Annotated in this window: 392 protein-coding genes and 4 tRNA genes (2 of these 396 only partly in view); 210 read left to right on the top strand and 186 right to left on the bottom strand. The window is 41.7% G+C overall.

Annotated features, from left to right (window positions below):
• The 4 genes in view from DC487_RS02930 to fucP are tightly spaced (at most 22 nt apart) and all read right to left on the bottom strand, a layout consistent with a single transcriptional unit that may run on beyond the window.
• Positions 1 to 19: the start of an SDR family NAD(P)-dependent oxidoreductase gene (locus DC487_RS02930; RefSeq protein WP_116774440.1), read on the bottom strand. Its footprint begins 746 nt before the window's first position; only the first 19 of its 765 coding nucleotides appear in the window; the start codon lies at positions 17 to 19; its stop codon lies beyond the left edge, outside the window.
• Between the two features lie 12 nt (positions 20 to 31).
• On the bottom strand, positions 32 to 1702 hold the full coding sequence (locus tag DC487_RS02925) for a UxaA family hydrolase (protein WP_116774439.1): 1671 nt from the start codon (positions 1700 to 1702) through the stop codon (positions 32 to 34).
• Positions 1703 to 1724: 22 nt separating this feature from the next.
• Positions 1725 to 2060, bottom strand: a complete 336-nt coding sequence (locus tag DC487_RS02920) for an L-rhamnose mutarotase (protein ID WP_116774438.1) — start codon at positions 2058 to 2060, stop codon at positions 1725 to 1727.
• 15 nt (positions 2061 to 2075) lie between these two features.
• Entirely contained in the window at positions 2076 to 3338 is a 1263-nt protein-coding gene (gene fucP / locus DC487_RS02915) for an L-fucose:H+ symporter permease (protein WP_116775020.1), read from the bottom strand.
• Between the two features lie 142 nt (positions 3339 to 3480).
• Between fucP and DC487_RS02910 the strand changes: the two genes are divergently transcribed.
• A complete protein-coding gene (locus DC487_RS02910; RefSeq protein ID WP_116774437.1) occupies positions 3481 to 4329 on the top strand; it encodes an AraC family transcriptional regulator in 849 nt (282 codons plus the stop codon).
• Here DC487_RS02910 and DC487_RS02905 read toward each other — a convergent pair.
• The 4 genes from DC487_RS02905 to DC487_RS02890 all read right to left on the bottom strand — a co-directional run bounded on the left by DC487_RS02905 (position 4326) and on the right by DC487_RS02890 (position 7521).
• Positions 4326 to 5534, bottom strand: coding sequence for a MalY/PatB family protein (locus DC487_RS02905; protein WP_116774436.1), 1209 nt, complete (start codon positions 5532 to 5534; stop codon positions 4326 to 4328). The genes DC487_RS02910 and DC487_RS02905 overlap by 4 nt on opposite strands.
• Before the next feature lie 78 nt (positions 5535 to 5612).
• Positions 5613 to 6452, bottom strand: a complete 840-nt coding sequence (locus DC487_RS02900; protein WP_116774435.1) for an SDR family oxidoreductase — start codon at positions 6450 to 6452, stop codon at positions 5613 to 5615.
• 57 nt (positions 6453 to 6509) lie between these two features.
• Positions 6510 to 6917 carry an Rrf2 family transcriptional regulator gene (locus tag DC487_RS02895; RefSeq protein ID WP_116774434.1) on the bottom strand — a complete coding sequence of 136 codons (408 nt, stop codon included), beginning with the start codon at positions 6915 to 6917 and terminating at the stop codon, positions 6510 to 6512.
• Between the two features lie 94 nt (positions 6918 to 7011).
• The gene (locus DC487_RS02890) at positions 7012 to 7521 is read right to left on the bottom strand and encodes a GNAT family N-acetyltransferase (RefSeq protein ID WP_116774433.1); all 510 of its coding nucleotides are present in this window, start codon (positions 7519 to 7521) and stop codon (positions 7012 to 7014) included.
• Positions 7522 to 7619: 98 nt separating this feature from the next.
• Between DC487_RS02890 and DC487_RS02885 the strand changes: the two genes are divergently transcribed.
• From DC487_RS02885 to odhB, 3 genes are all read left to right on the top strand, one after another.
• The gene (locus DC487_RS02885; protein WP_116775019.1) at positions 7620 to 8102 is read left to right on the top strand and encodes a GNAT family N-acetyltransferase; all 483 of its coding nucleotides are present in this window, start codon (positions 7620 to 7622) and stop codon (positions 8100 to 8102) included.
• Positions 8103 to 8259: 157 nt separating this feature from the next.
• Complete coding sequence (locus DC487_RS02880) at positions 8260 to 11001, top strand: 2-oxoglutarate dehydrogenase E1 component (RefSeq protein WP_116774432.1); 2742 nt, start codon at positions 8260 to 8262, stop codon at positions 10999 to 11001.
• 58 nt (positions 11002 to 11059) lie between these two features.
• A complete protein-coding gene (odhB, locus tag DC487_RS02875; protein ID WP_116774431.1) occupies positions 11060 to 12319 on the top strand; it encodes a 2-oxoglutarate dehydrogenase complex dihydrolipoyllysine-residue succinyltransferase in 1260 nt (419 codons plus the stop codon).
• Positions 12320 to 12410: 91 nt separating this feature from the next.
• On the opposite strand, the gene rocD is transcribed toward odhB, so the two are convergent.
• Positions 12411 to 13649, bottom strand: a complete 1239-nt coding sequence (rocD, locus tag DC487_RS02870; RefSeq protein ID WP_116774430.1) for an ornithine--oxo-acid transaminase — start codon at positions 13647 to 13649, stop codon at positions 12411 to 12413.
• Between the two features lie 143 nt (positions 13650 to 13792).
• On the opposite strand from rocD, the gene DC487_RS02865 reads away from it, so the two are divergent.
• Complete coding sequence (locus DC487_RS02865; protein ID WP_116774429.1) at positions 13793 to 15730, top strand: KUP/HAK/KT family potassium transporter; 1938 nt, start codon at positions 13793 to 13795, stop codon at positions 15728 to 15730.
• Between the two features lie 15 nt (positions 15731 to 15745).
• Here the strand turns inward: DC487_RS02865 and DC487_RS02860 are convergent, their stop codons facing one another.
• Together DC487_RS02860 and DC487_RS02855 are read right to left on the bottom strand one after the other, a co-directional pair.
• Complete coding sequence (locus DC487_RS02860) at positions 15746 to 16711, bottom strand: GNAT family N-acetyltransferase (RefSeq protein WP_116774428.1); 966 nt, start codon at positions 16709 to 16711, stop codon at positions 15746 to 15748.
• 20 nt (positions 16712 to 16731) lie between these two features.
• A complete protein-coding gene (locus DC487_RS02855) occupies positions 16732 to 17562 on the bottom strand; it encodes a 1-acyl-sn-glycerol-3-phosphate acyltransferase (RefSeq protein ID WP_116774427.1) in 831 nt (276 codons plus the stop codon).
• 221 nt (positions 17563 to 17783) lie between these two features.
• On the opposite strand from DC487_RS02855, the gene DC487_RS02850 reads away from it, so the two are divergent.
• From DC487_RS02850 to DC487_RS02810, 9 genes are all read left to right on the top strand, one after another.
• Entirely contained in the window at positions 17784 to 18446 is a 663-nt protein-coding gene (locus DC487_RS02850) for a CBS domain-containing protein (RefSeq protein WP_116774426.1), read from the top strand.
• Positions 18447 to 18490: 44 nt separating this feature from the next.
• Entirely contained in the window at positions 18491 to 19381 is an 891-nt protein-coding gene (locus DC487_RS02845) for an NAD kinase (protein ID WP_116774425.1), read from the top strand.
• 145 nt (positions 19382 to 19526) lie between these two features.
• Entirely contained in the window at positions 19527 to 20264 is a 738-nt protein-coding gene (locus tag DC487_RS02840; protein ID WP_116774424.1) for an isoprenyl transferase, read from the top strand.
• 116 nt (positions 20265 to 20380) lie between these two features.
• Positions 20381 to 22960, top strand: a complete 2580-nt coding sequence (locus DC487_RS02835) for a BamA/OMP85 family outer membrane protein (protein ID WP_116774423.1) — start codon at positions 20381 to 20383, stop codon at positions 22958 to 22960.
• A gap of 310 nt (positions 22961 to 23270) precedes the next feature.
• Positions 23271 to 23807, top strand: a complete 537-nt coding sequence (locus DC487_RS02830) for an OmpH family outer membrane protein (RefSeq protein ID WP_116774422.1) — start codon at positions 23271 to 23273, stop codon at positions 23805 to 23807.
• 88 nt (positions 23808 to 23895) lie between these two features.
• Positions 23896 to 24435, top strand: a complete 540-nt coding sequence (locus tag DC487_RS02825) for an OmpH family outer membrane protein (protein WP_239016307.1) — start codon at positions 23896 to 23898, stop codon at positions 24433 to 24435.
• A gap of 154 nt (positions 24436 to 24589) precedes the next feature.
• Positions 24590 to 25885 (top strand): (Fe-S)-binding protein, encoded by a 1296-nt coding sequence (locus DC487_RS02820; RefSeq protein ID WP_116774421.1) that lies wholly within the window; start codon positions 24590 to 24592, stop codon positions 25883 to 25885.
• Between the two features lie 72 nt (positions 25886 to 25957).
• Positions 25958 to 26752: a (Fe-S)-binding protein gene (locus DC487_RS02815; RefSeq protein WP_116774420.1), complete on the top strand. Its 795-nt coding sequence runs from the start codon at positions 25958 to 25960 to the stop codon at positions 26750 to 26752.
• Between the two features lie 143 nt (positions 26753 to 26895).
• Entirely contained in the window at positions 26896 to 28131 is a 1236-nt protein-coding gene (locus DC487_RS02810; protein WP_116774419.1) for a porin, read from the top strand.
• A 32-nt stretch (positions 28132 to 28163) separates the two neighbouring features.
• Here the strand turns inward: DC487_RS02810 and DC487_RS02805 are convergent, their stop codons facing one another.
• Positions 28164 to 29486, bottom strand: coding sequence for a mechanosensitive ion channel family protein (locus tag DC487_RS02805; protein ID WP_207774299.1), 1323 nt, complete (start codon positions 29484 to 29486; stop codon positions 28164 to 28166).
• Between the two features lie 95 nt (positions 29487 to 29581).
• Positions 29582 to 30463, bottom strand: coding sequence for an OmpA family protein (locus tag DC487_RS02800; protein ID WP_116774418.1), 882 nt, complete (start codon positions 30461 to 30463; stop codon positions 29582 to 29584).
• Between the two features lie 223 nt (positions 30464 to 30686).
• On the opposite strand from DC487_RS02800, the gene DC487_RS02795 reads away from it, so the two are divergent.
• The 4 genes from DC487_RS02795 (at position 30687) to DC487_RS02780 (ending at position 34441) form a co-directional block, all read left to right on the top strand.
• A complete protein-coding gene (locus DC487_RS02795) occupies positions 30687 to 31022 on the top strand; it encodes a DUF4342 domain-containing protein (RefSeq protein ID WP_116774417.1) in 336 nt (111 codons plus the stop codon).
• A gap of 78 nt (positions 31023 to 31100) precedes the next feature.
• On the top strand, positions 31101 to 31679 hold the full coding sequence (locus DC487_RS02790) for a helix-turn-helix domain-containing protein (RefSeq protein WP_239016306.1): 579 nt from the start codon (positions 31101 to 31103) through the stop codon (positions 31677 to 31679).
• Between the two features lie 76 nt (positions 31680 to 31755).
• Positions 31756 to 34185 carry a heavy metal translocating P-type ATPase gene (locus tag DC487_RS02785; RefSeq protein ID WP_116774416.1) on the top strand — a complete coding sequence of 810 codons (2430 nt, stop codon included), beginning with the start codon at positions 31756 to 31758 and terminating at the stop codon, positions 34183 to 34185.
• Between the two features lie 40 nt (positions 34186 to 34225).
• Positions 34226 to 34441, top strand: coding sequence for a heavy-metal-associated domain-containing protein (locus DC487_RS02780; protein WP_116774415.1), 216 nt, complete (start codon positions 34226 to 34228; stop codon positions 34439 to 34441).
• 100 nt (positions 34442 to 34541) lie between these two features.
• On the opposite strand, the gene DC487_RS02775 is transcribed toward DC487_RS02780, so the two are convergent.
• The 5 genes from DC487_RS02775 to alaS all read right to left on the bottom strand — a co-directional run bounded on the left by DC487_RS02775 (position 34542) and on the right by alaS (position 43261).
• The gene (locus DC487_RS02775; protein WP_116774414.1) at positions 34542 to 36710 is read right to left on the bottom strand and encodes a DUF4954 family protein; all 2169 of its coding nucleotides are present in this window, start codon (positions 36708 to 36710) and stop codon (positions 34542 to 34544) included.
• Positions 36711 to 36716: 6 nt separating this feature from the next.
• Entirely contained in the window at positions 36717 to 38558 is a 1842-nt protein-coding gene (gene glmS / locus DC487_RS02770) for a glutamine--fructose-6-phosphate transaminase (isomerizing) (protein WP_116774413.1), read from the bottom strand.
• A gap of 181 nt (positions 38559 to 38739) precedes the next feature.
• Entirely contained in the window at positions 38740 to 39432 is a 693-nt protein-coding gene (locus DC487_RS02765; RefSeq protein ID WP_116775016.1) for a response regulator transcription factor, read from the bottom strand.
• 102 nt (positions 39433 to 39534) lie between these two features.
• On the bottom strand, positions 39535 to 40644 hold the full coding sequence (locus tag DC487_RS02760; RefSeq protein ID WP_116774412.1) for a TlpA family protein disulfide reductase: 1110 nt from the start codon (positions 40642 to 40644) through the stop codon (positions 39535 to 39537).
• A 1-nt stretch (position 40645) separates the two neighbouring features.
• Positions 40646 to 43261 carry an alanine--tRNA ligase gene (gene alaS / locus DC487_RS02755; RefSeq protein WP_116774411.1) on the bottom strand — a complete coding sequence of 872 codons (2616 nt, stop codon included), beginning with the start codon at positions 43259 to 43261 and terminating at the stop codon, positions 40646 to 40648.
• A gap of 139 nt (positions 43262 to 43400) precedes the next feature.
• Between alaS and DC487_RS02750 the strand changes: the two genes are divergently transcribed.
• Positions 43401 to 44264: a universal stress protein gene (locus tag DC487_RS02750; RefSeq protein ID WP_133228337.1), complete on the top strand. Its 864-nt coding sequence runs from the start codon at positions 43401 to 43403 to the stop codon at positions 44262 to 44264.
• A 30-nt stretch (positions 44265 to 44294) separates the two neighbouring features.
• Here the strand turns inward: DC487_RS02750 and DC487_RS02745 are convergent, their stop codons facing one another.
• On the bottom strand, positions 44295 to 45149 hold the full coding sequence (locus tag DC487_RS02745; protein WP_116774409.1) for a nucleoside phosphorylase: 855 nt from the start codon (positions 45147 to 45149) through the stop codon (positions 44295 to 44297).
• On the bottom strand, positions 45146 to 45799 hold the full coding sequence (locus DC487_RS02740) for an IMPACT family protein (RefSeq protein WP_207774298.1): 654 nt from the start codon (positions 45797 to 45799) through the stop codon (positions 45146 to 45148). Before DC487_RS02740 ends, DC487_RS02745 begins: the two co-directional genes overlap by 4 nt.
• A 355-nt stretch (positions 45800 to 46154) precedes the next feature.
• Between DC487_RS02740 and DC487_RS02735 the strand changes: the two genes are divergently transcribed.
• The 4 genes from DC487_RS02735 (at position 46155) to DC487_RS02720 (ending at position 51601) form a co-directional block, all read left to right on the top strand.
• Positions 46155 to 47288, top strand: coding sequence for a poly(ethylene terephthalate) hydrolase family protein (locus tag DC487_RS02735; RefSeq protein WP_116774408.1), 1134 nt, complete (start codon positions 46155 to 46157; stop codon positions 47286 to 47288).
• A 324-nt stretch (positions 47289 to 47612) separates the two neighbouring features.
• Positions 47613 to 48656: a poly(ethylene terephthalate) hydrolase family protein gene (locus DC487_RS02730; RefSeq protein ID WP_116774407.1), complete on the top strand. Its 1044-nt coding sequence runs from the start codon at positions 47613 to 47615 to the stop codon at positions 48654 to 48656.
• A gap of 555 nt (positions 48657 to 49211) precedes the next feature.
• Positions 49212 to 50288 (top strand): poly(ethylene terephthalate) hydrolase family protein, encoded by a 1077-nt coding sequence (locus tag DC487_RS02725; protein WP_116774406.1) that lies wholly within the window; start codon positions 49212 to 49214, stop codon positions 50286 to 50288.
• Positions 50289 to 50458: 170 nt separating this feature from the next.
• Complete coding sequence (locus tag DC487_RS02720) at positions 50459 to 51601, top strand: poly(ethylene terephthalate) hydrolase family protein (protein WP_116774405.1); 1143 nt, start codon at positions 50459 to 50461, stop codon at positions 51599 to 51601.
• A gap of 188 nt (positions 51602 to 51789) precedes the next feature.
• Here DC487_RS02720 and DC487_RS02715 read toward each other — a convergent pair whose 3' ends face one another.
• A complete protein-coding gene (locus DC487_RS02715) occupies positions 51790 to 52641 on the bottom strand; it encodes an EamA family transporter (RefSeq protein ID WP_165799003.1) in 852 nt (283 codons plus the stop codon).
• Between the two features lie 551 nt (positions 52642 to 53192).
• Here DC487_RS02715 and DC487_RS02710 point away from each other — a divergent pair.
• The 5 genes from DC487_RS02710 to DC487_RS02690 all read left to right on the top strand — a co-directional run bounded on the left by DC487_RS02710 (position 53193) and on the right by DC487_RS02690 (position 58499).
• On the top strand, positions 53193 to 54026 hold the full coding sequence (locus DC487_RS02710) for a prephenate dehydratase (RefSeq protein ID WP_116774403.1): 834 nt from the start codon (positions 53193 to 53195) through the stop codon (positions 54024 to 54026).
• A 35-nt stretch (positions 54027 to 54061) separates the two neighbouring features.
• Complete coding sequence (locus DC487_RS02705) at positions 54062 to 55168, top strand: chorismate mutase (protein ID WP_116774402.1); 1107 nt, start codon at positions 54062 to 54064, stop codon at positions 55166 to 55168.
• Positions 55168 to 56427 carry a 3-phosphoshikimate 1-carboxyvinyltransferase gene (gene aroA, locus DC487_RS02700; protein WP_116774401.1) on the top strand — a complete coding sequence of 420 codons (1260 nt, stop codon included), beginning with the start codon at positions 55168 to 55170 and terminating at the stop codon, positions 56425 to 56427. The genes DC487_RS02705 and aroA overlap by 1 nt, the downstream gene beginning before the upstream one ends.
• Before the next feature lie 97 nt (positions 56428 to 56524).
• Entirely contained in the window at positions 56525 to 57616 is a 1092-nt protein-coding gene (aroC, locus tag DC487_RS02695) for a chorismate synthase (protein WP_116774400.1), read from the top strand.
• A complete protein-coding gene (locus tag DC487_RS02690; RefSeq protein WP_116774399.1) occupies positions 57606 to 58499 on the top strand; it encodes an ROK family protein in 894 nt (297 codons plus the stop codon). Before aroC ends, DC487_RS02690 begins: the two co-directional genes overlap by 11 nt.
• A 76-nt stretch (positions 58500 to 58575) precedes the next feature.
• On the opposite strand, the gene DC487_RS02685 is transcribed toward DC487_RS02690, so the two are convergent.
• On the bottom strand, positions 58576 to 60993 hold the full coding sequence (locus DC487_RS02685; RefSeq protein WP_116774398.1) for an alpha-ketoacid dehydrogenase subunit alpha/beta: 2418 nt from the start codon (positions 60991 to 60993) through the stop codon (positions 58576 to 58578).
• Between the two features lie 137 nt (positions 60994 to 61130).
• Between DC487_RS02685 and DC487_RS02680 the strand changes: the two genes are divergently transcribed.
• Together DC487_RS02680 and DC487_RS02675 are read left to right on the top strand one after the other, a co-directional pair.
• Entirely contained in the window at positions 61131 to 61871 is a 741-nt protein-coding gene (locus tag DC487_RS02680) for a DUF7408 domain-containing protein (protein WP_116775014.1), read from the top strand.
• Positions 61872 to 61896: 25 nt separating this feature from the next.
• Positions 61897 to 62370 (top strand): NUDIX domain-containing protein, encoded by a 474-nt coding sequence (locus tag DC487_RS02675; RefSeq protein ID WP_116774397.1) that lies wholly within the window; start codon positions 61897 to 61899, stop codon positions 62368 to 62370.
• A 566-nt stretch (positions 62371 to 62936) separates the two neighbouring features.
• On the opposite strand, the gene DC487_RS02670 is transcribed toward DC487_RS02675, so the two are convergent.
• On the bottom strand, positions 62937 to 65435 hold the full coding sequence (locus tag DC487_RS02670; protein WP_116774396.1) for a glycoside hydrolase family 95 protein: 2499 nt from the start codon (positions 65433 to 65435) through the stop codon (positions 62937 to 62939).
• A 76-nt stretch (positions 65436 to 65511) separates the two neighbouring features.
• On the bottom strand, positions 65512 to 66375 hold the full coding sequence (locus DC487_RS02665; protein ID WP_116774395.1) for an AraC family transcriptional regulator: 864 nt from the start codon (positions 66373 to 66375) through the stop codon (positions 65512 to 65514).
• 191 nt (positions 66376 to 66566) lie between these two features.
• Between DC487_RS02665 and DC487_RS02660 the strand changes: the two genes are divergently transcribed.
• Together DC487_RS02660 and DC487_RS02655 are read left to right on the top strand one after the other, a co-directional pair.
• Entirely contained in the window at positions 66567 to 67586 is a 1020-nt protein-coding gene (locus DC487_RS02660) for a zinc-binding alcohol dehydrogenase family protein (RefSeq protein ID WP_116774394.1), read from the top strand.
• A 61-nt stretch (positions 67587 to 67647) separates the two neighbouring features.
• Positions 67648 to 69078, top strand: a complete 1431-nt coding sequence (locus tag DC487_RS02655) for a tagaturonate reductase (RefSeq protein WP_116774393.1) — start codon at positions 67648 to 67650, stop codon at positions 69076 to 69078.
• A gap of 86 nt (positions 69079 to 69164) precedes the next feature.
• On the opposite strand, the gene DC487_RS02650 is transcribed toward DC487_RS02655, so the two are convergent.
• The 4 genes from DC487_RS02650 to DC487_RS02635 form a co-directional block, all read right to left on the bottom strand.
• Complete coding sequence (locus tag DC487_RS02650; protein ID WP_116774392.1) at positions 69165 to 69437, bottom strand: hypothetical protein; 273 nt, start codon at positions 69435 to 69437, stop codon at positions 69165 to 69167.
• 139 nt (positions 69438 to 69576) lie between these two features.
• Positions 69577 to 71265, bottom strand: a complete 1689-nt coding sequence (gene asnB, locus DC487_RS02645) for an asparagine synthase B (RefSeq protein ID WP_116774391.1) — start codon at positions 71263 to 71265, stop codon at positions 69577 to 69579.
• 170 nt (positions 71266 to 71435) lie between these two features.
• Positions 71436 to 73274 (bottom strand): UbiD family decarboxylase, encoded by a 1839-nt coding sequence (locus DC487_RS02640; RefSeq protein WP_116774390.1) that lies wholly within the window; start codon positions 73272 to 73274, stop codon positions 71436 to 71438.
• Positions 73275 to 73375: 101 nt separating this feature from the next.
• Positions 73376 to 74239 carry a Rossmann-fold NAD(P)-binding domain-containing protein gene (locus tag DC487_RS02635; RefSeq protein ID WP_133228334.1) on the bottom strand — a complete coding sequence of 288 codons (864 nt, stop codon included), beginning with the start codon at positions 74237 to 74239 and terminating at the stop codon, positions 73376 to 73378.
• Positions 74240 to 74448: 209 nt separating this feature from the next.
• On the opposite strand from DC487_RS02635, the gene DC487_RS02630 reads away from it, so the two are divergent.
• Positions 74449 to 75726: a deoxyribodipyrimidine photo-lyase gene (locus DC487_RS02630; RefSeq protein ID WP_116774388.1), complete on the top strand. Its 1278-nt coding sequence runs from the start codon at positions 74449 to 74451 to the stop codon at positions 75724 to 75726.
• A 65-nt stretch (positions 75727 to 75791) separates the two neighbouring features.
• Here DC487_RS02630 and DC487_RS02625 read toward each other — a convergent pair whose 3' ends face one another.
• Positions 75792 to 77594, bottom strand: a complete 1803-nt coding sequence (locus tag DC487_RS02625; RefSeq protein ID WP_116774387.1) for a chloride channel protein — start codon at positions 77592 to 77594, stop codon at positions 75792 to 75794.
• 135 nt (positions 77595 to 77729) lie between these two features.
• On the opposite strand from DC487_RS02625, the gene DC487_RS02620 reads away from it, so the two are divergent.
• From DC487_RS02620 to DC487_RS02585, 8 genes are all read left to right on the top strand, one after another.
• Positions 77730 to 78572, top strand: a complete 843-nt coding sequence (locus tag DC487_RS02620; protein ID WP_116775013.1) for a methylated-DNA--[protein]-cysteine S-methyltransferase — start codon at positions 77730 to 77732, stop codon at positions 78570 to 78572.
• Positions 78548 to 79147 carry an alpha-ketoglutarate-dependent dioxygenase AlkB family protein gene (locus DC487_RS02615; protein ID WP_116774386.1) on the top strand — a complete coding sequence of 200 codons (600 nt, stop codon included), beginning with the start codon at positions 78548 to 78550 and terminating at the stop codon, positions 79145 to 79147. The genes DC487_RS02620 and DC487_RS02615 overlap by 25 nt, the downstream gene beginning before the upstream one ends.
• 87 nt (positions 79148 to 79234) lie before the next feature.
• The gene (locus DC487_RS02610) at positions 79235 to 81082 is read left to right on the top strand and encodes a mechanosensitive ion channel family protein (protein WP_116774385.1); all 1848 of its coding nucleotides are present in this window, start codon (positions 79235 to 79237) and stop codon (positions 81080 to 81082) included.
• Positions 81083 to 81093: 11 nt separating this feature from the next.
• Complete coding sequence (locus DC487_RS02605) at positions 81094 to 81657, top strand: Crp/Fnr family transcriptional regulator (RefSeq protein WP_116774384.1); 564 nt, start codon at positions 81094 to 81096, stop codon at positions 81655 to 81657.
• Positions 81658 to 81762: 105 nt separating this feature from the next.
• Positions 81763 to 82395 (top strand): superoxide dismutase, encoded by a 633-nt coding sequence (locus DC487_RS02600; RefSeq protein WP_207774320.1) that lies wholly within the window; start codon positions 81763 to 81765, stop codon positions 82393 to 82395.
• Between the two features lie 439 nt (positions 82396 to 82834).
• Positions 82835 to 83827: a beta-ketoacyl-ACP synthase III gene (locus DC487_RS02595; protein WP_116774382.1), complete on the top strand. Its 993-nt coding sequence runs from the start codon at positions 82835 to 82837 to the stop codon at positions 83825 to 83827.
• 890 nt (positions 83828 to 84717) lie between these two features.
• On the top strand, positions 84718 to 85884 hold the full coding sequence (locus DC487_RS02590) for a metallophosphoesterase family protein (protein ID WP_116774381.1): 1167 nt from the start codon (positions 84718 to 84720) through the stop codon (positions 85882 to 85884).
• 563 nt (positions 85885 to 86447) lie between these two features.
• Positions 86448 to 87122: a YiiX/YebB-like N1pC/P60 family cysteine hydrolase gene (locus DC487_RS02585; RefSeq protein ID WP_207774297.1), complete on the top strand. Its 675-nt coding sequence runs from the start codon at positions 86448 to 86450 to the stop codon at positions 87120 to 87122.
• A 29-nt stretch (positions 87123 to 87151) separates the two neighbouring features.
• On the opposite strand, the gene DC487_RS02580 is transcribed toward DC487_RS02585, so the two are convergent.
• Both DC487_RS02580 and katG read right to left on the bottom strand, forming a co-directional pair.
• A complete protein-coding gene (locus tag DC487_RS02580) occupies positions 87152 to 88054 on the bottom strand; it encodes a TIGR01777 family oxidoreductase (protein WP_116774380.1) in 903 nt (300 codons plus the stop codon).
• A 149-nt stretch (positions 88055 to 88203) separates the two neighbouring features.
• Positions 88204 to 90474, bottom strand: coding sequence for a catalase/peroxidase HPI (gene katG / locus DC487_RS02575; protein ID WP_116774379.1), 2271 nt, complete (start codon positions 90472 to 90474; stop codon positions 88204 to 88206).
• Positions 90475 to 90680: 206 nt separating this feature from the next.
• Between katG and DC487_RS02570 the strand changes: the two genes are divergently transcribed.
• From DC487_RS02570 to DC487_RS02560, 3 genes are all read left to right on the top strand, one after another.
• Positions 90681 to 91835 carry an NYN domain-containing protein gene (locus tag DC487_RS02570; RefSeq protein WP_116774378.1) on the top strand — a complete coding sequence of 385 codons (1155 nt, stop codon included), beginning with the start codon at positions 90681 to 90683 and terminating at the stop codon, positions 91833 to 91835.
• Between the two features lie 433 nt (positions 91836 to 92268).
• Positions 92269 to 93072 carry a response regulator transcription factor gene (locus DC487_RS02565; protein ID WP_207774296.1) on the top strand — a complete coding sequence of 268 codons (804 nt, stop codon included), beginning with the start codon at positions 92269 to 92271 and terminating at the stop codon, positions 93070 to 93072.
• A 67-nt stretch (positions 93073 to 93139) separates the two neighbouring features.
• Positions 93140 to 93496, top strand: a complete 357-nt coding sequence (locus DC487_RS02560) for a diacylglycerol kinase (protein WP_116774377.1) — start codon at positions 93140 to 93142, stop codon at positions 93494 to 93496.
• Positions 93497 to 93503: 7 nt separating this feature from the next.
• Here the strand turns inward: DC487_RS02560 and DC487_RS02555 are convergent, their stop codons facing one another.
• From DC487_RS02555 to DC487_RS02540, 4 genes are all read right to left on the bottom strand, one after another.
• Positions 93504 to 94760, bottom strand: a complete 1257-nt coding sequence (locus DC487_RS02555; protein WP_116774376.1) for a Glu/Leu/Phe/Val dehydrogenase dimerization domain-containing protein — start codon at positions 94758 to 94760, stop codon at positions 93504 to 93506.
• A 398-nt stretch (positions 94761 to 95158) separates the two neighbouring features.
• On the bottom strand, positions 95159 to 96916 hold the full coding sequence (locus tag DC487_RS02550) for an aromatic amino acid hydroxylase (RefSeq protein ID WP_116774375.1): 1758 nt from the start codon (positions 96914 to 96916) through the stop codon (positions 95159 to 95161).
• Positions 96917 to 96965: 49 nt separating this feature from the next.
• Positions 96966 to 97451 carry a glutathione peroxidase gene (locus DC487_RS02545; RefSeq protein WP_239016305.1) on the bottom strand — a complete coding sequence of 162 codons (486 nt, stop codon included), beginning with the start codon at positions 97449 to 97451 and terminating at the stop codon, positions 96966 to 96968.
• 85 nt (positions 97452 to 97536) lie between these two features.
• On the bottom strand, positions 97537 to 98043 hold the full coding sequence (locus tag DC487_RS02540) for a pyridoxamine 5'-phosphate oxidase family protein (protein ID WP_165799002.1): 507 nt from the start codon (positions 98041 to 98043) through the stop codon (positions 97537 to 97539).
• A gap of 119 nt (positions 98044 to 98162) precedes the next feature.
• Between DC487_RS02540 and DC487_RS02535 the strand changes: the two genes are divergently transcribed.
• Positions 98163 to 98450: a hypothetical protein gene (locus DC487_RS02535; protein ID WP_116774372.1), complete on the top strand. Its 288-nt coding sequence runs from the start codon at positions 98163 to 98165 to the stop codon at positions 98448 to 98450.
• A 55-nt stretch (positions 98451 to 98505) separates the two neighbouring features.
• On the opposite strand, the gene DC487_RS02530 is transcribed toward DC487_RS02535, so the two are convergent.
• Together DC487_RS02530 and DC487_RS02525 are read right to left on the bottom strand one after the other, a co-directional pair.
• Positions 98506 to 98985, bottom strand: coding sequence for a copper resistance protein NlpE (locus DC487_RS02530; RefSeq protein WP_116774371.1), 480 nt, complete (start codon positions 98983 to 98985; stop codon positions 98506 to 98508).
• Between the two features lie 124 nt (positions 98986 to 99109).
• Positions 99110 to 99778 carry a metal-dependent transcriptional regulator gene (locus DC487_RS02525; protein ID WP_116775010.1) on the bottom strand — a complete coding sequence of 223 codons (669 nt, stop codon included), beginning with the start codon at positions 99776 to 99778 and terminating at the stop codon, positions 99110 to 99112.
• 207 nt (positions 99779 to 99985) lie between these two features.
• Here DC487_RS02525 and DC487_RS02520 point away from each other — a divergent pair, with 207 nt between their 5' ends.
• The 3 genes from DC487_RS02520 to DC487_RS02510 are packed head-to-tail and all read left to right on the top strand — an operon-like array spanning position 99986 to position 102861.
• A complete protein-coding gene (locus DC487_RS02520; protein WP_207774294.1) occupies positions 99986 to 101185 on the top strand; it encodes a di-heme oxidoredictase family protein in 1200 nt (399 codons plus the stop codon).
• A 1-nt stretch (position 101186) separates the two neighbouring features.
• On the top strand, positions 101187 to 101633 hold the full coding sequence (locus tag DC487_RS02515) for a QcrA and Rieske domain-containing protein (RefSeq protein ID WP_116774369.1): 447 nt from the start codon (positions 101187 to 101189) through the stop codon (positions 101631 to 101633).
• The gene (locus DC487_RS02510; RefSeq protein ID WP_116774368.1) at positions 101626 to 102861 is read left to right on the top strand and encodes a hypothetical protein; all 1236 of its coding nucleotides are present in this window, start codon (positions 101626 to 101628) and stop codon (positions 102859 to 102861) included. The genes DC487_RS02515 and DC487_RS02510 overlap by 8 nt, the downstream gene beginning before the upstream one ends.
• A gap of 46 nt (positions 102862 to 102907) precedes the next feature.
• On the opposite strand, the gene DC487_RS02505 is transcribed toward DC487_RS02510, so the two are convergent.
• Positions 102908 to 104191: a sensor histidine kinase gene (locus DC487_RS02505; protein WP_116774367.1), complete on the bottom strand. Its 1284-nt coding sequence runs from the start codon at positions 104189 to 104191 to the stop codon at positions 102908 to 102910.
• A gap of 169 nt (positions 104192 to 104360) precedes the next feature.
• On the opposite strand from DC487_RS02505, the gene DC487_RS02500 reads away from it, so the two are divergent.
• Positions 104361 to 104666, top strand: a complete 306-nt coding sequence (locus DC487_RS02500) for a hypothetical protein (protein WP_133228330.1) — start codon at positions 104361 to 104363, stop codon at positions 104664 to 104666.
• Between the two features lie 86 nt (positions 104667 to 104752).
• Here the strand turns inward: DC487_RS02500 and DC487_RS02495 are convergent, their stop codons facing one another.
• From DC487_RS02495 to glmM, 3 genes are all read right to left on the bottom strand, one after another.
• A complete protein-coding gene (locus DC487_RS02495) occupies positions 104753 to 106180 on the bottom strand; it encodes a RagB/SusD family nutrient uptake outer membrane protein (protein WP_239016304.1) in 1428 nt (475 codons plus the stop codon).
• A 23-nt stretch (positions 106181 to 106203) separates the two neighbouring features.
• On the bottom strand, positions 106204 to 109683 hold the full coding sequence (locus tag DC487_RS02490) for a SusC/RagA family TonB-linked outer membrane protein (RefSeq protein WP_116774365.1): 3480 nt from the start codon (positions 109681 to 109683) through the stop codon (positions 106204 to 106206).
• Between the two features lie 262 nt (positions 109684 to 109945).
• Complete coding sequence (glmM, locus tag DC487_RS02485) at positions 109946 to 111328, bottom strand: phosphoglucosamine mutase (protein WP_116774364.1); 1383 nt, start codon at positions 111326 to 111328, stop codon at positions 109946 to 109948.
• A gap of 198 nt (positions 111329 to 111526) precedes the next feature.
• Here glmM and DC487_RS02480 point away from each other — a divergent pair, with 198 nt between their 5' ends.
• Positions 111527 to 112123 (top strand): phosphatase PAP2 family protein, encoded by a 597-nt coding sequence (locus tag DC487_RS02480; protein WP_116774363.1) that lies wholly within the window; start codon positions 111527 to 111529, stop codon positions 112121 to 112123.
• Between the two features lie 3 nt (positions 112124 to 112126).
• Positions 112127 to 112969 carry a ZIP family metal transporter gene (locus DC487_RS02475; protein ID WP_116774362.1) on the top strand — a complete coding sequence of 281 codons (843 nt, stop codon included), beginning with the start codon at positions 112127 to 112129 and terminating at the stop codon, positions 112967 to 112969.
• Here the strand turns inward: DC487_RS02475 and DC487_RS02470 are convergent.
• The gene (locus tag DC487_RS02470) at positions 112966 to 113430 is read right to left on the bottom strand and encodes a MarR family winged helix-turn-helix transcriptional regulator (RefSeq protein WP_116774361.1); all 465 of its coding nucleotides are present in this window, start codon (positions 113428 to 113430) and stop codon (positions 112966 to 112968) included. The two genes, DC487_RS02475 and DC487_RS02470, sit on opposite strands and share 4 nt — an antisense overlap.
• Positions 113431 to 113530: 100 nt before the next feature.
• Between DC487_RS02470 and DC487_RS02465 the strand changes: the two genes are divergently transcribed.
• The 4 genes from DC487_RS02465 to DC487_RS02450 are packed head-to-tail and all read left to right on the top strand — an operon-like array spanning position 113531 to position 117464.
• The gene (locus DC487_RS02465; RefSeq protein WP_116774360.1) at positions 113531 to 113770 is read left to right on the top strand and encodes a FeoA family protein; all 240 of its coding nucleotides are present in this window, start codon (positions 113531 to 113533) and stop codon (positions 113768 to 113770) included.
• The gene (gene feoB, locus DC487_RS02460; RefSeq protein WP_116774359.1) at positions 113770 to 115872 is read left to right on the top strand and encodes a ferrous iron transport protein B; all 2103 of its coding nucleotides are present in this window, start codon (positions 113770 to 113772) and stop codon (positions 115870 to 115872) included. The genes DC487_RS02465 and feoB overlap by 1 nt, the downstream gene beginning before the upstream one ends.
• A gap of 16 nt (positions 115873 to 115888) precedes the next feature.
• A complete protein-coding gene (locus DC487_RS17390) occupies positions 115889 to 116029 on the top strand; it encodes a FeoB-associated Cys-rich membrane protein (RefSeq protein WP_116774358.1) in 141 nt (46 codons plus the stop codon).
• Positions 116030 to 116039: 10 nt separating this feature from the next.
• Positions 116040 to 117464 (top strand): amino acid permease, encoded by a 1425-nt coding sequence (locus tag DC487_RS02450; RefSeq protein WP_116774357.1) that lies wholly within the window; start codon positions 116040 to 116042, stop codon positions 117462 to 117464.
• 400 nt (positions 117465 to 117864) lie between these two features.
• Here the strand turns inward: DC487_RS02450 and DC487_RS02445 are convergent, their stop codons facing one another.
• Entirely contained in the window at positions 117865 to 118503 is a 639-nt protein-coding gene (locus DC487_RS02445; protein ID WP_116774356.1) for a tetratricopeptide repeat protein, read from the bottom strand.
• A 329-nt stretch (positions 118504 to 118832) separates the two neighbouring features.
• On the opposite strand from DC487_RS02445, the gene lon reads away from it, so the two are divergent.
• Positions 118833 to 121313, top strand: a complete 2481-nt coding sequence (lon, locus tag DC487_RS02440; protein WP_116774355.1) for an endopeptidase La — start codon at positions 118833 to 118835, stop codon at positions 121311 to 121313.
• Between the two features lie 32 nt (positions 121314 to 121345).
• Positions 121346 to 122923, top strand: a complete 1578-nt coding sequence (locus DC487_RS02435) for a cryptochrome/photolyase family protein (protein ID WP_207774293.1) — start codon at positions 121346 to 121348, stop codon at positions 122921 to 122923.
• Between the two features lie 18 nt (positions 122924 to 122941).
• Here DC487_RS02435 and DC487_RS02430 read toward each other — a convergent pair whose 3' ends face one another.
• The 3 genes from DC487_RS02430 to DC487_RS02420 all read right to left on the bottom strand — a co-directional run bounded on the left by DC487_RS02430 (position 122942) and on the right by DC487_RS02420 (position 124969).
• Positions 122942 to 123439 carry a GNAT family N-acetyltransferase gene (locus DC487_RS02430; RefSeq protein WP_116774354.1) on the bottom strand — a complete coding sequence of 166 codons (498 nt, stop codon included), beginning with the start codon at positions 123437 to 123439 and terminating at the stop codon, positions 122942 to 122944.
• An 86-nt stretch (positions 123440 to 123525) separates the two neighbouring features.
• Entirely contained in the window at positions 123526 to 124374 is an 849-nt protein-coding gene (locus DC487_RS02425; protein WP_116774353.1) for an alpha/beta hydrolase, read from the bottom strand.
• Positions 124364 to 124969 carry a hypothetical protein gene (locus DC487_RS02420; protein WP_116774352.1) on the bottom strand — a complete coding sequence of 202 codons (606 nt, stop codon included), beginning with the start codon at positions 124967 to 124969 and terminating at the stop codon, positions 124364 to 124366. The genes DC487_RS02425 and DC487_RS02420 overlap by 11 nt, the downstream gene beginning before the upstream one ends.
• A gap of 358 nt (positions 124970 to 125327) precedes the next feature.
• Between DC487_RS02420 and DC487_RS02415 the strand changes: the two genes are divergently transcribed.
• The 10 genes from DC487_RS02415 (at position 125328) to DC487_RS02370 (ending at position 144606) form a co-directional block, all read left to right on the top strand.
• Positions 125328 to 125924 carry an RNA polymerase sigma factor gene (locus DC487_RS02415; protein ID WP_116774351.1) on the top strand — a complete coding sequence of 199 codons (597 nt, stop codon included), beginning with the start codon at positions 125328 to 125330 and terminating at the stop codon, positions 125922 to 125924.
• A gap of 61 nt (positions 125925 to 125985) precedes the next feature.
• Positions 125986 to 127197 carry a FecR domain-containing protein gene (locus tag DC487_RS02410; RefSeq protein WP_116774350.1) on the top strand — a complete coding sequence of 404 codons (1212 nt, stop codon included), beginning with the start codon at positions 125986 to 125988 and terminating at the stop codon, positions 127195 to 127197.
• Positions 127198 to 127221: 24 nt separating this feature from the next.
• Positions 127222 to 130722, top strand: coding sequence for a TonB-dependent receptor (locus DC487_RS02405; protein ID WP_239016303.1), 3501 nt, complete (start codon positions 127222 to 127224; stop codon positions 130720 to 130722).
• Position 130723: 1 nt separating this feature from the next.
• A complete protein-coding gene (locus DC487_RS02400; RefSeq protein ID WP_116774349.1) occupies positions 130724 to 132400 on the top strand; it encodes a RagB/SusD family nutrient uptake outer membrane protein in 1677 nt (558 codons plus the stop codon).
• Between the two features lie 88 nt (positions 132401 to 132488).
• Positions 132489 to 133304, top strand: coding sequence for an endonuclease/exonuclease/phosphatase family protein (locus tag DC487_RS02395; RefSeq protein WP_116774348.1), 816 nt, complete (start codon positions 132489 to 132491; stop codon positions 133302 to 133304).
• Between the two features lie 97 nt (positions 133305 to 133401).
• Positions 133402 to 134670, top strand: coding sequence for a Gfo/Idh/MocA family oxidoreductase (locus DC487_RS02390; protein ID WP_116774347.1), 1269 nt, complete (start codon positions 133402 to 133404; stop codon positions 134668 to 134670).
• Between the two features lie 9 nt (positions 134671 to 134679).
• Complete coding sequence (locus tag DC487_RS02385) at positions 134680 to 138069, top strand: DUF1080 domain-containing protein (protein WP_116774346.1); 3390 nt, start codon at positions 134680 to 134682, stop codon at positions 138067 to 138069.
• Between the two features lie 287 nt (positions 138070 to 138356).
• A complete protein-coding gene (locus tag DC487_RS02380) occupies positions 138357 to 139520 on the top strand; it encodes an ROK family transcriptional regulator (protein WP_116774345.1) in 1164 nt (387 codons plus the stop codon).
• A 33-nt stretch (positions 139521 to 139553) separates the two neighbouring features.
• A complete protein-coding gene (locus DC487_RS02375; RefSeq protein WP_116774344.1) occupies positions 139554 to 142667 on the top strand; it encodes a SusC/RagA family TonB-linked outer membrane protein in 3114 nt (1037 codons plus the stop codon).
• Between the two features lie 19 nt (positions 142668 to 142686).
• A complete protein-coding gene (locus DC487_RS02370) occupies positions 142687 to 144606 on the top strand; it encodes a SusD/RagB family nutrient-binding outer membrane lipoprotein (RefSeq protein WP_207774292.1) in 1920 nt (639 codons plus the stop codon).
• Between the two features lie 79 nt (positions 144607 to 144685).
• Here DC487_RS02370 and DC487_RS02365 read toward each other — a convergent pair whose 3' ends face one another.
• The 5 genes from DC487_RS02365 to DC487_RS02345 form a co-directional block, all read right to left on the bottom strand.
• A complete protein-coding gene (locus DC487_RS02365) occupies positions 144686 to 145642 on the bottom strand; it encodes a hypothetical protein (RefSeq protein WP_116774343.1) in 957 nt (318 codons plus the stop codon).
• Positions 145643 to 145674: 32 nt separating this feature from the next.
• Entirely contained in the window at positions 145675 to 147447 is a 1773-nt protein-coding gene (locus DC487_RS02360) for an O-antigen ligase family protein (RefSeq protein ID WP_116774342.1), read from the bottom strand.
• The gene (locus tag DC487_RS02355; protein WP_116774341.1) at positions 147438 to 148886 is read right to left on the bottom strand and encodes a transglutaminase domain-containing protein; all 1449 of its coding nucleotides are present in this window, start codon (positions 148884 to 148886) and stop codon (positions 147438 to 147440) included. Before DC487_RS02355 ends, DC487_RS02360 begins: the two co-directional genes overlap by 10 nt.
• Before the next feature lie 497 nt (positions 148887 to 149383).
• Positions 149384 to 150847 carry an FAD-dependent oxidoreductase gene (locus DC487_RS02350; RefSeq protein WP_116774340.1) on the bottom strand — a complete coding sequence of 488 codons (1464 nt, stop codon included), beginning with the start codon at positions 150845 to 150847 and terminating at the stop codon, positions 149384 to 149386.
• Between the two features lie 228 nt (positions 150848 to 151075).
• A tRNA-Arg gene (locus tag DC487_RS02345) sits at positions 151076 to 151149 on the bottom strand.
• Positions 151150 to 151417: 268 nt separating this feature from the next.
• Between DC487_RS02345 and DC487_RS02340 the strand changes: the two genes are divergently transcribed.
• The 9 genes from DC487_RS02340 (at position 151418) to DC487_RS02300 (ending at position 164289) form a co-directional block, all read left to right on the top strand.
• A tRNA-Ser gene (locus tag DC487_RS02340) sits at positions 151418 to 151502 on the top strand.
• A 582-nt stretch (positions 151503 to 152084) separates the two neighbouring features.
• Entirely contained in the window at positions 152085 to 152639 is a 555-nt protein-coding gene (locus tag DC487_RS02335; RefSeq protein ID WP_116774339.1) for an outer membrane beta-barrel protein, read from the top strand.
• Between the two features lie 200 nt (positions 152640 to 152839).
• The gene (locus DC487_RS02330) at positions 152840 to 153769 is read left to right on the top strand and encodes a helix-turn-helix domain-containing protein (protein WP_116774338.1); all 930 of its coding nucleotides are present in this window, start codon (positions 152840 to 152842) and stop codon (positions 153767 to 153769) included.
• Between the two features lie 561 nt (positions 153770 to 154330).
• A complete protein-coding gene (locus DC487_RS02325; RefSeq protein ID WP_116774337.1) occupies positions 154331 to 154927 on the top strand; it encodes an RNA polymerase sigma factor in 597 nt (198 codons plus the stop codon).
• 77 nt (positions 154928 to 155004) lie between these two features.
• A complete protein-coding gene (locus DC487_RS02320) occupies positions 155005 to 156156 on the top strand; it encodes a FecR family protein (RefSeq protein ID WP_116774336.1) in 1152 nt (383 codons plus the stop codon).
• Between the two features lie 85 nt (positions 156157 to 156241).
• A complete protein-coding gene (locus DC487_RS02315) occupies positions 156242 to 159850 on the top strand; it encodes a SusC/RagA family TonB-linked outer membrane protein (RefSeq protein ID WP_116774335.1) in 3609 nt (1202 codons plus the stop codon).
• Between the two features lie 10 nt (positions 159851 to 159860).
• Positions 159861 to 161288 (top strand): RagB/SusD family nutrient uptake outer membrane protein, encoded by a 1428-nt coding sequence (locus DC487_RS02310; RefSeq protein ID WP_116774334.1) that lies wholly within the window; start codon positions 159861 to 159863, stop codon positions 161286 to 161288.
• 3 nt (positions 161289 to 161291) lie between these two features.
• On the top strand, positions 161292 to 163733 hold the full coding sequence (locus DC487_RS02305) for a zinc-dependent metalloprotease (protein WP_207774291.1): 2442 nt from the start codon (positions 161292 to 161294) through the stop codon (positions 163731 to 163733).
• A 1-nt stretch (position 163734) separates the two neighbouring features.
• A complete protein-coding gene (locus DC487_RS02300) occupies positions 163735 to 164289 on the top strand; it encodes a DUF3347 domain-containing protein (RefSeq protein WP_116774333.1) in 555 nt (184 codons plus the stop codon).
• A 166-nt stretch (positions 164290 to 164455) separates the two neighbouring features.
• Here the strand turns inward: DC487_RS02300 and DC487_RS02295 are convergent, their stop codons facing one another.
• The 4 genes from DC487_RS02295 to DC487_RS02280 are packed head-to-tail and all read right to left on the bottom strand — an operon-like array spanning position 164456 to position 167381.
• Positions 164456 to 164860 (bottom strand): PepSY-like domain-containing protein, encoded by a 405-nt coding sequence (locus tag DC487_RS02295; RefSeq protein ID WP_165799001.1) that lies wholly within the window; start codon positions 164858 to 164860, stop codon positions 164456 to 164458.
• Positions 164861 to 164914: 54 nt separating this feature from the next.
• Complete coding sequence (locus DC487_RS02290; RefSeq protein ID WP_116774331.1) at positions 164915 to 165367, bottom strand: PepSY-like domain-containing protein; 453 nt, start codon at positions 165365 to 165367, stop codon at positions 164915 to 164917.
• A gap of 53 nt (positions 165368 to 165420) precedes the next feature.
• Complete coding sequence (locus DC487_RS02285) at positions 165421 to 166704, bottom strand: sensor histidine kinase (protein WP_116774330.1); 1284 nt, start codon at positions 166702 to 166704, stop codon at positions 165421 to 165423.
• A 5-nt stretch (positions 166705 to 166709) separates the two neighbouring features.
• Entirely contained in the window at positions 166710 to 167381 is a 672-nt protein-coding gene (locus DC487_RS02280) for a response regulator transcription factor (RefSeq protein WP_116774329.1), read from the bottom strand.
• 215 nt (positions 167382 to 167596) lie between these two features.
• Between DC487_RS02280 and DC487_RS02275 the strand changes: the two genes are divergently transcribed.
• The 4 genes from DC487_RS02275 to DC487_RS02260 are packed head-to-tail and all read left to right on the top strand — an operon-like array spanning position 167597 to position 176664.
• A complete protein-coding gene (locus DC487_RS02275; protein WP_116774328.1) occupies positions 167597 to 172909 on the top strand; it encodes a translocation/assembly module TamB domain-containing protein in 5313 nt (1770 codons plus the stop codon).
• Positions 172899 to 175184: a translocation and assembly module lipoprotein TamL gene (tamL, locus tag DC487_RS02270; protein ID WP_165799000.1), complete on the top strand. Its 2286-nt coding sequence runs from the start codon at positions 172899 to 172901 to the stop codon at positions 175182 to 175184. Before DC487_RS02275 ends, tamL begins: the two co-directional genes overlap by 11 nt.
• 57 nt (positions 175185 to 175241) lie before the next feature.
• Entirely contained in the window at positions 175242 to 176180 is a 939-nt protein-coding gene (locus DC487_RS02265; RefSeq protein WP_116774326.1) for a malate dehydrogenase, read from the top strand.
• A 37-nt stretch (positions 176181 to 176217) separates the two neighbouring features.
• Positions 176218 to 176664: a retropepsin-like aspartic protease gene (locus tag DC487_RS02260; RefSeq protein ID WP_116774325.1), complete on the top strand. Its 447-nt coding sequence runs from the start codon at positions 176218 to 176220 to the stop codon at positions 176662 to 176664.
• A gap of 6 nt (positions 176665 to 176670) precedes the next feature.
• On the opposite strand, the gene DC487_RS02255 is transcribed toward DC487_RS02260, so the two are convergent.
• A complete protein-coding gene (locus DC487_RS02255) occupies positions 176671 to 177894 on the bottom strand; it encodes an MFS transporter (RefSeq protein WP_116774324.1) in 1224 nt (407 codons plus the stop codon).
• Positions 177895 to 178025: 131 nt separating this feature from the next.
• Between DC487_RS02255 and fsa the strand changes: the two genes are divergently transcribed.
• The 4 genes from fsa to DC487_RS02230 all read left to right on the top strand — a co-directional run bounded on the left by fsa (position 178026) and on the right by DC487_RS02230 (position 182101).
• Positions 178026 to 178685, top strand: coding sequence for a fructose-6-phosphate aldolase (gene fsa, locus DC487_RS02250; protein ID WP_116774323.1), 660 nt, complete (start codon positions 178026 to 178028; stop codon positions 178683 to 178685).
• Positions 178686 to 178818: 133 nt separating this feature from the next.
• On the top strand, positions 178819 to 179232 hold the full coding sequence (locus DC487_RS02245; protein ID WP_239016302.1) for a Fur family transcriptional regulator: 414 nt from the start codon (positions 178819 to 178821) through the stop codon (positions 179230 to 179232).
• A gap of 424 nt (positions 179233 to 179656) precedes the next feature.
• Positions 179657 to 181786 carry a ribonuclease R gene (gene rnr / locus DC487_RS02235; protein ID WP_116774320.1) on the top strand — a complete coding sequence of 710 codons (2130 nt, stop codon included), beginning with the start codon at positions 179657 to 179659 and terminating at the stop codon, positions 181784 to 181786.
• A 36-nt stretch (positions 181787 to 181822) separates the two neighbouring features.
• A complete protein-coding gene (locus DC487_RS02230; RefSeq protein ID WP_116774319.1) occupies positions 181823 to 182101 on the top strand; it encodes a GNAT family N-acetyltransferase in 279 nt (92 codons plus the stop codon).
• Positions 182102 to 182252: 151 nt separating this feature from the next.
• Here the strand turns inward: DC487_RS02230 and DC487_RS02225 are convergent, their stop codons facing one another.
• Positions 182253 to 182705, bottom strand: coding sequence for a hypothetical protein (locus DC487_RS02225; RefSeq protein ID WP_116774318.1), 453 nt, complete (start codon positions 182703 to 182705; stop codon positions 182253 to 182255).
• Positions 182706 to 183018: 313 nt separating this feature from the next.
• On the opposite strand from DC487_RS02225, the gene rpsL reads away from it, so the two are divergent.
• From rpsL to DC487_RS02185, 8 genes are all read left to right on the top strand, one after another.
• The gene (gene rpsL, locus DC487_RS02220; RefSeq protein WP_002993550.1) at positions 183019 to 183432 is read left to right on the top strand and encodes a 30S ribosomal protein S12; all 414 of its coding nucleotides are present in this window, start codon (positions 183019 to 183021) and stop codon (positions 183430 to 183432) included.
• A 19-nt stretch (positions 183433 to 183451) separates the two neighbouring features.
• A complete protein-coding gene (gene rpsG, locus DC487_RS02215; protein WP_066753031.1) occupies positions 183452 to 183919 on the top strand; it encodes a 30S ribosomal protein S7 in 468 nt (155 codons plus the stop codon).
• 135 nt (positions 183920 to 184054) lie between these two features.
• Positions 184055 to 186178, top strand: coding sequence for an elongation factor G (gene fusA / locus DC487_RS02210; RefSeq protein WP_116774317.1), 2124 nt, complete (start codon positions 184055 to 184057; stop codon positions 186176 to 186178).
• Between the two features lie 81 nt (positions 186179 to 186259).
• The gene (rpsJ, locus tag DC487_RS02205) at positions 186260 to 186565 is read left to right on the top strand and encodes a 30S ribosomal protein S10 (protein ID WP_066753028.1); all 306 of its coding nucleotides are present in this window, start codon (positions 186260 to 186262) and stop codon (positions 186563 to 186565) included.
• A 122-nt stretch (positions 186566 to 186687) separates the two neighbouring features.
• The gene (locus DC487_RS02200) at positions 186688 to 187287 is read left to right on the top strand and encodes a sigma-70 family RNA polymerase sigma factor (protein WP_116774316.1); all 600 of its coding nucleotides are present in this window, start codon (positions 186688 to 186690) and stop codon (positions 187285 to 187287) included.
• Positions 187288 to 187414: 127 nt separating this feature from the next.
• Positions 187415 to 188383 (top strand): FecR family protein, encoded by a 969-nt coding sequence (locus DC487_RS02195; protein ID WP_116774315.1) that lies wholly within the window; start codon positions 187415 to 187417, stop codon positions 188381 to 188383.
• 144 nt (positions 188384 to 188527) lie between these two features.
• Positions 188528 to 192100 carry a SusC/RagA family TonB-linked outer membrane protein gene (locus DC487_RS02190; protein ID WP_116774314.1) on the top strand — a complete coding sequence of 1191 codons (3573 nt, stop codon included), beginning with the start codon at positions 188528 to 188530 and terminating at the stop codon, positions 192098 to 192100.
• A gap of 12 nt (positions 192101 to 192112) precedes the next feature.
• Complete coding sequence (locus DC487_RS02185) at positions 192113 to 193882, top strand: RagB/SusD family nutrient uptake outer membrane protein (protein WP_116774313.1); 1770 nt, start codon at positions 192113 to 192115, stop codon at positions 193880 to 193882.
• Positions 193883 to 193986: 104 nt separating this feature from the next.
• Here the strand turns inward: DC487_RS02185 and DC487_RS02180 are convergent, their stop codons facing one another.
• From DC487_RS02180 to DC487_RS02150, 7 genes are all read right to left on the bottom strand, one after another.
• Complete coding sequence (locus tag DC487_RS02180; RefSeq protein WP_116774312.1) at positions 193987 to 194625, bottom strand: outer membrane beta-barrel protein; 639 nt, start codon at positions 194623 to 194625, stop codon at positions 193987 to 193989.
• Positions 194626 to 194746: 121 nt separating this feature from the next.
• Positions 194747 to 196999: an NADP-dependent isocitrate dehydrogenase gene (locus tag DC487_RS02175; RefSeq protein ID WP_116774311.1), complete on the bottom strand. Its 2253-nt coding sequence runs from the start codon at positions 196997 to 196999 to the stop codon at positions 194747 to 194749.
• A gap of 55 nt (positions 197000 to 197054) precedes the next feature.
• Positions 197055 to 200147 (bottom strand): efflux RND transporter permease subunit, encoded by a 3093-nt coding sequence (locus tag DC487_RS02170; RefSeq protein ID WP_116774310.1) that lies wholly within the window; start codon positions 200145 to 200147, stop codon positions 197055 to 197057.
• Positions 200148 to 200156: 9 nt separating this feature from the next.
• On the bottom strand, positions 200157 to 201260 hold the full coding sequence (locus tag DC487_RS02165; RefSeq protein ID WP_165798999.1) for an efflux RND transporter periplasmic adaptor subunit: 1104 nt from the start codon (positions 201258 to 201260) through the stop codon (positions 200157 to 200159).
• A gap of 4 nt (positions 201261 to 201264) precedes the next feature.
• Positions 201265 to 202503, bottom strand: a complete 1239-nt coding sequence (locus DC487_RS02160) for a TolC family protein (protein WP_116774308.1) — start codon at positions 202501 to 202503, stop codon at positions 201265 to 201267.
• A 117-nt stretch (positions 202504 to 202620) separates the two neighbouring features.
• Positions 202621 to 203964, bottom strand: a complete 1344-nt coding sequence (locus tag DC487_RS02155; RefSeq protein ID WP_116774307.1) for a sensor histidine kinase — start codon at positions 203962 to 203964, stop codon at positions 202621 to 202623.
• A 4-nt stretch (positions 203965 to 203968) separates the two neighbouring features.
• Positions 203969 to 204652, bottom strand: a complete 684-nt coding sequence (locus DC487_RS02150; protein WP_116774306.1) for a response regulator transcription factor — start codon at positions 204650 to 204652, stop codon at positions 203969 to 203971.
• Between the two features lie 195 nt (positions 204653 to 204847).
• On the opposite strand from DC487_RS02150, the gene DC487_RS02145 reads away from it, so the two are divergent.
• From DC487_RS02145 to DC487_RS02125, 5 genes are all read left to right on the top strand, one after another.
• Positions 204848 to 205420: a Crp/Fnr family transcriptional regulator gene (locus DC487_RS02145; RefSeq protein WP_116774305.1), complete on the top strand. Its 573-nt coding sequence runs from the start codon at positions 204848 to 204850 to the stop codon at positions 205418 to 205420.
• A 66-nt stretch (positions 205421 to 205486) separates the two neighbouring features.
• Positions 205487 to 205906 carry a RidA family protein gene (locus DC487_RS02140; protein ID WP_116774304.1) on the top strand — a complete coding sequence of 140 codons (420 nt, stop codon included), beginning with the start codon at positions 205487 to 205489 and terminating at the stop codon, positions 205904 to 205906.
• Positions 205907 to 205949: 43 nt separating this feature from the next.
• The gene (locus tag DC487_RS02135) at positions 205950 to 206414 is read left to right on the top strand and encodes a VOC family protein (RefSeq protein ID WP_116774303.1); all 465 of its coding nucleotides are present in this window, start codon (positions 205950 to 205952) and stop codon (positions 206412 to 206414) included.
• Positions 206415 to 206465: 51 nt separating this feature from the next.
• Positions 206466 to 207002, top strand: a complete 537-nt coding sequence (locus tag DC487_RS02130; protein ID WP_133228327.1) for a hypothetical protein — start codon at positions 206466 to 206468, stop codon at positions 207000 to 207002.
• A 97-nt stretch (positions 207003 to 207099) separates the two neighbouring features.
• Positions 207100 to 207441, top strand: coding sequence for a VOC family protein (locus tag DC487_RS02125; protein WP_116774301.1), 342 nt, complete (start codon positions 207100 to 207102; stop codon positions 207439 to 207441).
• A gap of 28 nt (positions 207442 to 207469) precedes the next feature.
• Here the strand turns inward: DC487_RS02125 and DC487_RS02120 are convergent, their stop codons facing one another.
• From DC487_RS02120 to pheT, 5 genes are all read right to left on the bottom strand, one after another.
• A complete protein-coding gene (locus tag DC487_RS02120; RefSeq protein WP_116774300.1) occupies positions 207470 to 208678 on the bottom strand; it encodes an MFS transporter in 1209 nt (402 codons plus the stop codon).
• Positions 208679 to 208827: 149 nt separating this feature from the next.
• Positions 208828 to 210387, bottom strand: coding sequence for a ribonuclease Y (gene rny, locus DC487_RS02115; protein WP_116774299.1), 1560 nt, complete (start codon positions 210385 to 210387; stop codon positions 208828 to 208830).
• 244 nt (positions 210388 to 210631) lie between these two features.
• Entirely contained in the window at positions 210632 to 210922 is a 291-nt protein-coding gene (locus DC487_RS02110; protein ID WP_066752987.1) for a cell division protein ZapA, read from the bottom strand.
• A 46-nt stretch (positions 210923 to 210968) separates the two neighbouring features.
• Positions 210969 to 211274, bottom strand: a complete 306-nt coding sequence (locus DC487_RS02105; RefSeq protein WP_116774298.1) for a hypothetical protein — start codon at positions 211272 to 211274, stop codon at positions 210969 to 210971.
• 29 nt (positions 211275 to 211303) lie between these two features.
• Positions 211304 to 213700 carry a phenylalanine--tRNA ligase subunit beta gene (pheT, locus tag DC487_RS02100; protein ID WP_116774297.1) on the bottom strand — a complete coding sequence of 799 codons (2397 nt, stop codon included), beginning with the start codon at positions 213698 to 213700 and terminating at the stop codon, positions 211304 to 211306.
• A gap of 130 nt (positions 213701 to 213830) precedes the next feature.
• Here pheT and DC487_RS02095 point away from each other — a divergent pair, with 130 nt between their 5' ends.
• The gene (locus DC487_RS02095; protein WP_116774296.1) at positions 213831 to 216446 is read left to right on the top strand and encodes a valine--tRNA ligase; all 2616 of its coding nucleotides are present in this window, start codon (positions 213831 to 213833) and stop codon (positions 216444 to 216446) included.
• Positions 216447 to 216615: 169 nt separating this feature from the next.
• On the opposite strand, the gene DC487_RS17360 is transcribed toward DC487_RS02095, so the two are convergent.
• The 3 genes from DC487_RS17360 to sppA are packed head-to-tail and all read right to left on the bottom strand — an operon-like array spanning position 216616 to position 219051.
• Complete coding sequence (locus DC487_RS17360; protein WP_262508142.1) at positions 216616 to 216747, bottom strand: hypothetical protein; 132 nt, start codon at positions 216745 to 216747, stop codon at positions 216616 to 216618.
• Between the two features lie 51 nt (positions 216748 to 216798).
• Entirely contained in the window at positions 216799 to 217272 is a 474-nt protein-coding gene (rlmH, locus tag DC487_RS02090) for a 23S rRNA (pseudouridine(1915)-N(3))-methyltransferase RlmH (RefSeq protein WP_116774295.1), read from the bottom strand.
• A gap of 9 nt (positions 217273 to 217281) precedes the next feature.
• Positions 217282 to 219051 carry a signal peptide peptidase SppA gene (sppA, locus tag DC487_RS02085; protein WP_116774294.1) on the bottom strand — a complete coding sequence of 590 codons (1770 nt, stop codon included), beginning with the start codon at positions 219049 to 219051 and terminating at the stop codon, positions 217282 to 217284.
• A gap of 135 nt (positions 219052 to 219186) precedes the next feature.
• Here sppA and folK point away from each other — a divergent pair, with 135 nt between their 5' ends.
• Together folK and DC487_RS02075 are read left to right on the top strand one after the other, a co-directional pair.
• Positions 219187 to 219678 carry a 2-amino-4-hydroxy-6-hydroxymethyldihydropteridine diphosphokinase gene (gene folK / locus DC487_RS02080; protein WP_116774293.1) on the top strand — a complete coding sequence of 164 codons (492 nt, stop codon included), beginning with the start codon at positions 219187 to 219189 and terminating at the stop codon, positions 219676 to 219678.
• Positions 219671 to 220027 (top strand): Hpt domain-containing protein, encoded by a 357-nt coding sequence (locus DC487_RS02075; RefSeq protein WP_116774292.1) that lies wholly within the window; start codon positions 219671 to 219673, stop codon positions 220025 to 220027. The genes folK and DC487_RS02075 overlap by 8 nt, the downstream gene beginning before the upstream one ends.
• On the opposite strand, the gene DC487_RS02070 is transcribed toward DC487_RS02075, so the two are convergent.
• Positions 220024 to 220713, bottom strand: coding sequence for a CDP-alcohol phosphatidyltransferase family protein (locus DC487_RS02070; RefSeq protein ID WP_116774291.1), 690 nt, complete (start codon positions 220711 to 220713; stop codon positions 220024 to 220026). The two genes, DC487_RS02075 and DC487_RS02070, sit on opposite strands and share 4 nt — an antisense overlap.
• Before the next feature lie 73 nt (positions 220714 to 220786).
• Entirely contained in the window at positions 220787 to 222280 is a 1494-nt protein-coding gene (gene rho / locus DC487_RS02065) for a transcription termination factor Rho (protein ID WP_116774290.1), read from the bottom strand.
• A gap of 327 nt (positions 222281 to 222607) precedes the next feature.
• Here rho and DC487_RS02060 point away from each other — a divergent pair, with 327 nt between their 5' ends.
• Both DC487_RS02060 and DC487_RS02055 read left to right on the top strand, forming a co-directional pair.
• Complete coding sequence (locus DC487_RS02060; RefSeq protein WP_116774289.1) at positions 222608 to 224335, top strand: MFS transporter; 1728 nt, start codon at positions 222608 to 222610, stop codon at positions 224333 to 224335.
• Positions 224336 to 224599: 264 nt separating this feature from the next.
• Positions 224600 to 225448: an N-acetylglucosamine kinase gene (locus DC487_RS02055; RefSeq protein ID WP_116775004.1), complete on the top strand. Its 849-nt coding sequence runs from the start codon at positions 224600 to 224602 to the stop codon at positions 225446 to 225448.
• Between the two features lie 111 nt (positions 225449 to 225559).
• Here DC487_RS02055 and DC487_RS02050 read toward each other — a convergent pair whose 3' ends face one another.
• A complete protein-coding gene (locus tag DC487_RS02050) occupies positions 225560 to 226243 on the bottom strand; it encodes a metal-dependent hydrolase (protein ID WP_116774288.1) in 684 nt (227 codons plus the stop codon).
• A gap of 67 nt (positions 226244 to 226310) precedes the next feature.
• The gene (locus DC487_RS02045; RefSeq protein ID WP_116775003.1) at positions 226311 to 226628 is read right to left on the bottom strand and encodes a YbaB/EbfC family nucleoid-associated protein; all 318 of its coding nucleotides are present in this window, start codon (positions 226626 to 226628) and stop codon (positions 226311 to 226313) included.
• Between the two features lie 119 nt (positions 226629 to 226747).
• Between DC487_RS02045 and DC487_RS02040 the strand changes: the two genes are divergently transcribed.
• Complete coding sequence (locus DC487_RS02040; RefSeq protein ID WP_116774287.1) at positions 226748 to 227251, top strand: ABC transporter substrate-binding protein; 504 nt, start codon at positions 226748 to 226750, stop codon at positions 227249 to 227251.
• A 26-nt stretch (positions 227252 to 227277) separates the two neighbouring features.
• Here DC487_RS02040 and DC487_RS02035 read toward each other — a convergent pair whose 3' ends face one another.
• Positions 227278 to 228315 carry a hypothetical protein gene (locus DC487_RS02035; protein ID WP_116774286.1) on the bottom strand — a complete coding sequence of 346 codons (1038 nt, stop codon included), beginning with the start codon at positions 228313 to 228315 and terminating at the stop codon, positions 227278 to 227280.
• Positions 228316 to 228529: 214 nt separating this feature from the next.
• On the opposite strand from DC487_RS02035, the gene DC487_RS02030 reads away from it, so the two are divergent.
• The 4 genes from DC487_RS02030 to DC487_RS02015 all read left to right on the top strand — a co-directional run bounded on the left by DC487_RS02030 (position 228530) and on the right by DC487_RS02015 (position 231409).
• Positions 228530 to 229117, top strand: a complete 588-nt coding sequence (locus tag DC487_RS02030; RefSeq protein ID WP_116775002.1) for a thymidine kinase — start codon at positions 228530 to 228532, stop codon at positions 229115 to 229117.
• Between the two features lie 128 nt (positions 229118 to 229245).
• A tRNA-Leu gene (locus tag DC487_RS02025) sits at positions 229246 to 229327 on the top strand.
• 80 nt (positions 229328 to 229407) lie between these two features.
• A complete protein-coding gene (locus DC487_RS02020) occupies positions 229408 to 230739 on the top strand; it encodes a trigger factor (protein WP_116774285.1) in 1332 nt (443 codons plus the stop codon).
• A 91-nt stretch (positions 230740 to 230830) separates the two neighbouring features.
• Positions 230831 to 231409: a GNAT family N-acetyltransferase gene (locus tag DC487_RS02015; RefSeq protein ID WP_207774290.1), complete on the top strand. Its 579-nt coding sequence runs from the start codon at positions 230831 to 230833 to the stop codon at positions 231407 to 231409.
• Here DC487_RS02015 and DC487_RS02010 read toward each other — a convergent pair.
• Positions 231406 to 232518, bottom strand: coding sequence for a lactonase family protein (locus DC487_RS02010; protein ID WP_116774284.1), 1113 nt, complete (start codon positions 232516 to 232518; stop codon positions 231406 to 231408). The genes DC487_RS02015 and DC487_RS02010 overlap by 4 nt on opposite strands.
• Before the next feature lie 41 nt (positions 232519 to 232559).
• A complete protein-coding gene (locus DC487_RS02005; RefSeq protein WP_116774283.1) occupies positions 232560 to 233075 on the bottom strand; it encodes a hypothetical protein in 516 nt (171 codons plus the stop codon).
• Between the two features lie 182 nt (positions 233076 to 233257).
• Between DC487_RS02005 and DC487_RS02000 the strand changes: the two genes are divergently transcribed.
• Both DC487_RS02000 and DC487_RS01995 read left to right on the top strand, forming a co-directional pair.
• A complete protein-coding gene (locus DC487_RS02000) occupies positions 233258 to 235024 on the top strand; it encodes an AMP-dependent synthetase/ligase (protein ID WP_116774282.1) in 1767 nt (588 codons plus the stop codon).
• 58 nt (positions 235025 to 235082) lie between these two features.
• Positions 235083 to 236048, top strand: coding sequence for a YihY/virulence factor BrkB family protein (locus tag DC487_RS01995; RefSeq protein ID WP_239016301.1), 966 nt, complete (start codon positions 235083 to 235085; stop codon positions 236046 to 236048).
• Positions 236049 to 236099: 51 nt separating this feature from the next.
• Here the strand turns inward: DC487_RS01995 and DC487_RS01990 are convergent, their stop codons facing one another.
• Complete coding sequence (locus DC487_RS01990; RefSeq protein ID WP_116774280.1) at positions 236100 to 238700, bottom strand: PEP/pyruvate-binding domain-containing protein; 2601 nt, start codon at positions 238698 to 238700, stop codon at positions 236100 to 236102.
• Positions 238701 to 238982: 282 nt separating this feature from the next.
• On the opposite strand from DC487_RS01990, the gene DC487_RS01985 reads away from it, so the two are divergent.
• Entirely contained in the window at positions 238983 to 239585 is a 603-nt protein-coding gene (locus DC487_RS01985; protein WP_133228324.1) for a hypothetical protein, read from the top strand.
• A 21-nt stretch (positions 239586 to 239606) separates the two neighbouring features.
• Here the strand turns inward: DC487_RS01985 and cysM are convergent, their stop codons facing one another.
• Genes cysM through DC487_RS01965 form a run of 4 tightly spaced genes read right to left on the bottom strand, consistent with a single transcriptional unit; the run spans position 239607 to position 242498 of the window.
• On the bottom strand, positions 239607 to 240482 hold the full coding sequence (cysM, locus tag DC487_RS01980) for a cysteine synthase CysM (RefSeq protein ID WP_116774278.1): 876 nt from the start codon (positions 240480 to 240482) through the stop codon (positions 239607 to 239609).
• Entirely contained in the window at positions 240482 to 241294 is an 813-nt protein-coding gene (locus tag DC487_RS01975) for a serine O-acetyltransferase (RefSeq protein ID WP_116774277.1), read from the bottom strand. Before DC487_RS01975 ends, cysM begins: the two co-directional genes overlap by 1 nt.
• Positions 241295 to 241339: 45 nt before the next feature.
• Positions 241340 to 241717, bottom strand: coding sequence for a DUF3037 domain-containing protein (locus tag DC487_RS01970; RefSeq protein WP_116774276.1), 378 nt, complete (start codon positions 241715 to 241717; stop codon positions 241340 to 241342).
• Positions 241701 to 242498 carry a HipA family kinase gene (locus DC487_RS01965; protein ID WP_116774275.1) on the bottom strand — a complete coding sequence of 266 codons (798 nt, stop codon included), beginning with the start codon at positions 242496 to 242498 and terminating at the stop codon, positions 241701 to 241703. Before DC487_RS01965 ends, DC487_RS01970 begins: the two co-directional genes overlap by 17 nt.
• Positions 242499 to 242731: 233 nt before the next feature.
• Here DC487_RS01965 and DC487_RS01960 point away from each other — a divergent pair, with 233 nt between their 5' ends.
• The 4 genes from DC487_RS01960 to DC487_RS01945 all read left to right on the top strand — a co-directional run bounded on the left by DC487_RS01960 (position 242732) and on the right by DC487_RS01945 (position 245737).
• The gene (locus DC487_RS01960) at positions 242732 to 243280 is read left to right on the top strand and encodes a DUF1599 domain-containing protein (protein WP_116774274.1); all 549 of its coding nucleotides are present in this window, start codon (positions 242732 to 242734) and stop codon (positions 243278 to 243280) included.
• A gap of 2 nt (positions 243281 to 243282) precedes the next feature.
• Positions 243283 to 244509, top strand: a complete 1227-nt coding sequence (locus DC487_RS01955) for a BT_3928 family protein (RefSeq protein WP_116774273.1) — start codon at positions 243283 to 243285, stop codon at positions 244507 to 244509.
• 2 nt (positions 244510 to 244511) lie between these two features.
• Positions 244512 to 245024 (top strand): shikimate kinase, encoded by a 513-nt coding sequence (locus DC487_RS01950; protein WP_116774272.1) that lies wholly within the window; start codon positions 244512 to 244514, stop codon positions 245022 to 245024.
• A 131-nt stretch (positions 245025 to 245155) separates the two neighbouring features.
• The gene (locus tag DC487_RS01945) at positions 245156 to 245737 is read left to right on the top strand and encodes a hypothetical protein (RefSeq protein ID WP_116774271.1); all 582 of its coding nucleotides are present in this window, start codon (positions 245156 to 245158) and stop codon (positions 245735 to 245737) included.
• 57 nt (positions 245738 to 245794) lie between these two features.
• On the opposite strand, the gene DC487_RS01940 is transcribed toward DC487_RS01945, so the two are convergent.
• Positions 245795 to 247288: a succinate CoA transferase gene (locus tag DC487_RS01940; protein ID WP_116774270.1), complete on the bottom strand. Its 1494-nt coding sequence runs from the start codon at positions 247286 to 247288 to the stop codon at positions 245795 to 245797.
• Positions 247289 to 247569: 281 nt separating this feature from the next.
• On the opposite strand from DC487_RS01940, the gene DC487_RS01935 reads away from it, so the two are divergent.
• Complete coding sequence (locus DC487_RS01935; protein WP_239016300.1) at positions 247570 to 248352, top strand: AraC family transcriptional regulator; 783 nt, start codon at positions 247570 to 247572, stop codon at positions 248350 to 248352.
• A 23-nt stretch (positions 248353 to 248375) separates the two neighbouring features.
• Entirely contained in the window at positions 248376 to 249251 is an 876-nt protein-coding gene (locus tag DC487_RS01930; RefSeq protein ID WP_239016299.1) for a 3-keto-disaccharide hydrolase, read from the top strand.
• A gap of 68 nt (positions 249252 to 249319) precedes the next feature.
• Here DC487_RS01930 and rpsT read toward each other — a convergent pair whose 3' ends face one another.
• A complete protein-coding gene (gene rpsT / locus DC487_RS01925; RefSeq protein ID WP_116774267.1) occupies positions 249320 to 249574 on the bottom strand; it encodes a 30S ribosomal protein S20 in 255 nt (84 codons plus the stop codon).
• Between the two features lie 117 nt (positions 249575 to 249691).
• Between rpsT and DC487_RS01920 the strand changes: the two genes are divergently transcribed.
• The 4 genes from DC487_RS01920 to DC487_RS01905 all read left to right on the top strand — a co-directional run bounded on the left by DC487_RS01920 (position 249692) and on the right by DC487_RS01905 (position 253052).
• Complete coding sequence (locus DC487_RS01920; protein WP_116774266.1) at positions 249692 to 250231, top strand: RNA methyltransferase; 540 nt, start codon at positions 249692 to 249694, stop codon at positions 250229 to 250231.
• A 74-nt stretch (positions 250232 to 250305) separates the two neighbouring features.
• The gene (sucD, locus tag DC487_RS01915; protein ID WP_066752882.1) at positions 250306 to 251178 is read left to right on the top strand and encodes a succinate--CoA ligase subunit alpha; all 873 of its coding nucleotides are present in this window, start codon (positions 250306 to 250308) and stop codon (positions 251176 to 251178) included.
• Positions 251179 to 251257: 79 nt separating this feature from the next.
• Complete coding sequence (locus DC487_RS01910) at positions 251258 to 252439, top strand: metallophosphoesterase (RefSeq protein WP_116774265.1); 1182 nt, start codon at positions 251258 to 251260, stop codon at positions 252437 to 252439.
• Positions 252440 to 252500: 61 nt separating this feature from the next.
• Complete coding sequence (locus tag DC487_RS01905; RefSeq protein WP_207774289.1) at positions 252501 to 253052, top strand: GNAT family N-acetyltransferase; 552 nt, start codon at positions 252501 to 252503, stop codon at positions 253050 to 253052.
• Positions 253053 to 253162: 110 nt separating this feature from the next.
• On the opposite strand, the gene DC487_RS01900 is transcribed toward DC487_RS01905, so the two are convergent.
• From DC487_RS01900 to thrS, 6 genes are all read right to left on the bottom strand, one after another.
• Entirely contained in the window at positions 253163 to 254830 is a 1668-nt protein-coding gene (locus DC487_RS01900; protein ID WP_116774264.1) for an IPT/TIG domain-containing protein, read from the bottom strand.
• Positions 254831 to 254841: 11 nt separating this feature from the next.
• The gene (locus DC487_RS01895; RefSeq protein ID WP_116774263.1) at positions 254842 to 255582 is read right to left on the bottom strand and encodes a hypothetical protein; all 741 of its coding nucleotides are present in this window, start codon (positions 255580 to 255582) and stop codon (positions 254842 to 254844) included.
• Between the two features lie 313 nt (positions 255583 to 255895).
• Positions 255896 to 256240 (bottom strand): 50S ribosomal protein L20, encoded by a 345-nt coding sequence (rplT, locus tag DC487_RS01890; RefSeq protein WP_116774262.1) that lies wholly within the window; start codon positions 256238 to 256240, stop codon positions 255896 to 255898.
• Positions 256241 to 256333: 93 nt separating this feature from the next.
• The gene (rpmI, locus tag DC487_RS01885) at positions 256334 to 256534 is read right to left on the bottom strand and encodes a 50S ribosomal protein L35 (RefSeq protein ID WP_066752870.1); all 201 of its coding nucleotides are present in this window, start codon (positions 256532 to 256534) and stop codon (positions 256334 to 256336) included.
• 34 nt (positions 256535 to 256568) lie between these two features.
• Positions 256569 to 257138 (bottom strand): translation initiation factor IF-3, encoded by a 570-nt coding sequence (infC, locus tag DC487_RS01880; RefSeq protein ID WP_206367886.1) that lies wholly within the window; start codon positions 257136 to 257138, stop codon positions 256569 to 256571.
• A gap of 13 nt (positions 257139 to 257151) precedes the next feature.
• Entirely contained in the window at positions 257152 to 259077 is a 1926-nt protein-coding gene (gene thrS / locus DC487_RS01875; protein WP_116774261.1) for a threonine--tRNA ligase, read from the bottom strand.
• A gap of 126 nt (positions 259078 to 259203) precedes the next feature.
• On the opposite strand from thrS, the gene DC487_RS01870 reads away from it, so the two are divergent.
• Positions 259204 to 259572 (top strand): YnfA family protein, encoded by a 369-nt coding sequence (locus DC487_RS01870; RefSeq protein ID WP_317046317.1) that lies wholly within the window; start codon positions 259204 to 259206, stop codon positions 259570 to 259572.
• Between the two features lie 24 nt (positions 259573 to 259596).
• Here DC487_RS01870 and DC487_RS01865 read toward each other — a convergent pair whose 3' ends face one another.
• Positions 259597 to 261465, bottom strand: coding sequence for a YfbK domain-containing protein (locus tag DC487_RS01865; RefSeq protein ID WP_116774260.1), 1869 nt, complete (start codon positions 261463 to 261465; stop codon positions 259597 to 259599).
• A gap of 159 nt (positions 261466 to 261624) precedes the next feature.
• Between DC487_RS01865 and DC487_RS01860 the strand changes: the two genes are divergently transcribed.
• Together DC487_RS01860 and DC487_RS01855 are read left to right on the top strand one after the other, a co-directional pair.
• The gene (locus DC487_RS01860) at positions 261625 to 262200 is read left to right on the top strand and encodes an RNA polymerase sigma factor (RefSeq protein WP_116774259.1); all 576 of its coding nucleotides are present in this window, start codon (positions 261625 to 261627) and stop codon (positions 262198 to 262200) included.
• On the top strand, positions 262193 to 263446 hold the full coding sequence (locus DC487_RS01855) for a hypothetical protein (RefSeq protein ID WP_116774258.1): 1254 nt from the start codon (positions 262193 to 262195) through the stop codon (positions 263444 to 263446). The genes DC487_RS01860 and DC487_RS01855 overlap by 8 nt, the downstream gene beginning before the upstream one ends.
• A gap of 3 nt (positions 263447 to 263449) precedes the next feature.
• Here DC487_RS01855 and tsaD read toward each other — a convergent pair whose 3' ends face one another.
• Entirely contained in the window at positions 263450 to 264454 is a 1005-nt protein-coding gene (gene tsaD / locus DC487_RS01850) for a tRNA (adenosine(37)-N6)-threonylcarbamoyltransferase complex transferase subunit TsaD (RefSeq protein WP_116774257.1), read from the bottom strand.
• 29 nt (positions 264455 to 264483) lie between these two features.
• Between tsaD and DC487_RS01845 the strand changes: the two genes are divergently transcribed.
• Positions 264484 to 268908, top strand: a complete 4425-nt coding sequence (locus tag DC487_RS01845) for a translocation/assembly module TamB domain-containing protein (RefSeq protein ID WP_449441373.1) — start codon at positions 264484 to 264486, stop codon at positions 268906 to 268908.
• 5 nt (positions 268909 to 268913) lie between these two features.
• On the opposite strand, the gene DC487_RS01840 is transcribed toward DC487_RS01845, so the two are convergent.
• The 3 genes from DC487_RS01840 to tatA all read right to left on the bottom strand — a co-directional run bounded on the left by DC487_RS01840 (position 268914) and on the right by tatA (position 272018).
• Complete coding sequence (locus DC487_RS01840) at positions 268914 to 269201, bottom strand: hypothetical protein (RefSeq protein WP_116774255.1); 288 nt, start codon at positions 269199 to 269201, stop codon at positions 268914 to 268916.
• A 17-nt stretch (positions 269202 to 269218) separates the two neighbouring features.
• Entirely contained in the window at positions 269219 to 271480 is a 2262-nt protein-coding gene (locus DC487_RS01835; RefSeq protein ID WP_207774288.1) for a Tex family protein, read from the bottom strand.
• Between the two features lie 106 nt (positions 271481 to 271586).
• Positions 271587 to 272018, bottom strand: coding sequence for a Sec-independent protein translocase subunit TatA/TatB (gene tatA, locus DC487_RS17385; RefSeq protein WP_116774253.1), 432 nt, complete (start codon positions 272016 to 272018; stop codon positions 271587 to 271589).
• A 153-nt stretch (positions 272019 to 272171) separates the two neighbouring features.
• On the opposite strand from tatA, the gene DC487_RS01825 reads away from it, so the two are divergent.
• Positions 272172 to 273554, top strand: a complete 1383-nt coding sequence (locus tag DC487_RS01825) for an MATE family efflux transporter (protein ID WP_116774252.1) — start codon at positions 272172 to 272174, stop codon at positions 273552 to 273554.
• Between the two features lie 23 nt (positions 273555 to 273577).
• Here the strand turns inward: DC487_RS01825 and DC487_RS01820 are convergent, their stop codons facing one another.
• From DC487_RS01820 to DC487_RS01810, 3 genes are all read right to left on the bottom strand, one after another.
• A complete protein-coding gene (locus tag DC487_RS01820) occupies positions 273578 to 274984 on the bottom strand; it encodes a dihydrolipoamide acetyltransferase family protein (RefSeq protein ID WP_116774251.1) in 1407 nt (468 codons plus the stop codon).
• 98 nt (positions 274985 to 275082) lie between these two features.
• Complete coding sequence (locus DC487_RS01815; protein ID WP_116774250.1) at positions 275083 to 276342, bottom strand: competence/damage-inducible protein A; 1260 nt, start codon at positions 276340 to 276342, stop codon at positions 275083 to 275085.
• Between the two features lie 17 nt (positions 276343 to 276359).
• A complete protein-coding gene (locus DC487_RS01810; protein ID WP_239016298.1) occupies positions 276360 to 278978 on the bottom strand; it encodes a putative LPS assembly protein LptD in 2619 nt (872 codons plus the stop codon).
• A gap of 201 nt (positions 278979 to 279179) precedes the next feature.
• On the opposite strand from DC487_RS01810, the gene DC487_RS01805 reads away from it, so the two are divergent.
• From DC487_RS01805 to DC487_RS01795, 3 genes are all read left to right on the top strand, one after another.
• Positions 279180 to 280061 carry an N-acetylmuramoyl-L-alanine amidase family protein gene (locus DC487_RS01805; RefSeq protein WP_239016297.1) on the top strand — a complete coding sequence of 294 codons (882 nt, stop codon included), beginning with the start codon at positions 279180 to 279182 and terminating at the stop codon, positions 280059 to 280061.
• A 112-nt stretch (positions 280062 to 280173) separates the two neighbouring features.
• Positions 280174 to 280953 carry an N-acetylmuramoyl-L-alanine amidase family protein gene (locus DC487_RS01800; protein ID WP_116774996.1) on the top strand — a complete coding sequence of 260 codons (780 nt, stop codon included), beginning with the start codon at positions 280174 to 280176 and terminating at the stop codon, positions 280951 to 280953.
• A 72-nt stretch (positions 280954 to 281025) separates the two neighbouring features.
• Positions 281026 to 281973, top strand: coding sequence for an MlaD family protein (locus DC487_RS01795; protein ID WP_116774249.1), 948 nt, complete (start codon positions 281026 to 281028; stop codon positions 281971 to 281973).
• An 81-nt stretch (positions 281974 to 282054) separates the two neighbouring features.
• Here DC487_RS01795 and DC487_RS01790 read toward each other — a convergent pair whose 3' ends face one another.
• Both DC487_RS01790 and recN read right to left on the bottom strand, forming a co-directional pair.
• Positions 282055 to 284166 carry a S9 family peptidase gene (locus DC487_RS01790; protein ID WP_239016296.1) on the bottom strand — a complete coding sequence of 704 codons (2112 nt, stop codon included), beginning with the start codon at positions 284164 to 284166 and terminating at the stop codon, positions 282055 to 282057.
• A 25-nt stretch (positions 284167 to 284191) separates the two neighbouring features.
• Complete coding sequence (gene recN / locus DC487_RS01785; RefSeq protein ID WP_116774248.1) at positions 284192 to 285847, bottom strand: DNA repair protein RecN; 1656 nt, start codon at positions 285845 to 285847, stop codon at positions 284192 to 284194.
• Between the two features lie 96 nt (positions 285848 to 285943).
• On the opposite strand from recN, the gene DC487_RS01780 reads away from it, so the two are divergent.
• The 4 genes from DC487_RS01780 to DC487_RS01765 all read left to right on the top strand — a co-directional run bounded on the left by DC487_RS01780 (position 285944) and on the right by DC487_RS01765 (position 289169).
• Positions 285944 to 286561: a SprT-like domain-containing protein gene (locus DC487_RS01780; protein WP_116774247.1), complete on the top strand. Its 618-nt coding sequence runs from the start codon at positions 285944 to 285946 to the stop codon at positions 286559 to 286561.
• 45 nt (positions 286562 to 286606) lie between these two features.
• On the top strand, positions 286607 to 288262 hold the full coding sequence (locus tag DC487_RS01775; RefSeq protein WP_116774246.1) for a M28 family metallopeptidase: 1656 nt from the start codon (positions 286607 to 286609) through the stop codon (positions 288260 to 288262).
• Positions 288263 to 288314: 52 nt separating this feature from the next.
• Positions 288315 to 288728 (top strand): hypothetical protein, encoded by a 414-nt coding sequence (locus tag DC487_RS01770; protein WP_116774245.1) that lies wholly within the window; start codon positions 288315 to 288317, stop codon positions 288726 to 288728.
• Between the two features lie 93 nt (positions 288729 to 288821).
• Positions 288822 to 289169, top strand: coding sequence for an SdpI family protein (locus DC487_RS01765; RefSeq protein ID WP_116774244.1), 348 nt, complete (start codon positions 288822 to 288824; stop codon positions 289167 to 289169).
• Positions 289170 to 289264: 95 nt separating this feature from the next.
• Here DC487_RS01765 and DC487_RS01760 read toward each other — a convergent pair whose 3' ends face one another.
• The 5 genes from DC487_RS01760 to DC487_RS01740 all read right to left on the bottom strand — a co-directional run bounded on the left by DC487_RS01760 (position 289265) and on the right by DC487_RS01740 (position 294233).
• Entirely contained in the window at positions 289265 to 289561 is a 297-nt protein-coding gene (locus DC487_RS01760; protein ID WP_116774243.1) for an FtsB family cell division protein, read from the bottom strand.
• 241 nt (positions 289562 to 289802) lie between these two features.
• A complete protein-coding gene (eno, locus tag DC487_RS01755) occupies positions 289803 to 291101 on the bottom strand; it encodes a phosphopyruvate hydratase (RefSeq protein ID WP_116774242.1) in 1299 nt (432 codons plus the stop codon).
• Between the two features lie 156 nt (positions 291102 to 291257).
• Entirely contained in the window at positions 291258 to 292046 is a 789-nt protein-coding gene (gene trpC, locus DC487_RS01750) for an indole-3-glycerol phosphate synthase TrpC (protein ID WP_116774241.1), read from the bottom strand.
• Between the two features lie 36 nt (positions 292047 to 292082).
• Positions 292083 to 292655 carry an anthranilate synthase component II gene (locus DC487_RS01745; protein WP_116774240.1) on the bottom strand — a complete coding sequence of 191 codons (573 nt, stop codon included), beginning with the start codon at positions 292653 to 292655 and terminating at the stop codon, positions 292083 to 292085.
• Positions 292656 to 292829: 174 nt separating this feature from the next.
• Positions 292830 to 294233: an anthranilate synthase component I family protein gene (locus tag DC487_RS01740; RefSeq protein WP_116774239.1), complete on the bottom strand. Its 1404-nt coding sequence runs from the start codon at positions 294231 to 294233 to the stop codon at positions 292830 to 292832.
• Positions 294234 to 294593: 360 nt separating this feature from the next.
• Here DC487_RS01740 and DC487_RS01735 point away from each other — a divergent pair, with 360 nt between their 5' ends.
• From DC487_RS01735 to carA, 3 genes are all read left to right on the top strand, one after another.
• Positions 294594 to 296801, top strand: coding sequence for a bifunctional alpha,alpha-trehalose-phosphate synthase (UDP-forming)/trehalose-phosphatase (locus DC487_RS01735; RefSeq protein ID WP_116774238.1), 2208 nt, complete (start codon positions 294594 to 294596; stop codon positions 296799 to 296801).
• Positions 296802 to 296831: 30 nt separating this feature from the next.
• Positions 296832 to 298631 carry a glycoside hydrolase family 15 protein gene (locus DC487_RS01730; protein ID WP_116774237.1) on the top strand — a complete coding sequence of 600 codons (1800 nt, stop codon included), beginning with the start codon at positions 296832 to 296834 and terminating at the stop codon, positions 298629 to 298631.
• 269 nt (positions 298632 to 298900) lie between these two features.
• Entirely contained in the window at positions 298901 to 300001 is a 1101-nt protein-coding gene (carA, locus tag DC487_RS01725) for a glutamine-hydrolyzing carbamoyl-phosphate synthase small subunit (protein ID WP_116774236.1), read from the top strand.
• 69 nt (positions 300002 to 300070) lie between these two features.
• On the opposite strand, the gene DC487_RS01720 is transcribed toward carA, so the two are convergent.
• The 9 genes from DC487_RS01720 to DC487_RS01680 all read right to left on the bottom strand — a co-directional run bounded on the left by DC487_RS01720 (position 300071) and on the right by DC487_RS01680 (position 320375).
• Positions 300071 to 301696, bottom strand: coding sequence for a RagB/SusD family nutrient uptake outer membrane protein (locus DC487_RS01720; RefSeq protein WP_116774235.1), 1626 nt, complete (start codon positions 301694 to 301696; stop codon positions 300071 to 300073).
• Between the two features lie 11 nt (positions 301697 to 301707).
• Positions 301708 to 304851 (bottom strand): SusC/RagA family TonB-linked outer membrane protein, encoded by a 3144-nt coding sequence (locus DC487_RS01715; RefSeq protein WP_116774234.1) that lies wholly within the window; start codon positions 304849 to 304851, stop codon positions 301708 to 301710.
• A gap of 271 nt (positions 304852 to 305122) precedes the next feature.
• Entirely contained in the window at positions 305123 to 305611 is a 489-nt protein-coding gene (locus tag DC487_RS01710; protein ID WP_116774233.1) for a DUF4843 domain-containing protein, read from the bottom strand.
• Positions 305612 to 305626: 15 nt separating this feature from the next.
• Positions 305627 to 307054, bottom strand: coding sequence for a RagB/SusD family nutrient uptake outer membrane protein (locus DC487_RS01705; protein ID WP_239016295.1), 1428 nt, complete (start codon positions 307052 to 307054; stop codon positions 305627 to 305629).
• A 17-nt stretch (positions 307055 to 307071) separates the two neighbouring features.
• Entirely contained in the window at positions 307072 to 310143 is a 3072-nt protein-coding gene (locus tag DC487_RS01700) for a SusC/RagA family TonB-linked outer membrane protein (protein ID WP_116774232.1), read from the bottom strand.
• Positions 310144 to 310456: 313 nt separating this feature from the next.
• Positions 310457 to 311821: a RagB/SusD family nutrient uptake outer membrane protein gene (locus DC487_RS01695; RefSeq protein ID WP_116774231.1), complete on the bottom strand. Its 1365-nt coding sequence runs from the start codon at positions 311819 to 311821 to the stop codon at positions 310457 to 310459.
• Positions 311822 to 311833: 12 nt separating this feature from the next.
• Positions 311834 to 314839: a SusC/RagA family TonB-linked outer membrane protein gene (locus DC487_RS01690; protein WP_116774230.1), complete on the bottom strand. Its 3006-nt coding sequence runs from the start codon at positions 314837 to 314839 to the stop codon at positions 311834 to 311836.
• Positions 314840 to 315734: 895 nt separating this feature from the next.
• Positions 315735 to 317228, bottom strand: a complete 1494-nt coding sequence (locus DC487_RS01685; protein ID WP_116774229.1) for a RagB/SusD family nutrient uptake outer membrane protein — start codon at positions 317226 to 317228, stop codon at positions 315735 to 315737.
• Positions 317229 to 317243: 15 nt separating this feature from the next.
• Positions 317244 to 320375, bottom strand: a complete 3132-nt coding sequence (locus DC487_RS01680) for a SusC/RagA family TonB-linked outer membrane protein (RefSeq protein ID WP_116774228.1) — start codon at positions 320373 to 320375, stop codon at positions 317244 to 317246.
• A gap of 244 nt (positions 320376 to 320619) precedes the next feature.
• On the opposite strand from DC487_RS01680, the gene trmD reads away from it, so the two are divergent.
• On the top strand, positions 320620 to 321297 hold the full coding sequence (trmD, locus tag DC487_RS01675) for a tRNA (guanosine(37)-N1)-methyltransferase TrmD (RefSeq protein WP_116774227.1): 678 nt from the start codon (positions 320620 to 320622) through the stop codon (positions 321295 to 321297).
• Positions 321298 to 321388: 91 nt separating this feature from the next.
• Here trmD and rseP read toward each other — a convergent pair whose 3' ends face one another.
• From rseP to DC487_RS01650, 5 genes are all read right to left on the bottom strand, one after another.
• The gene (gene rseP / locus DC487_RS01670) at positions 321389 to 322720 is read right to left on the bottom strand and encodes an RIP metalloprotease RseP (protein ID WP_116774226.1); all 1332 of its coding nucleotides are present in this window, start codon (positions 322718 to 322720) and stop codon (positions 321389 to 321391) included.
• A gap of 61 nt (positions 322721 to 322781) precedes the next feature.
• The gene (locus DC487_RS01665; protein ID WP_207774287.1) at positions 322782 to 323936 is read right to left on the bottom strand and encodes a 1-deoxy-D-xylulose-5-phosphate reductoisomerase; all 1155 of its coding nucleotides are present in this window, start codon (positions 323934 to 323936) and stop codon (positions 322782 to 322784) included.
• 11 nt (positions 323937 to 323947) lie between these two features.
• A complete protein-coding gene (locus DC487_RS01660) occupies positions 323948 to 324736 on the bottom strand; it encodes a hypothetical protein (protein WP_116774225.1) in 789 nt (262 codons plus the stop codon).
• A 29-nt stretch (positions 324737 to 324765) separates the two neighbouring features.
• Positions 324766 to 326883, bottom strand: a complete 2118-nt coding sequence (locus tag DC487_RS01655) for a S9 family peptidase (protein WP_116774224.1) — start codon at positions 326881 to 326883, stop codon at positions 324766 to 324768.
• Between the two features lie 126 nt (positions 326884 to 327009).
• Positions 327010 to 327351 carry a DUF3276 family protein gene (locus tag DC487_RS01650; RefSeq protein ID WP_116774223.1) on the bottom strand — a complete coding sequence of 114 codons (342 nt, stop codon included), beginning with the start codon at positions 327349 to 327351 and terminating at the stop codon, positions 327010 to 327012.
• A gap of 273 nt (positions 327352 to 327624) precedes the next feature.
• Between DC487_RS01650 and DC487_RS01645 the strand changes: the two genes are divergently transcribed.
• The 3 genes from DC487_RS01645 to DC487_RS01635 are packed head-to-tail and all read left to right on the top strand — an operon-like array spanning position 327625 to position 330295.
• Positions 327625 to 328500, top strand: coding sequence for a LiaF transmembrane domain-containing protein (locus DC487_RS01645; protein WP_116774222.1), 876 nt, complete (start codon positions 327625 to 327627; stop codon positions 328498 to 328500).
• 12 nt (positions 328501 to 328512) lie between these two features.
• Positions 328513 to 329556, top strand: coding sequence for a sensor histidine kinase (locus tag DC487_RS01640; protein WP_116774221.1), 1044 nt, complete (start codon positions 328513 to 328515; stop codon positions 329554 to 329556).
• On the top strand, positions 329549 to 330295 hold the full coding sequence (locus DC487_RS01635) for a LytR/AlgR family response regulator transcription factor (RefSeq protein WP_116774220.1): 747 nt from the start codon (positions 329549 to 329551) through the stop codon (positions 330293 to 330295). The genes DC487_RS01640 and DC487_RS01635 overlap by 8 nt, the downstream gene beginning before the upstream one ends.
• A gap of 15 nt (positions 330296 to 330310) precedes the next feature.
• Here DC487_RS01635 and DC487_RS01630 read toward each other — a convergent pair whose 3' ends face one another.
• Genes DC487_RS01630 through DC487_RS01610 form a run of 5 tightly spaced genes read right to left on the bottom strand, consistent with a single transcriptional unit; the run spans position 330311 to position 338148 of the window.
• A complete protein-coding gene (locus tag DC487_RS01630) occupies positions 330311 to 332212 on the bottom strand; it encodes a RecQ family ATP-dependent DNA helicase (protein ID WP_116774219.1) in 1902 nt (633 codons plus the stop codon).
• A complete protein-coding gene (locus tag DC487_RS01625) occupies positions 332213 to 334237 on the bottom strand; it encodes a ComEC/Rec2 family competence protein (RefSeq protein ID WP_165798998.1) in 2025 nt (674 codons plus the stop codon).
• A gap of 32 nt (positions 334238 to 334269) precedes the next feature.
• Positions 334270 to 336324, bottom strand: coding sequence for a ComEA family DNA-binding protein (locus DC487_RS01620; protein WP_116774217.1), 2055 nt, complete (start codon positions 336322 to 336324; stop codon positions 334270 to 334272).
• The gene (locus DC487_RS01615) at positions 336314 to 337108 is read right to left on the bottom strand and encodes a hypothetical protein (RefSeq protein ID WP_116774216.1); all 795 of its coding nucleotides are present in this window, start codon (positions 337106 to 337108) and stop codon (positions 336314 to 336316) included. Before DC487_RS01615 ends, DC487_RS01620 begins: the two co-directional genes overlap by 11 nt.
• A gap of 56 nt (positions 337109 to 337164) precedes the next feature.
• On the bottom strand, positions 337165 to 338148 hold the full coding sequence (locus DC487_RS01610; RefSeq protein WP_116774215.1) for a 2-hydroxyacid dehydrogenase: 984 nt from the start codon (positions 338146 to 338148) through the stop codon (positions 337165 to 337167).
• A gap of 101 nt (positions 338149 to 338249) precedes the next feature.
• Here DC487_RS01610 and DC487_RS01605 point away from each other — a divergent pair, with 101 nt between their 5' ends.
• Positions 338250 to 339512: a DUF819 family protein gene (locus tag DC487_RS01605; RefSeq protein ID WP_116774214.1), complete on the top strand. Its 1263-nt coding sequence runs from the start codon at positions 338250 to 338252 to the stop codon at positions 339510 to 339512.
• A 5-nt stretch (positions 339513 to 339517) separates the two neighbouring features.
• On the opposite strand, the gene thrC is transcribed toward DC487_RS01605, so the two are convergent.
• Genes thrC through thrA form a run of 3 tightly spaced genes read right to left on the bottom strand, consistent with a single transcriptional unit; the run spans position 339518 to position 344320 of the window.
• On the bottom strand, positions 339518 to 340825 hold the full coding sequence (gene thrC, locus DC487_RS01600; RefSeq protein WP_116774213.1) for a threonine synthase: 1308 nt from the start codon (positions 340823 to 340825) through the stop codon (positions 339518 to 339520).
• 15 nt (positions 340826 to 340840) lie between these two features.
• On the bottom strand, positions 340841 to 341836 hold the full coding sequence (locus tag DC487_RS01595) for a homoserine kinase (protein ID WP_239016294.1): 996 nt from the start codon (positions 341834 to 341836) through the stop codon (positions 340841 to 340843).
• Between the two features lie 36 nt (positions 341837 to 341872).
• Positions 341873 to 344320 (bottom strand): bifunctional aspartate kinase/homoserine dehydrogenase I, encoded by a 2448-nt coding sequence (gene thrA, locus DC487_RS01590; RefSeq protein ID WP_116774212.1) that lies wholly within the window; start codon positions 344318 to 344320, stop codon positions 341873 to 341875.
• Positions 344321 to 344750: 430 nt separating this feature from the next.
• On the opposite strand from thrA, the gene DC487_RS01585 reads away from it, so the two are divergent.
• Both DC487_RS01585 and DC487_RS01580 read left to right on the top strand, forming a co-directional pair.
• Positions 344751 to 345326, top strand: coding sequence for a C40 family peptidase (locus DC487_RS01585; protein ID WP_116774211.1), 576 nt, complete (start codon positions 344751 to 344753; stop codon positions 345324 to 345326).
• A 109-nt stretch (positions 345327 to 345435) separates the two neighbouring features.
• Positions 345436 to 345954 carry a phosphoribosyltransferase family protein gene (locus tag DC487_RS01580; RefSeq protein WP_116774210.1) on the top strand — a complete coding sequence of 173 codons (519 nt, stop codon included), beginning with the start codon at positions 345436 to 345438 and terminating at the stop codon, positions 345952 to 345954.
• A gap of 5 nt (positions 345955 to 345959) precedes the next feature.
• On the opposite strand, the gene DC487_RS01575 is transcribed toward DC487_RS01580, so the two are convergent.
• From DC487_RS01575 to DC487_RS01520, 11 genes are all read right to left on the bottom strand, one after another.
• Positions 345960 to 347402 (bottom strand): lytic transglycosylase domain-containing protein, encoded by a 1443-nt coding sequence (locus DC487_RS01575; protein WP_116774209.1) that lies wholly within the window; start codon positions 347400 to 347402, stop codon positions 345960 to 345962.
• 137 nt (positions 347403 to 347539) lie between these two features.
• Positions 347540 to 347758, bottom strand: coding sequence for a twin-arginine translocase TatA/TatE family subunit (locus DC487_RS01570; protein WP_116774208.1), 219 nt, complete (start codon positions 347756 to 347758; stop codon positions 347540 to 347542).
• Positions 347759 to 347859: 101 nt separating this feature from the next.
• Positions 347860 to 349125: a murein hydrolase activator EnvC family protein gene (locus DC487_RS01565; RefSeq protein ID WP_116774207.1), complete on the bottom strand. Its 1266-nt coding sequence runs from the start codon at positions 349123 to 349125 to the stop codon at positions 347860 to 347862.
• Positions 349126 to 349259: 134 nt separating this feature from the next.
• Positions 349260 to 350021, bottom strand: coding sequence for a DUF4292 domain-containing protein (locus tag DC487_RS01560; RefSeq protein WP_133228314.1), 762 nt, complete (start codon positions 350019 to 350021; stop codon positions 349260 to 349262).
• A complete protein-coding gene (locus DC487_RS01555; RefSeq protein WP_116774205.1) occupies positions 349999 to 351714 on the bottom strand; it encodes a tetratricopeptide repeat protein in 1716 nt (571 codons plus the stop codon). Before DC487_RS01555 ends, DC487_RS01560 begins: the two co-directional genes overlap by 23 nt.
• 384 nt (positions 351715 to 352098) lie before the next feature.
• Positions 352099 to 353340 carry an MFS transporter gene (locus tag DC487_RS01550; protein ID WP_239016293.1) on the bottom strand — a complete coding sequence of 414 codons (1242 nt, stop codon included), beginning with the start codon at positions 353338 to 353340 and terminating at the stop codon, positions 352099 to 352101.
• An 801-nt stretch (positions 353341 to 354141) separates the two neighbouring features.
• A complete protein-coding gene (hppD, locus tag DC487_RS01545; protein WP_116774204.1) occupies positions 354142 to 355281 on the bottom strand; it encodes a 4-hydroxyphenylpyruvate dioxygenase in 1140 nt (379 codons plus the stop codon).
• Positions 355282 to 355324: 43 nt separating this feature from the next.
• On the bottom strand, positions 355325 to 356488 hold the full coding sequence (locus DC487_RS01540) for a homogentisate 1,2-dioxygenase (RefSeq protein ID WP_116774203.1): 1164 nt from the start codon (positions 356486 to 356488) through the stop codon (positions 355325 to 355327).
• Between the two features lie 108 nt (positions 356489 to 356596).
• Positions 356597 to 357451, bottom strand: coding sequence for a flavin reductase family protein (locus DC487_RS01535; protein WP_116774202.1), 855 nt, complete (start codon positions 357449 to 357451; stop codon positions 356597 to 356599).
• A complete protein-coding gene (locus tag DC487_RS01530; protein ID WP_116774201.1) occupies positions 357441 to 358445 on the bottom strand; it encodes a fumarylacetoacetate hydrolase family protein in 1005 nt (334 codons plus the stop codon). The genes DC487_RS01535 and DC487_RS01530 overlap by 11 nt, the downstream gene beginning before the upstream one ends.
• A gap of 409 nt (positions 358446 to 358854) precedes the next feature.
• The gene (locus DC487_RS01520) at positions 358855 to 359712 is read right to left on the bottom strand and encodes a helix-turn-helix domain-containing protein (RefSeq protein ID WP_116774199.1); all 858 of its coding nucleotides are present in this window, start codon (positions 359710 to 359712) and stop codon (positions 358855 to 358857) included.
• Between the two features lie 274 nt (positions 359713 to 359986).
• Between DC487_RS01520 and rplM the strand changes: the two genes are divergently transcribed.
• The 7 genes from rplM to DC487_RS01485 all read left to right on the top strand — a co-directional run bounded on the left by rplM (position 359987) and on the right by DC487_RS01485 (position 369147).
• Positions 359987 to 360430 (top strand): 50S ribosomal protein L13, encoded by a 444-nt coding sequence (gene rplM / locus DC487_RS01515; protein ID WP_116774198.1) that lies wholly within the window; start codon positions 359987 to 359989, stop codon positions 360428 to 360430.
• Positions 360431 to 360441: 11 nt separating this feature from the next.
• Complete coding sequence (gene rpsI, locus DC487_RS01510; RefSeq protein WP_116774197.1) at positions 360442 to 360828, top strand: 30S ribosomal protein S9; 387 nt, start codon at positions 360442 to 360444, stop codon at positions 360826 to 360828.
• Positions 360829 to 360846: 18 nt separating this feature from the next.
• On the top strand, positions 360847 to 361659 hold the full coding sequence (gene rpsB, locus DC487_RS01505) for a 30S ribosomal protein S2 (RefSeq protein ID WP_116774196.1): 813 nt from the start codon (positions 360847 to 360849) through the stop codon (positions 361657 to 361659).
• Between the two features lie 176 nt (positions 361660 to 361835).
• Complete coding sequence (tsf, locus tag DC487_RS01500) at positions 361836 to 362672, top strand: translation elongation factor Ts (protein WP_116774195.1); 837 nt, start codon at positions 361836 to 361838, stop codon at positions 362670 to 362672.
• Between the two features lie 725 nt (positions 362673 to 363397).
• Complete coding sequence (locus tag DC487_RS01495) at positions 363398 to 366568, top strand: SusC/RagA family TonB-linked outer membrane protein (RefSeq protein WP_207774286.1); 3171 nt, start codon at positions 363398 to 363400, stop codon at positions 366566 to 366568.
• 91 nt (positions 366569 to 366659) lie between these two features.
• A complete protein-coding gene (locus DC487_RS01490) occupies positions 366660 to 368453 on the top strand; it encodes a RagB/SusD family nutrient uptake outer membrane protein (protein ID WP_207774285.1) in 1794 nt (597 codons plus the stop codon).
• A 16-nt stretch (positions 368454 to 368469) separates the two neighbouring features.
• On the top strand, positions 368470 to 369147 hold the full coding sequence (locus tag DC487_RS01485; protein ID WP_116774193.1) for a DUF3823 domain-containing protein: 678 nt from the start codon (positions 368470 to 368472) through the stop codon (positions 369145 to 369147).
• 126 nt (positions 369148 to 369273) lie between these two features.
• Here DC487_RS01485 and DC487_RS01480 read toward each other — a convergent pair whose 3' ends face one another.
• On the bottom strand, positions 369274 to 369591 hold the full coding sequence (locus DC487_RS01480) for a DMT family transporter (protein WP_116774192.1): 318 nt from the start codon (positions 369589 to 369591) through the stop codon (positions 369274 to 369276).
• A gap of 482 nt (positions 369592 to 370073) precedes the next feature.
• On the opposite strand from DC487_RS01480, the gene DC487_RS01475 reads away from it, so the two are divergent.
• A complete protein-coding gene (locus tag DC487_RS01475) occupies positions 370074 to 370481 on the top strand; it encodes a hypothetical protein (protein WP_116774191.1) in 408 nt (135 codons plus the stop codon).
• A gap of 152 nt (positions 370482 to 370633) precedes the next feature.
• On the opposite strand, the gene DC487_RS01470 is transcribed toward DC487_RS01475, so the two are convergent.
• The 3 genes from DC487_RS01470 to DC487_RS01460 form a co-directional block, all read right to left on the bottom strand.
• Positions 370634 to 372040: an APC family permease gene (locus DC487_RS01470; RefSeq protein ID WP_116774190.1), complete on the bottom strand. Its 1407-nt coding sequence runs from the start codon at positions 372038 to 372040 to the stop codon at positions 370634 to 370636.
• Positions 372041 to 372172: 132 nt separating this feature from the next.
• A complete protein-coding gene (locus DC487_RS01465) occupies positions 372173 to 373582 on the bottom strand; it encodes a RagB/SusD family nutrient uptake outer membrane protein (protein WP_165798997.1) in 1410 nt (469 codons plus the stop codon).
• Between the two features lie 71 nt (positions 373583 to 373653).
• Positions 373654 to 376851: a SusC/RagA family TonB-linked outer membrane protein gene (locus DC487_RS01460; protein WP_116774188.1), complete on the bottom strand. Its 3198-nt coding sequence runs from the start codon at positions 376849 to 376851 to the stop codon at positions 373654 to 373656.
• A 318-nt stretch (positions 376852 to 377169) separates the two neighbouring features.
• Here DC487_RS01460 and DC487_RS01455 point away from each other — a divergent pair, with 318 nt between their 5' ends.
• The 11 genes from DC487_RS01455 (at position 377170) to DC487_RS01400 (ending at position 385273) form a co-directional block, all read left to right on the top strand.
• Entirely contained in the window at positions 377170 to 377442 is a 273-nt protein-coding gene (locus tag DC487_RS01455; protein WP_116774187.1) for a hypothetical protein, read from the top strand.
• Between the two features lie 202 nt (positions 377443 to 377644).
• On the top strand, positions 377645 to 377878 hold the full coding sequence (locus DC487_RS01450; protein ID WP_116774186.1) for a hypothetical protein: 234 nt from the start codon (positions 377645 to 377647) through the stop codon (positions 377876 to 377878).
• Between the two features lie 92 nt (positions 377879 to 377970).
• Positions 377971 to 378612 carry a DUF3560 domain-containing protein gene (locus DC487_RS01445; protein WP_116774185.1) on the top strand — a complete coding sequence of 214 codons (642 nt, stop codon included), beginning with the start codon at positions 377971 to 377973 and terminating at the stop codon, positions 378610 to 378612.
• 128 nt (positions 378613 to 378740) lie between these two features.
• Positions 378741 to 379100, top strand: a complete 360-nt coding sequence (locus DC487_RS01440; RefSeq protein WP_116774184.1) for an ASCH domain-containing protein — start codon at positions 378741 to 378743, stop codon at positions 379098 to 379100.
• Between the two features lie 133 nt (positions 379101 to 379233).
• Positions 379234 to 379917 (top strand): phosphoadenosine phosphosulfate reductase domain-containing protein, encoded by a 684-nt coding sequence (locus DC487_RS01435; RefSeq protein WP_116774183.1) that lies wholly within the window; start codon positions 379234 to 379236, stop codon positions 379915 to 379917.
• On the top strand, positions 379904 to 380617 hold the full coding sequence (locus DC487_RS01430; RefSeq protein WP_116774182.1) for a ParB N-terminal domain-containing protein: 714 nt from the start codon (positions 379904 to 379906) through the stop codon (positions 380615 to 380617). The genes DC487_RS01435 and DC487_RS01430 overlap by 14 nt, the downstream gene beginning before the upstream one ends.
• A 96-nt stretch (positions 380618 to 380713) precedes the next feature.
• Positions 380714 to 381202 (top strand): bacteriophage terminase small subunit, encoded by a 489-nt coding sequence (locus DC487_RS01425; protein WP_165798996.1) that lies wholly within the window; start codon positions 380714 to 380716, stop codon positions 381200 to 381202.
• Positions 381138 to 382565, top strand: a complete 1428-nt coding sequence (locus tag DC487_RS01420) for a PBSX family phage terminase large subunit (RefSeq protein WP_116774180.1) — start codon at positions 381138 to 381140, stop codon at positions 382563 to 382565. The genes DC487_RS01425 and DC487_RS01420 overlap by 65 nt, the downstream gene beginning before the upstream one ends.
• Positions 382562 to 384031, top strand: a complete 1470-nt coding sequence (locus DC487_RS01415; RefSeq protein ID WP_116774179.1) for a phage portal protein — start codon at positions 382562 to 382564, stop codon at positions 384029 to 384031. Before DC487_RS01420 ends, DC487_RS01415 begins: the two co-directional genes overlap by 4 nt.
• A 406-nt stretch (positions 384032 to 384437) precedes the next feature.
• Entirely contained in the window at positions 384438 to 384674 is a 237-nt protein-coding gene (locus tag DC487_RS01410) for a helix-turn-helix transcriptional regulator (protein WP_116774178.1), read from the top strand.
• 275 nt (positions 384675 to 384949) lie between these two features.
• Positions 384950 to 385273, top strand: a complete 324-nt coding sequence (locus tag DC487_RS01400; RefSeq protein ID WP_165798995.1) for an NUMOD4 domain-containing protein — start codon at positions 384950 to 384952, stop codon at positions 385271 to 385273.
• A gap of 203 nt (positions 385274 to 385476) precedes the next feature.
• Here the strand turns inward: DC487_RS01400 and DC487_RS01395 are convergent, their stop codons facing one another.
• On the bottom strand, positions 385477 to 386169 hold the full coding sequence (locus tag DC487_RS01395) for an SNARE domain-containing protein (RefSeq protein ID WP_116774175.1): 693 nt from the start codon (positions 386167 to 386169) through the stop codon (positions 385477 to 385479).
• A 1-nt stretch (position 386170) separates the two neighbouring features.
• Positions 386171 to 386596 (bottom strand): hypothetical protein, encoded by a 426-nt coding sequence (locus tag DC487_RS01390; protein WP_116774174.1) that lies wholly within the window; start codon positions 386594 to 386596, stop codon positions 386171 to 386173.
• A 118-nt stretch (positions 386597 to 386714) separates the two neighbouring features.
• Between DC487_RS01390 and DC487_RS01385 the strand changes: the two genes are divergently transcribed.
• On the top strand, positions 386715 to 387380 hold the full coding sequence (locus DC487_RS01385; RefSeq protein WP_116774173.1) for a hypothetical protein: 666 nt from the start codon (positions 386715 to 386717) through the stop codon (positions 387378 to 387380).
• Positions 387381 to 387788: 408 nt separating this feature from the next.
• On the opposite strand, the gene DC487_RS01380 is transcribed toward DC487_RS01385, so the two are convergent.
• The gene (locus DC487_RS01380) at positions 387789 to 388868 is read right to left on the bottom strand and encodes a hypothetical protein (protein ID WP_116774172.1); all 1080 of its coding nucleotides are present in this window, start codon (positions 388866 to 388868) and stop codon (positions 387789 to 387791) included.
• 147 nt (positions 388869 to 389015) lie between these two features.
• Between DC487_RS01380 and DC487_RS01375 the strand changes: the two genes are divergently transcribed.
• From DC487_RS01375 to DC487_RS01270, 23 genes are all read left to right on the top strand, one after another.
• Positions 389016 to 389666 carry a hypothetical protein gene (locus tag DC487_RS01375; protein WP_116774171.1) on the top strand — a complete coding sequence of 217 codons (651 nt, stop codon included), beginning with the start codon at positions 389016 to 389018 and terminating at the stop codon, positions 389664 to 389666.
• 18 nt (positions 389667 to 389684) lie between these two features.
• Positions 389685 to 390224: a hypothetical protein gene (locus DC487_RS01370; RefSeq protein ID WP_116774170.1), complete on the top strand. Its 540-nt coding sequence runs from the start codon at positions 389685 to 389687 to the stop codon at positions 390222 to 390224.
• Positions 390225 to 390232: 8 nt separating this feature from the next.
• On the top strand, positions 390233 to 391321 hold the full coding sequence (locus tag DC487_RS01365; protein ID WP_116774169.1) for a major capsid protein: 1089 nt from the start codon (positions 390233 to 390235) through the stop codon (positions 391319 to 391321).
• A gap of 3 nt (positions 391322 to 391324) precedes the next feature.
• Positions 391325 to 391648: a DUF6706 family protein gene (locus tag DC487_RS01360; protein WP_116774168.1), complete on the top strand. Its 324-nt coding sequence runs from the start codon at positions 391325 to 391327 to the stop codon at positions 391646 to 391648.
• Positions 391645 to 391986 (top strand): hypothetical protein, encoded by a 342-nt coding sequence (locus DC487_RS01355; protein WP_116774167.1) that lies wholly within the window; start codon positions 391645 to 391647, stop codon positions 391984 to 391986. The genes DC487_RS01360 and DC487_RS01355 overlap by 4 nt, the downstream gene beginning before the upstream one ends.
• Positions 391974 to 392399: a hypothetical protein gene (locus DC487_RS01350; RefSeq protein ID WP_116774166.1), complete on the top strand. Its 426-nt coding sequence runs from the start codon at positions 391974 to 391976 to the stop codon at positions 392397 to 392399. The genes DC487_RS01355 and DC487_RS01350 overlap by 13 nt, the downstream gene beginning before the upstream one ends.
• The gene (locus tag DC487_RS01345; protein ID WP_116774165.1) at positions 392396 to 392815 is read left to right on the top strand and encodes a hypothetical protein; all 420 of its coding nucleotides are present in this window, start codon (positions 392396 to 392398) and stop codon (positions 392813 to 392815) included. Before DC487_RS01350 ends, DC487_RS01345 begins: the two co-directional genes overlap by 4 nt.
• A gap of 2 nt (positions 392816 to 392817) precedes the next feature.
• Entirely contained in the window at positions 392818 to 393330 is a 513-nt protein-coding gene (locus DC487_RS01340; protein ID WP_116774164.1) for a phage tail tube protein, read from the top strand.
• 119 nt (positions 393331 to 393449) lie between these two features.
• A complete protein-coding gene (locus DC487_RS01335) occupies positions 393450 to 393866 on the top strand; it encodes a hypothetical protein (protein ID WP_116774163.1) in 417 nt (138 codons plus the stop codon).
• Between the two features lie 30 nt (positions 393867 to 393896).
• Positions 393897 to 394286, top strand: coding sequence for a lipocalin-like domain-containing protein (locus DC487_RS01330; RefSeq protein WP_116774162.1), 390 nt, complete (start codon positions 393897 to 393899; stop codon positions 394284 to 394286).
• A 122-nt stretch (positions 394287 to 394408) separates the two neighbouring features.
• Positions 394409 to 394906 (top strand): hypothetical protein, encoded by a 498-nt coding sequence (locus DC487_RS01325; RefSeq protein WP_116774161.1) that lies wholly within the window; start codon positions 394409 to 394411, stop codon positions 394904 to 394906.
• Between the two features lie 202 nt (positions 394907 to 395108).
• Positions 395109 to 395549 (top strand): hypothetical protein, encoded by a 441-nt coding sequence (locus DC487_RS01320; protein ID WP_116774160.1) that lies wholly within the window; start codon positions 395109 to 395111, stop codon positions 395547 to 395549.
• Entirely contained in the window at positions 395549 to 400045 is a 4497-nt protein-coding gene (locus DC487_RS01315) for a hypothetical protein (RefSeq protein WP_116774159.1), read from the top strand. Before DC487_RS01320 ends, DC487_RS01315 begins: the two co-directional genes overlap by 1 nt.
• Complete coding sequence (locus DC487_RS01310; RefSeq protein ID WP_116774158.1) at positions 400045 to 400467, top strand: hypothetical protein; 423 nt, start codon at positions 400045 to 400047, stop codon at positions 400465 to 400467. Before DC487_RS01315 ends, DC487_RS01310 begins: the two co-directional genes overlap by 1 nt.
• Position 400468: 1 nt before the next feature.
• Positions 400469 to 405259, top strand: coding sequence for a hypothetical protein (locus tag DC487_RS01305; protein WP_116774157.1), 4791 nt, complete (start codon positions 400469 to 400471; stop codon positions 405257 to 405259).
• Between the two features lie 9 nt (positions 405260 to 405268).
• Complete coding sequence (locus tag DC487_RS01300) at positions 405269 to 405550, top strand: hypothetical protein (RefSeq protein ID WP_116774156.1); 282 nt, start codon at positions 405269 to 405271, stop codon at positions 405548 to 405550.
• 3 nt (positions 405551 to 405553) lie between these two features.
• Positions 405554 to 405850: a hypothetical protein gene (locus DC487_RS01295; RefSeq protein WP_116774155.1), complete on the top strand. Its 297-nt coding sequence runs from the start codon at positions 405554 to 405556 to the stop codon at positions 405848 to 405850.
• Positions 405834 to 406355, top strand: coding sequence for an N-acetylmuramoyl-L-alanine amidase (locus DC487_RS01290; RefSeq protein WP_116774154.1), 522 nt, complete (start codon positions 405834 to 405836; stop codon positions 406353 to 406355). The genes DC487_RS01295 and DC487_RS01290 overlap by 17 nt, the downstream gene beginning before the upstream one ends.
• Before the next feature lie 4 nt (positions 406356 to 406359).
• Positions 406360 to 406665, top strand: a complete 306-nt coding sequence (locus DC487_RS01285) for a hypothetical protein (protein ID WP_116774153.1) — start codon at positions 406360 to 406362, stop codon at positions 406663 to 406665.
• Positions 406662 to 406829: a hypothetical protein gene (locus DC487_RS17175; protein ID WP_165798994.1), complete on the top strand. Its 168-nt coding sequence runs from the start codon at positions 406662 to 406664 to the stop codon at positions 406827 to 406829. The genes DC487_RS01285 and DC487_RS17175 overlap by 4 nt, the downstream gene beginning before the upstream one ends.
• On the top strand, positions 406826 to 407344 hold the full coding sequence (locus tag DC487_RS01280) for a hypothetical protein (RefSeq protein ID WP_116774152.1): 519 nt from the start codon (positions 406826 to 406828) through the stop codon (positions 407342 to 407344). Before DC487_RS17175 ends, DC487_RS01280 begins: the two co-directional genes overlap by 4 nt.
• A 91-nt stretch (positions 407345 to 407435) precedes the next feature.
• On the top strand, positions 407436 to 408758 hold the full coding sequence (locus DC487_RS01275) for a hypothetical protein (RefSeq protein WP_133228308.1): 1323 nt from the start codon (positions 407436 to 407438) through the stop codon (positions 408756 to 408758).
• Entirely contained in the window at positions 408715 to 409683 is a 969-nt protein-coding gene (locus DC487_RS01270; protein WP_116774150.1) for a hypothetical protein, read from the top strand. The genes DC487_RS01275 and DC487_RS01270 overlap by 44 nt, the downstream gene beginning before the upstream one ends.
• A gap of 58 nt (positions 409684 to 409741) precedes the next feature.
• Here the strand turns inward: DC487_RS01270 and DC487_RS01265 are convergent, their stop codons facing one another.
• Positions 409742 to 409957: a DUF6965 family protein gene (locus DC487_RS01265; protein WP_116774149.1), complete on the bottom strand. Its 216-nt coding sequence runs from the start codon at positions 409955 to 409957 to the stop codon at positions 409742 to 409744.
• A 77-nt stretch (positions 409958 to 410034) separates the two neighbouring features.
• Here DC487_RS01265 and DC487_RS01260 point away from each other — a divergent pair, with 77 nt between their 5' ends.
• A complete protein-coding gene (locus DC487_RS01260) occupies positions 410035 to 410382 on the top strand; it encodes a hypothetical protein (RefSeq protein WP_116774148.1) in 348 nt (115 codons plus the stop codon).
• Positions 410383 to 410454: 72 nt separating this feature from the next.
• The gene (locus tag DC487_RS01255; protein ID WP_116774147.1) at positions 410455 to 410709 is read left to right on the top strand and encodes a hypothetical protein; all 255 of its coding nucleotides are present in this window, start codon (positions 410455 to 410457) and stop codon (positions 410707 to 410709) included.
• A gap of 274 nt (positions 410710 to 410983) precedes the next feature.
• Here DC487_RS01255 and DC487_RS01250 read toward each other — a convergent pair whose 3' ends face one another.
• Positions 410984 to 411670, bottom strand: coding sequence for an SOS response-associated peptidase (locus DC487_RS01250; protein WP_116774146.1), 687 nt, complete (start codon positions 411668 to 411670; stop codon positions 410984 to 410986).
• Between the two features lie 34 nt (positions 411671 to 411704).
• Between DC487_RS01250 and DC487_RS01245 the strand changes: the two genes are divergently transcribed.
• On the top strand, positions 411705 to 411965 hold the full coding sequence (locus DC487_RS01245; protein ID WP_116774145.1) for a hypothetical protein: 261 nt from the start codon (positions 411705 to 411707) through the stop codon (positions 411963 to 411965).
• A 53-nt stretch (positions 411966 to 412018) separates the two neighbouring features.
• Here the strand turns inward: DC487_RS01245 and DC487_RS01240 are convergent, their stop codons facing one another.
• Both DC487_RS01240 and DC487_RS01235 read right to left on the bottom strand, forming a co-directional pair.
• A complete protein-coding gene (locus tag DC487_RS01240) occupies positions 412019 to 412249 on the bottom strand; it encodes a hypothetical protein (protein WP_116774144.1) in 231 nt (76 codons plus the stop codon).
• A gap of 154 nt (positions 412250 to 412403) precedes the next feature.
• Positions 412404 to 412730, bottom strand: a complete 327-nt coding sequence (locus DC487_RS01235) for a hypothetical protein (protein ID WP_116774143.1) — start codon at positions 412728 to 412730, stop codon at positions 412404 to 412406.
• Between the two features lie 228 nt (positions 412731 to 412958).
• Here DC487_RS01235 and DC487_RS01225 point away from each other — a divergent pair, with 228 nt between their 5' ends.
• Complete coding sequence (locus DC487_RS01225) at positions 412959 to 413219, top strand: hypothetical protein (RefSeq protein ID WP_116774141.1); 261 nt, start codon at positions 412959 to 412961, stop codon at positions 413217 to 413219.
• Between the two features lie 28 nt (positions 413220 to 413247).
• Here the strand turns inward: DC487_RS01225 and DC487_RS01220 are convergent, their stop codons facing one another.
• Entirely contained in the window at positions 413248 to 413460 is a 213-nt protein-coding gene (locus DC487_RS01220) for a helix-turn-helix transcriptional regulator (protein ID WP_116774140.1), read from the bottom strand.
• A gap of 278 nt (positions 413461 to 413738) precedes the next feature.
• On the opposite strand from DC487_RS01220, the gene DC487_RS01215 reads away from it, so the two are divergent.
• A complete protein-coding gene (locus tag DC487_RS01215) occupies positions 413739 to 414950 on the top strand; it encodes an ImmA/IrrE family metallo-endopeptidase (RefSeq protein WP_116774139.1) in 1212 nt (403 codons plus the stop codon).
• Between the two features lie 23 nt (positions 414951 to 414973).
• Positions 414974 to 415585, top strand: coding sequence for a P63C domain-containing protein (locus DC487_RS01210; protein WP_116774138.1), 612 nt, complete (start codon positions 414974 to 414976; stop codon positions 415583 to 415585).
• Between the two features lie 88 nt (positions 415586 to 415673).
• Here the strand turns inward: DC487_RS01210 and DC487_RS01205 are convergent, their stop codons facing one another.
• From DC487_RS01205 to DC487_RS01110, 18 genes are all read right to left on the bottom strand, one after another.
• Positions 415674 to 416948 (bottom strand): PcfJ domain-containing protein, encoded by a 1275-nt coding sequence (locus tag DC487_RS01205; RefSeq protein WP_116774137.1) that lies wholly within the window; start codon positions 416946 to 416948, stop codon positions 415674 to 415676.
• A gap of 2 nt (positions 416949 to 416950) precedes the next feature.
• Complete coding sequence (locus DC487_RS01200; protein ID WP_116774136.1) at positions 416951 to 417322, bottom strand: PcfK-like family protein; 372 nt, start codon at positions 417320 to 417322, stop codon at positions 416951 to 416953.
• On the bottom strand, positions 417313 to 417558 hold the full coding sequence (locus tag DC487_RS01195; protein ID WP_116774135.1) for a hypothetical protein: 246 nt from the start codon (positions 417556 to 417558) through the stop codon (positions 417313 to 417315). Before DC487_RS01195 ends, DC487_RS01200 begins: the two co-directional genes overlap by 10 nt.
• On the bottom strand, positions 417551 to 417718 hold the full coding sequence (locus DC487_RS17170) for a hypothetical protein (protein ID WP_165798993.1): 168 nt from the start codon (positions 417716 to 417718) through the stop codon (positions 417551 to 417553). The genes DC487_RS01195 and DC487_RS17170 overlap by 8 nt, the downstream gene beginning before the upstream one ends.
• Complete coding sequence (locus tag DC487_RS01190; protein ID WP_116774134.1) at positions 417718 to 417993, bottom strand: hypothetical protein; 276 nt, start codon at positions 417991 to 417993, stop codon at positions 417718 to 417720. The genes DC487_RS17170 and DC487_RS01190 overlap by 1 nt, the downstream gene beginning before the upstream one ends.
• A gap of 547 nt (positions 417994 to 418540) precedes the next feature.
• A complete protein-coding gene (locus DC487_RS01180) occupies positions 418541 to 418885 on the bottom strand; it encodes a VRR-NUC domain-containing protein (RefSeq protein WP_116774132.1) in 345 nt (114 codons plus the stop codon).
• 405 nt (positions 418886 to 419290) lie between these two features.
• Positions 419291 to 419956, bottom strand: coding sequence for a DUF6633 family protein (locus DC487_RS01170; RefSeq protein WP_133228304.1), 666 nt, complete (start codon positions 419954 to 419956; stop codon positions 419291 to 419293).
• Positions 419925 to 420743, bottom strand: a complete 819-nt coding sequence (locus tag DC487_RS01165; protein WP_116774129.1) for a hypothetical protein — start codon at positions 420741 to 420743, stop codon at positions 419925 to 419927. Before DC487_RS01165 ends, DC487_RS01170 begins: the two co-directional genes overlap by 32 nt.
• Before the next feature lie 10 nt (positions 420744 to 420753).
• A complete protein-coding gene (locus DC487_RS01160) occupies positions 420754 to 421158 on the bottom strand; it encodes a hypothetical protein (protein WP_116774128.1) in 405 nt (134 codons plus the stop codon).
• A gap of 29 nt (positions 421159 to 421187) precedes the next feature.
• The gene (locus DC487_RS01155; RefSeq protein WP_116774127.1) at positions 421188 to 421541 is read right to left on the bottom strand and encodes a helix-turn-helix domain-containing protein; all 354 of its coding nucleotides are present in this window, start codon (positions 421539 to 421541) and stop codon (positions 421188 to 421190) included.
• Positions 421541 to 422044 carry a MazG-like family protein gene (locus DC487_RS01150; protein WP_116774126.1) on the bottom strand — a complete coding sequence of 168 codons (504 nt, stop codon included), beginning with the start codon at positions 422042 to 422044 and terminating at the stop codon, positions 421541 to 421543. Before DC487_RS01150 ends, DC487_RS01155 begins: the two co-directional genes overlap by 1 nt.
• 23 nt (positions 422045 to 422067) lie before the next feature.
• Complete coding sequence (locus DC487_RS01145) at positions 422068 to 422439, bottom strand: DUF3127 domain-containing protein (protein WP_116774125.1); 372 nt, start codon at positions 422437 to 422439, stop codon at positions 422068 to 422070.
• A 16-nt stretch (positions 422440 to 422455) separates the two neighbouring features.
• On the bottom strand, positions 422456 to 422743 hold the full coding sequence (locus DC487_RS01140) for a hypothetical protein (protein WP_116774124.1): 288 nt from the start codon (positions 422741 to 422743) through the stop codon (positions 422456 to 422458).
• Positions 422744 to 422890: 147 nt separating this feature from the next.
• A complete protein-coding gene (locus DC487_RS01130; RefSeq protein WP_116774122.1) occupies positions 422891 to 423466 on the bottom strand; it encodes a 3'-5' exonuclease in 576 nt (191 codons plus the stop codon).
• On the bottom strand, positions 423459 to 424073 hold the full coding sequence (locus DC487_RS01125; protein WP_116774121.1) for a hypothetical protein: 615 nt from the start codon (positions 424071 to 424073) through the stop codon (positions 423459 to 423461). The genes DC487_RS01130 and DC487_RS01125 overlap by 8 nt, the downstream gene beginning before the upstream one ends.
• Positions 424066 to 424548 (bottom strand): hypothetical protein, encoded by a 483-nt coding sequence (locus tag DC487_RS01120; protein WP_116774120.1) that lies wholly within the window; start codon positions 424546 to 424548, stop codon positions 424066 to 424068. The genes DC487_RS01125 and DC487_RS01120 overlap by 8 nt, the downstream gene beginning before the upstream one ends.
• A 190-nt stretch (positions 424549 to 424738) precedes the next feature.
• Positions 424739 to 425524: an ERF family protein gene (locus DC487_RS01115; protein ID WP_116774119.1), complete on the bottom strand. Its 786-nt coding sequence runs from the start codon at positions 425522 to 425524 to the stop codon at positions 424739 to 424741.
• A 298-nt stretch (positions 425525 to 425822) separates the two neighbouring features.
• Positions 425823 to 426152 (bottom strand): hypothetical protein, encoded by a 330-nt coding sequence (locus DC487_RS01110; RefSeq protein ID WP_133228301.1) that lies wholly within the window; start codon positions 426150 to 426152, stop codon positions 425823 to 425825.
• A gap of 466 nt (positions 426153 to 426618) precedes the next feature.
• Here DC487_RS01110 and DC487_RS01100 point away from each other — a divergent pair, with 466 nt between their 5' ends.
• Positions 426619 to 427434: a S24 family peptidase gene (locus tag DC487_RS01100; protein WP_116774116.1), complete on the top strand. Its 816-nt coding sequence runs from the start codon at positions 426619 to 426621 to the stop codon at positions 427432 to 427434.
• A 368-nt stretch (positions 427435 to 427802) separates the two neighbouring features.
• The gene (locus DC487_RS01090) at positions 427803 to 428177 is read left to right on the top strand and encodes a helix-turn-helix domain-containing protein (RefSeq protein ID WP_116774114.1); all 375 of its coding nucleotides are present in this window, start codon (positions 427803 to 427805) and stop codon (positions 428175 to 428177) included.
• Here DC487_RS01090 and DC487_RS01085 read toward each other — a convergent pair.
• Entirely contained in the window at positions 428174 to 429451 is a 1278-nt protein-coding gene (locus DC487_RS01085; RefSeq protein ID WP_116774113.1) for a site-specific integrase, read from the bottom strand. The two genes, DC487_RS01090 and DC487_RS01085, sit on opposite strands and share 4 nt — an antisense overlap.
• A gap of 170 nt (positions 429452 to 429621) precedes the next feature.
• Positions 429622 to 429695, bottom strand: a tRNA-Met gene (locus DC487_RS01080).
• Between the two features lie 255 nt (positions 429696 to 429950).
• Between DC487_RS01080 and DC487_RS01075 the strand changes: the two genes are divergently transcribed.
• The 4 genes from DC487_RS01075 to DC487_RS01060 all read left to right on the top strand — a co-directional run bounded on the left by DC487_RS01075 (position 429951) and on the right by DC487_RS01060 (position 434769).
• Positions 429951 to 430328 carry an START-like domain-containing protein gene (locus DC487_RS01075; protein WP_116774112.1) on the top strand — a complete coding sequence of 126 codons (378 nt, stop codon included), beginning with the start codon at positions 429951 to 429953 and terminating at the stop codon, positions 430326 to 430328.
• Between the two features lie 71 nt (positions 430329 to 430399).
• On the top strand, positions 430400 to 431908 hold the full coding sequence (locus tag DC487_RS01070; protein WP_116774111.1) for an LptF/LptG family permease: 1509 nt from the start codon (positions 430400 to 430402) through the stop codon (positions 431906 to 431908).
• Positions 431909 to 432018: 110 nt separating this feature from the next.
• Entirely contained in the window at positions 432019 to 433230 is a 1212-nt protein-coding gene (locus DC487_RS01065) for a bifunctional 3,4-dihydroxy-2-butanone-4-phosphate synthase/GTP cyclohydrolase II (protein WP_116774110.1), read from the top strand.
• Between the two features lie 108 nt (positions 433231 to 433338).
• Positions 433339 to 434769, top strand: a complete 1431-nt coding sequence (locus DC487_RS01060; protein WP_116774109.1) for an NAD-dependent succinate-semialdehyde dehydrogenase — start codon at positions 433339 to 433341, stop codon at positions 434767 to 434769.
• A 33-nt stretch (positions 434770 to 434802) separates the two neighbouring features.
• On the opposite strand, the gene DC487_RS01055 is transcribed toward DC487_RS01060, so the two are convergent.
• The 6 genes from DC487_RS01055 to DC487_RS01030 form a co-directional block, all read right to left on the bottom strand.
• Complete coding sequence (locus DC487_RS01055; protein WP_116774108.1) at positions 434803 to 435315, bottom strand: outer membrane beta-barrel protein; 513 nt, start codon at positions 435313 to 435315, stop codon at positions 434803 to 434805.
• 5 nt (positions 435316 to 435320) lie between these two features.
• A complete protein-coding gene (locus tag DC487_RS01050; RefSeq protein WP_116774107.1) occupies positions 435321 to 435872 on the bottom strand; it encodes a CopD family protein in 552 nt (183 codons plus the stop codon).
• A 111-nt stretch (positions 435873 to 435983) separates the two neighbouring features.
• Entirely contained in the window at positions 435984 to 437021 is a 1038-nt protein-coding gene (hemE, locus tag DC487_RS01045; protein WP_066756694.1) for a uroporphyrinogen decarboxylase, read from the bottom strand.
• A complete protein-coding gene (locus DC487_RS01040; protein WP_116774106.1) occupies positions 437022 to 437537 on the bottom strand; it encodes a hypothetical protein in 516 nt (171 codons plus the stop codon).
• 15 nt (positions 437538 to 437552) lie between these two features.
• A complete protein-coding gene (locus DC487_RS01035) occupies positions 437553 to 438254 on the bottom strand; it encodes a response regulator transcription factor (protein WP_116774105.1) in 702 nt (233 codons plus the stop codon).
• Positions 438244 to 439122: a sensor histidine kinase gene (locus DC487_RS01030; RefSeq protein ID WP_116774104.1), complete on the bottom strand. Its 879-nt coding sequence runs from the start codon at positions 439120 to 439122 to the stop codon at positions 438244 to 438246. Before DC487_RS01030 ends, DC487_RS01035 begins: the two co-directional genes overlap by 11 nt.
• 123 nt (positions 439123 to 439245) lie before the next feature.
• Between DC487_RS01030 and DC487_RS01025 the strand changes: the two genes are divergently transcribed.
• Positions 439246 to 439947, top strand: coding sequence for a YjjG family noncanonical pyrimidine nucleotidase (locus tag DC487_RS01025; protein WP_116774103.1), 702 nt, complete (start codon positions 439246 to 439248; stop codon positions 439945 to 439947).
• A gap of 84 nt (positions 439948 to 440031) precedes the next feature.
• On the opposite strand, the gene DC487_RS01020 is transcribed toward DC487_RS01025, so the two are convergent.
• The 3 genes from DC487_RS01020 to DC487_RS01010 form a co-directional block, all read right to left on the bottom strand.
• Complete coding sequence (locus DC487_RS01020) at positions 440032 to 440853, bottom strand: 3-keto-disaccharide hydrolase (RefSeq protein ID WP_116774102.1); 822 nt, start codon at positions 440851 to 440853, stop codon at positions 440032 to 440034.
• Positions 440854 to 440909: 56 nt separating this feature from the next.
• The gene (locus DC487_RS01015; RefSeq protein ID WP_116774101.1) at positions 440910 to 443417 is read right to left on the bottom strand and encodes an outer membrane beta-barrel family protein; all 2508 of its coding nucleotides are present in this window, start codon (positions 443415 to 443417) and stop codon (positions 440910 to 440912) included.
• Between the two features lie 78 nt (positions 443418 to 443495).
• Entirely contained in the window at positions 443496 to 443777 is a 282-nt protein-coding gene (locus DC487_RS01010) for an ATP-dependent Clp protease adaptor ClpS (protein WP_116774100.1), read from the bottom strand.
• Positions 443778 to 443852: 75 nt separating this feature from the next.
• Here DC487_RS01010 and DC487_RS01005 point away from each other — a divergent pair, with 75 nt between their 5' ends.
• Positions 443853 to 444899: a 3-oxoacyl-ACP synthase III family protein gene (locus DC487_RS01005; RefSeq protein WP_116774099.1), complete on the top strand. Its 1047-nt coding sequence runs from the start codon at positions 443853 to 443855 to the stop codon at positions 444897 to 444899.
• Positions 444900 to 444921: 22 nt separating this feature from the next.
• Here DC487_RS01005 and DC487_RS01000 read toward each other — a convergent pair whose 3' ends face one another.
• A complete protein-coding gene (locus DC487_RS01000) occupies positions 444922 to 446673 on the bottom strand; it encodes a M56 family metallopeptidase (protein WP_116774098.1) in 1752 nt (583 codons plus the stop codon).
• A gap of 1 nt (position 446674) precedes the next feature.
• Positions 446675 to 447043, bottom strand: coding sequence for a BlaI/MecI/CopY family transcriptional regulator (locus tag DC487_RS00995; protein ID WP_116774097.1), 369 nt, complete (start codon positions 447041 to 447043; stop codon positions 446675 to 446677).
• Positions 447044 to 447261: 218 nt separating this feature from the next.
• On the opposite strand from DC487_RS00995, the gene DC487_RS00990 reads away from it, so the two are divergent.
• The 8 genes from DC487_RS00990 (at position 447262) to DC487_RS00955 (ending at position 456375) form a co-directional block, all read left to right on the top strand.
• The gene (locus tag DC487_RS00990; protein ID WP_116774096.1) at positions 447262 to 448551 is read left to right on the top strand and encodes a citrate synthase; all 1290 of its coding nucleotides are present in this window, start codon (positions 447262 to 447264) and stop codon (positions 448549 to 448551) included.
• Between the two features lie 98 nt (positions 448552 to 448649).
• Complete coding sequence (locus DC487_RS00985; protein ID WP_165798992.1) at positions 448650 to 449291, top strand: outer membrane beta-barrel protein; 642 nt, start codon at positions 448650 to 448652, stop codon at positions 449289 to 449291.
• A 10-nt stretch (positions 449292 to 449301) separates the two neighbouring features.
• Positions 449302 to 450945 (top strand): NAD+ synthase, encoded by a 1644-nt coding sequence (locus DC487_RS00980; RefSeq protein WP_116774094.1) that lies wholly within the window; start codon positions 449302 to 449304, stop codon positions 450943 to 450945.
• A gap of 148 nt (positions 450946 to 451093) precedes the next feature.
• A complete protein-coding gene (gndA, locus tag DC487_RS00975) occupies positions 451094 to 452500 on the top strand; it encodes an NADP-dependent phosphogluconate dehydrogenase (RefSeq protein ID WP_116774093.1) in 1407 nt (468 codons plus the stop codon).
• 25 nt (positions 452501 to 452525) lie between these two features.
• Positions 452526 to 454061, top strand: a complete 1536-nt coding sequence (gene zwf, locus DC487_RS00970) for a glucose-6-phosphate dehydrogenase (RefSeq protein ID WP_116774092.1) — start codon at positions 452526 to 452528, stop codon at positions 454059 to 454061.
• Positions 454054 to 454791 carry a 6-phosphogluconolactonase gene (gene pgl / locus DC487_RS00965; RefSeq protein ID WP_239016292.1) on the top strand — a complete coding sequence of 246 codons (738 nt, stop codon included), beginning with the start codon at positions 454054 to 454056 and terminating at the stop codon, positions 454789 to 454791. Before zwf ends, pgl begins: the two co-directional genes overlap by 8 nt.
• A gap of 232 nt (positions 454792 to 455023) precedes the next feature.
• Entirely contained in the window at positions 455024 to 455602 is a 579-nt protein-coding gene (locus DC487_RS00960) for a DUF4136 domain-containing protein (RefSeq protein ID WP_116774090.1), read from the top strand.
• Between the two features lie 215 nt (positions 455603 to 455817).
• Positions 455818 to 456375 carry a DUF4256 domain-containing protein gene (locus tag DC487_RS00955; RefSeq protein ID WP_207774284.1) on the top strand — a complete coding sequence of 186 codons (558 nt, stop codon included), beginning with the start codon at positions 455818 to 455820 and terminating at the stop codon, positions 456373 to 456375.
• A gap of 94 nt (positions 456376 to 456469) precedes the next feature.
• On the opposite strand, the gene DC487_RS00950 is transcribed toward DC487_RS00955, so the two are convergent.
• The 3 genes from DC487_RS00950 to DC487_RS00940 are packed head-to-tail and all read right to left on the bottom strand — an operon-like array spanning position 456470 to position 459012.
• Entirely contained in the window at positions 456470 to 457099 is a 630-nt protein-coding gene (locus tag DC487_RS00950) for a 3-oxoacid CoA-transferase subunit B (RefSeq protein ID WP_116774089.1), read from the bottom strand.
• Position 457100: 1 nt separating this feature from the next.
• On the bottom strand, positions 457101 to 458291 hold the full coding sequence (locus DC487_RS00945) for an acetyl-CoA C-acyltransferase (protein ID WP_116774088.1): 1191 nt from the start codon (positions 458289 to 458291) through the stop codon (positions 457101 to 457103).
• Positions 458292 to 458295: 4 nt separating this feature from the next.
• Positions 458296 to 459012, bottom strand: coding sequence for a CoA transferase subunit A (locus DC487_RS00940; protein WP_116774087.1), 717 nt, complete (start codon positions 459010 to 459012; stop codon positions 458296 to 458298).
• A gap of 211 nt (positions 459013 to 459223) precedes the next feature.
• Here DC487_RS00940 and DC487_RS00935 point away from each other — a divergent pair, with 211 nt between their 5' ends.
• The 3 genes from DC487_RS00935 to atpD all read left to right on the top strand — a co-directional run.
• Entirely contained in the window at positions 459224 to 459748 is a 525-nt protein-coding gene (locus tag DC487_RS00935) for a hypothetical protein (protein ID WP_116774086.1), read from the top strand.
• Between the two features lie 29 nt (positions 459749 to 459777).
• On the top strand, positions 459778 to 460149 hold the full coding sequence (gene crcB / locus DC487_RS00930) for a fluoride efflux transporter CrcB (RefSeq protein ID WP_116774085.1): 372 nt from the start codon (positions 459778 to 459780) through the stop codon (positions 460147 to 460149).
• 165 nt (positions 460150 to 460314) lie between these two features.
• On the top strand, positions 460315 to 461373 hold the 5' portion of the coding sequence (atpD, locus tag DC487_RS00925) for a F0F1 ATP synthase subunit beta (RefSeq protein WP_116774084.1). Its footprint extends 444 nt past the window's final position; only the first 1059 of its 1503 coding nucleotides appear in the window; the start codon lies at positions 460315 to 460317; its stop codon lies beyond the right edge, outside the window.

Raw genomic sequence — 461373 nt, 5'->3', positions numbered from 1 at the left:
TATCTTTTAGCTTATTCATCTTTACTATATTTTATAGAGAAACCCCTCTTCTCCATGGAATAAAATCATCTTGTCCTAATTGCACGGCTTTGCAGATTTCGCGTCCGCTAGCCACCTCGATTACATAATCTAAAATGCGATGCGCCGATTCAGCAATACTTTCTTCGCCGTCGATAATCGTTCCGCAGTTGAGATCAATAATATCTGGCATACGTTCGTAGGTTTTTGTATTCGTTGCAATCTTAATGACAGGCGCAATCGGATTACCTGTCGGCGTACCCAATCCGGTCGTAAATAATACGATATTGGCACCAGCTCCTACTTCCGCTGTGGTACTTTCTACATCATTGCCAGGTGTGCATAGCAGATTCAATCCTGGCGTATTGGCCAATTCTGGATAATCTACCACCGCCTGCACTGGCGATGAACCACCTTTCTTGGCTGCTCCAGCTGATTTGATGGCATCGGTAATCAATCCGTCGCGAATGTTACCCGGAGAAGGATTCATATAAAAACCGGATCCATCAGCTTCTGCTTTCGCATTGTAGGTACGCATCAGGTGAATGAATTTTTCGGCCATCGGTTCATCCATACAACGATCGCTCATCTCCTGCTCTACGCCGCACAATTCGGGAAATTCTGCTAAGATGACCGAACCGCCCAACGTAACCAATAGATCTGAAAGATAACCTAATGCCGGATTGGCCGATATGCCCGAGAACCCATCGGAACCACCACATTCTAGTCCAACACATAACTTCGACAGCGGAGCTGGCTCACGTTTGAGTTGGTTAGCAATCGTCAATCCCGCAAAAGTAGATTTAATCGCATTTTGCATCAGGCGCTGTTCTGTACCTTCAAACTGTTGCTCGAAAACATACAAGGGTTTGTCGAATTTTGGATCGCGCTTGGCGATTTCGTCGCGCAAGATCGAAGCTTGCGCATGCTGACAACCTAAGCTCAGTACCGTCGCACCAGCCACATTTGGATGTGTAATATATCCAGCTAGCAAGCCACAAAGTGCATCGGAATCCATCCGTGTACCACCGCAGCCCATGTCATGATTCAAAAACTTAACACCATCTACATTGGGAAACAAACGATTCGGCGTACGATCGATCGCCGTAGGTGATAGATCCGCTTCCAGCAATTGCGTGACGTCTGCTCCCGACTGATATTGACGAATTAACTCATCTACTTCATTCGAATAATCAGCAGATTGTACGCGGTAGCCTAGCTTCTCTTCCAATGCAGATTTCAACGTCAGCACGTTGCGATTCTCGCAAAAAACTAATGGTATAACTAACCAGTAATTTGCCGTGCCAACGGCACCATTACTACGGTGAAAGCCATCAAAAGTACGATCTGCGATCGCCGATACATCTGGCTTTTGCCATTCTATTTTTCGTTCGCCTAGTCGAAAATCTTCCGCCGCATGGCGTAGATTTTCTGTACTTATCAATTCACCAGTCGCCAGCGCCACATTAACCTTACCCACCAACACACCGTACATAAACACATCGCCATCTTGAGCAATATCTTCTATCGTAAATTTATGCTTCGCTTTTACCGCTTGGCGCAAAGCAAATTGCTGTCCGGCAAAATTCACCTCAAAACCTTCTGGAAGGTCACTTAACGCCACCAGCACATTATCCTTCGGGTGGATCTGCAAAAAAGGTAGGCGTTCATTATCTCTAGTCATATACTATTCTCTCTGGGAATGATTACCCGCGTAATTCAAAAATCTTATCCATCAGCACCCATTTTTCACCGGGTTTTGCACCTGGTAGCGCCACTTGATATTTCCACATCAGTTTTTCCCATTCCTGCACGCGCTCGTTATTGGCATCTGCTGCTGCTTTCTGTTCGAAGCTAAAATCATTGGCAACATCCATCAGCATCATCAACCGATTCGCAAAACGGTAGATGGCCATCTGATGAACACCTGTACTCAAAATAGACTCTTCTATCTCGGGCCATATCGCACGGTGGTAAGCCTCATATTCTTGGATGAGATCTGGTTGATCTACCAGATCCAACGCTAACACATATCTTGTCATTTTTACTATATTGTTTTAAACTATTTTCGCTCTCGAAATCTTTACCGCTGGCCTATTATACAATGCAAATAATACGACGATAATAAAGCACAGTAACACAAAGAAGTACGAGTATGGCATGTGGCCGGTGATATCCGTAATATAGGCTGCGCCTAATGGAATAATCGCGCCGCCTACGATGGACATCACAATAAGACTGGAAGCAGGTTTGGTATCGTGCCCCACACCTTGAATACCCATCGCAAAAATCGTCGGAAACATGATCGACATGAAAAAGGTGATACCCAATAATGCGTACAATGTAATCATCCCGCTTCCAAATATTACCACTAAAGTCAGGATACAGGCAATGATACCGTATGCCGCCAACAATTTAGCGGGCTGTACAAATTTCATAAAGAAGGAACCAATAAAACGTCCGATCATAAATAAGAAGCCGGCTACACCTGCATAATACTTACTTTCTAATCCACTCATTCCTAATGTTTCTTTGGCAAACACCAATAGAAAACTAAATACGTACACCTGCGCACCGATATAGAAAAATTGTGCGACTACACCCCATCTCACTTGCGAATGCTTCAATACACCGATAAAGCCTGAAGTCTTATCCGACGTTTCATCTTCTTTGATATCGGGCAATTTGGTGAAGAAAAATAAAATAGCCACAGCCAAAATAATACCACCAAGCACTAAGTAAGGGCCCTTCACTAAAGATGTTTCGGCTTGGATGTAGGCCAATCGTGCAGATTCAGTCAGTTGTGCTAATTGCTCTGGGTTTAGTGGTTCTTCAGCCAAGATAAAATATCCACCAACCAGCGGCGCTAGCGAAGCAGCCAAACCATTGAAAGATTGAGCAAAGTTCAAGCGTTCCGTCGCACGCGCCGGATCGCCCAATACCGTGATATAGGGGTTGGCCGCCGTCTCCAAAATCGTAAGTCCGCAGGATAAGACAAATAAAGCAGTCAGGAAAAAGGGATAACTTACGGCATTGGCTGCAGGCACGAACAGAAAACATCCTAAAGAAAAAAGACATAATCCGACCAAGATTCCTGCTTTATAACCATAGCGTTGCATAATCAACCCTGCAGGAATGGCCAACAAGAAGTACGCAGCGAAAACAGATGAATCGATTAGCGAGGCCTGAAAGTGCGAGAGACTGAAAGCACTTTGCAAATGCTTAATCAGAATCGGATCAAGGTTGTGTATAAAACCCCAAAAAAAGAAAAGCGAGGTGATTAACACCAGCGCAAAGGTATAGCGATTTTTATTTGTCATCACAGATGATGTATAATTGATTACACGAATTAACGGAGATACCTCCACAATTCAATAAATGCAATTACCCAAATAATAAACGATATTACCTCCTTATAAATTCCGTTTCGTATTTTTGAGAATATATCTAATACATTATGTAATGCAGAAGCTGCACCGTTATGAGTCGGAAACACAAAGTTTCCAGATTCGAAAAGATCATATTCCGCAATATCACCAGATCTGGCACTATCATGAGGAGCTGGAACTGATCTACATCAATCGCGGCTTGGGCACCTTTTTTATTGGAGATTGTATTCAGCGCTTTGAGCATGGCGCGTGTGTATTGATTGGCAAGAATGTACCACATTACTGGCATTTTGACGAGGAATATAGCCAGGAAGCACAAGCTGAAATCTATGTGATTCATTTTCGGGAAGATTTTGCTGGAAAGGATTTTCTGGCTCTGCCGGAGCTGGCAGAAGTTCGACGAACTGTGCAGCAGGCTCAAAAGGGATTGTGGATCGAAGCATTACCATTCGCCATAGCGCTACTTTTTCAAGATTTGGAAAAAGAAACCAGTGGTTTTCAACAGCTTTATCGGTTATTACAGGTATTGCATGAGTTTACGCAGTTCGCACCTAAAGTAAGTTTGGTGAGTTCGGATTACGACATCCAACAGCAGCACGAGGAGGTGACGCGCATGAACACCATCATCGGCTATATCAACACCCATTATCGCGGAGAGCTGGAGTTGACTACCTTGGCCAACTTATCGGGCATGACCCGCAATTCCTTCTGTCGTTACTTCAAACAGCGTACCGGCAAAACATTGACCGCTTTTATCACCGCATTGCGTGTGGCACATGCGTGCAAGTTGCTCCGAGATTCGGGCGCAACAATCAAAGAAAGCTGTTTTGATGCCGGTTTCAATAATTTTGTCAGCTTTCATAAAGCCTTCAAAAAGATCACTGGCACCACACCACTCGCCTATCGCCGCACATTTAGCTAATTATTCAAAGCTTCTGCCATGCGGATTAAAGCGGTGTGCAATGTCGCTTTCGGACAAGCGATATTTATCCGAATATACCCTTCTGCATTGGCTACAAAATCTTCTTGACCTTCGATGAGCACGCCAGCTTTCTGCGCAAAGAAAACCGCCCAACGATCGGTGTCTTTGCGTTTTGGCAAATAAGCGGACAAATCTACCCAAGCTAAGTAGGTCGCTTCGGGTATCTGATAGCGTGCCTCTGGCAAATGTTCCGTCAGGAAATCTTTCAAGAACTGTAAGTTGGCATCAAGATAGCGATTAAGCTGTCGCAACCATTCGGCACCATGTTCATATGCTCCTTGCGTTGCCGCAATGCTCAACGGTGAATGATAGTCGCTGAATAATCGTTTCCACTCGGCACGCATGGTTGTATTTTTAATAAAAATGTGCGACAGCATATTGCCTGCGAGATTGAAACTCTTGCTAGGAGCCGAACAAGTGATAATCCGATCAGAATGAGGGAACAATGCGGCCATTGGCGTATGTGATTGACCTTCGCGCAACAAATCACTATGCACTTCGTCGGATATAATCCAGACATCGTTGTCCAGACAAAGCTGACCGAGTTCTTTTAATTCTTGTGTTGTCCAAACCCTGCCGGTCGGATTGTGCGGATGGCACAGTATAAATACACGAATGCGATTAACGGGATTTTCTATTTTTTGGCGGAGATCAGCAAAATTCATTTCGTATTTCCCTTCGTTTTCTTGCAACGGACTAAATACGACGCCACGACCGCACTGATCGCCGGCTCTTTTAAATGGCGCATACGAAGGCGTCGTAATCAATATTTGATCTTCTGGCTCAGTCAATAAGGGTACTAAGCGATTCAGTGCGGTGACGATTCCCGGCGCTGACACCAATTCATCGGTATCGATATCCCAGCTATAATGCTCCAAAAACCAATCTTTCAGTACTTTGCCATAATGCGGATCGAAAATCTTGGAATAACCCAAAATCTTTCGATCCAAGCGTGCGCGAACAGCATCCAATACGGGTGGCGGACTTGAAAAAGCCATATCGGCCACCCACAAAGAGATCAATTCATGATTAGCATAAGGAATTTGCAGATCTTGCTCATTTGCGAATAAAAATGACCGCCAGCCTTCGTATGTCACACTATTGGTACCATCTCTATCGATTATTTCGTCAAAGTCATATGTCATAAACAAGTGTAGCACCAAGATATGACTTGGTGCTACACAAAGATGTCTAAAACATCACATACATCCTAGTGCTTTTGCTTAGGACAAGGCGGCTTTTACCGTATCTATCAATGGCGTAGTTGGCCGACCAATTAATTGGGACAAGGTTTTATCTTCGCTGTATAAATCTCCTTTCGAAGCAGAGACATCCCAGCTAGCGATCATCGCTGCAAATCCCTCCGGCACGTTATGAGAAACCAATGCATCCTTGTACTCTCCTTCGCTTAAGTTGCGATAAGGAATATCTTTGCCGGTCACCTCAGAAATAGCTGCCGCAAGATCTGTTAACGTAAATGCTTGATCGCCCGCGAGTTCGTACACCTTACCTAAGTGATCTGTATCGAGCAATACAGCCACTGCCGCTTCAGCCAAATCTTCACGCGAAGCCGCAGAAATTTTGCCATCACCAGCACTACCGATAAACGCACCGCCAGCTACTGCGTTTGCTGCCGAAGAGGTATAATTTTCGGTGTACCAAGCATTACGCAAAATCGTAAATGGAACACCTGAAGCTTGTAACGATTTTTCACTGTCGATGTACTCACCAGCTAGATTCAAAGTAGAGTGATCTACATTGACTAAACTCGTAAATACAAGCTGCGAAACACCTGCTTTTTTTGCAGCATGAATCACCGACTCATGATGTTGTAAGCGTTTGCCAATCTCGTTGCTTGACACCAGTAACAAACGATCAACTCCTGCTAAGGCATCATCCATATGCTCCCGTTGGTCGTAGTCGAATGCACGCACCTCAACGCCAAGATCTTGTGCTTTTTCGGTATTTCGAGCCAAAGCTACTACGTCAACATTTTCATTTTTCAATTTTTCTAGCACCAAACGACCTAGTTGTCCAGTAGCTCCTGTTACTGCTATTTTCATATGTTTTATAATTATATTGTAATATATTTTGTTACATTAATAAAGAAAAAAAAGCGATCAAAACTGATCCACAAAATTTTCCAAAGTTTGCTCGTTCAATGAGGCCAACACAATACGATCTGTCTCGGAGTACAAACTATCCAAGCGATTATTGATTTCTTTACCTACAGGACATTTTGGATTAGTATTCATATTCTTTTTACCTAAAATATCCGAATTTCGAATCGCCTGATAAAGATCGCCCAATCGAATTTCGCTGCCTTTAACTTGTAAGCGCGAACCACCTTCCTTGCCTTTGCGGCTCACCACCCAGCCATTCTCCTGCAATACACCTAATTCTTTACGTACGATTACCGGATTGACATTTATGCTGCTTGCCATCCAATCAGAGCTCAGCCATTCCGTACTATATTTCGACAGAAGAGACAAGATGTGTAATGCTGTAGCAAATCGTGTATTGTTCATTTCGAAACAAAGGTAATGCAGAATCTTTAATGTAACAATTTTTATTACATTAAAATTGGCGATTATGACATTACCAATACATAGTAGCTACTACTTAGTGCAACACCTTTTCAAATGCTTTGCGAGAGCCTCCACGAAATACGACTTCACCGCAATATTTATAGTTTAATTTTTCAAAAATGCGCAGCATCGCCGCATTGTCGAAGTTCGTGTCAGCGCGCAAGCTAGGGGTTTTTCGATTTCTGGCAAATGACTCAATATGCAACAAGAGCTGTTGTGCAATTCCCTTACCCACATAATCTTTAGATACGGCCACACGATGAAAAACCACAAAAGAACCGTCCGTAAGCCAATTCCCTTGAATATCATCATAGGCTGGCTCATCATCAATGAATAGCGCACAATATCCCACCAATCGATCTCCATCCACCAAAACGTAGCCTGCATCACGCTCAATATCCTTGGCAACTACTTGCAAATTTGGATAGCCATCTTGCCATTGCACACTTCCGTCTGCTTTACGGCGGTCAATGGCTTCTTGCAAAATTTCCCAAATAGCATTTACTTCCTCTGCCTTCGCTAATCTAAAGCTATATTCACTCATGGTATACGATCAATATTTATTGGACTATGTTTGCCAAGTTAGGATAAAATCCTTAAAATCGAACCGCAAATAGCACACAACACTTAAACATGCAGCATATGACACCTCAAAAAGAACTTCTTTGGACTCTTGTTCCTTTTCACGAGCTATCGGCCTCGGAGCTTTATGAAATTCTTCAGTGTCGTTCAGAGGTTTTTGTGGTGGAACAAAACTGTGTATATCAGGATCTAGACAACAAAGACCCCCATTGTCTGCATCTAATTGGCAGAGAAAAAGCGGATAGCCCAATCGCGGCATATACACGCATCGTCCCACCAGGAATTTCTTTTACAGAACCATCTATTGGACGAGTACTTACCTCGTTTAGTGCTCGACGAAACTCTTATGGCAAACAGCTGATGCTCAAAAGTATCGACATCGTGAAAGAGCATTACCCAAATCTAGGAATCCGAATTGGCGCACAGACCTATCTCGACAGATTCTACCAATCCTTAGGATTCATACCGGATGGCGAAAAGTATGACGAAGACGGCATCGAACACGTAGAAATGTATTATACAAATACGAGCATACCAAGTTGAATATTAACTAATATTGCCCATGTTTAAACACGAAAACAAAAGGATCGTTTGGCCGTAAAAAACTTTCCAAATTACCCGATTTATTATGGCAATAAATTGCCTTAAATCTTTTATTATTACTAAATTTGCGTAATTATAAAGATGATTTTATATTTAAATGGATAAGTTAACTTATTTGAGTAACGCAGACACCAGCTACATAGAAGGACTCTACCAATCGTACAAAGAGGATCCTAGCTCGGTTGATTTTGGATGGCAGAAATTTTTTGAAGGCTTCGAATTCGGACAAACAGCCGAAGGATCAGACGGTGAAAACTTTGATCAAGTATCTGATCATGCCATCAAAGAGATCAACGTATTGAACATGATTCACGGCTACCGTGATCGTGGGCATTTATTTACTGACACCAACCCAGTGCGCGAGCGCCGCAAGTACTACCCAGGGAAAGAGCTGGAGACTTTCGGTCTTTCTGATGCAGATATGGATACCGTGTTCAATGCGGGTGTTGAGATTGGCTTAGGGCCAGTCAAGTTACGCGAGATTCGTCAGCTTATCGAAGATACCTACTGCCGCTCTATTGGTGCAGAATTTAGATATATCCGTAATCCGGAAAAAATCAAATGGTTGCAGGACAAAATGGAAGCTGAACGCAACACGCCAAACTATTCCAGCGACCAAAAGAAGAGAATTCTTCAAAAAATCAATAAAGCCGTTGTTTTCGAAAGCTTCTTAGGCACTAAATTCCTTGGACAAAAGCGTTTTTCTTTGGAAGGTGCTGAAAGCTTGATCCCAGCATTGGATTCGGTGATCGAAAAAGGTGCTGACCTCGGTATTCAAGAATTTATGATTGGTATGGCGCATCGCGGTCGTTTGAACGTGCTGGCTAATATCATGGGTAAATCTTACAAATCCATCTTCTCTGAGTTTGAAGGCAAGATGTACAAAGAGGAAGATCCGGAGATGGCATTTGGCGGTGACGTAAAATACCACTTGGGTTTCTCATCAGACATCAAAACCGATAGTGGAAAAGATGTACACTTGAGTTTAGCGCCTAACCCTTCGCATTTAGAAACCGTAGATCCGATCGTTGAAGGTATCGTTCGCTCAAAAATCGACATGAAATACGATGGCGACTCTTCGAAGATCGCTCCGATCCTGATTCATGGTGATGCGGCTATCGCCGGACAAGGTGTGGTGTACGAGGTAACGCAAATGTCCAAATTAGACGGATACAAAACTGGCGGTACTATTCACATTGTGATCAATAACCAAGTTGGTTTTACGACCAATTATAAAGACGCCCGTTCGGGAACGTATTGTACCGACGTAGCAAAAATCTCTTCTTCGCCCGTATTCCATGTGAATGGTGATAATGCCGAAGCGGTAGTTTATGCGATCAACCTAGCGGTAGAATACCGTCAGAAATACAAAACAGACGTATACATCGATTTGCTATGCTACCGTCGTTATGGACATAATGAAGCGGATGAACCTAAGTTCACCCAACCATTATTGTACAAAGCGATTGAGCAACACGCTAACCCGAAAGAGATCTATGCAAAGAAATTGGTAGATGAAGGTAGCATCGATGATAACTATGCCAAAGAGGTAGAGAAAGAATTCAAGACTTATCTACAATCTCAGCTCAACGATTCTAAAAAAATCGAAAACATCGAAGATGAAGCTCCTATGTTTGGCGGCGCGTGGAAAGGCCTTCGCCCAGCACGCAAAGTGGATTTGGACGAAGCCGTAGAGACACGCATTTCTGCGGATGCTTTCAAAGCATTGGCTAAGCAAATCACCGAATTACCAAAAGAGAAGAAATTCTTCCGCAAGATCTCGAAGCTTTTCGAAGATCGCAGCAAGATGATCGAAAAAGACTCTTACGATTGGGCAATGGGCGAGCTCGTGGCTTATGCCAGCTTACTGGCAGATGGTAAACGCGTGCGTATATCTGGTCAGGATGTACAACGTGGTACGTTCTCGCATCGTCACGCGGTATTGACTTTAGAAGATTCAGAAGAAAAATATGTACCGTTAGCACAGGTAGATGGCGGAGATCGCTTCAATATCTACAACTCCTTATTATCGGAGTATGCTGTTCTTGGTTTTGAATACGGCTATGCCTTGGCTAATCCAAATGCCTTAACCGTATGGGAAGCGCAGTTTGGTGACTTTTACAATGGTGCACAAATCATCATTGACCAATACTTGGCGAGTGCAGAAAGCAAATGGAGACGTTCAAATGGTATGGTTTTGATGCTTCCTCATGGTATGGAAGGTCAAGGTCCAGAGCACTCTTCGGCTCGTATCGAGCGATTCTTAGAATTGTGTGCTCACGGCAACATGATTCTTGCGAACTGTACTTCACCGGCCAACTACTTCCACTTGTTACGCCGTCAGCTGGTGCGCGATTTCCGTAAACCATTGGTCGTATTCACACCAAAAAGTTTACTACGCCATCCAAAAGTAACTTCACCTTTGGCAGACTTTACCGATAAAGATTTCCAACCGGTATTGGGTGACAATTACGCAAAAGCTACCACTGTAAAACGTGTGTTGTTTTGTTCAGGTAAGGTCTATTTCGATCTTTTGGAGAAACAACAAGCGGACAAACGTACCGACGTAGCTATTGTTCGCATCGAGCAATTGTATCCTGCGCCAGTAGCGCAACTAGAAGAGATTCGCGCTCGCTATAAAAAAGCGACAGAATTTATCTGGGTACAAGAGGAGAATGAAAACATGGGTGCTTGGCCTTATTATTGCCGCAAGTTCCGCAAATCAGACCTTGAATTTACGGATGTGATTTCAAGAACCGAAAATGCGAGTCCGGCAACTGGCTACATGAAAAAGCACACGGTGCAACAAGAAGAAATCGTTAATAAATCATTTGCATAAACAACAAACGCAAATCGGCAGTGCATGCGTGCGCTTCACCGGTTAAAAAAACAACATTATGAGCTTAGAGATAAAAGTTCCTACCGTAGGCGAATCCATCACCGAAGTTGTTTTAGCCCAGTGGCTAAAGCAAGATGGAGATTACGTAGAGATGGATGAAAACATTGCTGAGTTAGAGTCTGATAAAGCGACTTTTGAATTGCCTGCTGAACAAGCTGGTATTTTAAAAATTATTGCTCAGGAAGGCGACACTTTGGAGATTGGTGCTGTAGTATGTACGATCGAAGATGGCGACGCTCCTGCTGGTGGTGGTAATAGCGAAAAGAAAGAAGAGAAAAAAGAAGAATCTAAAAGCTCAGATAACAAAGAGGCAAAAGAATCTGCTTCTGAAGACGAAAGTGAAGATTCATATGCAGCAGGTACAGCATCTCCAGCTGCTGCAAAGATTTTGCGTGAAAAAGGAATTGACGTAAGCGCCGTAAAAGGAACAGGTAAAGACGGTCGCATCACGAAAGAAGATGCAGAAAAAGCGCAAGCGAAGTCTAAATCCGAATCTAAACCAGCTGCATCATCGTCTGCTAAGGCAGCGGAAGCACCTGCGGCTAGTGCACCAGGCGAACGCAACGAAAGACGCGAGCGCATGAGCTCATTGCGTAAAACAGTAGCTCGCAGATTGGTATCCGTGAAAAATGAAACAGCGATGCTAACTACCTTCAACGAGGTGAATATGCAGCCGATCATGGATCTACGTGGTAAATACAAAGATGCTTTCAAAGACAAACACGGTGTAGGTCTTGGCTTCATGTCTTTCTTCACCAAAGCGGTAACTACTGCCTTGAAAGAATGGCCTGCGGTGAATGCGCGTTTGGAAGAAAACGAGATCGTATATTCTGACTTCGTAGATGTATCTATCGCTGTATCTGGACCAAAAGGTTTGGTAGTACCAATCATTCGCAATGCGGAATCCATGAGCTTATATCAAATCGAAAAATCTGTTGTCGATCTAGCCGTAAAAGCGCGCGACAACAAATTGTCTATTGATGAGATGACAGGCGGTACATTTACGATCACGAACGGTGGTGTATTTGGATCGATGATGTCTACACCAATCATCAACGCGCCTCAATCTGCGATCTTGGGAATGCACAATATCGTGCAACGTCCGATTGCTGAAAATGGTCAGGTTGTGATTCGTCCTATGATGTACATTGCATTGTCTTACGATCACCGCATCATTGATGGTCGCGAGTCAGTTAGCTTCCTAGTACGTGTAAAACAACTATTGGAAGATCCAGCTCGTTTATTATTAGAAGTATAATACGCGCTGGCAACTGCCGAAGCAAACATAATAAATCCCCAAAACCTTATCGGTTTTGGGGATTTTTAATTTTAGGAATTATCGGCTTTTACTAATCCAACACCACAAAACTTTTCTGAATAATATCTAGTGCTTCCAACAATTCTGATTCGGTGATCACCAATGGTGGTGCAAAGCGAATTTTATCACCATGCGTCGGCTTGGCTAATAAGCCATTTTGCAATAATTCATAGCAGAGGATTTCTGCCGCTTTATCATTGGAGTGATTTACGACAATGGCATTCAATAAACCTTTGCCACGCACTTCGGCAATATGCGGATGATTCCAAGATCGAATGGTATCTCGGAACAAATTGCCTAACCGATCTGCATTCTCCGAGAGATTTTCATCGATCAATACTTGTAAAGCGGCCATTGCGGTCGCTGCAGCAAGTGGACTTCCGCCAAATGTAGAGCCGTGTTCACCCGGTTGTATCGTTAGCATGATTTCATCATCGGCCAGTACAGCGGATATTGGCATCGTACCGCCGCTTAATGCTTTTCCTAAGATGAGAATATCAGGACGCACGTCTTCATGATCACAAGCCAACATCTTCCCTGTACGAGCCAATCCCGTTTGGATCTCATCGGCGATAAAAAGCACGTTCGCTTCGCGACAGATTTGTGCAGCAGATTTTAGATAACCTTCATCTGGCACAACAACTCCGGCTTCGCCTTGAATCGGCTCCACCAAATATGCCACGACATTTGGATCTTTCACCGCTTGCTTTAATGCCGCCAGATCGTTGTAAGGAATAGTGACATAACCTTCCATATAAGGACCAAAACCTTGCTTGGCCACCGGATCGGTACTGAAAGAAATCACATTCAATGTCCGTCCGTGGAAATTTTCTGCAGCCGTAATCACTTTTGCCTGACCTTCGGGCACCTGCTTTACTTGATAACCCCAACGTCGCGCCAATTTAATCGCAGTTTCCACAGCTTCTACTCCGCCATTCATGGGTAGCACTTTATCGAACCCAAATAGTGAAGTAATGTATTCAGTATATTCCACAAACTTTTCAGAATGGAAAGCGCGCGAGGTCAACGTCAACGTACGTGCTTGATCTACAAAAACATCCACAATCTTGGGGTGACAATGCCCTTGATTCACCGCGGAATAGCCAGACAAGAAATCAAAAAAGCGCTTTCCGTTCACGTCCCACACATAGATGCGCTCTCCCCTGTTTAAGACAACTGGTAGCGGATGATAATTGTGCGCACCAAACTGCTCTTCTTTCTGAATATATGCTTCCGTCAATGCGTCTATTGAAATTGATTGATTTCCCATGATCGTGATTCTGTATTAGTGTTTAACGAATATACCAAAATAGTTTCGCAGCTCCCGAAAGCGGCTATCGAAGGAATTGTCAAAACATTGTAATTACATCCAGAAAATTAATACATTTACCGCGTTATTCACTCATCTGTCTTATGGACAATAAATCGCACTTAAACCGGCTTAGTGCCGCGGGCTTACTGATCAGTATAGGGATCATTTTCGGAGATATCGGCACCTCTCCATTGTATGTTTTCAAAGCGATTTTTCATCAGGAGATCATTGAAGAAAGCTTAATCTTAGGCAGCTTGTCCTGTATATTCTGGACCCTTACGTTGCAAACCACCATCAAATACGTCATTATCACGTTGCGTGCAGATAATAATGGTGAGGGTGGTATTTTATCTTTGTATTCTTTGGTTCGCCGGAAAAGTAAATGGTTGATTATTCCAGCCATTATAGGTGCTTCGACGTTGTTGGCCGATGGCATGATTACGCCAGCAATTACCATTTCTTCGGCAGTGGAAGGACTTTCCATGATGAATGCCCATATACCGACCGTGCCGATCGTGGTTTTGATCATTTCCTTATTATTTGTCATCCAACGCTTTGGTACTTCTGTTGTTGGGCGGGTTTTTGGCCCGATTATGTTGATTTGGTTTGTGGTGATCGGAACATTGGGTATACTACATATCGATCAAGCGCCTTATGTGTTGAAAGCATTTAATCCCTGGTACGCCGTGCAAACGATTGTACAACATCCACATTCTCTTTTTATCATAGGTGCTATATTTCTATGTACTACCGGAGCAGAAGCGCTTTATTCAGACATGGGACATTGTGGCAAGTCTAATATCCGAATCAGCTGGATTTTTGTCAAAAGCATGCTTTTGTTGAATTATCTTGGGCAAGGTGCTTGGTTACTCACGCATCAAGGTGCACGTTTGGGAGATCTGAATCCATTCTTCGGCATTATGCCTGAATGGTTTGTGGTACCCGGAATCGTAATCGCCACGATTGCAGCGATTGTAGCTAGTCAAGCCATGATTTCCGGAGCATACACCTTGATATCGGAAGCGGTACGATTGAACATCTGGCCCAAAGTTTCTATTCGCTATCCTAGCGATCACAAAGGTCAATTGTACGTACCGTCCATCAACCTGATCCTTTATCTAGGCTGTATATTAATCATTGCTGTTTTTCGGAAGTCAAGCAATATGGAAGCGGCTTATGGTTTAGCGATCAACATGACTTTCATTACCACCACAGCACTGATGTGCTATTACATGGTGCGCAAACGTGTACCCAAAGTCTGGATTGCCATCTTCGCTATTATTTATTTCGTAATTGAACTAACTTTCCTAGCCGGAAACTTAGTAAAATTCACGCATGGCGGTTGGCTGACTTTGGTACTCGCATCAGCCATATTCTTTGTGATGTATGCTTGGTACATGGCGCGCAAAATCAAGAATGCCTACATCCGTTTTGTCGATATTCGGAAATATTACGGTATCCTATCCGATTTAAGCTCGGACACGAGCATACAACCATTCGCATCACAGCTCGTATATCTCACCAGTGCCAACAATACGCATGATATTGAAGACAAAATTGTATACTCCATCATTAATAAAAAACCCAAACGTGCCGATGTATATTGGTTTGTGCATGTGGATGTGATGGACACGCCTCATGCCAGAGATTACACCGTCAAACAATTGATTCCGGGCAAACTGGTACGAATAGATTTTAAATTAGGATTTCGTGAAGAACAGAAAATCAGTTTACTATTCCGAAAGGTAGTGGAAGATATGGTGTCTAAAGGCGAGATCGATATCACCAGCCGTTATGAAACACTAAAAAAGCACCGCATCGCGGGAGATTTCAACTTCGTTGTATTAGAAAAAGTATTTTCGAAATCGTCTAGCCTCTCATGGGGCAATAGAATCATCATGGAAATGTATAAGGTGCTGCGCACCTTTAGCCTGAGCGAGGAGAAAAGTTTTGGCTTGGATAGCAGCTTCGTGACCTTGGAGCGCGTACCGCTCAACATTCCAGATACGAATGAGGTAAAGCTGAATCGCTTGAACTAAAAAAACAAAAGAGGCTTAGGCCTCTTTTGTTTTTACTCTATCTTGGATCTTGTCCCGTTCGTAAGTCGACATATGACGTTCTTTCTTGGTCTGGTAGATATCATCAATGGTAATTAAAATACCGGTCTCTTCTACCTCACCAAATTCATCATTCAATGCTGTACCGAAAGTCATCATACTTGGCGAAATGTTCATATATGTATTAATAAGTGGCGGTATGTTTTCGCCCAAAGCGCGCACTTTTGTATTGAGCAACTTGTATCCTTCTTTGTAAGGCAATCCGTCAAATATGCCGATGAATTCCGAAATATCCGTTTTATAACCTAAAAATAAGGATTCTACTGGCTTTGCTAACTGCTCTTTATCTGGAAAATAACACGCCATAAAGTACATCAACAAATCACGTGCTACCGCATTGTAATGTGGATACATAGTTACCTTACCAAAAAGATACTTGATCTCTGGATTAATGATAACTACTGCGCCCAAACCATCCCACAAATTGTCTAACGAATAAATACCTCTTCGATTTTCGCTGGATGGCTGATATTTGGGTTGCACCCAAGATCTACCCAATTCGATGGTGTAAGGCAGGTAATCACGCACAAATTTTTCTGAAATATCAAAATAATGTGCGGTAGATAAGTGAATATGGCCTTTGCTATCGATGGCTTTATCACAGCGAATCACACGATATCCAGCTGTAATCTCCTCGTCTTCTGGACTCCAAGCGATCAGCTGATCATAATTGTGCTCGCAGGTATCATTTTCGTCAATATCTAAAGGTAAACCCGTACCGCCACCTGCTCCTCGAAATGTGAGCTCTCGCAAACGTCCAATTTCTTGCATGATATTCGGCGCAGTGTGGTAATTCACTAGATACACTTCATTGTTACCATTATTCGTATGACGCAGAAAAGCCTCTGGTGTCAGCTCTGCTTTTATTAACGCTCTATCTACTGGTGCAATAATCTCTTGCATACTTAACTATTCTTCTCTATCTATTTGGTCTGCGCCATGTCGTACACTAATGTACGCACTTCTTCAGCCCATGCACGTTCATTCTTCGAAGCATCAAAGTTGGTATATGGTATACGCTTCCCAATTACAATCTTTACCCGCTTGTTTTTTTGTGAGAACATCTCATCGGGCAAATACAGCATTTCAATATTGGCTTTGATACCCAATTGCTGTCTTAATCGCGCCAAGTTGTAAAAAAAGTTGGAATTCTTTCCATCAATATACACTGGCACAATATCTTTTTTATACTTCTTCGCCTTGGATATGAAACTTTTCTTCCATTCCAAATCCTGAATTTTGCCATCTATCTTGCGCGACACCAAGCCTGCTGGGAACACCAGTAAAGCTTGATCGGAAGCGTAGGCATTCTCGATTGCTGCAATGCCACTTTTACTTTGACCACCTAGCTTGTTGACCGGGATGAATAGTGGTTCTAGATTCCGAACATTCAATAGAATATCGTTCACCAAAAATTTGACATCTTTCCGGTATCGGCCAATAGCCTGCATAAAAGCCACTCCATCCAAACCACCTAACGGATGGTTGGACGCAAATATGACGCTATCTGTCAACGGGATGTGTTCCGCCCCTTCTAGGACAACCTCGACGCCAAGTTCATTAAGCAGTGAATCCACGAAATCCAACCCATAGTCATCCTTATATTCGCGCATGATATAATTGATATCATCCTCGTGTATCACACGCTGTAAATAACTAATGAGAGGTTTGGGAATCCACTTGGCTAGTGTTGGGTTTTTTTTATGAATAACGTTCCGTATCTCTATAAACTTTTCTTGCTCTACTGATTTCATAAAGTGATAAATACCCTACTCCTTTGTCGTAAAAATACATAATTTATGACATCTACGAATAACTTTGAGAAAAAAAGTACAGTCAGAACCCTCCCGATTAGGTATGATCCCCTGAATGTTATTAACTTAGCATAAGTCAAGAAGCTATACAACAAAAATGTGACGTATTAAACGTTGGCGCTAATCATAGTCTAACTAGGTAATAACGAACGAGGAACAGCATGTATATAGGCGAAATAATTTCTAACTTTTATGCAGAGGTCAATCCGAAAGATACGGTGGCTCATGTATTACATCGCATTAGTGAATTTCACTTTCATCAGCTACCGATTGTACAGGACGGTGAGTTTATAGGCTTGGTTCGCGAAGATGATTTGCTGGCGGAAGAAGACGAATCCAAAGCCGTTGGCGATATTAAGCGCACTTCACCGCTGGTGTATGTATATGATTACCAGCATATTTTTGATGGCTTGCAGATTATGGCCATACATGATCACGATATTCTGCCCGTACTTACCAAAGATCACAAATATTTAGGTATCATTTCTCAGAAGGACATACTTAAAGCGCTCAACCATACCTTAGCCAATAACGAAGCAGGCGCCGTGATTGTATTGGAAATGGATAGCCGCGACTACACCCTGTCGCAGGTTTCGCATATTATCGAATCGGAAAATACCCGCATACTGAGTATTTCGTCACGTCAACTACCTGATTCCGACCGTATAGAGATGACGATCAAGGTGAACAAAAATAATATTGCCGCCATTGTTGCCTCATTATGGCGCTTTGATTACGTGGTGAAAGCAACATTTAATGATGGTAGTGATAAAAATGACATTCAAGATCGGTACAATCTTTTGATGAACTACCTAGAATTATAATGAACAATTATTGCGACATTTGCCCGCTGTAACTATTTGCTCACATGAAAACAACCATAGCCATCTATGGACGCGAATTTAATCCTTCCGTCAATTCTTACGTAGAAGAATTATTTCGTTTTCTGGCTGCACGTGATATTGACGTCTATATTTACGCACCATTTTTCGCTTTTCTGAAAGATGAGTCCTATTGTCCGCCGCATTTTAAAACTTTCAACACCTTAAAAGACGTTGCTCAGCCGATCGATTTTATGCTTGGTTTGGGTGGCGATGGCACGATGCTATCAGCAGTTTCGCTCATTCGCGATTCGGGTATTCCGATCGTAGGGATCAACTTTGGTCGACTCGGATTTTTGGCCAATATTGCCAAAAATGATATCCATCAAGCATTGGAAGAAATCCTGAATGGCGAATATACCATACAATCTCGCTGCGTACTTTCGGTTTCTAGCCCTGAAGATGAATTATTTGGAGACGAAAACTTCGCCCTAAATGACATCACTGTATTCAAATATGATACCTCGGCCATGATCACAGTGCAGGCAAATTTGGATCAGCAATTGTTAAACGATTATTGGGCAGATGGATTAATCATTGCGACTCCAACCGGATCTACCGCCTATTCTTTAAGTTGTGGTGGCCCTATTATCATGCCCGGTAGCGGCAATTTTGTAATCACTCCGGTATCTCCCCACAACTTAAACGTGAGACCTATCGTCATTTCGGCCGAATCGGAATTGGATCTAAAGATTGATAGCCGTACGGAAAAATACATCTTGAGCTGTGATTCTCGGAGCAAAACGTTACCAAGCAGCACAACTTTGCGCATCAGAAAAGCGGATTTTGAAGTGAACCTTATTCGTTTGAAAAAAGATCAATACTTCAGTATTCTGCGCGAGAAACTTCTTTGGGGATTAGATGTACGCAATTATTAGTTTTATTCTACCTATTTATTAGCATCCATCTACGCACTTACAAATAGCTGTTACCATATTAGCGAAAGATACTTCACGTAAAAAAAGCTATCTTTACGCCCAATACAAAGCTTGCAGATACTAAAAGCATTTTCACGAATAAAGAATGGATTTCAAAAACAAAATCAACAAGGACACCCTACCTCAGCACATCGCGATTATTATGGATGGCAACGGACGCTGGGCGCGAGAGAAAGGAGAAGACCGCGTTTTTGGCCACCAGAATGGTGTAAATTCGGTTCGCGAAACGCTAGAAGGATGTGTGGAGATTGGCGTACCCTTCGTCACCCTATATGCTTTCTCTACCGAGAATTGGAATCGTCCAAAAGAAGAAGTGCAGGCATTAATGGAAATCCTAGTGCATTCGCTCTCCACGGAAGTAGAAACCTTCAAAAAAAATCGCGTGAAGTTGCATGCTGTGGGTAATATCGACGATTTGCCTGCGCACTGCCAACGTACGCTGCAAGAAACCATCGACCAGACCGAAGATCACGCTGTATGTACCTTGACGCTTGCGCTGAGTTATGGCGCGCGCGCAGAGATTCTGCAAGCGACGAAAAAAATTGCACAACGTGTGCAAAATGGCGAGCTGGCTACAACAGATATCACCGAAGAATTGTTTTCCGAAAATCTATACACCAAGGGTCTTCCAGATCCTGATTTGATGATACGCACGAGCGGTGAACAACGGATTAGCAATTTCATGTTGTGGCAGATGGCCTATACCGAATTTGCATTTTTACCGATTATGTGGCCCGAATTTACGCGCGAAAATCTGTATGAATGCATATATAACTACCAAAACCGAGAAAGAAGATTCGGTAAGATTAGTGAACAATTGTAAGATTTGTTTACTTTTGACCCTTTGCCTCGTTTTAACACTTCTTAAAGCTTGCGATCGGTCTTTTAACATAAATTAACAAGAGATTGGTGTACTTTAGCACCGACAATAATTAGTAGATGAAGCACATATTTGTTAAACTCGCCTTTATAATCTCCGCACTTTCCGTTTTTTATTCTGCCCAGGCTCAGACACCTGGAAATCGCCCTATTAACCTTAGCGATCCTGACGAACTTTCGTACTTGAACCAGAAAAATTTCATCATTGCCGGAGTGGATGTAAAGGGAGTAGAATACTTGGACAAAGACGTCCTAATCACCATTTCAAAATTAAACGTAGGCCAATACATTGAGGTACCGAGTGAACAAACCGCCAATGTAATTAAAGACCTCATGGCCCAGAACCTTTTTGAAGAGGTGCAGCTTTATGCGACGAACATCCAAGGCGAGAATATCTTCCTAGAGATTCGCGTGGTGGAAAGACCTCGTTTGGCAGGAATTACTGTCGAGGGATTAAAGAAAAGTCAAGCAGAAGAGGTACGTAAACGTCTAAATGCTGGTTCCGGCAAGATTGTAAACGAAAATTTGCTGCGCACCACACGTACTACGATTGAAAAGTATCTTCGAGAGAAATCATATCTGTACCCAGATATTACCATCACCACCGCACCAGATTCCGTCCAAGCCAACTACGAAACAGTAACGGCTAAGGTAGAAAAGAACAACAAAATTAAAGTACGTGATGTCAACTTCACGGGTGCTGAAAACTTCAGCAACCGCCAATTGCGGAAGTTTTTGAAAGGCGTAAAACCACGCGCATGGTTTCGCATATTTGGACCAGGCCGATTCAAAGAAGACAAATACCAAGAAGCTAAAGAGAACCTCATTGCTAAAATGCAAGACAAGGGATACCGTGATGCGGAGATCTTGCGTGATAGTATCTGGCGCTATAATAAAAAACGCATCAACATTGACATCGACTTATATGAAGGGCCACGTTACTACGTCGGCGACATTACTTGGACTGGAAACTCTAAATATCAAGATTCCATCTTAAATCTCATATTTGGCATCAGTAAAGGTGATGTATACAGTGAAGAAAAGATCAATGCTAGATTGCAAGGCCCTACCCGCGCCAGCGATGATATAGCGGCTTTGTATCAGAATGATGGTTATCTTACCTTCTCGATTGAACCGATCATCAAACGCATCTCCAAAGACACGATTGATCTGGAAATCCAGATGTTTGAGGGGAAGCAATACACGATCAATAATGTAATTTTGAAAGGTAATGATGTCACGAATGATCGCGTCGTCTTACGTTCTATATTCCTGAAACCGGGGATGAAATATTCCAGAGAGGCATTGGTAAGTAGTATCCGAGAGATTTCGCAGCTCGGTATGTTTGACGAACAAAAAATCACGCCAAACCCAGCGAAGAATCTCAACATGGAAGAAGGTACAACCGACTTGGAGTTCACCGTTGTCGAGAAAGCTTCTGATCAAGTGGAATTGTCCGGTGGTTACGGTGCTGGACAGGTGATTGGTACCTTAGGATTAAACTTTAACAACTTCTCGACGAGTAACTTCTTTAAGAAAGATTCGTGGAAACCTCTTCCACGTGGAGACGGTCAGAAATTCAGTATCCGTGGGCAAACTTCGGGTAGAAGATATCAGTCATACAACTTCTCATTCTCTGAACCTTGGTTAGGTGGTAAAAAACCGATTTACTTCGGTTTGAATGCATATGTATCTAATATGCGAGAAATGTTTTTCCAAGGATCGCAATGGGTAGAAAGAGAGAATGCACCATTCATTAATATGCACGGGGTTACTGCTACCTTGGGTAAGCGTTTGCAATGGCCAGATCGTTATTTCCAGATCAACAGCTCACTATCTTTCCAACGTTATGTATTGAATAACTATGCCGGATTATTCTTGTTTGCTGATGGAGATTCGTACAACATTAACTTTACGCAAGAGATTAGCCGTAACACGGTAGATGCACCCATCTACCCTACATCTGGTTCTAACATCAAGTTGAGTGTTCAATTGACGCCACCATACTCACTATGGAACAATGTTGATTATGCCACCGCTCCTGCTAATGAAGTTTACAAATTTGTGGAATACCACAAATGGAAGTTTGACTCACAATGGTATACGACCATCGCTGGCAAATTAGTCTTAAAATCCCAAGCGCAATTTGGTTATTTGGGCATGTATGGCGGTGACGCGCCTATTTCACCATTCGAGCGTTTCGTATTGGGTGGTGATGGTATGCAAGGATTTGACTTCTTACAAGGTACCGAGATTATCGCGATGCGTGGTTATGCAAATGGTACTGTTATTCCAGAATCTACTGGAGGTGGAAGTGCACAAAATATTGCGGTACGTTCTGGTTCCCCAATCTATGCTAGATACCAATTGGAGCTTCGCCATCCGATCATGTTAAATGAGCAGGCTACAGTATTCGCATTGGCATTTGCGGAGGCGGGTAACACATGGAATAATTTCCGCGAGTTCAATCCGTTTAAAGTACGCCGTACCATGGGTATTGGTGCTCGTATCTTCTTACCGATCTTCGGTATGTTGGGTATCGATTACGGACACGCTTTCGATCCGATTCCAGGTATGCCAGAAAGCCGTTGGAGACAGAACTTCACCTTTAGTATCATCCAGAATATGGGTGGTTTCTAGCCAAAATCATCAAGGAAAAATTAACGGAGGTTATCTTTTGCGAGATAATCTCCGTTGTTTTATATGCCTATAGACAAGATGTAGCAATCGGGCTAGTTCGTTTCGTTTGATTTATTGGCAGTGACGTCCGTTAAATTTAAGTTAAAAATGGACGACAGTACCTTTTAAGCATGATTATTTTTTGTTACTTTGCGACGTGACGTGTTTAGAAGTATACAGTTTACACTTTTTGAAATTTGGATAATTTAAACTTTTTGAAGTTTCAATTGTCAGAAGAATTATAAACGGGAAAAAATTAAAGCATATATCGATGAAAAAGATTCTTATGATTACAGCAGTTCTGGCGCTAACACTTAGCGTAGGTTTTGCACAACAGAAACTAGCTTATGTTAATTCCGAATATGTTTTAAAACACATTCCAGAATACGCAGCTGCGCAAAAGCAATTAGATGATCTTTCTACCAAGTGGCAAGAAGAAGTAGATGGAAAATATGCAGAAATAGAGCGCTTGTACAAAGCGTATCAAAACGATCAAACATTATTGAATGATGATATGCGTAGACGCCGCGAAGATGAGATCGTGAATAAAGAACGTGAAGTGAAAGACTTGCAACGCAAGCGTTTTGGTTTCGAGGGCGAATTATTCAAACAACGTGCTCAACTGATTCAGCCTATTCAACAACGTTTAACCAAAGCGATCCAAGATATCGCGGCAGCAGAAAGTTTAGATTTAATTTTAGACAGAAGTACGGAAGCTACATTCTTATTCGCTAATCCAACATTGGATAAAAGTAATGCGGTCATTACCAAGCTTGGCTACAAACCAAATCCTAAACTAGCGGATTAAGTTTTTTTTAGTATAATTGCGCAAACTAATAAGATTAACAGAATAAACAGAACAACAAACTTATCGCAGTATAAGATTTTAGATTAACATGAAAATGATGAAAAATGTATGGAAAGGTGTAGCTGTAGCAGCGGGATTATTCGTAGCTACACAGGTGACGAATGCTCAGCAGAAAATTGGACACATTAACTCGCAAGAGTTGATGCAAGCTACTCCTGAATTCAAAACTGCGCAAACTCAAATTCAAACTTTGAGAGAAACAAAGGAGAAAGAGTATCAAGGAATGCTGGAGCTATACCAGAAAAAACAAACGGAAGCGAACGAAAAGGCTATGAACCGTAGCGAAGCGAACAAAGCTACTTTGGATACAGAAATCCAAGGCTTAGTGGCAGAGATGCGCCAAATGGAAGAGCGTATCCAAGCAACTAATGGTCAAGCACAAGAAGAGCTTCAAAAGAAATACCAGGAGTTAATGAACCCAATCGAAACCAAAGTGATCAATGCGATCAATACGGTAGCAAAAGACAAAGGCTATGCTTATGTTTTAGATTTGGCTAGCGGAAGTGTATTCTACTTCGATGGTGGTGATGATTTGACACCAGACGTTAAAGCTAAATTGGGAATCTAATCTTCCCACCTAAACTTTTCGAGAGCCGCTACAAGAACTGTAGCGGCTTTTCTTTGTTATCTACCCAAGCAATTTTTATTTCTTCTAAATAGAATATTATGCACGCATAGTATTCTAGGATTTAATATATTTGTATTATACTGATTATAAAACGATGATAGCTCAACTCCTATTTGCGATATTATTAGTTTTTGCGGGATGGTTATTCTACAAAAATGCTTCGAAGATATTTCGTAACATTCGTTTAGGTCGATCGGTGAATCGATTCGATTCGCCCGCAGAACGTACCAAGACGATGTTACTAGTGGCTTTTGGTCAGAAGAAAATGTTCAAAAGACCGATTCCTGCCCTACTTCATCTTTTTGTATACCTCGGTTTCGTGATTATCAATATTGAGATGCTGGAGATCGTGATCGACGGTGTCATCGGAACGCATCGGGTATTTGCATTCATGGGTAGCTTCTACAATTTTTTGATATATAGTTTTGAGTGGTTGGCTTTTTCCGTATTCACGGCATGTGCGATATTCTTAATACGCCGTAATATTTTACGTGTAAAACGTTTGAATCAGAGAGAACTCAATAATTGGCCAAAAACCGACGCAAACCTGATCTTGGCTGCTGAAATTTTACTAATGGCTGCATTCCTATTGATGAACGCATCAGATTACAAATTACAAGGCTTAGGAGCAGAACACTACGTCGTTGCAGGAAGCTTTCCAGTGAGCCAATATCTTACCGGTATACTGCCATCCGACGTGGGCACTTTGATCGTCTTGGAGCGTTTCTTTTGGTGGTTTCATATTATAGGAGTTTTAGCGTTCTTAAACTATCTGCCAATCTCTAAGCACTTACACATTCTGCTTGCATTCCCCAATACGTACTTCAGCAATTTGAAACGCAAAGGACAGTTTGATAATATGCCAAGTGTGACCGCGGAGGTAAAAGCGATGTTGGATCCATCCTTGCCACCGCCAGATGGTGAAGTCTCTCGCTTTGGTGTAAAAGATGTCCATGATTTGACTTGGAAAAACTTACTCGACGCCTATACCTGTACAGAATGTGGTCGTTGTACAGCTTCATGTCCGGCAAATATTACGGGCAAGCTGCTTTCACCACGAAAGATCATGATGGATACACGGGATCGCTTAACGACTGTTGGCAAAAACATAGATCTTAACAAAGGCGAGTTTGTAGACGATGGAAAATCGTTGATTGACACACATATTACTCGAGAAGAGATCTGGGCTTGTACAACTTGTAACGCTTGTGTAGAAGCCTGTCCAGTTAATATTGATCCATTACAGATCATAATGGGTTTACGCCAATACGCTATCATGGAAGAGTCGAAAGGGCCTTCTAGCATCAACAACATGCTCGGCAATTTAGAAAATAACGGTGCACCTTGGAAATATGCACAAGCAGACCGAGCCAACTGGACGAATTCTTAGTACTCATTCATAGCGATCATAAAAATAGAAACTGCCTAAGACGGCTATTCCACCTTTAACGATACAGCATACATGGAAAATCAACTTCATATACCCACCGCAGCCGAATTACTAGCTAAAGGCGAATCCCCTGACTTACTTTTCTGGGTAGGTTGTGCAGGTAGCTTTGACGAACGAGCGCAGCGCATAACACGAGATATTTGTAAAATCTTACATCATGTAGGCATCAAATATGCCATATTGGGTACAGAAGAAAGCTGTACTGGCGATCCGGCCAAACGTTCGGGGAATGAGTTTTTATTCCAAATGCAAGCCATGATGAACATTCAAGTGTTGGATGGCTATGCCATCAAAAAAATTGTGACTGCCTGCCCGCACTGTTTCAACACAATCAAAAACGAGTATCCAGAATTGGGTGGACACTATGAGGTGATTCATCACACCCAATTGATCCAATCGCTCATCGATGAAGGAAAACTCAAACCAAATGATGGACATGCTTTCAAAGGCAAGAAGATTACGTACCACGATCCTTGCTATTTAGGCCGAGCTAATGAAGTTTACGAAGCGCCAAGAAAGGTATTGGAGACCTTGGATACGGATTTGGTAGAGTTAAAGCGCTGTCGCAGTAATGGGTTGTGCTGTGGGGCTGGCGGTGCGCAAATGTTTAAGGAACCAGAGGCAGGCATTAAAGACATCAATTTAGAGCGCATCGAAGACGTGATAGAATCCAAAGCCGATGTGGTTGCTGCTGCTTGTCCATTTTGTATGACAATGTTGCGCGACGGTGTTAAAATAAAAGAAAAAGAAGATACCATCCAAGTATTGGATATTGCTGAGATAACCGTCAAAGCGAACAATATTTAATTCTATTAATTTTGCGCAGTCCCATAAGGATATCTTCATTATTATCACGTTAAAAGACAGGCATTCGGTACTATATTAAAAATTTAGCTGTAGTTTTGTACCGCTTTGCTTACAAAGGCTAGCAGCTTCTATTAGTGAAAATTATGTGGTATCAAGCGACCTCTTCTTACGGGCGAAAACTTCGCCTCTTTTCTCTCTTTATTCTTTTTCTCACCAATTTACTGGTACAACCATCAGTACACGCGCAAGAGCGAGATGACCGTGCAACGCTAGGAAACTTCAAGGGAATCCAGTTCATGAGTCCGGACAGTTTGTTTTATACCAACTTCCGTTTTCGGATGCAAAACAGATTGCGTTATACCAACGTATTGGATGAGCAGAGCAATAATGAATGGGAAGCGCGCGTGCGCAGGTTACGATTGCGGATGGATGGCTACATCTATACGCCAAAAATATCATACAGTGTACAGCTCGCATTTACACGAGGAGACCAAGATTTTGATGATACTGGAGTGCCCAACATCGTACGTGACGCCGTGATGTTCTATAATTTCACAGACGATTTCTACGTTTCCTTCGGCCAAAACAAGCTGCCCGGAAACCGCCAAAGGGTAAATTCATCGGGTCAACTACAGTTCGCCGAGCGTTCGCTAGTCAACTCAGCCTTTAATATTGATCGTGATTTTAACCTCACGATGCACCTTAACAAGCAGATTAACAATATGCCGGTACACGCCAAGTTTGCGGTTTCGACCGGAGAAGGACGCGTGGCCGTGACGACTGACGATGGCTTGGCCTATACCGGTCGAGTAGAGTTTTTGCCATTAGGAGATTTCACCAATGATGGCGACTATTCCGAAGGGGACTTAGAACGTGAACCAACACCAAAATTGTCCCTTGCTGCTGGATATAGCTACAACGATCGCACCACGCGTTCTGGTGGACAAACAGGAAAAATGGTAGTCAACCCGATGACATTAAAAACCAGTTATGCCGATATGATATTTAAATATACTGGTTGGGCGTATATGGCAGAATACATGCGTCGCGATGTCGATAACCCACTTAACTTCTTAGAAAGCGATCCTTTGCAAGCCGTTCACGCTTACAAAGGTTGGGGTGTCAATCAGCAACTATCCTACTTGCTGCATCATGGTTATGAGATTGCCAGCCGCTATACGTATGTAAAACCGCATCGCGATATTCAAGCCGTCGAATCACAAACCGAAGTGATTGAACTTGGTTTGACCAAATACTTCAAAGCACACCGATTGAAATTTCAGGCAAATGCTTCCTATCTCTTTCGCGATGGCGTGTTCAACAACAGCAACCGCAAGGGAACTTGGGGCGGCACATTTCAAGTCGAGCTAGGTATCTAAGTTATTATCCGACGACGAATGCGATGTGCTCTTTAATTGGAAAGCATGTCTTTAGTAAAAGATTGTTTCAATTGACGGAGATCATCGGACGCTGGTGCTTCAAAGACCTCTAAATCAAAGAATTTGATTGCAGCAAATAGGTGGTCAAAGATATCCGCTAGCGCTTCTTCATAAAAAGCCCAACTGGTGCCATCCGTAAACATGTACAACTCCAAAGGAAGACCATGCTCTGTAGGTGCAAGTTGACGAACCATCACCATCGAACTTTGCTGAATACGTGGATGTGCTTTCGCATAAGCAGAAAGATAGGCACGAAACAGTCCAATGTTTGTCATTCTACGGCCGTTGACCGGCATACTTTCATCTGGTAAAAACTCATCATTGTAAGCTTGAATCTCCCCCAATCGTTGATCAATAAAATCTTGCAATAAACGAATCTGTCTTAACTGCGCAATTTCTGCATCGCTTACATAATGAATGGATGAGATCTTAACATTTACCGAGCGTTTGATACGTCGACCACCCGATTGCTGCATCCCACGATAATTGGTGAATGACTCGGTGAGCAACGTATGCGTAGGTATCGTCACAATCGTACGGTCGAAATTTCGAATCCGGATATTGTTGAGATTGATCTGCAAGACATCACCATCGGCATTGTATTTTTTCATCTCGATCCAATCCCCTACCCGTACCGAATCATTGGCAGAAACCTGAATGCTAGCAACGAAACCCAGAATCGTATCCTTAAATACCAACATCAAAATAGCAGAAGCAGCTCCCATCGAAATCAGGAAATCGCCGGGTGACTTTCCTGTAATGACGGTGAATAAGATCGTTCCACCGATGAAGTAAAGCACAATCTGCAATACTTGTAAATAGCTATCCAAAGGCTTGTCTACAAAACCGGGTTTATCTTTAAACAAATCGCGTCCAGTTTTGAACACCGAATTGATTAATCGTAATGTCACAAAGGCAATAAGGAGATTTAGCGAAGCTTCTAAAAAAGAAAGTGTGGCAGGAAATCCGCGAAACACTAAAGGCAAGAAAGCCTGAGTAATGATCAATAGAATCAATAAACTCAGATTAGAAAAAAACTTGTTTTGAACCAGTCGTTCGTGCGCATTCTGTTGCGAGCGTCGCATAATCTTGGAGAAAACTCCTATAATAATGTGGCGCACCAAGTAATCCACCATAAATAGTACGATGGCCATGGCAATCAATAAAGCGGCGGTAGTAAGAATATGCGTGAGTTGGCTATTGAGCTGCAAATGAGCGAGCTGTTGGTACGTCGTATTGTAGATTTGTGTGTTGACCTGTTCGTCAGCCAAAAATTGTTCAATCTTGTCCTTCATCCTGCAAAAATAGGAATACCTATCTGGATAACAAAAAACCCATCTTCATGCGCGTTTTGCGTGAAGATGGGTTTTATACGGTTACAAGATTTATCTTATTGCACTTCTGTACTATCTGTTGCTGGCGCTTTATCGATTAGCTCCATAAACTGATCCAGTTTTGGCGTAATGATAATCTGCGTACGACGATTGCGCGCTTTACCTTGTGCGGTAGCATTGTCGGCGATTGGGTTGTACTCACCACGACCACCAGCCGTCATGCGTTTAGGATCTACACCATAGGTATTTTGCAAAGCTTGCACGACAGATGATGCACGCAAGGTACTTAGATCCCAGTTATTGCGGATATTTTTCTGCGTAATCGGATCTGGATCGGTATTACCTTCAATCAGAACATCATACTCTCTGTAGTCCTGAATGATTTTGGCAATCTTGCTCAATGTTGCTCCTGCCTGATCAGAAATCTCATAACTGCCCGAGCGATATAGCATATTGTCGGCTAGTGAAATGTAGACAACACCTTTCAGCACCTGCACATCCACATCCTTCAATTCTTCTCTGCTCAATGAGCGCGTCAAATTATTAGTCAATACCATATTAAGCGAGTCGCTCTTATTTTTGGTATTCACCAAATGCTGAATGTACCGGTTAGAGGCATTAATCTCATCAACCAATTTCGAAATGTTAACATTTCCTTGTGTATTTTGGTTAATACTGTTATCCAACGTTCCCTGCAATCTGGCTAATGCTTCTTTCAACGAAGCATTATTACGACGCTCTGATTCCAATTGATCTTCCAAGCTTTTTACACGAGCGCGCGATTCTGCTAGCTCCACTTGACTTTGTTGATAGCGTTCCCCAAGCGCACGGTGCTCGGCTTCAAGCGCCTGATGCACCTTTTTTTTGACTCCACAAGCACTGAAAAGCATCGTTCCGATGATTAGAAATGCTAAAGGCCATATCCTTTGTTTTTTCATATTAGTTTGTATTAAATCACTTTGTACTAATTTAGATACTTAGATCGTGCCAAAATGCTAAAAAGTATTAAATTATTTATCATGAACTGCTAAACATAAACCGACATTCAGGGAGTTTTTACCGACAATCCGCAGCCATTCACCTAAAAGAACTATCAAACATAAAGCAGTACTGCTACTTTTGATTATAACAAATAAGTCAACCATTTAAAAAAATACGACTATGTCTTTCAAAGAAACATTTAGCATCAACGGTGAGAATCTATTAAAAAAGATCAAAGATCTGATTGCAGAAGGTAATGTACGCAAAATCTCTATTGCTGATAAGAACAACAAAGAGATCATCAGCTTTCCGGTGACCATCGGTGTAGTAGGAATTGTTTTGGCTCCGATATTTGCCGCAGTTGGCGCTTTGGCAGCGATCCTGACGGAATGTAAAATCGTAGTCGAACGAACCGACTCCCCTAAAGAAGAACCGACATCATCCGCACCTTCCGAGCCGAGCAATCCAACAGAACCAACGCATCACACAGATGAACCTGAGTCACCGCAGTATTAATTTTGACAGCAAATTGAGAAAAGCCCATGCATAATGCCATGGGCTTTTCCTACTTTCGTATAGATCAAGATCTGAACAATGGATACGACACTTTATATTAAAAATATGGTATGCAATCGCTGCATCATGGTCGTAGAAGAGCAGATGAATAAATGGGCTTTACCCATTTCACATATTGCATTAGGCGAAGTAACGACATCGGCAAGCATTTCACCCGACTTACTGGAAACCATTAGAAAAGAATTAGATATGTTGGGTTTCGAACTGATTGATAACAAGCGCCTGCAAACTGTAGAACGTATAAAAACCGCTATTATCGATCTGATATATCAAAAAGATCTCGGGCAGAAGCTCAACCTTTCTACTTGGCTAGAAAAAGAGCTGCATCAGGATTATGCCCATTTGTCGGCTTGGTTTTCAGAAGTCGAAGCCACTACGATCGAGAAATTCTTCATAGCGCAAAAGATCGAACGCGTCAAAGAGCTATTGCAGTATGATGAACTCACACTCTCGCAAATTGCGGATCAAATGCATTATTCCAGCGTGGCCTATTTGAGCAATCAATTCAAAAAAGTAACTGGCCTATCGCCCTCCCAATTTAAACAATCCACCGAAAACACCAGAATGCCGCTGGATGCTGTGAAATCTTACAAGTAAAAAGTAACAAAACGTAAACTTTACTGACCTCATCGTAACGATCTTTGTGTAAGCATTACCAATATTGGTTTACACCATGAGCGAGAATAACCCATCAACAACCATTATTCCTTTGGCTAAAAAACACCTTAACCAAACGGATGAAAAAAATATAAAGCACGCATTTGCGCAGGCCGAAATTGTACCATCAATAACGTTGGATAAAGGGAATCTGATAATCGATAGTACTGATCGAAATCTTTTAGTGCGCATTGTTTCCTTATTACAACAACAAGGCTACGCTCCTCAAACGCAAAAACAAGAGATCCCTGTGCTCGATATGAGCTGTGCATCTTGCGCTAGCAGCATTCAAAGCATGATGCTGGCGCAACCAGGCGTGCTGCAAGCGAGCGTCAATTTTGCCAATACCAGTGCACAGGTAGAATATCTCCCTAATATGATCCAAGAACAAGACCTCCAAAAGGTGGTAAGATCTATCGGATTTGATCTTCTTTTAGAACCTGCAGCATCGCGCGAGGAGAAAAAAGACGCCATACAGCAAGAGCAATACAGCAAATTAAAACGAAAAACTTTCTTTGCATTATTACTAGCATTGCCCGTATTCGTATATGGTATGTTCTTCATGCATGCACCTTACGCCAACTGGATCATGTTTGCTTTTACGACGCCATTGGTATTCTGGGTGGGTAGCGATTTCTTTGTACACGCTTGGAAACAGGCCAAACATCGTGCGGTAAATATGGATACACTGGTGGCATTAAGTACCGGAACGGCATACATTTTCAGCGTATTCACCTTATTATTTCCAGAGTTTTGGCTACGAAGTGGTCTAGAAGCACACATTTATTTTGAGGCAGCGGCCGTCATCATCGCTTTTGTATTGCTAGGGAAATTGTTGGAAGCACGTGCTAAAAGTCATACTTCGGACGCGATCAACAAATTGATGGGTATGCAACCCAAGACTGTGATTCGACTCGATGACCAAGGCGCGCAGCAGGAGATCAAGATCGCAGATGTGGTACTCAATAACCTATTGCTCGTACGCCCGGGCGAAAAGATTCCAGTTGATGGACTCGTGGAGCAAGGTGAATCTTATGTAGACGAAAGTATGCTCAGCGGAGAATCTATTCCCGTACTGAAAAACAATGGCGAATCTGTGTACGCAGGCACGGTCAATCAGCGTGGTAGTTTTCAATTTCGCGCACAAAAAGTAGGCGAAGATACCGTGCTAGCACAGATTATTGCGATGGTACGCAGTGCGCAAGGAAGTAAAGCTCCTGTGCAAAAATTAGTGGATAAAATTGCAGGTATTTTTGTGCCAATTGTCATTACCATCGCCTTACTCAGTATGTTGAGCTGGTTTATTTTTAGTGGCGAGCACTGGCTTACACAGGGCATTATGGCATTTGTGACGGTGCTAGTGATCGCTTGTCCATGCGCATTGGGCTTGGCCACACCGACAGCCATTATGGTAGGTGTTGGTCGTGCCGCATCGGCTGGTATTCTGATCAAGGATGCTGAAAGTATTGAACGAGCTAAAGATTTGAATGTACTCGTATTTGACAAAACAGGTACGCTCACTATGGGTCGCCCACAGGTAACCGATCAATATTGGTTGGAGGAAAATAAAATCCATCAACAGGTGCTCGTAGCCATGGAACATCTGTCGGAGCATCCACTAGCTGAAGCGATCGTAAATGCGTGGCCAGAATCACCTCAAATGGCGCTGGATAATTTTGAAAGCATTACTGGAAAAGGTATTGTGGCAACGTATGAAGGCAAATCGTACTTGGTAGGAAATCAAAAGCTCATGATCAGTCGAGATGTATCGCTATCTGATATATTATTCGAAAAATCGGCAGAATACGCGCAATCTGGTCGGACCGTTATCTGGTTTGCGAGCGAGCAACAGGTATTGGCCTTGTTAGCTGTCGCTGATCCTATTAAGGAGACAACTCCTGACGCTATTACAGAGCTGCGCAAAATGGGGATTAAAACGTATATGTTGACGGGTGATAACGAAGCTACAGCAGCGGCGATTGCGCGGCAGGCAGGTATTCAATATTTCGAATCAGAGATGCTACCAGAAGACAAAAGTCAGTACATCAAAAAGCTACAAGACGAAGGCAATGTAGTAGGCATGGTCGGTGATGGCATCAACGATAGTGCGGCATTGGCACAGGCCGACGTGAGCATCGCGATGGGCAAAGGAAGTGATATCGCGATGGATGTGGCCAAAATGACCATCGTTTCATCGGATTTACAGAAAGTCCCAGTCGCCATTCGGTTATCACAATTGACGGTCAGAACAATCCGACAAAATCTTTTCTGGGCCTTTATCTACAATTTGGTAGGCATTCCGATTGCGGCAGGCATTTTGTACCCTAGCTTTGGATTCTTATTGAGTCCGATGATTGCCAGTGCGGCCATGGCGCTGAGTAGTGTGTCAGTCGTATCGAATAGTTTACGCCTTAAATGGCGGAGTGTAGGCAGCACGATTGCATAATTAAAATCAAACAAGCATATCATTTAATACAAATAACATCATGGAAAATAACGTATTGAGATTTAAAACCAGCATCAATTGCGGCAGCTGCATCAAAGCAGTAACTCCCTTTTTGGAAGATGTATTGGGTATCCAACAATGGGAAGTAGACACGAACAACCCCGACAAAATCCTGACGGTGCAGAGCGCCGGCGCTACGGCGGATGAAGTACTTTCCGCGGTACAGAAAGCTGGTTTTACAGCGACGGCGCTGTAAGCTTGGTATCTGCTTAATAAACAACCCCTCCGTTTCTTGAAAGAAACGGAGGGGTTGTTTCGAATAACTTGCCACCAACAAAGATGGTCATACTTCGTGGCTATACCGCTGAAGCAAGTACATCAAGTAAGTTCTTAATACGAGATTCAAATTCTACCATCTCCTTATTCTGTGAAAGGATAAAACTGTTGTCAGACAATTTGCCAACCACTGCTTCCATTTCTTCGTCTGAATTATACAGCATTTTACGGAAGTCACTTTCATAATCTTTGGCTCTTGTCCGTTCAATTTCACCACGAATCCAACGCTTTGTTTCTAGCGATTCTTCCATTAATTGTTGTACAAACAAGGCATCCCATGTTGCAGCAGACAAAGCACTTAGTTCTTGCAAAGAAGCGATACTATGCAATAGCTTTTCAGTTAGGTATGTGCTACTCAACTGGTGATAGCGTTGATGAATTTCTAACCAAGAATTGAGCGCACCCGTTTTTATATCAGAAATCAACGATTGTAAATCTTGATCTGGTATGAGCTGACTTCCTACGTTTGTAAAAGCCTTGCGTTGTAGCGGTTCACTTTGCAGCAATTGCCAGAAATCTTCCAAAGTATTGGTTTCGATAAAGGACAATATTTGTGTAGCCGCGTAATACCGGATCAAACGCTGAAAGAGATGATATACTTCTTTCGGCTTCTTCAATACAACTTTCCGACGGGAGTTTTCTACATTCGTTAGCAATACTTCATACTGAAAATCCGCTGCTGGATCTTTCAACGCGCGTAGCGCTTCGTCGCCTAATAAACTGACCGCATTTTCGATCTCCGAGAAGGTATTAAACATCTCATTAACGGTGTCTGGCGCGATCACATCGTATTCGAAATGTTGATTTTTCAGCTTGCGATTATCCCGAGCAGTGAATTTGCTGGTATTGCGCATCAGCGCGTACATATTGTACATAAACCAATAGCCTGGGATGATGACCAGCCGATCCTGGTGTACATCATTGCTGATGAGTGAAAATGGAATTCGAATATCCAGTTCGTGGAGAAAATCTCCTTTGACGATCAGCGAATAAGATGCAAAACGCGAATTGTGCTTCAAACTCACACACAAGCCTGGCCAGAAGCCTCGTCCCGCCATCAGCTCACCATCTGCTGCGCGAGAATTATGATTCGATCCAACCGTCGCACCAGCGGCCATATTGCTCTGCCCCATAATCAAGGATGCACAGAGAAAAGAGTTATTATGATGTTGTTCGTGCGCTGGGAACAACAAGGAATTCAGTACTTCACAACACGATATCGTCGAATTATCGCCTAGAAAGGAGTTAATCAATCGTGCGCCGTATTTCAATTGCGAGAAGGAAGACAGGATAAACCGGACTGCTTTTACACCATAAAAGATACGACAGCCATAGCCTACTATGCCATTCACCAGCTCACAACCTTCGCCGATCTGCGTATAGGCAGAAGAGATCGAGTTGACCGTAACGTTCTTAATTTTATTAACCCCTTTGATGTAGGCATCGGATCCTATCTGTACGTTTTTGATGGTATGACAATTCTTGATCACCGTCCGCTCTCCGATCATGCTGTAATAACCGCGTTTGGATGAAAACTGCAAATCGGTAATTTCGTGCAAACGACGTTGAAAGTCGGCATCTTCGCGATGGCGCGTCCAGAGGTAAACATCACCGGCTTGCATGCCATTAAATGGCAATACCGAACGGCCACCATTCTCATTACACAATTCCAGATAGATGCGACTTTCGGGATCATCACCATCTTTGAGCACGCCATTTCCAAATTTTGCATTAGAACTGGTTTCCATCTCATCAATATTCGTGAGGATGACTTCCTTACCCACAATATAGTGCGCCATATAGCGCACGTGATGAATAGCACAATAATCGCCAATATCTGAACTGATGATCTGCGAATGATAGATCCCAGATGCTAAGCGCAAATCACGGTATTCTACATAGATTTCGTCCATTTTACCAATGCGCACCAATCCATGGAATTTGGAATGACGAATCTGATCGGGAATAAACCCAGCTTTACTAACCAGTACATCGTTCCAGTTGGACGATTCATTGCCATGCGCGATCAATTGATCAATTTCTTCCGTTGTGATGTGACGAAATTGATCGGAAGCAACAGGATTTTGTTGAAATCGCAGGTAATATTCATCTTGCCCTGCGGGCAAGTATTCTTTTGGCACGAAATCGTAACCCAAAGAACGAAGTGGTCTCTTGTTTATATAGGCCATAAGCGCTTATTCGACGGTCACTGATTTGGCAAGATTACGTGGTTGATCTACATCCAATCCGCGCTCTACTCCAATATAATAGGCCAATAACTGCAACGGAATAGCCGCCAATAAAGGCGCAATAATTTCATCACAATTAGGTACTACCATAATATCGTCTGCCAATTCTTCTACTCTATTATCTCCCTCACTGACTATCGCAATAATTTTTCCTTTTCGGGCTTTAATCTCTTGTATGTTGCTCACGATTTTCTCGTGGTAACTATCTTTTGTAGCGACGAAAATCACGGGCAATGTTTCATCTACCAAAGCAATAGGTCCGTGTTTCATCTCTGCGGCTGGATAGCCTTCAGCGTGAATGTAAGAGATTTCCTTCAACTTCAATGCGCCTTCTAACGCCGTTGGGAAATTGTACCCACGACCTAAGTACAATACATCGTTGGCATCGCTGTATTTCTTCGCGATGCGCTGGATCTCTTCGACTTGATTGTCTAATATCCACTGTACTTTCTCCGGAACGGCATCCAATTGTTGGATGAAATAGGTGAATTTCTGATCGTCGATCGTTCCTTTCAATTTGGCAATTTTCAGCGCGATCAACTGCAAAACGGCTAATTGTGCCGTATAAGCTTTGGTACTCGCTACGCCAATTTCTGGCCCAGCATGCGTGTATGATCCAGCATTAGATATACGCGCGATAGAAGAACCTACCACGTTCACCAATCCGTAGATAGTAGCACCTTGCTCCTTGGCATTTTCCAAAGCTACCAAGGTATCTGCCGTCTCGCCGCTTTGCGAGATCGCAATGATCACATCTTCGCTGGATATTATTGGGTTTCGGTATCGGAATTCAGATGCATATTCGACCTCTACGTTGATACGACACAATTCTTCGATCACGTACTCTGCTACTAATGCCGAATGCCAACTCGTTCCACAAGCTACGATAATGATACGGCGTGCCGCCATAATCTTGTCCGCAATCGCATCAATACCACTCAAGGTGATTTGATTCTTCTGGGCGTCCATGCGTCCGCGAAGCGAATCAAAAATCGTCTGCGGTTGTTCAAAAATCTCTTTGAGCATGAAGTGATCGTAGCCATTCTTTTCGATGGCCGCCAACTCCATATCTAACTTCTGAACATATGGGGTGATGATCTCATTGCCTAAGTTTTTTAAGATCAGTTCATCGGGCTTCACAATGGCTAATTCGTAATCATTGATATATACGACCTCTTTGGTGTAAGCCAACATCGGCGACGCATCAGAACCTAAGAAATGCTCGTTCTGACCGATACCAATCACCAATGGGCTACCTTTACGCGCAGCGATAATCGTATCGGGATAGGCCTGATCAATTAATAAGATGACGTATGCACCTGTTACACGTTTCAAAGCGATACGAATGGCTTCTTCCAGCGAACACTCATTCTTGATCTGGATATCTTCGATAAAGTTTAATAGTACTTCCGAATCGGTATCGCTATGAAAAACGTAACCTTCCTTTAGTAACTCCGTTTTGAGTTGCGCGTAATTCTCTATAATACCATTGTGAATCATAGCAATACGACCCGATCGTGACAAATGCGGATGCGCATTACGATCACAAGGCTCGCCGTGTGTGGCCCAGCGGGTATGTCCGATACCGGTATGCGAAGCCACATCGCTCACGCCTACATGCGCTTCTAATTTCGCGACCTTTCCCTCTTTCTTAAATACCGTGACGCCGCGATCCTGCAACAAGGCAACGCCAGCACTATCATAACCTCGGTACTCTAATTTTTTTAGACCATCAATTAGAATGGGGTAAGCTTGTTTGCCTCCTGTATAACCAACTATTCCGCACATATATAAAACTCGTATAATTTAATTTTTATTCCTAAAAGTGTTAAAATCCGTTCGAATATATCAATTATAGTACACAATCCTCAATCACGTTCTGCCTTTTTTCGAATAGGTCAAAAGCAGATCGCCTGCTACTTATCAGTAGCAGGCGATCTGCATAATATCTAAGAAATACTAAAACGTATTAGTTTAGTTCGAACTTGTAACCGACTCCCTTTACCGTGGTCACATATAGCTCACCAATTTTCTCCCGTAATTTACGAATGTGTACATCAATGGTCCGGTTTGTCACAACGACCGAATCTTCCCAAATCGCTTTCAATATTTGTTCACGTGTAAATACCTTGTTAGGCTTAGAAGCTAGTAAGTATAAAAGTTCAAACTCCTTCTTTGCCAATACAAATTTCTCATCACCTCTGAAAACTAAAAAGGAATCTCTATCGATCACCAAATCCATGATCTCCAATTTATCGGTCTGATCGTCACCAGTATCATTGGCATTGCGGCGCAGAATAGCGTTGATACGACTAATTAGCGCGCGAGGTTTGATTGGTTTAGCAATGTAATCATCGGCACCTACATGGAACCCAGCAATCTCCGAATACTCTTCACTACGTGCAGTAAGAAATATGACAAAGGTGTTTTTGAATTCGGGCATCGATCGCATGAGTCTACAAGCTTCTATCCCATCCATTTCAGGCATCATCACATCCAGAATGATTAGATCTGGATTGACTTCTTTGGCCACTCGGATAGCTTCTTTACCGTTGTTGGCAGTGGATACCTGAAAGCCTTCTTTGCTGAGGTTATACGATATGATGTCTACAATATCTTGCTCATCATCTACAACTAATATTTTCGGTTTGGGGTTACTCATACTCATTTTTTCTACTAAAGTATGTACTTAATGGTAAGCTAAAGTTACACAAATGTTATGATATTGTTAACCCGTGAAAGATATAATAACATCCCATCAATATTAATTTAAGGTTTTCTTAAGAAAATCTTCAAGCGCCTTACCTCTCAAGTTCTTCGCAATGATCTTACCCGAGGGATCTAGCAAGTATGAAGTTGGAATCGCGCGGATGCGATAATCAATAATCAGATGCGAGCTCCAAGCTTTCAAATCCGAGATGTTAGTCCAAGTCAAACCATCATCTTCCATGGCGCGCATCCACGATCCAGGGTTATCATCCAACGATACGCCCAACACCTCAAACCCTTTGTCTTTAAATGCGGCGTATTGCTTTACAATATTTGGATTTTCTTCCCGACACGGCATACACCAAGAAGCCCAAAAGTCGACCAAAGTATATTTTCCTTTAAAATCTGTGAGCTTTACTAATTTGTTTTGTGGTGTATAAGCCTCAAAATAAGGCGCTTCTTGTCCGATAGCCAAAGCGCGTAGCTTATCAACTTCCGCTTTGAATTCGGTCACATAACGATTATCAGCAAACTGATCTTTAATTTGATCGCCGTAGGCGATCAATTCCACCTCTGCCGTTTCCGGCTCCAAAGTGCTCATGGCATAGAATCCCGCCAGATTGGGATGTTCATTCGCAAAAGCGACTGCTTGCTGTATGTAAAGTCTCATGTGCGGTTCAAAAGCTTGCAACATCTCGCTCCGCAGATTCTGAATCTGCTCGGAAGATTTATCGATCGTTGCTTTGGAAAACACCTTTTGAAGCGAATCCTGCACAAACTCAATTCGATTTTTAGCTGGCGCAAATGCCTTCATTGTTTCCGAAAGTTCAGATCCAGACAGTTGGTACTGCTCTGGCTGTTGTAGATCGGTCTCAAACTTGACCGGCTGTCCCGGTTCTAATATAATAGGATATCTGTTATTACCAACTACCAGAGTTAGCAAGCGTGGTTGTGTACTGCCACGTTCGAAACGAAAACGATTGCCATCGGCGATAAACACAGAGTCTAACTTACGTTCGCCTTCGAAGAAAGAAACTACTTTTACATTGCCCGGATTTTCAATTGTACCCGATATTGCAATATTTTCCTTAGAATCGCAAGCTTGCAAGGCTACAAAAGACAAAGCAGCGATTCCTAACTGATAGCAGATTTTGATTATTTTCATATTACACCACAAATTCACGAGCGCGCTCCAAAGCACGGTCAATTCCATTTACATCTTTACCTCCCGCTGTGGCAAAAAACGGCTGACCGCCGCCACCACCTTGTACCTCTTTGGCCAATTCACGAATGATAGCTCCAGCATTCCAACCTTTGGCCTTCGCCAGATCATCGGCAATCATGACCAACAAGAAAGGTTTATCGTCCATCACCGTAGCCAACACTAAAAACAAATTTGGCACTGCATCACGCAGCGCGTAAGCTAAACCTTTCACCGCATCCGCGTTTGGAATATCCACGCGAGCAGCCAGATATTGCGCATCGCCTACTGCTTCTACCTTATTCAGCAATTCTGTTTTCAAAGCCAGTGAACGATCGTTAATGGCTTGTTGCACTTCTTTCTTCAATGCACCATTCTCCTCGATCATCTTCGCCAAAGCGCCAACAAAATCTTTCGGATTATGCAACAATTCTTTCATGTTATTCACCACCTCAAACTGTTCGCGGATCAATGCCGCAGAACGACTGCCTGTCACCGCTTCGATACGACGTACGCCAGCTGCTACAGCAGACTCACTAACAATCTTGAAGAAACCAATCTTACCGGTGGCTGAAACGTGTGTACCACCACACAACTCCTTCGAGAAATGATCATCAAACGTAATGACGCGCACATAATCGCCGTATTTCTCACCAAACAAAGCCGTTACACCTGATGCAATAGCTTCTTGGTATGGTGTGTTGCGCTCTTCTTTCAACGCAATATTTGCGCGAATTTTGGTGTTGACTATATCTTCTACCTGCTTGATTTCATCGTCGGTCACTTTAGAGAAGTGCGTAATATCAAAACGCAACACTTCAGGTGATACCAATGAACCTTTTTGCTGCACATGTGTCCCCAGAACATCCCTCAATGCAGCATGCAATAAGTGTGTCGCGGAATGATTAGCTTCTGAGTCAGCACGTTTTTCGGCATCCACTGTTGCTACGAACTCTCCTTCCAAAGAAGCAGGCAATTGATCCACAAAGTGCACAATCAGCGCATTTTCTTTCTTCGTCGAGACGATCTGTATTTTTTCTTGTGTCGTCGTATTAATCAACGTACCCACATCGCCGACTTGGCCGCCTCCTTCGGGATAGAAAGGCGTAATGTCCAAAATTAACTGGTATTGATCTTTGCCTTTGGCTGTTACCTTCCGGTATTTTACGATTTGGGAACTAGCAGTTAACGTATCGTAGCCGACAAATTCGGTTTGCACCTCATCTTGCAAAACTGTCCAATCAGATAAATCTAAGGTTGTTGCTGCTCTCGAACGCTCTTTTTGGCGATTTAAGGCGGTTTGAAAACCTTCCATATCTACCGTAAGGCCTTTTTCGCGTGCTAATAACTCGGTTAAGTCAATTGGAAAACCAAAAGTATCAAACAGTTCAAAAGCAAAATCGCCGTCGATCTGTTTTGCCGAAGTATCGTAGCTTTCAAAGCGCTGTATTCCGGTGGTCAATGTACGTAAGAAAGATAATTCTTCTTCCAACACCACTTTTTGCACGAAGCTTTCCTGATCGCCCAAGACATCAAATACGCCTTTGAATTGCTGTGCCAAAATCGGCACCAACTCGTTGAGGAAAGGTTCTTTGAATCCTAAGAAAGTATACGCATAACGCACGGCGCGACGTAAAATCCGACGGATCACATAGCCGGCTTTGTTATTTGATGGCAACTGTCCATCTGCTATGGTAAAACTGACCGCCCGTACGTGATCCGCCAATACGCGCATGGCGATATCGGTTTGCTCGTCTTGGCCATAAGGGATTCCAGATCGTTGGGAAGTAAATGAGATTAATGGCTGAAAAACATCGGTATCGTAATTCGATACTTTTCCTTGAATGGCACGCACCAAACGCTCAAATCCCATTCCGGTATCCACATGTTGTGCAGGCAGTGATTCTAACGCGCCAGATTTCAGTCGGTTGAACTGCATGAATACGAGATTCCAAATTTCAATAACTTGAGGATCATCTTGATTCACCAAATCAGCACCACTTACCGCTGCGCGTTCGGCATCTGGACGCATATCATAGTGGATTTCAGAACAAGGACCACAAGGACCCGTATCACCCATTTCCCAGAAATTGTCTTTTTTATTGCCTAATAGAATACGATCTTCTGCAATGAAAGCTTTCCAAAAATCGTACGCTTCCATATCCTTCGACAAACCGTCGTGCTCGTCACCTTCAAAGATGGTTACATACAAGCGATCAACATCCAGTTTGTAAACTTCTGTTAGCAACTCCCAAGCCCATCCAATAGCCTCTTTCTTGAAATAATCTCCGAAAGACCAATTGCCCAGCATTTCAAATAATGTATGATGATAGGTATCAATACCTACTTCTTCTAAGTCATTGTGCTTACCAGACACACGCAAACAGCGCTGCGTATCGGTAGCACGAGAATAGCTGGCTGCACGTTCTCCTAAAAATAAGTCCTTAAATTGATTCATACCGGCATTGGTAAACATCAATGTGGGATCATTTTTGACGACAACAGGTGCCGATGGTACAATTTGGTGTCCTTTTTCTTGAAAAAAGTTTAAAAATGCTTCGCGAATTTCTCTACTAGTCATTAAAAATGTGCCTATAATTTGAATTGCAAATTTACTTAAATTTGCTGAGTAAACGGCGCTAAACGCTTAGGTTTTGGATAACAAATCAAATATATTCGCTATATTTAACCAAACAAAACACACGACGATCAGCTACACTATGCGAAACACTATTCTGGCTCCGACAGATTTCTCCCCCAACTCTCTCACCGCTGTGCAATATGCCTGTCAACTTGCAAAACAAAAGGGCTACAATTTGCATCTATTACATTACTACACTAGTAACACGGCCAACTTTGCCACTGAATCAGATCAAGAACCTTTCTCCGAGGATAATTCTTTACTGAAAGCAGATATTTTGATGCAGGAACTGCAAGTGAAACTGACCACTTCGTACCCCGAACTGGTAATTACTTCAGTATGTGAAAGAGGATTGATTGATGAAAAATTGCCCAAGGAAGCTGGTAAAGATTACTACGTGTTGATTGTCATGGGTGCAACAGGTGCATCTGCAAAAAAATCAATCTATTATGGCAGTACTACTGTAGCGATCACTGCGCAATCGCCAGTCCCGGTCGTAGCGGTACCAGAAAGATATGCCGCTTTTGATATTAGTCACATCAGCTTATTGACTAAATTCAAAGCAGAAGAGTTGGAAACGTTACGTGCGTTTATCAGTATCATGGGAGAGCCAGAAAAACTTTCGTTGACACATGTGTATCGCGAAGAAAGTGACATTGATAATATGCAGGAGCATTTGCAATCATGGGCTTTCAACATTCGGGAAATGAATATCATCAAAGAAGTGACTATTGAATGTGCGCCTATTTCCAAAAGTGATGTCGATTTGGATACGGTCCCGGAGGTAGTAAATAGCCTGATTGAGAAAAGCAATCCAGATATTATCTTGGTAACCAAAACACGTAAATCATTCTTTGAACGATTCTTTAAAGCTTCTGTATCAAAAGCGATCGCATTGGAGTTGAGAAAACCCACTTTCTTTGACCGCATTGATCAAGCTTAATTAATCGCTCGACCATTGGCGGATATTTTTTTAAAAACGATCCAACACCAAGAGTATTGCGCGTTGTATTACAGCTTGTGGTTGCTCGCTAAATCGCGCATCCACACGACTAGCTACTATAGCGTTGATGGAAATTGCGCGATGGCCAAACATATTAGACAGTGCATAAATTCCAGCAGTTTCCATTTCTAAGTTAGTAATATGCCGGCCAGCTAAATCCAGACTCCCAGCCACTTCAATAAACCGCGGCGCCGCCTCTTGGGTACGTACTTTGCGACCTTGCGGACCATAGAATCCGGGCGCAGTTACCGTAATTCCTTTATACAGATCATATGCATATCGTTCCACTAAACTTTCATTGGCTTTGCCTACGTATGGCTTAACACCAAATTCCGAAAATGCATTGGTAATAATATCACGTATCCCCACTTCTTCTTCAGTATACTGTTTTTTGTAAAACTGCATGAGCGAATCGAACCCAACAGCAAACTCACTCACAATTATCTGATCCGTAGCCACATTAGGATTCATAGATCCACTGGTGCCGATGCGTATGATATCTACGGATCTGATTTCTGGATTGAGCATCTTAGTCTGCAAGTCTACATTAAAAAGGGCATCAATCTCATTGATAACAATATCAATATTATCCGTACCAATACCTGTGGAAACCACCGAGATACGTTTGCCACGTAAATAACCGGTATGCGTGATAAATTCACGCTTTCCTTTCTTAATTTCGATGCGATCAAAGTGCTGCGACACCAATGGCACTCGCTCTTGATCACCTACAAAGATGATCGTGTCGGCAATATCTTCTGGAAGTAAATTAAGATGGTAAACGCTTCCATCTTGGTTCAGTATTAGCTCAGAATCATTAATCATACGGTTTTCAAGTATCGAAGTTTAATTTGTTCCACTTTTTCCAATCGACTGACAATAGCATTTACCTGCATCTTGCGAATTGCAATTCGAATTAGGCAGTCATTATCAAACTCTTGTTCTAAGATCGTAGCATTCTCTTCTTTAATAATACGCATAATATCATTCATTTGCAAGTACGGAAATTGCACTTCGTATACATCATCCTGAGTCTTCTCTAAAATTTCCGCTTCTTCTAAAGCTATTTGCGTAGCACTCTTGTACGCATTGATTAAACCAGGAACCCCCAACAGCGTACCACCAAAATAACGAACTACAACTACTAATACATTAGTTAAATCTGACGATAACAACACATTAAGAATTGGCCTACCGGCAGTACCAGATGGCTCTCCATCATCGTTTATACGAAAGACCGAACGATCTGGCGTAAGACGGTACGCATAACAGTGATGTCGTGCCTTTGGATGCAAAAGCTTTAATTCTGCAATAATCTCTTTCAATTGCGATTCTTCCTCGAACTGATAAGCGTAGGCCATAAATTTACTCCCCTTATCCCTAAATATACCTTCATACGTTTGACCGATCGTACGGTATGTATCATTAAATAAACTCACAGATATTAAATCACTTTCTCCATTCACTAATTGCATTTTTATATGAAAGAAATGCCAACAATAGCTTTCACTGAATACAAAATTATCATATTTCCACGCAAGTACCCTCAATTAAAATTAAATACGTGCAATCAACCAAAAATAGAAAAGTTAAAAAAAACACCTTCAATGAGTACAAAACACTGTTTTAGAATTTATTTTTTTAGCAATCAACTTCTTATGAGAGCAACATATACCATCCATTGTTACAAACAGACATAGCAAAAGCTAGCAAATCGCACATTTAGACTTATTTGCGAAAAATAATTTCAATAAAAATTAAAATATATCTATTATTAAACATTATTTATATTTATAATAAAATTAATTAACCCATTAAAACTCACTAATTATGAAAAATCTAAGTCCAATTTTATTATTACTGCTAGTCATTCTTTCCTCATGTGAGAAAAAAGAAAGCCTTCTAGAAGCTGAAAACGCTACTGTTGATGAAGCCTTGAATGACGAAACACAAGCAGTCGGAATTGCCGATTTGTTTAAAATCAACTTTACAGAACAAATTCTTAAACTTATTTCCCCCGTCATTAAAAGTCAGCCCGCTTTTGGCTTGGCTAATGCTGAATACAACAAACTAGGCCCCTATTCCGTATCTACAATAAATGCCACGAGACAGAATTGTAAGGGGTTTGCCGGATCCATACAAAACATATTAGGATCACTCAAAATCGTGGATCCTAATGTTCGTTGCAATGACGCATTTCCATATGGATTTGCGGATAGACGTGTCACCGAAGTGTTTTACCCTTCTAATATTGAATCTTTAGGAAAAGTCCCCGTCATAAACTTCGTAGGCGGATTACTTTCTAACGCTGCCAATTACGATGCAATAATTAACCTATGGACAAGCTATGGCTTTATCGTAGTAAACACTAACAACTTTATAAATTTTAGTCCATCACTTCAAGTTACTGGACTTACGGAAATTGTCGATCAAAATAGGAATCCCGAATCGCCACTATACAATAAAGTTGATTTATCAAGAATATTGGTATCAGGACATTCTGCTGGTGGCGGAAGCGCAATACTAATCACAGCAGTTCCGCCTAAGACTTTACAGACCATTGATCCAGAAATTAGAATAGTAGGATCTTTTCCACTGCAAGCAAGTTTTAATGCCACAGGTGTAGGTGTTAACGTACCAACTTTGATTTTAACTGGCGAAATAAATTTAATCGTTCCACCAATTCTACAAGGCCTTAAGTGGCAATATAGGTTTATCAAAAAAGTACCAGCTTGGTATATGGTAACTAAAAACTCAAATCATGGCACACCTGTTTTAGAATTAGCCAGAAATGATTACGCTGGCATAACGGTCGCTTGGATACTTTACAGAGGAAAAAATGATGCCGCTGCATCAAGATATTTTATCGGCAGTTCTTATCTTGCGACACAAGATCCTGCATTCATTCAAGGAATTGCAAATCCTTTAAGAATACGACGAAATAAACTAGCAGAAAAATTATAGTCATATCAAAACCAAAACAATCCAGCATGTTCTAAAAAAGCAATAGAGAGAACATCCTCTCTTATAAAAGCACACAACAAATGGAATATTAATAAACTGATTTAAAAAAAGCATGCTCCGTAAGAGCATGCTTTTTCTAATCTCAAACATGCGATTTTAATAGTACTAAAAAAAGAAAATTAGAAACCATTCTAAACGCAATGCAAAAAATAAGAAACAATATTAACTAAATATTACTAATATTTTATAAAAATAAATTAAATAAACTTTAGTACACTTTTTGAAGCAATAATAACAACAAAAAAAACTTAAAAATAATTAACTATGAAAGCTTCAAAATTAACACTATTACTATTACTAATTTTTATTTCTTGCAATAAAAGCGAAGATTTAAATCCAATTAATTCGACAAATGATTATACGAAAGCCTCTGCAATATCGTCAGCTTTCGGCACTGCTAATAATCAATACGGAAAGCCAGGCCCTTATGAAGTCGCGACAAATGCCGTAAGAGGAGATTGTAGGCAATTATTCGGAATAGCGTCCAAAGTTCTTGCCGCGATTAAGCTTTTAGATCCAGAAATTCGTTGTAGCCCCGCATTTCCTTACGGTTTTGAACAAAACTTCTCTACCGAAGTATTCTATCCCGCCGATATTCAAAATTTAGAAAAATTACCTGTCATCAACTTTGTTGGAGGGATTTTATCCAACCAAGGACACTATGATGCTTTGATAAAATTATGGACTAGTTATGGTTTTGTAGTCATCAACTCCAACAATTTCATTAATACAGCACCTACTATGCACATTTATGGCGCAATAGAAGCTGCGAAACTAAATGACAACCCCAAATCACCGCTTTACAAAAAAATTGATTTATCGAAAATGCTTATCGCAGGTCATTCCGCTGGAGGAGGAGCAAGTATACTACTATCTAGCCTTTCTCAAAAAACACTTAATATTATTGACCCAAGAATTAGAATAATAGGGTCATTTCCCATTCAGCCAGGCCCTTTAGCACTCGGCATTACCGTAAAATACCCAACATTCATTACCACTGGCGAACTTGACCTAATTGTATCACCATTAGGATGGCCAATTTTATGGCAATCTAATCTCATCAATCATGTACCCTCTTGGATAGCAACAGCGAGATATGCAACTCATTTTAGCCCAACACTTGATTTAAAAAGAAACGAATTTGCAGGAATATCCGTTGCGTGGATGCTGTACAGAGGACAAAACGACTCAACCGCATCAAGATACTTCCTTGGGTCTGACTACCTATTATCTTCTGACCCTCAGTTTATCCAAGGCATTTTAAACCCACTAGCAGTACAGCGAAACAAAAAAGCAGATAAACTATAGCTCTTCGAAAAAACCCGTCCATTGCTGACATAAAAATCATGACACTATTGCTCAAAATCAAAACATTATCTTTTTTCATCTAAAAATTTCAACAGCTATTACCAGTGCATTTAAAAAAGCAGGTACTTTTTTAAATGCACTGGTACATTAAACTCCAACTAGTGAAAGCTAAAAAAGCATAGAATACGCACACAAACAGACTAGAACTAATCTACATAAATCTATAATAGAAAATTTAAATTGTTACAAATAAATATTTTAATATAAGTAAAAAAACAGTCTAAAGCATATAAAAAAACAATGCGGAAGACACAAACAATAGTTAATTAAAAAATATTTCATAAAACAAAAAAATATATAATTAACATTGTGTAAGAAAATGATTAACCAAAATACCATTTTAAACCAAAAATTCGGCGAAACACAAATTCAGGGTTAAAAAACTCATTCTAAATATCAGCAAGACACCATTAAATATTGCAAATACACTCAATAGATATAGTGACAACCGAACACAAAACAATAAAAGTTTAACTCTATTATAATTTATCTATTATGAAAGCTTTAATCGCATTATCTTTGGCACTCTTCATCATTTCGTGTTCTAAAGACCAAGAGTTATTAACAAAAACGACAGAAACAGCAACTGCCGCGAGCCTATCATCTTTATTCGGCGGAAACCCGGCTATAGGGATAGCAAATAATGAGTATGCCAAAACAGGACCTTACGCTGTCAAAACAAATGCTGTTCGAGGAGATTGCAAATTAATAAGCGGACTACTATACCGTTTCGCTTCAAAAACTGGCATCATAGCCCCAGACATCAAATGTAATCCACAATTTCCTGCGGGATCAGACTTTCCAATTGCAACAGAAGTCTGGTATCCTAGCAATATTAGAGAGTTGAATAGATTACCTGTTGTCAATCTGGTCGGAGGAATTCTATCAAATCTAGGCAACTACGATACTTACGCACAATTATGGGCAAGCCATGGATTTATTGTTGTTAACAGCAATGATTTCATAAACTTAACACCCTTAATGCATACCATCGGTGCGATTCAAGTTTCAATTGAAGACAAGAAGCCGGGATCCGACTTGCAAGATAGAGTAGATTTATCAAAAATGATTATTGTAGGGCATTCTGCTGGAGCAGGAGCCGCGATCACAGTATCATCATACCCACCAGCCATTTTTCAACAAATTGACAAACGCATTCAAATAATAGCCGCCCTTCCTATCCAGCCTTCTATCCTTACATCGAGCTCTATAGTAGTGAGAACTCCAACCCTATATTTGGCTGCTGAAAATGACGAAGTCAATGGTAGATTTGCCACATTAAATTATTATAATTTACATCCACTTATTCAGCCTGCTTGGTTTGCTACAGCTAGAAAAGCATCTCATTTTAGCCCTGTTAGAAGTATAGAAAAGAACGAATATGCAGGAATCACAACAGCATGGCTTCTCTACCATGGGAAGAATGACCCTGCAGCGAAAGCGTATTTTGTGGGATCAGACTATAGATTGCAACAAGATGAACAATTTATCCTTCAGCCAGCAAACAAATTAGATCTTGTTCCAAAAACGTATAGTGTTAAACGCAACCTAGCAGCAAATAGCATTCGTTGACAACTCATTAAATAACCTGTTCCTATGACACTATTCATAATTTGAAACGCCTAGAACTTCTTTAAGATGAATTCAACAAAGTAAACAATTGCTAACGAGCTACCATCTCTTGCCGCACAAAACAAATCTGATCAGCAACAAAATGTAGCACAATCTTAAACCAGTGAATTATGAAATATCTAAGCATTATATTCATTCATCTAATGATATTCTTTTCTTCTTGCGATAAAAAAGAAATTATTGAACCAACGGAAATCACAGAATCAATTAACAACAATTCTAAAAGTGGACTCATAACTAAATTTGAGCCAGCATTCGGATTAGCAAACAGCATATACAGCAAACCAGGACCGCACCAAGTATCCACGACTGGCACGCGCTTAGATTGTTCAGGACTAGCCGGAACTTTGCAAAAAATACTGGGTGCCTTAAACTTTGTAGACCCCGGCGTGAGATGCAGCCCTTCATTTCCATACGGTTTCGAGGATAGCAGAGTAACAGAAGTATTTTATCCTTCAAATATCCAATCATTAGATAAAGTACCGGTCATTAGTTTTGTGGGCGGGCTATTATCTAACCAAGGAAATTATGATGCATTAATCAGACTATGGACGAGCTACGGATTTATTGTCGTAAACAGTAATAATTTCATCAATTTTAGTCCCTCTCTGCATGTTACCGGTCTTTTAGAAATTGTGACTCAGAACAGCGACCCTCAATCACCACTTTACAACAAAATCGATTTATCAAAAATTTTGGTATCAGGACACTCCGCTGGAGGATCGGGCGCGATATTGATAACATCCAAAACAGAGAAAATAATACAATCTATTGATCCCGCTATCAAGATCATTGGATCATTTCCATTACAGGCTAGCTTTGCTGCCAGCGGTAATAATGTAAATATACCAACACTTATACTAACTGGCCAATACGACGTACTCGTCCCACCTACCACATTCCCGCTCAAAAATCAGTACCAGAAGATTACGAATGCACCAGCTTGGTACATATCCACCAAAAATTCCAATCACTTAACGCCAACTTTAGAGTTGGCACGCAATGATTATGCTGGAATTAGCGTTGCATGGATACTTTTTGTAGCGAAAAAAGATACCGAAGCATCAAAATTTTTTGTAGGTTCTAATTACAAATCCCTTGAAGACCCAGCCTTCTTCCAAGCTGGAGATTTACCACTCGCAGTTTATAGACCAAGCAAACCTTTAGAATTTTTAAAAACTGGCGAACCCTTCGTGCTACTAAAACCAAATCCCACAAGGGTGCAGCGCAACAAATTAGCAGATAAATTATAGGAGTCACAGGGGATCATATTCAACATTGAACTTAAGGCTTTCATATCTTCTTATTATCCTGAAACGCGTTAAAGCTATAACGGCTTTAACGCTCACTTTTTTTACGCAGGACAAAACTAAAATTACGCTAAAGACACAAGCCACAGTACTTTTCCTATAGTCTTATTAATGAATACAAATGGTCTAAGTCAAAAATATGCTATCATCAACACGGCGATAATGGCCAAGGCTATTCCGAAAACATTCACCCGAGACAACTTTTCTTTGAAAAGCAATACCCCAAGCAAAGCTCCTACGCCAATTACCCCGATATTCATACCAGCAAATACGACAGAAGGATTCTCAACAAGTGCTTGGTGCGCGCGCATATAAAATAAGATATTCCCAAAATTCAAAGCACCTAACATACCCCCCCAATACATAGATTTGGTTGAAAAATGTAGCTTTTTAAAAACACATTGCACTATAAAACAGGTGAAAGCCAATATAAAAGCACCCGTGAAGATCAACAACAGAGAAGTGGTATATGGCACATGTACTTCAAGCGCCACCGTTTTAAATAGCACATCTATCGCTCCGTAACCAACAAATACTAAGAGCGGAAAAAGTAAATAGCGCGAACCTTGACTCTGACTCACGCCTTTGCGCCAGCCGATCAGAAAAGCAATAGCCAAAAAACCGACGAGAATACCAGCGATACGCCATGCGCTAAACACTTCTCCAAAAAGAAAAGCTGCCGCTAATAAAGATAAGACCAACGACAACCGTTGCGCCACCTCGGTCTGCACCAAGCCAGCATACCGCAGCGAATAGGACAACAACATAAACAAACCCGGCAACAATACAGTAATAGGCAGATAAATACGCCAAGGAAGCGCAGACCAAGTCACCTTAGTAAGATCGGGTTGGAATATAAAATAGGTCAAAACTAATGCTACCGGATAATTCCAGACAATCATTTGCCAAGTATCTACACCAGTCTGTCTAGCGTATTTCAATAAAACTGCTACGGCTACCGAACAGCATATACTTATAAGCACAAAATGCATGTTAGCGCAAAATTAGGAAACAAAATCTAAACGTTGAACTAGCAACATCTGAAAAAATGCTAAAAAATCAAGAACAAATCAAATAGATAAAACAAAAAAAAATGCTCGAAAATATCATAATATTTCACCTTATTTTCATAGTCGAAAAACCTATATTTTAAACACAAAAATAAACACTCATAAATCGCCAAAACGTGCTTTATAATCATTAAATCAACATTAAAAAACCATAAATCGAAATTTTAGTGAAAATTCAACGTATAAATTTATGAATAAAAACACATAATTTTTGATCAAAAAAAGCGTAAAAAAAGTTTATAAATAGACGTCAATTAGGATAAAAATTTTAAATTATTTTGCAATTATCAATTTTTGCATTACTTTTGGAAACAGAACGAGACAAATGAACAGATTTTATACACAACCGTATTTTAGCTTTTTTTATTATCACGAATAATAAAGGGATACTATTGTGTACATACTATAAAAGTAAACAGAGGTCCCGAAGCAACACGGGGCCTCTTTTTTTTGACAAAATCCACATGGAATCAGAAAAATTAAAGATTGCGATACAAGGCGTAAAAGGCTCTTTTCACGAAGAGGCCGCTTATAAATACTTTGGCAATGATATTGAAACATTGGAATGTGAATCCTTCAAAAGGACGTGTGAATTGTTGAAGCAAGGCAGAGCGGACTATGTTGTGATGGCCATTGAAAACTCCATTGCTGGAAGCATCCTACCAAACTACAACCTCTTGCGCGATTATCGCTTTCATATCATAGGAGAAGTTCACCTGCATATTCAGCAACACTTGTTGGCACTACCAGGCACTAAGTTGACCGACATCAAATTTGTAGAATCACACCCGATCGCCATTCGTCAATGCGACGAATTTTTGAGCGAACATCCGGAGTGGATCGTAAAAGAAGGTATGGACACAGCCTCTAGTGCACAAAATATCGTTTCTGAAAAGCTAGCCAACACGGCCGCAATTGCTGGTGAGGCTGCCGCAAAGATATACGGACTAGACATTATCGAAAGACGCATAGAGACCAACAAAAAGAATGCGACACGTTTTCTAATTCTTTCTAACGACGTGGTAGAACAGAAGAATGCGAACAAAGCTTCACTATGTTTTCAGACAGGAAATACTGTAGGATCACTCGCCATCGTCTTGCAGTGCTTTGCGGAGCAAAATGTGAATCTAAGCAAGATCCAATCCATGCCGGTCGTCGGTAAACGCAATGAGTACGACTTCTATGTGGATGTAGAATGGAAGAAACAGTCGGATTATGACGCTGCGATCCGAAAAGCATTAAAGCACTCCGTGAACTTCAACATCATGGGCGAATACATCAAAAACGAGCGCGTTTAAATCATTTATCAGAAAAAAATAAAAACATATATACAATGAAACATTCATTAGACATCTTGCCATTAAGTTCTTGGATCGATACAGGCGACAAGCCATTGGTAATTGCAGGACCTTGTAGTGCTGAGACCGAAGAACAAGTAGTATCTACAGCTCATTTATTGGCTAACACAGGCAAAGTACACGTATTACGCGCCGGAATCTGGAAACCACGTACTCGTCCAGGAGAATTTGAAGGAATCGGAAGCGTTGGATTAGAGTGGTTGAAAAGAGCGAAAGCGGAAACCGGATTGCCTACCGCAACGGAAGTAGCGACCGCAAAACATGTGGAAGAAGCTTTGGCAGCAGGTGTAGATGTATTGTGGATTGGCGCGCGTTCCACTGCAAACCCATTTACGGTACAAGAAATTGCCGATGCATTGCAAGGAGTAGATGTTCCAGTGATTGTCAAAAACCCAGTAAACCCAGATCTATCTTTGTGGATCGGTGCTTTGGAGCGTGTAAACCGCGCCGGCATTAAAAAATTAGCCGCTATTCACCGTGGATTCTCATCTTTCGAGAAAACCGCTTTCCGCAACGAGCCGATGTGGGATATTGCGATCCAATTGAAAACCATCGCACCAGAATTGCCGATCATCAACGATCCAAGTCATATCTGTGGTAATCGCGAATTGTTACCATATATCTCTCAAAAAGCGTTGGATATGGATATGCAAGGTTTAATCATCGAATCACACATTGATCCGGCGGTAGCTTGGACAGATGCTAAACAACAGTTGACTCCTGGAGCATTGGCAGATATGTTGAGCAATATTGCGGTGCGCCAAGCAGAATCTAACAATCCTGCATTCGAGGACAAGCTATCAGAATTGCGCCAAAACATCGACAAACTGGACAATGATATCATCAAAATGATTGGTGATCGTATGAAAATCGCAGAAAAAATCGGTGAGTACAAACGCGATAACAACGTGACCATTTTACAAGTAAACCGTTGGGACGAGATCGTACAAAAACGTGTACAATTAGCCAAAGCATTGAACATCGGTGAAGACTTCGCAGTGAAATATTTAGAGTTGTTGCACAACGAATCGATTCGCAAGCAGAATGAGGTAATGAACAGCAAAACGATTGCAGAAGCGTAATGAGCGACCTCCAAAAAGTCTCCTTATCACATGCTAACAAGAATATAAGTGGAACGGTAGTGCTCACGGGTTCAAAATCCGAGAGCAACCGCGCCCTTATCATTCAAGCCCTTAGCCAAGGTAGCGTTAGCGTGGCTAATCTTTCGGAAGCAGCCGACACCGTCACGATGGGCGAAGCACTTGCTATCGCGAGCGATTCAAATGCTACAGGCAATCGTACAAAGATTGACATTGGGCCTGCTGGTACTGCGATGCGATTCCTGACTTCTTTCTTGAGTTTATCCGCAGGATCATTTGAACTCACGGGCAGCGCGCGTATGCAAGAACGCCCAATCAAGCTATTGGTAGATGCTTTGCACACTATCGGCGCTACAATCAGCTACGCAGCAAAAGAAGGTTATCCACCACTACATATCGACGGGCCATTTGAGCAGACGGCAACGAAGGTATCGATTCCCGGCGACATTAGTAGTCAATACATTTCCTCGTTGTTGCTTATCGCAGCTGCACTACCAAAAGGATTGAATCTTCAAATCGAAGGTGAGCTCACTTCCAAACCATATGTGAGTATGACACTAGATATGCTACGCGAATCTGGCATTGAATACCAATGGAATGAGCAAACGATTAGTATTCCAGCGCAATCATTTGGCACCGCTACACTCTATGTAGAGCCTGATTGGAGCGCTGCTTCTTACTGGTATGCTATGGTCGCTCTGGCAAAGGAAGGCTCTCTTTTCCTACCCGGTTTGAAGAAGAACAGTTTGCAAGGAGATATTGCCATTGCTAATATCATGACACATTTTGGCGTGCATACCACGTTTGAAGAAGGTGGCATTACACTGCAAAAAGGTACGTTGACTGGCGATCCGGTTTTCCTTGATTTAAAAGAATGTCCGGATTTGGCACAGACTATTGTCGTCATTGCAGCAGCACTACGAATCCCGACTACTTTCACTGGACTAGAAACCTTGAAGATCAAAGAAACAGATCGTATCGCCGCTTTGCAGAACGAAATTGGAAAATTCGGTTGTAAATTGCACGAAGACAAGGAGATCTACACATTAGATACGGAAGGCTATTTTGTACCTCAAGAGTTGGTGATCGCGACATACGAAGACCACCGTATGGCAATGGCCTTTGCTCCTCTTGCCCTTCATTTCCCGCTAGTTACGGTAGAAGAGCCAGCCGTAGTCAATAAGTCTTATCCAGACTTTTGGCAGCACTTACAAGATCAGCAATTCAACTTAGTTTCGTAATCCTTCCGAAGATTACTACCACATCCTTATAAATAATTCGGCATCAAAAGTTATATTTTTGATGCCGAATTAATATATTTACAACCTAAACTTAACTATGGCAGGAAATTCTTTTGGCGATCTGTTCCGTATCACGACATATGGTGAATCTCACGGGAAAGCTATTGGCGTAATTATAGACGGATGTCCGTCGCAGATTGATATTGATGAAGATTTCATTCAGTCGGAGTTGGACAAACGCAAACCGGGACAATCCAAAATCACGACACAACGAAAGGAAAGTGATATTGCACAGATCTTGTCGGGTGTATTCGAAGGAAAATCTACGGGCACTCCTATTGCGATCAATATTCCTAACGAAGATCAGCGTTCCAAAGATTATTCGCACATAAAAGATAAGTTCCGCCCTTCGCACGCGGATTATACTTATCAAATGAAGTACGGCATTCGCGATTATCGTGGTGGTGGCCGTTCTTCAGCCCGCGAAACAGCTGCTCGCGTAGCCGCCGGAGCCATTGCCAAACTATTTTTAAAGCAACATGGCATTGAAATCTTTGCCCACGTTTCTGGTGTAGGCCAATTGGAAGCACCAAACCTAGATGTATCTGATCTGACGGAATTAGTCAGCCTGCGTGAGAGCAACATCGTACGATGTGCTGATCCGGCAACGGCCGCAGAAATGATCGAATTCATTGATCAAATTCGCAAAAATGGTGATACTGTCGGCGGAAGAATATCTACCGTAATTCGCGGATTACCAGTAGGCTTGGGCGAACCGGTGTTCGACAAGCTACATGCCGATTTGGGCAAAGCTATGCTCAGTATCAATGCGGTGCATGGATTTGAATATGGATCTGGATTTGCCGGTTCGGAAATGCTGGGTTCGGAGCACAATGATATTTTTATTGCCGAAGAAGGCAAAGCAACGCGCACCAAAACGAATTTTTCGGGCGGCATACAAGGTGGTTTATCCAATGGGATGGACATTACTTTTCGCACTGCTTTTAAACCCGTGGCCACGATTATGCGTGACCAAGCCACTATCGACGAAAGTGGTAGCGAAACAACCATATCCGGCAAAGGCCGACATGATCCATGTGTGGTACCACGCGCGGTGATTATCGTAGAAGCGATGGCTGCCTTGGTAATTGCCGATCATTTATTAAAATATCAATCTAATGCGCGATAATCGCTTTGTTCTAGCCTGTGACATCGGCGGAACGCATATAACTGCTGCTATTGTAGATACGGATAACTGGATTATTCTGGAGGATACGATCACGCGTCAGCACGTCGATTCTTCCTCAGATGCTAAATCGATTTTACGGAATTGGACAGATTGCATGCGTGCTTGCATTGCGAGCAGCAAGAAGGAAATTCGAGAGATTGGAATCGCGATGCCAGGCCCTTTTGATTACGAAGAAGGCCGCGCTTTGATGATAGGACAGACCAAATATGATAGCCTTTATCAAATGGTGGTTACTCGGCCGATCATAGATAATTTAGCAGGATTGCCAATCCAGAAAATCTCGTACATCAACGATGCAGCGGCGTTTTTGCAAGGTGAAATCTTTGCGCAAGGTCTGGAGCATAAAGATCGGATTTTAGGTATTACGCTCGGCACAGGATTAGGTAGCGCCGTGTGGAGCAAAGGCGAAAAAGCATTTGATGCTGCTCTGTGGGAAGCACCTTTTCGCGATACGATCTTCGAAGAATTCTTAGTAACCAGGTGGTTTACCAAACGCTTTAAAGAGCTTACAGGTATCGTGAAGCCGGGTCTGAAGGAAATTCTGGAACAACATGGTACACTTCCTGAAACGACCACTTTACTGGATGAATATGTACAGCATTTGTTGGACTTCCTAGCTTATTTCAGTGAAAAACATGAAGCCATCAATTTCATCATTGGCGGTAATATCACCAAAGCTTGGGATAAGATTTGCATTGGCAAAAAAGCTGCACTTTCGGCTTATAATATCGAACTAGGCAAATATCAAGAGCATGCCGCGATCATTGGTGCTGCTTCCCTCTTCAACGTACCGCAGTCTAAAGCGGCGGTGAGCAAAGCGTGACAAAACACATAAAAAAGGGCAGTCATTCGACTGCCTTCTTACTTTCTATTTCTTAGTATACAAAAACATCCGAGCGCTAATAGATAGCCGGATATTTTTGTGGATTTGTTTCACTGATCATCGCATAGACTGTTTCGATGACATCATCTACCGAAGGCTTGGTAAAATAATCACCATCCGAACCATAAGGTGGACGATGAGCTTTGGCCGTCAAGGTGCGAGGTTGACTATCTAGCAAGTAATAACCTTGCTGATCTTCCAGAATCTGGCTAAGCAAATACGCAGAAGCACCGCCTGGAAAATCTTCATCTACCACCAACAATTTATTAGTTTTTTGCAGGGAGGTCGCACAGATTTTCTCGCGATCAAAAGGCATCAAATACTGTGCATCAACAATCTCTAGCGAGATTCCTAGTTTTTCTAATTCTAATGCTGCCTCTTGTACTACACGTAAAGTCGAGCCATAAGACACCACTGTGATATCTTGGCCTTCGCGTACAATTTCTGCGACGCCCAGAGGAACTGTAAAATCGCTCACATTTTGTGGCATTTTCTCCTTTAAACGATACCCGTTCAGACATTCTACCACCAAAGCTGGCTCATCTGATTTTAGTAACATATTGTACATACCTGCTGCTTGAGTCATGTTGCGTGGTACACAAAGATGAATACCGCGCAGTGCACCTAGTAAAACAGACATGGGCGAACCTGAGTGCCATACGCCTTCTAAGCGATGACCACGCGTGCGGATAATTAATGGCGCTTTTTGTCTTCCTTTGGTACGATAGCTTAAGCTAGCCAAATCGTCGCTCAAAACAGGCAACGCATAAATCAAATAATCCAAGTATTGAATCTCTGCAATTGGTCGAAGACCACGCATAGCCAACCCTATTCCTTTGCCGATAATAGTAGACTCGCGAATGCCTGTATCAAATATACGTGCTTCACCAAATTGCTCTTGCAAGCCGGCAAATCCTTGATTCACATCTCCTATCTTACCTACATCTTCCCCGAATGCGATGAGTCTGTCATCTTTAGCGAAATGCTCCCGAAAACAAGCATTCAGAATCTCTCTGCCATCGACGACAGGTGATTCTACATCATATTCTGGTTGTATATTTTCTATTAGTGATGGACTATGAATCGTATTGGAAAACAGGAAATCATTGTATCTATCTTGATTAATTTTTTGCTGCTGATTGTACCAATCTAACAAAGCTTCTTTGCCCGTTACTGCGTCACCGCGCAAATCTCGCAGTGCGCGACGCACATTACCATATATTTCATGCAATGCATACTCGGTTAATGATTGCAAAGTCTTTAAGGGCATTTCGACCCTTTCATCATCAATATTACTGAGCAAGGCAACTGCCTGATCAAAATCTACTTGCAACAGCTGTTGGTAATCTGTCCATGCACGACGTTGCTCTGCGCGTACTTTTTCTTTACTCTCGCGCTCAATGGATACCAATGTTTCTTCATCAGCAATCCCAGATTCCAACATCCAATGGCGCATCTTCAGGTTGCAATCGTACTCTTCTTCCCATTTCAAACGATCGCCCGTCTTATACCGCTCATGCGATCCTGATGTAGAATGCCCTTGAGGCTGTGTCATTTCACACACATGCACGATACAAGGTCTATGTTTTTCGCGAGCCAGGTCGGCGGCTTTTTTATAAACCTCGCATAAGCCTGGATAATCCCAGCCACAGACTTTAAAAATTTCGAAACCGACTCCGTGTTCGTCCGTTTGAAATCCTTTGAGAATTTGTGAAATGTCCGATTTTGTCGTTTGCACATCATTAGGCACCGAAATACCGTAGCCATCATCCCAGATAGAAACGACTAAAGGCAACTGCTTGACACCAATCGCATTGATTGTTTCCCAAAAGACTCCTTCTGAGGTAGAAGCATTGCCAATATTGCAGAATACGACTTCATTACCATTGTCTGAGAAGTATTTTAAATAGCGAAGCGCTTCATTATCCCGATAATAGGTAGATGCTAATCCCAAACCAACCGCACGAGCCATTTGTCCACCTGTAGTTGAAATATCCGATGCGGAATTTTTTTGTTGTGTCTGATTCAACCATTGGCCATCCGCATCCAACAACTGTGTCGAGAAGTGACAATTCATCTGCCGACCGCCCGATGCCGGCTCAATAGCTAAATCTGGCGTGGCATATAGTTGACTAAAAAACTGATAGATATCGGTGAACCCTAATGCCATAGCCATGGTCTGGTCGCGGTAATATCCCGAACGCCAATCGCCATTTCTAAAAGCCTTAGATAGTGCAATCTGTGCCAACTCTTTACCATCTCCAAAAATGCCAAACTTAGCTTTACCCGTCAGCACTTCCTTACGCCCTAACAAGCTCACCTGCCGGCTTTCTACCGCCAGTCGGTAATCGCTAATTATCAGGTCACGAAACTCTTCGAAACTGAGCTTTGATGAATCAAAATCTACGGTGTGGGTCGCGTTTGTATTAGACATTATTAAATATGGTTTCTAACAAAAATAGTAAAATTTTATATCGTTCTCTGCACGTTCTTCTAATAAAAAACCGTCATATTGACATACTTGAGCAGAAATCCAACAAAGATTCCTTACTTTTAGCATCTTTAAACGCTATGAGTACGATTCACTTTTTTGATGCTAATAAAAGTTCTTCCGGTTCATTGGGAAACCTGGAAAAAACAATCAATCTACAACATCTCTTAGAGATTCCTTTGAGGAGTCGCAATCAGAAATGGGTCGCAGATTTTCTGGATAATATCGACGAGTGCAATCTACAATTGGCCGAGCCCGAGGTAGCCGTAGCGAATGACAGCTTTGCTTATATGAATGCGCGCACGGTAGATCCAGAAACAAATTTTAAAGCATTCGTGATTAGAAATGAGTTGGACAGAATTTTGTCCAATGGCTTTGGATTGGTGATTAATGCACACAAAGATCAACCCGACTGGATATTCTCACACGGCGACCTGCTCAACTTGAAGCTTCGTAACGAGTTTTACACTGACGATAGTGCTTTCTCGGAGCATGGCAAAGATTTCGTCTTGCCAAAAGACGAAAAAGTTTTAGTTGGACAACCATCAGAGGAAATCCTTCCTGCTCAGACACGCACCCATATTAGAGAGTTTTTAGCTTATTCTGGCATGAATAATGGCAAAGTCATGTTAATCGCTCGCAATTACGATGATGATAGCACCATGACCCAAGATTTGATCTTTAACATCACGCCAAAAATGTTGGCAACGCAAGATGCCTATGTACAAGTGATGAATACCATCTCTTGGTTCCTACCGAGACATTATTCTATCGCAGGTGTCGATGAATTGAGTGTAGAATCAGGATTTGAGCAGATATAATTCAAATCTAAAATAGAAAGTAGGCATGTTCTTATTCAACGTTAGGGTATACGGGATATTGGTGAATCAGCAGAATGAGGTGCTTATCAGCGATGAGCAAGTCGGCAGCTTTGCCTTCACGAAGTTCCCAGGTGGTGGGTTAGAGTACGGAGAAGGATTGATCGATGCGCTGAAAAGAGAATATTTGGAAGAATGTAATCTAGAAATCGAGGTGATCCAGCACTTATATACCACTGATTTTTTTGAAAAATCTTCCTTCAACGATAGTCAAATCATCTCGATCTACTATCTGATAAGACCGAGATCTGGAAAAGACTTAACGATAGATCATCCCATGTTTGCGCCGATTCCTATGCCTGCGGCTGACAATCCGGACAAGGACATCATATTTCGTCTGATTCCTCTGACGCAAGCTCGTGCAGAACTTTTTACATTTAAGACAGATCAGGTCGCATGGGAAGCATACTTAGACACTCATTCTGACTGTGCGGAGAGATAAATTTCTCCAAAAAAAACGTTTATAAAAAATTTAATAAACTGATTTTCAGTAAATTAATACAAAAAAATACTTTTGTAACGTTTTTTTTCCCATTCTATTGCATAATCTATCAATACTATTTATCTTTATCTATCGCTAAACGAAAAGTTGAGGCATAATGCATTGGCGTTTTACCTCGTATTGTTTAGCCTTTTAGATTCGAAAAACACCTAGTTCCATAGGGTTTTTATTAATAGTTAGTGTGATTATAGGCGATACTCCCCGTATCGCCTTTTTTATTAAATTGTTTTAGCAACCTGTAAACTAACTTAGTAGCTTTTCTATAGAAAAATTCTTATCACAAAATAATAAGCAAACTTGCACCTTTTTGAATCTATATTCCAATACCTATTCATGGATTATAATAGATGATACAAAATGAATTGACAAAGCAAAAAATCCCCCTCACACATCTTATTCAGAAAAGAGCTGCGAGAGGGATTTAGTTTATTGAATAGTAACATGTGAAGTGATACTAGTACCAAGTATCATATTCACATTCCTTCATAGATATCAGGTATTGCATACTAATGCTTACTCTTTATAATGCGGTAAACTTTATTGGGAACGGTTGCAAATTCATACACATAGTAATCTCGATCTTTGCGCATCACGGCATTAGCGCCTTTGATCTTGATCGGTGTGGTGGTGCGTAGTGTACACGACTCTCCCGACAAAGAGGTTACTTTACCAGAAACGAGTTGGCCATTGGCCCACACGAGGTCTAATTCAAAATTCCCTCGTGCTCGAATGCCGTTCAGCTTCCCAGATTTCCAAGCCGCAGGTAGCGCAGGCAACAGGTGTATTTCTCCCAAATGACTTTGCACAATCATTTCCATCATACCTGCCGAAGCACCAAAATTGCCATCAATTTGAAACGGCGGATGTGCATCAAAGAAGTTAGGATATGTGCCGCCGGTTCCTTGATCATTTGGGTCGCAATAATGAAGAATCTCGCGCACCATTTTGTGCGCATGATCCCCTTCCAATAGTCGCGCTGCGAAATTGATTTTCCATGCTTTGCTCCACCCCGTTCCTTCATCGCCACGAAGTTCAAATGACTTGGAAGCCGCAGCCGCTAAATCTGGTGTGGTGAGCGGCGAAATATCAATACCAGGATGTACACCATATAATTGCGACAAATGCCGGTGATGTGGATCTTCCTCTTCATATTCCTCAGTCCACTCTAACAACTGACCTTTGCTACCGATTTTGTAAGGATACAATAAGGCGATTTTCTTAGAAAGTGTATCTCTAAACTCTTGATCCACGGCTAAGATTTCGGTAGCAGCAATTACGTTGCGGAATAAATCTCGAATGATAGCCATATCCATAGTAGTACCTTCTGAAACCGCAACACGCTTACCTTCATAGATAAATAAATTTTCAGGCGTAGTGGAAGGTGAGGTCATCAGCAAACCGTCTTTCTCAATCATCCAGTCTACACAAAATAATGCGGCCTCCTTCATAATAGGATACGCCTGATTTTTTAAGAAATCTTTATCCATAGAAAATGCATATCGCTCCCAAAGGTGCCTAGATAACCAAGCGCCGCCCATGTACCAATTGGCCCAAAGCGGATCTCCGCCACCGACATTGCCGACAGCATTACTTAAGGCCCAGATATCAGAGTTATGATGTGCAACCCAGCCTCTTGTTTTGTAATATTCCTGAGCTGTTAGTTTGCCAGTTACGGACAGGTCTTCTATAAACTCCAGCAATGGCGTATGTAGCTCAGATAAATTACCCACTTCGGCAGGCCAATAATTCATCTGGGTATTGATATTGATGGTAAAATTGGAACTCCATGGTGCTCTCAATTCTTTGTTCCATATACCCTGTAAATTCGCTGGTGTACCTCCATCTCTTGAGGAGGAGATCAATAAATAACGACCATATTGCAGGAAGAAAGCTTCTAATTCCAGATCTTTATTTCCATCGCTATACCGCTTCAACCTCGCATCAGATGGAATTTTGGCTAAATTATCGTTCGTTTTGTCCGCTACCAAGTTGAATGCTAAGCGATCATAAAGATTGCGGTAATCTTGAATATGCGCTTGCTTTAGAGATTCATAACGCATTTTTGACGCATCTTTTAAATATTGAGCTGTTAATGCTTTTTCATCTTTCCCATCACGATCAGGACACTTATCAAATCCATTAAAACTTGTCGCAGCCGTCAAATATAGGATTACCTCCGATGCATCAGCGATCTGTATGCCATCCTCATTTTTAGTCACTTTACCATCTGTAGATGCTATGTGAAGTAGGCTATTAAAACGCATCCCATTACATCCATTGGTGTCCTCCCATACAATTGGATTTCGCCCTTCTTGATTAAAGTACGATGGATCGACTCTTGCTGGCGCTTTTCCTGAGTAGGAAATAGTATTTCCATCGGTAACCGTTGCTTCGCCTCTAAGTTGACTGGATAAGGTGAAATGCAGATTCAACATCTTTGCTTTGTCGGATTTGAAACGCAGCGCCAACACGTTGGATGGATTAGACACAAAAAGCTCACGTTCGTAACGCACACCGTCTTTCTTGTAGTTTACGGTGGAGATGGCTCTGCTTATATCCAATTTCCTAACATAATCTTCCACGTCACCATGACCAGCAAAATGTTGTTTGATATGCAGATCGCCTAACGGCAAAAACGATTCAGAATAATGGCCTTGCATTTTTTTTGTCAAGTCATTTGCCAATTCAAAATTCTTTGCAGCCAGCGCTTCGCGAATCGGTTGCAAATACTGATAGGCATCTGGGTTTACATTATTCTTTCGTGGCCCACCAGACCATAACGAACCTTCATTAAGCTGGATAATCTCGTCGTCCACTTTACCAAATACCATAGCTCCTATTTTCCCGTTACCAATAGGAAGAGCCTCCACCCACTGCTCGGCAGGCGCATCGTACCATAGGGTATTATTGGTTTGCGAGAAACCAAGCAAACTCGTTAGTAAGAGCGGAATTAGGAAAACGAGGGATTTTGTGATTCTGGTTTTGGAAAAGCTAGTATGTGTCATATTTTAAGATGTTGATGATCTCCATTTACGGCTAGGTAGTCGGAGAATTATTTATGGATTGGTAGTCTTTATTTTTTTATTGTAGATAAGCCTTTTGGTACTGCACGGGAGTTTTCCCCTTGATATTCTTGAAAAAGGCATGAAAGCTCACAAAATTATTGAACCCCACTTCGTAACATATTTCTTTCACGCTTAAATGCCCTTCAATAAGTAATCGACAAGCATTGCCAATGCGTATTTCGTTAATAAATCTAGAATAGGTTTTTCCCGTTTTTGCCTTAAAAAATTTGCAAAATGCGCCACGACTCATCTTTGCGACATTAGCAATGTCGTCTAGATTAACCCGACTATGATAATGGTTTAGCGTGAAATTGAAGATAGCCTGCATGCGATCCATTTCAGACTTAACCAATTGATTGTTAAAACCCTCCGAAGCCAGGTATTTTTTAGCAGTACTTTCCGAAATGAGTAACAGCGCATCCATCAAATTGAGGATCTTCCGACTGTCGGATCCTAACGCAATAGCTTCAATCACTTCAGGTAGGCGTCCTTCATTTAGCGTTTCAATTTGTATACCTCGTTTAGCAGCTTCAAGTACAAGTTGCAGCGCCCTATTTTCGGCTAATTCTAGAAACTCCTCGCCCCATATATTGTTGAAATGCACTACAAAAACTTCCAAAGGTTCGCTATCGATATCTTTAAAATAGTGATCTGCATATTGCCAATAATGAGGCAGATTACTCCCTACTAATATGACATTACCTGCTTTAAAAGGTCGTACATCGTCACCAATAAATTGGGTTCCGCTACCCTTCTTCACATAAATCAATTCCAATTCCGCGTGATAATGCCAGATGTTGTTTACATCAGGGGTTTTATCGATCCTAACATGAAAGGATCGCTCAGAGTTAGACGCTAATTTTAAAAGAAATGGCTTCATTAGGTTTATAGCATTTTATCAAAAATAAATTATTCACCCATAATACGAATATCCGTAGGCATAAATGATAATATCATTTAATAATAGGACAATTTCATGAAATTTTATCGGTCAGGATTGCCATTATTTTGTGTCAACATTGTAATTCATGCTGAACAATGTCTAACTTTTTACTCTCAACTATCCAAAAAATGAAATACCTAGTTTGCGAAAAACCCTATAAACTATTGACCCGCAATAAACCAATACCTGAACCTCGCAAAGGCGAATCCTTGCTAAAAATTAAATTGGCCGGCATATGTGGCACCGATATTCACGCGTATGAAGGTACACAACCATTCTTTGATTATCCTAGAATACTAGGACACGAGCTAGCCGCCGAGTATGTAAGCGGTTCTAAAGCCGGGATGACTGCTGGAGATCTGGTCACGGTGATCCCTTACTTTCATTGTGGCAACTGTATCGCATGTAGGCATGGTCGCACAAATTGTTGCGCCAATATTCAGGTCTTTGGGGTGCATATTGATGGTGGATTTAGCGAATACATCATCGTAAAAGACGAGTACATCGTTGCAGGGAAAGGGTTGTCTTTAGAAGAGTTAGTCGTAGTAGAACCACTTGCTATAGCTGCTCATGCAATTCGCAGAGCACAGGTTTCTGATCAAGATACGGTTTTGATTATGGGTGTTGGACCAATCGGAGCTGGACTAATCCATTTTGCAAAAGTCGCGGAAGCAAAAAAGATCATCGTGATGGACACGAATAAAAACAGACTTCAATATGCCAAAGATACACTCCAAGTAGATGACATTATAAATCCTACAAAGGAAGATGTGATGGTATCGCTAAATACCATGACGAATGGAGATATGCCAACAGTTGTATTAGATGCCACTGGCAACCATAAGGTATTAGAAGGAGCCTTCTCTTATATGGCACATGGAGGTCGCTATGTACTGGTTGGCATTCAAAAGAGTCATTTAAGCTTTAGTCATCCTGAGTTCCATAAGCGCGAAGCGACTCTCATGAGTAGTCGGAATGCCACCTTACAAGATTTTAACTTTGTAATAGATTGTTTGCAAAAAGGTAAGATCAACCTTCAAAAATACATCACGCATTATCTTCCATTTAGCGCTATCGAATCGGATTTTGAATCGCTAAGAAACGCAAATACGGATGTTCTGAAGGCGGTCATTGATTTTGCTAAATAGATAAAAAGGTCTACATACGCTAGTCAGCTTGATCTACAGACTAATGTTAAAGAATTAAACGATGAAAAACCTAAACCGTAAAATTGCTACAAAATCCCTATTGCCTACAAAAGTACTTCAATTTGGATCCGGAAATTTTCTGCGCGGCTTCGCTAATTATATTATCGATGAATTAAATGATCAAGGCTTCAACGGAGGTATTGCTGTGGTCAAAAATCGTCCCGGTTCGAGCATGCTCGATTTGCAGCAGCAAGATGGTATTTTCACGCTATTTACGGAAGGTATTAAAAACGGAGAAGTTGTCCAGCAGAGTAGATTAATCACCTGCACGAATACCCTCATCAATCCTTATGATAGCTATGAAGCTTATTTAGATCTTGCCACCGAACCGGAATTAAAGTTGATCGTATCCAACACAACGGAAGCCGGAATCTATTTTGATCCATCTGATGCGCATCTCGAAAATGGCCCACATAACAGCTTTGCCGCAAAACTCACCGCATTGCTATACAAAAGGTATGTATTCTTTAATGGCGACCCAGAAAAGGGCTTATTCATACTCCCGTGTGAGCTGATAGAAAACAACGGAAAAGTACTTCGCGAGATTGTCTTGCAATACGCGGCATTGTGGCATTTAGCGGATGAATTTGTAGATTGGCTATTAAACCAAAGTCGGTTTTATAATACGCTAGTCGATCGTATCGTCTCTGGATATCCAAAAGAGAATGAGGCAAAGTATGCCACACAATTGGATTATACGGATAAGCTGATCACGATCTGTGAGCCCTACCTTTTCTGGGCGATAGAAGGAGATGCTGCGCTCGCCGAACATTTCCCTTTTCATCATTTTAGAGATCAGATTGTGCTTGTGGATGATTTAACTCCTTACCGCCTTCGCAAAGTACGCATCCTAAACGGTGCACATACGATAATGGCTCAAATCGGCCGTTTACAAAATCTGGAAACTGTGGGAAACTGCATGCAGAATGAATTTACGCATAACTTTACTCTGAAAGCAATCCAAGAGGAGATATTGCCCACCATATCATTCCCCGCACACAATCTTGAGCAATATACGGAGGAAGTGCTTGATCGTTTTAAAAACCCCTACCTTCGGCATTACTTGAGCGACATAGCACAAAACACGATCGTAAAATTCAAAATGCGTCTGCTGCCGGCAATTGTTGATTACATCAGAATTAAACACACCTATCCTAAGCACCTGATTTTTACATTGGCGGCATTAATTCATATAAATAAGAAAGAATGGGATAGTTGGTTACTGGCGGCGGATCCCATCGAATCAGATATGGACAGTCTAACGAAAAATTCTTCGAACCGTTCGACATATGACAAAGTTGTATTCAGCTTTATAGCTAAGTACGAATTCGCGGATCGTTACTTAAACAAAGACAACTTTTCGCAACCACTAAGTCATATGTTGGAGATAATAGACAAGCATGGTTTGGAAAATGGTTACGCTAAATTTTGATGGGCATGTTTTATTTACGGAGTGGGCATTTCTTACAGAGGTAATCAAATAGAATTCGTATAACAATGATTTACTGAGTTTTAAAACTACTCACTCGTATCATCATCATAATCTATATGTAGAATCATTGCTAGCGCCTTATTGCTCACCTTCGCGAGATCTTTGGGAAAACTATTTTTACTCGTTAAGGTATTTGAGCAATAGGCCAACAGCATACTTGTAGAGACTAGATCACCTTTGGCCTTAATAAAATCGTACAATACTTTTCTCAACAAAAGTAGATCTGCCTCATCTAGTGTAACCGCCACTTTATTGCTTGTCAGATAATGCTCTATAATTTTCTCCGAATCGTTAATCATAATCAAATATAGAAAATATTTTAACTAAAAATATCTTAAAGAAGAAAATTGTAATATTTAATATAATTATATAGCTCAAAATAAAAAACGAGCGCTATCGCGCTCGTTCATCCAATTATAAAGTAACAATTGATTAAGTTTAAACTACCTGTTCAGGTGTTTTTGAGTAACTGTCATTGTGTACATTTGCTACTGCACGACCAGAAGGGTCATTCATATTCTGAAATGAAGCGTCCCAAGCTAATGCTTCTGGCGTACTACAGGCTACTGATTTTACAGAAGGCACCGTACCTGCAGCCGCTTCCGAAGGGAAATGCGATTCAAAAATAGTACGGTAATAAAACTCTTCCTTATTCTTAGGTGTGTTTATTGGAAAACGGCCAGCTGCTGCTGCAAATGCTTCATCGCTCACATTTGCTTCTGCCTGCGCCTTCAACGTGTCTATCCAGCTATAACCTACACCATCCGAAAATTGTTCTTTCTGTCTCCAAGCGATACTTTCTGGCAGATAGTCCTCAAATGCTTTACGTACTACCCATTTCTCCATACGGCCATCTCTGATCATTTTATCCGAAGGATTGATCCGCATGGCTACATCCATAAACTCTTTATCTAAAAATGGAACACGACCTTCAACTCCCCAAGCAGCCAATGATTTGTTGGCTCGCAAACAATCATAGAGATATAATTTTTTGAGCTTGCGTACCGTCTCTTCGTGGAATTCTTGCGCATTAGGCGCTTTGTGGAAATATAAGTAGCCGCCAAATAACTCATCAGAACCTTCTCCTGAAAGCACCATTTTGATACCCATCGACTTGATGACACGAGCCAGTAGATACATCGGCGTAGATGCTCTAATCGTGGTCACATCATAGGTTTCCAAATGATAAATAACGTCACGAATAGCGTCCAAACCTTCTTGAATAGTAAAGTTAATCTCATGGTGAATCGTACCGATGTGGTCAGCAGCTTTCTTGGCAGCGATCAAATCCGGTGCGCCTTGCAAGCCGACAGCAAACGAATGCAGACGTGGGTACCACGCCTCTTCCGCATCGTCAGATTCTACACGCTTGGATGCATATTTCTTGGTAATCGCAGCGATAACAGAAGAATCCAAACCACCAGAAAGCAATACACCATAAGGCACATCCGACATCAATTGACGGTGTACTGCATCCTCTAATGCTTGTCTAAGTTCATCAATATCAGTTTTATTTTCAGATACTGCATCAAATGATTCCCAATCTTTGGAATACCAGCGTTGTGGAGCCGTACTTTCTGCGCTATAGATATAATGTCCCGGAGGAAATTGTTCGATTTTAGTGCAAAACCCTTCTAAAGACTTCAACTCAGATGCGACAAATAGTTGCTCATCATCATCATAGCCGTAATACAGTGGAATGATCCCCATATGATCACGAGCGATCAAAAAGCTATCGTTGCGGGCGTCGTACAAGGCAAATCCAAAAATACCATTCAACTCTGCTAAGAAAGATGCACCACGCTCTAAATACAAAGCCAGGATAACTTCTGAGTCGGACTGTGTAGCAAATGGATAATCGGGCAAAGTAGCACGCAACTCACGATGATTGTAAATCTCACCATTCACGGCTAACACCACTTGCTTGTCTGCGCTGTACAAAGGCTGGCTACCCGATTGTGGATCCACAATCGCCAAGCGCTCATGCGCTAATAGCGCTTTAGAAGAACTAAATATACCAGACCAATCTGGTCCTCTATGGCGTATACGTTTAGACATTTCTAAGACCTGCGGTCTCAGCGTTTCTTCTGATTTCTTTATGTCAAATGCTGCAATAATCCCGCACATACTATTTTAAATTTTAATCGAATACACTCTTTTGTCAATACTCTATAACAAAGAAACAGATTAAAAAATTAAATTCATAACATTTTTGGCTTTTTGTTGAATTATTTACAACACAAAGACAAAGAGGTTAATCAGATCGCATCATTTTACAAAAATACTTGAAACAAATATCAAATTATACCATACAATGATCCCCCCTTCGCACCCAATTGATCCACTCTGCGTTCTACATCAGGATCTTTGATCAACGCCGGTGCATGATGTGGTTTGGTACGCGCGTCGATAATAAGTGGTCCGTTACAGCCCCAATGTTTGAATCGCGTAAAAGCATCTACACCATAAATATCATGCGAAGGATTGCTACGTGTAAAGGTAACCCAGACAAAATTGGCTGGCGTCTCTGCAGCAAAACCCGCATCGTCTGCTAGTACAATTAAACGAATTCCGTTTAGTTGCTCTGCATTAATTGCTTTAGACCAATGATCTATTTTCTGTTGTTCTGATTCGTAATTTTCGAAATCACTACCTTCTACGATCAATACACCCGGCAAGGCCATTTTGGCGCGCCCGAATGGGCGTGGAAAATCTAATCCAGCTGGGATCTCGGTCGCTAGCTTATATTTTGGCGAACCTACCGCCGCAAACACCACTTTCGAACCGGCATTTAGTCCATCACCCGAGTAATCTAGCGTATCGATGGTGGTATTGGTTTGAAAATGCACATCTCTATCCCACTCGATTCTTTCCAAAATGTGGCTTAGATAACCGACCACATCGTGAATGTCCAACTGAGGATTGTCATCGTACGAGGAAATGAATAAATATTTAGCGAGACTGAGCTGATTTTTGCCCAAGATCTGATTCGCAATGGTCAACAGTTCTTGCGGTCGCTCCACTTGCTGATAAGGCGTATAACGTTCGCTACCGATGGCAAATAATAAAGGATGTACACCCGCGGCGTCAACCGCATGCACCGCATGCAAACCATTGATCTCCTGCGGTATAGCAGATCCCGTGATTTCATGAATCAGCGCACCAAAACTGGTATCTTCTTGCGGTGGTCGCCCGACGACAGTAAATGACCAAATCGGATTTTTGCGGTGATATACCCGATGCACTTTCATCAACGGAAATGGGTGCGTTAGGGAATAATATCCGATATGATCACCAAAAGGTCCTTCGGGCTTGTTTTCATTAGGATACACCGTGCCTGTAATTACAAAATCAGCATCCGAAGAAATGCAAAATCCTTCTTCGTCATAGAAATAACGAAATCTTCTGTTACCTAATGCGCCGGCAAAGATCGTTTCTGACAAACCTTCTGGCAGTGGCATCACGGCAGAAAGTGGATGTGATGGCGGCCCACCGACAAAGATGGAAACTTTGAGTGGGCGACCCAATGCATTGGCTTTCGTCTGATGAACACCAATTCCACGATGCAATTGATAATGCAGACCTATTTCTTGATCGGCAATATAATCATTACCAGAAAGCTGAATACGATACATACCTAGATTGGCATTCATAATTCCTGGGCGATCGGCATCTTCTGTATATACCTGCGGCATTGTGACAAATGCACCACCGTCCATCGGCCAGTTGACGATTTGTGGCAGCTCAGAGATTTTAGTACGCCCGTGTAAAATTGGCGCATTCGATTTCTTTTTCCAAGGTAACGCTCCAAGCGCGGTCATCGCCGATCCGGCATAGTAGAAAGGTTTTTTGACGACCGACATCGGATCCATCTTTACATCTACCAGCTTTTTTACATTGGCTAATGAGTCGCGAAACATGAATTTGGATCGATCTAGCGTACCAAACAAGTTGGATACTGCTGGAAATTGACTTCCTTTGATGCGCTCGAAATAGATTGCAGGCCCGCCTACATCGTATACCCGCATATGTATAGCGGCCATTTCTAAGTAAGGATCGACTTCTTCTTTTACCCTAATCAGATGACCATGCTGTTCTAAATCGGCGACGCAATCCGCTAAACTTTTGTATCCCATATCTTATTATCTGTGGCAACACAAAAATAGCAGGATAATCTCCGCCATCTTAAAAAACTGCAAAAAATATGCACTTCCCTTCCTGCTAACGAAAGAACACCCTACTGATCATTCAGAATAACTTCCTCGATTGGCGTAAAGGAAAACGATACACGTTTGGCCCAAGCCGAGTTGTCAAGCGGGTACTCATAGCGAAACATCCTTTTTATTTCTAAGTGATCCTCCTGATGAAGCTTTCTCCTAGACTGAAAGAAGATGGAATAAATAAAATGCGGCACAGCGATGCCCACATTGCTGACCTTATTAATACTTTTATAGAGTCGAAATAATTCTCGTACACTCATTTTTTGAATCCCACCAAGCTCTAATATCTGATTAATAAAATCCTTTTGCCAGTCAATCGTGCGTATCCATCGCAACACGTCCAAAGCCGCAATAGGTCTAAACTCTACATTCGCCATTGCTTTATCGTACCAAACGTATTTTTCATTAAGCAATTGTCTAAAATAGCGATCGGCCAAGCTGTGTTTTCCTAATGAAATATTGGAAATCACGATAGTATAGTTAATCTCATAATCGGTAAACAGTTGCTCAATATAACGGATGTAATTTTGATCAACCAAACGTGCGAAGTAAACCACGCGATTACATCTATTTGTTCTTAAAAGCGTTATAAAGTTTTTCAAACGCGTAAGTTCTACCTGCAGGCTTACCTGATCTTCCAGACTGGAAGTGGGAGCAAAACAGATCCCAACATCAAGGTTGGCAACGGCGCAATCCGTATATGAATGTTCTTTTCGCAATAAATCGACCGGCAACAAAGTAGCAGTAACCGGCTCAAAACCGGTTAACTCAAACAGCTTAGCGTCGCGAATAAGGCCATAAACCTGACAATCTTCAGAAGCCAAATTACTTGCCGCTCTCCTCCCCAAATAGCTATTAAGTCCACTGATAAGCATACTCATACTTTGATTTTAATAGTGTTCTTAACGAACTTTATAAGTAGAATTAATTTCAAAATTAGAACACGTGTATGAAACGATTTGTTTTACTATAATTAGTATCACGAATTAATACGCACTCACCAATGTCTAAATCGTGTCAAATATAAGACGTATAATGCGATTGCGCACTTGAAAACTTATATTTGTGATTGGTAAGATTCACATAATTTATGGATAAAAGGAGAGTTATTCTTGTTTGGTTCAGGAATGATCTACGTTTGCACGACAATGAGATTCTACTCGAAGCCGTACAAAAAGCCGATGTGGTAATTCCGGTTTATTGCTTCGACCCCCGATATTTTAGCACCAATAAATATGGCGGAAAAAATACGGGTGTATTGCGTGCGCAGTTTATCAGGGAAACCGTGCAATCTTTCAAACAAAGCCTGCGAGACCTTCATGGCGATCTTATGACTTACCATGGCTATCCAGAAGAGATCATACCACGTTTGGCGGCTAAGTACGATGCAGATGAGGTATATCACCATCGGGAGGTTGCGCAGCGTGAAACAAAGATTTCAGAGCTTGTTGAATCTTCCTTATGGCAATCCAATCGCATCAATCTAAAACATTTCATCGGTCATACGATGTATCACAAGGAAGATCTTCCTTTTCCGGTACGCGATATTCCTGATTCCTTTGCTCTTTTCAAAAAGAAGGTCGAGCGGGAAAGCCAAGTAAGACCAACACTGGCTGAAATTAATCAAATCCTAATCCCAACACATTTAGAAGCGACAGAAATCCCGACCTTGTCGGATTTAGGATTTACAAACGAGGAGATCGCTACAGTATCACAAAAGCAATTGATCGGCGGCGAGCAGCATGGATTGGAAAATCTAGACGTTATATTGAGCGATTCGTACAAAGGTTTTCACGACTTTACTTTGATATCACCTTACATGGCAACCGGTGCACTGTCGCCCGTTTTGGTCTACCATCGCTTGCATGCGGCCATGACGCCGACCAATAAAAAACGGTTGGAACGCCGAACAGCAAGACTTTTTTGGCGCGATTACTATCGCTTTATGCTCAAGAAATATCCTAATGTATATTTCAAACTACACGGACATCAAGGTACGCCGCCGGAGCAAAGTGGAAAAGCATTAGAATACATGGATTGGAAAGCAGGAAAGACTGGTCAAGCGTTTATAGATCAAGCGATCCATATCTTGCGAAGCACAGGCAATCTGCCTTCGGAGGCACGCATCGTATTAGCCCTTTACTTACTGCAAGAAACCAATAATACCTGGTTAGAAAGTGCATCTTTTTTCGAAGAACATTTATTGGACTATAATCCTGCTACAACCTATGGCATTTGGTCGCATATTGCGGGAGTGGGCACGAGCAAAAAAGATAATCTCACCGGAATAAATTGGCAAGATGCACTAGCCAAGCATTATCCCAAGGGATTACAATACGAGGAAAATACCATCAACGCTAAACCATAGTGCACAAACGATCAGGGAGCGATTATCTGTCTTAGGATCTTTCCTCCTCTCCGAAAATGCGCTTACTATTGATCGAAGTAAGAAGCTTGTCGCACCAGTAATGCGCGGTATTTATTGAACACTGCAGATTTGGAAACGAAACCTTGATAAAAGCCGCTGGCATCCAATACTGGTAAAATCCATACATCTTCCCGATTCATTTTTTGCATGACCAGCTCCATGTTGGCATCGAGCGATACGGTATCGATGGGTTTTTCTGCCAACTCCGCCATCGTCTTTTTCAATCCTTCTGGCTGTTCTCCAAGCAGGATTTCTAGCAAACGCTCACTATAGATGACGCCCAAAAACTTACCATCCTCCCCCACTACCGGAAAGATGTTGCGTTTCGTGTGGATGATATCATGACTTCTATCTTGTGGATATTCATCAGGGCGTAGGATGGTAAAATTATTCTCCAACACATAGCGAAGCTTCATCATGCTGAGCACCGTACGATCCTTATCTTCATGACTAATCAAATCGCCTTGTTCTGCCAATCCTTTGGTATAGATGGAATGCTTGAGTACCACGCGGTTGATGAGGTAAGCAATTGCCGTAACCAACATTAAAGGCACCATCAAGGCATAACCACCCGTGATTTCGGCGATCAAGAAGATAGCTGTTAATGGTGCATGCATCATGCCAGCTAGCGCCCCAGCCATTCCGGCTACGGTAAAATTCGCCACATTCAAGTCCACCATTCCCGTCAGGTTCAAACCATAAGAAAAGGCAAATCCCAACAAACCGCCGACGACCAAGCTTGGGCCAAAGACGCCACCATTACCACCACCATTTAAGGTAATAAGTGCCGCAAATGTTTTGGCAAAAACGGTACACAGTGCAAATATCACCACCATAATACCTGTCTGACTGTACTCCGCAAATATGCTATTCTGTAACATGGCCAAATGATTGCCATCAAGAATTTGCTGAATCGCCAAATATCCCTCGCCATAAAGTGCTGGAAAAATGAAGATCAATACACCAAGACTGATTCCACTGATCCAAACCTTACGGTACGGATTATGTATTTTATTGTACTGCAGGCGCAACCAGCCGGCGAGTTTTGCAAAATAAACAGAAAAACCACCTACAATAAATGCGAGCAAAACATAGAAAAATAACGCACTAAAGACCCAATCGTCGGTAACCAAGTGAAATAAAGGCTCGCTATAAATGGAACGTGAAATCACGGCTGCCGTCGCGGTTGAGATCAATAAGGGAATAAATACGGGAATCGAAAACTCTGGAAGTAGGATTTCGATGGCGAAAATCATACCTGCCACCGGACTATTAAAAGCGCCAGAAATACCGGCAGCCGCACCACAAGCTAATAGTAACGTGACTTCGCGATAACTCAGACCAAAGAAACGACCCATATTTGATCCAATCGCAGCGCCCGAATAAGCAATAGGGGCTTCGAGACCAGAGGAACCGCCAAAACCAACGGTAATGGCGCTCGTGACGATCTGCGAATAAATATTATGAGGTTCAATCTTACTCGAATTGCGGGAAATGGCATACATGATCGGCGTCATTCCATGCCCTAATTCTTTCTTGCGAATGAATCTTCGCACATACACCACACTGAGCAAAATACCGACCAGTGGAAAAAGGAGATAAACATAGTATTTGTATTGCGAGCGCACCTCATCTTGCAAAAATGCAGCAATACCATGTGTCATCCCTTTCAGCAGTGCTGCGGCCAATCCGCCAACAATACCCACCAGCAACGCGACCAATATTAGAAAATTTCTGTTCGAAATTTTTTGCATACGCCATTTGTTGAGTTGATCAATGAAACGGTAGAGCTTGGCGGGTATATTCATTATTATTGAAAGGAATGGATGACAGTAGTAAAGTAATTCCTTGCAAAATTAGGGATTGTGTTTGGAATTCAGCAAATTTCGGATTTTATTTACGTGGTATCTTTCGGAACTTTGGATTATAGATACGTTAAGGACATGGAAAATTTGACCGTAGTGAATTTTAAACGCATTGAAAAAGCGATTGCTTTTATTAGTGAGAATTATGGCAAGCAGCCTAGTTTGGATGAAATCGCGGAACAAGTACACCTTAGTCCTTTTCATTTTCAGCGGCTTTTTGCCGAATGGGCGGGCACTACACCAAAACGATTCTTGCAATACATTAGCATAAACTATGCGAAAGAATTATTGAGCAAAAAGCGGGCAACCTTGTGGGAAACTGCCGAAGCGACTGGTTTGTCCAGCACCAGCCGATTGCACGATCTATTCATACAATTGGAAGGGATGACACCCGCAGAATATAAAAATGGTGGCAAAAATTTGCAGATTGACTATCAGGTAAATGCCACTCCGTTCGGAGAAGTGCTGATCGCAAACACAAACAAAGGCATTTGCCATCTCAGCTTCATTGCCGAAGAGGCAGAAGCAGATCTACAGCAATTAATCGCCCAATTTCCACAAGCCACATTCACCGCGAGGCAGAATGATATGCAGGCGAAGGCACTGGAAATCTTTCAATATGATTGGACAGATATGCCACAAATAAAGCTGCACCTGAAAGGCACGAATTTTCAACTTAAAGTGTGGCAATGTTTATTAGAGATTCCGTCAGGATCATTGTCTAGCTACGGAAAAATTGCGCATGCTATCGGGACGCCTTTGGCGCACAGAGCGGTAGGCACCGCAATCGGAAGAAATCCAATTGCGTTTTTAATACCTTGCCACCGCGTCATTCAGACCACAGGCGGCATTGGCGGATACATGTGGGGAACAAACAGAAAAAAAGCAATCATCGGATGGGAAGCAGCGCAAAACCAATAGAATATTTACCAAGGGACGGTAGCAGTGTATATTATGGTGTGATCTGCACGCCACAAGAAGCGGACGACTTTTTGAAAGAGCTTCTCGCGAATATTGCGTGGAAAAACGACGAAGCCGTGATCTTTGGAAAACATATCATCACGAAGAGAAAAGTAGCTTGGTACGGCGATCAAGCATTCGACTACACTTATTCGAATACCACCAAACGTGCCCTAGCTTGGACGCCAGCACTATTAAAGATCAAGCAACAGGTAGAACAACTTACCGGCGAAACATTTAATTCCTGCCTATTGAATCTATATCATGATGGTAGCGAAGGCATGGCTTGGCATAGCGATGGCGAAACGGAGTTGAAGAAGCATGGAGCTATTGCATCCGTAAGTTTTGGCGCGCAGCGCAAATTCTGCTTTAAGCACAAGGAATCTAAGGAAAAGATCGATATTCAGCTGGAACATGGCAGTTTGCTGGTGATGTCTGGCACGACACAGCAGCATTGGCTGCACCGACTTCCACCTACTAAAAAAGTAAACAGTCCGCGTGTAAATCTAACTTTCCGCACCATGATAAAGCGCTAAACAAATCAGTACAGGTTTGTGCCGAATGTTTGAAATGTTGTACTTTTACGGCAGAATCTAGCGTTCACCATTCGGCATATACCTTGTATGACAACTAGTACCAAAATTTTCATTGCCTTTCTTTTCTCTTTTTGCTTTGCGATAGCATACGGATTACAGCAGCCAAGTCAAGATACGCTGCAATCCCGTGCTGATACAGTTACGGCGATCAACCAACGTTCGGTGGATCTGATGCAGCTGATGGAACAACAACGTCGCGATTCCGTAAAACGATTGGCGCTCGAAAATCAGTTGCTCAGTTTGCAATTGAACGATCGGCAAGAAAACCAGCGTTTGGTAGCAGAATTGCGCGTGCTGCAAAGTCGGGATTCCATTTTATTGGCTCGCAGAAAGCAAAAGGTGGATTCGCTCAAGCTGCTTAACGATGGTGTACCGGTCATCCCGTTTAGAGATACTATATTTAGGATATACACCAGCTTAGGTAGTTACACCGCCAAAGATCGCGCGATGGCGATTGAAGAACGCATTCGAAATCTGGCCGCCAATCTCGATTTTCAAGTCGACTCATTGCGCGCTTGGGAAAATGAAAACAATTGGATCATTGCCTGGAATGACCAGATGATTATTAGCTTCAATGATCAAGATGCGTTGTGGACGAATATTGATATCGCTTCGTTAGCGGCGATAAAATTGCAAGAAATCAAAGCCAGCATCATTAAGCACCGGGAAGAGACGAGTCTAAAAAATCTACTGATCTCCTTATCACGAGCCGCGCTGATCATCACGGTATTGTCGTTACTCGTGATCGGTATGAGCCGATTAGCGACTTGGACGCGACGGAAGCTAATCGTGAATCGCGGGAAAAGAATACAAGGCGTTCAAGTCCGTGGCTATCAGCTGATATCTCCTGCACGACAAGTCCGCATTTTGTGGATCATCATCACGGCTGTGAAATGGATGTTGATTCTTACGGCGATCTATTTGGCTCTGCCGATGATGCTCAATTTATTTCCGAGCACGCGCGGTTACACGCCGGTATTGCTCGGTTATTTTCTGAATCCGCTGCGGGATATGGGCGCTTCGATCGTGGCGTATTTCCCCAATCTCATTACGATTATTGTAATATGTGTGGTGTTTCGCTATGCACTCAAAATATTAAAGTTCTTTGCTGGCGAATTGCGTACCGGTGCACTGCATATCCCTGGTTTTTTTCCAGATTGGGCATTGCCTACCTATCATATTTTACGCGTATTGCTATTAGCTTTTCTGATGATTGTGATCTTCCCCTATTTACCGGGATCAGATTCCTCGATTTTCAAGGGCGTATCGGTTTTTATTGGTGTGCTTTTCACATTCAGCTCCGCTGGTGCATTAGGAAACATTGTCGCCGGATTGGTGCTTACGTATATGCGATCATTCTCGCTGGGCGATCGCGTAAAAATTGGCGATCTTAGTGGTGATATCATCGAAAAATCCTTACTTGTCACGCGTATTCGCACGACCAAAAATGAGGTTATTTCTGTACCAAATTCACAGGTAATGAACAGCCACACAATCAACTACAGTGCAGATTCGCAAGAAAAGGGCTTGATTATACATACCAACTTGACGATGTCTTACGAAACGCGTTGGCAGATAGTACACGAACTAGCTAAAAAAGCTGCACTACGAGTAGAATTTATCGAGACGGAACCCGCTCCATTTGTCTTGCAGAATAGTTTGGATGATTTTTACATCACGTACCAAATCAATGCCTACACCAAACACCCAAATAAACAAGCGCAGATTTATTCGGAATTGCACAAAAGTTTGACGGATGTATTTCACGAAGCTGATATTGAATTGCTTTCACCGCACTATAATGCAATAAGAGACGGGAATAAACGCGATATACCGGACGGTTTTAGTACCAAATCTGACGACAAGCTTCACTAATTCATATCCACATGAGTAGCCTGACACTATTATTGGAAAAGATCCATCCTTTGCCGCACGACTCTGTCGCACGACTAGAAGAGAAGATCAGTTTGATCAAGCTCAAAAAAGGACATATCCTGATGCGAGCAGATCGACAAGAGCCTTTTCTCTATTTGATCAAACGCGGAGTGGTGCGCGCATACGCCGAAACTGAAAAGGGCGAGATTACGTTCTGGTTTGGTCAGGAAGGCGAAGCGGTACTATCGATGGCGAGCTATGTGATGGATATACCGAGTTATGAAAACATCGCGCTGATCGAAGATTGTGAGCTCTACCAAGTTGCCAAGGCAGATTTAAAGAATCTTTACCATCAAGATATTCACTGGGCCAACTGGGGCAGAAAGTTAGCAGAATACGAATTACTAAAAGCTGAGCGCCGTGCCATATCACGAGAGCTTCTCTCTGCTACTCAACGGTATAACACCCTACTATCCGAGCATCCGCAACTGATACAGCGCATTCCTTTGAAATTTATCGCTTCGTATTTAGGCGTTACCCAGGTAAGTTTGAGCAGAATTCGTAAAGGAAATTAGGGATCTTCTACAAAACTATCCCTATCTTTATTTGTTGAAATAACAAACAAAAACTAGAACATGATGAATTTTTTTAAAGCGACGTTTTTACTATCGGCCTTGGTGATGGGCCAAGCAGCCATAGCACAATTCAAACAAGCACCACTTCCTTATGCTTACAATGCATTGGAGCGTGCTGTAGATGCGGAGACGATGGAAATCCACTACTCGAAACATGGCGCAGCATATACCACCAACTTAAATAAAGCAGTAGCAGGTACCGCCATGGAAAAAGAAAGCTTGGAAAAGATTCTTGCCAAAGTTTCAACTGGCTCTGCTGCCCTTCGTAACAATGCTGGTGGGCACTACAACCACGAGTTGTTTTGGACGATTCTGACGCCAAATAAAGACACTAAACCATCCGCAGCATTGGCGGCAGCAATCACTAAAGACTTTGGATCAATTGACAAATTGAAAGAGCAATTAAATAAAGCGGGTGCTGATCGTTTTGGATCGGGCTGGGCTTGGCTGGCTGTAGATAGTAAAGGTAAATTATTCGTTTCTTCTACTGCAAACCAGGATAACCCTTTAATGGATATCGCGGAGCAAAAGGGTACTCCAATTTTAGGTATTGATGTATGGGAGCATGCTTATTACTTAAAATATCAGAACAAAAGAGCGGATTATTTAGGCGCATTTTGGACTATCGTGAACTGGCCTGAGGTGAGTCGCCGTTACGAAGCAGCAATCAAGAAATAATTTTTGAGACTTTATTGCTATTCGCCAATAAATAATAAGGCTTGTTTTCTCACGTCGAAAACAAGCCTTAATATTTTAACCAGTTGGCGAACAGCAGGTATGTTTATCCAAACAATATCTATCGCTAATTAGTCAAATTGAGGTAATAGTTCGTGTCGGTTAGATAACCAAATCGCACATTATACCATACAAAATTAGGACAAAACAGTGGTATACAAGCCATAATGTTAGATACGACCATATTTGACATAGAAAAAAATAACTTACGATTTACAATAACTTTTCACGATATTTGCATGTATTTTTGCACAGGCAAGTAAGTATGCACTTCCTTATAGTTGAGATGATAACGCATACTGGACAATCGTAGAGATTTGCGTCACAAAAATCGATAACTATACAAGAATAAACGTTTACAGGAGAGATACAGTTGCAGAGCATGTACAATAGACAATACGCTTCGATCACAGCGATAGGTGGTTACCTTCCCCAACAAGTAAGAACAAATCATGATTTGGAGCAAGCGTGTGCTACCTCCGACGAATGGATTGTAAAACGTACTGGAATCAAAGAACGACGCATCTTAGATAAAGATCTGGCTACTTCGGATATGGCCGTGGCTGCTATACGTAATATGGTGGCAGAGTACAAGCGCAATATCTCGGATATTGATGCGATATTGGTCGCTACCTCTACACCCGATATGTTAATGCCCGCAACCGCCAACTTAATTGCTGAAAAATTGGGGCTTACTAATATTTGGGCATTCGACGTAAATGCAGCCTGTTCTGGCTTCCTCTATGCGTTAGATTTAGGGGCTTCACTAGTTGAAACGAATCGCTACCGCAATGTCGTTGTTGTAGGTGCAGACAATATCAGTTCTTTCGTAAATATTGAAGATAGATCTACCAATATCCTTTTTGGAGATGGCGCTGGTGTCGTCTGGCTAGAACCTACGCAAGAAGAAGGTATTATGGATGCGTTCTTGCAAAGCAATGGTATTGGTAAAGAATATTTGAATATTGAAGCTGGTGGTTCATTGTATCCGTTTAACGGCGATGTAATCGTTGAAAACGAAAGAAAATACATTCGTCAAGACGGCAAAGTAGTATTTAAGCAAGCGATTCAGTCTATGAGCGATGCCTGCAAGCATGTGTTGAGCAGAAATAATCTAACCGTCGAAGATGTGCGCTGGCTAGTACCACACCAAGCCAATAAACGCATCATTGACGCAGTAGGTAAAGAAATCAATATCGAAGAAGGCAAGACGCTTTCTAACATTGAGTATCTAGGAAATACCATTGCAGCTACTATCCCACTCTGTATTTGGGAAAACGTAAAGAAATTGAATAAAGGTGATTTGGTGATGCTCACTGCTTTTGGTGCTGGATTCTCTTGGGGGGCAAGTTTGCTCCGCTGGATGATTGAGTAACCTGAATATTAAACACTAGCCATTAAATAGTGGAATGGTTTTAAACAGGAACGGTGCAAAGTTTTGAACTTTGCACCGTTTTTTTATCTGCTGCAATTCATTAAAAATCGATAAAAAGATACCCGCCAAATCCATAACGTTATCGAACAGTTACGTATCGATAAGTGTACTCTGAATTTGGTTAGCTATCCTGCCCCCACATCAGGATAATACAAAATAGAATATTTATCGTAGGCATTGTAGGTCATTTTTTCCAGCAGGATATCTATAAATACATCACGATCTGTCTGCTGTCTGTTCTTAAAAAATCTCGAACTGTTGTTCTAAGTAAAGATTAATTCTCAGTAATTCTGAGCTTGGTTCCGTATTTGGTTAATCGCGTATCTCCTTCAGTTCGTACACAAAATTGCAAAATGTGACACTAATGACTTCTTTACCCGAAGCGTCTGTGCTTTTCTTATGTCACGATACATTTGCGGAATGTTAGCCATCCCTATAAGCAAACTCTCCCTATACATAAATCTGGCACATACCCCAATGAAGAGCAAGCTAGTAATAAATAATTAATAAAATATCATTTAAGTGAAAATAAATTCAAACAAGCAAGCTTGTCAACATATTAATTATATAGTAATTTTTAGGCACTTACCTCTAAAATCTAATTAGATAACTGATATAGTGGCACTTCATAAGGAAAATTGTACACAAAAATATTTCACAATTATTTAACACAGAAAATAACGTACGCACCTATATGTAACGTACATTTGTACTATCAAAATTTAGGTTTATAATTGGTTAGTAAAGATTTTCATTCTCCCCGTTTGAAAATCTTTCTTTTATAACATCAGATATACATATCTTAAAAGGCGAAGAACAAACTGGTCACTATGTCGAAATCAACAAAATATACTACACCCGTATCTCTTAACAGAATCGTCGATGATGCACATGCTTTTAAGCCTTTACCTGCACCATCTGGGAATTATCCTTACAATTTGGTATTAGGCAAATTGCTGACAGATGAGCAATTAGAAAAAGTGACGGATTCGATGACATTTCACTTGGTCGGCGATACCGGTAGCGCTAGACATTCTCCTTTCCAGTCGGTATTGGCAGCAAGCATTAATAGGCATCGTACGGAGAGCGAAGAATCTCCCGCCTTTCTGTATCATTTGGGCGATGTGGTATACAATCATGGCGAAGCTTCCGAATATCATCATCAGTTTTTGTCCCACTATGAAGCTTACGAAGCCCCTATTTTTGCGATACCAGGCAATCATGACGGCGATATTAATCCAATGGCCGAACCCTATGAGAGTCTAGATGCATTTACACATGTATTTTGCAGTAAAGAACGGATGCCGATCCGTTTCGGACAAAACAGCAAAAGACTAACAGGCACACAACCACATGTGTATTGGACTTTGGAAACTCCATTGGCACGAATCATTGGTTTGTATGGAAACATCAACAAACATGGAATGATTGACGCTACTCAAAAAGCGTGGTTTAAGGAAGAACTTAAACGAGCCAAAGCGCATCCCGAAAAGCAAGCATTGCTGATCTGCTTGCATCATGCGCCATACTCTGCCGATAGCAACCATGGCTCTAGCACACCCATGATCGAGCTGTTGGATGAAGCCTTTGAAGAAATCGACATCCTACCTGATGCGGTGTTTAGCGGGCATGTCCATAATTATCAACGGTTTGTAAAGCATTATCCCAATAAGGATGTGCCGTATATCGTGGCTGGAGCTGGAGGCTATGCCGACCTGCACCAAGTGGCTACGAAGACTGATTCGACCGTCTCTCCCCTCACTGCAAAGTATGGAAAAGTGACCTTAGAAAATTATTGTGATAACCGATTCGGATTTCTGGCACTTAATATCCAGAGATCACTTGAGAATAATGATTTAAAAATCTCCGGATCCTATTTTGCTTTGACTGGAGCACACGATAGCAACGAGGAACCAGAATGTGTGGATCGTTTTTCATTTATAGTGAATAATGATATGGCCGAGACACAACTGGAAAGACACGCTACACAGGAGTAAATAACTACAGCCACTATTATGCCGACATAATAGATTCCACGGTGGGGAGAAGGCTGAAAAACCGATAATTTCCCCTATAAAAAATGTTTAAACACGCTTAGCTAAAACTATTTAGTTAGCAACAATTAAAATAAAAGTAAAAAATAATTGATGTTTAGACCTATATTATGTACCTTTGTGCATTCATAATTTTAGGTTAATAATTGGTTAGTTTAAAGACTTTCAGCCTCCCCGGTTGAAAGTCTTTTTTTATGTGTGATTTGATCACTGCATTAAAAAAAACCTGGTAATGGAATGATAACTTCAGGTAATCTCGTTAATATTCTGGAAAAATACATCTTGGCATGCTTGTTGCAACTGTGGGACTGAGCTTAAGAAGTCATAGCACTTATTTCGCGCCTCTTAACAGACACTATCACACCAACTATAAAAGAAGGTGATCGCCCCGCGGTCACCTCTCTTTGCTTTATGGCATTTCGTTATTTGCATGATATCCCTGTACACTTGAGGAACTATACTGCGGCAACCTATAATTATCTGTGTGTAAATACCGATATTTGGGCATGGGTAATATAGGCAAACGTCGACTACACTTTATTCTCTTGAATGCATTATTGTTTCTAATTACGATATCTACGACGTTTGGACAATCGAAAACCATTCCTCAAGCGCCTGATATCCTTTTGCAAAATGGTGATTTACTATTTGTCGGTGCGTCGACGCTTAATCTGTCGGGAGCTATTGATCGCGTCACACAAACCACCGCAAATACCGCTTTTGATCATGTAGCCATGATAGAGATCTCGCGAGATTCTATTTTTATACTACATGCAAATACCAAAACTGGAACTATACGAGAGCCCTTGTCGGAATATTTAGCCAACAACACATCTGACAATCCGCATTATGCGATTTACCGCTTAAAATCTGATTATCAGTTTGCCATCCCCAATGCGCTTTCGCAAGCTAAAAAATGGTTGGGTCTCCCCTACAATTTCTCGTACATACTAAATGACGATAGCTTATATTGTTCGGATTTTGTAGAGCGGATTTTCCGTGACGATCAAATTTTTACGCTAGAACCTATGACCTTCATTGATCCTGCTACACGACAAACGGATACGTTTTGGAAAGGTTATTACCATAAAATGAATCTGGAAGTACCAGAGGGATTACCCGGTTGCAACCCCAATGGACTTGCCGCTAGCGACAAGCTGGAACATGTGGGACAATGGTAGTAAGCGCCTGCAGCTTATCAGAAAACGCTCTATAAATCGTCTAGCGTTGGATGAAGAAACGTAAAACCAGCATCTTCTACTTTCTTCGAAGAAACAGGAGCATGCTTCAATAACTCTTGCGACAACTCACCTAATCCAATTTTAAGTGCCAATGCGGGGATCGGCATACCAATTGCAAAGCTTGAAGTCTTTTTCAGTAGTTTTTTGGTCAAGATGGCTTGCTGTTCGGGTTTTAACGCTACCGCATTGAGCGCACCTGCTATTGTAGGAGTTACTGCTGCAAACGTATACAGACGAAGTAAATCATCAATACTAATCCAGCTAAAAACTTGTTTACCACTACCAAATCGTGGCGCTACACGAAAAGCAAATGCTTTCTTCATTTCTTTCCACATGCCACCATCTGGATGCAGCACCAAGCCCGTACGAATCCAGACTGTTCGCACATTGGTGGCAACTAAAGGCTGAGCTGCCGCTTCCCATTTTGCACACACATGCGCTAGGAAATCATTCGCCGCCGGATCTTCTTCGACGAAAGCGCGATCCGTAGTAGCTTCACCATACCAACCAATTGCCGAGGCCGATACAAAGGTATTCACTTGCTTTCCTCTTGTTTTGACCCAGTCAACTAATAATTTGGTGCTCTGCATACGACTTTCTAAAAGCACTTTCTTACGTTCTTTCGTCCAACGCTTCTCGGCAATACTAGCACCTGCCAGATGGATGATGGTATCAATATCTTTAGGCACATCAGAAGAAATATAATCCTCTTTCACATTCCATATACAATAACGAACGCGCGATCGCTCCTGCCGATCTTTTTCATCACGAATTAGCACCGTAATCTGAACATCGTGAAATGTGCTTAAAAGATGGTTCACCAACTGAGTACCGACAAAACCGGTCCCACCGGATAGGAGAATGTTTTTCATATATAAAATTATCTATGTACAATGCCTGTATGCACCTACAGCACAACAGTTAATCGCTTACAATTGTTCTGCTTGACAAGAGTTAGCTATGCTACGAAAAAAGGTGCAGCAATATAGCTGCACCTTCTAACTTACAAAATTGAAAACTGTTAATCGAAGCGATCTGCATTCATGATCTTCGTCCACGCTTTAGCAAAATCTTTAGTAAATTTAGCCTTTGCATCAGCACTACCATATACTTCTGCGATAGCGCGAAGCTCAGCATTGGAGCCAAATACCAAATCTGCTCGGCTCGCCGTCCATCGTACATCACCACCAGAACGATCACGTCCTTCGTAGCGTTGTTTATCAGCCGAAACGGCTTTCCACTCGGTTTTCATATCCAACAAGTTCACGAAAAAATCATTGGTCAATTTCTCAGGATTAGTGGTAAATACACCATCAGCACCACCATCGTAATTAGCACCTAACACGCGCAAACCTCCGATAAGCACAGATAGCTCTGGACTCGTAAGTCCTAATAATTGTGCTCTATCTACCAACAATTCTTCTTGCGAAGCGCTGTATTGTTTTGGGTGATAATTCCGGAAACCATCTGCGATTGGCTCTAAATATTCGAAAGATTCTATATCAGTTTGCTCCTGCGTAGCATCCATACGCCCTGGCTTGAAAGGAATTTGAAGCGAATGACCAGCAGCTTGCTCCACCGCCGCGTCGCCAGCTAATACGATCAAATCAGCGAGGGAAATCTTTTTACCGTCCGACTGTGCTTGCTGGAAAGACGTTTGTATCTCCTCCAATTTAGACAACACCTTTTGTAGTTGAGCTGGATTGTTCACTTCCCAATCTTTTTGAGGCGCTAGGCGAATACGTGCTCCATTTGCACCACCTCGCTTATCTGATCCACGGAAAGTAGACGCCGAAGCCCAAGCGGTGCTTACCAATTCTGAGGTGGATAAACCAGATTGCAGTACTTGTTTTTTGAGCTCGGCTATATCATGCTCATTTACTAACGGATGATCTACGGCTGGAATAGGATCTTGCCATAGTAATACTTCCTGCGGAACTTCTGGCCCAAGATACAATTCGCGCGGCCCCATATCGCGATGCGTTAGCTTAAACCATGCGCGAGAAAATGCATCTGCAAATTCGTCAGGATTTTCGAAAAATCTTCTAGAAATCTTCTCGTACTCTGGATCGAAACGCAAGGATAAATCAGTCGTCAACATGGTCGGAGCATGTTTTTTGCCCTCAATAAATGCATCGGGAATAATGTTTTCCGCATTTTTCGCAACCCATTGATGTGCTCCAGCCGGACTTTTGGTCAATTCCCATTCGTAATTGAACAGATTCTCGAAGAAGTTGTTGCCCCATTTTGTCGGCGTGGTGGTCCACGTCACTTCCAATCCACTGGTAATCGTATCACCAGCTTTACCCGATCCAAAACTATTTTGCCAACCTAAGCCTTGTAATTCTAATCCAGCAGCTTCTGGTTCCTTTCCCACATGCGCGTCCGCCGGCGCAGCACCGTGCGTCTTCCCGAAAGTATGTCCACCAGCAATCAAAGCGACAGTTTCTTCGTCATTCATCGCCATTCGACCAAAAGTATCGCGAATGTCTTTTGCAGCGAGGATAGGATCAGGATTACCATCTGGTCCTTCCGGATTTACGTAAATCAATCCCATCTGTACCGCAGCTAATGGTTTTTCTAGATTCCGCGAATGCACATCACCGTCCGCATCATCGTCTGATACCACAACCCCATGTTGTTTGTCGGCACCATCAGATCCATGTCCGTAGCGCAGATCGCCGCCCAACCACGTGGTCTCTGATCCCCAATAGACATCTTCGTCTGATTCCCACACATCTGCGCGACCGCCCGCAAATCCAAAGGTTTTTAATCCCATAGATTCTAACGCAACATTACCAGTCAAGATCAATAAATCCGCCCAAGAAATATTGCGTCCATATTTTTGTTTTATAGGCCACAGCAAACGACGCGCTTTATCTAAACTTACATTATCTGGCCAACTATTTAAAGGCGCAAAACGTTGCTGTCCTGATCCAGCGCCACCTCGCCCATCACCGACACGATAGGTGCCGGCACTATGCCAAGCCATACGGATGAAAAGTGGACCATAATGGCCGAAATCTGCTGGCCACCAATCTTGCGAATCGGTCATCAAGGCGTGCAAATCTTGTTTGACGGCATTAAGATCCAAACTATTGAAAGCATCGGCATAATTGAAATCGGGATCCATCGGATCCGACAGCGTGGAGTGCTGTCTCAAAATGTTCAATTTTAATTGTTTAGGCCACCAGTCTTTGTTCCCAGTACCATTACCGGCGACCTCTTGTTTAATCGCTCCATTACCATTATGAAATGGGCATTTTCCTAAATCGTTAGATTCTTTTTCCATTCTTAATAACGTATGATTTAATAAATTTTACTTCTTCCACTCCTCAATCTTCATAAAGATAAGATATTATATAAATTAATGAAAATCAATTAACTCGATAGTATTATAGCTAAAAACTATTCATTTATAGTATTGTGGCTCACTTTGCTTGCACGTTAAGGCATTTACAACTACCTTTAATCGCACTTACACTTGAGCAGTACACCATGGCGGATCGCAAAGACCAAAAAATAGCAATGCTGATAGACGCAGACAATGTGTCTTACAAGAAAATAGAGGAAATCCTGAATGAGGTGAACCGCTACGGCGTGCCTTCTATTAAGCGGATATATGGCGATTGGACCAGCCCATTTGTAGAAAATTGGAAATCAAGTCTGCTGACGCATGCGATCACGCCGATACAACAATATAGCTACACGCAAGGCAAAAACTCCACCGATTCGGCATTGATTATTGATGCGATGGATATCTTGCACTCAGATCGTGTCGATGGCTTTTGCATCGTATCTAGCGATAGTGATTTCACCAGACTGGCTACGCGCCTGCGTGAATCTGGCAAACTAGTAATCGGCATCGGTGAACGCAAAACGCCAAAACCCTTTATCGCATCCTGCGACAAATTCATCTATGTAGAGATCCTGGATCATAAGTCGGCTGCGAAAAAGAAAGCGACGGAAAGTACGAACAACGTTCCAGCTGCTGGCACGAAAGCTACTCCGCGCCCCGTCGCCAAAGAAAGTACGCCGCTGGATGATGATATTTTATTGCTATTGAAAGATACAGTAGATGATACAGCAGATGAAAGTGGTTGGGCATTTTTAGGGGAAATTGGAAATCTGATTATAAAACGCAAACCAGATTTCGATGCGCGCAATTACGGCTTCGAAAAGATCTCGCATTTATTTAAATCCCGCAAAGTAGATTTTGAAGTCGACGAACGTGCCAACGAAAAATCGAAGAATAAGCTGTATTATGTACGGAATATTTTAACGAATGAGACGCCTCACGAAACCCAAGAAACTACGACCACTGCTACAGAAGCTGCCTTAGCGGCTCCAGCAGATCACATTGCCGAGGAAGTAACGATACCTTCGCCGGGCAATAAAATCACGGCAGATGACGTACGGAAAAATCAAATTCGGATTACGAAAGATATTAAGTCGCTTTTCCCAACACGTACGCGTAAAATTTCCATCATTATCCAAGATAAGTTTGAATGCACATTCTCACACCGCAGAGATCGCTCGCATGTGCTGAATCTTGGAAAGGATGCCGCAGCACAATTAGGACTTGCTGAAGAAACGCATTATTTGGTACAAAAGTTAAATGATACCACCTACAAGCTTTCAAGAGCCACGTGAATATCGTCGGGATGTTAAAAAAAGTTAAGCAAAGCCAAGTATTGTACTATTTTAAAAATACCTCCGTTCTATAGGCAGTAGTAATTTTTTCATAATAGGTTAATAATTGGTTAGTTAGTTAGAAGTCCTGAAGTTCCCCACTTCAGGACTTCTTTTTTGCTGCAAATGGTTTAAATTACTTGGATGACCCGTCCGCGGGAAATACTTGTTTTCAAGCATGTTTGCGAATAAGAATGTTAAATATAAAAATTTCTCATAGTTGGCACAGATATTGTTTTACTCACAGTGTTTGGTTAATAATTGGTTTGTCGAAAGTCTTGAAACTCCCATTTCAGGACTTTCTTTTTTTGTAACGATTTCCTCTCACCTTCCTAAGCGGCATAAGCAATTGTAGAATTTTGATATATTTGTTGTAGAGCTACCTTATAAATCTATGATAAATTCGATGCATCCCACTGAGGCAACCATCGTAATTGCCGATGATCATCAAGACATATTGGACTTTATTGCCGAAGATCTGGAAGATCATTATCGTGTAGTAAAAATGACGAACGGTCAAGAAGCTTTAGAGTACATCAAGCTTTATCCCGTAGATCTAGTCGTGAGTGATGTGATGATGCCGGTAATGGATGGCTACGAGCTGTGCACGGCGATCAAAGATGATTTGCAATATAGCCATATACCATTTATCCTTTTGACGGCCAAGAATAGTCTGCAATCTAAGATTGAAGGATTAGAATATGGCGCGGATGCGTATATAGAAAAGCCCTTTTCCCCAAACTTTTTGCAAGCACAGATCACGAGCTTGCTGCGCAACCGAAAATCGCTGCGAGCACATTACGGTGCTACCCCATCTTCGCCTATAGATACAGAGATAGAAGAAACCGGTGATCAGCTTTTTTTACGAAAATTGAATGCGCTGATTTTAGAAAACATGTCGGAGCAGAGTTTATGCGTGGATATGTTGGCTGAGAAAATGTGTATGAGCAGGCCAACTTTGTATCGCAAGATCAAGGCACTATCCGACTTATCGCCCAATGAATTAATCAACATTACCAGATTGAAGAAAGCAGCTCAGCTATTAAGTAATCAAGAGTACAAAGTTTACGAGATTGCTAATAAATTGGGTTTCAGTACACCTTCCCATTTCACCCGCAACTTTCAAAAGCAGTTTGGCATCAGTCCGAAAGAGTTCATTGGTAAAATGAGAAAATCGGCGACGCCGTTTCAAGCTTAATATCTAGACGCTATACCGCTACGAAAATAGTACCTATCTTAGATCCAAGCAAAAAAACAGTGATAAGATGAAGCGGCTGATCGCAAGTTTTCGATATGCAGGGCAAGGGTTGCGCAACGTATGCCAAAGTGAGGCTAATTTTCGGATACATTTGGCGGCGAGCCTAGTGGTGATAATTCTTGGTTATGTCTTTGATATCGCAACCCTGGAATGGGTAGCCATCTCGCTAAGTATTGGACTGGTGATGAGTATGGAATGTCTAAATTCTGCAATCGAGTATCTGGCCGACTTCGTATCTCCACATAAGCATACACAAATAAAAAAAGTGAAAGATGCAGCAGCGGCAGCTGTGCTTGTTACTGCATTGGCTGCCGCTGTTGTCGGGTTATGCATCTTTGCACCCAAGATCTGGGTACTCTTCTAATATAGTGCTAAACGATATTTGCTGTATACGAATTAGCAGAAACCAATTGTTTTAAAGCCAATTCGTAGGCTTTCGAAGAAATCATCTGCTTTTCTGGCTGTTCTTCCTTTATCGCTTTTAACGCTTTAAATATTACCTGCGACACATCTGAAAAGATTGCCTGATCGCTGATTTCAATATTAGGCTGCATTAGATAGGAGAATACGCGTGCCATACCGCAGTTAGCAATGAAATCTGGAATCACCGCAACTTGGCGATCCGCAAACTCCATAACAGGCCCATAGAAAATCTCCCGATCAGCAAAAGGAACATTAGCACCAGAAGCGATAAGCTCGAGACCATGTTTTACGAGCGTTTCTATATTATCTTTTGAAACCAGACGAGATGCCGCCGCCGGCACGAATATCTCTGCTCCAACATGCCAAATCTCCTCATTAATCTCTTCGAATGGGCGGAGACGGTCGGATGACAATGCATTGCGCTCCCGATCTATAAATAACTGCTCAATCTCTGTAATCGTAAATCCATCGGTAGCGATAAGCCCGCCAACGCGATCAATAATACCGACTATCTGAACACCCATACGAGCAAGGTAAAAGGCAGCCGAAGCAGCGACATTTCCCCATCCCTGTATGACGGCGCGCTTGCCGATACAGGAACCGTTGTACAATCCGTAAAAATGCTGGATGGATTCTGCTACTCCATACCCAGTGATCATATCGGCAATGCGGTATTTGCGTTTAAGATCCGGACTATACACTGCATCCTCAATCACTTTTGAAACGCCATATCGTAATTGGCCAATTTGATGGATACGTGCGTTTTCGCGCACGTTGAAATGCCCCTGTAGTACGCCTTCTTGCGGATGCCATAATCCATACTTTTCCGTAAGCGGAATCACGTCATGAATCTCATCTACATTAAGATCACCACCGGTACCGTAATAAGCTTTCAATAATGGCGTTACTACTTTAAACCAACGTTCTAGCACACCATCACGTCGTGGATCGCTCGGATCAAAATTGATTCCAGATTTTGCACCGCCAATTGCAGGTCCGGAAACGGTAAACTTCACTTCCATCGTCTTTGCTAGACCAACCACTTCGTAACGATCGAGTCCCAATCGCATACGTGTGCCTCCGCCGGCCGCACCACCACGCAAGGAATTGATGACTACCCATCCCTCGGCCTCTGTTTCCGTGTCTTTCCACTCAAAAACGATATCAGGTCGTTTTTGCTCGAATGTGGCTAATAAATCTTTCATATGATATTGCTATTATAAGTTGCTTCTTTTACGGTTCCATCCTTGTAACTGGTGCCATTGATCAGCAAGAAATTTTCAGCAAGCGCGATTTTTTCGGCAAATGTCTGTGCCATGATAGTGGAATTATAAAGTGTTGTTAAATAGAATGTAAGGATCTACATTCAGAAAATGATGCTTACACTAAGCATTGCCAGCGGAACTCTGGACGAGGAAATGTCGAAATTAGTATTGTGCAAATACCAAATCCGCGATCAGCGCTTTACGAAACAAAGCTAGACCAAGCGACAATACTACAGCGACTAGAATATAAGAAATATTCATAAATGGTTTATTATTAATCAAATATAATAAACCTGAAATTCAGTCACAAATATTAATTCAAAATTAATTTAAAAATACTATAATAGTATTTCGGTTTCTTGATCTTTCGCCAGGCGAATACCATCTGCAATAAGCTTTTTCAAAGAAGCATCCTTGGCCGATAAAGTACCTAGCTTTTTTTCGATACGGCTTGCAGCATCCGTCTGCGAACTATCCATCGCTAGCTCTAATAACTCTACCAATGCTAGCCAGTTTTGAGATAATAGAAATTCATGTTCTTGCAAAAACTGTTGTAAGTCAATAGCTTTATTCTCTTCACGCAACGCGCGTATAGTGGCATACAATTGTATATGGAGTTTTCGATCCTCATTTTCGGGAACAATGTTTGTCTTGTGCTGGGATACGCTAATCTTAGATTCGAAGGCGGATTTGTCGGCTGAGCCGAAATAAACCGATATGATGTTTTCGCCTACCGCCATATCGTACCTGCCCCAACTTGGCTCGAAATAAATTTCTCCGGAATTATTATCTTGTACGTTACAATCCGTAAAGCTAAGTAAGCAAAGCTTGGATTCATGAAAGATTTGATCAAGCAGCTGACCACGCACTACTATTCCAGACTCAAATTGTATTTCTACGATCTGTCCGACTAGCCAACCTCTATCCGATAATTCCTGCGGTACACAATCTTCCAAAGCCACATCCCATCCCGCGACTGCACCGACCGGACTTCCAAAACCATCTGCATGTTGGGCCTTACTATGCCCCCTCAATTGTTGATCTTCAATTGCTAACGCTGTCGGCCCGATTGTACGAATGTACGTTAACACATCTTCTCGACCTATTTGCTGAAATGTTCCCGAAACCTGTAATCCAGAGCTATAAACGACTGTGCAAGTATTTCCGCTGTCGATTGCCAGATTCATACCATATTTGCCTCCAACTCGAAAAGCCATGGTATCCGCGAATTCATCTAAAATAGTACGGAGATGTTTAAAATCAGGCGTCACGAACAATTGAGGTTGTGCTGTGGTGATATCGTAACTGTAGTCCAAGGCATTGATCGTATAATCCAGCTTTGGCACAGCTGGTTGCATACAGCTGGCGCTCTCTCCAATAGAGGACAATAATCCAGCACCGTAAATTTTTGGATCCTCTACCGTACCGATTAGTCCATATTCTACCGTCCACCAATGCAATCTGCTTAATAAGGCCATCTCGGATGGTTCGCCCATATGCTGCTGCACATCAACCAAAGCTGCTTCTGCGGCATTTAGTTCCTCCTTTGTTACATCGGAACGTTCTTTTAGTATAGAGAGATGACGAATGGCTTCATACAATTGAAAATCTTGCGCGGAAAACATGGCTTTGCTACCGATCTCGCCAAAATACTGTAAATAGGCAGCATACTCCGGTTCGCCAATAATGGGCGCGTGACCAGAAGATTCATGGATAATATCGGGCGCCGGAGTATATTCTATATGCTCCAATTGTCGAATATCTGCTGCAATCACCAATACACGATGCGCTTGAAATTCCATAAACGCTGAAGGTGGAATAAATCCATCCACGGTGACTGCTCCCCAACCGATTTGTGAGAGACTATCATTCATAGCCTGTAAATTAGGAATTCGCTCAATAGATAATCCAGCTTTGCGTAAACCAGGAATGTATGGATAGTACGCCACTTCTTTTAGATAGGCATAATTCTGGCGCATGACATAGCGCCACACAGCCTGATCTATGGCCGAATAGCGTGCATAGTTTTGCGGTACGACAAACTGTCTGAGATGTGCCGGCAAGGACGCTAGCACGGGATTGCGATACGTTTCCATTTACAACTGGTTATACCACAAATCTAGGTATTATTAACTCAATTGTAAATTAAATTCCTAATAGTTTCCGAATCGTAGGCTCTAACGTCGCTGGTTTGGTAATTGGTGCGAAGCGCTTAACCGGCTTACCATTTTTGTCCACTAGAAATTTGGTGAAGTTCCATTTGATACGCGAGCCCAGGAAGCCTGAAAGCTCTTTTTTGAGGTATCGGAAAACAGGGTTCGTATTTTCACCATTAACATCTGATTTCTCCAGCAACTGAAAGGTAACGCCATGATTGATCTGGCAAGCGGATTCCATGCTTGCATTGGTTTCTGGTTCTTGATTGGCGAATTGATCGCAAGGGAAGCCGAGTACAACCAAACCTTGAGGACTGTATTTCTGATGCAATAATTCTAATCCTTCAAATTGTGGCGCTAGTCCACATTTGGTAGCCGTGTTTACGATCAAAACAACTTTTCCACGCAAGTCATCCATCGGCAATTTTTCACCGTTGGGCTTGTTGGCATTTAAATCATAAAATGTATCCATCATCCTCTCGTTTAAGTAAAAGAGTCAGATATCACCTATGGACGATCTGACTCTTTCATTTTGTCATTACAAATATCGGTAATTTGTACTAGATGTTGAGATCACCTTGACGACCTACATCTTTCTTCGCACCAGTGATTGCGCTAGCAGCCACTTTAAAGAATGTGACCAATTTATTGGATTTATTATCCCAATAATGTGCCTCGTTAGGCACTACGCGCAATACACGAATGTGTGGATCTTCTTTTCCTTTTTCAAACCAACCTTCGATCATTTTATTCCAGTATTTATCGATCCGTTCTTGATCTCTGGAAACCTCCGCATGTCCATTGATACTCAAGAAGCTGTAGTTGCTTACATCCGAATACAACAAACTAACCTGATCATTGGATTCTAGGTGCGTGTGGGTATCACTTTCGGACGAAAATAAAAACCAAATGTTTCCCGATTCATCGACTTCTTGTCTACTCATAGGCACGGCATGTACGTAGCTACCTTTTTCGGGGTAAGTACCTAGCATTCCGATATCTATTTTGTCTACTAGTTCTTGTAGTTTATCTATAGCTTCTTGGTTGTGAAGATTTTCTGTACTCATAGCAAATATGTTTGTTTGATAGGATAACATTCGAGATAAGCATTTGTTGGAGTACAGTGGAAAAAATCAAAACTGCGAAATCGTTGTTTATTCTGTAGTAAACTGTAAACCTACAAAACATGACGCAAGAAGAAGCAATCCACAAAGGCAAAACTTATTATCAGGAAAACGTCGCTGGCAATAGTATAGAAGAAGAGAAGGGATTTCACCTAGTGGAAGAAAATGAAGAATATTCCATATTCCTAGACAATAATACCGCAGATATATCTGATCCTGCTTTGCTCTCGATTAGCGATGCCGATGGGCATGAAAAATTTATGGAGCGTTATCAGCAAATTGAACAGAACAGCTCCTATTGTGAAACAATTGATTCGAGCACTTACCGAGTATGTGCCATTCCAAAATAAATGGCAGCAAAAAAGGCGCATCGTGATGCGCCCTTTTTGCTGCTGTATAGAAGTATTATTCTACCGGCAATTCTGCTTCCTTGATCTTTTTCAAGACATAGTGTTCAGCGAGATTAGAAGTGATTTCCTTTTCGTCTTCATCTAATTGCTTTAGATTGTCATTACCAATTTTAAATTTCAAATTGACATTAGTCCCTTTCAAGTGCGCGACCTTACCTCCGTCATGCCACATGATCCGTCCGTTGTCATCCACTTTTTGATCGCGATCTTCGTAATCTTGCGTGATGCGAAAGGTGTCATTATTGTTGAGCACGACCGTCGTTTTGATACCCGGACAATCTGCGCATGGCACTACTCCTTCGTACGTGCCAGGCCAATCTCCAACTGTTTCAGCAATTGGCGCGGATCCGTCTTCGCTCTCTGAAGCTGCAGTTGTTTCTGTGTTCTCTGCTGGATCATCGGCAGATTCTGTCTTGGATTGCCCGCATCCTGTTAAGATGGCTATACCTAATAAGTAACTAAAGATGTATTTCATATCTGTTCTTTTTTGTACTATGTTTTACAAATTTCTTGCCATAACATTATTTACAATGCATACATGGCTTCCCCGCATCACTAAGAACCTGATCGAGATATAGTAATTTTTAAAAGGGAATATTTCACGAAATGACGACTTTGTCTTGCACCAAAAGTTTATCACAGACCTTGCTACTTAGCAATTCATTCTTTTTGTCATTATAAGATACAGACATCGTCCCATCAAAATTTTCTACAGATTCAATATATAGAATTGTACCTAGCGGCAACGATTTAGTGTTCAAATAGTTGAGTAGATCTGTGGCAGAATCTCCGACAGCCATAAACTGCACCTGATCTCCCGCTTTATGGTCGCTGAGTTTTTGGTAATCCGCTAGCGTGACATGGCCCTGCTGATCGGGTATGGGTGAACCGTGCGGATCCACATTTGGATAGCCTAATAATTCATCCATTTTATCGAAAAAAGCAGGCGATTGAATATGCTCAATTTGTTCGGCAATTTCATGCACCTCTTCCCATCCCAACCCCATTATTTCTACCAAATACATCTCTGTTAAACGATGTTTACGAATAATTAGAGCAGCTTCTATTTTGCCCTTTTCAGACAACTTTATGGGTTTATAGTTTTCGTGGATTACCAACTTTTTTTCAGAAAGTCGTTTCATCATACTATTTGCGGTCGGCAATTTAACTTGTAAATGCTTACTAAGATCAGAAATATTTACTTCTCCCTTACTATGGGAGAGGTGAAACAAAGCTTTCAGGTAGTTTTCTTCTGTTCCAGACATCATAGGTCGAATGTACATAATATTAGCATCATCTAACATATTTACAAAAAAATAATTGTTAGATAAATATAACTTTTTATATTTACACATCTAATAATTCTATTTGCTATTTCGCAGTAGTTTTTAGAATGTTGAATTGTCCTAGCAACCACCTCCATGCGCTAGGAGACCGAGAAGAAAAACGCCCTTTTTTTAAGATTTATAATGAGAATGATGAAAAAATCACACATCGTTATTGGAGTTATTGTAGCTCTAATTATCGGGGTTCAGTCTTGTGAAAGGTTCGAACCTAAATTACCGCCAGAAGACAGTCTGTTAGATGGCCCAATGGATGGACTTAATTTTGCAGAAATGCAGCGTTTTCTGGATGGAGATCAGACTTTTGAGGAAGTATTCACCATCGAGAAAGGTCTTGGACCTTTGTTCGTAGCGAACAGTTGCGTGAGTTGCCATGCTGGAGATGGCAAGGGAAATCCTTTTAGTACAGTTACTCGATTCGGCCAGATCGATGCCACTGGCAATCAGTTTTTGCATTTAGGAGGACCGCAACTACAAAACAGGGCAATCCCAGGATATGATCCAGAAGTTTTACCTGCTGGAGCGACGTATACGCGCCTCACTCCGCCTGCTGTGACAGGAATGGGATTGCTAGAATTTGTACCAGATGCCGTGTTGCTCTCCATGGCTGATCCTGAAGATCGAGATGGCGATGGCATCTCCGGTCGCGTGAATTGGGTAAACATTCCCGCTTTCATTAGACCGCGCAGCGAAAGCGGTTCCAAAGATGGAAAATACATCGGCCGATTTGGAAAAAAGGCTAGTGTATATGATTTGCTTCAACAGACCGTAAGTGCATTCTCTGAAGACATGGGAATTTCTACCTTTTATAATCCCATTGACCTTTTTTCAGGTATGCCAATTGATCCAGAAATTGCTACCCAGAAAGTGAATAATGTCAGCTTTTATCTGCAAACCTTGAAAGCTCCTATTCCACGCAATCAAAATGATCCAGAAGTCGTGCGAGGCAAAGCCTTGTTTACGCAGATATCCTGTTCAAGCTGTCACACACCGCAGCTAAAGACTGGAAATGCACCGATTAAAGCATTGGCTTTTCAAGAATTCTATCCTTATACCGACTTGCTACTACACGATATGGGACCAGAACTCGACGATGGCTATACCGAAGGATCAGCAACAACGGCAGAATGGCGAACTCCTCCACTTTGGGGATTGGGACTTGCGCCAGATTCTCAAGGCGGGCGCTATTTCTTGATGCACGATGGCAGAGCCAACAGTATCGAACAAGCGATAGAACTGCACGGTGGCGAAGCCTCTCGGGTTCGCCAAAACTATCGGAGTCTTTCACCCGGTGAAAAGGAATCATTGATCAAATTCTTAAAATCATTGTAGCATGCATCGAAAGCAATTTATTAAGCACTGCGGTTTTGCGTGTGCCGGTGCAACAATAGGACTATCATTTTTAAATGGTTGTGCTTCGAGAAAAACAGTGACGGGCAAGATCGTAGATTCCGATCTTGTCATTACGACCGAAAACTTTTTGTCGGAAAAATCAGCACAATCTACTTATCGCAAATACATTGTGGTAGCGCACGATCAACTACGATATCCGATTTATGTATACCGATTTTCGGACAATAAGTATTACGCTGTACTGATGCAATGCACACATCAAGGCGCCGAGCTTCAAGCTTTTGGAGATCGACTCCAATGCCCGGCGCACGACAGCGAGTTTAACTTCAAAGGTGAAGTGCTCAATGGCCCTGCCAACGAAAGTTTAAGATCATTTCCGGTCGTTATTGATAACAACCTACTTAAAATATCGCTGAAATATGTCTAGAATATCTTTTCTAATACTCCTTCTTGGGCTGTATGCACCATCGTTATTACAGGCTCAAATAGATTCTTCTTTGTTCAAAAGAGTAGAAAACAAAGATTCACTCAAAAACACCATGAACATGGATGCTGTATACAACAGGCCGATGTTATTTGCTGGAAGATTGCCAGTATCTATCGGCGGCTATATGGAGGCCAACTGGCAGCATATCGGTGTAGACGGTGTCAGTGAAGGACATCAGTTCCAATTTCGAAGATTTACTATTTTCATGGCATCCACCATCAGCAAACGTATCAAATTTATGAGTGAACTGGAGTTTGAAGATGGTACCCGAGAGATCAGTATTGAGTTTGCGGCGTTAGATATGGAATTTGATCCTCTACTCAACTTACGTGGTGGCATTATTTTGAATCCTATCGGATCATTTAACCAAAATCATGACGGACCGAAATGGGAGTTTACAGATCGTCCAATCTCAGCTACCCAAATGTTGCCCGCCACATGGAGCAATGCAGGCTTTGGCTTATATGGCAAGCGATATAGCAATGATTGGATGTTCGGTTACGAAGCGTATATTTCGGGAGGTTTTGATAATACCATCATTGATAATGAACAGGGAAAGACCTACCTTCCAGCGACCAAATCTAATGCTGATCGCTTTGAGGAAAGCCTGACCGGCCATCCACTGTACTCTGGAAAATTCGCCGTACGCAACAATAAAATTGGCGAACTTGGCCTGTCTTATATGGGCGGTGTATACAATCGCTACATGGATGAAGGCGAGCAGATCGATGACAAAAGAAAATTAAATGTTTTCGCGGTAGATTTCAACACCACAATTCCACGCCTCAATACATTTATTACCGGAGAGTGGGCTTGGATAAATATACAAGTACCCGAAAACTATATCCAGAAGTATGGAAACAGGCAGTACGGTGGATTTGTGGATATTGTACAGCCGATCTGGCGACGCAGCATATTTGGCTGGGACAATGCTTCGATTAACCTTGCTTGCCGATTAGAATATGTCGACTGGAATGTCGGAAGAGTGCAGGAAACCGGCGACAAAATTGGCGAAGATTTATGGAGTGTGGTCGGAGGTTTAAGTTTTAGACCGAATTCACTTACCATATTAAGGCTGAACTATCGCCATCAACGTAATCGGGATTTTCTGGCAAATCCTCCTGTGCTGCTCGGTGGTTTTAGTTTCGGTATTTCGACCTATTTTTGATTTAATTTTTTTAAGGATTGAGGATTAATTGAGGCAATACATCGCCTTAGTTATCTAGTGGCATTGGAAAACCGACCGTAAACCTGCTTCCGCGTCCAGGAACGCTATCCACTTGCACAATACCGTCATTATGTTTAATCAACTCACTACACAGTAATAAACCTAGACCAGCTCCCGGTTCATTGCCAGTACCAACAGAGCGCTGCTGAATCGTATGGAAGAGATACGCCGCCTGATCTTTCTCCATACCGATTCCGTTATCTTGCACATGTATAAATCCGTAACCCACATCTCTGGATACAGAAATCTTGATAACACCATTGGTATGACTAAATTTCACTGCATTACTGACTACATTCCTTAGAATAATAGTCAAATGATCTGGATCTACATACAGCGGAAAATATCGGTCGACATCTACCGTTAGTTTTATTTGCTTAATATCACAAGATGTTTGAAAAACAACCATCAAATTATCAACGATATCAGCAACTTGTGTCGTAGCGTTCACCTTCACTTGGCCGCGCATACTACGACTACTCCAGCTCAAAATATCGTCTAGCACTTCCTTCTGCTTGGCAATCTGTCGTTGCAATTGTACAATATACTCTTCGGATACAGCGCCCAGAATTACTTGTTGATGCAACATATAAACCATTCCCTCCAGTGTGGAAAGCGGACTACGTACATCATGTGCCACAATAGAAAATATACGTTCCTTATCTTGGTTGAGGAGTTGCAATTTCTGTCGCTGCTCTTCAATCTGCATCATATTGTTATAAATGATATTCTTGAAAAAATGAACCGCCACTACGATAAAGAAAAGTGACCCTATCGTATTAATGAGCACTCTGCTCTGCGGCACGTGATGTGCAATTAATATCTCGGCGGGAAAGAGCTTAATGGATACAATACCTGTAATAACTAGCAACCCCATTGACCATTGGATGATTCGATTATCGTAGAGCAACATGCAAACGATCATGATGCAAAGTAGAAAATTCTCACCACCATTGCCGTAAAATAAGGCACCAAAATAAAAAAAGAGAAAATTCACCCCCAAAAGAATGACCTTAGCAAATTCGTGTTTCTTATAGTATTGTAGAAACAAGATGGAAAGACAGCAAATACCGTTTGAGAAATTAATAAGTGACAAAAAATTACGGCCTTCAAATAGATTGACTATAGAAAATAAAAACATCGCAGGTATACATATAATGGCAATCAAATTGACCATGTGCACCCGCTTAATTTCCATATAGGTCATTTGAGGATTGACCCCCAGATGAGACTGTATCCGCCAAAGGCGAGAAAATATCGTCTTATTCATAATTTAACGCCGCAAAAATAGATAATCTTATGAGATATTGTGTATGATACATCAGGCTTCTTATAAAACTGATGTTGAGTTAACATTCTTCGCGAATAACTCTTCCGACTATGTATGTATGAAAAACATATTGGCGGTAAGGTCGTTGTATATTGTAAACATTGACACCATGAAAAAACAGATCAAAATAGACGTCGCATCTTTTTACCTGTCCGACTTTAAGGAGCTCTCTTGGCATATTGAAGGCGGAAGCGGATCCGACACCTCCACACTCGAAGGACAGCAGTCATCAGAAAAAGCCATTAGTCAAGCTGTAGAAAAACATTTACAACAGATAGGGAAATCACTGCCAGCATCAGATAGTTTGAGTGATTACGAAATGTCTTTGGCTTTCAGCGAAGACCTAACGGAGCAGCAGAAGGAGGATTTCACGGCAGCATTTAATGATTCGAATACGAGAGATGAGTCTTATTAGTTGCTAAGCAGCCTCCATTTATTATAACAAAATAAGCCAGCGACATGGATGTCGCTGGCTTTTAAATAGTTTATTTCTTTTAGAGGTTAGTTTTGGCTGTAGCCAGGGTTTTGTACCAAAGTAGGATCTACTTGAAACTGAGCTGCAGGTATAGGATAGATAAAATACTGCTCATCAGTCAGCGTACTATATTTGGTGAGCGCCAAGCCAGTACGGCAGTAGTCGAACCAAGTTTCGCCCTCAAACATCAATTCCTTCTCTTTTTCTTCTTGTATAGCTACGATATAAGCCTCCAAACTGGTGTATGCGCTTATGGGCTCAAGCACTCCTGCTCTCGTTTGCACAGCTGCTAAAGATTGATACGATGCATCACTCACCGAGTTATCTACACGTGCTTTGGCTTCGGCATGGATAAGATATACCTCCGCCAAACGAATAAGCGGAAAGTTTTGAGTGGCTGGTACGAGATTAGGATATTTGGCAATGTACCAACGATCCGTAAGACCTGCACGCGTACCCAAGCGCACGGTTGCTGCTTTTCTAGTATCTAAGGAATCGTACAAATTTGCCACAAAATTGTCTCGTGCAAAAGTCCGGTTACCATCATTATCACCAATCTCATTAGCCCAAGGGTTGGTCGCTTGTTCATCAAATTGCAGCTCAAAAATAGATTCAGTCGTATTTTCGGCCTGCCAAATATTGATGTAATTACTTACCAAACTGTATGACCCATTCTGGATCACATCTTCAGAAAGCCGTACTGCTTCCGTGAAATCATTGGTAAATTGAGTAGCGTGATAAAGATGTACTTTGGCCAGTAAGGCTTTGGCAGCCCAACGGTTTGCTCTGCCTTTTTCTGCTAGCCCTGAACCTGCTGATAGCGGCAATATCTCCACCGCTCGGGTTAGATCATCGATGATCTGCACATAAAGTTCTTCGGTGTTTGCCTGCGGTGCAAATTCATCATTTTGCTCACCAGATGGCGTAAGCTCTAAAGGAACATTACCAAAGGCTCGAGCAAGGAAGAAATAATGCATGGCACGAATAAATCTGGCTTCGCCTTCAAATTGATTTTTTCGTTCATCATTAATCACAGAAGCATCCATTTGCGGCACCATGGCAATGATACCATTTGCCGCATTAATAGTTTGATAGGTTACTTGCCACATATTGGCCAGCCAAATATTGGACGGCGGCAAGGGTTGCTGCGCTCCGCCATCAGGATCTATAATACCGTGGGTTGCAAAATTTTCAAATTCTGGAAAGCTACTCACATGTCCTAAATGATTAGCCGAAAACTCAGGAATCATTAAGATAGCCTGTCCGTACGAAAAGCTATTCATCATCGAGCGATACATACCATTAACCGCAGCATTGGCACTCTCCTCCGAGGTAAAAATACTTTCCGGAGAACGTTGTGCTTCGGGCATTCGATCAAGGAAATCATTACATGAGGTCGCAAAAGTCGTCACGACCACGGCAATGAATAAAGGGATGATATTTCTAATTTTCATAGTGTTTAAAGCTGATGGGTGATTTAAAAAGTGATATTAACGCCTGTCGTGAAAATACGCGGCTGTGGATAGCTACCGTAATCATAGCCATAAATCAAACCGGTATTGGCACCGCCATGGCTTGAAGCTACTTCTGGATCATAGCCGCGGTATTTGGTGAATACGAAGGCATTCTGGACGGTGAAGTACCAACGAAATCCTTTGGTGCGTAACTTTGCGTTCACGGCGTCTGAAAAAGTATAGCCTAAGGTGATATTGCGCAAGCGGAAGAAAGATCCATCTTCTACAAAGCGATCAGAAATCGTCGCATTATTGAGATCTCCAGGAGACACACGCGGTACATCCGTAATATCGCCCGGTTGGCGCCATCTGTCTACCCAATCTACCAGACCATTGCTGCTATTATTAAAGCCAGACAAAGCCGTAAATAGGTTATAGTTGAAAATATCATTACCATACGAAAACTGCCCCATAATGCTCAGATCGAAATTTTTGTAGTAGAAATTGTTGGTAATACCACCGAAAAAGTCTGGATTAGGATCTCCAATAACGGTACGATCGCGGTATTCGGTAGGCAATACAACATTGCCATCTACACCTTGATAGTCGATCATTCCTGTTTGTGGGTTTACACCGATCATTTTCCATCCAGAGAATGAGCCTAGCGGCAATCCCGGTCTTGCAATATTAAGATCACCTACTCCACCCAACATCTCATCGACGCCATCCGGCAACGAAATCACTTTATTGCGATTGAAGGTCATATTCAAGGAAGTAGTCCAGCGAAATTCGCCGACTAAGTTGCGGGAGGTTAGCTCAAACTCAAAACCTTTGTTTTCGATCTCCCCAAAATTTGTAAAACGATTGATGAAGCCTAAGCTATGGCGTACGGGCACACTGATCAACAAATCAGAAGTACGCTTGTAATAATAATCCGCTAAGACGGAAATACGATTGTTGAACAAGCCAAAATCAACACCGATATCGGTTTGCGTGGTCGTTTCCCATTTCAGCTGATTGTCTCCCAGAATATTGGGAATAAAACCTGGTGAACCGATGTAATTGTTACCGGCAGAATACAAAGTGTAACTGGCATAGTTACCAATGTTCTGATTACCGGTTTTACCCCAGCTAGCACGTAATTTCAGATCGCTCAACGTTTTCGAATCTTTCAAGAAATCTTCCTGTGAAATACGCCATGCGGCAGCGAATGCTGGAAACACCGCCCAACGATTATCGGCTCCGAAGCGCGAAGATCCATCCCAACGTACATTAGCGTTCAAGATATATTTATCTTGAAAAACGTAGTTCACGCGGCCAAAACCCGATGCGATTGCCCATTCTTCTGGAAAAGCATTAGCGCCGGTAATAATACCGCCGCCTACGATTTGATTGACATCATTGTCTACGAAATTAGACCGCTGAGCGTGTACAAACTCCAGACGAGATTCTTGTAAAGAGAAACCTGCCAAGGCATTGATATGATGATCATCGTATTGCTTATCAAAGGTCAAGGTTGTTTCATTGATCCATAGCTGGTCGCGCGTATTGCGGCGCGCCCCCAAACCGCGCTGCGCTGTGAAAGCACGCAAACCAGTAGGCGGCATGAAAAACGTCTCGTCGATAAAGCTTACATCTACTCCAAAGCGTGTCATCAAGGTTAATGACGGAATAAAATTGTAATCCACCTGTCCGTTCGCCAGAATCCGAAAAGTCTGTGCTTCATTAGTAGGCAGCTGCAACATAGCCACTGGATTTTCGCGTGAAGTGATCACTTCGTCATACACATAGCGCCCCGATTCATCGAAAACTGGCAAATTTGGCGGCGCAACAAAACCACTTTTAGTAGCTCCTTCGCGGGAGTTTTCTTCTTGCACGCGCTTGTTTATCGCACGGGTAATATTTACGGCAGTAGAGAAACGCAGCTTATCACTGTGTTGATGATCTAAATTCAACCGACCGCTTAACCTATTGAAATCCGAATACAATAAAGTACCGCCTTGACGCATGTACCCAACGGAAGTGTAATATTGTGTACGATCGCCACCTCCTCTGGAAGAAATCTCGTAATTGCGTGTGGGCGCGGTACGAAAGATTTCATCTTGCCAATTGGTATTGATATTGGGGTTGCTCAGGATCTGACCAGGAATAGTAATCATTGTATCTGGATTGATCGCCTGTGCTTGACGCTGCATTTGCCCGTAAAAATCGCGCATATAATCCTGATACTGCTCGGTATTCATCATATCATAGTAGCGCTCGCGTGGAACTTGAGAAAAACCTTCGTACATATTAAAACTAAACTCGCTGCCCCCCGCAGTTCCCTTTTTTGTGGTAATCAAAACCACACCATTGGCAGCACGTGATCCGTAGATGGACGAGGAAGCCGCATCCTTCAAAATCTCTACCGATTGTACATCAGATGGATTGATGGACGACAAAATATTGATCCCTTGTGTACCGCCTCCGAAATCAAAGTTAGATCCGCCCGTAAAATTCGTGGTGCTATTCACGGGAATTCCATCTACTACGTATAATGGATCCGAACTAGCATTGATGGAAGTCGTACCGCGTACGCGGATGTTCAATCCACCACCGGGTGAACCCGATTTTTGCGTTACCTGCACACCACCGGCTTTTCCTTGAATGGCTTGAGAAATACTAGGCAAAACTTCGTTTTCTATTTCATCAGAGCCAATGCTAGAAACGGCTGTTGGCAAGGTTTCTCGACGCATCGTGCCGTATCCTACCGCCACGACTTTCACCGATTCTATGGTATTGGTTTCTGGCGTCATGACGACTTGGATATTAGCTCGATCACCGACTGGCTGCCGTACTGGCTGAAAACCTAAAGAGGTAAATTCCAAAACCTGCTCGCTACCGGCGGCTATTTGAAAACGACCTTCGTTGTCGGTCGAGACAGTAGTCGACGTGCCTTGTATTTGCACACTGACTCCGCCCAGCGGGCCCGATGGTCCAGAAACCACGCCCGTTCTCGTTATTCCCGCAATTACTGTGTCTGTTGCCGTGGTTGTTGTTACGACGGCGGTACTGTCTGTTTGGCCAGTCTGATTCGCGATGGCTGTCGTCGTATCTTGTTGTACAGCGGCAGCACTATCTGCTTGCGCCTCGGCAGCTGATTCGGCTTCGGCTGCCGTAACGGTCAACGCAATATCGAGTTGCCGTTGATTGTTGACAAATACCTCTTTGACAGCATAAGGAGATTTTAATACCATCAATGCCCCATTTGGATTTGCGTCAATCTTATATTCTCCAGCCTCATTGGATGTGACGGTATTGGACGTTCCCTTTTCGGTAATCACTGCTCCAACGACGGCGTTGCCGACGGAGTCGGTTATTTTACCTTGTACTTGAATGGAATCTGCCAAACTAGAAACTCTAGATGCCGAGAAGGTGTTCGCTTGTAGCGCATTAACCGCCCACACAAACAGGCAGGTCAATAGAATGGTGTAATAGCTGTGCTTCGCCATAGATCTGTTCATAAATTATACTGGATGTCTTAATGGAGGTGGTAAATGGTATTGCTACTTCCTTATCTTTCGAAACAATCATGCGAATGTTCGAACGCCCTCTGAAATATATCTAAATTGTTACGTTAGTGTGTTTTTCTACCATCTAACCAACGGACAAGAATTTTGTTTGAAACATTAACATAAAAAAAACACCTGAATCGAGCATTGGGTATGTCGATTCAGGTGTTGTATGCACAGTAGCGTAATACTACTTAAGTTATTCTATCAGATTTTATGCAATAATGGCTTGTATCTCTTGGATGATTTTTTGTGCGATGGCCTCCGCCGCTTCGGGCGTAGCGCCTTCGCTATAGATACGAATAATAGGTTCGGTATTGGATTTACGCAAATGCACCCATTCTTGTTCGAAATCTATTTTCAAACCATCAATAGTCGTATGTGTTTCATGTGCATACTTTTCCTGCATCTTAGCAAGTAGCCCATCAATATCCAGTCCTGATGTCAGGGTGATTTTGTTTTTAGACATAAAGTATTGTGGCAACGAAGCGCGATAAGCGGAAGGCTTTTGTTTTAAATTGGCTAAGTGCGTCAGGAAAAGTGCCACGCCAACCAAGGCATCACGGCCATAATGCGAATCTGGGTAAATAATACCGCCATTGCCTTCGCCGCCAATGACGGCGTTTACTTCTTTCATCTTGGTGACTACATTGACCTCGCCAACAGCAGCCGCAAAATACTGGCCACCATGACGCAGCGTAACATCGCGTAAGGCACGTGTGGATGACAGATTGGAAACCGTATTGCCTGATTGCTGCGACAAGATATAATCTGCCACCGCTACTAAAGTATATTCTTCTCCAAACAACTCGCCATCTTCCATCATAAATACCAGACGATCTACATCTGGATCTACGGCTATTCCTAGATCTGCCTTATTGTCAATCACGGCTTGAGATAGATCTACCAAATGCTCTTTTAATGGCTCAGGATTATGTGGAAATTCCCCATTTGGCGTACAATGAATGGGATATATCGTATTTACTCCTAAGGCTTCTAACAAAGCTGGGATGTAGATACCACCGGAGCTGTTCACCGCATCAACTGCTACTTTAAAATTCGCTTGGCGAATCGCTTCCACATTTACCAATGGTAAAGCTAGTACCGCATCAATATGCTTTTGTAGGTAACTGTCGTCTGCGCGCACTTTGCCCAATTGATTATACTCCGCAAAATCGAACTCCAAGCTTTCGCCCAACGCTAATACTTCTTGTCCTTCTACGTCGCTGATAAACTCGCCTTGCGCATTCAACAATTTCAACGCATTCCATTGTCCGGGGTTATGTGAAGCGGTCAGGATTATTCCGCCTGCGGCGGATTCCATAGGCACAGCTAATTCAACAGTTGGTGTCGTAGACAAACCAAGATCTACCACATCTACACCGATACTTTGCAACGTGCCAATCACCAATCTTGCCACCATATCGCCCGAGACGCGGGCATCTCTACCAACTACGATAGTTTGCGATGTGGCATTCTGAGTAATGATTTTGCCAAAAGCCGCTGTAAACTTCACAATATCTATGGGAGTCAGGTTGTCGCCAGCTCTGCCGCCGATCGTACCTCTAATTCCCGATATAGACTTTATTAATGTCATACGCTTTAAAATAAGTTTTGAGGCTAAAATACACGAAATAATCCGGCTAATTGAAATTTAAATTTTGAAATTCAGAATGTCGGAGTATCTTTGTCGCAACATTGTTTCATTTAACAGCAAGAAGGTAATTGCATTGAAATATTTTATAGATTTGGAGTCCTTAAAGATCCAGCAACCATCTGTGAAATTTTTATCATTATGCTTGAAAGAATTATACAAATAGATCAGGAAATTTTTCTGATGTTCAATCAGGGTGCCAGCAATGCGATTTTCGATTGGTTATTACCAATTCTTCGAAATCCATTCACCTGGGCTCCGCTTTACCTTTTTCTGGTTATATTTTTTATTAAACATTACGGTAAGGTTGGTATCCTGATCGTCGCAGTGACTTTGATAAACTTTGGCGTATCTGATGGCGTATCATCGCATTTGATCAAGAAGACTGTCAAACGGGTGCGCCCTTGTAATGATGAAACATTCAAACAGAATATTAATCTGCGAGTACGATGTAGTGGCGGTTATAGCTTTACATCCTCGCATGCCACCAATCACTTTGCGATGGCATTCTTCTGGATCGTGCTTTTTCGCCGGCGCTGGAAGCATGTCTTTTGGTTGGGTTTCTTATGGGCATTTATGATTTCTATTTCTCAGGTATATGTAGGCGTACATTACCCGTTGGATATTCTGTTTGGCGCATTGTTAGGTACAGGTATTGGCGTACTCAATGGCTATCTCTTTCATCGGTTTTTTCCAAACCTTCTTACGCCTAAACAGCAAAATACAGTAACAACATAAAATATGAGTCCGGCATCGATTATCTCTATTCTTTTTATTTCCGCTTTTACAGCTGGTATCAGCGTGTTTTTTGTCAAACGAGACAATGCGCAATTTCTAAAATTGATACTATCGTTTAGTGGGGCTTATTTGTTTGCCATCACGGTATTGCATTTAATACCACATGCTTATTTAGGCGGACAGACGGATCCAGAGATTATCGGACTCTATATTTTGGGTGGTTTTATATTTCAATTGCTCTTGGAGCAATTCTCACAGGGCATTGAGCACGGTCATATCCATCAACACGATTATAAGGTATTCCCGTTGGGGATATTAATCAGCTTGTGTTTACACGCTTTTTTGGAAGGTATGCCTTTAGTGGCAGGCCATCAGACGCAATTGGTATTTGGTATTGCGATACATCACGTACCAGCTGCATTTGCCTTGGGTAGTTTGTTGCTTAACACCAACTTATCGAAGACAAAAATCATGCTGTACATTGGTATCTTCGCTGCCATGACTCCACTTGGGTTTATAACTAGCGAAACTATCAGTTCGGGTGGTGTTGGGGAAATCTCGAAACATTTCGACAAATTAATGGCAATTGTAATTGGTATCTTTTTGCATATTTCGACTACGATATTGTTTGAATCGGGTTCAGCAGATCATCACAAATTCAATCGTAAAAAAATGATCGCCATCGTATTGGGGATACTGGTATCGTTAGCCAACTTCTTATTCGATGGCCATGATCATTCGAGCCACGGCCACGATGGACATTCGCATGAACACCATAATCATGATGGGCACTCACACGAGCATCATGAGCATAAGCATGAGGAAGAGCATAGTCATCCGCACTAAAGCTTATCCTTGCCGCGAAACTTATCTAGCAATTTGTTAAGTTCCATGCATTGCTTTTCCGTAATATTATGGGGAAGTACGTCGGCAAGCATCATCTGATTTTCCATTTCTTCGAGCAGATCTAAGCCTTTTTGAGTAATCAGTAGATCGACGGCTCTTTTATCTTGATCGCACGAGGTGCGGGATACCAAGTCTTTGGCGATGATGCGATCAATCAATCGAGAAATATCCGAGGTTTTGGTGAGCATGCGCTCACGTAACAAAGAATTTTTGACCGGTGACGGATATTGCCCACGCAAAATACGCAAGACATTAAACTGCTGCAAGGTAAGATCATGCTTACTCGCCCGTTCCTCCAGCAGATTGGTCAACCAATTGTGTGTATACACGATGTTGATAGTGGCTTTATGCCATTCACTACTGAACTTCTTCGCTTGAATCTTATCTTCCAATCTTGCCATAGTTAAATTGTTTATACGTGATTTAAAATAGCAAATAGTGGGCAATTATCTATATTTGCACAGGTAGTCTGTCATTCACGAAGTACTAAAATAGCAAAAAATGCAAAATAATGTGAATCTGGGAAATTTAAATTCTGGAGAAAAAGCAAAAATAAGTCAGTTGGACACCGAGTCTTTACCCGCCAAATTTTATGAACTGGGCTTCGTACCAGGTGCGCTGGTAGAAATAAAACACAAAGCGCCATTTCAGGGTCCAATCTGTATTAATATCATCGCAAACAACACACTCATTGCGCTACGTAAATCCGAAGCGCTACGCATCACGGCAGAAAGAATATAATGAAGAAAAAAGTCATCGCTTTACTTGGGAATCCAAACGTAGGGAAAACCTCTCTATTCAATCGATTGACCAAATTAAATCAAAAGGTCGGCAATTATCCAGGAGTTACTGTTGAGAAACGAGAAGGCACACTGGTACATCAAGACAAGAAATATCACATCGTAGACCTTCCTGGCACGTATACCATTTATCCCAACTCTTTGGATGAAGAAGTGGTGTACGATACGCTTTCTGACACGAAAGGTTCTTATTATCCGGACTTAGTGGTGGTTGTGGCCGAACCAGCTACATTGAAACGTGCAATCGTGCTCTACCAACAAGTGAGAGAAATGGGATTGCCTGCCATCTTTGTCGTCAATATGGTGGATGAATTGGCTCAAAAAGGCATTAGCATTGATTTCGATGCATTGCGACAGCTCCTACGCACCGAAATTTATCAGACCAACGCACGCACCGGAAAAGGTATTCAAGAATTGATCGCAGGCTTGGACAATGAACCTTCGCTGTACATCAGTTCTTTTCAAGTGCCAGCAGCATATGCGCCTGCATTAGCAGAGGCTAAGCGACTTTTTCCTTTGGCCAAAGAATATAGTACGTGGCTCTTTTTGGCGCAAGAGAACTCAAAGGTGCTTACAAACGACCAACGAGCTGCCGTTTTACAAATCCGCCAACAGCATACGATCACACCGCAACAATTGCAACGCGATGAATCCCTGGTGCGTAGCCAAGAACTCGATCGTGCGCTGGAGCAGATCGTGATTCGCGGCGAAAGTAGCGCCTTAAAAACCACCGCCAAAATCGATCGTTTGTTGATGCATCCATTGGTGGGTTACGCTATTTTCTTGGGTGTATTGCTATTGATTTTCCAAGCGATATTTGCTTGGTCGGCGCCGTTAATGGATTGGATCGATGGTACTTTTAGTGACTTGGCAGCGTACCTTAGTACACAATTGCCCGAAGGGCCACTGAGCTCCTTGCTCACCGATGGAATTGTGACGGGTATTGGCGGTATTGTGATTTTCTTACCGCAGATTGTAATCTTATTTATCTTCATCTCTTTGATGGAGGAAACAGGTTATATGAGTCGCATTGTATTTCTGATGGATCGCTGGCTTCGTCCATTTGGTCTAAACGGGAAATCGGTCATTCCATTGATGTCTGGTGCAGCCTGTGCGATACCAGCGGTAATGTCGGCTCGTAATATTGAGAATCCAAAAGAACGCTTGTTGACGATGCTGGTGACACCATTTATGACCTGCTCGGCGCGCCTACCGATATACATCGTGATTATTGGCTTAGTGATTCCAGAAGGCACTTTCTTGGGCTTCAACATACAAGGATTGGTCCTTTTCGGTTTATATATATTAGGCGTGGTGAGTGCGCTTGGTTCGGCTTGGATATTGAATATTTTCATCAAAAGTGTGCACAAAAGCTACTTGGTTTTTGAAATTCCGACTTACAAAATTCCAGATTGGAAAAATGTAGTGACTAATGTCTGGGAAAAATCATCGGGCTTCTTGATTGGTGCAGGTAAGATCATTTTAGCGATTTCTATTATCCTTTGGGTGCTAGGCAACTTTGGACCCAACAATCGTTTTTACGATGCAGAGACTTATGTAACCACAGAGCAGCCAACACTGGAAGGTGATGAACTGGAGACGGCTATCGCATCTTACCAGCTGGAACACTCCTTCTTGGGTTACATCGGGATGGGAATCGAACCGATCGTGCGCCCGTTGGGTTACGATTGGAAAATGGGAATTGGTCTAATCTCTTCTTTCGCGGCACGCGAAGTATTCGTAGGTACGATGGCCGTGGTGTATAGCTTAGGCGACGATGTAGACATCGAAGACGATGGCGAACGCGCTACGCTGTTTGAACGGATGAAAAGCGAAGTTAACCGAAATACTGGGCTTCCGGCGTACAACTTTGCTTCAGGAATTTCCTTGTTATTGTTCTATGCTTTTGCGATGCAATGTATGGCGACTATAGCCGTGGTAAAGAAGGAAACTGGCTCGTGGAAATGGACGCTGATACAGCTTGGTTTTATGACGGGACTTGCTTATATTGCAGCATTAGTTGCCTATCAACTACTAAAATAAGACCCAACAGTACATTATGATCGTACAATATATCATCATCGGCATCTTATTTCTTATTGCTATCGCAATGGTTGTAAAACATGTATTCCCAAAAAAGTCTACAGATGCGGGTTGTGGTGGCAATTGTAAATGTGATGCCGGACTTCAGAAGAAATAGCTAAACCAAAGTGCAAGAACAAAACGAAAACCAGCTTAAGCGTGGCTTAAGCAACCGCCATATCCAATTAATCGCGCTCGGTGGAGCAATCGGAACAGGCTTATTTTTAGGTGTTGGTCAAGCGGCCATACTGGCAGGACCTGCCGTGATTTTAGGTTACGGTATTGCCGGAATTATCGCTTTCTTGATTATGCGGCAGTTAGGTGAAATGGTGGTACATGAGCCCGTATCGGGTTCATTCAGCTATTTTGCCAATCGCTATTGGGGATCGTTTGCGGGATTTGCTTCTGGCTGGAATTATTGGATTCTGTACATTCTAGTGAGTATGGCAGAATTGACTGCCATCGGCAAATACATGAACTATTGGTGGCCGGAGCTACCTTTATGGGTTTCTAGCTTGGTATTCTTTGTGATTATCAATTTGATCAACCTGGCTTCTGTCAAGATTTATGGGGAAACCGAATTTTGGTTCTCCATTGTAAAAGTGATCGCCATTATTGGTATGATTCTCTTTGGTTCGTACTTACTGATTAGTGGTACAGGTGGAGATCAGGCTTCGATTAGCAATTTATATCGGGATGGCGGTTTTTTCCCGAAGGGATTGATCGCACAATTGCCAGACGGATCTTATGAAGGTTTGTTGGTCGCACTCGTGGTCATTATGTTCTCTTTTGGCGGCTTGGAACTCGTCGGCATCACGGCTGCGGAGGCCGAAAATCCGGAAAAAAACATCCCGAAAGCGACTAATCAGGTTTTATTTCGGATTTTGATCTTCTATATTGGTGCATTGGTTATTTTGTTTTCCCTACTTCCATGGCAGCAGATCGACCGAGATACCAGCCCATTTGTAACCGTTTTCGCGTCATTAGACGCGATGAAATTCAGCTTCTTCGGCATGAGCGTGTCTTTTTCCAACTTGATCGCGAATGCGTTGAATCTAATCGTACTTACAGCAGCTTTATCGGTGTACAATAGCTGTGTGTACAGTAATTCTCGTATGCTCTACGGATTGGCTAAACAGGGTAATGCGCCGCAATTCTTGACGAAACTTAATAAGAGCCACTCTCCTATTAATGCGATTCTCGTATCGGCTATTTTCGTAGCGGTCACGGTAGTCATCAATAAACTGATTCCAGAACAAGCTTTGGAAATCTTGATGTCATTGGTAGTTTCGGCATTGGTGATTAACTGGATCATGATTACGCTAACGCACATGTTCTTCCGCAAAGAAATAAAAAAGCAGGAGGCTATTACCAAGTTTCCGACGATTCTGTATCCTTTTACGAACTATCTTTCATTTATTTTTCTGATCGGTGTGTTGGTCATGATGTGCTTCACGGTATTCAAAATATCGGTGTTGTTGATGCCTATTTGGATTCTGATCTTGTGGATTTGCTACCGATTCATCGTGCAAAGAAAACCTAGCGCGGAGTAGTTTTTTTTGAGCTTAATAGAAGAGTTGAGAAAGTTAATAGAGTTCATAGCGTTTAGAACTAAGGATTGCTGCAATAGCACAGCTCAAAAATTGCCGCAGCCTCATGCTTCGGCTTCGCAAAGACGTGGCGATCAAGGCACTTTATAGCACGTCCTATCGTCATCGCGCGGAGGTACGACAACGCGATCTATACCTTTTTGGGTTGATAACGTTAATAGAGTTCAGAGCGTTGATATTTCAAAATTGACGCAGCAGTCTAAATTTATTATAACATACTTCAAAGATTGCCGCAGCTTCGTGCTTCGGCTTCGCAAAGACCTTCAATAAAAAGAAAAAGTGCCTGATGCGGAACATCGAGGCACTTTAACGTTTATTGGATTTTAATTGTTGACGGGTTGATCTATTTCAAGTTGTCGCGATATACTTTCGCTTTTTTCAATTCCGTTTGGATATCCTTGCGGGATGCATCAAACGTCAAAACTTTCTCGAAATCTGTTACTGCTTTGTTGTATGATTCAGTAGCTGCTGCTTTATTGTAAGCGGCGCCTGCATTACCTTTCAAAATACCCAAATCACGGTACGCTGTACCTCTATTTTGGTACAATTTAGCGTCTTGAGCATCCATAGAAATCGCTTTCGTATAATCAGCAATCGATGATTCTAATAGCGCTTGGCGTTGTTTTGCATCAATCTTAGACTCTGTACTCACTGCCACCGCATTGTTTGCTTTTGCTTTGTAGTAGTATGCAGAAGTATTTTTCGGATTTAATGCCACTACTTTCGTGAAAGAATCCGCTGCTTTTTTGAAATCTCCGTTTTGGAAAAGCGCGTAACCTAATAAATAGTGTACATCTGCATCAGCAGCTTCCGCTGGCATAGATTTTTGCAAATGCGTAATTGCCGTTTTAAAATCACCACCCATTAGGGCTTTTTCGCCCGCACGCACATTCGGGTTTTTATGTTCTGCCTGCTGTGCTTCCGCCGAGTAAACAGATAACGCAAGCGCTAAGGCTGCCATTCCAATTTTTACTTTTCTCATATTCAATCACTTAACTTTAGTTACAAAACATTTTTAAATAAATCCCCTGTATGGAGTAAAAATGAATTAAATAGTTTAACTGTACAATCAATATTTATAAACATTTCCACATTCGCTCTTACGAAGACCTAGTAAATAGCTAACTTACGTCAATTCGTCTGACATACAACCGAACAAAACTGACGTATTTGCAGTTATTCCAGAGGGTGTAAGCATAAATAGTACCAAAATTAACTTTGGCACTTGGGTTGCACCATCTTCATTTTATCATTTAAAATTCGTAGCGGCATTTTTGCATAGACAAGATGTCAGCATGCGTAAGCTATTATATGAGCAAAGACAATACTTTCGATTTCAATAACGTACTACCTATCATAAACGAAGAAACAGAGTTTTTCCCACTTCTTAGCCAAGAAGATGAGGATGAAATGAGTAATGCGGATATTCCAGAAATATTACCCATCCTTCCTCTAAGAAATACGGTTTTATTTCCAGGAGTGGTGATACCGATCACCGTTGGTCGCGACAAATCCATCAAATTAATCAAAGAGGCCTACAAAGGCGATCGTACGATTGGTGTTGTTTCTCAGAAAGATATGACAATCGAAGATCCGCTTTTTGAGGAGTTGAATAGCGTGGGTACCGTAGCAAACATCATCAAATTGCTACAGATGCCGGACGGCAATACGACGGTAATTATCCAAGGTAAACAACGTTTCAAACTCAATGCGGTGGTGCAAACGGACCCTTACATGCTAGCGCAAGTAGAGCGTTACGATGAGGAAAAGCCTAAAACTAGCAGCAAGGAATTCAAGGCATTGATTTCTTCGATCAAAGAATTGGCGCAGCAGATTATTCAACTATCTCCTAATTTGCCTAGTGAAGCAGGAATAGCGATCAAGAATATCGATAGCCCTACTTTTTTGGTGAATTTCATCTCCTCTAATCTTTCTTTGGAGCTTACGAGCAAACAAGAATTGTTGGAAAAAGTGGATTTCGTAAAACGCGCCAAGTTACTATTAGAGCACTTGACGACGGAGATCCAGATGTTGGAGCTGAAAAATCAGATTCAGAATAAAGTTCGCGTAGATCTAGATAAACAGCAACGCGATTACTTCTTGCACCAACAACTAAAAACTATCCAAGAAGAATTGGGTGGCAATACACCTGATTTGGAAATTGACAGTTTGCGCACTCGTTCTAAAACAAAGAAATGGCCAAAAGATGTTGGTAATCACTTCGATAAAGAATTAGAAAAGCTAGCACGGATCAATCCCGCGGCAGCAGACTATTCGGTACAGCTCAACTACTTAGAGCTTTTGTTGGATTTGCCTTGGCAGAGCTACACGAAAGATAACTTTGACTTGGCTCGCGCCGAAAAAACGCTAGATAAAGATCATTACGGCTTGGAAAAAGTCAAGCAACGTATTGTAGAATATCTTGCGGTATTGAAGCTAAAGAATGACATGAAAGCGCCAATTTTGTGTTTGGTAGGTCCTCCGGGAGTTGGTAAGACTTCTTTAGGAAAATCCATTGCCAAAGCACTAGGACGAAAATATACCCGTATGGCATTAGGCGGTGTGCGCGACGAAGCGGAGATCCGTGGACATCGTAAAACCTATATTGGTGCCATGCCCGGCCGTATTATCCAGTCCTTGAAAAAGGCGGGATCTTCCAATCCGGTATTTGTACTGGATGAGATCGACAAAATTGGATCTGATTTTAAAGGCGATCCTTCTTCTGCGCTATTGGAGGTGTTGGATCCAGAGCAAAACACCAATTTCTACGATCACTATGTAGAGATGGAATACGATCTTTCTAAAGTGATGTTTATCGCGACAGCGAACTCACTGAGCAGCATCCAACCGGCCTTATTGGATCGTATGGAGATCATTGAGGTGAATGGCTACACGATCGAAGAAAAAGTAGAGATTGGCAAGAAACACCTGTTGCCAAAGCAACGCGAAATGCACGGCCTCAAAACCAAAGACATCTCGCTGAATGCGAAAAGCATCGAAAAAATCATCGATGAATATACGCGCGAATCTGGCGTACGTGGGCTGGAGAAAAAGATCGGCAGCGTAGTGCGTGGTATCGCGACGAAAATCGTGATGGAAAAACCATATCAAGCCAACATTTCCGCTACGCAGGTAGAGGAAATATTAGGCGCACCGATCTTCGATAAAGATCTTTACGAAGACAACAATACGGCTGGTGTGGTGACTGGTTTAGCGTGGACTGCCGTAGGTGGTGATATTTTGTATATCGAATCTAGCCTAAGCCGCGGAAAAGGCAAGTTGAGCTTGACTGGAAATCTGGGCGATGTGATGAAAGAATCTGCTGCGATCGCGATGGCTTACTTGCGCTCGCATGCCGAAGATTTTGGTATTGATTATCGCATCTTCGATGAATGGGATGTGAATGTACACGTGCCAGCTGGTGCTACTCCGAAAGACGGACCATCGGCCGGTATTACGATGTTGACGGCCTTGACTTCCTTGTTCACACAACGTAAGATTCGTGCGAATCTAGCGATGACCGGCGAGATCACATTGCGAGGCAAAGTGTTGCCTGTAGGTGGTATTAAAGAGAAGATTTTAGCCGCAAAACGCTCTAACATTGATACCATCATCTTGTGTAAATCCAATGAGAAAGACATCTTGGAGATCAAAGAAGATTATATCAAAGACATGACATTCCACTACGTGAAGGAAATGCGAGAAGTAATTCAGATCGCCTTGCTTGATGAAAAAGTGAAGCATGCAAAAGATTTGACTTACGTAGGACAAGATCATAGCAAGAAATCATAATTTTCTGCAAAAATAGATGAAAGACCCGGCGCATGCGCCGGGTCTCTTTTTTTGCCGTGATTTATCTATCCAAACCTAAAGCGCCTGTTTTCTGTTTACTTCGCATGGACAATACGCACATCTCCCTCATCTTCCCACATCAACTTTTTGCGAAGCATCCCGCCTTAAAAAAATCTCGCCCGGTGTACCTTATAGAAGAAACACTATTTTTTAATCAATACGCTTTCCACAAGAAAAAACTTGTGCTGCATCGCGCTAGTATGCAATATTATGCAGACCGGCTAAAAAAACAGGGTTATACTGTGCAATACATCGAAGCGACCGAAAAAAATGAGGACGTGCGTCAACTATTGAAACAATTGAAAAAGGAAGGTGTAGAAACCATTTTCTATGCGGATGTGGCCGATAATTGGTTGGCTGCCCGCATTGACAGCACGTGTAAAAAGGAAGGTATTGTCCACGAAAAACTACCGACATCCAACTTTTTGAACGACGCTTCGGAGAATGAATTTTTCGACCAGAAGAAAAGGTATTTCATGGCTGATTTTTATGCCGAGGAGCGTAAAAACAGGCAAATCTTGTTGGAACAAGATCAGACGCCTCTGGGTGGCAAATGGTCGTACGATCAGGATAATAGGAAGCGATTTCCTAAAAAACAGGCTATTCCTGAGCTGGGTAAACTAAAAGAAAACAACTACGTTGCCGAAGCTCGTCAATGGGTAAAAAAGGCATTTCCCAACAATTATGGTACGGCCGATGAGTCACTGAATGATGAAGTCCACTTTTACCCAACTACACACGAGGAATCAAAACAATGGTTGCACACCTTTTTCAAACATCGTTTTGCTCAATTTGGAGATTACGAAGATGCTATGGTGATATCCGAAGGCTTTTTACATCATTCGGTTCTGAGCCCAATGCTCAACATTGGCCTGCTAGATCCGCAGCAAATTCTTGATGAGGCATTGGCCTATGCCAGCGAACACGAAGTTCCGCTGAACTCACTGGAGGGATTCATCCGCCAAATTATAGGTTGGCGCGAATTTATCCATATTGTTTATGAGCGTGAAGGAACTAAGCAACGCAACCGGAATTTCTGGAATTTTAAACGCAAAATACCAAAAACCTTTTGGACTGGAGAGACTGGTATTCATCCGATTGATACGGTTATCAAGCGGATTTTAAAATACGGATACTGCCATCACATCGAACGATTGATGGTGTTGGGCAATTTTATGCTCTTGTGTGAATTTGACCCGGATGACGTGTACCGTTGGTTTATGGAAATGTTTGTAGACAGCTACGATTGGGTGATGGTACCCAACACGTACGGCATGACGCAATATGCAGATGGCGGACTGACGACGACTAAACCGTATATATCGGGCAGCAACTATTTGCTAAAGATGGGAAACTGGGAAAAGGGTGAATGGCAGGAAACGTGGGACGCACTTTTTTGGCGTTTCATGCATCAGCACCGCGATGTATTGAGCAAAAATCCTCGCTTAGGCATGTTGATCGGCACATTTGATAAGATGGATAGCGAGAAACGTAAAAAGCACTTGGATCTGTCTGCTGCGTTTTTACGACAATTATCAGCGGATGATTAGGAGATGCAGCCATGTAACTTAAGCTGTTGCCTTCTGCAATCTCAACTTCTCAGTCGGCAAATCATCCTCCACCCCGACAAAGTAACTTTCAAAACCAAACTTCTGCAAAATACGTTTGGAAGCCGCATTGGCTGGATCAATAATCCCGACTATATCTTTGTCGGGAGCTACTGCGTCGGCTAATGCCAACATCTGTGCACATAACTTCGTGGCGAATCCTTTGCCCCAAAAGGCTTCTTTCAAAATATATCCCACTTCAAGACAGCTTGTATCTTGCGGGTACGGTTCGAGCTTGCAGTCACCTATGAAACTTCCAGCTTGATCGCAAACCTTAAAATAACCCAAGTGTTCGTGTGCGGCATTTACCTCCAACATACTTTCAAATTTTTCCTTAGCTTCAGCTTCGCTTAATGCTTTTTCAGTAATGTATTGCATCACCGCATACTCGCTTACCATCTCGTAATAAGCGGCAAAGTCTCTAGCGTCATATTTTTTGAGTGAAATGGGTTGATTCATGATATTGCCATCTATTTGAAGCTACTAAGATAACATGCTACCCGTAAATAACCTTCACACCTTAGGCTAAAAAAGAAATAATGCACTTATTCAGAACCCAAAAATAGACCGATTCCTTGTAGAAAAGAAACCATGGCGACATCCATGTGTCCTAACCCCGCATACACTTGGGAATGCACATTCTTTCCTGCCGCATGTGGCTCCAAAATCTGTAACAACTGATCAAAAGGTTTCAAACTCCATTCTGCGTCCTCTGCTCCACCAATACTTAAAAAGATCTTGTGTTTTCCAAAATTATCGTGCTCACCAAATCTCTTTTCCAGATAGAAATCGCGATACCACAAAGATGGGCTGGCGACTATAAACCCAGAAAAATCCTGCCGCTGCTGCTCCGCCTGTTTTAATGAACTATACAGGGAGAAATATCCCCCGAAAGAATGGCCAGCTAATATTCTTTTCGGATTGGTAATACCTTCCTTTTCCAGTTTGGGCAACAATTCTTGTGTAAGGAATTGGTAGAGGTTCTCTCCTCCCCCTGGCGTCGAAATTTCGTCTGATGGTACTGATGCAGGATAGAGATAATCACGATTACGCAATGAATCCATGCGTTGCAATGATCCGTACCCAACTCCTACTAAAACCGTTGGCGGCCAAATACCTACTTCCTCATACTGATGCACCATCGGCGCTAATAGTGGAAAATAAAGATCTGCATCTGCTAGTACCACGACTGGGTAATTCTTCAGGGAATCTTGATGAAATTCTTTTGGATACCGGACACTGATATCGAACGTATCTTTTACGTAAGTAGAATACATTCGCTCCGTTTTCCAATCTAGGTTAGATGCTTTTTCGGTTGTTTCATAATTCTTGTTACAGGCCAACAAGCAAGTGGTCAATAGTAGTACAGCAAAAAGTAAACGGTTATTCTTCATTATGTTTTGATTTAATATATTTCATGAGTTCATACATGACAGTATCCGATAGGTCGCTTGCTAGGGGGCGTTTTTCGTGAACAAATTCTTCCAATGCTATACCCGATAGCCCAGTCATCCTTTTCACTAACGTAGAATCAAAGTGCTGCTCGATGTAGCGCTCTTTGTTATTCCACATATCATCCGTTTGCTCCGATGATTTTTTCTTTGTAGTTAGCCTACCAATGATCGATAGAAGGTCAAGCGATATCAAACTCGAGGTACTACTCGCCCGATTGGGCAATAGAGGTTCATTAGATGTGGTGCGATCGATAAAAATACTTTTCCAGCTTGGTGATGATTTTTGGGATAATGTTTTAAAATATTCATGCACCTGCAAACTATCTGCATTAAATAATGGACGATTGATTTGGATTTCATCCAATACGATGGTGTCTGTATCCTGTCGGACAGGAAAGGGAAGATTCGATACTTGCAGACCAGAGGTGTCCTGTTGCTCATAATCCGCCAGAAAATTCACGGAGCTATACGACAAGTAAGCTATCTTTTTGGGGATGTAATCGATGTACCATATCAGAGAAGATAGGCTTATCATGAAAGGATAATAGGTCGATAGCAATTTCAATAGGTTGTCGATTTTGGAAGCAAGATAAAATCATATTGTATTGATTGAAAGAATTTTAACGAACCTTAACATAGATGCAACAGCTTCATATTTCAATACAACATATTCATTTCCCATTTCCTATCATCCTATTGCTATGGCGATTGGCTATCAACATATGATGCTATTATTCAGAAATATTTCCTAGATTTATGACAATTCTTAGGAAACTAACAACCTTCCGGATAACGGAATTATGAACACATCTGCACATTATTAATATAAACTTAACGCCATAGTGAATCTGTTGGGTTTAAGATAATGGTACTTTTGTGATGCCTGATCTACCATGAAAGCGATACTAAAGCGACATCACACGCAGCAAAATCTGACGGCCATCTCCGAAGGCGATGAGTTGGCGTTTGCTCGCTTTTACGAGGCTCATTTCGAGCGATTAGCCACCGAAGTATTTCATATTCTGAAAGATAAGAGCCAGACTGAAGAGGTTTTGCAAGATGTATTTACCACGGTGTGGAACAAGCGAGAAAATATCCTGTCTATTGCCAATGTAGAAGGATATCTCTTTGTATTGGCGCGCAATGCTTCATTAAACCTATTGCGCCGCAATGTACGACGATCGAAAGTCGAACTCGATTATGCGCAGCAGCAAGATCAATGGCAAGAAGAATCGGTTGAACCTAGTCACGAAGAGCGCTATCTGCCATGGATCGATCTTGCGATCGAACAATTGCCCGCACAACAAAAGAAAGCGTACATCCTCTGCCAATTCAAGCGCAAGAAATACCTGGAAATTGCGACCGAAATGAATATCTCCCGCGAATCTGTTAAGAAATATTTGCAGTTGGCGCGATTATCTATTAAAAGCTACCTCAGCAAGCATCGTGATTCCATTGTTAGTCTTTTTTTTACTTTTTTTATTTTTTAATACCCCCTTTTTCCGAGCAGCGTTGTCCTCTAGGTGTAAAGCATCAGCTTGACACCCGCACATGCCACAAGAGAGAAACGACTATATTCATTTACTACAGAAACAAATCGACGGAACGATTACCAAGGAAGAATTAATCCGCCTCGACTATCTTTCCGCCCAAATTCCTACGTCGGAACAGGAAGCCTTATTTGAACAGGTCTGGAAGCAAACGATGGAAAAAGATAAACCCACAACGCATCCTTTCACTCAAACCGAGTCACAGAAAATATTTGAAAACATCATATCAGAAAGCAGCAACGCAAATCCATCTAAGTACAAGCGCTCAACATCCCACAAAATAGTAAAATGGATGTCTGCGGCAGCGGCACTCTTGCTCATTGGCTTCGGTACTACTTTTATCTATTCTGTTTATCATAATCAGGAGCTGGATCAACATACTTCTGCCCAAGCAGACATCAAACTGGAAGACATCGAACCAGGTCGCAATCGCGCCTTATTTTTGACCGAAGATGGAAAAACGATACCATTGGATAGTACGCGTGTCGGCATGATTGAAACTGCAGAAACTTTCTCTATCGTGCGATTAGCAACAGGAGAAATTCAGTACACCCATGCTGAAAACGCACCAGTAGAACAGCATACAGTACAAACACCACGCGGCGGACAAATTAACTTTCTATTGCCCGATGGCACCAAAGTATGGTTGAATGCCGAATCATCGATCAGCTTTGCTTCTAATATGGGCACGGGAGATCGCTTCGTAAAAATGACGGGTGAGGTATATTTTGAAGTTACCAAATCTGCCGGACGCCACTTTGTTGTGGAAGGTCAATTCGGACAAATCGAAGTTTTAGGAACAAAGTTTAATGTAAATGCGTATGACGCAACGCAAACAACGGCGGCATTATTGAGTGGTGCAATCCGCTTGCAGACATCATCGGGCAACGTGCATATGCAACCCAATCAATTGACCACCATCGCGGCAAACGGCAGCATGCAAACGGTGCACAATCCCAACGTAAAAGATATCGTACGATGGAAAGATGGCTATTTCCATTTTGACCGTGCGGATGTGCAGATGATTGCCGATCAGCTGGCGCGCTGGTATGATATCGATGTGAAGATTGCAGGCAAACGCAAACATGCAGAAATCAATGGTACCATATCACGGAATGTGAAACTGTCGAAAATGCTGGAAATGCTAGATTATCTAGGATTAAAGGCAACCTATAAAAATAACAACCTGACTGTCAACGCAAAAAACTCCTAAGCCTATGAAATAAGAAAGTCAACTATGAAATCACTGGGAGACGCAAAAAAAAAGCCAGAAGATGCAGCAACACCTTCTGACAAAATGATCTGCTCCCAAAGCAATTGTACCAATCACCTATTTAACGAACATCGATCAATTAAAAGTATGCATTTTGATTTAAATGTACAGGGAGGTCATAAAAATATAATTTATCGCTTCCTAGAAATTACAAAATATATAGCCGTGGCGCTTATTTTATCCATATCAAATGTGGGCGCTACGAGCTATGCACAGCATTTTACGCTGAAAGAACCGCAGACAAAGTTAACGACCTTATTGACAAAGATTGAGAAGCAGATTACACACCGTTTCGTATACGACAATTCCGAAATCGGAAATATTAATATACCAGCGACTAATCTACAATCGATCGCACTTACCGAAGGTTTAGATCTACTCTTGCGCCAGCACAATCTGGATTACAAAATCTTCGATGATTACATCATGATTCGTCGTGCACAAGGCGCAACGAAGCGCATCGAGCCAGCACAACAATACACCATTTCCGGTGTCGTACGCGACCAAGCTGCTCAGCCAGTAGAGGGCGTAAATATTGCGATCAAAGGCCAAACACGACAAAATACCAGCACTGATAAGAGCGGTCAGTTCAGCCTCCAAGTGGCGCAACCAGATGCGATATTGGTTTTCAAGCATATCTCTTTTGTGACGAAAGAGCAAACCGTGCCAAATGCAGGTGAGATGAACGTGATCTTGCAGCCGGGCAATGATAATATCGATGAAGTTGTGGTAGTGGGCTACGGAACCCAACGAAAAGCAAACCTGACGGGATCGGTTAGTTCCATCTCTGGCGAAGCACTGGAAAGCAGACCTATCGCCAATATTGGAACTGGCTTGCAGGGGCAAATGCCCGGCCTTACCGTTCGCAGTAATGGAAGTACGGCACCAGGCAATCGCTCGCCACAATTTCGTATTCGTGGAGTAGGTACTTGGGGAGATGCGAATCCTTTGATCGTGATTGATGGTATTCCGGGAGGCAATATCAATATCCTAAATCCAGATGATGTAGAAAGTATTTCGGTATTGAAAGATGCCGCTTCTTCTTCCATTTATGGAGTGCGTGGAGCAAATGGAGTCATTATTGTGACCACCAAAAAAGGTAAATCCGGTCAGACGAATATCAGCCTAAACAGTTACTTCGGCCAACAAACACCAACAGCTTTGCCTAAGTTTCTAGGTTCGGCAGATTACATGACTTTGCAAAATGAGGCCAACATCAATGCGGGCACCAACCCGACCTATACTGAAGAACAAATTGCGATAGCACGTGATGGCAGCGATCCCAACTATTTTGCCAATACGAACTGGATCGATGAAGTATATCGCTCGAGTGCGCCACAGCAAAATCATAACCTAAGTCTGAATGGCGGAAGCGACAATACGCAGTATTATGCTTCGTATGGCTACCTCAACGAAGGTGGATTGGTAGTGGGCGATAATTTTAAAGCGCATCGCCATAATGCGCGTATTCGCCTGAATACCCAAATCGGCGAAAGATTGAAAATAGACGGAAACTTGGGTTATGTGGATCGCTCGAATGATGGCAGCGCATCGGGAACTGGTGCACTTTCTGCGGCATTGGGTATTCGCCCTCTAGTGCCCGTTAGATTCACCAATGATAGTTGGGCATATCATGGCGGCCAGAGCAATCCCGTTGCTATTGCCACCGATGGTGGAACGAATAGTTTTACTTCGCAAGAAATCACGGCGAACCTCGCAGCCACGCTCAATATCGCAAAAGGTTTAGATCTAAAAGGACAGTACGGATTAGTAAAATACAACTCAAAAAGAACAACACAGTTAAAAACTATCAACTATTATAGTCCAGATGACGAGCAGTTAATCTATCAAACCAATTTCCCGAACAGAGTTAGCATGGACCACTATTCGGGCACCTACCAAACCTTTATAGGAACGGTGAACTATAATCGCACTTTCCAAGAAAAACACCACGTAACAGGCTTGTTAGGCTACTCTCTAGAAGAGAATGTTGGTGCAGATTTTGGAGCTTCGCGTACGCATCTTCCGGTCGATTTGCCTTCACTAGCACTGGGCACCGAAAACCAATTGAATGAAAGTTCTAGCAGTCAGAATGCCTTGATGTCTTTCTTTGGTCGTGTCAATTATGATTACGAAGGTCGCTATCTCCTAGAAGGAAACTTCCGTCGGGATGGTTCTTCCAGATTTCATCCTGATGTGCGTTGGAATTGGTTTGGCTCTTTCTCAGCGGGTTGGGTATTTACAGAAGAAGCGTTTTTCGAAAGCCTGCGCGATACGTGGAATTTTGGTAAGGTTCGGTTTTCTTACGGAACACAGGGTAATGACCGTGTAGGTCGCGATCATCCGTTTATGGCCATCTTATCCTCTGCTCAGGTTAATTCAAATAATCCAATTGGCAACGTCGGACGAGTGGGCTTCCGCCAATCCTTCATCCCCAATCAGCTTGTTTCTTGGGAATCTTCCGAGAAGATGAATATTGGAATGGATCTAGCCTTTCTGGGACAACGATTGACTGTAACAGGAGATTACTTTATAAACAACACGCGCGATTTACTGCTCAATACACCATTACCAGATGTAATTGGTGTGGGTTCAGGCTATCCATCTCAAAACGCAGGTGCGATGCAAAACAAAGGTTGGGAACTCGTCCTTGGTTGGCAAGATCACATCGGCGACTTTAGCTACCGAGCTAACTTTAATCTTTCGGATGTGAGAAATAAGATCACACATTTAGATGATTATGCCGTAAATCTGGGTGATCGCGTTCGTTTAGTAGGCCACCCATTAGACGCATATTATGGCTTTAAAGTAGATCGCATCGCGCAAGAAAGTGATTTTAGTACGGTCGATGGCCGCCTGGTACCCAACTTTCCGTTTCAGCGAGGTGACCTCGTCGGCCCTGGAGATTTAATCTATGTACCGACGGATCCAGAAGCTACTGAAATTACGGTTGGCAATGATCGCCATGTATTAGGTAGTGATATTCCGCGCTACACGTACGGATTTCGTGGTGATTTAGCGTACAAAAACTTTGATTTCAGCTTCTTTCTGCAAGGTGTTGGTAAAGTCGATGGATTTCTTGCTGGCAATGCACGCCACGCCTTTATCAACAATAGCGCTTTGCCACAGGAAGTACATTTGGATCGTTGGACTCCCGACAATACCGATGCATCGTATCCACGCTTCGTGTATTTGCGTGATCACAATACCCGTATATCATCCAAATGGATCGAAGACGCTTCGTACCTACGTTTAAAAAATGTACAGGTCGGTTATACCTTCTCACCGGAGTGGATGGATCGCATTCGCGTCAGCAAATTGCGCGTGTATGCTTCGGCAGATAATCTACTCACCAAAACCGATTTTTTCTACGGTTATGATCCAGAAGTGCCAAGCGGCAACACCGGTGGATATTATCCGCAAGTAAAAACGTTTGTATTGGGTATCAATTTAAATTTAAGATAGAATGACATTACGACATAAAAAATACCAAAAATTCATCTATACATTTTCCGCTATTAGTCTCATCGGTTTAGGCAGTTGCAGCGATTTCTTGGATCGCGTGCCGCAAGATGAAATTGTAAACGAAACGTACTGGAAAACACAGGAACATCTGGAAATGGCGGCTACTGCCATCTACTCGCGCGTGAAAGCGAAAAACTTCGTTGATATGGAAAATATGGGCGAAAATACCATGTGGCCAAGTGGTAATCAGTACAAGGATATTGGTTCTGGTGTATTTCCTGTTACCCAACCTACCGTAAATAGTGAATGGGCTAATATGTACCGCGATGTAAGGGAATGCAACGCATTTCTGGAAAACTATGCCGGAGCGACGGAGAATCAAGTGGGAGCTAAGGAGCGATTAGCGGCCGAAGTGCGCGTCATCCGGGCCTTGGCTTACAGCTTTTTAACGTCTTTTTATGGCGATATTCCATTGCTCACCAAAACTTTGAATCCAGACGATCCTGAATTATATGATGATCGTACACCTCAATCGGAGGTGGTGGATTTCCTTTTGCAGGATCTAGATGCTGCTGCAGCCGTATTGCCGAGTGCTATACCTACCGGAGAAAACCTAGGTCGCGTAAGCAAAGGAACGGCGTTGACGTTGAAATCACGCATTGCGCTTACCTATGGCCGCTATGATGTAGCAGAGCAAGCCGCCAAAGCGGTGATGGATATGGGTGTGTACGAATTGTACAACACGGGCAATCCTGCAACGAATTATTGGGAGTTATTTACACGCGCTGGTAAATTGGCCGGAGGCCGAAACAAAGAAACCATCTTCGCTCGCATGCATCTTACTGATGTGATTATGCACAATTTGAGTCGAGAAATTCAGGTGCCAGATCAGTTTGCGCGCTTTGTACCCACACGTTCGTTGGTCGAATCTTACTTATGTTCGGATGGTTTACCGATTGATAAATCTCCGCTGTACAAGGATGACACCTATGCCGATGTTTTTCAAAATAGAGATCCGCGCATGACGCAAACCATCTTAGTGCCTGGCGATAAATGGGGCGGGCGATTCGACGGCAGACCAGTCGCACAAAACCCGGACCCGACGGTTTTTCAAGTGCCCAAATTTAGTCAAGATGGTCGTGGGTCAGTTACCACAACGGGTTATTACTACAAGAAGTATGTTGAACCGAGTGCCGTAGGTTTAGTGAGCAGAGATGATAATGATATTCATCACATGCGCTATGCCGAGGTATTGCTTAATTATGCAGAAGCCAGATTAGAACAAGGCAAACTAACGCAAGCAGATTTGGATATATCGATCAACCTATTGCGGGATCGCGTTGGGATGACACGTATGAACCTCAACTTTTTGGCTCAGCATGGCTTGGACGTCCGCGAAGAAATCAGACGAGAACGCCGTGTAGAATTGGTGCTGGAAGGTCATCGCTATTTTGATGTAAGGCGTTGGCGCGAAGGGGAACGTCTAGGTCAGGATATTGAAGGTGTGAAAGCTAGTTGGTTTCCGCAGTTGAGTGCATCTACCTACAGAAAAAGTACAGATGGCTTTCTCTTAGTGCAGTGGACGCGCGCTTTTGAAAGCCCTAAAAATTATTTGTGGCCGGTGCCGCAAACACAATTTGAACGTAATCCTAATTTGGGTCAAAACCCAGGTTGGTAACCTTTCATTTTGTTAACTATAAAAGACACGGCGGTTGATCACGCGAAACTGCCGTGTCTTTATCTACTCATCTCAAAACAAGACTGATATGCGCAAAATCAACCATCTCTTAGGGCTATGCCTTCTGCTAATTTTTACAATCAACTGTGGAAAGGCACAACAGCAAATCAATAATTCACCACCAGAGGATTTGAAAATCATGTCGTACAATATACATCATGCTAACCCACCGAGCAAGCCGGAAGTAATCGATCTAGAAGCGATTATAGCCACGATTCGCCAAGAAAATCCCGATCTGGTTGCCTTACAAGAAGTAGATGTACGTACCAAACGCAGCGGACAAATCGATCAAGCAAAATTGATCGCGGAAGCCTTAGGTATGCATTATTATTTTGAAAAAGCCATTGATTTTGATGGTGGAGAATATGGACAAGCGATCCTTTCCAAAAAGCCATTTACCAATCCGCAAGTACACCGACTTTCTTCTGTAGCGGAATCGAAGGCCGAACCGAGAATTTTGGTTACGATTGATATTACGCTGGATAATAATCTATCTATCACTTTTGCTACAACACACCTGGATGCGCAGAGGAATCCGCAAAACCGCCACTTGCAGGCCAAGGAATTGGCCGATATTGCGGCCAATAATAACCTTCCTATGCTGATCGCTGGCGATCTGAATATGACCACGGATCAAGAAGCATTTGCGATACTTGGAAAAGTACTTCGCCCCACCTGTACAGCGTGTGGCTTCACCATTCCCGTCATTAACCCCAATAAAACCATTGATTTTATTTTGACCAGAATTCAGGATTCCTGGAAAGTAGTATCGCATCAAGTCGTGCAAGAGCATTACGCTTCCGACCACCTACCCGTCACAGCCGTGTTACGGTGGATTCGCTAACTCTTTATGATATTTTATCTATCTTAATACCTTCAATAAGAATAATCTACTTCTATACCAATAGTAAACGGACGCATGTCTGAAAAACATCTAAAACATGACATTAAGTAAAATAATAAGACGCGATTTTATTAAGAAAGCACTCGTTGGAGCAGCTGCCTTTGCCATCGTACCGAGACACGTGTTAGGCGGGAACGGTTTTCTGGCACCGAGCGATCACCTCACCAAAGGCGTTATTGGCGTAGGCTCCATGGGTCGCGGTCATTTTGAATATTCGGGCACGAAAACGGTCGCCATTTGCGATGTAGACACACGGCATTTGGCGCTGGCGCAAAAACAATTGAAAGATCGGGCCACGGAATACCGCGATTACCGCGATCTGATCCAAGATGCACAAGTAGATATTGTACATATCGCGACACCGCCGCATTGGCATGGGATTATGGCGGTAGATGCCGCACGAGCAGGCAAAGATATTTGGTGCGAAAAGCCGATGACGCGTACTATTGGTGAAGGAAAACGCGTGAAAGAAGCCGTAGCACAACATGGCAATATGTTTCGCTTAAATACTTGGTTTCGCTACGACCGCGATTTCTACGGTATGCAAGTGCCCGTCAAAAAGATTAAAAAATTAGTCGACACCGGCATGTTGGGCTGGCCGCTCAAAGTAACCATCAGCAAGCATACAGGATTTGATTGGAAGTTTTACTGGGTGGGCAATGAAAATCTACCCGAGGAAAAAATTCCAGCAGAATTAGATTACGATATGTGGTTAGGCCCAGCTCCTTATAAACCGTACAGTGCACATCGCGTGCATACCACTTTCCGTGGTTATTGGGATTACGATGGCGGCGGATTGGGAGACATGGGACAACATTATTTGGATCCCGTACAATATTTCTTGGGCAAAGACAACGAAAGTCCGGTCAAGATCGAAGTAGACGCACCGCAGCAGCATTATGATGCCGTGGGAACTTGGCGAAAGATCACCTACACCTACGCTGATGGTTGCCAAATCGTACTGGATGGAGCAGGCTCAGAAGTAGGAAAACCATACATCGAAGGACCAGACGGAAAGCTATTTAAAGGTTTTGTTTCCGACATACCAGACTTGGAACGGAAGCTGTCACAATATCCAGATCCGGCACCACAGGTCGACGATTTCCTAGAATCGTGTCGCTCTAGGCAGAAGTTTGCGCTCAACGAGGAAAATGGATACTACTCGGCCACACTCGTCAACCTTGGGTTGGCTGCTTTGCGACTGAATCGCACCTTACATTATGATTCCGACAAGCAAGAGTTTGTAGGTGATCCGGGTGCCAATCGCCTGATTAATCAACCGATGCGTGGACCTTGGACTATTTAAAAGACGCTCATGAAAAGAATTAGCTATATATTATCATTCCTGTTGCTGCACACCGCCGTGTATGCGCAACTACCAACAGATCGAACCACGACCACAAAGATTGCGGATTTACTCATGCAACAGCCTGCTGAAAAATTCGAGACATTCTCTGCCGCGATGCAGGAGCTCGAGCATTTTACAGCGGCTGAAATAGCGACGTTGGTAAAAGAAATTGAAAAGAAAAACACCGACATTACCCCGATCACCTACGCGCTCAACTCCTATTCGTATTACGTGATGCAGGATGGTAAAGAAAGCCAGCGTAAAGTATTCGTCGAAGGACTGGGCTCGAGCCTTGGCCAATTGCAACAGCAAGAGAAAAAAGCCTTTGTATTGGAGTTATTGAAAAAAGTGGGAAATAATGAAAGCTTGGCTGTGGTTGCTCCTTTCCTATCGGATGACAATTTAGTAGATGATGCGACGCTAGTTTTACATGCCATTGGCACGCCAGAAGCCGTGAATGTTTTGATTGATGGCTTGCAAAATGCGAAAAGTGAGAAACAGGCTATTGCGGTGATTACCGCCTTAGGCGATCTTAAAGCAAAAAAAGCAGAGCCGCTTATCATTGCTAGCCTTGATCAGTATACAGACGCTACTTTCAGTCGCAACGCCTACATAGCACTCAGCAAAATCGCGGGCAGCGCATCCGAAAAACTCTTTCTGGATAAAGCGGCAGAAGTCGGATATGCTTATGAGCCGACCAACGTGGCTTCACTCAGCTTAGATTATGCAGCCAACTGCTTAGCACAAGGAGATAAAAAAGGGTCAGAAAAAATGATCAATACGGTCTTACAACAAACCAACATCAATCAGTCTGCTGTCCTCAAAGGAAGAGCTTTGGCCTTATCTGCGGTCATTAATCCAGCAAAAGCTAAGAAAGAAATCCTGCGCGGAATACAATCGTCCGACGCGACCTATCGTGGTATCGCACTACAACTGTTAGCGGAGCATGGTACGAAAAAAGAAAGTCGTGCCTTGATTGCGATGCTAAAGAATGCCTCGCCAGATGTGCAAGAGAGCTTGTTTGATTTCCTAGGAAAACAAGGCGAAGATCTATATGCTAAACCCATCGAAAACAGCTTAGCTAATAGCAAGGATAGTCGCGCGAAGGTGGCCGCTTTACGTGCCTTAGTACGATTGAATAATGAATCGGCCACGACGCGCATGATACAAGAAATATCGCAGGTGGATCAGGAAGGAAAAGAGGCAATCAAAGATTTACTGCTAAGTACCCCAGATCCTAAGACGGTGCAAGCAGTGCATAGCGCCTTATCTAATTCAGATGCAACAACGCAAGTAATCTTGTTACAATTTCTAGCCACCCGTTCGAACGAAGAATCTCTGCAATCCGTACTACCTTTACTCACATCGACAGACACGATTGTCAGCAAAGAAGCATATAAAACGCTGCCTGCTTTAGCTAGTGCAAAAGATTTGGACACGCTTCTATCATTGTTGAATAATGTTTCAAAGCAAGATTTATCTCAGGTACAGCATGCATTAACTATTTCCTTAAAAGCGCGCTCCGATAAATCAGAGCGCATCCAACAGCTCGCATCAAATATATCTTTAGAGGATGTAGTACATATCGCTTACCTATTTCCGGTATTTGCCAGCGTCGGTGATGATGGTGCATTGCCGCTAGTACAACAAGCGCTTAACAATACTGCGAATCGTGAGATCGCTATAAAAACCTTGGCGAACTGGTCTGAACCAACTGCCCTACCGACCTTGATCACGCTTTCTCGCACGAAAAAAGGTGAATCCTTGAATGTGGTATTAAGTGGATTAGTGAAGCAAGTAAATCGTAGCGCCGCCAAACCTGATCAGAAAACGCTATATCTGAAAGATGCGTTTGCGCAAGCAGAAAGCGTTGCACAAAAGCGAATGATCCTACAAAGTTTGCAGGCAACAGGCACTTTTCAGGCATTGGCCTTTGCTGGCCAATATCTTACTGATCCAGATTTGAAGCGTACTGCGACTGGTACTGTAATGAATATCGCGCTAGATAACCGCACATTTACTGGCAAAATGGTAAAAGATATGCTGACTCAGTGTATAATAAATTTGGCTGGTGAAGAAAGCGCTTACCTCTCTGCCGCGATTGAGCGTCATCTGGCAGAAATGCCAAACAAAGAAAGTTACGTTGCTTTATTTAATGGCAAAGATCTGAGTGGTTGGAAAGGTTTGGTGGAAGATCCGATCAAGCGCAATGCGATGTCTACGCAAGAGTTGACCAAAAAGCAAGCCGCCGCTGATCAGGACATGCGCTCTAATTGGACCGCAGAGAATGGGATGCTAGTTTTTGGCGGAAAAGGCGATAACATCGCGACCGATAAACAATACGGTGATTTTGAGCTATTGGTGGACTGGAAGTTGGATCCGAAAGGTGAAGAACCAGATGCGGGGATTTATCTCCGCGGCACGCCACAAGTGCAGATCTGGGATATTTCGCGCGTGAATGTTGGTGCACAAGTGGGTTCGGGTGGTTTGTACAACAATAAAACGCACGCGAAAGATCCATTAAAAGTTGCTGATAACACATTAGGCGAATGGAATACTTTTAAGATTAAAATGATAGACGACAAGGTATGGGTGTGGTTAAACGGTGAGCAAGTCGTCGATAGTACCACATTAGAAAACTATTGGGATCGCAATCAACCCATCTTCCCGATGGAACAGATCGAATTGCAGGCGCATGGATCAAAAGTGTGGTATCGCGATATTTACCTCAAAGAATTACCGCGTAAGGAAGTTTTCCAAGTTACCGCTGCGGAACAGCAGGAAGGTTTTAAGATGTTATTTGATGGCACGCACTTAGATCATTGGACAGAATCAACGGCTTATGAAATTACGCCAGAAGGCCACTTACGTGCTAATCCAGATGCTAAGTTTGGCAAAAACTTGTACACCAAAGAAGAGTTTGGCGACTTTGTGTACCGTTTTGATTTCAAACTGACACCTGGAGCCAATAATGGCGTAGGCATACGTGCGCCATTGGATGGCGATGCCGCTTATGTGGGCACTGAAATTCAGATTTTGGATAATGATGCCGATATCTATAAAAACCTCAAAAAACATCAGTACCATGGATCGGCCTATGGTATTATTGCCGCTAAACGCGAAGGATTAAAACCCCTTGGTGAATGGAATACGCAGGAAATCTATGTAAAAGGTAACCATATAAAGGTGACGCTGAATGGCATCGTGATATTAGACGGTGATTTGGCCGAAGCCTCTAAAAATGGTACGCTAGATGGTAAAGATCATCCCGGACTGAAAAATAAGAAAGGACATCTTGGCTTCTTAGGCCACGGTTCTGAAGTCTTCTTCCGAAACATCCGGATAAAGCGCTTATAGCTTTTATAGTATTTTACAGGAAGAGGGAGCATCGAATGGTGCTCCTTTCTTTTATAGGAGTCGCGAATTTAACGGTAATAATCTAGTATAATCCTATTTTACTTTTAAGAACTCTTAATCGAAATTCCAACAACTATTAGCTAGAGTGTGACACTATATAAATTTCCCATACATGAGGTCATAAACTTTTTAAATATTTTCAATAAACCTTTGATTTGAGAGATTTATCAATAGATTTGTTACAACCGTTATTAATGAACAGTCTTTAACGCTAAGACAATACGCCCGTGAGTCAGACCAAAATCTCTATTATGAAGGCGCTATGCTTTCGACGCTTGCAATCGGTAAGCGAAATTGCCTCGACCATAGATCGGAGTATTCCCAGCACGACCAAGATATTGCAAGAATTAGCTAATGATGGTATCGTAAACACGGTTGGATTAGCTCCTTCCACTGGTGGCAGACGTGCATTGCAATATCAACTAACGATCAATGATCTTCCTTTGATTCTATCGGTAGCCGTTGATCAATATTACAGCAGTGTGGCACTGTTGAATTTTGATCACAGCTATTTTGGACCGGTCGTGACGATCAAAAACACCTTGATTGATGCCGATGCCTACACAAACCTTGTAGCATTAATAACTAACGTGAAAGCGAGTGCGGGAAAGCGGAAAATATTCGCGATAGGGTTAACATCACCTGGATTCGTTAATGCGGCAGAAGGTATTAATGCTTCTTTTCCCGCAGACAATCCATTTCATAATATTAAGAATCTTCTGGAGAAGGCGTTCGGAATACAAACTTTCTTAGAGAATGATTCAGCAGCTATTGCCATCGCAGAAAAACGATTTGGTCGGCAACGCGCATCAAAAGATATGCTCGTTATCAATCTGAATTGGGGCATCGGTTTAGGGATGATTATCGATGGTAAACTTTTTCGCGGACATAGTGGCTTCGCTGGAGAATTCAGCCATATTCCACTTTCTGACAAAGGCACGCTGTGCTCTTGCGGAAAGCGAGGCTGCCTAGAAGTCGATGCCTCCCTTCTCTCTGCAGTGGGCTACGCACATGATCGCCTGCAAAAAGGAGAACCATCGTTACTAGCGGAAGAATATGAGCAAAGTGGGCATATTACGGGTGAATGTATTATTGATGCTGCAAAGCAGGGCGATCAATTGGCACTATCGGCGGTAGATCACATCGCATACGCCATAGGAAAAGGATTGGCTACGTTGATCCACATCATCAATCCAGAGCATATCATTCTGAGTGGTCGTGGAGCTCGATTAGGAGACATACTTCCAGGTACGATTCAGACTTCTTTGCGGAAATACACTATTGAACGACTACGCATGCAGACCCAATTTTCGATGTCGGAGATTGAATATCCGCAATTATTGGGCGGGGCGTGCTTAGCGATTGAGAATGCTGACTATCAGCGATTGTAATAAGAGAACTTAACTACACCAAATAATAACAACATGAGCAAATTCAACATCATCTGTTGCAATATGCTGCTCGTTATGCTATGGAGCATATCGGCCGCCTTTGCACAGCAGACTGTTACTGGGAGGGTAACAGATGCAAATGGACCAATCGCTGGCGTTACAGTCAGTGTTACTGGGACAAACCGGCAGACTCAAACAGATGCCAATGGTAGCTACAGCATCCAAGCGGCCAATGGTTCTACCATTCGTTTTTCAACGTTAGGCTACACGACGAGAGAAATAATGGTCACCTCGACCACTCATGATGTAGTCCTTACCGAAGGCGCCGGTGATATTGGGGAGGTCGTGGTGACTGCCCTTGGCATCAAGCGAGAGCGTAAATCATTGGCTTATGCAGTGCAGGAGATTAAAGGTTCCGAATTGTTGGAAACCCGCGAAGCCAACTTGGCCAATGCCCTATCTGGGAAAGTGGCAGGTCTTCAAGTCGCGCGTTCTAGTAATGGTGCTGGGGGATCGGCCAAGATTATTCTTCGTGGATTTAGTTCCTTGACGGGTGACAATCAACCGTTAATCGTAGTCGATGGTATTCCAATGAACAACTTTACAGGAACGACAGACAACGGCTATTTCGCGGCAGGCTTAGACCGAGGTAATGGTTTGGGCGACATAAGTTCGGATGATATTGAAAGTATGTCCGTGTTAAAAGGACCTTCTGCTGCAGCTTTATATGGTACACGAGCAGGTAACGGAGTCATCTTGATTACGACCAAATCTGGCCGTGCTAAAGCAGGATTGGGCATCACGGCTTCATCCAACATGGGCGTGGAATCCATTTTTATCCAACCTAAATTTCAAAATACCTTTGCACAAGGAGATGCGGGCGCGTTTGACCCTACTAGCCCTTCCAGTTGGGGACCAAGAATCGAAGGACAAACCGTGACTAAATGGAATGGTCAAGAAGAAGCCTTGTCAGCTCGTGATAATTTGAATTCGTATTTACAAACTGGTGTAAATCAAAACCACAATGTTGCATTCCAGCAACAATATGGCAATACCAGCGTGTACACCGCAATCAATCGGTTAGAAAACCAAAGTATTTTGCCAACCAACCGCTTTACACGTACCAATTTGACTACCCGTATGGGAACTAAATTTGGTGCAGATGACCGTTGGTCTACCGATGTAAAAGTACAATACAATAACACCAAAGGGGTAAATCGTCCGATCAATGGTCGCGATTGGAGCAATATTTATGCGCTACAAATGCTCCCTAGAACACTAAATATTTTGGATTTCCGAGATAACGTCAATGAGTTCGGAGAAATGATCTGGTACCGTGGTGGTGCGGCAACTTTCAATCCATACTGGAAATTAGACAATGAACGTAATGAAGATCAACGCGATCGTTTTTTGCTGAACGGTTCTTTGGGTTATCAATTCAATGATTGGCTAAAAGGTGAATTCAAAGCAGGGTCTGACATGTATACCAACAACTTGCAAAATCGTACACGTGCAGGCGGCCCTCAATCCCGAAATGGTAGCTTTAGCACTGGTAAGGAAACATTTAAAGAAACTAACTATCAAGGTTTATTGATAGCACAGAAAGACAATATCTTTGGCAAATTTGGTGGAAGTGCTACATTGGGTGGTAACTTAATGCATCAGAAATCTGACGGGTTAACGGTTAACGTAGGTCAGCTACAAATTCCTAATCTATTTACGCCGGGTAACTCGGTCGGAGCGCCGAGTGTATTACCGTTCAACTCTGAGCGAAAAATTAACTCTATTTTTGGTGCATTCAGCGTAAACTACGATTCTTTTATTTTCTTGGAGTCAACCATGCGTAACGACTGGACATCAACGCTGAGCCGCGATAATCGTTCTTTCTTTTATCCATCATTCAACTTATCTTATGTGTTGAGCGAACACATTGAAAAAGCTGGAGGCAATTTGCCTTCTTGGATAAGCTATGCGAAATTCCGTGCATCATATGCAGAAGTAGGTAATGATATGGGGCCATATCAATTATATAATGTATACGGTATTGGCAATGATCCTAACGGTAACGTTACTTCGAATACCGGTACCATCAATTTCAACCCTAATGTACGCAGCGAGTTGCTTCGCAATATCGAATTCGGTGGAGAAGCCAGATTCTTCAACAATAAACTTTCTTTAGACTTCTCATGGTACAGATCCAATGCATTTAACCAACTGTTAGATTTAGAGCTTGATCCGGCGAGTGGTTTCGGATTCCGAAAAATAAATGGTGGTGATGTTCAGAACCAAGGCTGGGAATTAATGGCAAGTGCGAACATTATGGATCGAGAAAGCTCTTTCCGTTGGGATGCAAGCCTCAACATCAGCCGCAACGTCAACTCTATAAACGATATTGCCAGCGACTTTCAGGTGGATAGATATCGTATAGGCGGCTTTGATGATTTAGCATTTATCGCGCGTACTGGCGGTATGTATGGTGAAATCTGGGGGCATCGTTACAATCGCGTAACGGACGAATCTAGCCAGTACTATGGGCAGCTGATTTTGAATAATCAAGGTCTTCCTACCAGATCGGGAACTCCAGAATACCTAGGTGAGCAGCAAGCTAACGAGATGGCTAGTTTAATTAACAATATCTCCTACAAAAATTTTGGCCTTACCTTTCAAGTTGATGCTCGCTTTGGAGGTATGATGTACGTAGGTACACACCGTGGTATGCAGAGCGTCGGTACGGCAGCGATTACTGCACCAAATGGTAACCGCGATAATTTCGTAGTAGACGGTGTCGTGGGTTCTAATGGTAACTACACGAAAAATGAAACATCCGTAACTCCACAACAGTATTACACTGCGATTGCTACGGCCAACAATCTCGGTATCAACGAAGAGTATTTACGTGATGCGACCAATATCCGTTTGCGTAATGTGCAGTTAAACTACAGCTTCCCAAGAAAAGTATTGGGTAATTCTGTATTCCAAAGTGCTCGCCTTTTTGCTTCCTGCAATAATGTATGGATGATTCACAGCAAAATGGATGGTATAGATCCGGAATCAACATTTGCCACAGGCTCCAACGCCATTGGATTTGAGAATGGTGCGCCTCCAACAATGCGCTCCTTTATCTTCGGATTTTCACTAGGGTTTTAACGATTAAAGAAATATTGAAATGAAAATTACTATAAAAAAAGGGATGATGGGGATGCTGGCTTCATTGGCACTATTCTCATCGTGCAATGATTTTGAGGCGCTAAATATTGATCCTAATGGTGCCAATGATCAGCAAGTACAAGTAGAGTATCTACTCAATGGCTCCATCATTGGTGCGCAGCAAGATCCACATATTGCCGAGCGTGTGTTTGTTTTGTACTGGAAAACCGCTGGTCGTCAACAGTTGGGCGGCGGTATTGTTAATGGTGCACATAATGATGGTTGGTCATCTGATTATTATAGTCGCGGTTATATGTCTGGATGGTTATCCGGAGTTTATGCAGCAGTTGACCTGGCTAATGAACGTATCGCAGCCGGTACACAAGCACCGTACACAAACAACTTGCTACAGGTGGCTCGGATCTGGCGCGCTTACTTGTTGAGTGAATTAAGTGATACCTTTGGTCCAGTTCCACTAGATGGTTGGCAAGGTGAAAACCCTAGCTATTCTAGCGTGCAGGAAGTCTATTCATACCTATTGACAGAACTTCGCGAAGCTAGCGAAGCACTGGATATGGCAGTAACGGTACCTGCTGACATCCGTCGTTTTGACCCAGCTTATGGGTATGATTTTGCCAAATGGCAAAAGTATGCAAACTCCATGAGAATGCGCCTAGCGATGCGTATGTCGGAAGTAGATGCAGCAAAAGCACGCAGCGAATTTGAAGCAGCAGCAACTAAACCTTACATCACAGCAGCAGATGATATGTTTTCGGTCGCAGAATTAGGCACAGCCTATAGTCCGCTTGCAGGTGTGATGACGCGGACGTGGAATGCGTTTATTTTGAGCTCAACATTAAACAACCTATACCTTGGTTTAGGAGGTATTACCACTCAAACGGCTTTAGGTGCGTCGTATAATGACTACGTGAAACCTGCCGACTATATCGGCATCTACTACCCTAACCACTTCGCTACTGCTACGAATGACCCATCAGCAGGTTATTGGTTGGATGGACTACCGGCGGTAATTGATCCTCGTGCTTATGCATCTTTTGCCATACCGGGTGATTTTAATAACGCGCAATTTAATTTCAATCCTGATCAAACTACTGCACGGAACACCACACGTAACCTGCTGAATGCTGATGGTACGACTACATTTAAAACGATCAATGCCGCTTTTACATGGAATGCTTTCGCACCGGGCGACTGGGCAGCGAAGGGATCTCGCAATCAAGTTAGATCTTGGGCCGGCAGTATGCCTCGCTTGGTCAACAAATTCAGAGACGGAAATAATCGTCGCGTTTTCTTTGCCAATTGGGAATCCAATTTCTTAATTGCAGAAGCAGCCGTGCGTGGCTGGGCTGTTCCGATGTCGGCACAAGCAGCCTACGAAGCTGGTGTTACGGCCAATTTCTCTTATTGGGGATTGTCTGCTCATGCAGCTAATTACTTGACAAGTACTGGATACAATCGTGTAGGTACATCAGTTGCTTGGACACATACCACAGAGCCTGGCAATACACACGCGATGCAGTTTGTGAATGGGGAAACGGGTACGACTGGAACTGTGCAGATTCGCTATCCATCGAATGGTTTATATCGTGACGGAGCCATACGGAATGATCAATTAACAAAAATTATCACGCAAAAATTCATTGCGCAAAATCCGTATTTGCCATTAGAAACTTGGAGTGATCACCGTCGACTTGGCCTGCCATTCTTCGAGAACCCTGCCGTAGAGCAACCTATCGTAACTTTACCGGATTTAACGGCAAGCAACTTTATGACAAGCAGCGTGAAGTTCTTTCCACAACGTGTAAATTATCCATCCACTTTGCGTAATACCAACGAAGCTGGATATAATCAAGCTGTCAGTGCACTGGGCGGACCAGATGCCGTGCTTACTCCACTTTGGTGGGCAAAGCAGCAATAATCGAAATCTATAAAAATAACCAAAGGCCATCTGAAAAGATGGCCTTTGATTGTACTACTCTTAAATTTATACACCTAAATTATGGAAAGATGATATCACCACCGCCCTCTCCAACTCTTTGCGGAATATGACCGCCGTTTAAATTAACCTTGACCCATGCTGGTGGATTCCAATCTCTTATTCCAGATGCCAAAATATTAGTTTGCCACCGCGACTGTGAAAAGATAGGAGTTGGAGGAAAAATTAGTGAACCTCTACTAAATCCTTCTTTAAACAATTGATATCCTTGAAAGCTTGGATTCGAGAAAAAGTGTTGAGGAGAGCCCTGTCGATGTGCTACATAATTAAGTAATTCAGGTATAAACGCACCTTCAATTGTAAAGCTATGTGTGTAGGCCAGGCCACTAACGTCAAAAAATCTCTCTGGATATTGATTTCCAGTAGATATCATGCTAGCATTGGGATAAAATGCCACTGCGCGGCTGTATGGTTCAGGAGACAGTGAATTGCTCCGAATTCCCAACGCAATATAACCGTCAAAATTCACCTGATCCAAAACATATATGGTCACATCCGCAACATCAGGTGAGTTTGCTAACTCATCATAAATACTATTTATCGGCACTCCGTAACGATAAATTGGGTACAGGGGAATCTTCTTTTCTTTTTGATCAAGCATTTGTTGTAATCTTCGTTCAAACTCTTCTGGGCTCCATATAGGGCCTGGATATTTACCTATTGAATCCTCCATGGCTTTTCTAACATTTTCATCCACTTTAATATATTCCTTATTCTGCGCTATTTGAAATGCGTTAATTGGACATTTATATTTGACAACATTAATTGTCCATAAGTCGTAACTTTCTAAGCAATCAGTAAAGGATGATGTTGCGCGTAAATCATCTTTTAGGAACAAAGAAGAATCTTCTTCCTGTATTAAAGTTGATAAGTCATTAAAATCTTTGCACGATACAAACAGACCTGTCAACAATAATAAACAGGTCAGATTAAAAAAACTAAAAATTGATTTTCTCATAATGATATGGTTTATGGTTTATGGTTTATGGTTTAAAAATTATACTGGTTGTTTAGTTCTAATTTGATGTATTGCTTTACCCGTTTCCTAATATGATCCACCTCCTGTGATGGGACTTTGATGGGCATATCTAAAATTTCTTGTGCGACAATAGCAGCATTCTTTTCACTTTTAAGATGATCATAAAGCTTAAAAAGGTGGTACTTAGGCTGAAATTTATTAGGTACCATAAATGATGCTTGTTTGAAATATTGTTCCGCAAGATCATATTGTCCTACAGCTTGGCTTGCTTTAGCGAAATACATAACACCATCTAGAGTAACAAACTGTTCTAGAAGTTTAGCAAACATTTTTTGAGCTTGATTATATTTTCTCAGATTATACAACTCCACACCATAATTATATATAAAAGATGGACGATGATGCAAGCGATCATAAATCTGACTGTAGACGTTCATGGCTAATTCAGGCTGATTCGGTATAAACCGTATAGCTTGTCGCCACTTCAGCGTAGCAACAAACTGATTGAAATTGTTGGAAAGAAGAAACGTACAAAAGGTGAGGAGAGTTAATTTGATAATCAATATAAGCTTAGATTTAATCTTGAGACACCAATTGATATAAATATCAGGCCAAGAATGATCAGCCAGATAAACTAAACATAAAATGGCTACCAGTAATAGGCCAACAGATTGAAATGAAAAATAGACTAAAGCGGATAATAAAATAAGAAAAAATGAAAAACTAAAGCTTGTATTAGAATTGGTTGTCCAAAGAAATTTATATAAGGAAAATAGAGCAAAGCCAAATATAGCAAATCCAACAAAGCCAAAATTCACAAGCAACTTGATATATTCATTAAATGGTGTAGAGATGCTACTAGCTACTGACGTATACATCTCATTAGCGGAGTTGTGTTCAAAGAAAAATGCCTGTTGATTTAAGTATTCCTTTTGAAAACCTCCATAACCCCATCCTAGAAATGGCTTTTTTAAAAATAAATTAAAGGAATTTTGCCAAATGAATATCCGTCCCATGGCAGATGGCAGTTTGATGTAAATGAGTAGTGATACTAATGTAATGAGAGCAATTGCTGATGAGACTATTAACCAAGTTTTGCCCTTAGTTCTATGATAAAAATTGGATAAATAATGGCGCGATAGGTTGGCAAGTACAATCAAATAGAGGCAAATACCAGTTCTGGACTCGGTCATTAACAAAAGAATAAAGATGACCACTAAGATTAGCGTTTTTTTAACTTTAGCTACTTTTTTGATCCTCACTGGCAGATAAGCGACTAAGTATATGGCATACATTCCCGAGTGCCCCAATGTCCCAGTTACAAACAGAGAACTATCTATATTCTTTATCAATGCGAAAGTCAATTGACAAATCCCCAAAACAACCTGAATATCAAAAATTAATGAAAACACCTGTACAACCGAAGAACAGTCTTTCTGGATTAAAGATCTCAATGGAAAATACAAGATGCCAATAGCAGCGTATGTTAATAGATAATCATCAATAGACAAACTATTCGTACAGAATAAATAAATAACATGAACTATTAGAAGTACAAAGAACAGTAAAACTGTTAGATCAATAGGATTTAATCGCATGACCAATCCACTGAAGTAAGAGGGGATTAGTAGGATAGAAAATAGTAGCGATGTAAAAAAGAATAGATAGGTTGTAGGTTTAGCCCCCCAGTCGCTTGTAACAGGATTGTAAACAAAGGCTAACGCAAGAACGATAAATAATAGCACTTGATTTATTCGGATATTAAGGCTAGCGTTCATCTCCATTGTTGAAAACCATTAATACATAAAAATGGACGTTCAAGTTTTGCTGTTGTGCCCTGCTTTACCAACCTGTAGAATGACTCGTTATTAAGGTTAGCATTCATAACAATGCCTTGCTTATTGGTAGTGAAATTTTCTACATGCTTCCACAAACCGCCAGGCATTAGTACCTGTAAGATATAACTTTGATTAGGCTCAAGAGTAGCTAAAGCACCAGAATTGGTCTTCTCAAGTTTCACAACTGTGTTTATAGATTCCTTCGCCGTCAACAGTATTTTCTCTCCTTTGCTATTCAGGAAAAACACATCGTCATAGAATGAAATTCCTCCAGTTTTATCAGGCAATGCTATCCGATAAAGTATATCAGTATTCATTTTCGAGAAAACTAGTTTCCCGTTTTTGCTCTTTGACCAAAAAACCGGAATCCACTGACCATAATTGTACACACATATATACGCGTATGGAATATCATTTAAATTTTGAGGAAGATTGTAAGGTATATCAAAGACAGTAGCATGTTGATCTGTAACATCTATAATGTTATCATTCTTTAAATAAGGAATTAAAAATGGATAGTCGGCACTATATGGACGAATCCCATCAGAAAAATTCCTGTTATTTTCGAAAGTAAGTCGAAAAACTTTTGCCGCACGTTCTAATCCTTTTTTGTGAGAAGTCGCAACATTACTTGTCATTCGCCCTGTCGAATCTAATGATATGTATTCAGCATGTCCAGCATTCTGACTACCCCATACCGGTACAATGTCTACTGCTGCAGGTATTCCCGCAGATCGTAGAACATATGTATATAAACTAGCAATCCTAAAACATTCTCCTTTTGAAGAATACAATAATTCAAATAAATCAGGGAACTGACTATTCAATAAATTTTGACTATCGTAGCTGTAAACTTGCTCCATTTCGCGAACTAAGAATCGCGTAACATCTTGAACTCTTATATCTTTTATTTCGTTCAAAGAGTCTAGTTGTTTACCAAATTTTTCGTCAAAATATTTCTTCCAATTTCTAGGGTATTCTTTTGATATTTTATACGGCAAAACGTAATGTAAAAACAAACTATCAGATATAGTACTCGCCCACTTGTACCGCTGTTTTGTATGAAATGACTCTGAAATAATTGTATCTATTTGATCTGTGGTTAAAATATCTCTGTCTAAAAACTTCTTAGTCTTATAACCTAATGTATGCGTGATTAATATCTGACGCAATTCATCTTCATGTTTAAATGTATCCAACCTGATATCCATCTCGCGCTCAGTTTCTAGATTGTAGAAAACTAGCTTTTCTGAATAAATCTTTGGGATGTTTTGTTGTAAATATTTAATTGAAGCAAGTTTCAAAGAACTACTACGATGTTTCTCCTTCAGGAAAGCCCAGTCGATACGGTCATTAAGATTATAACAGGATGATAATAAAATCATGGGCAATAGCAATACCCAAGAATATCGAAAGTTCTGAATCATTTAAAAGGTAATATTTGGTGGTGGATTAAATATAGAATTTAAATTTCAATTAGTACAGATTTTTTAATAAAAAAATAATTTAAAAAACACATTATTAAAAAGTAAAATTGTAAAAACCAGATGATTGAATCAGCATTAAATAATCGTAAGTATAATAAAATTATAATTGAATCCTAATTGAAGTTTAAAACCAGTAAGGCCTTGAAATTTTCATCCAAATAGTGACAGAATAGAAATACATTTTAACGACTTCTACAATCTTACTTGAAATGTACCATAATTTCTTTAGGTAATTTGCACTTCCTGAAATGAGTAACCAACTTGATATTTTTCTATTGTGGAGCAAAAGAAAAACATCAAGTTATACATGTTATTGTTGGACAATTACAAGCAAATAATCCTTTATCCAATCCATCTAGGCATCCTATAAACGACAATTATATGATTGCACCACACTAAAAACTATCCGAGCTATTTTTAATAGATTTCAAGCACCGTCCTCTCGGCTCGTCACCCTCATGTAGGATAATATCGGAATGCAAAAACTCGGCGGCTTCTGCCGAATCCTTAACTTTTACTGCACTACGTGCCAACATTTCGGCCTCGAACTCGCTCAGCACGCTTTTCCTCAACCCTATGGTCCTCCAAGGAATATGAGGATTACAACCTTTGTAAATCCCTCGCGCTAGATTAAGCGCATCCAACAAAGCTTGATTTGCACCTTGTCCTTTGAATGGACTCATCGGGTGAGCAGCATCTCCGATCAGTGTTACTGAGCCTACACCCGCCATAGATGCTTGCTGAAGTAACTCGCGGTCGTATACAGGATATCCTGAAATTTGAGTTTCCATCGTGGCTGCTAATATCTGAGGAATTGGATTATGCCATTGCGTTCTGCGGCAAGCCTCTTCTTTCAGGGCCGAAGCGCCCGCAGCACTTAAGGTCTTGGCCTCTTCTAATTCCAGTGGAAAACTCAACTGCCACATGATAGAATCCGATGTGTAAGGCATCATATATATGCGCTCATGGCCGTTAGCCGTTTGGAAAACGGTAGCCGAATCTAATAGCTCAGAATCTACATTCTTGATCGCAGCGAGAGGACAGATACCAAGTATGACAATGCATCCTAGATAGCGCAAAGGGCGATGGTCTTCACTAAATACTAGCCTACTAACGGAACTGCGGATACCATCCGCTCCAACCACCAGATCTGCTCTAGATCGCTCGATCCTTCCATCTACCTGAAAACTCAGTTCGAAACTATTATCATCCGATCGCTCAAAATCGACTAGCTGATGACCCCATTGTACATCCGCGTAGTTTCCCAATTGCTTGAGTAGTTCTAAGCGAAGAGATTGCCTGGCAATATGTACATTTGAACGCTTCGGATACGCGATAGAGTCTGTTGGAATCCATCTCCTAACTCCCCATTCTCCAACCACTTTCCCAGCTGTTGTGTGTACCACATGACGTGTCGAAATAACTCCATCTGTTAAAGAGGTGATTCCGAACCCTTCAATAGCTTTACTGGCCTGTTGTAATGTAAGTCCATATCCCTGAGGGCGTGCATTGAAGTCGCTGTCGCGCTCATATAAGGTAAAAGGAATTCCGCGATGCAATAATGCAACCGCTAATGCCATGCCTCCTATTCCACCGCCAATAATAGCTACATGCGGATAGTTTTCATGGTCTGCCATTGGTGGCCGCGCAGCTGGTATCAAGCCAGATCCAGCACACTTAGCACAGGAAAAGCGATGTGCCTTAGGGCGGCTTGGAGCTGTACCATCTTCTTCTGCTTGCTCAAATTGAGCCAATGCCAATTGATGCTGAAGTCTTACTTTTTTGCGAAGTTTACGACTTTTCTTTCCCTCTCCACGACATGCTAAGCAGATAGTCCAGCTGGTCTGTTGATCTTCCAATTTTCTATTTTTTTCTATTCGAAATATACATAGTAACTACAATCTTCCTGTTGGTAAGCTTTGTAGGACTCTCTATATTTTCATCACCTAAAAGTAATAACAAATTATCTTACAACAAGGCTTACACATTTTATAGCTTTAGAATATAAGGATCAATGGGAAACAACTGTAAACAAAAAAAGCGACGTCTGGAGCAACGTCGCCTTTTAAAGTGAGAATAAATCCTCGTACGCCAAAAGGGATTCGAACCCCTGACCGACGGTTTAGAAAACCGTTGCTCTATCCAACTGAGCTATTGGCGCGTTTTTATTGTGGAGCAAAAGTAGCCATTTGCCGCAGAAATGCAAAATTATTTTGTCAATTTCTCCTGTTGATTACAAGTGTCCTACTTCATTTAAACAAGGATAAAGCTATTTTGTTGAAGCACAAAATTATTTACAATTCTAACACAAGACGTATTTAACTGCTATACAGCCCATTATTTCAACCTTACTCTAACAACCTGTTAGACACATCAACTATTTTAAAATTAAATTTTGCGAATCTGTTCAGAATTTCTACTTTTGTCGCGGAGAGTTGGCAGAGTGGTCGAATGCGGCAGTCTTGAAAACTGTTGACTGTCACAGGTCCGGGGGTTCGAATCCCTCACTCTCCGCTTAAAAATCCTTCATCGATAAGATGAAGGATTTTTTGCGTTATAAGGGTTCGAACAGAAGCGTTGGGCGGGGTTCGATTCTAGAAGGCTCAGGGTAGTGCGCGGGATCTAGAGCGGCTGAGCCAATCCGGAACGCTCCGCTTAAAAATCCTTCATCGATAAGATGAAGGATTTTTTGCGTTATAAGGGTTCGAACAGAAGCTTTGGTCGAGGTTCGATTCTAGAAGGCTTAAGGTCATGTGCGGGATGCTGAGCGGCTGAGCCAATCCGGAACGCTCCGCTTAAAAATCCTTCATCGATAAGATGAAGGATTTTTTGCGTTATAAGGGTTCGAACAGAAGCTTTGGGCGGGGTTCGATTCTAGAAGGCTCAGGGTAGTGTGCGGGATCTAGAGCGGCTGAGCCAATCCGCGAAACAATGCCTACTACCTCATTTTTTGTAGAAACCGTAATTTTGGTTGTGGATGCCGTATTTTGGGTATTGATCGACCTCAGCACTCCTCTTACTTTTGTATCATCATGTAGCGTAATTCAATAAAGTCGCTACAGAAATTGTTTAAATATTATATAAAAGTAAAGTGTTATGAAAAAAAATGTATTAAAAATTGGTTTCGCTGCATTGTTGGGTTTGTTTCTATCTAATTCCTTATCAGCTCAGGAACGTGAAAAAGTACGCTTGAGCGTTGGGCCAGAGGTAACCTTACCGGTAGGTAGTTTTTCTGATGCGTTCGACTGGAGCATAGGCGGTTCTATTCAAGCAGACTACGCTATATATAAAAATGATCTTTATGTAACTTTGAATGCTGGATACAACAACTATTTCGCTAAAGATTTCGCGGGTGTCTCTTTCAATGACCTACAGTTGATACCTGTAAAAGCAGGTTTAAAATACTTTGTTGCTAAGAATTTTTATGTGCACGGCGAGGCTGGAGCATCATTCGTAGCAAATAAAAGCGATGTAGGCGCAACCAAATCTACGGCCTTTGTATATGCTCCACAGATCGGATACCTATTCCCAGTTGGCGGTAAAAATTACATCGACGCTGGTGTACGTTTTGAAGGTACTACCAAGTTCACCGATCAAGGTTCATCCAATAATGTTTTGGGATTGCGCGTAGCATATAGTTTCGGTTTGTAAGAACATATTATCTTATTTAATCTTAACGGCTCTCCCCATGATGGGGAGAGTCGCTTTTTTATACACCGATTACCGAACTAAGCAAATGGGAAATTAATCTACTTGCACCAATCATATTATATTTCTGTGACTAACATCTTTTAACATTTGACTAATTTTGTTCATAAGTCAATTATCAGGTTTTAAGTCGGCGTCAAGCTATGCAGAATAATTCATTATTTAGAATACCAAAGTCGGAGAAAAATGACCGTAAAGACGTCATCTCTACTCATCAGGCGAGTTTACTTTCTTCTAGGTCGGGTGTACTTTCAAACGATTCCTTTACAGTAGAGTATCTTCGGGATGGTAAATCTACAATTACTGACGCCCCAGAAATGTACGTGCTGAGCATGGTTGTGCAAGGCGGTGCCCTGATTGATGGTAGTGATCAGTGGCTTGATATCAAAAACGGCAGTCTGCTTTGTTCCCTCGGAGGACTGCAATTGAAAGAGTGGACAGACGATTTTTCCTGTTTTGTCATCCATTTTAAGAAAGATTTTTTGGAAGAACTGTTGGCATTCGCACCTCCGATTGAGCATACGATTGAATCAAACTTTGAGCAACCTTTTGTTTTTTTGATGGCCGATAATGCTAAAAACCAAATTATTAGGCTCTTTGCCGATATCTACGAAGAGTATTATAGTGGAAAATATTTACGAACAAGTATGATAAAAGTGCTGTTGGTAGAGCTTGTACTAAAAATAGTGCGAGCCACCCAAATTGCGCCAGCGCAGATGGAACACGTAAAATCGCGTAAAGAATTGTTGGTTCAGGATTTTCAGCGCCGTGTAGACAAGCACTTTCTGACGATAAGGCGAGTCAATGAGTACGCCTCCATGCTGTTTGTATCGGCAAAGCATCTTAGTGAAAGCGTCAAAGAAGTTTTGGGCGTAACAGCCTTGCAAATCATACATGACCGTATTTCTAAGGAAGCCGAATACTGGCTTTCCAATACTACACTCAGCGTGAAGGAAATCGCCTACAAGTTAAATTTTGACAATAGCTCACACTTCAGCAGATTCTTCAAGCGCTCTGCAGGTATCAATCCTGGCCAATTTCAGCGTCACTTAAATGCAGCAGAATTGTGCTAATTGTATAGATACTTTATACTATCTTATTCATTCATTAATTGAGGCGATGCAGGTTGTTCTTTAATAGATTTGATGTACTAAATCTTACCGATGAATGGATTCGGATTGGGTATACATTCACCTTAGATAGGCGTCTACCTTGTCCGGTCCTAAAATAACTATACACTAAAACAACGTGTATGGCATTAGAAAAAGAAAGAATTAATTCAGTTAGACCGAACAAGCACCTCCCTTTTTAACGCTATAATAAGCTACTTTTCCCATCTCAGTTCCTGAATAGGAGACAAATTTTAGATAGCAAATAGCTTATATACAAGAAAGTACTTCTTTATATACTGGCAGCATATTATAACGCTGAACAATGAGAATTGACCAGATCTTGTTTACCCTCATAAAATGGCTTTTGAACATCGAGATGAGATGATAAATTCCTACTATAGTACACTTCTCAAGAGTTAAAAACCTGTGTTAAAACACGGTTTATTATTTAAAATCTAATAATCAATGCCTTATATTTGTACGATTATCGCATCTACCCAGCGAATTAGTTTAAATTATTAAATGTCTTACACAGAGCAAAAAGAGGAAGTTTATCAGTCCATCCTACGACTTACGCAGGGAGATCAACTAGCTTTCACGGACATTTATAACGTGTACAGCCGCAAGCTTTTTTTGCATATCTTAACTATTACCAAAGACAAAGACACGGCCGAAGGACTGTTGCAGGATGTCTTTATGAAGGTATGGGACAATAGATCTTCAATAGATCCAGATCAATCCTTCCAAGCTTGGCTATACACGATTGCCAGAAATACGGTGTACAGTTATTTTAGACAAGTTGCCAAAGACCAAAAATTGCAACAACAGCTTTACCATCACTTCGACGAACTGTATGAGGTCGAAATGGATGGCAACTTGCAAGACAAGCAAGAAGAGCTACTTGGGCGTGCGCTCGCAACACTATCTGAAAGAAGACGACAGGTATTTCAGCTTTGTAAGATCGAACGCAAAAGCTACGAAGAGGCCGCGGTGTTGCTGGGAATATCTACGTCTACCGTTAGCAATTTAATGGTCAAAGCAAACCAAGAGATTAGAAAATTCATTCAGGAGCACTACGGTGAAATTCTCCTTTTTATCATCGCCTGCCACATCAAATAAAATAATTGTTAAAAAATCTTTAATTTTTTTATTCCTATCGTAGTGTTTCCTCTCCCCTGTTGCGTATTTATTAATATATGTCCAGTAAAATTACCGATATCTATCTGCGTTATCTTGACGAAAAAGCTAGCAGAGCTGAACTAGATACACTATTTCAATACTTCGAAGAAGCGAGTCAAGAAGACTTAGAAGCGCTGATTGAACTTGGGTTCAATAATCAGCCACAAACAGTTCGTGATCTTGAAATCGACGCTAGTTTGAACAGAGTACATACGCGATTATTAGCGTACCAGGGTTCCTCGAAGCCAAGAGTAATGAGATGGAGAACCGTTGGCTTTTCAATTGCCGCGTCGATACTCATCATCTTTGGTATTTTTCATTTTTTGACCAAACCAAAGCTCCAAGACTTAAAAGATGTAAACCCGCCAACGGCAAGCTTATTAATCAAAGATGCAAAAGGAACGACGTACAGCGTAACCGATCAAAAAGATTCGGTCTGGACAACCGAGAACATCATCTATCAGCTGGTAGATAGTCAGACTTTACGTTTATCACTAGCGAAAAATAGCGTAAAGCCTGTTGAGCAAACATTCTATACCGAGCGCTCCGATTTTAAGTTTGTGTTGGAAGATGGTTCCACCATTACGCTTAATGCACACTCATCGCTAAAACTTCCTATTCCATTCGACAGCAAGGAAAGAAAAGTGGAGCTTGTAGGAGAAGGATATTTTGACATCGCTCATGACGCATCTAGACCTTTCAAAGTGTGGGCAAGCAACAATCTGATTGAAGTGCTAGGGACACAATTCAACATTAGAAACTATCCGGAAGACCAAGCCGTAACGACTTCTTTAATAAAAGGAAGTATTGCGCTCAGCGAACATGGAGGCACCGAGCGTATCATTTTATCTCCTGGCCAGAAAGCAATCAGCGATGCCTCGGGCATCAATGTACTTGGAAGCGGCACCAAACAAGCTACCGCTTGGACGACCCGCTATTTCGCCTACGAAGATGGCGAGCTATCAACCATCCTCTCCGATCTGGGTCGTTGGTACAATGTAGATATTGATACCCAAAGTACACCAGCGGAAAAACGTATCTATATGAAAATCAATAAAGACAAGAAACTATCCGAGGTACTGAAACTCTTGGGCGCCACGAGCAACTTGAGTTTTACACTGGTAGACGGTAAGATCCACACCGATACGACCGGACTTGAAAAATATTAAAGAAGAGCAAACCGACAAACATTAATCTACGGAGTACCCATGCTCCACACCCAACTACTTAACACAACTTAATTAACTACACAACATGATTAACCAAACAAAACAAAAAAGCGTCTGTAGTCATCGACGTCGCTATTTTGTTGCATTGATCTTTCTGGCCTGTTTCTTAAAACAGCTGCCAACTTATGCCCAAAAGGTGAACTTACAGTTTAAAAACAAACCTGTAAAAGACGTTATCCAACAGATTTCAGAACAGTACGGTTATGAATTTATTTTCGATGCCGAATTGCTACGCAACAGCAAACCTATCAGCACGAATCTTCAAAAGGTGGATATCAACGATGCTTTATCTGTCTTATTTCAAAATCAACCCTTTGAATATCAGATTGATCAAAAGCGTATCCTGCTTAAGCCTGCTCCCAAAAGTTTGCAACAAGAATATACGGTACACGGTCGCATCATTGATAGTCTGGGTAAAGCTATTCCGGGCGTTACCGTGCACAGGCAAGAACTCGCTTCGCAAACCATATCCAACGAAAACGGCGAGTTTACCATTCGAGCCAACACACGCGATGCCATCCTCTATTTTCACCATGTGTCGTACGATATGCGGAGCATGACAACCAATGAAACCATGGACGAAAGACAGATATCAGTAATTCTATCTTTGAAAAAGTCGATGCTCAATGAAGTCATGATAACGGGTTATCAGAAGATTAGCAAAGAGCGTAGCACAGGTTCGTATACGTATGTAGACAATGAACAGCTCAACAAGAACCTCAACGTCGATCTTCTCTCTGCGTTAGAGGGTCAAGTATCTGGATTAATGTATCGAAAAAATGTAAATGGTGCCGATGCTGACCAACCCATCCTGCGTGGTGTGGCTACCTATTCGCCAAATGTCGGCACTGCCCCATTGATCGTTATTGATGATCTTCCGACTTCCTTTACCCTTTCTGATATCAATCCATATGATGTAGAGTCGATCACCGTATTGAAAGATGCGGCGGCCGCATCCATCTACGGTGCTCGCGCAGCGAACGGTGTTATTGTTGTCACAACAAAACGCGGGAAAGGACAAGGGGTGAGAATCAGTGCCAATGCTGACTTTTTTACCACGCAAAAACCAGACATTTCAAAAATGAATTATGCTAGCACTTCGGAGATGATCGATTTTGAGCAGGATCTTTTCGCACGTGATCTAGCATTAGCCAACGGCAATTTTACAACGCTTTTCAACAAATACGGTAATATCGGAAGCAGCATAAAGTATTTCTCGCCGTTGTACGACCTTAATCGTAATCTCAATCTTGGCAACATTAGTACAGCGGAATACGATCAGACCATCGCTCAATGGAGAAACAACGATTATTATCAGCAATATAGTGATCAAGTATGGCAAAACGAGAGCCGCCAGCGTTACAACACCAGTATTTCGCACGCTTCGAATAGAAGCAACACCTTTGTTTCTTTCAATTATGATCGCTCGAATGCACGTGTAAAAAACAATCAAGACCAGCGCTTCACGCTGAATATGAGATCTTCTTTTAATTTAAACAAATGGCTTACTGCCTCGATCGGTCTAAATGGACTTTATTCTGCAGGTCAACAAACCGAAGGCGAATACAACGAAATGCTTCTTCAGGAAAGATATGCTCGAATAATTGATGAGAATGGCAATAGAATTATCAGCCCTTACGTAGATCTTGCAAGTAGTCTTTCGGGAGGCGGAGTCGTCAATGGCGCTATCGTTGATGCCATTGCAAGCAATCCGAACCTTAAAAGTACGGGATTCAATATCTTGGATGCGCTGGATGAAGGAATTACTAACGGAAACTCACTAGGCCTACGCGCTTTTACTAACTGGAAAGCAGACATCTACAAAGGTCTTTCGTATCAAGTTCAGTTTTCATATGAGCTGAACCAGTCAGAAAGAAATAGTTTTTACGATCAAGATGACTACATGATGCGCATGTCGCACAATAGCTTGGTATCTTTGAATAGTACAACAGGAAACTACACCGCAAACCTACCTGCAGGCAGTCGATTCAGTCAGTTTAGCCAGAAAAATTTCAACTACAACTTTCGACAACAGCTCAATTACGACAGATCTTTTGGCAGCAGAGGCCAACATCAAGTGGTCGGATTAGCGGGCTTCGAAATGCGCCAAACTAAAAAACCTGTAAGTATACAACAGTTACTGTATGGCTATAACAGAACGACATTATCTTCCATAAACATCAACTGGCTAGATGCTATTGAAAATGGTTTCGAAAGCTACCTATATGGTGGCCGAATCAGAATGAGCAATCCAGCTTTTGCTTCACTATCAAGTACCTTGCACCGCTATACATCGGCCTATGCCAACGGTGGATATACGTACGACGGGAGATACAACTTGACGGGAAGTATCCGTGTAGATCAAACCGATCTTTTTGGCGTAGATCCTAAATACAAATACCGCCCACTATGGTCTCTAGGAGCAGGATGGAACGTGAGTAACGAAGCATTCATGAAAGATATCACTTGGGTCGATGCCTTAAAAGCCCGTGCAACCTACGGTATCATGGGCAATGTGGATCAAAACACGACGCCATATTCGACCGCGCGATGGAGATCAGATCGATTATACACCGCTTTGCAATACTTAGAAATTGGAGAATTACCTAATCCGAAATTGCGTTGGGAGAAAACAGCCACATGGAATATGGGTGTGGATTATGCCTTATTTAACAATCGCCTAACCGGCAGTATTGATTATTACAATCGCTACAGTACGGATCTGTTAATCACTACAGCCTTAGATCCTACTGTCGGAGCTACATCACGTATGCTAAATGCGGGTTCACTGCGCAATAAAGGTATAGAGTTCAACATCAGCAGTACTTGGTTTAAAAACGAGAACTGGCGTTTTAACTCAGGATTTGTTTTCGCGCATAACACCAATACCGTAGAAAAAGTAACCACCGCGGCATCAACGGCAGGTTCCTACGTCTCTGCCCCTACCAGCTACTTCTTTGAAGGACAAGCACTCAACTCGTTAATGGCCTACCGTTATGCAGGCATGACCAATGGCTACCCTTCATTCTACGACGAAAAAGGCGAAGTCAACATGACTTTTGATGAAAATGGTATACCAACGAGCGTAAGAGGGATCAACTCGGCAGATGCGCTGGTCAATATGGGTTCTTTGACTCCAAAATACCACGGTTCATTTACTCAACGAATCAGCTACAAATCATTCGATCTTTCTACCATGTTTGTTTTCTCTGGAGGCAACAAATTGAGGTTGGATGTGATCGATATCAACAGTGACGACCTGACCAATGAGAAATTGGTCAATCGTTGGTCCGACGGTACTACGGCAGATTATCCGCGCCTCTTAGTAGACTACCCGCAAGACAAGGTCACGTATTCGAACACCTTAGGCACATTATGGAGAAACGCTGATATACACGTGCGCAGTGCGGACTATATTAAGCTTCGAAATGTAGCACTGAGCTACAACCTGCCACACGCACTGGTAAATCGTGCTGGTTTAGGATCCGCCAAACTGACTGCCCAAATCAATAATCTATGGTATTGGAGTGCAGCAGGTGATGGTATTGATCCAGAAACTTATTCTTTGAATGGAGGTTCGCGTAGTCTCCCTATGCCCAAAACTCTTTTATTCGGCTTTTCTGTAAACTTCTAAACGAACCATCATGACAATCAAACATATAGCATTGGCCGTTGCAGGCTTACTGGGCCTCACGAGCTGCGACAAATACCTTGATATTACGCCAACCGGATCGCAATTGGTAGAAACTACACAAGATTTCTATGAATTGGTCGCTTGGCCCAATAGAGGATATCCGATCAACAACTTCCAATACTTGGTAGATGATCAATGGCTGAAAGAATCCAACGTCATCGGCGTTGCCGCCAATATGAATACGATCAACTTCCTTTTTCAGGACGATGCCGATCGGGTACGTCGTATAGCGAGTTCGTCTATGTACAACCAGACTTACAAGTACATTGGCCAGTGGAACAATATCATTTCGCTCGTCGATGAAAGTACGGGCGACGCAGATTTAAAGCAGCTCGCCAAGGCTGAAGCGAAAGTGTTTCGCGCTTTCGATCATTTTCTCCTAATCAATGTGTATGCAAAAGCATACGATGCTACTACCGCAGCAACCGACGGCGGTATCGCCATCATGGATAAGTATGATTTGGAAGCTGTGCCTACCAAATCTACGGTACAACAAGTTTACGACTTTATCCAAAAGGATATCGACGAAGCCATCCCTTACCTTCAGGAAAAACCGGGTAATGTGTACCATCCTTCCTTAGCCTTTGCTTGGGCTTTCAAAGCTAAAGTCCATCTCTTTAAGCGTGAAATTACACAAGCTAAGGAAGCTGCATTAAAGGCATTGACTTACAATGATAAACTTTTTGATTTAGTTGATCTGGCGAGCAAAGGAGGACCAACTGTGCTCAACGTACCAGCGGCTAACAATCCAGAAGTTTTAAGTTATCAATACATCACAGGATACAACGAAATGAACTTTGGCTACAACTATATCATTAGCCCAGAATTAACTTCAATGTTTAAATCTGCTGATGATAAACGCTTTACTCTATTTTTCAACACGACTAACAATAGCTTACAAGATGCTGCCGCTGGCACTTCCTACTACGTCATGACTTATACCCGATTTTTCTACCCAACGGTTGGGATGAAAACGCCGGAACTATATCTCATGCTGGCCGAATGCTATGCGCGTGAAGACAATTATCAGCAAGCTGTTGACATGTTGAATACACTTCGAAAAACACGGATAGCTGGAAGTGACGCTGTATTGACGGCACCTAACACCAGAAAAGAAACCATGGATTTGGTGATCAACGAGCGACGTAAGGAATTGCCATTCGGATACCATCGTTTTTTTGACTTGAAGCGTCTGAATATTGAGCCAGAATACGCCAAAACAGTCGTCCGCAAATTCCCAATCGTAAGCACTGCAGTACCTCAGGAAACGTACACCTTGGAGCCAAACTCTCGGATGTATATCATCCCATTTCCATTAGATGTAATGGAAAAAAACCCAAATATTAGATTGAACACCAATGAAGTTGTTCCCTTTTAAAATATGATGAAAAACAATACGATGACGATCAAAAAACTGTTTACCATTTTAACCCTCGGATTTTCGATCACCGGCGCTTCGGCATTCAGCCTACGTGCCGATAGCACCGAAAAAACTAAGAACGATTACGAAAAAATCATCAAAAAATCGACCTTACAGCGTGAAGGTGTGCTGAACGTGTATGAATCGGAAAAGAAATGGTATCTTGAAATACCAGACACCTTACTCAATCGCTATTTCTTAACCGTGACCAGACTTATCGCCACACCTTCGGGATTTAGCATGTATGGCGGTGAGAAACTCAATGAACAGACGATTTACTTCGAAAAAGGGAATGCTGGACGCATTTTCTTGCGATCAGTAGATTACCGCCAAGATGCGGCGGAAGATGATGCCATCTTTCAAGCTTTGGAAAAGTCGAGCCAGCACCCTATTATCAGCGCGCTTGATATCAAAGGAAGCAATGAGCAAAAAAACACGTATCTGGTAGATGCGACCGATCTCTTCAAGAAAGACAATCCTGTCCTATCCCTTGCCAATAGCATTAAGACCGAGAATAAGTTGGGATCGTTGGCAGATGATCGATCATTTATAATCGATATGCGCAGCTACCCGATTAACTTAGAGGTACAGACTGCAAAGACCTATTCCACTTCTTCTCCTTCTGTAGCGGTTGGTTCGCAAACGTTCACGATAAACACGTCGATGGTTCTCTTGCCAAAAACTCCTATGCAGAAGCGTTTGTCGGATTCACGCGTGGGCTACTTCGCGAATAAGTTTATCTTATTTGCTGATGCGAAGCAAGGAAGCAAGGCCTATAATTTTATCCAACGCTATCGCCTAGAACCGCAGGAAAAAGATTTAGCACATTACCGTCGCGGAGAATTGGTAGAACCAAAACAGCCGATCGTTTATTACATTGACCCAGCAACACCAAAAAAATGGCGCCCGTATCTTATTGCTGGAGTGAACGACTGGAATAAAGCCTTTGAACAGGCTGGTTTCAAGAATGCTATTGTAGGAAAAGAATGGCCTGAGAGCGATACAACGATGAGCTTAGAGGATGCGCGCTTCTCCGTTATTCGCTACTTTGCATCTGAGAAAGCAAACGCCTATGGACCTAGAATCTCAGATCCGAGAAGTGGCGAAATTATCGAAAGCCACGTAGGCTGGTACCACAATGTGATGAAGCTCTTGCAACAGTGGTTTATGGTGCAGGTGGGCCCGTTGGATAAACGTGCTCAAAAAATGGAATTGGATGATGAGGTGATGGGCGAATTGATTCGCTTTGTCTCTTCTCACGAAGTAGGTCACAGTCTAGGTCTTCGGCACAATATGGGCTCTAGCAGCCAAACTCCTGTAGAAAAATTGCGGGATAAAGCTTGGGTAGAAAAACACGGACATACGGTATCCATTATGGACTATGCACGATTCAACTACGTGGCACAACCCGAAGACAATATAGGTCTTGCCGGAATCTACCCACGCATTGGTATGTACGATACGTGGGCAATCCAATGGGGATATCAATATCTACCCCAATTCGCAGATGCATTCTTGGAGCAGGATTTCCTGATCAAACAGACAACTGATAGTCTTAAAAGCAATCCCAAACTATGGTTTGGTGGCGAAGGAAACGGAATAGATCCACGTAGTCAAAAGGAAGATATTGGCGATGATTCGATGTTGGCAAGCAGCTACGGCCTAAAAAACTTGAAACGAGTTGTAGATAATCTGGTGGAATGGACGGCGACACCTAATGACGATTATACGAACCTTAAAGACATGCACAAGGCGGTTCGCTCACAGTTCAATCGCTACTTGTACCACGTATTGAAAAATATTGGCAGCGTATACGAAACAGAAAAAAATAGAAATGATGCCGGTGCCGTTTATTCAACCGTACCACGTGCTAAAGTCAAATCTGCAGTCGCGTATGTAAATGAAAACGTGTTTACACCACCAATGTGGCTCTATCCGCAGGATATACAACAGTATATTAATAAGGATGCCGATAAGGAAATTTTGGATCAGCAAGAGCAGATGTTAAATATGCTTTTGAGTCCGGGGATGCTGCACAACTTATACCTAAAATCATTGTCAGCAGAAGTTGCGTACCCACTAGAAGAATACTTAGCAGATATCACTTCTGGGGTGTGGACGCCTACCGTGACCGACGCGCGCGTAAATGCCATCAAGCGCAGCCAACAGCGCTATTATATGGAAAAACTAGATCAATTGATCAATCCCAAAGGTAGTAAAGACAATGCCGTCATTGGGCAAGCTGAAAGAAGTGATATACAGCTTTATGCCATGAATCAATTAATCTCATTGCAACGCACCTTACAAAAAAGAGCTACGAGTAGCAAAGCTGCAATTGATAAACAGCATTATGAGAAAATGCTGAACGAAACTAGACGTATCCAACAAAATAAAAATAAGTAATATGAACTTAAGAGAACAAAAACGAGGGCTAATGATATTTGCCGTCTTATCCATGTTTATTTTCTGCCGCTGCGCCACTGCGCAGCCCGCAGATCCAGATTTCGCACAGCGTCAGCAGGTCTTGGCAAGCTATCTCGCCACTAAAGATGCGCTAGCATCGAACGACATTAATAAGCTTCACCAACAAGCAGAAGCTTTCCAAGCAGTCGTAAAGAACATGCGATTGAAAGGCTTACAATTTGAAGATATGGCAAGGCTCAAGAAAGTGCGGGATTCCATTGGGCAGGGAGCGGCGGCATTACAAAGCATTTCCAACATTCCTGATTCTAAAGCAATCGTGTCCGAGATGGGAACTCAGATGTGGTCTTTCGTTGAAAAAATGAAATTTGCAGAAGATCCGATTTACTTGCAGTATTGTCCTATGGAAGAAGCGTATTGGTTGAGTAACGAAAAGCAGGTTTTCAACCCGTTCTCGCCCACTATCATGCCTAAGTGCGGCTCTGTTGTCAAAGGCTTGACCGAAGAGCATTACGTCGTAGAAGATTGCTGTCATTAATCGGGAGTACTAGCTTATCAGAATTACATAAACACAAAAACCTTGGCTAGGCAGCCAAGGTTTTTGTGTAATATCAACGTATCTTCTTAAAAGTTGGCCCGCAAGCCGTTTGATCAAGAAGATGAAAAAGACTTTCTATTTCCCAGGTAGTAAGCCAACAGATGGATTAATCCATCCGTTTAAAAGTACCGTTAGCATCGAAGACTAAATCAAATCCGTTGGTCAATTCCACGTCGAATTCATTTCTGTCTTTTTCAATACTCGCAATTTTTGCATCGGGGTACTTTTCATTGACATAAGATACAATTGGCGCTAAGATAAATGTTTCTGGAATCGCTGTATTGTTGCTTCCGTCAACCTCTGTCCAATCACCGTTTTTATCAAAAACAATCTCCGTTCCGTCGCTCAAGTAAACCGTGTATTCCCGACCGGACAAACCTTCTTTTTCCTTTTTGACATGCGATACTTTTGCTTTCGCAAAATGTGTAGTCAAGAAAGTGTTGGCCGCGACAGGCAAATCTGCCGATTGAATCGTTTCCTCTTTGTCGCAAGATAGGAAAGCCACTGCCATTGTTAACAGAACCAAAGTGTTTAAGACTGCATTTTTCATTTGTGTAGTGTAGAGTTATTGTTGCTTAATTTTTATAAATTCTCCTTTGTTATTAAATTCTAATTGTAATCCGTTAGATATCGCTACGTGATATCTATGTTTATTTCTTTTCATTCTCACCACCTCCGTTCTCGGAAAACTACGCGCAACGTAAGCTCGCACATCGGCTGGTATCAGATTGAATGGAAGAGCAGCTCTTTTGCCATCCACCTCTTTCCAATTCCCCGACTCATCAAATGCGATCCGTTTTCCATCTCTCAATATCACGCGGTACACATTACTTTCAAACCACGATTGTACATCCTCACTCACTGAGGCGACATCTATACGGGCGTAATGCGCATTCAAAAAGTCTTTCGCTTTTTGCGGCAATTTAGCAACGGAGCTATTCTTGTCCTGACCGGATGCTCCGGCGGCACTTAGTACGAGTATCAGAAATCCAAAAAAAGAAATATGACGCCTTCTCATGCTCTGTGCTAAATCTTATTAGGAACAAAGATGAGGGCGTATTTAGGAAAGATTTAGGAATTTGTAAAAGAAATTAAAAAAACATGAAAATTATTTTCAAAATGGTACGTTACCCCACCACCAGGGGTGATCTGCAGGATTGACCATACCAACGAAAGCCCCAATCCGTTGGATTGTATGCTATCGGTACCTTTATAAAAGCGGTTAAATATGTAGTTTTCTGGCAAGGCTCCGAGATTAGTACTATTAGCGATTTGCCAGCTATTTGAATGAATGGCAATACGAATCTTGCCATCAGATTCCGTATAACGTATCGCATTACGAATCAGATTTGACAAGGCCATAGCCAGTAGATCTCGATTGCCCTTTACGTCTAAGGCCGCGTTATAATCTACATTCACTTGAATTCCCTTATGCTCCGCAATATCTTGAAAGTTGCCAAGTAGCTCATCAGTCAAAGCATTTATCGAAATCAGTTCGTTCTGCACAAACTGCCGATTTTCGATACGCGACAAAAACAATAGCGATCGATTGAGATCGATTAACCTTTTTAGCGACGCTTTGGTATCTGCTAACTTGGCCATCACGCCAGATGGCACTTCTTCATCTTCTAATATTAAATCCAGCTTATTAACTGCAATAGCCAACGGTGTTTGCAATTCATGGGAAGCGTTTTCAATGAACAATTTCTGATCGGCAAACACGGCTGCATTTCGCGCTACCATCGATGTGATGTGTTGATGCAGATTTTGGAACTCCAATACATTGGTATCTACTGGTGCGATGGCTGTCGTCTTCCCGACTTGATAATCGTTCAGATCTTTTAGTATTATCTTAAAAGGACGCAAAGCACGCGTGAAGATATATTCTTTGAGCAGATAAATGCTCAAAATCATCACAATATACAATACCAATAAAGCGGTAGAAAGGTCAATAATTAAATCATCTCGCTCCACCGTGGATGCCCGAATTTCCAGTAAGTAGGTGTTCTTATCAGGCCCGTAAAACATTGTCGTTAGTAAGCGATACGGCTCGTCTTCGTCATCATAAGGCATATAAAAGAATTCATTCGAAAACCGATTTTTTTCGTCAAACACCGTATCGGCCAGTGGGGTAATGCGAAACTCATTGACACCATACTCGCGTAATTCCAAGACAGATGGATCTTCGTAAACAGCTCGTAAAATATTGATCTTCTGGTTGCGTAAACCATCGTCTGCATTATCATATACCTCATCTAGTATATACGCATAAAAAAGTAGCGCCCATACGGTCATGACTGCAAAGATGGCAATCATTACATAGCGCATCGTATATTGTTTGATAGAGACTGCCATGATCGTTATACCAATTTATAGCCTACACCATATACAGCTTGAATATCTACTTCGGCATCATAGTCACGCAGTTTTTTACGTAGATTTTTTATTTGCGAATAAATGAAGTTAAGGCTATCAGCCTGGTCTACCGCATCTCCCCAAATCGATTCGGCCAATAGTGCTTTCTGCACCAACTTTTCTGGACGGATGATAAAGTAATATAGCACGTCGAACTCTTTGCGATTCAGCTGTAACACATTACCATCAACCAATACACTGCGATCATCCGGAACCAAAACAACATTTTTATAAGTTACACGATTATCAACATGATTATTGTGCCTTCGCACGGCTGATTTGATACGTGCTAGCAATTCAGCCAAGTGAAAAGGCTTGGGAAGATAGTCATCTGCGCCAAGATTCAATCCCTCTACTTTATCATCAATAGATCCTTTCGCAGAAATAATCACTACCGGTGTACTATCTCCACGCTCTCGTAAAGATTGCAACAATTTCATACCACTACCATCAGGCAGAGTGATATCCAACAAAATGCAAGCGTATTGGTACAAAGACATTTTTTCCAATCCTTCCGAAAAATTGGCGGCCACTTCGAGAAGAAAACCTTCTTTCGATAAGAACTCAACCATTAGTTGTTGCAGTTCGATTTCATCTTCTACGATCAATATCTTCATAATATGTATGCTAAGGCCAATATATTTCTTTTTCTGTACAAAAAAAGGAACGACATTTGTACGAAAGAAATCAACTGCAAAAATTATGCTGCAATTTCAGTTTTAAGATCTGATCGCACTGCGCTGATAATTTTGTGGCACAACTTTAACACTCGGGCAAACATAAGAGCCTACCGGGTGTTTATAAAGTAATATTAACGATATATACGCTCATTTTGAATAGATTTGGAAAAATCGCGCTGAAGACTCTCCTATGGATCATCGGTTCTGTTATCTTCTTAGCTCTACTAATTATTGTATTAATACGGATTCCTTCTGTACAGAATTTTGTTGTTGGTAAAGTCACCAATTATGTGGAAGGCAAAATCGGAACACCGGTACGTATAGGTTACATCAACATTGCTTTTCCCAAGAAGCTTGTTTTAGAGAATATTTACGTCGAAGATCAATCGCAAGACACCTTGCTTTCTGGAGAAAGTATACTAGTAGACATCAATATGTGGCGCTTGCTAGATAACACGGTGGAGCTTCAAGAATTGGAAGTAAAGGGAGTCACGGCAAAGATTAATCGCACACTACCGGATAGCACATTCAATTTCGATTATATTGTCAATGCCTTTGCTTCACCAGAAACACAGCCCAAACAAGAAGAAACCGAATCAACGATGGTGTTTGATTTAGATAAAGTACTTTTTGAGCGTATACGCTTTGTGTATGATGATCAAGTAATAGGCACAAATGCAGACCTCAACCTGCAACATTTTAGTACAAACATTAAGAAATTCGACCTCACAGGTGATATGGCTTTTGCGATGTCAACTATCAATTTAGATGGTGTGCAGGCCAAAGTGCGGCAATGGGCAGTAGCCGATAGTACAGAAGCGCCAAGTGCTACAGACTTCGGTATCGAGACCGCTGACACCACCGCAACGGCAGCGATGCCGGCATTAGATATTAAAACGATTAATCTCAGTAATATTCACATCAAGTACGATGATGAAGCTTCGGGCATGGATACCAAATTTGATCTACGAAAACTCATCGCCAATATAGAGGAAATGGATCTCAATAAGGAGATCGTACGCATCAAAGACGTCACTTTAGAGGAATCCGATTCCTATGTTTTGTTTGGAAAAGTCGACGCGCCAGTTTCTGCTGCTACCGTGCAAGATACGAGTACAGCCGAAGCACAGCCTATGAATTGGGTGGTAAGTTTGGGCAAGTTGAATGTGGAAAAAACAAACTTCTGGTTCAAAGACGAAAATCAACCACGAACAAAAGGTTTGGACTTTTTCAATATGCGGTTATCCAACTTTGAAACCGATTTGCAGGATTTGTACTATTCGGCAGATTCTATTTCTGGATCGCTGAAAAACTTAACAGTAAAAGATCACTCTGGATTCTTCCTAAAGCAAGTAAAAGCAGATTTTGCCTACCACAATACGGGCGCGATGATTGAAAACCTGTATGTTGAAACATCCAAGAGTTTGATTCGCGATTATGTGAAGGTGAGTTATCCATCGCTCGATGCCCTTTCCGAAGATCTAAGTAAAATACAGATCGAAGCCAATATTAAGAAAAGTCATATCGACATGAGCGACCTGCGCTTCTTAGCTCCAGATCTGGAGAAAGAAGAAAGCATGAAGCCACTATTGGCGCAGAAGTTTTATATCGACGGACGCGTGCACGGATTTGTGAATGATTTATATATTCCAAATTTCGAATTCAAAACATTGGATAATACCCACATGCTGGCCAAAGCCCACATTAAAGGTTTGCCAGATGTCGAGAAACTATACGTGGATTTAGATTTACGGAAGTTCACCACTGGCCGAAGAGATATCGAACGATTGGTCGCCAAATCGATGCTGCCGGACAGCATCCAATTGCCGAATGCCATAAGTTTAACCGGAAAATTCAAAGGCGGAATGACAGCCTTTGCCACCAATATGGATCTCATCACCGAGCAGGGTAATGCGAGCGTCAATGGAAACATGAGTATGGCTCGCGATACTACTTATGATCTTCGTGTGGCCATCAATGATTTAAACATTGGCCAAATCTTGGGTCAAGACTCTGTGCTCGGCATTATCGCCGCAGATGCACATATAAAAGGTACCGGATTAGATCCAAAAACCATGCTTGCACAAGTGCGGGGAACGGTAAACCGAGCTGATGCGATGGGCTACTCCTACCGCGATATTACCATGGATCTGGAAGCCAACCGAGGAGATATTCGTGGTAATATCAACAGTCCAGATCCCAACGTACGATTTGATCTAGATTTGGATGCGAATATGCACGATACCTATCCGCGCCTTACAGCAACGCTGATGATTGACAGCGTGAATCTGCAGAATCTTAAATTAATGGACGATGATTTCCGTTATCACGGAAAGGTGGTGGCCGATTTTGAAACATTGGATATCGACTATTTGAATGGTTCACTGAAAGTATTGAATTCGAATATAGCGCACAATGCGGATCGCTATTATTTAGATACGCTTGCCTTAACCGCGTCCACTACTGCTGAAAGAAGCAGAATATTATTCAATTCCGAATTTTTAAATGCTCACTTGGTAGGTAATTACCGATTATCTGAACTAGGGACTTCGATTCAGGATATTGTACGCGTTTATTACAATCCAACCAATGTGGTCGATACCACTTCTTACTCTCCACAGCGATTCGAGTTTAGTGCTCGGGTCAATCATTCTCGCATCATTCGCGAACTCGTGCCAGATCTAGAAGAAATGCGCGACATTACGTTAGATGGAACATTCGACAGCGAAACTAAGACGTTGATTGCCAAATTACTGGCACCAAAGCTCATCTACTCCGGTACAGAAGTAGAAAATGTCGGAGCTGATATCATTACCGTTGACAGCACTTTGTATTATAATGCGTTGATCAACAGAATTAGCGTGAGTAGCATCGAATTGATCAATACCATCATTAGTGGTGATGTAGCAGACAACAATCTCAACTTTGGCTTGTGGATTCGAGACAAAGAAAGCAAACCACAGTATCATCTGGGTGCCAAGATGTCGGCAGGCAATAACAACTACATCCTGAGTATGTTAGAGGATGGCTTAATGCTCAACTATGATACGTGGAATGTACGACCTAACAACCAAATCGCATTTGGTGATGCGGGTGTGTTGGTACGCGACTTTGTATTGAATCATGCTGGACAAGAACTTTCTGTACAATCACAAGATTCAACCTACAACTCGCCAATTGCCTTAAATTTCAATAACTTCCGAATCGAAACTATCAGTAGAATGGTCGATTCAGAATCATTAGATGTAGGCGGTGGTATCAACGGTACTGCTACCGTATCTCGTTTAGAAAGCAACCCAGTTTTTATATCCGACCTCATGATTAATGCATTCAGTTTTGCGAAACAAGAAGTGGGCGATATCAGCATCAAAGTGAATAACGAGACGCAGAATACTTTTGCTGCAGATGTGGCTATCACGGGTAATGGCAATGAAGTACAGTTGTTAGGCACATTTATGTCTCCGCCCGAAGGCGATGCACAGATTAATGCTAGCCTCGAGTTCAAACCGATGATGATGAAAACGCTGGAAGCATTTAGTTTTGGTAATCTGAAAGATACCGAAGGAAATATCTCTGGTAAGATCGACATTGCAGGTACTACGGCAGCACCTCGCATCACGGGCGGTTTGACATTCAATAACAGTAAAATGAATGTCGCGATGTTAAATTCGACGATGTTGATTAACAACCAAACCATTTCATTCAACAACCAAGGGGTACAATTCAAGCAATTTGAAATTCGTGATGCGAAAAATAATGCCGCTCGCATCAATGGTAGCGTTCGCACCACCGACTACAGCGACTTTGCTTTCAATCTTAGTCTAAACATGGACGACTTCGAAGCCATGAATTCGACTATGGAAGACAATGACATGTTTTACGGAAAAATGTATCTAACCACTGCCCTTAAGGTGACGGGCGACATGAACAGCCCGCGCGTAGATGGTAGTATCCGTACGAATGACAAAACAGACTTTTACTTTGTCGTACCCAATGAAAATCCCGGCGTTGCAGAGCGTGATGGTGTAGTGAAATTTGTAGATCGTAGCGATAGCACCAGTAGAAATATCTTTGCAAGACTAGATTCGTTGACGACTGCTCCAACTGCGCTGACAGGTATGAATATCAGTTTGAAGCTGCAAACGGACCCCGAAGCTCGGTTCACCGTAGTATTAGATCCAGGCACCAAAGATGAATTACATATTCAAGGTGTTGCTAACTTAACCGCAGGTATCGATGCCAGCGAAAAGATTACCATGTCTGGAACGTACACCATCGAAAAAGGTGAATACACGGTACCACTTGGACCGCTGTCGCGTCAGTTTACTTTTCAAAAAGGAAGTGTCATTACTTGGGGTGGCGATCCATTGGACGCGAATATGAATATCACTGCGGTATATCGCAATCGATTCCCTACCCTCGAGTTAGTGCAGTCGCAAGTACAGCTACAATCGCAGAATTTATATCGCCAGCGTATACCATTCAATGTATTACTAAAACTATCTGGCGCCTTATTTACGCCAGATCTAGCATTCGATATCCAATTAGATGAAAATACATCTATGGTGCCACAAGATGTGACCAATAATGTGAATATCGCATTGGCCAATATGCGCAACGATCCAGCAGAGTTGAACAAACAAGTTTTCTCTTTGATCGCATTAGGTAGATTCATGGCGGCGAATCCTTTCGAAAGTTTATCTGGTGGTGGCGGTGTAGAAGGAATGGCTCGCAGTACGGTGAGTAATTTCTTGACCGGACAATTGAACAATTTAACTTCTGATTTGATCCGCGGAGTAGATATTGACTTCAACCTACAATCTGAGCAAGATTATTTAACAGGAAGTGCGCAAAACCGTACCGATTTGAATGTCGGTATATCCAGAGCCTTATTTGATGATCGCATCAAAGTGACTGTCGGATCTAACTTTGAAGTGGAGGGAAATAGCCGTCCAGGCGAGAAAGCGTCGAATATCGCAGGTGACGTGTCTATCGAAGGACGCATTTCGCCGGATGGTCGTTACATCGGGCGCGTATTCCGCAAGAATCAGTACCAACCAACACTACAAGGTCAATTTGTAGAGACAGGCATTGGTTTGGTGGCCAACATCACCTACGACAGGTTTAGAGAGATCTTTATGAGCTCACGCGCTATAGACAATTATTACAATAGCGACAGCAAGAATTTCCGTAGACGATTTGATGTGGATCGAATGGATACCGATTCAGTATACCGCGATAGCGTACGCCACGTGATACAAGATAGTTTAGAACGCTCGCAATCTCGAAGAAGACGTGGACAAGATTCTACGGAACGTAGACCCGAAGCTAGACGCGATAGCTTAAGTGTAAATGGCGTGACCAACTTCAATGCAAGACCACGCACCAAACAAGATTCAGTCAAGAGAAAAGAAAATACCGCCATAAGAAATGAGGAAGAAGAAAGGGAGTCTAATGAAAAGTAATCACTTTGTATTTGCTGGTGCACTGCTTTTAATAATAGCAAGCTGCAACACCACGAAGCATATCGCGGATGGAGAGCATCTTTTCGAAGAGGCGACCGTAAATATTAAAAACGATACCTTAGACAAAGACCGCAAGAAGCTTTTTGAAAGTCGATTGCAAAGTTTTGTACGCCCCGAGCCGACTTCCAACTTTAAAGTAGCCTTGTGGAATATGGGCGGCGGACCGGATACCACGGTCGGATTTATCAAACGTTGGATCAAAAAACAGGGTAAGCCGCCTGTCTTGTTAAGTGAAGTGAATCAAGAATATAATGAGAACTTACTACGTAATCGTTTAGAGAACTTCGGCTTTTTTCAAGCCAACGTAACCTCTGATACGATCATCGACGGTAAAAAGGCTACGGTGCAATTCGATGCCGTTGCGGGCCCAGGTTATAAAATCAAGGATGTCGTATTTGATGTAGACACGACCAAAACTTGGGGGCAAGACATCGCAAGCTCGCAAGGAAATACCTTATTACGCCGTGGCAACAATTATAATCTCGACGTCGTCATTAGCGAGCGCGAGCGGATAGATGTCGACATGAAGAACAAAGGATACTATTATTTCAATGCAGATCACTTGCTATTGGATGTAGATAGTACTGTAGGTACGCATCAGGTCGATATGTACATGACGGTAAAGCCAGAAACGCCACAGCGCGCCAAAGAACCACAAAAGATTGGTAAAATCGTCGTTTTCCCGAACTACACACAGTCGGCAGATGGTTATTCACGACGTATTCCTAGAGGAACCGAAGCCTACGAAGGTGAGTATTACATTCATGATCCCGACAATAAGTTCAGAAAGAAAGTACTCGCTAATCACCTATTTTTCCACAAAGGAGAGCTGTATAACCGTGAAGATCATAACATGACGATCAATCACTTGGTCAATATGAATACCTTTCAGTTCGTAAAAAATGATTTTGTCGATAGTAAAGATTCGGCCAACACGATGGACGTATATTATTACCTCACGCCCATGAAACCTCGCACGCTACGTACCGAGTTGATTGCCAAAACAGCGACCGTATACGACGGTATCGAGGGAAATGTAAACTGGAGTCTCAAAAATGCTTTTAAAGGTTTTGAAACGCTTACATTGACTGCATTTGCAGGTTTTGAAACCCAACGCGGCGGTGGAGTTGCACTGAACTCTAATTATATCCGCTATGGTGCCGAAGCATCGATCAGTTGGCCAAGGCTGCTGTCGCCGTACAAATGGGCGCCATCACGCAAATACATTCCGCGCACCTTCGCCAGTGTGCGTTACGAGTTTCTGGATCGCCGTACAGCCTACACGTTAAACTCCATGACGTTTAACTTCGGGTATTCTTGGAAGGAAAACGAACGTAAAGTGCACGATCTTACCGTAGCCGAAATCATCTACGCACAACCAAGAAATGTGACACAAGCTTATCGCGACCAGATAGACCAGTTCCCGACGTTGGGACATATCATTGAGCCGCAATTCTCTTTCGGTCCAAATTACGTATTTACTTTCCAAAACAATATGGAAGATCGTACGCATACTTACTTTGTACGTAGTGCCTTGAATACATCCGGAAATGTTTTGGGCTTAATACAAGGAGCAGATGCCTCGGCAGATAATCCACAATACTTATTTGGTACACGCTATGCGCAATTCGTACGTGGTGAAGCAGATTTCAGACATTATTGGAAATTAGGACCAAATTCTACTTTCGTTACCCGCGCCATGATTGGTGCCAGTCACTCGTATGGTAATACGAGACAATTACCCTACTTAAAGCAATTCTTCTCTGGTGGCCCCAATGGCATGCGTGCCTTCCGCGCGCGTTCTGTAGGACCAGGTTTGACGAATTTGGCTGACTTAAATATTGAAGACTTTTTTGCCGATCAAACGGGTGATTTTAAGTTAGAATTGAATGCGGAATACCGTGGAACTATTTCTGGCATGTTCAAGTGGGCGGCGTTTGTTGATGCCGGGAACGTGTGGTTGCAGCGGGCAGATGCCAGTAGACCTGGCGCAGAAATCACCACCAAATTTTACGAGCAATTAGCTGTCGGTGGTGGTTTAGGTTTGCGCGTGGATATCGACTTTTTAGTGATACGTACCGACTTTGCGATTCCATTTCGCGTGCCCTATGTACAGGAAAGCAATGGTTGGGTATTCAACCAAATCGACTTTGGTAGCCGCGAATGGAGAAGTAAAAACTTGGTATTCAATTTGGCCATTGGTTACCCATTCTAATAGTCGTACTTGTAGGTTATTTTTTGTAACTTTAAATGAATCAATAATCCACGAGACATGAAAGTAACTGTAGTTGGTGCAGGAGCCGTAGGTGCGACTACTGCTGATAATATCATCAGAAGAAACATTGCCGAAGAAGTAATTTTGCTAGACATCAAGAAGGGTTTTGCCGAAGGCAAAGCGCAGGATATGTCGCAGACCGCAGCATTATTAGGCTTCGAATCCAAGATCACCGGTGTCACGAACGATTACAGTGCTACAGCGGGTTCTTCGGTGGCTGTTATTACCTCTGGTATTCCTCGCAAACCGGGCATGACGCGAGAAGAACTGATTGGCACAAATGCCAACATCGTAAAAACCGTCGTAGAAAACTTAGTTAAACATTCTCCAGATATTATCATACTGATTGTGTCCAATCCGATGGATACGATGACTTACTTGGCATTGAAAAGCAGCGGACTACCAAAAAATAGAATTATTGGTATGGGTGGCGCGTTGGATTCTGCCCGTTTCAAATATCAGATTGGACAAAAATTAAACGCTGCCGCAACAGATTTAAACGCGATCGTGATTGGCGGCCATGGCGATACCACCATGATTCCATTGATCCAACATGCGACTTGGAATAGTGTACGCGTAAGCGAGCTTTTGTCTGACGATGAACAGGCCGACATTGTACAAAAAACCATGGTGGGCGGAGCTACATTGACCAGTTTAATTGGTACTTCGGCTTGGTATGCCCCTGGTGCTGCTGCTGCCGCAATGGTAGAAAGCATTGTACGCAATCAAGGAAAGCTGTTCACCGCTTCGGTTTATCTAGAAGGAGAATTCGGACACGAAGATATCGCACTAGGCGTACCAGTCATCATCAACAACAAAGGTTGGGATCGTATCGTGCCGATGTCGCTATCAGAAGATGAAAAAGAGCTATTGAATAAAAGTGCTGATGCAGTTCGTAAGATGAATCAGGTGCTATCCGACGAAGGCATCATTTAACAGCAAATACTCCGGATTCGCTTAATCATCACAATACATGACGAAAATACCATTGGAAATCATCCAACTACAACCGGATGGTTTCCATACCCTAGTTGAGATCCAACTTTTAGACAGAACCTTTAAAATGGTGGTTGACACCGGCGCTTCGAAAACCGTTTTGGACAAAACGACCCTGTTAGAATCTGGAATAGCTGAATCCCAACTCAACCTTACTGATGTACTATCTACTGGGCTAGGAACGAATGCGATGGAAAGCTTTTTTGTACATATTCCAGAAGTAAAAATCGGCGACTGGCAAATCAAAAAGTTTGATTTTGCGGTATTAGATTTGAGCTCTATCAATTACGCATACCGTAAAATGAATTTAGAGCCCGTTATAGGCGTTCTGGGCGGTGATATATTACACACCTATGGTGCTGTGATTAATTACAAAACGGCGAGCTTACAGCTCACCAATCGCAAACGCAAGCTCAACAAATAACCACTACTAAATCCGTTTGAAAAGTCGGCGCTTGATATGCAGACGGAGATATAAATAAAACCCTAAGGAAATCAAGACCGCACAGCTGCCCATCAGATACAGGGTGGATTTGAGCCCAGCCACCTCCGCTATACTTCCGATCAGTAAACTACCAATTGGATAAATACCTTGAAACGCCATTATGTAATATGACATGGCTCGGGCGCGGTAAGCCGGCATAGCGTGCGTTTGGATGTAGGTATTGATAGAAGAGTTTTGCATCATCATACCAAATGCCACACAGGCGGTGAATGCCAATGCCGAGGGTAGATAATGTGCATAAGCCAGCAGTAACAGCGCGACACCCATAATGCCGGCAGAAAACATGACGCGATAACGCAAATTCTCACCAGACTTTAGCCGAGCCATATTCACAGCGCCAATCATAGCGCCAAGCCCAGCCATACTTTCAAACCAAGAGAAAGTAGCTTCATCGCCATGAAAAAGCTCACGCGCTACCGCAGGTAGTAAGGAAGTATACGGTATAACTAATAAACTGGAACAGGTCAAGACAATCACCAACGAGGCGATATGTGGTGATCGCTTGAGGTAGTCAAATCCTTCGACCAATCCACGCCATGTGCTTTCCTTCTTGGTCGTCACCGGCCTCTCAGTTACATTCATCAACATTAGACAGATAATAACCGGAATAAAGCTCAAAAAATTAACACCAAAACACACCAATTCTCCATAAGTACTGAGTAAAATACCTCCAATGGCGGGCCCTACCATACGTGCCGCATTGAATATCGAGGAATTCAAGGCAATGGCATTGGGTAAGTCTTTTTTATCATCCACTAAGGAAACCATGAGCGATTGCCTACCCAATACATCAAATGCATTGATCACACCTTGCATAAAGCCCAAAATCGATAGCAACAATACCGATTCGAGCCCCAAGAAGACTAATAATGTCAATAAGCCTGCCTGCAACATTAAACCAAACTGTGTCTTTCGGACAAGACCATATTTCTTCCTTTTATCGATAAAAGATCCAATAAATGGAGAAAGGAACAGCGAGGGCGACAGTGAGATAAAAGAAACAAACCCCAGCCAGAAAACTGAATTAGTGAGCGAATAAACCATCCAACTGATAGCTACCCGCTGCATCCACGTACCCATCAGCGAAATGGCTTGTCCGATAACGTGTAATCTAAAATTGGGGTATTGCAGCGATCTAAAAATATTCATCGATCAAGATAAGCTTCGAATTTAAGAATAACCATTTACTCTTTGAAGTTTTTATAGTTAACTTTGGAACAACTGACGCGAGTGTTAGTTTTTACCAATAGTATAATACACTAAAAATCAATACATCGAATATGAAGTTTTTTATCGACACGGCAAATCTGGAGCAGATCAAAGAAGCACAGGATTTGGGCGTATTAGATGGGGTAACCACCAACCCGAGCCTGATGGCCAAAGAAGGTATTTCTGGACAGGAAAACATCTTGAATCACTACCGAGCAATTTGCGATATTGTGGATGGAGATGTGAGTGCAGAAGTGATCGCAACGACCTACAACGAGATGATCGAAGAAGGTGAAGCATTAGCAGCATTGAACCCTAAAATCGTCGTCAAAGTACCGATGATCAAAGACGGTGTAAAGGCGATCAAATACTTCTCGAGCAAAGGAATCAAAACCAATTGTACGTTGGTATTTTCAGCTGGTCAAGCACTACTTGCAGCGAAGGCTGGAGCGACGTATGTATCGCCATTTATCGGTCGTCTTGACGACATCTCGGTAGACGGTTTGGCACTGATCGAAGAGATCCGTTTGATCTATGATAACTACGCATTCGAGACTCAGATCTTGGCGGCTTCGGTACGTCATAGTGCGCACATTTTAGGCTGTGCTAAGCTGGGTGCAGACGTCATGACCGGACCACTTTCGGCCATGCTATCTTTGTTGAAACACCCACTTACGGATAGTGGACTAACACAGTTTTTGGCGGACTACAACAAGGCTGCTGGAAAGTAATTTTGAGCCTATTTCAAGGCGCTGTAAAACCGTTGTCATATCCTATGGCGACGGTTTTTTTTTGACTTTATAATACGTACTTTTATACCGTATGAAAGAAGATCAAAAAGGACCGGTAGAGGCGAATGATTTAGTGAGTTTTAAAAACTTGCTTCGCGAAAATAAGCTGAAGGTGACCCAGCCAAGACTGCGTGTTTTGGAAATCATATCTGCGAAAGATAGCGCCATCTCACAACCCGAGTTGGAAAAATTGCTGGGCAAGGAAACTGACAGAGTGACGCTATACCGCATCCTAGCCAGCTTCGAAGAGAAAGGGATTCTGCACAAAGTATTTGACTTACATGGTACCGCAACCTACGCGACATGCTCGCACCATTGCTCGGAACACAAACACGAGGATCAGCATATTCACTTCATTTGCTCTTCGTGCAATAGTGTCATTTGTCTCGAAGAAATCTCCATTCCCAACATCCGAGTACCGAAGAATTTCGCCCTGCAATCAGTAGCGGTCAATGCGGTCGGACTTTGCGATAAGTGTCAGTCATAAATCTTCATTCGCTTTCAAGAGATTAGCTAAAATCAATAAATATGTCATTCGCTAAATATTTATTAAATTCAAAATATAACACTAATATTTAATAGTTTACATACCCAAATATTACGTCATTATTCATATAAATTATTTTAGCAAAGTCATCAAATATTGATGGCTTTCTCTATTAATTAACCACATGCCTCTTAAATGCACTTTGGCTATTCAAATATTTTAGCAAATTCATGTATATACTATTATAATTCAGTATAATAAATAAGCTAAAATAAAACCATTATTCACAATAACCAAATTCAACATCACCCCTACCCCATCACCTTGTATATGCCGCAAAAAAAGGTTACCTTCGAGTAGATACGAATTAGTTTTCTCTTGCAGATTTGCAACTGTAAACTGTTCTAAAAATTCGACACAAACGATGAAGAATAAAACAGACAAAATCTATAAAGACGTTTTCGTAAAACTGATTGTAGAGATTTTTGAAAAAGGAAATAACAAGCCGCTCAACTACAAACAGGTGAGCGCAAAGTTGCGATTGGATGACGAAGAAGCAAAAGAAGCTATACGAGACATTCTGTCAGACAATTCAAAAGACGGGCTATTCGTATCGCACGATCGCGGCAAGTATAAATTGAAATCAATCAAGGTTTATGTGACGGGAAAAGTAGACATGACTGCCGACGGATCGGCATTCATCGTCCCCGAAGATTCAGCAGATGGAGACATCTTTGTCGCCCCTCGTAAACTGCGCCAAGCGCTCCATGGAGACATCGTAAAAGTCCACGTTTTTGAACGCAAAGGCGGCCGCAAAAAAGAGGGCGAAGTAGTCGAAATTATACAACGTGCAAAGACCGATTTTACAGGAACGATCGACATCACGGGAAGCTTCGCTTTCTTCGTAGCCGACGACCGAAAGATGCACCACGACATCTTCATTCCGCTAGACAATTTGAACGGCGCGAAGAACGGCGAAAAGGTACTGGTCTCCATTTTGGAATGGCCACGAAGTGCGAAGAACCCGATCGGGATCGTGAAGAATGTTTTAGGCAAAAAAGGAGAGAATAATACCGAGATGAATGCGATCTTGGCAGACTTCGGATTCCCCCTAAACTTCCCCCATGATGTGGAAGAAGAATCGAAAAATATCTCCACCGAAATCACCGCCGAGGAGATCTCCAAGAGACGTGATTTCAGAGCCACCACGACCTTCACGATTGACCCATTGGACGCCAAAGATTTTGATGATGCCATCTCTTTCCAAAGACTAGAAAATGGCAACTATGAGATTGGTGTTCACATCGCGGATGTGTCGCATTATGTGATCCCAGATTCGCCACTAGACAAGGAAGCCTTTGACCGCGGCACCTCGGTATATCTGGTAGATCGCGTGATCCCAATGTTACCCGAGCGCTTGTCCAACAATCTCTGTTCACTACGACCAAAAGAAGACAAACTTTGTTTCTCTGCCGTCTTTGAATTAAACGATCAAGCGCAGATTCAAAACGAATGGTTTGGGCGCACCGTGATCCATTCCGACCGCCGCTTCACGTACGAAGAAGCACAAGAAGTGATCGAAAATAAATCGGGGGATTTTGCTGACGAAATTTTAAAGCTCAACGAGCTCGCATACATTCTGCGTGAAAAGAAATTCAAAAGTGGCGCCATCAGTTTCGAATCCGAGGAAGTAAAATTCCACCTCGACGAAAACGGCAAGCCAACCGGCGTATATACCAAAGTACGAAAGGATGCACACAAACTCATCGAAGATTTTATGCTATTAGCAAACAGGCGCGTAGCAGAATTCATTGGTAAGCGCGGTAAAGGAAAGAATAAACCAACTTTCGTATATCGCTTCCATGATGTACCAAAACCCGATGCGCTCGCTTCCTTCTCGCAATTCGCTTCTAGATTTGGTCATAAATTGAACACAAAGACGGACAAGGAAACCGCCAAATCGCTGAATGCGTTAATGACAAAGATCGAAGGACAAAAAGAGCAAAACATACTGACTTCGCTGGCGGTACGTTCCATGGCAAAGGCGATCTATACGACCAAGCACACCTCGCATTACGGATTGGCTTTTGATTATTACACACACTTCACTTCGCCTATCCGCCGATATCCCGACGTGATGGTACACCGCCTGCTGCAATTCTATTTAGATGGTGGCGAAAAGGTGAATCCAGAGCATTACGAGAAACTATGTGAGCACAGCTCGCAAATGGAAAAGAAAGCGGCAGAAGCAGAACGCGCATCCATCAAATACAAGCAAGCCGAATTCTTGCAAGATCAGATTGGCGTAGAATATACCGGATTAATCTCCGGTGTAACTGAATGGGGCATGTACGTTGAGATCGAAGAGAACAAGTGTGAGGGAATGATTCGCCTGCGCGACATCAATGATGATTTCTACACCTTGGATGAAAAGAATTATGCCATCATCGGTCAGCGTAAGAAAAAAGTCTACCAACTGGGCGACGAGGTACAGATCAAAGTCAAGAAAGTAGATTTAGAGAAACGTCAAATTGATTTTACGCTAGTAAGCTAAGAAAAACCGCTAAAGCAACATTTAAAAGTAAACACCATGCAAGTAGAACAGATAAATCACGATAATAAAGGTTATTTCAAAGCCACAGAGGATAATAAAGAAGCAGGGCGAATGACTTATTCTTGGGCAGGCGACAGTCGCATCATCATCGACCACACCGAAGTAAACCCTGATTTCAAAGGAAGAGGTGTCGGTAAAACCATATTAATGGAGATTGTAAGTTTCGCGAGAGCAAAAAACATCAAAATCTTACCGCTTTGTCCTTTCGCTAAAAGTGTATTCGACAAGACCGAAGAGATTCGGGATGTTTTGTAGTTTTTTCAGGTTAATAAGGTTAATAGCGTTTATAAGGTTTAGATTACCAAACCTTCGTTCCTCAGGTTCGCAAAGACGTGGCTATTACGGAAAAAAAGCGCCAGAACATCAGTTCTGGCGCTTTGTATTCTTTGTATTTGTACAAATTAACTTAATATTGAAAACTAAGCACGGTAGTTGTAGTATTTGGTAAAATATCTTTGGTTTGCTCCACAATTACCTGACCGCCTTGTTCAATTTTATAAACCAATTTAAAAGGCTGTGCGTAAGCTTTAGCAGAAATCGTTACACTGGCAGCAAGATAGGAAGACGAACTTTCGAACGTTGCCGTTTTTCCGCCAGCAAAATACTCTCTATTTAAATCATAAATAGATTGCCCTGAAGTACCGGCCGCACCGTTAACCTTCCACAACGTAGGACCTTGTCCACTTGAACCAATCACTTGAGCAGACATCGTACTACCTTCTTCGCCAGTATAACCTTCAGCTGTGACAGTGACCTTTAACATTCCTTTGTCAGATGAAGTTTCATCATCTTTAGAACATCCAACAAACGCAAATGTTACCAATGCCAATACAATGGCAGCTACCCACTTATTTTTCATAGTTTTAAAAGTAAATTATTAATGTTTTAAATAGTTATTGTGCATTTGGCAAAATACACGCCATAGCCATGCGAAATTAGCAAAATATTTCTTACATCATTACAACAAAACATAAAATATTTAACCTCAGCGGAAAACTAAGGACGTATTACTAAAATGCTCTTAATTGATAACCGTGGTAGAGCCTAGTAATGAAAAACAAAAAAAACACGTCAACTATTTGCATCTAACTATTTAATATTCAAAAGGGAATAAGTATCTTTGCGGACTTTAAAAATTAATTTTAAACGAATTAAAAAACTAGAACAGGTAAATGCCTACTATTCAACAATTAGTTAGAAAAGGTAGAGTAGCTCTGGTTGACAAGAGTAAGTCACCAGCGTTGGACTCATGTCCACAGCGAAGAGGTGTATGTACACGTGTATATACTACTACCCCTAAAAAACCAAACTCAGCAATGCGTAAAGTTGCACGTGTACGTCTTACAAATGGTAAAGAGGTGAATGCCTACATTCCAGGAGAAGGCCACAACTTGCAAGAGCACTCTATCGTGTTAATCCGCGGTGGTCGTGTGAAAGATTTACCAGGTGTACGTTACCACATCATTCGTGGCGCATTGGATACATCAGGTGTAGCTGGTCGTAACCAACGTCGTTCTAAATACGGAACAAAACGTCCTAAACCAGGACAAGCAGCAGCAGCTCCTGCAAAAGGCAAAAAGAAATAATTAAACGGAGGAAAATAAAATGAGAAAGTCAAAACCAAAAAAGAGAATCATTTTACCTGATCCGAAGTTTAATGACGTTCAGGTAACGCGTTTCGTAAACAACATGATGTTCGATGGTAAAAAATCTATCGCATATTCTATCTTTTACGATGCAGTAGAATTAGTAGAGTCAAAAACTCAAGAGAACGGTCTTGAAGCTTGGAAAAAAGCATTGAACAATGTGATGCCTGCCGTAGAGGTAAAATCACGTCGTGTTGGTGGTGCTAACTTCCAAGTTCCTATGGAAGTTCGTCCAGATCGTAAAATCGCTTTAGGTATGAAATGGTTAATTTCTTATGCTCGCAAACGTGGTGAAAAAACTATGTTTGAAAAATTAGCAGGAGAAATCATTTCAGCTTCTAAAGGTGAAGGTGCAGCTGTGAAGAAGAAAGAAGATACGCACAAAATGGCGGAAGCTAACAAAGCGTTCTCACACTTCAGATTCTAATCGTGAAAACAACCAGAATCTAATAAGGCATACGCCGGCTTTGACATCCCGCAAGGGTTTGACAAAGCCGGTGTACTTATTTAAAAACATTGAACAACTTATACAGGCATTTAAGCCTATCGCTTTAAAATTATTATGGCAAGAGATTTAAGATTAACTAGAAATATCGGTATCGCTGCCCACATCGATGCTGGTAAGACTACAACAACAGAGCGTATCCTTTACTACTCTGGCGTAAACCACAAAATCGGTGAGGTTCACGAAGGTGCATCTACCATGGACTGGATGGAGCAAGAAGCAGAGCGTGGTATCACGATCACTTCAGCAGCTACGACAGTTTTCTGGAACTACCGCGACAAAAAATACCAAGTAAACGTAATTGATACTCCAGGACACGTGGATTTTACCGTAGAGGTAAACCGTTCTTTGCGCGTATTAGACGGGTTGGTATTCTTATTCTCCGCAGTAGACGGAGTAGAGCCACAGTCGGAGACTAACTGGCGTTTGGCAGATAACTACAAAGTGCCACGTATCGGTTTCGTAAACAAAATGGACCGTTCTGGCGCTGACTTCTTGAAAGTAGTTGGCCAAGTAAAATCTATGTTGGGTTCTGAAGCAGTTGCTTTGCAATTGCCAATCGGTGCCGAAGATACATTCAAAGGTGTGGTTGACTTGATCAACAACCGTGGTATCGTATGGAACGAGCATGATAAAGGTATGACCTTTACAGAAGTGCCAATTCCTGACGATATGTTGGACGAGGTGGCTGAATACCGCGAGAAATTATTAGAAGCAGTAGCTGGTTATGATGAGACTTTGATGGAGAAATTCTTCGAAGATCCTAATTCATTGACAGAGCGCGAAATCTTGAACGCTTTACGTGCAGCTGTATTAGATAACTCTATCGTACCTATGGTATGTGGTTCATCTTTCAAAAACAAAGGTGTACAAACTATGCTTGATTTGGTGATGGAATTATTGCCTTCGCCAATGGATTCAGAAGGTGTAAAAGGTACTCACCCTGACACTGGCGCTGAATTATTGCGTAAACCAGATGTAAACGAGCCTTTCGCAGCTTTAGGATTTAAAATCGCAACTGACCCATTCGTAGGTCGTTTGTGTTTCATCCGTGCATACTCTGGTAAATTAGATGCAGGTTCTTACGTATTGAATACTCGTTCTGGTAACAAAGAGCGTATCTCTCGTATCTTCCAAATGCACGCTAACAAGCAAAACCCTATCCCTTTCATCGAAGCTGGTGATATCGGTGCAGTAGTTGGTTTCAAAGACATCAAAACTGGTGACACTCTTTGTGAAGAGAAACACCCTATCGTATTGGAGTCAATGAACTTCCCTGAGCCAGTTATCGGTTTAGCTATCGAGCCTAAAACACAAGCTGACATGGATCGTTTGGGTATTGGTCTTGGTAAATTGGCTGAAGAGGATCCTACATTCGTCGTAAAAACTGACGAAGATACTGGTCAAACTGTCATCTCTGGTATGGGTGAGCTTCACTTAGAGATCTTGATCGACCGTTTGAAACGTGAGTTCAAAGTAGAAGTAAACCAAGGAGCTCCTCAAGTTTCTTACAAAGAATCTATCAACGGTACTACTGAGCACCGTGAGGTATTCAAGAAACAATCAGGTGGTCGTGGTAAATTTGCGGACATTAAAGTGGTTATCTCTCCAGCAGATGAAGATCATGATTTGTCTAAATCTCCACTTCAATTCGTGAACGAAATCGTTGGTGGTAAAATCCCTAAAGAATTTATCCCTTCTGTTCAGAAAGGTTTCGAAACTTCCATGGCAAACGGTGTATTAGCTGGATATCCATTATCTGGTATGAAAGTTCGTTTGATTGATGGTTCATTCCACGCAGTCGATTCAGATTCACTATCTTTCGAGTTAGCTGGTCGTCAAGCATACCGTGAGGCATTACCAAAATGTTCTCCAGTATTGATGGAGCCAATCATGAAAATCGAAGTGTTGACTCCAGAAGAAAACATGGGTGATGTAATGGGTGACTTGAACCGTCGTCGTGGTCAGATGCAAGGTCTTGACTCTCGTAACGGTGCTCAAGTAATCAAAGCATTAGTTCCACTTTCTGAGATGTTTGGTTATGTTACTCAATTGCGTACGATTACTTCTGGACGTGCAACTTCTACTATGGAGTTCGATCACTACGCAGAAGCTCCTCGTAACGTAATGGATGACGTAATCGCGAAAGCAAAAGGTAAACTTAAAGGTACTGAAGAATAATTCAGTCCTCAAAAATAAACCGATCGCCAGTTGTTAATAGCTCTAATTGGCGATCTTTTTAAAACAATTAAACAATAAACAATGAGCCAAAGAATCAGAATCAAATTGAAATCTTACGATTACAACTTGGTTGACAAATCAGCTGAGAAAATCGTAAAAACGGTAAAACCTACAGGTGCAGTAGTTAGCGGACCTATTCCATTGCCTACAGAGAAAAAAATCTATACGGTTTTGCGTTCACCACACGTTAACAAAAAAGCGCGTGAGCAGTTCCAACTAAGTGCTTACAAAAGACTATTGGATATCTACTCTTCTAACTCGAAAACAGTTGACGCGTTGATGAAACTTGAATTGCCTTCAGGCGTTGAAGTAGAAATCAAAGTGTGATCGATTTTCAATCTGAAAAATCTAAAAGCTCCCAGTCCAACTGGGAGCTTTTTTCGTATATAGGATTTTGCGGTTTGTAACAAAAATTATATATATTTATCACTACTTATTATAAACTACCTATGCAGAGCTCCGAACTAACCAACGAGATGCTGCTGTCCATGTTAAAAGAGAGTGACCACCGTGCCTTCGAAGAGATTTATCGGCGTTTCTGGCGATCACTATTCAGACAGCTTTATGCTAAATCCGGTGATATGGAATTAGCCGAAGAGTTAACGCAGAAAATCTTCGTTTCTCTGTGGGAACGTCGTGCCGATTTACAAATTCAGTTCCTGCCCTCCTACCTCGATGCGGCAGCCCGTTTTAGTTTTATCAACCATCTCAAATCTGTCATCAAAGCAGAACGCTTTGCCAACGTAGCCAAATCAGAAGAAGAATCAAAACAGCAGCAAAGCAGCCTCGATGCACTGGCCGCTAAAGAGCTGATGGCACAACTCTATGATGGCTTGGAAAAATTATCACCAAAAACAAGGCAAATATTTGTCATGAGTCGTCTAGAATACCAGCCGATCAAAAAAATTGCGCTAGCACTGCATCTCTCTGAAAAAGCAGTAGAATATCACATTACTAAATCGTTAAAGTCGCTGCGCATCATTCTGCGCGACTACCTTGCTGTGGCAATTCTTGCTATAAGTGTTAGCTTAACACTTGTTTTTTCTTAAACAAAGGAAATAAAAAATAATTTCAATTTCTTTTAGGGATACGTCTTACATGTGCTACTTATAGGGTAGATCGCGAGATTGAAATCTGCTTTCGCTAACCTATACACATTATAAACTGACTTTTCTGATGAGTCGTAAACAATTTCAAGCAATCCTGCAGCGATACCTGCAAAGAACCTGCACGCCCGAAGAAGCGCGCATGATCGAGCAATGGTACGACGGTCTTCCTGAAAAGGAAAAATTATCTTTGTGCGAGGAAGATTATCAAGTCATGGAAGAGCGTTTGTGGCACAAGATTTCGCAAGCCAACTCAACTTCCAAACCTACACTCAAACTATCCCAAACACCGTATGCTTGGATAGCGCTTGCTGCCGCTCTACTATTACCCATTTTAGTATTTACGTTTTGGCAACCGGCAACGGCGCTAGAAATTGTACGCAATGATGGCCACGATACCGTACGTATTGATTTACCTGATGGATCAATCATCCAACTACTACAAGGCGGCAGCTTGAGTTATGCAGCCGATTTTTCGCAGCGGAAAGTCTCGCTGGAAGGAAGCGCTATTTTTGACATTACTAGTGATCCACTACGGCCTTTTCGCGTACTGCATGGTAAAATGACCACACAAGTACTCGGCACACAATTTTTAATACAGGATACCAATAACGAGCAAAGCGAAGTAATTGTATACTCTGGCAAAGTTCATGTGACACAGACCTGCCAAGACTTCTCTTTGGCACAACGTCTATTCGCCAAATCGCGGGTCAACGAGCTCACACTTACCAGCAATCATCGCGCGGTATTCAATAAAAGACGAGAAACACTACAAGCTACCATCGTCGAAAAACCAAAACCTCTCCTGCTAGACACAGCACTTCTTGCCCAAGTACGCTTTCAGGCCATTGATCTACCAAAATTGGCCAACAAGCTTAGCAGAATATATGAGCTTGATATTCGGGTAACCCCGACTCACCATAGTACTACATTTACGGGCGACTTGGATAACCTAACACTCTTCGAGCAACTCGATCTGATCTGTGCTGTAACAGCCACACGGTACGTGATCCAAGATCGTCAAATTTCAATCTTGTAACCACTAACATTTAAACATGCATTTATGATAAAAACAAAAACTCGATTCTTAGCTGGCAACCTTCTGATCTGCCGACAACAACCTGAACGAACAGATGCACATCTGCTCGAAAAAACCAATTGGTAAACACTAAAACCCAGAATTATGAACCTCACAAAATACAGTTCCAAAGTGAACGCCATGAATAGAAAAGCCCTCCGCTGCGGCTTGCTATTCTTAGCGCTGGTGGTCGGGGCAAAATCACAGGCTGCGGAGAGCGAAAACCCAACGCATCAAAAAGTGACCTTGACAGAGAAAAAAATCAGTTTGCAACGCACAATTAATGAGATCGAAAAGCAGACAGAAATCAAATTTGTTTACAGTCCATCAGTCTTGCAAACGACGCGCATGCTCGACCTGAAAACAACCGACTGGGTACTTGGTCAGCTATTGAATCAAATACAAGCAGACCTCCAGGTGCAATACAAATTAGAAAACGAGAAAATTCTACTTCTCCGCACTTCAGCACAAAGTACCATCCGCGGTAAAGTAGTAGATGCGACCAGTAAGCAAGGCATCCAAGGCGTAGGCATCACCGTGAAAGGCACGAATGTAAGTACGCGCACAGAAGAAGATGGCAGCTTTGAGATCACCGCCAAAAGTGGTGATGTGCTTACCTTCGAATACATCGGATACACACAAAAAGATATACCCGTAACATCCGCAACGGATAATTATAACGTGCAATTGAGCGAATCTACCAGTAACCTGGACGAAGTCGTCGTAACGGGATATGCCTTACAACGACGTAAAGACCTGACCAGTGCAGTTTCTGTGGTGAACGTTTCGGAAATGAACCGTCAACCATCGGGTCAGATCAACAACCAATTGCAAGGACAGGCATCTGGTGTTACGGTAATCGGTTCTGGGCAACCCGGTCGTGAGCCACAAGTGCGAATTCGTGGTATTAATACATTTGGCAACAACTCACCGCTATACGTGGTAGATGGAATCCCGATTCAGAATATTGTGGATTTGAACCCGAATGATATCGAGCAGATGCAGGTGTTGAAAGATGCCGGTTCTGCTTCTATCTACGGAGCACGTGCCGCCAATGGGGTAATTATCATCACCACAAAAAAAGGGAAACAAGATGGTGAAGTTCGTGTGAATTACGATATGTTTTACGGCAGTCAACGCCCCATTTCGGGAAATATCTGGGATATCGCCACACCATTAGACAACGCGCGCTTGACTTTCCAAGCACAGCGTAACAGTGGTGTACCTGTCGGAAATGATTTGTATGGCACTGGCGCAGATCCACGCTTACCTGATTATATTGCCCCACAAGGTGCGATGGAAGGTGATCCGCGTGTGAACCCAGCTCTGTATAATGTAAATCCAAACTTTTTCGATAGAAATGCGGGCGATTTTTATCGGATCAATAAGGCTAATCACGCTGGTACAGATTGGGCTGATGAGATTTTTAGCAATGCGCCCATTATGAGCCACAATATTGCGGTAAGCCACGGTAACGAAAAGGGAGCATTCTTATTCTCCGCGAATTATTTCGATCAGCAAGGTGTTTTGAAAAACACGTTTATGAATCGCTACACGGTACGTGCCAACTCCAATTACAAAATTGGAAACCGCATCCGCGTAGGGGAAAACATCACGTATTCCTTGCGTCGCTCGCCTCAAAGTGGTGAAGGATCATTATCTGGTGGAATTGGAAATGATGGTATTGGAGAGTTGGATGAAGGAAATGCCATTGGTATGAGTTTCAGACAAGCACCGATTATTCCAGTATACGATATTATGGGTAACTATGCTGGAACTGCCGGTGGTGCACTCGGTAATGCACGTAACCCTGTAGCGATGCAAGATCGTATGCGCAATAACCGCAGCCAAAACAACCGCGTAATCGGTAATGTATTTGCAGAAGTAGATCTTTGGAAAAACTTCACAGCAAGAACCGTTTTTGGAGGTGAAATCGTTTCAGGAAACACACAACGCTTCGTATTCCCGCAGTATGAAAACTTAGAGAATGAGGTGGCCAATGCGTATACTGAAAATGCGATCAATGCGTGGAACTGGACTTGGACAAACACGATTAACTACAAGCAAAACTTCAACAATATTCATGACATTTCAGTCGTATTAGGAACAGAATCATTCCAAGAAAACTTCCGATTTATGGAAGCCACTACACAAGGATATGTATCTTTTGATCGTGACTTCGTAGATTTAAGTACTGGTTTTGGTGCACAAACTGCACGATCGGCAAGGGATGCTTCTACCCTTTTCTCTTATATCGGTCGAGTAGATTACAACTTTAAGCAGAAATACTTATTGGGATTAACCTTACGTCGCGATGCTTCCTCAAAATTCTTAAACAATCAGTCGGGGTGGTTCCCGGCAGTAAGTGCGGGCTGGCGCGTATCTGACGAGGAATTTATGGCCGGAGCAAAAGACTGGTTGAACGATTTCAAAATTCGAGGTGGATACGGTGTCATGGGTAATCAACTTAACGTGAATTCTCGTAACGCGTACAACACTTTCGTGGGCGTGCGCCGTGGTTCATATTATGATATCACCGGATCGGGTAACAGTACCGCTTTAGGTATTCAACCATTCCGTATCGGTAATCCAGATGCCCGTTGGGAGAAAAACATCAACACCAATATTGGTTTCGATGCCACATTATTTTCTCGCTTGGAGTTGAATGTTGATTACTATAGTAAGGTGGTAGACGACCTTTTGTACAATCCAGAATTGCCTGGAACAGCAGGTCGTGCATTGCAACCATTTACTAACGTAGCGCGCATGAAAAACTCGGGCTTGGATCTTGCAATCACCGGAAACTTTGATCTCGGCCCGGACTTGAAGTTAACTACAACTGGAACATTGACAACCTATAAAAACAATATTGAGAGTATTTCGCAAAACAGCAATTACTTCGACGTAATTGGTACGCAATACCGCTACAATGGTAACTATGTGGTACGCAACTCGGTGGGCAATCCGATGGGATCTTTCTTCGGATACCAAGTTGATGGATTCTGGAACTCACAAGAGGAAGTGAACGCGGCCAATGCTGGTGCTAGACAAGTTTCAGGAAATCCAGAAGCCGTTTACCAAACAGATATTGGCGTAGGTCGATTCCGTTATGCGGACACTAATGGCGATGGCATTATCGATGCGAGTGACCGTACTGTGTTAGGCAACCCCAATCCAACCATGAGTTATGGATTGAACCTTGGGTTGACTTATAAAAACTGGGATTTCACGGCGTTCTTCTACGGGGTAGCCGGCAATGATATTTGGAACAATGTACGTTGGTACACCGATTTCTATTCTTCATTCAACGGTAGTGCAAATAGTAATACCGCAGTATACAATTCCTGGACACCTGAAAACATGAATGCGAAAGCACCAATTCAGGAATTGGATGGATATACCAGTACCAAGAATGTTCCTAACTCGTACTTTGTAGAGCCAGGCGGTTACTTACGCTTACGTAATGCGGCTATTGGTTATACCTTACCAGAGGAATGGTTGACTAGAGCACGCCTCAAACGCGTACGAGTGTATGTACAGGCCGCCAATCTATTTACGATTACCAAATACACCGGTCCAGATCCAGAAATCTCTGGCTCTACTACCGCATTTGGAATTGACCAAGGTACGTACATCACACCACGTCAGATTTTATTTGGTTTGAATGTTGGATTTTAAAAACTAGGCATTATGAAAACGAAACTGCTAACGATTATACAATGGGGATTATGTGGTAGCCTACTTATTTCAGGCTGTAGCAAATCATTCCTAGAACAACCTCCTCTTGGGGAGCTTACCGAAGACCAACTGAGCAACAAAGTCGGTGTGATGTCTTTACTTACTGGTACCTACTCTGCCCTAGCCGCATCGCGAGATGACGATGGCTTAGGTGGTGGTGGCCCTTGGGAATCATCGCCAGACAATTGGATTTATGGCAGTGTAGCCAGTGGCGAAGCACACAAAGGTAGTGATGGTGGTGATCAGCCTGCTATCAATCAGATTGCGCGCCTATCATTCGATGCGAGTAATGGTTTTTTCAACAACAAATGGAAATCATCTTTTGAGGGTATCAGCAGAGCAAATCAGACGCTACGCTTCTTAGGCTTAGCACAAGATCTTACCGATCAAGAACGCTTAGAAATTGCTGCACAAGCCCGTTTTTTACGCGCGCACTTCTACTCTGACCTCAAAAAAATGTTTAATCAAGTGCCTTGGATCGATGAGACGAGCGAAACTTTGTATGCGCCTAATACAGCCGATATTTGGCCTCAAATTCAGGCCGATTTTGAATATGCGTTTGAAAATCTTCCTGCGACGCAAAGCGAAGTGGGTCGTGTAAACAAATGGGCTGCCGGTGCGTATTTGGGAAAAACCTTGCTGTATCAGAAGAAATTCCCAGAAGCTGCTACCGTTTTTACAGATGTGATAAACAATGGTGTGACCAGCAATGGACTGAAGTATGATCTTGTACCATTTAGAAACAACTTTGATGCCGCTACTAAAAACAATGCCGAATCGGTATTTGCCATACAAATGGTGGCCAACGATGGAACGAACTCCATTACGTTTGCCAACTCTGGCGGTCGTTTGAACTTCCCGTATGAAAGTCCATTCCGCTGTTGTGGTTTTTATCAGCCTACGCAGGATCTGGTAAACTCGTACCGTACTTCGCCAACCACCGGATTGCCTTATCTGGATGATTATAACAGTACCGCAATTGCCAGCGATATGAATATTGCTTCTGATGCCGCTTTTACACCTGATGCTACTACGGTAGATCCAAGGTTGGATTGGACCGTAGGAAGACGTGGAATTCCATTCCACGATTGGGGATTGCACCCAGGTCGTCGTTGGATTCGCGAGCAATCGAGCGCCGGACCCTACAGCAACAAAAAGAATATTTATTGGCAAGCTACACAGGATGTGTATTCCGATCAGAGTTCTTGGGCTCCGGGCACAGCGATCAATGTGTTGGTTATTCGCTTTGCAGATGTATTGTTGATGGCTGCCGAAGCACAGGCACAAAACGGCGCGCTGCCAATAGCACAAACGTACGTGAATCGCGTCAGAGCGCGCGCTGCTACACCGTCTGGCTGGCTGTATAGCTATATTAATAATAGTGCGCCAATGGCCGGATTTAATACTACTCCTGCGGCAAACTATTTGATTAATGAATATCCAGCAGGCTATTTTACATCAACTGATCTTGCACTTAAAGCGATTTATTTCGAACGCAAGCTAGAGTTAGCGATGGAAGGTCACCGATTCTTCGATTTATCCCGTTGGGGAATGTTGCAAACATCGATGAATACCTTCTACAATTACGAGGGAGGAATCACCACCGATGTACGCGGCGCTACGGCGATATCGCGCACGAACTATTTCCCTATTCCGCAGAATCAAATTGATTTGAGCGTCATTAATGGTTCGCCAACCTTAACTCAAAATCCGGGATATTAGGATTCTGATTACTAGTATTACATAAAACAAGCCCGGCCAATGGCCGGGCTTGTTGTTTTATAAGCTGTTAAACCTGTATTTTCTTTTGTATACTATCAGAAATACTATAGTTTGAATGTCAAACCGAATCTACTTGTCGAGAAGAAATTACCAAAATTATTGATATTCGCTAAAAAAGAAGAATCTCTTTCTGAGTCAGGTGATTTCTCTTTCTGTGTTTGGTATTGAAGTACATCAGCAAACATAAAATTAATAGCAATTTTTTCCGTTAGGAAAAAATTAGCACCAATACCTGCATTGACATTAAAACCATTAAATCTTGCATCTACATTTTCAAAGCTTTGCGACTCAATACGACTGCGGCTAGTCAAATACTTCGCTCCGAATTCTGTGTAGGTTTTAAATCGAGACCCTACTTCTAAAAAGTAATATCTACCGAAGGCCCCGACACCAAAAGTATTTGACTTATTCGTTTCTTCCACAGGTGAATCTAAATTAGCTTTCCGCGTACTAGATGCAACATTGAGGTCGATACCAACCGCAAATTTATTTGTAACAAAAAATCCTGCCTTGGGGTAGAAACTGAATTCAGTTGTTTTAGTATTGGCATTTTTGTGATCTGCACTAAAAGCACCTAAACTCCCTTCCAAAATTACATCCCCCTTCTTGAATTCAAATTCTTGTGCTGTACCTAACACAGCGAAACCCGCGATTGCAGAAATAGTTAATAATAGTTTTCTCATAATTAGATAAAATTTGCTCGAATATACAAATTTTACCAGATTAATGAATTTAAAAATCCCGTAAATAAAAAAACGCGGTGATTATCACCGCGTTCTTTGTTTATACTACTAAAATTCAGTACTAGCCTGTCACCAGTTGCTGTGAATTAGAAGCACTATTGTACAAAGCATCAATGGTCTTATTCAACGTCGCTGAAGGGCGCATTGCTTGAGCTGCTAATTCGTCTTTCGGGAAGTAGTAGCCACCGATCTCTTGTGCTTTACCTTGCGCATCGATCAACTCTTGATTGATTTGTGATTCTTTTTCTGCTAGCGCTTTTGCTACTGGCGCAAAACTTTCCGCTAACTCAGCATCAGCAGATTGTGCTGCTAACGCCTCAGCCCAGTAACTTGCCAAGTAGAAGTGCGATCCTCTGTTATCTAATTGACCAACCTTACGAGCAGGTGATTTATCATTGGCCAAGAATTTCGCATTTGCTTGATCTAACGCATCTGCTAATACCTGTGCTTTTTTATTATCCTGCGTTTGCGCTACATGCTCAAATGAAGCTTGCAATGCCAGGAATTCACCCAGTGAATCCCAACGTAGGTATCCTTCTGTGACAAATTGCTCTACATGCTTTGGCGCAGAACCACCTGCTCCAGTTTCAAACAATCCACCACCGTTCATCAATGGTACGATAGAAAGCATTTTCGCAGAAGTTCCTAACTCTAGAATTGGGAATAAATCTGTCAAGTAATCACGCAATACATTACCTGTTACGGAAATGGTATCTTCTCCTTTGCGAATGCGCTCTACCGAAAATTTAGTCGCTTCGATTGGTGCTAGGATACGAATGTCCACATCGCTCGTATCGTGATCTTTTAAGTAACGCTCTACTTTCGCGATGATCTCGCGATCGTGCGCGCGATCTTTATCTAACCAGAATACTGCTGGTGTGTCAGACAATCTAGCACGATTTACGGCTAATTTGACCCAGTCTTGTACAGGAGCATCTTTGGTTTGGCTCATACGGAAGATATCACCTTCCCCAACAGCTTGCTCCAATAGCACTGCACCTTCATTATTTACCACACGGATAGTTCCCTCTTCTGTTGCTTGAAAAGTCTTATCGTGCGATCCGTATTCTTCTGCCTTTTGCGCCATCAAACCAACATTTGGAACAGATCCCATCGTGGTCGGATCGTATGCCCCATTGGCTTTACAATCTTCGATAACAGCTTTATAAACTCCAGCGTACGAACGATCTGGGATGATCGCTAATGTATCGCGTTCCGCACCATTTTTGTCCCACATCTTGCCACCAATACGAATCATCGCTGGCATAGATGCATCTACAATCACATCAGAAGGTACGTGTAAGTTGGTAATTCCTTTATCCGAATTCACCATCGCCAAATCAGGTCCTGCTGCGATTGCTGCTTCGATAGCGGCTTTCACCTCATCCTCTTGTGCGTGACCGGCAATTTTACTATACACTTCGCCCAGTCCATTATTGGTATTTACTCCTAACTCTGCGAATAGAGATCCAAATTGATCGAATACATCTTTGAAGTAAACTTCTACAATTGCCGCAAAGATGATCGGGTCAGACACTTTCATCATCGTTGCTTTCAAGTGTGCAGATAACAATACGCCAGAAGCCTTAGCTTCTGCGATTGCAGCTTGTACGAATACTTTCAATTTGGAAACGCTCATCACCGAAGCATCGATGATCTCACCAGCTTTCAGCTTAGCAAAACCTTTTAGTTCTTGCGCAGTACCAGCAGAGTTGACAAATTCGATCTTAAATTCGGTGTCTTTATCGAGTGTCAACGATTTTTCTGAACCATAGAAATCTCCTTCAGACATAGAAGCCACTTCCGTCTTGCTCTCGTTAGACCAAGCGCCCATACGGTGCGGATTGGCTTTTACATAATTCTTTACCGCCTTTGGTGCGCGACGGTCAGAATTACCTTCGCGAAGGACCGGATTTACAGCAGAACCCAATACTTTTGAATAGGTTGCTTTTATATTTTTCTCCTCTTCGTTTTTCGGAGAGTCTGGATAATTTGGAACAGCATAGCCCGCTTTTTGCAATTCAGCGATCGCACTTTTAAGCTGCGGCACTGAAGCAGAAATATTAGGTAGCTTGATGATATTCGCTTCTGGCGTTGTAGCCAACTGCCCCAATTCTGCTAATGCATCAGCCGTTTTTTGATCTTCGGACAAAGAGTCGTTGAAGTGAGCTAAAATTCGACCTGCTAACGAGATGTCTTTTAATTCGACTTCGATATCAGCAGTTTTGGCAAATGCTTGTACAATTGGCAGGAATGAATAAGTGGCCAACAAGGGCGCTTCGTCTGTTTTTGTATAAATAATCTTAGATGACATAGTATCTTTTTTGTAATCAACTCAAAGATAGCAAAATCATTAGACATAGCCCGTTTTACCGGTGAGTTTTCCGATGCGCAAAATAGAAAACGACCGGTAAAATGGTGAACGAAAGAACAAGACATATTAATAAACCTCCTACGATCATAATTGCCAAAGGCTTTTGGATTTCAGATCCCATCCCTGTAGATAACGCGGCAGGAAGTAAACCCATGGAACCCATTAAAGCAATCATCACGACCGGACGAATACGACTACGCACTCCTTGCTGAATGGCTTCGATAAGACTGTATTTACGATTTAAATTATCTCGTATCACACCGATCAACACAATACCATCGATTGTGGCAACGCCAAATAAAATAATAAATCCTATTCCAGCTGAAATTCCAAAGATGGTACCGGTAACCCATAGCGAGATAAAACCACCAATAAATGCAAATGGCAAAGTCAACGCGGCCACCGCAGTATCCGTAAAATTTCCAAAGTTGAAGTACAGTAACAATAAGATAAGCACTAGTGATACAGGCACCACTAATCCCAATTGTTGCGCGGCGCGCTCTTTACTTTCAAACTCACCAGCCCATTCCATATGATTTTCTTTCGGCAATTTCACCTCATTCGCCACAACGCGTTTGGCATCTTCGATGGTGCTACCCAGATCGCGCCCTTCAATGCTAAACCCGACACCGATGTAGCGACTATTGCCTTCTCGGTAAATAAATGCCGGACCAGTATGATAATCTACCGTCGCAATCTCTTGCAGCGGAATACTTTGATCGTTACTGGTCGGAATCAAGATGTTGCGAATTTTTTCTGGTGTATCACGATAGCCTTCTTCAAAACGCAATACCACATCGAACTGCCGATCTCCTTCGTAGAATTTGGTGGCTGCCTGTCCACCAATGGTCATCGCAATCACCGCTTGTACATCATCGGTAAACACACCATATTTGGCCATTTCGGAATCGTGCAGCTGTATACGCAACTCTGGCTGTCCAATGTTTTTGTACACGTTGATATCCGTTATGCCTTGTACCTTTTCGATCGAAGCAGCAACCTGATTGGCATAGCTTTCCAAGTCATTCAGATCATCACCGAAGATTTTGATCACCAACGAACTTTTCACGCCGGCGACATATTCTTCCACATTATCTTGAATCGGTTGGCTAAAGCCAAAATTAATTCCGGGATATCGGTTGAGTTTTTCGCGTAGATCTTGAATGATCTGTTCTTTGGATACGCCTCGGTCCCACTCTCCTTCATCCTTCAGTTGCACGTTGAATTCTATATTGAAGAATCCGGTTGGATCGGTACCATCATTGGGTCTACCCGTTTGCGTCAAGATAAAGTCGATCGCATTACTGCTTTCGCGCATCATCTGTTTCATCTCTTTGGTCAAGCGCGTAGATTCTTTGAGACTAATGCTATTTGGCAGTGTTGCCCGGATATATATCGCACCTTCGTTCAGCTGTGGCAAAAATTCGGATCCGTAATGCATAAACTTCAACACACAAATGCTCAAGATACCAATAAATATAGCAATAGTAGCCCTTTTATAGCGAAATGCTGCGGCATACATGCCATAGATATTTCGTTGGAAAAAGCGCGTAATTGCATTTTCTTTCTCCTCTATATCTTTCGTAAATAATAACTTACACATGGCAGGCACGTAGGTCAAGCTCAATAGCAAAGAACCAAAGAGTGCGTATCCCAATGTAAATGCTAAAGGCGAAAACATCTTGCCTTCTACTTTTTGGAAAGAGAAAATGGGAAGCAAGGCTACGATCAAAATCAGCAAAGCAAAGAAAATATAGGACGCCACGCTACCGGCGCTTTTCTTAATAATTCCCATTTTGCTCATTTTGGCAAATCGTTCTTTGCCCACTTGGTGTGACACCGTTGCCAATGCCACAAATACCGTTTCTACAATCACCAGCGTACCTTCCAGCAAGAGTCCAAAATCCAACGATCCCATCGAAATCAGATTGGCCGGCAATCCTTGGATTTTGAGCATGATGATGGCAAACAAGAACGCCAGAGGAATCACGGAGGCCACAATAAACGTTGATTTCCAATTGTACAAGAAAATAAATACGATCAGTGAAACCAATAAGACGCCTTCAATCAGGTTTCGTGATACCGTATTTACGGTATTATCGACCAGTTTGGTTCGGTCTATGACCGTTTCCAATTTTACGTTTTCTGGCAGGATTCGCGTATTGAGTTCTTCGATCTTGGTTTTCAATCGTTCGATAACTTCATTCGGATTCTCACCACGCAACATAATGACAATACCCTGAACCAAGTCATCTTCGTCATTATAGCCCACTTGTCCTAATCGAGGTTTGTTTGAAATCACGACCTCGGCTACGTTTTTGATTAATACAGGGGTAGATCGATTGAGTTTTATAGTGATATTACCAATATCTTCGATCTTATCTAGAAGTCCAACACCGCGCACCACATAGGCTTGATCGCCTTGCTGGATCACATCACCACCCACATTAATATTAGAGCGTGCTACTGCTTCGTACACATCCAGTGGGGATAGATCAAAGTTTTTTAATTCGGTGGGATTGATCTTGATTTCATAGATCTTCTCTTCACCTCCAAAACTCACAATATCCGCTACACCGGATACGCTTAAAAGCTCTCTTTCAATCACCCAATCTTGGATGGCCGAAACCTCTTTGATCGGTAGATCGCTTTTGATGACATAGCGAAATATCTCGCCGGTGGCACCAGAAGGCGGTTCAATCTCTGCATCTACATCGTCCGGCAGATTGACACCATTGAGCTTATTGGCCACATACTGCTGCGCATAAAAATCATCCACCCCATCTTCAAACTGCACAGTAACGACTGAAAGTCCAAACAAAGAAATCGAGCGAATATGCGATTTTTTGGGAATACTATTCATCTCTTTCGAGATAGGCAAAGTCACCAATTTTTCCATCTCCTCTGCACTTCGGCCAGGCCATTGCGTGATGATGCGCGCACGTGTATTCGTGACGTCGGGAAAAGCTTCTATTGGTGTATGGCGCAATGCGTAGACACCTGCAAAAAGCAGTAGCATCGTGCCAAATAAAACAAGTGTGGTGTTACGCAGTGAAAAGGTAACTATTTGTTGTACGAACTTTTTCATGGGTAACTTTTATTTTAGCTGTTCGAAGATCAATAAGGCATTTGATCCAATTACTTTTTCATCTGGTGCAAATCGCTCCTTCACGTAAGTATATTCTTCATTGCTAGCAATTTGCGTGATCTGCCGCACTTCAAGTTGGCAATCACCTTTGTAAATCACCACGTATTCTTTATTGTTGCTAAAAACCTTGGCGGCATTCGGAATGGCAAACGCTTTTTCGGCTGAACTCTTGCGATCAATGATGATATCAGCACTAAGTCCCGGCATCAGATTTAGGTTTTGATTTTCCAACACGACGCGTGCTTTTAGGACATGTTCTTCATTATCAAACACATGATAAATCTTATCAATTTTGCCTGTATATAATTGATCGGGATATGCTACGGTACGCACTTTTACGGCATCGCCGGTATTGACGAAACGTAGATTGCGCGCGTAAATATTGACCATCACCCATACTTGTTTCAAGTTTGATATGGAAAAAAGTGGTTCATTGTCTTCCGTAATACTTTGTCCCGCACTAATCGCCTTTTGTATGATGTAGCCATCCTTCGGTGCCAGAATCTGAAAAGTCCCAGATCCTTCCGCTCTAAAAAGCTGCAACGATTGTGTTACGCGATCCAACTCAATACGTGCTGTAGCCAATTCGTTTTCCACTTCCAAGACTTCGGGCTTAGAGGCAAGACCATCCTCCAACAGTTCTTGTTTAGTCTGCAACTGATTTTTAAGCAATTGAATCTGACTTTGCAAGGAACGACGCTGCTGCACCAAATCTTGGATATCATTGGATTTGACAGTAGCAAGTACTTGCCCTTTGCGTACAAAATCTCCCAACTCAAACCGTACCTGATCTACCGTTCCGACCAGTAAACTTTGAAAGGCGACCAAGTCATTTTCATTGTACGCTATCTTTCCAGAAAGTGCCAATTGCTCAGTTACCGGGCGCTCTAGCACTTCCAGAATAGCGGTGCTGCCACGCAGTTGTTCGTTGAGGCAATACGACTGCGTCGAATCTGGCATTTGCTCATTTTCTCCATTGGTACTTGTAGTCGATCCACAAGCAGAAAGAGCCATACTGGCCAAAATTAAGTAGTGCGTGATGTGCTTATTCATGGTGCTAAAAGTCATTGCCGACGACAAATTGTAATTCTTCGTATGTGTTTAAATAATTTTTCTGTATCTCCAACATCGATTGGTACGATGCGCGCCAAGCTTGCGTAAAGTCAATAAATTCGAGCAGGGTAATTTGCTTGGAAAGCATGTTTTTATGATAATTTTCTAACATTTTGCTTTCTGCCTCTACATCCATGGCAGACCAGCGATCGAGCGTTTGTCGGTATTGCACCAACTGTGCGGTGAGACTTGTTAGCCGTGTATCCAAAGCGATTTCAATCGCGGAGCGATTGGCACGCTGCTCTTCAATCTGATATTGAGCCACCTTGATATTGCCCTTATTCCGATTGAATATGGGGAGATCCATACTCACACCCAATCCAAAGAAATCTTGCATAATATTTCCACCGCGATCGTAGTTTATCCCAACAGTAAGATCTGGTTTTCTATTAGCTAACTCGAGCTCCAGCTCTTTATCAGCTATTAGAAGTTGATTTTGTTGTTTCTTGATGCCTAAGTTATTTTCAAAGGCCATAGCTCGCGTGTCTAAAGGCACGCTGCGGTTGAGCCGCTGTGGCATATCGGCAAATGAGAGTTGCTGGATGCTCATACCGGGCATACTGGTCAATGCTTGAATCACCCCGATTGCCTCGATCAATTCAGCTTGCAAATCCACTTGCTCTTTTTCCATCGTGACTAGCTCGGACTGCACGCGCAACCAATCTGCTTTCGAAATATTTTGACTGGCTGCCTGCTTTTTAAACGTTTCGCTTAGGTTGGCAAACACGGTCACTGACTCTTGCAGCTTACCGAGATCATGGTTGATTACGTATAACTCATCGTAGGCTTGTCGCAGGTCTTTGCGCAACTCACGCATCACCTCTTCGTATTCAAATACGGCATTATTCTTTTCGAGCGAACGAATCGCTACGCGTTTTTTTCGTTTGCCTGCCGTCTCAATCAATTGCTCCAGATCTATTGCAAATTGTTGCGTGCGGCCGTAATTGCCAAATAGCCGAGCAAACTGCTCACTGGTGCGATTGCTCCAAAGATTGACCTCGCTGATACTTAGTGTGGGATTGTCCCACAGCTTTTCCTGCACGATCTCGGCATCCGCCTGATTGACTTGGAATCGCGAGGCAATCAGCATATAATTGTTCTGCAAAAAAGCAGCCTCCAACTCCTCCAAAGAAAAGGTTTGAGCTCGCCCGACTTGCGAAAAGAGTATGCCGGATAAGAGCATGATGTATAATGTTTTCAAGACCTAATACCAATTTGTAAAGTCTCAAAAGTACGTGGCGAAGATTAAGCTTATTTCTGATTAAGATTAGAATTTGATTAGAAATGCTATGCGGAAGCGTTAATTTTTGGAAAACAGCAAAGTAACTGTCGTGCCGGCCTGTCCAGAAGCAATATTCATCTGTATACCATGCAAAGAAAAGACAATACTCGCCATGGATAATCCTATCCCTTTTCCTTGATAGGCAGCCGTGTTTTGCCCGCGAAAGAAGTTTTGTGTGGCGCGCTCCAAATCCTCTTTTGGAATACCAATACCATGATCTACGATCCGAATACTTAGTTGGCCATTATTTTCATGTAGCGATAAATAAACCGTCTGGTTGTCGGAATATTTAATGGCATTTTCGACGAGGTTATTTATAGCCAGCTCTAGCAATTTGTCATTGCCATTCATCTCCAAAAATCGATTATCCTGCACATCCATGTAGACTTCGATCTGAGCATTGTGATACATCGTGGCATGCTCTACCACTTCCCAGAGCACTTCGTCAATGCGCATAGGCGCAAAGTCAAAATTAGTTTTAGCACCCGTAAGCAACATCATGTGATCTAAGGTAGATTGCAAATCTTGAATGTATTCATCCAGCTGCTTGACCATCGTTTTGTATTCGTCGACAGATCTTTCTTTTTGATTGGTCACCTCCAGTGTGCCCAATAATGCAGCAATCGGTGTACGCAGCTCATGCGATACGTAATCAATGAAGTTTTTTTGAATATTAAAGGTTTGACTAATCCGTTTGATGAAACGGTTATAGCTGTGGATCAATTCGTCGACCTCTTCGTAGCTCCGATCAATCGTTATCGGTACCGTTAGGTTTTGATGATCGCGGGTATTAACCTGTTCGATGATTCGCAAAATAGGTTCGTAAGCAATTTTACCAAGCCATCGCGAAAACAATAAAATAATCAGTAAGCTCGATAAGAAAACCGCGCTAAGGATTCCCAAAAGCACGTACATCAACTCGTTAAAACTTTCCTTGCTACTCCGTGTAAACACCACAAAATCGCCTTGATTATCATGGTAATGAATACCCGCATAAAAGTCGGTTTTTGATTCAAACACATAATAGTCATCTGCTCGAGTCTTGGCCAAAACAGCTGGAGAAAGCAGCACGTCCTGTTCCATCCGCCCGTATGCTTGCTTGTCGGTACTATCATAGACCGCAATGTTGGTCGTAGAAATCAATCGTTGCAACTCATTTTGCACACTAACGTGCTCCGCATGCGTTTGCTCATCTTTCTCTAGATAATATACGGCAGATACTAAGGTCGTATTTTGGAGATTTTTATATTCATTTTGCTGCGCCCATCTATAAAATAAGGTATAAATGATCACCGAGGTAAATACAAATAATACGCTAAAGATAACCAAGGAATAATATGAAAGGCGCGATCTAAGCTTCATACAATCAAAGATTGGAACTTTTGAACATATAGCCGATACCTTTCACCGTGTAGATGTATTTGAGATCGGCTGTTTCCAACTTGTTTCGAAGATAAGATATGTATACGTCTACCACATTGGTCTGATTGTCGAAATGGATGTTCCACACCGCATTTAATATTTGTAAACGACTCAAAGCCATATTCTTGTGATCGACCAAATATTTGAACAGCTTAAATTCGCGAGGCGAAAGCTCAATGGCTACTCCGTTTCTACTTACTTGATATTGATGCAGATCAATCTGCAAATCGGCAATTTCAATTATGTTAGAGCGTGGTGCGAGCTGTTGACCATGGCGCCGGGTCAAGGCGTGAATTCGAGAAAGCAATTCGGCAAAATGAAACGGTTTCGTCATGTAATCATCAGCACCAGAATCCAACGCCGACACTTTGTCGTTCACAGTTTGCAAGGCGCTCAACATCAACACCGGTACAAGGTTCTTTTTGTAGCGAAGCGATTGCACTAATTGAATGCCATCCATCTTGGGCAACATCACGTCTACGATCATCAAATCCCACGACATCTCGATATAATGATCGAGTACTTCCTCCGCATTTTTGGATAGCGTGACCGAATAGCCCACTTCTTCCAATCCCTTTATCAGAAAGCTGCTTATACGATTATCATCTTCTACTAGTAAGATTTGCATAGAAATGGATTGGATTGAATCTCAACGACCGAGAACTGTTGCCTACAAACCCCAACAAATCCTATCGGGCTATGCACGAAGATAATAAAAACGGACTGAAATAATACTTATGCGCAAAAGCAGTATCGTGGATTGACAGCGGAGAGGGATATCAGGCGGATATCATTTATCTTTGTACATCCTATTCAACATTGAATGAACACTTTCATCGAACAAGTAGAACGTTATCAGAAGCTTTCGACAGAAAGTAGCAATGCTTTTCTAGAAATCTGCGTGAATCAGGATATAAAAAAAGGTGCTTTTTTGCAATTGGCGGATGAGCCTGCGAAATACATCTATTTCATCGTGAAAGGTCTGGTAGGATACTATACAACAACCAAAAATGGTGATGTGTGCTATAAAATGTTTTTTGCAGAGAATAGTTTTGTAGCATCTACGGCAGCCATGATCAGTCATTTGCCCAGCCAATTTGCGATTGTGGCTCTCGAGGATTGCAGCGTCATCAGATATCCAGTGGACGGTTTTAAACAACTTTGCAATACCTATCATGACATCGCATTATTTCATATGCATTATCTGGAAATCAATTGGGTATTGAAAAAAGAACCCTTGGAAATCGCGCTACGGCATGAAACTGCGAAAGAGCGGTTTTTAAAATTAAGCACTGATTTGCCTATGTACGCGCGGTTGAAAAAGCACCATATCGCTTCCTATCTTGGGATCACGCCGACACAACTAAGCCGTGTCATCAAAGAGTTGAAAAGTTAAAATCTCAACATTTGTATAGGTTTTTGTAGGCGCTACTTGCCACATTTGTCTTAAAACACAAACGTGATGAATAAGAAAAATAGACACACTATCAACCCGACAGATCTCTTTGATCCGACTCCCTATGGATTTGCGCACAGTATTAAAGTAACAAATCCAACATCGATATGCTTCGTATCTGGACAAAGCGGAGGTGTCGGACTAGATCATAAACTTTCGCCAGATTTTAGAACTCAGGTGCAGGTTGCGCTTCAAAACTTGAGATTGCAATTGGAGATACAATCCATGGAATTGGCCGATGTGGTCAAGATTACCTTATTGATCGTAGATCACAATTTAGACAAACTGGCGATTTGGAGCGAAGAAGCTACTAACGTTTGGAAAGCGACTGCACTACCTACCAGCACACTTATCCCAGTACAACAATTGGCTTTGCCAGGCATGCTATTTGAAATCGATGCCATTGCTCAAAAAGGTAGTGAGTAATCTAAAGTTTGAAAAAATAAATCACCTATAGTATATTTGAAACATGATTAAAGGCATATACGAAACACACGTCCAAGTAAGCAATTTGGAGAATGCCATCGCCTTCTACACGCAGGTATTGAAGTTAACAGTTGGTCATCTGGATGAACAGCGTCGAATTGCTTTTCTATACATGCCCGGGAATGATAAAACCAGTATGTTAGGACTTTGGGAAGAAACCGTAAACTTACAAACACGTCATTTTGCATTCCATTGCGAAAAAGATTTCATACTTAATCAAGCGGTCGATTTTTTACAAGAGAATCAGCTATTGCCTTACAATTTTTTGAAGGATGGATCAGTACAACCCATGGTTTTTTGTTGGATGCCAGCCCTAGCGATTTATTTCAACGATCCTGATGGCAATCAATTGGAATTTTTGTCTTTATTAGAAGGCGATCCTCAGCCAAGCTTAGGCGTGTTGTCTTATGATGACTGGACGGCAAAATCTACAAATTCCGAAAGGTAAACTTCGATTGCACTCAAGCATTACCTATATTTTTTAACACAAATACATACTATGAGATTTACACACTGGCTATTCCTTACTACGCTTGTTTTCGCGCTACTACTAAGCTGTAACCGCCCTTCACCCGACCAATTCTTTCAAACCACGGTTTTAAACACCAATATTCTGAACGAATTTGGTTCCGAACGATTTACCAAATCGCTGATGGATGAAACAATCGAGTTCCCAGATATGCCTAGCAGTAAGAAAAATGGTGATGAGGCACAGCAGGTGGTCCAAGTGAAGATCGCCTATCTCGAACAGACCATTAAAAAAATAGAAGATAGTACGCCTCCTGATGAAGACGGAGAAGGGCTTAAAGAAAAGGCATTAGATCTTTTTAAATTTGTATTACCTGTGTACCAAAAAGAATACTTGGAATTGGCTGCTATGTGTGACAAGAAACAGCCCGAAAGTGAAATCGTTAAGGCTTCAGAAAACATAATACAAGCTTATGCACCTGCATTTGAAGACAAGTATGTTTCACTTATTGAGCTCGGACAACAGTATGCCGAGAAACACGATATCAATGCCTCATTTGGCAATTAGGTAACGTATGTATCCCGACCTAGTAATTTGATTTAAGAATTGCTTGTCGGGATACTTTTTAAATCAGCAAATCACCCATTTGTAATCCCCTCATAACATGACAAATAATCACATAAACTATGTTGAATTCAGGGCTAAAGACTTACAGGCCATCAAAGAGTTTTATACCAAAGCGTTCGAATGGAATTTTACAGATTATGGGCCTAATTATGTGGCTTTTGCAGGAAGTGGCTTAGATGGCGGTTTCGAAAAATCAGACGAAGCAGTAGTCAATGGCGCACTCATCGTACTGTATCACGAAGATCTGACTACGGCAAAGAAAAATGTTCTTGACGCCAATGGGGTTATTACGAAGGACATATTTTCCTTTCCAGGCGGACATCGCTTTCAGTTTACAGATCCATCAGGAAACGAACTAGCCGTATGGTCTGATCAATAAAAAAATGAACCTATTACAGTTGTCCTTCCTACTGCAGCCCTGCTCCTACTCTTTTACTGAATAGTAAATGTGCCACCATGCCCAAAAGACCAAATAGTACACCAACCGCACAAACGCCGTCCCATTGTGCGTATTGCCAAGCAATAGAAGCCAACCATGTGCCTAAAGATCCTCCTATGAAATAAGAAACCATATACACTGTATTAAGCCGATTAACAGCATCTAATTTTAATGCGAAGTAACTGGTTTGATTCATAATATGGCTTGCCTGTACACCTAAATCCACCAATACTACGCCAGCAATAAGCCCCCAATAGGTTGCGCCAGCAAAGTAAGTAAATCCCCAGCTACCGATCAGCACAAGCAAAGAATAGAATATGGTTCGATTTGTGCCCAAATAACTTTGGACTTTTCCTACTTTGGCTGCCGCCAAAGCACCTGCTGCTCCAGCCAGTCCAAAACTACCAACAACAGAAGCGCCAACGTTAAATGGAGGCTGCTCCATATGAAATACTAAGGTGGTAAATAGTGCTGACATAGAACCAAAGGCCATTGCACCCCGAAAAGAGGCTAACTGCAAGACTGGTTGCGTCTTCGCCAATCGAGCTAGGGATAACATGAGTTGCTTGTAACTTCCCGAAAAGTTAGGATGCATTTCGGGTAGCATCTTATAAACAATAATCCAAACAAATACCATCAGGCCTGCTGCGATACCAAACATAGAACGCCAACCCCACAATTCGCCTACGATACCTCCAAAAAAGCGTGACAAAAGAATTCCCAATAATAAGCCAGACATCACTAATCCAATATTAGCCGACTTTTCTTGATCACTGGAAAGCTGTGCAGCGATGGGCACAAACAGCTGCGGAATGACCGAAGTAGCTCCAATTAGCAGACTGGCGGCATAGAGCATCCATAATTCACGTGCAAAAGTCATCCATAATAAGGCGGCAATGACTAAAATTAAATCGATAAGAATAAGTCTTTTTCGTAAGAGCTTGTCACCCAAAGGCACGACTAATAGCAATCCTAATGCATATCCTATCTGAGTAAGTACCGATATTTTTCCGGCCGCACTCTCCGAAACACGTAGCTCGTCAGCAATAAGAGCCAATAATGGCTGATTGTAGTAATTATTTGCTACGACAAGTCCCGAAATAATAGCCATCAGCCAGACTAGCGTACGTGATAAGCTGCTAGTTGTACTTTCAGATTTCAGACTAGATTCATTCATCACTTAAATCAAATATTATTTTAAAAAACAATTATTAAACTTTCAAAGATAGTACTTTCAAGCAGAGGTAAAAAATAAGGCGGACCCGATATAGGTCTGCCTTATTGATATTTAAAATACAGGCAACGTGACAAAACGTTGCGACGGATTTATTTTGCGAATGATACTGATCTAGTTTCTCGAATCACCGTTACTTTGATCTGACCTGGATAGGTCATCTCCGTTTGGATACGGTTAGAAATATCTGCTGCCAAGATCTCGGCATCGGTATCGTTTACTTTTTCACTTTCTACCACTACGCGCAATTCACGACCAGCTTGTATCGCAAATGTTTTTTCTACACCTGGGTAAGAAAGTGCCAGATCTTCCAGTTCTTTTAATCGCTTAATGTAGCTTTCTACTACTTCTCTACGTGCGCCAGGGCGAGCACCAGAAATCGCGTCACAAGCTTGAATAATCGGAGAGATCATGGAAGTCATCTCGATCTCGTCGTGGTGAGCTCCGATCGCATTACATACTTCTGGATGTTCTTTATATTTCTCAGCCAATTGCATACCCAAGATCGCGTGTGGCAGTTCTGGATTATCATCTGGCACTTTACCAATATCATGTAATAGGCCGGCACGTTTAGCATGCTTCACGTTCAAGCCTAATTCTGCCGCCATTGTAGCAGCAAAATTTGCTACCTCGCGCGAGTGTTGCAGCAAGTTTTGTCCATACGATGAGCGGTAGCGCATCCGGCCGACCATACGGATCAATTCTGGATGCAATCCATGAATTCCTAAGTCAATAGCGGTACGTTCGCCAATTTCTACAATTTCATCTTCAATTTGAGATCGCGTTTTTGCCACCACTTCTTCGATACGCGCAGGGTGAATACGACCATCCGTTACCAAACGGTGTAGGGATAAACGCGCAATTTCGCGACGAACTGGATCGAATCCAGAAAGGATAATTGCTTCAGGCGTATCGTCCACAATGATTTCTACTCCTGTTGCTGCTTCCAAAGCACGGATATTACGACCTTCACGGCCAATAATGCGTCCTTTTACCTCGTCATTTTCAATATTGAAAATCGATACGGTATTCTCAATCGCAGATTCGGTAGCCGTACGTTGGATGGTTTGAATCACCACTTTTTTCGCCTCTTTAGATGCCGTTAATTTGGCCTCATCTACGATATCTTTGATTTGTATCATTGCTTGCGAACGCGCTTCTTCGCGCAGTGAGCTCACCAACTGTTCTTTGGCTTCATCGGCAGTCAATCCAGCGATGGTTTCCAACTGTTTGATGTGTTGATTCTTCAACGCTTCTACTTCTTCGCGCTTTTTGTCATTGATCTCGATCATTTGCTCCAGCTTTTTGCCACGGGCTTCGAGCTCTTGCTTATCACGATTAGCATTTTCTAGCTTTTGGTTGAGCGACTGCTCTTTTTGTTTGATGGAGTTCTCTTTCTGAGCAACGGTGTTATTACGTTGGCTTACTTCTTTTTCGTGTTCAGCTTTTAATTGTAAAAACTTTTCTTTCGCTTCTAGCTGACGTTGTTTTTTGACGTGTTCCGCTTGCTTCTCGGCTTCCTTTACAATACTTTCTGCCTTTTCATGGGCAGTCTGCTCTTGCTTCTTGAGCAGCATCTGCAACAGGTATCGTCCGATTACGATGCCTATTACCAGCGATATGATGATGGATATAGTAATAGATATGTACATTTTATATAGAGTAAATAATTAAAAATCAGTCAAAAAAAAACCGCAATTAAAAACCAGGTCTCATGTATTATTAAACTTCGAATTCACATGATTTGAGCGTATGATCATGACCCAGATGGCTTTCGCAAAATGGCCTACATCTTGTTTTGCTCGTGATATTGAAGCGTTAAGTTTAAAATAGTGACAACCCGAATTTAACTGCGGCAAATTCGTTGTTTTAAGCCCGTAAATAAAGAACGTATTTCTATTTATTAAAAAAATCGGTCAACAGTTTGTCCAATTCGTGTACAGATTGTTCAATGCCTTGACCTTGATCCTGCGCATTGCGTTCTGCTTTGATCATCCCGGTAGCGTATTGCAGCACACACATGGAGAGCAAATCTTGTTTATCACGAACTGCATAATTGTCTTGCAATTCTTTTATTTTTTCGTTTATCAATTTCGCAGCGTAACGTATCACCTCTTCTTCTTCCGTCTCTACGCGCAACGGATACACCCGGTCTGCGATATTTATCTTTATGGAAATATCTCCCATTTCTTTGAGCTTAAAAATGTATGCTATCCATGCTGGTTGCCTTTGGCTACTTCAGCAGATTGATACATTTATCTATTTCACGGACAAAATCGTTAATTTTTTGTTTCGTGTCAAGTACTTTTTCACTTATTGCCGCATCTGCCTCAGAATTTTCAAAGGATTTAGCGACCGCCAACGCTTTCACTCTCTCCTCTAATTGTTTCACCTTTTCTGAGCTTGTACCAAGCGCTACTTGAAGAGATTGAACCTCCAACTTCAACAAGTCATTTTCCTCTTGGTATGCTTCACACAATTGAATTAAATTTGTCGCCTTCTCGACGATAAGATCCATTTGCGCAGATAAAGAAGCCATATTTTGCGATTATATCAAATGTTTTTCACTTAGCGCACCTCAGCGCCAACTTCCTTCTCAAAGTTAACAATTAATTTTTGAATTACGCCATCAATTTGTTTATCCGTTAGCGTCTGATTTTCATCCTGAAGGGTGAAACTAAGCGCATAGGATTTCTTTCCGGCAGGCAATTTATCGCCTTTGTATACGTCAAAAATTGCCACCTCTTTCAATAATTTGCGATCGGTTTTTTGCGCGATCAAGCGAAGTTGTTCGAATGAAACCTTCTCGTCCAACAGCAAGGCCAGATCCCGACGTACCGCTGGGAACTTCGAAATCTCCTGAAACTTAATCGTCTGCTTCTTGATCATCTTCAACACCGCATCCCAGTCAAACTGCGCAAAGAAAACCGTCCGTTCTACATCGGCTTTCTTCAAATTTACTTTGGAAACTTCGCCGAATTCCACCAAGGTTTTTTCGCCTTTCTTGTAGCTCAATCCGTAATTGAAATACGAAGAACTACTCTCTTCGACGCGGATACCATCAATACGCAAACGTTTCAAAATACCATCGACGACCGCTTTGATGCCATAGAAATTGACCGGAGCAGCCGAATGATTCCATTGCTCAGCAGCCTGTCTTCCTGTGATCGTAATCGCTAAATGATATTTCTCTTGATATTTCTCCTGTACCAAATGGTAAGATTTTCCGAACTCGAATACTTTCAAGTCCGCGCTTTTTCGCTTCTGGTTGTAAGACACTGCCGTCAAGGCGGAGAACAACAAATTTTGACGCATGGTATCCAAATCCGTACTCAATGGATTCAATAACTTCACCGCCGTATCCACATTCTCAGCATATGCTTCCTTGCTCAACGAGTTAGACAAAATCTCCCGATAACCATTCGCGATCAGAAGATCAGCTACCTGATTCAAGATCACTTCACGATCTGGCTTTTGAACCGTATTTAGAGATGCTTTAATCTGTGTACCTAACTCTATATTGTTGTATCCGTAGATGCGTAGCACTTCTTCGATCACATCCACTTCACGCGTAACATCTACTTTGAATGGCGGAACAGCCACTTCTAAAAACTCTTCTGTCTCCCGCTCAATGCCAATACCTAAGGATTGGATGATTTCTCGGATATCCTCCTTCGGAATTTCTTTTCCGATCAACCGTTGTACACGGCTGTAAGCCACTTCAAAGCGGAAAGCTTCTACTGGCGCTGGATACAAATCTGTAATCACCGAAGAAACCTGTCCACCAGCTACTTCTTGGATCAACGCAGCGGCTTTCTTTAATGCAATTACCGGCATGTTAGGATCGGTACCACGCTCAAAACGAAACGAAGAATCTGTCTTTAAGCCATGGCGTTTAGCCGTTTTGCGCACGGTAACTGGATGAAAATACGCCGATTCTAGGAAAATATCCGATGTAGTTTCGGTCACACCCGATTTGGCTCCGCCGAATACACCAGCAATACACATCGGTTTTTCGGCATCCGCAATTACCAGATCTTCCGAAGACAATTTACGCTCTACCTCATCTAGCGTGATGAATAATTCATCTGCTTTTGCTTTGCGCACCACGATTTTGTTGCCCGCAATCTTGGCTTGATCGAAGGCATGCAAAGGTTGCCCTAGATCGTGTAATATATAATTCGTGACGTCGACCACATTATTGATCGGACGCACACCAATAGTTTGTAATTTTTCTTTCAACCAAGACGGAGATTCCGCCACGCTGATTCCGCTGATATTTACCCCGGCATAGCGCGGTGCATCTTCTGGCGAAAGCACTTCTACGGCGGTACCAGCAGCTTGCGATTCTTTGACCGATTCCGTATTGATTGGCTGCAAATCTTTGCGGAAATAAGCTGCCAAATCACGAGCAACACCTAAATGAGAGGCGGCATCGGCACGATTGGGTGTCAATCCGATTTCAAAACAGAAATCGTCCTCCATCTGGTAGAAATCCTTTACCAACAAACCGGGAACGGTTCCTTCTGGCAATTCGACAATACCGGCGTGAGATTTACCCAAACCAACTTCATCTTCACCACACAGCATCCCTTCGGATACTTCGCCGCGAATTTTTGATTTTGTAATCTTAAATGGCTCACCATTGCTCGGATGGCACACAGCTCCCGGAGGCGCCACGATTACTTTCAATCCAGCACGGCAGTTTGGCGCACCACATACAATTTGCAGTGGCTCTGCGGCTCCAACGTTTACCGTTGTAACTTGCAATTTATCGGCATTTGGATGACGCTCGCAGGTCAATACTTCACCAACTATTAATCCTTCCAATCCGCCTGGAATACTTTGCACCTTGTCTACCGCCTCTACCTCCAGACCAATATCAGTCAATACAAGAGATAGTTCGTCCGGCGTATAAGACGTGATATCGATAAAATTCTTAAGCCAATTATAGGAAATCTTCATGCTGATTCTTTTTTCGTGGTACAAATATAGAATTTTACGCTAAAATATGGAGTCTAGTTGTGTATTGTACGTCGCAAAAATCAAGATTAATCCGTATTTTTGTTCCTTTATTTTTTATGCATAATCAAAGATGAGTATAGCGAAAACATACAGTCCTAAAGAAGCCGAAAACAAATGGTATTCCCATTGGAAAGAGAATGGATTTTTCCGTTCAGTGCCCGATGGTAGAGAACCATACACCATTGTAATGCCACCTCCGAATGTGACTGGCGTGCTTCATATGGGACATATGTTGAACAATACTATTCAAGATGTATTGATTCGTAAAGCACGTATGCAAGGCAAAAATGCTTGTTGGGTACCCGGCACGGATCACGCTTCTATCGCAACAGAAGCAAAAGTTGTCGCGATGTTGAAAGAGAAAGGCATCAATAAAAAAGATATTTCTCGCGAAGAATTTTTGAACTACGCGTGGGAATGGAAAGAGAAATACGGTGGTATCATCCTCAAGCAATTGGAGAAACTGGGGGCATCCTGCGATTGGGAACGCACCAAATTCACGATGGATCCTGACTTATCAGAAGCCGTGTTGGATACGTTTATCAAATGGCACGAGAAAGGTTATATCTACCGTGGCGTGCGCATGGTCAACTGGGATCCGCAAGGAAAAACAGCCCTTTCGGATGAAGAAGTAATCCGCAAGGAAGTCAACCAAAAACTATACTATATCCGCTATCAGATCAAAGATAGTTCGGAATATATCGTCATCGCAACAACCCGCCCGGAAACTATTATGGCGGATTCGGCGATCTGTATCAACCCGAATGATGAGCGTTATGCACATTTGAAAGGAAAAACAGTGCTTGTGCCGATCATCAACCGCGAAATCCCCGTCATCTTCGACGGGTATGTAGAGATGGATTTTGGAACGGGCTGTCTGAAAGTGACGCCAGCACATGATCTCAATGATTATGAATTGGGACAAAAACACAACCTACCGGTGATCGACATCTTGAATGATGATGGCACGCTTAACGAAAAGGCGGAAATCTTCATCGGTGAGGATCGTTTTATCGCCCGTAAAAAGGTTGCAAAGCAACTCGAAGAGATTGGACAATTAGAGAAAGTAGAAGATTACGTTTCTCAAGTTGGTTTTTCCGAGCGTACAGACGCGGCAATCGAGCCAAAACTGTCGATGCAATGGTGGTTGAAGATGGAAAAACTATCGAAGCCCGCTTTAGATTACGTACAAGATGGCACGATCAACTTGATTCCAGATAAGTTCTTTACTTCCTACAAGCATTGGATGGAAAACGTGAAAGATTGGTGTATCTCGCGCCAGCTTTGGTGGGGACAGCGTATTCCAGCTTGGTACAACGATCGCAACGAATGGGTAATCTCTAAAACGGAGGAAGGCGCCAAAGAAGCGTTTGCGAAAGAAGGAAAATCAGCGGAAGGATTGCGCCAGGAAGACGATGTATTAGATACCTGGTTTTCATCTGCCTTGTGGCCGATGTCGGTATTTGACGGCGTTCGCAATCCGGATAATGCGGAGTTCCAATATTATTATCCGACCAATGATTTGGTGACGGCACCGGAGATTTTATTCTTCTGGGTAGCTCGCATGATTATCGCAGGCCATGATTACACGCAAAAACCTCCATTTCGCAATGTTTATTTGACCGGAATTGTACGCGATAAGCAAGGACGTAAAATGTCTAAATCATTAGGCAATTCGCCAGATCCAATCGAGTTGATGGAACAATATGGCACGGACGGCGTTCGTGTCGGTATGTTGTTGTCTTCGCCAGCGGGCAATGACTTAATGTTTGACGTATCGTATTGTGAGCAAGGACGAAATTTTGCCAATAAAGTATGGAATGCCTTCCGCTTGGTAAAAGGTTGGGAAACTACTGATAGCCCAGCGACTGATGCGCAAAAATTAGCCGCTAACTGGTTCGAAAACCGTTTCAATCAGGCTTTGGTAGAGATCGAAGATCACTTCGCACACTATCGCCTTTCTGATGCGTTGATGGCGACCTATAAATTGATTTGGGACGATTTCTGTGCTTGGTACTTAGAATTGGTAAAACCAGCGTATCAAGCACCGATTGAACGCGAAACACTCGATACGGTTAAAAGATTATTTGAACGTGTGTTGACGTTAGCACATCCTTTTATGCCATTCTTGACCGAAGAACTATGGCATGATGAGCTTTTTGGCGAGCGCACAGCAGAAGATTGTATCATCGTCGCTTCATACCCAGAAATGGGTGCAATTGATGAAACGATCATCAAAGAATTTGCTACGGTGCAGCAGATCATTTCAGAAGTGCGTAACATTCGCAATTCTAAAGGAATCTCGCCTAAAATTGGTTTGCCTTTAGCAATCAATGCTACACATATCAACTTCGAACGCTATAGCGAAAGCATTGTGAAGCTAGCAAACATTGAAGAATTGACTTTTGTAAAAGAGAAAATCAGCGGTGCAGTAAGTTTCTTAGCTGGTAAAGATGAGTGCTATGTCGCGTTAGAAAATAATATTGACATAGATGCCGAACGTGAGCGCATTACCAAAGAGATTGCCTATTTACAAGGCTTCCTGATTTCGGTAGATAAGAAATTGGGCAACGAACGCTTCATGCAAAATGCAAAACCAGAAGTGGTGGAGAATGAGCAAAACAAAAAATCGGATGCCATTGCCAAATTGCAAATTTTGGAAGATAGTTTGGCTAGTTTGGGATAAGGAGAGTTGATAAGGTTAAGAGAGTTCATAAAGTTGAGACGATAGATTGCCGTACCTTTATAGCTTCCGTTTGCAATGAAGAGGACAAACAAAAAGCCTCGCTGACAAAATAATCAGCGAGGCTTTTCTATGACAGGTACCAAGGTCAGTTTACGACATTCTTGCTTGACTAAGATGTCAGGTAAGCCAAAAGCGCCACCAGAGCACCACCAATAATGATGATCCATTTATTTACACCACCTCCGTGCGCCCCTTCTTGGCTTCGATACTTATAGTCTCTTTTATATTTATCTAAATCCATATTTACCTCCTTTATTATATGATGCAATACATAGTTTAATTCCACAAAAAATTATTCATGATGATACGGCTCGCCGCGCATTATTGAAAAAGCACGGTACAACTGCTCCACAAAAAACAATCGGATCATCTGGTGCGAAAAAGTCATCTTCGATAACGACAACAATCCGTTGGCTCGCTGATACACTCGATCACTAAATCCGTATGGCCCACCGATCACAACAACCATATGCTGTACATTACTAACCATGTTCTTGTCCAGAAGTTTAGAAAAATCTACTGAACGGTATTGTTGTCCTTTTTCGTCGAGCAGCATCAATGTGTCCGAATTATCCACCTGCTTCAAGATCAAATCCGCCTCTTTCTCCTTTTGCTGATCCTGACTTAGGTTTTTACTGTTTTTAATATCAGGAATCACCGTGATATTAAACTTAACGTAATGAATCAACCGCTTGGTATACTTTGCGATACCTTCCTCAATATATTTCTCGTCCGTTTTCCCTACGCATAGCAGCGTCACCCTCATATCTCTGGTCTAAAAGATTTCTATTTCGTATGGTACGCGTGCCTGTATACCGGTATTTTGCACCACGCGCTTCAAGTCTTTTACATAGCGCACGTGCTCTCCTAACTCATCCTCCAAAAACCACATTTTTACCTTCTCCTTGGAGCTACTGAATATCGATTCAAATGGATCTTTGGTACGCGGGTATTCAGAGATTTTGTATGAATCTAATTTCGCCATTTTTGCTGCACTTTTCACCGCATCATCCAATGTGCCTAATCGATCTACTAAGCCCAATTCGATCGCCTGACTACCCGTCCACACGCGTCCTTGCCCAATGCTATCTACTTGCGCAATGCTCAATCCGCGACCATCTGCAACACGCTGCATAAATTGTTGATAGATACGATTGACACCACCTTGCACAATAGTTCTTTCTTCGGCTGTCAACGGGCGATCTACACTTACATCTGCATATGGGCCAGTTTTGACGACATCGAAATGAAGTCCTAATTTATTATTAAATAAGTTTTGGAGGTTAGGAATCAATCCGAAAACCCCGATCGAACCGGTCAGCGTACCAGCATCTGCAAAAATAGAATCGGCCGCCGCAGAGATGTAATAACCTCCAGAGGCAGCATAATCTCCCATCGAGACGATAACAGGTTTGGCTTTCTTGGCCAAGCTCACCTCACGCCAGATCAGATCTGATGCTAAGGCGGATCCACCTGGAGAGTTAACGCGTAAAACAATCGCTTTGACTTTATCATCTTCGCGTAGCTTGCGCAATTCACGGGAAAGCGACTCACCACCAATTTGTTCATCGCCTGATGTATTGCCATCAACGATATCGCCAAAAGCATACAGTACCGCAATACGACCCGCACCAGAAGTACCACTTACATCCGATGATTTACGGTAATCCAACAGAGAAATGGATGATAGATCTTTCTTCTGATCGATTCCAACTTTTTCTTTCAGCTTTGCTAATAGTTCATCTTTATAAATTAAGCTATCTACAAATTTCTGTTGTACGGCATCTTCAGGAAATTGGATCAGGTATTCATTCGCCACTCGGCGCACCGCTGCTTCATCCAACGAACGCGCCGTTGCAATATCGCTGACAAAGCCATCATATAAACTGTTGAGGTACGCCTCCACTTGCATGCGATTGGCAGCACTCATTTCATTGAGGATAAATGGTTCTACCGCACTTTTATACGTTCCTACTTTCACCACTTGCATCTCCACGCCTAATTTATCTAAGGCATCTTTCATAAACATCACCGAACTCGATAATCCGCGGAAATCCACCGAGCCAACAGGGCTGACATATACTTCATTGGCTACAGATGATAGATAATATGCTTTTTGAGTCATTACATCACTGTATGAAACAATAAATTTGCCCGATTCCTTGAAATCTATTAATGCATTGCGAATAGCACGCACTGTGGCGAAACCTGCATTGACGGTACTGACATTGAGATATATACCTTTGATATTACTATCAGTTTTGGCCGTTTTGATGCGTGCTATGATATCATTCAAGCCCAGTGAGCGAGAATCTGGTGCACCCGGAATATTTATATCTTCAAAAGGAGAAGGAACGGTTTTCTCCGTAATCAGGTGATCTAATGTAATGTGTAATACGGAATTGGCTGATACGGTAGGCTCTGTGCTAGAACCTAACGAAGATACCATCGCGGTTATAAGACCGACAACTACTAAAACCACTAAAATAGATGAAATAAAAACGCCAACTACGGTGGCGAGTACATATTTAAAAAATTGCTTCATATGTATGGCGTGAATGTCTTGTAAATCTAAAAGAAAACCGTAAATAATAAAAGTAAATTTACGCTTCAAGCATGCTAATAAGAAATTATCACATACAATTCCGGTTATCTAACTTAGTTTTAGTACCTTGTATAAGTGAAATTAAATAGCGCATATTTATTGTTAGGAGCAAATCTGGGCAATCCCGCTCAGCAATTACACAGCGCCCTATCAGAGATAGAAATACAAATTGGTAAGATTCAAGAACGATCAAGCGTATACGAGTCCGCTGCTTGGGGCTTGGTGGAGCAACCTGCTTTCCTCAATCAGGTTTTAAGAGTAGATACAACGCTATCTGCCATAGAGTTACTGCGATCCTGCCAGCAAATAGAAAATAAACTTGGCCGCGTTCGCGAAATAAAATGGGGAGCTCGGATCATTGATATAGACATACTGTACTTTAATCGTGATGTGATCGATGAAGTCGATCTAAATATTCCTCACCCCTACATCAGCGAACGCAATTTCACCTTAATTCCTCTCGTAGAGATTGCCCCAAATTACATTCATCCGATCTTGAATCAATCCAATAGTGAACTGCTTGAAACCTGCTCTGACCAATCCTCTGTTTCCCAACCATATGAGTAAGTACCTTTACATACAACCAGATCTAATTAAAAATAACATGTTTGGCGATGATCAAATGATCAAGACTTTCATTGGCATGTATTTGACACATTGTCAAACGGATTTTAACAATCTAAGCCAAGCGGTAGAACAGCAGGATCTCGCTGAAATCAGCTCAAAAGCGCACCACATGAAACCGACAATGGCGTATATCGGCGCCAAAGAATTGCATGTACAATTTCAAGTATTAGAAACTGCTGCGCGGCGTGGAACAGATTTAGCATTAATTCTCCCGCTATTTCATGATCTGAAGAAGCAATTTAATCACGTGATGATGGAGCTTGATCATTTCTACAGCAGCTTATCTTAACGTGTTGCGTTTTGCTCTTCGTTTGAAAAATGAAGAATGGAAAATAAAATATAAGCTAATAGTATAAGCGGTAAAGCGAGGTATTGGAATAGCACAATGAGCAGCACGCTAGACAATAGAAACAAGTATTTGTATCGATTGCTCGCCCAAGATAAGTTACTCACTTTCATAGAAAATAGTTTAATCTCTGAAACCAACAGGTAGGAACTCAATACGATGATGGCGATCAAAAAATAGCTATTCGCAAAAATAGCTGGAAAACGCTGGGCAATAAATGGCAAAGAGATAATCACAAAACTATTCATCGGCGTATTGACGCCGATAAAATCAGTGGATTGCCGAGTATCTACATTGAACTTAGCCAATCTTAGCGCTGAAAAAGCGGTTACGACATATCCTGCATAAGGTAAATAGGTTGAAGAGGTAGTTTCCTGCAACATCATAAAGAGAATCGTGCCAGGCAAGAAACCAAAACTGATCACATCGGCCAAGGAATCTAATTCTTTGCCAATATCGGAGCGAACATGCAGCAGTCGGGCAGCAGTACCATCCAAAAAATCGAATATTCCACAGGCGATCAAGCAATATAATACCCAATCAAATCGTCCTTGAAAGGCAAAGGATATGCCAACACATCCGCTTAACAAGTTGAATAAGGTAATGGTATTGGGGATATGTCGTTTCATGCGTGGTGGTGAAAAATAAAAAAGCCACCTTCTTATCTGGAAGGTGACCTAAAATTATAAATTTCTAATGGGATTAACTATTCATGCTAATCAAAAACTCTTCATTGGACTTGGTGCCACGCATTTGGCTCAGCAAGAATTCCATCGATTCCTGTGGGTTCATGTCTGCTAAGTGGTTGCGCAATACCCAAAGTCTTTGCAATTGCTCGCGATCTACCAATAGATCATCACGGCGTGTGCTAGAAGCAGTCAAATCGATTGCTGGGAAGATACGTTTGTTAGAAAGCTTACGATCAAGCTGCAACTCCATATTTCCTGTACCTTTAAACTCTTCGAAGATTACTTCATCCATTTTCGATCCTGTATCGGTCAACGCTGTAGCAAGAATGGTCAATGAACCACCATCTTCAATATTACGTGCCGCACCGAAGAATCTTTTTGGCTTGTGCAATGCATTAGCATCCACACCACCAGATAATATCTTACCAGATGCTGGAGCAACAGTATTGTAAGCTCGCGCTAAGCGAGTGATAGAATCTAATAAAATCACGACATCATGACCACATTCTACCATGCGTTTTGCTTTCTCTAATACGATGTTGGCAATCTTCACGTGTCGATCTGCAGGCTCGTCGAACGTAGAAGAAATCACTTCTGCACGTACGCTTCTTGCCATATCAGTCACCTCTTCTGGTCGCTCATCAATCAATAAGATGATCAAATAAACTTCTGGGTGATTTTTTGCAATCGCATTGGCCACTTCTTTCAACAAGTTAGTTTTACCTGTTTTTGGTTGTGCCACGATCAATCCACGTTGCCCCTTACCGATCGGCGTAAAAAGATCCATGATCCGTGTGGAGTAGTTGCCTACGCCTAGATCAAGATTCAATTTTTCATCCGGGAACAACGGTGTCAAATAATCGAAAGGAACGCGGTCGCGAATCTCTGCCGGATTTTGTCCGTTGATTGATTCAACACGTACCAATGGGAAATATTTCTCACCTTCTTTAGGTGGACGGATAGATCCACGGATATTATCGCCTGTCTTCAAACCAAAAAGCTTGATTTGAGATTGGGATACGTAAATATCGTCTGGTGAGGTTAAATAATTATAATCAGAAGAACGTAAGAAACCATAACCATCTGGCATAATTTCCAATACACCTTCGTTTACAATAACGTTATCAAAATCTGTGGGTGTTGCAGCAGCTTTAGCAGCAGGCTGTTCTGCTACAGCAGCCGGTGCTTCTGATGATCTTTCTGCTGCTACTGGTCTTTCTCTTTCAGCGACCAAAGTATCATCCGCAGAGCGGCGACCAACAGATACGGGCTCTACTCCACCAGCAGTGCGTGTGCGTTTGCGCATACGTGGTGCAGCATCGTTATCTGCAGCATCTTCCAATTCCTCGACTTGCTCTGGAGCAGCCTCTTTAGAATCTGCAGCAATACCGGAAATACGATCAATCAACTCTTGTTTTCTTAGTTTTTCTGTATCAGGGATCCCCAATACTTTAGCTATCTCGCGCAATTCAGACACGAGCTTAGTATTCAATTCTTTGATCTCCATTAATTTATATGTACAAAATACAGGATTATATTATCGAATTTTATCCCCTTCTTCGTCAATAACACTTTTTAAACTCTTTCTTTTTGCTAGAACGTTGGAAAGGACGAAACTGTTTGAGGCTTCTTTTTCCAGTAAGGATAAATTTAGAACTGCTACAAAGAAAAACATTCGAAACGTTATTTCAAAATTAAAAAAGCGATTTTTCTTTCTGATGTAATTTATTCACTTGCAAAAGTGGTTTTACGACGTTGCTAAATCGAATGTTCTGAATAATATCTGGCATTAACTCAAATTAATGCGTATGTTTATCACCGTCAAAAAAATATTATGAACAACAAACCTATACAAACGAACTACCCTGCGCTGTATACTTTGATAACAGTGTTTTTTTTCTGGGGATTCATTGCCGCGGGCAATAGTATTTTTATCCCTTTTTGTAAGAATTATTTCAGTTTAGATCAGTTTCAGTCACAACTTATTGACTTTGCTTATTACTCCGCTTATTACACGGGCGCTCTATTGCTTTTTATCTTTGGTACACTAACTGGAAAAGATCTGGTTGGAAAATGGGGATACAAACGCAGTATTGTTTACGGCCTATTATTTTCTGCAGTGGGAGCTGCGGCGATGATTGGTGCGGTAGAAATTAATGTGTACACTGCCATGCTAATTGGTCTGTTTATCGTGGCGCTAGGATTCTCCTTGCAACAAACAGCTGCTAATTCTTTTGCCGTAATCTTAGGCGATCCGAAGACGGGCGCATCGCGCGTAAACCTTGGTGGTGGTGTCAACTCCTTAGGAACGACGATTGGTCCATTGGTCATTGGATTTGCACTATTCGGCACATTCGAAACGGTATCTGATGCGGACATTGCTAATCTGCCTTTGAGCAAAGTGGTAATTCTATACAGTGGTGTCGGACTATTATTCTTGTTGGCTGCTGCTTTATTTTACTTTTCGAAGAAAGTTCCAGCCGGATTCAATTTAGAACCTATGGAGCCTGCGAATAAAGCCAGAACGACGCTTATCGTCATGACGGTTTTGTTGTTTTGTGCTTTTGCTCCGGTATTTATGAGCTACAAAAGTGAAGCCGCCCTACAGATTGAAGCGTTGCAAGCGCAGTTAAAGGTGGCGATTGATGCCGCAACACAAACTTCGCTCGCTGCGCAGATTGAAGCTTTGAAACATCCATTGGAGCTCACGCGTATGGCTTGGTTGTCTGCAGCTTTGGTTGTAGTAATCGGCGGACTCTTATTTGCCTATAATCGCGCAAAGAAGAAACCAGATGGATGGGGCGCGATGCAATACCCGCAATTGGTTTTAGGTATGTTGGCGTTATTTCTCTACGTGGGTATTGAGGTAGCTATTGGTAGTAATTTAGGTGAATTATTGACATTAGATGAATTTGGCAACTTGCAATCTTCCGAAATCACACCTTACATTTCCATGTATTGGGGCAGTATGATGATCGGCCGTTGGGCTGGTGCATTGAGTGCATTCAACCTGATGAGTAGCACTAAAAAGATCTTGACCATCATCGTGCCATTGATTGCCTTTGTGCTGATCATTGGGGTTAATAGCTTGGCCGGTTTTGACATGTCGGTTTTGTATTATTATGTAATCTGTGTATTTATCCAAATTGCAGCATTCTTTTTCAGTAAAGATCGTCCGATACGTACGCTATTAATCTTTGGATCCTTTGGGTTAATTGCTATGGTGGTCGGGCTACTGACATCTGGCACATTGGCTATTTATGCCTTCCTGTCAGGCGGTTTAGCTTGTTCGATTATGTGGGGTTCTATTTACAGTCTTTCCATTGTAGGATTGGGCAAATACACAGAACAAGGATCTGCCTTCTTAGTGATGATGATCTTGGGTGGTGGTATCCTGCCTCCTATCCAAGGAAAATTAGCAGATATCATCGGTATCCACAACTCCTATATCGTGCCCGTATTTGCATTCCTATACATCATAATTTTTGCGATTATGGTCAAAGGTTTCTTGAAAAAGCAGGGAATAGATATGGAAAAAATAGAAGTCGAAGCTAGTCACTAAGCTGTCAGCAAATTGTAACTTATACACTAAGTTATCAATTCGATATTTTATATAAAAAAGCGCCTTAAATAATTATTGAAGGCGCTTTTTGCTTACTAAGCTACAGCATGTAATGCGCTTGTTGCATTTATTTACTACAACTGCTATTGTTTTAAAGATTAATAATGTATTTTGCAAAACATTCGCAGAGCGAAAATCTATCGCGGTGAATTTATTAGGAATAAGGTTACTAACACAAATATAAAAAATCAAAACATCTATATAATGATTGTTATTGCTGATGGTGGTTCTACCAAGACAAACTGGTGTTTGTTGGATGATTCAAAAAAGAAAATTTACTTTAACACGGAGGGATACAATCCCTATTTTGTAGACAGTGCTTACATTGTGTCTTCTCTAAAAAAAGGATTACCTAACGATATTCCATTCCAAGAGATCAAAGAGGTATACTATTACGGCGCGGGCGTGCACAATGAGGAAAAAGCGACTATTGTAAAAGATGCGATCCAAGTGGTATTTCCGCAATCCCAAGTAGAAGTAGGACATGATTTATTAGCAGCCGCACGTGCATTGTTAGGATCTGAAGCAGGCTTTGCCGCGATCTTGGGCACGGGTACCAATAGCTGTATTTATGATGGTTCAAAAATCACCCACAATATCGATTCAGCAGCATATATCTTGGGCGATGAAGGTAGCGGAAGCTATATCGGCAAAAAGCTATTGACAGATTTCATCCGTGGCTTAATGCCAAAGGACGTAGCGGAGGTATTCTTTAATACGTACAAGTTGACTCCGGACGAGATCATGGATAATGTATACACGAAGCCACTAGCAAACCGTTTCTGTGCAAGCTTTAGTAAGTTCGTTTATGACAACAATGTCAATATCCAATACACGAGGTCTATCGTAGATGATGCTTTTGAGGCTTTCTTTTCGAATCTTGTGAGCAAATATCCAGATTACCAATCGTATTCATTTAATTGTATCGGATCGGTAGGATACAATTTTAGAAATGTGCTTTCGGACAAAGCAAAACAATATGGTATGAACGTTGGCAAGATCCTACGCTCTCCTATCGATGATTTAGTGGACTATCATATCAACCAAGGATAATAAAGAGTTGATACAGTTGAGATAGTTAATAAGGTCAAGACTGATATCACAAAAAACGGGAAGCATCCATGGATGCTTCCCGTTTTTTGTGATGGATATGATTCTTTTCCGTTATAACAATATTTCTCCGCCAATTAAAGGCAAGTAAAGTTTCTTTCCTGCTGCACTGAATGTGGCTGCTGCTTGCTCTGGATCTATGGATATTGGCGGGAAGGTATTGTAGTGTATGCCAATCACATTTTTGCACTGCACAAAATCGGCTGCGCGCAGTGCATCGTCTACATCCATCGTGTAATGACCACCAATAGGCAAGAATGCCCAATCTAATTCTAAATCTGCCAACAGTTTCATCTCCATCGTCAGCGCAGTATCGCCGGCGAAATATATCTTCTTTTCGCCCACGAAAAAAACAAATCCTGCTGCGACACCAGCATATTGACCATCCGGCGTGCTATTCGTATGCATCGCATACACCATTTTTACTCTTCCAAATGGCAAATCCAGCGTTCCACCAAAATTGAAGTCGATCACTTTATCTTCGGGTACGCCCTGCGACTTCACCCATGCAGCTGTCTCTACAATAGCGGCTACGGTGGCATTGCTTTGCTTTTGAATATGCGCCATATCGGCCACATGATCTCCATGCGCATGACTTAAAAATATATAATCTGGCTTGATGCGATCAATATCAATTCCTTCTGCCAGGGGATTATGTGATATAAATGGATCTAATAGCACTTTGGTGCCATCAAAATCAAATTCTACACAGGATTGCCCGTAATAGGTTACTTTCATCTAATAAAATTTTGTTGTTTTAATATGATCGATCTCTGGTACTTAAGATGGTTTATAATTAGATGAATTATCCTTTTCCGAATAAATCTCCCAAACCGCCCAAATTGCCCAACACATCTTGCGTGGCAGCCTGCATCTCTCCTTGACTAATCTGCTCTGCTTGCACCAAAGCCTTATTAAGGGCCACCACGAGTAATTCTTCTAATTGTTCGCGATCCACATTTTCCATATAAATAGGATCGATGGCGATCTCTTTGATTTCCTTATTGGCTGTTGCCACCACTTTTATCTTGCCGCCTTCTGCTTCTCCATACACCGAGATATTATCTAAGCGTGCTTTGATCTCTTGGGCTTTTTGTTGTGCTTGAAATAATTTGTCAAACATAGCTTTCTGTATTAATTTTTCTACGTCAAAAATATCAAAAATCGCACCAATGATCACTGATTTTATCGCTTTTTAAATTGGCTTCTGTACCTTTGCCAAAATCCGGAATAGAAGCCACTATGCAGAGAGATAGCGAATACCAGAAATTATTACAGACATTAAAAACGACGGACATAGCAGCGTTCGAACATTTGGAGGAAGAAATTGACATTGTATACCACAAGCTAAAATTTATTCCGGCCGAATCACGTCCTCGCGTTACCTTAGTGAGTAATGTTCGGGATCTTTCCCAAGATTTTAATGCGCTAACTCAAGAAGCGTTAGAAATTGCTGGCGGCACCTGGCAGTCTAGCGCAGACATTCATAATGCCGAAAAAATCATCGTAGTACAACAGGACGAACAGCTCTATGCAGATCTTCCGTTGGTACTGCAGGAAGACGGCGTAGCACAGTCGCCGGCTATCGCCAACAACGAAATTTATATTGTGCAGCAGGAAGTGATTGAAAACACGTCTTCAGCAGGTTTTCTGAGACAAGTTGAAGTATTTGCGGAGATCGTACAATCGAAGTACTTCGTCTATGGACACAACGGCCAAGAATGGGTTCAATTTGACCTCCGCTAATACCTTAAAAGCGTTAAGCTCGAGGCTTAAGCAAATTTCTTTTGTAGGATATGGTAGAGCTTTTCTACCGTTTGTGGCTTAGATGCCCAATTATTTTTTAGGGAATAATTGGCTTGCAAAAAAGCATCTGCTTCGGCCATATTATCAAAACGATTCAATAGTTCAATAGCTTCCGTATAGGCCAAACTATACCCATTGAACAGATCTTTGATAAACAATAATTTATCATTTAAACTGACTGCCGTTTTAAGATCCACAATCTGCTCCGTTTTCGTAGCAGGTGTCTTAAATTGATTGGCGTTCGTGAGGCCAGCGCGTCTTTGCTGCTGAATCATTTCATTCAACGTAAGTGGTCGACTGCTTGCTGCCGGAGCTTCTTCACTTTTCTGAGGCTGATTAAGTTCTATCGTTCGGCTCTCTTCTACTACAGAATTAACTACTGCAGCCTCTTCCTTTGCCGGTTCTTCAGCTGTCTTTTCTTCTGCTACATTTCTCCACGCGCTAATCGAAGGCTCAGATTCGGGCTGCCGCTCCGTAGATTGTACTTTTGGCGCTTCTGGCTCTGGTGCGACAGGAGCACGCTCCTCTTCTTTAGCTGGCTCTTCCTCCTTTTCTTCTGCTACTTCCGGCTCTTCCACTTCTGGTTCTTCTTCTTCTGGCTGTGGTTCTTCTATCTCTTCTTCTACAGGCTCCTCTTCTACTGGCTCTGGCTCAGGTTGAGTTTCTGGTGCATTTTCTGCCTTTGGTTCCTCTTGATCGGGTGCGATTTCTGCTACTGTTTGCTGCGAATCTTCCTTTTCATCTGCCTTTGCGGTAGCTGGCGTAAAGATGATTTCTTCTGTAGCTTGCGCTTCTGCACTATCTGATGTTACCTCAGGCTGCTTAACGCTTAACTGAGCTAACAATTCAAAATGTGCTGCCAAGTATTTGGCCTTTGCTGCCAACATGCCTAACTGAACGACCGCGAGCTGCCCTTCTTGCTCCTGCACTGTCGCATATTCTTCGTTGATCTCAACGAGTAAATCTCCCACCTTTGCTAGCACATCGTTCTCTGAATACGACATATATGAAATAATTATAGTAAATGAAAATATATACCTACTTGGTAACAGGTAGAAATGTCAAAAGTTTAGGTAAAAATTAAAAAACTGACACTGACATGCTTGCCCTTTTAAGCCGATTCCTGTTCGTCAAAAATAACATTTAATTTCGATATTAGCACACGGATTTGCCCGCGCAAATAGCACATATACACAAATAAAACACGCTCAATAGATGATGCTTTTCTCTGAACACAATTTCACGCAACATCGTACTTCTCCGATCGGAAGTATTGAGGTCATTACAGGTTCTATGTTTTCGGGCAAGACAGAGGAATTGATCCGCAGACTGCGCAGAGCACAATTTGCGAAATTGCCCGTAGAAATCTTTAAGCCCGAGGTGGATGTACGCTACGATGAGCAATTCATCGTATCACATAATAGCAACAGCATTCCTTCTACTCCAGTAGCGCACTCTTCTGCGATCTTATTACTTAGTGCCGATACGAAAGTAGTTGGCATAGACGAAGCTCAATTTTTTGATGATGAATTGCCACATGTATGTGTACAGCTTGCCAACAAAGGGATTCGCGTAGTAGTCGCAGGCTTGGATATGGATTTTAAAGCGCAACCTTTCGGACCAATACCTGCGTTAATGGCTATCGCCGAACATGTCACTAAGGTGCATGCCGTTTGTGTGCGATGTGGAGCACCAGCAGCGTATTCGTACCGCCTGAACGATCGTGAAGAGCGCGTCATGCTGGGAGAAAAGGAAAGTTATGAGCCGAGATGCCGCTCCTGTTATTTCTCTGGGCAAATAACCTAGAAATTTAAAAAGATCATTACCACGTATTTACAGGTAATATGAACACTTTTATCAAATAAATACACAAAAAGACTTGACAAATATCAATCCGCATCCTATCTTTGTGGCACAATAAAAAAATCCTAACTGCGGAAGTGGCGTAATTGGTAGCCGCACCAGACTTAGGATCTGGCGCCGCAAGGCGTGGGGGTTCGAGTCCCTTCTTCCGCACTCAAAATCCTCCCGACCAATAGACATCGGGAGGATTTTTTTATTAATGCGATTTTAAAATTACGCAACAAACAAAGAGTATGAATATTTCACACCAGAAAATAGACGACATCAACGCCAGCATCAAGGTTGACTTGGCACCTGAAGATTATAATCCTCAAGTAGATAAAGCCATTAAAGATCAGGCGAAAAAAGCAAAATTACCTGGATTTCGTCCAGGAATGGTTCCTGTAGGTCACATCAAACGTACTTACGGTAAATCAATTTTGTTCGACGAAGTCAATCGTTTGGTAAGTGATCAAATTTCTAACTACATCTCAGAGCAAAAATTAGAAGTATTGGGTCAGCCGCTTCCAAAAGAAGATGAGTCTACACAATACAACTGGGATTTCAATGATGCATTCTCTTTTGAGTACGAAATCGGTCTAGCACCAGCTTTCGATGTACCATTTTCTGCTGATACCGAGTTTGTAGCGTATGACATCGAAGCAGATAAAGCTACGTTGGAAGAGCGCGTTAAAAACCTACGCAGAAGCTACGGTAAAATGATCAACCCAGAAGTATCTGAAGAAGGTGATGTATTATACGCTACTTTGAAACAAAACAAAGAAGAAGGTATTGAGAAAACAACTTCTGTACGTACTGATCTAGTAGAAGCTGCTGCCATCAAAAAATCTTTCATCGGATTGAAGAAAGATGATACGGTAAAATTCGATATCAAAAAAGCATTTAAAGTAGCTGACATCGCTCGCTTGCTAGGCATCACAGAAGATGAAGCAACTGCGCTAGATGTAACAGACTTTGAATTGACTGTTAAAAACATCAACCGCTTAGAAGAAGCAGAATTGAACGAAGAATTCTTCAACAAGCTTTTCCCTGCAGGTGAAGTGACAACAGAAGAGCAATTCTTAGCAAAAGTAAAAGAGGAAGTAGAAAACCTATTCAAGCAAAACTCTGATCAAAGATTGCGCAACGATATCTATACTTTCGGTATGGACAAAGTGGAAGCTTCTTTCCCTGAGCCTTTCTTGAAACGTTGGTTGAAAGCGACTAATCCAGAAATTTCTAACGAAGAATTAGAAGAGGGATTTGCCGATTTCTTGAAAAACCTGAAATGGACATTGATTGAGAACCGCATCGTAACAGCCAATAACTTAGAAGTAAAATACGACGAGGTTGTAAGCTTAGCTAAAGAGCGTATCTACTCACAAATCAAGATGTACAACATCAATGAGGAGCCTACAGACGAGCAATTGAACCAGTTCGCTATGCAATTGTTGCAAGATAGAGAGCAAGCTAACCGCTTGTTTGAAGAATCAAAAGCATTGAAAGTATTCGATTACTTGAAAGGTGTAATCAAAATAAAGTCGAAAAAAATTGACTACGATAAATTCGAAAAATTAGATAAATAAGCAGATAACTTTTGTCTATCAGTCATAGAGTGCCGACACCTAATCCATGTCGGCATTTTTTATGGAATATTAATTTAGATTCATCTCGATTATGACAGTGCAGATCCGAAAAGCGACACCTCAGGACGCCTTTGCATTGGCTCCTATCCTACTCTTGGCGATGGAAGACATCGTGTATTATTTGATTGGACAGCAAGACAAGGCCAGAGCGATTGATTTCTTGACATATTGTATTGCTCAAAAAGATAACCAATATTCCTATCAACATATCTGGGTAGCGGAAGCTAATGAAACTATCTTAGGACAAGCTTCTTTGTATAATGGAGCAGATCTAGCAAATTTAAGACAGCCAGTGCTAGACTATATTACGAAGGAATACCAACACACTCCTATCGTATTTGATGAAACGTCGGCCGGCGAAGTATACCTCGACACCATCGCCGTGGCTCCTCAAGCTCAAGGAATGGGCATAGGGCAGCTTTTACTTCGTCATATCATTGACTTTTTTGTACACAACCAGAAAGCAACGATTGGCCTATTAGTAGATCAGGAAAACCCTAAAGCAAAAAGCCTATACTTGCGTACAGGCTTCTCCAAAGTATCTGAAAAATCTATTTTCGGTAAACGATTAGATCATTTGCAAATCAAACCGACTGCGAAGGATTCTTAAAATAAGATACACACCGGTGCAGGCACTTCAATGCGCTTGCCCGTATCTTCTAAATCTCCCGTATATTGATCACGTTTGAATACTACAATTCGGTTCGTATCTTGATTAGCGACCAATACGTATCCGCCATCAGGCGTAATAGCAAAATTTCGGGGATTTGCCCCCTGCACACTGTACTTGTTTTGCCATTCTAACAGACCATTTGGCAATACGGTATAATGCACAATCAAGTTCGCATCGCCTCTGTTTGTCGCATACAAACTTCCGCCATCAGGTGATATTTTCACATCTGCTCCACCCTGCTTTCCTTCAAAGCCATCACCATACAACGTGACAATCTGTTTCAGTAGCCATTCATTATTTTCATTGCGAAAAACGGCAATCTGGCCCGTCAACTCTTGCAGACTATATAAAATCTGCCCATCGGCACTAAATGTCAAATGCCGAGCACCGCCGCCTTTGATGGTATGAATAACGGTCTGCTCATTTAATGTCAATGCGCCATTTCTCAAATCTGTACCATCGTGACTCAAACTATAGGCATGGATTTGATCATTGCCTAAATCAGATACGTAAGCCAAGCCTTCGTTAAAAAATGCAGAATGAATATGGGCTTTTTCTTGGCGATCTGGATTGGGACCGCTCCCCTCATATTCTAACAGATCGTGTAAAATCAACTTGGTACGATTATCGGTCAGACTAAACAGCGCAAGCGATCCGCCCGAATAGTTGGATACCAGCGCCACATTGCCAGCGGCATCAAAAGCTACATGGCAAGGATGATCTCCTAACGTGGTCGATTTATCGATCAGTTTCACATTAGCCGTTTCAATATCAAAAAGCGATAACGTAGCTTGCTCACCTTCTCCTTCATTGACCGCCAAAAGTCGATTTTCATATTTAGCCAAGAAAGATGGATTCGGTGACTCAATGACGGATACTGGTCTCACGTCTCCCGTAGCGGCATCAAAATTAAAACGATAAATCCCCTTACTACCCGTCCCATTGGTGTACGTGCCCACAAACATATCGTAAGATTGAGCATTACTTCGACCTGTACTAAGGGTAATAGATAAAACGAGCATACATAAAAATGCAAATTTATTCATGCTATTCAAGATGGTGATGAATCAATAAATCGGATCGTAGATTAGAACTGGTAGCGAACCGAAAACCCAAAGGTATCTATAATACGAAAACTTGACGATTGTAAGAAATCAAAATAGGGTTTTACATCCAATGAAACCGCAATAGGCGTTGTAGGAATATTATATTCAACACCAGCAATACCATCTACGCTTAAGGCTAATTCTGAAGTACGTGGATGCATATTGATCGTGCCGTCGGGTTGCTGAGATTGAAATGCTTTTCGAGTGTAAGAACCTATACTACCACCATAACCCCAGTACCAACTAAAATCTTCATTAATAGGCTGGTGATACTGATACAAACCTACCAATCGAAAACGACTTGATGTAGAGTTACTTTGTACACTCAAAATTCCCTCAATAGCATTGACGTCATTTAGTGCGTAACGGTAATTAAAGCCGGTTGCGCTACCAAAACGTAGACCTGCGGCATGCTGTGAGCTAAGTTGGGCATAAGCGCCAGCTGAGAACAAAAATGTAAAGGTCAGGAGGAGAAAAAATTTTGTACTTACTTTCATGCGATACTACTAGTGTATTTGTTTTGCGATTATACGAATGTTTATGATACCAAAAAGCAAATTTAACGTTATTTCACTTTTAACTGATATTAAAATAAATTTTTTTAAGCAAAAAACACTAACTTAGTAAACATACTGAAGCCACAAATTGTTATAAACCACAACTTTATCCCCAAAAGACGATGAGCGACTTTAAGAGAATATTTGATATCATACATTATTACCGCGATCACTACGCAAAGCCAATCATGGTGGGCGGCAGAAAAGGAGATTCTTGGAAAACGGTCTCTACGGCTGAGTTCGTAGAAAACATGGACTATACCAGTAAAGGATTATTAGCGAAGGGTATAAAAAAAGGTGATCGAGTTGGTCTCATGTCCGGCAACCGACCGGAATGGAACATGATAGATTTTGCAACCAATCAGATTGGCGCAGCCATCGTTCCATTTTATCCAACACTATCTTCTAAAGACTTAGCTTATATCATTCAAGATTCAGAAGTCAAGCTGCTATTCGTCAGTAATAATGAGCTTTTCAGCAAAATAAATGATGCTATCAGCGAAAACAACTTAGATGTCGATATATATACTATTGATGATGTAGATGGGCAGAATAGCCTAAAAGATCTGATTGCTATTGGTAAAGCGCAAGACATAGACTTAAAGCCCTTTAATGATGCTGTTGATGAGGAGGATTTATTGACACTGATCTATACTTCTGGTACTACAGGTACGCCTAAAGGTGTATATCTTTCGCACAAAAACATTCTAAGTAATGTGCACGGATGTCAGCACCTCGTGCCTGATGGGTGTGAGAAATCGATTAGTTTCCTGCCACTATCTCATATTTTTGAGCGTATGGTGGTATATTTATATTTCTCGCGTGGTATTCAAATATGGTATGCCGAGAGTTTGGACAACATCGTTGTAGATATCAATGAAGTCAAACCGCAATTCTTTACGACCGTGCCACGTGTGCTTGAAAAAGTATATGATAAGATCGTCGCAAAAGGAAAAAGCCTTACTGGCATAAAGAAAGCGCTATTCTTTTGGGCTTTGGATTTGGGACACAAATACCAAGAACCAACCAAAAATTCGGCGTGGTACAATTTTAGGCTCGGTATTGCACGCAAACTGATATTTTCAAAGTGGAGAGATGCTCTTGGTGGCGAAGTACGCTTCATCATATCAGGTGGTGCGGCATTGCAGGAAAGGTTAGCTCGTGTATTTTGGGCAGCTGATATTCGCGTGCTAGAGGGATATGGATTAACAGAAACGTCACCAGTGATCTCTGTAAATTCTACGAAAGATACAGGCGTTAAGTTTGGTTCTGTAGGAAAGGTTTTAGGAAATCTTGACGTTAAGATCGCTGAAGATGGCGAGATCTTAGTGAAAGGCCCTAGTATTTCAAAAGGATACTATAAAAATGATAAAGCCACTGCCGAAGTTTTTGACGAGCATGGTTATTTCCATACCGGAGATATTGGGGAACTAACTGCCGACGGTTTCCTGCGAATTACAGATCGTAAGAAAGAGATGTTTAAGACAGCGGGTGGAAAATATGTAGCTCCTCAAGTTTTGGAAAACAAATTAATGGAATCTCCGTTTATTGGTCAGGTAATGGTTATTGGGGAAAACAGACGCTTTCCAAGTGCATTAATAGTTCCAAATTTTGAAGACCTTGAAAAATGGGCCGAACGTAAGAATATTTCTTTCTCATCGCGAGAAGAATTAATCGCCCAAAAGGAAGTTCTTGAAAAATACGATCAAATCGTAGATAACGCTATGACGAAATTTGGTAAATGGGAAAAAGTAAAGAAATTCGTATTACTCCCAGAAGAGTGGACCATCGACAATGGCGAGCTTACACCGAAATTAAGCTTAAGACGCAAAGTGATCTTGGAGAAATTCCAAAAAGCGGTAGACGAAATCTACGCTGAAGAAGAATAGTTGCTGTATACCTCTATACCGGATACCTTGAATAATATATAAATTCATTTTCAGGTCTATGTTGCAGAAGATTAAAGAATATTTTAGGTTAGTGTATGATGCCGGAATGGGCTTCATGGAGCACGATTGTTTAAAGATGAGTGCCGCTTTATCGTACTATACAGTATTTTCAATTGGCCCACTGGTTATGATCCTCATCTGGACCCTTGGTTTCTTTTATGGAAATCAGATTGGTGGTAACGATGGTGCGCAAAACGAAGTGATGGAAGAACTCACTGCGCTATTTGGCCAGGATATCGCGGTGATGCTCGAATCGGCTATCCAAAAGATATCTTCTGATTCTAAATCCAACATCGGATTTATAATCGGTATCGGAACATTAATCTTTACGTCCACGACGATATTTGTGAACATACAGCAATCGATAAACACGATTTGGAATGTAAAACCAAAACCTAAAAAAGGCTGGTTGAAAATGATCATCAATCGCTTACTATCCTTTTCCATGATTTTAGGATTAGCATTTCTTTTAATGGCCTCGCTAATCCTCAGTAGTATTATTGGATTATTATCGACAGAAATTGGAAATACCTTTTCTTGGATAAATATTGACTTAATCGACTGGGTCAATACCGCAGTAACCTTTGTCGTAATCAGCACCTTATTCGGCTTTATATTTTCGGTGTTACCCGATGCCAAAGTACGCTTTAAAGATATTTTAGGAGGTGCCATTTTCACGGCACTGCTCTTTATGTTAGGGAAATGGGGCATCTCCATGTATCTCTCCAATAATGCGACTGCTAGTGCTTTCGGGGCAGCTGGATCCATTATTATCTTATTAAGTTGGGTGTATTATACCTCTGCTATCATCTTCTTTGGAGCGGAGTTTACCAAAAGATATGCGATCCGATATGGTCATGGCATCCAACCATCTTCCTATGCCGTGGTGATTGAGCAGACGGAATATGAGTACGATCCTAACACTGGAAAAAGAGAAAAGATTGACAAGCAAGATAACGAGTAAACGTAAGAAGGCCTATTAAAAAATAGGCCTTCTTCATTCGAGGTATATATACTATTTTTCTATCTTTCGAACTTCTCCCAGTACTGCATCTACCTCTATAAGGTCGCCATCTTGCAGACCTTCTAATAAACCTTTAACGTTTACGATTGTGGGCACATTCATTTGTCGCGCCAAAACGCAAATTGGATTCCAGACAGATCCTCGCTCTAACAATAAAGCCGAGGCGTTAGCAATTCTTGATTCGATATCTAAATTTGCACATCGGGCTACTATAATTTCCCCATCTTCTATTGCAAAAGATTGCTGACCATTAAAAATACGCGCTACACCTTTTGTCTTACCCGGACAAGAAGTTACACCTTTCCACTTTTCTTGTTGCTCTAAGCTGTTCGAAACCGCAAAAATATCCGTATTCCTGTACGGAACACCATATGTGGCGATCTGTGTCGCCAATTGTGGCATCGCTTGAAACCTCTCGTATTCTTCTTTTCGAAGACCTACTAAGGCATTTAGATCGGCGGTGATACTCTGCCCTTCAATAAATGCGAAAACTTCTTCCTTACTTAAAAAATGAATATCACCTTCAAACTCCAAAATCCCCTCTTCTACGAATCTGCGCCCAATTGCCGCAAATAGACGACGAACAACACCCCACAAACGTTGGTGATCGTACTGAAAATTTTCCTTCATACGAAGCATTTCTCGACTATTGCGCAATATTTTTTGATACCACCATCGTTTGAGTGGACTCCGCTTAAAATTTTGATTCATCAGATCTTCGGCAGAAGCTCTGATCTCAGACTCTACTTGTTTAGCATGATCAAGCTCACTAATATGACGATGTAAGTAACTTTGCAGTACCCCTATAAGTTTGAGAGGCTCATGTTCGATCCGATTTTCGGACGAGTATCGCAAGATTTCACAATGAGCATCATTCTCCAGTATGTAATCGTTTATAATATGGCGCAACACAAGAGTCTCTTCGCGATTATCGTGCTGAATAAAATGCCAAATCTGCTTCTGACCTTCGGATTCGAACAGCTCTTTGAGTAATGTAGAGGCTTGAATTTTTCGCGTAATTTCTATTCGACGCTGTAATGGATGAATAGCATCCAAAGAGGTGGTATCCAATAATAAGTCAGTCGCTAAATAGCTTTTGGCACTATCCTGAAAGGGCAATGTTTGCTTTTTTAACCACTCTAGATGTACGTTAAAAAAGAAATCAGCCTGAAACGGTATATCCCAGTCAGCGAGCAACGTTCGCTCCAGCTGAAGGTACATTTGCATGAGTTCTTGTGGGTTTTTCGTTTGCCAATCTAGATGGTAAAATTTGCGAAGTGCCTTTTCACTGTACTTCCTAAACTCATTTCCCTTTTGATTAAGCGCACGATACCGATTAAACAGCTTGCCTGTCAAAAAAAACATACTCCGCCAAGCTTCATTGGTAGAACCGCGATATACTTCTGTAGTGTCGAATTGGTATGTGGTAAGATTTCTTTGTGGCAGAAAATGCACATCAACTCGATTCTCTGGCAGCATCGCGTCCAACGTTTGTTTTACGCGCAAATTGCTATACAGCCGACCATGAAGTAATCCTAGTGTATTTGAAAAAATATCTCTATAACGTTTCATTAAGGCCTTCGAAGCGCCAAAAAATGCCGCTCGAATCTTTTGATCCGCTTCAGAATAGGTTCTGATGCAAGAATATATCAAAGGGGTAATTACACCTGAATATTCGTCCGCAAAATGGGAGTTATCCCAAAGATTATACTCGCCAGACGTATCTGGCAATTGATCTAATCGCCAAATGGGTTGCGCTTGTATAATCTGTATTTTATCATCTTGTAGTGCAAATTGCAACTGATAGAATTGCTGATTTTGCGTACGCAAATCATCTAATAGCTTGGATATAGTAAGTAGATGCTCATCTGCAACAGCCTGATCATGCTGATGTATCCGTAAAACTTCTTCCGTGACTACTTCACTGTTTTGCCGAACAACTAATTGCTCTCTTTTGCGGGCAATTTGACGATCTATACCTCCTGCACTCATGGTATAGGCATCTGCTTCTACATTTTCAGCAGATCCTCCCAGTCCAAAGATGCCCGAAATAAATTTTTCTTTCCGACTGCCGCGTGTAGGATGTATGGCATAAGCTACACCTGAAGATTTTGCATGCACCACCTCTTGAATAATCACGGCGATTCCCAAATTTGGACTCAAACGATGCGTTGCGCGATATGCTAACACCTCATCTGAAAATATCGATCGCCAAACCGCTTTTATCTTATGCAAGACCTGCGTACGTGGTACAATCATAAAACTGGCGTACTGTTCGTCAAAAGCATCTTCGTGTCCTGGATCTATCCAAGGCGAAGGGCGCACCGCAAGGTGAAGATCATCTGGAAATAACAATCCCAGCTCTGCCTCTACAGATGCTGGAAACACGTACTGATCTATAGCACGGAGAAGATCTCCCGTATTAGCAAGGGAGGTAAGATTTTTAAACGCTTCGGCCATAAAATCGGCAGGAAGCACAACCCATCGGGGTATGTTCACATCAAATTGCCTCAGTTTAAAGAGTTCCTTCGCTTTTTCGCCAATAGCAGGATGCGCTATATATTGTGTTTGATTATCTTGTATGAAGATCATTCGGGTTAACTAAATTGTACGCTACTTTTTTATCATCACGACGCTTACCTGCATGACCAAATAATAAGCCAAAACTTAAAAACACCTGTCGTTTGCCTGTCACGATTATGCTAGAATACCTCGTAGAGGTATTGGGCAAACATTTAAATCGCTGATTTGTTGCATATATATATCACCTAAATTCTAATTCAGATGAAAAGATATTTGCTTAGCTTTTGCCTTATAATTATCTATACGCTAAATACACAGGCGCAAAATAGACAATTGCACGGCGTCTATAAAATGGACACAGACAAAACGCATACACTTTGGCTATTCGTAGATGGCTATAGCTCCATGATCCATTATACCGATAAACAATACTTATCCACGACGGGCGGACCTTTTACATTCAACGGTGACGCGATCAGCGTACAAACCGAATACAATGATATCGACTCCGCTTCCGTTGGTAAGACGATGAACTATCCCTTAAAATGGGAAGGAGAAAATCTAAAAGACAATTCCGGCAACATTTGGGTGAAGCAACCGAATAAACCGAATGCACTAGATGGCCTCTGGCGTATAACTGGAAGGCAGCAGAACGGCGAAATGAGTACGATGCCACGAGGTGATCGAAAAACGATCAAACTACTAGTAGATGGTCACTTTCAATGGATTGCGATCAACCCTGCTCAACACGGATTTTACGGTACCGGTGGTGGTCAATATTCGTTCAAAAACAACAAGTATTCAGAACATCTTCTTTTCTTCTCCCGCGATAATACAAGAGTTGGTTCTTCGCTACAGTTTGATGGGGAAATCAAGGATGGTAAATGGCATCATACGGGAATGAGTTCCAAAGGAGATGATATTCACGAGATCTGGTCCAAAGAAACTGAATAAAAAAGAGCTTAAAGCTCTTTTTTATGATGTAAAAAGATCGGAACTGAGGTAGCGATCACCTCGATCGCAGGCTATAAATACAATTGTACCACGTTCTATCTCTTGGGCAACCTGCAATGCGGCATGAAATGCACCGCCCGTACTCATACCGACAAAGATACCTTCTTGTGCGACCAATTCACGTGTACGCTGTGTAGCATCCACTTGATCAATGTCTATGACGCGGTCGACGCGAGATGCATCGAAAATCTTCGGTAAATATTCTTTTGGCCAACGGCGAATTCCTGGTATGGATGACCCATCCGTAGGTTGGCAACCCACAATTTGAATGTCTGGATTTTTCTCCTTGAAAAATCGTGAACAGCCCATAATAGTACCTGTAGTGCCCATGGCACTTACAAAATGTGTAATCTGCCCGTCCGTATCTTTCCATATCTCAGGCCCTGTAGTTTTGTAGTGGGCTTTATAATTGTCTGGATTTGCAAATTGGTTGAGCAGGAAATACCCATCCTTCTCCGCTTTTTCTTCCGCATAATCGCGGCTAGTTTCCATAGAATCCAGCAAAGTTACTTTCGCCCCAAATGCTTCCATAGTCAAGACACGCTCTCGAGTAGACGTAGAAGGCATGACCAATTCGATAGGTACTTTGTACATACTCGCGATCATGGCGAGGGCAATTCCAGTATTGCCACTGGTCGCCTCTATTAAAGTCGTATTTTCAGAAATATCACCACGCTCCAAAGCGGAACGGATCATATTGAGTGCAGCTCGATCTTTTACCGATCCCGCAGGATTATTGCCCTCCATCTTCGCATAGATGTGCACACGGGGATTGCTGTGAAATGAGGTAATTTCAACAAGGGGTGTGTTGCCGATAGTTTCAATTATAGAACCCATTATACGGTTGGTTTAGAATCAAAAAATTTGGTATTCGGTTGATGATACACCGTGGTGTATGGTTCGATACTACTTGTAAGCCAAACATTTCCGCCAACGACGGAATGATGCCCGATCCGAGTATCTCCACCCAAAATGGTAGCGCCCGCATAGATGATCACGTAATCTTCGATTATCGGATGCCGTTGCTTGCCTGCAAGAACTTTCTCCACACTTAGTGCTCCTAAGGTTACTCCTTGATACAATTTAACGTGATTACCAATGATAGTCGTCTCGCCGATGACCACTCCTGTACCGTGATCAATATGCAAATACTCACCGATAGTAGCGCCAGGATGAATATCAATTCCAGTACGTTCATGTGCATATTCGGTCAATATTCGAGGAATCAAAGGCAAATCGTGCAACCACAATTGATGCGCCATGCGATACATGCACATCGCTAAGAAGCCAGGATAGGTACGCACGACTTCATGTAAACTTTGCGCTGCTGGGTCGCCATCCAAAATAGCTCGAGCATCTGTGAGCATGAGATCATACAAATCGGGTAATCCCTGAAAGAATTTAGAGACGATATTCTGATGATCACAATTTCCGCATTCTTTACTTCCTTGTAAGATGTCGTAAAACTCATTTTCTAACTGCTTGAAGTGCGCTTTAAGCACATCCACAGAATGCATCTTTTTTGGATTTCGCTCGGGAAATAGCAATCGAAACACATCTCGCGCCCATTCCCATATCCGCACATTGCTTGGCATATTCTGCGCTTCTTGCTGTTTTTTAAACAAGTGCTGATAAAATTCCTCTTCCATTGGCTATTTATTAACTACACAAATATACTTTTTAATCTATTATGCTTATAGGATTAATCGATTAAATAATTCTTGTAATGTATATTCTGGATCTGTACACAACCCCGTGTGGACTGGCGCACACTGAATCCACGTACTGCGATTGGCCGTGATCCAGCGAACACGCTCGGCCTGCTCCAGTTTCGCTAATTGTCCGGCATCAGCTTTACCTGCGCAAATCTTTTCTAACGAAGATAGGTGAGCTTTTAAGAGTATCAAATCAGCATTTGCGAAAAGGCATTTACATCTATCCTCATCTACCAACCATCGTAGTGCAGCATATCGTTTCCGTTTGCAATAGAGTAATACGCCTACATTGATAAATTCTTCGCGCTCTACCCTCGGTACATAACGAATTACGGAGTACTCATATTCTACCTTCACGCGCTTTTTCGATTTGATCTATAAATATATCCGAGTGCTGCACACGTTGCGCTAAGAAGGTCACATACACTTGCCTTGCCTCATCTGCCGTTTCTGTCCGTCCGACTTCCTCCAACCACTCATCCGGCACGGCAGATACTATTTTCCACAGATTATCTTCTGTAAAAAGATGGCGGAATTGCTGATCCACCGCACGCACTTGAGTTGCTTTATGAAGCAACACATGATCTTTAATTTGCACGAACGGTTTGGTTACTTGCTCTTCCCAATGCTCCCAATTATGGTGAAAATACAAGGAAGCACCGTGGTCTATCAGCCAAAGCTCATGGTTCCAAATCAGCATATTGGTATTACGCACTGTTCGATCGACATTCATAGTCAATGCATCAAGCCACACAATTTTCGAAGCTTCCTCTTCCGAGATTTGCTCCACGTTAGGATCAAATGTGATGGCACCATTCAGATAATGAACGCCTAAGTTTTTGCCAACGCTAAATTTTAAAAGATCCTGAATTTCTTCGTCAGGCTCGGTTCGGCCGAAAGCTTCATGCAAATCTGCGAACACCATTTCGGGCATCCGTAATCCGAGCCAGCGTGCCATCTCGCCGACAATAAGTTCGGCCACCAACACGCGCTTACCTTGTCCAGCTCCTCGAAATTTAATAACGTAACTAAAATCATCGTCTGCATCAACCAAGGCAGGTAGCGATCCACCTTCCCGAAATGGCATCACATAGCGGATGATTTCTACTTCACGGATCTCCGGCTTTTGTATATTCATGGGTTAAAGTTCGTATTTCTGTAACAAATCTATGCAAGCGCAAAATCCTTTTAAAAATAACAATAGAGAAAAAGTACCACTGCTATATACGAAGATAATTATTTCTAGAAGATTACTCCCTAAGCGCACCGTCGCGTTACCGTTCAAAGTAAAATCCATTTCGCGAGAATAAATACAATTTGTATATTGTTTCCTACTTTTGTAAGACGCTACATCAATAGCGAATATATTATATGGATACAAGCACCGAATACAATCAGATAATAGATCATTGCCGCACCTTATTTATTAAAAAAACAATTGACTATGGCACCTCGTGGCGAGTCATGCGCCCCACCTCTATTACCGATCAGATTTTTATCAAAGCGCAACGTATTCGGACGCTAGAAGAAAAAAAAGTTTCAAAAGTGGGCGAAGGTGTGATAGATGAATACATCGGTATTGTAAATTATTGCGTGATTGCTATGATTCAGCTGGATCTTGGTATCGATGGTAATCTGGATCTCGAAACCAAAGAAACAGAAAATCGTTATGACGAAAAAATTCGAGAAACGCGAGAACTCATGTTGGCCAAAAACCACGATTACGGCGAAGCATGGCGCGATATGCGCATCTCATCCTTGACCGACTTGATCCTCACGAAACTACATCGTGTCAAGCAAATTGAAGATAACAACGGACAAACTTTGGTCTCGGAAGGTCTGCAAGCCAATTATCAAGATATGCTTAACTACGCTGTATTCGCTTTAATTAAATTAGGATTATCTGCTAAACCCCTGTGATCATGAACACCACTTCCACGTACACCACGACAAAACCGCAAAAGAAGCGTCCAAATATCGCATTAATCGCATCTCGCATTCTCGTAGGATGCCTTTTCATCTTTTCTGGACTCATAAAAGCCAACGATCCAAAAGGTTTTGGTTATAAACTGGAGGAATATTTCAAGGTATTTAACTTATCGTTTTTGGATGAATATAGCACTTGGATTGCGGTTGTTATTTGTGGTTTTGAAATCATATTGGGTGCCTTATTATTACTAGGCTTAGCACGCAATAAAGTGAGCTGGGGATTACTGTTGTTGACGATCTTCTTCACTTTCCTCACCTTTTATTCCGCATTTTTCGAGGTCGTGAGTTCATGTGGTTGTTTTGGCGATGCCATCCCACTTACACCTTGGCAGTCCTTTATCAAAGATCTAGTATTGCTAGGATTGATTCTGATCATCGTCCGATTTCGGCATCAGATCAAACCATTAATAAAAAGTAGATTTAGCAACAATTTGCTCACCATACTGATCATTATGCTATCTTTTGGCGCGGGGATTTATACCATGAACTTCTTGCCCATAATCGACTTCTTGCCGTATCGGGAGGGCAACAATCTACCGCAGCAAATGGTGATTCCCGACAATGCTGAACCTGATGTTTATGAGCATATATACACTTTGAAAAACAAAACAACTGGCGAATCTAAAACCGTAAACGATAAGGTGTACATGAGCGAAAAGATCTGGGAAGATGAGAATTGGGAAATCGTTGGAGATCCAAAATCGACCTTGATCAAAAAGGGATTTGAACCGGCTATCGCCGATTTAATCATTAGCGATAGTGAAGGCAATGATGTGACACAAGAGATTCTAACGAACCCCTATTTTAATTTTATTGTCGTAAGCACCGATGTTACTAAACTATCTTCGGTAGACCTACTGGCCTTAGATCGAATTAATACCACCATAAGAGAAATCTCTGAGGATTATCCAATCCGCGCGGTACTACTAACTGCCAGCTCGCCGCAAAATGTAGATTATGTAAACGACCAGTTAAATTTAGTACTAGAAACGTTCAACGCAGATTTAGTGCCTTTGAAAAGCATGGTACGATCAAATCCGGGTGTGATGCTGCTGCAAAATGGCACCGTAATCAAGAAGTGGTCTAAACATACTTTCCCTAGCAAGGAAGAATTAGAAAACAAATTTATCAACAAACAATTTACTCCTTTAGCTGATTAAGCATGTCAAAACCAATTTTCATCGTAGGGTTCATGGGAAGTGGCAAAACGACTTGGGGCAAGAAATTAGCGAAAGCACTTGACCGACCTTTCATAGATCTTGACGAAGTACTTGTTCAACGTGTTGGGATGACAATTCCAGATTTTTTTTCTCTACACGGAGAAGCTGAGTTTAGAAAAATAGAAAGCAGCGTTTTAAAGGCAACTAATATGCCTAATGCGGTGATCTCTACAGGTGGTGGTACTCCTTGCTATTTTGATAATATGGATTGGATTACACAACACGGCACGGCGGTATATTTCGAACATACGCCGAAGTCCTTATGGATGCGTCTAAATGCCTCTGATGTAAATAAAAGACCCGCACTTAAAGGTTTCACAGGTGAAGAGTTACTAGATTTCATCACCGAAAAATTGGCTGATCGAAGCCCATTTTACGAAAAAGCACAGATCATAATAGACCAAATAAACACCCCGATAGCGGAATTAACGGAAAGATTAAAACACGACGTATAACACCTTCAAATTTTCGGTAAATACCTATCATTCTATTTCGGTAAGAGATTATTTATTCTCGTCAGAAAGATTAGATAAGTAGTATGGCATAATAGTTGCATACTTGTGAATCGTAACTAAATTTGTATATTATGAAAAAAGTTTTATTATCTGGATTATTTGCTGTCGCTTTAGCATTCGGCTCTTACGCGCAGCGTATTGAAACTGTTCCTCAGACTTCTGAAAACGTGGGCATGGCGCCAATCCAACAAGGAAACTGGATGGTAGGTGGATCGGTAGGAAGCCTTGGATATAGCTTTGAAGGTAAAAACTTCAACATCCAAGTAAATCCTCGTGCTGGTTATTTCATTTCTGATGGTATTGCTATTGGTGCACAAGCAGCTTTAGGCCTTGATGCTATCAGTGGTGAAGACAATGTATGGAACTATGGTATCGCTCCATTCGTACGTTATTATTTTCCAGAAGGATCTAGCTCTACAGGCCGTTTCTTCGGACACGGTAACGTAGGTATCGGTGGATCATCACGTGGAGATGGCGCTTCTTTCGAAGCAGGTATTGCTGGTGGTTATGCACACTTCATTACTAGAAACGTGGCATTAGAAACTACTTTAGGTTACAATTACAGCAAAGCAAATTTGAACTCTAGCGGTGGCGCTAGTGGATTAGGCGTTTCTGTTGGTTTTCAAATCTATTTGCCAGGCCGCGCTCGTTAATTCGAATACAACAAAATTAATATGGCTGCTGAATGATACTCAGCAGCCATTTTTTATTTATTCAACTTCCTTCTTCTTCATGCTTCCAGATTGCTGAAAGCGCAAATGCCAGCTAAAGGCCTCTTCTAACAAGTGCGGCGTATGTCCTCCGCGCTCACAAGCGCGATCAAAATAAGATTGCAATTCTGGGCGATAATCTGGATGCGCACAGTGATCGATGATTTTCTGCGCACGTTCTCTCGGCGCTAAGCCTCTTAAATCGGCCAATCCTACGTCAGTCACCAAGATATCTACATCGTGTTCCGTATGGTCGGTGTGTGACACCATCGGCAGCACATGCGAAATCAAATTACCTTTGGCAGCGGCCTGCGTAACGAAAATACTGAGATAAGCATTCCGTGCAAAATCTCCGGATCCGCCGATACCATTCATAATCTTCGTACCGCCCAGATGCGTAGAGTTTACGTTGCCATAAATATCAAATTCGATCGCCGTATTAATAGCGATTACACCTAAGCGACGAATCAGACCTGGTGTGTTGGAAATATTCTGCGGCCTCAAAACAAATTTATCACGGTAGCGCTGCAAATTGCCAAAAACGCGATCATAGCATGCTTTGGACACTGTTACCGAAGAAGCAGACGCAAAGCTTAGTGTACCGCTATCGATCAGGTCGAAAGTACTGTCTTGCAATACCTCAGAGAACATGGTTAAATCGTAAAAGTTGCTATCCTTAAAACCCATCAGCACCGCATTTGCAACCTTACCGATACCGGCTTGGATTGGTAATAATCGATCGGTTAAATTACCAATGCGCACTTCTTGTTCAAAGAATTCTAGAATATGCTTAGCAATAGCTGATGTTTTCTCATCAGGTTCTGCAATGTCTGCCGGACTATCTTGGATGTTCGTAAATACAATACCCACCACTTTGGCCGGATCCAATGCAATGGTTTTTCTACCGATTTTGTTCCAAGGTGCTACGATAGGGATTACATTCCGATGCGGATAATTCTCTGCCTGATAAATATCATGGATACCATACACACTTTCCGGCACTGCTGTATTGATTTCTAAAATCACTTTGGAAGCCAATGAGGCAAAAGCCACCGAATTACCCACCGATGTAGTTGGCACGATGCTGCCATCTCGATCAATATAAGCCACTTCAATCACAGCCACATCTGGCCTCAGTTGCTGATGCAAAAGCTCTGCACTCTCACTCAGATGCTGGTCAATAAACAGTACTTCGCCCGAATTGATTTTATTGCGCAAGGTACGATCTACTTGAAACGGCATTCGTTTGCTCAGCACACCGGCCTCCGCCAATTTTCCATCGGTATCATGCCCGAGTGACGCTCCGGTGATTAAGGTGATTTTAAAAGGTTCTCGCTTGGCTTTCTCTGCTAATGCTGGTAACACGGCTTTGCTATCACCCGCTTTGGTAAATCCACTGGCGCCAACGATCATGCCATCTTGTATAAATTCTGCGGCAGATTCGGCACTCATTACTTTGTCTCGAAGGCTTTCTAATCTTATGCGCTCTATCATCGTTTTTATAAAAATTATACTGTTTATAATATCCCCTAATTTCTGATTCGCAAACCAGTGTGGGACTATATAAATTTACACAATTAGTATCTAATTAGCATTGGCTAGCACATGATTAACATCTCACGATAACACTTTGACCTTATCGAATACCATACTACAGCATGAACCTGCTTACATAATGCACGCAACAGCTTCATTTGATATATTCAACTAAAAACGGGATATTTAAGCCTAACAAAACCCACCGTATGACAAACAGCTATGTAAATAAGTACTATATGACAGAAGTAGATGTCAAATCAGATAGTATTTATTGTCATCACGCCGTAATGGGAGAAGAATTTATCAGCGAACACGATCATCAAAAAGGACAATTTCTGTATACAGAAGGTGGTATGGTATTCTTGAAAACAGCTGAAAAATCGTACTTCCTCCCTGCCAGGCATTATATCTGGATTCCAGCTGGTATCAAGCACAGCATACATCCAAGCAGCCCGGAAGTGATTATGCGCAATCTTTACTTCCCGACATTCGATACGGATGATGATTTTTTCACTCACGTGGGTATCTACCCTGTCAATGATTTGTTGATGGAGCTGATTATGTATACCAATCGTTGGAATGGAAACATCTTACCGACTGACACGAAAAATTATACAATCGCAAAATCTTTTAAACTACTGCTGCCAGAGCTTTCGAGCTCCAACTTGTCACTATCATTACCGTATCCAAAAAACACAAAACTACGCGAGATGGTCACTTATTTGGAAGAGCACATCGCTGAGTTGGTTAGCTTCAAGGAATTAGCCAACATGTTTCACTTTAGCGAGCGCACCTTAGCACGGCTATTCCAAAAAGATCTGGGCATGTCCTTTATCCAGTACTATACTATATTACGCATGCTGACTGCGTTAAAATATTTACTAAATGACAAGATGAGCGTACAGCAAGTAGCATCACGTGTGGGCTATAGCAGTTTACCTACCTTTAGCAATACTTTCTACAAGATCGTAGGCGTGCGACCTAGTGAATATGTGAAAAGCAAAGAATCTATTATTTAATCTATTTATATAAAACTACTATTATGAAGCTTAAAATGGGCGCGATGCTCGCTGCTGGAATGGCTGCCTTACTATCTTGTAATACATCAGGAAGCTCCAACACTAAAACTGCGGAACAAGACTCTGTCCCGAATGCGATTCATCTTTTCAACGGAAAAGACATGAATGACTGGACAGCTAAAATTCGCCATTACGAATCTGGCGATAATTATGCGAACACTTTCCGCGTGGAAGACGGGCTTTTGAAAGTACGATATGACGGCGGTTACGACGAGTTTGATCAGCAATATGGACACCTCGCTTACAATACGCCTTTTAGTTATTATTACCTACGCATTGAATACCGCTTTGTAGACGAGCAAACCAAAGGTGGAGAAAGCTGGGCTTGGCGAAATTCGGGTGCTATGCTACACGGGCAAGACCCAAAAACGATGCTGAAAGATCAAGATTTCCCGATTTCTGTCGAAGGCCAATTATTGGGTGGCGATGGCCAAACCGAACGCACTACCTCTAACTTGTGTACACCAGGCACCAATGTGGTGATCGATCAAAAACTTTTCACACCGCACTGCATTAACTCTACTTCGAAAACCTACCACGGTGACCAATGGGTAACGGCCGACTTTTTAGTATTAGGTGATTCACTGATACAGCATATTTTAGAAGATCAAGTGGTCTTATCGTATTCGAAACCTCAAATAGGTGGCGACAATGTGTTATCATACGATGCAAAACAAAAACAAGATGGAAAAGCGCTTACTGGAGGCTACATCTATCTACAAAGCGAAAGCCATCCGGTAGATTTCAGGAAGGTAGATTTGTATGATCTAAGCGAATACAAGGATCGTCCGGCAGATATCGAAAGAATCGTGAAACAGATTCAGCAAAAGAAGCCGTAGAACGGCTTACAAATAGCAAAAGGGTGTATGAAAATACACCCTTTTTTGTATGGTAAAAAAGCTAAAAGTTACGCTAACTTGTTAACGAACTTAGTCAATTTAGACTTGTTGTTAGACGCTTTTTTCTTGTGAATAACGTTTTTCTTTGCCAAACGATCTAACATAGAAATTACACGAGGCAATAACGCTTTTGCTTCTTCCTGAGAAGTAGTAGTACGTAGTTTCTTGATTGCGTTACGCGTAGTTTTTGCTTGGTAACGGTTTCTCAGACGCTTCGCAGCGTTTGCTCTAATTCTTTTGATCGATGATTTATGATTTGCCATCTTATGCTATAGTATTTTTTTATTATTTCTGTACTTAATTTGGAATGCAAAAATAGCATAGATAATCCATTATTCAAAATCTTTTTATCTTTTCATAATACTCCTTACTTTTGGATCATGCAAAAATTATCGCTTGAGCAACTGAACCGAGTAGACGTGGATACTTTTAAGCAACAAGACAAGTTGCCGGTGGTGCTCGTGCTAGACAACGTACGCAGCATGCACAACGTAGGTTCCGCATTTCGTACGGCTGATGCCTTAAATATAGAGCAGATTGTATTATGCGGCATCACAGGCACGCCACCACATCGTGAAATTGAAAAAACAGCTCTAGGTGCGACAAAATCTGTTACATGGTCACATGAAGCGACCACTGTAGAGGCCGTTACTAAATTACGGGATGCTGGTTATACCATTCTATCTGTAGAACAAGCCTCTGGAAGTGTACAGCTGCAAGATTTTGCTCCAGAAAACACCGAGAAGTATGCCTTTGTATTTGGCAATGAAGTGCATGGTGTAGAAGAAGAGGTGATCGCCATGTCGAACGCGTGTTTAGAGATTCCACAATTTGGCACCAAGCATTCTTTCAATGTCTCCGTCACGATGGGCATCGTACTATGGGACTATATCTCCAAGGTAAAATTCATAAAGAAATAACAAAAATGCCAAAAGCAATGTTTTCAGAAGTCCCGACAAAATAGTAGCTTTGCTAGGCAAAATAAAACTGAAAAATGAGCGTATTAGTCAATAAAGATTCTAAAGTTATTGTACAGGGGTTCACTGGTAACGAAGGAACGTACCACGCTACTCAAATGATCGAGTACGGAACCAATTTGGTAGGTGGTGTCACTCCAGGAAAAGGCGGACAAAAACACCTTGATCGTCCCGTATTCAACACTGTGCAAGATGCCGTAGATGAGACTGGAGCAAATGTATCAATCATCTTCGTACCTCCTGCATTTGCAGCAGATGCGATTATGGAAGCTGCAGCTGCTGGTGTTGGCGTTATTGTATGTATTACGGAAGGTATCCCAACCAAAGATATGATTGAAGTAAAATCATACTTAAGTGATAAAAATTCTCGTCTAATCGGACCAAACTGTCCGGGTATCATTACGGCAGAAGAAGCAAAAATCGGCATCATGCCAGGTTTTATCTTCAAAAAAGGTAAAGTAGGTGTAGTATCTAAATCAGGTACTTTGACTTACGAAGCCGTAGATCAAACGGTAAAAGCTGGTTTAGGTATCACAACAGCCATCGGTATCGGTGGTGACCCAATCATTGGTACAACGACCAAAGAAGCGGTAGAATTGTTGATGAACGATCCAGAAACAGAAGGTATCATCATGATCGGTGAAATCGGTGGTGGCATGGAAGCTGAAGCTGCGCGTTGGATTAAAGAGCACGGTACTAAACCAGTTGTTGGTTTTATTGCTGGACAAACTGCGCCTCCGGGACGTCGTATGGGTCACGCTGGAGCAATCGTAGGTGGAGCTGATGATACAGCTGCTGCTAAAATGAAAATCATGGCAGAGTGTGGAATTCGCGTCGTAGAATCTCCTGCTGAAATTGGTAAAGCTATTGCTGAAGAGCTAGCAAAATAATCCTTCTTAGGATTTAATAGTATATTTAGAAAGCCGAGCATATTATGCTCGGCTTTTTTTGATCTCAGAAAAGCGTGACATGGCCAGAAGACTCTTACTCTTTCTACTACTCTTCTTTGTAGTAGATATTTATTTTTATCAAGCAATCATAACCCTTACCGATGATATATACATTCGTGTAGCATATTGGTTAATCGATCTGCTTCTTATTGCAGGAATGATCGTCTTATTCGTAGCAGGTCGAAGACTACAACATTCGCAACGTTGGTTGACTGGTTTGTTTACGGTATTACTATCGCTGGCAATTCCGAAACTATTAACAGCACCTGTACTGTTGTTAGAGGATCTCACACGTCTTTTCAGAGGCTTTCCACCGCGCAATATCTATGTTAGCGAACTCGTATTGTTTCTTGCGATAGCAGTGCTTTTAACTGTCATATTTGGATTGACAAGAGGAAGACATTTTTATAAAGTCCGCAAACTTACACTTCACTTTGCGGACCTACCAGCCGCATTTGACGGCTTTACGATTACGCAGATTTCAGACATCCATGTCGGCAGTTTTACCAACCAGAAAGAGGTACAAAAAGGAATTAACCTGGCCAACGCACAGCAAAGTGATCTTTTATTATTCACGGGAGATCTGGTAAATCACGCGGCTTCAGAAATGGATCGCTGGATTTCGGCCTTCGCTCAGCTACAAGCTCCTTATGGCAAATATTCGGTATTGGGCAATCACGATTACGGAGATTATATACAATGGGAGAGTCAAACAGCCAAGATAGCAAATCTAGAAAGACTAAAAATGGTGCATAAAGAAATGGGATTTCGGCTGTTGTTGAACGAATCGGATCAGATCGAGAAAGAAGGCGAATCTATCGCCTTGGTTGGCGTGGAGAACTGGGGCAAAAATGGTTTTCAGCAATATGGAGATTTGCGCAAAGCGACGGCTTCGCTCCCGACTAATATCTTTAAGGTACTAATGTCGCATGATCCATCGCATTGGGACTTGGTGAGTGAAGATCAGGAACAACATATACACTTAACATTAGCTGGCCATACTCATGGCATGCAGTTTGGCATAGAACTATTTGGATTCAAGTGGAGTCCGATCCAATATTTTTATAAACGATGGGCTGGATTATACCAAAGCGGAAGTAAATATCTTTATGTGAATCGCGGCTTTGGATACCATGGCCTGAAAGGCCGCATCGGTATGTGGCCAGAGATTACAGTTTTGACTTTGAAGCAGAGAAGATAAGATAGAGCTATATATAAAGACAAAAAACTTCGTGTATATTTAGGCGAATAGAAATTCGACGATGAAAATGCATGAATTTTATCACATTGAGCAAGTTTTAGAGGCTGATGAATCTCTTATTCAAAGTCTCGCTAATTTGATATTGGATAGTGTCAAAAATGGTGCGTCCATTGGATTTATGGACGACATGACTGAAGAAGATGCTATTCAATTCTGGACTAAAGTTCTGGATAAGGTAGCTCCACATAAGATAATACTACTAATCGCTCGTGAAACTAGCTCGCAGCACGTAATTGGAACGGTACAACTCCAGATTGATTTACCAAAGAATCAGATACACCGAGCTGACGTAGCGAAAATGATGGTGCACTCGGAGTATAGACGAAAAGGTATTGCTGAGCAACTTTTAGTAGAAATCGAGAAAATCGCTTTAGCTCAAAACAGGCATATCCTGGTGTTAGATACGGTTACGGGCAGTACTGCTCAAAAATTGTATCAAAAATGCGGCTGGATCGAAGCCGGAAATATCCCCGATTACGCCATGTTGCCTAATGGTGAACTATGCAGTACCACATATTTTTATAAAAACCTATTCAAGACAAATGAGAATTAGGATTAATAGTAGCTTAGTTTTTTGAATATAAATACGATAAAATAGAAAATCCTTGCCTGGTCGAAAAATAGAACCAAAGCAAGGATTTCATTTTAGAGTTTTATATCGAATTACAAAATGGTAAATTCTTCTGTAAAATCGATTGTTTGTCCCTCCACAATGATCGTTAAACTCATCTTACCACGTCCGATATTAGATGGTACGTATACCTCCATCGTTTTGCTATCGATTATTTGAGGATTAACATAGTTCCACCCGAATCCGACGTTATTGTTCCAAGCATTTGCACCGAATCCATTACCGCGAATAGTGATCTTTGTGCCCGGAACACCAGACAAAGGAGAAACAGATGTAACCGATGGTCCAATAATTTCCATCTCTCCTGGTACGCTCAATCGACCTGAAGGTGTTTCCACTGAAATTTTCAACTTGCCTAAATCAACACCTGATGGCACTGGAACAGTTAGCTTGGTAGCTGAATTGGAAACAACAGAAGCACTTCTACTACCGAAATAAACCGTGTAGTATTCTCCTGCAATAAAATTTCCCGAGATCTCTACGTTGTTGCCAACGGCAGCGATTGCCGGTTGAAAACTACTGACGCTATATCCAATAACCTTCAATTTTGATGGAGACTGAATTTCGTGCGGACCAACTTTAAAGTAAACGTCATACTCACCCAATGCAGTATTCGCAGGAACTGTAAAAGATACTTCACGATTATACCAAGATACATCTGCATAAGATCCCGATCCAATTTTCACTTGTGGTCTCCCAACTTGACCAGTATTGTTTACAATAGCTGAACTATTAAGCTGCATGGTCACCTGTCTTCCAGCAAAGACTGAATTATTAGTAAATGATACGATTTGCGGTGGAGTCACCACAAATTGACCTGGAAGATCAAAGTTCTTTCCGTTTAACATTACGGTAATAGACGACTTTTCGTCCACATTAAACGGAACAGCAAATCGGTTGTAACTATTATAATTGAGCGGTATATTCACGCCACTCATCAAAATGTTAAATACAGCCACACCGTTATAATAATCAGGTAAGTTATCGCCTGTCAGCGTAATTATGGTACCAACTGGGCCACTTTGAGGTGTGAAACCTGTATACCTCGCTTGTAGCGTAAGGCCTTGATAATAATTAGCAGTTGTAGCGCCTAAATTTATGACGACAGGCAAACTATTACCATGACTCCCCGTAATACCCGACGGAATAATCGCTGTAATAACTGTGTCCGAAGCTGCTAATACCTCAGCAGGACGCTGACCAATCAGCACTTCTGTCCGCAAAATATTTGGTGAAAAGAATTTGCCACTAATACGAATCGTATCACCAGCACTAGCTTGAGAAGGGAAAATCCTTCCAGCACTCGGAACAGGAAGTGCTGCACTCATTGTGGCACCATATACAGTACCGCGCTCGTCTACAATGTAACTACGTACAAAAAGCGTGTTTTGAAAATTGCTAGTACTGTTTTGCACTAGATCATCCACTGTAGTTGAAAACTCACCTAAGTTTACTGCTTCGCCTAAAGAAAGTTTCGTACCTGTAGTCTCATCCAAGTTTTGTGTATACCCATATACAAACCCATGATCTACTACTTTACTTGATCCAAACCCACTAATATTTCCTTTAAAAGTAGCTCCGGTTGTTGACGGAGCAGTGATAGATACCGTCTGAATTTCGGGTGCGGTGGTAATATCTTTCTCACAACTGCTTAATAAGAATGCAATCGCTGATAAAATGAGTAATATGCTGTTTTTCATAATGACTTTCCTTAAAATGTGTAACCGATCCGAATTCCGTTCATAAGAGATGTTTTAAAGCTGGTGACCGAACTGTTGCTAACTAAGTCTACAATACCACCATTCTCTCCGATACTTTCTATGGTTGGTGTTTTATATTTCAGTCGATTATAGCCAACATTAAATTCATAGCCGACAAAGAAGTTTTTGGCCATATAGAAGTCGAAACCAACAATAGCTACCGCTCCAAATCGCGTATAACCGTTTGGAATCAATAGTCCTCTTCCGATTGGTAAGTTGGGATTAAAGGACATATCAAGCAAGCCATTGTCAATCTCAAAAGTTGTTGCATTGGTCGTCACCTTTTGATTAGAGCTTTGCACACCCCAGCTCAAATCTGCGCCAATGTATGGAGATAATCTTTGCGTACCAGGAAAATGCTTCTCAATACCGATAGTAAAGTCAGCCGCACTTTGCTTATTTGCTGTAGAAATAAAGTAACTATCAGCAGAATAAGGTGCCCCACTACTCCAAGTAGAATCGATCACATTGATCCCTACACCTAACCGAAGTGCAAGATCATCTTGAATAAAGTATCGAACTTTCATTTGGTTCAGCGCATTGTTTAAACTCAGATTTGCTTTGAAAGGATTAATGTTGAGCTCCGTAGAAAAATTTCCCTTTCTCGACTTTAAACCACCGTCATCGTGATTCTGCGCAAAACCCCATTGCATAAATAATCCCGCGAATAAAATCGCGATTTTTGTTTTCATAGTAAAATTGATTTGGTGCGCAAATATAGATTTTGTTCTGCTATTTTTCTATAATTACGGAAAATATAATATTCGTAGCCACCTCTTTGCTGAGCTAGAATTTAACCCCCATGTACCAGCAGATAACCGCAGTATTACGACAGTGTAGGAAAAAGATGAGAGAAACTATGTTAAGTTATGACTACGTATATCTTGTATGGCAAATATTGAATTCTCATGCACAGCACATCAATCACTCGGATTTAAACACAAAAAAAGGAACCCTAAGGTTCCTTTTTCATATCTCTAACAAATTGATATCGGGTTTAAAACTCTATTTTACTGCGTCTACAACTGCTTTGAAAGCATCTGGGTGGTTCAATGCTAAGTCAGCCAATACCTTACGGTTCAAGCCGATGTTTTTAGCATTCAATTTACCAATTAGTTGAGAATACGAAACACCGTGTTGACGGGCGCCCGCATTGATACGCTGGATCCATAAAGCTCTGAACTCGCGTTTTTTGGTCTTACGGTCGCGGTAAGCGTACTGTAAACCTTTTTCTACTGTATTTTTAGCAATAGTATAAACTTTGCTACGTGAACCGAAATAGCCTTTGGCTAATTTCATGATTCTTTTTCTTCTTCTTCTCGAAGCTACTGCGTTAACCGAACGTGGCATAATGTTGAAATTTTATTTGGTTAAAGGCGTTGCGTTTCTCAGCAATCTTACAACCTACAACCTGGTTAAAAAATTATTAAAAATGAATTGGACTTATTTACCGATAGCAAGCATGCGTTTCACATTGCCCATATCAGCATCATGAACATAACTAGTTTGTGTCAAGTTACGTTTTTGTTTGGTCGTTTTCTTAGTCAAGATGTGGCTTTTGAAGGCACTTTTTCTTGCAATTTTACCTGTTCCAGTTAGCTTAAAGCGTTTTTTAGCGCTGGAATTGGTTTTTACTTTTGGCATAATATTAAAAATTATATATCAATCTGTTAGATGTTTATTTTTTAGCCGCTACTTTCGGAGCTAAGGTCAAGAACATACGCTTACCTTCTAATTTAGGTAGCAATTCTACTTTACCGTAGTCTTCTAATGCTTGCGCGAAGCGGAGTAATAAGATCTCCCCTTGTTCCTTAAACACAATCGCACGACCTTTGAAGTGTACATAAGCGCGAACTTTCTCGCCACTTTCTAAGAACTTCATCGCATGCTTCAGTTTGAACTCGAAGTCATGGTCGCTGGTGTTAGGTCCAAAACGGATCTCCTTAATGACAGTTTGCTTGGCATTCGCCTTGATCTCCTTTTGTTTTTTCTTTTGCTCGTAAACGAATTTACTGTAGTCAATGATTTTACAAACCGGAGGCGTGGCATTTGGAGAGATCTCCACCAAATCCAACTCCAACTCATCAGCAAGTTCAACCGCTTTACGAGTGGGATAAATCCCAGGCTCAATATTATCACCTACTAGACGTACTTCAGGTACGCGGATGTTTTCATTGATGCGGTGTTCAGGCTCCTTTTTACGGATTGGCCCTCTACCTCTATTACCAAAATTGCTACTTTTTGCCAAATGCTTATATTATTTAAACCGTTATTTCTTTAATTAATAATTCTTTGAATGCTTCTGAGGTCATTGAACCCAGATCGACTGACCCATGCTTACGAACAGATACCGTGCCACTTTCGATCTCTTTATCCCCTATAATCAACATATAAGGCAGTTTTTTCATCTCTGCATCACGGATTTTACGACCTACCTTCTCATCACGCAAGTCAATCAGTCCGCGAATATCGGAATTATTTAGGGAATTTAAAACATTTTGCGCGTATTCCTCGTATTTTTCGGATACCGGCAAGATGATAAATTGCTCAGGAGCAAGCCATAACGGAAACTGACCAGCACAGTGTTCGATGAGTACTGCGACGAAGCGTTCTAGCGAACCAAACGGCGCACGGTGAATCATCACCGGACGGTGTTTTTGGTTATCACTTCCTGTATATTCCAATTCAAAACGCTCCGGCAAATTGTAATCCACTTGGATCGTACCCAACTGCCATTTACGTCCCAAAGCATCTTTGACCATGAAATCCAATTTTGGACCATAGAAAGCTGCTTCTCCGTATTCGATCACTGAATTCAAGCCCTTTTCGGCAGTCGCCTCAATGATAGCTTGCTCTGCCAAAGTCCAGTTTTCTTCAGTACCGATGTATTTCGTTTTATTGTTCGGATCACGAAGCGATACCTGCGCAGTATAATCATCGAAACCTAAAGCACCAAAAACATAAAGCACCAAGTCGATTACTTTTTTGAACTCCTCTTTTACCTGATCTGGGCGACAAAACAAGTGGGCATCATCTTGTGTAAACCCACGTACGCGAGTCAATCCGTGCAATTCACCCGATTGCTCGTAGCGATACACCGTACCAAATTCTGCAAAACGCACCGGCAAATCTTTGTAGGATCGTGGTTTTGTTTTATAGATCTCACAGTGGTGCGGGCAGTTCATCGGTTTTAAGAAAAACTCCTCTCCTTCTACCGGTGTTTTGATCGGCTGAAACGAATCTTCACCATATTTATCATAGTGACCCGAAGTCACATACAATTGTTTGTGCCCAATATGAGGTGTTACCACCGGCTCATAACCAGCTTTCAACTGTGCTTTTTGCAAGAAGTCCATGAGTTTTTGACGCAAGGCAGCACCTTTTGGCAACCACAATGGCAAGCCCATTCCTACCTTTTCAGAGAAAGCAAACAACTCCAGTTCTTTACCCAATTTACGGTGATCGCGTTTCTTCGCCTCTTCGATCATTTTTAGATAATCGGTCAGCTCAGAGGCCTTTGGAAAAGTAACGCCGTAAATACGAGTCAATTGCTTGCGCGACTCATCGCCACGCCAGTAAGCACCTGCTACGTTCGTTAACTTGATCGCTTTGATCACACCCGTTTGTGGAATATGTGGGCCACGGCATAAATCCGTGAATTGCCCTTGCGAGTAAAAAGTGATTTTACCGTCTTCCAGATCCTTGATGAGATCTAGTTTATACTCATCACCTTTTTCTTCGAAATAAGCAATAGCTTCTGCTTTGGAAACCGCGCGACGCTCAAAAACCTCTTTTTGTTTTGCTAATTCCAACATTTTGTCTTCGACTTTCTTGAAGTCGTCGGAGGAAAATTCCTGATCGCCAAAATCTACGTCGTAATAGAATCCCGTCTGGATGGCAGGGCCAATACCAAACTTAATACCCGGATAAAGTGCCTCTAATGCTTCGGCCAATAAGTGGGCGGAAGAATGCCAAAAGGTCGATTTCCCTTGATCATCATTCCAAGTAAGGAGTTTGACATGGGCATCTTGCTCAATAGCGCGAGATGCATCCCATACTTCGCCATCTACTTCGGCAGCCAACACATTTCTAGCCAAACCTTCGGAAATAGACAAAGCGATCTGCATAGCAGTAACGCCAGATTCATACGCACGGACGGAGCCGTCAGGAAGTGTAATGTTAATCATAGTACAACTTATGATTTTAGATTATAAAAAATGTTTGATAATACTCTTGAAGGCACAACATACCACGTTGGCATACTTCAAAAGCGTGTTTCACACTTTGGAAAACCCCATTCCAAAGTGCCACAAATGTCCGAAAAAAAAACAGAAAACCGCGTATCTTTGAGTGATATGGATTTAAAATCAATACCAATATTTCTGCTGGCCGGCCTGTGCGAGATCGGTGGCGGTTATTTGATATGGTTATGGCTTCGAGCCGATAAACCTTGGTGGTTCGCTCTAGTCGGAGCCATTATTCTTGCATTTTACGGTGTCGTAGCCACTTGGCAATCTGCCGATTTCGCCAGAGTTTACGCGACGTATGGTGGCATATTTATCGTATTATCCATCATTTGGGCGATGATTTTCGATGACTTCACGCCTGATCGTTACGATATCCTCGGCGGAATAATTGCCTTAATCGGCGTTTGCATCATCTATTATGCCCCACGGTCATAATAGATGATGCAAACGCCGCGGATGTTAACGATCTGCTTTATACAAAGCTTGTGCATCTTGTGCTAATCGTACAAATTCTGCTCGATAACCTTCTTCATCCTTACCGCGCGATTCTTTTGCTCGCGCAATCAGTTGATCAAAATTAGCCTGCTGCTTATAATCCGAATTGCGAATCAGCATACCCAATTCCGCTACGGCGGTCGCAAAACGTAAATCTTGTGATGTTTGAGCTAAAGGCGTTGCTTTGGTATTCACCACATGAGTAACTAGCTTGCTCACTTCACCGTCCGGCTCTTTATACCGGAATTTCACGGTCGCCAACTCTTTATTATTAATCGTAGATTTCGACTTACTGTTCTCCTGGTATTTCAAATCATCCACCGATCCATCAAAATTACTTTTAACACCTTGTGGAATGATCTCGTACAAAGCCGTGACCGTATGACCAACGCCCATATCACCGCCCAATTTTTCGTCATTATTAAAGTCTTCCGCTTCTAACAGATTGTGCTCATAACCCACCAAACGATACGACTGTACAAAATGCGGATTGAACTCCACCTGAATCTTCACATCCTTGGCCACGGTAAATAAACTTGCACCAAATTCGGTGACGATTGCTTTCCGCGCCTCCGAAATATTATCAATATACGCGTAGTTCCCATGGCCTTTATTGGCCAACATCTCTAGCTTGCTATCTTTATAATTACCCATTCCGTAGCCCAATATCGAAATGTAAATCCCGTCATTACGCTCTTTGGCAATCAGTTTTTCCATTTCTTCATCGCTAGATTCGCCTACATTGAAATCACCATCTGTGGCCATAATGATGCGATTGTTTCCCGCATTTTCAAAGTGCGCTCGCGCTATCTGATATGCTTTGGTCATGCCAGCACCTCCAGCCGTAGAACCCGAAGCCTGCAAAGCATCCAATACATCTTTGATCTTTCTTTTCTCCTTACCAGAAGTACTTTCCAAAGCCACAACAGCAGAACCTGCGTAAGTGACAATTGCTACACGATCTTCATCGCGCAATTGATCTACCAACATTTTATAAGAACTTTTTACTAATGGTAACTTATTGCTGCTGCCCATAGATCCCGACACGTCAATCAGAAACACAAAATTGGCCGCAGGAAGCTTTTCGCTTGGTATATCTTTCGCTTTCAGCGCTACGCGCAACAACTGATGTTGTGTATTCCATGGCGCTTGAGTCAGTTCTGTCACCACGCGAACAGGATCTCCATTGGTCGGTCCAGACAAATCGTACGTAAAATAGTTAATCATCTCTTCTACCCGAACAGCATCTGGATTTGGCATCTGACCTTGATTGAGGAAACGGCGTACGTTGCTGTACGATGCGGCATCTACATCTGCTGCGAACGTCGATAACGGTTCCGTCGTAGTTCGCACAAATTTGTTTTCAGCTATTTTTCTATAGCTTTCTGAGCTACTCATGGTTGCGGAGCGATACATCATTGGCCGAACATGCACGCCACCGCCCACATAAGCTGTTAGCGTTTCTCCTCGTTTGATAGCATATTCTCCTGCATACACCTCATTTCTAATCGGAACCGTATTACGATCAATTTCCACCTGTTCGATTTGCAAAGCGACATCGATCTGTGCTTCTTGTCCAACGATGCGCTCTACCGTTGCAAATCCTCCCAGCGAAAACACCAATACTTGTCCCAACTCTGCATTGACCTGGTAATAACCTTGCTCATCTGTCATCGTTTGCATCGCCTTGCCTTTTACCATCACAGAAACACCGCCAAGTGCTGCACCAGAACTTGCTTCTTTGACATAACCTGTAATACTTTTCGCCATTACCGCTTGTGTGCCTAATAGGATAATAAACATCCACACGCTTTTTAATGTATTTACTTTCATACTCATCATTTTTTTAATGTGCTTTAATACGTATTCATTTCAGTCGAAAACTACTATCTACCGAAGCTGTTCTATTCGGTATTAGCTGCGTTCGCACAAGGGATGCACGTGATGTTGTATTTCCATAACTGAATAAAAAAAATTATTTTGTGAAACAGAATGGAGCTATTCAAATCTTCTAAGAGCGACGGAAAATCGGACGAATTATTGCTTTCGCAATACCATGAAAGCAAAGATTTGGGCTTGTTAGGCGATGTATATCAACGTCATACAGAGATGATCTACTACGTGTGCTTCCGGTATTTTAAGGATAGTGAGCGCAGTAAAGATGCCGTGATGCAAATTTTTGAAGAACTCATCGGCAAAGTAGATCGGCAGGAGATCAAGAATTTTCAGAAGTGGATTTATGTAGTTGCGAAGAATCACTGTTTGATGGCGCTGCGCGCAGATAAAAGCCAAAAGGTAGATTTTTCGGAAAGTTTTGTGGAATTTTCCGTTGCTCCGCATCCGGAAGAAGATTATGCGACAAAGGAAGATCGTCTACAAGCTATGGAACGCTGTATAGAAAAGTTGCCTGAGAAACAGAAAATTGCCATACAGCTCTTTTTCTTGCAGGAAAAGTGTTACAAAGAAATCACGACCCTGACCGGATACAGCATGGACGGCGTAAAGAGCTACATACAAAACGGCAAGCGGAATTTGAAGCAGTGTATAGAAAAGGAACAGGATGTATAATAGGCCAGATATAGCACAGTTACGTCGTTACGTTCGAGGCGAATTATCGCCTCAGCAGATGCATGAAGTCGAAAGGGCTGCCGAGGCGGACGAATCGCTCATGGACGTGCTGCTCGGAATCGAAGCCGAACATGCGCAAGGCTTAACGCATGACGTAATACCTGAATTGCAGCAACGGATTCAGCAACGTAGCCACGTACCAGCACGTCGCACCTCTTCATACTTATACCGTTGGATTGGGTTAGCTGCTTCTTTACTCATCGTATTCGGCATTGGAATCTATGTTTTTATGCAACCAGAAAGTGTACAGCAACAAATCGCGCAACGCATTCCGCCAAGCGAGCCTTCTAACACGATGCGGGACACCACTTCCTCATCATCTGAAGATAATACCATTCTGGATCGTGAGGAAGCTTTACCGACAAAAGACCATGAAACAAAACTAGCTTATAGCAACGTGGAGGCATCCGCTTCCAATCGCCTCAAGAATTCAGATGCAGCACGACAAGCCGCGCTAGATACCATTCCTATTCAAATCATCCCTTCCAACGCGGAGGAATTGGTATCGATGAGCTTACGTGATGATCACAGCACCTTGGCATCGCGCAATAGCGCTCCGCCAATGCAAGATCGAATAAGTATGCTGTCGGCACGGGCAGGACGACCAATGAGGCAATCCAACGAATTACAATCTGTATCGCTACAAGATGTAAAATCGATCACAACAGGAATCATTATAGATCATCAGACGCAAAAACCTATTGCGGGAGCACTGATACGCGATCAGGAAATGAACACCTTGGCCAAGACCGATTCTACTGGAAGGTTTATTGTTGGATCGACTAACGAAAAGCCCGTACTGACTATTCAGTCAAATGGTTTTGAGACGGCCGATCATGTGGCGGAAGGCGCCATGCGAATCGCACTGAAACGTGCGCCCAATGGCGCAGCTACAGAACCTAGAACTGCGCGTGACGTGTCGGCGAAGCGCCTAAAGAGCCGCCCAGCAATAGGGTCACAAGCCTATCAACTGTACGTCAATAATTTAGCTAAAACGAGCGCACTTGGTGCTGGTGAAGTGACGTTGCTATTCGGCATTAATGCACAGGGCAGACCGATTGGTATTACCATAAAAAAGAGTGGTGGCAAAAAGCGTGATAAAGAAGCGATCAAGATCCTTGAAAATGGTCCAAACTGGATAAAGGGAACTGACGATGAGCTGGCCGAGTGGACCGTTCAGTTCTAAACTTTATCCAACTGCCATTCTCGCCAAAGGCGTAATTTCCTGTCCGACAAATTCGCCCTTCAAAAATTTGTGATAGCCAGCAATGGCAATCATGGCCGCGTTATCGGTACAATATTCAAACTTCGGAATAAAAACATCTGCTCGCAGCTGCTCGCCTAGTGCCAACAATTGTGTACGCAACCCCGAATTGGCAGATACGCCACCAGCAATCGCAATCTGTCTGACACCCGTCTGTTTCACTGCTTTTTTGAGCTTATTCAATAAGATGGAAACAATACGATCTTGCACACTGGCGCAAAGATCGGCCATACGTGTATTCAAAAATTGAGGATCTTCGCGCATTTCGCGTTGCACCAGATATAAAATCGCCGTTTTTAGTCCCGAAAAGCTAAAATCCAATCCAGCGATTTGTGGCTCTGGCAATGCGAATGCACGCGGATCACCATCAGCCGCATGTTTATCGATCAAAGGGCCTCCCGGATAAGGTAAGCCTAAGATCTTCGCAGTTTTGTCGAAAGCTTCACCTGCGGCATCGTCCAAGGTTTCGCCGATTAGCTCCATGTCAAAATAATCTTTGACCAATACAATCTGTGTATGCCCGCCAGAAACGGTAAGGCACAAAAAAGGAAACTGCGGCTGCGGATCTTCAATAAAATGTGCTAAGATATGCGCTTGCATATGATTGATATCCAATAGTGGAATATTGCGCGCTAAAGCGAAGGATTTAGCAAATGATGTACCCACCAATAAGGAACCTAATAACCCGGGACCACGTGTAAATGCCACCGCATGGATGTCTTCTTTCGATATATTTGCTTGCTTTATGGCCTCGTCTACCGTTGGGATAATATTTTGCTGATGCGCCCTAGAGGCGGCTTCAGGAATAACCCCACCATACTTCGCGTGCACGAGTTGGTTCGCAATAATATTTGACTTAATTTTGCCATCTATACAGATAGATGCAGAAGTCTCGTCGCAGGAAGATTCTATACCAAGGATGACAGTCATAGCAGGAGTCGCACTTATTATTTTGTAAAATTATCAAAAAAATAATTAAAATAATCGCCTATGTCCTGGTCACTATCGTGGTGAGTGTCGGGATATTTGCCTTATCGCTCCAATTCCCATCTGTACAAACCTACGTAGCCAAGAAAGCGGCTCGGTATCTTTCCAAAGAATTGAATGCCAACGTATCGCTATCGGCCATCTATTTCAAACCTTTTTCGGCACTCATATTACATGATTTTACACTGGATGATCCGGCCGGAAACCGCATTGGCGCTAGCAAGCGGCTTTTTGTAGGTCTTTCTTTATCGGGTCTTGCGCAGAATAAAATAGACATCCAAGACATTCGGCTTACCGAAGCTTACGTCAATTATACCTTATATAAGGACAGCTCCAACTTCGACTTTTTAATTGATTACTTCGCACCGAAGAAAAAAACAGGCAAAAAACCTAAAAAGAATCTGGAGATTACATTGGACCGTATAGAATTGGCTAATTGCCACTTTCAATTCATCGATGCCACCAAAAAGCATCACGAGAAAGGGATTGATTTCTCCAATATGGAACTCACAGAATTTTCAGGTGTTTTCGACAATATCTCTCTCGATACGGCGGCAAGACATGCGGACATTAAACAATTGAGCTTTCGGGAAAAATCGGGTTTTCATCTGCAAGAATTGAGCACTTCTGCTACGTTAGAAGCCCAAGCGATGATCTTCGAAGAGCTAAAGCTCGTAACCAATCGTTCTGTTCTCACGAATTTCTTGCGATTTGATTACGAGAAGCTAGGCGATTTTGAAGATTTTTTGGATAAGGTGAAGATAACCGCAAGCATCGAGAATGCGACGGTCGATTCCAAAGACATTGAATTTTTCGCACCAGATATGCGATTTGTCCAATTTCGCACCGCTATAAAATCGGCATCGCTTGACGGGACAATCGCTGCTATGCAAGCTAGAAATGTTTCCCTAAGTACTAAAAGAAACACTTCGTTACAAGGAGAATTTCGGGTGACTGGCCTACCAGACATCGAACGCACCATCTTTGACTTCTCGAAGATTTTTTTACAATCGCAGGCAGAAGACATTGACGAATTAGTACGCGAATTATCCAACGATCCAAAGTTTGCCCTTCCTGATCAGTTAAACAAGTTAGGCGCACTTGCCTTTCAGGGAAGTTTTAAAGGTTTATACGATGATTTTGCAGTAGATGGAAAGTTCATGACCGATATTGGCGAGGTGCAGACACGCACATCCATTGCCATTGGCCCTGAATTAGTGTATAGCGGACGCGTCACTTCATCTTCTTTTGATATTGGCGCACTCACCAATAGCGATCTATTGGGAAAATCGGGAATGCAGCTCGACTTTAATGGGCGCAACACGGATTTGGCCAAATTGGATATCACCGTGGATGGAAGCCTGCAACAGTTTGAATTGCAAAAATATGCGCTACAAGAAATGCATTTTCGAGCGAGCTTGCAAAACCAACTGTTGCAACTAAATGGACAAGTAGATGATATAGAAGCGGCATTGGATTATGATGCGGCCATTGATTTTTCACAACAAGTACCGAATTACAAACTCACCTCGCACATTGACCGACTCAATCTATCTGCACTTCATCTCCTACAAAAAGACAGTGTGATCGTAGAAAATACCGATATCGAAGCCGACTTTGCGGGTAATGACATCAATAACCTGTCTGGTTATCTTGCTTCGCAAGATATCAATTTGCAAACCTTAGCCGGTGAGTTTGAAATTAAGGATTTCCGATTTGAATCATCGGGCGATCAGCTCAATCGACAGCTTCGTTTGCAATCCAATGTGTTGGATGCAGATATGACCGGCACGATCGATCTGAATACGATTGAAGCCTATTTTCAATCTTTGGCCGTACAATATGCTCCTGCAATAGGTTTGGACAAAAGACCGTTCAACGACCAAAATTTTGATCTGAAAGTAGCCGTAAAATCATTTGAACCGGTATCTGCTTTCTTGGATGTGCCATTGCAATTTGATGAAGGCGCTACCTTGGAAGCCAATTTCTCGTCGGATAATTATATCGGCAACTTTGTATTTGCGAGTCCACACGTATCGTATAATAACTTTAAACTGACCAATCTGCGCATCGAAGAGCGTACCGATGCAAAGAACTTCTCGCTTCGCCTATTAGCAGATCGCTTCTCTATTTCCGATAGCATTTTCGTCAACAAGGTGGCTATTGAAAACATCCTTACCAACGATAGCCTGAACTTTGCGATTCATGCCGCAGAAGATCAGGCACCGGATCGACTAAGACTGCATGGACATATACATTTTGAGCACAACAAGCCCGCTTATATACACTTCAATGAATCGACCATCGTACTCAACAACGAACCTTGGGAGATTCAGTCCGACACAGAAATTCGGGTATCCAAAGGTAAGTTGTACTTCGAAAAATTCCGATTTGCACAAAATAATGAAAATGTAGAATTCAATGGTATTTTGTCTAACGAAGAAGACGATTTACGCATTAGTTTTAATCGCTTCGGGTTGAAATCCCTAGAAGCAATCACCAATCCATTAGGCGTACATCTTCGCGGTGAGCTCAATGGAGAAGTGACCATTACCTCTGTATTACAGTCGCCACGCTTTCGCGCGAGCATCACCACGACACCGATCGTGTACAATACCATCCCGATCGGACAACTAAATTTTGACGCCAACTTCAATCCTAGCACTAAACTGGTTGATGTAAAGATCAATTTGTTAGATGCGCTTCGCCGCGGTTTCCAGTTGGAAGGAACCTATGATTTGGCCGATACTGAAAATGCTTTGCAATTGCGTGGGGAAATCCGCGAGATAGAGTTGGTATTATTTCAACCTTTCTTAAAGGATTTGGTCAGTGATTTGGATGGGAAAAGCAGTGCCGACATACGCATTGGTGGCACATTTGCTGCGCCGAAAATTTCCGGAACAGCAGAGATTCAGCAGGCGAGCTTTACGGTGATGTACCTTAACACACCCTATCACTTGGCGCAACAATCGCTCCTGGTGGAGAACAATGTGGTGCGATTTGATAATCTGCGTTTATTCGATGCGCAGCGCCATGAAGCGGCAGCATCGGGCTATTTGGATCTGAACCAACTGAGTGATCCTGAAATTCAGGTCGAAGCGCGTGCCAACAATTTTCACGTTTTGAACACCACTTACAAGGAAAATAACCTGTATTATGGTACGGCCTATGCGACCGGTACTTTCAAATTTGCAGGCAGAACATCGAATCTCAACATTGACATCACCGCATCATCTAATCCTAACACGGTGATGACTATTCCGCTGGATGCGGCCATGACCATCTCTGACAGCGACTTTATCTACATGGTAGAGGCGGATGACAAAAAGAAAAAAGTACAAAAGAATCAGTACTTCTTTCAGGGTTTGACGATGAATATGGATCTTAAAATCACGCCCGATGCAGAGGTCAATTTGCAAACCGATATTGGCTCACTACGTGGTACGGGCGACGGTGAAGTGCTTCTAAAAATATCGAGCAGAGGTGATTTTGAGATGTTTGGTGATTACAGCGTGAATTCGGGCAAGTTCCACTTTGTGGCACAGGATTTTATCAACAAATATTTTGACATAAAGCAGGGCGGCACGATTCGTTGGACAGGTGATCCGGCGCAAGCACAACTAGATATCACGGCATTGTACCAGCAACGAACTTCTTTAGGTGCATTGTACGACGCTGCCGGACGTGAGCGTAATGAAGAACGTGTATTGGCTCAAGCCGACATGATTATTCGAGGCACGTTGACTAGTCCAGACATCACATTTGACTTGAGCTTTCCGCTTACACCTTATGTAAAGGATGAGTTGCAGGCTTATTTTAGTGATGCCAACAATATCAATCAGCAAGCATTGAGCTTGATTGTGCGGCGCAGCTTTACTGCAACTAGCACAAGTAACGAATTTGGGCGCGAGGTGAACAATACCCTATTATCGGCAGGTACCGAATTTGCATTCAACCAATTGAATGCAATAATCTCTCAATCACTGAACGTGAATTTCCTAGATTTGAATATTCGCTCTTTCAACGATGCTTCTGCTTCGCTACGCTTATTTGATGACCGACTGATATTAACGGGCGGTGTAAGCGATCGAAGAAATCTGCAAACGACCGACTTAGCATTATTTTCGGCTCGAGTAGCCACTGATGCCGAATTAACTTATCGTATCCGGCGTGATGGCAGTTTGATGTTTAGAGCGTACAACCGATTAAATACGCGAAATATCTTATTCACCCCAACGGATGATTATATCAATGCAGTAGGATTGGTGTATCGAAAAGAATTCAACACCTTTCACCAGTTCTTCAAACAGCTATGGACTTTCAAAAAGAAAGAAGATGAGACGATTGATCTCACCGTGCCACGTGACACGACAGCCACACCGGTGACTTCCAACTAATTCTTTTACAAGAAAGAGACGACTAATTCTTCCCATTCTTGCTCCAAAGAACCTACATAAGAAGGTTTCTTGGCACGATTGTACCAATAATCTGCATTCCATTGATCACCTTCTACGCGATGCAAATAAGCATGTACATGCGCAGATTCACGATCGCTAAGCTGATCTACTAGATCATGCGCCGTGCGCCAGTCGCCTTTGCCATCGTACCAAAGTGCTTTTAATGCCGCCGACCAGGCACTTGGTGGCGCACTTTGAACTAAGCTATGTTTGAATTCGGTCAATGTTTTCATCGTTAGATAGATTGTTACTATTTGAATTTACTAGCTAATTGCGCCAGTTTCGTCGCCATATCACCGCCATTTGAATCTCGCTTTTTGTTATTATCTGATCTTTTTTCGCGTTTCTCTGTTTGGCGCTCCGGACGATCTTGTCGCTTACGGGGTTGCGTATCACCACTTTTCATGGATAGACTGATGCGATTGCGCTGTTCGTCTACCTCAATTACGGTCACTTCTACTTTTTGCTGCACCTTCACTACCTCGCGTGGATCTTGCACATAGCGATTTGCTAATTGACTAAGATGCACCATGCCGTCTTGATGTACGCCAATATCTACAAATGCCCCAAAATTGGTAATGTTGGTCACGATTCCCGGAAGTCGCATGCCCACGCGCAGATCCTTCACACTGTTGACACCATCGGTGAATGAAAATTGCTCAAACTGATCGCGCGGATCCAGTCCCGGTTTCGCCAATTCGGCCAAGATATCGTGCAACGTTGGCAATCCCACTTCCTCCGATACATAGCGTTTCGGATCGATTTGCTGCCGCAATTGTTCATCGCGCAACAAATCCTGCACGGTAGCTTTTAAATCTTTTGCCATTGATTCGACGAGTGCATAACGCTCTGGGTGAACGGCCGAAGCATCCAACGGATGTTTTGCATCACGAATCCGTAAAAAGGCGGCCGATTGCTCGTAAGCTTTGGCACCCAATCGCGGTACTTTCTTCAATTCTTTACGAGAAGAAAATGGGCCATTTTCTTGCCGATAGTTCACAATTTGTTGTGCCAATGCGGGCCCTAAGCCAGACACATACGCCAAAATCTGTTTCGAAGCGGTATTCAGTTCAACTCCCACCGCGTTCACACAAGAAACCACCGTATCGTCTAACGCACCTTGCAATTTATTTTGATCTACGTCGTGCTGATATTGTCCTACGCCAATAGATTTTGGATCAATTTTCACCAACTCAGCGAGTGGATCCATTAGCCTGCGGCCAATAGAAACTGCACCGCGCACGGTAATATCCTGATCGGGAAACTCTTCGCGTGCTACTTCGGAGGCCGAATAAATCGATGCGCCACTTTCGTTGACCATCACGATAGGAATCGTAAGCGAAAGCTTGCGAACAAATGTTTCTGTTTCTCGCCCGGCCGTACCGTTGCCAATGGCTATCGCTCCTACATCATATTTAGAAACCAAGTGGTTGATCGTCTTTTGCGCTTCAGCTTCGCCGCCTGCACCATTGTGTGGGAAGATGGCAGTATTTTCTAATAGACTGCCCTGCGCATTGAGCACGACCGTTTTACAACCGGTGCGAAATCCGGGATCGATCGCGAGCAATGAAACCGCTCCCAAAGGAGCAGCCAAAAGCAATTGGCGGACATTCTCCGCAAAAACCTTAATGGCTTCCTCATCTGCTTTTTGCCGAGTCAGTACGCGCATCTCCGTTTCCATGGAAGGTTTCAGCAAACGCTTGTAGCTATCCTGCACGGCCAATTGAAGCTGATCAGCTGCCTCACCAACAGATTTAATATAGCGTTTTTCGATCTGCGGCAACACATCCACATCTTCTACGGTAATATCCAAGCTAAGTAGTTCTTCTTTCTCACCACGACGCATCGCTAAAACACGATGCGAAGGTGCGTCTTTAATGAATTCGGACCATTCAAAATAATCTCTAAATTTCTGCGCACTCGCTTCTTTGCCTGCAACGACGCGACACACAAATTTTCCTTTTTTCTCTAGCACACGACGCACGGTATTGCGTACTTCCGCATCCTCATTGATGATTTCGGCGACGATGTCACGAGCGCCAGCTAATGCTTGTTCTACCGACTCCACTCCTTTCTCGGCATCTACAAAAGCTTCTGCTTTGGGCTGTAGTTGACGAATATCCTGCGCTAATAACAGTTCTGCCAATGGCAACAAACCTTTTTCCCGCGCGATCGAAGCACGTGTTTTGCGTTTGGGTTTGTAGGGCAAGTAAATATCTTCTAAAGCGGACATCGTTGCCGCGGTACGAATCTGCGATTCAAGTTCTGCGGTTAGCTTTCCCTGTTCGGTTACCGACTTTAGTACCGCTTCTTTCCGCTTATCCAGATCACGTAGTTGTTGTATGCGATCGCGGATTGCCGCCACTTGCACCTCGTCTAAACTGCCTGTCATTTCCTTGCGGTATCTGGCTATAAAGGGAATCGTAGCTCCTTCATCCAACAATTGGATGGTGGTTTGCACTTGCTTTGTTTGGATATTCAGCTCTTTCGCTATGCTAATTTCGGAAGACATTGTAATGAGTAGGTATTTTGTTTAGCAAAAAATCCGATTAAGACAGAGCAACGCTCGGCCAGTAACCGGATAATTTCTTTATAATATTGTTTAAAAAGGCGTATTTCTAGGCTTCTTTAGTAGCAGAAGCTTCACTATCATCTGTAGTCGGCGTTGCCAATGGCACATCGGCTATCGTATTATTCGGATTATGCTGATGTGTTCCAGCAGGTGTGGTGAACTGAGGTACGGTTGATGTGGGTTTCGGTTCTTCTGCATGCGCACGCATTTGCTCAGACATCGATGATGCCGTAGGAGCTGCAGTAGCCACTGGACTCTTTTTAGGCTCTTCTACTTCCACATCAAGATCTTTCTCAAAACTATTAATCTGATCGGATAGTTCCCGTTTAATGCCGTCAGACGCATCTTTGAATTCGCGAATTCCTCTTCCCAAACCACGCGCCAATTCTGGCAATTTCTTTCCTCCAAACAGAAAAAGGATAACAATGATGATTAACATCATTTCTTGTGTCCCGATATTTAAAAACGCTAAATTCATGTCTTTGATATCAATTATTAATACTGCTAATGTACATAAAAGTTCAGAATTAAGCAGACAAATCCATGTAAAGATCTTGTAGGGATCGGGTGTGTAAAAGATAATATTTGGATTTCCACACTTCTATTTACCTTTGATCATATTTAATTTAACATGTTTGCTTCCATACGGAGAGATAAAGCTTTCTACATTAGCACGATGGCGCTCGCTGCGCCAATCGTCGTGTCCCAACTAGGACACACCATGGTTCACACGGCCGATACCATTATTGTCGGTCAATTCGCAGGTCGCATACCTTTAGCGGCCGTTTCTCTCGTGCATGCCGTATTCATGGTGGTGCTGGTTATTGGTTTGGGTATTGCGTACGGCATCACACCGCTCATCGCACAGTATAATGGCAAATCAGATTTTAAAGAATGTGCGAAATTGCTCTCCAATAGCATTTGGCTCAATGTGGTCACGGGCATTCTCCTTTTTTGTGCTGTGTATTGGGGATCGATGTATGCCATGCAACACACGGATCAAGATCCGTTGGTGGTCGAAACGGCTAAACCATACCTTTTTATCTTAGGACTTTCCATTTTGCCATTGATGATTTTCAACGCCTTTAAGCAATTTACCGAAGGTTTGGGGTTTACGAAGCAGGCGATGAATATCACGATTTGGGGGAATGTGCTGAATATCCTAATTGCGTTGGTACTCGTGCGCGGGATGTTTGGTTTTCCAGAAATGGGAATTCGTGGGGTAGGTATTGCAACACTGGTAGATCGTATTTTGATGATGTTGGTGATGGCGGCGTATGTATTACGGTCGAAGAATTTCAAACGGTATATGGTCGATTTCTCTATCCGGTTTATAGATCGTACGCGCATCAAAAGTATTTTTAAAATTGGAGCGCCCGTCGCGATGCAATACGTATTTGAAATCGGTGCTTTTGCCACCGCAGCACTGATTGCTGGAAAAATAGGTGCACTAGAACAAGCGGCGCATCAGGTCGCCATTACCTTAGCAGCAATGACGTACATGATGGCTAGTGGATTGGCTTCGGCAGCAACCATCAAGACTGGAAATAGCTTCGGCACGGCAAACTTCCAACGTTTACAGAAGTTTGCAATGGTATCTTACCGCCTAGTGCTCGTCTTTATGATCTTCTGGGCAATCATTTTTGCCCTGTTTAACCAATATTTACCTTATGTGATTACGCAAGATAGGGAAGTCATTACTATTGCTGCGAGTTTACTGATCATTGCAGGCATGTTCCAATTGTTTGATGGTACGCAGGTTGTTGGATTGGGCGTATTGCGTGGAATGGGCGATGTCAACGTGCCAACGGCAATTACTTTTGTAGCATATTGGATCGTTGGCGTACCTAGCGCTTATGTCATGGGATTGGTGTTGGGCTGGGGAATTCAAGGTATTTGGTACGGACTCACCTTGGGCTTATTGACATCTACCGCGCTATTGTACTGGCGATACAAAACGATTATTGCTCGTAAAATAAAAAACACGATACATTTGGAAACGCACCGTGCTTAATATATTCTCATGATTGGGTCGTACTAAACCGTGCGATCCAAATCCCAATTTTCCAAATAATCTGCCACACGCTTAATAAATGTACCTCCCAGCGCACCATCGATTACGCGGTGATCGTACGACATCGTGATGTACATAAAGTGACGAATACCGATCAAATCTCCGGCCGGAGTTTCGATAACGGCTGGTTTCTTTTTGATCGTGCCAACAGCTAAGATCGCCGCCTGCGGTTGATTGATAATGGGCATCCCGAAAATATTGCCAAAAGCACCAATATTAGTAAAAGTAAATGTGCCACCTTGGGTATCATCTGGTTTCAATTTATTATCACGTGATCGTTGCGCCAAGTCATTCACTGCATGACTAATGCCGAGTAGACTCAATTGATCCGCATCTTTGATCACCGGGACAATCAAGTTTCCATTCGGCAAAGCCGTAGCCATCCCAATATTAATATGCTTACGACGGATGATATTATAACCATCTACCGAGACATTGATCATCGGAAAATCCTTTAGCGCTTTAGAAATAGCTTCTATAATAAGTGGCGTAAAAGTGATATTCTGTCCTTCCCGCTTTTTAAATCCGTCTTTGACTTGGTTTCTCCAATTAACTAAGTTGGTTACATCAGCCTCTACCGCCGAGAACACATGGGGCGAAGTATGCACACTGCTCACCATATGATCAGCAATTAGTCGGCGCATACGATCCATCTCCATAATCTCATCACCATCCCCCTTTGCTACTACAACCGGTTTTGTCACTATTTTTGGACGTACTACTTCGGATGATACTCCTGTCTGGGGATCTTGCTCCTTATCACCCTTATGATCATCAGAAACGTCACTGGATTTAACTTGAATCGTTGGATTATCACCTTTCTGTGCGAGATATTTCAACACATCGTCTTTTGTAACGCGGCCTTCCGCACCACTACCATGTACTTGATCAAGCTCGGAAAGTGAAATACCTTCTTCTTGAGCAATGCTACGCACTAGTGGCGAATAAAAACGATCTGAGCTTTCCTCGACATTTGGCTTTGATTCGTCTGTTGGCATCGAAGTATGTTGTGCATCTTCGAGTGACTCTATACTCGTTAATCCCGGTACGTCTTTGATATCAACAGGGATATCATCTTCTTGATTAGCAACGTGGTTATCCGTATTTTGTTCATTTGGTTCATCTTGTGCATCGGTTTCGATGACAGCAATCACATCGCCTACCTGCACCACATCACCATTCTCAAAAAACCGCTCCTTCAGCACTCCTTGTACAGGCGATGGAACATCAGAATCTACCTTATCTGTGGCAACTTCTAATACAGACTCATCTTCCTGAATGAGATCCCCAATTTCTCTCAGCCAGTTGGTTACGGTTGCTTCCGTAACACTTTCACCCATTTTTGGAAGAGTAAGTTTATGCAATGCCATGATATACTTTTTTGAAGTGATTTACGAATATAGTCAATCTCGCTAAAAGGAACAGTAATTCAAAATATAATAATTGTAAATCACCTGAAAACAAAATTTTATTCTTTTCCGATCAAATTACGCAACTGTTGCCACAATAGCAGAAAACATTGTGTGGTCGTGCGTTCAATATTGATGTTGCGATCATTCTGGAAGTGAAACAATCGAGTATGTACTTTCGTTTTGGTAGCCAATGCAATCCAAATAGTTCCTACTGGCGCATCTTCTGTACCGCCATCAGGTCCAGCGAAACCACTGGTAGCTAGGGCAAAATCTACGTCAAATTTCTTCTGTGCACCAGCAGCCATCGCACTTACGACTTGCTCGCTTACAGCGCCATACCTCTCTATATCATGTTCGTTTACGTCGAGCAGTCTACTCTTTATTTCGTTGGTATACGATACAACCGATCCTTTAAATACATTACCGGCTCCTGGTATCGCCGTGATACGACTGGCAATAGTACCGCCAGTACAGCTTTCGGCTGTCGCCAATGTATATCCGTTGGAGTGCATAATTGGCAAAATTGCTCCTTCAAGATCTACATCGCCAAAAGTGACAAAGTGCTCATTCACCCTTTCTTTAATCCGATTGGCGTATCCTTCCATTTCGGAGCGCAGTGCGTCGGCATCTTGGCTACTGCCAGTCAGCCGAAGCCGTACAATTCCCAGCTTTGGCAAATAGGCCATGCGGATATAGTCTGGCATTTCTGCTTCGATATCCTGTATAGATTCCGCTAAGTGTGATTCTCCGATTCCAGCAGTTAGGATATAGACATTCACGATGTTACCTTGGTTTGCGGCCTTAGCAAGCTTAGGTAGCACATGCTGAGACATGATGTGTTTCATTTCGTATGGTACTCCGGGCATAAACGCAAAAGATTTGCCATCATGTATGTGCCACAAACCAGGTGCTGTCCCCAATTCATTGAACAATACTTCACCATTCTCAAAGACATCGGCTTGCATTTCGTTGATCGCTGGCATAGCCCGTTTGCGCTGCGCGAATATGTTCTCCACATGTGCTAATACGTGCTGATCGCGAATTAGGTTTGTACCAAAATAGGTAGCAGCCGTGCGTTTGGTAATATCATCTTTGGTAGGACCCAGACCGCCGGTTACCAAAATATAATCAGCGCGTCGTTTGGCGGCGTCGAATGCCGCTACGATAGCATCTTCGCGATCGGCAATGGTGGTGATATGCACGACAGCCAGGTTTAAGAGCAGCAATTGTTGTGCGATCCAAGCGGAATTGGAGTCCACAATCTGACCTTGTAAAATTTCGTCGCCTATCGTAATGATTTCTATCTTCGTCGGCATAACATGGAAGTTTAACTTTAAAACACGTAATGACTCTGTCGCTTCATGAGCTTCAAGTCTTGCAAGATAGCGGCTTTTGCTCGAATAGTGATATTGTAACTCTGGAATTGCCCAATAGGAACCCAAGCAAAAGACATTTCCCAACAGTGGAGATCTCGATAAATACTAAACTGCGGTATAACCACCTGCATTTGTCCAAAGTCATAGCCACCATTGAACTGCACTTTCCATTTAGGTGTAACATTAAAATCGCCATGCAATTGTACGGTACTGGTAATATTACTACCCATACGCATCTCATCTCTATTAAACACGCTAGCATAGTTAAAACTAAAAGAACCAGAAAGATTCCAAGGAATATTAAAGTCTACAAACGCATTGGGATCGCGACTGACGCGCGCTAAGGCATCGGCTTGCTGCTGGGTCATGCCCGGCATATTATTCCGCATGGAATCGATATTATCATTTCGATTTTTTGACGCGTCCGGATTAAAACTATAGTCAAATGATAAACCAAAATTGGTTAAACGTGCCAAGCTTCCTTCGCGCAGCATAAAGCGATTAATACGTGTACCTGTTACGCGATCATAGGTATATGGATCAAATGAACCATTGAAATTCAGATTGATTTTTTCATTGAACAATGATGTACGACCAGAGAAACTAATCTGGGAGAGTTTCAAGGAGTCGGCTGCCATATTGTAGTTTCCACTAAACGTAAGACCTTGAAGAATTTTGATCTTCTTGATACCCGATCCTGTTGTATCTCGATCGGATCGTACTTTGGCCTCAATATTATTATCTACGGAAAAGCCGATCCCCATGGATCTGCCTTCTGCAGGGCCACCAAATATAGCGTTTTCAAATATGGAATATCGAGCCGCTTGACCTTGTGGGTTAATGTAATCTCGATAATATCCGTAACTCGGATCACCAAAATCAGGTCGATAATTTAAATTTATGGAAGGCGTAACCACATGACGAATAGCTTCAATTTTGCCTATTTTGGGATACTGACCATATATTTTTGTAGAAAGCCCCGTAGACATAGAATAATCATAAGCTCTGCGAAATCCTGATACAGTGTCGCGCATATTCTCATAGCCAAGTTGATCATTATCTCGATAGTTACGAATGCTTTGCAAATACCATCTTTCGGTATAATTAACAGCTGTATTGAACTGAAAATACTTCATCACTTGCAAGGAAAGCGCAATCGGAATGGTGTGCTGCATACCATTGGTGAAATCGCCTAAAGTTTCTTTCCGAAACAATAAGGAATCGGAAGTCTCTAGCTTATTGGTAGCCTGCAAGCTATATCCTACAGTAATTTTTTCATACCATTTTGGTCGCCCCACGCCATCACCAAATTTAAATGGATTAAAGGTTGAAACGTTCAGACTAATTGTCGGTAGTTCTAATTGAATCTGTCCTGTACGAATATCTTGTCTATGGCTAGCTGAGGAAGTAAAATTCACCTTGCCATCCGCAAACACGCGACCATAACTGATGTTAGAGGACATGTTGTTCTGCGTCAATTGCTGAAAATTGTTGGTACCGTTTGCAGCTGTATTTCGAAAATACGAACTAGTACCAAAGTTAACGGATGCCGAAAAGGAAGTTCCTGGATTCGCTTCTTGACGTTGGGTATGATTCCATGTGACATTGAAATCTTGCGCTCTCTGATAACTATCGGTACCTTCTATACCAGTTGGAGTAGAACCGTAACGTAGATTAAAACCACCATTGAATTTGTAATTAACTACGTATTGCGTACGCATAGAAGCTTCGAAAGCACCTTTGGAATATATGTTTGTCCGAAACTCGGTATCCCAATAATCATTGAATGTGAGATACCAACCCAGATCGCGCATGGCAAATCCCCGACTGGCATCTTCACCAAAAGAGGGAAAAAGCATACCAGACGAAGGTTTATCTTGTTTCGGAAAAAAACCAAAAGGAACTGCGATAAATTTCAACGGTATATTCTGCACGACCAGATAGGAAGGCCCAGCAATGATTTGATTTTTAACGATCAAACCTTTTGAAATCTTGATACCAAAGTGTGTATGTGGTTCGGGCAAATCACAGGTACTATACAAACCATCGAACAGCGACATCTCTTCATAAATATTCCGTCTAACCACTCTAGCTTGCACGAAGGCACCATCAACTTCCGTCATGACACCAAAAGTTTTCGGGATCTGTGTCTTATAATTATAGAAAAGTGAATCTACCGCGATAGGTCCTTCTCCTGGCATAATTACGACCGGTCTTCCAGCGTATTTACCATTATGATCGTTGATTCCGGAAGCAAACAGCACATTGGTATTTCTATCCAGCCGGATATAATCTGCTGCCAATTCAAAATCTTGGTATTTCACCTTAGCACCACCATACAAATGCAATATATTGAGACTTACTTCGTTAACGGAGGAGTCGTTTGCCACAATGGTAACGACTGTTTCCAGATCACTTTCTGAGTCTTTCATCACCACCGTATCCTGGCCGGTGACATCCTTAAAATTATTTTGAGTGGTATCCGTTCCGAGGGTATCCACCAAAGAAGTATCTCGTAAGGGAATAGTATCTCGCAGAGGTCTGGCATCCTGTGCTTGGGCAAACAGAACATTCACACACACTAGGATAAGCATACCGAAAAGAGAAGTAAACGCTCTCAAAATAAATTATGAATGTTATGTTTGTATAAAGTTGAAATGTTCTTCGGCAAAAATAGTCAAAAAACCGACATAGTAAATGTTTTTAACATTCTTAACCAGGTATGTAAAATGCGGTTGTAATGTCAGAAAAGCATATTTAGAAAAACAACAACACATATGGATTTGCTAAAAAATGTTAAATTTTCTTTAGGAGTAATTTTCCTATCTTTCATCATCTTCGCAGGAATGTTGTTTGCGCATGCCAATACTTCAAATCTCAAGGCCAAAGAAGCCGAGAGCGAAGCATCGATAAAACCATTCTCCCTCGTAGTTATTGATCCCGGACACGGAGGTGATAAACCCGGTGCAAGAGGTCGTAGCTCAGCGGAAAAAGATGTAGTATTGCAGGTTTCTAAAAAATTAAAAGAGTCTATCGAGAAAGAAATGCCTGGTGTGAAGGTGATGCTCACGCGTGATCGCGATATTGATGTCCCATTTTATGAACGCACCGCTTTGGCTAATAATAATCATGCGGATTTATTTATTTCTATACACTGTAATTCGGCAGATTCTGAGCGTAGAGTAAAAGGGCGTAATGGAAAATATAGCACGCAGCTAACTCGACGTCCACATGTACGAGGTACTGAAACCTTCGTATGTGGATACAATCGCCTTGCCCAGCAAGATGTTGCAATTCGTGAAAATGCCGATATTTTATTAGAAGATAACTACAAGGAAAATTATAACGGCTTTGACCCTAACGATCCATCAACTTACATCGTATTTTCTTTGATGAAACGGAAATACCGTGACCAAAGTATCAAGGTCGCTACCATGATGCAGGAAGAATATGTGCAAGCTGGCCGCGCCAACCGCGGCGTGCAAGAGCTTTCACTTGCAGTGTTAGCAACAGCTGGCATGCCAGCTGTGCTTACCGAAATTGGCTTCATTAGCAGTCCTGACGAAGAGAATTTTATGCTATCTGATGCTGGTCAGACTGAAATAGTTGGTAATTTAACTACTGCGATTAAGCGGTTTAAAGCAAGTGTGGAACGTTAATTGTTATAGGTCACGCAAATTTGTATTATTTAGTAACAATTATTTAATAAGTCATAATATTTTGATGATTCCAAGGAAAGCCACAAACAGAACCCGTAAAAATCTCAAATTAATGTTTTTCACGTTGTTATCTTTTCTCTTGATAACAGTGTTTGGAAGTTTTAGAGAACCAAGTAAAGGTACTCCTCCGCAAAAAATCAAAACTATTGTATTGGATGCCGGGCATGGGGGACATGATTCAGGAGCCGTCGGCGCACAATCGCGCGAAAAAGATGTCGCCTTAGAGATTACACTTAAACTTGGTAAAAAAATTGAACGCGAAATGTCTGGCGTGAAAGTCATTTACACCCGAGCAGACGACAGCTATCCGAAGTTATACGAGCGGCCAGCGCTTGCTAATCAAAACCATGCCGATCTATTTATATCTATCCACTTGAACTCGATAGGTCGATCGTCTAGTCGATCTGCAAAAGGCACAGAAACATTTGTATTGGGTTTCAACAGTATGGCAAATCAAGATGTCGCTATGCGTGAGAATGCATCCATCTTATTAGAAGATAATTACGAAGAGAATTACGATGGATTTGACCCCAATGACCCTTCTACTTACATCGTCTTTAAGTATCTAAAAAAGATGTATCGTGACCAAAGTATTAAGCTAGCAAGTTATATGCAAGCAGAATATGCGCGCTCGGGTCGGGTGAATCGGGGGGTGAAAGAACTACCTTTGGCGGTATTGAAAACGGCAGGCATGCCTGCGGTATTGACCGAAGTTGGATTTATCAGCAATTCCGACGAAGAACGGTACATGTTGTCTTCACAGGGGCAGCAAGAAATTGTGGATAACATCTTTAATGCGATAAATACCTATAGAAAAAATATGGAACGCTAAACTTTTCTTATATTAGAATGTTAAGATACTAAAGTATCAAAATCTTACGCTATCATTTAAAGTTTACATATTTTGAAAATTTCAAACGAAACTAAAGTCGGAGCACTTACTGCCATCGCGATCGCATTGCTATTTATTGGCTATAGTTTTCTAAAGGGCAATGATGTATTCACTTCCGAGAACACCTATTATACAGAGTACAATAACGTAGACGGGCTATCTGCATCAAAACCTGTAATGGTGAATGGTTATCAGATTGGGCGAGTTTCTAGCCTGAAATTGCAGGATAATGGAAAGATTCGAGCAGAGTTTAAAATAAAAAATGACTACGAGATTCCTTCAAATACAGTTGCACGCATTGTTAGTGCTGATTTATTAGGTAGTAAGGCTATCGTGTTTGAACTAGGCAATAGCACTACAATGGCGCGTGATGGAGATCCACTTCTATCCGATATTCAAGCGAACTTGATGGAAAAGGTAGAGCCATTACAACACAAAGTGGAAAATTTGGTGGTAAAACTAGATTCTGTTTTATCTGCCGTGAATACCACATTGGATGACGAATTTCAACGTGATTTCAAACAAAGTTTGCGAAGTATATCTGTATCATTAGGAAACGTAGAAAAAATTACAAACGACGTAGAAGGCTTGGTGGGATCGGAACGTATGCGTCTCGCCAAAATCATGATGAACTTAGAGTCTATTACCAACAACTTTAGAAAATATGATGGGCAAATCAGTTCCATCCTCAATAATCTAGACACAATGTCGAACAATTTGGCACAAGTGCAAGTAAAAGAGACGGTAGATAACGCGAACAAAGCCATGCAGGAAGTGCATGCCATCACGCAGAAGATCCAGAATGGCGATGGTTCTATCGGATTGCTTCTTAACGACGATCAACTGTATAACAATCTGAACAATGCATCGATGAACTTGGATAACTTGATGAAAGATGTCAAAGAAAATCCAGGACGTTATATTCGTTTGAGTATTTTCGGGAAGAAAGACACGAAGTAAACAGCGATTTACTTTCTTATAAAAAGAATAGGCCAGTGCAATGCACTGGCCTATTCTTTTTATAAGTCATTCCGACTGTCCTTACAAAGTTTCGTCCAACCAGCGGAAGAATTCTCGCTGCCACACCTGTGCGTTGTGACCAGAAAGTACCCAGTGGTTTTCTTCCGGTAAGTAAACTAATCGGCTTTTAATACCGCGCAATTGCGCTGCTTGAAAAGCTTCCAAACCTTGTCCGATTGGCACTCTAAAATCTTTGCCACCTTGAATCACCATAATCGGCGCATTCCATTTTTCGACATAAGTGATCGGGTTGAAGTCCGTATATGTCTTTTCATTTGCAGCATCCCAATATGGTCCGCCCAAATCTTGATTTGCGAAAAACAATTCCTCTGTCGTGCCGTACCATGAAGTCATATCAAACAAGCCGCAATGAGAAATAAAGGTTTTGAACCGACCTTCGTGCACTCCAGCTAGCATAAACACAGAATAACCACCATATGAAGCACCAATGGCTCCTAAACGTGCTGTATCGATATAGGATTCTGTACACAAATCATCAATCGCTGATAAATAATCGCGAATAGGTTGACCGCCCCAATCACCAGAAATATCTTCATTCCATTGCACACCCCAGCCCGGCATACCACGGCGATTTGGCGCAATCACAATATAACCTTGCGAAGCGATCAATTGCAGATTCCAACGCAGCGAATAGAACTGTGAAACCGCAGATTGTGGCCCGCCTTGGCAATACAATAAAGTTGGATATTTCTTCGAAGGATCAAAATTTGGCGGATACACTACCCACGAAAATAGATCTTGTCCGTCTGTTGCTTTTGTAAAACGACCTTTTACCTTCGTCTCAGCAATGTGCGCGTATGCTTCCTCATTTTCTGTTGTGATAGGCAGCAGGTAGCGTGTTTTAAAATCATAACGGTAGATTTCGGCAGCTCGAGTAAGACGCGTAGAAGTGACGACAAGACCTCCATCATACTCACCAACAATGCCCGTTACATCAAATTCACCTTCTGTCAATTGATTAATTCTTGGAAGTGATTTGTTCGCTAGATTAGCCGGAACTAGAACCTCAAATAGTTGTATTGTTCCTTTCACCGGTGCGGTGAAATAGATTTTTTTTCCATCCTTGCTCCATGTAAATGCATTGACCGTTTCATCCCAATGTGCTGTCAAATTCAAACGAACTTTACCGTTTTGATCTTGCAGGATGATATCGTTTTTATCCGCTTCAAAGCCATCCTTTTTCATGCTCAACCATGCCAAGCGATTTCCGACCGGACTAAAATCAGGATGCGTATCATAACCATTCATTCCTTCGGTTAAGTTGCTGACTTGTCCACTAGCCAAATCATAACGATAGATATCGGTATTGGTACTTAGCGCATATTCTTTACCCGCCTTTTTCTTGGCAACATATAAAACCGCTTTGCTGTCTGGCGACCAAGCGAAATCTTCGGCTCCGCCGAATGGTGCTTGCGGACTGTAATACGGCTTGCCTTCTAGCAAATCCACCGGTTCACCGAGTTTGCCATCGGCATAGCTGGCTACAAACGGATGTGTATATCTGCCATCATTAAACGAATCCCAATGCCGATAATCTAGATCATCGTATACGTATACGTCACTTTTCGGCAGATCTTTGTATTTGTCTGGACTGTGAAATGGATTCACCAACACCGATTTGCTGTATAGTATGTGTTTTTTGTCCGGAGACAATTTTACGTCGGCCAGCTTCCCTTCGGTTTCAGTGAGTTTCGCCTTTTGGCTGCCATCACTTTGCATCTTCCAAATATCACCTTTGTAGAGATAAATGATCTCGCCTTGCGCCGTGATATCCAAGATTGATTCAGAGCCTTGCTCTGTGGTGAGCTGCTTTGGACTGCCACCTTTCACCGGAATGCTAAAAAGGTTGCGTTCTGCAGAATTAGTTTCAAAATTGTAATGAGCTACGCCATAGATGAGCTCCTTACCATCTGGCGTTACGCGTTCGCCAGAAACACGCGCTAGTTTCCAAAGCTTTTCCGCTGTCAAAGGTTGCCTTTCCGTCGAGATATTCATCACTTCGTTATCTTTGGTTCGTTCAATTTTCAACGGTCCGTCTTTTAAATTTTGTGCATGCCCCACGGTGATACTCATCACCAACAAGGCACCCAACATGTTTTTTGTATATGTCATGTGTTGTTGTTGTTTGTTGCGTTTATTATCCAGCGATCAATTCCTTGGCGTGTTGCAATGCAGCATCTCCAGGATTAGCACCACTTAGCATTTTGGCAATTTCTACAATGCGCTCATCGGACGCCAGCGCTTCGATGCGCGACAGTGTGCGATCGGCTTGATCTTCCTTATACACTTTAAAATGCCGTTTACCTTTAGATGCAATCTGTGGCAAGTGCGTAATAGCAATGACTTGCATATGCGCAGCCAACGTATCCATGACGTCGCCAACTTGCAACGCAACTTCGCCCGAAATACCCGTATCAATCTCATCGAATATAATGGTTGGCAAAGCCGATGATCGTGCCACTAACGATTTCACCGCGAGCATCACTCGCGAAAGTTCACCACCAGAAGCCACTTTGTGAATAGGCTGTGGTGTTTGCCCTTTATTGGCCGAGAATAAGAAGTTGACTTTATCGATTCCTTGTGAATGAAATTGTTCGCTCTGTGTCAATTCAATCTGCAATACGGCATTAGGCATGCCCACCTTTTGCAATGTTTGCTCAATCTCTTCTTTGATCTGAGCTAGCACCGATTTCCGTTTATCCGATACTATTTGAGCAACTTCTCGAGTTGCTTTTTCGTATTGGGCGACGTCTTTGGTCAAGCGGGCAACTTCTTCCTCTTGATCGTTCAACGATTTGATCTTTTCTCTCAAACTGTCTCCAAATACGATCAATTCAGACACATCGGCAACGCGATATTTCTGCACCAAGCTGTATAAAGTAGACAGGCGTTCGGTGACGAATTGCAAGCGCTCTTCGTCCACATTAATGGTTTGTTCTTGCTGTACTAATTCGGCAGCAATATCTTTCATCTCGATGATATTGCTATTCAAGCGAGCCAGCAAATCATCGCCTGCTGGCAAAAAGTTGCTAATGCGTTGCAATTCGTGCTGCGTATCGCGTAAACTTTGCAATACACTCTGCTCAGATTCTTCTAATAGATGAATCGAGGATAATAATCCTCTTTTAATGTCTTCGGCGTTCTCCAATTGAAGCTGTTCTGCTTCCAATTCTTCCACCTCGCCTTCGGTCAACTGAACCGCATCTAATTCATTCACCACAAATTGATTATAATCCAGCTCGGCATTAGACTGTGCAATTTGCTCTTCTAACTTCCGCAATGCCGCTACTGCTGTTTTGTAGCCTTTTAATTGTGTTTTATATTGACTTAAGTTGTCAGCATTATTGGCAACGCTATCGAGCACCAGAAACTGAAAATCTTCGGTATTGATCTGCGTGGTTGCTTGCTGCGAATGAATATCAATGAGTCGCTCACTCAGTGATTTTAGCACTTGTAAGGTGACAGGTGAATCGTTGACAAATGCCCGCGATTTGCCTTCTGCACTAATTTCACGACGAATAATCGTTTCAGCTTCATAATCCAGATCTTGTTCGTCGAACAGATCTTTTAGCGCATAATTCCGAATATCAAAATAGCCTTCGATGATGCATTTACTGCCTTCATTAAAGACATACTTCCCTTCTACTCGATTGCCCAAAATCAATCCGAGCGCACCCATGATGATGGATTTACCCGCGCCCGTTTCCCCGGTAATGATGTTTAGCTTGTCATCAAACTCGATATCCAAAGAATCGATTAAGGCGTAATTTCTAATCAGGAGCTTTCGTAGCATGCGTTGTGCGTTATGATATAACCAAAGATAAAAAGGATTTATTACATACACTGACGGAGGAATACGGATTATGTCGGAAATCCGTATTTTTGTGTGATGCCCGATTTTGTTAAATCACTTTCTAAGTACATGCCCGAAGCGGCGGCACCAATTGTTTCGCAATGGATTGTGGATACCAAATGTCGTTTTCGAGTGGCCAAATCGCGCAGCAGCAAACTCGGAGATTATCGCGCACCATTCCAGGGGCAAACGCATCAAATCTCGGTAAATCACGATCTGAATCCCTATGCTTTCTTGATTACGACGGTGCACGAATTTGCCCATCTAAAAACGTGGACGCAGTACAAAGATCGGGTAAAACCACACGGAAAAGAGTGGAAAAACAATTTCAAAGAGTTGATGACACCTTTCTTCAAGCTACAGGTTTTGCCACATGATGTCACGATGGCCTTGTTGCAATACATGGATAATCCGGCAGCTTCCAGCTGCACGGATCTCAACTTGTATCGCACCTTGAAAAAACATGACGTGGTCGCGAGCGAATTTATTACGGTAGAATCTATCCCTACTGAAAGTGTCTTCTCTTTGAAAAATGGTCGTGTTTTTCAGAAAAAGGAAAAACTACGGAAGCGATTCAAATGTATGGAACTTTCTACTGGAAAATATTACCTCATTCATCCCATTGCGGAAGTAATTCCAGTGCCAACTCCGTAGATCGCTATAATAGCGTAATTTGAGAAGAACCCTTATATTTGAATTATGTATAAAACGCTACCTATTCTCGCAGCTTCACTGCTTGCGTTAGCTTCTTGCAATCAGAAAACCGAACAATACGATGCGTCTAGCCTAGATTCAGCGGCTATGTCGGCCATCTCGGAAGAAAGCTACCGTAATTATGTCGCCGAATTATCCTCGGATGATTTTCTGGGCAGAAAGCCATTCACCAAGGGTGATACCTTGGCAGTGCAATATATTGAAAAACAATTCAAGGCTTTGGGATTAGCACCCGGAAATGGTGATTCCTATTTCCAAGAAGTACCGATGGTACAGATCGACGCAAAACCTACCAATACCACCTGGACATTTAGCGGGCCGAAAGGACAAGTTAATGCGAAGTACCTAGATGATTTTGTAATCTCTACACCGCAGATGAATGAAAAAGTGCAGGTGGCCGATTCGGAATTGGTGTTTGTCGGATTTGGCATTGTAGCACCCGAGTTTGACTGGAACGATTATGCAGGTGTGGACGTGAAAGGGAAAACCGTGGTCGCGATGGTTTCTGACCCCGGCCGATACGATAAAAATCTGTTCAAAGCAGATACCATGACTTACTATGGTCGTTGGAATTATAAATACGAGGAAGCGGCACGACAAGGCGCTGCCGGCGTAATTTTAATTCATGAAACAGCGGCCGCCAGCTACGGCTGGAATGTGGTAAGATCTGGTTGGTCAGGGCCGCAATTGAGTTTGGTTCCGTCAGCTGATGCACAAAATGTACAATTTCAAGGTTGGGTTACGACTCCCGTGGCCAATCAACTATTTGCGATTAGTGACGTCGATGCCAGCATCATGGAAGAAGCGAAGAAACCGGGGTTCAAAGCACGCGCGATGGGCGTCACGACAGGAGTCGATTTACAAAGCAAAATCCGAAAATCTGCTTCGAATAATGTTGTCGCACAACTGAAAGGTACAAAAAGACCTGATGAAGTGGTTATTTATACCGCTCACTGGGATCACTTGGGTGTTGGCGAAGCGGTGGATGCCGATTCGATTTTCAACGGTGCGATTGATAATGCAGCTGGTGTATCGGCGCTTTTTGAAATTGCGAAAGCTTTTCAAGCAGCGAAAGTAAAACCTGAACGTACGATCGTATTTATGGCCGTTACCGCGGAGGAAGAAGGTTTATTAGGTTCGCAGTATTATACTGAACATCCTATTTTCCCGATCAACAAAACAGTTGGAAACTTAAATATGGACGCCTTCAATGCGGTTGGTGCTACCAAGGGCGTTTCCATTGTTGGGCGCGGACAGACAGAATTAGAAGACTATGTAGAACGTTCGGCAGCAAAATTTGATCGGATCATCGTCGATGCTGGAAATCCATCTTCTGGTGGATTTTATCGTTCGGATCACTTCAACTTTGTAAAAATGGGCGTACCGGGGTTGTTTATGGGCAGTGGCGGCGATTATCTGGAAACTGATAGCGTGGCTTTGAATAAACGCAAAGAGGCCTTGGCGGGAACGTATCATACGGTCGCAGATGAATACAATGAAAATTGGGATTTCTCAGGAATCTTGGCTGATATTCGTCTTTTCTTTGATATCGGCTACACGTTGAGTATGGAGAAGGTATTTCCGAATTTCAAAGCGAAGTCAGAATTCAAAGAATTAGGCGACAAACGACTATCAAAGTAGTATATTTGCGCCGAGATAATGTATTGAAGTACTAATTTTTACGATAACTGGAATGAAACATTTACACTCTACACTTGCTGTAGTATTGCTAATCGCGTTGGTAGTATCTATAGTAATTACACTGGTTAATTACTTAAAGTATCGCCCATACAACCGGAAAATTGCGTTGATAGGTTTGATCAGCGGCCATATGCAGATGCTCATAGGAATCATCTATTTCATCACGCTACAATACTACAGCATGTTTTCAGGAGCAGTTATGAAAGATAGCTTGATGCGTTTCAAAGTCATTGAGCACCCACTTGCTATGTTGTTAGGTGTAGTAGCGATTACAATTGGTTATTCAAAAGCGAAGCGAATGACTGAGGATTTTAAAGCCAACCAAACAGTTTTCATTTTCTATATCATCGGTTTGATTCTATTTTTATCACGTATTCCTTGGAAAACTTGGTCTTTGTTCGCCTAAGACAACAAGTCTGTAGAAAGATTATGGAGCGCTCAAACATGGTTTGGGCGCTTTTTTTGTTATATTAAAGTTCGAAACCAGAAATTGCTGAACATGCCTAAAGAATTTATAGACATCATTCTGATAGACCTTTTTATAGTAGCAGTCCCTTTGGTGCTGTATTTTTTTCCGCCAAAAAATATCAATTCTTTTTATGGTTACAGAACAACACGCTCAACAAATAATATTGAGAATTGGCGGTTTGCGCAACGGCATTTTTCAAAACAATGGATGTTTTTAGCCCCTTTAACCATTGTAGTTCAAGTTTTATTGATATGCTTTACTGATCATGACTTGAGGTCAAAGTCTTCTATGATACTTCCCATTTCCATGGCGGTATATTTTATAGGCAGCTTTATTTGTATACTTCGCACGGAGCAAAAGCTAAAAAGGATGATATAAGTAGCTACCGCTAAGTAGGATCGGGAAAAGCACTACACTAAGGAAAACATTAATAAAAAGGATGGTTTTATAATAATGTCAATAGATGCGCATGATTAGTCTACTGTCGATTCCTCGACAATATACACATCTTCATTGGATCTTTTCATTTTGAACTTTTCGCGAGCAATCTTTTGGATAATGTCTGGATTGGATTTAACATCTTTAATCGCCGTGGATATGGTAGAGATTTCGCTTGTGTAGTATTCCTTCTCAGCCTCTAGCTTTCTTCTTTCTTGCTGATAGTTGTACTGTGTAGTCAAGTCATACCGATCGAAGAATGTCATCCAAGCGATAAAAACCGCAACGGCAATCAAATACTTGTTTCGAACTACATTGACAAAGCGTTCCATAGACACAAAGATATTATTATCACATTAAAATGAATGTATTAAACGAAAAATAAATTCTACGCTCACTTTATGGACAGATTACGTCGTCGTTCCTTCTCGTAATGCCGAAGTCGCCGTCCTTGCGAAGCCGAGGCACGAGGCTGCGGCAATCTTAGTTTATGCAATAGATCAAAAATTAAAAAAGGCTATTACAACACCTAAATGTCGTAATAGCCTTTCCCGAAAACAATCCGAAATCGGATTATTTTTTGTTAGCGTATTTGAATGCGCTACCGATGTATTTTGCATTGCTACCCAATTCTTCTTCAATGCGAAGCAATTGGTTGTATTTTGCAATCCTGTCTGATCTAGAGATAGAACCAGTTTTGATTTGTCCACAGTTCAACGCTACTGCTAAGTCAGCAATGGTGTTATCCTCTGTTTCACCAGAACGGTGAGACATGACCGAAGTATAACCGTTGTGCTGAGCCAAAGAAACTGCATTGATCGTTTCCGTCAACGAACCGATTTGGTTTACTTTTACCAAGATAGAGTTTGCAGTATCTGTATCAATACCTTCTTGAAGGCGTTTTGTGTTTGTTACGAATAAATCGTCACCTACTAACTGTACGCGATCGCCGATTTTCTCGGTCAATAATTTCCAGCCAGCCCAGTCATCTTCACCCATACCATCTTCGATAGAGATAATAGGATATTTCTCAGTCAATTCTGCTAAGTAGTTTACTTGTTCTTCTGTAGAACGAACCGCTCCGCTAGCACCTTCGAATTTCGAGTAATCGTATTTACCGTTTTCGAAGAATTCTGTAGAAGCACAATCCAAAGCTAAGAATACGTCTTGACCAGCTTTGTAACCAGCTTGCTCAATCGCTTTCAATACCGTTTCGATTGCATCTTCTGTACCGTCGAATGTTGGTGCAAAACCACCTTCATCACCTACTGCTGTAGATAAGTTACGGTCATGCAAGATTTTTTTCAACGTATGGAAGATTTCAGCTCCCCAACGAAGTGCTTCAGAGAAAGAAGTCGCTCCTACTGGCATAATCATAAACTCTTGGAACGCGATAGGCGCATCAGAGTGAGAACCACCGTTGATGATGTTCATCATCGGAATAGGAAGCGTGTTTGCATTGACACCACCGATATAGCGGTACAATGGTTGACGGCTTTCTTGTGCAGCAGCTTTTGCGACAGCAAGAGATACACCTAAGATTGCGTTAGCACCTAAGTTGCCTTTGTTTTCGCTACCATCCAAATCAATCATGATTTTGTCAATGGCATTTTGCTCGAATACATCCACACCTTGCAAAGCTTCAGAGATTTTCGTGTTTACGTTCTCTACTGCTTTCAACACACCTTTTCCTAAATATTTTGCTTTATCGCCATCACGCAATTCAACCGCTTCGTGGGCTCCTGTAGACGCTCCAGAAGGAACAGCTGCACGACCAACAAAACCATTTTGTGTGGTTACATCAACTTCAATGGTTGGATTTCCGCGCGAATCTAGTATTTGGCGCGCATGTACATCGATTATTAAACTCATTTTTACTGTATATGGTTATCTAAAAAAATCTTTTACACATAGTGTATCAAAAACACTAAGATACAAAACTTTGCCTTAGTTTTCAAAGATAGGAATTATCCATATTGCTGCAAGCATTAACAAAAAGATAACAACATAAAAATGAGGCGCCTATCTTTATCCTTGCACGGCAGCCACAAACTCTTTAATAGACTTTGCTGGATCATCCGTACGCATAAAGTTTTCGCCGATTAGAAACCCCGTGTAACCTACTTTCTGTAGTTCGCGAATCGTTGCAGGATCCGATATACCGCTTTCAGATACTTTAATGTAGCTGTCAGGAATCTGTGCGGCCAACTCATAAGAATGATCTAATGATACGCTGAAATCTTTCAGATTTCTGTTGTTCACGCCAATGGCATCAATCGTATCAAACAAACTACGGCTCAATTCTTCGGCATTGTGCACTTCTAATAGCACACTCAAGCCGAGCGATTGTGCGTATGCTGATAATGATTGAATGGCGTCGGCATCCAAGCAAGCAGCAATTAACAAAATAATATCTGCGCCATACGCTTTTGCTTCGGTGATCTGATACGGATCGATGATAAACTCTTTACGCAACAGCGGAATTTGCAGCACTTCGCGCGCAGCCGTCAAATCAGCCAAACTTCCTTGAAAGAAATCCGCATCCGTGAGAACAGATATGGCAGAAGCGCCCGCGGCCTGATATCCCTGCACCACTTCTTGCACGGTGACATTTCCATTAATCACGCCTTTGGAAGGCGATGCGCGTTTGTATTCGGCAATAATACCGGTATGTTCGCCGTTAGCGATAAAGTCCCGCAAGCGATAGCAGGTTCTGCCAAACAGCGGATAGGCTTCTAGTTCTGCAGCGCCTACTTTTGATTTTGCTGCCGCAACTTCTTCCTTTTTACGGTCTATGATTTTGTCTAATATGGTCATGTTGTAATTTCTATATAAATTCCTAAACTGTTGTATTTAGGAAAGCCAGTTGGCAATTAATTGACGGCCGTTATCCGTCAAGATCGATTCGGGATGGAATTGCATGCCGCGCACATCGTATTCTTTATGAGACAATGCCATAATGACTCCATCTTTGTCAACTGCAGTGATTTTCAAGCAATCGGGCAAACTTTCGCGATCTACCGCCCACGAATGGTAACGACCAATCTGCGAACCTTCGGGAAAATCCCGAAACAGACGTTCCTCCGAATCCAGCACTTGAATACCAGTAGCCACGCCATGCAATGGTTTTTTCATATTGAATAAAGCACCGCCATATACTTCAGCAATCGCTTGCTGCCCCAAGCAAATGCCTAAAATCTGTTTGCTCGCACCATAACGACGGATCACGTCCATCAATAAGCCAGCTTCGCTCGGAATTCCCGGCCCAGGAGATAATAATAAACTGTGGTACGCGTCCACATCTTCGAGAACAAACTTATCATTGCGCACCACATCGTAATCCCGACCAAGCTCTTGAAGCAAATGCACCAAGTTGTAGGTAAACGAATCGTAATTATCGATGACTAGTATCTTATTATTGTGCATGCGGCAACGTGGTTTCTAATGTATGTACTTTTGTTGGTATCTCTTCCGCAAAAGCGGCTGCTTTGGCGATATAGGCATTTCGTAACTCGACTAATTCGGCTATTCTGTCCTAAATGGTTTGCAACGAATCTGCCACATGCTCTTGATGTTCGCAGTATTCTAGTGGTCTAATCATCATAGCGTTTGTGCTAAATCTAATGCGCGACGCAATGCCGCAATTTTGTTATTTACTTCTTGTAATTCACTTTCAGGATCCGAATCCAATACAATTCCGGCACCGGCTTGGTAATGCAATAAATTGCCTTTACTTAGAAAAGAGCGAATCATAATCGCGTGATTAAAATCTCCATTGAACCCCATGTAACCTATTGCGCCAGCATAAAATGAACGCTGCAAACCTTCGTAACGATCGATCAAGGTCAAAGCCATATGCTTTGGCGCGCCAGATAAGGTGCCTGCCGGAAAAGTATCGCCCACCACATCGAATGGATTAGAGCCAGCATGCAGTTTACCTGTCACTTTAGAAACCAAGTGGATAATGTGCGAATAATATTGCGCTTCTTTATAAGACTTCACATGTACATTAGTACAGTGTCTGCTCAAATCATTGCGCGCCAAATCGACCAACATCACGTGCTCAGCAGATTCTTTGGGATCTTGTTTGAGCTGTTCGGCGATCTGCTCATCGCGTTCCATATCTCCCGTGCGTTTGAAAGTTCCTGCGATCGGATAAATGGTGGCTTCGTCTTTACGAATGGTCAATTGCGCCTCCGGCGAAGAACCAAAAATTCGGAAATCGCCATAATCAAAATAGAATAGATATGGCGATGGATTGACCGAACGCAACGCGCGATACACATTGAACTCATCGCCACTAAAGCCGACTGAAAATGCGCGTGAAGGTACAATCTGGAATACATCGCCACGTTGGATATGCGTCTTCATCTTACGCACCAATTCCCGAAACTCTTCATCGGTCATATTCGAACCTTCGTTCTCTTGTTTTTTGAAAGCGTATTCTGGAAAGTTTCGATTTTGGATAATGTATTCCAGCCGATCTAGATCGGATGTTTCATTTTCCAACAAATTCTCGAAAAGATATAATTGATTCCGGAAATGATCGATCGCTATGACATACTTATACACATGGTATTGCATCGGTGGTATATCGCGCTTTGGATCTTTCGGCGTGGTGAGTTGGATATCTTCATAATGCTCGACCGCATCAAACGAGAAATAACCAAACAGACCATTGGAGATGAGATTAACCTCGGGCACGGCTTCCGAGTGGAAGGAATCTCGAAAAGCGGAAACTTCCTGCTTGAGATTAAGACCTTTCATAGGTTTGCTTTCTTTCGGCTTATTCGGATACGAAATATGCAATCCTTCCTGATTCAACACAATCCCAGCGATGGGCTGACAACAGATATAACTGATATTGTTATCGCGGTTCTGATATTCCGAACTTTCCAATAATAGGCTATTAGGAAACACGTCACGCAGGCGTAGATAGATACTTACCGGCGTAGTGGTATCGGCTAAGATCTTCTTGAAGTTCGTTTTAAATGTATAGGACATGAATTCGCATTTTCTGAAGTTATGATTTGCTTATAAACAAAATGAGGCCCGACGTTTGCGTCGGGCCTCATGTAAATAGGATGTATCTTTTATATTATACACACCAATAGTTATGCCTGCCGACGCTTTTTGCACCCGGCCACCACCACAATTGATATGTTGCATTGTTCGACATAGAGAAACAAATATAGTATTATTTGTGGATAATACTAATCGGCCGCAAAATAAAATTAAAAAAAGGTTTCGGGCAAACATTTTAGGCATCATCACGTTATAGATGCAGTGAATTAAATGTAGACTCGGCGCGGAAAATTGCGTTTACGAACCCAGAGAGTCGACAACATTACCGAAACGATAAGAATGAATCCGAAAAACAATAACAAAGTAATCATTGTCTCGAATCGACTGCCTGTAAAGATTGAAAGAAAAGAAGATGGATTGGTAATCAGCCCGAGTGAAGGCGGATTGGCAACTGGTCTGGGATCCATTTATAATGCCGGAAATAATATATGGGTCGGTTGGCCAGGCATCATTCCCCAAGATGAAGCAGAAAAAGCTTTTATAACGGAAGAGTTGCGTGCGCTCAATCTCGTTCCTGTATTCCTCACCGAGGAAGAGATACTGGGTTATTATGAAGGTTTCTCCAACGAGGTGCTTTGGCCAATTTGCCATTATAGTCCAAGTTATGCGGTATATGATACCGATAACTGGAACACCTATGTACAAGTTAATGAGAAATTTGGACAGATCGTTCGTGAATACATAGATAGCGAAGATACGGTGTGGATCCACGATTATCAGCTTATGCTGCTTCCAAACGTGCTTCGTAAGCAATACGAAAAATTGTCGATCGGCTATTTTCAGCATATTCCTTTCCCCCCGGATGAAGTGTTTAGAAGTATTCCTTGGCGGAATGAATTGCTACTCGGCATACTGGGCGCAGATTTAACTGCTTTTCATACCTTCAACGATGCGCAGCATTTCTTGGATGCTTGTACTCACATTTTAAACATTCCGATTCGCAACAATTATCTACAGATTCGTGGACGCAGTGCGTATGTAGAAGTCTATCCAATGGGAATTGATTTCGACAAATTCAATAATTTGTCCAAAGATGCGGGCGTAAAGGAAAGAGCGCTGGAGATCAAATCTTATTTCAAACAACGCAAAATCATCCTTTCTATTGATCGGTTAGATTATAGTAAAGGAATTATACAACGCATCGTGGCGTTTGAGGAGTTACTCAAAAACTATCCAGAACTGCGCGATCAAGTGGTGTTGTATATGCTGGTGGTACCTTCGCGCGATAAAGTGAAACAGTATAAGCGTTTGCGCGATGAGATCGACCGACGAGTGGGCAACATCAATTCGGTGTATGGCTCAACTGATTGGACGCCAATCGCATACTTCTACAACTCCTACCCTGTCGAAGAATTATCCGCATTGTACGTCGCGGCCGATGTCTGCTTGATTACCTCGATCCGTGACGGCATGAACCTCGTTAGTAAAGAATATATTGCGAGCAAAGAAGAAACCTCGGGCGTGCTGGTATTGAGTGAATTGGCTGGTGCTTCCAAGGAATTGATCGATGCCGTGCATGTCAACCCCAACTCGGTTGATCAGATTAGCCACGCCCTGCACTTCGCACTGCACATGTCGGAAGAGGAAAAACTGAACCGCATGAAGGCCAACTTTGATTTGGTCAAGAAGTTTAACATTCACCATTGGGTGGAGATATTTTTTGCGCGAATGAAGGAGATTAAAATCCAGCAGCGCAAAGAATTTGCCCGGAAAATCCAACCCGAAAATAACGACGCTATCTCTGCGGGATACCATAGCGCACAGAAAAGAATCTTCTTTCTGGATTATGATGGCACCTTGATCGGCTTCCACAATGAGGCGGACAAAGCGACACCGACCGAAGAGGTATACGAATTACTCGATACGTTGAAATCCGATCCGAATAATACGGTAGTCATCATCAGCGGGCGACCGCATCAAACTTTGGAAAAATGGTTTGGCGACCGAGGCTATACTTTGGTGGGTGAGCATGGCGTCTGGAAAAAGCTTCCTGGAGAAGAATGGCGCAGTAAATCCAACTTATCGGATCGCTGGAAGCCGTCCGTAAAGCGCATTATGAACAAAATTGCCAATCGCACTGCCGGATCTTCCGTAGAAGAAAAAGAATACTCAATGGCATGGCATTACCGCAAAGTACAATCCGGATTAGGCCGATTACGCGCACAGGAGCTCATGGACAGTTTACGTTATCTGATTCCGCATCACGGCCTACAACTTTTGTATGGCGATAAGGTGATCGAAGTGAAAAATTCGGAGGTGAATAAAGGGAAAGCCGCCAGCGGCCTAGTGGAAAAACTACAACCTGATTTTATCTTCGCGATGGGTGACGACGCGACGGATGAAGATATGTTTCATGAGCTACCGGCAGAAGCTGTCTCTGTCAAGGTCGGCAGTAAAAAATCGGCCGCTAAATATTACGTAGATAGCCAGCAGGATGCTATTCAATTATTGCATTCGATAGCTGGCCTAGTGCAAAAGAAATCTTAATAACTTATATAGATATAGAATAAGCTTTATATGTCGGAAAAACATCGTTACGGCAGCGGTATCATCGGTAACTGCTCCTACATTGCCCATGTGGGCACAGACACCAATGTCAATTGGCTATGTTGGCCTTCTTTTGAAGATTCATTCATATTTGGTTCGCTACTAGACAAACAAAAAGGCGGAGAATTCTCTATCCGCCCAACGGGCGATATTGTAGAAAGTAAACAGTATTACGTTGATAATACGAATGTATTGTGCACTGAAGTGACTGGCGAAGATGGCTCGTATCGAATCACGGATTTTGCGCCACGCTTCGAGCAGTATGAACGCTATTACAAGCCGCTCATGCTGATCCGCAAAGTCGAGCCTTTATCTGGCCATCCGCAAATTCGTGTAACATGTGAACCAACTTATGACTACGGTAAGCAAACCTTTAAAAAGGATCGAGGCAGCAATCATGTACAATTCCATTCGGCAGATACACACATGCGCTTGGCCACCAACATGCCGATCAGTCATTTCTTTGAAAATGAAATGCCATTTCTGCTAAACCAGACGGTATACCTGATTTTGACGTATGGTAGTGCATTTGAAGCACCGATCGAGCGGACAGCCGAAGAATTTCAAAAACGCACACAGCAATATTGGCAAAAGTGGATTAAAAAGGCATCGATTCCTACTTTTTACCAAAAGGAAGTCATTCGCTCCGCGCTAGTGCTAAAATTACACCAGTACGAAGATACAGGCGCGATCATCGCAGCCAGTACCACTAGTTTGCCGGAACATCCGGGATCAGGCCGCAATTGGGATTACCGCTATTGTTGGTTGCGTGATAGCTATTACGTGTTGACGGCACTGAGTCATATTGGACAATTCGAAGAGATGGAAAAATATGCATCGTACATCGCCAATATCACACACATTGATTTAGATCGCCTGCAACCCCTATATGGCATTTTCGGAAAACATAAGCTAACAGAAAGCACGCTAGATTATCTAGATGGCTATCTGGGTGAGCAGCCTGTACGAATTGGCAATCAAGCGCACGAGCACGTACAAAATGATGTATATGGACAAGCATTGATCGCTTTGCTGCCACTATTAACGGACAGCCGCTACAATCACGAATTGAAGATCAATGTACGCGAATGGACTTCTTTTATCTTGAAGAAGATCGGCGCTACAATCGATGAATTGGATGCGGGAATCTGGGAATTTCGAAATTTCGAACAGCGCCATTGCTATTCCAATCTATTTCAGTGGGCTGGTAGTACCGCTGCGTTGAAGATTGCGAGAATATACGGACTAGATGATATTGCCGAAGAAGCGCAACGTCTCAAAAAACGTGCTGCGGAACATATTGAAGGATGTTTTGATCCAGAAGAAGGCGTGTATACGAATGCGATCGACAGCAAAAATCTAGACGCCAGCACGCTGCAGCTCATTATGATGAATTACTTGGATCCAGCTAGTGAAAAAGCCGCGAAGCATTTGGAAGTATTGGAAAAGGAGCTGAAAGCGGAGAATGGTTTGTTTTATCGCTACCTACATAAAGACGATTTTGGCAAGCCAAAATCTACATTCTTGGTGTGTGCCTTTTGGTACGTGGAAGCACTGGCTTGTGTTGGTCGCGTGGACGAAGCGAAGGATATTTTCGAAAAACTGATGCAATACAGTAATCATTTGATGTTGTTTAGTGAGGATGTTAGCGAATTTGATGGCAGCCAATGGGGCAATTTCCCTCAGGCATACAGTCATGTAGGTTTGGTGAATGCGGCCTATCGCATTGCTGTAAAACTGGATCAGCCTACTTTCTTCGAAAAGGAATAATACGAAAATGATGTATCGTCCTCTGGGTCAAGAAGGACGATACATCTAAAAATTGAAAATGATATTTTATAATTCATATTTTTATTTCTACTTTTGTATCCCAGAAAATGAAAGAAAATCTTTACCTATCTGATGCCTTTTTACCGATGAATTTCATTGGTGATATACGAAATTAATTTGCAGCCCGTTTGGGCTTTTTTTATGTATATAGGCCAAGAATAGAGAAGGATAATCTAGATAGTGTTTAACAATCGTTATTTTATACAACAATGACCAACTACAGCAAATTACCCGCGGTATTAGTACTCGAAGATGGCACGGCTTTTCATGGAAAAGCAGCAGGAAAAATCGGAACTACAACTGGCGAGATCTGTTTTAACACGGGTACTACTGGGTACCAAGAGATTTTTACAGACCCTTCTTACTATGCGCAAATCATGGTAACGACGAATGCACATATTGGTAATTATGGAGTAGATGAAGATGATACTGAATCTAAAAAAATCCAGATTGCGGGCTTGGTGTGTAAAAACTATAATGTAAACTACAGCCGCAAAATGGCGGATGGCTCTATCCAAAACTACTTTGAGGAAGAGAACCTTGTCGGTATTTCAGATATCGATACACGCTCACTAGTACGCTACATTCGCGACAAAGGTGCGATGAATGCGATTATCTCTTCGGAGAATCTGGATGTTGATGCGCTTGTAAAACAATTGAAAGATGTGCCATCAATGGCTGGTTTGGAATTGTCATCCCACGTCACTACACAAGAGCCTTACTACTACGGGGATGAAGATGCTTCTACACGTATCGCAGTGTTGGATCTAGGCATTAAGAAAAATATATTGCGCAACTTTGATGCGCGACAAGTATATGCAAAAGTATTCCCTGCAAAAACTTCTTTCCAAGAAATGGAAGCATGGGGTGCTGACGGCTATTTCATCTCGAACGGTCCTGGCGATCCTGCGGCGATGGATTACGCGATCAATACGGTGAAAGAAATTTTAGCAGAAGACAAACCTATGTTTGGAATCTGCTTAGGTCATCAGATTTTGGCATTAGCAAATGATATCCGTACCGAGAAAATGCACAACGGACACCGTGGTATCAATCACCCGGTAAAAAACATTATTGCTGATAAATGTGAGATTACTTCTCAAAATCATGGTTTTGGTGTGGTTCGTGAAGATATCGAAAAATCCGATGCGGTAGAAGTTACGCACATCAACCTGAATGACAATTCGATCGAAGGTATTCGCGTAAAAGGCAAAAAAGCATTCTCGGTGCAATATCACCCAGAATCTTCTCCTGGCCCACACGATTCTCGTTATCTATTTGATGACTTTATTGCGATGGTAAAGGGATAATTATCCAGATTTATATAAAAACACAATGGCCGATGAAGATCATCGGCCATTTTTATTATGTAATTAGAATTAATAACCTGGATTCTGCTGTGCCCGTAAAGTAGGATTGGCCAAAACCTCAGTTTCGGGAATCGGCCAAAGAAATAAGAAATTGGAGTAAGGAATTATCCCAATATTGCGCGCTATAGTTGGAGGATTGATATTATTAAAACTTGCCTGACCTGCTAAAGCAGCAAATTCAATTTTCGCAGGAATGCCACCTGTTCCGTACACCGCATCTAGCGCCAAGCGATGAATATCTGGCCAACGCCTGCCCTCGCCAGCAAACTCAATCCTCCGCTCGTTTAGAATAGCTTGCAATAGATCTGCTGGCGCTGTTGTTCCAAATCTTTCCGCGGCAGGCACCGATCGATCGCGCACAGCATTCAATAAACTTAAGGCCTGCGTATTATTACCGAGTCTAGCATGTGCTTCACTAGCATTGAGCAATACTTCTGCATAGCGCAAAATTGGCGTCCAATCCTCAAATATTAAAAAACTACGGTATTTATTATTGTATACTAATCTATAACTAGGATCGCCCGTGATTTGATTAAAATGAAGCGCTGTGCGCCGAATATCGTTTGTTGACCAAAATGGAGCATTCCAAAGGATAGGACTGATCGACACCTGATTGCGACCTCCACCGGCTGCTGGATTAGGATTAGCAGTGGAAGCGCCAAACATAGAAGCTAACGAATTCAAAACTCCTGGATTAGCAATTCCACTATTGGCAAAAGAAAATATGGATTCTGTGTTGCCACTATTATTTAAGAAAGGTAAATCCGGACTTGCAGTAAGCACGTATCCGCCAACGGTGCTTACAAAACCTCCAGATCCTGAAGCGCCTAACTTGGTAGCTTCCGTCACTACGCCTGTATAATCTTGTTGATGTAGTTTAATTCTCGTTTTTAATGCAATCGCGGCACCTCTAGTAGCTCGCGAAATACTTATTGCGGTAGATTGACGAGATGCCGGCAAATTGGCTTCCGCAAAATCTAAATCGATTAACAAATTCGCGTACGCCTCAGCGACGGTGCCTCGACCCAATGTCAAATTGTTGGCTATATTGGTACTGTTAGTAATCGCAACGTTTCTATAAGGTACTCCTGCTTTGTCGCCATTGTCATCAGCAAAAGGACGTGAAAAATGTAACAATAACTCATGATGAGCCAACGCTCGTAAAAATCTACCTTCTCCTTCATACGCCAACGCTGCCACAGTTGTTATTACGCCATTTTGAGCAGCCCGTCGCACGCCTTCAATCATCACGTTTGCTTGATTAATCATCGCATACAATTGCTCCCAGTGATTTCTGTTATTGGGTGTTACAGTTGAGTAATTGCTCTCATATGTATTGACAAAACTTTGTTGCAAGTTGATCATATCCTCCCCCCGCATCTCCGCTAGTTGAAGAGCCGCTGCGCCAAATGGATAACCTCTATCCACAGCCCCTTCATTCTCTCCAATAGTCGCAATACGATACACGCCATTAACGGATAATTCAATGTTTCCCGGCGTACTAAATGCACTCCCCTCCGACAGATTGTCGAGTGGTTCTAGTTTTGTGAAGTCTTTACAAGCTATTGTTGTTGTTATAAATGCTACTATAGCGAAAGATATGGTTGCTGTTCTAATTTTATTTTGATACGACATAATACTGCGTTTTAAAATCCAATATTTAAACCAAATGTGTACGTCCTAGGAATAGGGCTAGCACTGAAGTCTAGACTAGATTGTACGTTACTGACCTGCACATCATTGGACAGGAAATTGCCTGAGTTGATATTGGATAATTCGGGATCCAACCCCTTATATGCCGTGATAACAAAGGCATTTTGTATTTGCGCAAATACTCTAAAATTACTTACGTGAATTCTCGACAATAAATCCGGTTTTAGCGTATATCCTATTGCTAAATTTTGAGCCCGCAAAAAAGTACCATTTTCTAAGAATCGACTATTCAAATTACCCGATTGAAGCGCGTATGTGTCTGAATTAAAATACAATTTGGGTACATCAGTAATTTGACCAGGTGTTGTCCACCGATCCAAAAGCTCTCTACCTGCGCCAGCGAAGCCTTGTTGATTAAGCGACTCTTGCCGTGTTCTGTTGTACACTTTATTGCCACCAGAAAAAGTAAAAAATATATTAGCATCAAAGCGTTTGTATCGAAAATTATTATTGAAACCACCATACCATGTAGGATTAGAGAGCCCAAGAATTCTTTTGTCGTCTATACTCAGACCAGTGGTGATCTGCGATTCATCCGCCGGGTTTTCGGGATTATAAATACTCCATGTACCATTATTACCAAAAGCACGTTGTACCACAGTACCATCTGCTTTCTCAAACAATGGATTGCCATTAGCTGAATTAACCCCGCGATCGACATAACCATAAAAAGAACCAATCGCTTCACCTTCGCGCACAGTATGATACAGGTAATTTATCGGCTGGCCTTCGACCAATCGCTTAACTCTATTTTTCAGAAAAGTTATATTGAAATTAGTACTCCAACTAAAATCTTCACGGGTAATGTTCATTGTATTGACCCCAAACTCAAAACCTCTATTATACATGGCACCAATATTTCTATTGATTTGGCTCGATGGTACACCTAGAGATGGCGCGGTCGGACTAGCCAATATGAGATTATCAATGTTGTTATTGAAATAATCGGCGACCACTATTACTTTGTTGTCGTACAAACCAATGTCAAGGCCTATATCCAATTTTTGACTGGTTTCAAATCTCAAATCGGGATTAGCTATCTGAAAATAACGAATGGCATTATTTGTTCCATATTGAGTACCCAAAAAGATACCCGCTGATGGATAATTGCCAATCTCAGTGTTTCCAACTTTTGCCCAGCTACCTCTAATTTTTAGATTGCTTATTAAAGAAGAATTGAAAAACTCTTCTTCTGAAATACGCCATCCAATAGATGCTCCAGGTAGTAGTGCCGTTTGATTATTTAATGGTAGAGCAGACAAGCGATCATTTCTTAATGTTGCACTAATCAGGTATCGATTTTTGTAAATATAATGAGCCCTTCCAAAGAAAGATTCAAAAGCATTTTGAGAAGCATTGCCCCCTATAATCTGGTTACTTAGTGTTCCAGTGATAATGTTTTCGTTTTCTCCGAAAAATGGTGAAGACAATCTGGTACCATTTGCTGAGAAAGAGCGATTGTTGGTCATTTGCATTTCTTGACCGACGACTGAGTTGATACTGTGGTCACCCCATTCTTTGGTATAGGTCAATAAATTTTGCCAATTATATCGAAATCTTGGAAAACTATACTGCAAAATACGCCCCCCCACTGGCCTTCCATCACCATGACCAGGATCGAAATACAAATAATCTTCGCCCAACATATAATTGATACCGATCTGTGTTCTAAAACTCAAACCTTTCATGATTTCCAATTCTGCAAAAGCATTCCCGGTAATATTAAGTTGTTGAAACTTGTAGATATTATTGTCGAGTACATAAGCCTGATTGACATTGCCTCTAATTGGTCGGGTATTGGCACCCTGGCCTAACGTAAGCTGATCGTTACTTAAATTATACGATCCGTCCGGCCATCTGGCGGGCACATTGGGAAATGCAAAAATTAAACCTTGCATCGCACTAGAAGTTGCATTGCCACTATTATTAAGTCCGCGATTCGTCGTATGCGATATGGCATTATTAATACCAATCGTTAACCTATCGCTTAACACTTTTTGCTCTACGCGCGTTCGCAACGTATACTGTTTTAAGGAATTTGGATAGGTGATACCATCCATATCGGTGTATCCCAAGGATACAAAATAATTTGTTTTGTCATTTGCACCGCTAACCGATAAGGCGTGGTTTTGCTGAAATGCAGTCCGGAAAATAATACTTTGCCAGTCGGTATCGTAGAATTCATTGTCTCGACCTGGAATGGGCGTTGGGAAAGCTGCATCGTCCAAATTTGCGTTTCGCAATTTTTCATTTGTGATTTCTATAAATTCATTTGCGTTCAACAAATCAAAACGCCTAGAAGGTGTTGCTGCTGCAAGCCAGGTTGAATACTCCAATTTTGAAGCCCCTTGCTGCCCACGTTTAGTCGTAATCAGCACAACACCATTTGCTGCTCTGGAGCCATAAATAGCAGTAGATGCACCATCCTTCAAAATCTCCACACTAGCTATATCACTGGGGTTTATATCCGCTAAAGGGCTAGATTCTGTAAACAGACTCACATTGTCGGATACATACGGTACGCCATCTACGACATAAAGTGGATTGGAACTATTGGAAATAGAATTAGTACCGCGAATACGTACCCTTGCTCCTTCACCCAGCAATCCGCTTGGTGTCGTAGATTGGACTCCGGCTGCTTGACCTTGTAAAAATTTATCAAACGAAGAGATGGCGACATCTTGAAAATTTTCACCTTTAATTTTAGTGACAGAACCCGTCAGGTCCGTCCGTCGCATTGTACCATAACCGACAACAATTACTTCTGAAATTTCAGAATTGATAGCGAACATACTCACGTTAATGATATTATTTCGACCGATAGAAATCTTAACCGTTTCATACCCCAGCAAATTAAATATCAACTCTTTGGCACCGAGTGGCACTGATATCGCGTATTGACCATCTTCACCCGATTTCGCAAGATTATTCGATGAACCGGATAGTACCACTGAGACGCCAACTAAAGGTTTATTATCTTTTGCTGATTTGATTGTCCCTGTAATCAATCTCTGTTGAGCATGGGCCGCTCCTAAATGAATGATAAACAAGACGAATAGCGTAATTATTTTATTCATACATTAAATCGTATTATTACTAAACCTCAATATTTAATTATAAATTATTAATTACAACAAAAATAATATAATTAAGGATTATTCATAAATAAAATTTAATTAATCTAAATAAAATCTAAATTCAAGCTTTAGATATCAGAGAGTTATTCTATTTGAAAATAAAAATATAGACTAACAACCTTTTGATCAACTATTTCTCCATAGCAAAAAAGGGCTGTCGTTTTAAACGACAGCCCTTTATAAATGATGATTTTCTTTGTTTTATTAAAACCTAACGAACGTTGATTTGGACTCCAATACTTTTATGATTTTCGCTTGGCTTGACTACGTCATTCCCCACTATTTCGAAGACCAATACTACATTAGCCGCTCCTGTCGTTTGTGCAGGAAAATCCAAAACTTCTACATCCAAATTCGCAAAGCTCGAATTAGCTGGAAATGTTGCGTTCAAACCATTAGGCAACCGATAATGAACTCCTTCTACCGCAGTCGTACTTTCTCCATTTATACGTAATGCTATTGCTTGATCAGCGCTCAGCTGCTGACCAAGCAGGTTTATACGATACGAAATCAAACCTGAACCTCTAAGTCTAGCTGCTAGCAGAGGATAATTGACGCCTGGCGCATTTGCTGTATTGGTTGCTAAGTCAAATTCAGCTAATGCATTGGTAAAATAAAAATCTTTGTCTGTTTCCTTCATACAGGAATTAAGAAGCATCGGAATGCCTAATGCCAAAATAATAAATTTTATATATCTCATGATAAAGTATCTAAATTAATAACCAGGGTTCTGTACAACTTGTGTATTTGGAGCCGCTTCACGAACAGGAATATTGGCCAAAATTCGGAAATCTGTAAATGCTACATTTCCCGTAGGTTTGATGATGTCTCGCCCAAGACGCTTCAAATCAAAGAAACGATGACCTTCAAAAGCCAATTCTAATCGGCGCTGCATAATAATATCCTCAAATAATGCTGCCCCAGTCGCAGTGGAAGGACCAATACCCGCTCGATTTCTGATTAAGTTAAGTTGAGTACGAGCAGAAGCCTCATTGTATACGGGGCTATTTGCCGTAGCGTAAGCTTCTGCCATATTTAAAATTACTTCTGGCAATCTAATAACAGGCACATTATCCATGTTATTGACACCGCTTCTACTAATGAATTTTGTAATTTCCCACCGCGTTCTATTTGCCGTAGTCAAGCCACGTAATATGATATCGCGACGAACATCATTAGCACCGTACAAAGCGTAGAAAGCGTCATTCAAAACCACATTTCCGTGGTTTGATCCGGACGTAGCAGTTGGAGTGAGGCGCGTGGTATAGGTTGCACGTAGCGATTCATTCACACCAATATTGTCGGCCGTATTGGTAAATGCCACCTCAAAGAAAGATTCTGGATTGTTTACCGTGCGCCACGTTTGCACAAAAGCATTGGTAGGTGCTAAGGTTTTACCTCCGGTAGCTATTGCCGCGGTACCTTCCGATATTACTTTGGTCATATCACCACGATACAATGCTACACGACTAAAAAGTGCATGTGCTGCTGATTTTGAAGCACCGTAGACCGATGTATTGTTAGGTAATTTGGTGATTGCATTTTCCAAATCAGCGTATATGAAATCATAAACTTCGCCAATAGTAGGACGCGTATTGTATGCAATATGATCCAATGTTAGCACACCTTTTGTGATGATGGGCACACTCCCTCTATTTGATTCTTCAATAATAGCTGTTGGATCATAGGCATAGCATTTGGCCAATGTGTGGTAGCTAAGTGCTCTTAGAAAATGTAGCTGACCTGCAATATTTGCCTTGTACTCATCAGTAGCAGAAAGTGCTTCTAGCGCTTCGAATACCAAATTGATTTGATTAATCGCGTAGTAGCTCATCTGCCAAGTTGCTGTTAGCATATGTGCAGCAGGCTGATTATTTGCCTGTGGTACCAGACGGTTGCCGGCACCAGTATTGATAGCATCGTCCGCTAATAATTCGGGAATGGCTAATAAGTCGCGACCGTACAGACCTAATTCTCTAAATCGAGAATAGACGGCATTCACTGCCGCATTTACGGCATTTTCACTGGTTAATGCTGTTTCTGAATCGATCGACTGCTGCGGATCGACATCCAGTAAGCTGTCACATGAGCTATTAAAAAGTAACGTGCCAGCTAACATTATATATAGAATATTTTTCTTCATTTTAGTTTCGTGTTTAGTTAAAAGCCCAATTGTAGACCGAAGATAAAACTCTTCAATGGCGGGATAGCACCTTGAGTTGATCCTTGTACGGTAGTACCGCGCTCAGAATTCGTCCCTGTTGATCCAAATTCTGGATCGTAACCAGTCCATTTCGTCCATGTGAACAAGTTTGTTCCCTGCGCATATACGCGTAATTGTCTAGCGCGAAGGCGAGATGCCAACTCTGTAGGCAAGGTATACGAAAGACTAATATTTTTTAAACGAATGTAGGATGCATCTTCTAAGAAACGGCTACTAGTACCATATCCATTGGCCATACCCACTTCTGCACCGCCATCGATCGGCCTTGGTACTGATGTAATATCGCCTGGTTCTTGCCAGCGTCTTTCAAAAACATCCACCAAACCATTTCTGGAAGTAGCACCGTTACGATACCAAAAAGCATTCTGACTATTATACAGCATACGTCCAAAATCGTATTGGAAAAAAGCAGATAACTCCACTCCCTTGTAGTTGAATGTATTTGTAAAGCCTCCGTAACTATCACTTAAGCTGTTTCCTAGGACAGTATAATCCAAGGGGTTTCTTAGCGAATAGGTAATGTTTCCGGCATTATCATACCACATTGCTTTTCCTGTCGCTGCATTCACACCAGCATATCTTCCGTAAAACTGAGAACCTAAGGAGTAACCCACACGGATTGACTGCTCGCCTGGCAACACCTCTAAGCCATCGTATAATGATAACAATTTGTTATCCATAAAGGTGACATTGAAACTAGTGGTCCAACGGAAATCTCTAGCCTGTACATTGATCGTATTCAGCGTAAGCTCTAGACCACGGTTTTCTACTTCGGCAATATTCGAACTTACATCTGCATAACCTGATGTATAAGGTAGCGGCCGATCAAGCAACAAGTCCGTACTGAGACGACGGAAAACATCAACTTCTGCAGTAATACGACCATCAAAAAATCCAAGATCCAGACCTAAGTTAGTGGTAATATTACGTTCCCATTTCAACTCTGGATTAGAAATACCTGACGGACGAATACCTGGTTGGCCATTGTAAGCTCCCAAACCTTGGTATAATCCTCTCCATCCAAAATTATCAATATTAGAGTTACCGGTATGGCCATAACTGGCTCTTAATTTCAACTGCGATAACCAATTTATATCATTCAAGAAATCTTCTTGATTGATATCCCAGGCAGCAGATACACCTGGGAACCATCCATAACGGTTATCCGCACCGAAACGAGAAGAACCATCATAGCGCAAAACACCGCCGATGAAATATTTCTTTTTGTAATCGTAGTTCACCTTTCCGAAGATACCAGCAGTTTTATAACCAGTATAGTTACCTGTTACACTTACTGGATTCGCAGCAGACTGCATCGTACGGAACTGAAAAGTTGGAAAACCTTCGCCCGACATAAAACGGTAATCGCGATTATCTTGTCTGTACTCAGCTCCTAAAATAGCAGCAACGGTGTGATCGGTATTAAAAGTTTTGTTATAGTTGAACGTCTGGTTAGTCAAGAAGTTAACATTCTCGTAATTATCCAATTGCAACAAACCATTTCTCGAAAAACCATCAATGGTTCGAGGGTCAGTATAATTTTGGGAAGCAATCATACGATAGTCAATACCATAAAACGAACGAAACGTCAAACCATCTATGATTTTCGCTGTAAATGCCGTATTACCAACAACGGCTTTGGTGTTACTCCGGATTGTGTTTACCGAGGCCGCAAAAATTGAATTATGCCCCATATCACCGGGAAGGTTTGTTGTTGGTGCATTAAAAGTACCATCTTCATTGTATATCGGTACATAAGGCAGCATCATCGGCGCTGAGTACTGTGGCGCAGCAAAAGCTCCTGAAGAAGATCCACTTCCTGTAATACCATTTTGTGTTACAGAAGATAACTTAGCGTTGAAATCTACAGTTAGCCAATCCAAGGCTTTGTGGCTAATGTTAGCCAATGCAGTACCGCGGCTAAAATCAATCCCAACTACTGCTCCTTCCTGCTTGTTATACGAACCAGACATAAAAACAGTAGTGCGTTCGCTACCGCCAGAAAACGACAATTCGTAGTTTTGATTTTTACCATTACGGAATGCAGCATCTTGCCAGTCATATGTCGGTAATGCGGCTATTTCGGCATCCGTGGTAGTACGCGGTAAACCTAAAGCATCTAACCAAGCATTTCGATTTGCTTCATCAGTCCTGGTTGGGTTTCTGTTCCAGATGGCTTCACCACGCGCTTGCGCGAATTGTTGAGAATTCATCATCTTCACAGATGGCATGGGTTCGGTCCATCCAAAAAAAGTATTGAAGTTAATCTGACTCTGTCCAGCTTTACCTTTTTTAGTGGTAATTAATACTACGCCATTTGCTGCCTGAGCACCATAAATGGCTGCTGCTGCGCCATCTTTCAGTACGGAAATAGACTCAATATCATTCGTATTCAAAAATGCCAATGGATTTGAGTTGACGAAAGAAGTGGACGTACCTGTGTTCATCTGTACACCATCTACGATGTACAATGGCTCATTACCAGCAGAGATCGATCCCGTACCACGAATACGCATCTGAACCGCTGCGCCTGGTACACCGCTGGAGGCATTGACCTGAACACCCGACGCTTGTCCTTGCAAAGCACGGTCAATCGATTGTACGGGCATGTTTTCAATGTTTTTTGGATTAACCCGCGAAATGGCACCAGCAATATCGCCTCGACGTTGCGTGCCATAGCCTGTAACCACCACCTCATCTAGATACGAAGCCTCAGAAGTCAATTTAACATCCAAAACTGTTTGATTGGTTAGAGAAATGGTTTGTGAAAGATAGCCTACATGAGAAATCGCTACTCTTTTTGCGGATTGTGCAAATGTAATTGTATAACGACCATCACGATCTGTCTGCGTACCGACAGATGTACCTTCAATTAAAATGGATGCACCAATTACTGGCGAGCCATCTTCTTGATCCGTTATCCTACCAGATAAGGTTCGATTTTGTGCTAATGCCATACCAATAGATAGACAGAAAAGCACTACAATGCTAAGTAGTTGTTTTTGCATAGATGTGTGTTAATAATATAATGTAGTTGTTAGTCACTTTAGTTGTAGCAGGTGCTACAACTAAGTCTTGCAAACATAGTAATAATTGCTAAATGACAAAAACAAACGCACCAAAATTGTCAAAACAAAAAAATAAACAAGTTTAAACATGAAAATGCAGTATTTAAAAAAGAAAACTTCTAAAAAAAATACCATGCACGCTAGCATTCCATAATTTCTACCCAAATTCCAATAAAAAAGGGAGCTCGCTTAAGTAGATAAGCGAGCTCCCTAAAATAATTATCGTAAAAACGACTTTTTTAAATCAAAACCACTAATTATAACCTGGGTTGTTAGGTAATAACAATGGATTGGTATTAATAGCTGATTGAGGAATTGGATACAATTCATCATTAGCACTTCTGCCCTTAGCCTCCAAGAAAACGGTTGCCATAGATTTAGTTGGATTTGTTGCCGAAGGCGTACGACGCATATCCATCCATCTTAGGTTCTCAAAAGCAAACTCTACCCGTCTCTCTTTGATTATATCTTGAAGCGTTACTGAAGTTAAAGCGTTAAGACCTCTATTCGTACGTACAATATTAACATTAGTTAATGCTGTTGCTGGAGCAGTTTCTACATCAGCTTCAGCTGCAATTAAGTACATTTCCGCTAAACGCAAAATGTAGTAAGGATGCGCACCATTTCCAGATGGATCTTGATACTTCTTAGAATACCATCCTGGATTAGCTGCAGGCGCTACGATCTCTGTAACAGATGCAGCCTTACGGGTATCCCCAGACTCATAAGCAGCGATCAAACTTTCATCAACTGGCAATTCAGCACGTCCACCTCCTGGCATGTCAGGGTGTTGTAAGAAGAAATCTAAAGCATTTGCTCCCTCAACTGCTGTATTAGCAATTTTGAAGATGTGCTCGTTAGAAGTGAAAGGAGTAGTAAACATATTTGCGTAATTTGACTCAATCGCAAATTTACCTGAGTTAATCACTTCTAAAGCGTAACGTTTAGCAGATGCTTTATCACCTCTAATCAAATAAACACGAGCTAATAAAGCTTTCGCAGCTTCGACTGAGACATAATTACTGTTTGAAAATGGCGCTGGATTTGCAATACTAGCCTCTAGATCACTGATTATCTGCGCATATACTTCATCAACGGAATTACGTGGTAATTCTACAATATCTCTATTAGGCACGATAGGAACTGCACCGAATATAGTAACCAGTCGATAGTATCCATAAGCTCTAAAGAAATAAGCTGTACCTAAAAGTTTGGTTTTACTAGCTTCATCAATCCCAGCAGCATTATTTACAATTTCAATTAAATCGTTCGCACGTTGAATCGCTACGTATGGGAAATTAAAATAGCGGGATACTAAGACATTCTCTAACAAGATAGCATTATTATCCACCTCACCATGTTGGAAAAACGTAGCACGGTATTTTAAGTTATCTGCCGATAAGTCTTCTGTTACATAACTAAGGTATGCGTACCCAGAACCTAAATTACCATTTTGAAATGCGTCATAAATACCATTTAGTAGCTTCTCTCCTTCTGGGCCACCGACCAACTCTGGAGACACAGCGTCTCTCGGAAGTAACTCCAATTTGCTATCACATGATGTCAGGAATGCTACAACACCGACAGCACATATTGTTTTAAATATATTGAATTTCATTATTAAAGTCTTTTATAGTCCTAAATTGATACCTAACATGAATGTTCTGAACTGAGGAATAGAACCTTGATCAACACCTAGATTTGACACGGTTAGCTCCGAACTCACCTCTGGATCAAAACCAGTGTATTTAGTGAATGTCAACAAGTTATAAGCACTAGCATAGATTCTCACGTTAGTGAATCTCGCGTTCTGAATTAAGCTTTTTGGCAGATTATATCCTAATGTCAACGTTTTAAGACGTAAATACGAACCATCTTCTAAGAATCTTGAAGAACGTTGAGAATTGAATGTACCTCTTACACCACCTACTGCTCTTGGTTGTTCTGCATTCGTATTTTCAGGAGTCCATCTGTCCAAATAATAATCACGGAACATGTTTGTTGCTGGAGCAGTACCACTTACCACTGCACCCATACTTCCGTAACCACCAGTACCTTCTGCACCTAGGTTGTAGATATCATTTCCATAGCTATATTGGAAAAACACATCTAAGTCGAAGTTTTTGTAAGAGAAGTTATTCGTGAAGCCACCATGGAACTTAGGTAGTGGATTACCCATAAACTGTCTGTCTGCTGATGTAATTGTACCTGATCCATCAAAATCTTCATACATCATATCACCTGTCTCTGGATCTACACCTAGAGATTTGATTAAGAAGAATGAACCTAAAGGCTGTCCAACGGCATGGCGAACTACGAAACCTTGATCAATTGGTTGATCATTAAATAATTTAGTAACCTCATTACGGTATGTTGAAATATTCAATGAAGTAGACCATGTAAAATCAGCATTTCTGAAATTACGTGAAGTCACTTGAAAATCAAAACCAGAACCTTTAATGTTACCAATATTCTCTAAGATTGTAGAGAATCCTGTTGTGGAAGGAATAGGTCTATTTAACAATAAATCTTTAGTGGTTTTATTGTAGTAATCTGCCGCGATCTCTAATCTGTTATTGAACAAACCTAAGTCAATACCGACATCTACTTGATTAGTAGTTTCCCATTTCAAATTAGGACTACCAATTGCTGAAAGACCAAAACCTGGTAAGTCAAAATAGTTGAATCCACCACCGATTGTACGTCTGAAAGCAAAGTTTCCGATTCCTTCTTGGTTACCAGTAGAACCATAAGAAGCACGTACTTTCAGTAAGCTAATCGCGTCAACATTTTTCAAGAAATTCTCTTCTGACATGACCCAACCAGCAGAAACTGAAGGGAAATAACCGAAACGACCTGACTCAGGGAATTTAGATGACCCATCTCTACGAATAGAAGCAGAGAACAAATATTTGCCGTCCCATCCCAAGTTAACACGAGCTAAAGCAGATGCTAATGAGAATTCTGTAAAGTTAGCTGTACCACCAGTGATAGCCGCAGCAGATGTTAAATAAGGAGTTAAGTCAGATGGAAAATTGTTTCCATCTACACGATTGTTTTCGCGTTGATTTCTTTGGTACTCATATACGGCAATCGCATTCAAATCTAGACGATTGTCATAAAAAGACTTATCGTAAGATAAAGTTTGAGTTGCTAAAAAGTTGCGAGTTTGTGCTGTACCAGAAGCTGCCGAACCATTACTTCCCATTCCAGATAGAGATGTAATAGGATTGTAAATACGTTGATCTAGGAAACTATAATCAATACCAACAGCGGTTTTAAATTTCAATCCTGATACGATATCAAACTGCAAGTAAGAAGAGTTAAACACATTGGCCAAATTCACAAAATTCTGTGATTGGAACATGTGTAAAGGGTTGTTATAACTATTAGTTGCGAATGTACCATCTGCATTGTAGATTGGTTGATCTGGTCTAGCAACTAAAGCACGTGGAAATGGAGAAAAGATACTGTTATCAACTGGCGTCTCATCTCTCATAGATCTTGTAAGTGCTGTATTACTTCCTAAGGTGATAAAGTCGTTGATACGGTGTGTTAGATTAGCTCTTACCGCATAACGCTCAAAACCACCGCGTTGAAGCATACCATCCTGATTGAAGTAGTTGAAAGAGGTATAAAACTGCGTATTTTCATTACCACCTGAAGTTACTGAAACTTGGGCAGAAGTCACATTCGATTCGTCTGCAAGGATTTCATCTAACCAGTTTACATTATTTTCTGGGTTAGCGACTTGATCTTGTGTAAACACTGGAGCTAAACCAGCGTTAGTAGCAGCTTCATTGTACAATGTACGATATTCTGTCGAGTTCAATAAATCACGCTTTTTAGTAAGAGATTGCCATCCAGTGTAAGTAGATGCCGCTATTTGCGATTTGCCCGATTTATTACCACCTTTTGTTGTAATAATAACAACACCATTGGAACCTCTTGATCCATAGATAGATGCTGCTGCAGCATCTTTCAAGACTTCAACAGATACAATATCTTCGGAGTTTAAGTTTGCAAGTGGTGAAATACCAGCTCCAACTGCATTCGGCGTAAAATCATTGTTAGACGCCATAATTACTCCATCAATTACGTAAAGTGGATTGTTACCGGCGTTGATCGAAGAACGACCACGAATTTGTACCGCTAATGGTGCACCAGGGCGACCACCTCCAGATGTAACCATGACACCAGCGGTTTTACCTTGTAATACTTGTTGAATGTTTGGAACTGGAATATCTTTTAATTCAGCAGCGCCGACGGTAGAGATAGAAGTTGTGAGGTTTCTCTTTAATTGAGTACCATAACCCACTACAACTACCTCATCTAGAGATGATTCGTTATCTAACCCGACATTAATCGTTGATTGAGTACCAACAACTACGTTTTTTGAGTTAAAGCCTACATAAGAAAATCTTAATGTAGCATTGGCAGGAACAGAGATTGAGTAATTTCCCAAATCATCTGTTTGCGTACCTGATGATGTACCTACAATCGTTACAGAAACGCCACTTAAAGGCGAACGCTCTGCACTTGCAGTTACATTACCGGTTACTGTGCGATTTTGTGCACTAGCTATCCCAATGGATAGAAGGCAGAGCACAAAAAAACTGAGTAATTGTTTTTTCATAGAGTGTGTGTTTAGTTAATTTTGGCCAATAGTAGCCATTAAAATTAATAATGCAAAAAAATGTTAAAAAGGTTGTACCAGTAATTTTTGGAACGTTTATTGCCAAAGTTTCATAACATTTTTCCAAACAACACGCATAAATCTTTTAAAGAATTATTTTATCTTTTAAAGAACATATAAATACCCTACAATTTATTGTACAGTGTTATATTTTTTTTATTTTTTTATGAAAAAACATAGAATTTGTCACAGTAACTCGTGTTACAACAAATTCATTTTTGAAAAAATACACTTTATCCGCTTTAAAATTCAAGTTTCTTCATAAAATTGTCTCATACAATATCGAATTATCATTTATGAGAGCAGGTGTATTTAACAGTATATTAATATTCCATCTTGTAACTAACACCAAAAAAGAAAAACTCGCACGTAAAATTACAAAACCCTTATAAGCAGTTTCATAGCGAACCACACGAGCTTTGAACACATAAGTTCCTTTCATTCGTATTACGTATAAAGCACTCAAATAGCAGTTAACCGTAAGATATAACTGACTATCCCTGATTGCGCCAATATTTTTAGGTAATATCTTTTAGTCATGTAATTTCATTCAAAATATAAACCTTTCTTTGCGTCGAAAAGAAGTAATTCTGGAAAAACAATCGTACGTTACTTTTAGAGTATATTAGAAAATTCACCTTGTTTCAAAAACTGTGAACCAAAATAGCATCATATTTTATGGATATGATGCTATTGGACAGAATCTACGGGTAGTATTGTAAAATTTGCTCGCAAATTTGGAGCTAGGTTTTCGAACGTATTGCTAAAGATCATTTAATACGTCCATATGAAGAAGACCTTCAAAGGTCAGTCATTTCCTGTTACGCTACTAGAATTAATTACTAGCATATCCTTCATTCTGTACCATTAACGGGTTCGCCTCCATTTCCCAACGAGGTATTGGAAGCACAAATCTAAAATTATTAGCCGGCAATATCCGAGAAGTCGATTGAGGCGCATCAGATTGCAAACGTTCAACAGGTAAACTTTTACGCTTCAAATCCCAAAAACGATGTCCTTCAAGAGCCAACTCTTTGAATCTCTCCAAAAGGATTTCATCGATTGCATGTTGACGAGAATTTAATGAAACAGGATTATAGTTAAGTAATCTCGCAAATCTTAATGCATCAAGATCAGTAGATGCATTCGCTAAATTACCTAATTCTGCATACGATTCGGCACGAATAAGATACATCTCAGCAGTTCGAAAAACTTTTATATTAGCAACATTCTCATTGGTGGTTGCATAACCAGATCCATTAAATTTTTTCAATATTTTAGAATATCGATTAGTTACATTAAGCAGGGGTTCGTTTACAAAGTAAGCATCGAAACGAACGTCATTCAAAGCGTCATACGCATTCCATAATTTATCTGATGGCACCCAAGATATGGTTCCCAAAACTGGTTGTCCAGCAGAAGTTGATGAAACACTTCTAAAGAAATTCCCGAAACGATTTGCGATTGTTCGTGTCAATTGCCAAGAAACTTCATCTGTATTTTGGTCTGTCCAAATTCCAATGAATCTATCTCTTGTAGCCAATGGTAATGCGTCTATATACTCGGTAGAGTACGAAATTGCTTGATCCCAATTCCGTATATATAGTGCCACCCGAGCCTGCAAAGCAGAAACTGTTATTCTATTAGCTCTAGCTTTATCTTTTAGATTATCAACCACCAGACCTTTAGACTCCTCCAAATCATTAATAATTCCCCGAAAGTATTCACCCATATTTACTCTGGCATGTCGTTCCAACGGATTGAATTGAGGTCGATCTAGATAGGGCATTCCCAAACCATTGGGGTCATAGTTCTTGCAGAAATACCGAAACAATTCGAAATGAGAAAATGCTCTCAAGAATAATGCTTCACCACGAATCACTTGGCGCCTAACTTCATCTGCATTACCTTCATCCACAGCTGAAGGTAATGCAGACAGCACCCTGTTGACCCTATCTATAACCCTATAATAAGTGACATTTGGCATAAAATTTCCTCTGAGTCCTACATCATCAAATGCAAAAGTCCATTCATGCATCGTATTTAGACTTGAGAACTCAGCGGTTTTCAATTCATCAGACAAGATACCATTGTAACGAATATTCATCTCATAGTCGGTTACTGTCTCAGGACTGGTGATTGGCAAGGTTCTATCTTGGAGACCTGCATAAGCAGCGATTAATAATCTTTCATTATCTGACACTGTCCGCAAAGCATTATCTCCACCAATATAATCTGTATCCCGAATATCTAATAGATTGGAACAAGATATAGAGAAGGTAGAGGTAACAACTACTGTAGCAAAAAATATTTTTTTTATCAAATTCATGATTAAAACTTTGAATTAAAACCTCAAATCAATACCGAACACCGCCATGCTGGGATTAGGGTATTCTACTAAACTGATGTTATTATTATCTTCCGGATCCACACCATTCCATGGACTCCAAATCGCTATATTTTGAAAATTAGCGTACACGCGTGCGCCCTTAAACACAGAATTTATCTTACCAAGTTTGGTAATCGGTACAGTGTACGCTACGTTCAGATCGCGCCATCGTAAAAATTTAGCATTTTGCAAGTCCGCAGAACTAAAAGCGCGATCATATTCAGGACTTTGATAAAAAGCAACGTCTCCAGGATTCATCCATTGATTGCCAATCAACTCTGTTGATTGATTAACTGCACTTGCATACGACGGTGTACCTCGAGTGATCCAATTCCGTGTATTATTACTTCTTACTACATCAAACTGATAACTAAAAAGGGTAGATAGACTAAAGTCTTTAAAACGAAATGATAAACTAACGCCACCAATATGTTTTGGAATAAAAGTTCCGAATTCAGCAAATGATGGTGCTTGCGCAGCATCCGTAGTTATCCCACCATCTACTGTTCTAAACATTGGTCGACCATCAGATGGCTGAGCACCTAAGTAATCGGTCGTGTAATGAGACCCATAAGGCAATCCCTCTTTAATTAAAAAAGTACCTAAAAAATACTCATCAACTATACCTAGTTTATCAATTCTATTTACATTGATAGAATGTTGCGCTGTCACATTCAGAGAAACATCCTGATTTCGTATAAAATCATAACCCAAACTACCCTCGATACCTCTGTTGGACATTTGACCAGCATTGACATCCATATTAGAAAAGCCAGAAGTAGAACTTAATGGCTGACGCACAAATAAATCTATAGTTCGATTACGATAAATATCAAAGGACATGCTAGCTCTATTATCAAAAGCTGCTGCATCTAAACCGATATTAACTTTCTGTATTCTTTCAATTTTAAGATTTGGATTCCCCGGCGTCAGAGGAACCAGTCCCGTTATCGGTGACCCCGAATAATTAGTTGTCCCAAATGATGCTTCTTGCGAACTACCGAAATTTGGCACACGGTTTTGCGCTAACTCACTAGAACCCTGAACTGTATAATAGTTGATAGGAATACTGGAAATGTTCGGAACAGTACCATAGGATGCGCGAAGATTCAAACTGTTTAATAAGTTTTGGCTTTTCATAAACGACTCATGGTGAATATTCCATATACCACCCACAGACCATGTAGTTATATTATTATTCGCCGAATTTAAAATGCGCGATGTCCCATCCCTTCTAACATTTGCATTTAGCGATATTCGATCCATAAAACTATATTCTGCCAATCCAAAGAAAGATCTTATACCATAACCTGAACGAGCACTAGATGCCCGTTGTGGCATAATCGGATTTCCCTGTGTTGGAAGATCACCCGCACCTTGACTTGTCCATGGCATTCCGGGATTGAGATTATATAATTCAAACCCCATACCCTTGTAATAAGTACGAATAGCCTCAAAAAACCCTCCGACATTTAAGTTATGTATTTCATTAAACTTCTTTTGATAATGAACACTTGAGGTGTTAATTATTTGAGAATAATTTTGCTGGTTCTCTCTAGCCCATCCACTTTGAAATGGTTGGAGGCTACCGCTGAAAGAGCCTGGATCCATGTAGGTCTCTCGTAAAGTACTTGAAAGATCCAGACCAGTTGCATTTCTGATCTTAATATGATCCGTAATATCGTAATTGAGCACTAACGAGGTATTTATTTTCATTTGCCTAAGCGGATCTATTGTACTCATATTTCGTTCAAGCACATTCGCAATTTGCTTAGTTTGCAATGGCGTATGACCAGGCCCCGAGTTTAAACTTCCATCCGCCTTATATGGATTATCATAAGGCATCCCACGATAAATCATTTGAAATGGATTTGTAGCACTATTACCAAATATATCTCCTATAGCTTGACGCATTACTGAATATCCTCCTTGCGTATTCCATTGCACTTGCAATTTTCCAGTTTTATGATTCAAATTTACACGCCCAGTAAAACGCTCTAAACTCGAAGTACGATCTACACCTTCTTGATTAAAATAGTTGACAGATGTAAAAAATTGAGTATTTTCTCCACCTCCATTTGCGCTCACTTCATACATTTGCGAAAGACCGTTTCGAAAGAGAATGTCTCGCAGATTGTTTTGAATATTTCTGACACTATCTAACATAAAATCGTAGCGTTGTAGGGTACTTTCGGGCAATCCACTGTTTCTTGGATTTTGTCTACTCCAAAACCAACCCGGCATCACTGTATTGGTATTCGTGACGAGTCCAATTTGTTCCTGATAGTTCAAAATTTGATCAGTACTCATCATGTTCAACCGTGAGAAATCTGGCGCATAAGTAACACCTGCTTGAGCACGCGCAGTTATTACTGTCTCTCCAGCACGCCCCTTTTTTGTTGTTATCACTATTACCCCCACACCTGCGCGCGCTCCGTACATTGCTGTAGAATTTGCATCTTTAAGAATAGCAAAAGTTTCAAAATCGTTAGGATTTAATGTTTGAAAAGTCGTTTCGTCAATCGGCACTCCGTCAATAATGTATAGAGGTTGCGCACCAGCTCCTTGTATTGATTGTTCTCCCCGAATACGAATCGACGCATTTCTTCCTGGCTGACCTGTACCAGAATTAACTAAAACGCCGGGAGCTCTCCCTTGGAGAAGTTGAGTAAACGACGCAACAGGCCTATTTTCAGTAACATCAGCTGCACTTAGTTGAACTGCTGCACCGGCAAAACGTTCTTTTTTGGTCTCCACGTAGCCCGTAACAACTATCTCACTTATGTCACCTTGACTTGAAACTAATTGAATGTTCACTATTTTTCTCGACCCGACATTGATTTCATGAACAGCAAAGCCCAAATAAGAAAACTTTAAAATTCTACCCTCAGAAATATCAACTACATACTTCCCCTCTTGATCAGTCTGTGTAGCAATACTAGTCCCCACGACGGAAACTGTGACTCCACTTATTGGTTTTCCATCATGCGCTCCAGTTACTATCCCAGTAACGCGGTGCATTTGTGCCTGTGCATTAGCGAGAAAAGCGGTGCAAAGCAACATAAGCAGTAGTAGCCTTTGTCTCATACGCAATTAATTATAAAATATATTTGGTTAAAGTTTGTTAATAATAAGGCAATAATATAAATTATATTATTATAAAAGAAATATATTTAAAATATTAATAAAATTTATAAAAATATTGCGACATAAAAAATTACTTGACTTAAATACACACTTTTTCTATAGCAAAGATTTTGTCTCAATACGGTATCATAAAACCTACCTCCACCTCTCCCGCTACTCACAATTTTGACCTACCTTTGTAACCATGCGTTTTGATATCATTACAGTACTTCCTAATTTATTAGACAGCCCATTCGCGCACTCTATTTTGCAGCGTGCGCAGAAGAAAGGTTTGGCAGAGATTCACGTGCATAATCTGCGCGAGTACTCGAGCAACAAACAGAAATCGGTGGATGATTACCCGTATGGAGGTGGATCGGGGATGGTGATGCAGATTGAGCCTTTTGCCAATTGTATCGAAAAACTAATGGCAGAGCGCGATTACGATGAGATTATCTATATGACTCCTGATGGCAAAACGCTTAATCAGGACATTGCTAATGCCTATTCTGCTAAGAAAAACTTAATGATTCTCTGCGGTCATTATAAAGGAATTGACCAACGAATAAGAGATATATATGTCACCCAAGAAATATCTGTTGGTGATTATGTATTATCCGGTGGAGAACTTCCAGCTGCCATTGTGGTAGATGCTGTGGTACGATTACTTCCGGGCGTGCTTTCAGACGAAACTTCAGCCCTGTCTGATTCGTTCCAAGATGGATTGTTGGATGCACCGATTTACACTAGACCTGCTGAATGGCGCGGGCATCGTGTGCCAGATATTCTTTTAAGTGGAAATGAAGCCAAGATTACCGCCTGGCGCCACGAGCAACAACTCCAGCGCACGACGGAAAGACGACCCGATTTATTAGATGACTAAGACATATAAAAAACTCCCGACCTTCAAGAAGATCGGGAGTTTTACTTTTATACCATACTGCATCAGCCTTTAGACTAAGGCAAATCTGGACTTACTGCGTCAGCTTAAAAATATCATTGCCAAAAACAAAGATCATCAAGGCCACTAATATAAAAAAACCTACCATTTGTGCTTTTTCCAGAAATGCATCACTCAATGGTTTTCCTTGAATCATTTCTACCAATAAGAATACCACATGTCCGCCATCCAAAGCTGGAATTGGTAACAAATTCATAAAAGCCAATGCCATAGAGATTAGTCCGACTAAACTCCAGAAACGAGCCCAATCCACTTCCGTTCCAAACATCGTAGCAATACCAACCGGACCAGAAAGTGCTTTATCGGCTTTCAAATCACCACGGAAAATCTTCCCGAAACCTTTGATATTATCTGTAATTACACCAAAGGCTTTTTGCGAACCCAGCGGTAATGCTTCCCAGAAACCGTAATCGTAACGTACGATCGGCAGAGAACTTCCAGCAACGCTATACAAGACGCCAATAGTCCCTTCTGCTGAAACCTTTCCTGACAGCTCCACCGATTGACCATCTCGAATCACGCCAACCTGCACCGGCTTGTTTGCCTGAGCTGTAAGCGTATTGGTTACTTCATCTTGGAAAAGCACAGGTTTATTATTCAAACTTACGATGCTATCGCCGGCCAATATTCCCATCTTTGCCGCAGGAAGATCTGCAACAACTTCATCAATACGTGCAATTCTTCTACGCGGCTGGATAAATTCATTTGCTTTATGCTCGGCTACCATATTGCCCATATCGGCTGGCATCATCAGATCAATAGATTGACCATTGCGTTCTACTGTAAGGGTTGCACCACCGAAGAGTACATCGGTATTTAAAAGATCTTGAGCAAAATGTTGCGGCACCTGTCCATTTACTTTCAAAATACGATCTCCAGGTTCGATTCCGACAGCTTTACCCACAATGCCGGGAACAACACCGTCAACCAATTTTGTGTTATCAATATCGGTTACGCCATAATGAAAGGTCAACATCCAAAAGACAAATACACCGACAATGACATTCACGATGATACCGCCTAACATCACGATCAAGCGCTGCCAAGCTGGTTTAGAGCGAAATTCCCAAGGTTGCGGATCTTGCTTCAGTTGCTCCGTGTCCATGGACTCATCGACCATACCCGCAATCTTGACATAACCACCCAATAGAAGCCAGCCGATACCATATTCGCAGCCTTTATAATTAAATTTAAATAGTTTAACGCCCCAAGCATCAAAAAATAAGTAGAACTTTTCTACTTTGATACCAAAGGCACGTGCTGCTAGGAAATGTCCTAGCTCGTGCAACACAATTAACAAAGACAGTCCAAGGAGGACCTGCCCAATCATTACTAATACTCCCATTGAAAATTTAAAATCATTTTTTAACCAGCCTTTTAGACCGTAATAATATTAATAACGCATTTTAATCTAAAAAGGTATGAGCTACTCTTCTGGCTTCTTGATCACTCAAAATGTAATCTTCCAGCGTCGTAGGTGCTTGATTACCGATTTTAGACAGCGTTTTCTCGATCACATCACTCATTCCCAAAAATGAGATTCGATCTTGCAGAAATGCCTCCACTACGACCTCATTTGCCGCATTTAATACACAGGGCTGATTACCGCCATTTTCCATCGCGGTAAATGCCAGTTGCAAGTTACGAAACGTTTCCATATCCGGCTTATGAAAATCCAAACAACCATACTTGGCAAAGTCAAATCGTTCAAAATTGTTACCTAAGCGAGCTGGATAGGTCATCGCATATTGAATAGGCAATTTCATATCAGGCAGTCCCAGCTGTGCTTTGATAGACCCATCTTGAAATTGTACCATGGAGTGAATGATGGATTGGGGATGTACGACCACGTCAATTTGATCTGCTGTTAGATCAAATAACCATTTCGCTTCGATCACTTCCAAACCTTTATTCATCAGCGAAGCAGAATCAATCGTGATCTTCGCTCCCATACTCCAATTGGGATGTTTTAGCGCTTGCTCTTTCGTAACCGTCTCTAAGAAAGCACGATCTTTCCCGCGGAATGGACCTCCTGATGCCGTCAAATAAATCTTTTCTATTGGATTCTCCGCTTCCCCCGCCAAACACTGAAAGATCGCAGAATGCTCTGAATCTACCGGCAACATACGCACGCCATGCTCTTTCACTAATCCCATGACGAGTTCGCCGGCTACGACTAAGGTTTCTTTGTTCGCTAACGCAATGTCTTTACCGCTGCAAATAGCTTTACAAGTAGGCTCCAGACCAGCCGATCCTACAATGGCATTTAGCACCAGTTCTATGTCTGGATCTTGGACTACTTCGACCAATCCCGCTTGACCAGAAAGCACGGTGATGTTTAGTCCAGAAAGATTTGTTTTTACTTGCTGCACCGCATCATCATGCGCAACGACCACATACTTGGGTTGGTAACGAATGGCCTGCGCTATCAGTAAATCAATATTACGACCACCCGTCAGTACACTGACTATAAATTGATCGGGGAAAGCATCCACAACTTCCAAAGCCTGTGTACCGATACTCCCCGTTGAGCCTAGAATGGCAATATTTTTCTTCTTCAAATCGTTCAACACTATATTAAATTATCCATCAGCGAAGGATCGTCGCTTCCCGCATAGTTCTTCATCATATCTACATACACGACCGACATGACGATGCTCACCATCGGAATCATGACAAAAGAGTTGATCACACTGAAGATCTTGGCCACCAAAAAGTAATCGAAATAATCCGCACTCACCATCAGCAAATGCGTAAAAGCCACCGCAAAAACAATGACCGCTAAGCGAAATACATTGCCTCGAGTCAGAGCAACACTAAACTTATAGGCTTTAAAAGTTCCAGCCTGTTGCTCAATGATAAAAAACGGATAGAATATGGTACGCATCACCACGAGCAACATGACGATACCGGTCAAGAAAGGATGTATTTCATTCCGTACAGTATCCATTTCAATACCTAAATAAAGCAATGGAAAACATAACACGTACATAAGCAGATAGACAAATCCTGCCAATACAGAATACACAATTAGACCGCCAATATATTGCGAAAACTGCCAAAATGAAGGTAAATATTTCCATAGTCCGATAGAAGGTTCTTCTTTTACCAAATGTACTGCGCGCTTCAACAGCACGAGCTGTAGACTAAAGTATAAGAATACGAATAACAGTAACATGCCCACCTTCACGAGGTTTGCATAACCGTCGAAATAGATGGATAAGAGCGTAGACAGATTAGAAACCAAAAACAAGAGTAAACACAAACCGGCAATCGAGATATAGTGCCGGCTCAATATACCGATACTGCGCGTGATGACGTCATTGGCGCGGAAAGTACTTTCCTTTAAAAATTGTAACATAGACATAACAGGCGTCTAATAATAAGGTGCTATTTCAGTTCTTTTGGAACTGGTTTTTCTAACAAATATTCATAATAAAAACGAACGCGTTCTTTGAAGTCGTACGCTGATTTCCGACGCTCAAACCCATGTCTGCTGCCCGGATAAATCATAAATTCAAAAGGCACATCGCGATCGGTCAGTGCATCTACCAGTTGGATCGAGTTCTGCAAATGCACATTATCATCCAAATCACCATGCATTAAACGAAGACCGCCTTTATACCCATTTACGTGGGTAAGCACCGAGCCTTGTTTGTAACCTTCTGGATTATCTTGTGGTGTATCCATCCAACGCTCGGTATAGTGCGAATCGTACAATTCCCAGCTCGTAACAGGAGCACCTGCGATGCCATAGTCAAAATCAGCAGAACCTTTGGTCAATGCCATTGTCACAACGTATCCTCCGTAGCTATGACCCGTGATCAGTAATTTATCTTTTGCTACCCAAGGTTTTGCCTTCAACCATTGCGCCACCGTTCCATAATCGATCAACTCCCAATATCCCAATTTACGATGCATCAAGGCCACGCCTTGCTTGCCGAAATGACCCGAAGCGCGGTGATCACATTCGATTTGAATAATTCCTTCGTTGGCCCAATATTGCTTCGCCGTGCCTTTCCACGTATTGCGCACGCTACCAGCATCTGGCCCACCGTAAATGCTCATGATTACCGGATATTCCTTCGACTCGTCAAAATCTGTTGGATACGTTACGATAACCGGCAAATCATACTGTCCATCGGCAGATGGGATGGTGAAATATGCTGTTTTCCCCACATTATATTGGTCAAAATCGGCTGATTTACTATCTTCCAGCTCGCGCACTATTTTACCGTTTAGATCGACTAAAGCTACCTTAGTCGGCGTCTCTACGTTTGAGTATTCTGTGATAAAATACTTACCATTGGGCGATACCTTTACTTTGTGCGTATAATTGCCGAAAGTTAAGCGCTTAAAATTCTTACCATCAAAATCAACGCGGTATAGATCCGATGTCGCCGAATTTTCTTTTCGAGCGGTGAAGTAGAAAACTTTATTCTTCTCGTCTATGTGTGCGATGCTACTCACCTGCCAGTCGCCAGCCGTAATGGCGTTCACCAATTTACCGTCCAGATTGTAGAGGTAATAATGTGCCCACCCTGTTTTATCCGATTTTAAGATGTAATGTTTGTTATCGGCCAGATACGTAATACGCTCATCATGATCCAAGTTGATCCAGGTCGGTTGGGTCTCGTCGTATGTGGCGACTTTAGTGCCATCGACAGGATTTACCTGATAGAATTTTAAATTGGTTTGATCGCGATTCATCCACTGCACCATGATCGATTGGCTATTGAAGCTCCAATAAGGTTGACCAAAATACTGATCGTCTTCCTCATTAAAAGTAGCCCACACCACCGGTGATCCTGCTACTTCAACAAATCCAACGCGAACGCTAGGATTTTTGTCACCTGCTTTCGGATAACGTGTTTTCTCTACATAACCATGCTGACCCGGCGAAGCATAGATGGGGAACATCGGCACTTCTGAATCATCGAATCGCATAAATGCCAAACGTTTACTATCAGGCGACCACCAAAACGCTTTATAATTGGTAGATCGGCCTAAGATCTCTTCGTAATATACCCACGATGACCAACCATTGTACACCACATCCGAACCATCGGTGGTGTAGCGTATCTCTTTGCCCGATGCCACTTCAACAGCATACAAATCATTCTCTCTGGTGAATGCGACATATTTCCCGTCTGGCGATAAGGTCGGATTCTTTTCTTCTATCTCTGGCGATTGTGTCAGTTGACGCGACTGTCCGTCGGCAAATGTAATGACGACATCTTTGTTCTTCACAGAAACCCGAGTAGATTCATCTGCGGGGTAGCTATACGGCGTCGCTGCGCCTGTCTTTACGTGCACTTTGTGCAATGCATTATGCTCACCTACAATGTAATGATTGTCATCTGCCCAACCTTTGTATTGCTTCATCGGTTTGGTGAGCGAAGCTTCCTGACCCCAAGATTGTGCAAAATTCAATCTTTTGGTTTGCGCTTCTAATTTACCAATGGAAAGAAAACACAGCATCATCGCTGCTATAGACAACTTATACATAGTAAGATTAATGTTTTGCTACGAAAATAGAAAAAATATGGCACTGCAACAGGCATTGCCGAAAGATAGTACATAAAAAAAGCCACACGCAAATGGTGTGGCTTATCTATCTTTGATAATCATATTTTAGAAGGAGAAATTTTCTTTGGCATCACCGTAAGTGCCAGTTCGTTCGAATACACCTTCTTCAGAGCCACCTTCATATCTTTTCTCGACTACATCTTGGTTATTTTTGATATAACTGACGACATCTTGTAAACCTTCTGCGAATTTCTCAAAATCCTCTTTGTAAAGAAAGATCTTGTGTTTGATAAATTGCCCGTCTTCGAAACGTTTTTTACTTTCTGTGATGGTCACATAGTAATCGTTTGATCGAGTTGCTTTGACATCAAAAAAATAAGTACGTTTCCCCGCTCTCACCTTTTTTGAAAATACCTCTTCGCGTTCTTTGTTTTCAAAATCTCCCATTAGATTAGTCAGATAAATTAAGTTTATGCTTTAATTTCTTCTATAAATATATAATAAATAAAATCATCAGGCCAAATTTCGTCCAAAAAAAAGTAAATTAATTTTTACATATTCGCGTAATTGAAATGACTTTGGTGTGCGATGGGCTTAAAATTTTTCACCGATTGATAGCGCTCGTTCACCGAAAAAAAACCTTAAGATGCCTATTTCAGCTCGCTAAGCTGATTTTTTCGATCTACTTTCGAATCATCAAAGGAACAAAAACACAACGTCATGAGTACACAAAACAAAAATAACGATAGCCGCCCACCAAAGTCGAACAATACGACAAATTTCGCAGGTGCGTTCATCATTCTGTTTGGCCTCGCACTCCTCTTAAAGAATATGCGATTGGACATCTTTCCACGTTGGATTTTCGGATGGGAAATGATCCTGATAGTCATAGGTTTGGTGATCGGCGTAAATTCCAAATTTCAAAAAAAATCTTCTGTCATATTGATCGTGATTGGTTCGATCTTTTTACTAAAAGATTTGATCGGCATGTCTTTCGGGAAGTTTTTTATCCCAGCCATGGTAATCGCAATGGGTATTTATCTGATCAAGCGTAACCGCGTGCTACCATCTGTACCCCCAGAAGACCCAACGCGTCCGCGTCCGGATGATGAGTATGACTGGGACAAACGCGTAGATCCAGATTATGCCAGCGGTGAGATTTATCCGCCGACAGGCCAATACAAAACAGCTGAGCAGCCTGTAGACCCATATTTGTCTACAGGCTCTGCCTCTTATGCGAATTATAGTGCGCAGCACGATAGTTATTTGAAAGTGGATACGTTCTTTAGTGATACGAAAAAATCCTTGCTTACCACTAACTTCCTAGGCGGCACGATCACCAGTGTATTCGGCAGCACTAAAATCAATTTTTTGCAGGCTGATATCAAGCAGGCAGTGGTACTGGATACATTTCAACTGTTCGGCAGTACGAAGATCATTATTCCACCACATTGGCAGGTATCCAGTAATGTCGCTTCCATATTTGGGGAACTGGACGATCGACGACCAATGTTGGATATCACGACCGACAAGAACAAAAAGATTTACATTACCGGAACATCCATTTTCGGCGGATTGACGATTAAAAATAACTGATAAGTATTTTTTATGGCGCAGACGCAATACCCTAAATCGAAAAAATGGCTGATCCACACCTCATCGTGGATTATTTGTGTTTTGTACTTTTTGGTCGTTTATGGACTATTGTGGTGGGTCAAAGTTCCTTATGAGACTATTATTTATGACGGGGCCATCAGCGCATTAGTGATTACGGGCACATCATATCTCATTTATACCTCTTTACAGTTTTATCTTCCGAAGAATAAGCAGTTTTGGAAGCTATTTAGCTTCGCTATCATATTTAGCGCCATCAGTGTTTTCTGTACGCGTTTTTGTCTTTTGCAGGTTTTCTCACCAGAACAGGTGGTTTACCTAACGTTTAGTATGCCTTTTCGTTTTGTGATCAATTTTTTGGTGATTACCTGTATTATGATTATTAATATCTTCTGGAACATTCAGGAAGAATATGAAGAAAATAAAGAACGCAAAGCGCAATCGGAGCGTATGGTGCGCGACGCGGAATTGTATAACCTCCGCCAGCAATTACAACCACATTTCCTATTTAACAGCCTTAACTCGATCATCGCGCTGATCGGCAGCAAGCCACAGGAAGCTAGAAGCATGACCTTTCAGTTATCTGATTTTCTACGTGGCACGTTGCGAAAAGATGAAAAGCAATTTATCCTGTTAGAAGATGAATTGAAACACTTACGATTATATCTAGACATTGAAAAAGTACGTTTTGGCCATCGGCTAAAAACGATCTTTGATTATGATGATGCTATTTTAGAGTCAAAAGTGCCCGTCATGATTATTCAACCTATACTGGAAAATGCCATTAAGTTTGGATTGTATAATGTAACGGGCGATGTATTGATTACCATTGATGCTTATAAGGAAGAAAATATGCTTTTCATTGTAATCACAAATCCCTTTGATGTAGACCAGTTTGAAAACAAGCGCGGCACTGGATTTGGCCTCTCCAGCATACAACGTCGCCTTTATTTACTATTTGGCCGCACCGATTTACTAACTACCAGCACCGATAACAATACCTTTATATCCACTTTAAGAATACCTCAATATGATTAAGACCATTCTGATTGACGACGAACCCTTAGCACGAAGCATTTTGTTAGAATACTTGCAATCGCATCCCGATTTTGAGGTGGTAGCCGAGTGCAACGATGGATTCGAAGGTGTAAAAGCCATACAACAACACAAACCGGACTTGGTATTTTTAGACATTCAAATGCCTAAATTGACTGGTTTCGAAATGTTGGAGTTATTGGACGATCAACCACATATCATCTTCACGACGGCTTTTGATGAATTTGCGATCAAAGCCTTTGAAAAAAATGCGATTGATTATCTATTAAAACCTATCAGTCCGGATCGTTTTGAGAAAAGCTTAGATAAATTTAGAAGTAATTTCACGACTTCGACCGAAACGAAAGCCAAGAAAACTAGCGAACAGCTACAAGAATCTATGGAAGAACAAGGTTTGGAGCGCATTGTGGTAAAAAATGGATCTCAGATCAAAATCATACCTGTGCAGCAGATCAATTTCTTGGAAGCGTACGATGATTATGTGAAAATCCACACCACGGAAGGCATGTTTTTAAAGAATAAAACGATGAGTTCGTTCGAGAAACAATTGGATGCAAAACAATTTGTTAGGATACATCGATCGTTTATGATCAAAGTAGATCAGCTTGCTAAGATTGAACCAATGGAAAAAGACAGCTACATTGCGATTCTGCATTCCGGAGATAAGGTGAATATCAGCAAATCGGGTTACGCACGATTGAAACAGGTAATTGGTATTTAAAGAACAGTGGGGTTATTAAAACCCCACACTCCAAAAATACACATCTTCCTTAAGTACAATTTGCTCTTCATCCAGCAGTTTTCTGAACACCTCGAGTTTCGCTTTCTCAGAGCCCATGCTGATCTGATCAATTAGCTCTTTCAGCGGTAAAGGTTTTTCTAGCAGTAAATTCTTCATTTGCTCCCTAATCTGGGAAGAAATCTTACCTTGATGCGCACGCACCAAGCAGAGATCGCATACGCCGCACGGCTTTGCCGTGTGTTCACCAAAATAGGTCAACAACGCTATACTGCGGCAGTTTTCTGTATCCAGGTAGTGATAAATTGCCTTAGTTTGCTCCTCTTTGATTCGACGCCGTTCTCGAATAAATGCGGTATCGACGTGCAGATTTTTGCGATCAATGCGAGGGCGCAGAAACTGTAGTTGCGGCGCATCCGTTTTGGGCATATACGTGATCAATTCCATCTGTTGCATCGTTTGCATCATACGCACGATTTCTTGATACGGCACAAGCAGCGCTTTGGCAAATTCATATTCATTGATGGGCACGAAAAGATCAAAAGCGCCACCGTAGCTTCTCAAAATCCGTTTGATCAGCGGATCGAATTTCGCAGATTGGACTTGGAATTTGTACAATTCTTGATAGTCTACTTCGAATTTCAACCGCGAAGGGATGAACACCGCCTCGGAAAGACTGAGCCAGCCATCGCGCTCCAAAAATTTCAACGCACTTAAAGTCGGTAGCACACCCAAATTATATTTTTTAGCAAAATCGACTACGTCAAAAGACAACACCGTTCCCACGCCGGCACCATAAGCAATTTGAAAATAGTTAGCGAGCTGATGATAGACTTGCTGAATAAAATCGACTGTAGGAAAGGACGATTCCAGATTCGTCCAAAGGCGATCGCGGTCTTCTTGATTGTATAGAAGCACGGGGAATGCCTTCTTGCCATCGCGCCCTGCCCTGCCGGCTTCTTGATAATATGCTTCAAGCGAATCGGGGATATCCAGATGGATGACAAAGCGCACATCGGCTTTGTCGATTCCCATTCCAAAGGCATTCGTGGCCACAATCACGCGCGTGGCATTACTCGCCCAGCGCTGCTGTTTTTCGGCTCGCGTAGGCATATCCAAACCGGCGTGATAAAAGTCGGCCGAGATTCCTTGATTCATGAGATAACGAGAAACTTCTTGCGTTTCGCGCCGATTGCGCACATAAACGATTCCACTGCCACCGATTTTTTGGATCACGCGCAACATTCGACCCATCTTGTCTTCTTCTGGTAGTACCATGTAACCCAAATTTTCACGCTGAAAACTCTTGGTCAATACATTCGGCTTCGGAAATAATAGCTTCTCCTGAATATCGACAATCACCCGCTCGGTGGCTGTCGCTGTTAGCGCCAAAAAAGGAATTTTGGGATGCAGTTCTCGCAATCTATGCAGTTGCAAGTATGGTGGCCGGAAATCATAACCCCACTCGGATATACAATGCGCTTCATCAATCGCAAAAAGATTGACCTTCATGTGCCGTAGCCGTTCCCATACGATGTCCGAATACAATCGCTCAGGCGATAGATACAAGAATTTGATATTGCCAAAAATGCAATTATCAAGCGTGATGTCCACCTCGCGCTTTGTCATGCCCGAATAAATCGCGACTGCTTGAATATCCTGCTTACGCAATCTTTCAACCTGATCTTTCATCAACGCAATCAAAGGGGAAATCACGATGCAGATCCCTTCTTGCAGCATAGCAGGCACTTGAAAACAGATGGATTTGCCCCCACCGGTTGGCATCAGCGCGAGCGTATCTTGTCCCATCAGCACTTCGTGGATAATCTCCTCTTGAAGTGGTCTGAATTGGTCGTATCCCCAATACTGTTTTAATATAGAAAGGCTGGTCGGATTCATCTATTCTGTCTTCCAAACATAAGCAAAATTATCCTTTAAGGTGTAGTAGTCGGCTCTTTCGTCTTGCAGGGTCACGGCATTTTTCGTGACTGCATCATTACTGTTGCTACCATCCAACACATATAATATCTGCTGCATGATATGATTTGGTGTCAATGTCCGATTGTTTCGAATTAACACCAATGCGGCATCTGCGGGCGGATCATAATGACCTTCATTCCACACATACAATTCCTCGTTACCTAGAGTTAACAAAACATTTTGTTGCGCTGATAGGTGCACGAATTCTATCTGATCTTTTGTTCGATAACATAATAAATCCGGCATCACCGCATACTGAATGCTGGGATGCTCCAAGGAATCCACTGTGGTAAACAGCACCACGCTTCCAGGTTGACACCAGGCGATCGCAACATGCTGCCGCAGCTGATAAACATGCAAACTGCTGTAATTCACCTTTTGGTGCCATTGCCAGAAAGCTATACTCGCCAAAGAAAATGCAGCGATGCCTAGCGCATACAGGGCTTGTTTTGAGCGGTAATTCACCGCGACAAAAATGGAGGCAATTGCGCCAAATAGCAACATCACTTGTGGCATGGTATAAAAAACACCTTGCCACGTCGCTCCGGGTAAATTGCCAATCCATTTTAAGGTGGAAACCATGACGTGGATTGCCACATGTTCTAGCGTGCCGAGTAGCTGTGCTACCATAGGAATGGGCAACAACATCAGCCCCACGCCAAGATACATGATTGCCGTAGCCGGGATTGTGATCAATAGATTGGCCAGCAGAAAATAATTGGGAAATTGTCCAAAGTAATACAATGTCAATGGTGTCGTTACGAGTTGTGCAGCTATCGAGATAAAGCTATAGTCAAACAGTGTTCGCAACCAGCGATTGCGCGGAAGATATAATGACCGCAACAATGGAAAGATCAGAAATATGCCCAGCATGGCCAGATAAGACAATTGAAAGCCCACATCGAAAAGCATCTTCGGATCGTACCACAAAATGCAAAAACCAGAAGCAAACAATGCATTTAAACTATGTTGACGACGGCCAATCCAGTGACTCAACACCAAGAAGCTAATCATGATGCCGGCTCGCAATATAGGTGGCGCCATTCCGGTAAGCACGACGTACAACCAGATAAAGGACAACACCAAGGTAAAGCGGAGCGATTTGCCAGACTTCCATCGATCCAACGGTCGCAACACAAAACTCAACAAGATAAAGACCATACTCACATGCATTCCCGAAACGCTGAGAATATGAATAGTCCCTGTATCTGTAAACGCAGTATAAATTTCAGGATCCATCTCGGCACGATAACCAAACACCAAAGCGGCAGCAACAGAAAACGCAGTTTGATCGCTAATGTTGGATCGAAATTGTGTAACAACTCGCTGTTTTAAAAGTAGCACGTAGGTGTACCAATTGGTTTGCGATTGTAAGATAAAAAGTTGGTCGGCGGATAAGCGTTGCTGATGGTAAATCCCACGATTGGCCAAGTAACTTCTATAATCAAATTCGTTAGGATTGTACGGTGGTGCTACGCGCCGTAAATTTGCGGGGAACTGTATCTGATCTCCATATTTAGGCAATCGTGTGGCAGCACTATCGTGGTAAACGGTAAGTAGCACGCGTCCCGAAACTTGATGTGATTTCCCTAAAGAATCAATCCCAGCCTGCAAATCAATTCGTAATCGAAGGCTGCCTTTCTTTACTAATGGCTCTTCTACCACTTCTCCAATCAATTGACTAAAATTTTGATCAGCCACATAATCTGAGTTGGTTTCGGGCAAAGAACGAGCATAGAGCATCAACCCCAAAGAAATCCAACTTAAATATAAGATGAAAGTTATCGCATTAGGAGGCAAGCTTAGGACTAGGGAAACCAGCAACAACAGTAGCAAGCTAAATAATACGCCAGTTGAAAATAGTACCAAAGCATAATTCCATGAAAGACATTGCGCCATCGCTATTCCCAGCAGATAGCCGATCAAAAGCTTTAAAAACGGCATCGAGCCGGATTCCAATGATATAATCGGACGCGTTACCATCTATATCTAAGTTGCAGTTTCACTTCGCTACGTTGATCACCTTCAATTCGATCTAATTGCGAGCCGATGCTTTCTACACCCGGTAATTTAGTGATGGCATACCGCGCCCAGAGATCTGTCCGCTTCGAGAAACGCCAACGGACATTAGCATACATGCGCCAACCTGTGCCCGAATAAACTGGAAACGAAGCAGCATACAGTACATCTTGCTCATAGGCATAAATACGAGAATCAAAAGATTCCGTATTAAAATAGGACACGCGCATATTCCCCGAGATTTTATTATTGCGACTACTCCACAAAAGATCTTGGAAAAATAACACGCCAAATTCACGGGAGGTGAGTTCTTTAAAATAGTAAGAAACCTCAGCTCTAGATCGTATAGACCAAATCTCATTCAATTTGTATTGAAAATCTATTCGCCCCTGATTCCTAATCATGTCGGCCTGCAAACTTTCGGGCCGGCTGGGATCTGTCACATTTTCTTGCCGCAGACGATGTCGGAATCGGAAGATCAATCGCCCCTGCTTGTACCAGATGTACGACAATTGGGATAGAAAATCTACGCCTGATGATGGCGCATCTGCTCGAAAACGCAACCAAGGAAAGCTAAACGCATCCAGATAATTCACCCATTCAATTTTGCGAGATGGATGATACATCAATCCCGTGTACAGACCGCGCTCATTCCCCAAAGTGGACAACTCGCTAATAGATTGTGCGAAGAACTGATGATAGTTCGCTTCATAATATCGATGATTTACCACCACAGTCAACTTAGGGTGCAGACTGGCCATGAATCCATTATTGGTAGCGTAGCCACTACCCAAGCTGTGCGCCGCTTCTCCATACAGGTATGTATTCCCAAAAGTGTAGTTATAGTAAACGCCTACATTGGTGAGTTGATTGCCTTCAAAAGAAAAACGATTACGCAATTCATTATTGGGTTGGATGTATCCGTCGAATGTAGTAGATAACCAGGTTGCACCAAATTTAATGCGATTTCGTTGATAAGCGATGTTCGTTCCGTAAACATACTGGTTGATCGCTCGCCGGTAGTCTTGCTCTGTCGGCGTACGGCTGTATCCTGAGTAATTGATGGTGCGAATCTCCCGTTGGCCATCCAATTCAACTACATTTCCATTTAATTTATTCCAAGCGACAAAAGGCGTGAAAGACCAATTTCCTTGGCCAATAACTGCTGAAGCACCACGCATAAAATTGCTTTGATTGAGAGATTTGTAAGGTAATAATCCTACACCTTGCCGCGCAACGCTCGCCATCCAAGCGCCCTTGCCAAAGTGCAAACCATTCCACAAGATCAATCCCTGCCCGAGTTGCAAGGCATAATCACCCACCACGATTCTTTTAAATATGCCCACATCTTTGATCAGTACGCTCGCCGAATAGAAATCAAATCCATAACGCTGTTCGTACCGGAAGAAAGGTTCGCCAGCATGTTTAACCATATTAACCGCAACCTCCAGACGCTTCTCATAATTCATGCGTAATCGTACTGCCACGCGATCTGGGGAGCCTAGATAACGCGAACGATTTTCATCGGTGATCTGGTAACCTTGCTGCGTTTCTAAAACACGCCCGTACCGCAACATGACTTCGTAATTACTCTTTTGCATCACGTTGCGCAAAGATTGACGTTGCCACTCGCTTGGCGCATTTACGCGCACAAATCGCTGCAGCAACCGCACCGTTGGAAGATCAAAGCCATCTACGCCTTGCAGTTCCAATATAGAGAGATATTGACCACTTTGCTGGCGATGCAGCAACAGATTATTAATTTGTAATGGAGTCAGGAACACCAAAGCCGCAAAGTCTTGCTCGGTAGCTTTATTGAGATCAATCGGACGGATTAGATATTGCCGAAGTCTTTCCAAGATTTCGCTTACATCCATGTCAGGCGCTAGATCTTCCACCAGCTGCTCCAGTAGTCGCTCTTCCATAAAAGCATCTTCCAATCCTTGCGCTTGCGCTTTAAAAAACAGCAGTAATAACAGACAAACCCAAAATGTATGGCGCTTAGAAAACATAGGACAAACCTAATTGCGGCGAAGCGCCCAACTCGCGATGTATAGAAGCCGCGAGATCTAGATGAATATTTCGATTCGCAACTCCCAAGCCCACATAATACTGCACGGGTTGCGAAGAAATCCCTCCTCGGACACGAAAATATCGATGCAGTTGATAGGTTAAACCTGTGTGTAGTTGAGGGGTTTGATCGCGCTCCCAAAAAATATCTGTCGCAAAATAAAGTTGCTCAGAGAACAAATAGCTCATTCCCACTAACACTTCCAGCGGCTGTCGCGGTAAGAACGCATTATCAGAATTCGAAAGATTAAGCTCCTGAAAATATCCACCAATCACCAAGTTGTTACGTTGATATTGGAGTCCTGCGCTTATACTATTCGTAGCCATTGATGAAATGTCTTCCCAAGCCACGCGACGCTGCTGGAATCCGAATGCCGCACTCCAATTATTGGCGAACGGATAGGCATAGCTCGCTTCCCAAATCGTTTGCTGCAATACATTGGAGCTATTGTATTGGTAGATTTGTATACCAACTGCACCAGTCTTGAAGATCGGCAATACACCGTATGCACCATAGCTATACAAATCTGACAGAGAATAATGCTGTTGGTAAGCGGTGCTAATCGAATAATTTTGCAAACGAGCCATTCCGGCAGGATTGGCCAGAGGACTATGTATGCCTTGGTAAGCGGCAGCCGTACTGCCCATACCCAACAGTGCAGGCGCTTGAAACGACTGCGCTGAAAGGCGCGTGACCGTTAATAAGAAGAAGAGCAAGCGAAACACATTTACTTAGTTAATAACTAAGTAAATATATTTCTTTAAAATTTATTTAGCAGTTTTTATTTGTAAATATCTGCATTTACAATTTGCGGCATCTGTTTATTGTTCCATGCCGCTAAGAGGTTTTTCGCTGCCATTTCGGCCATAGCAGTACGTGTCTCGATCGTTGCGGAACCGATATGTGGTAACACGCATACATTCGACATTTGTAACAAAGGGCTATCTGCGGTCATCGGTTCTGGATCAGTCACGTCCAAGCCTGCACCCCAAATCTGTCCATCACGCAACGCATCTGCCAGATCAGCTTCATGATGGATCGCGCCCCGCGCCGTATTGACGAATATCGCTGATGATTTCATCTTGGCAAACGCGTCTTTATTGAATTTGTGTCTGGTCTCATCGGATAGATTCGTGTGTACCGATAGCACATCACTTTGAGCAAGTAACTCTTCAAAACTCACATATTTGGCATCGAGAGCTTCTTCTGCTTCGGTATTCCGATTTCTGTTGTGATAAATAATATCCATATTATAAGCACCCTTGGCTTTTTTGGCCATCTCGATCCCGATGCGCCCAAGCCCCAAGATGCCCAAAGTTTTACCATTCAATTCTATGCCCAACTCTTCGGTGAATCCGAATCCTTTCCACTTTCCATCCATGACCTCTTTGGATCTGAAAAATGCTTTTCGCGATACCGCAAGCATTAATAAAAAAGCGACATCAGCTGTAGCGCCACTCAGGACATCCGGCGTATTCGAAACTGGAATACCCAACGAGGTCGCAGTTTCTAAATCAACGTGATCAAATCCAACGCTGGCTAACGCAATTCCTTGCAAATGCGAGCTAGCTTCTAAAAAAGACTTTGTAATGGGTAATTGTCCCACGTTCAAAAGTAGATCTGCCTCTTTACAGGCTTCTATTAATTCTGCTTCCGTTAAAGTACTGTCTCCTTGATGCACGACAACTTCTAAACCAGCTTCTTCTAATAATTGGATTCCTTTTGCGGGAATATCTTTTGTCACAAATACTTTTTTTGTCGTCATAGCCTTTTTTTAAATCTTATTTACCCACATCGTGACTAGGTAGCAGTCGAAATGAATAGAAATGCTTACTTTCAGAACAAATTAGCGAAATTATGTTCCCTATGCAATACCCAATTCTACATGCCTCACCGATAGTTACTGACCAAGCAGTGATTCTGGGAATATTAATGCTGATTTTGGGATTCGTTTTTTATACTTCTGCATTAAAAAATAAATACATCATCGGATTTTATCGGATTATCCCTCCGCTACTGCTTTGTTATTTTTTACCGGGTATTTTAAATTCTGCTGCTGTGTTTGATGGTGCGAATTCACCCTTACCGCAGATTGGTAGTCGGTATTTATTACCCTCTTGCCTTATTCTTTTTTTACTGAATCTTGACGTGAAAGAATTGTGGTCTTTACGAAAAAGAGCTGGCATCATGTTTATTACCGGAACGATCGGCATTGTATTGGGCGGTCCGATTGCCGTATGGATCACGGCATTTATTTCTCCAGATACCGTTGGTGGTGCAGGTCCAGATGCCGTTTGGCGTGGATTGGGCACATTAGCCGGCTCGTGGATCGGTGGCAGTGCCAATCAATTAGCGGTGCGAGAAATTGTACAGCCTTCGCCCAAACTTTTCTCGGCTATCATTGCGGTCGATGTATTTGTGGCCTATTCGTGGATGGCCTTGCTCTTGTACGGCGCGTCGCGCTTCCAAAAAGTCGATCGCTGGTTTCGAGCCGACAGCCATGATGTGGTTTTATTAACGAAAAAAATGGAGCAGCGCGAGCTGCAAAATAAGCGCAATCCAGAGGTTAAAGATTTGATATTGATGCTCAGCATTGCCCTTGGCGGTACGGGATTGGCTACTTTTTTGGCGGAGCCAATAGCCGTATATATCCAAACTTATCATCCTGCATTGGCCAATCTATCGCTGACCAATACTTACTTTTGGATTATCCTGTTTGCCACCCTTATTGGTATTGGACTTTCCTTCACGCCAGCGCGACGGCTAGAATTTGCAGGAGCTTCAAAATTAGCCACTGTTTTATTGTATATGCTGATCGTCACGATTGGTATGCAGATGGATATTCTGGCAATTAGTGACAATCCTGGCTTATTTCTGGTCGGTTTTCTGTGGTTATTTTTTCACGCGCTCTTGCTATTGATCGTCGGTAGATATTTTAAAATACCATTCTTCTACTTTGCGTTGGGCAGCATGGCCAACGTAGGTGGTGTAGCTTCGGCTTCTGTTACGGCTTCGGCTTTCCATCCTTCGTTGATCTCTGCGGCAGTCCTTTTATGTGTGTTCAGCTACGCCATAGGCACGTACGCCGGCTGGTTTACGGCCTTATTGATGCAGCTGGTATCTCCTTAATTGTTTTATGTATTCGTGATCAAATATTCTTTGAAGGCGTCGTAATTAGCTGACATAGCTACGGCTTGTTTTTCTCCATGTTCTAAATTATCTGCTCCGGCTGGCAATTGAACTTCCTTAAATAGCGCTGCTGGTATCGCATCTGGAAATTTGCAAGGATGCGCGGTAGAAAGCAACACAGAAGCATACGTTCCTGGATGTTCAGCTCGGTGTGCTTTGGCTGCCAAATACGCGATGGCCGTATGCGGACAAGCAACATATTTGTATTGATCATACATTTCCTGTACACCTGCCAAAGTTTCTTCGTCGTTGTAGGTATAAGTCTGAATCAAGTTTTGCAGGGTCGGCAAATCGTGATCAAACAAATCTTGAATCCGCACCCAATTACTTGGATCACCTACGTCCATGGCATTTGCCAAAGTTTGTACCGATGGTTTTGGTTCGTACTTGCCAGAAGTCAGGAAGCGCGGCACCGTATCATTTGCATTGGTCGCGGCCACGAAGTTCTTCACTGGTAAACCCATTTTATAAGCGAGCAATCCTGCTCCGATATTGCCATAATTACCACTTGGCACCGTAAATACAACTTCCGATATACCTTGTATACGCAATTGCGCATACGCCCAGAAATAATAGAAAGTTTGCGGAATCAAGCGCGAAATATTAATAGAATTGGCGGATGTCAGCCGCAGTTGTTGATTGACCTCCGCATCGTTGAAAGCTCGCTTTACCAAAGCTTGGCAATCGTCGAATGTGCCATCCACTTCTATCGCGCGAATATTCTGTCCGTTGGTGGTCAGTTGCTGTTCCTGCACTTTAGATACTTTTCCTTTTGGATATAGAATCGTAACACGCGTGCCTGGCACACCTAGAAAACCTAATGCCACGGCACCACCGGTATCGCCCGAAGTTGCGACCAATACATCCAACAGCTGATCATCTTCTTGGGAGAAATATCCCATGATACGACTCATAAAACGCGCTCCAAAATCTTTAAATGCATAAGATGGTCCATGAAAAAGCTCAAGAACACCCATTTCGCTGTCCAAAAAGTGGATCGGCGCGTCAAAGTTGATAGCATCGGCTACGATATCTTTTAATGCCGCTGCCGGAATATCATCGCCTACATAGAGTTTGGCAATTTCTAGCGCAATTTCTTGCAAGGAATATTGCGTGATGTTTTTGATAAAAAGTGGATCCAACTTTGGAATCTCTTCGGGCATATACAATCCCTTATCTGCCGGTAGAGAATGAAACACGGCATTTTTAAAATCGGTGCGTAATGCTTTATTATTGGTACTGTAAAATTTCATCTTGTATGGGCGTGTTTAATCTAATAATCTTGGACCTTGGGTATTGACGGCCGAAACGTAGGTATTGCTATCTATCTCTTGCTGATCAAGGTGTTTCTTAATTTCTTGGGTTATAGTTTGAGCTGCTTCTTCGCTTTGCGTAATAGCTACCACGGAAGGACCGGATCCCGAAATACCAAAACTCAATGCGCCGTGCGACAAAGCAATTTCTTTCATCTCGGCAAATTGTGGAATTAAGATGGCACGCACCGGCTCGATGATCACATCTTGCATACTACGGCCGATCAACGCAAAATCATTGCGATACAATCCTGCGATTAAACCGGCTACATTTCCCCACTGTACTACGGCATCTTTGAGCGCAACGCGGTCTTTGATTAACTGCCGAGCATCTCTCGTCGGCACATCCACATGGGGAAACACAATTCCGGCATACATGCCGTCTGGCACAGGCAGCGCCACAATATCTAATGGCTCGTACGAACGCACGAGTGTGATTCCGCCCATCAAAGCAGGCGCTACATTATCGGCATGTCCATGTCCGCAGGCCAGTCTTTCACCCTCGATACAATAAGGCAGCAACTCTTCTTTTGTTAAGGGATTTCCCAATAAGGCATTGATCGCAAAAACGCCAGCCACGGTACTTGCCGAACTTGAACCTAAGCCGCTTCCAATCGGCATGTGCTTTACCAACTCGATCTCAATTCCGAATTCATCAGCAAGCCCTAGGTCTTCCAAAACTTTCATCGCGCAAGCGCTTACGGTATTTTGATCTGGATCGAGCGGAAGTCGACCATCGTCGCCTTTGATTGAGGTAATACGCACGCCTAGCTGTTCCACTTTGGTCATCGTCACCTCGTCGCCTGGTGCATCCACCGCAAACCCTAGAATATCAAATCCACAGATCATATTGGCTACGGTCGCTGGCGCGAATACGCGTACCTGTTCTTGGATATTTTCCATATGTACTCGCTGGTCTATCATGACGTCAGCACTTTTATCATCATTCATATTTTTTCTTCTAGATTACTCGTTCGGTTTTTAATTTTATGCACCAATGTTCACTAAGTCTGAAAATACGCCTGCGGCGGTTACCTCAGCACCAGCACCAGGTCCTTTCACCACTAATGGACGCACTTTGTATCGTTCTGTGGTAAAGGATATAATATTATCACTACCTGATAGGGAGTAAAACGGATGATCAGCACCGACCATTTCCAGCTCGATAAACACTTTACCGTCAGCCAGCTTACCGATGTAACGCAATACCTTATCTTCAGCGGCAGCACGATCGCGTAAATCATTAAAATAAGCGTCTGATTTTTGAAGCTCCGCATAGAAATCGGGCACTGAAGTCGCCGCTAAACAAGATGCGGGCAAGATATTGCCCAAAACCACGTCTTCCGGTTCAATTTCATGTCCGGCATCGCGAGCGAGGATCAGCATTTTGCGCATAAAATCCACACCACCCAAATCATCCCGCGGATCTGGCTCAGTATAGCCCAACTCCTGTGCTTGCTTGACCACATCATAAAAGGAAACGCCTGCTACAAAATTGTTGAAGATGTACGAAATCGTACCCGAGAGAATCGCTTCGATCTTCAACAAGCGGTCGCCGCTCATCATCAGATCTTTGAGCACGCGTACGATTGGCAAGCCCGCTCCCACATTGGTCTCGTAATAGAAATCTACACCAAAACGACGTGCGGTATCGCGTAATAGCTTGTAATTAGCGAAAGAACCAGAGTTCGCAATCTTGTTACAGGTAACGATCGAAATACTGGATTTAAATATCTCCTCGTAGTAAGTAGATGGTAAAGCACTAGCCGTATTATCGATAAATACACAGTTCGGCAGGTTGAACAGCTTCATGCGCTCGACAAAAACAGCTAGATCAGATACTTCGCCTTGCTCCTCTAAGGCGGATTCCCAATCAGCAAGATCAATCCCCGACACATCAAAATGCATTTTTCTAGAATTGGCGATGCCCACTACTTTGATATCAATGTCATTATGCTCTACCAGAAAATCGTGTTGCTCGCGCAATTGTTGGTACAAGGTCGCACCTATATTGCCTGTTCCGAGGCTAAATACATGCAGTGTTTTATTCAATGTGGCAAAAAAGGAATCGTGCACTGCATTCAATGCTTTGCCTAAATTTTCCTTATCGATGATCACGGAAATATTTAACTCGGAAGATCCTTGCGCTATCGCGCGAACATTGATTCCGTTACGCGCCAAGGCCTGAAACAGTTTGCCCGACATGCCCGGCGTGCGCTTCATATTTTCGCCTACGATGGCTAAAACCGACAAACCAGACTCTGGCTCTGGTAAGATCAGTTTTCCAGCTCCTATCTCCAGCTCAAATTCTTGATAGATTAATTGCTGTGCTTTCTGCGTGTCTTGCGGACTCACCGCAAAGGTGATGCTATGCTCCGAAGAAGACTGCGTAATTAAGATCACGTTAATCTGTTCGCGCGCCAATAAGCTAAATAGCCGACCACTAAAACCAGTACGACCAATCATGCCGCTGCCAATCATATTGATCACGGAAATATCGCCAATAGATGAAATACCTTTGATTGGATAGGAAGATTTCTCGCTTTCGAACTGAATAACCGTTCCCGCAAAATCTGGATTGAAGGTATTGCGTATCACGATCGGTATTTTTTTTGTGAACGCCGGCAACATGGTTGGTGGGTAAATTACTTTTGCTCCAAAATAAGAAAGCTCCATCGCTTCCGTGTAGGATAGTGTAGATAAAGGAAAGGCCTTGGATACAATCCGTGGATCTGCTGTTAACATACCATCAACATCAGTCCAGATCTCAATGCGCTCGGCATCTAGCGCTGCACCAAAGATCGCAGCTGTATAATCTGAACCGCCTCTTCCTAACGTGGTGACACGGCCAGCATCATTCGAACCGATAAATCCGGTCACAAAAAGCAGTTTATCGGCATGCGTGTAATTCAACGCCTGAATTAATGGGATCGTGCGCTCTTGATCGACGTTAGCCTGTCCAAAATTTGAATCGGTTTTGATGTAAGAAGAAGCATCTATAAAGGAAACATGGGGGATTTCCTGTTCCATGATCTTGGACACCATATAGCTTGAACAGCGTTCTCCGTAGGATATCAACAAATCCTTACTCTGTAAACTCAACTCCTGCAATACGGCTACACCTTGAAGCAGGGCATCGATTTCATTAAATAAAAGTTTTAGTCGTGTGAATACTGGATTTTGGAATTTGACGGGAATCAAATTTTTCACCACATCAAAATGTCTGGCTTCCATCTCGGCAAGTCCTGCTTCAAACGAATTTCCAGCGGCAGCATCTTCGGCCATGGCTTGTAAGGTATTGGTTATGCCAGACATGGCCGACAATACTACGATAGGTTGCTCTCCACTGTCGTAAGACTTCTTGATAATCGCTAGTACGGATCGGATACTCTCTACCGAACCAACTGATGTGCCACCAAATTTTAAAACTTTCATATAATAATTGCGATAAATAACACCATAAAAAAAGCCTTCCTCGTTTCGGAGGAAGGCTTTGTATAATTAAGTACGTTGAGTCGCTACCATACAAAAACTTCCTCCGGTGAACTAATCCCGGTGGTAATAATTGTAATAATAGTGATCGATGATTGCATGTCAAATAAAATTCTTACAACAAATAAAGGATATTATTTTAAATAATCCAAACATTTTGCCGAAAATTAAACAATTACTTAACGCAGCCTTGAAAGGCTAATTCTTTTTAGCGAGATGACGGGGTAACTACCTGTTTGGAAGAAATATCATATAAATGAAATAATTTCTCTTGCAACTCGCGTATCTATACATTACATTTGTGGTAAATACATAGAGAGCTAGGGGATTTACACCTAGTAATCCATTTATTCATCAGCGAAAACGCGATTTAATGAAAACAAAGAAACTAGTAGCAGCAATGCTTTTCATAGGCTTATGTCTAGTGTCGCAGGCACAAACAACACAAACAAAATCCTCTGACCCTGATAATCTGGCGAAAGAGTACTTTTCACAAATTATGGGCGTTGCTGTTAACGCTACTACCAATACCAAACTTTATCAATTTGTTTACGAGTGGATCGGCACACCTTATCGTTTAGGTGGAGATTCCAAGCGTGGTATTGATTGCTCAAAGTTTTCATTGGCTGTGTATGAAAATGTATTCAACACCACCATTGGTTATAATAGCCGCAATCAGTATGCCAATGTGACGACTGTACAAAAAAATGACCTTCAAGCGGGTGATTTAGTATTCTTCAAAATTCGTAGTAAAAGCATCACCCATGTCGGTGTTTATTTGGGCGATAATCAGTTTGCACACGCATCTTCTAGTAAAGGAGTGATGGTGAGTAATCTGGATGAAGCTTACTGGCGTCGTTATTACTTTAGTGGTGGACGCCCTAAAGTAGATCAAGATCGCGTGATGATGGCCAACATCGGAAGCGACGAAGATGATAACCTGAACTAATCCATTCTCCGTAGGAGTTTTAAAATATTTTAAGTCTGAATGTACATCACATTCAGACTTTTTTATTTGAAAGATTTGCTATTTTTATAGCATTCAACACCATTACACTATGTCGGCAACGAAAACCCTGATTTTAAATAAAGAACAGATTCACCAAAAATCTAAACGTATCGCTTATCAGATCATCGAAGATAATTTTGATGAGACAGATATCGTGTTAGTGGGGATTGCCGATAGAGGTTATGTATTTGCACAACGTTTGCAAAAACTATTGCAAGAGATCGCTCCGCAGATCAATATCGAGCTGATGCGCGTAACCATCGACAAATTGAAACGACAGCTGGATGCCAGCGCCGATCAAGATCTGACCATCGCACAAGATAAAGTGATCGTGTTGGTAGATGATGTATTAAATAGTGGCCGAACTTTGGCTTACGGTTTAGGGCTATTCTTAAACATCCCTTTAAAGAAAATGCGTACTGCGGTATTGATAGACCGCAGCCATCACTCCTTTCCTATTTTCAGTGATTACTACGGCTTAAAGCTTTCCACTATTTTGAAAGAGCATGTGGAGGTAGAATTTGAAGAGCACGATGGTGTCGATTCAGATGCCGCTTACCTCGCGTAATAGCATTATATTCTTCCTTTTACCTGAGCAACTTTGATCTTTTGACCAATAGAAAGGTGGTTATTTTTGATATTGTTATCGGCTTTTAGTTGCGCGATTGTCGCCCCTTTGTAGCGAGATGCAATTCCCGTCAACGTATCTCCCTTTTTCACCGTGTGCACGACATAAGCGGTTTGTTTCACGGGGGCTACCGTTGCTTTTGCTTTACTCACATTAGAAGCTAACTTCGTATCGACACGCTGTGCTTCTTCTTTTTCAATCCATAAAGTTTTGCCAACGCTGACGCTTTTGGAAGAAAGGTCATTCCAGGCTAACAGCTCTGACACACTCACATCATGCTTTTTGGCAATCGCGGCCAATGTTTCGCCCGCCTTCACCGTATAATGTACTCCAGCCAGCTTTTTTTCCACCATTGGATGAGTTTGCTGGTGGAGTGCTACATAAAGCAGTGAATCATTAGCACCTTCTAGCATGGGCACGATGAGTCTTTTAGGTTGTTCTACCGTGCCGTTCACCTGCTTCCGTTTAAAAGCGGGGTTATAAGCTTGCATTACCTCCAAAGAACAATCTACCGCTTGAGCCACTTGATTTAAGTCTACTTGACGATCCACCATTAATACACGATATGGCGATTGTAGATCAGTAGCCTGCGCAGCTAGCTGATGCGATTCCGCGTGCTTCAGGACATATGAAATGGCAATATATTTAGGAATATAATTACGTGTTTCTTGTGGCAAATAAGGAGACAATTCCCAGAAGCTTGGCGCATGCATACCAGAACGTTGTATAGCACGTCTTACACAACCACGCCCACAATTGTACGATGCTAAAGCCAACAACCAATCATTGAATTCATCGTAAGCTTCGGTCAGGTATTTAGAGACGGCGTACGTACTCAAATAAACATCTTTGCGCTCGTCTACATAACTATCCATCGCAAGGTTGTAGCCTTTGGCCGTACCATAGATAAACTGCCAAGGGCCTAAAGCGCCAGAAGAAGATAAGGTGTGCGGATTCAGCGATGACTCTACCACCGATAGATATTTGACTTCGTCGGGCACGTGAGTTTCTTCAAAAATCTGCTCATAAATCGGGAAATAATATTCGCTCAAACCCAGCAATTTCTCCATATAAGGTTTGTAATTTCTAGAAATATATTTATCCAAATAAGCTTTCACAAGATGGTTATATTCTAGTGGAATGGTTTTCTGCATTCGCTGAATGCGTTGCCCAATAAGTACATCGTCATACGAAAAATCAACCTGTGCACCATACGCCTCTTTAATGGAGTCAAGCTGCAGGACAACCGATTCTCGCTCTTGTTCAAATTGCTTTTGTATGGATTGCTGAAGAGGCTTCCGAAGTACGTTTCTTGTTCTTTTTTGTGCTGTGGTCGTTTGGAAGACCATCACAAACATCAATAGTAATAAGCTTATCTTATTTTCCATTACGAATGGGTGTGATTAATTTAAATGGGCGTTAGCTTCTTGTGCTTATTGGCCAGCCCTATAAATATAAAAAGCCAAAAAGTTCTGCTAACGATGGGCTAGCAGAACTTTTTGGCCGTTATCTATTCAAGATCCGATTATCTTGGATCGTTGATCGAGTCATTTCTTCTGGTATGCGTTGCATCAGTATCTTCAGCAGTAGGCTCCTCACGTTGCCCCTCTTTAAATTCCTTTACACCTCTACCCAATCCACGCATCAATTCAGGAATTTTCTTACCTCCAAAAAGAAGTAGAACGATGACGACAATAATGATGATTTCTTGCGTTCCTATAAACGCTAAATGTGCTGTATTCATAATATCTGTTCCTAATTATCCCATAACACTGAACTCAAATGTAGTCACTATCAGGGAATAATACTAATATTTCAATTATTTTGTTACTATTATATTAATTCCTATCGCGCCAACCATCCGGAAGGATCTTGCGGATTTTGACCTTGGTATACACCAAAATTAAGTACTGGGAAGCCACGGTCTGGATCATCATCTACTGTACCGATGGTCTGTCCTCTTGAGATTTTCTCTCCACGACGCACGGAGAGCGATTTCAAATTAGAATACGTGGTAAAGAATTCACCATGTCGGATCACGATCAATCCCGGCAGCGCTTGTGCCACTTCTCCATCGAAAACAGCGCGAACCGATGCATTCGATCCTGTTCGAATACCTACATCCAGATCATCTACTGTAACACCGCGCTCTACAGTCTTGCGCCCAAACGCACTGATGATATTTCCTTGTGCTACTGGCCATGGAAGGCGACCGCGATTCGACTTGAAGTCTGCGGACAGACGGGTGGCTTCAGGTGTACTATTCAACACATTTGAACCTGTTTTCTCAGCAATTTTCTTCTCAGCCTCTACCACTGTGGTACCCGATCGTTTGGCTTCTTCTTCTGCTAATTTGCGTCGACGCTCTTCTTCCAAGCGTTTTGCGGCAGCTACTTCACGCGCAATGGCATTACGGATAGCAGCATCTAGTCGTTTTTTCTCTTGTTGCTTGCTGGTCAACTGGCTCTGGAAACCGCGTTCTTCGCGCACCAATTTGCTCAACTCTTGCTGGTGATTGGCTCTATCTTTAGAGATGACATCGCGCTCCGCGCGTTGCTCTGCCAATAGTTTGGCTTGAGTTTGTTTGTCTACTTCCAATTGGGCAAGTTTCAGTTGTATCTGTTTTTGTGTTTCTTCGATTTCAGCAGCCTTGATCTTTCTAGCATCATTGAACTGCTGCAAGTATTTCACACGCTTGAAACCTTGATTGAAATCTCGCGATGCGAAGATGAACATCATCTTGTTATAGGCATTCTTGTTGCGGAAAGCGAATAAGATCATTTTCTTATAATCTTGGCGCATCTTCTCCAGTTCTGCTTCTAGTGCCGCTACTTCTCGCGTATTTTTCGTGATTTGATTACTGATGATTTGCAACTCTTTATTGATCGTTCCGATCTTATCTTCGCGCAAATTCAACTGCTTGCTCAATGCAGTTACTTCATTTTGGGAAAGCAACTTCTCTTGCAATTTGGCACGTAATCCTTTCTGTATCGTCGCGATTTCAGCATCGATTCTTTCTCTTTGCTTCTTCAGCTCAGCACTACTTTGTCCGAAGGACAAACCCACTGCAAAACACACGAAAGCTATACTGAAGATTATTTTTTTGATCATAAGAGTTACCGGAACTAGCTATCCAATCATTTGTAAAGAGGCAAAATTAACGATATTAATCAGTTAAGCTGACACAGGGATACGTCTTTTTTTGACATTTTACGAAATTTAACAGAACATCCGCATCTGAAAGTCTAAAAAGGCATATCCAACTTTTCATTGAATTGTACACGGTTGTATTGTAAATCTGCTTTAACCTGCAAACCTTCTCCCTGCACATTCAGGATAAATCGCTGTGGAAACACGTGACCATCGAAAGAACCATATTGATCGTACGACGCATCCAAGATTTGACCCAATTGCTTGTCTTCTATTTTGGTAGCATAGGGGCGATTTTTGGGATTCATCCCGTATTGGAATGTCACATTATTCTTCGATCCTACAATGATGACATCCTCGCCACTGCTAGCGACTTGAACTTGAGATGAGCGCAAAAGTTCAGGCGAAAGATTTCCCACCAAAATATCTTGCAATGCCTTAAAGGTTAGCCCGGGATTGACGTAGTTATATACATAAGAGAATGGGCGCGTAATTAACTCCTTTTTCGGATACTTCGTCTGTATCTTGATACTATCTGGCGTGATTAATACACGTGCTACTTCGATATTCAGCAAGGCCGTCACGGAAATCCAAATGGCCTTATCCCGTTCTATTCGAATATGAGTGGTCGCATCGTGGCTATTTTTATCCATCGTCACCTTGGCCTTTGCTCTACCAGAGAAGGTAAAATAGTCTAGATTACTCATCTCAAATGTCTTGATGGAGTTATCCGTAGCGACATCTGCTGTCGGCACCTCTGCTCCCTTTGCAGTCTTCCGGCGAGACGAACAGGACGACGCGAAAACCGCAATAGCAAGCAACGCGCAAAGGTATTTAGTCAATAAACTTTTTCTCACGAATCTTTTCTTTTAATTTATCTACATCTACAGACTTGTCTTCATCGGCTAGGTTTAATGCTTTTTGCCATTGCGCAACCGCATTTTTATTTTTGCCTAGTTTAGCTAAAATATCCCCATGGTGCTCTAGCAAGACAGCAGAAGGCTTTTCGCCTTTCATCGCTTTTTCAATCCAGACCTGTGCTTCTCGGTAATTTCCTTGCTGAAATAATACCCAAGCATAGGTATCCATAAACGTATTGGAGGTTGGCTCTAGCTCGGTGGCTTGCTTAGCATATGCCGCAGCTTGATCCAAATTTTCTTTTCGAATGGACCAGTAATAAGCCAAATTATTTAATGCAGATGCATTCGTGCTATCCAAAGCAATAGCTTCTTGATAAGCGGCATCAGACACCTTTATCATATCTAGTGCGTGGTACAAATCGCCTAGCGAACCGTAGATCATGGATTTAACGTAATCATTCTCATTGGCACTATGATCTAATGCCGCTTCCAGATATTCGCGCGCGGCAGTCGTGTCGTTATTCATGAAATAAGCAATTCCCGTAAAGTAAAACAACACCGAATTATCCGGAAAATGGATCAATGCTTCTTGCCCGTGCATAATACTTTCGCTGAGTTGATTGGCCGCCATCTCCACGTTCATCAATTTCCTCCACGTATCTGCCTGCCGTGGATTGATACCCAACGAGGTCAGATACAATGATTTTGACTCCGCTAAATTTTGACTTTGCCAAAGGATGTCTGCCTTAAAATTGTAGTTCTCTGCTATGCGTGGGTATTTCAACACTAGCATATTTGCCAAATCTTGTTTTTGTGGCAAGGTTAACATATCTGGACTAGCTGCGATCTGTGTCATCACGCGGTGTTTTTCGGGATAAGGAATGTTTTCCGAACGAAAAGCTTCTTGCAGTGCGGCATATGCTCGCTGTGGCTTTTTCTGATTATTATAAATATCCGCTAAGTCAAAATATAGAAAATCATTCTTCGTAAAAGTCAAACCGTCTTCCAACACTTGGATGGCTTGTTTTCCTTGTCCTAGGTTATTGTTCACGAAAGCCAATGTACCATACACCTCGCGTATCGGTGACCGTTCCTGATACCATTTCTGTAATAAGGTTCGTGCTTCTTTCAGCTTACCCATATCAATCAACACTTCTGCCTTTACTACATCTAGCGTATCCGAATCACCGATTGCTTTGATTGCTTCATCATATACCGCCAATGCTTCTTCGGACTTATCGGACGCGTGTAGCATCAACATCTTTTCGCGCAGAATCACCGGATTGTTCGGATAATACTGTAAAAGCTCATTGAGTGTACGCACGATTGCCTCGCCATCTCCCATCGTTTTGTAAAGACCAAGCAGATGGTTATTATAGGTCAGATCTTTCGGCTTAAGACGAATTGCTTGTTGAGCAAATGGCAAACTACCTTCCACATCGCCCATTTGCGCATACAATAATGACTTCGCGTAATATGCTTCCGAGTTATCAGGATATTCCTGAATAAGGTTGTCCAATAATTCAACACCCTCATTTATTTGTCCAGCTTGCAGCAATTGTTGAAATTCGATCAATTTCTGCTGATAGGCAGAGTCTGGCGTTGCTTGCTGTGCCTCTGATTTGGTTAAAATCGTGCATATGAGCAGGACTGATAACAGAAGAATCCGTTGAAAAGAATTTGAAAACATATATGGATTGAACTTATAATATTGGAATCTTATTTATTAAATTATCCTAAAGATAGTTTAAACAAAAGTAAAATAATAAAGTTCTAAACAGCATCTTGTTTTTTGCTTTAGCAAAAAATTAACAAACAGTTCTCTGATTTATTAATCATACTAATTTCAACCCTGAGATATGTCTTCAGAACAAAGCTTACGCGCCATTTATTATTCAACATTTTTATAGCTTTATTTAAGATATTTTGTTTAAATCAAACCATAAAATCTAAGATACAAAGCTTCTGTATAGTGAATAAAGGAGGATTCTTACTCAGTAAACAAATAGCAGACACTCTAAGTTCAAAAATTTTGCGACAACAAAAAAACGATCTCAAAAATTAGGTGAACACGCTATTCTTCTAAAAAATTCAAATCTTTACTAAAACTTTCTTTCAGCTGAGTGACTGCAAAGAGTGAAATAGATGTCAACACGATCATAAGAATAAGAGCAGAGTTTAACATCCCAAAATGAGGTATTAAGAAGTTATAAACAAATGTTATAGGTATTAAACATCCTCGCACAATATTCGGCACAGTGGTCGTTACCGTTGCTCGCAAATTTGTCCCAAATTGTTCGGAGGCTACGGTAACAAAGGTAGCCCAATAACCAACACCTATACCCATAAAAAAGGCTAAATAATTGAATTGAAGCTGTGTAATTCCCACGGTATGAAGATACTTTATAGTTGCGACAAGTGCTACAAGGTACAATACAACTAACGTATATTTCCTAGACTTTGTTAGTTGAGAAAAGAAACCTCCAAAAACTTCACCAATGGTGACACCAATATAATGGTACACCAGTCCTAACCCGGCAATAATTGGCACCTCAGCACCCAGCGCCGCTCCAATTTCAGGACTTTGAGTCATCAGAATACCCATTACGAAATAAGATGTAATACCCAAACAAATACAATAGATATAGCGCAAAACACGCTCTTTGTTACCAAAAAGTAACTTTAAGCTTCCTTTAGAAATATGATTAGATGTCTTACTGTACATCGCAGGCTCGAAGATACCTAATCGTAAAAAAAGCAATAAAATCCCCATTCCACCTCCGACGTAATATGCAATACGCCAGTCAAACAAACTAGAAGCATAAAACGCCGCGACTGTCCCCATCATGCCCACACCTCCGACGATCATTGTTCCATACCCACGCTTATTTTTGGGCATAGTCTCACTCACTAGAGTAATGCCTGCCCCCAATTCTCCCGCCAAACCAACGCCAGTAACAAATCGAATAAGAGCATATGTCGGCACGTCGGTAACCATTCCACTTAATATGTTTCCGACTGAATAAATGATTATAGATCCAAATAAGACTTTTAGTCGTCCAAATTTATCTCCAATAATTCCCCACAAAAAGCCTCCCAGCACCAAGCCAGCTACTTGCATGTTGATAATAAATTCACCTTTTGATCGAATTAATTCGCTAGGCACTCCGAGATCGCTCAGGCTTTGAACCCTAACGATTGAAAAAATAATTAGATCATAGATATCTACGAAATAGCCCAAAGAAGCCACAACGATAATTAGAACAATATTTTTCTGCGATACGGTGGAGTCTGAGGAAACCTTATCCATGTTCATCGTGGTAGTTTTTTTCTGTATACTCATTTGTATTATTACTTGTTATAAAAAGTTTAATGGCAAAATGCCCTGTAAATACGCTGTTTCGCACACAACTTTCGAGTTATATTTATGTAGTCTATTCACTAAAAAATTGATTTGGACTACCTTGCTCATAAAGATGTTCTCATACCCATCGAAACCTTTAGATGATGAAGCACCTTTCATCGATAGAATTTCGTTTCTGACTAATAAAAATTTAGTGACCTAAATAATATCGGTATTACGCCAACAAGGCGTATTGGGCACAAAGTATAACTGCTAAGAAAGCGACCAATCCAGCAAGCTTGCACTTTAGTCTATACTGATATAACTATATTTAAGCGGATTGCTGTACTGAAGTTAACCGCATAAAAAGAAGTATTTAGATTTATTAGAGTTGCAAGTCTTAACAAATGCCTATTTGTTTAATTTTTCCGATCTAGTTGACACCAACCATGTAGCAAAAGAAGTTCACTGACCGAGATATTACCGTCACAATCCCTTCCAAAAAATACTATGATCAAACACAACAAAAAAACCGCAAACAAATCACATTGCACCAGCACCAAAGAAATACGCGATCTAGCATAAAAAGAGAAGTGAGACTGACACAAACTTAGCTTGTTTGATTCGACCATAAAAAATGATCATTTATCATTTTGGTTAGTAAAATCTACATCGCAATAGTCTTGGTCGGTACAGACCTCTACAATACTGTTAAAGTAAGCGCATCACTTAGATATATGCTTCGGATGCGCTTTACTCCATTCATTACAAGCACTATAGATTTCCTCTTCTTTCTTGCTCTTTTTCTAAGGCTTCAAATAATGCTTTGAAATTTCCAGCACCGAAACTCTGTGCTCCCTTCCTCTGAATAATTTCGAAAAACAAAGTCGGACGATCTTGCAATGGCTTGGTAAAAATTTGTAATAAATAACCTTCTTCGTCCTGATCAACCAGAATACCAAGATCTTGCAATAGCTTGATTTCTTCGTCAATATGCCCCACCCTATCTGGGAGCATATCATAATACGCATCAGGCGGAGAAGGAAGAAACTCAACACCATTTTTTTTCAACTGCCTAACTGTCTTAACGATATCATTTGTAGCAAGAGCGGCATGTTGCACGCCTTCTCCCTCATAAAACTCCAGATACTCTTCTACTTGAGAACGTTTTTTACCATCTGCCGGTTCATTGATAGGAAATTTAACATATCCGTTTCCGTTACTCATCACTTTACTCATCAAAGCAGAATATTCGGTATTAATTTGTTTATCATCAAATGTCAATATGTTAACAAATCCCATTACCGTTTCGTACCACTCGACCACGTCATTCATACGATTCCAATCTACATTCCCTACACAATGATCAACATATAACAAGCCAGATTCTTCGGGATTGTAATCAGACTCCCATTTTTCATACCCCGGACGAAAAAGGCCATCGTAGTTTTTACGTTCTACGAAGAGATGGACAGTTTCACCATAAGTATATATCCCTGCAGTTCTGACTTCTCCAAATTCGTCTGTCTCTGTTTGTGGTTCTTGATAAACTTTAGCTCCTCTAGCAACAGTCTCTTTAAAAGAATTATATGCATCGTCGACCCACAAGGCCAAAATTTTAACGCCATCTCCATGCTTTTTTACATGTTCTGATATCGGACTCTCGGATCTAAGTCCTGAAGTCAACACTAATCGTAGTTTATTTTGCTGAATAACATAAGAACACCGATCACGTAGGCCTGTTTCGGGACCAGCGTAAGCTAGGCTCTGAAATCCAAACGCGGTCTTGTAAAAATGAGCCGCTTGCTTCGCATTTCCCACGTAAAGCTCAATGTAATCCGTGCCATTCAACGGTAAGAAATCTTTTGCTTTACCTATTTTCTCGGCAAAACTTATTGATGTTGCTGTAGCCATAATTATCTTTTTTAATGATATTTAATTAGGATTATTAATTCTTCTAAGCCCCCGCTATCCAAGACGTATAGTATTTATCATCTTCAATAGCTAAAGCAGCTTCTGTAAGCATCAACGGACGAAACGGGTCGATCATCACAGCAAGCTCCTCAGTCCGATGCTTGCCTATACTTTTTTCAACAGTGCCCGGATGTGGACCATGAGGGATACCGCCGGGATGCAACGTTATTTGTCCTTGCTCCACATCATGCCTACTCATGAAATCACCGTCCACATAATACAATACTTCATCAGAATCTACATTACTGTGATTGTAAGGAGCGGGGATAGAGTCTGGGTGGTAATCGTATAATCTTGGACAAAAACTGCAAATCACAAAATTTGCATTCTCAAACGTTTGGTGTATGGGAGGCGGCATATGTAAACGTCCAGTAATTGGTTCAAAATCATGGATGGAAAACGCCCAAGGATAGTGATAGCCATCCCACCCTACAAAATCAAATGGGTGTGTACCATAAGTATACGGGTACATTAAGCCATCTTTTTTGATGAGTATTTTGAAATCGCCTTTTTCATCAAACGTTTCTAAATCCGTTGGCCGGCGAATATCGCGCTCGTAAAAGGGCGCGTGCTCCATGAGCTGCCCATATTCATTTCTATAACGTTTTGGCGTACTGACAGGCGTAAACGACTCAACTATAAACAAACGATTATCTTCCGAATCAAAACTTAGCTGGTATATCACACCTCTCGGAACAACTAAATAATCTCCATATTCGAATCTAATTTTTCCATAGCCTGTATGGAGAACACCAGACCCTTTGTGTATAAAAATAACTTCATCTGCCTGACTATTCTTATAAAAACAATCTACCATCGAATGTCGCGGTGCAGCGAGAGAGATGTGCAAATCACTATTCACCAGTACTGGCACCCGACTTTCGAGATAGTCGTCTTTGGCAGGGATACTGAAACCTTTTAAACTTGTATGCTTCAAATGCTTAGCGCGTCCAATTTTTGGACTTACATCATAGGGCTCGCCTATCTTTTTTACTAAGGTGGGTGCATAGTGATGATACACCAAAGAATAAGTGCTCGAAAAACCATGGGTAGAAACTAATTCTTCTGCATAAAGCTCCCCATTAGGTTTTCTAAATACCGTATGTCGCTTTCGCGGAACACTTCCGAGTTTATGATATGTAGACATAATTAATTATTTAAGTTTTCTATTTCACCTCATTTGCTGAATGAGATCCTCGCCATAAACAGCTCTAGATCAAAATCAGTAATTATTTAATTTTGGCCTATCGGAAATTTAAAACCGTAACACCAACTGCCAAGCTGATTGAACATCCCCTGCATCTAATAATGCAGTAATGCGCATAGCAAATGCTGACTCAGACAAATTTGTATCGTGTAATACATCATCATCAAAATCATCATCCCGCTCGGGAATGGATGACACGTTCGCCAGAGCGCCAAAATGATTCCCCGTAAAAACAGGGCATTGAAGTATTTTGGCAGGAAGTTTATCCACTCCGATCCCAAGCTCAGCGACAGGTTTTGGAACTTTATATATTATTTCTGGCTGTACATGCATATACCAGTCCCCCCCTAATCTAGCGACCTGTTTAATTTTCCTAGGATCAATAAGACGATCCTTATCCAATATCTCATCGTCAACATGCATCAGAAGTACTTCTGCGATCACTAAGATGCCGGCACCACCTTGATTACCCAAAGGCTTCACCTCTGTTACCTTGCACTCCATACTGATTTTGCTTTCCAATACTCTCGGCGGTTTAATAGTATTTGACGTAAGCATTCTCAAACCCGCTTTTGTAAACTCATTGATTCCGCTAGGATATTCGCAACTTGATAAACTCATTTGTTGCAGCATATCAAAGTCCACAATATTGATAGCCACTTCAGGTACTTCCAAAATATTTTTGTACGTATCTTTTGTCGTATTATTTCTCGCCCGACGTGAAGGACTAAAAACTACAATTGGCGGATTAGAAGAGAATACATTAAAGAAGCTAAATGGGCTTAGGTTAACCTCTCCTTTCACATTGATAGTACTTGCAAAACATATTGGTCGAGGAGCGATTGCATGCTGCAGGTAATGCTGACTATCTCTTGTAGATATTTTTTGAAAATCAATTAACATCCTCTTTCATTTTTTTAAGTGCCAACAAAGAAAAGTTACTTTTCTCAGCAACGATTGTATTATTAAGTGTTCCTAAACCATCAATTTTCATTTCGATCTGATCACCATCTTTGAGCCACTGTACGGCATAATTTGGATCTTGGAGCAAACCTGTTCCATTGAGCTCGAGTAGACACCCAGTCCCAACTGTACCACTACCAATAACATCGCCCGGAAAAACATAAGCCCCATAAGCACATCGTTCTAAAATTTCACTAAAAGTCCAATCCATATCGGCCATGTTACCAGCACTTAACTCTACTCCATTGACCGAGCAGGTCATATTCAAGTTATAACTAAAGCCAACATGTCCTGGCTTAGCTGGAACTTTGTACTTTTCTAACTCATCTGGAGTCACCAACCATGGACCAATAACTGTACAAAAATCCTTTCCTTTGGCAGGCCCAAGGCTCAACTTCATCTCTTCCATCTGGAGAGTTCTCGCACTCATATCATTCATGATCATATAACCTCCAATATATTTTTCCGCCTCTGCAGCTGTAAAATTCTTTCCTTTTTTACACACTACAATAGCAACTTCAAGCTCAAAATCAAGTTGTTGGAAATGATCCGGCATACACAGCACCTCACCCGGACCCTGTATTCCTTTGTGATTTGTAAAGTAAAAAATTGGGAACTGATCGAATTCATCTATCATAGGTACATGCCGATTACGTCTAGCAGCTTCAACATGTTGCCTAAACGCATATCCATCACGGCAAGAAGCAGGTTCAGGTACTGGCGCCAAAAGTTGGACATTACTTTCCTCAAGACCTTCGTTCGTTGCACGTTCCGCAACAGCTTTCGCTATTGAATACGCTACCTCCCAATTTTCTATGAAGAGAGCCATTGTACTTGGAATTCTAGCATCGGCCTGATTAAGATCTACTATTCTTCCGTTTTTAAAAAGTCCAAGACGCGTTTCTCCGTTATTTAAAAAAGATACTAACTTCATTTCTAATTGTCATTTTTTTTAGAGAGTGAACATCAGTTAAACGTCTATATACAAAACATTTAACACGAATTAGAGCACAAAAATGCGCCATTAATTTTTTAAGAAAAACATTATTAATACGGCTAAGGAACATAACTTGACCACCACATTTACGAAGTACGAGCCCCATATTGCCAAACAGACATATTAAAGAGTTATCGTGATTCGTAGTGGATTTTATTCCACATCCCCCTCTACGTATAAACATTTATAATGGTTTTGATCTCACTACATAAGTTCCAATTCTAGAGACAATTGTTCTGCAAAAAAGAAATCTATGCAACGATATATATCCCAAAATTACAGAGATACAAGTGTAAAAAAAGGTAATTAAAAAGAAATTAATGGTTAAAAAAAAAGCAGCCGTTTCCTATTTATTAATTTTTCTAAACAAGGTAGGTGATACCCGCGCCTGCTTCTTAAAAAATTTGGTGAAATTTGTTGGTTCGTCAAACCCTAATTGGAAACTAATTTCTTTAATGGAATGATCACTATATTTTAATAGTCTTTGGCTCTCGGTCAGTAAGTGTTCAGTGATGAACTCTTTTGGGGTTCTTCCTAAGGCAATGGTGGATATTTTTAACAAGCGCTGTGTCGTAGTATCTAAAATATCCGCATAATCCTTCACAGTATAATGGTTGCGACAATTTTTAGCGACCAGCTTTTTAAAAACCATGATATCATTTAAATCTTGGCTTTGTAGGTTATCAACAGTATGAATAATCTTCCCTCGCTCTACAAACAAAATAAGATTATATAGCATATTAAAAAGTAAATCATGCTGATATTCGTCTGCATCATTTTTAAGCTCCTCCATCAAACTTCGAAACAAGGCTTGCACCTTGATATGGATTTCCTTTGAGTGCATAGTCTTCACCTTACTATTTACATTTTCAAAAATGCGTAACACATTAAAGAAAGCATTCTTAGGCACAAAATCTTCGGTAAACGCTATTAATTCACCCTCAAATTCTTTACTAGTTTTAAAGTGATGAATCTGTCCAGGGGCAATATATATCAAGTGATCCTTTTTTACCTGATAGGGCAAGTGATCAATCTGATAATCTAATATTCCTCGTGTAACCCATATTATTACAAAAAAATCTGTGAGGTGTGGTGTCAATAGGACTTTTGGATCCCGTTTTACATACTCTAATAGATCCACTACAAAAAGATTCTGTTTGGAATTGGATATCGGTTTAAATGGGATTATCGCGATCTGATTCATATATTACTGTCTACTACCAACGCTAAGTATTTCCTAAGCATGCGAAGCAAGAATTTTCACTTTAGAACACTGATAAAAAATGATAGAACAAATTTGGGTCGAAATCACAAGCTTGAGCAATATCTAATCAACAACTAAAATATAAATTTCGATACCATTAGACGAAAACAAAACTACTTAGTTTATATCGAAAATAATTGTATCTTTGCAAACCTTATTGTAGTGAGTACAGGAAGGATAGAATTTATCAATTAATTTATAAAAACAAAAGCAAGTGAATACGTTAAGTTACAAAACTGTCTCTGCTAACAAAAACACCGTAAACAAGGAATGGATCGTTGTTGACGCTGAAGGCGAGATTTTGGGGCGCTTGGCAAGCCAGATTGCGAAAGTAATCCGTGGTAAACACAAGCCTACATTCACCCCACACGTAGACTGTGGAGATAATGTAATCGTTATCAACGCAGACAAGGTTAAGTTGACAGGAAACAAATTGGGCGACAAAGTATATGTACGCTACACAGGCTACCCAGGTGGTCAACGTTTTGTTTCTCCAAAAGAATTAATGGCAAAACACCCAGAGCGCATCATTGAGAAAGCGGTACGTGGTATGTTGCCTAAAAACCGTTTGGGCCGTGAGCTATTTAGAAACCTTTTTGTTTATGCTGGATCTGAGCACAAACATGAGGCACAAAATCCAAAAACTGTTAAATTTTAAGGAGATTCATTATGTCAACAACTAATACTTCAGGTAGAAGAAAGACTGCTGTTGCCCGCATCTACTTAGCTGCAGGTAGCGGTAACATTACCGTGAATGGTAAAGACTACACGGTATATTTTCCAACTTTGCCATTGCAATACATCGCTACTCAATCTTTGAATGTAGCAGAATCATTGGCCAACTTTGATGTTAAAGTAAACGTACAAGGTGGAGGCGTTAAAGGACAAGCAGAAGCTGTGCGTCTGGCAATTGCCAAAGCATTGGTAGAATTAGACCCGGAAGTGAAACCAGCTTTACGTGCTAAAGGTTTGATGACACGCGATGACCGTATGGTTGAGCGTAAGAAACCAGGACGTCGCAAAGCGCGTAGAAGATTCCAATTCAGTAAACGTTAATCAAAGGAGGATCACAAAATGGCAAGAACAACATATCAAGATTTATTGGATGCAGGTGTGCACTTTGGTCACCTTACCCGTAAATGGGATCCGAAAATGTCTAAGTACATTTTCATGGAGCGTAATGGCATCCACATCATTGACTTGAACAAAACACTTACGAAATTGGAAGAAGCTGCTTCAGCTATCAAACAAATCGTAAAATCAGGTCGTAAAGTATTATTCGTAGCAACGAAAAAACAAGCTAAAGAAATCATCGCGCAACAAGCGAAAGATGTTAGCATGCCTTTCGTTACCGAGCGTTGGTTAGGTGGTATGCTTACCAACTTCGCAACCGTACGCAAGTCTATCAAGAAGATGGGTAACATCGACAAGATGCAAAAAGACGGTACTTACGACGTATTATCTAAAAAAGAGAAATTAATGATTCAGCGTGAGCGTATCAAGTTAGAAAACCTTCTTGGAGGTATTGCTGACCTAAACCGCCTACCTGCTGCATTATTCATCGTAGACGTTAAGAAAGAGCACATCGCTGTTGCAGAAGCAATGAAATTAAACATTCCTACTTTTGCGATGGTGGATACCAACTCTGATCCTACTAACATTGATTTCCCAATCCCTGCAAATGATGACGCGACTAAGTCGATCAATCTAATTGCTGAAGTTATTGGTAAAGCAATTCAAGAAGGTCTTGATGAGCGTAAGCGCGATAAAGAAGATGAGGCTGAAAAAGAAGCAGCAGCTTCTAAAGCAGCTATCGATAACGGCGCAGAAGTTGCGGAAGATGCAACTGCCGGAAAACGCACTCGTAAAGCAAAAGACGTAGAATAATCATTCTACCGACTAAAGCCGGACAGACAAGTGCTCGTTTCTGGAAGCTTCTGCTTCTTTAAACTAGCTTGCCTCTCCGGTTTTTTACTTATTTATTATTAGGCTAACAATCAGGTCATATCAGTACCTTATTTTGTTGGTCAGGAAACAGATCTAAACTATAAAATAAACATATCATGTCAGTACAAATTTCTGCATCAGATGTAAACAAATTGCGTCAACAAACCGGCGCAGGTATGATGGATTGTAAAAAAGCTTTAGTAGAGGCTAATGGTGACTTCGAAGCTGCAGTAGATTACCTTCGTAAAAAAGGTGCCAAAGTAGCGGCAAGCCGTCAAGACCGTGACTCTAACGAAGGAGTAATCATTGCTAAATCTACTGCTGATGGTAAATCAGGTATCGTAGTAGAAGTAAACTGTGAGACTGACTTCGTAGCTAAAAATGCTGACTTCGTGGCTTTCGCTGAAAAAATCGCTGACTTAGCTTTAACAAGCCAACCAGCTTCTTTAGAAGAGTTGAAAGGTCTTGAATTGGACGGACGCAAAGTAGCAGAATACTTGATCGAGCAAACTGGTGTAATCGGTGAGAAAATCGACGTTTCTAAATACGAAGTAGTAACTGCTGATAAAGTAGTAGCTTATATCCACGGTAACTATCGTTTGGGCGTATTAGTAGGTCTTTCTGCTGATGCTGCTGGTGTTGAAGAAGCTGGTAGAGATGTAGCAATGCAAATTGCTGCAATGAACCCTGTAGCGATCGACAAAGACGGTGTAGATTCTCAAACTATCGAGCGTGAGTTGGAAATTGCGAAAGATCAAATCCGTGCGGAAGGTAAACCAGAAGAAATGGTAGAAAAAATCGCTGCTGGAAAATTGAACAAATTCTACAAAGACAATACCTTGTTGAACCAAGAATTTGTGAAAGATTCTTCAAAATCTATCGCTCAATTCTTAGATAGCGTAAACAAAGGTTTGACAGTTACTGCTTTCAAACGCGTGCAATTAGGCGCATAATTTTAAAGACAATAACCTTAAAAAAAACCTGTATCGGAATCCCGATACAGGTTTTTTTTGCGTAGAGCAACCTCATGAATACCACCTAACATCAACCAAATGATGGCTGAATTAATTTATTCAGTAGCTCCCCGCACTGAAATACTATCCTTATCGCGCAGACAAATACCCTATTCTCATTTGAAGTACAAATGAGACAGAATGATAAGTATTTGAGACACAAGTGCAATTTTATTTATCTACACTTCATGAAATTTATTTCTTGAAGACCATTGCAATTAATGGTGGTTTTCTAAACTGCTAACCCAGTAAACCATATTTTTTTTCTTGAGGAAATCATTCTCCTTAGAGCGCATCAGTATATAACATCATGAATATCTGACGGTGAATAATCGTCGGTAAAGTTGATTACATACTAATACCAAAATAAACTAAATACTAAACACCACTTATGAAAGCAAAAACCTTTTATCATCTGACGAATGCGGCAGCTGTTGCAAGACAGATTTTGAAGAATGATGCATACAAAAAGGGACGGTCGCGCTCCGGGTAAAAACTATTTTAGACAGCGCTAATCATACTTCACTCTCCAACCTTTGTCGAGAGTCAGTGAAATCGTTAAACAAATTTGTTCATGCTCATGAACAAGTTGTTAATATTAATAACTAACCTAATAGATTATGAATGTAAATGATTTGAATCAAAATCAAAGAGTATGCTGCAAAATGCGTTGTAAGGGAGGCGGCCTCATACTCAAACTATTATCCGTTTTGTTTTTATATTTTCTAATCCCTACCCAAGCAGTACTGGCTTGGCACGAGCGGAGCACCGAATCGAATCTACCTTGGATTCAACGATCACTGAGCGGTGTAGTTACCAACACTCAAAATGCGACTTTAACTGGCGTGACCGTAACCGAAAAAGGAACTAATAATAGTGTAACTACAGATCAAAATGGAGCATATAACATTGTGCTTAGAAATGCGCAAAATGCCATTTTGGTGTTCCAATATATCGGACATCTTTCTATAGAACGCAAGGTAGAAGCTGGCAACAGCACCATTAATGTCGTAATGGAAGAAGATGAGACAGCACTTGAAGAAGTAGTGGTTACGGGCTTCGGAATGACGCAAAAGAAAGAATCGCTAACCGGTTCTATTTCGGTGATCGGATCCAAAGATATCAGCAGATCGCTATCACCTAATGTATCTGGAGCACTTGTTGGAAAAATTCCAGGTCTGAATTTTCGACAAACCGACGGTAGACCCGGAGCTACAACGAATATCCAAATCCGTAATATGGGAAATCCATTATATGTAATTGACGGTGTGCAGAAAGATGCGGCTCAATTCAACAACTTAGACTTCAACGACATTGAGTCTATTTCGGTGTTAAAAGATGCTTCGGCAGCCATTTACGGCGTACGCGCTGCCAATGGTGTTATTGTGGTTACTACCAAACGCGGTGGACTAAACACCAAAAACACCGTCAGTCTAACATCCAATTTTGGTTTACAAAATCTATCCACATTTCCGCGACCTGCAGATGCTGTAACTTACATCGAAAATTACATCCAATCGGAAACGGTACAAGGAGTAAATAATTATCGGTATACCGAAAGCGACTTAGCAAAATGGCGCGTGGGTACAGAAAAAGGCTATGAACCATTTGACTGGTACGACTTCATCTGGAAAACGGCTCCTCAAAACTATATCAATGCCAACGTTTCAGGCGGTTCGGACAAAATCAGCTATTTTTTTAGTGTAGGTAATCTTAATCAGAAAGATGTCATCAAGAATTATGGAGGATTCAACCGGACGAACGTACAAATGAACATCACCTCCAATATAACGGATAAATTTCAGGTACGCGCTACCATGAATGCTAGACATCAGACAAAAGTGAACCCGGGCGTACCTGGTGAAGATGACCTATGGTTACCACGTTTCGCCACATTTAGAAACTTACCAACTATTGGTCCATTTGCCAATGGCAATCCTGCTTATCCGACATTAACATCCAATGATCCAGGCACCAATTTCGGCTGGCTAACCTATGATCTTGCTGGAAAATATAAAGATACTAGACGAGTAATTCAATTAAACTTTGATGCGTCCTATGAAATTTTCGAAGGACTAAAAGCAAGAGGATTGGTCGGGTATTCCTATAACAATCAGCGGATGGAAAACCACGAATTTACGTATCAACTGTATGGCTATGATGAAGTGACAGACACCTACCCTGTGATATTTCAAAACAATAATCCATGGCGCGAGCGTAGAATGGGACACGAGGAAGAAATGATTTCCAATATCCAATTGCAATACGATAAAAATATTAGTGGACACAACCTCTCTATATTGGCCGGCATGGAAAGTATTCTGCGTACGGAGCCTACCAGTTGGCTACACACCATACCGGATGCTAATGCCTTGAATTTGATTTATTTCCATAATATGGATCAGTATTCGGACGTTGGCGACAATCCGCAAGCGCGCCTTGGTTACATCAGTAAGATCAATTATGACTACAAAGGAAAGTATTTGTTGGAGCTCATTGGCCGATTGGACGGTTCTTGGAAATTCCCAACCAACGATCGTTGGGGATTTTTCCCGGGCGTAACGGCTGGTTGGGTTCCCTCCGAAGAAAATTTTTGGAAAAACGGCAGCATTGGAAAGTTCATCAATCACTTTAAATTGAGAGGTTCGTACGGAATCGTGGGACAGGACGATACGCCCGGATATGCACCATTCGATTATTTAGCAGGATACAATTACCGTCAAGGTGGCGCAATCATAGATGGAGAATATGTGCTAGGAACACAACCTCGCGGATTACCAGTGACCACTCTTTCTTGGTTGCGAGCCGAAATGATCAATATCGCTTTTGATGCTGGCATGTTACAAAATCGTTTAACAACTACTTTCGAATTATTTCAAAGACACCTTACCGGCTTGCCTGCCGCTCGCTATGATGTACTACTGCCTATGGAAGTTGGATTTGGCCTACCAAACGAAAATCTAAACTCTGACAAACGCAGAGGATTTGAAGGGGTTGTACGCTGGACAGATCAACTCCATGATTTTACCTATTCCTTGGCGGGTAACATGACCTATTCACGTTTTTATGATTGGGATCGCTATCGTCCTCGTTTTAGTAATTCTTGGGACGAATACCGTAGTTCGCTCGTACATCGATACGGTTATCTCAATTGGGGCTTAGAGTCGGACGGTCAATTTCAAAGTTGGGAAGAGATCGCTAGCTGGTCGGTGGATAATGATCGACAAGGTAACCGCACGCTAAGACCCGGCGATATCAAGTATGTAGATCAGAACGGCGACGGCGTGATCAATGGCTTAGACGAACGTCCTATTGGATACCGTCAAGACTCTACTCCGATTCTCAACTTTGGCCTTAATTTTTCATTTGGGTATAAGGGATTTGATTTGGCTTTGGATTTTTCAGGCGGTGGCCTCAACACCTTTTACAAAGAATGGGAAATGCGGAACCCATTCCATGATGGTGGAAATAATCCACAATATTATTTTGATAACACATGGAAACTATCCGATATCTGGGATGCCAATAGCGAATTGATTCCAGGAGATTATCCTATGCCGCTAATTGGTAATAGTGCCCACAGCAACTACTGGAACAGCGACTTTTGGAAGCAGTCAGTACGCTACATTAAATTAAGAAATTTAGATTTCGGCTATTCGCTCCCACAACGTCTATTAGAACCTCTTTCTATGTCTGGACTTCGCGTTTACTTTTCCGGACAGAACTTATTTACTTGGACAAACCTGGTTGGAATTGATCCAGAAATGGATGCCACCAATGGCTTAGGTTACCCGACATTTCGCATCATGAATCTAGGGGTCAATATCAGATTTTAAGGTGTTGGCATAATTAGTATTAGCATAAAAAGAAATGAATATGAAAACTACATCTATATCAATTTTCAAGATAATATTACTCTTCTGTAGTATGACATATCTGCAAAGTTGCTCAGATTTTCTAGAAAGACAACCCGATCAAATTCTTACGGACGATCAGATCTTTGGTGACAAAGTAATGATACGATCCGTCTTGGCCAATTTTTATGGCCGAGTAACTTGGGGACAGCATATCGGTGATTGGTACTCGTTTACAGTGTTGGACGAAGCGGGAAAATCCGATCAAGGTCCAGACAATATGCAAAACTTCGGCAATGAGCATTGGCGCGTATCCAATTATGAATTGATACGCAACTTCAATCAATTCCTGAAAGGCCTGCGCGAATCAACCGTGTTGAATGATACCGAAAAACAAGAGTACGAAGGTGAGGTGAGATTCCTACGAGCATGGACCTATTTCAATATGTGCCGCGGACTTGGAGGAATGCCTATTGTTGGCGATGAAGTATTTGAATACATCAGCGGTATGGATGTGGGCTCATTACAATATCCGCGCGCTACGGAAGCCGAAATGTACGATTATATTATTGCCGAATGTGAAGCAGCATCGCTCATGCTTCCTGCAAGCACCAATACCAATGCGGCGCGCGCCAATCGCTGGGTAGCATTGATGTTGAAAGCCAGATCAGCTATATATGCCGGCTCGCTAGCGAACTACAACAACAAAATGACAAGCCCAATCCGTACGCCAGGTGGCGAAGTAGGTATAGCTGCAAACTTAGCGAATGCCTATTACGAAAAGGCACTGCAAGCCGCACAAGAAGTTATCAATACGAGTCCTTATAGCTTACAATTGACGAAGCCCGATGATCTAGAGCGTAATTTCTATGAGGCACTTAGTGTCAAAACCAATAATACAGAAGTAATTTGGGCGCGAGATCACGGCTATCCTGGCGAAGGGCAGCAGGTTAATTTTACGACCATGAATATCCCCGGATCTCATGCCGAAGATATTGATCGTGCCGCAGCAGGACCTATCTTAAATCTGGTAGAAGATTTCGAATATGTGGATGATCGTAATGGAGATATCAAAATCAGAGATGATCAAGGAAATTTTATTTTTTACGATGATCCATTGGATGCTTTTGCCAATAAAGATGCGCGTTTAGGCGGTTCGGTAATCTTACCAAATGCCTTATTTCGGGGTACTGCCGTCGAAGTTCAAGCGGGGCACAAAGTCTGGAATAATGGCACTTGGCAAACGGTAACCAGCACACCGGGAGAAAGAGATAATGCTGGCCGAGTCATTACATCTGCCAATGGCCCAAACCGTTCGAACGAACAGTTTATCAATAAAAGCGGATTCTTTTTCCGCAAGTTTTTGGATGAGACGCCTGGCGCTTCCACTCGTGGGCGCAATAGTGATATGTGGTTTCCTAGATTCCGCTTCGCGGAAGCTGTACTAATTGCTGCCGAAGCTGCTATGGAACTAGGCCAGCAAAGTATCGCATTAGGTTATATCAATCAAATTCGCAGTCGTGCAGGAATTCAACCTTTGGCCTCGATAACCGTTGATGACATTATCCAAGAAAGACGTGTTGAATTTGCTTTCGAAAACCATCGTTATTGGGATTTGAAGCGTTTCCGCCGAGCACACATTATCTGGAATGGCGTAGTGAATAGTCCTAACGCTCAGCATTGGGCATTGTTCCCCTACCTTGTAGTCGCGCCGGGCACACCAAATGATGGAAAATTCGTATTTGATCGCCTTACTTTCAGCAATTCGCTACATCCAAGATTTTTCGAATTGCGCAACTACTATAATTTCATTGATTTGGGTTGGCAGAATGCGAATCCAAAAATTGTACTAAACCCTTTTCAGTAGTCTATTAATTTGAATTATGATGAAAAAAATATTATATATACTACCCATCCTTACTGCACTAACAATCGTTAGTTGTGGGTTGGATAATCGCGACGAACCTGAATCAACCATTCGCGGGCGCGTGGTCTATAATGGTGAAGCAGTTGGCGTACGAGGCACAGGCGAAGCTGTACAATTGCAGCTATTTCAGGACGGTTATGAGTTAACAAACCCAGTTCCTGTATACGTTACACAAGACGGAACTTTCGAAATCAAAATATTTGATGGAGAATATAAACTCGTGACGAGAAATAACAATGGCCCCTGGGTGAACGATCGGGATACGACCGTCGTTCGTCTTCAAGGAATGACCGATGTGGATATTAACGTTACACCGTTATTTACCTTGTCCAACGTTTCGCTAGCACTCAATGGAACTAGCTTATCGGCAAGCTTTCAGGCTAACGAAGTAACGCAGGGATGGGATATCGATTATGCCACCATTGTCGTGGGACGAACCTCATTTGTGGACGATGTATCTTACACGGTCCGCCGAGACCTGAGAGATATAGACACGGGCGTTCTTACCACCGAATTAGTAGACTTGACGGAGAATGCCGATTTCAAAAATGGCAGAGCACTATATGCTAGAATTGGACTGCGGGCAGCTGGTAAAGACCAATCTATTTACTCACAAGTTGTAAAACTGCGATAACCTTGCTGCTACCCGCTATGACTAGGGGGTATAGTTTTTTATAGATTATCAATCCACAGGTTAAATTCAAAAGGCTCATCACGATCGATGAGCCTTTTGCTTTCTATTTACTCTATAAACTATCTGCTAAAACAGTTTCAATCCAATTATACCAGCGACAATAAATAACGCCGACAACATGCGGGCTACATTCGCTGAATCTCCAAAGAAAAGAATACCCACGATCAACGTTCCTACAGCACCGATCCCTGTCCATACTGCATAAGCTGTACCGATAGGAATCGTCTTCTGGGCTATAAAGAGTAGTGTGCCACTCACCGCCATAGAGAACACAGCCAAGAAAATCCAAGGATATTTGTTAACTCCGGGATTTTGAGCCATTTTCAAACCGATTGGCCATCCAATCTCGAATAGCCCTGCAAAAACTAATGCTAACCAATTCATAACCTATCTTTTAAATATGTCCACAATAATCGACAATTGTCCTTTGTTGTACTCCTTCAAAATGACTGAAGTGGATAGCTTTCCGGCTGAAGCGTAAGTTCCGAATTATAACGCACTGTAAAATGTTACAATCATCGTGTTAAGTCTGGGGTAGCAGAAACGTTATTTGCAATGGTTATTGCACAGAATCGTAATTTTTTTTACACAGAAGATTAAACCTTTTTGAAAAAATAAATTCATATACACAAGTAAAATACCTTCATTTGCTATGCAAACTGAGGCAGTATTAAATTTTTAAGGTTTCTAATCACACAACATTCGCTGAGCGTACTTCGAAGTACAATTGAAATTATAGGTACTCCAAATTCCATTTTGTCGCATTTGGCTATTGCTAGTAATCAACACGTAAACGATCAGCGACAAAACAAAAAATACCAGCACTGAATCAAAGCAATTTATACAATATTTATAATTATTAGATTATGGGAAAAACAGCGGTTGAGCAAAACTTCCATGACATCATGGAACCCCTTGTAGGCTTTGGTCTTAAAAAATATCAGATCAAATCTTTTGAAACTAGAGGTTTGTTAAGGGAGAGTGCGGCTGGAATTTTATATGCAGGCCAGAGCACAAAAGTAAAAGAACTGCTGTATGCATTTCAAGATGGAGCGCTAAGCTCATGCATTTTAATGTTTAATATGCAAGAGACAAATATTGCATTAGACGTGGCTAAATTCTATGCCGAACGCTATAAACTATCCGGTAAGATTGGTGATATGTACATGTTTGAAGCGCCAGATCAATCATTCTCTGTGGCGGTATCTACTAACCAAGAGATGGGCTTACATGCTATGTATCTTCGGAATCATGGCCAAGAATTATTGAATTAATGTGATTAGTACTGAATTGTACTAGCGTAGTTGATACTAACTAGTCATTATACTCTCCGCTAATTGTTGTTATGATCGTAGACAGTTTCACTATCGCTAGCGCCTTATTGTCAAGAAATTTAAATCTTAATATTTGTGCACTTGTACTTTCATTAGCGTCGCTTGTACTTGTGCTGTAGCAGAAAATAGATCGGTATTCCTGCCAATGCAATCAACAAACCTGGCCAAGTAAAATCAGGCTTATATATGATGAGCAATATACAGAATGCTAATCCCATCAGAATATACAGTGAAGGCAAAATCGGATAGCCGATAGTACGATATGGCCGCGGTAAATTGGGTCTTCGAACGCGTAATACATAAATACCCACAATCGTGATAACGTAAAATAACACAGCGACAAAAGTAATCATGTCTAGTAAGTCCCCATAACCACCGCTCAAGCAAAGAAGTGACGCCATTATAGCCTGATACCACAAGGCATAAGAGGGCACAGCGTACTTATTTAGTTGAGCAGAGGATTTAAAAAACAATTGATCTTGAGCCATTGTGTAATACACTCTTGCGCCCGAAATGATCAGACCGTTATTGCACCCAAATGTAGCAACCATTATCAGTATCGCGATAATACCTGTGCCTAACTCTCCAAAAACATTTTGTGACACGGCAATGGCTACACGATCCTTATCCGCATAAGCGATTCCGCTTAATGGCAGCACAGCTGTAAACATCAAATTCAGCAAGACATAAATAAGTGTCACTATAGATACACCTATTAGCAAGCTTAATACGATATTTTTCTTCGGATTTTGAATTTCTCCAGCTACAAAAGTGACATTGTTCCAAGCTTCATAACTCATGATAGCTCCGACAAGTGCTGCCGCTATTCCTCCGCCAAGGTCGGGTAATGATTGATATAACTCAATCTCACCATCAGGAAGTATTTTTTGAAATTGCCAAATCGACGACCAATTCATTTCCCATAGAGATGATTCGAAAGAAATGAATCCAAAAACAATCAACCCACCGATACTCAATACTTTTGTAATAGTGAATAAAGTCTGAATAGTTTTTCCACTTTTAATACCCTTGGTATTCACATAAGTGAGTATAAAAATCAAACAAACAGCAGCAAGTTGTGCTGCTGAGATCGTAAAGTTGCTCAGCCCAAATAACACCATATTTTCGCCAAATTGCGGTAAAAAATAGGCTAAAAACTTAAAAAAAGAAACACCAACTGCGGCCATGGTACCCGTTTGAATGACCGCGAATAGGCTCCAACCGTATAAAAAGGCAACAAGAGGATTATAAGCTTCCTTCAAATACACATACTGTCCGCCAGCCTTGGGAAACATGGCACCAAGCTCTCCATAGCTCAATGCAGCAATCAATGTAATTACTCCACCTAACACCCACACACCGATAAATCCGCCAGCCGAACCAATCTGTCGCACGATGTCAGCACCGACTATAAAAATACCGGATCCAACCATGCTGCCCACTACAATGGATATCGCGTCTATTAATCGAATTTCTTTCTTTAAAGATGATTCTTGCATACGTTAAGATGTTTTTATAGGCTAATTTCTATTACTGTCAACGATCCTAAGTGAACCTTTTAATCGGAAACAAATCTGTTATGTGATTGCAACCATCAGCAAGATATATTTTATTTAACACGAAATTTTCTATTATCTCGCTAATGGATTGTAGGCGATTTCCCCACTGGGAATAGGCCACACGTAGTTGGCATCTGTAGGTAATATTCTTGGAGCTACACCCGCATTGCCTATTTTGGCAGGGAGCGGCTGCACCGTTCTGAATAGCTCCCAAGAACGAAAGCCTTCACCGAGCAATTCGATCCGTTTTTCCGTGAAAATAAGTTGCACTAATCCTGCTTGGCTTTCTGCTGGCGCTCCGAAGACAAAATTCGGATCTGATCGATGTCTCACCGCCTCCAAAAGTATCTTCGCTCTACTGAGTTGATTCAATTGAGCGGCCGCTTCTGCATAGTTTAATAACACTTCGGCATAACGTATCAATGGTACATAATCCATAAAAGGGGCTATATTATTCGGGAATTTATTGAGCAAACGTTGTCCAGCAGCATTACTGATAACGAGATTTCGACGTGCATCAACCGAATTAGTAGCAAAAACTTCATGTGCTACAATACCAGCGGTATTTAGGTATGTAACAGGTGATAGATAATTGTATGCCAAAGCACTTTGCTGTGAAGGTGCTTCTGTAGTAATGATAAAAGGTATGGAAAAAATCGCCTCTGCACCGCTATAAGAGCCAGAAAAAACGGTTGCTATTGATGGCTCTAAAGAATGAGTCGAATTTAATGCTTGATATTGGAAAGGCGGCGAAGTGGGCACTAACTTTACGGCTTCTTCTATAACCTTATTATAATTAGATTGTGTGAGGTATACGCGCGTTTTTAACGCAATTGCGGTCGCCTTATGCGCTCTTGACACGCTTAATAATGCAGTAGAATAGGTGATTGGCAAATCTTCTTCCGCCGCATCTAGATCCAACAATATTTGATCGTACACCTCGCGAACGGTACTAAACGCCAACTGGTTGTTTCCTCCAGATAAATTAGGAGTTAATCGCAGCGGCAAAGCCAAATAATCCGGATTTTGGTTAAACGGTCGTGCGTAAGTTTGCACCAACCCAAAATAAGCAAACGCTCGAATAAACCGCGCCTCAGCGGCATACGCGTCGCGTAATTCCGCAGGAAGGAAGGTCTGTGCTGCCAGCCGATCTAGCAGTATGTTAGCTGAATTGATCATTTGGTAGGCCGCTTCCCACACAGCATTTACAAAAAAACCTGACGATGTAATACTCTGATTCCACACATTAGCCCCAGTTTCGTTATTTCCATCATTCTGGCTAAACTCATCGCCTCGCTGCTCGTTAAAAAGTATACCTTGGCCACCAAAGTATAGAGGGCTCCCGAGCTGACCATACAATCCATTGACTTGTGCCAGTATTTTTTCGGGAGTATTGTAGGCCTCTGCTTCTGGTATACTGGTTAGCGGAGCTAAGTCAAGTGGCTCACTTTGACAGGCCGTGAATAGTACAATTATCCACATGTGTGATGCTATTCTTGCTAATCTAACTCTATTTCTAGTATGTATACTATTCATAATGCTTGCGTTTATGATTAAAAACCAATGTTAATCCCAGCACTAAAAACTTGTGCATTTGCAGGCACATTCTGATCTTTCCCGGAGTTTATTGAATTACCGTTTATAGATATTTCTGGATCTGAGCCGGTATATCTGGTGACCGTAAAAAGGTTAGTGGCTTGCGCATAAATACGTAAAGACGAGATCTGATGGCGTGCAAAATTTTCTTTCAAGGGTACTTGATAACCAATGGCCACATTTTTTAGCTTGGCGAAACTCCCATCTTCGACGTTGGAAGATATGGAGCTTGAAAAACCGTTGGAAAAACTATCTCCCCAAACCACTTTGGGCACATCAGTAATCTGACCCGGGGCAGTCCATCGATCTAAAATAAACGTCCCATTGTTAAAATAACGTTGATCCGATAACGTAGCTTTAGTACCATTATGCAATTTATTGCCACCCGAAAAAATAATTCCGACCAGGAGGTCAAAGTTTTTATAGTACATATTGCTGTTTATACCTCCATAATAACTTGGCAGAGAATTCCCTACTATGCGACCATCTCCATAATTATCAATTTGCGGAGCAACTGACCCATCTAGGTAACTAAAACTCCGATTCAAGGCATCGTACTGTACCCGTTCATCATTTCTGTTGATGAAAATTCTGTTGCCATTATCTGGATTGACACCATCTGTCTGTACAGCGAAAATAGACCCTACCGAATAGCCTTCACGCGTCATATTTTGAATACCAAATGTGCTTAACGAGGTTGGGTATATATCTCCTCCATCGCCTAATGAAGTTACCCGATTTTTGAGGGTGGACAGGTTCGCATTAGCGGACCATCGAAATACACCTTTTTGCAAAATATTGGCCTGTATCGTAAATTCGAATCCTTGATTATATAGCGACCCCACATTGGCGGTTACTGCATTACCTGGGATTCCAAGCGAGGATGCTTGTGGTGCACTTAAGATAAGATTGTCGACATTATTTCGATAATACTCACCCGTGACAAGTACACGGTTATTTAAAAAACCTAGATCAAATCCGACATTAAATTTTTTACTAGATTCCCATTGCAGATCTGGGTTGCCCGCCTGCGCAAATCGTAAAGTAGGCGAACCGGCATAGGTGCTGGCATCATAAATGGATAGGGCCGCATAATCATTTAAACTGCTATTTCCCACTACCCCATAGCTCGCCCGAACCTTAAGTGCGTTGAGTGATTGAGAAAGTGTGCTTTCTTTAAAAAAACGCTCCTCAGAAATATTCCACCCAAGAGCACCACCACCGAAATTACCCCATTTGTTACCATCTGCTAGGGCAGAAAGACCATCTCTTCGTGCATTTATGCTAATCAAGTATTTGCTTTTGTAGGCATAGTTAATGTTGGTGAAATAAGAGATAATGGCATTCTCCGTCTGAATATTATTTGCTGGAACAATATTCAGCCAACCTCCTTGAAAGCTGGTAAAAGATGGATCTGACATACCCGTCCGAGTCGCTCCCCAACCTGCTATGTCTGTCTTTATATATTCATGTCCTAGCAGTACATTCAAGTGATGATCTGCTTGAAAAGTCTCCGTGAAAATGAGTGTATTGGTCCAGTTAGCGCGTTGATATCTGGTCGCATTATTACTTGCTAAGCCATTGGTTGCAAAGCCATCCCCACTCATAGGGTTACGGAAGTTCGTATTTTCGACCCTAAGATCATTTAATCCGTATAGTGTTCTAAATTTTAGAGATTTAAATATTTCTACCTCTGCATAAATACTCCCAAGCAAAGAGTTACTCGCGGACTTATTTGTATCGTGATCAAGCAAGGTCTGCAAATTATATGCATTAAAGACTCCCAAAGCTGGATCATTTGCCCCATAACCAATGTTTCCATTCGTCTGGTTAATGTTGTAATCACCATTTGGCAAGTAAATCGGTACATTCGGCGGCAATATATAAGTCAATCGAGCGAGTGGCTGATCACCTATATACTGTGCATTTACATCTGTTCCGGAGGATGAAGCAATTGTATTTGGCCCGATGGCTCCTGTATCCGGTCCTTCATTTTGAGATATGGTATATCCTGTACTCAATCCTATATTGACCCGAGAATGCAGCTGATGATCTATATTAAATCGTATCCCTTTTTGTTGAAATTTATTGGTTCGGACGATCCCATTTTGATCCGTAAAATTAGCACTCGCGTAATAGCTCGTACGAGGCGCCGCTCCCGAAAGGTAGAGGTGGTGATTTTGAGATACAGCAGTTTGGTAAGCCACATTGTACCAATCAGTCTGAATAATATTACCTTGCGTATCAGTACCAAGCACAAATCCTGGCGATAATCCAGCATTTAGGCGCGCCTCGTTTTTTAGCTTAATGTAATCGTACACGCCGAGTACGGGAGGCAAATTGAAGGGTCTACTTATACTCAACCAATTATTATATCCGGCCGAAGGTGTTCCCAGCTTACCTTTCTTTGTGGTGATAATCAAAACGCCGTTGGCCGCTCGTGAACCATAAATAGCACTAGCAGACGCATCTTTCAACACGTCCATCGACTCAATATCTTCAGGATTTATATTTGCCAAAGGGTTATTACCCACATCCCCTCCTGCCGAGCCTGTGAATACGGTAACACCATCAACGATTATTAAAGGATAGACAGATGATGTAATAGAATTGATTCCTCGAATTCGGAAAACTGGTGTCGCATTTAATGCTCCACTGGGTTGCACAATATTTACACCAGCAGCTTGTCCACCCAGCAACTGATCAAACGATTGCGCTGGTCGATTTTCCAATGCTTCAGATTTTATTTGAGATGCGGCACCCGTGTAGAGTCGTCTACTTTGAGCGGCATAGCCCGTAACTACCACATCGTCAAATTGATTGAGCAACGGTTGCAATGCGATATCAAAAGGCACGTGGCTTATCACAACAGTCCGTACTTCGTATCCTATTGACTTAATAAACACCGTAGCAGGCAGTTGTTGCCCGGTGACAAATCGAAATGAACCGTCCTTGTCGGTTACGACGGTATGCGTTACTCCTTCTAATTGTATCGAAGCACCTGCAATTGGTACGCTATCTATAGAATCTATTATCCTACCATATATTGTAGCATTTATAATCGGCTTGGTATCGATTTGCCCATACCCTATTAAAGGAATTACTAGGTAAAGTGAGATGATAAATCTAATGGGAAAAGTTGGTGATGGTTGCATGAATTTCTAATTATTTACCCTGACTATTATGACCTAATCAATAAATATAATCCCCTTTAAAAACACCGATTCAGTCGATCAAATACTTGACACTGACCAAATCCGAAAACCATGCGCACAAAACATCGTTGAGATTAACAATATTAATCAAAGATAAATTAAGTAAACTATAAATACTATTTAATCTATAGATTTAACATTTTAAAAGAAATACAACAACTTGAACTTTTAGGAAGCAAATTGAACAAAAAATTCTTTAATCACTTATGCATACTAGATTTATTCCTTATATTAGGAACAACACGATACTGAATTATTATGCTACAACCTTCCTTCAAATTCCTTTGGATTGCACTCCTTACCATACCACTATTCTTTAGCTGCTCAACACACTATCTCGCTACACTGCAAGGCATTGATATGCAAAAAAATGTGACTGATAGCACCTTCTATAGTGGAAATGACACGCTTGGAATTTCTTATGCATTCAACAATGCGGATGGCTCTGTTCGCATTCGTTTCGAAAACTACACGGAGCAATCTATGATAATAGATTTATCAAAATCAGCAGATACAGACGAGAGACAATAATCTAGCAGGAAACGTCTTCAAACGCAAAAAGCTTCAAGTTTCCTTGAAGCTTTTTTTAGTAGCGGGGAGCAGGCTACGAATTAAATAAGCAAAGTACTCATTAGCAATTCAATAAAGTAATGATTAAGCAAACTGCACACAAAATTGCACACACTTCTTACATGCAAAGCTCCGATATAATAATATATACATATATTTGTAAATGACATTTAAAGAATTGATCGAAAAGCATCGGGACAAAATTAATTTGGTCGGTCTTTCATACCATATGTACCCGAATGTAACTCAGAACACCGCCAAGACAAAGCTCTCAAACAAGTTGAAAGAAACTGAATCTGGATCTGGAAAGCAGCGGATATTACCACATGATGAGGATGCCGCTCGTAAGGCTTTAATTTCCTTGAGAGATGACTTGATAAAATTTATCGGGGAATAACTTTAAAGTTATAATTGAAAAATATATAATACAATATTATTATATATTGTTTTTAAATCGTATCTTTGTGTAAAGTAACACACAAAAAAGATATGAATACATACGCTAAATTTTGCCCGAACGTCTTCGTAGCAAAGTGCACCGAACTACACGAAAAAGGCGCAATCATCAATGTGACCACAAAGTACGGGAAAGAGAACGAATGTGAAGTTCACAACCTGGTAATAGAAAAAGATGGTCACTACTACTTCTCGATAACCCGCACCGACGGTTTCAACTCACAACAACGTGCCAAAAACAAAGCCGATCGCCTCATATCGGCTAGTAGCAACGCTACCGGCAAAAGCAACAATTATTACGAAGCATCTCAAGAAGGTAAAGACTTCTTATCACTAGGGGAACCTATTAAAGTTGGCCACCATAGCGAAAAGAGACACCGTGCACTCATTGAACGAAATCATAATCGTATGGCTAACGCTGTAAAATTTGCTGACAAAGCAGAAGAATACGAGCAGCGCGCCGAATACTGGGAAAAGAAAGCTAACGATATCAACTTGTCTATGCCCGAGAGTTTGGATTTTTATGAATTTAAACTTGAGCAAGCGAAGAAGCTTCACGAAGATCTGAAGTCTGGAAAAGTCGAAAGATCACATTCATTTTCCTTGACATACGCGAAGAGGGATGTTAACGAGCTGACGAAAAAACTTCAATTAGCTCAGAAGCTTTGGGCTTAAAAATTACGAACATACATGATAGAGCCTTCAACTGGCTCTATTATTTTTTACCCACATAATAAAACGTGCAACTTATACAGCGCTATAAAATGTGTCACCAATTTATTAACCACTAATTTTATATCATCATGAGTAATTTGACGCTGTCAATCAAGCAAACCTATTTTGATCAAATCAAAGCTGGTGAAAAGAAGTTTGAAGAGAGAGAAATTCGACCTAACAACATTTCGAAGTATTGTGAAGTCGATGACGAAGGCTTTGTTTTAGAAGACGAGAAAGACGAGCCTGTAACCCGAAAGTATGACACCATCACCTTTTTAACAGGTGCATACAAAGGAACCAGAGAAAAAATGATTGTCGAAGTGAAGGAAAGTTACACAGTTATTCTCTTTGATGAAGCTACTGGCGATGAAATTACTTATGAACATGATGGCGAAACGTACACAGCTGCGATTATCCGTTATGAACTAGGCAAAATCATTTGTTAACTAAATTTTATAAAATGAGACGTAGATCAGCATCAACAACAGTCGGCGGCCCTATTGGTAGAGGAGGTCGATTCGTAACAAGAAATCAGAGATACCGTGACATGCGAGCAGCATTCGGTGTAGCGGCTGGCTAATGAATATCATTCAGCATGCAAAACAGGTGATCAGCACGGTTAGCAAACAAACTAATCGTGCTATCCTTTTTTACAGTGCTGGCAAAGACAGCATAGCTCTTCTTGATCTTATGTCGAAAGAGTTTGATGAAGTGGTATGTGTGTTCATGTATTTCGTTAAAGGCTTAGATCACGTCGAAATCTACTTGAAAGATATTGAAGCTAGATATCCTAACGTCCGTATCATTCAGAAACCACATTGGAATCTAACGTATATCCATAAATCAGGAAGCTACTGCATTCCGGACAAAAGTGTTAAGCTCAAAAAGCTAAAGGATATTGATAACGAAGTCAGAGCAGAAACCGGAATTGAATGGTCCTTTTTTGGAATGAAGAAAGCCGATAGCCTCCATCGTCGCGTTATGCTTATGGGTTATGAATTGGAAGGCATCAACGAGAAAACAAAAAAGGCGTATCCACTTAGCCTTTGGAAAAACGGCGAGGTGTTGGCATACATCAAAAGCCGTAACCTTCCCTCCCCGATCATTTACGGAAAGAAGGCTAGCAATGGGATTGGCTTCAATGTAGAATGCTTGCTATTTCTCCGCGAACGCTTTCCCCAGGATTATGCCAAAATCATAGCAGCTTATCCTATGAGCGAAGTAATACTATATCAATACGATCAACAGCATGCAGCTAAGTAAGTACGTATCCTCCGAATCGGTTCAAATTCAACGATCCGAAATATCCTTCGCCGACTATAATCCTCGAAAGATCAGCGAGTCCGCGAAAAAGAAGCTCAAAGCTAATATCAAACGCTTAGGTGTGATGGGCGGCATCGTGTGGAACGAAAAGACTGGAAATATTGTAGGCGGTCACCAAAAGGTTAAGATCCTAGACGAACTCCACAACTATTCAGACGATAACAAAAACGACTACGTGCTAACGGTCGAAAAGGTCAGTCTATCCATAAAAGAAGAGAAAGAGCAAAACCTATTCTTAAACAACAAAAGCGCACAAGGCGAAACGGATAGCGATCTACTTGCACGGATGATCACCGATATAGACTACGATCTTGCAGGATTAGATACATTTGACTTACAGCTAGCCGGTATCGAATTGCCATCTTCTACTGATATCGCCGACGACGTAGATCCATTTGAAACAATGCGCGAGCTTGAAAAGGTCAAGTCCGCAGCCGAGAAGAAGCAGGACATCCAATCGAAAAAAGAGGCTGTCCGAGAAAAGGCAATTGATGATATGGCAGATCGCGAAACGTATGTGACATTATTGTTTAAATCAGCGAAAGCAAAAGAGCAGTTTATGCACCGCTTCAATTTCAATCCCACTGATAACATCATTCAAGGAGAGACGTTGGACGACATGGTAGAAATCGTCTATTAACTGTCTCCACCGTGTGGGCAAAATATAACTAAATATAAATAGATACAGAATATGGCAAAAAAAGGCAGAGATCCTAAACATGATTATACTGACGCCATGTTTCTGCTACAGATTGAGGGATGGGCAAGGGATGGTTATGATGATCGTCAGATAGCAGAATTGCTTGACCTTTCAGCAGAACATTTTTCGAGACTTAAATCCGCTAATCCTCAATTATATCAAGCTCTTAAAAAGGGTCGGCAACCACTGGAAGTGCTAGTTGAGAACTCCCTATTCAAACGGGCAACCGGATTGAAGGTTAAGACAACCGTTCGCAAATGGGTGGTTATGCCTAACGAAGATGGCGAATATCAGAACGTCGAAGTAGTTCAAGAAACCGAAACGGAACTTCCTCCAGATACCGGCGCAGCGATGGCTTGGCTGAAACATAAAAAGCCTGAAATGTGGAACATTGCTACCAAAATGCAAATGGAGCAAGATATAAACATGAATGGAAGTATTTCAATAGATAGTTGGTTAGATGCAAACAACCAGGGCGAAGATTCAGACGATACAGAGATCGAAGAAGATTTCGACGGCGAGTAAACGGCGTGTAGGTCGAACGCGCCCTAAAATAAAAATTGCATCTCCATTTATACCGCTTTATGAGGATAAGAAGAAATTCATCATCCTCATTACCGGTGGCCGTGGTAGCGGAAAGTCGTTCAACGGCTCCCTGTTCCTTGAAAGATTGAGTTTTGAGAAAGGTCACAGCATTCTTTTCTCTCGTTATACGATGGCTTCGGCTGCTGATTCTGTTATTCCGGAATTTCAGGAGAAGATCGATCTGGAAGGTACGACTAAGTTTTTCACGGTCAAGAAAAACAATGTCATCAACAAAAGGTCGGGCGTTCCGATTATGTTCCGCGGTATCAAAACCGGATCCGGAAACCAAACGGCCAAGCTGAAATCAATTCAAGGTCTAACGACTTTCGTTGGAGATGAGATGGAGGAATGGACGGATTTTGAAAGCTACGAAAAGCTTATGCTCTCGATCCGTCAAAAGGGAATCCAAAACAGGATTATCCTGATTATGAACCCGACCGACGATTCCCACTTCGTGTATGAACAGTATATCAAAGACACGCACCGAGTCGAAACAATTGATGGCGTAGATGTTCAAATTTCCACGCATCCAAACGTGCTGCACATCCACACCTCCTACCTAGATAACATCGAAAACCTATCTACCAACTTCCTTGAGCGTATCGAACAGATCAAACAAGAAAGCATAAAGGAGGCTACTGATGCACAGGGCAATTTCGATCGCTCCAAGTACCAGATGACTAAGTATGCCAATGTGGTTATAGGTCGATGGGCAGATATTAAAGAAGGTGTTATTCTTCCGAAACAAGAAGAAGGTGAATTCAACGAGTACCTCCCCTACTGCTATGGTCAAGATTATGGTTTCTCCGTCGATCCGGATACGCTTATGCGCGTTGCTGTCGACACGAAGAAAAAACGCATCTATGTAGATGAGGAATACTATGACACCAAGCAACTCGGCACCGAGGAGATTATCGCGCTCAACAAATCGCGAATACTAAAATCAAACGATCTAATTGTCGGCGATAGCGCGGAGGATCGGCTAATCAAGGATATTGAAAAACTGGGAAAGATCAACATAAAGCCATGTTGGAAAGCGCCTGGTTCTGTTTCCGCTTCGCTATTAAAGATGGCTGATTACACAATCGTCTACACTCCGCGAAGCCGAAACGTGCGAACCGAACTCAAAAACTACATCTGGAATGATAAAAAGGCAGGAATACCGATCGACAAATGGAATCACGCGATAGATGCGATTCGTTATGCTTTCGACTTTTTGACGAAAAACGATCCGAATGCTGCGAAGAAAACTAAACAGGCTATGCAATCAATTAGAACTCCTAAACGAAGGGTAAGACGATGACAACAGAAGAATTAAAAGAATTGGTGGACGGCGACTACAACACGTTGTATGAAGTCGTAAGCAAATTGGAAAAGAAAATCAAACTTGGTACCAAAACAATCTCTATCACTGACGCTATTCGACAATATGATCCGTATCACCACGATGTAAATGATCCATCCGTCAGAGAGAAGCGAAAGCTTGAGATCGAAGGAGAAGAGTATACAGATAGTATCACTCAAGAGACAAAATCATCAGTACAGTATGACGAAGTCGAAGTAAACCGGCTTCAGCTAGCTAGGCAAAAGCAGATCGTTCAATCGGCGGTTTTCTTTGAGTGTGGAGCAAGTATCACATTGGACTTTACCGGAAAAAACGAAAAAGAAAATGAGTTTTTCGAGCTGATCAAAAAGGTTTGGGATGATAACAAGCTTTCATTTAAAACAGAGGATATTGTTGAGCGCCGAATGATCGAAACACATTGCGCGGAGTTGTGGTATGACTATACAAGTGAGGACTATTGGGACGGAACTATGTTGGAGGGGAGTACCAGAAAGCCTGGAATGCTGCTTCTTTGTAAAGAGAACGGCGATGATATCTTCCCTGTGTGGAACGAACATAATGAATTTGTCGGTTTGGGGCGTAAATATGAAAGAACAAATATTATCACTGACCTGAAAACCCTCCATTTCGATTTTTACACCGGAGAAACGATCATTTTTGGTAGACAACAAGATGGGGAGTCTTGGGAATCCGTAGTTAGGGAAGGTTATGGATTTCTAGCATTGATCTATCACTCACAACCACGTCCAGAGTGGTCAGACACTCAACCATTATCGAATCGTGAAGAGACAAACTTTTCAAATATTGCCGATACTAATGATTACTACGGCGATCCGGCTATGGTTGTCGAAGGTGAAGCAGAAAGCCTGCCATCCAAAGGTGAGGTTGCAAAAGTTATTCAGGTTAAAGGAACTTCGGACGGCGGTCGCGGTAGTGTTTCCTTTGCGCAGCCGGACGCGATGGTTGAATCAAAGAAAATGGAGTTTGAGAAGTTGAAGCAAGAACAATTCGATATCACCAACACTCCAGATATTAGTTTCAATACCATGTCGCAGCTAATGAGCAACGGAACGTCCGGCATTGCGCTACGTCTCCTTTTTATGGGGCCGCAATTGAAAGGAAACAAAGCGCAAAAGCGACTGCATGAGATGCTTGTTCGCCGGATCAATGTTATCAAAAAAATGTTGATCAGTTTTTCTACTGCAGAACTTAGCGAAATGAAGAATGTCAACCCAGCAATCAATTTTAAAGATGCTCTACCAGTCAATAAACAAGAGTTGATCGGCAACGTCACATCACTGGTTAACGCTAAGCTACTTTCTCGTAAAACAGCGATCACCATGCTAGGTGAAGTTTCAGATGTCGAAGCAGAACTGAATCAGATTTTAGAGGAAACACGAGCAGAAGCCAAAATCGAATTATAATTCATAATTATCAAAATTATATAATAATATTTGTATATATAATTTATTGTTGCTATCTTTGTTTAACATAAAAGGCAATAAGAACAGATCTTATTTCCCCAATCTTCGAGAAGATTAACGACACGTAGTCGGTTGGGGATAGAATATTAAACAACCGTTACCCGAAAGGGGTGAGTGAATCAAAACGCAATAAGGGATCGCAAATGCTCGATCATGGGTGTGTTACCACGCGTCCTATTAACCTGCGACGGTTGTTACTTTATCTGGGGCGTTTCTGCATCGGGCAGGTGGTGGCGGTTCGAAACCGTTGCGCTCCACTTCATAATTTAGGTTAATTGGTTAGTATGGCCGTGGGACTCTCCCCGTTTCTCACGGCTTTTTTATTGAATGGGGAAACAACTTAGGTATGAATACGGGAACAATAAAGGCAACATTCGCTAATAACTTAAAAAGCTATAGATCCATTAAAGGCTACAGCCAAAAGCAACTAGCTGATATGTTTGGAATCAAACGATCATCACTTGGATCTTACGAAGAATGTCGGGCGCTTCCCAGAGTTGATGACTTCTACCAAATTGCGAATATTTTAAGAGTCAGCATGGAAAGCCTGATCAATGATGAAATCAACTGGAATTCGAAATAATAAAATTCTGCTGCAATGAAAATAGGAAACCGCATAATTCAGAACCGGAACATCGAAGTTAATACTCCCGATCACTTCGAAGCGAAATACAAGGGTCTTCATATCTATGTTTCATCAGATCATGGTCATGGGAAGGCAGCACATGCACATCTCACACGGTACTGGATGGAGGTTTGGAATTGCGAAAATGGAATATGTGACTGCCAAACTTGGGAAGACTGCAGAGATATTAATGAAGCAATTTACAAGGCGATGGAAGGAGCATGTTTGCTGTAATGAAAGAGGTCTGGAAAGATATCCCTAACTACGAAGGATTATACCGGATATCCAGCAAAGGCCAGATCCTTAGAATCCGGAGAGGGAAAGTAAAGCGACCGACGATCACAACGTCTGCTAACGGCTACACTTCACAAGTGGTGTCGCTATCAGCTAACGGAGTACAGTCTAGGCACCATGTGCACATTTTAGTATATGCTACGTTCCGTGGCAAGCCAAACGGCATGATCGATTTTAAGGACGGAGATAAGCAAAACCTGAGCGTCGATAACTTAGACGAAGTTCGAGCGACAAATAGATTTATAAAAGCACATTGTATATGACCATCAAAGAACTAAAAAAGCAATTGAGCATCTGCCTGATCACATGGAAGTTTTAGTGGATGAAAGATCTACTGAGTTTAGATACGGATTAGTGAATTCGGCATTTCTTAAAGAGATATCATTTTCGGAAGATCCGGACGGTAAATAATTGAGTAGCGACAGTGTTTTCATTTTAACAGAATAATAAACACACAAACGGCATTTTAATCATCACCCCTCAAATAGGAAGAGCTAAAATTTGCTATCCGATTTTCAAAGTTTATAAGTTTATTATTAAAGTATTGGAAATAATTGTCGAAGTCACACTGAGCCTCAAATCTTTTCAGATGATCTGATTCAATATTTCCTGTAGAGTCATAAATATCTTTGAAAAAAGCTACCCAAGTTTGGATGTTGTCCAAATAATCATCTTGTTCCCGTATATAAGCTTTGATATCAAAGAAAATATTTTTAAGCGTACTGTTCTTCAAACCGATCACGGCCGGATGAATCTTTTTAACAATATTGTCTAAATCATTTCTATGATTGCCCAAACCATAATCTATATGGTTATAATAATCTATAGCCTCTTTAATAGTCAAATATGCATCGGATAATTCAGCGTATCTAGACGGTAAATACTTAAAATTGTTTGAACCTGAAATGAATGATCTTGTCCTACTTTCCAGAGAATAATCATATATCTTTTTTAGGTAATGCGATAAGTATTCGATATTTGATCCAATCGTAACTTCGTAATCATGAGTCTTCTCTTCCATCCATATTTTTTTTGCTTCATGAGCCACCATGTAAGTATTGAATGCAATTAATAATCCTACTGCGGCAATACATATTGTTATAAAATTTCCAAATAGGGTTATCGTTTGATAGAAGTTTTCAGGATAAAATAATTCCATTTTAGAATAAAAGAAAATAAGCAAAAAGTAATGTCACCATTATTGTAGACCATATACTTAGCAATGAATACAGATTCGTCTTATATAGCAGTCTATTAAACTTCTCCACATCGGTTCCTGGTATTTCGGTAATTTTCGACTGAGTTCTAGCTCGAGCCAACATACGGTAGTCAATATTTAAAAGCATTAATGAATTCGCGATCGGGATCACAAAGATCCAATCTGGAATATCTTTTCGAAATGCAATCAGCGCAAAATAAGCAGCTATTAAAATATTATTTAAACTAAATACTTTATCATGTATTCGGTCAAAATATTTTTGCGTGTCAACAATTCCACTTTCCTCCATCCTTTTGAAGAAATTATGATTTTCTTCAATTTCCTCGTCAGTTGGAAGTCCTAATTCTCTCCAGTCATCGTCTGTCATATGGTTTGTATGTTAGTATAGTCAAATATACAATTCAATCTTTTATCCCAAATACGGGAAACCCTATTTTTATATCTGAGAATGCTGTAGATTAGATCAACTAATTACAACTAAAATTATGTGTGCTAGAGTAAACTATAAGTTCTTCCTAAAATTTGGACAGAGAATACACCTTGAAGAATTTCAAAAAGGTAAAATATATATGAATAGTCTGTCATGGTTTGCAAATCAGCCAGAAGAAAATTTTATAGGCGATCGTTTAGAAGGATTAAGAGGAGTAAAATCTATACCCGAGCCGTCATTTTTCAAATTAAGAGCTAAAGACAAAGAATTTCATTTTAAAAGTGTTGGTCCAAGTCTTCTATACCCAAATAGACGGTACCAGGGCAATATATTTTGTCTTTATGGAGGTAGTGAAGATCTACTTGAAAAGTATTTATTTGGCTTGCGAGGTAAACTACCTATACAAGATAGTTTTGGTAAATCTGAAGCATTTGCCCTAATAAATAAACCTAGGCTATTAATTGAAAAAATTGTAGATTACTGTAAAGATAATGCCTATGAAGTCTCCTATAATCGAGTGGATTATAAAGATTATAGTAAAATAGACACAGCGCTCACACCCTTCTGCAAGCGTCATAAATATAGTCATCAGCATGAATTTAGAATCTACATCAAAAAAAATGAAGATGGTCCATTGATTCTAGACATAGGTGATATATCAGATTTCTGCCACATAGGTTATACAAAGCATCATCAGAATATTGAATTTAGGGTGAAGTAAGTACAATACTACTTCCTGTACTTCCCACAAAATCACGATAAAATACCCGAAACAGCCTGCATAGTAAACCATCCATCGGACCACATGTTGTCCTACCAAACAGATAGTTCAACTTAAACATGTATAGATATGGTAAGGATTAAGAAAAAATAGGATTAGCGATACTTAAAGCGGCGGAATCAGCAATGATTGGTATATCAACTACAATGCAGTTGCTAGGTCAGGATAAAAATACACTGGCCGTCGTAAGGCTAACAGATCCAATTAGATATTAATAGTAGAATAATAGTAATTTTGAGTACAAGCCTCCGTCTAGGAGGCTTATCTCTTTTCTAACAGTTGCAACCAGCCCCCGTTGCAATCCCTAATAACATAGTGAACTATAATCTGCCCAAACCTTTTAAGTGATTAATCAACTGACATAAAGTACGTTAGGATAAAAGCCGAAACAATATTCACACCTATTGATACCACAATACCAACTATATAGAGTGTTATTGCTCCTCGATAATCATTTTCCGTATCAATCTTAAATTTGTACGACTCCTTAGATAATAATAGAAAACTTTTTTTTCTGGACCGAAGCAATGCTATAATCGACGTCATGGAAATTATAATACATAAGCCCATAACTAGGCTGAATACAAATTTATCATTATTAAACTGTGTAGATTTGTAATCTAAAACTGATGAAATAAGATAATTTAATTTGTCGTTCAAACTATCATTACTCTTCAAAAAATCATCAATCTCTGCCTTTCTTTTTTCTAAAATTTTACTTGATCGATCTGACCATAAGTAAGTTGTTATCATTCCCCAAAACATTGTAACAAAAGCGGAGCAAAGTAAAGCATTGCTTCTCATAAATCTTCTGAAGCTGTTTTCCTTTCGGAATAGACCTTGCAAATAATTAGTTAACAGGGTTTCCATGTCTGCACCCCATGTACGAGCAGTATGTTCTATGCGGATATGAATCGATGCAATATTACGGCGAGGGCTCATTAATGCTATCAAATTATCTCTACCTTCATACTCATTGAAATTGCACACAAACAAAATCTCTATCTCCTGTCTCTCAGGAACATCCTTGTCTGGAAATTGTATTAGGTAACTCCAAGTCATTCGAATTGCTATAGAAACAACTTTTTTGACTTCGTTATAAGTTGAAAGCTCCTCAAAACTTGATAAAATAATAGAAGAATCGTCGTTAAAATAAATCTGCGATTTCAACTGAAGGAATTTCCCCCCATTCTGTTGCCTAACTCTTTGATTGATGAGGTAGTGTATATTTTGAAGCTCAGATAGATCAAGATCAAATTCGCCGAAAAGATTCTTTGTGATAGTTTGAGGCGTGCCGAGAAGACCTTTAACAAATTCAGCGAACTGAGATTCATCAAAAGGTAGCGCTAGATATCCCTTTTGCTTGTAATCAGTATTCGTGTTATCAGACTCAGAAACTTCATGGGTAACTTGCAGACTTTTTTTCATAATTGCAGTTTGGTATTCAAATATATATAAATATCATATTAAAAATAATATATGCACATTATATAATGTACCGATATTATATAGCAAAAGATACTTCTCTCATCTAGTCTTTGGAATATTTTAGCGTTTAAAAATTTAAGCGCACAAATGAATATTCAGGAACGAGTTTTAACAGCTCTGAAACCTTTGGTTGCAAGCAAAGGGTTTGGAGAAAAAACAGTCGAAGGGTTGGCAACAAACCTTGCAACAGGACTGACAGAAGAAAGCACGGACGAGGACATCACCGCTGCAATCAATGGTGCTTCAACATACTTCAATCTAATGCAATCGGAGAATACCCGATACATTAACGAGTACAAAAAGAAGAACCCTACCCCAGCGAATCCAGATCCAAACCTAAACCCAGCAAATCCGGCTAATCCCGAAACAACGAGTTACGAGGATAAATTCAAGGAGTTGTCTGACAAATTCGATAAGCTTCTAGCACACAACGATACCCTTTCTTTAAAACAGAAATGGGAGAAGCTTGCAGAAGCGAACGGCATCGTAAACGAAACACTTATCCAAAAGTGGCAGCCATCCAAAGAAGAAGATTTTGACGGAGCGATCGAGGAATTGAAAAACTTCAACACCTCATTTATCAAGCAAACTGCTAACGATAAATCAACCGGCAAACCAAATTCGGGTGATCGTGGCGATGCTGATGACAAAAAGCCTAAAGCATTATCTGCTAAAGGCAAAGAAGCAGTAGAAAGCTTCAAAAAAGCGCAGGAGCGCCTCGCTAAGAGTAAGGCGTAATTTTCAAAATTTACAAACATGAACATTCAAAGAAGTACTTATAATGCTGGTATTCCAGTGTTTCAGCACGACAAGTCTTTGCAGATGCTGACAGGCGGTTTTGTGCTGGATGTTTCAGGATATGCAGCCGGAGCAGTAATCGGCGCAGGTACCGCAATTTTGGTCGACGAGATCAATCGTACGGCCGTCGCAGTTAAGACTGCTACAACTACCAAAGCTATTGCGACTGGTAACACGGAGATTGAAGTGGCTAAAGGTCATTCACTAATTGTTGGCGATCAGTTGAACGGCAAAGCTATTGCAGAGATTGACAAGTCGGACACGTCCTTCGACAAAATCACTTTAGCTGCTGCATATGGAGCAGCTGTAGCAACCAATACGGCTATTGGCACCGGCAACGGAAATGCACTGCTTTACAATCCGATCAAAGTTGTACCGGGCAATACGCATTCGGTAGATGCTGTTGTAGGAGGATTGGTGTACGCACGTCGAATCGGTTATATCTCCGCGCAGACTAAAGCCAATTTGCCGAACGTAATTTTTTCACAAACTAAATAATCTGGCAGATGGAATTTCAAAGATCAGAATTATTAAACTTTCTGGCTAATGAGGGTATCACGCCAGATGTAATGTTGGAAGCAGCCGAAGCGCGCTTTGCTCCCTTATTCTTCCCTCGCTTTTTCCGGACGTTGGATCCAACCGTATCATTAGAATATGAAACTGTCTTGAGTAATGAGACATTGGAAGCAATGGCGACCGTAGGCTCAAGAGATAGCGAATATCCCTTGCACTCAAGAGCTGGGATGGACAAGCTGAAAGGTGAAGTCCCTCCTATCTTTGTTCGTCGTAAATTCAACGCACAAGAGCTCCGAAACCTTGAAATCATTTTAGGATCAAATGCTTTAGGATTGCCAGAGCGTTTGCGCCAGGTAATGGCTCGCGAGGTGGACGATTACGTTTACTCTCGCAATGCTGTATTGCGCCGTTTGGATGCAATGGTAAAACAAGCAGTATTCAATGGTACAATCTCCATCACCTTAGACAACAACCCTAATGGTGTCATTTTCGATGTTCCTTTGATTACTGGAGATAACAGATTAAACGCGTCTGCTGACTGGGACAACGTCGATTCGGATATTGTTAAAGATTTCGAAACTGTTCGCTTGAAGAGCTTACTTACCGGAGTTGGATTCGATCGCGTATTGATCAGCGAATCGAAGTGGTTCAAAATCATCAACAACAAATCTTTGCAAAACCTATTGAAAGGATTTTTCAATCCGGGATCAAATGCGCGTTACGCTTTCACATTGGAGAACATCAACGCTGTCTTGACGGCAAACCGTTTCCCAGTATTCGAGATTATCTCCGATTTAGCGTACGTTCAGGTAGATGGCAAAAAACAGGTGACGACTTCGATCAATGTGGATAATGCTGTGTTTATTCCATCTGGCGATTTGGGTGTAATTCATAATGCACTCGCAGACGAGCAGATCACTCCAGTTGACAATGTCACTTATTTGACATCAGAAAACGTGTTGTTATCTCGTTGGAGAGAGCGCAAGCCATTAGCGGAGATTACCGAAGGTGTTTATAATGCCTTCCCTGGTCTTACTCAGGCTAAGAACATTTTCATTCTAAACACTAAAGGAACGTAAGTAATGACGATCAATGAAGCCTTTCAGCAGTTTTTGGGAATTGACGTAGATGGCCGTGCGATTGATTTAGCATTGTTAAACGCCAACCTTGACGGATCGGGCAAATACGATGCTTCATTACGTGTCGCAGTTGAGCGCAGCACAATCGACCTGTTATTCCAGCAAATTGCTGTTGTATCAGAAACCGAGTCGCAATACTCCACGTCAAAGGATGCAAAAATAATGCGCGAAAGGCTTCTTTATCTTGCTCGTAAGTATGGTAGAAAGGATATCGTAAGCGCGCTAACTGGATCCGTAAAAATTAGCAACATCAGTCGCATAAGATGATCAAACGAAGAATCCACACGCTTAAGGCTGAGATTAAAACGTCTCCATCTGGACCGGTCACCGATGAACTTGGAAACATCACATTTCCTGAATCAGAAACGAAAACCATCGAAAGAAGCTGTAGAGCAGAAAGCAATACGGTTGATGGCCGGAAAGTCGTTGAGGATGGCGTAAATTACGATTACAGTTATCTCGTGTTTACGGATGTAGAAATTGAAAGCTTGCCCGTCAATACGAGCGTAGATATTTTTGACGACTTGAAAGGTGAAGTTTTCGGCAAAGGAGTTGTTGTGAAATTTGAACGAGGGCAAAGAGTAACCAGAATATGGCTAAAGTAACGTTCAAACCGATGTTCAATATGTCGGATATCAAAGAATACATCAACGACTTTCGAGCGCAGATTAATGATCACGTCATTAGTGTTTTGATCGATTTAGCAACAAAGGCAGCAAATGATGCAAGAAGCCATGCCGAATTCATCAACCACACGCATAATCTGAGAAGTTCTATCGGAGCCGTCGTTTTTAAAAATGGGTTGATCGTCCATAGTGATTTCAAACTATCCGGAAACGGTGGCGACGGAATGGCGAAAGGCGAACAGGTAAGCAAGGAAAACTTACCGCCAAAAGGAATTGGGATGATGCTGGTGGCAGGAGAGGATTATGCTTTTTACGTTGAAGCGAAAGACAACAAATGGGTAATCTCTGGCAGTTCCATGCGATTAGAAAAAGTTTTAGAGCGATTAGTATGACATCAACGGAAGCATTAGATCACGTTTTTTCGTTAGTATGGACCAGTAACATCAAAACAGCTATAAGTGGCCAGGTACGTCGCTATTTACGACCGACCAACAGTGTTAAAGAGGACGTAACGATCAATGTGCTAGAAACTGATTTCGATCAATTGCAGGGAGGAATAATGAATGTGAACGCATTTGTTCCTAATCCTGAATATGATCAAAAAGTCGATGGCAAAGTCATGCGTTTGAAGGACATTCCTGATCACGCACGAATTTCAGTAATTGCCGCTTTGCTGCACATTCTTTTCAAATTTAGCTACGACTCTCATAAAGGCATACTCGTTGAGATCGTAAACCAGCACATCATTACTGAAAACGAGCAAACAATTATTAATAACAGATTGAAGTTAACCATTAAAAATATTTAGCAATGGCAGTAGAAAAATCAAGCTTAGGATTAAAATACATTGGCATTTCCAATGTAAGTACTACTCCTTTTTCAGCTACTTACAAAGAGCTGGAGGATGCGCAAATTGATTCGGCTAGTCTGACCGAATCCGAGCCGACAACTGAGGATATTTACATTGAACAAAAAACCAATGTTTATCGAAATATCACAACCCAAATGGGCAGTACCGTATTCACAGTGCAGCTGTATGATGTTTCGGCAGACACACTAAACTTATTGAAGGGCGGTACCGTATCTGCTCCCACAGCGTCAGTAGGTAAGCGTTGGTCAAACAAGAACACAAATTTTGAGGTAACAAAGGCTTTGAAATTGATCACACTTGATGGATTTATCGGTTACATTCCTAATGGAAAAGTAACAGCAAACGTAACTTTCAGCTTAGCTAAATCTGCACTAGCTACCGTAACGTTGACTATTACAGCACAAGACCACGAAGAAGGAAGTGTAATTTGGGAAGAGCCACTAGCGAAATAAGTCCCTACAAAATCAAATTATCTTTTATAAAAGCTTCTACTTAGGTGGAAGCTTTTTATTTAAAGGGAAGCCGTAACTACTTCCAAATATGATTTTCCTATATTTGAAAAAAATCAATTATGAAACTTTTCTTTCCTAAATGTATTATTGTACTCTTAATCGTTTTCGGCTGTACACGGAGTAATGAAGATAAAGCACATACGTTAATTGAAGACTATATAGCAAAACATGCACACGATCCGGAAAGTTACGAGTCAGTGGAGTTTGGAAACCTAGACCCTGTTGATAATTTGGTTTTTGCGGATCAAAAATACCAAGAGCTTCAAAAACAACTTGATATTGAAAGCGATTTAGATATAAAATTACAAATTATAGATGAGCTCAGACAAATGTTAGATTCCAAAGAGTACGGAGAAGGTTTCGCCGTAATACACACATATAGAGCTAAAAATTCGTTTGGTGCGAAAACTCTATCGACAACTAGGTTCTACATAAATAAAGATTTATCCAAAGTTGTCGGTTACGAGAACGAGTAAATAATTTCTAAAAAATTTTAAAAAGAAAATATGAAAAAATTATTGGCATTTACATTTTTAATACTAGTTCTCTTTCCCAGCTGTTCCAAAGACGATAACAGCTCCAATCAGGATTATAGCACTCAAATATTGGGAACTTGGGAAATGACTCACTACGATGGCCGTAAGGTTTCGGATAATCCAGATGTTTTCCCGGACAGAACTACCATCACATTTCAGTCGGGAGGAACATATTCAGGAACCGGTATGTTTGGCGGCGGATCCGGAACTTATACATTAAGCGGAAACACGATCACCACCAAAGTTGACGGTTTGACATTCATAACTTACAGGATAAAATCTATCAACGGAGATACTGCCGATCTAACAATGAACATTGAGCAGACTAGTGCAGACATACGTGCTGCTCGTGTGAGATAGCGTTCCAAATTCAAAGTTTTTTAATCACATAATGTAATGGGAGGGTATTAATATCCTCCCTTTTTTGTGCGCTGAAATCTTATTCTAAATTTTGAAATATAATTGTCGATTATTAAAATTATATGAACGCTTCACGCATAAATGATGCTATTGCTGAGGATAAGTTGGAATTTACATTTCATCTGAAAGTCTCCAACTGGTTTGAAAAGATCTTGGTCAAGTTTAAGCTTCGATCATTAAAAAAAACAGTGCACATCTCCCCTATTACACTTGGCGCGAGATTCCTTTATAGCAAATACGCGCTTCAATTGGATGTTTTGGAAAATGGAAAAGGTCTGTCGGCGGAGCGTACTGGCTTGATCATGTCGAAAATACATACCGATAACCTAGTGATGGCCATCGCTATCGTTATACATAACTCCGAAAGCAAGCCACCTAAATGGATGGTCCGAGAGGTACGAAACCTGAATCAACAACAACTTTTGGAATTAATCGGATTCGTAAAAAAAAGCTTAGACACCGATTCTTTTCTAAATTCTATCATCTCGCTGAACGGGATGAGCCTACAAACGGAGGAGATAATAGCCGCCGAAAACGCAAACCCGGTAAGTACAAAATAAACTATTGGGAAATCGTAGGTAACGCCATCAAATATTGGCGATTCACCTATAAACAAACGCTTTGGGATATCTCCTATCAAAATTTAATGATACTGAATATGAGCATCCCTAGATTCGATAAGGACGGAAATAAGATCGAAGCTCCAACAGAATTAAGCGGTCAAGATCTGGTAAACAGATTCGGTAAACGGAAACAGTGATCATGGAAAAGGAAAGAGAGTATGTTTTGAAACACATGAATAGACTTTATTCATGTGGTTTTGGTATTGATGAAGCTAAATTGGCTCAAAGCATCGAAGATCTTATCGGTATAATGAAAACTCCTAAAGGGGTTGAACATTGCATGAAATTCCAATTCCCTGACACGAACATCTTACTTCAACACGAGCGTCTTTTGATGGAAAATCATGTTTTTGTTGATGGCCATCACACTATTGAAAACCCTCGTTTGGTATTAGCTTTCGGTGGCACGGTTTCCATATTGGTTGATAAATACAGCATTTGTGAAGTGTATGCTACCAACGATGCAGTTGTGAAGTTAATAGCAAAAGATAATGCTTTCGTAACAGTGGAAACTTACCACGATTCGACCGTTATCGAAACACAGAATGACAAATCTAGAATAAGAATATTCAAAAGATAATGGCGATAGAATTAAACGGTAAACCACTCAAATTCACCGCCGAGTTCGATAGTAAACAGGCCGAACAAAGCATTGAGCAATTTTTGGGCAAGCTAAAAAAAATGAGTTCCAAAAACATTGCTACTGATTCTGTGGACAAAGTCGCATCGAAAGCTTCTGAAAAATATGAAAACATTTTGTCTGGCGCGACATCCGCATTCAATGCTTTTTCAGATTCATCAAAAGATTTCTACACAAATATTGCTCAAGGAGAAATGCAACTGCAGAAGATCCGCAATGAGCAAAATGCATTGAACAAGGAACTTCGTCAAGGTCTGGTAACTGATGAAGAATACATCAAGAAAACAGCACAATTAAACAAAGTCCGCGATGAATTCTCTAGAAAAATCAAACAAAACAAAGCTGACTTACAACAATATGCTGCTGCACAAAATGCCAGTAATCCAAAGTTTACACGTCAAGATACATTAAATGAACTTGCAGGTGCACACACTGTCGGCAGCGGTGGCCAACAATTAAACGCTACCGACGCGTTAGCTGCTGTAACACAACAAAGCCTTGATAAGCTAAATGCAGAATTACTAGAACTCGATAAAAACCTAAAAAAAGGCGCTATTACCAATGAAGAGTATGCTAAAAGTGCTGGGGCTATAAATAACAAGATTAAAGAGGTTACTTTAAATCAAGAACATTTTAATCAGAATGCAGGTAAAAACGCACTACCAGCGAAAGAGTTACAACAGCAAAAAGATATTCTGGATGTTATCTCGGAAGAATACAAAGAGATGGTTGAAGATGCTACTAGTGCATTTCAGACTATTAGTACAGATGCTAAATTTTTAAACAATAAACTTGCTGAACTACGCCAAGAAAGTAAGGATTTAAACAGTGCGCAAAAGCAACTTGATTCTGCTTACAAGAATGGCGAAATCACCCAAAAACAATATCTACAAGGCAGTCGTGACTTAGGTGTACAGCAAAATGAAGTTCGAAAACGAATTTCCGAGACTCGAAATGAGATCAACCAACTTGATAATGCCGAACGTAAATCAATAGGATCACTGGCAGAAAAAACGGCTCGGCTTACTCAAATTCAGCAGAAATATAGCCAACTATCACAGGAGCAAAGAGAAAACATCCATGTTGGTGGAAAGCTCCGTGAAGAATACAGGAAAATAAGCGCAGAGGTTCAAAAACTAAACAATGAACTGTCTGGCACTAAATCTCAGGGAATCGGAAATGTCTTTAATTCCATAAGAGGAATTGCTGGTGCGATGGGTATTGCGTTTGGCGCTCAACAACTAATATCATTTGGCAAAGAACTGTTTAGCATCGCTAGAGAAGCCGAAGGTATAGAGTTGAGATTTGCAAAGATTGGAGATACCACTGGTTTGGAGAAGCTTCGCACAGCCACTCGAAATACAGTATCTGATCTGGAATTAATGAAACTGGCCGTCAATGCTGATAACTTCCGTATCCCAATGGATGTGCTGGCAAAAGGTCTTGAATTTGCAACACGAAGAGCATCAGAAACAGGTCAAAGTGTTGATTATCTAGTTAATTCATTCGTTACAGGATTAGGCCGTAAATCAAAGCTTATTCTTGATAACCTTGGTATATCTGCAACAGAACTAAACGAAGAAATTCAAAAGACAGGAGATTTCGCTACAGGTGTTGGGAACATTATCGACAGAGAAATGCGTAAGTCTGGTGAAGCAGTTGATACTCTTTCAGAGAAGACAAATCGGTTATCTACAATATGGCAGAATTTTAAAAAAGATTTGTCCTCTAACTTTAACAAAGTTTTTAATCCTGGTGCACCAGATACAAAAATGGTCGAGAAGCTAACACAATCCTACAAACAAGGCTTTGAGGATATTAGGAAATACTCAACTGACACCAGAAGAGCATTTGTCAAAGACCAAGAAATACAATTAGCATCCATCAATAGCCAGTTATCCAAGCTAGTACTTAACAACCCGGAGTTTGATAAAATATACCAACAAGAACGTAGAGCGGGTCGAGGTCAATCACCACAAAGGATGCTGGATGATATGCGAAAGCCATTAATTGAACAACAGCAAGCGCTTCAAGCATCATTGTCTTATGCCAAAGGTATTACAGCTGAAATGGCTACTCAAGAACGCCAGTCGAAAAACATTTTCTCCCAAAATGAATTAGAGGAAAAGCTAAGTGACGCTCAAAATTTATATAAGAATGCTATCGGAGATAAAGCGCGAGCTGAAGCAAAAAAGGAAGTTGATAAATGGCAAAAGCTTTTAGATGGAATATCTATAAAGTCGCTGTCTTCTGCATCGAAAAAGAGTGAATCGGAAGCAAAAAGACTTGCTAAAGAATTAGCGAAGGACAACGAGGATCGCACTAAATTATTAGACCAATGGGCTAAGACTGATGCAGGTTACTTAAACAAACAATTGTCTCGTGATGAACAGGAGGTTCAAAGTGTCAAAGACAAATACGCTGAAATTAAAAAAGCTATTACAGAGCATAATAGATCCACCAAAGGCGATAAAGTATCTTTAGACGGTTTTGATGAGAGTGTTACCGGTGCCGTCGTATCTGTCAAAAAACGACAAACTAATGATAACAAAATCAAGCAGTATCAAGAAGACTACCAAAACTATGTGAGATATGAGCAGCTAAAGAAAGATGCCGGGCAAGCGTATGCGGAAGAACAGTATGGCAGTTTCAAAAATGTCGTCACCAAAATGCAGCAAGAGATGAATGCTTTGCAAGGAAAGAAGTTTTCACAAGGCCTATCTCCTATCGAAGAATCTTACTTGAAAGATTTAGAGGAACAGCAAAAAGCACACATAGAAAGAGTTAAAGAGGAAAGTATTCGCCAGTACACCGAAGCGCTCCAGCTTTCAATGGGGCATGATGAAAATATGTTGGCAGTCAGAAAGAGATACCAAGATGCATATGCGACACTCGGAGAATCTGCTACGGAATCACAAAAGAATACGCTCAAGGAAGGGTTAAAGGAAGAGCTATCCGCGCTCACCATTGCAAATTTGGAAAAGGAAGCCAATTGGGAGAAAACCTTTGGAACGCTCCAATATCTAAGTAAGAAAGCCTCTTTGCAAGTACTCAAGGATATACAAACTAGGCTTGATGCTGAATTAAAAGCTGGAAAACTGACCCGTCAAGACTATGATAGAGCGAGCAATGAAGTTGCTACAGCTGGGGCAAGTATTAACCTTGAAAAATCTTGGTCAGCATCTACTGGTGCTTTGAACAAGTATCGAGAAGCTATCAAAAAGTATGGAAAGGAATCAGCTGAAGCAAAACAAGCACAGGCTGGTATGTTTACAGCCTTATCGCGTGATTTGCAAATGGCAAGCCAAACGATTGGCGAAGTTGGCGGATTATTAGCTTCGCTAGGTGCTAGTGAAGGAATTCAGGAGACAGCTGCAAAAGTATCTGGATTAGTAGGAAGCATGAGTGATTTGGCGGCAGGAATAGCATCCGGTAATCCTATTGCTATTATTTCAGGATCTATATCTGTACTGACAAAAGTAATCGATCTTTTCAACACGAAAGACAAGAAGATACAAAAGCAAATTGAGGTTTATCAAAAGAGACTGGAAAGTCTTACTAAGACATACTCCAAACTTCAAGATCAAATAAACAATAGTGTAGGTGAAAGTTTCTATAAAGACAGCCAAGACGCTATCAAAAATTTAAAAACCCAACAAAAAATCTTAGAACAAAGCGCTCGGGCAGAAAGCAGCAAAAAGAGAGCCGACCAAAACAAAATCAGAGAATATCGCGATCAAATAGAGGAAAAAGAAAGAGAAATCAAGGAGATTGAGCGGGCAATTACGCAGAACCTAGTTCAAACTACCTTTAAAGACCTAGCAAATGAGTTAACGAATGCTTTGGTGTCCGCATTTGAGGCCGGTGAAGATGCTATAAATAGCATGGATAAAGTGTTCGATCAATTTATTAAAAACGCTCTTGTGAATAGTTTGAAGCTGAAAATGATTGAGCCTATTATCAATGATATGATTGATAAAGTTGCCGATTACATGTCAGAGAACGACAATAGTATTGAAGGATTTGATTTTGAAAAATGGAAAACCAAATTGAGCGATTCCTCTGATAATTTCACTGAAGCATTAGAAAAAGCTTATGAGGGATTAGGTCTCGAAAAAGACATCCAAAGAAGTGATAGTGCTGGCGAATTAAACAAGGGAATTACGACCATAACAGAAAATACAGCAAACCGCTTAGAAGCAGAATTCGGAGGACTACGGATTGCGCAACTGCAACTTTTAGAAATAACGAAACAGCAGCACAGCAGCTTTATGAGTGTCTCCAGCGATCACCTTGCAAAATTAAATGCCATCGAAAATAATACATTTCGAACTGCCAATAACACAGACCGCCTTGGCAACATCGAAACCGCCATCGTTGAACTCAATAAAAAAGTAACCAATGGTGATATGCTAAAGAGAGGAGCAGGATTATAATGGCGAATTTCCTAATTAACAACCAAGATACCGTTTCAGCTTACGGTCTACATTTCCTCAAAGGAACTTACAGTCAGCTAGACGCGATGCCGGAATTAAAAGATAACGGATTATCAATCGACTGGGCAAGCGAAGATGGAACAGAGCGATATCACGGTGAAAAGCGATTCCAAAGCATCACATACAATCTGCCATGTGCAATTTTAGCTACGAGCACGGCAGATTATGAACAGAAGCTTCGCGCATTGCAAAACTTCCTTATCACTGCTGGCGAGTTCACCCTAGACCTTATGGGTCGTTATCGTCGTTTTAAGCTATCCTATCAAAACATGACAGGCTTTAACCGAATCGGTAACAACGCGCAGTTCACGCTAGTCCTTATCAACGATCACCCAACAGAATACTTTACCATACCAGCATAGCATGATATACGAGATTAGAAGAGGTGCAGAGATAATTTGGTCTGGGAAAGCTGAGGGCAAGCAGTCACGTGTGATCATGCAAGCGGATATGGTGGAGGTTACCATCAAATCTCCTGTAGCTATTGCTTTTCAAAAAGGTGATACTATCCAGGTGTATGGCGACACATACAAACTCAATCGACCAGAGAATATTGCCAAGCAAAACACTCAAATTGGCTACACATACACAGTAGAGTTTGAGGCGTTGTACTATGATTTAGGCAAGTGGATTCTATACACGCTTGATGGATCGAATAAGCTAACCCAACCGGATGTATACCTTCAGGGAGAGGCACGTACCATACTTGGATTACTGGTTCAAAACGCGAATCGTGCTTCATCAGGGTGGTCGTTGGGAATTGTCGATGATACAGATGTAATTCAGTGGACTTACAGTTCCGCAAAATTATTGACGGTTCTTCAAGATGTAGCTGATCAGACTAATCTCGAATTCTGGGTTGATGGAAAAACGATCAACCTAACACGCCGCCAAAATGATACAGGTCTTTCACTTTCTTATGGGAAAGGAAAAGGATTATACGAACTAAACCGTTCAAGACGTGAGGATCCGATCGTCACACACCTAACAGTTGCTGGCGGTTCACAAAACATCCCTAATGGTTACGGCCATCGGAACATTCAGCCAACTGGTGGAAACCCGATGGTCAATCCATCATATCAGGACGGTCAAGATAGAGTCGAAAGCGTGATCGTTTTCGAAAATGTCTATCCTCGCTTAAATGCAAAAGTTACCGCGACAAGCGCTATCAACATCATCCGTTCGACAGACTTGGATTTTGATTTAAATGATCATTTACTAGATGATGGAACGAGCGCACAAATCGCATTTACCTCTGGTTTGCTTAATGGATTTACGTTTACCATTGCCAAAGATGGCTATACACATGCCAATAAGCAAATCTTATTCAATGCTATTACAGATGATAATGCGTATCCGCAAGGAATCCCTAATGAGCAATTGAAGCCTTCTGTTGGAGATACCTTTGTTCTTCTCAATATCAATATGCCTCAGTCCTATGTGGATCATAGTGAAGCTCGTGTAAAGGAACTTGGTGATCAATATTTCGCAGAGGAAGGTGTCGAGCAATACGATTGGACAGGCAAGCTAACTCCAAAATTCGTATTGGAGAATGAAGTGGAATTAACACTAGGCGGACTGGTCGAGCTGCAAGCGGAAGATATTGGTTTTAATGGTAGCATCCGCATCGATAGCTATACTCGCGATTTGCAGCAAGAGTACTTGTACGATTTTACGCTTAGCAATATCATCACCATCAATAAGCTGGTTCGCGAACGCAACATGTCGGATCGTTTGGCAAATACCGTTAATAAGGGAATCTCTCAAGATGGTCTGTCGACAAAGGCCACGTTTGCGGAACGTGCCGGATACTCGGCGACCGCTGGGCACGCTAATACTGCCACTACTGCAGCAGCAGCATTGCGAGCTGATCATGCAACGAATGCTGACAATGCTTTACGGGCAGATCTTGCCGATTACGCAAGTGATTCTGATAAATGGGATGGTCGACAATTTGCAGACTTTCTTAACCAACCTGTCAGAACAAACGACAGTGTTTCTTTCGCCGGAGTAACTGCAAATACTGTTTTGCGAATCCCCCAAGTATCTAACGCTGCAACTAATGCTCTATGGAAATCCGGAAGCTATGCGATGCTAGGCTCTGCTAAAGTTTGGGCAGGGCAAGCTGACTTATGGAATGGATATGCGCAGCCGGACTACGTTACCCAGCCAGTACGTGCGCAAGATTCTCCAAGATTTGCTGGTATTAGTTCTGAGCGTTTTGTCTCCGGTTTTGCTGGTGAAGGATATCGCATCTCCAAAGATGCCAATGGCACCGTGATGGCCGAGTTTGATCGCTTGACTGTTCGTAAAGACTTTACAGTTTATGAACTTATTGTGAGTCAAATCCGCGCGACAAACGGATCGCTTTGGATTTCTGATGCAATCAAGCTTGAAAGCGTTGTTAAAAGTGGTAGCAATTACGTATGCAAAATAGATACTGATCAAGGCACAATCTACATCCCATTTGTTGTAAATGATATACTGCGTTGCCAGCGCTTTAATGGTCGCAACATGAAGTATTATGTAGCACGAGTAACCGCTACAAATTACAATGATGGTACGTTCACTTTGGTTATCATCGAGGGTGCAAGCGTTCCTGAAGCTCGAGATGAAGTGGTACGTATGGGGAATACCACAGATCGAAACCGCCAAGGTGCGATCTATGCTACTGCTTCCGACAATGAAGCGCCTTATTTAGACGTGATTGATGGTGTTACTTCTGCATCATTAGCTGGCAAAACGAAGGTTCGCCTAGGTAAGTTGGATGGAATTGTTGATGCAGATTTCAATGCGCTTAGTGGTTATGGCATATATGCCCAAAATGGTTTTTTCAAAGGTAAATTCATGGTACAGGCAGGTAGTAACGTCTATACCAAGGGTGAGGCGAATACCGCAATAAACGCGAGTGTAGACGATTTGCGTACCGAGAACAAAGCCGATTTTAAAGTACTAGATAATAAAATTATACTAAAAGCGGATCGTACTGTTACTGATGGGCTGATTTCAAGACTTCAGAGTGCTGAGCAGATAATTACCCCTGATGCAATTGTTAGCACAGTAACTAAAGTCGTTAGAGTTGCCGGCAGAAATATGCTTAAAAACACACGTAATTTCCAAGGCTTAGAAAACTGGAATAATAACGGTGGTGGTTTAGCTATTTCAGGTGAAAAATACATTGATGGGTCTAACCTACTTGTATCGGACTTTCCATCAGGTATACGGTATGCGCATCCTATTCCTGTAAAAGGTGGTACAGAATACACCTATTCCGCAATGATAAAAGCACAAAATGCTAACTCAGGTGCGGCAGGTGTACCAATGCACGTTTGGGTAGGTTCTTCCCCTAACACTAATGGTGGTTTTATAAGTTCATATGTACAATTTGATCAATCATTAGCGGCTGAAACTTGGAAGAGAGTTTGGGTCACATTTAAAACAGCGGGAGGTACTAACAATACCTATTATGTCAGGCCACATATATATAGCAATTTAGCTACTGGTTGGTTCAGAGTAACTGAAATTATGTTAGCAGAGGGTAACGTACTATCAGATTGGACACCAAATCCTGGTGAATTTGAAGATGAATTCTCTAGAGCATTTACACAGATCAGTCAAAGTAACGATGCTATTAGTCTACGTGCAACTAAGAGTGAACTTAGTACAGCAGTAACGAATGCATCTAGTGATGCTACCAACAAAGCAAATAATGCGCAATCGAATGCTAGAAGCTATACAGATACTCAGATAAATGTTGTCAATAACGCGATTAGTTTAAAGTCTGACCAGACAACTGTCAATGGTATTAACACTCGGTTGCAGTCAGCAGAAGCTTCTATTACACCACAAGCTATTAATCTAACTGTACGTAATCAGGTTCAATCTTCATCATCAGGTCGGTTAATGTTTCGAAATCCAACATTTACATTGTATGCAGGCGATGCTTTTCGAACACAAAATGGTCTAGTTGTTTATGACAATAATCGTACTGGAAGTGTAACCATAAACAGAAACTTTAATATCGGTTCACAACCTACAGGTACACAAGCATTAACTATTACACATAGTGGTGGAAATACAGCTCCACAATGGGGCGGAGTGAGTTGGGGATTCCAACCAGTTCAGAATGGCATTTACAATATTAAGTTTATAGCTCTTATACCTGTAGGAAGATCTATTCATTTTCATACAAATGGTTTAGGGGCAGGTAATACTCATAGGTGGATGACTTCTAATGAAGGTACAGGTGGATGGTCAGAATATGTTTATCGAGTTGAATGTGGTACAGGTAGTGTTAGTACTACAGCATTCTTTTCAATTGCAGGTGGAGCAACACCAACAGCATCTGCACCTTTGTTGTGGCATATCTGTTTTGCCGCTGTCTATGATTTGAGCACAGTGGATGATGTACCAACAAAATCAGAAGTAGAATCAGGTATCAGTATCACTCCAAATCAGATCAGTCTTTTTAGCAAAAACATCTCTCTTACTGGTATGGTGACTGCCGATAGTATCCGTGCCAACTCTATTACAGCAGACAAGATCAGAGTCGATGAACTGCTAGTGCGAAGATTGAAAACATCAGACAATGCAAATAGAACGTCTCTAAATGAAGATGGTGATGGCTTATTTAAAGTCCGTCACGAAAACGGAACTATTGGCATTGAGATGGGATTGATCAATGGCGAGCCAACTATGATATTCTATAATTCGCAAGGTGCAAAACTATGGGAAGCAGGGCAGGCTGGGATTGTCTATGTTAATAGTACACCTGCTACCAGTACACCTGTTAATTTATGGCTGATTACTTCTGCTTCAGCGCTCAATCAAAATGATGCAAGAAGCTTACTACAATCCTCAAGTAATAGTCAAAATGGACAACCTAAAACACCAGTAGGAGCTACAAGATATTTATATCACGCAGGGAATAATCCTGAAAGTAGTCAGTATAAACAATACGAGGGATACCATACGGGGACACCATATAATAGTGCTTGGATACCTAACGGGTGGTATTGTGTAGGTAACGTATTTATGTCTAGGGATATCAATGCAGGGAACAATTATTACACTGTCAGAGTGATGAGAATTTGGGGTGGTAAGGTTACGGACAACGTAACAATCAATGATATATTCATTATGGGTAACACGTAAATCGAAAAGATGAAAAAGCAAAATAGCAGAATCTTAGACCTCAAGGAAGTCGGATTCACAGATTTGGAAGGAAACTTTACAGCAATCAATTTTGATCAGAAAGATCTTGGCAATACACTTTTTAAAAATGCTCAATCTATCGAGATGGATGCATTTGCAAAAGCGATCCATACGGACGGAAAAGCTGAACTGAATGAGGTTGTCGAAGGCGAATTAATCTCAATGGTGCAACACATGTATCAGCACCGCGTATCACAGGCACTAATAGAAACAATCAAAAAAATAAAATAGAAAATGGCAAATCAAAACACAATTAAAAGAGAGGTAGTAGTTACCACAACTCAGGAACAATCAAGAGCAGTATTCAATGAATGGACATTAGATTTCAATGTGCAACGCTCCGATGATCATGTACAGTCTATCTCTGTAAGTGGTTACAAAGATCAATCATCTGTAACTGCTTCAAAAAATGATCAAGGATACGTGAATATTGGTTTTAGTGCAGGTACGCGTGACAGCGTGCTGATGATCGCTATTCTTGATGAGATGGATGTGATCAGCAACATTAGTAACAATGAGAAAGATAAATAGAATAGTCCTGCATACTACTGCAGGTTGGGCGGACGAAACGCCAGAATCTATCCAGCGCATGTGGCGTGTGAATCTCGGATGGAAAAATCCGGGGTACCACATTCTAATTCCTACAGATGGATCCTTGGTTCACTTGGCCGACATCAGCAAGATTACAAATGGTGTTGCTGGCTATAATTCCGACAGCGTGCATGCATCCTATATTGGTGGTCTAGTTGAGATCAAGAACGGGAAGCACATCTATGGAGATACGCGCACACCTGAACAAAAGGATGGTTTCTGGTCGGCCATCGAATACTTCTTTAAAGAAATCGGGAAGCATCAGGAGATAGGCCATATATCCATAGTAGGCCACCGCGATCTTTCACCAGATCTGAATGGGAATGGGATCATCGAGCAGCGTGAGTGGATCAAAGTATGTCCAACATTCAACGCGATGGAAGAGTATGGATGGATAGCCGGCAATAAGGCATTGGAGCGAATGAAGCACCGGAAAACGTATTAAATAAATGAAAACAGAAGAGCAAGGCAAACAGCCAACTTTCATGCAGATTGTCAAGCATCCAGTGACTTATGCGCTAATTACTGTCGTCTCGGTTTTCTGGTCTGTGCTTTACTATGTCACGGATCGCAGCGATACACACACCAAGCAAATGACCGAGATGCAAGATAAGCTGTATAGGCAAATGATCGAGGAAGTCCGCAAACAGGTTACGCCTGCAGTAGACAAGGTGAAAGAAGCAGCTATCAAAGTAGATAGCGCAGCGGTGAAGGTGGATAGTGTTGCTCAACAACAGAAAGGGAAACGCAAATGAAATGGATAATTCTATTTGTGCTTATCGTCGCAGTTGGCGATGAGCCGCAAAGCCGGCCAGTACCAGTGCAACGTATTGCCCAGCCTTTGGATGAGCTCGTGCCGCTGCTGGATTCGCTTTCCTGTAAATTGGAAGGTATGACTATTAAAATTGAGAAGTTATGATACGTGTATTAGTGATAATGCTTGCATTCCTCGCGCTTACTGGCTGTGGAATATTCCGAAAGTCCAAGCGATCGGAAAAGAGCTTGGATAAGGTTGAGTCGACTAAGGACGTCAAAGTAAATACCGATCTGACAGTCAAAGAGACTGGTCGAGTGGAAGAGAATACGCGTGTGGTAAGTTCTAGCGATGGCCAAACAAAAGTATATACAAAGCCCGGCGCGCAAACGACTATTGCTCCAGACGGTACCATCACCACAGAAGCGGACAGTATAGTACAGAATACTAAGCAGCAAACGGATGCAGCTCGGAATATGGTCGGGGAAGTTTCACGTACACTAGACCATAAAAAGGATAGTGTAGAGCAAGAAGGCAAGAAGCAGGAACAGCGTAAAGAGGAGAAGGCAAGTGAAAGCAAGCCGTCATTCTGGTCAATCTGGGGAATGTGGATAGGGATTGGGTGCGCGGTGGTGATTGTGAATGGTTTTTTGTTGTGGTTTAGGATCAGAAAGATCTAGCCGCGCGAAAACTAGAAAATGAATAGTTGAGATTTCGCATTAAATTTCTATCTTTAGAGAATATATTAAAACACACACATATATACCTATTATGAATTTTAAGAAAAATATAAATATGGTCTTCTTTGCCATATTTTTGCTTTCATTTTCTTTGTCTTGTATGAAGGAATCTTACGTAGATTCTGAGATTGTTCCTAAAGAAGACAGTCTCCTTACTATAGCAAAAAGCTGGTTTCAACGCGGAGCACGTAGTGCAACGCCCAAATCAGATATTGAATTCCGAAATTTACAGCCTAACTGGGAAAAATATCAAGTTAGCCGAAACTCATCTGGACAACCTTGGATTTCTGTTCGAATGAAAAAAAGTCCTGCAAGCATTGCGTATCTTGTTGAAATGTCAGTAGTAGTCGATAAATATGGTAAGGCACATGGTATAATCAAGGAATTTGCAAGCAATCCTTATAAGGGCAATTCGCCTCTCACAATTTATACAATTGACGGCAAGGTTTACCTACAGGGAATGTATATACGCGATAAACGAGTCTTAAGGATCAATAGTAGTAATCAGTTAGGATATAGAGTTAGCTCCTTAGTAGTTGGTACTGACAGTAGAGCGGCTATAAAAAGAGCTAACGACCCAATTCGGGATATTGATGAGGTCGTTATTATGCCTCCTGAGCAAGGTGAGGGAGATGCTGATGGTGATGGCGATGATCACAATTGGAATCCAAATCCAGGCGGCGGCGGTGGTGGTAATAACAATGGAAATGTACCAGTAGCACCGCCTGAGGGAGACTCAGAGGATAGCCCAGAGGAAACAGAAATAATAGATCTTTTACATTCTTATCCGTGCGCGTCTTCAGTATTGCAATATATGAAAACATCTAACACTAAAATTTCTGATGCTTTTACCAAAACATTTGGAGGTCCACAAACAAAGATAAATATTACATTTTTGCCAAAAGCATTTCCAGATCCAAATTATGATGGAGGAAAATTAGGCGGTTATTCAATATACGATGCACAAGTTGCATTGTCTACGAATATGTTAGAGAATGCAACTCAAGAGTATATGTTGGTAACAATGTATCACGAATTTTGGCACGCTTATTTAGATGTTGAAAGATATCATTTAGGTAGTGCGGCGTTTGATGCCAAGTATCCTGAGTTGACAACTTATTCGTCTACTGATGGCAATCAATATATTTTGCAACAAAATGCGGATCATAGTCGGTTTAGTGACTTTTTTGAGTTAATGCGCGATGATCTTCAACTTTTCAATCCAAACCTTCCTGCGAATGTTGTGGAAGCACTAATAACTACTGGGATTATTGATGGTAGAAGTAATGATATGATAAATTTGAATAATAATGAAAGGCAAAGTAATGGTAATTCGGCAGGTACTAAATGTTAAGTTGGGAACTATAATATTGGCGATTTTTGCCCATATAGGCTTGTCCTTTTCCCATGAACTTAAGGTTATCCGTATAGATGCAGAAACTTCTAAAAATGATAATTATAGGATTTTTAACTATAGTTTGGATATGAGTAATCTATATAAAAAAAACCTAAAAGTAATCACATACAATATAGTCTTCCCAAAAAATGAAAACAACTATGAACGCATCTTACTAATATCAGTATTACCAGATCACACTTCGGGCGATCAGTGGACGAAGATCGATACTTCTGAAATGGAACTGCAAGACGTTCCTATTATCGATCTGCAATCACTTTTTGTTTCGAACGTTGGTTATACAAATGGTCAAATGAAAAATATAGAACGCAAATACTTTAACAAGTATCAGGTAGTTTTTCAAAATAATGGTGAAACTTATATTAGCAAGAACTGTCTATTGGAGCTTTTCGAAGTTAAGTCAGTTGATCCAATATTCCCATCCCCTTACGGTCAACTTAATTTGATGGAGTCGCCAATCAAAATAAAGGATTATGTAAACCAGTTCAGTAAACATTATTCTTTTTACAGTCCTGCACTTTCAGGATTTGTAGATGACACTAAAAAATTGAATTATCGTGAATGGTGGCGAATCTGGAAAGATTATTTGAGTGATAAAGTGAAATTTAGTGATGCTGTCGGATATAAGTTTTGGACGACAGCCTTCAATAACTCGAATCATAACCTTGACTTTAGCAGAGGTGTTGAGCGATTTATTTACATCCCAGAACGAGGAATCGTAGCCGGATCTTACGACTTTTTTTTCAATCCGTTAATGGAGGATGGAAATAAAAATGGAGAATCGGGCAATGAGATTATGCTAAGAAATGTTTTAGAAGAAAAAGTATCTGTAGCAGATGGTTTAGTTCTTATCGATGAATAAATTAGTCATTCTGGACAATAATCGAGGCGCTTACATATAATGCCTCGATTATAAAATCCTATTCCCAAATCCGATTCGTTGCTTCTCCAGATTCCTTCAACCTCTGCCAGGCAGCACATCTTTTCAAATCGCTCTTATGTATTTTTACCATATCAAACTGAACAATTAAAAATGCTTGAGCATCTATAACTACTGTTGCTGGGTTGATTTTAATATTAACAGGATGCTCTTTATTCATCAGGTCTTCGTAAAGCTGTTCTGGTGTTAGCACCATGCTGTAAATTTAACATTTTGATTTTGCTTTTGCGGAAACAATTGATCTATATTTGCTAATATTATTAGTAAATATCTATGGCTGATAAACCGGAATTAGTACCAGCTTGGCATCGTAAAGGGCCAGAAGTGATTGAAGTGCCTAGTCACATTATAGCTACTTATAAGAATGCATACGTAAATGGCTGTTGGATATACGATGCGAAAGACCGCAAGTTCTATACTCCATTGGAATTCATCGATAATTGGAAGAATATCTATTCGGAATTAGATCATGAGAAGCCTAATCCGAAATTAAAGGTAATGAATCCAATGGCAGCAGTTCGCCAACGCGCTGAATGGGTTAGGAAAGCTAGCGAAGAGTTACAGGCTGTACTTGAGAAGCTAGAAAAGTATAATGCTTCGTTTGAGAGGAAATCTAAGTGATTTTTTATATCGTATATAAATACAACTGTTTATGTAAAGATATTCTTTACCTTCGGATTACCAGATCAGGATATGACAACTACATCAAGTGAATTAATTAGAGATTATTTTGCGCAAAATCTCGCCGTGCAAACATTGGAGATAAAACAATATGACTTGCTACTACGGTTGTTTAATGCATTTTCCTTTGTAGTGAACTCTGATAAAGTAGAAGAGCTGATTCAATATTCGTCAGAAACTATTAATGGTCGTATGACATTTAATAGTGAAATCCCTAAGGTTAGCAAAAAAGCACTTTTCATAATGATCACACGCAATAGAAAATAAATAAAAAGTATATATTTACACCATGCTAGGACTATTCTTCGGAGTAGTACGTAATGTTTAGGCTGCCACCAATGAGTAAGGACATTGGTGGCTTTTTTTGATTTTCATTGTATAGCAAAAATATGCTATATTAGCTAAACATATTCTTCCCTACCTAATCCCAATAGGTACTACTAAGTTCATTTTGAAAACTGTCCCTTATAGTCCACATCTATGAGGGATTTTTTTTTAAAGAACAGCTACAGAGAATATCTCCGATTCACAATTAAGGAAATTAAATAGCATCCTGAATATTCGGGACATTCGTATCCGTACCGCGGATCTTAGTTACCTCGGTAGTACGGTGGCTGGCTAGCTCTCCCTTAAATGGAATAATAAGCTGCTCTATTTCTTGGCGGCCATCGGCAAATAGCCATGCATCGCGGCTTTCTTCAGGAACAATCAGTGGCATGCGTTTACCTACGTTGTGAATGTCGGCCATCTGATCATTGGCTGCTGTAGTAAGAATGGAAAATGTTGGGTATTCTTTACATTCTTCGTTCATCCAAATGTTGTAGGTGATGCCAAGGGTAAAGATCTTCTTTGATGGCATGTAAACGAAAAAGTTCTGATCATTGGTTTTACCATTAGTCGCATGTGGCTCAAAAAATCCATTTACATACAGCAAGCCCCGTTTATCTCCAATCACATTTTTGTACGATGCTTTTTCGAATATTTCTTCGCCTTTTGCATTGAGTGTATTTGCTGCTTTATTCGCATCTGCTTCACTTTTTACCCAATAAGGTATAAGCTTCCATCGTGCCGGAATGATCTCATCTACGTTGCTATTTAGCGTTACTGGAAGGTATGGACGCGTGAAGCCACTAACATGAAATATCTCAGGCTGATCGTAAAGAACGTCTTTACCTTTGATCGCTTTCTGTAATTCCTTTTTTCCGGGAGTAGCTGTATGATAGCACATAAGTAGTATATTTAGATACAAGTTACATCTATCTATGCGCTTTGTCAAATTAACTCATTACGAGCTGCGCAGGTTGCGCGACCAGGGATATAATATCCTTCGATCGACATCGCCATTAAGTAGCGATAATCCATCATGGTATCCGGACACTGTTAATTTGGATGATTTTATGCATTGGGGTAGTAAGGAGATGAGGCGTTTGAGCAGGCCATTTGAAGAAAAGCACCTATTGGTGATTCAAGATGCATTGGAAAATATTAATGAGGAAGATTTGATTGGCGAGGTATGGGTGTAAAAAAGCCCCTAAATGAGAGGGGCTTTGAAACAGTGATAGAAATATATAAAGAACTAATCGTGACCTTCAGTTTTGACTAGTTTGTTGTAAATCCCTAACAGCAAAAAGGGTGCTGCCCATTGACCTACGAATAAGGCGTTTTTATCTTTGCATAAGCATTTTAATGTTGCTGATATAGCCATTGATGCAACTGCTGCGCCCAAAAATACCACAGATGGAACTTTTGATGTCACATTTTCAATTTGTTTTGTAACCTCTCCTTCGTTTCCTGTATTAAATGCCATAGTTGTATATGTTTATGTGAAACAATCAATTTAATATAGAGAACGTTTGCTGGCTCGTATGGTTTGAAAATATTTGGTATTTAGGTATTCATACGTATGCACTATACAATTACGGTTAACAGTTTCTGAGCAATAACATGTTTACGAGAGCGCTTTAATTCCAATATGTCCCGTTTAATCCTAAAATAGCACCGATCCAAATGGATACAGCTAATAATATCGCTCCAAGGCCTATAAGCAGCCACTTTGGAAGCATGTGCTGCAGGTATCTAGTAGATAGATAGTATAACGCCCCACCAACCGCTCCCGATAATGGTATCAATACTAGTGGCTTTATGAACCAAAAAAATCCCCAGTCATCATTATGTGGCGTATTGCCATATATAAAAGGGCTAACTAGAAAAATACCAAGTGCTGCACCAAACATCATTTTGGCTTTTAACTCGTCTGAGCTAATTCGAAAAATCCTTCTACGTGTCATGGTAATTCATAATTTACGCTTTCAATATACGATAAAGTTTGGATCATACTAAATGGATATTTCACAAAATACGCAGTTAAAGAAAAAGTATCTGCTGGGACGAATAGAAGCATTGAAGAATACTTGTGAAGAGAATTTTGTTAGGAAGATGTGGTGTTTTAACAGAAATGTTATGTGTCAACAGCCTATTCAAGAAACCGCGTTTCTATTTATTCTAACTTTGTCATTATGAACAAACGCAATTATTTAAAGCGCTTCCTTACAGAGGAAAAAGTAACGTTAAGCAATCAGTTTCCTAAAACTATTAATATGACTACAGATGAGTTATATAATTTTTTCATCACTGAAATTTCTGCTCTCACAACGACAGGTGATTTGATAATCTCTAATGAATCAACAAAGTTTTGTATCAGTGAACATTTTAGAGGGATCGATATTCCTTTACTAGATGAATTGGGACTACAAAGAGCTCATGAAATTAAACATTGAGATGTACCAACGATGTGGATTAATAATATCAAACTGCTTTATTACGCGCCACCATCACCCCCAAATGAAACATCGTCTTAGCTCCAAACTTGGCGCGTAATGTTGTAAGGTGCTTTTCAACTGAACTTAGGCTGTGAGGTTTGATTCCTTCCGTAAAGAAGTCCTCAGAAATCTCTCTTTGGGTTTTTCCTTCCTTCAATTTTTTGATCAGCAGTTTTTCGAATTTAGTTAGTGTGGGCATGGTGTGAAGGTAGGGAGAAAAGGTGGAAGATGGGAAAGGATATGAATGAATAGGTTCGAGTTTTAGGCATTTTTAAATGTTTTTAAAGGAAAGGCGTACAAGTCCTACATAACGTATCAATAAACTGACGATACAAACTACGATTTATACAATTGGTTACCGCAATTTGTTAAATTTCGCATTAAAGTGTTGCATTAATACAGCACAACATCTTTTTACTGAAATCAATAGTATTTTATCACTATATTTGCGTTGCAACTTTACAGCAAAAATATTCTATGAGTGATTTTAACGTCGATGATATCTTGGATAAAGCACTTGGCAAAACTCGTGTTTCACAAAAATTATCTTTGAAAGAGTTCTTTGAAAATCGGATGAAGGATGCTGGTGTTTCGTTTAGGGGAGCTTGTGACCTTCTAGAGGTTCAGTACCGTACGTTAATTGGTGTCTTAGAAGGTGATCAAAAACGTGCTGATTTTTCTGTTTTATTGAAGTTGGCGACATTCCTCCAGTTATCAAAAGAAGAAGTTGTTTTACTTTATTTAGATAGTATTGAAGCAAAGTATGAAAAGACTTCGATAATTGATATCTCCACTATTGAGTTTATACAATCAAATTTTGACCTGCTCGCTTTTAAGAAAAAGGGGCTAATCAAAAGCATTAATGATTACTCCGAAATAAATGAAAAATTGTGTAGGATATATGGTGTAAATAACATTAGGTCTTTAAAACTAGGAAATATCAAGCCAGCATTCAGTGCTGGTAAAATTGAGCCAAAAAATAGCAAGGAGCGTGATCAGTGGCTTTTGGCTGGTGAAAAAATATTTAGAGACTTATCTAATCCATACGTTTATAACCGTCAGGATCTTATCAACTACATTCCAGAAATTAGGTGGCATTCCACGAAACCGAATGGAGGTCTGCAAAGTGTTATTAAAACTCTGTACAAGCTAGGTGTTTCCGTGATTTATTTGCCTGCCACTTCTGGTCTTCATTTGAGAGGAGCTACAATGTCTTTTAACAAAAAGCCTTGTGTCATTTTGACTGATTATAAAGGATTTTACGCAACGGTTTGGTTTGCATTAATTCATGAGCTATTTCATGTGTTATTTGACTGGGATGAAATTATGGTTTCCAAATACCATATATCCGATAGCTCAGATGACGATTTGGCATTGAGGGAGAAGGAAAAAGAAGCTAATTCATTTGCCAGGAAATATTTGTTTTCTATCGATAAAACTAAAAGTGTCAAGGCTTTTATAAATAACAAATCTGAAATTTCAAGAATAGCAAAAGTCAATGACATACATGAAAATATGATATATGTCTTTGATGCTTTTGATTCAGGTAATAGTAACAAGTATGGATGGGTAAGAGCAAGGAATTCCAACCCCGATAGAGACATATGGCTAGCCAGTCTAAGCTCTAATTGGGATGATATAGATAGCATAGAAGATTATTATCATCGAAATATATTAATTTACAATTAATCAAAACCAAATAATAGCATAAAATGAAAGATAGAACAAAGAAGCATAATCGGAAGTTAAATTCCAACCTAAATGCTAAAACTGATGTAACTAAAGTCGATAGAGAAAACGATCTGCAGCTAATTTTTGAAAGATTAGATTCCAAAATAGAAGATAAGTTTGCTGATCGAGCTTTAGATTTTGAGAAGGAGAAGATTCAGCTTTTAGGTGGCACGGAAACTAGTGAAGCAGAAATAAAACAGCGAAGAATTTATCTACTTAATAATGTAGCTGTTTATGAGAAGATGTTTCCTCAAGAATTTTATGATGAAATTTTTCGTTTAAATAACTGGAAGCTCAATAGTAATAAATCGTTAAGACCTAGTATTGTAGGAACCTATACTAATTTTTGTATTTACTTAAGATTTGATAGGAAAATACTGCCACAATTACAGACTATAAACCCATATGTGGAGTTTGGGATTCGTAAATTTAAACACTTTCAATGGCTAAATTATGAAGGACGGCAAAAACTATTGTTGTTCATACAACAATCGATAGAAGTTATGAAGAAATGCGAAACATGGCAACAGTTCGTTGAGAAGTATGGAAAACTATATAATATACCGACTCAAGTTAGAATCGAATTAAATTAACCAATTCTGCGAGATTAGTAGAGATGCAACTTGATTTTACTAAAAATCGTAAAGTCAAAGGTAAATTACACCTCTTGCCTGGTCATGGCTAATTAGTGCTCTGCAGCTGTTCGTAAATCTTACGAACCTGACCAATGTTACGATCGACAAGCTTTTTGATATCCTCATTGTATTCCGAAGGTTTGTTGTGTAATCCGCGCGATTGGATAATCTGCATTTCTTTCAGTGATAACTCCACAGTTTCAACTGGAATGCCTTTCACTATTGCACTGAAGATTAAAGAATCCTGCTTTTTGAAGTAATCTCCAGTAAATACGCAATGCTTATGGATCTCACTTTCGCTGACAAATTCCTGAACTGATTCCAACACCTTTACGGTGACGTCACCGCTAACGAAGCATAGACCGAAGAATGCCTGCTTGTCTTGCAAGTATTGGGCTTCATCGTCCATTGCTTTAGCGATCTTTCTTGCTTCTGATTGGCGACGATCCATCTCACGCACTTTCTTTACATAGCGATCGTGTTCTTTGGTGAGATTTTTAGGACAAACATATTTAGGACTTCGCAAATCCTTTCCACATCGAGCCAGTAGCCCTAAGTAATCGTAATACATTTGGGCGTCTTTGACCTTGTACTTATTGCGGATGCAGATTTTAATTGAATCCCAGAATCTATAGGCACCGTTGCCCCAACCTGTGATTTCAAAACGAAACATAGAACCTTGACCTGCTTTCAAAAGCGTCTCTGCTCTGTTATCATATTGAATTTTGGTAAAGAAGGAATACGGAGAGACCCAATGGAAGTTCCCTTTAAAGCCTAATTTCTTGAACACCGGCAAAACCTTGGAACCATTGCAAACCTTGTCTACACTATATCGATAGCAATCTGCATCAGCATTTCTTCGCACTTCGAGATCACCGGTAAAGGAGTCTCCGAAGTAATTCCGCTGCCTAGCGACTACATGGTTTTTACCTTCCACATTGAAAAAGTGCTGGTAAAGTTCCATGATGAAATGTCTGACTGGCTCTCCGGCTCTATGATGCCCATAAACTTCAATCGTTCTCGAGATTTGAATACCGTCGACTACGTCTAGGACTACCATTAGTCTGCGCTGGGTAAACTTTCGTTTCCTAGTGATCTCAATAGTAAGCTTTGTATTGCAATTCGGACATGTGCAACGTTTGCGCGTGGTGGTATCTTCGAAGAATTGGCCACAATCCATACATGTAATACCTTTTTTCGATCGATGGCCAACGTGGTCTAGTACCTTGCTATAAGCGAATTCCTGTTGCGTCTTACTAATCGGGGGAAGTTCTTTGCTCAATCCCCAAATTCGGTGTTGTATCTTGGTTCTTGGTTGCATACCTAAAACATGGTTAATTGATTTTTTGAAATAATCGTTTCATCCTTTTTGATCGGCTTTTTGACTTTCATTTGTTGCACAGTCTTTTCCGTAGCTGCAGGCTTTTCAATACTGCGATTGACGACCACTTTACCGTTGATAGGTTTGCCGACGTCGATTTTCTCTTCATCGTAGTAGTGCATGGCCATTCCGAATATCTCATCATCTGCGAAACCCATTTTGCCAGAGGACTTAACAGTATTTAGGATGTAGGTGATGCAATCCTCGATCTTCTTTTCGGGATTGGCGAAGGACTTTGCGAAATTGCTGTCGGTATTGGCTACACCAGTTAGGTGACTTTGGATGATGTCTTTGAATGCGTCTGTTACTTGCATGATTCACCTCCCTTCACGAATTCCAAAGCATCCTCTGATACTTCGACTTCTTCAAGCCAAGAAACGTAGCCCATCTGTAATAAGTGATCATACCCAGCCTGTACAACTTCGCTTGGCTTTTTCAGATGCTTCACTCCACAATTGTCAATCAATACGATCTTATCAAGCCTATGAGTCTTTTCGCCAATCACCGGCATGCGCTCAGCGATTGGTACTTCTATGTATATTTTAGGCATTATTAGAGTCTCCTTTCCCCTTCACCGGCTTAGCCAGATAAGGTGATGTGAATGATTCCACTTCCTCACGCTCTGGTGCTATGTCGTAGATACCTGGTGCCAATTCGATAGCCGGCGCTTCGATCTGATCGAGCGCTGAAATGGTGTCTTGATTTCTCATTAAAGCAGTTTAATTAGGTCAAGTAAATCCTCGCACCTTTTTACGTCTTTTAATAACGTTAGCTTTCCATTTGCTTCAAGCCAAACAGTACTATAAGCTACCACGTGGATCTCAAATGCTGATTCTGTCGAAATTGTGTGGTACGTGTCCATGTCATCCCACAAATGGGATTGCTTTTGAAAACCAATGCTTAACAGAAATTTATGAGGAAAATCGTTCTCATGTTTCGTCAAGTCGGTCACGTTGGTTTTCAGGTGTGTTAATTCTGATGCCATTGTGTTTAATTTAGATGTGTTACTTAATATCAAAGGTAAAAATACTTTTTGATATAATATAATATAATTATATATTTTTTATAATTAATGATTATAAATGAAATTGTATTTGTGCATTAATCTTAGTTCTATAGTCTGCATAAAATCTATAGAAGTGTTTTGCAGATCGCACATAGACGCTAATACCCCATCTGTCTGATCCGATGTGTTCAGATAATTGTTTCCGCTGCACTTTCGAGAAATCCGATTTTACGCCCAATTCCCGAAAAAACGGGCACGTTAGACAGTAGTAGATGAAGGATATATCTCTCTTAATATCATTTGCCTCGCGATCGCATGGTTTGGAGTCGAAAAAATTCAAAGGCTTTCCAATGGTCTTAAGATAATGATTAGAGACTTCGAGGATGCAATAATCTGTTTTCAAACTTGAAATTTCATCAAATACCTCGTCAACATGCTTCTTAAGCTCTTTAGATAAATGCTCAAGTATCCTCAGCTTCATTGTATCCACTACCATAATGCGTATAATTTTAATATTCGGAAATTATCAGCTGCCCATAAATCTATCCACCACGCAGGTGAACTGATCAAATGTCCGGCATACGATAACCTTATGTTTCAATTGTCGCAAAATACCATGCATAGCATCTTGTTTTTCACTGGTAGCACTTTTAGAACTTGTGGTTTTCATTTCTACAAAGAGAATGTCGCCACTTTTAAGTATCTGGAGATCTGGGAAGCCAGCTTTTAAACCCATGCCTTTCAACCTTCCACCAGTTCTTGCGTTTCTCCTACCCTCATTGGGAATAGAAACAATCAAACCCTGTCCTCGATTCTCATATCGAAGCTTGAACCAGTCAACGCATGACTTTTGAAGTTTACTCTCCGACATTTAGTCTGCTTTGTGAAAATCCCAATTCTTTTGCCAACACAGGGTTTAACTCTATCACTTGATGGCAGCTTCTGCAAACGGGCAGAAAATATCTTTCATCAGTCAATAGATTGTTGATCCTCCCCTTCTTGTGGTGAACCTCGGTTGCCGACTTCGTACAACCATCCAAACGAGCTTTACATAATTTATTTTGCTCCATAAAGGTAAGCCTTTTTTTTCTATACAATGTATTTTGTGCTTTTCTTTTGGTAGATACTTTTGGCAAAATGTACTTCGGTTTTCTAGGTGTTTTTTCTGGATTGCATTTTGTCTCACGCCGACTTTTCCAGTAGCAATTATTACAGCGCTTCGCTATCAAAAGCGTCTCACGCTGGCAGTCGATGCAAGCGCCTTTCCTATGTTTGATCATTTGATTGCATTTTGTACTTTCCGTTCTATAAAATCATCAATCATAAGAAATCTTCCTCCGATATCGAGTGTTCGCAATCCAGATCTTGACACGCCAAATTTGCGATACAAATTGTCGAATTGGCGAATGCACCTTTGATAGAATAAATCAGCATCATTTGGCTGTCTTTTCGGCGGATCATTGCTAACGACTTTCTTTTCGCCTACAGCTTTCTTCATTGCTTCGATGACGCTAGGGTGCAGCGCGCTATTCAACTTCTCTTCCCTTCTAATGTTATTGTGAGCGCCATCGTTCAAAAGCTGGTACTCGTTCATTCGATCTTGGTTGTATTGCTCCATCTTCGAAAGCACGATCTGACCATCCATCCGGTCATAAAAGCTTCCATAATGTCCAAGCTTCATTCGTTCAAAAAAAAGCTTCAAATCGCCCAGATTGAAGTGCGGAAAATATTGCTGGATCATTGCGACCGTTTGCGCAATCTGAACGCCACTGAATGTTTTTCCGACATTGATAAACTCGATGAAATCAGCCAACATATCCACAAGTAAAGCTTTGACAACCGTATCTCCGTGAGCAGCCTTGAGTTTACCTACGGATGGGAAGCCGGAAGCGATAGCTTGCGATTGCGTTTTAATCACCGTGCCGGATAATTTCTTTTGCAAGTGATCTAAGGTTTGCAACTTCGTCAACCCGTTGTTGCCTGTTGCCGTTTGATGTATTTCTTGATGTCCCATTAAATTTCTGCTTTTCATTTTTTGACCATGTTGCTAATCTTCGTTTGATATCAAACACCTTCTCCATTTCGAATCTCATTTTTTTGCCGTTCTCATTTTTCTCCGTCCAATAGAAGTAAAATTCATTCAACGTGTCTTTGGAATAAATTCCTGTGAAAGCAGCCAGCTTTTCTGTGAAAGAAATCTTTCGATCATCGAGACTAGAGTTTTCATTTGAAGGAGTGGACGAAAATTTATTTTCGGCACTATCAAACTTTATAGATTCTTCCCTTCTTTCTTTCTTTTCATTCTTTATATTCTTTTCATTCTTGTTTGTGGTTGATTGTTGGTTATTTGTTGGTTGCTGGTTGGTTATTTGTTGGTTACCCGTTGGTTGCTTTGCTGGTTGCTCCGAATCAACGTCTTGGTAAAAATCATAGTTAACGATACTAATAACACTGTTTTTGTTGGTTGTTTTGATGGTTATTTCGTTGGTTGATTTTAGACGATTTAACGCGGTACGAACCTGTTGCTCCGACATGCGTAATTCAGAGGCTAAAACGATCCTTCCAGTGACTATTTCGCCCCTTTTCACAAGCATACCTTTGTATGATTTCTCCTTGTGATTTGCTTTTAAAAGCAAGTGCAGGAATAGCACTTTGGTGTTAATATCATCATACCACTCCCATTCCAATAAACTTCTATGCAACTTTATCCAACCTTGTGAACTAGACATAATCCCTCCCCTATTTCTGCTCTTGTAGCTCTGCTATTTGCTGCTTTATCATTTCGTTTTGCCCCTGTTCCAAGCCGTCCACAATCTTATCCACCAATTCCGCAGGCAATAGGCTCAGAAACGAAACTGCACGATCCATAGCCGCTGACATCTCGTACTCAAGTTCATCTGGATGCTTAAGATTAAACTTCGCGGTCATTTCTCTTTTCATACCCTGAATGCCGCGATATACTTGTGAACTAAAATTCTTAAGGGTTTGATTGCCTAGGTTGACATCGAAAAGGTTATTTCTCCAGCGGTTTTCTATCATCTGGATAACGATTCCCATAAACTGAACGTCACACAATAGAGCGTACTTACGCTCGTCTGTAAGTGGCTGTCTGGCCTTTGGCTTAGGCACTGCATCTCTTATCATTATATCTGATTTAAAGTGTCAAAATTCTATTAGCGCAAGCCTTTGGGCTTCTTTATGTCGACCTTATTATATGTCAATAGATCAGCTTTTTTGAAATACGGCCGTCCTCCTATCTTGATGTACGGAATCTTGCCAGATCGCTTCCAAACATGTATTGCATTGCGCTTCACTCGGCAAAACTCAGCAGCTTCCTCGATGGTAAATAGCTGATCAGGATCTTCCTCATTCAATCGCGGAGCCGTAGCATAACTATCCAGCCTTTTCACTACCTGATCAAATAACGATTTGACACCCTCTAACTCTTTTTTGGTATTAACCAACTCTTGGTAAATAACCCCCACGGCTTCCGGGAGGTTATTGTGTGTTACTTTAATATCGTCCATTATTGTTCTGGTTCCTTCGGTTTGCGCGGAGTTTTAGGCTTTCTAGGTGGTACATCATCTTTGACAAATACACCATTTTCCATCTTACCACTGCGTTTCGATATGATCTCATAAACCGACTGGGTGCAATCCTCGAGTGTCAAGTTATTTTCTTGAGCAACGCGTGAAAGACATTCTTGGGCTCGGATGATATCGATCCCGACATCCTTATTCTTCGAAACTTTACTGAATATTTCAACAATCCAATTGATAACCATAAATACACGAGAGTTCGAAAGCGAACCATCAACTTTGCCGGATTCAGAAAGCCTTTTAAGAATATTGAGCGTTACATTGACATCTCCGATTGCGTCCTTAATCTCGGCATCGTTTTTATCCACGAGTGCGCAAACAAGTTCTGTTACTTCTTCGAAAGTCTTTTTAAGTTGTTTAAGTGGATCAGAATTTTCCAAAATTCCTTTGTCATCTGCCCATTGGATGATTTTTGTTTGTAGTTCTTGCATGATATGATCTGTGTTAATTTTTACTAAAATGGGAGATCATCGTCATAATCCAGGTTCTCCATTGGTGGAGGCATTTCCACTGCTCCTGCACTAGAATGTTTCGATAATTGTTGCACCTGCAAAGGCGTGATTCTCCATGCTACTAGCGTATTGAAGTAAGTAGTCATTCCATCTTTGTTGGTCCAAGGTCTACCTTTGATATTAAACGAGACTTCGATATCTTGTCCAATTGTAAGGTTGTCGAATAGCGACACTCGATCTTGCATAGCTTGAAAGGTGAGATACTCCACGAACTGGGGATTTTCTGCGTAAGCCACTAATAGATCACGCTTTTTAAACGATTCGGTGACCTGTATTGTCGTCCCGATCTCATGTACTTTACCTCTTATTTCCATATTGTTGTTTATAATTTTAATAACCGCTGATTATTTCTTCGCTTAAATCTTCATTCGGATCTGGTATGTAATGCATCAGATAGCTAGCTGCAATACGCTTTATATCTTCCACGAACTCTAGGAACTTTTTGTTGCTCAAATCCGCAGTGCTAGGTATACCTAATAGCGTTTTCCAAAACTTATGCACCAGATCAGGGTGCGCAAATCGCTCGCGTTCCCATCCTGCATAAATCAATGCTTCAGATGATTGCGGTACGACAACCCCCCAGTAGTATTTGTTAAGGAGTAAGCTTCTTTTCTCCATGATCTAATTGCTTTATGAGATATGATAGTTGCCGAACATTCACAAGTAGCGTTATCTTGTCAGCCGAATCACTCAAAAGATTGTCAGTAGCTAGCTTTTCGACTTTCGAAGCGAGATCCATAGCTATGCTGATCGTATTTTTTGCGTTTATGAAATCGGACATAGCTCGTAATAACATTGACGCGTAATAGTCACATCATAAAGAGCATCATGCAATTGTTCGTGTGACAATTCGATGTTTAAGTTCTCCGCAACGGTAGAAAGTTTAAAATCTTTCATTTTAGATCTTGTGGTCATAAAATGTTGTGAAGCTAAAACCATTACATCTAAACTATTTGCCCAAAACCATGATCCGAAATAGTTGTCGCCACATTGAGTGAAAAATGCCCTTAAAAATGGGTCATCAAACCCACGGTTATTAAATCCACATAAGTGGAATTTGTCCGACTTATCAAATTTGCTGACATGCTTGGAAAGTATGCTGACCAAATTGTTATAACCTTGAATCATCCCCGTTCCATAACTCTCAATTTGTTCGCGCGAAACACCAGCGATCTTTAGTGCTTCATCATCTATGACAGCTTTCGGATTTGGCTGCATTTTGATATCAAAGGACTCAACTATTTTTCCATCAATATCAACAATACCGGATAGTTGATGTATTCCATTTTTCCAGTACATCGTACCGGTGGTTTCAATGTCGTAGAATAATATCTTAGCCATTCCCCCAAATTTTAGTATCCGAAATTAGATGAGAATGCTCTTTACAAAACAAGTAGAACATTTCAACGTTGCTTATAAATTCTTCGTGATAAGCTTTTTTGTTTATGTAAGGCTCTAAGTAAACATTTTCAAAATCAGTAATTAGGTAGTCGAAACGTTTGATGTTTGGATCGATTAGACCGAAAGCTTTATGTTGTGAGTAGTTGGTGTACTTGCCCAGCTTGTAATTTGAAGTTGTTTTAAGATCCGTAATTTTAAAAGGCTGCGTATAATCTGCGAAACCTCCGACCTTAAACACGCCATATGAAAAATCTACATCAGCATCAATCCAAACCTGCATACCTGTGTAATCAAATAGCTTACTAACGATCTTATTAACCAATTCAGGATCAAATGAAAACCCATCTAAATCAGACGTCGGATTCCCTGAAAGCGTTAAATTCACACATGATTCAAATGCGACACCTTTCTTTGCACTATCATCTTGAGATGTTTTAACTTTATTAATTCGATTGATAAATTCTTGAAAATCGTCAGGTTGAAAGCCGTTGCTTTGCAAAAAGAGGAAGCTATCAATTAGGGTCGGTGTTATATAGAAATTATGCATCTGCCTTTTGCTTTACGTACGTTAACACTAGATTGACACCCTGTTTTTTCAATGGCGCCTTAATAACTTCACCAGTCTCTTCATCGGTAAACTCTTTAGTAATAGCCTTTAAGAAATCTTCTTTACCTTTCACCAAAGCGTCAATCTCTTTCTTTTGCTCAATAAGCATTTCGTATTCACTATCACCACAACGACTAAAATCATAGGTAGGCTTACCGGCTCTTGTAGATAGGTTTATAAAATGCTTACTGTACCCGTCCCTCAATTTTGTTTCGTCGATACGATCTTTCAAGAATGGAAGTATAGATTCAACGAACTTTTCCATTTTTTTGAAAGCAATGTACAGGTCAATTTCATCCACTTCACCTCGATCTAATAATTCGAAATAGTGCGTGGATACTAATCCGAAATCACACTGCTTGATTGATAGAGCAGACTCTACACCTGTGCATACTTTTTCTAAATACTCATTCATGATTGTGTGTTACTTTTGATGTGTTCTAAAAATCTTTTGTACAACTCTGTATCAAAATAGACTGTCGAATTAAAATCAGACATCCTACCTTGATATGATTTGAAACTACTTCGTAGCTTACGTATTCTAGTAGAAGCGACCTTCATACCTAAATCGTCACGAACTAGTTCACTAAATAACTGGTCACGCATTATGCCGTCGCTTTTTTACTATCCGTCGTTTGCAGATCCTTTTTCTTGCTGGTAATAGCCTTCACAAATTCTGCATCTGCGTGAAGAGATTGATTGTTATCGAATACTTTCGTTACCTCTTCTGTAGTAGTGACAAATTCTAAACGTTTTACTGCAACAGCTTTCAAGAAATCGACATCCTCATGAAGTGCTTTATTATTTCTCCAAATGGTATTAAGTGCTGCCAGACTTTCCGCACCTTCTACAACTTTTTTCAAACCGGTTGCCACAATACTTTTCGGCGCTTGCTCTTTTTTGCTCTCGATGTTAATATCCTGTTTAATATCATCAGAGTGCGTTTTGTCCGTATCATCGATACCGCCAGTCGGCACCAAAAATGTATATAGCAATGCATTTTTTAACGCGTACGTGGTAGCCTTACCGGCCGATTTATCTTGAGAATCGACACCATGACCGTATCCAACAATTTCCATGCTTTCGCCTGTTTCGTGAATAAGTAAATAGCGTGTGTTGACTTGAGTGAAAACCGATTGCCTTGCTTTGACACCCGATTTTTGACCATTGTAGTATGTATCTTCTTGCCAACGTTCAACTTTTGCATCAGCATTCACCTCAATAGGCAGCATAACTAAGCCATGCTTTTGCATTGCCTTACCTATTACTAGCTTTACATCTTTATCACTAACACCGTTGTAGGAGTTTTGACCAGAACCTACAACCATTTTTTTGTCAATATTTTCCACTTCGCCCATTACGGCGATAATCGCTTTTACTAAATTTTTCATCTGTTTTGTGTTAAATGGTTTTTACTTCGATAGAATCAATTTCACTTGATCTATCAGGCTTTTTTGTTGGTGCTCAACAAAAGAATATGTTTCGCATTGCTGTCTAATGTAGGATTGCCATTCGTTAAATGACTGATCAGAACATGATTTATCCCAATCGAGCGGATATAACGACTTCGATACACCCGGTGCAACTTTTCTTTTACTCATTTGTTTGTGTGTTACTTTAAGTATGGTAAATATACGAAATAATAAATTATATACTAATATTGTATTATATATTTTCAATAATTATAAATTATACCTCTACATACTGCACGTCATGCTTTTGCAAAAGAATTTCTTTAGCAGCTTCAAGTGCCTCATTATAGGCAGAATCATAATCAAACGATTCATCGCCTGGATAAACTTTAGTATCTGTGTATTGTGGATATTCCCATCCAGAGACACTTTCTAAAGCTTGATACTGATATTCGACTTCTACCTTAATTAAGTCTTGATCTTCGAAATAGCCGTCCAAATAACTCTCTGAGTTAATAAAGTAGGCGACGATTCCCGATGTATCGCTATCAGCGTCTATAAAAATAAAATCTTGGTTCGCACCGTTGATAATAGTTAAATCTTTCATACCTTTGATTTGTGTTAAAAACCACCTTTTGGATCGCATTCTTTAGGTGTGTTACTTTAAAAATTAGCTCTGCACCTGCAGGGCTTTTTATTTACAATCAAAAATACAACTTAATACAATTAAATACAACTATTGTATAAAATTTTTTTGATCTGTTTTCTCTACACTAACAAATACGCCAAGCATATATATGTCCATTCTCAATTTTAGTGCGGAATTTCATTGAATTATTTTCTTTCTGCACAGCACTTATTCTACCACGCAAATACGGCGCACGAGCCTCTGGAAGCACTAAGCACTGAGTATTCAATTCTAATGCTAATAATAATTCTCTAATGCCAGGTTGTAAAATCTTGTTTATAATAGTCATAAGTTATATATTAGTATAATACACGTATTACAATTGTTATACATAAGTTGTACAAACATAATACTAATAACAACTATATACAACTATTTAGCAAGAATGTTTAAAAATTTACGCGTCGCAATCAGGGAAAAGTATACTGAAGATCAAGCTGCGGCAGAAGCATTAGGAATGGATAAGGGTAACTTCAGCAACTTTTTCAAGAAGACACCCGAACAGATCCAAAAGTTACGTGGGGGAACTATAAAGAAATTTGAGCAGGCATTTCCAGAATATAACATCGATTGGTTATTTGACCGCTCTCCTATTAAGTATAAATCGGAAATTGGCGATTTCCCATTCCAAGAACTTCCCAAATCTTCAAAATCCTCAAACACGAAATCTATAGGATTTTTGTCTGATGACGAACTACAAATGTTTGACGAAGAGGGGAACACAAAATTTTACGAGATTTCTCAGGGAGTATATCGAATGAAAGTTCCACTAATCGCCGAAACTGCCAAAGCAGGATACCTATCTGGATTCGCGGATGCAGAATATTTGGAAGATCAGGAATATATTGTAACAACAGTCAGCAAATTTCATAAGGGCAGCTATCGCGCTTTTAGAGTTGTTGGGGATAGCATGGACGTTGACAAACGAACGACATTCGTTCATGGAGATATTATCATAGGTCGCGAAATTCGAAAGGATCTCTGGAAATCAAGATTCCACACACACAAGTATCCATTTTACGCATTTGTAACTATAAATGATGGTATAATCTTCAAAGAATTGATCGACCACGACGTCGAAAACGGAGTTGTAACATTACACTCACTAAATGAAGATCGAAAAAACTATCCAGATTTTAAGATGCAGCTAGAAGATGTTGCATACATATACAATATTGTTAAAAGAGAAGTTGAAATATAAATGGAAGTGAAGCACGAGCTCAACATCTCTGAGGAGATAATCTCACATTTAAGGAATAAGGAGGTATTCAAAACTGATGATATACATTTCTCATCTGGCAGCAAACAAAGGCCTTCAAAATATAAGTTGATCTTAGCGAACGTATTGTTTGCCATGAAAGATGACATAACTAGCAATGTGAATGGCTACATAAATGTAAACGTTCAAGACAATGATAAGGTTTGGATAGAATACATTAGCGAACTTATAGCACTTTACTTAGATGAAGTTGTGATCGGAGGTTACCAATTTGAATACACAAGCGAACATCTTTTTAAAGTATCAGAAAATCTATATTTTAAAAATTTAAAGTTTAAGTTTGCGTCATTATGAGCGATAAACCATATGTAGTCGATCACAAAGGGGAGGCAGCGAGGCTAGTTAAGTTTCGGGAGAAGTTTGATTTTAGTCAAAATAAATTCGCTAAGGAAATCGGATCTCACCAACCTTTTATCGCCAAAGTCGAGAAGGGGGAAACGACACTTCCAATACACTACCTAAAGTATCTCCGTCAAAAATATAATCTGAACCTTGACTGGTATTTCACAGGCAAAGGCAAAATGATCATAGACGAAGATGAGAAATCCACTTTAATATCTGATCTATCAACAATAAAAAAAGACTACGACGACCTTTGGAAGCAATTCGATGAAATGAGGAAAACGCTACACAAGTTGGTTCGCGATTTTTACGATAAAGGTTAGATTCCCAGCTTATCCATCCAGTCAGCGAGCAATCTGGATTTCTCCTCATTTGTAGCTTTGATGTAACGTAAGAACATTTCTTCTTTTTTATGGCCGGTTGCAGACATTATCAATAAATTTGGCACACCCAGTTTAAACATATTTGTAGCATACGAACGTCGGCCGGTATGGCTGGTGATTTTTGAGCTCCACATGACCTTCTCTCCTAGGTCATTAATTTCGTATACACGATCTAATCCTACAGACTTGAGTGCACAAACCTTCTTAATGGTTCTATTAAAATGCTGATTTGTGCACGGCGGCGGAAAAACACCTCCGTACTTTGCTAAAACAGATTTCATTTCTTTCATGATCGGTATGGAAACCCTATTTTCAGTTTTCTCCTGCTTAATTCTAATAAACCCATCATCAATATCCATGATCTCCAATTTAGAGAAATCACTAAATCGAAGAGCGGAGTAGCATGCAATTAGAAAAAGATCGCGAACATGCTCCCACTCATCCGGAATAATGGCATCCTTTAATTTTTTTATTTCCTCGAGGGATAATGCGATTCCAGTAGATTCATATTTAGGAGCAATAAATCGCTTATTCTTGAACTCTGAATTTGTGTGCACACCCTCATCCAAAGCTTCGTGCATAAAAGCTTTTATGTCCCTAACCCTAGTGGAGAATGTACTAACTTTGTTCTTTTTCTCATTCAGCAAATAATCACGATAAGCATTATAAAATTTTACATTAATCTCATCGAACAAGAAGGTAGTTTTCATTTTGAATTTAGCAAACTCCCTCAATGACGTAATCGTAGTACCAGGATTACGTAGGCTATTTGATTTATAATTCAAACCCTGTCGATTCCCATTCACTATAGACCTCTTACCAATCTTACGCTCGGACTGAACATACTCACAGTACGAAATAAAATCCCCTGCAATAAAATTAGATATTTCTGGCTCCTCGACCTTCGAAGCCTTAAACTCATCACAAAGTCGTGATTTCAATTCTTTGTTGTCGAAGATCCTTTCATTTATCACCAGTGACACCGCATAAAGCTTCATCTCCTCGAACAAACGGTTGTAATTATCGTGAAATGGACATTTTTTATTAATTGGTTTTTTGTTGCCAGACCAATATTGATCGTTATAGTATGAGTTCTTTATTCTAAAGCCAGTATAAAATTCAAGCCTTTTATCACCTCCATACGAGTAATATAAATACAGTTGTCCTTCTTCTTCCGAGCTTCTTCTTTTAAGGTAAATTTTAGGCTTCGACATGACTACTCACAAAATTGCACACACTTTATTAGATCTATAAAGATATATATAAATACTAATAAATTTAGCACGGTAATGCAAAATAAAACCCCTAGCGATATGCTAGGGGTTTTTGAACTTTTCAAGATAGATATGAATATCTATAAAGATTCGGCAATATGTAGCCTGTGTAGCGGGGAGCAGGATCGAACTGCCGACCTCAGGGTTATGAATCCTGCGCTCTAACCATCTGAGCTACCCCGCCGTTTTTCGTGATGCAAATATAGTAATTAGGAATTATTATCAAAGTAAAAATCACAAATTTCATCACTAAATACCATAAGCTATCCCTAACTCTACCTTGATCCTATCTGTGTTAATGTATCAATAAATTCGCAGAGATTATACTTTGTTTAACAGAATATTTGCGTATTATTACGGGCGGACAAAACCAACCGTCGATCAGCAGCGCTGTTCGGTAACCGTCCATTATTACGTTATTAATATTTCATTCCATTGTATGGCAGAGAAAACAAAATTAAACTTAGAATATGTCGTAAATTCTTCCCCTAGAATATTATTCCCCTATCTGTCTGAACCGAATGAGCTCGCGCAATGGTTTGCCGATGATGTAAACTATGCAGAAGGCATTTACGAATTTGTATGGGACGACGAGTCGTTTAAGGCAAAGCTCATCCATTCCAAAGAGAACAAGTGTGTCAAATACAAATGGCTGGAAGACGAGCCTTATTATTTCGAAATCGAGATTGTGTTGGACGAATTGACGAACGATGTAGCCTTAAGCATTACCGACTACGTAAAAGAAGACAACTTGGAAGACCGAAAATTGATCTGGAATAATTCGATAAGCTACCTGCAAAGTGTGATTGGAGCTTAAATTTCTGTACCTTTGTCCTTTACTTTTAGCTACTCGCGTAGTCTATTAAGAATATTAGGCGTTTGGTAGGGATGAAGAAGATACACTTACTCATATTACATGCATTTATAAGGCCATTCCTCGTCACATTTACGATTGTGATGTTTGTCTTATTGATGCTTTTTTTGTTTAAGTACATCGATGACCTCATTGGCAAAGGATTAGAATGGTATACCATTTTAGAATTGTTGGGTTATCAATGTATTGTGCAGCTCACCATGGCTTTACCTCTTTCCATGCTATTGTCGTCTATCATGACATTTGGCAATCTGGGAGAAAGTTATGAGCTCGTGGCTATCAAAGCGGCCGGTGTATCACTACGAAATGCCATGGCACCACTATTTGTTCTAGTAGGTATTTTCGCTGGTGGCGCTTTCATTTTCTCTGATTATACCCTACCGGTTGTCAATCTCAAGATGGGAACGATGCTATTAGATATCAGAAATCAAAAAGCAGATTTCCTGATTAAGCCTGGTGTATTCAATAGCAGTATTCCTGGTTATTCTATCCGAGCGAAGAGCAAAAGCGAGGACGGCACCATACTACACGATTTATTGATCTATAACCATACTACGAGTAGTAAAGCCACCAATATTCTGATCGCTAAAGAAGGTTATATGCACAATTCGGTGGATAACCAATATATGATCTTGCAACTGCGTGATGGCGTTCAATACGAAGATGCTCGCGCTCGGAATGCGACACGGTACGATGAGCGGCAGCAGTTTACTCGTTTTCGTTTTAGGGAATCCACCCAAAAGTTCAGTATGGAGTCTTTCGGCGCACAGAAAACCGATGCTAGTCTTTTCAAATCGCATCATCAGATGCTTAACTTGAAGCAGCTGAAACATTATTCTGACTCCAATCACATGCAATTGGACAGTGTGGGCCACATCATAGCACTAGACACCAAGCGACATATCAATTATTTTACGAGTTATTACAACCAGAAACGCGACTCTCTGAAAACAACATTGGCCGCTTCCGGCGATTATAGTTATCCAGATTTAGACCTGCAAGCCATCAATAATAGCAGTAAGCGTAATATCATAAGCAATGCCAATAGCCAAGTTAATTACGTAAAGGACATTGCTCAAAACCGAGGACAAGAATACAAATTGTATATCGAAAAAGATATTCGTTACGATATTGAGTGGCATCGAAAATTCACCTTAGCAGCCTCCTGTTTATTGCTTTTTGGCATTGGTGCTCCTCTAGGTGCGATCATCCGCAAGGGTGGCTTGGGACTGCCTGTGGTGATGGCGATCGTCTTTTTCTTGATCTATCACGTCATATTTACGATTTCGGAGAAAGCGGCCAAAGATGGCAGTTTAGAACCGATGATTGGCATGTGGATGGCGATCATTGTCTTGACGCCTTTGGCTTTATTTCTGACATACAAATCGACGACCGATTCTGCTTTGTTCGACGTAGATCAATACAAAATCAAAGCTCAAAAGATATTTAATAAACTAAAAGATAAAGTCGAAAAGTTTCAGGATCGCAATAAATCCAAAGCGGATACACCTATAGCTCGCTAAAGATTATGACAGCATCCTTATAGAATATCTTCGAAATACCACTAACTTTGTACATATGGCAAGCATGATAGTGTCCTAATGCACGACCTGCCATTTTTTTAAGCAACAACATGAAAGTACAATTAAACACCATCGAGGAAGCCATTGCTGATATTCAAGCTGGAAAGGTTATCATCGTTGTAGACGATGAAGACAGAGAGAATGAAGGTGATTTTGTGACCGCGGCACGAAATGCTACTCCAGAGATGATCAATTTTATGGCCACGCATGGCCGTGGACTGATCTGCGCTCCGTTAACCGAAAAGCGTTGCAAAGAACTGGATTTGAACCTCATGGTCAATAACAACACAGCGGTGTATGAAACTAACTTTACCGTATCGGTCGATTTGCAGGGTTATGGCTGTACCACAGGAATTTCTTCTTCAGATCGCTCTAAAACAATACTCGCATTAATAAATCCGGATATTAAAAATGAAGAATTAGGCCGACCAGGGCACATCTTCCCATTGATCGCCAAAGATGGTGGCGTATTACGACGCACCGGACATACTGAAGCAGCCGTGGATTTAGCGCGCTTAGCGGGTTTCGAGCCTGCAGGTGTGTTGGTAGAGATATTGAAAGATGATGGCGAAATGGCGCGCCTTCCAGATTTACTAGAAGTGGCCAAGCGATTCGATCTAAAAATCATCAGCATCGAAGATCTAATCGAATATCGACTGAAAAATGATTCGATGATCGAAGAAGTGGTACAGGTGCATATGCCGACCCATTGGGGCGATTTTCAACTGCAAGCCTATCGCCAAAAAAACACTGGCGAAGAACATTTGGCATTGATCAAAGGAACATGGGAACCCGATGAAGCAGTCTTGGTGCGCGTACATAGCTCCTGCATCACCGGCGATATTTTCGGATCTTGTCGCTGCGATTGTGGCCCGCAATTGCATAAATCCATGGAGCTCATCGAGCAGGAAGGAAAAGGTGTAATCGTATATATGAACCAAGAAGGACGCGGAATCGGCTTGATCAACAAATTGCAGGCTTACAAATTGCAAGAACAAGGCATTGATACCGTAGATGCCAATATTCAGCTTGGCTTCAAACCAGACCTTCGCGATTATGGTGTAGGAGCTCAAATTTTACGCGCTTTGGGCATTACTAAAATGCGCTTGCTATCCAATAACCCAACCAAACGGGCTGGTTTAACAGGATATGGACTAGAAGTAGTCGAAAATGTACCGATAGAGATTGCGCCTAATGCGCATAATGAGTTTTACCTTAAAACAAAACGTGATCGAATGGGTCATAGCTTAAAAAATATATAACGAAAACAAAAAGGACGCTAGCGTCCTTTTTTACTTTATGAAGATTATATCTGGTCGAAGACAGATCTGTACGATTTAGGCTACAGACCAGCAAAACGGAGGATCATAATGGATAATACTTGGATTATAGAGAAAGCATATATACAAGGTGAATTTGTAGATGCGAAAGACAAATTTGACGTACTCAATCCTGCTACCAATCAGCGCGTAGGAAAAGTACCCGAGATAGCATTAAACCAAATAGAAAAAGCGATCACATACGCCGAAAAATCGTGGCAATCTTGGAAAACCACTACTGTCGGAGAGCGAAGTCAATTGTTACAGAAGTTGTATCAACTTACGTTGAAACATCGCGAACAGTTAGCCGAAGTGATGACCTTAGAAAGCGGCAAGCCATTACAAGAATCATTGGCAGAAGTAGATTATGCGGCGTCTTTTATCATATGGTTTGCCGAAGAAGCTAAGCGAGCGTACGGAGATACCATTCCCGCGGTGAGCAGTGGAAACAAGCTATTCACTATTAAACAAAGCGTGGGCGTGGTAGCGGCGATCACACCTTGGAATTTCCCACTCGCAATGCTGACGCGCAAAGTCGCCCCAGCATTAGCTGCTGGATGTACCGTCATTTTGAAACCTGCTTCCCAAACGCCATTTACAGCATTGACTTTTGCCAAATTAGCGCAAGAAGCGGGCATTCCGGGAGGTGCATTTCAAGTCGTTACATCGACCAATAGTAAAGCCGTTGGCCAATTGCTAGCTACTAGCGAACTAATCCGTAAAATTTCGTTTACCGGATCGACTGGAGTGGGTAGAACGTTGATGGAACAAGCTGCCAGCACGATAAAACGCACATCGATGGAATTAGGTGGAAACGCGCCTTTTATTGTGTTTGACGATGCCGATATACAAGCCGCTGTAAAAGGCGCTGTAGCCGCCAAATTTAGAAATGCGGGGCAAACCTGTGTTTCGGTGAATCGTTTTTACGTGCACGATGCTGTTTATGATGAGTTTGCTGCTTCATTAACAGCAGAAGTGAGCAAACTCAAAGTCGGAAATGGCCTGGATGAAGGTGTAAAAGTTGGTCCATTGATCAACGAGAAGGCAGTAGAGAAAGTACAAAAACATGTGCAAGATGCGCTAGATCGTGGCGCAAAAGCGGAAACTGGTGGCAAACACCTAAAGGGCAACTTTTATGCTCCGACGGTACTGACAAACGTGCACGCAGAAAGCCTTATTGCTAGTGAAGAAACCTTTGGCCCGATTTGCGCATTATTCCGCTTTTCCACCGAGGAAGAAGCCATAAAAGCGGCAAATAACACCCCATTCGGACTAGCCGCCTATTTTTACAGTGAGAATGTCCGGCGCTGTCATCGCGTCAGCGAACAATTAGAATCGGGAATGGTCGGTGTGAATACCGGAGTAATCTCTGATGCATCGGCTCCTTTTGGCGGCGTGAAGCAATCCGGCGTCGGTAGAGAAGGTTCGCATCACGGATTGGATGAATATTTGGAAATAAAATACATTAGCTACGGCCAATAAACGAGAAAAGCACCTTAAAGGTGCTTTTCTCGTTTACCAAATATGGTAGCGTAAACCGACCATGACGAAGTGTGGCCTATCATCTTTTAGTCGCACTTCAGACTTAACTTTATAACCAGCATATAGCGACAGCGCTACATCCGGCACGTAATAACTCACACCTACTTGCGCATTTAACGTCGTGCGTTGATTATAATCTTCGTTACGTATATTGTTTTCATCAAAACTCAAAATACGATCGTATTCACTCGCGGCTCCACCACCCGCAAATACATTCCAATTATTGGTCGTACGATCCAAAAAAGTATAGATATAATCTGCTCCAAAGGCTGCGAAATCCTTCTGGCCATGCACCAATACTTGCACACCATGGTGCAATGCAAAATCGTACTTTCCTTGAATACCAAACGTTCCTCTACCCCGCTCTCCAAATTCTGGCGCTTGCAGGTTCATATCCCCGTAGAATCCAAATGCCCAATCGTGTTCCTGTGCCTGAACAGTAAAGAATCCCGCCATAGCGACCAATAATAGTAGTAGTTTTTTCATGTTATTTAGTTTTGATCTTGCGCCTTGCGCGCCAAATATCTTTTGTATGTTTTTATACCGATCATGAGCAGAATGGCTAAGCCTACCAATCCACCTACGCCATACATCCACTGAAATGCAGATTTGAGCACTACGATGAATACGATGGCAAAAAGAAATATGGTGGATACTTCATTCCACAAGCGCAATTGAGCCGATGTCCATGTTAGCTTTTCATGGGCCAAAGCAAACATCATGCGCTGACACATGAAATGATATATCGCCAAGCCAGCCACAAACGCTAATTTTAATTGCATCCAGCCAAGTGACAATAAAGCTGGATTTACCCATAGCATGGTCAATGCAGATGCAAACACCAGATACATCGCTGGCGTTGTGATTACCCACCACAATCGGCGTTCCATGATTTGAAATTGCTGATGCAATACACGATAGACTTCTGGCGATTTTGCTTTTGCTTCTGTATGATAGATAAACAGACGCGGCATATAAAATAAGCCCGCCATCCAGCAAACCACAAAGATGATATGTATCGACTTAGCGTAAAGATAGATCATGACCGTATTTCAAAGTGCAACGTGGGGTGCTTGTGTTTACTAATCGGTCTATCACACAAGCACCCCACGTTGGTATAACAATAATTATTAAAAGTCGTTTGTACGCTTCGCTTAATATCTGAATTCTTTTACAACTTCGATCGCGTATTTCACATTATCGAATGGAATATCTGGCATAATGCCATGTCCCAAATTGAAGATAAAGCCATCAACACCGCGCATGCGCTCAAACAATTGCAAGATCTTCTCGCGAATAACCTTCTTATCTGCATACAATACGAATGGATCTAAGTTACCTTGTACCGCGATATTCGCTGGCAATGCTTGCTTGATGTTTAGCAAATCCGCATTCCAATCGACCGAAATCACATCCGGTTTGGCTTCGGCCATTACCGGCGCAAATACCGAACTTCCTTTACAGAAAGAGATCACCGGGATATCCTGTCTGTTCAATTTGGAGATAATGTATTTGTTGTAATGGTGTGAGAACTCATGATAATCATTCCACGAAAGTGCCAAAGCCCAGCTATCAAAAAGTTGAATCGCGTTGACACCAGCGGCGATCTGCATATTCAAATATTCCACCGTAACATCGGCCACCTTCTGCAAAATAGCATGCGCCAGCTCAGGCTCATTATTTAGCATGAGCTTCGTTCTCTTGAAATCTTTGGAAGAAGCACCTTCGACCAAATAGCTCAGAATAGTAAATGGAGCACCTGCAAAACCAATTAATGGAATACTTTTATCCAAGCGCTGCTGAATCACTTTGATCGCATCGGCCACATATTGCAAACGATCGATACAATCTACCGACAAACGTTCCATATCGGCCACTGTGCGCACTGGATTTGCAAAACGCGGACCAACACCTTGCTCGAATGATAAATCTCCGCCCATTGCTTCTGCGGTCACGAGGATATCAGAAAATAGAATGGCGCCATCAATACCCAATAAATCTACTGGCAACATGGTAACGTCAGCCGCAATTTCCGGGGTTTTGCACATTTCTAAGAACGAATACTTATTCTTGATTTCCCAGTATTCTTTCATAAATCGCCCAGCTTGGCGCATCATCCACACGGGTGGACGTTCAGTTTGCTGCGACCAAGCAGCGCGGAGTAGTAAATCGTTTTGTAAGGTGTCTTTCACTTATATATGTTTATTAACTTCTGTTCTTATTTTTTCTACAATGCTTTGTTGGCGTGCGGTGAGTTTTAATTTTTCGGCTACGTCCAAATAACCCACTACGCGTTCATAGTCTTTTTTGCGCAAATTGATATTGGCTAAATTGACCAATACCATTCCTTTTTCATAATCCTTGCGCCATGGCAAACGTGAAGCCAACTGAAAATGATATTCAGCTTCGTCAAACCGTTCTTCCTTTAGCGCAATATTTCCCATCATAAATTCGTAGAAATTACGACGACCTTTGCGCAAGCGATCCGGATTATCAATCTCAGCAAGTAACTTTTTGGTGTATTCGTAATCCTGACGGTGGAAAGCTTGCGTAGCCAGATACACCGTACCTTCGCGCAGATGACTCCACAGCAAATACGCTAATGCACCTGCTAGGTAAACAATAATGTTATACTGCTGTACCATAATCGCGTACACGATAAACACAAAGATAATCCCTGCCGCAACTAATCTCCCTCTGGTATTCATAGACGATGTGGTAGCTTATTGATCCATGAACTTGTACCCTACGCCACGGATGGAGTGAAAATAGGTCGGGCGCTTCTGATCTGGTTCAAAATATTTACGGAACGTCAAGATAAAATTATCAATCGTACGAGTAGACGGATATACATCGTAGTTCCACACCGTTTCCAGAATCTGCTCGCGCGATACCGCTTCGTTGCGACGCTCGATCAACAGCTTGAGCAACATCGTTTCTTTTTTGGTCAACGATGTGATCGTGCCATCGGCATGATGTAATTCGTAGGAGTTGAAATAAATCGTCTTATCGCCGATCACATAAGAATTAAGTTCTTTCAAATCATCGCCTTTCATGACCCGACGGATAAGATTGCCCACACGAAGAATCAATTCCTCCAGATTAAATGGTTTCACCAAATAATCGTCAGCTCCCTTTTTAAGTCCGGTTACGCGGTCTTCACTGCTATTTTTTGCAGTCAAGAACATGATGGGTACCACGGTGTTTTGCAAGCGGATGGTTTCCGCCACCTGAAAACCGTCGATCTCTGGAATCATCACATCGAGAATGATCAGGTTGAACCGCTCTTCCTTGAATATTTTTAATGCCTTTTTACCATCGGTAGCAGTGGTTACTCGGTAACCTTCCATCTCTAGGTTTAGCTTGATGGCCTCTAACAAATGCTCTTCGTCTTCGACTAATAATATACGTTGCTTAGCTTGCATAATTTCCAAAATTTACTTCAAAAACACTTCCATTTGGCGTATTGTCTTTCACACGGATTGCCGCTTCATGCTTTTGCAATACGGATTTTACTATATATAAACCCAATCCCGTTCCTTTAGTTTTGCGCGTAGCTTCGCTACCCACACGATAGAACTTATTGAATATCAACCTTTTTTCTACATCAGAAATACCTTCTCCAAAATCGGCCACTTCTAGGACTATACCTTCTTCGCGCTGTTCTAAAATCACATTGATATGTGCACAAGGCGGAGAGTACTTAATCGCATTCTCAACCAGATTACTCACTACATTGATGATCGCAAACTTATCGGCATGAATCATCAGACCGGGTTGTATGTTGGCCACGATAGCTTGTTGCGATTTGCAGGCATTCTTCTGCAAGCGATCAACCACATTGTGCACTATCTCACTCAACTCAAAGTTTTCTTTCGGAAAAGAAAACGTCCGGCTCTCCAGCTTGGTGGCCAATAATACGTTCTCTACCAAGTAATCCAGCCTTTCAATATCTTTTAACGAATTGCCCAAAAACACTTGCTGTTGTTCTCTATCTAAATCTCGCTTTAAGATGGTCTGCAAATACAACTTCACGGAAGCCAAAGGCGATTTCAATTCATGCGTGACAGACAAGAGAAAGTTTTGCTGTTGCTGTTGGTAATTGCGTTCGCGCTGTAGATGATTCTTAAGACGGATGACGGCCATAATAAAGATAGCCAAAAAAATCATTCCTTCACCGATAATCATCCCCATACGCTCGGGTACATATTTAATGAAAATATACCCCCAGCTAATCAGCTGACACAATGCATAAAAAGCTAATACATACAACCAAAAAAGAGCTCTCTTCATCTTAATAATTGAATTGTGACAAAAATACTTAAATAAGCGATCATAAGAAAATTAGCCACGCTTTATGACAGAAAGAACAGATAGTCAGTAGGGCATGTCCTGCGACTGGCGTATCTTTGCACCATGTTTACTCACAAAGAACACATCTTTTTTGATCTTGATCATACGATCTGGGATTTTGACCGCAACGCCAAGGAGACTTTACAGGATTTGTATGTAAAATACAAATTTGAAGATTTGTGCGGCGACGCTGACCCTCATCATTTTATTACCGCCTATACGAGCAACAACCACCGACTTTGGGGCTTGTATCACCATAATCAAATCGACAAACCAACGCTTCGCCGATTACGGTTTGAAGACACTTTTACGGAGTTGGGAATTGATCCTAACTTATTTCCATGGAATTTTGAGGAGGAATATTTGGCGGTTTGCCCGAACAAAACCAACTTATTCCCGAATGCGCATGAGACGCTTACGTATTTGAAAGAACGCTATACATTGCATTTGATTTCGAATGGTTTTCAGGAAGCTTGCGAACGCAAGTTGGCCGGCAGTCAATTGGCTGATTATTTCGAAACGATCACGATCTCGGAGATAGTAGGCATTAATAAACCCGATGCGAGGATATTCCAGCATGCATTGCAAGTAGGAAAAGCCAATCTAGATACGTCGATCATGATTGGCGATAATCTGGACGCGGATGTACGTGGCGCACAAAACTTCGGCATGGATGCCATTTATTTCAATCCGCTTTTGGCAGAAGTGCCTAGTGACGTCCCGCATAGCATCACAGATTTAAAAGAGCTACAGCGGTTGTTTTAATAATAGAGAACCGATACCGATCCCATAAAAAAAAGCTCCTTCACATGATGTGAAGGAGCTTTTCTGTTTTATAACCTGTGGAAATTACAACACTTTTACGGTGATGTTTCTCATCCACACTTTATCGCCGTGATCTTGAAAACCGATCACACCAGATTTAGATTTGCCACCTACATTATTCAATAAGTGGAATGCCAAAGGCCATTTAGCTTCGCTAAATTTACTTGCTTGTAGCATTTGAGTCCACTCTGGAGTCCATAATGAATACTCTACCACTTTCTCGTCGTTTTGGTAATGCGTTACTTTGCCTTTGTTGACCACGATTTTTGCTCTGTTCCATTGCTCAAATGGAAAGCCGTTTTGTGGTTTAGCCGGAATCATATCGTATAATGATCCTGATTTTCTGTTGCCATCTACACCCATTTTAGCATCTGGATGATTCTCGTTGTCCAATAATTGGTATTCTGGAGAAGAGATATAGATTGGCTGTCCTTTTACTTCTTTCGCTAAGAAAAAAGCACCAGAATTACCTGATTTTGCTACTTTCCACTCAAACTCAAATTCAAAGTTTTTCAAGTCTGATGCAAAGATAATATCACCACCTTCTGGGTTTTGTACGCCATCAGGTTTTGGATTGAAGTGTAACGTACCGTTATCAATAGTCCATTTGCTAGGTACGTGATCTTTTGCATAACCACGCCATCCTTCTAGTGATGTGCCATCAAAAATTACATGCGCTCCAGCGGAGTTTTTCTTGAATGATTTAACATTTACCATCGGCAAATCAAGTATCTCATATTCTGGCACATTTGCCTCGTTGGTCATACCTTTTTTGGATGAACATGCCGAATGTACCATCATCATAACTACGGCTCCCATTACACCGAAAATTTTGCTCTTATTCATAGATTTATAAAATTTTATTTAAAGTAAGTAAAGCATTCCACAATAGGAAATTAAACTTAAAACTCTCCGCCTCCCATTTCCTCTGGTCCGCCACCATTCTTATTGTCGTCGCGCTTGAAAAGATCCTGAACACCAAAACGATATGTGAATGTCAGTGTTAGCATACGACGATTCCAGCGGTTGGCCGAGGCGATGGAACGATCCGGCAGAAAACTTTCCATCTCAAATCTTCTGGAATTGAATACATCACGCACATTGAACAAAATACTGCCTTTGTTGCGCAACACATCTTTCTTCAAGGCCATATCTACGCCCCACATAGCGTTCATACGACCTTGTGGGCGCTCGCGTCCACTGCGGTAATCGCCACGCATTTGCAATGAAAATGTCGGCATAAACTTCACATTGGTCATCAAATTACCGTCCCAGTTGATGGTATTTACCCGATTCAAACCGACGCCTTCAATATCTGGCCTGATGCGATTATTAAAAATATTGGCGTTAGCGGTGACATCCCACCATGGCGCAAGATCTACTTTGGAGATTAACTCCAAACCCGCATCGTCCGATTGTCCAACGTTTTCCCACACAAAATAAGAAGCGTTCTGAAATTCCTGCGGAAGATCTATTTCCGAAGGATCACGTTGCAAAGGGTTAATCATATCGTTGGTACGACGGTAAAACAAGGTGCTGACAAAATTCCAACGATTGTATGATTTAGAATAAGCCACTTCGGCCGCATGTATATCTTCTGGTCTTAGATTCGGATTACCTTGGCGCAGATTAGATTCGTCCGATGCACTGATGAAAGGATTGACCTGCCAACCATTTGGACGGCGAATACGGCGCGAATAACTCAGCTGGATTTTATCGCCTTGATTCCCGACTTCGTAGGTCAGATACGCACTTGGGAAAAGTCGAAAGAAATCAAATCCGCCATTAGTAGCTGGTCCTGTTCTCGGTTCTGCCGATTCCGATTCTACTTCATAATAGGTAGAGGTTAATCTCATCTGTTCACCACGAAGACCAAATTGTGCTCCCAATTTAGACGTCAGCATACGCTGATAATTGGCATACACAGCATGTACTTCATTTTTCAAATCAAACTCATTACTAAATAGGCCGTCTAGATTTAAGTTGCCTGAATTAGTCCGATCTACGAATGAATATTGTGAATCTTCCGAAGTACGAATAATAGAACGATATCCTGCTTCAAACTTATGGTTTTCGGCAATAGGCAACACATAATCTATTTGCGCATTATAGTTTTTGCCCATCTCCGTGGTCAAGTTCTGGCGAACAATATCTAAACGCGAGCCGGCGAAGATTTCGTTGAAATCGTTCGTGCCATCTTCGGTACTATAGCCATACGAAGCATTGGCTGTGATTTCTTCACCTGGACGACCTAATACTTGGCGAAAATCAAATTGTAAATCTAGGCCCAAATCGTCTTCATATTGTTGAGACACGCGACTACCTGTCGGGCCGTTTTCCGGAATATTATTGTATTCGTACATCAGTTCTTGTCGGCGATTGTTGTCACGCAGACTCAGATTTCCAGCCAGACTGAAGGTAGTTTTATCCGTCATAAAATAATCGCTTCCTAATCTCAAGGTGTGGTTAAGACCTGTACGACGGGAATCATTCTCGGAATAGATGCGACGCGGCGCTTCCAACTCTCCCGTGTTATCTCGGTAGATGATATTCTCATTAAAACCATCGCCACGGTTAACACGACGATTGAAGTTGTAACTACCAAAATGATTGAACTTACTATCGCGATAATTTAAGGTAGCGCTACCCATAGCATTACCAAAAGATCCCCCAGTCGCATTCAGCGATCCGTTGAAACCGATACGTGCGTTTTTCTTCAACACAATATTGATAATACCTGATTGACCTTCGGCATCGTATTTTGAAGATGGGTTCGTCATGATCTCCACTTTGTCAATCACTTCTGCTGGTAGACTTTGCAATAATGCCGCAATATCTGATCCTGCCATCGCCGACTCCTTGCCATCGATGAGAATACGCACATTGGAAGAACCGCGTAAGCTTACCGTACCATCTTGATCTACCTGCAAAGTCGGAACATTAGCTAATAACTCACTAGCTGTACCACCTGCGCTGACTAAAGATTGAGAGACATCAAAAATCTTGCGATCGATTCCGATTTTCATATCTGGCGTGCGGCCTTGCACCGTGACTTCGGAGATGACTTTGCTCTCCGTATGTAAAAAAACAGTATCTATTTTGAGTTGTTGACCGGCGGTCAATGAAACATTATCTTGCAAATAATCGTCGTAACCTACATTGGCAACGCGCAAGGCGAAAGTAGAAGCATCTAAATTGTCAATGGAAAATTGGCCATTTTGCTGACTTTGAGCGCCACGTAGATAAGCTTTAGTCGTTTGCGTCAAGATATTGATGCTGGCGCCAGCAATAGGTGCTTTCGTCTCTGCATCGACAACGACACCGCGGATTTGAGCTTTTTGTTGCGCTTGTGATAATACCGGTAGAAGTAATAAAACGGCGCTAAGATTTCGGATTAAGAGCATGTTCATAAGTTTCGTATAGCAAAAATGGGTATTTGCTATCGTAACTACGAGCACGTAACCGCATTATTACCTTACGACAAATCCTTATTCGACGCTGACGGTAAGTCCTTCGGATTTTAAGATCTTACGATAAATTTCCATTTCGGTGTAGGAACCTTCTAAAACAGCACATTTTCCCTCATTGTGCACTTTGAAAGCGATGCGGGCAGCTTCTCCTTCGGAGTATTGGAGATGATGCATCATGCAGTGGATCACATGATCGAAGGTGTTAAAATCATCATTCCATAAGATCAAACGATGTCCATCCTTTGCTGCTGCCAGAATCTCTTCCAGCGTAAATGTCTCTGTAGTGGTCTCCGTACCCATATCTGCAAAATTAAGGTATTTTTAGAAATTTCTCTACTTTTGTCAGGATTTCATTGTTAGCGGAAAAAATAGAGAATGTTTCAGTCAAAGATAGCCGGCATAGGACATTACGTGCCAAAAAATGTATATACAAACAGCGATTTAACTCGTTTTATGGATACCAGCGACGCTTGGATACAAGAGCGCACGGGGATTCAGGAACGTCGCTATGCCGACCGCATCGGCGAGACGACCACATCCATGGGAGTTGAAGCGAGTAAAATTGCGTTAGAACGTGCCGGCATAACCGCAGCCGAAGTGGACTTTATTATTTTTGCGACACTTTCTCCAGATTATTACTTCCCGGGCTGTGGTGTACTTTTGCAGCGCGAGATGGGCATGGGCGAGATTGGTGCATTGGATATTCGCAATCAATGCTCAGGTTTTGTGTATGCGCTTTCGATTGCTGATCAGTTTATCAAAACGGGCATGTACAAGAATGTGCTGGTTGTTGGCTCAGAAAAACAATCTTTTGCCATGGATTTTGATACGCGAAGCCGACACGTATCCGTGATCTTTGGTGATGGAGCTGGTGCAGTCGTGATGCAGCCTACAACCGAGGCTGGAAAAGGCGTATTGAGCACGCACTTGCATTCGGATGGCGCCGAAGCAGAAAAATTAGCGATGTATTATCCAGGCGCTGCTGCTGGCTTCGGGTTAGAAAATCCGCCTCAATGGCCCGATCAAGAATTGGGCGGTATGCTAATGACGCCGCAAATGTTGGAAGACGGTACAGCATACCCAACTATGGATGGCCAAGCAGTATTTAAAAAAGCGGTGGTGAAATTCCCTGAGGTAATTCACGAAGCTTTAGCAAAGAACAATTTGTCGCCGTCTGACATTGACCTACTAATACCACATCAGGCAAACCTTCGCATCTCGCAATATGTGCAAAAGATACTCGGTTTGCCTGATGAGAAAATCTACAGCAACATCCAACGTTATGGCAATACAACGGCCGCCTCTATACCGATTGCGCTATCTGAAGCGTGGCAAGAAGGATTGATCAAAGAGGGCGATCTGGTATGCTTTGCAGCTTTTGGTGCTGGGTTTACCTGGGGATCAGCATTGATCCGTTGGTAGTAGATGTAATGGTATTTTAGTGTTATTTTTTACTATCGGATTTTTTAGCGGCGGCTTTGGTGGTTAATTCAATAACCCCGTTTGCTCCGGCTTTTCCGTATTTTTCTGTAGCGTTCGCATCTTTCCATACTTGCATAGATTCTATCGTATTGGGATCAAGCGTTTTGATATCAAATCCCTCTTTTTGAATAACTCCGTCAATTAAAACTACAGGTTTTTTATCTGATGCGGTTTTGCTCTTTACAGCTTGCGCTACTTGATCAGATGGTTTCGTATCGTTTTTTTCATCAGCTTTTACTCCACGGTTAAAACTCTTGGTAGAGATTAAGACCGCACCGTTTTTGGCTTGTTCACCATAGATAGCTGTCGCACTATTATCTTTAAGAACACTAATACTTTCGATATTATTAGGATCTACACCGTTCATATCAGATTCCTTAATTATAACACCATCTAGCACGTACAAGGGCTTTGGTTCATTTCCACTCGATACCTTAACTATTTTAGTAATCGTGCTGTCTCTTTGAAATGTACCGCTACCTGTTACTTCTTTAGTTGTAGTAGGACCATCTTTTGTAGTTATTAATAAAACACCATTCTTTCCTTTTTCTCCGTATGCTGCGGTACCTGAACCTTCTTTCAAAACCTCAATTCTTTCGATATTATTTGGGTTGACGTTTTTAAAATCCTTTGGTAACATTACGACCCCATCCACGACATACAATGGATCGTCGCCAGTTTTTTTGATGGTCAAACCACTTTGAACACCTTCTGATTCATCTAATCGAGCCTCATTTTGCTGAGGTACCGTATCGACTGGATTGATAGCATTTTCGTTTTCCGATTCTGCGTGCAACAATTTCTCGTTGAAAACACTAGCCTGTCCCATTTCTACCGCATCGTGGATATTGGCCTCCACTCGGTTTACTGTGAATGCAGCTGACGCTAGTACCAGAACGGGAATGAGCATCGCATATTTACTCAACTCCAATTTGGAGGAGCGCTTTTTGTTCATCATCATAATTCTTTGTTTTAACATTTTAAAATTGAACTTATTTGTGATCGGGGTAGCTAATCCCGTTCTGTTAACATGCAATAGATTGTATTGATACGTCTGGCGGTCGATTCCCAGATCAAGCACCTGCTGATCCGTGAGGAATTCTAAATTCTGATGAATGGCTTTGCGCATTAGAAAAACCAATGGATTGTACCAACAGCAGGTATACACTAACTCTGTCAAGAGCACATCCAAGGAATGTAGTCCATTGGTATGCACCAGTTCGTGTTTAAAAATATGAGTTAGCTCCTGCTCATCGTGCTGCTTGCGATACAGGTAGATTTGCCGAAGAAAAGAAAACGGTGCCACCGGAAAACGCACATTCCGATAGGAAAAGGTATGCCACAAGGCCGAAGATGAATTCCAATGTACACGCAATACACTGGCCGACTGAATCAGCAGACGCAAGAAGAAGAAAGTAGCTCCTGCCGCCACGACAACAAGCAATATATTATTAATACTGTACAGATTGTCTGGTGCTGGCGTCGACAAAAAATTCGGCATAAAATCCACCAACTCACCGATGGGTTCTACATGGCTCGTAAACCAACTTTTGACATCTAAAAATGGATAGATAAAACTAAACAACATGCCCACCAGAAAATAACCGCGATTAAGGTTGTAAAAAGTGAGCCCTTTGAGCAATAATACATAACCAAGATATACGATGCTCAACAATACATTGACCTGCAATATATAGATTAATAGATTTTCCATGTTATGAGGATTTATTGTTTTTGATCATATCTAGGATTTCTTCTAACTCTGCCGATGATAAGCGCTCTTCTTTGATGAAAAAAGACACCATATCTTTATATGAATTATGGAAATAGTTGCCGACAAAACCATTCATAAACTTCCCTTTATACTCTTTTGCAGAGATCAGCGGCTCGTAGCGTTTCGCATTCCCAGCCTTTACCGCTTGCACATAGCCTTTCTTTTCGAGGTTGCGAACGGTCGATGCCAAGGTGGTATAAGGCATTTCTTCCGTAGATTGTAGATTTGCTAGGATGTCTCGAATGAATCCGCCTTCGGTTTCCCAGATTGCACGCATTGCTTCTTCTTCTTGTATCGTTAGTTTTTCCATATCTGTATCAGTAGATTACACAATGTTACGAAAAGTTCGTAGAAACAAAAAGCTTTTTAAAAACTTTTTACGAAAAAAATCGTAGATAGGCGTTTTACTATCTTTCACGAACTTTGTGTACCTCATCATATATGACGATTTCATGTTAATTTAATGCTTATCGACAGCCGAACTGTTTTTGATTTTTTATACATTTGTAGAAATCGAGTCAGAAAATTATGTCAGATAATAAAGCTTCAATAAACTTAAATGGGCAATCCTACGATCTTCCCGTAATCGTTGGAACCGAAAATGAGAAAGCAATAGATATCTCCAAACTGCGAGATCAATCCGAATTCATCACATTAGACCCAGGCTACAAAAACACGGGTGCTACCAAAAGTGCGATCACGTATTTAGATGGAGAGAATGGTATATTACATTATCGTGGTTATCCTATTGAGCAGCTTGCAGAGAAATGCTTATTCTTAGAAGTTGCTTATTTATTAATATATGGTGAGCTACCAACGAAACAAGAATTAGAAAGCTTCCGCGCGGAGATCAAAGAACAAACCTTGATCCACGAAGACATGAAGAACTTCTTCGCAGGCTTCCCTTCGCAATCTCATCCAATGGGACAGTTATCTTGTCTAGTAGGCGCTTTATCTGCTTTTTACCCAGAATCTTTAAATCCAAACGCGACTAAAGAGGAAGATAACAAAACCATGATCAACCTATTGGCCAAAATGCCAACGATTGTTTCTTGGATCCACAAAAAATCAATTGGACATCCAATTGTATACCCTAAGAAAGACTTGAATTATGTAGAGAATTTCATGAATATGCTATTCTCCGACGTTACTGCAGAGAGTTCTTTCGATCCTGCGATCATCAGTGCGATGCAAAAGCTATTGATTCTGCACGCAGATCACGAGCAAAACTGTTCGACCTCTACGGTTCGTATGGTAGGCTCTTCGAATGCCAACTTGTACGCTTCTATCGCTTCTGGCATTAATGCGCTTTGGGGCCCACTACACGGTGGTGCTAACCAAGCCGTAATAGAGATGTTGGAAGCGATCAAAGAAGATGGTGGTGATGCGGATAAATATTTGGCGAAAGCCAAAGACAAAAACGATCCTTTCCGTTTGATGGGCTTTGGTCACCGTGTTTATAAAAACTTTGATCCACGTGCCAAAATCATCAAGAAAGCTTGTGACGATATTTTAGAAAAACTAGGTATTGATGATCCTGTTTTGGATATCGCCATTCGCTTGGAAGAAGCCGCTCTGAACGATCAATACTTCATCGATCGTAAATTGTATCCAAACGTAGATTTCTATTCGGGTATCATTTACCGTGCCTTGAACTTCAAGCCAGAGATGTTTACGGTATTGTTTGCATTAGGTCGCCTACCGGGATGGATCGCACAATGGAAAGAGATGCGCGAGAACAAAGAGCCAATCGGCCGCCCAAGACAAGTATATACCGGCGAAACGAAAAGAGACGTCGTAGATATTGAAAAACGATAAATCGATATAAATAAGAAGAAAAGCACCTCGATAGGTGCTTTTCTTTTAACTAACAAACTATGCTAAGACTATCTAACCTACTGCTCCGAAAATATAGCATGATAGCAGCAATTGCTACAGCCTTTATCTGCACATCATTAACTGCCCAAGCACAATATGGAGGCTATCCCTATGAACGCAATATGCGCCTTGGCTTAGTTTTTAATCCAAATATTAGCTGGTTTAATTTTGACAACGCGTCGTACAGCGGTGCTTCGAGTTACCGCTTTGGATACGGACTGTTAGCAGATTTTGGATTTTCCAGAAACTATTATTTTTCTACAGGATTGATCTTAAATGATCTTAGAGCGGAAGAAGTACGCGACATGGTGAGTGGTGATATTGTTTCTCCTGTAAACAACACGATACGTATCAAATACGCGGAAGTGCCACTAACCATCAAGCTTAAGACAGAAGAACGAGATTACGGCCGTATCTACGGACAGTTTGGGGTGACTGCCGGCCTTCGCGTATCGGCTAGACAGAGGACAGATTTGCCCGGTGCGGAGCATCAATCGCTTTCTGGCACTGATTTAGTACGATTGGGATTACAGATCGGGACTGGAGTAGAATGGAATCTAGGTGGCAATCTCGGATTGTTAACCGGAGCAGCATATAACAATGGTTTTACTCGCGCGATGCGCAACGGTGGCGAGCCAAAAATTTCCTACGTAGCACTCCAAGTCGGTCTATTATTTTAACATACTACTCATGAAAATTGCTTTAGCTCAACTCAATTATCGTATTGGAGATTTTGAAACGGATACCGCACAGATTATAGAAACCATAAACAAAGCTAAAAAGCAAGGAAACGAACTAATCATCTTTGCTGAGCTAGCTATAGGTGGATATCCGGCTAAAGATTTGTTGCGCAATCCCGCCTATCTGAATGCCTGCGAGAAAGCTTTGCACGAAATTGCAAGTGCCTGTTGTGACATTGCTTGTATCATTGGTGCTCCAATCCGAAACAATCACTCCGAAGGAAAACATTTGTTTAATGCGGCACTCGTGATTGAGCAAGGTGAGGTAAAGCATACGGTCAAGAAAACATACTTACCGGATTATGATGTGTTTGATGAATACCGTTATTTTGAGCCCAACAAAGACGTTCATTGTGTGACGATTGGTAACACAAAAATTGCCTTGACGATCTGTGAGGATTTGTGGGACAATGGGGTGGATAACACCTATATGGGTGACATCATTCAAGATCTAGCGGTAGAAAAACCTGACTTGATCGTGAACATTGCCGCCTCTCCTTTTTCATACACACATCACCAAACGCGCTTGGATATCATGCGCCGCGCGGTGTTGCGCACACAGGCACCATTGATCTATCTGAATCAAGTGGGAGCACATACCGATATTATTTTCGACGGGCGATCTTTCGTATTGGATAGCAATGGCGATGTGGTTACTGTTTTATCAGCTTTTGAAGCTGACTTTGCAGAACTGAGTTTAGAGAAAGGTGAATTCCAGCTAAAAGAACATCGAGAAGTATACCTGCCGGGATCGGAGATTTCTCAAATCCACGCAGCGCTCGTCTTCGGTCTAAAAGAGTATTTTACTAAATCAGGTTTCAAGAAAGCGGTTTTAGGATTATCTGGCGGACTCGACTCGGCGATTGTCGCGGCTTTGGCTTGCGAAGCCTTGGGTGCAGATAATGTGCTGGCAATTTTACTACCTTCCAAATATTCCTCGGATCACTCGCTTAAAGACGCTTTGGATTTAGTGTCTAACACCGGTTGCAATCATCACATTGTCCCTATTCACAGCATGGTAGAAGCTTACGACGACACATTGAGCGATCTTTTTAGTGGCTTGCAACCTGATATTACCGAAGAAAATATACAAGCACGTATTCGCGCAACCATTTTGATGGCTACCGCCAATAAATTTGGTCACATTTTGCTCAACACATCCAATAAAAGTGAAGCATCAGTAGGTTATGGCACCTTGTATGGTGATATGGCTGGTGCCATCTCTGTGATCGGCGATGTCTACAAATCACAGGCGTACCAACTGGCCGAATACATCAATCGCCATCACGAAATCATTCCGACAAATACAATCGTAAAACCGCCTTCGGCGGAATTAAGACCGGATCAAAAGGACTCGGACTCCCTACCCGATTATGAGCTATTGGACAGCATTCTCTACCAATTGATCGAGCAGGAGAAATCCGGTCAAGAAATCGTCCCGTTAGGTTTCGACGAAGAAATGGTATTGCGCGTACAAAATATGCTCAATAGAGCAGAGTTCAAGCGCTTCCAAGCACCACCTATCCTTCGAATAAGCCCTAAAGCATTTGGCCCAGGTCGTGTCATTCCTTTGGTCGCTAAATATCCAAGTTAATCGAGCGTCATTTCAACAGATTAACCAACTGTTATTTAGGAAAAATTTTATCTTTGAATTACGTTTGCTTTTTGTGTAAGCCGGATTAGGTTTCTGCGCACAAGATGAAAAAACATTTTTATCCTCATCAAAAAACAGAATTTAGTTTATGGAATCATACGATTTTGGTATAGTAGGACTTGGCGTAATGGGTAGAAACCTATTATTGAACATGGCCGACCATTCCTTCGCAGTAGCTGGATTAGACCTTGACACTGAAAAAGCAGCTTCACTACAAGCAGAGGCAGCAGAAAATCATAAAATCAAAGCGACTACTGAAGTAGCTACTTTTGTAGAAGCTATTCGCAAGCCGCGCGCGATTATGCTATTGGTTCCTGCTGGGAAGCCAGTAGATAGCGCCATCGAAAGTTTGCTTCCACATCTGGAAGAAGGCGACATCTTAGTCGACGGCGGAAACTCGTATTTTCCAGATACCGAAAGACGCTATACCTACCTTTCCGACAAGAATATTCACTTTTTTGGAATGGGAATCTCTGGCGGAGAAAAAGGCGCTCGATTTGGCCCAAGCATGATGCCAGGTGGCGACGAAGTTGCCTATGAGCGCTTGCGCCCAATTTTTGAAGCCATCTCTGCCAAAGTAAATGGCGATCCTTGCGTAGCTTATCTGGGCAGTGGATCTGCGGGTAACTATGTTAAAATGGTACACAACGGCATCGAATACGGTATTATGCAACTGTTAGCAGAGGTGTACGACTTGATGAAACGTGGCGCAGGCATTGCAGATGAAAAGATTCAAGAGACATTCGCGCAATGGAACGAAACTGAATTGCAATCTTTCTTGGTAGAAATAACTGGCGAGATCCTAAAACAAAAAGATGATGATGGTACACCATTAATCCACGCGATCTCCGACTGGGCCAAATCCAAAGGAACAGGGAAATGGACTTCACAAAATGCGATGGATTTGCAAGTACCGGTACCAGTAATCGATGCCGCTGTGAATATGCGCGACATCTCCAAATACAAACCAGAGCGTATTGAAGCGGCAAAACAACTGACTTGGGAAGCCACTTCCTCGTCTGACGTGGCAGAAGATCAACTGTTGAGACAGCTAAAAGATGCATTTCACGCGGCCATGCTCCTCACCTACGCACAAGGATTAGCACAGCTTACCGTTGCATCCGATACTTATAAATACGGATTAGAATTAGAAACGGTGACCAAAATCTGGCGCGGTGGATGTATCATTCGCGCAGCGGCATTAGAAGATTTCAGACAAGCTTATCAGCGTAATCCAGAATTGCGCAACATCCTATTGGATGCGCAAATCGGACAACAACTATTGGGCTTACAAGAGAATTTCCGCGCGGTGATTAGCTTCGCGGTAGCGAAAGGTATTCCAGTTGCAGGGCTAATGAATGCGTTAGCATATTTTGATGCTTACCGTTCGGCTAATTTGCCAACGAACTTGATACAAGCACAACGGGATTATTTTGGAGCACATACTTACGAGCGTATTGATCGCGAAGGTATCTTCCACACACAATGGGGCTAACGCCTAGTGTATTATCTGTCTACACATGAAAACAAGTAAAAAAGCGAGACCAGCGATTATCGTCATCTTCGGAGGAACAGGCGATCTGGCAAAGCGGAAACTAATTCCCGCCTTTTATAATCTTTTTCTGGACGATTGGATGCCTGAAAAATTTGCCATCATCGGGCTGGGAAGAACTGCGCTTGATAATGATGCCTATCGCGAACATTTGAAAGAAGGTTTGACCGAGTTTTCGCGTACGGGAGCGCCCGAAGCGGATAAATGGGCAGTCTTCAATCCGCAGGTGAGCTACTTCCAATCGAACATTGAAACGCCAGAATCCTATCAAGAGTTGGCGGCTCAATTGGATGCCCTAGATGCCGAATGGGGCGAGCGGGCAAATCGTTTGTTTTACCTGTCGGTCGCACCACGTTTTATTGGAGCTGCCACCTTAAATATCAATGCATCCGGCTTAGCCAGCATACCAGCGCAAGATCGTATTGTGATTGAAAAGCCTTTTGGCTACAACAAGAAAACAGCGGTAGAACTAAATCAACTACTTACACAGACTTTCCAAGAGCATCAAATCTACCGGATTGATCATTATCTGGGCAAAGAAACGGTACAGAATATTCTAGCATTTCGCTTCGGCAATGCTTTATTTGAACCTTTGTGGAACCGCAACTACATCGATTCGGTACAGATCACGGTAGCCGAACAGGTTGGCGTCGAAAATCGAGGTGAATATTACGAAGGTGCAGGTGCATTACGTGATATGATTCAGAATCACCTGTTGCAAATTCTGTGTATGGTGGCGATGGAAGCTCCTGCATCGTTCAAAGCCGAAGAAATTCGTAATCGCAAAGTAGACGTTTTACGTTCGATCCGACGTATCAAACCCGAAGAAGTTAGTCGCTATGCGGTGCGTGGTCAATACCACGAAGGTTGGCTGCAGGGCAAAAAAGTGCCCGGCTACCGCGAGGAACAGGGTGTAAATCCAAAATCGAATACAGAAACCTACGCTGCCATCAAGTTTTATTTGGACAATTGGCGCTGGCAAGGCGTGCCGTTTTACTTGCGTACCGGTAAGCGCATGCAAGAGAAACATTCGTCTATCACGATCCAATTCAAGCCCGTACCACATTCTACCTTTTCAAACGGCGAAGCGGCAGAAAATCTGATGCCAAATCGCTTAACGATCAATATCCAACCACAGATGGATATCCGTCTTCGCTTTATGACCAAGAAACCAGGCTTAAGTATGAGTTTGAATCCTTCGGAAATGATTTTCGATTATGATACTTGCTCTACACAATCTCCAGAAGCGTATGAGACCTTGTTGTTGGATGCCTTAAATGGTGATGCAACCTTGTTTATGCGTTCGGATCAGGTGGATGAAGCTTGGGATGTGATTACACCAATTCAGGAAGCTTGGGAAAGCCGCGATTCTTTGGATTTCCCAAATTACGCCTCGGGAACTTGGGGACCGGAAACGGCAGAAGTGCTGGTGGCACAACAAGGGCATGTATGGGCCGTAAATGCTTTACATAAAACAAAATCAAAAGACGAAAACTGTGATTAAAATATACGCACAACCAGCCGATATTCATCCTGCTGCAGCAGATCTTTTTGTAGCAGCAGGCCAAAAGGCTATCGCAGAAAAAGGAAACTTTACTGTAGCGCTGACTGGCGGATCTTCGCCTGTAGAATTATACAAGCTATTGGCTACACCGGCTTACCTAGATCAGCTTGATTGGACTAAAGTATTTGTATTTTGGGGCGATGAGCGCTGGGTTCCATTATCGGATTCGTTAAGCAATGCTAAGATGGCATTCGAAACCTTGCTGCAGCAAGTGCCTTTACCGGAAGATCAGATTTTTCCGATGTTCGATACGGATCGGTCGCCAGAGGAATTTGCGGCTATCTATGAGCAACAGCTAAAAGAGGTATTGGGCGCAGAAGGACAATTCGATTTGATTCTATTGGGTATGGGCGACGACGGACATACTGCATCGCTGTTTCCACATACGGAAGTACTGCACGAAAAGACAAAATGGGTAGATGCGTATTATCTCACGCCGCAGCAGATGCACCGCATCACGCTGACGGCTCCATTGATTAACAAAGCAAAACAAATTGTGGTCATCACCTTCGGTGAAAAGAAAGCACCCGCTTTGTATGAAGTATTGGAAGGCGCACGCAACTCAGAAGAATATCCTTCTCAATTGCTCAATCCGACCTCGGGAGAATTGCTATTTTTGGTTGATCAGGCAGCAGCTTCAAAGCTATCCGATTCCAAAATAACTGCATAGCTATTTTATTAACGTTAATAATCTAAAAAGCTTAACAAACTATTTATCAGATAGACTGTTAGGCTTTTTAGTTGATTCCATAGCAGGACAGCACTACATGCTTTTGAGAAAGAGATTACACGAAGTAAAATATTGGCTTTGAACAATCAATTTTTTAAAACATCATGATTAAACTTTTTATACTTTAATTCGTCAAATAAGATAGATAAACACTTGTTAGCATCTAAAAGTCATGAAAAAATACATACTACACTTTAGCCTTTTGTTGGCTGTCACGCTTTTATTTTCGGCGTGTCGCACCAACAAGTTCAACACTACCAAAGTGATGAACAAAGATTTCACCCAATATCGTACGTACGGCTGGTTGACACCGATCGACTCCTTATCCAAAGATTATTTTTCAAACGACATCGCTCGGGAGAACATTATGATCGCGGCAAATACCGAAGTAGAGAAATTGGGTCTTACTTATTCGAAAGAAAACCCAGACATTTTGTTTCGTTATATCGCCATCGTCAACAACAAAAGTCGCTTAATCTGGTCTAATGGAGGCTGGGGTTGGGGAATGGGACCTTGGGGCTGGGGTGGCGGCTGGGGCTGGGGAATGGGCTGGGGCGGCGGTTGGTCTCAACCAGTTGGCCGCGAAGGCTATCGCTATGCTCATATCATCGTCGAAGCAGTTGATCGTAAAGAAGATGCCGTAGTTTGGCAAGCACGTGGATCGCGCGAAGTGCGCAACCCAGAACGCGCTATCAACAAGTTACCAGGAATCATTCAGGGAATCTTTAAACAATATCCTGTACGTAAATAATATAGACTGACAGTTTTGTCTTTCATGTGATCGGCAAGCTTGGTCTTGAATATTCACAAAAAAGGGGTAAGTGTTTCGCACTTACCCCTTTTTTGTGGGAAAAATTCTCGCAAAATATGTGTATTTTCGTTTATCATGATATGACTTTTTTTGTCCATATCAGAAAATAGAACCTAAATAGTACAGATAGAAAAAAACGAATTCCCGATCCGACTATGAAGACATTGACAAAAGACCAAAAGGAAGAACTAGTTGAAAAATTAGAAAAACGGTTTAGTGAAAATGCAGGAAGACACCCCAATTTGACATGGCATGATGTATTTGCTACATTAGAGCGCGCCGACGATGCAGCCTTAAATGCGCTACATGCTATGGAAGATAGTCAAGGTGAACCGGATGTGATTGGTACGGATGCGGATACAGGTAAGTTGATCTTCTGCGACTGCGCCCCAGAAAGTCCAACAGGACGACGCAGTTTATGTTATGATCAGGAAGCATTAGACTCCCGAAAACAAAATAAACCAGTGGATAGCGCCGTAGAAGTAGCCCGAAGCATGGGCATAGAATTGTTGGACGAGGAGGCATACAAAAGACTACAAGAAGTCGGCAAATTTGACACGAAAACTTCCAGCTGGTTGCGCACGCCTGAAGAGTTCCGGAAGCTAGGAGGCGCGCTATTTGGCGATTACCGCTTTGGCCGTGTTTTTATCTATCACAATGGCGCAGAATCTTATTACGCAGCACGCGGATTTCGGGGTATGCTGCATATATAACAAAGGAGAAAATCGAACGCTTTTCTCCTTTGTTCATTTATTAAATGTGCTCAAAAACCGAGCATTTCGCTGATCTATTGAACGAATGCCCTTTTTATTCAATCAACTTTCCTTTGGTACTATTGCGCACTTGCTCAAGCGTGACCCCTTCGTGCAGTTCGACAATCTTGAAACCACCTTCGGGTACGATATCAAATACACCTAACTCAGTCACGATCTTCTTGACGCAACGCAAGCCCGTTAGTGGCAGCGCACAAGATGGCAGTAATTTGGATTCGCCTTGGCGATTCACGTGCTGCATGGCCACGATGATATTTTGAGCACTGGCTACCAAATCCATGGCGCCGCCCATTCCTTTCACCATTTTGCCTGGAATCTTCCAGTTGGCGATATCGCCATTTTCAGATACTTCCATCGCTCCTAAAATGGTCAAATCGACTTTTCGTGAGCGAATCATGCCAAAGCTCATGGCCGAGTCAAAAAAAGCCGAACCTGGCAACGTGGTGATGGTTTGCTTTCCGGCATTGATGTAATCTGCATCCTCCTCTCCTTCCAACGGGAAAGGGCCCATACCAAGTAATCCATTCTCGCTTTGCAACACGACGTTGATGTTGTCCGGGATATAATTAGCTACTAAGGTCGGTATGCCAATCCCTAAATTCACGTAATAGCCATCTTTGACTTCTTGCGCAATGCGTTTAGCAATTCCATATTTATCCAGCATATCATTCGTATTTTTTGATGATCATTGCACTTGCACCGCCGCCGCCATTGCATATGGCAGCTAAGCCATACGTGCCACCTTCTTGTTTTAATACGCTACTCAAAGTCACGAGTATGCGTGCACCACTACAACCGAGCGGATGCCCTAGCGCAACAGCGCCACCATATACATTAATTTTTTCGGTAGCTAATCCCAAGATTTTGGCATTGGCTAACGCCACTACGGAGAACGCTTCATTGAACTCAAAGTAATCAATATCCTCTTTCGTCAATCCGGCTTTTTTAAGCACCTTCTCCGTAGCAATACTCGGGGTCGTGGTAAACCATTCTGGATCTTGCTCGGCATCTGCATAAGCAATCACCTCTGCGATGGGTTTTAACCCAAGTTCTTTCACCTTTTCTTCGCTAGCCAAGATCAAAGCTGCCGCACCATCACTCAACGTAGATGCATTGGCCGCTGTAATCGTTCCTTCTTTACTAAAAGATGGTCGTAGTTGTGGAATTTTGGCGATGTTGACTTGTCGGAATTCTTCATCTTCGGTAACTACCGTATCTCCTTTACGGCCGGCAACAGTTACTTCGACTACCTCGGCAGCAAACTTCCCACTATCCCAGGCCTGTTTACTACGTTCGTAGGATGAAATGGCATATTCATCCTGCTGTTCTCTTGTAAATTCATATTTCGCCGCACAGGATTCGCCGCAATTGCCCATCGCTTTCTCAGAATAGACATCCGTCAACCCATCTCTTTGCAGGCCATCGATGAGTTGCTGATGACCATATTTGGCACCCCAACGTGCCGAAGCATCGTAGAATGGGACTTGGCTCATACTTTCCATTCCACCAGCCACAACGATATCGGCATCACCTAGTAAGATTTGCTGTACGCCAATAGAAACTGCTTTCATACCGCTGGCACACACTTTATTAATCGTTGTTGCTGGTATATTATCGGGAAGTCCAGCCTTGCGAGAAGCCTGTCTTGCTGGTGCTTGACCGATATTTGCTGACAATACATTTCCCATCAAAATCTCATCCACTTGATCTGCCGCCACACCGCTTTGCTGTAGTGCTGCATCAATTGCTTTTGCGCCCAACTCGGTTGCAACAATTGAGGCTAATCCGCCGCCAAAACCGCCGATTGGGGTACGTTTGGCGGCAACGATAAATACTTTTTTTGTTGTGTTTTGCATGTTGTTAACTTTCTTTTGTACTGTATGTGCGTTGTTCTATTCGCTTTTCGTACCGTTCGCCTTGAAAAATACGACTCACGTAAATACCTGGCGTATGAATATAGTTAGGATCTAATTCGCCCGGCTCGACCAATTCTTCCACCTCGGCTATCGTGACTTTACCACACATCGCCATGGCATGGTTAAAATTATTTGCCGTACCGCGGAAAACAAGGTTGCCCATCCGATCTCCTTTCCACGCCTTCACCAAAGCAAAATCAGGTTCGAAAGCATGTTCCATCAAATAGTCCTTTTCTACTCCGTGAAAGGTAAACTTGCGAACTTCCTTACCTTCGGCTACTTCGGTACCTACGCCTGTCGGCGTGTAAATGACCGGCATTCCATATCCGCCCGCCATCAGCCGTGTCGCCAATGTCCCTTGAGGTACTAACTCTACCTCCAGTTCACCACTCAACATCTGCCGTTCGAACTCCGCGTTTTCGCCAACGTATGACGCAATCATCTTTTTAATCTGTCGACGCTGTAGTAATAAGCCTAAACCAAAGTCGTCCACACCCGCATTATTACTAATGCACGTCAAATCTTTTATTTGCTGATCTATTAACGCTTGAATTAAATTCTCTGGGATTCCGCAAAGACCAAAACCTCCGACGGCGATGGTCATACCCGACTGCACATCACGTATTGCCTCAAGAGCATTAGACACCGTTTTATCTATCATAAAGTTTATAATTCTGGGGTTAAAAACTTTAACAAAGTTAAGAAATCGCGATCTCTTTCTGAATAGAAATCTTGTTTATGTTCATAATTATGACTAAAATTGAGTCAATCATCATATAAACATCAAAAAGTTTTATCGAATTATGTTCAAAGCATTTCTTACTACAGCTCTTCTTTTTTGCATCTCTTTCTCATTTGGACAGAATAGGCCTATGCTGCCTTACGCATTAAAAGGTGCTATTGATTCTCAGTTTTACTTTATCAACACGCTATCACGTAGTCAGGATGCCGACACGAAACTGATTCGAAAAACCAACCTGGAGATTCTTCGCAAAAATACCGCCGACACCATCAAGCATTTGAAAGGTGAAATAGCAAAAATAACGGAAGCCAGCTCATCATCAATAGCAACAGCAAAGAGTTTGCGTGATTCGGTAAGTACATTAGAGGGCGAACTGCGAGTAGAGCGTGACCGCACCGATAGCATCTCCTTTCTGGGCATCGATTTTCAGAAAAGCACGTATCATACCATCGTTTGGGTCTTGATTTGTGTTTTTGCGATTGCTTTTATTGCCAGTTTCTTTGCTTTCAAAAAATCGAAAATCGATACCGTAGAGCATCAGAAGACTGTACATGAGTTGCAAGACGAATTGCAATCGTTCAAAAAGAAATCGATGGAAAAAGAACAATTGCTAAAACGACAACTACTCGATGAACAATTGAAACGAAATTCTTAACCTGCTACCAGGCAGATCAAAAAAAGATTATGTGGCGTACCATGCTACTTATCGGAATAGGCGGAGGTGCAGGTAGCATCCTCCGCTTTCTTATTTCCAATGGCATCAGCCGCTATCTTTCGACTCCTTTTCCTTGGGGAACATTTGCAGTCAACGTGATTGGTTCCTTTTTGGCGGGACTCATCTTATCACTATTCAATCAGCATACAGTTCATGCTCCAGAGTGGCGTCTATTTTTGATGACCGGTTTTTGCGGTGGATTTACGACTTTTTCCGCTTTTACGGCAGAAAATCTGGCTTTGCTGCAGTCGGGACAGATACTTACCGCGATTATTTATGTGCTCAGCAGCGTGTTGATCAGTCTTCTGGCCATATGGGCTGGCTTTGCATGCACATCCTAGCATAACAGCCACTGTATTAGCGATTTTTAGCATACTAGTCGTTCTATACTATTTTCTTTTTTTATGTTTTGGTTTTCAACGGATAAAAGCTATTTTTGCAAACCAAAATACACCACAACAGAAGTGGCTGTATATGAATGAATAATTATATTTAGTCCTATTAATATGCCCAATATTGGTAAAATAGCGCAGATTATCGGCCCCGTTGTTGACGTCAACTTCGCCGACAATGACAATCTTCCGAAAATTTTTGACGCTCTGTACATTGAGAAAGAAAATGGCCAGCGTGTAGTTTTGGAAGTTCAAAAACACTTAGGTGAAGAACGTGTTCGTACTATCGCGATGGATGCTACGGAAGGTTTGGTTCGTGGTATGCAAGTAGTAGATACTGGAGCGCCAATCAAAATGCCTATTGGAGAAAGTATTAAAGGCCGCGTATTCAATGTCGTTGGAGATGCTATCGATGGTATCCAAAATGTTGACAAAGAAAACGGTCGCAGTATCCACAATGTACCTCCACGTTTCGAAGATCTTTCGACAGAAACGGAAGTATTATTTACAGGTATTAAAGTAATTGACTTACTAGAGCCTTACGCGAAAGGTGGTAAAATTGGATTGTTCGGTGGTGCCGGTGTTGGTAAAACCGTATTGATCCAAGAATTGATCAACAATATCGCTAAAGGACACGGTGGTCTATCTGTATTTGCGGGTGTAGGTGAGCGTACACGTGAAGGAAATGACTTATTGCGTGAGATGCTTGAATCAGGCATCATCAAATATGGCGATCACTTCATGGAAGGCATGGAAAAAGGCCAGTGGCCTTTGGATCAAGTCGATCACGAATTGATGAAAGATTCTAAATGTACTTTCGTATTCGGACAAATGAATGAGCCTCCAGGTGCGCGTGCACGTGTAGCCCTTTCAGGTCTTACGATTGCAGAATATTTCCGCGATGGTGAAGGCGAAGGTCAAGGTCGTGACGTTCTTTTCTTTATCGACAACATCTTCCGTTTTACACAAGCCGGTTCTGAAGTATCTGCCCTATTAGGCCGTATGCCTTCAGCGGTAGGTTACCAACCAACGTTGGCAACAGAGATGGGATTGATGCAAGAGCGTATTACCTCTACTAAAAACGGATCTATTACTTCGGTACAAGCGGTTTACGTTCCTGCCGATGACTTAACTGACCCTGCGCCGGCAACTACATTTGCCCACTTAGATGCT

The sequence above is a fragment of the Sphingobacterium corticibacter genome (assembly GCF_003076635.1).
Classification (GTDB): domain Bacteria; phylum Bacteroidota; class Bacteroidia; order Sphingobacteriales; family Sphingobacteriaceae; genus Sphingobacterium; species Sphingobacterium corticibacter.
Note: the sequence above shows the minus strand (reverse complement) of the source record. Positions and strands in the feature narration are given on the sequence as shown.

What these genes read in the sequence shown, in the direction of transcription:
- DC487_RS01690 (WP_116774230.1), bottom strand. Translation starts at nt 314,839, where the DNA reads ATGAAAAAACAATTACTCAGTTTTTTTGTGCTCTGCCTTCTATCCATT.
- DC487_RS01315 (WP_116774159.1), top strand. Translation starts at nt 395,549, where the DNA reads ATGGCGATAGAATTAAACGGTAAACCACTCAAATTCACCGCCGAGTTC.
- tsaD (WP_116774257.1), bottom strand. Translation starts at nt 264,454, where the DNA reads ATGACTGTCATCCTTGGTATAGAATCTTCCTGCGACGAGACTTCTGCA.
- DC487_RS02015 (WP_207774290.1), top strand. Translation starts at nt 230,831, where the DNA reads ATGACAGTGCAGATCCGAAAAGCGACACCTCAGGACGCCTTTGCATTG.
- DC487_RS01485 (WP_116774193.1), top strand. Translation starts at nt 368,470, where the DNA reads ATGATGAAAAAAATATTATATATACTACCCATCCTTACTGCACTAACA.
- DC487_RS02595 (WP_116774382.1), top strand. Translation starts at nt 82,835, where the DNA reads ATGTACAATAGACAATACGCTTCGATCACAGCGATAGGTGGTTACCTT.
- DC487_RS17360 (WP_262508142.1), bottom strand. Translation starts at nt 216,747, where the DNA reads ATGGATTTAGATAAATATAAAAGAGACTATAAGTATCGAAGCCAAGAA.
- DC487_RS01480 (WP_116774192.1), bottom strand. Translation starts at nt 369,591, where the DNA reads ATGAATTGGTTAGCATTAGTTTTTGCAGGGCTATTCGAGATTGGATGG.
- DC487_RS02425 (WP_116774353.1), bottom strand. Translation starts at nt 124,374, where the DNA reads ATGAAGAATAACCGTTTACTTTTTGCTGTACTACTATTGACCACTTGC.
- rpsL (WP_002993550.1), top strand. Translation starts at nt 183,019, where the DNA reads ATGCCTACTATTCAACAATTAGTTAGAAAAGGTAGAGTAGCTCTGGTT.
- DC487_RS01395 (WP_116774175.1), bottom strand. Translation starts at nt 386,169, where the DNA reads ATGGAATTATTTTATCCTGAAAACTTCTATCAAACGATAACCCTATTT.
- DC487_RS01765 (WP_116774244.1), top strand. Translation starts at nt 288,822, where the DNA reads ATGCCTAAAGAATTTATAGACATCATTCTGATAGACCTTTTTATAGTA.
- DC487_RS01715 (WP_116774234.1), bottom strand. Translation starts at nt 304,851, where the DNA reads ATGAATAAAATAATTACGCTATTCGTCTTGTTTATCATTCATTTAGGA.
- DC487_RS02145 (WP_116774305.1), top strand. Translation starts at nt 204,848, where the DNA reads ATGAACACTTTCATCGAACAAGTAGAACGTTATCAGAAGCTTTCGACA.
- pheT (WP_116774297.1), bottom strand. Translation starts at nt 213,700, where the DNA reads ATGAAGATTTCCTATAATTGGCTTAAGAATTTTATCGATATCACGTCT.
- DC487_RS02820 (WP_116774421.1), top strand. Translation starts at nt 24,590, where the DNA reads ATGATAGCTCAACTCCTATTTGCGATATTATTAGTTTTTGCGGGATGG.
- fucP (WP_116775020.1), bottom strand. Translation starts at nt 3,338, where the DNA reads ATGACAAATAAAAATCGCTATACCTTTGCGCTGGTGTTAATCACCTCG.
- DC487_RS01520 (WP_116774199.1), bottom strand. Translation starts at nt 359,712, where the DNA reads ATGAATCAGATCGCGATAATCCCATTTAAACCGATATCCAATTCCAAA.
- DC487_RS01320 (WP_116774160.1), top strand. Translation starts at nt 395,109, where the DNA reads ATGGAAAAGGAAAGAGAGTATGTTTTGAAACACATGAATAGACTTTAT.
- DC487_RS01370 (WP_116774170.1), top strand. Translation starts at nt 389,685, where the DNA reads ATGAACATTCAAAGAAGTACTTATAATGCTGGTATTCCAGTGTTTCAG.
- DC487_RS02500 (WP_133228330.1), top strand. Translation starts at nt 104,361, where the DNA reads ATGAAAAAACAGATCAAAATAGACGTCGCATCTTTTTACCTGTCCGAC.
- DC487_RS01210 (WP_116774138.1), top strand. Translation starts at nt 414,974, where the DNA reads ATGAAAGATAGAACAAAGAAGCATAATCGGAAGTTAAATTCCAACCTA.
- DC487_RS02360 (WP_116774342.1), bottom strand. Translation starts at nt 147,447, where the DNA reads ATGGAGATGAACGCTAGCCTTAATATCCGAATAAATCAAGTGCTATTA.
- DC487_RS02055 (WP_116775004.1), top strand. Translation starts at nt 224,600, where the DNA reads ATGATTGTTATTGCTGATGGTGGTTCTACCAAGACAAACTGGTGTTTG.
- rny (WP_116774299.1), bottom strand. Translation starts at nt 210,387, where the DNA reads ATGTACATATCTATTACTATATCCATCATCATATCGCTGGTAATAGGC.
- DC487_RS17170 (WP_165798993.1), bottom strand. Translation starts at nt 417,718, where the DNA reads ATGAGAAATCAAGACACCATTTCAGCGCTCGATCAGATCGAAGCGCCG.
- DC487_RS01470 (WP_116774190.1), bottom strand. Translation starts at nt 372,040, where the DNA reads ATGCAAGAATCATCTTTAAAGAAAGAAATTCGATTAATAGACGCGATA.
- DC487_RS02805 (WP_207774299.1), bottom strand. Translation starts at nt 29,486, where the DNA reads ATGAAGGACAAGATTGAACAATTTTTGGCTGACGAACAGGTCAACACA.
- hppD (WP_116774204.1), bottom strand. Translation starts at nt 355,281, where the DNA reads ATGGCTACAGCAACATCAATAAGTTTTGCCGAGAAAATAGGTAAAGCA.
- DC487_RS02785 (WP_116774416.1), top strand. Translation starts at nt 31,756, where the DNA reads ATGAGCGAGAATAACCCATCAACAACCATTATTCCTTTGGCTAAAAAA.
- DC487_RS02650 (WP_116774392.1), bottom strand. Translation starts at nt 69,437, where the DNA reads ATGATTAACGATTCGGAGAAAATTATAGAGCATTATCTGACAAGCAAT.
- DC487_RS01425 (WP_165798996.1), top strand. Translation starts at nt 380,714, where the DNA reads ATGTTTCTGCTACAGATTGAGGGATGGGCAAGGGATGGTTATGATGAT.
- DC487_RS02005 (WP_116774283.1), bottom strand. Translation starts at nt 233,075, where the DNA reads ATGAAAGTAAGTACAAAATTTTTTCTCCTCCTGACCTTTACATTTTTG.
- DC487_RS01375 (WP_116774171.1), top strand. Translation starts at nt 389,016, where the DNA reads ATGAATATTCAGGAACGAGTTTTAACAGCTCTGAAACCTTTGGTTGCA.
- DC487_RS01585 (WP_116774211.1), top strand. Translation starts at nt 344,751, where the DNA reads ATGAAAACAAAGAAACTAGTAGCAGCAATGCTTTTCATAGGCTTATGT.
- DC487_RS01435 (WP_116774183.1), top strand. Translation starts at nt 379,234, where the DNA reads ATGAATATCATTCAGCATGCAAAACAGGTGATCAGCACGGTTAGCAAA.
- asnB (WP_116774391.1), bottom strand. Translation starts at nt 71,265, where the DNA reads ATGTGCGGGATTATTGCAGCATTTGACATAAAGAAATCAGAAGAAACG.
- DC487_RS02435 (WP_207774293.1), top strand. Translation starts at nt 121,346, where the DNA reads ATGCGCCGGGTCTCTTTTTTTGCCGTGATTTATCTATCCAAACCTAAA.
- DC487_RS02160 (WP_116774308.1), bottom strand. Translation starts at nt 202,503, where the DNA reads ATGCTCTTATCCGGCATACTCTTTTCGCAAGTCGGGCGAGCTCAAACC.
- DC487_RS01390 (WP_116774174.1), bottom strand. Translation starts at nt 386,596, where the DNA reads ATGACAGACGATGACTGGAGAGAATTAGGACTTCCAACTGACGAGGAA.
- DC487_RS01595 (WP_239016294.1), bottom strand. Translation starts at nt 341,836, where the DNA reads ATGAATGATGATAAAAGTGCTGACGTCATGATAGACCAGCGAGTACAT.
- DC487_RS01815 (WP_116774250.1), bottom strand. Translation starts at nt 276,342, where the DNA reads ATGCCGACGAAGATAGAAATCATTACGATAGGCGACGAAATTTTACAA.
- DC487_RS01200 (WP_116774136.1), bottom strand. Translation starts at nt 417,322, where the DNA reads ATGCAAGTAACAGACGCATTCAAAGACATCATCCAAAGTCACCTAACT.
- DC487_RS02265 (WP_116774326.1), top strand. Translation starts at nt 175,242, where the DNA reads ATGAAAGTAACTGTAGTTGGTGCAGGAGCCGTAGGTGCGACTACTGCT.
- DC487_RS01630 (WP_116774219.1), bottom strand. Translation starts at nt 332,212, where the DNA reads ATGAATCCGACCAGCCTTTCTATATTAAAACAGTATTGGGGATACGAC.
- DC487_RS00990 (WP_116774096.1), top strand. Translation starts at nt 447,262, where the DNA reads ATGTCAGATAATAAAGCTTCAATAAACTTAAATGGGCAATCCTACGAT.
- DC487_RS01930 (WP_239016299.1), top strand. Translation starts at nt 248,376, where the DNA reads ATGAAGCTTAAAATGGGCGCGATGCTCGCTGCTGGAATGGCTGCCTTA.
- DC487_RS01290 (WP_116774154.1), top strand. Translation starts at nt 405,834, where the DNA reads ATGAGAAAGATAAATAGAATAGTCCTGCATACTACTGCAGGTTGGGCG.
- DC487_RS02035 (WP_116774286.1), bottom strand. Translation starts at nt 228,315, where the DNA reads ATGTCGTATTCAGAGAACGATGTGCTAGCAAAGGTGGGAGATTTACTC.
- recN (WP_116774248.1), bottom strand. Translation starts at nt 285,847, where the DNA reads ATGCTACGAAAGCTCCTGATTAGAAATTACGCCTTAATCGATTCTTTG.
- DC487_RS02640 (WP_116774390.1), bottom strand. Translation starts at nt 73,274, where the DNA reads ATGGGATACAAAAGTTTAGCGGATTGCGTCGCCGATTTAGAACAGCAT.
- DC487_RS01115 (WP_116774119.1), bottom strand. Translation starts at nt 425,524, where the DNA reads ATGAAAAATTTAGTAAAAGCGATTATCGCCGTAATGGGCGAAGTGGAA.
- DC487_RS02365 (WP_116774343.1), bottom strand. Translation starts at nt 145,642, where the DNA reads ATGAGAAAATCAATTTTTAGTTTTTTTAATCTGACCTGTTTATTATTG.
- DC487_RS01465 (WP_165798997.1), bottom strand. Translation starts at nt 373,582, where the DNA reads ATGTGGATAATTGTACTATTCACGGCCTGTCAAAGTGAGCCACTTGAC.
- DC487_RS01225 (WP_116774141.1), top strand. Translation starts at nt 412,959, where the DNA reads ATGAACAAACGCAATTATTTAAAGCGCTTCCTTACAGAGGAAAAAGTA.
- DC487_RS02560 (WP_116774377.1), top strand. Translation starts at nt 93,140, where the DNA reads ATGAAGCGGCTGATCGCAAGTTTTCGATATGCAGGGCAAGGGTTGCGC.
- DC487_RS02165 (WP_165798999.1), bottom strand. Translation starts at nt 201,260, where the DNA reads ATGAATAAGCACATCACGCACTACTTAATTTTGGCCAGTATGGCTCTT.
- DC487_RS02825 (WP_239016307.1), top strand. Translation starts at nt 23,896, where the DNA reads ATGAAAATGATGAAAAATGTATGGAAAGGTGTAGCTGTAGCAGCGGGA.
- DC487_RS01085 (WP_116774113.1), bottom strand. Translation starts at nt 429,451, where the DNA reads ATGTCGAAGCCTAAAATTTACCTTAAAAGAAGAAGCTCGGAAGAAGAA.
- DC487_RS02685 (WP_116774398.1), bottom strand. Translation starts at nt 60,993, where the DNA reads ATGTCTAATACAAACGCGACCCACACCGTAGATTTTGATTCATCAAAG.
- DC487_RS01330 (WP_116774162.1), top strand. Translation starts at nt 393,897, where the DNA reads ATGAAAAAATTATTGGCATTTACATTTTTAATACTAGTTCTCTTTCCC.
- sppA (WP_116774294.1), bottom strand. Translation starts at nt 219,051, where the DNA reads ATGAAGCAATTTTTTAAATATGTACTCGCCACCGTAGTTGGCGTTTTT.
- DC487_RS01335 (WP_116774163.1), top strand. Translation starts at nt 393,450, where the DNA reads ATGAAACTTTTCTTTCCTAAATGTATTATTGTACTCTTAATCGTTTTC.
- rpmI (WP_066752870.1), bottom strand. Translation starts at nt 256,534, where the DNA reads ATGCCAAAAGTAAAAACCAATTCCAGCGCTAAAAAACGCTTTAAGCTA.
- DC487_RS01430 (WP_116774182.1), top strand. Translation starts at nt 379,904, where the DNA reads ATGCAGCTAAGTAAGTACGTATCCTCCGAATCGGTTCAAATTCAACGA.
- DC487_RS02900 (WP_116774435.1), bottom strand. Translation starts at nt 6,452, where the DNA reads ATGAAAATAGCAGTAACAGGAGCTACTGGACAACTAGGTCGTTTGGTG.
- tsf (WP_116774195.1), top strand. Translation starts at nt 361,836, where the DNA reads ATGTCAGTACAAATTTCTGCATCAGATGTAAACAAATTGCGTCAACAA.
- DC487_RS01625 (WP_165798998.1), bottom strand. Translation starts at nt 334,237, where the DNA reads ATGCCGTTTTTAAAGCTTTTGATCGGCTATCTGCTGGGAATAGCGATG.
- glmS (WP_116774413.1), bottom strand. Translation starts at nt 38,558, where the DNA reads ATGTGCGGAATAGTTGGTTATACAGGAGGCAAACAAGCTTACCCCATT.
- DC487_RS02890 (WP_116774433.1), bottom strand. Translation starts at nt 7,521, where the DNA reads ATGAGTGAATATAGCTTTAGATTAGCGAAGGCAGAGGAAGTAAATGCT.
- DC487_RS01460 (WP_116774188.1), bottom strand. Translation starts at nt 376,851, where the DNA reads ATGCAACCATCACCAACTTTTCCCATTAGATTTATCATCTCACTTTAC.
- DC487_RS02330 (WP_116774338.1), top strand. Translation starts at nt 152,840, where the DNA reads ATGCAGAATAATTCATTATTTAGAATACCAAAGTCGGAGAAAAATGAC.
- DC487_RS01345 (WP_116774165.1), top strand. Translation starts at nt 392,396, where the DNA reads ATGACATCAACGGAAGCATTAGATCACGTTTTTTCGTTAGTATGGACC.
- cysM (WP_116774278.1), bottom strand. Translation starts at nt 240,482, where the DNA reads ATGGGTTCTATAATTGAAACTATCGGCAACACACCCCTTGTTGAAATT.
- DC487_RS02605 (WP_116774384.1), top strand. Translation starts at nt 81,094, where the DNA reads ATGAGTAGCCTGACACTATTATTGGAAAAGATCCATCCTTTGCCGCAC.
- DC487_RS02585 (WP_207774297.1), top strand. Translation starts at nt 86,448, where the DNA reads ATGGGTAATATAGGCAAACGTCGACTACACTTTATTCTCTTGAATGCA.
- DC487_RS01960 (WP_116774274.1), top strand. Translation starts at nt 242,732, where the DNA reads ATGGATACAAGCACCGAATACAATCAGATAATAGATCATTGCCGCACC.
- DC487_RS01685 (WP_116774229.1), bottom strand. Translation starts at nt 317,228, where the DNA reads ATGAATTTGATAAAAAAAATATTTTTTGCTACAGTAGTTGTTACCTCT.
- DC487_RS01895 (WP_116774263.1), bottom strand. Translation starts at nt 255,582, where the DNA reads ATGAAAACAAAAATCGCGATTTTATTCGCGGGATTATTTATGCAATGG.
- odhB (WP_116774431.1), top strand. Translation starts at nt 11,060, where the DNA reads ATGAGCTTAGAGATAAAAGTTCCTACCGTAGGCGAATCCATCACCGAA.
- DC487_RS01300 (WP_116774156.1), top strand. Translation starts at nt 405,269, where the DNA reads ATGAAAAAGCAAAATAGCAGAATCTTAGACCTCAAGGAAGTCGGATTC.
- DC487_RS02800 (WP_116774418.1), bottom strand. Translation starts at nt 30,463, where the DNA reads ATGAAAAAACAAAGGATATGGCCTTTAGCATTTCTAATCATCGGAACG.
- DC487_RS02195 (WP_116774315.1), top strand. Translation starts at nt 187,415, where the DNA reads ATGAGTCGTAAACAATTTCAAGCAATCCTGCAGCGATACCTGCAAAGA.
- DC487_RS01340 (WP_116774164.1), top strand. Translation starts at nt 392,818, where the DNA reads ATGGCAGTAGAAAAATCAAGCTTAGGATTAAAATACATTGGCATTTCC.
- DC487_RS02510 (WP_116774368.1), top strand. Translation starts at nt 101,626, where the DNA reads ATGTCTAGAATATCTTTTCTAATACTCCTTCTTGGGCTGTATGCACCA.
- DC487_RS02845 (WP_116774425.1), top strand. Translation starts at nt 18,491, where the DNA reads ATGAAAACAACCATAGCCATCTATGGACGCGAATTTAATCCTTCCGTC.
- DC487_RS01195 (WP_116774135.1), bottom strand. Translation starts at nt 417,558, where the DNA reads ATGCCTAAAATATACATAGAAGTACCAATCGCTGAGCGCATGCCGGTG.
- DC487_RS02465 (WP_116774360.1), top strand. Translation starts at nt 113,531, where the DNA reads ATGCAAAATAATGTGAATCTGGGAAATTTAAATTCTGGAGAAAAAGCA.
- DC487_RS01570 (WP_116774208.1), bottom strand. Translation starts at nt 347,758, where the DNA reads ATGAATACAGCACATTTAGCGTTTATAGGAACGCAAGAAATCATCATT.
- DC487_RS01380 (WP_116774172.1), bottom strand. Translation starts at nt 388,868, where the DNA reads ATGAAAAAAAGTCTGCAAGTTACCCATGAAGTTTCTGAGTCTGATAAC.
- DC487_RS01240 (WP_116774144.1), bottom strand. Translation starts at nt 412,249, where the DNA reads ATGGCATTTAATACAGGAAACGAAGGAGAGGTTACAAAACAAATTGAA.
- DC487_RS01455 (WP_116774187.1), top strand. Translation starts at nt 377,170, where the DNA reads ATGCTACAACCTTCCTTCAAATTCCTTTGGATTGCACTCCTTACCATA.
- DC487_RS02830 (WP_116774422.1), top strand. Translation starts at nt 23,271, where the DNA reads ATGAAAAAGATTCTTATGATTACAGCAGTTCTGGCGCTAACACTTAGC.
- rpsT (WP_116774267.1), bottom strand. Translation starts at nt 249,574, where the DNA reads ATGGCAAATCATAAATCATCGATCAAAAGAATTAGAGCAAACGCTGCG.
- DC487_RS02590 (WP_116774381.1), top strand. Translation starts at nt 84,718, where the DNA reads ATGTCGAAATCAACAAAATATACTACACCCGTATCTCTTAACAGAATC.
- DC487_RS02225 (WP_116774318.1), bottom strand. Translation starts at nt 182,705, where the DNA reads ATGAAAAATAAGTGGGTAGCTGCCATTGTATTGGCATTGGTAACATTT.
- aroA (WP_116774401.1), top strand. Translation starts at nt 55,168, where the DNA reads ATGAGCGACCTCCAAAAAGTCTCCTTATCACATGCTAACAAGAATATA.
- crcB (WP_116774085.1), top strand. Translation starts at nt 459,778, where the DNA reads ATGTGGCGTACCATGCTACTTATCGGAATAGGCGGAGGTGCAGGTAGC.
- DC487_RS00950 (WP_116774089.1), bottom strand. Translation starts at nt 457,099, where the DNA reads ATGCTGGATAAATATGGAATTGCTAAACGCATTGCGCAAGAAGTCAAA.
- rplT (WP_116774262.1), bottom strand. Translation starts at nt 256,240, where the DNA reads ATGCCACGTTCGGTTAACGCAGTAGCTTCGAGAAGAAGAAGAAAAAGA.
- DC487_RS01365 (WP_116774169.1), top strand. Translation starts at nt 390,233, where the DNA reads ATGGAATTTCAAAGATCAGAATTATTAAACTTTCTGGCTAATGAGGGT.
- DC487_RS01475 (WP_116774191.1), top strand. Translation starts at nt 370,074, where the DNA reads ATGGGAAAAACAGCGGTTGAGCAAAACTTCCATGACATCATGGAACCC.
- DC487_RS01265 (WP_116774149.1), bottom strand. Translation starts at nt 409,957, where the DNA reads ATGGTGCTAACACCAGAACAGCTTTACGAAGACCTGATGAATAAAGAG.
- DC487_RS02280 (WP_116774329.1), bottom strand. Translation starts at nt 167,381, where the DNA reads ATGAAGATATTGATCGTAGAAGATGAAATCGAACTGCAACAACTAATG.
- DC487_RS02505 (WP_116774367.1), bottom strand. Translation starts at nt 104,191, where the DNA reads ATGAATAAGACGATATTTTCTCGCCTTTGGCGGATACAGTCTCATCTG.
- fusA (WP_116774317.1), top strand. Translation starts at nt 184,055, where the DNA reads ATGGCAAGAGATTTAAGATTAACTAGAAATATCGGTATCGCTGCCCAC.
- DC487_RS01270 (WP_116774150.1), top strand. Translation starts at nt 408,715, where the DNA reads ATGAAAGGCAAAGTAATGGTAATTCGGCAGGTACTAAATGTTAAGTTG.
- DC487_RS02895 (WP_116774434.1), bottom strand. Translation starts at nt 6,917, where the DNA reads ATGAACAATACACGATTTGCTACAGCATTACACATCTTGTCTCTTCTG.
- DC487_RS02925 (WP_116774439.1), bottom strand. Translation starts at nt 1,702, where the DNA reads ATGACTAGAGATAATGAACGCCTACCTTTTTTGCAGATCCACCCGAAG.
- DC487_RS02660 (WP_116774394.1), top strand. Translation starts at nt 66,567, where the DNA reads ATGAAATACCTAGTTTGCGAAAAACCCTATAAACTATTGACCCGCAAT.
- DC487_RS01400 (WP_165798995.1), top strand. Translation starts at nt 384,950, where the DNA reads ATGAAAGAGGTCTGGAAAGATATCCCTAACTACGAAGGATTATACCGG.
- zwf (WP_116774092.1), top strand. Translation starts at nt 452,526, where the DNA reads ATGAAAACAAGTAAAAAAGCGAGACCAGCGATTATCGTCATCTTCGGA.
- rpsB (WP_116774196.1), top strand. Translation starts at nt 360,847, where the DNA reads ATGGCAAGAACAACATATCAAGATTTATTGGATGCAGGTGTGCACTTT.
- DC487_RS02795 (WP_116774417.1), top strand. Translation starts at nt 30,687, where the DNA reads ATGTCTTTCAAAGAAACATTTAGCATCAACGGTGAGAATCTATTAAAA.
- DC487_RS01165 (WP_116774129.1), bottom strand. Translation starts at nt 420,743, where the DNA reads ATGTCTAGTTCACAAGGTTGGATAAAGTTGCATAGAAGTTTATTGGAA.
- DC487_RS01160 (WP_116774128.1), bottom strand. Translation starts at nt 421,158, where the DNA reads ATGATAAGAGATGCAGTGCCTAAGCCAAAGGCCAGACAGCCACTTACA.
- DC487_RS02000 (WP_116774282.1), top strand. Translation starts at nt 233,258, where the DNA reads ATGAGCGACTTTAAGAGAATATTTGATATCATACATTATTACCGCGAT.
- DC487_RS02070 (WP_116774291.1), bottom strand. Translation starts at nt 220,713, where the DNA reads ATGAAACGACATATCCCCAATACCATTACCTTATTCAACTTGTTAAGC.
- DC487_RS02375 (WP_116774344.1), top strand. Translation starts at nt 139,554, where the DNA reads ATGAGCAAATTCAACATCATCTGTTGCAATATGCTGCTCGTTATGCTA.
- DC487_RS01695 (WP_116774231.1), bottom strand. Translation starts at nt 311,821, where the DNA reads ATGAAATTCAATATATTTAAAACAATATGTGCTGTCGGTGTTGTAGCA.
- DC487_RS00945 (WP_116774088.1), bottom strand. Translation starts at nt 458,291, where the DNA reads ATGCAAAACACAACAAAAAAAGTATTTATCGTTGCCGCCAAACGTACC.
- DC487_RS01275 (WP_133228308.1), top strand. Translation starts at nt 407,436, where the DNA reads ATGAATTTTAAGAAAAATATAAATATGGTCTTCTTTGCCATATTTTTG.
- DC487_RS01010 (WP_116774100.1), bottom strand. Translation starts at nt 443,777, where the DNA reads ATGGGTACGGAGACCACTACAGAGACATTTACGCTGGAAGAGATTCTG.
- DC487_RS02600 (WP_207774320.1), top strand. Translation starts at nt 81,763, where the DNA reads ATGGGCCAAGCAGCCATAGCACAATTCAAACAAGCACCACTTCCTTAT.
- trpC (WP_116774241.1), bottom strand. Translation starts at nt 292,046, where the DNA reads ATGACCATATTAGACAAAATCATAGACCGTAAAAAGGAAGAAGTTGCG.
- DC487_RS02540 (WP_165799002.1), bottom strand. Translation starts at nt 98,043, where the DNA reads ATGAGTACAGAAAATCTTCACAACCAAGAAGCTATAGATAAACTACAA.
- DC487_RS02405 (WP_239016303.1), top strand. Translation starts at nt 127,222, where the DNA reads ATGAAATCACTGGGAGACGCAAAAAAAAAGCCAGAAGATGCAGCAACA.
- DC487_RS01840 (WP_116774255.1), bottom strand. Translation starts at nt 269,201, where the DNA reads ATGAAAACATTGACCGAATTCAAACATAGCTTAGTTCAAAGTGCGCCA.
- DC487_RS02040 (WP_116774287.1), top strand. Translation starts at nt 226,748, where the DNA reads ATGCAGAGAGATAGCGAATACCAGAAATTATTACAGACATTAAAAACG.
- DC487_RS02295 (WP_165799001.1), bottom strand. Translation starts at nt 164,860, where the DNA reads ATGGCAGTGGCTTTCCTATCTTGCGACAAAGAGGAAACGATTCAATCG.
- DC487_RS02515 (WP_116774369.1), top strand. Translation starts at nt 101,187, where the DNA reads ATGCATCGAAAGCAATTTATTAAGCACTGCGGTTTTGCGTGTGCCGGT.
- eno (WP_116774242.1), bottom strand. Translation starts at nt 291,101, where the DNA reads ATGAGTTTAATAATCGATGTACATGCGCGCCAAATACTAGATTCGCGC.
- DC487_RS01100 (WP_116774116.1), top strand. Translation starts at nt 426,619, where the DNA reads ATGTTTAAAAATTTACGCGTCGCAATCAGGGAAAAGTATACTGAAGAT.
- DC487_RS01920 (WP_116774266.1), top strand. Translation starts at nt 249,692, where the DNA reads ATGCAAAAATTATCGCTTGAGCAACTGAACCGAGTAGACGTGGATACT.
- DC487_RS01065 (WP_116774110.1), top strand. Translation starts at nt 432,019, where the DNA reads ATGAAAGTACAATTAAACACCATCGAGGAAGCCATTGCTGATATTCAA.
- DC487_RS02095 (WP_116774296.1), top strand. Translation starts at nt 213,831, where the DNA reads ATGAGTATAGCGAAAACATACAGTCCTAAAGAAGCCGAAAACAAATGG.
- DC487_RS02520 (WP_207774294.1), top strand. Translation starts at nt 99,986, where the DNA reads ATGATGAAAAAATCACACATCGTTATTGGAGTTATTGTAGCTCTAATT.
- DC487_RS01030 (WP_116774104.1), bottom strand. Translation starts at nt 439,122, where the DNA reads ATGAAGAGAGCTCTTTTTTGGTTGTATGTATTAGCTTTTTATGCATTG.
- DC487_RS01325 (WP_116774161.1), top strand. Translation starts at nt 394,409, where the DNA reads ATGAACGCTTCACGCATAAATGATGCTATTGCTGAGGATAAGTTGGAA.
- DC487_RS00980 (WP_116774094.1), top strand. Translation starts at nt 449,302, where the DNA reads ATGAAAATTGCTTTAGCTCAACTCAATTATCGTATTGGAGATTTTGAA.
- DC487_RS02255 (WP_116774324.1), bottom strand. Translation starts at nt 177,894, where the DNA reads ATGAATATTTTTAGATCGCTGCAATACCCCAATTTTAGATTACACGTT.
- DC487_RS02635 (WP_133228334.1), bottom strand. Translation starts at nt 74,239, where the DNA reads ATGAGTATGCTTATCAGTGGACTTAATAGCTATTTGGGGAGGAGAGCG.
- DC487_RS01905 (WP_207774289.1), top strand. Translation starts at nt 252,501, where the DNA reads ATGAAAATGCATGAATTTTATCACATTGAGCAAGTTTTAGAGGCTGAT.
- DC487_RS02735 (WP_116774408.1), top strand. Translation starts at nt 46,155, where the DNA reads ATGAAAAATCTAAGTCCAATTTTATTATTACTGCTAGTCATTCTTTCC.
- DC487_RS01120 (WP_116774120.1), bottom strand. Translation starts at nt 424,548, where the DNA reads ATGAATGAGTATTTAGAAAAAGTATGCACAGGTGTAGAGTCTGCTCTA.
- DC487_RS17390 (WP_116774358.1), top strand. Translation starts at nt 115,889, where the DNA reads ATGATCGTACAATATATCATCATCGGCATCTTATTTCTTATTGCTATC.
- DC487_RS02260 (WP_116774325.1), top strand. Translation starts at nt 176,218, where the DNA reads ATGACGAAAATACCATTGGAAATCATCCAACTACAACCGGATGGTTTC.
- DC487_RS01110 (WP_133228301.1), bottom strand. Translation starts at nt 426,152, where the DNA reads ATGAAAGATTTAACTATTATCAACGGTGCGAACCAAGATTTTATTTTT.
- DC487_RS01680 (WP_116774228.1), bottom strand. Translation starts at nt 320,375, where the DNA reads ATGAGACAAAGGCTACTACTGCTTATGTTGCTTTGCACCGCTTTTCTC.
- DC487_RS01015 (WP_116774101.1), bottom strand. Translation starts at nt 443,417, where the DNA reads ATGAACATGCTCTTAATCCGAAATCTTAGCGCCGTTTTATTACTTCTA.
- DC487_RS02610 (WP_116774385.1), top strand. Translation starts at nt 79,235, where the DNA reads ATGACAACTAGTACCAAAATTTTCATTGCCTTTCTTTTCTCTTTTTGC.
- DC487_RS01555 (WP_116774205.1), bottom strand. Translation starts at nt 351,714, where the DNA reads ATGTTTTCAAATTCTTTTCAACGGATTCTTCTGTTATCAGTCCTGCTC.
- DC487_RS01770 (WP_116774245.1), top strand. Translation starts at nt 288,315, where the DNA reads ATGAAACATTTACACTCTACACTTGCTGTAGTATTGCTAATCGCGTTG.
- DC487_RS02720 (WP_116774405.1), top strand. Translation starts at nt 50,459, where the DNA reads ATGAAATATCTAAGCATTATATTCATTCATCTAATGATATTCTTTTCT.
- gndA (WP_116774093.1), top strand. Translation starts at nt 451,094, where the DNA reads ATGGAATCATACGATTTTGGTATAGTAGGACTTGGCGTAATGGGTAGA.
- DC487_RS01800 (WP_116774996.1), top strand. Translation starts at nt 280,174, where the DNA reads ATGTTTTTCACGTTGTTATCTTTTCTCTTGATAACAGTGTTTGGAAGT.
- DC487_RS00995 (WP_116774097.1), bottom strand. Translation starts at nt 447,043, where the DNA reads ATGGAAAAACTAACGATACAAGAAGAAGAAGCAATGCGTGCAATCTGG.
- DC487_RS02775 (WP_116774414.1), bottom strand. Translation starts at nt 36,710, where the DNA reads ATGGCCTATATAAACAAGAGACCACTTCGTTCTTTGGGTTACGATTTC.
- DC487_RS01420 (WP_116774180.1), top strand. Translation starts at nt 381,138, where the DNA reads ATGCAAACAACCAGGGCGAAGATTCAGACGATACAGAGATCGAAGAAG.
- DC487_RS01025 (WP_116774103.1), top strand. Translation starts at nt 439,246, where the DNA reads ATGTTTACTCACAAAGAACACATCTTTTTTGATCTTGATCATACGATC.
- DC487_RS02395 (WP_116774348.1), top strand. Translation starts at nt 132,489, where the DNA reads ATGCGCAAAATCAACCATCTCTTAGGGCTATGCCTTCTGCTAATTTTT.
- DC487_RS01050 (WP_116774107.1), bottom strand. Translation starts at nt 435,872, where the DNA reads ATGATCTATCTTTACGCTAAGTCGATACATATCATCTTTGTGGTTTGC.
- katG (WP_116774379.1), bottom strand. Translation starts at nt 90,474, where the DNA reads ATGGAAAAAGAATCTAACGATTTAGGAAAATGCCCATTTCATAATGGT.
- DC487_RS01865 (WP_116774260.1), bottom strand. Translation starts at nt 261,465, where the DNA reads ATGAAAGTAAATACATTAAAAAGCGTGTGGATGTTTATTATCCTATTA.
- thrS (WP_116774261.1), bottom strand. Translation starts at nt 259,077, where the DNA reads ATGATTAACATTACACTTCCTGACGGCTCCGTCCGTGCGTATGAATCT.
- DC487_RS02370 (WP_207774292.1), top strand. Translation starts at nt 142,687, where the DNA reads ATGAAAATTACTATAAAAAAAGGGATGATGGGGATGCTGGCTTCATTG.
- DC487_RS02445 (WP_116774356.1), bottom strand. Translation starts at nt 118,503, where the DNA reads ATGAGAAAAGTAAAAATTGGAATGGCAGCCTTAGCGCTTGCGTTATCT.
- DC487_RS02050 (WP_116774288.1), bottom strand. Translation starts at nt 226,243, where the DNA reads ATGAAAGTAACCTATTACGGGCAATCCTGTGTAGAATTTGATTTTGAT.
- DC487_RS02580 (WP_116774380.1), bottom strand. Translation starts at nt 88,054, where the DNA reads ATGAAAAACATTCTCCTATCCGGTGGGACCGGTTTTGTCGGTACTCAG.
- feoB (WP_116774359.1), top strand. Translation starts at nt 113,770, where the DNA reads ATGAAGAAAAAAGTCATCGCTTTACTTGGGAATCCAAACGTAGGGAAA.
- DC487_RS01075 (WP_116774112.1), top strand. Translation starts at nt 429,951, where the DNA reads ATGGCAGAGAAAACAAAATTAAACTTAGAATATGTCGTAAATTCTTCC.
- DC487_RS01035 (WP_116774105.1), bottom strand. Translation starts at nt 438,254, where the DNA reads ATGCAAGCTAAGCAACGTATATTATTAGTCGAAGACGAAGAGCATTTG.
- DC487_RS02530 (WP_116774371.1), bottom strand. Translation starts at nt 98,985, where the DNA reads ATGAAATACATCTTTAGTTACTTATTAGGTATAGCCATCTTAACAGGA.
- DC487_RS01985 (WP_133228324.1), top strand. Translation starts at nt 238,983, where the DNA reads ATGGACACAGACAAAACGCATACACTTTGGCTATTCGTAGATGGCTAT.
- DC487_RS01870 (WP_317046317.1), top strand. Translation starts at nt 259,204, where the DNA reads ATGTCCGAAAAAAAAACAGAAAACCGCGTATCTTTGAGTGATATGGAT.
- DC487_RS01575 (WP_116774209.1), bottom strand. Translation starts at nt 347,402, where the DNA reads ATGGAAAATAAGATAAGCTTATTACTATTGATGTTTGTGATGGTCTTC.
- DC487_RS01620 (WP_116774217.1), bottom strand. Translation starts at nt 336,324, where the DNA reads ATGTTTTCTAAGCGCCATACATTTTGGGTTTGTCTGTTATTACTGCTG.
- DC487_RS01495 (WP_207774286.1), top strand. Translation starts at nt 363,398, where the DNA reads ATGCGTTGTAAGGGAGGCGGCCTCATACTCAAACTATTATCCGTTTTG.
- rho (WP_116774290.1), bottom strand. Translation starts at nt 222,280, where the DNA reads ATGGAGATCAAAGAATTGAATACTAAGCTCGTGTCTGAATTGCGCGAG.
- DC487_RS02655 (WP_116774393.1), top strand. Translation starts at nt 67,648, where the DNA reads ATGAAAAACCTAAACCGTAAAATTGCTACAAAATCCCTATTGCCTACA.
- DC487_RS02740 (WP_207774298.1), bottom strand. Translation starts at nt 45,799, where the DNA reads ATGCAATTAGTGAATGGAGAAAGTGATTTAATATCTGTGAGTTTATTT.
- DC487_RS02010 (WP_116774284.1), bottom strand. Translation starts at nt 232,518, where the DNA reads ATGAATAAATTTGCATTTTTATGTATGCTCGTTTTATCTATTACCCTT.
- DC487_RS01825 (WP_116774252.1), top strand. Translation starts at nt 272,172, where the DNA reads ATGTTTGCTTCCATACGGAGAGATAAAGCTTTCTACATTAGCACGATG.
- DC487_RS01000 (WP_116774098.1), bottom strand. Translation starts at nt 446,673, where the DNA reads ATGGAAAATCTATTAATCTATATATTGCAGGTCAATGTATTGTTGAGC.
- DC487_RS02045 (WP_116775003.1), bottom strand. Translation starts at nt 226,628, where the DNA reads ATGTTTGACAAATTATTTCAAGCACAACAAAAAGCCCAAGAGATCAAA.
- DC487_RS01060 (WP_116774109.1), top strand. Translation starts at nt 433,339, where the DNA reads ATGGATAATACTTGGATTATAGAGAAAGCATATATACAAGGTGAATTT.
- DC487_RS01650 (WP_116774223.1), bottom strand. Translation starts at nt 327,351, where the DNA reads ATGGGAGATTTTGAAAACAAAGAACGCGAAGAGGTATTTTCAAAAAAG.
- DC487_RS02815 (WP_116774420.1), top strand. Translation starts at nt 25,958, where the DNA reads ATGGAAAATCAACTTCATATACCCACCGCAGCCGAATTACTAGCTAAA.
- DC487_RS02690 (WP_116774399.1), top strand. Translation starts at nt 57,606, where the DNA reads ATGCGCGATAATCGCTTTGTTCTAGCCTGTGACATCGGCGGAACGCAT.
- DC487_RS01145 (WP_116774125.1), bottom strand. Translation starts at nt 422,439, where the DNA reads ATGGAAATAAGAGGTAAAGTACATGAGATCGGGACGACAATACAGGTC.
- glmM (WP_116774364.1), bottom strand. Translation starts at nt 111,328, where the DNA reads ATGACATTAATAAAGTCTATATCGGGAATTAGAGGTACGATCGGCGGC.
- DC487_RS01490 (WP_207774285.1), top strand. Translation starts at nt 366,660, where the DNA reads ATGACATATCTGCAAAGTTGCTCAGATTTTCTAGAAAGACAACCCGAT.
- DC487_RS01820 (WP_116774251.1), bottom strand. Translation starts at nt 274,984, where the DNA reads ATGGCATTGCATAAACTTACTCTTCCAAAAATGGGTGAAAGTGTTACG.
- DC487_RS02545 (WP_239016305.1), bottom strand. Translation starts at nt 97,451, where the DNA reads ATGATGGATACATTTTATGATTTAAATGCCAACAAGCCCAACGGTGAA.
- DC487_RS02495 (WP_239016304.1), bottom strand. Translation starts at nt 106,180, where the DNA reads ATGAAAATTAGAAATATCATCCCTTTATTCATTGCCGTGGTCGTGACG.
- DC487_RS02140 (WP_116774304.1), top strand. Translation starts at nt 205,487, where the DNA reads ATGAATAAGAAAAATAGACACACTATCAACCCGACAGATCTCTTTGAT.
- DC487_RS01360 (WP_116774168.1), top strand. Translation starts at nt 391,325, where the DNA reads ATGACGATCAATGAAGCCTTTCAGCAGTTTTTGGGAATTGACGTAGAT.
- carA (WP_116774236.1), top strand. Translation starts at nt 298,901, where the DNA reads ATGACCAACTACAGCAAATTACCCGCGGTATTAGTACTCGAAGATGGC.
- DC487_RS01720 (WP_116774235.1), bottom strand. Translation starts at nt 301,696, where the DNA reads ATGTCGTATCAAAATAAAATTAGAACAGCAACCATATCTTTCGCTATA.
- DC487_RS02780 (WP_116774415.1), top strand. Translation starts at nt 34,226, where the DNA reads ATGGAAAATAACGTATTGAGATTTAAAACCAGCATCAATTGCGGCAGC.
- DC487_RS02335 (WP_116774339.1), top strand. Translation starts at nt 152,085, where the DNA reads ATGAAAAAAAATGTATTAAAAATTGGTTTCGCTGCATTGTTGGGTTTG.
- DC487_RS00960 (WP_116774090.1), top strand. Translation starts at nt 455,024, where the DNA reads ATGAAAAAATACATACTACACTTTAGCCTTTTGTTGGCTGTCACGCTT.
- DC487_RS01655 (WP_116774224.1), bottom strand. Translation starts at nt 326,883, where the DNA reads ATGTATAAGTTGTCTATAGCAGCGATGATGCTGTGTTTTCTTTCCATT.
- DC487_RS02125 (WP_116774301.1), top strand. Translation starts at nt 207,100, where the DNA reads ATGACAAATAATCACATAAACTATGTTGAATTCAGGGCTAAAGACTTA.
- DC487_RS01990 (WP_116774280.1), bottom strand. Translation starts at nt 238,700, where the DNA reads ATGATCTTCATACAAGATAATCAAACACAATATATAGCGCATCCTGCT.
- DC487_RS01155 (WP_116774127.1), bottom strand. Translation starts at nt 421,541, where the DNA reads ATGGACGATATTAAAGTAACACACAATAACCTCCCGGAAGCCGTGGGG.
- DC487_RS01255 (WP_116774147.1), top strand. Translation starts at nt 410,455, where the DNA reads ATGACAACTACATCAAGTGAATTAATTAGAGATTATTTTGCGCAAAAT.
- DC487_RS01710 (WP_116774233.1), bottom strand. Translation starts at nt 305,611, where the DNA reads ATGAGATATATAAAATTTATTATTTTGGCATTAGGCATTCCGATGCTT.
- DC487_RS02630 (WP_116774388.1), top strand. Translation starts at nt 74,449, where the DNA reads ATGGATAAAAGGAGAGTTATTCTTGTTTGGTTCAGGAATGATCTACGT.
- DC487_RS01660 (WP_116774225.1), bottom strand. Translation starts at nt 324,736, where the DNA reads ATGTTACAATTTTTAAAGGAAAGTACTTTCCGCGCCAATGACGTCATC.
- DC487_RS01295 (WP_116774155.1), top strand. Translation starts at nt 405,554, where the DNA reads ATGGCAAATCAAAACACAATTAAAAGAGAGGTAGTAGTTACCACAACT.
- DC487_RS02310 (WP_116774334.1), top strand. Translation starts at nt 159,861, where the DNA reads ATGACAATCAAACATATAGCATTGGCCGTTGCAGGCTTACTGGGCCTC.
- thrC (WP_116774213.1), bottom strand. Translation starts at nt 340,825, where the DNA reads ATGAAATTTTACAGTACCAATAATAAAGCATTACGCACCGATTTTAAA.
- DC487_RS02920 (WP_116774438.1), bottom strand. Translation starts at nt 2,060, where the DNA reads ATGACAAGATATGTGTTAGCGTTGGATCTGGTAGATCAACCAGATCTC.
- DC487_RS01055 (WP_116774108.1), bottom strand. Translation starts at nt 435,315, where the DNA reads ATGAAAAAACTACTACTATTATTGGTCGCTATGGCGGGATTCTTTACT.
- DC487_RS02835 (WP_116774423.1), top strand. Translation starts at nt 20,381, where the DNA reads ATGAAGCACATATTTGTTAAACTCGCCTTTATAATCTCCGCACTTTCC.
- lon (WP_116774355.1), top strand. Translation starts at nt 118,833, where the DNA reads ATGAGCAAAGACAATACTTTCGATTTCAATAACGTACTACCTATCATA.
- DC487_RS02300 (WP_116774333.1), top strand. Translation starts at nt 163,735, where the DNA reads ATGAACTTAAGAGAACAAAAACGAGGGCTAATGATATTTGCCGTCTTA.
- DC487_RS02490 (WP_116774365.1), bottom strand. Translation starts at nt 109,683, where the DNA reads ATGAACAGATCTATGGCGAAGCACAGCTATTACACCATTCTATTGACC.
- DC487_RS02480 (WP_116774363.1), top strand. Translation starts at nt 111,527, where the DNA reads ATGCTTGAAAGAATTATACAAATAGATCAGGAAATTTTTCTGATGTTC.
- DC487_RS01190 (WP_116774134.1), bottom strand. Translation starts at nt 417,993, where the DNA reads ATGGCATCAGAATTAACACACCTGAAAACCAACGTGACCGACTTGACG.
- DC487_RS02290 (WP_116774331.1), bottom strand. Translation starts at nt 165,367, where the DNA reads ATGAGAAGGCGTCATATTTCTTTTTTTGGATTTCTGATACTCGTACTA.
- DC487_RS01735 (WP_116774238.1), top strand. Translation starts at nt 294,594, where the DNA reads ATGAATCCGAAAAACAATAACAAAGTAATCATTGTCTCGAATCGACTG.
- DC487_RS17175 (WP_165798994.1), top strand. Translation starts at nt 406,662, where the DNA reads ATGAAATGGATAATTCTATTTGTGCTTATCGTCGCAGTTGGCGATGAG.
- DC487_RS01310 (WP_116774158.1), top strand. Translation starts at nt 400,045, where the DNA reads ATGGCGAATTTCCTAATTAACAACCAAGATACCGTTTCAGCTTACGGT.
- rpsG (WP_066753031.1), top strand. Translation starts at nt 183,452, where the DNA reads ATGAGAAAGTCAAAACCAAAAAAGAGAATCATTTTACCTGATCCGAAG.
- DC487_RS02910 (WP_116774437.1), top strand. Translation starts at nt 3,481, where the DNA reads ATGCAGAAGCTGCACCGTTATGAGTCGGAAACACAAAGTTTCCAGATT.
- DC487_RS02060 (WP_116774289.1), top strand. Translation starts at nt 222,608, where the DNA reads ATGAACAACAAACCTATACAAACGAACTACCCTGCGCTGTATACTTTG.
- DC487_RS02285 (WP_116774330.1), bottom strand. Translation starts at nt 166,704, where the DNA reads ATGGCAGTCTCTATCAAACAATATACGATGCGCTATGTAATGATTGCC.
- DC487_RS01610 (WP_116774215.1), bottom strand. Translation starts at nt 338,148, where the DNA reads ATGACGACAAAAAAAGTATTTGTGACAAAAGATATTCCCGCAAAAGGA.
- DC487_RS01250 (WP_116774146.1), bottom strand. Translation starts at nt 411,670, where the DNA reads ATGTGCTATCATACAGCTACTCCCGGAAAAAAGGAATTACAGAAAGCG.
- DC487_RS02570 (WP_116774378.1), top strand. Translation starts at nt 90,681, where the DNA reads ATGGCGGATCGCAAAGACCAAAAAATAGCAATGCTGATAGACGCAGAC.
- DC487_RS01935 (WP_239016300.1), top strand. Translation starts at nt 247,570, where the DNA reads ATGACAGAAGTAGATGTCAAATCAGATAGTATTTATTGTCATCACGCC.
- DC487_RS02410 (WP_116774350.1), top strand. Translation starts at nt 125,986, where the DNA reads ATGCCACAAGAGAGAAACGACTATATTCATTTACTACAGAAACAAATC.
- DC487_RS01355 (WP_116774167.1), top strand. Translation starts at nt 391,645, where the DNA reads ATGATCAAACGAAGAATCCACACGCTTAAGGCTGAGATTAAAACGTCT.
- DC487_RS02725 (WP_116774406.1), top strand. Translation starts at nt 49,212, where the DNA reads ATGAAAGCTTTAATCGCATTATCTTTGGCACTCTTCATCATTTCGTGT.
- DC487_RS02705 (WP_116774402.1), top strand. Translation starts at nt 54,062, where the DNA reads ATGAAACATTCATTAGACATCTTGCCATTAAGTTCTTGGATCGATACA.
- DC487_RS02305 (WP_207774291.1), top strand. Translation starts at nt 161,292, where the DNA reads ATGATGAAAAACAATACGATGACGATCAAAAAACTGTTTACCATTTTA.
- DC487_RS01635 (WP_116774220.1), top strand. Translation starts at nt 329,549, where the DNA reads ATGATTAAGACCATTCTGATTGACGACGAACCCTTAGCACGAAGCATT.
- DC487_RS01130 (WP_116774122.1), bottom strand. Translation starts at nt 423,466, where the DNA reads ATGGCTAAGATATTATTCTACGACATTGAAACCACCGGTACGATGTAC.
- DC487_RS01550 (WP_239016293.1), bottom strand. Translation starts at nt 353,340, where the DNA reads ATGAACATGGATAAGGTTTCCTCAGACTCCACCGTATCGCAGAAAAAT.
- DC487_RS01220 (WP_116774140.1), bottom strand. Translation starts at nt 413,460, where the DNA reads ATGCCCACACTAACTAAATTCGAAAAACTGCTGATCAAAAAATTGAAG.
- DC487_RS02475 (WP_116774362.1), top strand. Translation starts at nt 112,127, where the DNA reads ATGAGTCCGGCATCGATTATCTCTATTCTTTTTATTTCCGCTTTTACA.
- DC487_RS02170 (WP_116774310.1), bottom strand. Translation starts at nt 200,147, where the DNA reads ATGAAAAAGTTCGTACAACAAATAGTTACCTTTTCACTGCGTAACACC.
- DC487_RS01910 (WP_116774265.1), top strand. Translation starts at nt 251,258, where the DNA reads ATGGCCAGAAGACTCTTACTCTTTCTACTACTCTTCTTTGTAGTAGAT.
- fsa (WP_116774323.1), top strand. Translation starts at nt 178,026, where the DNA reads ATGAAGTTTTTTATCGACACGGCAAATCTGGAGCAGATCAAAGAAGCA.
- DC487_RS02130 (WP_133228327.1), top strand. Translation starts at nt 206,466, where the DNA reads ATGAGATTTACACACTGGCTATTCCTTACTACGCTTGTTTTCGCGCTA.
- DC487_RS02555 (WP_116774376.1), bottom strand. Translation starts at nt 94,760, where the DNA reads ATGAAAGATTTATTAGCCACATTCGAGCAAAAACGACCTGATATCGTT.
- DC487_RS01945 (WP_116774271.1), top strand. Translation starts at nt 245,156, where the DNA reads ATGAAAAAAGTTTTATTATCTGGATTATTTGCTGTCGCTTTAGCATTC.
- DC487_RS01790 (WP_239016296.1), bottom strand. Translation starts at nt 284,166, where the DNA reads ATGACATATACAAAAAACATGTTGGGTGCCTTGTTGGTGATGAGTATC.
- DC487_RS01415 (WP_116774179.1), top strand. Translation starts at nt 382,562, where the DNA reads ATGACAACAGAAGAATTAAAAGAATTGGTGGACGGCGACTACAACACG.
- DC487_RS02230 (WP_116774319.1), top strand. Translation starts at nt 181,823, where the DNA reads ATGCAAGTAGAACAGATAAATCACGATAATAAAGGTTATTTCAAAGCC.
- DC487_RS02680 (WP_116775014.1), top strand. Translation starts at nt 61,131, where the DNA reads ATGAGTACGATTCACTTTTTTGATGCTAATAAAAGTTCTTCCGGTTCA.
- rocD (WP_116774430.1), bottom strand. Translation starts at nt 13,649, where the DNA reads ATGGGAAATCAATCAATTTCAATAGACGCATTGACGGAAGCATATATT.
- DC487_RS02020 (WP_116774285.1), top strand. Translation starts at nt 229,408, where the DNA reads ATGAATATTTCACACCAGAAAATAGACGACATCAACGCCAGCATCAAG.
- DC487_RS01530 (WP_116774201.1), bottom strand. Translation starts at nt 358,445, where the DNA reads ATGAAGTTAGTATCTTTTTTAAATAACGGAGAAACGCGTCTTGGACTT.
- DC487_RS02390 (WP_116774347.1), top strand. Translation starts at nt 133,402, where the DNA reads ATGACATTAAGTAAAATAATAAGACGCGATTTTATTAAGAAAGCACTC.
- DC487_RS01580 (WP_116774210.1), top strand. Translation starts at nt 345,436, where the DNA reads ATGTCGGCAACGAAAACCCTGATTTTAAATAAAGAACAGATTCACCAA.
- DC487_RS02905 (WP_116774436.1), bottom strand. Translation starts at nt 5,534, where the DNA reads ATGACATATGACTTTGACGAAATAATCGATAGAGATGGTACCAATAGT.
- DC487_RS01285 (WP_116774153.1), top strand. Translation starts at nt 406,360, where the DNA reads ATGAAAACAGAAGAGCAAGGCAAACAGCCAACTTTCATGCAGATTGTC.
- DC487_RS01450 (WP_116774186.1), top strand. Translation starts at nt 377,645, where the DNA reads ATGACATTTAAAGAATTGATCGAAAAGCATCGGGACAAAATTAATTTG.
- DC487_RS02110 (WP_066752987.1), bottom strand. Translation starts at nt 210,922, where the DNA reads ATGGGAGATATTTCCATAAAGATAAATATCGCAGACCGGGTGTATCCG.
- DC487_RS01640 (WP_116774221.1), top strand. Translation starts at nt 328,513, where the DNA reads ATGGCGCAGACGCAATACCCTAAATCGAAAAAATGGCTGATCCACACC.
- DC487_RS02320 (WP_116774336.1), top strand. Translation starts at nt 155,005, where the DNA reads ATGTCCAGTAAAATTACCGATATCTATCTGCGTTATCTTGACGAAAAA.
- DC487_RS01445 (WP_116774185.1), top strand. Translation starts at nt 377,971, where the DNA reads ATGAATACATACGCTAAATTTTGCCCGAACGTCTTCGTAGCAAAGTGC.
- DC487_RS01090 (WP_116774114.1), top strand. Translation starts at nt 427,803, where the DNA reads ATGAGCGATAAACCATATGTAGTCGATCACAAAGGGGAGGCAGCGAGG.
- DC487_RS02850 (WP_116774426.1), top strand. Translation starts at nt 17,784, where the DNA reads ATGTATATAGGCGAAATAATTTCTAACTTTTATGCAGAGGTCAATCCG.
- rpsI (WP_116774197.1), top strand. Translation starts at nt 360,442, where the DNA reads ATGTCAACAACTAATACTTCAGGTAGAAGAAAGACTGCTGTTGCCCGC.
- DC487_RS02470 (WP_116774361.1), bottom strand. Translation starts at nt 113,430, where the DNA reads ATGGCAAGATTGGAAGATAAGATTCAAGCGAAGAAGTTCAGTAGTGAA.
- DC487_RS02665 (WP_116774395.1), bottom strand. Translation starts at nt 66,375, where the DNA reads ATGAAGCCATTTCTTTTAAAATTAGCGTCTAACTCTGAGCGATCCTTT.
- DC487_RS02120 (WP_116774300.1), bottom strand. Translation starts at nt 208,678, where the DNA reads ATGAATGAATCTAGTCTGAAATCTGAAAGTACAACTAGCAGCTTATCA.
- DC487_RS01700 (WP_116774232.1), bottom strand. Translation starts at nt 310,143, where the DNA reads ATGCAAAAACAACTACTTAGCATTGTAGTGCTTTTCTGTCTATCTATT.
- DC487_RS02385 (WP_116774346.1), top strand. Translation starts at nt 134,680, where the DNA reads ATGAAAAGAATTAGCTATATATTATCATTCCTGTTGCTGCACACCGCC.
- rlmH (WP_116774295.1), bottom strand. Translation starts at nt 217,272, where the DNA reads ATGAGGGTGACGCTGCTATGCGTAGGGAAAACGGACGAGAAATATATT.
- DC487_RS02325 (WP_116774337.1), top strand. Translation starts at nt 154,331, where the DNA reads ATGTCTTACACAGAGCAAAAAGAGGAAGTTTATCAGTCCATCCTACGA.
- sucD (WP_066752882.1), top strand. Translation starts at nt 250,306, where the DNA reads ATGAGCGTATTAGTCAATAAAGATTCTAAAGTTATTGTACAGGGGTTC.
- DC487_RS01995 (WP_239016301.1), top strand. Translation starts at nt 235,083, where the DNA reads ATGTTGCAGAAGATTAAAGAATATTTTAGGTTAGTGTATGATGCCGGA.
- DC487_RS02030 (WP_116775002.1), top strand. Translation starts at nt 228,530, where the DNA reads ATGCTTTTCTCTGAACACAATTTCACGCAACATCGTACTTCTCCGATC.
- DC487_RS02180 (WP_116774312.1), bottom strand. Translation starts at nt 194,625, where the DNA reads ATGAGAAAACTATTATTAACTATTTCTGCAATCGCGGGTTTCGCTGTG.
- DC487_RS02860 (WP_116774428.1), bottom strand. Translation starts at nt 16,711, where the DNA reads ATGCAAGAGATTATTGCACCAGTAGATAGAGCGTTAATAAAAGCAGAG.
- DC487_RS01780 (WP_116774247.1), top strand. Translation starts at nt 285,944, where the DNA reads ATGCCCGATTTTGTTAAATCACTTTCTAAGTACATGCCCGAAGCGGCG.
- DC487_RS02190 (WP_116774314.1), top strand. Translation starts at nt 188,528, where the DNA reads ATGAACCTCACAAAATACAGTTCCAAAGTGAACGCCATGAATAGAAAA.
- DC487_RS01775 (WP_116774246.1), top strand. Translation starts at nt 286,607, where the DNA reads ATGTATAAAACGCTACCTATTCTCGCAGCTTCACTGCTTGCGTTAGCT.
- DC487_RS02200 (WP_116774316.1), top strand. Translation starts at nt 186,688, where the DNA reads ATGCAGAGCTCCGAACTAACCAACGAGATGCTGCTGTCCATGTTAAAA.
- DC487_RS00940 (WP_116774087.1), bottom strand. Translation starts at nt 459,012, where the DNA reads ATGATAGATAAAACGGTGTCTAATGCTCTTGAGGCAATACGTGATGTG.
- DC487_RS01805 (WP_239016297.1), top strand. Translation starts at nt 279,180, where the DNA reads ATGGATTTGCTAAAAAATGTTAAATTTTCTTTAGGAGTAATTTTCCTA.
- DC487_RS01975 (WP_116774277.1), bottom strand. Translation starts at nt 241,294, where the DNA reads ATGGAAGAGGAATTTTATCAGCACTTGTTTAAAAAACAGCAAGAAGCG.
- DC487_RS02885 (WP_116775019.1), top strand. Translation starts at nt 7,620, where the DNA reads ATGACACCTCAAAAAGAACTTCTTTGGACTCTTGTTCCTTTTCACGAG.
- DC487_RS01705 (WP_239016295.1), bottom strand. Translation starts at nt 307,054, where the DNA reads ATGAAGAAAAATATTCTATATATAATGTTAGCTGGCACGTTACTTTTT.
- DC487_RS02710 (WP_116774403.1), top strand. Translation starts at nt 53,193, where the DNA reads ATGGAATCAGAAAAATTAAAGATTGCGATACAAGGCGTAAAAGGCTCT.
- DC487_RS01245 (WP_116774145.1), top strand. Translation starts at nt 411,705, where the DNA reads ATGCGCTTTGTCAAATTAACTCATTACGAGCTGCGCAGGTTGCGCGAC.
- DC487_RS02750 (WP_133228337.1), top strand. Translation starts at nt 43,401, where the DNA reads ATGCGAAACACTATTCTGGCTCCGACAGATTTCTCCCCCAACTCTCTC.
- DC487_RS01410 (WP_116774178.1), top strand. Translation starts at nt 384,438, where the DNA reads ATGAATACGGGAACAATAAAGGCAACATTCGCTAATAACTTAAAAAGC.
- DC487_RS00955 (WP_207774284.1), top strand. Translation starts at nt 455,818, where the DNA reads ATGAAGACATTGACAAAAGACCAAAAGGAAGAACTAGTTGAAAAATTA.
- DC487_RS01730 (WP_116774237.1), top strand. Translation starts at nt 296,832, where the DNA reads ATGTCGGAAAAACATCGTTACGGCAGCGGTATCATCGGTAACTGCTCC.
- DC487_RS01070 (WP_116774111.1), top strand. Translation starts at nt 430,400, where the DNA reads ATGAAGAAGATACACTTACTCATATTACATGCATTTATAAGGCCATTC.
- DC487_RS02415 (WP_116774351.1), top strand. Translation starts at nt 125,328, where the DNA reads ATGAAAGCGATACTAAAGCGACATCACACGCAGCAAAATCTGACGGCC.
- DC487_RS01860 (WP_116774259.1), top strand. Translation starts at nt 261,625, where the DNA reads ATGGAGCTATTCAAATCTTCTAAGAGCGACGGAAAATCGGACGAATTA.
- DC487_RS02535 (WP_116774372.1), top strand. Translation starts at nt 98,163, where the DNA reads ATGACGCAAGAAGAAGCAATCCACAAAGGCAAAACTTATTATCAGGAA.
- DC487_RS02430 (WP_116774354.1), bottom strand. Translation starts at nt 123,439, where the DNA reads ATGAATCAACCCATTTCACTCAAAAAATATGACGCTAGAGACTTTGCC.
- DC487_RS02625 (WP_116774387.1), bottom strand. Translation starts at nt 77,594, where the DNA reads ATGAATATACCCGCCAAGCTCTACCGTTTCATTGATCAACTCAACAAA.
- DC487_RS02525 (WP_116775010.1), bottom strand. Translation starts at nt 99,778, where the DNA reads ATGATGTCTGGAACAGAAGAAAACTACCTGAAAGCTTTGTTTCACCTC.
- thrA (WP_116774212.1), bottom strand. Translation starts at nt 344,320, where the DNA reads ATGAAAGTTTTAAAATTTGGTGGCACATCAGTTGGTTCGGTAGAGAGT.
- DC487_RS02075 (WP_116774292.1), top strand. Translation starts at nt 219,671, where the DNA reads ATGAGTAAGTACCTTTACATACAACCAGATCTAATTAAAAATAACATG.
- DC487_RS02670 (WP_116774396.1), bottom strand. Translation starts at nt 65,435, where the DNA reads ATGACACATACTAGCTTTTCCAAAACCAGAATCACAAAATCCCTCGTT.
- DC487_RS01940 (WP_116774270.1), bottom strand. Translation starts at nt 247,288, where the DNA reads ATGATAGAGCGCATAAGATTAGAAAGCCTTCGAGACAAAGTAATGAGT.
- DC487_RS01965 (WP_116774275.1), bottom strand. Translation starts at nt 242,498, where the DNA reads ATGAATATACAAAAGCCGGAGATCCGTGAAGTAGAAATCATCCGCTAT.
- DC487_RS02730 (WP_116774407.1), top strand. Translation starts at nt 47,613, where the DNA reads ATGAAAGCTTCAAAATTAACACTATTACTATTACTAATTTTTATTTCT.
- DC487_RS02135 (WP_116774303.1), top strand. Translation starts at nt 205,950, where the DNA reads ATGATTAAAGGCATATACGAAACACACGTCCAAGTAAGCAATTTGGAG.
- DC487_RS01740 (WP_116774239.1), bottom strand. Translation starts at nt 294,233, where the DNA reads ATGTCCTATACATTTAAAACGAACTTCAAGAAGATCTTAGCCGATACC.
- rseP (WP_116774226.1), bottom strand. Translation starts at nt 322,720, where the DNA reads ATGGGAGTATTAGTAATGATTGGGCAGGTCCTCCTTGGACTGTCTTTG.
- DC487_RS01020 (WP_116774102.1), bottom strand. Translation starts at nt 440,853, where the DNA reads ATGAATAAGAGCAAAATTTTCGGTGTAATGGGAGCCGTAGTTATGATG.
- DC487_RS01180 (WP_116774132.1), bottom strand. Translation starts at nt 418,885, where the DNA reads ATGTCGGAGAGTAAACTTCAAAAGTCATGCGTTGACTGGTTCAAGCTT.
- DC487_RS01605 (WP_116774214.1), top strand. Translation starts at nt 338,250, where the DNA reads ATGCAATACCCAATTCTACATGCCTCACCGATAGTTACTGACCAAGCA.
- DC487_RS00985 (WP_165798992.1), top strand. Translation starts at nt 448,650, where the DNA reads ATGATAGCAGCAATTGCTACAGCCTTTATCTGCACATCATTAACTGCC.
- DC487_RS01565 (WP_116774207.1), bottom strand. Translation starts at nt 349,125, where the DNA reads ATGATCAAAAAAATAATCTTCAGTATAGCTTTCGTGTGTTTTGCAGTG.
- DC487_RS01835 (WP_207774288.1), bottom strand. Translation starts at nt 271,480, where the DNA reads ATGTCTTCCGAAATTAGCATAGCGAAAGAGCTGAATATCCAAACAAAG.
- DC487_RS01900 (WP_116774264.1), bottom strand. Translation starts at nt 254,830, where the DNA reads ATGAAAAACAGCATATTACTCATTTTATCAGCGATTGCATTCTTATTA.
- DC487_RS02565 (WP_207774296.1), top strand. Translation starts at nt 92,269, where the DNA reads ATGATAAATTCGATGCATCCCACTGAGGCAACCATCGTAATTGCCGAT.
- DC487_RS01140 (WP_116774124.1), bottom strand. Translation starts at nt 422,743, where the DNA reads ATGGAGAAAAGAAGCTTACTCCTTAACAAATACTACTGGGGGGTTGTC.
- DC487_RS01350 (WP_116774166.1), top strand. Translation starts at nt 391,974, where the DNA reads ATGGCTAAAGTAACGTTCAAACCGATGTTCAATATGTCGGATATCAAA.
- DC487_RS01950 (WP_116774272.1), top strand. Translation starts at nt 244,512, where the DNA reads ATGTCAAAACCAATTTTCATCGTAGGGTTCATGGGAAGTGGCAAAACG.
- DC487_RS02155 (WP_116774307.1), bottom strand. Translation starts at nt 203,964, where the DNA reads ATGAAGCTTAGATCGCGCCTTTCATATTATTCCTTGGTTATCTTTAGC.
- DC487_RS02185 (WP_116774313.1), top strand. Translation starts at nt 192,113, where the DNA reads ATGAAAACGAAACTGCTAACGATTATACAATGGGGATTATGTGGTAGC.
- DC487_RS01125 (WP_116774121.1), bottom strand. Translation starts at nt 424,073, where the DNA reads ATGCATAATTTCTATATAACACCGACCCTAATTGATAGCTTCCTCTTT.
- rnr (WP_116774320.1), top strand. Translation starts at nt 179,657, where the DNA reads ATGAAGAATAAAACAGACAAAATCTATAAAGACGTTTTCGTAAAACTG.
- DC487_RS01305 (WP_116774157.1), top strand. Translation starts at nt 400,469, where the DNA reads ATGATATACGAGATTAGAAGAGGTGCAGAGATAATTTGGTCTGGGAAA.
- DC487_RS01215 (WP_116774139.1), top strand. Translation starts at nt 413,739, where the DNA reads ATGAGTGATTTTAACGTCGATGATATCTTGGATAAAGCACTTGGCAAA.
- DC487_RS02855 (WP_116774427.1), bottom strand. Translation starts at nt 17,562, where the DNA reads ATGAAATCAGTAGAGCAAGAAAAGTTTATAGAGATACGGAACGTTATT.
- DC487_RS02760 (WP_116774412.1), bottom strand. Translation starts at nt 40,644, where the DNA reads ATGAAAATAATCAAAATCTGCTATCAGTTAGGAATCGCTGCTTTGTCT.
- DC487_RS01440 (WP_116774184.1), top strand. Translation starts at nt 378,741, where the DNA reads ATGAGTAATTTGACGCTGTCAATCAAGCAAACCTATTTTGATCAAATC.
- DC487_RS01235 (WP_116774143.1), bottom strand. Translation starts at nt 412,730, where the DNA reads ATGACACGTAGAAGGATTTTTCGAATTAGCTCAGACGAGTTAAAAGCC.
- DC487_RS02105 (WP_116774298.1), bottom strand. Translation starts at nt 211,274, where the DNA reads ATGGCTTCTTTATCTGCGCAAATGGATCTTATCGTCGAGAAGGCGACA.
- DC487_RS02150 (WP_116774306.1), bottom strand. Translation starts at nt 204,652, where the DNA reads ATGCAAATCTTACTAGTAGAAGATGATAATCGTATAAGCAGCTTTCTG.
- DC487_RS02355 (WP_116774341.1), bottom strand. Translation starts at nt 148,886, where the DNA reads ATGATTTTATTATCATCCTGTTATAATCTTAATGACCGTATCGACTGG.
- DC487_RS02840 (WP_116774424.1), top strand. Translation starts at nt 19,527, where the DNA reads ATGGATTTCAAAAACAAAATCAACAAGGACACCCTACCTCAGCACATC.
- DC487_RS01645 (WP_116774222.1), top strand. Translation starts at nt 327,625, where the DNA reads ATGAGTACACAAAACAAAAATAACGATAGCCGCCCACCAAAGTCGAAC.
- DC487_RS01385 (WP_116774173.1), top strand. Translation starts at nt 386,715, where the DNA reads ATGTGTGCTAGAGTAAACTATAAGTTCTTCCTAAAATTTGGACAGAGA.
- rpsJ (WP_066753028.1), top strand. Translation starts at nt 186,260, where the DNA reads ATGAGCCAAAGAATCAGAATCAAATTGAAATCTTACGATTACAACTTG.
- DC487_RS01540 (WP_116774203.1), bottom strand. Translation starts at nt 356,488, where the DNA reads ATGTCTACATATCATAAACTCGGAAGTGTTCCGCGAAAGCGACATACG.
- DC487_RS02615 (WP_116774386.1), top strand. Translation starts at nt 78,548, where the DNA reads ATGGGAAGCAGCGCAAAACCAATAGAATATTTACCAAGGGACGGTAGC.
- DC487_RS02745 (WP_116774409.1), bottom strand. Translation starts at nt 45,149, where the DNA reads ATGATTAATGATTCTGAGCTAATACTGAACCAAGATGGAAGCGTTTAC.
- tamL (WP_165799000.1), top strand. Translation starts at nt 172,899, where the DNA reads ATGAAAAGTAATCACTTTGTATTTGCTGGTGCACTGCTTTTAATAATA.
- DC487_RS01760 (WP_116774243.1), bottom strand. Translation starts at nt 289,561, where the DNA reads ATGGAACGCTTTGTCAATGTAGTTCGAAACAAGTATTTGATTGCCGTT.
- DC487_RS01005 (WP_116774099.1), top strand. Translation starts at nt 443,853, where the DNA reads ATGTTTCAGTCAAAGATAGCCGGCATAGGACATTACGTGCCAAAAAAT.
- DC487_RS02175 (WP_116774311.1), bottom strand. Translation starts at nt 196,999, where the DNA reads ATGTCATCTAAGATTATTTATACAAAAACAGACGAAGCGCCCTTGTTG.
- DC487_RS02315 (WP_116774335.1), top strand. Translation starts at nt 156,242, where the DNA reads ATGATTAACCAAACAAAACAAAAAAGCGTCTGTAGTCATCGACGTCGC.
- DC487_RS02865 (WP_116774429.1), top strand. Translation starts at nt 13,793, where the DNA reads ATGGACAATAAATCGCACTTAAACCGGCTTAGTGCCGCGGGCTTACTG.
- DC487_RS02620 (WP_116775013.1), top strand. Translation starts at nt 77,730, where the DNA reads ATGGAAAATTTGACCGTAGTGAATTTTAAACGCATTGAAAAAGCGATT.
- DC487_RS02550 (WP_116774375.1), bottom strand. Translation starts at nt 96,916, where the DNA reads ATGGAAACGTATCGCAATCCCGTGCTAGCGTCCTTGCCGGCACATCTC.
- DC487_RS01745 (WP_116774240.1), bottom strand. Translation starts at nt 292,655, where the DNA reads ATGCACAATAATAAGATACTAGTCATCGATAATTACGATTCGTTTACC.
- DC487_RS01150 (WP_116774126.1), bottom strand. Translation starts at nt 422,044, where the DNA reads ATGCAAGAACTACAAACAAAAATCATCCAATGGGCAGATGACAAAGGA.
- DC487_RS02400 (WP_116774349.1), top strand. Translation starts at nt 130,724, where the DNA reads ATGACATTACGACATAAAAAATACCAAAAATTCATCTATACATTTTCC.
- DC487_RS01955 (WP_116774273.1), top strand. Translation starts at nt 243,283, where the DNA reads ATGAACACCACTTCCACGTACACCACGACAAAACCGCAAAAGAAGCGT.
- DC487_RS02675 (WP_116774397.1), top strand. Translation starts at nt 61,897, where the DNA reads ATGTTCTTATTCAACGTTAGGGTATACGGGATATTGGTGAATCAGCAG.
- DC487_RS02420 (WP_116774352.1), bottom strand. Translation starts at nt 124,969, where the DNA reads ATGATAAGCCTATCTTCTCTGATATGGTACATCGATTACATCCCCAAA.
- trmD (WP_116774227.1), top strand. Translation starts at nt 320,620, where the DNA reads ATGCGTTTTGATATCATTACAGTACTTCCTAATTTATTAGACAGCCCA.
- aroC (WP_116774400.1), top strand. Translation starts at nt 56,525, where the DNA reads ATGGCAGGAAATTCTTTTGGCGATCTGTTCCGTATCACGACATATGGT.
- DC487_RS01040 (WP_116774106.1), bottom strand. Translation starts at nt 437,537, where the DNA reads ATGAATACCAGAGGGAGATTAGTTGCGGCAGGGATTATCTTTGTGTTT.
- DC487_RS01855 (WP_116774258.1), top strand. Translation starts at nt 262,193, where the DNA reads ATGTATAATAGGCCAGATATAGCACAGTTACGTCGTTACGTTCGAGGC.
- DC487_RS02790 (WP_239016306.1), top strand. Translation starts at nt 31,101, where the DNA reads ATGGATACGACACTTTATATTAAAAATATGGTATGCAATCGCTGCATC.
- DC487_RS01280 (WP_116774152.1), top strand. Translation starts at nt 406,826, where the DNA reads ATGATACGTGTATTAGTGATAATGCTTGCATTCCTCGCGCTTACTGGC.
- alaS (WP_116774411.1), bottom strand. Translation starts at nt 43,261, where the DNA reads ATGACTAGTAGAGAAATTCGCGAAGCATTTTTAAACTTTTTTCAAGAA.
- DC487_RS01260 (WP_116774148.1), top strand. Translation starts at nt 410,035, where the DNA reads ATGGCTGATAAACCGGAATTAGTACCAGCTTGGCATCGTAAAGGGCCA.
- DC487_RS01205 (WP_116774137.1), bottom strand. Translation starts at nt 416,948, where the DNA reads ATGCAACCAAGAACCAAGATACAACACCGAATTTGGGGATTGAGCAAA.
- DC487_RS02765 (WP_116775016.1), bottom strand. Translation starts at nt 39,432, where the DNA reads ATGAGTAACCCCAAACCGAAAATATTAGTTGTAGATGATGAGCAAGAT.
- DC487_RS00935 (WP_116774086.1), top strand. Translation starts at nt 459,224, where the DNA reads ATGCTGCCTTACGCATTAAAAGGTGCTATTGATTCTCAGTTTTACTTT.
- DC487_RS02810 (WP_116774419.1), top strand. Translation starts at nt 26,896, where the DNA reads ATGTGGTATCAAGCGACCTCTTCTTACGGGCGAAAACTTCGCCTCTTT.
- DC487_RS02880 (WP_116774432.1), top strand. Translation starts at nt 8,260, where the DNA reads ATGGATAAGTTAACTTATTTGAGTAACGCAGACACCAGCTACATAGAA.
- tatA (WP_116774253.1), bottom strand. Translation starts at nt 272,018, where the DNA reads ATGAATTTAGCGTTTTTAAATATCGGGACACAAGAAATGATGTTAATC.
- DC487_RS01535 (WP_116774202.1), bottom strand. Translation starts at nt 357,451, where the DNA reads ATGTTAATTGATTTTCAAAAAATATCTACAAGAGATAGTCAGCATTAC.